Source organism: Clostridium formicaceticum (genome assembly GCF_001854185.1).
Lineage (GTDB): Bacteria > Bacillota > Clostridia > Peptostreptococcales > Natronincolaceae > Andreesenella > Andreesenella formicacetica.
Genome location: NZ_CP017603.1, coordinates 2,995,517 through 3,456,889 on the forward strand (window position 1 = coordinate 2,995,517; position 461,373 = coordinate 3,456,889).

The 461,373-nt window shown below is 34.7% G+C and carries 495 protein-coding genes, 1 tRNA gene, 1 other RNA gene, 7 pseudogenes, 2 riboswitches and 2 other annotated features (2 of these 508 only partly in view); of the genes and pseudogenes, 339 read left to right on the top strand and 165 right to left on the bottom strand.

The features are described from left to right. Positions 1 to 29, bottom strand: the 5' portion of a protein-coding gene (yunB, locus tag BJL90_RS13610; RefSeq protein WP_236904920.1) for a sporulation protein YunB. Its footprint begins 418 nt before the window's first position; only the first 29 of its 447 coding nucleotides appear in the window; the start codon lies at positions 27 to 29; its stop codon lies beyond the left edge, outside the window. 977 nt (positions 30 to 1,006) lie between these two features. Between yunB and BJL90_RS13615 the strand changes: the two genes are divergently transcribed. The 16 genes and pseudogenes from BJL90_RS13615 to BJL90_RS13690 all read left to right on the top strand — a co-directional run bounded on the left by BJL90_RS13615 (position 1,007) and on the right by BJL90_RS13690 (position 11,581). After that, positions 1,007 to 1,573: a hypothetical protein gene (locus BJL90_RS13615; protein ID WP_070969013.1), complete on the top strand. Its 567-nt coding sequence runs from the start codon at positions 1,007 to 1,009 to the stop codon at positions 1,571 to 1,573. Between the two features lie 289 nt (positions 1,574 to 1,862). Continuing rightward, on the top strand, positions 1,863 to 2,198 hold the full coding sequence (locus BJL90_RS13620) for a MerR family transcriptional regulator (protein WP_070969016.1): 336 nt from the start codon (positions 1,863 to 1,865) through the stop codon (positions 2,196 to 2,198). Between the two features lie 438 nt (positions 2,199 to 2,636). Beyond that, positions 2,637 to 2,930 (top strand): hypothetical protein, encoded by a 294-nt coding sequence (locus BJL90_RS13625; protein WP_070969019.1) that lies wholly within the window; start codon positions 2,637 to 2,639, stop codon positions 2,928 to 2,930. Between the two features lie 153 nt (positions 2,931 to 3,083). Next, positions 3,084 to 3,611: a hypothetical protein gene (locus BJL90_RS13630; protein WP_070969021.1), complete on the top strand. Its 528-nt coding sequence runs from the start codon at positions 3,084 to 3,086 to the stop codon at positions 3,609 to 3,611. A 372-nt stretch (positions 3,612 to 3,983) separates the two neighbouring features. Next, positions 3,984 to 4,175: a hypothetical protein gene (locus BJL90_RS13635; RefSeq protein WP_070969022.1), complete on the top strand. Its 192-nt coding sequence runs from the start codon at positions 3,984 to 3,986 to the stop codon at positions 4,173 to 4,175. Between the two features lie 98 nt (positions 4,176 to 4,273). Beyond that, positions 4,274 to 4,732 carry a hypothetical protein gene (locus BJL90_RS13640; protein ID WP_070969025.1) on the top strand — a complete coding sequence of 153 codons (459 nt, stop codon included), beginning with the start codon at positions 4,274 to 4,276 and terminating at the stop codon, positions 4,730 to 4,732. A 149-nt stretch (positions 4,733 to 4,881) separates the two neighbouring features. Continuing rightward, complete coding sequence (locus BJL90_RS13645) at positions 4,882 to 5,073, top strand: hypothetical protein (protein WP_070969029.1); 192 nt, start codon at positions 4,882 to 4,884, stop codon at positions 5,071 to 5,073. 456 nt (positions 5,074 to 5,529) lie between these two features. Then, positions 5,530 to 6,075 (top strand): hypothetical protein, encoded by a 546-nt coding sequence (locus BJL90_RS13655; RefSeq protein ID WP_070969035.1) that lies wholly within the window; start codon positions 5,530 to 5,532, stop codon positions 6,073 to 6,075. Between the two features lie 102 nt (positions 6,076 to 6,177). Beyond that, the gene (locus BJL90_RS13660) at positions 6,178 to 6,597 is read left to right on the top strand and encodes a hypothetical protein (RefSeq protein WP_070969038.1); all 420 of its coding nucleotides are present in this window, start codon (positions 6,178 to 6,180) and stop codon (positions 6,595 to 6,597) included. 198 nt (positions 6,598 to 6,795) lie between these two features. Next, positions 6,796 to 7,335 (top strand): hypothetical protein, encoded by a 540-nt coding sequence (locus BJL90_RS13665; RefSeq protein WP_070969041.1) that lies wholly within the window; start codon positions 6,796 to 6,798, stop codon positions 7,333 to 7,335. 82 nt (positions 7,336 to 7,417) lie between these two features. Then, a complete protein-coding gene (locus tag BJL90_RS13670; protein ID WP_070969044.1) occupies positions 7,418 to 7,879 on the top strand; it encodes a pyridoxamine 5'-phosphate oxidase family protein in 462 nt (153 codons plus the stop codon). Between the two features lie 436 nt (positions 7,880 to 8,315). Beyond that, positions 8,316 to 8,969, top strand: a complete 654-nt coding sequence (locus BJL90_RS13675) for a hypothetical protein (protein WP_156778810.1) — start codon at positions 8,316 to 8,318, stop codon at positions 8,967 to 8,969. 417 nt (positions 8,970 to 9,386) lie between these two features. Then, on the top strand, positions 9,387 to 9,626 hold the full coding sequence (locus BJL90_RS13680; RefSeq protein WP_070969047.1) for a hypothetical protein: 240 nt from the start codon (positions 9,387 to 9,389) through the stop codon (positions 9,624 to 9,626). 19 nt (positions 9,627 to 9,645) lie between these two features. After that, entirely contained in the window at positions 9,646 to 9,792 is a 147-nt protein-coding gene (locus BJL90_RS22070) for a hypothetical protein (protein WP_156778811.1), read from the top strand. Between the two features lie 24 nt (positions 9,793 to 9,816). After that, positions 9,817 to 10,344: pseudogene (locus tag BJL90_RS21550) on the top strand (IS607 family transposase); the annotation flags it as partial. A 37-nt stretch (positions 10,345 to 10,381) separates the two neighbouring features. Next, positions 10,382 to 11,581: an IS200/IS605 family accessory protein TnpB-related protein gene (locus BJL90_RS13690; protein WP_070969053.1), complete on the top strand. Its 1,200-nt coding sequence runs from the start codon at positions 10,382 to 10,384 to the stop codon at positions 11,579 to 11,581. 384 nt (positions 11,582 to 11,965) lie between these two features. Here BJL90_RS13690 and BJL90_RS13695 read toward each other — a convergent pair whose 3' ends face one another. Further along, positions 11,966 to 12,151: an alpha/beta-type small acid-soluble spore protein gene (locus BJL90_RS13695; RefSeq protein ID WP_070969056.1), complete on the bottom strand. Its 186-nt coding sequence runs from the start codon at positions 12,149 to 12,151 to the stop codon at positions 11,966 to 11,968. 239 nt (positions 12,152 to 12,390) lie between these two features. On the opposite strand from BJL90_RS13695, the gene BJL90_RS13700 reads away from it, so the two are divergent. Then, entirely contained in the window at positions 12,391 to 12,600 is a 210-nt protein-coding gene (locus BJL90_RS13700; RefSeq protein WP_070969060.1) for a small, acid-soluble spore protein, alpha/beta type, read from the top strand. Positions 12,601 to 12,646: 46 nt separating this feature from the next. Here BJL90_RS13700 and BJL90_RS13705 read toward each other — a convergent pair whose 3' ends face one another. Beyond that, positions 12,647 to 14,047 (bottom strand): MATE family efflux transporter, encoded by a 1,401-nt coding sequence (locus BJL90_RS13705; RefSeq protein ID WP_070969063.1) that lies wholly within the window; start codon positions 14,045 to 14,047, stop codon positions 12,647 to 12,649. Between the two features lie 235 nt (positions 14,048 to 14,282). Here BJL90_RS13705 and BJL90_RS13710 point away from each other — a divergent pair, with 235 nt between their 5' ends. The 5 genes from BJL90_RS13710 to BJL90_RS13730 all read left to right on the top strand — a co-directional run bounded on the left by BJL90_RS13710 (position 14,283) and on the right by BJL90_RS13730 (position 18,672). Next, complete coding sequence (locus BJL90_RS13710; protein WP_070969066.1) at positions 14,283 to 15,131, top strand: AraC family transcriptional regulator; 849 nt, start codon at positions 14,283 to 14,285, stop codon at positions 15,129 to 15,131. A gap of 307 nt (positions 15,132 to 15,438) precedes the next feature. Continuing rightward, entirely contained in the window at positions 15,439 to 16,737 is a 1,299-nt protein-coding gene (hflX, locus tag BJL90_RS13715) for a GTPase HflX (protein WP_070969069.1), read from the top strand. 220 nt (positions 16,738 to 16,957) lie between these two features. Next, positions 16,958 to 17,398: an NUDIX hydrolase gene (locus BJL90_RS13720; RefSeq protein ID WP_070969071.1), complete on the top strand. Its 441-nt coding sequence runs from the start codon at positions 16,958 to 16,960 to the stop codon at positions 17,396 to 17,398. A gap of 171 nt (positions 17,399 to 17,569) precedes the next feature. After that, positions 17,570 to 18,217 carry a YigZ family protein gene (locus BJL90_RS13725; RefSeq protein ID WP_070969074.1) on the top strand — a complete coding sequence of 216 codons (648 nt, stop codon included), beginning with the start codon at positions 17,570 to 17,572 and terminating at the stop codon, positions 18,215 to 18,217. A 59-nt stretch (positions 18,218 to 18,276) separates the two neighbouring features. After that, on the top strand, positions 18,277 to 18,672 hold the full coding sequence (locus BJL90_RS13730; RefSeq protein ID WP_070969076.1) for a CoA-binding protein: 396 nt from the start codon (positions 18,277 to 18,279) through the stop codon (positions 18,670 to 18,672). Positions 18,673 to 18,782: 110 nt separating this feature from the next. On the opposite strand, the gene BJL90_RS13735 is transcribed toward BJL90_RS13730, so the two are convergent. Further along, positions 18,783 to 19,148 (bottom strand): sulfite exporter TauE/SafE family protein, encoded by a 366-nt coding sequence (locus BJL90_RS13735; RefSeq protein ID WP_070969078.1) that lies wholly within the window; start codon positions 19,146 to 19,148, stop codon positions 18,783 to 18,785. Continuing rightward, the gene (locus BJL90_RS13740; RefSeq protein WP_070969081.1) at positions 19,148 to 19,507 is read right to left on the bottom strand and encodes a sulfite exporter TauE/SafE family protein; all 360 of its coding nucleotides are present in this window, start codon (positions 19,505 to 19,507) and stop codon (positions 19,148 to 19,150) included. The genes BJL90_RS13735 and BJL90_RS13740 overlap by 1 nt, the downstream gene beginning before the upstream one ends. Before the next feature lie 188 nt (positions 19,508 to 19,695). On the opposite strand from BJL90_RS13740, the gene cysK reads away from it, so the two are divergent. The 18 genes from cysK (at position 19,696) to BJL90_RS13830 (ending at position 40,643) form a co-directional block, all read left to right on the top strand. Further along, entirely contained in the window at positions 19,696 to 20,613 is a 918-nt protein-coding gene (gene cysK / locus BJL90_RS13745; protein ID WP_070969085.1) for a cysteine synthase A, read from the top strand. Positions 20,614 to 20,651: 38 nt separating this feature from the next. Further along, entirely contained in the window at positions 20,652 to 21,413 is a 762-nt protein-coding gene (nadE, locus tag BJL90_RS13750; RefSeq protein ID WP_205684242.1) for an NAD(+) synthase, read from the top strand. A gap of 83 nt (positions 21,414 to 21,496) precedes the next feature. Further along, positions 21,497 to 22,213 (top strand): YebC/PmpR family DNA-binding transcriptional regulator, encoded by a 717-nt coding sequence (locus BJL90_RS13755; protein ID WP_070969088.1) that lies wholly within the window; start codon positions 21,497 to 21,499, stop codon positions 22,211 to 22,213. 196 nt (positions 22,214 to 22,409) lie between these two features. Next, complete coding sequence (locus BJL90_RS13760; protein WP_236904921.1) at positions 22,410 to 22,934, top strand: YbaK/EbsC family protein; 525 nt, start codon at positions 22,410 to 22,412, stop codon at positions 22,932 to 22,934. 101 nt (positions 22,935 to 23,035) lie between these two features. Further along, positions 23,036 to 24,418, top strand: a complete 1,383-nt coding sequence (locus BJL90_RS13765; protein ID WP_070969090.1) for a glycosyl hydrolase family 18 protein — start codon at positions 23,036 to 23,038, stop codon at positions 24,416 to 24,418. A gap of 376 nt (positions 24,419 to 24,794) precedes the next feature. Continuing rightward, complete coding sequence (locus BJL90_RS13770) at positions 24,795 to 25,523, top strand: DUF1361 domain-containing protein (protein WP_070969093.1); 729 nt, start codon at positions 24,795 to 24,797, stop codon at positions 25,521 to 25,523. A 297-nt stretch (positions 25,524 to 25,820) separates the two neighbouring features. After that, positions 25,821 to 26,975 carry an iron-containing alcohol dehydrogenase gene (locus BJL90_RS13775; protein ID WP_070969096.1) on the top strand — a complete coding sequence of 385 codons (1,155 nt, stop codon included), beginning with the start codon at positions 25,821 to 25,823 and terminating at the stop codon, positions 26,973 to 26,975. Positions 26,976 to 27,066: 91 nt separating this feature from the next. Continuing rightward, on the top strand, positions 27,067 to 28,476 hold the full coding sequence (locus tag BJL90_RS13780; RefSeq protein WP_070969099.1) for an APC family permease: 1,410 nt from the start codon (positions 27,067 to 27,069) through the stop codon (positions 28,474 to 28,476). Positions 28,477 to 28,512: 36 nt separating this feature from the next. Next, positions 28,513 to 29,880, top strand: a complete 1,368-nt coding sequence (gabT, locus tag BJL90_RS13785; RefSeq protein ID WP_472234730.1) for a 4-aminobutyrate--2-oxoglutarate transaminase — start codon at positions 28,513 to 28,515, stop codon at positions 29,878 to 29,880. Positions 29,881 to 29,946: 66 nt separating this feature from the next. Beyond that, positions 29,947 to 31,179, top strand: coding sequence for a PucR family transcriptional regulator (locus BJL90_RS13790; RefSeq protein ID WP_081562005.1), 1,233 nt, complete (start codon positions 29,947 to 29,949; stop codon positions 31,177 to 31,179). Between the two features lie 171 nt (positions 31,180 to 31,350). Continuing rightward, positions 31,351 to 32,766, top strand: coding sequence for a polysaccharide deacetylase family protein (locus BJL90_RS13795; RefSeq protein WP_070969105.1), 1,416 nt, complete (start codon positions 31,351 to 31,353; stop codon positions 32,764 to 32,766). Positions 32,767 to 32,769: 3 nt separating this feature from the next. Beyond that, entirely contained in the window at positions 32,770 to 33,861 is a 1,092-nt protein-coding gene (locus BJL90_RS13800; RefSeq protein ID WP_070969108.1) for a beta propeller repeat protein, read from the top strand. A gap of 320 nt (positions 33,862 to 34,181) precedes the next feature. After that, positions 34,182 to 34,610, top strand: a complete 429-nt coding sequence (locus tag BJL90_RS13805) for an RrF2 family transcriptional regulator (RefSeq protein ID WP_070969111.1) — start codon at positions 34,182 to 34,184, stop codon at positions 34,608 to 34,610. Positions 34,611 to 34,785: 175 nt separating this feature from the next. Further along, a complete protein-coding gene (cooS, locus tag BJL90_RS13810) occupies positions 34,786 to 36,663 on the top strand; it encodes an anaerobic carbon-monoxide dehydrogenase catalytic subunit (RefSeq protein ID WP_070969114.1) in 1,878 nt (625 codons plus the stop codon). Between the two features lie 66 nt (positions 36,664 to 36,729). Next, positions 36,730 to 37,176, top strand: coding sequence for a 4Fe-4S dicluster domain-containing protein (locus BJL90_RS13815; RefSeq protein WP_070969117.1), 447 nt, complete (start codon positions 36,730 to 36,732; stop codon positions 37,174 to 37,176). A gap of 1 nt (position 37,177) precedes the next feature. Beyond that, positions 37,178 to 38,404, top strand: coding sequence for an NAD(P)/FAD-dependent oxidoreductase (locus tag BJL90_RS13820; RefSeq protein WP_070969120.1), 1,227 nt, complete (start codon positions 37,178 to 37,180; stop codon positions 38,402 to 38,404). Positions 38,405 to 38,822: 418 nt separating this feature from the next. After that, the gene (locus BJL90_RS13825) at positions 38,823 to 39,275 is read left to right on the top strand and encodes an S-ribosylhomocysteine lyase (RefSeq protein ID WP_335617794.1); all 453 of its coding nucleotides are present in this window, start codon (positions 38,823 to 38,825) and stop codon (positions 39,273 to 39,275) included. Between the two features lie 210 nt (positions 39,276 to 39,485). Beyond that, the gene (locus tag BJL90_RS13830) at positions 39,486 to 40,643 is read left to right on the top strand and encodes a C40 family peptidase (protein ID WP_081562007.1); all 1,158 of its coding nucleotides are present in this window, start codon (positions 39,486 to 39,488) and stop codon (positions 40,641 to 40,643) included. Between the two features lie 114 nt (positions 40,644 to 40,757). On the opposite strand, the gene BJL90_RS13835 is transcribed toward BJL90_RS13830, so the two are convergent. Continuing rightward, complete coding sequence (locus BJL90_RS13835) at positions 40,758 to 41,324, bottom strand: lytic transglycosylase domain-containing protein (protein WP_081562008.1); 567 nt, start codon at positions 41,322 to 41,324, stop codon at positions 40,758 to 40,760. Between the two features lie 137 nt (positions 41,325 to 41,461). Here BJL90_RS13835 and BJL90_RS13840 point away from each other — a divergent pair, with 137 nt between their 5' ends. From BJL90_RS13840 to sdaAA, 46 genes are all read left to right on the top strand, one after another. After that, positions 41,462 to 42,352, top strand: a complete 891-nt coding sequence (locus tag BJL90_RS13840; protein WP_070969127.1) for an SPOR domain-containing protein — start codon at positions 41,462 to 41,464, stop codon at positions 42,350 to 42,352. Between the two features lie 22 nt (positions 42,353 to 42,374). Then, on the top strand, positions 42,375 to 42,731 hold the full coding sequence (locus tag BJL90_RS13845; protein ID WP_070969130.1) for a DRTGG domain-containing protein: 357 nt from the start codon (positions 42,375 to 42,377) through the stop codon (positions 42,729 to 42,731). Positions 42,732 to 42,759: 28 nt separating this feature from the next. After that, positions 42,760 to 43,194, top strand: coding sequence for an ATP-binding protein (locus BJL90_RS13850; RefSeq protein ID WP_070969133.1), 435 nt, complete (start codon positions 42,760 to 42,762; stop codon positions 43,192 to 43,194). 17 nt (positions 43,195 to 43,211) lie between these two features. Then, positions 43,212 to 43,562 carry a DRTGG domain-containing protein gene (locus BJL90_RS13855; RefSeq protein WP_081562009.1) on the top strand — a complete coding sequence of 117 codons (351 nt, stop codon included), beginning with the start codon at positions 43,212 to 43,214 and terminating at the stop codon, positions 43,560 to 43,562. Next, positions 43,559 to 44,269: a PHP domain-containing protein gene (locus BJL90_RS13860; RefSeq protein WP_070969135.1), complete on the top strand. Its 711-nt coding sequence runs from the start codon at positions 43,559 to 43,561 to the stop codon at positions 44,267 to 44,269. The genes BJL90_RS13855 and BJL90_RS13860 overlap by 4 nt, the downstream gene beginning before the upstream one ends. Before the next feature lie 30 nt (positions 44,270 to 44,299). Beyond that, entirely contained in the window at positions 44,300 to 44,845 is a 546-nt protein-coding gene (locus tag BJL90_RS13865) for an ATP-binding protein (RefSeq protein ID WP_070969138.1), read from the top strand. Positions 44,846 to 45,215: 370 nt separating this feature from the next. Then, a complete protein-coding gene (rsxC, locus tag BJL90_RS13870; protein WP_070969142.1) occupies positions 45,216 to 46,550 on the top strand; it encodes an electron transport complex subunit RsxC in 1,335 nt (444 codons plus the stop codon). A gap of 29 nt (positions 46,551 to 46,579) precedes the next feature. Further along, positions 46,580 to 47,524: an RnfABCDGE type electron transport complex subunit D gene (locus BJL90_RS13875; protein ID WP_070969144.1), complete on the top strand. Its 945-nt coding sequence runs from the start codon at positions 46,580 to 46,582 to the stop codon at positions 47,522 to 47,524. Between the two features lie 3 nt (positions 47,525 to 47,527). After that, positions 47,528 to 48,097, top strand: coding sequence for an RnfABCDGE type electron transport complex subunit G (locus BJL90_RS13880; RefSeq protein WP_070969146.1), 570 nt, complete (start codon positions 47,528 to 47,530; stop codon positions 48,095 to 48,097). A gap of 19 nt (positions 48,098 to 48,116) precedes the next feature. Then, a complete protein-coding gene (gene rsxE / locus BJL90_RS13885) occupies positions 48,117 to 48,719 on the top strand; it encodes an electron transport complex subunit RsxE (protein ID WP_070969148.1) in 603 nt (200 codons plus the stop codon). A 19-nt stretch (positions 48,720 to 48,738) separates the two neighbouring features. Beyond that, on the top strand, positions 48,739 to 49,314 hold the full coding sequence (rsxA, locus tag BJL90_RS13890) for an electron transport complex subunit RsxA (protein ID WP_070973247.1): 576 nt from the start codon (positions 48,739 to 48,741) through the stop codon (positions 49,312 to 49,314). A 12-nt stretch (positions 49,315 to 49,326) separates the two neighbouring features. Continuing rightward, a complete protein-coding gene (locus BJL90_RS13895) occupies positions 49,327 to 50,313 on the top strand; it encodes an RnfABCDGE type electron transport complex subunit B (RefSeq protein WP_070969152.1) in 987 nt (328 codons plus the stop codon). Between the two features lie 148 nt (positions 50,314 to 50,461). Further along, positions 50,462 to 50,965, top strand: coding sequence for a Gx transporter family protein (locus tag BJL90_RS13900; RefSeq protein ID WP_070969155.1), 504 nt, complete (start codon positions 50,462 to 50,464; stop codon positions 50,963 to 50,965). A gap of 38 nt (positions 50,966 to 51,003) precedes the next feature. Beyond that, positions 51,004 to 51,252 (top strand): DUF4321 domain-containing protein, encoded by a 249-nt coding sequence (locus tag BJL90_RS13905; protein ID WP_070969159.1) that lies wholly within the window; start codon positions 51,004 to 51,006, stop codon positions 51,250 to 51,252. Positions 51,253 to 51,260: 8 nt separating this feature from the next. After that, positions 51,261 to 51,839: a nucleoside triphosphate pyrophosphatase gene (locus BJL90_RS13910; RefSeq protein ID WP_070969162.1), complete on the top strand. Its 579-nt coding sequence runs from the start codon at positions 51,261 to 51,263 to the stop codon at positions 51,837 to 51,839. Positions 51,840 to 51,939: 100 nt separating this feature from the next. Beyond that, a complete protein-coding gene (gene radC, locus BJL90_RS13915) occupies positions 51,940 to 52,629 on the top strand; it encodes a RadC family protein (RefSeq protein ID WP_070973249.1) in 690 nt (229 codons plus the stop codon). Between the two features lie 29 nt (positions 52,630 to 52,658). After that, positions 52,659 to 53,681 (top strand): rod shape-determining protein, encoded by a 1,023-nt coding sequence (locus BJL90_RS13920; RefSeq protein WP_070969165.1) that lies wholly within the window; start codon positions 52,659 to 52,661, stop codon positions 53,679 to 53,681. Positions 53,682 to 53,695: 14 nt separating this feature from the next. Beyond that, the gene (mreC, locus tag BJL90_RS13925) at positions 53,696 to 54,526 is read left to right on the top strand and encodes a rod shape-determining protein MreC (RefSeq protein WP_081562011.1); all 831 of its coding nucleotides are present in this window, start codon (positions 53,696 to 53,698) and stop codon (positions 54,524 to 54,526) included. A 23-nt stretch (positions 54,527 to 54,549) separates the two neighbouring features. Continuing rightward, the gene (gene mreD, locus BJL90_RS13930; RefSeq protein ID WP_070969173.1) at positions 54,550 to 55,038 is read left to right on the top strand and encodes a rod shape-determining protein MreD; all 489 of its coding nucleotides are present in this window, start codon (positions 54,550 to 54,552) and stop codon (positions 55,036 to 55,038) included. Between the two features lie 14 nt (positions 55,039 to 55,052). Further along, a complete protein-coding gene (locus BJL90_RS13935; protein WP_070969176.1) occupies positions 55,053 to 57,842 on the top strand; it encodes a penicillin-binding transpeptidase domain-containing protein in 2,790 nt (929 codons plus the stop codon). A 209-nt stretch (positions 57,843 to 58,051) separates the two neighbouring features. Continuing rightward, on the top strand, positions 58,052 to 58,681 hold the full coding sequence (minC, locus tag BJL90_RS13940) for a septum site-determining protein MinC (protein WP_070969178.1): 630 nt from the start codon (positions 58,052 to 58,054) through the stop codon (positions 58,679 to 58,681). 34 nt (positions 58,682 to 58,715) lie between these two features. After that, positions 58,716 to 59,513: a septum site-determining protein MinD gene (minD, locus tag BJL90_RS13945; protein ID WP_070973251.1), complete on the top strand. Its 798-nt coding sequence runs from the start codon at positions 58,716 to 58,718 to the stop codon at positions 59,511 to 59,513. A 21-nt stretch (positions 59,514 to 59,534) separates the two neighbouring features. Then, complete coding sequence (gene minE / locus BJL90_RS13950; protein WP_070969181.1) at positions 59,535 to 59,822, top strand: cell division topological specificity factor MinE; 288 nt, start codon at positions 59,535 to 59,537, stop codon at positions 59,820 to 59,822. A 33-nt stretch (positions 59,823 to 59,855) separates the two neighbouring features. Further along, a complete protein-coding gene (gene mgsA / locus BJL90_RS13955) occupies positions 59,856 to 60,257 on the top strand; it encodes a methylglyoxal synthase (protein ID WP_070969184.1) in 402 nt (133 codons plus the stop codon). A gap of 317 nt (positions 60,258 to 60,574) precedes the next feature. Continuing rightward, on the top strand, positions 60,575 to 61,282 hold the full coding sequence (locus tag BJL90_RS13960; RefSeq protein WP_070969187.1) for a murein hydrolase activator EnvC family protein: 708 nt from the start codon (positions 60,575 to 60,577) through the stop codon (positions 61,280 to 61,282). Between the two features lie 21 nt (positions 61,283 to 61,303). Continuing rightward, complete coding sequence (locus BJL90_RS13965) at positions 61,304 to 62,185, top strand: site-2 protease family protein (RefSeq protein WP_070969190.1); 882 nt, start codon at positions 61,304 to 61,306, stop codon at positions 62,183 to 62,185. 136 nt (positions 62,186 to 62,321) lie between these two features. Continuing rightward, positions 62,322 to 64,160 (top strand): TIGR03960 family B12-binding radical SAM protein, encoded by a 1,839-nt coding sequence (locus BJL90_RS13970; protein WP_070969193.1) that lies wholly within the window; start codon positions 62,322 to 62,324, stop codon positions 64,158 to 64,160. After that, the gene (locus BJL90_RS13975) at positions 64,160 to 64,897 is read left to right on the top strand and encodes a TIGR03936 family radical SAM-associated protein (RefSeq protein ID WP_070969196.1); all 738 of its coding nucleotides are present in this window, start codon (positions 64,160 to 64,162) and stop codon (positions 64,895 to 64,897) included. Before BJL90_RS13970 ends, BJL90_RS13975 begins: the two co-directional genes overlap by 1 nt. 99 nt (positions 64,898 to 64,996) lie before the next feature. Further along, positions 64,997 to 66,493 carry an Rne/Rng family ribonuclease gene (locus BJL90_RS13980; protein ID WP_070969198.1) on the top strand — a complete coding sequence of 499 codons (1,497 nt, stop codon included), beginning with the start codon at positions 64,997 to 64,999 and terminating at the stop codon, positions 66,491 to 66,493. 121 nt (positions 66,494 to 66,614) lie between these two features. After that, positions 66,615 to 66,926 (top strand): 50S ribosomal protein L21, encoded by a 312-nt coding sequence (rplU, locus tag BJL90_RS13985; RefSeq protein WP_070969201.1) that lies wholly within the window; start codon positions 66,615 to 66,617, stop codon positions 66,924 to 66,926. Between the two features lie 12 nt (positions 66,927 to 66,938). Continuing rightward, positions 66,939 to 67,271, top strand: a complete 333-nt coding sequence (locus tag BJL90_RS13990) for a ribosomal-processing cysteine protease Prp (RefSeq protein WP_070969204.1) — start codon at positions 66,939 to 66,941, stop codon at positions 67,269 to 67,271. A gap of 3 nt (positions 67,272 to 67,274) precedes the next feature. Then, positions 67,275 to 67,556: a 50S ribosomal protein L27 gene (rpmA, locus tag BJL90_RS13995; protein ID WP_070969206.1), complete on the top strand. Its 282-nt coding sequence runs from the start codon at positions 67,275 to 67,277 to the stop codon at positions 67,554 to 67,556. A 177-nt stretch (positions 67,557 to 67,733) separates the two neighbouring features. Next, positions 67,734 to 69,017, top strand: coding sequence for a GTPase ObgE (obgE, locus tag BJL90_RS14000; protein ID WP_070969209.1), 1,284 nt, complete (start codon positions 67,734 to 67,736; stop codon positions 69,015 to 69,017). Positions 69,018 to 69,040: 23 nt separating this feature from the next. Then, entirely contained in the window at positions 69,041 to 69,223 is a 183-nt protein-coding gene (locus BJL90_RS14005) for a hypothetical protein (RefSeq protein ID WP_070969211.1), read from the top strand. A gap of 17 nt (positions 69,224 to 69,240) precedes the next feature. After that, the gene (gene yhbY / locus BJL90_RS14010) at positions 69,241 to 69,537 is read left to right on the top strand and encodes a ribosome assembly RNA-binding protein YhbY (protein ID WP_070969214.1); all 297 of its coding nucleotides are present in this window, start codon (positions 69,241 to 69,243) and stop codon (positions 69,535 to 69,537) included. Positions 69,538 to 69,624: 87 nt separating this feature from the next. Continuing rightward, positions 69,625 to 70,701, top strand: coding sequence for an NAD(P)H-dependent flavin oxidoreductase (locus BJL90_RS14015; RefSeq protein ID WP_070969217.1), 1,077 nt, complete (start codon positions 69,625 to 69,627; stop codon positions 70,699 to 70,701). 254 nt (positions 70,702 to 70,955) lie between these two features. Next, positions 70,956 to 71,576, top strand: coding sequence for a nicotinate-nucleotide adenylyltransferase (nadD, locus tag BJL90_RS14020; RefSeq protein WP_070969220.1), 621 nt, complete (start codon positions 70,956 to 70,958; stop codon positions 71,574 to 71,576). 53 nt (positions 71,577 to 71,629) lie between these two features. After that, the gene (gene yqeK / locus BJL90_RS14025; protein WP_070969224.1) at positions 71,630 to 72,211 is read left to right on the top strand and encodes a bis(5'-nucleosyl)-tetraphosphatase (symmetrical) YqeK; all 582 of its coding nucleotides are present in this window, start codon (positions 71,630 to 71,632) and stop codon (positions 72,209 to 72,211) included. A gap of 36 nt (positions 72,212 to 72,247) precedes the next feature. After that, on the top strand, positions 72,248 to 73,387 hold the full coding sequence (locus BJL90_RS14030) for an LCP family protein (RefSeq protein ID WP_070969228.1): 1,140 nt from the start codon (positions 72,248 to 72,250) through the stop codon (positions 73,385 to 73,387). Positions 73,388 to 73,566: 179 nt separating this feature from the next. Beyond that, positions 73,567 to 74,568, top strand: coding sequence for a calcium/sodium antiporter (locus tag BJL90_RS14035; protein ID WP_070969231.1), 1,002 nt, complete (start codon positions 73,567 to 73,569; stop codon positions 74,566 to 74,568). A 16-nt stretch (positions 74,569 to 74,584) separates the two neighbouring features. Further along, the gene (gene rsfS, locus BJL90_RS14040) at positions 74,585 to 74,953 is read left to right on the top strand and encodes a ribosome silencing factor (RefSeq protein WP_070969233.1); all 369 of its coding nucleotides are present in this window, start codon (positions 74,585 to 74,587) and stop codon (positions 74,951 to 74,953) included. A gap of 56 nt (positions 74,954 to 75,009) precedes the next feature. Next, positions 75,010 to 75,199, top strand: a binding site (T-box leader). 64 nt (positions 75,200 to 75,263) lie between these two features. After that, a complete protein-coding gene (gene leuS / locus BJL90_RS14045) occupies positions 75,264 to 77,726 on the top strand; it encodes a leucine--tRNA ligase (RefSeq protein ID WP_070969236.1) in 2,463 nt (820 codons plus the stop codon). A 21-nt stretch (positions 77,727 to 77,747) separates the two neighbouring features. Beyond that, complete coding sequence (locus tag BJL90_RS14050) at positions 77,748 to 78,395, top strand: helix-turn-helix transcriptional regulator (protein WP_070969239.1); 648 nt, start codon at positions 77,748 to 77,750, stop codon at positions 78,393 to 78,395. Positions 78,396 to 78,435: 40 nt separating this feature from the next. Continuing rightward, entirely contained in the window at positions 78,436 to 78,816 is a 381-nt protein-coding gene (locus tag BJL90_RS14055) for a RidA family protein (protein WP_070969241.1), read from the top strand. 106 nt (positions 78,817 to 78,922) lie between these two features. Then, positions 78,923 to 79,591, top strand: a complete 669-nt coding sequence (gene sdaAB, locus BJL90_RS14060; protein WP_070969244.1) for an L-serine ammonia-lyase, iron-sulfur-dependent subunit beta — start codon at positions 78,923 to 78,925, stop codon at positions 79,589 to 79,591. 26 nt (positions 79,592 to 79,617) lie between these two features. Continuing rightward, positions 79,618 to 80,496, top strand: a complete 879-nt coding sequence (gene sdaAA / locus BJL90_RS14065) for an L-serine ammonia-lyase, iron-sulfur-dependent, subunit alpha (protein ID WP_070969247.1) — start codon at positions 79,618 to 79,620, stop codon at positions 80,494 to 80,496. Between the two features lie 22 nt (positions 80,497 to 80,518). On the opposite strand, the gene BJL90_RS14070 is transcribed toward sdaAA, so the two are convergent. Beyond that, positions 80,519 to 81,844, bottom strand: a complete 1,326-nt coding sequence (locus tag BJL90_RS14070) for a D-alanyl-D-alanine carboxypeptidase family protein (protein ID WP_070969249.1) — start codon at positions 81,842 to 81,844, stop codon at positions 80,519 to 80,521. Positions 81,845 to 82,056: 212 nt separating this feature from the next. On the opposite strand from BJL90_RS14070, the gene BJL90_RS14075 reads away from it, so the two are divergent. Next, entirely contained in the window at positions 82,057 to 82,692 is a 636-nt protein-coding gene (locus BJL90_RS14075; protein WP_070969252.1) for a helix-hairpin-helix domain-containing protein, read from the top strand. A gap of 58 nt (positions 82,693 to 82,750) precedes the next feature. After that, a complete protein-coding gene (selD, locus tag BJL90_RS14080) occupies positions 82,751 to 83,791 on the top strand; it encodes a selenide, water dikinase SelD (RefSeq protein ID WP_081562014.1) in 1,041 nt (346 codons plus the stop codon). A 251-nt stretch (positions 83,792 to 84,042) separates the two neighbouring features. On the opposite strand, the gene BJL90_RS14085 is transcribed toward selD, so the two are convergent. Further along, positions 84,043 to 85,407, bottom strand: coding sequence for an alanine/glycine:cation symporter family protein (locus BJL90_RS14085; protein ID WP_070969257.1), 1,365 nt, complete (start codon positions 85,405 to 85,407; stop codon positions 84,043 to 84,045). Positions 85,408 to 85,851: 444 nt separating this feature from the next. On the opposite strand from BJL90_RS14085, the gene selA reads away from it, so the two are divergent. From selA to BJL90_RS14125, 8 genes are all read left to right on the top strand, one after another. Beyond that, positions 85,852 to 87,252, top strand: a complete 1,401-nt coding sequence (selA, locus tag BJL90_RS14090) for an L-seryl-tRNA(Sec) selenium transferase (protein ID WP_070969260.1) — start codon at positions 85,852 to 85,854, stop codon at positions 87,250 to 87,252. Between the two features lie 15 nt (positions 87,253 to 87,267). Then, complete coding sequence (gene selB, locus BJL90_RS14095; protein WP_070969263.1) at positions 87,268 to 89,163, top strand: selenocysteine-specific translation elongation factor; 1,896 nt, start codon at positions 87,268 to 87,270, stop codon at positions 89,161 to 89,163. A gap of 536 nt (positions 89,164 to 89,699) precedes the next feature. Then, positions 89,700 to 89,796: transfer RNA gene (locus BJL90_RS14100), tRNA-Sec, on the top strand. Between the two features lie 134 nt (positions 89,797 to 89,930). Beyond that, entirely contained in the window at positions 89,931 to 90,929 is a 999-nt protein-coding gene (locus BJL90_RS14105; RefSeq protein WP_070969266.1) for a tyrosine-type recombinase/integrase, read from the top strand. Further along, positions 90,929 to 91,678, top strand: coding sequence for a helix-turn-helix domain-containing protein (locus tag BJL90_RS14110; protein WP_070969268.1), 750 nt, complete (start codon positions 90,929 to 90,931; stop codon positions 91,676 to 91,678). Before BJL90_RS14105 ends, BJL90_RS14110 begins: the two co-directional genes overlap by 1 nt. Positions 91,679 to 92,640: 962 nt before the next feature. Further along, positions 92,641 to 93,324, top strand: coding sequence for a hypothetical protein (locus BJL90_RS14115; RefSeq protein ID WP_070969271.1), 684 nt, complete (start codon positions 92,641 to 92,643; stop codon positions 93,322 to 93,324). A 68-nt stretch (positions 93,325 to 93,392) separates the two neighbouring features. Further along, entirely contained in the window at positions 93,393 to 93,605 is a 213-nt protein-coding gene (locus BJL90_RS14120) for a hypothetical protein (RefSeq protein ID WP_070969273.1), read from the top strand. Next, on the top strand, positions 93,592 to 93,909 hold the full coding sequence (locus BJL90_RS14125) for a hypothetical protein (RefSeq protein ID WP_070969276.1): 318 nt from the start codon (positions 93,592 to 93,594) through the stop codon (positions 93,907 to 93,909). The genes BJL90_RS14120 and BJL90_RS14125 overlap by 14 nt, the downstream gene beginning before the upstream one ends. A gap of 90 nt (positions 93,910 to 93,999) precedes the next feature. Here the strand turns inward: BJL90_RS14125 and BJL90_RS14130 are convergent, their stop codons facing one another. Next, positions 94,000 to 94,206 carry a hypothetical protein gene (locus BJL90_RS14130; RefSeq protein ID WP_070969280.1) on the bottom strand — a complete coding sequence of 69 codons (207 nt, stop codon included), beginning with the start codon at positions 94,204 to 94,206 and terminating at the stop codon, positions 94,000 to 94,002. A 151-nt stretch (positions 94,207 to 94,357) separates the two neighbouring features. On the opposite strand from BJL90_RS14130, the gene BJL90_RS14135 reads away from it, so the two are divergent. From BJL90_RS14135 to def, 42 genes are all read left to right on the top strand, one after another. Beyond that, positions 94,358 to 94,618 carry a hypothetical protein gene (locus BJL90_RS14135; RefSeq protein WP_070969282.1) on the top strand — a complete coding sequence of 87 codons (261 nt, stop codon included), beginning with the start codon at positions 94,358 to 94,360 and terminating at the stop codon, positions 94,616 to 94,618. A 19-nt stretch (positions 94,619 to 94,637) separates the two neighbouring features. After that, a complete protein-coding gene (locus BJL90_RS22420; protein WP_169824222.1) occupies positions 94,638 to 94,787 on the top strand; it encodes a hypothetical protein in 150 nt (49 codons plus the stop codon). 76 nt (positions 94,788 to 94,863) lie between these two features. Further along, complete coding sequence (locus tag BJL90_RS14140) at positions 94,864 to 95,100, top strand: hypothetical protein (RefSeq protein WP_070969286.1); 237 nt, start codon at positions 94,864 to 94,866, stop codon at positions 95,098 to 95,100. Next, entirely contained in the window at positions 95,081 to 95,353 is a 273-nt protein-coding gene (locus tag BJL90_RS14145) for a DUF3102 domain-containing protein (RefSeq protein WP_070969288.1), read from the top strand. Before BJL90_RS14140 ends, BJL90_RS14145 begins: the two co-directional genes overlap by 20 nt. 537 nt (positions 95,354 to 95,890) lie before the next feature. Further along, on the top strand, positions 95,891 to 96,778 hold the full coding sequence (locus BJL90_RS14150; RefSeq protein WP_070969291.1) for a hypothetical protein: 888 nt from the start codon (positions 95,891 to 95,893) through the stop codon (positions 96,776 to 96,778). 82 nt (positions 96,779 to 96,860) lie between these two features. Beyond that, the gene (locus BJL90_RS14155; RefSeq protein WP_070969294.1) at positions 96,861 to 97,046 is read left to right on the top strand and encodes a hypothetical protein; all 186 of its coding nucleotides are present in this window, start codon (positions 96,861 to 96,863) and stop codon (positions 97,044 to 97,046) included. 29 nt (positions 97,047 to 97,075) lie between these two features. Continuing rightward, a complete protein-coding gene (locus BJL90_RS14160; RefSeq protein ID WP_070969297.1) occupies positions 97,076 to 98,404 on the top strand; it encodes a hypothetical protein in 1,329 nt (442 codons plus the stop codon). A gap of 90 nt (positions 98,405 to 98,494) precedes the next feature. Continuing rightward, positions 98,495 to 100,078, top strand: coding sequence for an IS21 family transposase (istA, locus tag BJL90_RS14165; RefSeq protein ID WP_070963420.1), 1,584 nt, complete (start codon positions 98,495 to 98,497; stop codon positions 100,076 to 100,078). After that, positions 100,075 to 100,836 carry an IS21-like element helper ATPase IstB gene (gene istB / locus BJL90_RS14170; protein ID WP_070963417.1) on the top strand — a complete coding sequence of 254 codons (762 nt, stop codon included), beginning with the start codon at positions 100,075 to 100,077 and terminating at the stop codon, positions 100,834 to 100,836. The genes istA and istB overlap by 4 nt, the downstream gene beginning before the upstream one ends. Positions 100,837 to 100,908: 72 nt before the next feature. Beyond that, positions 100,909 to 101,379 carry a hypothetical protein gene (locus tag BJL90_RS14175; RefSeq protein WP_070969299.1) on the top strand — a complete coding sequence of 157 codons (471 nt, stop codon included), beginning with the start codon at positions 100,909 to 100,911 and terminating at the stop codon, positions 101,377 to 101,379. A 423-nt stretch (positions 101,380 to 101,802) separates the two neighbouring features. After that, positions 101,803 to 104,451 (top strand): hypothetical protein, encoded by a 2,649-nt coding sequence (locus BJL90_RS14180; RefSeq protein WP_070969302.1) that lies wholly within the window; start codon positions 101,803 to 101,805, stop codon positions 104,449 to 104,451. A gap of 391 nt (positions 104,452 to 104,842) precedes the next feature. Further along, a complete protein-coding gene (locus BJL90_RS14185; RefSeq protein WP_070969305.1) occupies positions 104,843 to 105,238 on the top strand; it encodes a hypothetical protein in 396 nt (131 codons plus the stop codon). After that, positions 105,219 to 105,428 (top strand): hypothetical protein, encoded by a 210-nt coding sequence (locus tag BJL90_RS14190; protein ID WP_070969307.1) that lies wholly within the window; start codon positions 105,219 to 105,221, stop codon positions 105,426 to 105,428. Before BJL90_RS14185 ends, BJL90_RS14190 begins: the two co-directional genes overlap by 20 nt. 155 nt (positions 105,429 to 105,583) lie before the next feature. Further along, the gene (locus BJL90_RS14195) at positions 105,584 to 106,171 is read left to right on the top strand and encodes a GIY-YIG nuclease family protein (RefSeq protein ID WP_070969310.1); all 588 of its coding nucleotides are present in this window, start codon (positions 105,584 to 105,586) and stop codon (positions 106,169 to 106,171) included. Then, positions 106,164 to 106,523 carry a hypothetical protein gene (locus BJL90_RS14200; RefSeq protein ID WP_070969313.1) on the top strand — a complete coding sequence of 120 codons (360 nt, stop codon included), beginning with the start codon at positions 106,164 to 106,166 and terminating at the stop codon, positions 106,521 to 106,523. Before BJL90_RS14195 ends, BJL90_RS14200 begins: the two co-directional genes overlap by 8 nt. A gap of 191 nt (positions 106,524 to 106,714) precedes the next feature. Next, a complete protein-coding gene (locus BJL90_RS14205; RefSeq protein WP_070969316.1) occupies positions 106,715 to 107,008 on the top strand; it encodes a hypothetical protein in 294 nt (97 codons plus the stop codon). 109 nt (positions 107,009 to 107,117) lie between these two features. Next, positions 107,118 to 107,492, top strand: a complete 375-nt coding sequence (locus BJL90_RS14210; protein ID WP_169824223.1) for an HNH endonuclease — start codon at positions 107,118 to 107,120, stop codon at positions 107,490 to 107,492. A gap of 57 nt (positions 107,493 to 107,549) precedes the next feature. Continuing rightward, positions 107,550 to 108,056: a hypothetical protein gene (locus tag BJL90_RS14215; protein ID WP_070969322.1), complete on the top strand. Its 507-nt coding sequence runs from the start codon at positions 107,550 to 107,552 to the stop codon at positions 108,054 to 108,056. A 176-nt stretch (positions 108,057 to 108,232) separates the two neighbouring features. Then, positions 108,233 to 108,694, top strand: coding sequence for a phage terminase small subunit P27 family (locus tag BJL90_RS14220; protein ID WP_070969325.1), 462 nt, complete (start codon positions 108,233 to 108,235; stop codon positions 108,692 to 108,694). Then, complete coding sequence (locus tag BJL90_RS14225; protein WP_070969327.1) at positions 108,691 to 110,406, top strand: terminase large subunit; 1,716 nt, start codon at positions 108,691 to 108,693, stop codon at positions 110,404 to 110,406. The genes BJL90_RS14220 and BJL90_RS14225 overlap by 4 nt, the downstream gene beginning before the upstream one ends. Positions 110,407 to 110,598: 192 nt before the next feature. Next, positions 110,599 to 111,855: a phage portal protein gene (locus tag BJL90_RS14235; RefSeq protein ID WP_070969334.1), complete on the top strand. Its 1,257-nt coding sequence runs from the start codon at positions 110,599 to 110,601 to the stop codon at positions 111,853 to 111,855. Next, entirely contained in the window at positions 111,848 to 112,438 is a 591-nt protein-coding gene (locus BJL90_RS14240) for an HK97 family phage prohead protease (RefSeq protein ID WP_070969337.1), read from the top strand. The genes BJL90_RS14235 and BJL90_RS14240 overlap by 8 nt, the downstream gene beginning before the upstream one ends. A gap of 56 nt (positions 112,439 to 112,494) precedes the next feature. After that, complete coding sequence (locus BJL90_RS14245; RefSeq protein WP_070969339.1) at positions 112,495 to 113,625, top strand: phage major capsid protein; 1,131 nt, start codon at positions 112,495 to 112,497, stop codon at positions 113,623 to 113,625. 53 nt (positions 113,626 to 113,678) lie between these two features. After that, a complete protein-coding gene (locus tag BJL90_RS14250) occupies positions 113,679 to 113,966 on the top strand; it encodes a head-tail connector protein (RefSeq protein WP_070969342.1) in 288 nt (95 codons plus the stop codon). Next, positions 113,966 to 114,301: a phage head closure protein gene (locus tag BJL90_RS14255; protein ID WP_070969344.1), complete on the top strand. Its 336-nt coding sequence runs from the start codon at positions 113,966 to 113,968 to the stop codon at positions 114,299 to 114,301. Before BJL90_RS14250 ends, BJL90_RS14255 begins: the two co-directional genes overlap by 1 nt. Before the next feature lies 1 nt (position 114,302). Then, positions 114,303 to 114,710, top strand: a complete 408-nt coding sequence (locus BJL90_RS14260) for an HK97-gp10 family putative phage morphogenesis protein (protein WP_070969347.1) — start codon at positions 114,303 to 114,305, stop codon at positions 114,708 to 114,710. After that, positions 114,697 to 115,086 carry a DUF3168 domain-containing protein gene (locus BJL90_RS14265; protein WP_070969350.1) on the top strand — a complete coding sequence of 130 codons (390 nt, stop codon included), beginning with the start codon at positions 114,697 to 114,699 and terminating at the stop codon, positions 115,084 to 115,086. The genes BJL90_RS14260 and BJL90_RS14265 overlap by 14 nt, the downstream gene beginning before the upstream one ends. Then, entirely contained in the window at positions 115,086 to 115,472 is a 387-nt protein-coding gene (locus tag BJL90_RS14270; RefSeq protein ID WP_070969353.1) for a phage tail tube protein, read from the top strand. The genes BJL90_RS14265 and BJL90_RS14270 overlap by 1 nt, the downstream gene beginning before the upstream one ends. Further along, positions 115,472 to 115,786 carry a hypothetical protein gene (locus BJL90_RS14275; protein WP_070969356.1) on the top strand — a complete coding sequence of 105 codons (315 nt, stop codon included), beginning with the start codon at positions 115,472 to 115,474 and terminating at the stop codon, positions 115,784 to 115,786. Before BJL90_RS14270 ends, BJL90_RS14275 begins: the two co-directional genes overlap by 1 nt. A gap of 92 nt (positions 115,787 to 115,878) precedes the next feature. Further along, complete coding sequence (locus BJL90_RS14280; RefSeq protein ID WP_070969357.1) at positions 115,879 to 116,070, top strand: hypothetical protein; 192 nt, start codon at positions 115,879 to 115,881, stop codon at positions 116,068 to 116,070. Between the two features lie 15 nt (positions 116,071 to 116,085). Then, the gene (locus BJL90_RS14285; RefSeq protein ID WP_070969360.1) at positions 116,086 to 118,128 is read left to right on the top strand and encodes a phage tail tape measure protein; all 2,043 of its coding nucleotides are present in this window, start codon (positions 116,086 to 116,088) and stop codon (positions 118,126 to 118,128) included. After that, the gene (locus BJL90_RS14290) at positions 118,128 to 118,856 is read left to right on the top strand and encodes a distal tail protein Dit (protein WP_070969363.1); all 729 of its coding nucleotides are present in this window, start codon (positions 118,128 to 118,130) and stop codon (positions 118,854 to 118,856) included. Before BJL90_RS14285 ends, BJL90_RS14290 begins: the two co-directional genes overlap by 1 nt. Positions 118,857 to 118,868: 12 nt before the next feature. Further along, positions 118,869 to 121,502: a BppU family phage baseplate upper protein gene (locus BJL90_RS14295; protein ID WP_070969366.1), complete on the top strand. Its 2,634-nt coding sequence runs from the start codon at positions 118,869 to 118,871 to the stop codon at positions 121,500 to 121,502. Between the two features lie 10 nt (positions 121,503 to 121,512). Further along, positions 121,513 to 121,701 (top strand): hypothetical protein, encoded by a 189-nt coding sequence (locus BJL90_RS14300; protein WP_070969370.1) that lies wholly within the window; start codon positions 121,513 to 121,515, stop codon positions 121,699 to 121,701. Positions 121,702 to 121,730: 29 nt separating this feature from the next. Then, entirely contained in the window at positions 121,731 to 123,446 is a 1,716-nt protein-coding gene (locus tag BJL90_RS14305) for a prophage endopeptidase tail family protein (RefSeq protein WP_070969373.1), read from the top strand. Positions 123,447 to 123,793: 347 nt separating this feature from the next. Next, positions 123,794 to 125,344 (top strand): fibronectin type III domain-containing protein, encoded by a 1,551-nt coding sequence (locus BJL90_RS14310; RefSeq protein ID WP_156778813.1) that lies wholly within the window; start codon positions 123,794 to 123,796, stop codon positions 125,342 to 125,344. A gap of 18 nt (positions 125,345 to 125,362) precedes the next feature. Further along, a complete protein-coding gene (locus BJL90_RS14315) occupies positions 125,363 to 125,626 on the top strand; it encodes a hypothetical protein (RefSeq protein WP_070969379.1) in 264 nt (87 codons plus the stop codon). A 67-nt stretch (positions 125,627 to 125,693) separates the two neighbouring features. Further along, positions 125,694 to 125,897: a BhlA/UviB family holin-like peptide gene (locus BJL90_RS14320; RefSeq protein WP_070969382.1), complete on the top strand. Its 204-nt coding sequence runs from the start codon at positions 125,694 to 125,696 to the stop codon at positions 125,895 to 125,897. Between the two features lie 11 nt (positions 125,898 to 125,908). Beyond that, a complete protein-coding gene (locus tag BJL90_RS14325) occupies positions 125,909 to 126,622 on the top strand; it encodes an N-acetylmuramoyl-L-alanine amidase (RefSeq protein WP_070969386.1) in 714 nt (237 codons plus the stop codon). Continuing rightward, positions 126,609 to 126,782, top strand: coding sequence for a hypothetical protein (locus tag BJL90_RS22075; RefSeq protein WP_156778814.1), 174 nt, complete (start codon positions 126,609 to 126,611; stop codon positions 126,780 to 126,782). The genes BJL90_RS14325 and BJL90_RS22075 overlap by 14 nt, the downstream gene beginning before the upstream one ends. A gap of 661 nt (positions 126,783 to 127,443) precedes the next feature. Further along, positions 127,444 to 127,680 (top strand): helix-turn-helix transcriptional regulator, encoded by a 237-nt coding sequence (locus BJL90_RS14330; RefSeq protein WP_070969388.1) that lies wholly within the window; start codon positions 127,444 to 127,446, stop codon positions 127,678 to 127,680. Beyond that, on the top strand, positions 127,681 to 128,133 hold the full coding sequence (gene def, locus BJL90_RS14335; protein ID WP_070969391.1) for a peptide deformylase: 453 nt from the start codon (positions 127,681 to 127,683) through the stop codon (positions 128,131 to 128,133). A gap of 191 nt (positions 128,134 to 128,324) precedes the next feature. Here the strand turns inward: def and BJL90_RS14340 are convergent, their stop codons facing one another. The 3 genes from BJL90_RS14340 to BJL90_RS14350 form a co-directional block, all read right to left on the bottom strand. Further along, positions 128,325 to 129,434 carry a Coenzyme F420 hydrogenase/dehydrogenase, beta subunit C-terminal domain gene (locus BJL90_RS14340; RefSeq protein ID WP_070969394.1) on the bottom strand — a complete coding sequence of 370 codons (1,110 nt, stop codon included), beginning with the start codon at positions 129,432 to 129,434 and terminating at the stop codon, positions 128,325 to 128,327. A 510-nt stretch (positions 129,435 to 129,944) separates the two neighbouring features. Then, the gene (locus BJL90_RS14345; protein ID WP_070973253.1) at positions 129,945 to 130,580 is read right to left on the bottom strand and encodes a nitroreductase family protein; all 636 of its coding nucleotides are present in this window, start codon (positions 130,578 to 130,580) and stop codon (positions 129,945 to 129,947) included. Between the two features lie 147 nt (positions 130,581 to 130,727). Then, on the bottom strand, positions 130,728 to 130,928 hold the full coding sequence (locus BJL90_RS14350) for a DUF378 domain-containing protein (protein WP_070969397.1): 201 nt from the start codon (positions 130,926 to 130,928) through the stop codon (positions 130,728 to 130,730). A gap of 165 nt (positions 130,929 to 131,093) precedes the next feature. Here BJL90_RS14350 and BJL90_RS14355 point away from each other — a divergent pair, with 165 nt between their 5' ends. From BJL90_RS14355 to BJL90_RS14485, 27 genes are all read left to right on the top strand, one after another. Further along, a complete protein-coding gene (locus BJL90_RS14355) occupies positions 131,094 to 131,735 on the top strand; it encodes a BofC C-terminal domain-containing protein (protein ID WP_070969400.1) in 642 nt (213 codons plus the stop codon). Between the two features lie 185 nt (positions 131,736 to 131,920). Beyond that, the gene (gene ruvC / locus BJL90_RS14360) at positions 131,921 to 132,415 is read left to right on the top strand and encodes a crossover junction endodeoxyribonuclease RuvC (RefSeq protein ID WP_070969403.1); all 495 of its coding nucleotides are present in this window, start codon (positions 131,921 to 131,923) and stop codon (positions 132,413 to 132,415) included. A gap of 18 nt (positions 132,416 to 132,433) precedes the next feature. Continuing rightward, positions 132,434 to 133,018, top strand: a complete 585-nt coding sequence (gene ruvA / locus BJL90_RS14365) for a Holliday junction branch migration protein RuvA (protein ID WP_236904922.1) — start codon at positions 132,434 to 132,436, stop codon at positions 133,016 to 133,018. Between the two features lie 16 nt (positions 133,019 to 133,034). Then, on the top strand, positions 133,035 to 134,048 hold the full coding sequence (ruvB, locus tag BJL90_RS14370) for a Holliday junction branch migration DNA helicase RuvB (RefSeq protein ID WP_070969409.1): 1,014 nt from the start codon (positions 133,035 to 133,037) through the stop codon (positions 134,046 to 134,048). A 7-nt stretch (positions 134,049 to 134,055) separates the two neighbouring features. Beyond that, a complete protein-coding gene (locus tag BJL90_RS14375) occupies positions 134,056 to 134,265 on the top strand; it encodes a DUF2905 domain-containing protein (protein WP_070969411.1) in 210 nt (69 codons plus the stop codon). 298 nt (positions 134,266 to 134,563) lie between these two features. Next, complete coding sequence (locus BJL90_RS14380; protein WP_070969414.1) at positions 134,564 to 136,246, top strand: SpoIID/LytB domain-containing protein; 1,683 nt, start codon at positions 134,564 to 134,566, stop codon at positions 136,244 to 136,246. Positions 136,247 to 136,252: 6 nt separating this feature from the next. After that, entirely contained in the window at positions 136,253 to 137,278 is a 1,026-nt protein-coding gene (gene queA, locus BJL90_RS14385) for a tRNA preQ1(34) S-adenosylmethionine ribosyltransferase-isomerase QueA (protein WP_070969417.1), read from the top strand. Between the two features lie 16 nt (positions 137,279 to 137,294). Next, positions 137,295 to 138,413: a tRNA guanosine(34) transglycosylase Tgt gene (tgt, locus tag BJL90_RS14390; protein ID WP_070969420.1), complete on the top strand. Its 1,119-nt coding sequence runs from the start codon at positions 137,295 to 137,297 to the stop codon at positions 138,411 to 138,413. Between the two features lie 137 nt (positions 138,414 to 138,550). Then, positions 138,551 to 138,826 (top strand): preprotein translocase subunit YajC, encoded by a 276-nt coding sequence (gene yajC / locus BJL90_RS14395; protein WP_070969423.1) that lies wholly within the window; start codon positions 138,551 to 138,553, stop codon positions 138,824 to 138,826. Positions 138,827 to 138,957: 131 nt separating this feature from the next. Further along, positions 138,958 to 139,341 carry a TIGR04086 family membrane protein gene (locus tag BJL90_RS14400; protein WP_070969425.1) on the top strand — a complete coding sequence of 128 codons (384 nt, stop codon included), beginning with the start codon at positions 138,958 to 138,960 and terminating at the stop codon, positions 139,339 to 139,341. Between the two features lie 66 nt (positions 139,342 to 139,407). Next, positions 139,408 to 139,551: a six-cysteine ranthipeptide SCIFF gene (gene scfA / locus BJL90_RS14405; RefSeq protein ID WP_472234731.1), complete on the top strand. Its 144-nt coding sequence runs from the start codon at positions 139,408 to 139,410 to the stop codon at positions 139,549 to 139,551. A 126-nt stretch (positions 139,552 to 139,677) separates the two neighbouring features. Further along, on the top strand, positions 139,678 to 141,033 hold the full coding sequence (gene scfB / locus BJL90_RS14410; RefSeq protein WP_156778815.1) for a thioether cross-link-forming SCIFF peptide maturase: 1,356 nt from the start codon (positions 139,678 to 139,680) through the stop codon (positions 141,031 to 141,033). 2 nt (positions 141,034 to 141,035) lie between these two features. Continuing rightward, entirely contained in the window at positions 141,036 to 141,539 is a 504-nt protein-coding gene (locus BJL90_RS14415) for a gamma carbonic anhydrase family protein (protein ID WP_070969435.1), read from the top strand. Positions 141,540 to 141,737: 198 nt separating this feature from the next. Then, positions 141,738 to 142,976 (top strand): protein translocase subunit SecD, encoded by a 1,239-nt coding sequence (gene secD, locus BJL90_RS14420; RefSeq protein WP_070969438.1) that lies wholly within the window; start codon positions 141,738 to 141,740, stop codon positions 142,974 to 142,976. Positions 142,977 to 142,989: 13 nt separating this feature from the next. Continuing rightward, a complete protein-coding gene (secF, locus tag BJL90_RS14425) occupies positions 142,990 to 143,877 on the top strand; it encodes a protein translocase subunit SecF (RefSeq protein WP_070969440.1) in 888 nt (295 codons plus the stop codon). 131 nt (positions 143,878 to 144,008) lie between these two features. Beyond that, complete coding sequence (locus tag BJL90_RS14430; protein ID WP_070969444.1) at positions 144,009 to 145,682, top strand: ABC1 kinase family protein; 1,674 nt, start codon at positions 144,009 to 144,011, stop codon at positions 145,680 to 145,682. A 73-nt stretch (positions 145,683 to 145,755) separates the two neighbouring features. Beyond that, the gene (gene recJ / locus BJL90_RS14435; protein ID WP_472234732.1) at positions 145,756 to 147,516 is read left to right on the top strand and encodes a single-stranded-DNA-specific exonuclease RecJ; all 1,761 of its coding nucleotides are present in this window, start codon (positions 145,756 to 145,758) and stop codon (positions 147,514 to 147,516) included. A 187-nt stretch (positions 147,517 to 147,703) separates the two neighbouring features. Further along, the gene (locus BJL90_RS14440) at positions 147,704 to 148,222 is read left to right on the top strand and encodes an adenine phosphoribosyltransferase (RefSeq protein WP_070969447.1); all 519 of its coding nucleotides are present in this window, start codon (positions 147,704 to 147,706) and stop codon (positions 148,220 to 148,222) included. A 56-nt stretch (positions 148,223 to 148,278) separates the two neighbouring features. Beyond that, positions 148,279 to 150,450, top strand: a complete 2,172-nt coding sequence (locus BJL90_RS14445) for a RelA/SpoT family protein (protein ID WP_070973257.1) — start codon at positions 148,279 to 148,281, stop codon at positions 150,448 to 150,450. Positions 150,451 to 150,465: 15 nt separating this feature from the next. Next, on the top strand, positions 150,466 to 150,915 hold the full coding sequence (gene dtd, locus BJL90_RS14450) for a D-aminoacyl-tRNA deacylase (protein ID WP_070969450.1): 450 nt from the start codon (positions 150,466 to 150,468) through the stop codon (positions 150,913 to 150,915). 17 nt (positions 150,916 to 150,932) lie between these two features. Then, positions 150,933 to 151,553 (top strand): MBL fold metallo-hydrolase, encoded by a 621-nt coding sequence (locus BJL90_RS14455; RefSeq protein WP_070969453.1) that lies wholly within the window; start codon positions 150,933 to 150,935, stop codon positions 151,551 to 151,553. A gap of 75 nt (positions 151,554 to 151,628) precedes the next feature. Then, the gene (hemZ, locus tag BJL90_RS14460) at positions 151,629 to 153,101 is read left to right on the top strand and encodes a coproporphyrinogen dehydrogenase HemZ (RefSeq protein ID WP_070969456.1); all 1,473 of its coding nucleotides are present in this window, start codon (positions 151,629 to 151,631) and stop codon (positions 153,099 to 153,101) included. 13 nt (positions 153,102 to 153,114) lie between these two features. Further along, positions 153,115 to 154,887, top strand: coding sequence for an aspartate--tRNA ligase (gene aspS / locus BJL90_RS14465; RefSeq protein ID WP_156778816.1), 1,773 nt, complete (start codon positions 153,115 to 153,117; stop codon positions 154,885 to 154,887). A gap of 347 nt (positions 154,888 to 155,234) precedes the next feature. Beyond that, positions 155,235 to 156,158, top strand: coding sequence for an S-layer homology domain-containing protein (locus BJL90_RS14470; RefSeq protein WP_070969458.1), 924 nt, complete (start codon positions 155,235 to 155,237; stop codon positions 156,156 to 156,158). Between the two features lie 209 nt (positions 156,159 to 156,367). Further along, positions 156,368 to 156,544: non-coding RNA, 6S RNA (gene ssrS, locus BJL90_RS14475), on the top strand. Positions 156,545 to 156,947: 403 nt separating this feature from the next. Continuing rightward, positions 156,948 to 157,712: a tRNA threonylcarbamoyladenosine dehydratase gene (locus tag BJL90_RS14480; protein ID WP_070969461.1), complete on the top strand. Its 765-nt coding sequence runs from the start codon at positions 156,948 to 156,950 to the stop codon at positions 157,710 to 157,712. A gap of 37 nt (positions 157,713 to 157,749) precedes the next feature. Continuing rightward, a complete protein-coding gene (locus tag BJL90_RS14485) occupies positions 157,750 to 158,193 on the top strand; it encodes a SoxR reducing system RseC family protein (RefSeq protein WP_070969464.1) in 444 nt (147 codons plus the stop codon). A 4-nt stretch (positions 158,194 to 158,197) separates the two neighbouring features. Here the strand turns inward: BJL90_RS14485 and BJL90_RS14490 are convergent, their stop codons facing one another. Then, positions 158,198 to 158,629 carry a threonine/serine exporter family protein gene (locus BJL90_RS14490; protein ID WP_070969467.1) on the bottom strand — a complete coding sequence of 144 codons (432 nt, stop codon included), beginning with the start codon at positions 158,627 to 158,629 and terminating at the stop codon, positions 158,198 to 158,200. Then, the gene (locus BJL90_RS14495) at positions 158,626 to 159,420 is read right to left on the bottom strand and encodes a threonine/serine exporter family protein (RefSeq protein WP_236904923.1); all 795 of its coding nucleotides are present in this window, start codon (positions 159,418 to 159,420) and stop codon (positions 158,626 to 158,628) included. Before BJL90_RS14495 ends, BJL90_RS14490 begins: the two co-directional genes overlap by 4 nt. A 161-nt stretch (positions 159,421 to 159,581) precedes the next feature. Here BJL90_RS14495 and BJL90_RS14500 point away from each other — a divergent pair, with 161 nt between their 5' ends. The 10 genes from BJL90_RS14500 to BJL90_RS14550 all read left to right on the top strand — a co-directional run bounded on the left by BJL90_RS14500 (position 159,582) and on the right by BJL90_RS14550 (position 171,691). Beyond that, positions 159,582 to 160,814, top strand: a complete 1,233-nt coding sequence (locus tag BJL90_RS14500) for a serine hydroxymethyltransferase (protein ID WP_070969470.1) — start codon at positions 159,582 to 159,584, stop codon at positions 160,812 to 160,814. 106 nt (positions 160,815 to 160,920) lie between these two features. Next, entirely contained in the window at positions 160,921 to 162,315 is a 1,395-nt protein-coding gene (locus BJL90_RS14505) for a sigma-54 interaction domain-containing protein (RefSeq protein WP_070969472.1), read from the top strand. A 390-nt stretch (positions 162,316 to 162,705) separates the two neighbouring features. Next, a complete protein-coding gene (gene ord / locus BJL90_RS14515) occupies positions 162,706 to 163,752 on the top strand; it encodes a 2,4-diaminopentanoate dehydrogenase (protein ID WP_070969481.1) in 1,047 nt (348 codons plus the stop codon). Positions 163,753 to 163,760: 8 nt separating this feature from the next. Then, on the top strand, positions 163,761 to 164,069 hold the full coding sequence (ortA, locus tag BJL90_RS14520) for a 2-amino-4-oxopentanoate thiolase subunit OrtA (protein ID WP_070969484.1): 309 nt from the start codon (positions 163,761 to 163,763) through the stop codon (positions 164,067 to 164,069). Beyond that, a complete protein-coding gene (ortB, locus tag BJL90_RS14525) occupies positions 164,062 to 165,483 on the top strand; it encodes a 2-amino-4-oxopentanoate thiolase subunit OrtB (protein WP_070969487.1) in 1,422 nt (473 codons plus the stop codon). The genes ortA and ortB overlap by 8 nt, the downstream gene beginning before the upstream one ends. Beyond that, positions 165,480 to 165,845 carry an ornithine aminomutase subunit alpha gene (locus BJL90_RS14530; RefSeq protein WP_070969491.1) on the top strand — a complete coding sequence of 122 codons (366 nt, stop codon included), beginning with the start codon at positions 165,480 to 165,482 and terminating at the stop codon, positions 165,843 to 165,845. Before ortB ends, BJL90_RS14530 begins: the two co-directional genes overlap by 4 nt. Beyond that, on the top strand, positions 165,845 to 168,055 hold the full coding sequence (gene oraE / locus BJL90_RS14535; protein WP_070969494.1) for a D-ornithine 4,5-aminomutase subunit OraE: 2,211 nt from the start codon (positions 165,845 to 165,847) through the stop codon (positions 168,053 to 168,055). Before BJL90_RS14530 ends, oraE begins: the two co-directional genes overlap by 1 nt. Beyond that, complete coding sequence (locus BJL90_RS14540) at positions 168,045 to 169,409, top strand: GlmL-related ornithine degradation protein (protein WP_070969497.1); 1,365 nt, start codon at positions 168,045 to 168,047, stop codon at positions 169,407 to 169,409. The genes oraE and BJL90_RS14540 overlap by 11 nt, the downstream gene beginning before the upstream one ends. 56 nt (positions 169,410 to 169,465) lie before the next feature. Next, positions 169,466 to 170,530 (top strand): ornithine racemase Orr, encoded by a 1,065-nt coding sequence (gene orr / locus BJL90_RS14545; protein WP_070969500.1) that lies wholly within the window; start codon positions 169,466 to 169,468, stop codon positions 170,528 to 170,530. 90 nt (positions 170,531 to 170,620) lie between these two features. Beyond that, complete coding sequence (locus tag BJL90_RS14550) at positions 170,621 to 171,691, top strand: hypothetical protein (protein WP_070969503.1); 1,071 nt, start codon at positions 170,621 to 170,623, stop codon at positions 171,689 to 171,691. Positions 171,692 to 171,729: 38 nt separating this feature from the next. Here the strand turns inward: BJL90_RS14550 and BJL90_RS14555 are convergent, their stop codons facing one another. Next, the gene (locus BJL90_RS14555) at positions 171,730 to 172,167 is read right to left on the bottom strand and encodes a hypothetical protein (protein WP_070969505.1); all 438 of its coding nucleotides are present in this window, start codon (positions 172,165 to 172,167) and stop codon (positions 171,730 to 171,732) included. Beyond that, on the bottom strand, positions 172,164 to 173,195 hold the full coding sequence (locus tag BJL90_RS14560; protein WP_070969508.1) for a hypothetical protein: 1,032 nt from the start codon (positions 173,193 to 173,195) through the stop codon (positions 172,164 to 172,166). Before BJL90_RS14560 ends, BJL90_RS14555 begins: the two co-directional genes overlap by 4 nt. 180 nt (positions 173,196 to 173,375) lie before the next feature. On the opposite strand from BJL90_RS14560, the gene BJL90_RS14565 reads away from it, so the two are divergent. Next, positions 173,376 to 174,302, top strand: a complete 927-nt coding sequence (locus BJL90_RS14565) for a hypothetical protein (protein WP_070969510.1) — start codon at positions 173,376 to 173,378, stop codon at positions 174,300 to 174,302. Between the two features lie 276 nt (positions 174,303 to 174,578). Beyond that, on the top strand, positions 174,579 to 175,406 hold the full coding sequence (locus BJL90_RS14570) for a CsxC family protein (protein ID WP_081562017.1): 828 nt from the start codon (positions 174,579 to 174,581) through the stop codon (positions 175,404 to 175,406). Positions 175,407 to 175,472: 66 nt separating this feature from the next. Here the strand turns inward: BJL90_RS14570 and BJL90_RS14575 are convergent, their stop codons facing one another. Then, on the bottom strand, positions 175,473 to 176,735 hold the full coding sequence (locus BJL90_RS14575; RefSeq protein WP_070969514.1) for a replication-associated recombination protein A: 1,263 nt from the start codon (positions 176,733 to 176,735) through the stop codon (positions 175,473 to 175,475). 294 nt (positions 176,736 to 177,029) lie between these two features. Between BJL90_RS14575 and BJL90_RS14580 the strand changes: the two genes are divergently transcribed. After that, a complete protein-coding gene (locus tag BJL90_RS14580; RefSeq protein ID WP_070969517.1) occupies positions 177,030 to 177,320 on the top strand; it encodes a putative Se/S carrier protein in 291 nt (96 codons plus the stop codon). On the opposite strand, the gene BJL90_RS14585 is transcribed toward BJL90_RS14580, so the two are convergent. Then, positions 177,313 to 178,953: a hypothetical protein gene (locus BJL90_RS14585; RefSeq protein WP_070969520.1), complete on the bottom strand. Its 1,641-nt coding sequence runs from the start codon at positions 178,951 to 178,953 to the stop codon at positions 177,313 to 177,315. The two genes, BJL90_RS14580 and BJL90_RS14585, sit on opposite strands and share 8 nt — an antisense overlap. A gap of 128 nt (positions 178,954 to 179,081) precedes the next feature. Between BJL90_RS14585 and BJL90_RS14590 the strand changes: the two genes are divergently transcribed. Further along, complete coding sequence (locus BJL90_RS14590) at positions 179,082 to 179,738, top strand: hypothetical protein (RefSeq protein WP_236904924.1); 657 nt, start codon at positions 179,082 to 179,084, stop codon at positions 179,736 to 179,738. Positions 179,739 to 180,101: 363 nt separating this feature from the next. Next, a complete protein-coding gene (locus tag BJL90_RS14595; protein WP_070969525.1) occupies positions 180,102 to 180,743 on the top strand; it encodes a hypothetical protein in 642 nt (213 codons plus the stop codon). A 48-nt stretch (positions 180,744 to 180,791) separates the two neighbouring features. On the opposite strand, the gene BJL90_RS14600 is transcribed toward BJL90_RS14595, so the two are convergent. After that, a complete protein-coding gene (locus BJL90_RS14600) occupies positions 180,792 to 181,553 on the bottom strand; it encodes a CAP domain-containing protein (RefSeq protein ID WP_070969527.1) in 762 nt (253 codons plus the stop codon). A gap of 140 nt (positions 181,554 to 181,693) precedes the next feature. On the opposite strand from BJL90_RS14600, the gene BJL90_RS14605 reads away from it, so the two are divergent. From BJL90_RS14605 to BJL90_RS14625, 5 genes are all read left to right on the top strand, one after another. Then, complete coding sequence (locus tag BJL90_RS14605) at positions 181,694 to 182,701, top strand: glycosyltransferase (protein ID WP_169824225.1); 1,008 nt, start codon at positions 181,694 to 181,696, stop codon at positions 182,699 to 182,701. Then, positions 182,698 to 183,702, top strand: a complete 1,005-nt coding sequence (locus BJL90_RS14610) for a glycosyltransferase (RefSeq protein WP_070969533.1) — start codon at positions 182,698 to 182,700, stop codon at positions 183,700 to 183,702. The genes BJL90_RS14605 and BJL90_RS14610 overlap by 4 nt, the downstream gene beginning before the upstream one ends. A gap of 195 nt (positions 183,703 to 183,897) precedes the next feature. Continuing rightward, entirely contained in the window at positions 183,898 to 184,716 is an 819-nt protein-coding gene (gene rfbD, locus BJL90_RS14615; protein WP_070969535.1) for a dTDP-4-dehydrorhamnose reductase, read from the top strand. A gap of 127 nt (positions 184,717 to 184,843) precedes the next feature. After that, positions 184,844 to 186,172 (top strand): nucleotide sugar dehydrogenase, encoded by a 1,329-nt coding sequence (locus tag BJL90_RS14620; protein WP_070969538.1) that lies wholly within the window; start codon positions 184,844 to 184,846, stop codon positions 186,170 to 186,172. Further along, positions 186,150 to 187,142 (top strand): glycosyltransferase family 2 protein, encoded by a 993-nt coding sequence (locus tag BJL90_RS14625; RefSeq protein WP_081562019.1) that lies wholly within the window; start codon positions 186,150 to 186,152, stop codon positions 187,140 to 187,142. Before BJL90_RS14620 ends, BJL90_RS14625 begins: the two co-directional genes overlap by 23 nt. A 133-nt stretch (positions 187,143 to 187,275) precedes the next feature. Here BJL90_RS14625 and BJL90_RS14630 read toward each other — a convergent pair whose 3' ends face one another. Continuing rightward, positions 187,276 to 187,971, bottom strand: coding sequence for a glycosyltransferase (locus BJL90_RS14630; protein ID WP_070969542.1), 696 nt, complete (start codon positions 187,969 to 187,971; stop codon positions 187,276 to 187,278). A gap of 42 nt (positions 187,972 to 188,013) precedes the next feature. After that, positions 188,014 to 188,724: a glycosyltransferase gene (locus tag BJL90_RS14635; RefSeq protein ID WP_070969545.1), complete on the bottom strand. Its 711-nt coding sequence runs from the start codon at positions 188,722 to 188,724 to the stop codon at positions 188,014 to 188,016. Between the two features lie 240 nt (positions 188,725 to 188,964). Here BJL90_RS14635 and BJL90_RS14640 point away from each other — a divergent pair, with 240 nt between their 5' ends. The 3 genes from BJL90_RS14640 to rfbC are packed head-to-tail and all read left to right on the top strand — an operon-like array spanning position 188,965 to position 191,361. Beyond that, positions 188,965 to 189,717 carry a sugar phosphate nucleotidyltransferase gene (locus tag BJL90_RS14640; protein WP_070969549.1) on the top strand — a complete coding sequence of 251 codons (753 nt, stop codon included), beginning with the start codon at positions 188,965 to 188,967 and terminating at the stop codon, positions 189,715 to 189,717. Between the two features lie 25 nt (positions 189,718 to 189,742). Continuing rightward, complete coding sequence (gene rfbB, locus BJL90_RS14645; protein WP_070969552.1) at positions 189,743 to 190,798, top strand: dTDP-glucose 4,6-dehydratase; 1,056 nt, start codon at positions 189,743 to 189,745, stop codon at positions 190,796 to 190,798. A gap of 11 nt (positions 190,799 to 190,809) precedes the next feature. Beyond that, the gene (gene rfbC / locus BJL90_RS14650; RefSeq protein WP_070969555.1) at positions 190,810 to 191,361 is read left to right on the top strand and encodes a dTDP-4-dehydrorhamnose 3,5-epimerase; all 552 of its coding nucleotides are present in this window, start codon (positions 190,810 to 190,812) and stop codon (positions 191,359 to 191,361) included. Between the two features lie 75 nt (positions 191,362 to 191,436). Here rfbC and BJL90_RS14655 read toward each other — a convergent pair whose 3' ends face one another. Next, positions 191,437 to 192,126, bottom strand: coding sequence for a class I SAM-dependent methyltransferase (locus BJL90_RS14655; protein ID WP_070969558.1), 690 nt, complete (start codon positions 192,124 to 192,126; stop codon positions 191,437 to 191,439). A gap of 220 nt (positions 192,127 to 192,346) precedes the next feature. On the opposite strand from BJL90_RS14655, the gene BJL90_RS14660 reads away from it, so the two are divergent. The 6 genes from BJL90_RS14660 to BJL90_RS14685 all read left to right on the top strand — a co-directional run bounded on the left by BJL90_RS14660 (position 192,347) and on the right by BJL90_RS14685 (position 197,538). Next, positions 192,347 to 193,201: a glycosyltransferase family 2 protein gene (locus BJL90_RS14660; RefSeq protein ID WP_169824226.1), complete on the top strand. Its 855-nt coding sequence runs from the start codon at positions 192,347 to 192,349 to the stop codon at positions 193,199 to 193,201. A 154-nt stretch (positions 193,202 to 193,355) separates the two neighbouring features. Next, positions 193,356 to 194,030, top strand: coding sequence for a glycosyltransferase domain-containing protein (locus BJL90_RS14665; RefSeq protein ID WP_070969564.1), 675 nt, complete (start codon positions 193,356 to 193,358; stop codon positions 194,028 to 194,030). Positions 194,031 to 194,134: 104 nt separating this feature from the next. Beyond that, positions 194,135 to 194,785 (top strand): hypothetical protein, encoded by a 651-nt coding sequence (locus BJL90_RS14670; RefSeq protein ID WP_070969566.1) that lies wholly within the window; start codon positions 194,135 to 194,137, stop codon positions 194,783 to 194,785. A gap of 190 nt (positions 194,786 to 194,975) precedes the next feature. Then, positions 194,976 to 195,794, top strand: coding sequence for a glycosyltransferase family protein (locus BJL90_RS14675; RefSeq protein ID WP_169824227.1), 819 nt, complete (start codon positions 194,976 to 194,978; stop codon positions 195,792 to 195,794). A 177-nt stretch (positions 195,795 to 195,971) separates the two neighbouring features. Next, positions 195,972 to 196,709: a protein kinase domain-containing protein gene (locus tag BJL90_RS14680; RefSeq protein ID WP_070969569.1), complete on the top strand. Its 738-nt coding sequence runs from the start codon at positions 195,972 to 195,974 to the stop codon at positions 196,707 to 196,709. 136 nt (positions 196,710 to 196,845) lie between these two features. Then, positions 196,846 to 197,538 (top strand): GT-D fold domain-containing protein, encoded by a 693-nt coding sequence (locus BJL90_RS14685; protein WP_070969572.1) that lies wholly within the window; start codon positions 196,846 to 196,848, stop codon positions 197,536 to 197,538. Positions 197,539 to 197,611: 73 nt separating this feature from the next. Here BJL90_RS14685 and BJL90_RS14690 read toward each other — a convergent pair whose 3' ends face one another. Beyond that, entirely contained in the window at positions 197,612 to 197,920 is a 309-nt protein-coding gene (locus BJL90_RS14690; RefSeq protein ID WP_070969575.1) for a phage holin, LLH family, read from the bottom strand. A gap of 221 nt (positions 197,921 to 198,141) precedes the next feature. On the opposite strand from BJL90_RS14690, the gene BJL90_RS14695 reads away from it, so the two are divergent. From BJL90_RS14695 to BJL90_RS14750, 13 genes are all read left to right on the top strand, one after another. Beyond that, positions 198,142 to 198,591 (top strand): RrF2 family transcriptional regulator, encoded by a 450-nt coding sequence (locus BJL90_RS14695; RefSeq protein WP_070969578.1) that lies wholly within the window; start codon positions 198,142 to 198,144, stop codon positions 198,589 to 198,591. A 53-nt stretch (positions 198,592 to 198,644) separates the two neighbouring features. After that, a complete protein-coding gene (gene nifS, locus BJL90_RS14700; protein WP_070969581.1) occupies positions 198,645 to 199,826 on the top strand; it encodes a cysteine desulfurase NifS in 1,182 nt (393 codons plus the stop codon). A 10-nt stretch (positions 199,827 to 199,836) separates the two neighbouring features. Continuing rightward, on the top strand, positions 199,837 to 200,271 hold the full coding sequence (gene nifU / locus BJL90_RS14705) for a Fe-S cluster assembly scaffold protein NifU (RefSeq protein ID WP_070973271.1): 435 nt from the start codon (positions 199,837 to 199,839) through the stop codon (positions 200,269 to 200,271). A gap of 62 nt (positions 200,272 to 200,333) precedes the next feature. Continuing rightward, positions 200,334 to 201,419 carry a tRNA 2-thiouridine(34) synthase MnmA gene (gene mnmA / locus BJL90_RS14710; protein WP_070969584.1) on the top strand — a complete coding sequence of 362 codons (1,086 nt, stop codon included), beginning with the start codon at positions 200,334 to 200,336 and terminating at the stop codon, positions 201,417 to 201,419. Positions 201,420 to 201,683: 264 nt separating this feature from the next. Next, positions 201,684 to 202,223 (top strand): PRC-barrel domain-containing protein, encoded by a 540-nt coding sequence (locus BJL90_RS14715; protein WP_070969587.1) that lies wholly within the window; start codon positions 201,684 to 201,686, stop codon positions 202,221 to 202,223. A gap of 69 nt (positions 202,224 to 202,292) precedes the next feature. After that, positions 202,293 to 202,463, top strand: coding sequence for a hypothetical protein (locus BJL90_RS22080; RefSeq protein ID WP_156778818.1), 171 nt, complete (start codon positions 202,293 to 202,295; stop codon positions 202,461 to 202,463). A 127-nt stretch (positions 202,464 to 202,590) separates the two neighbouring features. Beyond that, positions 202,591 to 203,823, top strand: a complete 1,233-nt coding sequence (locus tag BJL90_RS14720; RefSeq protein WP_070969590.1) for an AI-2E family transporter — start codon at positions 202,591 to 202,593, stop codon at positions 203,821 to 203,823. Positions 203,824 to 203,878: 55 nt separating this feature from the next. Next, positions 203,879 to 204,107, top strand: a binding site (T-box leader). A gap of 58 nt (positions 204,108 to 204,165) precedes the next feature. Beyond that, entirely contained in the window at positions 204,166 to 206,808 is a 2,643-nt protein-coding gene (alaS, locus tag BJL90_RS14725) for an alanine--tRNA ligase (protein ID WP_070969593.1), read from the top strand. A gap of 155 nt (positions 206,809 to 206,963) precedes the next feature. Beyond that, complete coding sequence (locus tag BJL90_RS14730; RefSeq protein ID WP_070969596.1) at positions 206,964 to 207,230, top strand: IreB family regulatory phosphoprotein; 267 nt, start codon at positions 206,964 to 206,966, stop codon at positions 207,228 to 207,230. 2 nt (positions 207,231 to 207,232) lie between these two features. Beyond that, the gene (locus BJL90_RS14735; RefSeq protein WP_070969600.1) at positions 207,233 to 209,413 is read left to right on the top strand and encodes an alkaline phosphatase family protein; all 2,181 of its coding nucleotides are present in this window, start codon (positions 207,233 to 207,235) and stop codon (positions 209,411 to 209,413) included. After that, positions 209,403 to 210,353, top strand: a complete 951-nt coding sequence (locus tag BJL90_RS14740; protein WP_070969603.1) for an aldo/keto reductase — start codon at positions 209,403 to 209,405, stop codon at positions 210,351 to 210,353. The genes BJL90_RS14735 and BJL90_RS14740 overlap by 11 nt, the downstream gene beginning before the upstream one ends. A 13-nt stretch (positions 210,354 to 210,366) precedes the next feature. Continuing rightward, a complete protein-coding gene (gene ruvX / locus BJL90_RS14745) occupies positions 210,367 to 210,783 on the top strand; it encodes a Holliday junction resolvase RuvX (RefSeq protein WP_070969606.1) in 417 nt (138 codons plus the stop codon). Between the two features lie 80 nt (positions 210,784 to 210,863). After that, complete coding sequence (locus tag BJL90_RS14750) at positions 210,864 to 211,130, top strand: DUF1292 domain-containing protein (RefSeq protein ID WP_070969609.1); 267 nt, start codon at positions 210,864 to 210,866, stop codon at positions 211,128 to 211,130. A 31-nt stretch (positions 211,131 to 211,161) separates the two neighbouring features. Here BJL90_RS14750 and BJL90_RS14755 read toward each other — a convergent pair whose 3' ends face one another. Further along, the gene (locus BJL90_RS14755) at positions 211,162 to 211,614 is read right to left on the bottom strand and encodes a hypothetical protein (protein WP_070969612.1); all 453 of its coding nucleotides are present in this window, start codon (positions 211,612 to 211,614) and stop codon (positions 211,162 to 211,164) included. Positions 211,615 to 211,699: 85 nt separating this feature from the next. Here BJL90_RS14755 and sfsA point away from each other — a divergent pair, with 85 nt between their 5' ends. The 9 genes from sfsA (at position 211,700) to BJL90_RS23290 (ending at position 218,523) form a co-directional block, all read left to right on the top strand. Further along, positions 211,700 to 212,401, top strand: coding sequence for a DNA/RNA nuclease SfsA (sfsA, locus tag BJL90_RS14760; RefSeq protein ID WP_070969614.1), 702 nt, complete (start codon positions 211,700 to 211,702; stop codon positions 212,399 to 212,401). Positions 212,402 to 212,499: 98 nt separating this feature from the next. Further along, a complete protein-coding gene (locus tag BJL90_RS14765) occupies positions 212,500 to 212,934 on the top strand; it encodes a Fur family transcriptional regulator (protein WP_070973273.1) in 435 nt (144 codons plus the stop codon). A 225-nt stretch (positions 212,935 to 213,159) separates the two neighbouring features. Further along, a complete protein-coding gene (locus tag BJL90_RS14770) occupies positions 213,160 to 214,827 on the top strand; it encodes a ribonuclease J (RefSeq protein WP_472234733.1) in 1,668 nt (555 codons plus the stop codon). Between the two features lie 116 nt (positions 214,828 to 214,943). Further along, entirely contained in the window at positions 214,944 to 215,243 is a 300-nt protein-coding gene (locus tag BJL90_RS14775; RefSeq protein WP_070969617.1) for a LysO family transporter, read from the top strand. Further along, complete coding sequence (locus BJL90_RS14780; RefSeq protein ID WP_070969620.1) at positions 215,233 to 215,832, top strand: LysO family transporter; 600 nt, start codon at positions 215,233 to 215,235, stop codon at positions 215,830 to 215,832. The genes BJL90_RS14775 and BJL90_RS14780 overlap by 11 nt, the downstream gene beginning before the upstream one ends. A 27-nt stretch (positions 215,833 to 215,859) precedes the next feature. Beyond that, positions 215,860 to 216,204, top strand: coding sequence for a YlbF/YmcA family competence regulator (locus BJL90_RS14785; protein WP_070969622.1), 345 nt, complete (start codon positions 215,860 to 215,862; stop codon positions 216,202 to 216,204). A gap of 5 nt (positions 216,205 to 216,209) precedes the next feature. Further along, positions 216,210 to 216,755, top strand: coding sequence for a MerR family transcriptional regulator (locus BJL90_RS14790; protein WP_070969625.1), 546 nt, complete (start codon positions 216,210 to 216,212; stop codon positions 216,753 to 216,755). 214 nt (positions 216,756 to 216,969) lie between these two features. After that, the gene (locus BJL90_RS14795) at positions 216,970 to 218,208 is read left to right on the top strand and encodes an MFS transporter (RefSeq protein ID WP_070969627.1); all 1,239 of its coding nucleotides are present in this window, start codon (positions 216,970 to 216,972) and stop codon (positions 218,206 to 218,208) included. A gap of 231 nt (positions 218,209 to 218,439) precedes the next feature. Then, complete coding sequence (locus BJL90_RS23290) at positions 218,440 to 218,523, top strand: putative holin-like toxin (protein ID WP_418219432.1); 84 nt, start codon at positions 218,440 to 218,442, stop codon at positions 218,521 to 218,523. A gap of 461 nt (positions 218,524 to 218,984) precedes the next feature. Here BJL90_RS23290 and BJL90_RS14800 read toward each other — a convergent pair whose 3' ends face one another. Further along, positions 218,985 to 219,512, bottom strand: coding sequence for a LysM peptidoglycan-binding domain-containing protein (locus BJL90_RS14800; protein WP_070969630.1), 528 nt, complete (start codon positions 219,510 to 219,512; stop codon positions 218,985 to 218,987). A 186-nt stretch (positions 219,513 to 219,698) separates the two neighbouring features. On the opposite strand from BJL90_RS14800, the gene BJL90_RS23085 reads away from it, so the two are divergent. The 10 genes and pseudogenes from BJL90_RS23085 (at position 219,699) to BJL90_RS14830 (ending at position 226,783) form a co-directional block, all read left to right on the top strand. Continuing rightward, positions 219,699 to 219,824 (top strand): hypothetical protein, encoded by a 126-nt coding sequence (locus tag BJL90_RS23085; protein ID WP_257786388.1) that lies wholly within the window; start codon positions 219,699 to 219,701, stop codon positions 219,822 to 219,824. Positions 219,825 to 219,860: 36 nt separating this feature from the next. After that, positions 219,861 to 220,334 carry an RtcB family protein gene (locus BJL90_RS14805; protein ID WP_081562022.1) on the top strand — a complete coding sequence of 158 codons (474 nt, stop codon included), beginning with the start codon at positions 219,861 to 219,863 and terminating at the stop codon, positions 220,332 to 220,334. Positions 220,335 to 220,893: 559 nt separating this feature from the next. Then, positions 220,894 to 222,705 carry a reverse transcriptase/maturase family protein gene (locus BJL90_RS14810; RefSeq protein ID WP_070969633.1) on the top strand — a complete coding sequence of 604 codons (1,812 nt, stop codon included), beginning with the start codon at positions 220,894 to 220,896 and terminating at the stop codon, positions 222,703 to 222,705. Between the two features lie 114 nt (positions 222,706 to 222,819). Further along, positions 222,820 to 223,560, top strand: coding sequence for an RtcB family protein (locus BJL90_RS14815; protein ID WP_070969636.1), 741 nt, complete (start codon positions 222,820 to 222,822; stop codon positions 223,558 to 223,560). Positions 223,561 to 223,881: 321 nt separating this feature from the next. Further along, positions 223,882 to 224,004, top strand: a pseudogene (locus BJL90_RS21555) (BlaI/MecI/CopY family transcriptional regulator); the annotation flags it as partial. Positions 224,005 to 224,016: 12 nt separating this feature from the next. After that, complete coding sequence (locus tag BJL90_RS22820; protein WP_070969639.1) at positions 224,017 to 224,250, top strand: M56 family metallopeptidase; 234 nt, start codon at positions 224,017 to 224,019, stop codon at positions 224,248 to 224,250. Then, a complete protein-coding gene (locus BJL90_RS22825; protein WP_236904926.1) occupies positions 224,243 to 224,449 on the top strand; it encodes a M56 family metallopeptidase in 207 nt (68 codons plus the stop codon). The genes BJL90_RS22820 and BJL90_RS22825 overlap by 8 nt, the downstream gene beginning before the upstream one ends. Before the next feature lie 138 nt (positions 224,450 to 224,587). Continuing rightward, entirely contained in the window at positions 224,588 to 225,250 is a 663-nt protein-coding gene (locus tag BJL90_RS14825) for a L,D-transpeptidase family protein (protein WP_070969642.1), read from the top strand. 110 nt (positions 225,251 to 225,360) lie between these two features. Next, positions 225,361 to 225,795: pseudogene (locus tag BJL90_RS21565) on the top strand (GyrI-like domain-containing protein); the annotation flags it as partial. 133 nt (positions 225,796 to 225,928) lie between these two features. After that, positions 225,929 to 226,783 (top strand): MerR family transcriptional regulator, encoded by an 855-nt coding sequence (locus tag BJL90_RS14830; protein ID WP_236904927.1) that lies wholly within the window; start codon positions 225,929 to 225,931, stop codon positions 226,781 to 226,783. A 132-nt stretch (positions 226,784 to 226,915) separates the two neighbouring features. Here BJL90_RS14830 and BJL90_RS14835 read toward each other — a convergent pair whose 3' ends face one another. Further along, positions 226,916 to 227,374, bottom strand: a complete 459-nt coding sequence (locus BJL90_RS14835) for a VOC family protein (RefSeq protein WP_236904928.1) — start codon at positions 227,372 to 227,374, stop codon at positions 226,916 to 226,918. Between the two features lie 269 nt (positions 227,375 to 227,643). Here BJL90_RS14835 and msrA (BJL90_RS14840) point away from each other — a divergent pair, with 269 nt between their 5' ends. Together msrA (BJL90_RS14840) and BJL90_RS14845 are read left to right on the top strand one after the other, a co-directional pair. Beyond that, positions 227,644 to 228,186 carry a peptide-methionine (S)-S-oxide reductase MsrA gene (gene msrA, locus BJL90_RS14840; protein WP_081562025.1) on the top strand — a complete coding sequence of 181 codons (543 nt, stop codon included), beginning with the start codon at positions 227,644 to 227,646 and terminating at the stop codon, positions 228,184 to 228,186. A 40-nt stretch (positions 228,187 to 228,226) separates the two neighbouring features. After that, a complete protein-coding gene (locus BJL90_RS14845; protein WP_070969645.1) occupies positions 228,227 to 229,039 on the top strand; it encodes a 2-oxo acid dehydrogenase subunit E2 in 813 nt (270 codons plus the stop codon). 430 nt (positions 229,040 to 229,469) lie between these two features. Here the strand turns inward: BJL90_RS14845 and BJL90_RS14850 are convergent, their stop codons facing one another. The 4 genes and pseudogenes from BJL90_RS14850 to BJL90_RS14860 form a co-directional block, all read right to left on the bottom strand. Further along, the gene (locus BJL90_RS14850) at positions 229,470 to 229,742 is read right to left on the bottom strand and encodes a transposase (RefSeq protein WP_070969648.1); all 273 of its coding nucleotides are present in this window, start codon (positions 229,740 to 229,742) and stop codon (positions 229,470 to 229,472) included. A gap of 164 nt (positions 229,743 to 229,906) precedes the next feature. Next, positions 229,907 to 230,065: pseudogene (locus BJL90_RS23295) on the bottom strand (IS3 family transposase); the annotation flags it as partial. A gap of 12 nt (positions 230,066 to 230,077) precedes the next feature. Beyond that, positions 230,078 to 230,836, bottom strand: coding sequence for an IS3 family transposase (locus tag BJL90_RS14855; protein WP_156778820.1), 759 nt, complete (start codon positions 230,834 to 230,836; stop codon positions 230,078 to 230,080). Beyond that, entirely contained in the window at positions 230,797 to 231,480 is a 684-nt protein-coding gene (locus tag BJL90_RS14860) for a helix-turn-helix domain-containing protein (protein WP_070969651.1), read from the bottom strand. Before BJL90_RS14860 ends, BJL90_RS14855 begins: the two co-directional genes overlap by 40 nt. Positions 231,481 to 232,020: 540 nt before the next feature. Between BJL90_RS14860 and BJL90_RS22575 the strand changes: the two genes are divergently transcribed. From BJL90_RS22575 to msrA (BJL90_RS14885), 4 genes are all read left to right on the top strand, one after another. Beyond that, positions 232,021 to 232,281, top strand: coding sequence for a hypothetical protein (locus tag BJL90_RS22575; protein WP_070969654.1), 261 nt, complete (start codon positions 232,021 to 232,023; stop codon positions 232,279 to 232,281). Positions 232,282 to 232,305: 24 nt separating this feature from the next. Then, positions 232,306 to 232,512, top strand: coding sequence for a hypothetical protein (locus tag BJL90_RS22580; RefSeq protein ID WP_070969658.1), 207 nt, complete (start codon positions 232,306 to 232,308; stop codon positions 232,510 to 232,512). Positions 232,513 to 232,841: 329 nt separating this feature from the next. Further along, the gene (locus tag BJL90_RS14875; protein ID WP_070969661.1) at positions 232,842 to 233,744 is read left to right on the top strand and encodes an AraC family transcriptional regulator; all 903 of its coding nucleotides are present in this window, start codon (positions 232,842 to 232,844) and stop codon (positions 233,742 to 233,744) included. Positions 233,745 to 234,240: 496 nt separating this feature from the next. Then, entirely contained in the window at positions 234,241 to 234,720 is a 480-nt protein-coding gene (gene msrA / locus BJL90_RS14885) for a peptide-methionine (S)-S-oxide reductase MsrA (protein WP_070973281.1), read from the top strand. A gap of 134 nt (positions 234,721 to 234,854) precedes the next feature. Here the strand turns inward: msrA (BJL90_RS14885) and BJL90_RS14890 are convergent, their stop codons facing one another. Continuing rightward, positions 234,855 to 236,756 (bottom strand): ATP-binding protein, encoded by a 1,902-nt coding sequence (locus BJL90_RS14890; RefSeq protein WP_070969667.1) that lies wholly within the window; start codon positions 236,754 to 236,756, stop codon positions 234,855 to 234,857. A 381-nt stretch (positions 236,757 to 237,137) separates the two neighbouring features. On the opposite strand from BJL90_RS14890, the gene BJL90_RS14895 reads away from it, so the two are divergent. The 65 genes and pseudogenes from BJL90_RS14895 (at position 237,138) to BJL90_RS15220 (ending at position 302,574) form a co-directional block, all read left to right on the top strand. Further along, positions 237,138 to 237,500, top strand: coding sequence for a BlaI/MecI/CopY family transcriptional regulator (locus BJL90_RS14895; RefSeq protein ID WP_070969670.1), 363 nt, complete (start codon positions 237,138 to 237,140; stop codon positions 237,498 to 237,500). A gap of 3 nt (positions 237,501 to 237,503) precedes the next feature. Beyond that, entirely contained in the window at positions 237,504 to 239,855 is a 2,352-nt protein-coding gene (locus tag BJL90_RS14900) for a M56 family metallopeptidase (protein ID WP_070969673.1), read from the top strand. A gap of 267 nt (positions 239,856 to 240,122) precedes the next feature. Next, on the top strand, positions 240,123 to 241,583 hold the full coding sequence (locus BJL90_RS14905; RefSeq protein WP_081562026.1) for an ATP-binding protein: 1,461 nt from the start codon (positions 240,123 to 240,125) through the stop codon (positions 241,581 to 241,583). Between the two features lie 5 nt (positions 241,584 to 241,588). Then, positions 241,589 to 242,761: a response regulator gene (locus BJL90_RS14910; protein WP_070969681.1), complete on the top strand. Its 1,173-nt coding sequence runs from the start codon at positions 241,589 to 241,591 to the stop codon at positions 242,759 to 242,761. Positions 242,762 to 242,843: 82 nt separating this feature from the next. Then, on the top strand, positions 242,844 to 243,911 hold the full coding sequence (locus tag BJL90_RS14915; RefSeq protein WP_070969683.1) for a response regulator: 1,068 nt from the start codon (positions 242,844 to 242,846) through the stop codon (positions 243,909 to 243,911). A gap of 34 nt (positions 243,912 to 243,945) precedes the next feature. Further along, positions 243,946 to 246,150, top strand: coding sequence for an ATP-binding protein (locus BJL90_RS21570; protein ID WP_081562027.1), 2,205 nt, complete (start codon positions 243,946 to 243,948; stop codon positions 246,148 to 246,150). A 656-nt stretch (positions 246,151 to 246,806) separates the two neighbouring features. After that, complete coding sequence (gene nikA, locus BJL90_RS14925) at positions 246,807 to 248,435, top strand: nickel ABC transporter substrate-binding protein (RefSeq protein WP_081562028.1); 1,629 nt, start codon at positions 246,807 to 246,809, stop codon at positions 248,433 to 248,435. Between the two features lie 81 nt (positions 248,436 to 248,516). Further along, entirely contained in the window at positions 248,517 to 249,452 is a 936-nt protein-coding gene (opp1B, locus tag BJL90_RS14930) for a nickel/cobalt ABC transporter permease (protein WP_070969685.1), read from the top strand. A 1-nt stretch (position 249,453) separates the two neighbouring features. Further along, entirely contained in the window at positions 249,454 to 250,272 is an 819-nt protein-coding gene (gene opp1C / locus BJL90_RS14935) for a nickel/cobalt ABC transporter permease (RefSeq protein WP_070969687.1), read from the top strand. A 1-nt stretch (position 250,273) separates the two neighbouring features. After that, on the top strand, positions 250,274 to 251,086 hold the full coding sequence (locus BJL90_RS14940; RefSeq protein ID WP_070969690.1) for an ABC transporter ATP-binding protein: 813 nt from the start codon (positions 250,274 to 250,276) through the stop codon (positions 251,084 to 251,086). 11 nt (positions 251,087 to 251,097) lie between these two features. Then, on the top strand, positions 251,098 to 251,901 hold the full coding sequence (locus BJL90_RS14945) for an ABC transporter ATP-binding protein (RefSeq protein WP_070969692.1): 804 nt from the start codon (positions 251,098 to 251,100) through the stop codon (positions 251,899 to 251,901). Between the two features lie 90 nt (positions 251,902 to 251,991). Further along, complete coding sequence (locus BJL90_RS14950; protein WP_070969694.1) at positions 251,992 to 253,617, top strand: sensor histidine kinase; 1,626 nt, start codon at positions 251,992 to 251,994, stop codon at positions 253,615 to 253,617. Further along, positions 253,592 to 254,341: a response regulator transcription factor gene (locus BJL90_RS14955; protein WP_070969696.1), complete on the top strand. Its 750-nt coding sequence runs from the start codon at positions 253,592 to 253,594 to the stop codon at positions 254,339 to 254,341. Before BJL90_RS14950 ends, BJL90_RS14955 begins: the two co-directional genes overlap by 26 nt. A 234-nt stretch (positions 254,342 to 254,575) precedes the next feature. Continuing rightward, entirely contained in the window at positions 254,576 to 255,235 is a 660-nt protein-coding gene (locus BJL90_RS14960; protein WP_070969698.1) for an O-methyltransferase, read from the top strand. Then, the gene (locus BJL90_RS14965; RefSeq protein ID WP_070969701.1) at positions 255,232 to 256,479 is read left to right on the top strand and encodes a peptidase U32 family protein; all 1,248 of its coding nucleotides are present in this window, start codon (positions 255,232 to 255,234) and stop codon (positions 256,477 to 256,479) included. Before BJL90_RS14960 ends, BJL90_RS14965 begins: the two co-directional genes overlap by 4 nt. Positions 256,480 to 256,548: 69 nt before the next feature. Beyond that, positions 256,549 to 258,234 (top strand): peptidoglycan D,D-transpeptidase FtsI family protein, encoded by a 1,686-nt coding sequence (locus tag BJL90_RS14970; protein ID WP_070969703.1) that lies wholly within the window; start codon positions 256,549 to 256,551, stop codon positions 258,232 to 258,234. Between the two features lie 117 nt (positions 258,235 to 258,351). Then, a complete protein-coding gene (sigK, locus tag BJL90_RS14975) occupies positions 258,352 to 259,056 on the top strand; it encodes an RNA polymerase sporulation sigma factor SigK (protein ID WP_070969705.1) in 705 nt (234 codons plus the stop codon). 293 nt (positions 259,057 to 259,349) lie between these two features. After that, positions 259,350 to 259,793, top strand: a complete 444-nt coding sequence (locus BJL90_RS14980; RefSeq protein WP_070969712.1) for a hypothetical protein — start codon at positions 259,350 to 259,352, stop codon at positions 259,791 to 259,793. 102 nt (positions 259,794 to 259,895) lie between these two features. Further along, entirely contained in the window at positions 259,896 to 260,399 is a 504-nt protein-coding gene (locus BJL90_RS14985) for a YqeG family HAD IIIA-type phosphatase (RefSeq protein WP_070969713.1), read from the top strand. A gap of 5 nt (positions 260,400 to 260,404) precedes the next feature. After that, on the top strand, positions 260,405 to 261,271 hold the full coding sequence (aroE, locus tag BJL90_RS14990; RefSeq protein ID WP_070969715.1) for a shikimate dehydrogenase: 867 nt from the start codon (positions 260,405 to 260,407) through the stop codon (positions 261,269 to 261,271). A 154-nt stretch (positions 261,272 to 261,425) separates the two neighbouring features. Further along, positions 261,426 to 261,508: riboswitch (cyclic di-GMP riboswitch) on the top strand. Positions 261,509 to 261,595: 87 nt separating this feature from the next. After that, the gene (locus BJL90_RS14995) at positions 261,596 to 263,281 is read left to right on the top strand and encodes a GspE/PulE family protein (RefSeq protein WP_070969718.1); all 1,686 of its coding nucleotides are present in this window, start codon (positions 261,596 to 261,598) and stop codon (positions 263,279 to 263,281) included. A gap of 17 nt (positions 263,282 to 263,298) precedes the next feature. Beyond that, positions 263,299 to 264,354 carry a type IV pilus twitching motility protein PilT gene (locus BJL90_RS15000; RefSeq protein WP_070969720.1) on the top strand — a complete coding sequence of 352 codons (1,056 nt, stop codon included), beginning with the start codon at positions 263,299 to 263,301 and terminating at the stop codon, positions 264,352 to 264,354. A 42-nt stretch (positions 264,355 to 264,396) separates the two neighbouring features. Then, positions 264,397 to 265,611 (top strand): type II secretion system F family protein, encoded by a 1,215-nt coding sequence (locus BJL90_RS15005; protein WP_070969723.1) that lies wholly within the window; start codon positions 264,397 to 264,399, stop codon positions 265,609 to 265,611. Positions 265,612 to 265,636: 25 nt separating this feature from the next. Further along, positions 265,637 to 266,035, top strand: coding sequence for a prepilin-type N-terminal cleavage/methylation domain-containing protein (locus BJL90_RS23155; RefSeq protein ID WP_070969724.1), 399 nt, complete (start codon positions 265,637 to 265,639; stop codon positions 266,033 to 266,035). 677 nt (positions 266,036 to 266,712) lie between these two features. Then, entirely contained in the window at positions 266,713 to 268,512 is a 1,800-nt protein-coding gene (locus BJL90_RS15015) for a type II secretion system protein (RefSeq protein WP_070969725.1), read from the top strand. Between the two features lie 84 nt (positions 268,513 to 268,596). Further along, entirely contained in the window at positions 268,597 to 269,268 is a 672-nt protein-coding gene (locus tag BJL90_RS15020; protein ID WP_070969727.1) for a PulJ/GspJ family protein, read from the top strand. A 38-nt stretch (positions 269,269 to 269,306) separates the two neighbouring features. After that, complete coding sequence (locus BJL90_RS15025; protein ID WP_070969730.1) at positions 269,307 to 270,935, top strand: hypothetical protein; 1,629 nt, start codon at positions 269,307 to 269,309, stop codon at positions 270,933 to 270,935. An 85-nt stretch (positions 270,936 to 271,020) separates the two neighbouring features. Further along, on the top strand, positions 271,021 to 271,758 hold the full coding sequence (locus BJL90_RS15030; protein ID WP_070973289.1) for a prepilin peptidase: 738 nt from the start codon (positions 271,021 to 271,023) through the stop codon (positions 271,756 to 271,758). A 62-nt stretch (positions 271,759 to 271,820) separates the two neighbouring features. Continuing rightward, positions 271,821 to 272,951: a type IV pilus assembly protein PilM gene (gene pilM, locus BJL90_RS15035; RefSeq protein WP_070969734.1), complete on the top strand. Its 1,131-nt coding sequence runs from the start codon at positions 271,821 to 271,823 to the stop codon at positions 272,949 to 272,951. Between the two features lie 19 nt (positions 272,952 to 272,970). After that, the gene (locus BJL90_RS15040; RefSeq protein ID WP_070969738.1) at positions 272,971 to 273,534 is read left to right on the top strand and encodes a PilN domain-containing protein; all 564 of its coding nucleotides are present in this window, start codon (positions 272,971 to 272,973) and stop codon (positions 273,532 to 273,534) included. Next, positions 273,521 to 274,789 (top strand): hypothetical protein, encoded by a 1,269-nt coding sequence (locus BJL90_RS15045; protein WP_070969740.1) that lies wholly within the window; start codon positions 273,521 to 273,523, stop codon positions 274,787 to 274,789. The genes BJL90_RS15040 and BJL90_RS15045 overlap by 14 nt, the downstream gene beginning before the upstream one ends. Positions 274,790 to 274,812: 23 nt before the next feature. Then, complete coding sequence (locus BJL90_RS15050) at positions 274,813 to 276,636, top strand: S-layer homology domain-containing protein (RefSeq protein ID WP_070969743.1); 1,824 nt, start codon at positions 274,813 to 274,815, stop codon at positions 276,634 to 276,636. A gap of 139 nt (positions 276,637 to 276,775) precedes the next feature. After that, positions 276,776 to 277,210, top strand: a complete 435-nt coding sequence (locus tag BJL90_RS15055) for a pilus assembly FimT family protein (RefSeq protein WP_070969746.1) — start codon at positions 276,776 to 276,778, stop codon at positions 277,208 to 277,210. A gap of 27 nt (positions 277,211 to 277,237) precedes the next feature. After that, positions 277,238 to 277,627 (top strand): annotated as a pseudogene (locus BJL90_RS15060) (PulJ/GspJ family protein); the annotation flags it as partial. Between the two features lie 18 nt (positions 277,628 to 277,645). Next, entirely contained in the window at positions 277,646 to 278,149 is a 504-nt protein-coding gene (locus BJL90_RS15065) for a PilW family protein (RefSeq protein ID WP_070969752.1), read from the top strand. Between the two features lie 12 nt (positions 278,150 to 278,161). After that, positions 278,162 to 278,767 carry a hypothetical protein gene (locus BJL90_RS15070; RefSeq protein ID WP_070969754.1) on the top strand — a complete coding sequence of 202 codons (606 nt, stop codon included), beginning with the start codon at positions 278,162 to 278,164 and terminating at the stop codon, positions 278,765 to 278,767. A gap of 154 nt (positions 278,768 to 278,921) precedes the next feature. Then, positions 278,922 to 279,185, top strand: coding sequence for a late competence development ComFB family protein (locus tag BJL90_RS15075; RefSeq protein WP_070969757.1), 264 nt, complete (start codon positions 278,922 to 278,924; stop codon positions 279,183 to 279,185). A 118-nt stretch (positions 279,186 to 279,303) separates the two neighbouring features. Next, on the top strand, positions 279,304 to 279,738 hold the full coding sequence (aroQ, locus tag BJL90_RS15080; RefSeq protein ID WP_070969759.1) for a type II 3-dehydroquinate dehydratase: 435 nt from the start codon (positions 279,304 to 279,306) through the stop codon (positions 279,736 to 279,738). A 24-nt stretch (positions 279,739 to 279,762) separates the two neighbouring features. Beyond that, the gene (locus BJL90_RS15085; RefSeq protein WP_070969762.1) at positions 279,763 to 280,830 is read left to right on the top strand and encodes a M24 family metallopeptidase; all 1,068 of its coding nucleotides are present in this window, start codon (positions 279,763 to 279,765) and stop codon (positions 280,828 to 280,830) included. A 27-nt stretch (positions 280,831 to 280,857) separates the two neighbouring features. Beyond that, positions 280,858 to 281,415 carry an elongation factor P gene (gene efp / locus BJL90_RS15090; RefSeq protein ID WP_070969765.1) on the top strand — a complete coding sequence of 186 codons (558 nt, stop codon included), beginning with the start codon at positions 280,858 to 280,860 and terminating at the stop codon, positions 281,413 to 281,415. A 68-nt stretch (positions 281,416 to 281,483) separates the two neighbouring features. Next, positions 281,484 to 281,906, top strand: a complete 423-nt coding sequence (locus tag BJL90_RS15095; protein ID WP_070969768.1) for a CD1247 N-terminal domain-containing protein — start codon at positions 281,484 to 281,486, stop codon at positions 281,904 to 281,906. A gap of 125 nt (positions 281,907 to 282,031) precedes the next feature. Next, on the top strand, positions 282,032 to 283,051 hold the full coding sequence (gene spoIIIAA, locus BJL90_RS15100; RefSeq protein ID WP_070973291.1) for a stage III sporulation protein AA: 1,020 nt from the start codon (positions 282,032 to 282,034) through the stop codon (positions 283,049 to 283,051). A gap of 1 nt (position 283,052) precedes the next feature. Next, positions 283,053 to 283,574 carry a stage III sporulation protein SpoIIIAB gene (gene spoIIIAB, locus BJL90_RS15105; protein WP_070969770.1) on the top strand — a complete coding sequence of 174 codons (522 nt, stop codon included), beginning with the start codon at positions 283,053 to 283,055 and terminating at the stop codon, positions 283,572 to 283,574. Positions 283,575 to 283,596: 22 nt separating this feature from the next. After that, a complete protein-coding gene (gene spoIIIAC, locus BJL90_RS15110; protein ID WP_472234734.1) occupies positions 283,597 to 283,800 on the top strand; it encodes a stage III sporulation protein AC in 204 nt (67 codons plus the stop codon). Between the two features lie 12 nt (positions 283,801 to 283,812). Next, the gene (spoIIIAD, locus tag BJL90_RS15115) at positions 283,813 to 284,199 is read left to right on the top strand and encodes a stage III sporulation protein AD (protein WP_070969773.1); all 387 of its coding nucleotides are present in this window, start codon (positions 283,813 to 283,815) and stop codon (positions 284,197 to 284,199) included. A 12-nt stretch (positions 284,200 to 284,211) separates the two neighbouring features. Further along, entirely contained in the window at positions 284,212 to 285,384 is a 1,173-nt protein-coding gene (gene spoIIIAE / locus BJL90_RS15120; protein WP_070969776.1) for a stage III sporulation protein AE, read from the top strand. Positions 285,385 to 285,398: 14 nt separating this feature from the next. After that, on the top strand, positions 285,399 to 286,025 hold the full coding sequence (gene spoIIIAF, locus BJL90_RS15125) for a stage III sporulation protein AF (protein ID WP_236905093.1): 627 nt from the start codon (positions 285,399 to 285,401) through the stop codon (positions 286,023 to 286,025). A 24-nt stretch (positions 286,026 to 286,049) separates the two neighbouring features. Beyond that, the gene (gene spoIIIAG, locus BJL90_RS15130; RefSeq protein ID WP_081562032.1) at positions 286,050 to 286,640 is read left to right on the top strand and encodes a stage III sporulation protein AG; all 591 of its coding nucleotides are present in this window, start codon (positions 286,050 to 286,052) and stop codon (positions 286,638 to 286,640) included. Positions 286,641 to 286,655: 15 nt separating this feature from the next. Next, on the top strand, positions 286,656 to 287,432 hold the full coding sequence (locus BJL90_RS15135; RefSeq protein ID WP_236904929.1) for a SpoIIIAH-like family protein: 777 nt from the start codon (positions 286,656 to 286,658) through the stop codon (positions 287,430 to 287,432). 127 nt (positions 287,433 to 287,559) lie between these two features. Next, positions 287,560 to 287,946, top strand: a complete 387-nt coding sequence (locus BJL90_RS15140) for an Asp23/Gls24 family envelope stress response protein (protein ID WP_070969783.1) — start codon at positions 287,560 to 287,562, stop codon at positions 287,944 to 287,946. Positions 287,947 to 288,108: 162 nt separating this feature from the next. Further along, positions 288,109 to 288,528 (top strand): transcription antitermination factor NusB, encoded by a 420-nt coding sequence (gene nusB / locus BJL90_RS15145; protein ID WP_070969786.1) that lies wholly within the window; start codon positions 288,109 to 288,111, stop codon positions 288,526 to 288,528. Continuing rightward, positions 288,521 to 289,498, top strand: a complete 978-nt coding sequence (locus BJL90_RS15150; protein WP_070969790.1) for a Kae1-like domain-containing protein — start codon at positions 288,521 to 288,523, stop codon at positions 289,496 to 289,498. The genes nusB and BJL90_RS15150 overlap by 8 nt, the downstream gene beginning before the upstream one ends. A gap of 4 nt (positions 289,499 to 289,502) precedes the next feature. Further along, positions 289,503 to 290,735 carry an exodeoxyribonuclease VII large subunit gene (gene xseA / locus BJL90_RS15155; RefSeq protein ID WP_070969792.1) on the top strand — a complete coding sequence of 411 codons (1,233 nt, stop codon included), beginning with the start codon at positions 289,503 to 289,505 and terminating at the stop codon, positions 290,733 to 290,735. Continuing rightward, positions 290,716 to 290,943: an exodeoxyribonuclease VII small subunit gene (locus BJL90_RS15160; RefSeq protein ID WP_070969795.1), complete on the top strand. Its 228-nt coding sequence runs from the start codon at positions 290,716 to 290,718 to the stop codon at positions 290,941 to 290,943. Before xseA ends, BJL90_RS15160 begins: the two co-directional genes overlap by 20 nt. Before the next feature lie 2 nt (positions 290,944 to 290,945). After that, entirely contained in the window at positions 290,946 to 291,833 is an 888-nt protein-coding gene (locus BJL90_RS15165) for a polyprenyl synthetase family protein (RefSeq protein ID WP_070969798.1), read from the top strand. A gap of 20 nt (positions 291,834 to 291,853) precedes the next feature. After that, positions 291,854 to 292,303 carry a divergent PAP2 family protein gene (locus BJL90_RS15170; RefSeq protein ID WP_070969800.1) on the top strand — a complete coding sequence of 150 codons (450 nt, stop codon included), beginning with the start codon at positions 291,854 to 291,856 and terminating at the stop codon, positions 292,301 to 292,303. Positions 292,304 to 292,995: 692 nt separating this feature from the next. Continuing rightward, positions 292,996 to 293,622: a hypothetical protein gene (locus BJL90_RS15180; RefSeq protein WP_236904930.1), complete on the top strand. Its 627-nt coding sequence runs from the start codon at positions 292,996 to 292,998 to the stop codon at positions 293,620 to 293,622. 5 nt (positions 293,623 to 293,627) lie between these two features. Next, positions 293,628 to 295,526 carry a 1-deoxy-D-xylulose-5-phosphate synthase gene (gene dxs / locus BJL90_RS15185; RefSeq protein ID WP_205684243.1) on the top strand — a complete coding sequence of 633 codons (1,899 nt, stop codon included), beginning with the start codon at positions 293,628 to 293,630 and terminating at the stop codon, positions 295,524 to 295,526. 17 nt (positions 295,527 to 295,543) lie between these two features. Continuing rightward, on the top strand, positions 295,544 to 296,359 hold the full coding sequence (locus BJL90_RS15190) for a TlyA family RNA methyltransferase (RefSeq protein WP_070969806.1): 816 nt from the start codon (positions 295,544 to 295,546) through the stop codon (positions 296,357 to 296,359). A gap of 153 nt (positions 296,360 to 296,512) precedes the next feature. Next, complete coding sequence (locus BJL90_RS15195; protein ID WP_070969809.1) at positions 296,513 to 296,962, top strand: arginine repressor; 450 nt, start codon at positions 296,513 to 296,515, stop codon at positions 296,960 to 296,962. Between the two features lie 14 nt (positions 296,963 to 296,976). Beyond that, positions 296,977 to 298,695 carry a DNA repair protein RecN gene (gene recN / locus BJL90_RS15200; RefSeq protein WP_070969812.1) on the top strand — a complete coding sequence of 573 codons (1,719 nt, stop codon included), beginning with the start codon at positions 296,977 to 296,979 and terminating at the stop codon, positions 298,693 to 298,695. A gap of 182 nt (positions 298,696 to 298,877) precedes the next feature. After that, entirely contained in the window at positions 298,878 to 300,197 is a 1,320-nt protein-coding gene (gene spoIVB / locus BJL90_RS15205; protein WP_236904931.1) for a SpoIVB peptidase, read from the top strand. Between the two features lie 144 nt (positions 300,198 to 300,341). Further along, positions 300,342 to 301,142 (top strand): sporulation transcription factor Spo0A, encoded by an 801-nt coding sequence (spo0A, locus tag BJL90_RS15210; RefSeq protein WP_081562257.1) that lies wholly within the window; start codon positions 300,342 to 300,344, stop codon positions 301,140 to 301,142. 236 nt (positions 301,143 to 301,378) lie between these two features. Further along, positions 301,379 to 301,594: a hypothetical protein gene (locus BJL90_RS15215; RefSeq protein ID WP_070969818.1), complete on the top strand. Its 216-nt coding sequence runs from the start codon at positions 301,379 to 301,381 to the stop codon at positions 301,592 to 301,594. A gap of 404 nt (positions 301,595 to 301,998) precedes the next feature. Continuing rightward, positions 301,999 to 302,574, top strand: coding sequence for a 3'-5' exonuclease (locus tag BJL90_RS15220; RefSeq protein WP_070969821.1), 576 nt, complete (start codon positions 301,999 to 302,001; stop codon positions 302,572 to 302,574). A 66-nt stretch (positions 302,575 to 302,640) separates the two neighbouring features. On the opposite strand, the gene BJL90_RS15225 is transcribed toward BJL90_RS15220, so the two are convergent. Continuing rightward, on the bottom strand, positions 302,641 to 303,312 hold the full coding sequence (locus BJL90_RS15225) for a RecX family transcriptional regulator (RefSeq protein ID WP_070969824.1): 672 nt from the start codon (positions 303,310 to 303,312) through the stop codon (positions 302,641 to 302,643). Positions 303,313 to 303,432: 120 nt separating this feature from the next. On the opposite strand from BJL90_RS15225, the gene steA reads away from it, so the two are divergent. The 17 genes from steA (at position 303,433) to scpB (ending at position 320,793) form a co-directional block, all read left to right on the top strand. Next, positions 303,433 to 304,554, top strand: coding sequence for a putative cytokinetic ring protein SteA (gene steA / locus BJL90_RS15230; protein WP_070973303.1), 1,122 nt, complete (start codon positions 303,433 to 303,435; stop codon positions 304,552 to 304,554). A 13-nt stretch (positions 304,555 to 304,567) separates the two neighbouring features. Then, positions 304,568 to 305,452 (top strand): copper transporter, encoded by an 885-nt coding sequence (locus tag BJL90_RS15235; protein ID WP_070969826.1) that lies wholly within the window; start codon positions 304,568 to 304,570, stop codon positions 305,450 to 305,452. A 15-nt stretch (positions 305,453 to 305,467) separates the two neighbouring features. Then, on the top strand, positions 305,468 to 306,145 hold the full coding sequence (locus BJL90_RS15240; RefSeq protein ID WP_070969829.1) for a glycosyltransferase family 2 protein: 678 nt from the start codon (positions 305,468 to 305,470) through the stop codon (positions 306,143 to 306,145). 23 nt (positions 306,146 to 306,168) lie between these two features. Next, positions 306,169 to 306,984: an MraY family glycosyltransferase gene (locus BJL90_RS15245; protein ID WP_070969832.1), complete on the top strand. Its 816-nt coding sequence runs from the start codon at positions 306,169 to 306,171 to the stop codon at positions 306,982 to 306,984. A gap of 28 nt (positions 306,985 to 307,012) precedes the next feature. Then, positions 307,013 to 308,104 carry a DUF3866 family protein gene (locus tag BJL90_RS15250; protein ID WP_070969835.1) on the top strand — a complete coding sequence of 364 codons (1,092 nt, stop codon included), beginning with the start codon at positions 307,013 to 307,015 and terminating at the stop codon, positions 308,102 to 308,104. A gap of 53 nt (positions 308,105 to 308,157) precedes the next feature. Then, entirely contained in the window at positions 308,158 to 308,697 is a 540-nt protein-coding gene (locus BJL90_RS15255; RefSeq protein WP_070969838.1) for an NUDIX hydrolase, read from the top strand. A 72-nt stretch (positions 308,698 to 308,769) separates the two neighbouring features. After that, positions 308,770 to 309,405, top strand: coding sequence for a stage II sporulation protein M (spoIIM, locus tag BJL90_RS15260; RefSeq protein ID WP_070969841.1), 636 nt, complete (start codon positions 308,770 to 308,772; stop codon positions 309,403 to 309,405). Between the two features lie 111 nt (positions 309,406 to 309,516). Then, positions 309,517 to 310,401, top strand: a complete 885-nt coding sequence (gene xerD, locus BJL90_RS15265) for a site-specific tyrosine recombinase XerD (RefSeq protein WP_070969844.1) — start codon at positions 309,517 to 309,519, stop codon at positions 310,399 to 310,401. 228 nt (positions 310,402 to 310,629) lie between these two features. Beyond that, on the top strand, positions 310,630 to 311,802 hold the full coding sequence (locus tag BJL90_RS15270) for a phosphopentomutase (RefSeq protein ID WP_070969847.1): 1,173 nt from the start codon (positions 310,630 to 310,632) through the stop codon (positions 311,800 to 311,802). 13 nt (positions 311,803 to 311,815) lie between these two features. Further along, on the top strand, positions 311,816 to 312,634 hold the full coding sequence (locus BJL90_RS15275; RefSeq protein ID WP_070969850.1) for a purine-nucleoside phosphorylase: 819 nt from the start codon (positions 311,816 to 311,818) through the stop codon (positions 312,632 to 312,634). A gap of 33 nt (positions 312,635 to 312,667) precedes the next feature. Continuing rightward, positions 312,668 to 313,498: a purine-nucleoside phosphorylase gene (locus BJL90_RS15280; RefSeq protein ID WP_070969853.1), complete on the top strand. Its 831-nt coding sequence runs from the start codon at positions 312,668 to 312,670 to the stop codon at positions 313,496 to 313,498. Then, positions 313,495 to 314,820 carry a pyrimidine-nucleoside phosphorylase gene (locus BJL90_RS15285; protein WP_070969856.1) on the top strand — a complete coding sequence of 442 codons (1,326 nt, stop codon included), beginning with the start codon at positions 313,495 to 313,497 and terminating at the stop codon, positions 314,818 to 314,820. Before BJL90_RS15280 ends, BJL90_RS15285 begins: the two co-directional genes overlap by 4 nt. A 110-nt stretch (positions 314,821 to 314,930) precedes the next feature. Then, complete coding sequence (locus tag BJL90_RS15290; RefSeq protein WP_070969858.1) at positions 314,931 to 316,097, top strand: D-alanyl-D-alanine carboxypeptidase family protein; 1,167 nt, start codon at positions 314,931 to 314,933, stop codon at positions 316,095 to 316,097. Between the two features lie 120 nt (positions 316,098 to 316,217). Next, positions 316,218 to 318,839, top strand: a complete 2,622-nt coding sequence (locus BJL90_RS15295; protein WP_070969861.1) for a CBS domain-containing protein — start codon at positions 316,218 to 316,220, stop codon at positions 318,837 to 318,839. Then, complete coding sequence (locus tag BJL90_RS15300; RefSeq protein WP_070969866.1) at positions 318,832 to 319,452, top strand: site-2 protease family protein; 621 nt, start codon at positions 318,832 to 318,834, stop codon at positions 319,450 to 319,452. The genes BJL90_RS15295 and BJL90_RS15300 overlap by 8 nt, the downstream gene beginning before the upstream one ends. Positions 319,453 to 319,463: 11 nt before the next feature. Next, entirely contained in the window at positions 319,464 to 320,207 is a 744-nt protein-coding gene (locus tag BJL90_RS15305; protein ID WP_070969869.1) for a segregation and condensation protein A, read from the top strand. 19 nt (positions 320,208 to 320,226) lie between these two features. Beyond that, entirely contained in the window at positions 320,227 to 320,793 is a 567-nt protein-coding gene (scpB, locus tag BJL90_RS15310; RefSeq protein ID WP_070973305.1) for an SMC-Scp complex subunit ScpB, read from the top strand. Positions 320,794 to 320,869: 76 nt separating this feature from the next. Here the strand turns inward: scpB and speD are convergent, their stop codons facing one another. Continuing rightward, complete coding sequence (speD, locus tag BJL90_RS15315; protein WP_070969872.1) at positions 320,870 to 321,283, bottom strand: adenosylmethionine decarboxylase; 414 nt, start codon at positions 321,281 to 321,283, stop codon at positions 320,870 to 320,872. 337 nt (positions 321,284 to 321,620) lie between these two features. Here speD and BJL90_RS15320 point away from each other — a divergent pair, with 337 nt between their 5' ends. From BJL90_RS15320 to BJL90_RS15345, 6 genes are all read left to right on the top strand, one after another. Then, the gene (locus BJL90_RS15320) at positions 321,621 to 322,226 is read left to right on the top strand and encodes a DUF2953 domain-containing protein (protein ID WP_070969876.1); all 606 of its coding nucleotides are present in this window, start codon (positions 321,621 to 321,623) and stop codon (positions 322,224 to 322,226) included. Next, positions 322,210 to 322,683 carry a GerW family sporulation protein gene (gene ytfJ / locus BJL90_RS15325; RefSeq protein WP_472234735.1) on the top strand — a complete coding sequence of 158 codons (474 nt, stop codon included), beginning with the start codon at positions 322,210 to 322,212 and terminating at the stop codon, positions 322,681 to 322,683. The genes BJL90_RS15320 and ytfJ overlap by 17 nt, the downstream gene beginning before the upstream one ends. Before the next feature lie 128 nt (positions 322,684 to 322,811). Beyond that, positions 322,812 to 323,234: a MazG nucleotide pyrophosphohydrolase domain-containing protein gene (locus BJL90_RS15330; protein WP_070969882.1), complete on the top strand. Its 423-nt coding sequence runs from the start codon at positions 322,812 to 322,814 to the stop codon at positions 323,232 to 323,234. 172 nt (positions 323,235 to 323,406) lie between these two features. Then, positions 323,407 to 324,519 carry a D-alanyl-D-alanine carboxypeptidase family protein gene (locus tag BJL90_RS15335; RefSeq protein ID WP_070969885.1) on the top strand — a complete coding sequence of 371 codons (1,113 nt, stop codon included), beginning with the start codon at positions 323,407 to 323,409 and terminating at the stop codon, positions 324,517 to 324,519. A gap of 252 nt (positions 324,520 to 324,771) precedes the next feature. After that, entirely contained in the window at positions 324,772 to 325,704 is a 933-nt protein-coding gene (locus BJL90_RS15340; RefSeq protein WP_070969888.1) for a sulfide/dihydroorotate dehydrogenase-like FAD/NAD-binding protein, read from the top strand. A 19-nt stretch (positions 325,705 to 325,723) separates the two neighbouring features. Continuing rightward, entirely contained in the window at positions 325,724 to 327,010 is a 1,287-nt protein-coding gene (locus BJL90_RS15345) for an FAD-dependent oxidoreductase (protein ID WP_070969891.1), read from the top strand. A gap of 90 nt (positions 327,011 to 327,100) precedes the next feature. On the opposite strand, the gene BJL90_RS15350 is transcribed toward BJL90_RS15345, so the two are convergent. Next, the gene (locus BJL90_RS15350) at positions 327,101 to 327,730 is read right to left on the bottom strand and encodes a TetR/AcrR family transcriptional regulator (RefSeq protein ID WP_070969894.1); all 630 of its coding nucleotides are present in this window, start codon (positions 327,728 to 327,730) and stop codon (positions 327,101 to 327,103) included. Between the two features lie 165 nt (positions 327,731 to 327,895). Between BJL90_RS15350 and BJL90_RS15355 the strand changes: the two genes are divergently transcribed. Further along, positions 327,896 to 329,059, top strand: a complete 1,164-nt coding sequence (locus tag BJL90_RS15355; protein ID WP_070969897.1) for an efflux RND transporter periplasmic adaptor subunit — start codon at positions 327,896 to 327,898, stop codon at positions 329,057 to 329,059. Further along, positions 329,056 to 332,145, top strand: a complete 3,090-nt coding sequence (locus tag BJL90_RS15360) for an efflux RND transporter permease subunit (RefSeq protein WP_070969900.1) — start codon at positions 329,056 to 329,058, stop codon at positions 332,143 to 332,145. Before BJL90_RS15355 ends, BJL90_RS15360 begins: the two co-directional genes overlap by 4 nt. 36 nt (positions 332,146 to 332,181) lie before the next feature. Here BJL90_RS15360 and uvsE read toward each other — a convergent pair whose 3' ends face one another. From uvsE to BJL90_RS15380, 4 genes and pseudogenes are all read right to left on the bottom strand, one after another. Continuing rightward, entirely contained in the window at positions 332,182 to 333,156 is a 975-nt protein-coding gene (gene uvsE, locus BJL90_RS15365) for a UV DNA damage repair endonuclease UvsE (protein WP_070969903.1), read from the bottom strand. Between the two features lie 1,004 nt (positions 333,157 to 334,160). Next, positions 334,161 to 336,311, bottom strand: coding sequence for a sensor histidine kinase (locus BJL90_RS15370; RefSeq protein ID WP_236904932.1), 2,151 nt, complete (start codon positions 336,309 to 336,311; stop codon positions 334,161 to 334,163). After that, the gene (locus BJL90_RS15375; protein WP_070969906.1) at positions 336,289 to 336,975 is read right to left on the bottom strand and encodes a response regulator transcription factor; all 687 of its coding nucleotides are present in this window, start codon (positions 336,973 to 336,975) and stop codon (positions 336,289 to 336,291) included. The genes BJL90_RS15370 and BJL90_RS15375 overlap by 23 nt, the downstream gene beginning before the upstream one ends. A gap of 194 nt (positions 336,976 to 337,169) precedes the next feature. Next, positions 337,170 to 337,301 (bottom strand): annotated as a pseudogene (locus BJL90_RS15380) (sigma 54-interacting transcriptional regulator); the annotation flags it as partial. A gap of 186 nt (positions 337,302 to 337,487) precedes the next feature. On the opposite strand from BJL90_RS15380, the gene BJL90_RS15385 reads away from it, so the two are divergent. Continuing rightward, complete coding sequence (locus tag BJL90_RS15385) at positions 337,488 to 337,988, top strand: hypothetical protein (RefSeq protein WP_070969912.1); 501 nt, start codon at positions 337,488 to 337,490, stop codon at positions 337,986 to 337,988. Positions 337,989 to 338,005: 17 nt separating this feature from the next. Here the strand turns inward: BJL90_RS15385 and BJL90_RS15390 are convergent, their stop codons facing one another. The 11 genes from BJL90_RS15390 to BJL90_RS15440 all read right to left on the bottom strand — a co-directional run bounded on the left by BJL90_RS15390 (position 338,006) and on the right by BJL90_RS15440 (position 352,584). Beyond that, entirely contained in the window at positions 338,006 to 339,460 is a 1,455-nt protein-coding gene (locus BJL90_RS15390) for an MATE family efflux transporter (protein ID WP_081562037.1), read from the bottom strand. A 222-nt stretch (positions 339,461 to 339,682) separates the two neighbouring features. Next, complete coding sequence (locus BJL90_RS15395) at positions 339,683 to 341,869, bottom strand: DNA gyrase/topoisomerase IV subunit A (RefSeq protein ID WP_070969915.1); 2,187 nt, start codon at positions 341,867 to 341,869, stop codon at positions 339,683 to 339,685. A 44-nt stretch (positions 341,870 to 341,913) separates the two neighbouring features. Further along, complete coding sequence (locus tag BJL90_RS15400) at positions 341,914 to 343,893, bottom strand: toprim domain-containing protein (protein WP_070969918.1); 1,980 nt, start codon at positions 343,891 to 343,893, stop codon at positions 341,914 to 341,916. Positions 343,894 to 344,152: 259 nt separating this feature from the next. Next, positions 344,153 to 345,100 carry a 2-keto-3-deoxygluconate permease gene (locus tag BJL90_RS15405; RefSeq protein WP_070969921.1) on the bottom strand — a complete coding sequence of 316 codons (948 nt, stop codon included), beginning with the start codon at positions 345,098 to 345,100 and terminating at the stop codon, positions 344,153 to 344,155. 109 nt (positions 345,101 to 345,209) lie between these two features. Beyond that, positions 345,210 to 346,367: a UxaA family hydrolase gene (locus BJL90_RS15410; RefSeq protein WP_070969925.1), complete on the bottom strand. Its 1,158-nt coding sequence runs from the start codon at positions 346,365 to 346,367 to the stop codon at positions 345,210 to 345,212. 23 nt (positions 346,368 to 346,390) lie between these two features. After that, positions 346,391 to 346,687, bottom strand: a complete 297-nt coding sequence (locus BJL90_RS15415) for a UxaA family hydrolase (RefSeq protein WP_070969928.1) — start codon at positions 346,685 to 346,687, stop codon at positions 346,391 to 346,393. A 177-nt stretch (positions 346,688 to 346,864) separates the two neighbouring features. After that, positions 346,865 to 348,769 (bottom strand): sigma 54-interacting transcriptional regulator, encoded by a 1,905-nt coding sequence (locus tag BJL90_RS15420; protein WP_070969931.1) that lies wholly within the window; start codon positions 348,767 to 348,769, stop codon positions 346,865 to 346,867. Positions 348,770 to 348,934: 165 nt separating this feature from the next. Further along, a complete protein-coding gene (locus BJL90_RS15425; RefSeq protein ID WP_070973309.1) occupies positions 348,935 to 349,897 on the bottom strand; it encodes a siderophore ABC transporter substrate-binding protein in 963 nt (320 codons plus the stop codon). Positions 349,898 to 349,937: 40 nt separating this feature from the next. Continuing rightward, a complete protein-coding gene (locus BJL90_RS15430) occupies positions 349,938 to 350,693 on the bottom strand; it encodes an iron ABC transporter ATP-binding protein (RefSeq protein WP_070969934.1) in 756 nt (251 codons plus the stop codon). Beyond that, entirely contained in the window at positions 350,690 to 351,640 is a 951-nt protein-coding gene (locus BJL90_RS15435; RefSeq protein WP_070969937.1) for an iron chelate uptake ABC transporter family permease subunit, read from the bottom strand. Before BJL90_RS15435 ends, BJL90_RS15430 begins: the two co-directional genes overlap by 4 nt. Further along, positions 351,637 to 352,584: an ABC transporter permease gene (locus BJL90_RS15440; protein WP_070969939.1), complete on the bottom strand. Its 948-nt coding sequence runs from the start codon at positions 352,582 to 352,584 to the stop codon at positions 351,637 to 351,639. The genes BJL90_RS15435 and BJL90_RS15440 overlap by 4 nt, the downstream gene beginning before the upstream one ends. A gap of 196 nt (positions 352,585 to 352,780) precedes the next feature. On the opposite strand from BJL90_RS15440, the gene BJL90_RS15445 reads away from it, so the two are divergent. From BJL90_RS15445 to BJL90_RS15455, 3 genes are all read left to right on the top strand, one after another. Then, a complete protein-coding gene (locus tag BJL90_RS15445; protein WP_070973311.1) occupies positions 352,781 to 353,572 on the top strand; it encodes a helix-turn-helix transcriptional regulator in 792 nt (263 codons plus the stop codon). A 133-nt stretch (positions 353,573 to 353,705) separates the two neighbouring features. Further along, positions 353,706 to 353,912 carry a DUF1657 domain-containing protein gene (locus tag BJL90_RS15450; protein ID WP_070969942.1) on the top strand — a complete coding sequence of 69 codons (207 nt, stop codon included), beginning with the start codon at positions 353,706 to 353,708 and terminating at the stop codon, positions 353,910 to 353,912. 38 nt (positions 353,913 to 353,950) lie between these two features. Further along, complete coding sequence (locus tag BJL90_RS15455) at positions 353,951 to 355,264, top strand: voltage-gated chloride channel family protein (RefSeq protein WP_070969945.1); 1,314 nt, start codon at positions 353,951 to 353,953, stop codon at positions 355,262 to 355,264. An 81-nt stretch (positions 355,265 to 355,345) separates the two neighbouring features. On the opposite strand, the gene BJL90_RS15460 is transcribed toward BJL90_RS15455, so the two are convergent. The 12 genes from BJL90_RS15460 to pduA all read right to left on the bottom strand — a co-directional run bounded on the left by BJL90_RS15460 (position 355,346) and on the right by pduA (position 365,795). Then, positions 355,346 to 356,056, bottom strand: a complete 711-nt coding sequence (locus BJL90_RS15460) for a DUF421 domain-containing protein (RefSeq protein ID WP_070969948.1) — start codon at positions 356,054 to 356,056, stop codon at positions 355,346 to 355,348. 177 nt (positions 356,057 to 356,233) lie between these two features. Beyond that, positions 356,234 to 357,379 (bottom strand): iron-containing alcohol dehydrogenase, encoded by a 1,146-nt coding sequence (locus tag BJL90_RS15465; RefSeq protein ID WP_070969950.1) that lies wholly within the window; start codon positions 357,377 to 357,379, stop codon positions 356,234 to 356,236. 338 nt (positions 357,380 to 357,717) lie between these two features. After that, positions 357,718 to 358,266: a BMC domain-containing protein gene (locus BJL90_RS15470; RefSeq protein ID WP_070973313.1), complete on the bottom strand. Its 549-nt coding sequence runs from the start codon at positions 358,264 to 358,266 to the stop codon at positions 357,718 to 357,720. 10 nt (positions 358,267 to 358,276) lie between these two features. After that, the gene (locus tag BJL90_RS15475; protein ID WP_070969953.1) at positions 358,277 to 359,605 is read right to left on the bottom strand and encodes a 4Fe-4S dicluster domain-containing protein; all 1,329 of its coding nucleotides are present in this window, start codon (positions 359,603 to 359,605) and stop codon (positions 358,277 to 358,279) included. Positions 359,606 to 359,686: 81 nt separating this feature from the next. Further along, positions 359,687 to 359,953, bottom strand: a complete 267-nt coding sequence (locus tag BJL90_RS15480) for a EutN/CcmL family microcompartment protein (protein ID WP_070969956.1) — start codon at positions 359,951 to 359,953, stop codon at positions 359,687 to 359,689. Positions 359,954 to 360,023: 70 nt separating this feature from the next. After that, complete coding sequence (locus tag BJL90_RS15485) at positions 360,024 to 361,484, bottom strand: acetaldehyde dehydrogenase (acetylating) (protein ID WP_070969959.1); 1,461 nt, start codon at positions 361,482 to 361,484, stop codon at positions 360,024 to 360,026. 71 nt (positions 361,485 to 361,555) lie between these two features. Continuing rightward, on the bottom strand, positions 361,556 to 362,305 hold the full coding sequence (locus tag BJL90_RS15490; protein WP_070969962.1) for a flavoprotein: 750 nt from the start codon (positions 362,303 to 362,305) through the stop codon (positions 361,556 to 361,558). A 14-nt stretch (positions 362,306 to 362,319) separates the two neighbouring features. After that, positions 362,320 to 363,147, bottom strand: a complete 828-nt coding sequence (gene eutJ, locus BJL90_RS15495) for an ethanolamine utilization protein EutJ (RefSeq protein ID WP_070969965.1) — start codon at positions 363,145 to 363,147, stop codon at positions 362,320 to 362,322. Between the two features lie 5 nt (positions 363,148 to 363,152). Then, positions 363,153 to 363,806 (bottom strand): phosphate propanoyltransferase, encoded by a 654-nt coding sequence (locus tag BJL90_RS15500; RefSeq protein WP_070969968.1) that lies wholly within the window; start codon positions 363,804 to 363,806, stop codon positions 363,153 to 363,155. Between the two features lie 195 nt (positions 363,807 to 364,001). Further along, positions 364,002 to 364,445: a BMC domain-containing protein gene (locus BJL90_RS23160; protein WP_070969972.1), complete on the bottom strand. Its 444-nt coding sequence runs from the start codon at positions 364,443 to 364,445 to the stop codon at positions 364,002 to 364,004. A 175-nt stretch (positions 364,446 to 364,620) separates the two neighbouring features. Continuing rightward, positions 364,621 to 365,493: a propanediol utilization microcompartment protein PduB gene (gene pduB, locus BJL90_RS15510; RefSeq protein WP_070969975.1), complete on the bottom strand. Its 873-nt coding sequence runs from the start codon at positions 365,491 to 365,493 to the stop codon at positions 364,621 to 364,623. A gap of 20 nt (positions 365,494 to 365,513) precedes the next feature. After that, on the bottom strand, positions 365,514 to 365,795 hold the full coding sequence (pduA, locus tag BJL90_RS15515) for a propanediol utilization microcompartment protein PduA (RefSeq protein WP_070969978.1): 282 nt from the start codon (positions 365,793 to 365,795) through the stop codon (positions 365,514 to 365,516). 217 nt (positions 365,796 to 366,012) lie between these two features. Between pduA and BJL90_RS15520 the strand changes: the two genes are divergently transcribed. Both BJL90_RS15520 and BJL90_RS15525 read left to right on the top strand, forming a co-directional pair. After that, complete coding sequence (locus BJL90_RS15520; protein ID WP_070969980.1) at positions 366,013 to 367,212, top strand: sensor histidine kinase; 1,200 nt, start codon at positions 366,013 to 366,015, stop codon at positions 367,210 to 367,212. Between the two features lie 92 nt (positions 367,213 to 367,304). Continuing rightward, complete coding sequence (locus tag BJL90_RS15525) at positions 367,305 to 368,042, top strand: response regulator transcription factor (protein WP_070969983.1); 738 nt, start codon at positions 367,305 to 367,307, stop codon at positions 368,040 to 368,042. 186 nt (positions 368,043 to 368,228) lie between these two features. On the opposite strand, the gene BJL90_RS15530 is transcribed toward BJL90_RS15525, so the two are convergent. Next, positions 368,229 to 369,161 (bottom strand): glycyl-radical enzyme activating protein, encoded by a 933-nt coding sequence (locus BJL90_RS15530; RefSeq protein WP_156778821.1) that lies wholly within the window; start codon positions 369,159 to 369,161, stop codon positions 368,229 to 368,231. Between the two features lie 75 nt (positions 369,162 to 369,236). Then, complete coding sequence (locus tag BJL90_RS15535) at positions 369,237 to 371,792, bottom strand: glycyl radical protein (RefSeq protein ID WP_070969986.1); 2,556 nt, start codon at positions 371,790 to 371,792, stop codon at positions 369,237 to 369,239. A 346-nt stretch (positions 371,793 to 372,138) separates the two neighbouring features. Here BJL90_RS15535 and BJL90_RS15540 point away from each other — a divergent pair, with 346 nt between their 5' ends. Next, entirely contained in the window at positions 372,139 to 373,032 is an 894-nt protein-coding gene (locus tag BJL90_RS15540) for an ABC transporter ATP-binding protein (RefSeq protein ID WP_070969988.1), read from the top strand. Continuing rightward, a complete protein-coding gene (locus BJL90_RS15545) occupies positions 373,032 to 374,636 on the top strand; it encodes an ABC transporter permease (RefSeq protein ID WP_070969991.1) in 1,605 nt (534 codons plus the stop codon). Before BJL90_RS15540 ends, BJL90_RS15545 begins: the two co-directional genes overlap by 1 nt. 11 nt (positions 374,637 to 374,647) lie before the next feature. Here the strand turns inward: BJL90_RS15545 and BJL90_RS15550 are convergent, their stop codons facing one another. From BJL90_RS15550 to BJL90_RS15610, 13 genes are all read right to left on the bottom strand, one after another. Further along, positions 374,648 to 376,120, bottom strand: coding sequence for a sensor histidine kinase (locus tag BJL90_RS15550; RefSeq protein WP_070969994.1), 1,473 nt, complete (start codon positions 376,118 to 376,120; stop codon positions 374,648 to 374,650). A gap of 1 nt (position 376,121) precedes the next feature. After that, a complete protein-coding gene (locus tag BJL90_RS15555; RefSeq protein ID WP_070969997.1) occupies positions 376,122 to 376,805 on the bottom strand; it encodes a response regulator transcription factor in 684 nt (227 codons plus the stop codon). A gap of 40 nt (positions 376,806 to 376,845) precedes the next feature. Further along, entirely contained in the window at positions 376,846 to 377,526 is a 681-nt protein-coding gene (locus BJL90_RS15560) for an ABC transporter ATP-binding protein (RefSeq protein ID WP_070970000.1), read from the bottom strand. A gap of 4 nt (positions 377,527 to 377,530) precedes the next feature. Then, on the bottom strand, positions 377,531 to 378,067 hold the full coding sequence (locus BJL90_RS15565) for a hypothetical protein (protein WP_070970003.1): 537 nt from the start codon (positions 378,065 to 378,067) through the stop codon (positions 377,531 to 377,533). A gap of 18 nt (positions 378,068 to 378,085) precedes the next feature. After that, a complete protein-coding gene (locus tag BJL90_RS15570) occupies positions 378,086 to 379,276 on the bottom strand; it encodes an ABC transporter permease (RefSeq protein ID WP_070970006.1) in 1,191 nt (396 codons plus the stop codon). A 30-nt stretch (positions 379,277 to 379,306) separates the two neighbouring features. After that, a complete protein-coding gene (locus tag BJL90_RS15575) occupies positions 379,307 to 380,542 on the bottom strand; it encodes an efflux RND transporter periplasmic adaptor subunit (RefSeq protein WP_070970009.1) in 1,236 nt (411 codons plus the stop codon). 232 nt (positions 380,543 to 380,774) lie between these two features. After that, positions 380,775 to 381,572 (bottom strand): ABC transporter permease, encoded by a 798-nt coding sequence (locus BJL90_RS15580; protein WP_070970012.1) that lies wholly within the window; start codon positions 381,570 to 381,572, stop codon positions 380,775 to 380,777. After that, a complete protein-coding gene (locus BJL90_RS15585) occupies positions 381,556 to 382,260 on the bottom strand; it encodes an ABC transporter ATP-binding protein (protein WP_070970015.1) in 705 nt (234 codons plus the stop codon). Before BJL90_RS15585 ends, BJL90_RS15580 begins: the two co-directional genes overlap by 17 nt. Beyond that, positions 382,247 to 382,636: a GntR family transcriptional regulator gene (locus BJL90_RS15590; RefSeq protein WP_070970018.1), complete on the bottom strand. Its 390-nt coding sequence runs from the start codon at positions 382,634 to 382,636 to the stop codon at positions 382,247 to 382,249. The genes BJL90_RS15585 and BJL90_RS15590 overlap by 14 nt, the downstream gene beginning before the upstream one ends. A gap of 201 nt (positions 382,637 to 382,837) precedes the next feature. Further along, positions 382,838 to 384,157, bottom strand: a complete 1,320-nt coding sequence (locus BJL90_RS15595) for a Na+/H+ antiporter NhaC family protein (protein ID WP_070970021.1) — start codon at positions 384,155 to 384,157, stop codon at positions 382,838 to 382,840. A 270-nt stretch (positions 384,158 to 384,427) separates the two neighbouring features. Continuing rightward, positions 384,428 to 385,036, bottom strand: a complete 609-nt coding sequence (locus BJL90_RS15600) for a tyrosine-type recombinase/integrase (protein WP_070970024.1) — start codon at positions 385,034 to 385,036, stop codon at positions 384,428 to 384,430. Between the two features lie 58 nt (positions 385,037 to 385,094). Further along, entirely contained in the window at positions 385,095 to 385,670 is a 576-nt protein-coding gene (locus BJL90_RS15605) for a Uma2 family endonuclease (protein WP_070970027.1), read from the bottom strand. 153 nt (positions 385,671 to 385,823) lie between these two features. Next, positions 385,824 to 386,036 carry a hypothetical protein gene (locus tag BJL90_RS15610; protein WP_070970030.1) on the bottom strand — a complete coding sequence of 71 codons (213 nt, stop codon included), beginning with the start codon at positions 386,034 to 386,036 and terminating at the stop codon, positions 385,824 to 385,826. Positions 386,037 to 386,160: 124 nt separating this feature from the next. On the opposite strand from BJL90_RS15610, the gene BJL90_RS22845 reads away from it, so the two are divergent. Together BJL90_RS22845 and BJL90_RS15615 are read left to right on the top strand one after the other, a co-directional pair. Continuing rightward, positions 386,161 to 386,373, top strand: a complete 213-nt coding sequence (locus tag BJL90_RS22845) for a hypothetical protein (protein WP_236904935.1) — start codon at positions 386,161 to 386,163, stop codon at positions 386,371 to 386,373. Further along, positions 386,348 to 387,007, top strand: a complete 660-nt coding sequence (locus BJL90_RS15615; protein ID WP_236904936.1) for a transposase — start codon at positions 386,348 to 386,350, stop codon at positions 387,005 to 387,007. Before BJL90_RS22845 ends, BJL90_RS15615 begins: the two co-directional genes overlap by 26 nt. 337 nt (positions 387,008 to 387,344) lie before the next feature. Here BJL90_RS15615 and BJL90_RS15620 read toward each other — a convergent pair whose 3' ends face one another. From BJL90_RS15620 to BJL90_RS21575, 7 genes are all read right to left on the bottom strand, one after another. Next, on the bottom strand, positions 387,345 to 388,202 hold the full coding sequence (locus BJL90_RS15620; RefSeq protein ID WP_070970033.1) for a DUF4158 domain-containing protein: 858 nt from the start codon (positions 388,200 to 388,202) through the stop codon (positions 387,345 to 387,347). Positions 388,203 to 388,217: 15 nt separating this feature from the next. After that, positions 388,218 to 389,063, bottom strand: a complete 846-nt coding sequence (locus BJL90_RS15625; protein ID WP_070970035.1) for a tyrosine-type recombinase/integrase — start codon at positions 389,061 to 389,063, stop codon at positions 388,218 to 388,220. 83 nt (positions 389,064 to 389,146) lie between these two features. Then, on the bottom strand, positions 389,147 to 389,422 hold the full coding sequence (locus tag BJL90_RS15630; RefSeq protein ID WP_070970038.1) for a hypothetical protein: 276 nt from the start codon (positions 389,420 to 389,422) through the stop codon (positions 389,147 to 389,149). 923 nt (positions 389,423 to 390,345) lie between these two features. Then, on the bottom strand, positions 390,346 to 390,744 hold the full coding sequence (locus BJL90_RS15640) for a hypothetical protein (protein ID WP_070970044.1): 399 nt from the start codon (positions 390,742 to 390,744) through the stop codon (positions 390,346 to 390,348). 14 nt (positions 390,745 to 390,758) lie between these two features. Continuing rightward, positions 390,759 to 391,367 carry a tyrosine-type recombinase/integrase gene (locus BJL90_RS15645; RefSeq protein ID WP_070970047.1) on the bottom strand — a complete coding sequence of 203 codons (609 nt, stop codon included), beginning with the start codon at positions 391,365 to 391,367 and terminating at the stop codon, positions 390,759 to 390,761. Between the two features lie 141 nt (positions 391,368 to 391,508). Beyond that, a complete protein-coding gene (locus BJL90_RS15650; protein ID WP_070970049.1) occupies positions 391,509 to 391,922 on the bottom strand; it encodes a hypothetical protein in 414 nt (137 codons plus the stop codon). 197 nt (positions 391,923 to 392,119) lie between these two features. Next, positions 392,120 to 392,419 carry a Uma2 family endonuclease gene (locus tag BJL90_RS21575; RefSeq protein ID WP_081562039.1) on the bottom strand — a complete coding sequence of 100 codons (300 nt, stop codon included), beginning with the start codon at positions 392,417 to 392,419 and terminating at the stop codon, positions 392,120 to 392,122. A gap of 145 nt (positions 392,420 to 392,564) precedes the next feature. On the opposite strand from BJL90_RS21575, the gene BJL90_RS15655 reads away from it, so the two are divergent. Continuing rightward, positions 392,565 to 392,864, top strand: coding sequence for a hypothetical protein (locus tag BJL90_RS15655; RefSeq protein ID WP_070970053.1), 300 nt, complete (start codon positions 392,565 to 392,567; stop codon positions 392,862 to 392,864). A gap of 64 nt (positions 392,865 to 392,928) precedes the next feature. Here the strand turns inward: BJL90_RS15655 and BJL90_RS15660 are convergent. The 7 genes and pseudogenes from BJL90_RS15660 to thiC all read right to left on the bottom strand — a co-directional run. Further along, positions 392,929 to 393,990: pseudogene (locus BJL90_RS15660) on the bottom strand (IS701 family transposase); the annotation flags it as partial. Between the two features lie 353 nt (positions 393,991 to 394,343). Continuing rightward, a complete protein-coding gene (locus tag BJL90_RS15665) occupies positions 394,344 to 395,846 on the bottom strand; it encodes a B12-binding domain-containing radical SAM protein (RefSeq protein ID WP_070970055.1) in 1,503 nt (500 codons plus the stop codon). A gap of 1 nt (position 395,847) precedes the next feature. Beyond that, complete coding sequence (bzaD, locus tag BJL90_RS15670; protein WP_070970058.1) at positions 395,848 to 397,170, bottom strand: B12 lower ligand biosynthesis radical SAM protein BzaD; 1,323 nt, start codon at positions 397,168 to 397,170, stop codon at positions 395,848 to 395,850. A 4-nt stretch (positions 397,171 to 397,174) separates the two neighbouring features. Beyond that, a complete protein-coding gene (locus tag BJL90_RS15675) occupies positions 397,175 to 398,701 on the bottom strand; it encodes a DUF2284 domain-containing protein (protein ID WP_070970061.1) in 1,527 nt (508 codons plus the stop codon). Further along, a complete protein-coding gene (cobT, locus tag BJL90_RS15680; RefSeq protein ID WP_070970064.1) occupies positions 398,694 to 399,764 on the bottom strand; it encodes a nicotinate-nucleotide--dimethylbenzimidazole phosphoribosyltransferase in 1,071 nt (356 codons plus the stop codon). The genes BJL90_RS15675 and cobT overlap by 8 nt, the downstream gene beginning before the upstream one ends. Positions 399,765 to 399,793: 29 nt before the next feature. Then, complete coding sequence (bzaB, locus tag BJL90_RS15685; RefSeq protein ID WP_070970067.1) at positions 399,794 to 401,080, bottom strand: B12 lower ligand biosynthesis ThiC-like protein BzaB; 1,287 nt, start codon at positions 401,078 to 401,080, stop codon at positions 399,794 to 399,796. A gap of 123 nt (positions 401,081 to 401,203) precedes the next feature. Continuing rightward, positions 401,204 to 402,502 (bottom strand): phosphomethylpyrimidine synthase ThiC, encoded by a 1,299-nt coding sequence (gene thiC, locus BJL90_RS15690; protein WP_070970070.1) that lies wholly within the window; start codon positions 402,500 to 402,502, stop codon positions 401,204 to 401,206. A gap of 79 nt (positions 402,503 to 402,581) precedes the next feature. Further along, positions 402,582 to 402,773, bottom strand: a riboswitch (cobalamin riboswitch). A gap of 153 nt (positions 402,774 to 402,926) precedes the next feature. On the opposite strand from thiC, the gene BJL90_RS15695 reads away from it, so the two are divergent. Further along, a complete protein-coding gene (locus BJL90_RS15695; protein ID WP_070970073.1) occupies positions 402,927 to 404,045 on the top strand; it encodes a tyrosine-type recombinase/integrase in 1,119 nt (372 codons plus the stop codon). An 86-nt stretch (positions 404,046 to 404,131) separates the two neighbouring features. Next, positions 404,132 to 404,758 (top strand): transcriptional repressor LexA, encoded by a 627-nt coding sequence (gene lexA / locus BJL90_RS15700; RefSeq protein WP_070970076.1) that lies wholly within the window; start codon positions 404,132 to 404,134, stop codon positions 404,756 to 404,758. Between the two features lie 207 nt (positions 404,759 to 404,965). Here the strand turns inward: lexA (BJL90_RS15700) and BJL90_RS15705 are convergent, their stop codons facing one another. The 75 genes from BJL90_RS15705 to BJL90_RS16055 form a co-directional block, all read right to left on the bottom strand. Continuing rightward, positions 404,966 to 406,264, bottom strand: coding sequence for a methionine gamma-lyase family protein (locus BJL90_RS15705; protein WP_070970078.1), 1,299 nt, complete (start codon positions 406,262 to 406,264; stop codon positions 404,966 to 404,968). Beyond that, positions 406,236 to 406,466, bottom strand: a complete 231-nt coding sequence (locus BJL90_RS15710; protein ID WP_070970083.1) for a hypothetical protein — start codon at positions 406,464 to 406,466, stop codon at positions 406,236 to 406,238. The genes BJL90_RS15705 and BJL90_RS15710 overlap by 29 nt, the downstream gene beginning before the upstream one ends. Positions 406,467 to 406,476: 10 nt before the next feature. Then, complete coding sequence (locus BJL90_RS15715) at positions 406,477 to 407,040, bottom strand: UbiA prenyltransferase family protein (protein ID WP_070970086.1); 564 nt, start codon at positions 407,038 to 407,040, stop codon at positions 406,477 to 406,479. Then, a complete protein-coding gene (locus BJL90_RS15720) occupies positions 407,021 to 407,626 on the bottom strand; it encodes a GTPase (protein WP_070970089.1) in 606 nt (201 codons plus the stop codon). Before BJL90_RS15720 ends, BJL90_RS15715 begins: the two co-directional genes overlap by 20 nt. Continuing rightward, entirely contained in the window at positions 407,623 to 408,576 is a 954-nt protein-coding gene (locus tag BJL90_RS15725; protein ID WP_169824229.1) for an AAA family ATPase, read from the bottom strand. The genes BJL90_RS15720 and BJL90_RS15725 overlap by 4 nt, the downstream gene beginning before the upstream one ends. Before the next feature lie 141 nt (positions 408,577 to 408,717). Then, the gene (hfq, locus tag BJL90_RS15730) at positions 408,718 to 408,951 is read right to left on the bottom strand and encodes an RNA chaperone Hfq (RefSeq protein ID WP_070970092.1); all 234 of its coding nucleotides are present in this window, start codon (positions 408,949 to 408,951) and stop codon (positions 408,718 to 408,720) included. Positions 408,952 to 409,039: 88 nt separating this feature from the next. Further along, positions 409,040 to 409,981 (bottom strand): tRNA (adenosine(37)-N6)-dimethylallyltransferase MiaA, encoded by a 942-nt coding sequence (gene miaA, locus BJL90_RS15735; protein ID WP_070970095.1) that lies wholly within the window; start codon positions 409,979 to 409,981, stop codon positions 409,040 to 409,042. An 11-nt stretch (positions 409,982 to 409,992) separates the two neighbouring features. Continuing rightward, complete coding sequence (gene mutL, locus BJL90_RS15740; RefSeq protein WP_070970099.1) at positions 409,993 to 411,840, bottom strand: DNA mismatch repair endonuclease MutL; 1,848 nt, start codon at positions 411,838 to 411,840, stop codon at positions 409,993 to 409,995. A gap of 11 nt (positions 411,841 to 411,851) precedes the next feature. Further along, entirely contained in the window at positions 411,852 to 414,473 is a 2,622-nt protein-coding gene (gene mutS / locus BJL90_RS15745; RefSeq protein WP_156778822.1) for a DNA mismatch repair protein MutS, read from the bottom strand. A gap of 203 nt (positions 414,474 to 414,676) precedes the next feature. Further along, positions 414,677 to 416,107: a tRNA (N6-isopentenyl adenosine(37)-C2)-methylthiotransferase MiaB gene (gene miaB, locus BJL90_RS15750; protein WP_070970102.1), complete on the bottom strand. Its 1,431-nt coding sequence runs from the start codon at positions 416,105 to 416,107 to the stop codon at positions 414,677 to 414,679. A gap of 77 nt (positions 416,108 to 416,184) precedes the next feature. Continuing rightward, the gene (locus BJL90_RS15755) at positions 416,185 to 416,502 is read right to left on the bottom strand and encodes a phage holin, LLH family (RefSeq protein WP_070970105.1); all 318 of its coding nucleotides are present in this window, start codon (positions 416,500 to 416,502) and stop codon (positions 416,185 to 416,187) included. Beyond that, positions 416,492 to 416,764 (bottom strand): hypothetical protein, encoded by a 273-nt coding sequence (locus BJL90_RS15760; protein WP_070970108.1) that lies wholly within the window; start codon positions 416,762 to 416,764, stop codon positions 416,492 to 416,494. Before BJL90_RS15760 ends, BJL90_RS15755 begins: the two co-directional genes overlap by 11 nt. Before the next feature lie 13 nt (positions 416,765 to 416,777). After that, positions 416,778 to 418,256, bottom strand: a complete 1,479-nt coding sequence (locus BJL90_RS22585) for an SPOR domain-containing protein (protein WP_081562042.1) — start codon at positions 418,254 to 418,256, stop codon at positions 416,778 to 416,780. 14 nt (positions 418,257 to 418,270) lie between these two features. Then, on the bottom strand, positions 418,271 to 418,516 hold the full coding sequence (locus tag BJL90_RS15770) for a hemolysin XhlA family protein (RefSeq protein ID WP_070970111.1): 246 nt from the start codon (positions 418,514 to 418,516) through the stop codon (positions 418,271 to 418,273). 65 nt (positions 418,517 to 418,581) lie between these two features. Further along, positions 418,582 to 419,667, bottom strand: a complete 1,086-nt coding sequence (locus BJL90_RS15775; protein ID WP_070970114.1) for a reverse transcriptase/maturase family protein — start codon at positions 419,665 to 419,667, stop codon at positions 418,582 to 418,584. A gap of 313 nt (positions 419,668 to 419,980) precedes the next feature. Further along, complete coding sequence (gene avd, locus BJL90_RS15780; RefSeq protein ID WP_070970117.1) at positions 419,981 to 420,322, bottom strand: diversity-generating retroelement protein Avd; 342 nt, start codon at positions 420,320 to 420,322, stop codon at positions 419,981 to 419,983. Positions 420,323 to 420,394: 72 nt separating this feature from the next. After that, the gene (locus BJL90_RS15785) at positions 420,395 to 421,423 is read right to left on the bottom strand and encodes an SUMF1/EgtB/PvdO family nonheme iron enzyme (protein ID WP_081562043.1); all 1,029 of its coding nucleotides are present in this window, start codon (positions 421,421 to 421,423) and stop codon (positions 420,395 to 420,397) included. Further along, positions 421,423 to 421,767 carry a hypothetical protein gene (locus BJL90_RS15790; protein ID WP_070970122.1) on the bottom strand — a complete coding sequence of 115 codons (345 nt, stop codon included), beginning with the start codon at positions 421,765 to 421,767 and terminating at the stop codon, positions 421,423 to 421,425. Before BJL90_RS15790 ends, BJL90_RS15785 begins: the two co-directional genes overlap by 1 nt. 3 nt (positions 421,768 to 421,770) lie before the next feature. Beyond that, on the bottom strand, positions 421,771 to 421,932 hold the full coding sequence (locus tag BJL90_RS22435) for a hypothetical protein (RefSeq protein ID WP_169824230.1): 162 nt from the start codon (positions 421,930 to 421,932) through the stop codon (positions 421,771 to 421,773). Next, a complete protein-coding gene (locus BJL90_RS15795) occupies positions 421,932 to 422,375 on the bottom strand; it encodes a hypothetical protein (RefSeq protein WP_070970130.1) in 444 nt (147 codons plus the stop codon). Before BJL90_RS15795 ends, BJL90_RS22435 begins: the two co-directional genes overlap by 1 nt. Position 422,376: 1 nt before the next feature. Then, the gene (locus BJL90_RS15800; RefSeq protein ID WP_070970133.1) at positions 422,377 to 422,676 is read right to left on the bottom strand and encodes a hypothetical protein; all 300 of its coding nucleotides are present in this window, start codon (positions 422,674 to 422,676) and stop codon (positions 422,377 to 422,379) included. Further along, positions 422,676 to 423,572 (bottom strand): YmfQ family protein, encoded by an 897-nt coding sequence (locus BJL90_RS15805; RefSeq protein ID WP_070970136.1) that lies wholly within the window; start codon positions 423,570 to 423,572, stop codon positions 422,676 to 422,678. Before BJL90_RS15805 ends, BJL90_RS15800 begins: the two co-directional genes overlap by 1 nt. Next, the gene (locus BJL90_RS15810) at positions 423,569 to 424,705 is read right to left on the bottom strand and encodes a baseplate J/gp47 family protein (protein ID WP_070970139.1); all 1,137 of its coding nucleotides are present in this window, start codon (positions 424,703 to 424,705) and stop codon (positions 423,569 to 423,571) included. Before BJL90_RS15810 ends, BJL90_RS15805 begins: the two co-directional genes overlap by 4 nt. A gap of 4 nt (positions 424,706 to 424,709) precedes the next feature. Then, the gene (locus tag BJL90_RS15815; protein WP_070970142.1) at positions 424,710 to 425,174 is read right to left on the bottom strand and encodes a DUF2634 domain-containing protein; all 465 of its coding nucleotides are present in this window, start codon (positions 425,172 to 425,174) and stop codon (positions 424,710 to 424,712) included. Further along, on the bottom strand, positions 425,174 to 425,584 hold the full coding sequence (locus BJL90_RS15820; protein WP_070970145.1) for a hypothetical protein: 411 nt from the start codon (positions 425,582 to 425,584) through the stop codon (positions 425,174 to 425,176). Before BJL90_RS15820 ends, BJL90_RS15815 begins: the two co-directional genes overlap by 1 nt. Then, complete coding sequence (locus tag BJL90_RS15825) at positions 425,571 to 426,524, bottom strand: XkdQ/YqbQ family protein (protein ID WP_070970148.1); 954 nt, start codon at positions 426,522 to 426,524, stop codon at positions 425,571 to 425,573. Before BJL90_RS15825 ends, BJL90_RS15820 begins: the two co-directional genes overlap by 14 nt. Before the next feature lie 5 nt (positions 426,525 to 426,529). Beyond that, positions 426,530 to 427,180: a LysM peptidoglycan-binding domain-containing protein gene (locus BJL90_RS15830; protein WP_070970151.1), complete on the bottom strand. Its 651-nt coding sequence runs from the start codon at positions 427,178 to 427,180 to the stop codon at positions 426,530 to 426,532. Between the two features lie 10 nt (positions 427,181 to 427,190). Then, positions 427,191 to 430,265, bottom strand: coding sequence for a phage tail tape measure protein (locus BJL90_RS15835; protein WP_070970154.1), 3,075 nt, complete (start codon positions 430,263 to 430,265; stop codon positions 427,191 to 427,193). A gap of 203 nt (positions 430,266 to 430,468) precedes the next feature. Beyond that, on the bottom strand, positions 430,469 to 430,921 hold the full coding sequence (locus tag BJL90_RS15840) for a phage tail assembly chaperone (RefSeq protein ID WP_081562044.1): 453 nt from the start codon (positions 430,919 to 430,921) through the stop codon (positions 430,469 to 430,471). A gap of 16 nt (positions 430,922 to 430,937) precedes the next feature. After that, positions 430,938 to 431,348 (bottom strand): phage tail tube protein, encoded by a 411-nt coding sequence (locus BJL90_RS15845; protein ID WP_070970157.1) that lies wholly within the window; start codon positions 431,346 to 431,348, stop codon positions 430,938 to 430,940. A gap of 16 nt (positions 431,349 to 431,364) precedes the next feature. Beyond that, positions 431,365 to 432,777: a phage tail sheath family protein gene (locus tag BJL90_RS15850; RefSeq protein ID WP_070970160.1), complete on the bottom strand. Its 1,413-nt coding sequence runs from the start codon at positions 432,775 to 432,777 to the stop codon at positions 431,365 to 431,367. A 2-nt stretch (positions 432,778 to 432,779) separates the two neighbouring features. Next, positions 432,780 to 433,010 carry a YqzN/YkzM domain-containing protein gene (locus tag BJL90_RS15855; RefSeq protein ID WP_070970164.1) on the bottom strand — a complete coding sequence of 77 codons (231 nt, stop codon included), beginning with the start codon at positions 433,008 to 433,010 and terminating at the stop codon, positions 432,780 to 432,782. 11 nt (positions 433,011 to 433,021) lie between these two features. Next, on the bottom strand, positions 433,022 to 433,840 hold the full coding sequence (locus BJL90_RS15860) for a phage tail terminator family protein (protein WP_070970168.1): 819 nt from the start codon (positions 433,838 to 433,840) through the stop codon (positions 433,022 to 433,024). A gap of 10 nt (positions 433,841 to 433,850) precedes the next feature. Then, positions 433,851 to 434,261 (bottom strand): hypothetical protein, encoded by a 411-nt coding sequence (locus tag BJL90_RS15865; protein WP_081562045.1) that lies wholly within the window; start codon positions 434,259 to 434,261, stop codon positions 433,851 to 433,853. Continuing rightward, a complete protein-coding gene (locus BJL90_RS15870) occupies positions 434,261 to 434,638 on the bottom strand; it encodes a hypothetical protein (protein WP_070970175.1) in 378 nt (125 codons plus the stop codon). Before BJL90_RS15870 ends, BJL90_RS15865 begins: the two co-directional genes overlap by 1 nt. Continuing rightward, positions 434,638 to 434,958 (bottom strand): hypothetical protein, encoded by a 321-nt coding sequence (locus tag BJL90_RS15875; protein ID WP_070970179.1) that lies wholly within the window; start codon positions 434,956 to 434,958, stop codon positions 434,638 to 434,640. Before BJL90_RS15875 ends, BJL90_RS15870 begins: the two co-directional genes overlap by 1 nt. Before the next feature lie 41 nt (positions 434,959 to 434,999). Then, on the bottom strand, positions 435,000 to 436,034 hold the full coding sequence (locus BJL90_RS15880; protein WP_070970184.1) for a phage major capsid protein: 1,035 nt from the start codon (positions 436,032 to 436,034) through the stop codon (positions 435,000 to 435,002). 11 nt (positions 436,035 to 436,045) lie between these two features. Continuing rightward, entirely contained in the window at positions 436,046 to 436,456 is a 411-nt protein-coding gene (locus BJL90_RS15885; RefSeq protein ID WP_070970187.1) for a DUF2190 family protein, read from the bottom strand. An 18-nt stretch (positions 436,457 to 436,474) separates the two neighbouring features. After that, a complete protein-coding gene (locus BJL90_RS15890; protein WP_070970190.1) occupies positions 436,475 to 437,851 on the bottom strand; it encodes a hypothetical protein in 1,377 nt (458 codons plus the stop codon). A gap of 17 nt (positions 437,852 to 437,868) precedes the next feature. Further along, positions 437,869 to 438,885, bottom strand: a complete 1,017-nt coding sequence (locus BJL90_RS15895; protein ID WP_070970193.1) for a hypothetical protein — start codon at positions 438,883 to 438,885, stop codon at positions 437,869 to 437,871. Further along, positions 438,878 to 440,374, bottom strand: a complete 1,497-nt coding sequence (locus BJL90_RS15900; protein ID WP_070970197.1) for a phage portal protein — start codon at positions 440,372 to 440,374, stop codon at positions 438,878 to 438,880. The genes BJL90_RS15895 and BJL90_RS15900 overlap by 8 nt, the downstream gene beginning before the upstream one ends. Continuing rightward, a complete protein-coding gene (locus BJL90_RS15905; protein ID WP_070970199.1) occupies positions 440,367 to 441,776 on the bottom strand; it encodes a DEAD/DEAH box helicase family protein in 1,410 nt (469 codons plus the stop codon). Before BJL90_RS15905 ends, BJL90_RS15900 begins: the two co-directional genes overlap by 8 nt. Next, the gene (gene terS / locus BJL90_RS15910) at positions 441,769 to 442,623 is read right to left on the bottom strand and encodes a phage terminase small subunit (protein ID WP_070970202.1); all 855 of its coding nucleotides are present in this window, start codon (positions 442,621 to 442,623) and stop codon (positions 441,769 to 441,771) included. The genes BJL90_RS15905 and terS overlap by 8 nt, the downstream gene beginning before the upstream one ends. A 40-nt stretch (positions 442,624 to 442,663) precedes the next feature. After that, entirely contained in the window at positions 442,664 to 442,858 is a 195-nt protein-coding gene (locus BJL90_RS15915) for a hypothetical protein (RefSeq protein ID WP_070970204.1), read from the bottom strand. 46 nt (positions 442,859 to 442,904) lie between these two features. Beyond that, positions 442,905 to 444,272 (bottom strand): site-specific DNA-methyltransferase, encoded by a 1,368-nt coding sequence (locus BJL90_RS15920; RefSeq protein WP_335617801.1) that lies wholly within the window; start codon positions 444,270 to 444,272, stop codon positions 442,905 to 442,907. Next, positions 444,254 to 444,436, bottom strand: a complete 183-nt coding sequence (locus BJL90_RS15925) for a hypothetical protein (protein WP_070970207.1) — start codon at positions 444,434 to 444,436, stop codon at positions 444,254 to 444,256. Before BJL90_RS15925 ends, BJL90_RS15920 begins: the two co-directional genes overlap by 19 nt. Before the next feature lie 135 nt (positions 444,437 to 444,571). Beyond that, positions 444,572 to 445,066 (bottom strand): hypothetical protein, encoded by a 495-nt coding sequence (locus BJL90_RS15930; RefSeq protein ID WP_070970210.1) that lies wholly within the window; start codon positions 445,064 to 445,066, stop codon positions 444,572 to 444,574. A gap of 10 nt (positions 445,067 to 445,076) precedes the next feature. Next, positions 445,077 to 445,838, bottom strand: coding sequence for a putative HNHc nuclease (locus BJL90_RS15935; RefSeq protein WP_081562046.1), 762 nt, complete (start codon positions 445,836 to 445,838; stop codon positions 445,077 to 445,079). After that, entirely contained in the window at positions 445,822 to 446,268 is a 447-nt protein-coding gene (locus BJL90_RS15940; protein ID WP_070970216.1) for a hypothetical protein, read from the bottom strand. The genes BJL90_RS15935 and BJL90_RS15940 overlap by 17 nt, the downstream gene beginning before the upstream one ends. Then, the gene (locus tag BJL90_RS15945) at positions 446,258 to 446,644 is read right to left on the bottom strand and encodes a hypothetical protein (RefSeq protein WP_070970219.1); all 387 of its coding nucleotides are present in this window, start codon (positions 446,642 to 446,644) and stop codon (positions 446,258 to 446,260) included. Before BJL90_RS15945 ends, BJL90_RS15940 begins: the two co-directional genes overlap by 11 nt. Beyond that, positions 446,644 to 447,204: a hypothetical protein gene (locus BJL90_RS15950; RefSeq protein WP_070970222.1), complete on the bottom strand. Its 561-nt coding sequence runs from the start codon at positions 447,202 to 447,204 to the stop codon at positions 446,644 to 446,646. Before BJL90_RS15950 ends, BJL90_RS15945 begins: the two co-directional genes overlap by 1 nt. Beyond that, positions 447,188 to 447,487 carry a hypothetical protein gene (locus tag BJL90_RS15955; protein WP_070970225.1) on the bottom strand — a complete coding sequence of 100 codons (300 nt, stop codon included), beginning with the start codon at positions 447,485 to 447,487 and terminating at the stop codon, positions 447,188 to 447,190. The genes BJL90_RS15950 and BJL90_RS15955 overlap by 17 nt, the downstream gene beginning before the upstream one ends. Positions 447,488 to 447,505: 18 nt before the next feature. After that, positions 447,506 to 447,715: a hypothetical protein gene (locus BJL90_RS15960; protein WP_070970228.1), complete on the bottom strand. Its 210-nt coding sequence runs from the start codon at positions 447,713 to 447,715 to the stop codon at positions 447,506 to 447,508. 30 nt (positions 447,716 to 447,745) lie between these two features. After that, positions 447,746 to 448,924, bottom strand: a complete 1,179-nt coding sequence (gene dcm / locus BJL90_RS15965; protein WP_070970231.1) for a DNA (cytosine-5-)-methyltransferase — start codon at positions 448,922 to 448,924, stop codon at positions 447,746 to 447,748. A 175-nt stretch (positions 448,925 to 449,099) separates the two neighbouring features. Beyond that, positions 449,100 to 449,318, bottom strand: a complete 219-nt coding sequence (locus BJL90_RS15970) for a hypothetical protein (protein ID WP_156778823.1) — start codon at positions 449,316 to 449,318, stop codon at positions 449,100 to 449,102. Positions 449,319 to 449,334: 16 nt separating this feature from the next. After that, on the bottom strand, positions 449,335 to 449,589 hold the full coding sequence (locus BJL90_RS15975) for a hypothetical protein (protein WP_070970237.1): 255 nt from the start codon (positions 449,587 to 449,589) through the stop codon (positions 449,335 to 449,337). 101 nt (positions 449,590 to 449,690) lie between these two features. Continuing rightward, entirely contained in the window at positions 449,691 to 449,831 is a 141-nt protein-coding gene (locus tag BJL90_RS22100) for a hypothetical protein (RefSeq protein ID WP_156778824.1), read from the bottom strand. Positions 449,832 to 449,848: 17 nt separating this feature from the next. Next, positions 449,849 to 450,298: a nucleoside triphosphate pyrophosphohydrolase family protein gene (locus BJL90_RS22590; RefSeq protein ID WP_205684245.1), complete on the bottom strand. Its 450-nt coding sequence runs from the start codon at positions 450,296 to 450,298 to the stop codon at positions 449,849 to 449,851. Continuing rightward, the gene (locus tag BJL90_RS15985; RefSeq protein WP_070970240.1) at positions 450,291 to 450,521 is read right to left on the bottom strand and encodes a hypothetical protein; all 231 of its coding nucleotides are present in this window, start codon (positions 450,519 to 450,521) and stop codon (positions 450,291 to 450,293) included. The genes BJL90_RS22590 and BJL90_RS15985 overlap by 8 nt, the downstream gene beginning before the upstream one ends. A gap of 10 nt (positions 450,522 to 450,531) precedes the next feature. After that, positions 450,532 to 450,750 carry a hypothetical protein gene (locus BJL90_RS15990; RefSeq protein ID WP_070970243.1) on the bottom strand — a complete coding sequence of 73 codons (219 nt, stop codon included), beginning with the start codon at positions 450,748 to 450,750 and terminating at the stop codon, positions 450,532 to 450,534. Between the two features lie 11 nt (positions 450,751 to 450,761). Continuing rightward, positions 450,762 to 451,376 carry an HNH endonuclease signature motif containing protein gene (locus BJL90_RS15995; protein ID WP_070970246.1) on the bottom strand — a complete coding sequence of 205 codons (615 nt, stop codon included), beginning with the start codon at positions 451,374 to 451,376 and terminating at the stop codon, positions 450,762 to 450,764. A gap of 11 nt (positions 451,377 to 451,387) precedes the next feature. Beyond that, on the bottom strand, positions 451,388 to 451,807 hold the full coding sequence (locus BJL90_RS16000; RefSeq protein WP_070970249.1) for a DUF1064 domain-containing protein: 420 nt from the start codon (positions 451,805 to 451,807) through the stop codon (positions 451,388 to 451,390). After that, the gene (locus BJL90_RS22440) at positions 451,722 to 451,904 is read right to left on the bottom strand and encodes a hypothetical protein (protein ID WP_169824231.1); all 183 of its coding nucleotides are present in this window, start codon (positions 451,902 to 451,904) and stop codon (positions 451,722 to 451,724) included. Before BJL90_RS22440 ends, BJL90_RS16000 begins: the two co-directional genes overlap by 86 nt. Positions 451,905 to 451,921: 17 nt before the next feature. Further along, the gene (locus BJL90_RS16005) at positions 451,922 to 452,896 is read right to left on the bottom strand and encodes an ATP-binding protein (protein WP_156894496.1); all 975 of its coding nucleotides are present in this window, start codon (positions 452,894 to 452,896) and stop codon (positions 451,922 to 451,924) included. Then, positions 452,793 to 453,563 carry a DnaD domain-containing protein gene (locus BJL90_RS16010; protein ID WP_169824232.1) on the bottom strand — a complete coding sequence of 257 codons (771 nt, stop codon included), beginning with the start codon at positions 453,561 to 453,563 and terminating at the stop codon, positions 452,793 to 452,795. Before BJL90_RS16010 ends, BJL90_RS16005 begins: the two co-directional genes overlap by 104 nt. A gap of 39 nt (positions 453,564 to 453,602) precedes the next feature. After that, on the bottom strand, positions 453,603 to 454,331 hold the full coding sequence (locus tag BJL90_RS16015; RefSeq protein WP_335617802.1) for an MBL fold metallo-hydrolase: 729 nt from the start codon (positions 454,329 to 454,331) through the stop codon (positions 453,603 to 453,605). A gap of 11 nt (positions 454,332 to 454,342) precedes the next feature. Next, on the bottom strand, positions 454,343 to 455,137 hold the full coding sequence (gene bet, locus BJL90_RS16020) for a phage recombination protein Bet (RefSeq protein WP_070970258.1): 795 nt from the start codon (positions 455,135 to 455,137) through the stop codon (positions 454,343 to 454,345). A 20-nt stretch (positions 455,138 to 455,157) separates the two neighbouring features. After that, positions 455,158 to 455,358, bottom strand: a complete 201-nt coding sequence (locus tag BJL90_RS16025; protein WP_070970262.1) for a hypothetical protein — start codon at positions 455,356 to 455,358, stop codon at positions 455,158 to 455,160. Between the two features lie 15 nt (positions 455,359 to 455,373). Further along, positions 455,374 to 457,326 carry an AAA family ATPase gene (locus tag BJL90_RS16030; protein ID WP_070970265.1) on the bottom strand — a complete coding sequence of 651 codons (1,953 nt, stop codon included), beginning with the start codon at positions 457,324 to 457,326 and terminating at the stop codon, positions 455,374 to 455,376. Continuing rightward, positions 457,323 to 457,649, bottom strand: coding sequence for a hypothetical protein (locus tag BJL90_RS16035; RefSeq protein WP_070970268.1), 327 nt, complete (start codon positions 457,647 to 457,649; stop codon positions 457,323 to 457,325). Before BJL90_RS16035 ends, BJL90_RS16030 begins: the two co-directional genes overlap by 4 nt. After that, positions 457,607 to 457,852, bottom strand: a complete 246-nt coding sequence (locus tag BJL90_RS16040) for a hypothetical protein (protein WP_070970271.1) — start codon at positions 457,850 to 457,852, stop codon at positions 457,607 to 457,609. The genes BJL90_RS16035 and BJL90_RS16040 overlap by 43 nt, the downstream gene beginning before the upstream one ends. Positions 457,853 to 457,867: 15 nt before the next feature. Next, on the bottom strand, positions 457,868 to 458,053 hold the full coding sequence (locus tag BJL90_RS16045) for a hypothetical protein (protein WP_070970274.1): 186 nt from the start codon (positions 458,051 to 458,053) through the stop codon (positions 457,868 to 457,870). A gap of 19 nt (positions 458,054 to 458,072) precedes the next feature. Further along, positions 458,073 to 458,279, bottom strand: a complete 207-nt coding sequence (locus tag BJL90_RS16050; RefSeq protein ID WP_070970278.1) for a hypothetical protein — start codon at positions 458,277 to 458,279, stop codon at positions 458,073 to 458,075. After that, the gene (locus BJL90_RS22105; protein WP_156778826.1) at positions 458,254 to 458,415 is read right to left on the bottom strand and encodes a hypothetical protein; all 162 of its coding nucleotides are present in this window, start codon (positions 458,413 to 458,415) and stop codon (positions 458,254 to 458,256) included. The genes BJL90_RS16050 and BJL90_RS22105 overlap by 26 nt, the downstream gene beginning before the upstream one ends. Before the next feature lie 27 nt (positions 458,416 to 458,442). Beyond that, entirely contained in the window at positions 458,443 to 458,700 is a 258-nt protein-coding gene (locus tag BJL90_RS16055; RefSeq protein ID WP_070970281.1) for a helix-turn-helix domain-containing protein, read from the bottom strand. Between the two features lie 167 nt (positions 458,701 to 458,867). Here BJL90_RS16055 and lexA (BJL90_RS16060) point away from each other — a divergent pair, with 167 nt between their 5' ends. The 4 genes from lexA (BJL90_RS16060) to BJL90_RS16075 form a co-directional block, all read left to right on the top strand. Beyond that, positions 458,868 to 459,506 (top strand): transcriptional repressor LexA, encoded by a 639-nt coding sequence (gene lexA, locus BJL90_RS16060; RefSeq protein WP_070970284.1) that lies wholly within the window; start codon positions 458,868 to 458,870, stop codon positions 459,504 to 459,506. A 13-nt stretch (positions 459,507 to 459,519) separates the two neighbouring features. Beyond that, a complete protein-coding gene (locus BJL90_RS16065; protein ID WP_070970287.1) occupies positions 459,520 to 459,870 on the top strand; it encodes a hypothetical protein in 351 nt (116 codons plus the stop codon). Positions 459,871 to 460,266: 396 nt separating this feature from the next. Further along, a complete protein-coding gene (locus BJL90_RS16070) occupies positions 460,267 to 461,145 on the top strand; it encodes a hypothetical protein (RefSeq protein WP_070970290.1) in 879 nt (292 codons plus the stop codon). A 7-nt stretch (positions 461,146 to 461,152) separates the two neighbouring features. After that, positions 461,153 to 461,373, top strand: the 5' portion of a protein-coding gene (locus tag BJL90_RS16075; RefSeq protein WP_236904938.1) for a recombinase family protein. It continues 1,489 nt past the right edge of the window; the window shows 221 of its 1,710 coding nt (coding positions 1–221); the start codon lies at positions 461,153 to 461,155; its stop codon lies beyond the right edge, outside the window.

Genomic DNA, 461,373 nt, shown 5'->3' on the forward strand with positions numbered 1-461,373 from the left:
ACAAAATTATATATTTCTTTAGGCTTCACCCGCTATCTTTTTTACGGTATAGTGCAGTCGACTAAGGTTTATTTATAATAACGATACATCAAATAATAAATATTTTACTTAATAGTATTTTTTATCAGACATAACAAGCATCAAGGTAGCAATAGGCCCCAAAATTAGAGATAGCAAAAACCAGTTTAGCCCCGATCTATTTTTTCCTTGTGCCAATCCAGCATTAATTAAAGCCAACGTTCCCCTTAGATATTGCATTCATTATAACGGGACTACTTATTGGATTAGATAGAATTGAAATGAATAACTTTTCAGCAACATTTGAATAACCTCAGTTATTTGGCATAAACATAATATGCTTAGGGGGAGGTTTATCATTGGGATTAAGTGATTCTAGTTCACTCAGATATGAAAAGAATGCTTGTTTTATACATTACTTCAGAACGTTTCAGCACATTTCGTCGAACACTTTTACAGTTTGTCTAATTTGGAAGCTGAGAGTTAAAAAAATACTGTAATTGAGATAGAGGGAAGATTCTACAAAACTATTTATTTAGGCTGCAAATATCGACATCGTAATATTCTATTTAATGTTATTATAGGGTTGTAATAGAAAATTACAATCTGTTGCAAGCGTTTGAGGTATGGTGTAGTAAATCATTACTTTACAATAACGATAATTTTGAGGAGGAAAAATAATAGAGGTATGTCATCATTAAAACCCATTAAGAGGAGTTTACTAAGAATATATTGTGGAAAGAAATATTATCCTTTAATGAGATGTTTTGATTGGTATTTAGGAAGGAAAAAATAAGCTACACAAAAAGAAAATTGTTTATTACCCTATGTGATTTTTCAACATAAGACTCCACTAATTCGAAAGCTTAAAGGAGTAGATATGTGGTTGCAACACAATAAAGTGAAAAATCTTGAAATTGCTTCCAATAAGTTAAATAGAGTCCTAATGTAACAAATATAATCTGATACTTCAGAAAGGGGAAATTAAATGTTTTTTATAGGAACTGCGACTTGGGGAGTTTTGATTATACTTTATGGACTTATTCTATTAACTAGAAAAAAATTCATGATAAGAAGAGAGTGTGATGGTATATTTATCTTCTTTTTTACTATGCTAAATCCTGCCATACAGATAATTGAAATGGGTTATGGAATCAAATATCTAATTATTCTTATTTTATCAGTATCTGCGTTGGTTATTTTTATAGCTAGAGGAAGATATACATTAACTAATGTTAATGCGGAAATGGTATTGTCAGCATTAACTGATATCTTAAATGAAAAAAATATATCTTATGGAGAAGAGAATAACACTGTGATTTTAAAAGACTACGATAGTAGACGAATAACCTATACGCAATCATTAAGTTCTGTAGAGGTTAGTCTAAAAAATATTAGAAACCTTTCTATTTATGAAGAAGTAAAAACAGAGTTAAAAAGCAGGATTAAACAAATTGACTTAACAGTATTTCCTTCTTCGGGACTATTTTATATAGTATTAGGAGCAATATTAATGGTTGGAATGCAATACTTTCAGAAAAAGTTATTGAATTAATCTTTAATCACGGTAGGCCATTTTTAAAATACGCAATCAAAATATGTAGAAAATTACCGCTTAACGATTAATTGTAGAGAATTTGAAGTGCAGAACAGGAGATAACAAAATGTTTGTACAAGAATGCTGGAAGCAAGTGTCAGGAGAAAAGTCAGTGCACCATATCTTTTCATGGGGAGAGAAACTCTAAAAAGAGATAGGATTAAGCAAGAGCGGTTTAATGTGGTTATAAATATTAAAGATGTGATTAGTGTGTTATGTGAAATAAAGTAAAGGAGAGGAAGATAAAATGCGGTTAGAAAAGTGGTTAGTTCCATCACTTATACTATTAAGTATATCAATTGCCTTTAGTGGCTTCTTTGTAGGAAAATCTATACTAGCACTTGGAAAAATCAGCCAACAAGTCGTGGTTGAGCAGAAAATTAACGAGGATATTTTGTCTTTTTCTGAGGCAGCTGTTTTTCTAAATATATCAGAAGAAAAATTAGCGTTTATAGTAGAAAATTCTAAGTTGAAGGATGGTAAAGGAATACCGTATTACAAGATAGACCGCAATATTTTGTTTAGTAGAGCAGCTTTGTCAAAATGGATTGTTTATATATCAGAAAATCAGTCTGATTATTAACAAGAGAATTGCTTATACATTTTAGTCAGCAATATTATTAAGGTTTAAGAGGACAAATGGATACTTAATTTTCCTTATCATTTTTAAACAAGAAAGACGTAATGAATAAAGGATATGCTACAAGATATGCTTCAGGTTAAGCATTTTGAAGAATTGAAAAAATGGTTGCACGACAATAATCAAGCAAAATGATTATTCTCTTAATTTATATTTAAAAGGAGGAAAAAATTGGAATAAATTTATTCATTGTTTAAATGGGCTTTAGGTTTGAATATTATCACTGTATTTCTGGTCATTTACAAATTAAGGAAAATGATAAAAAACTATATTAAATAGAAAAGGCATGGAGGAAAGAAGGTTGAGGCATTTCGCCATAAATCTGAAATGAAGATATTCACAGTGATATTATTTGTGTCAGGAACTATGTTCAATTATTGAGTGTCAAAGTGGGGAAATATTGGAAATGCAATTGTTTTTCAGTTGTATTTATTTATAATCGTCATTGAAGCATGGAGAAAAATTGTGGTTTATGAAAAAGGAATCTATCATATGGGGAGATTTGTTAGGTGGGGAGAAATGGAAGACATTAAAATTGATGAATCTTCTATACGGGTTGAAATCAAGGATAGCTTTCTAGGAATGCTAATGATGCGTAAGGTCAGCAGAACATGTGAATTGATACGACTGATTAAAGAAGGTAATTTTATTGGGATTCAAAATTGGAAAAAGTAGAATTACAATGAGTATATCAGCAATATAGGGTAATTACCAAATTTTAGATATCAGCTGCTGGTGTCTTATAAATAGTGGTAACAAATGTGAAACAAAGATAATTTGTATAATTGGAGACAGTGAATAATTGTATTTTACAAGGAGGAGTATAAGATGAAAAAAATTATAATACTTTTATTAGCAATGCTTGTAGCATTTGGGGCCTCTGCATGTAATAATGTAACTACACAAAAAGAAATTGATAATATAATAAATGATAATGAGATTTCCGTTGATATAGAAGAAACAACCGATGATATAAATTATGATAAAATAAGTGTATATATGGAAGAAGAATGTAAAAATGCTTTTACACCATACTATGAATTGTTAGATTTTGAAATATTAGATTATCAGGAAGAAGTTGTGAATGGAAATGTTGAAGCTATTTTTTTATATAAGCTGACACATAAAAATTATGATAAAGACCCAGATACAGTTGAGTACATTAAAGAAGCGAAAGAACGTGGCGGTAGAAACTATCAACAATTATACGATGAATACTTACAACCCAAAGAAATGAATTTCCAATTAAAAGCTATTATAGATAAAAATGATTTAATAACTCTATATTCTAATATTTCTCCCAAAGGAATCGAATGGAAGGAAGTAAAAATGAGTGATTTTATTATCAGGAAATAAAAGGATGATTTTAAGTATAGGCATACTAAATATGTATTATCGGAAACTAACCTTTCCATAAATATGAGAGAGCTTCTGTCAACTTTTCCACTGTGAGATGCATAGAAAAAATATTTAGCATTCTTATGGGGGTGTAAAGAAAAAAATGGTATAAAGACAATGCATCCAGACCATGAGATAATAAAAATACTTATACCATAAGTTAAAAAGGCAAGTGCCGAAATATTATTTATGAAGTAAAGGGTTATAGGCATCTAATTGGCTGATTCTGCCTGAAGGCAAAAGTATACAAGTTTAATAGTCATTATATGCGTTGAGCAATATATTATCTATTGAAAATGAAATGCATTAAACGAAAGGAGTGTACTTATTGTGAAACTCGGTATCATAGAATTTAGTTGGACTCTGCTTTTTCAGCTTTTTAATACTTTAGTATGGGTTGGAATTATTTATTTGATTTTTTATCTAGTCATTAAATTACCTAAACGCATTAAAAGGCATGAAGAAAAAATCAAAAGAATAGAGAGTATGTTGGAAGAAATAAATAAGAAGCTAGATAAATAATTGTCGCATCATCTTTTAAAGACCTACTAGATGAATAAGATGAAACAAAGATTATTTATATAATATAAAGAACAATAGAAGTGAATAGGAGAGATTAGATGAAAAAAGTCAGACATAATAGATTTTTATATTATCTTATTCCGATAACAGTATCGGTAATTATTACAACTATTGGGTATTTTTTTATGAATGGTATCCCTTTGTTTGGTGTTCCCAAAATAGAAGATGTTTCTTATGTTGAAATTTCTAATACTAGGTTAGATACTAATGCACGAAAGCTTACAGAAATCGAGGACATAAAGAAGGCAATAAATCTGACTAATTTTCTATCTTACAAGCTCGGAGCACCAGAAAAAAAAGAGGCATTAATTAAATTTGTATTTCATTTAAAAGATGGAAGTTCTTTTGTTATCAGTTCAAATGAAAAAACTGTATATAGCAATGGAAAAGCATATAGTCTCAAAGCTAATAAAGGAACAACTTTTATAAAGGTTACAGAAGGAATATTCTTCTTCGATGATTTGGTTGAAAAAGAGAAAGCTAAACAGGTATTTTAGTTTTAGGGAAGTTGAATCTAATAAAATGGGAAAGAACTAAGATCTTTGCAATAATTGTATTAGCGAATATAGCTTCATTTATTTTACCTTATATTATAAGAGCCCATACGCTAAGATCAATACCGGAGGTTGGATAAATACCTGGGAAGATGCCTTCACAAATAAATGAAGAGCATAAGGGGGCATTATCAATTCGTCTGAACTTAGATATGTATGAAGGAAAAATTGTTTTCGAGCTATCCTCTGATGAAATGTTAGAAGAAATAGTTGAGCCTATTAATATTACAACTGTCCATGAAACTACTCTATATGTGACAGAAATAAATGAAAGAGAGGATTGAATTAAAGAACGATAAAGAGGTTTTTCAACTAAGGGTGCCAAGTTTAAAATAGTTATGTTGTTATGTTTCATATTCTTTTTTCATGTGTACTTGATGAACTATACGAAGCAAATTTGCATTTATATAACTTAATATAGAATTAAATAATATAATTTTATTAGAGGAGGAAATAGTATTCTCTTAAAATATATTTTAAGCGAAAGGAGCAAAATTATGAATATGTTTTATTTTATGGAATCAGTTTTTCCTTTGTTTTTTATCATAATATGTGGTTTTATATTATTTACTATTTTTCAAGGAATTAAAGAATGGAGTAATAATAATAAACAGCCAAATTATCTTTTAAAAGTGCGGCAGATAGAAAATATGTACGAAATAGGAGTAGAAAAAAGAGAAACCTTTTTAATCAGATATCGTCTATATTCATATAAATTCATTTAGAAAGGAACTATTTATATGAGAAAAATAAAGATGATTGGATTAGTTCTAATAGCTATATTCGTTTTTATAGCCTGTTCTCAATATGAAATTACTCAAGAAGCACAAAGTGCAAACTATCATATTTTTACGACAGAGGATGAAAATTTTCTAATAAAAACATATATTAATAAGCTAGATTTTAAAGATAATGAAGAAATCAGTATGTACTCTACTATAGAATATATTGGAGCAGAAGATAGCATTATGATCTGGTCAGGAGAGCCATACTTTCACTATACAATTTATAACGGGCAAGAATATTTTAATGAAGGTTTAACCCTAGATATACTGAAGACGACGGTTTTAAAAAAAGGAGAAATATATACTATTCCATTTTTAAAAAGTAGTGGTTATTGTGAAAATGACCCTAATGCTAGTTTTTGGAAGAATTACTATGCAGAAAAAGAGCTGAAATTACCTAAGGGAAAATATTTTTTTACAGCATACACAGATTTCTCTTTAGATGAAGAACAAGTAGAAAAGGTAGTATTAAAAATAGAGTTTGAAGTTAAAGTAGATTAATGCTAAGAGAGGGCATAATTATTTTTGGTCTACTGCATCATATCTTTTTCCAAGGTCCTATAAAAAGAAAAGGACTAGTAATTTAGTGAGGTGACGTAAATAGTGAAACGAAAAATTAATAGAAAACTGTTGGGAGCTTATGATTTTATTTTAGGAGTAGGCGCTATTGCTATTGGTGCAATGATGGTAAACTCTAAAAAAGGAATTTTTGCAGAGTATCCAAAAGAATGGCTTTCAATAATACCATTTACAAGTTGGGTTATACCTGGAATAATTGTAATTGTTTTATTTGGTTTAGGAAATATTTATGTAGCAATATCCTTTTTTCGAAGTGAAAATAAAAATGCATGTTTTATGTCTACTTTAATGGGGTCGATATTGTTCGTTAGTATTGTAGCTCAAATAATAATACTGGGGGAGTGGTACTTGGCAACTGTAGAATTTATGATTTTAAGTATAATTCAGATATGTCTGAGTGCATATGCACTTTTATATTATAAAAGAGAATCCATAATGTGTTAAAAATAAAACTATTTTAGCCAAGATAGAAAAAACTGTTTTAGTAGCTATAAGTATCTGAAGCTTTGGTTCAGATCATTTATCTGAAGTATGGGTCAAGCATCATATAGCCATAAGTTCATGCAGGCGTTATACAACATCAGCATATTTATAAAGATACTACTTAACGAATACAGTTAGCTAAAGGGGTGACAAAAATAAATGAAATCAAAAAAGGAACTTAAATTGAAATATGTTTTTGCAACTAGTTTATTAGTGTTCATCATATCTCATAATAGTTTAGTCTATGCTAATTCATCTTGGCGCTGGTTAACATCAAGCCCCAAAGAATTATTACCACTTGCAATTATTTTTACTCTAGCTATTGAATATACAGGTATTTTAATTTTGGGTAAGCTGAACCTAATAAAATGGGAAAGAATTAAGATCCTTGCAATAATTGTATTAGCCAATATAGCTTCATTCATTTTCCCCTATATTGTAAGAGCCCATACGTTTAGGGCAATATCCGGAGGTTGGGTAAATGCATGGAAAGATGCCTTCACAAAAGGACCCTATTACATAGTTTTATTTGGTTACTTATTTATGACGCTTCTAGTAGAAGTGCCCATTGTTTATGGAATGTTGAAAAAATATACTTTATCTAAAAAAATTCTAATTAATTTGATAGTAATTCTAAATATTATTACAACTTGTATTGTAGCGGTCATAGAAAGAACCTTATATCATGGGCAATGGTGATAAAGAAATAATTAGATGGCTGCTGCTCTAAACTAGCTACTTAATTATGTTAATCAAATAAAAGGAAGAAAAGGAGAAAGCGATGAGAAGAAGTGAGAAAGAGGTAAGAGATATTGCTGAGATTGAAGAGATTTTGAAGAGGGCGGACATTTGTAGGTTAGGTTTATGTGTCGATAATATCCCATATGTGGTTCCTATGAGTTTTGGTTATAAAAATAATTGTTTGTATTTGCACTCTGCTAAAGAGGGCAAAAAGATTGATATTATGAAAGCTAATCCGAAAGTTTGCTTCGAACTGGAAGTTGATACGGAACTAGTAAAAAAAGATATAGCTTGTAATTGGGGAATGAAGTTCATTAGTATAATAGGTTTTGGAATCGTAAGATTTATTGAGGAGAAGCTAGACAAGAAAGAAGCATTGAATATAATAATGAGCCAGTATTCGAAAGATAAAACTTTTGAATACAGAGATGAGCAGATAGAGGCAGTCACTGTTATTGAGATAATGATAACAGAAATGAATTGTAAAAAATCAGGATATTAAACCGGCTATATTAGATAAGTGACGGAATTTACGGCTAGCTAATTAACCATCTAATTGCATCACTGTGTATAGCAATGGAAAAGCGTACAGTCTCAAGGGTGATAATGGAATAACTTTTATAAACATTACAGAAGGAATATTTTTCTTCGATGACTTGGTAAAAAAAGAGGAAGTTAAATAAATTCAAGGTTACTATATAGATAAAATGAACATTGTCTCTAACACACTAATTGTAAAATTAGAGTACATTCTTCCTAAATTACGAAACTACTAATTTCTGGATTAATTGGCGCCATCTTTTTAAGGTGTGCTAGATACAATCGTTTCATTCTACGAAGCAGTCAAATTGGTAATTAATTTACAGTTTTATTATAAATTATACCAGATAGATTTTGCTAGGGAAGAATAATTTCACAACAGGAAGGATTGAAGAGTAGTGGGTATATCTCCAAAACTATTAATAGATATTGAAGGACAAAATGGGGTAATGGGATATTTTATTGAATCGGAAATGGAAGTTGTTTTAGCAGGAAAAAATATTGTTCCCATTCCCCAAAATGAACGAAATCTAGATATTTATAAACTATTGGAAAAAAGTTGTGATGTGATTTTTTGCACCACACAAAAATTAGATGATTTCCAGTTCTATCCCGTTCCATGTTTTTGGATTTTTGCTGTTGATAATGAAGGAAATTGTTTTGGCACAATCGGTGGCATGGGAAATCTTGTAGATGATAATTATTCAGTTGGGTATGTAAATAAAGAGGGAATGTGTGGAAAAATATCAAATAATCTAAAAGAATTTTTGGAACTGATTATTTTTTATCCCTACTGGCGAGATATCATTAAGTATGAGAAAACGGGGGCATCCTACGATATAAACGTTATGGCAATGAAGAAAATAGAGAACAATTTACATTCCTCCGCAGATCAGCATGAGATTACAAAAACACTTAAACTCTCCAGGAATCCTAAATCTATGGAACTATTAATATCAAATATCAAAAGCAAATCAGAATTTATGGTGTATGGCTCAAAGAACGAGGCTCAAATGACAAATACATTTTGGGGTATGCATTTTCTAGATTGAATACAAAGATGATGAGTAGTACCTTTTGTTCATAAGCATAAAGGTTAATACATATTATCTTTTTTATATATGGCTGTTAATATTAATTAATTATTTTTTGCAAAGAATAGCAGAATTATGGGATATATTCAATTGGAGATAGTACTATTAGCGGTATTATTTATACATACAGTAATTATAGGTATTTGGATGAAGATTGCAACTAAGTATTTACTCGATGCTTTATTTCAAATATGAGAGATATAGCCGATGAAACATCCTCATAAATGGGGAATGAAGATAATTTTTGAATTAAAAGGTTTCTATGTAAGTTCTATAGAAATCTATAGAAAATAGTAATTTAGAAGAAGTGCTTGAAGTGTATAATTTTAGAAAAGTTTATAAATGATTTTGATACATAAAGGGAGATTGGAAGCAATGAAGAATGTAGTTTTTTTAGAAGTGACTATGTTAATCGTTTTAGGCGTTTTAATATATGTTTTTTTCAAACAATTAAATAGGAAGAGATATTTAGGGAAGCTTATTTATCAAGTACCTAGAGACTTTAATACTGAGACTTTTAAGAGGAAAATAACTAAATTGTGGAATATCCAAGAAAAGAGAAAAGAAAAAATTGATAGCATATTTAGCTACTACATCAATAAAAGTCGTGTTTAAAATATAAGGGGTTTTCAGCATGTTTTTTTTAGCCATTACAGATGAAATAGTATTTCCTGATATAAAAACAATGGCTGATGGAAGAACTATATCATATATTAATCTTTATCAAGAAGATGTCAAAAAGGAGTCCATTATAGCTCTTATTGAAGGTTTGGATAAATAATCAGACCTCTCATATGGCCATAGAAGAATAGAAGAGTCTGAGATTAACAGGCTTTTAAATAAAGAAAGTAAGCATAATGAAGCTAATCAAAATTCAAATAAAAATTTATATATATACTGTAGAGTTTCCACTAAAAAACAAGCAGAGAGTGGCAATCTAAGCAGACAAGAAGATAGGTTAATCCTTCATGCTTATAAAAATAATTACAACATAGTAAATGTATATAAAGAGATTGCTAGTGGAATAAACGAAAATCGTGCTCAGTTATTAAAAATGTTAGAGGGCATTAAAAACAAAGAAGCGCAATACGTTTTAGTGGAATATAAAGATAGATTGGCTAGATTTGGCTATACTTATCTTGAAAAATATATCAAAGACCATGGTGGAGAAATTATTATTCTAGACCAACAAGACGATAAGGATGAAAATCAAGAATTAGTAGAAGATTTAATTGCTATAACCACTTCTTTTTCTGCTAGAATTTATGGGAAGAGAGGTGGCAAAAAAGTAGCTAAAAGGGTTGAAAATATATTAAAAGAAGAAAAAGCCTAAAAAAACTGATTTAGAAACATGTTTAAAGGGTTTATCTATGCGTTTAGAAAAGCTACAAAAAAGAGAATTATACTTAAGGGAATGTCAAGAAAAAGGCATTATTCCAAAGGTTATATTTGGAGGTAGGAAAAACTTCTTTAAAAGAATGGAAGGCAAAATTTCTAATAAAGAGTGGAAAGAACTTCGCTCAAACCATGCATACTCTAGGGGAGATAAGGCTAAATCAGGTAATCTTAATATTAGGCTTGTTTATGAAAAAGATAAATTTTATATAGAAATAGCTGATACGCTTAAAACTAAAGATAAAAATAACCGTAGTCCTAGAATTAAAGCAGAGGTTAGCATTCCTGATAAATTCTTTAATAAAGTGATAGATACAATAATTCCAGATAAGGGCTATAATGTTAAGACTAAAAAACAAGTAGACATCTATAAGCCATATACAATACAAATAATAAGAAAAAAGAATGAATACTATGTTCACTTAACTATTGAAGAAGAGGTTTCAGGTAGAGAGCTTGGATTTAGTGAACTTCCTGTAGATGATAAGGTTGCGGGTATAGATATTAATATAGACAGGATCGCTTTAACTATCCTGTCTAAAGAGGGAAATTTCTTAAAAAGCAAAGTTTTTTATTATCATGAGATGGAATATGTAAAGTCAAACAGAAGAAGTAACTTAGCGGGTGAAACCGCTAAAGAGGTTATAGATGATTCACTTAGTGAAAATATTGGTGCTATCGTAATTGAAGATTTAAAGTTTAGCCAAGATCACGATACAAATAAAAAATTTAATAGACTAACTAGTAATTTTGCTAAGCAAAAGTTAGTGAATGCACTTACTCATAGAGCATTAAGACATGGCTTTTTAATTAAAAAAGTAAATCCCGCTTATACCTCTGTAATAGGTAAATACAAATATTCAAAAATTTATGGGTTATCGGTGCATGAGGCAGCTAGTTTTGTGATTGGCAGAAGAGGTCTAGGTTTTGTTGAAAAACTACCTAAAGAGTTAATTAAAATACTTAAAAATGAAGTAAAGCCACATATCATTAAAACATTGGGTTCAATGGAAGAAACCTATAAAAAAAGTGAAAGTGGCAAATCTCAAAGAAAATTTTTAGGTATGCTATTAAGAAATATTGATGATTTCAAGCAAAATCATGCATGGAAAACATGGAATGTTGTCCAAAAAGCATTAAAATATAAAGAGCATAAGTTAGTTTTAGCTCTGTAACACCGCTTGGCATGGGGTTACTTGTGGAAAGAATGCCTTATGTCAGCACAAAACCCTCCCTAACAGGGAACCACAGATTGTATCTTCTGCAATAGGCAGATGATAAGGCTTTGGCGTTTCTGATGGAATGGAGTGAGAATCTTCAGGGTAAAACAATGTTTTAGTATGCACAAATCTCATAGTTTAGTAAAAGTATATATTTGTGCAGATTTTTTAAACCAGGTATTTGGAAAAATTAAATGAAATTGTTCGATAAGTAATAATATTGGCGAGGCACTTAAAAGGTATTCTAAGAAACTGTAAATTTATAGAAAAATACCACTTTCTTAATCAATGAAAGTAGTATTTTTCTATAACAATGAAAGAAGTTTATACAGCTCTCTGCTAATTATTTTTATTATTATTTATTAGTTGCTTTTCCCCCATCTCAACTAATTTTCTTACAATATATCCAGTATGATTTGACGCCAAAGATCTCGGATCATTTACGCCAAATTCATGAGCAACTTCTGTTTTGAACTGTTCTAAAGCTTGACGAGCTTCGGGTATAACAAGTTTATTTTTAGCCAATCTTCTCGACTCCTTTTAACTTTGGTTTATACTAGCTTTGTATCTTATAGAATGTGTAAAAAATAAAGTAAATATGCTGAGCAAGGATGGTAATTCGATACAATTATAATAAGTTTCAGTTAAATCAAGCAACAATGATTACTTTTTATTTTTTGAAAATAACACCTTTAATTACCTAGTATTTAAATAGATATCGTACAAAAAATAGTATTAATTAAATCCAAAAGAGGTGACTTGCTTTGACTAGAAGAAAAATATTAGATCCTAATGCTGTAAAAGCTATGGAAGATTTTAAACAAGAAATGAGTGCTGAAATAGGGACACCAGAGGATGATTATTATATAGATGATGAATTTATGTATGTAGACTCTGGAGATCTTATACCTAAAGAAATAATTGAAGAGGCAGAAAGACAGATGGCTAACGAGAAGCAGGAAAAGCTGGATTAATTTCCAGCTTTTATTTTAGACAGAAATGCTTATTAAGAAAAGGACTTTATGAATCAGCAACAAGAATTAAATAATTTCCACCTTCCCTTTTCATTTTTTGAATGACAATGAAACATACGGCGATAGATGTAATGCCTACCAAACCATTACTAATCATCATAGCAATACCTACACTTTCACTACCTAAACTACTAAACCGTTGCAGTAGATACAAAGTTGGTATTCTAAATAAAAATAGACGAAGAAAATTGATGACTAATGTTAATTTCGTATACCCAAAACCATAAAGTAGACCCATAACAGCAGAGGTAATTGTCAATGTTGTTAAAGCGATAATTTCATATTTTAATATGTTTTTTATTTCCTGTGCAAACTGCAAATCACCTTTAGCAAAGATCCTGATGATAAGGTCTATGAAAATACCTGTCAACAGCATGCCTATTCCTCCGATAGCTAAACACACAATAAGTGTTTTCTTAAAAGCCTCTAATGCCCTATCAAAGTTTTTATTACCTAAATTTTGACTGATAATGGATGCTTCTCCATCTTGAAAACCATTGGCTACACTGGTTGCAATACCAGCAACATTATTGGAAATACCAAGAGCACCAACCACCATGCTCCCATAAAGCGTGCTCATGGAATTTACAATCACTTTACCAAAGCTAAAGGTAAACTTTTCAAAAAAGATCGGCAGAGCAAGATTTATGATGGGCCATAGAGTTTTTGGAGATAAATCTATGCTTTTGAGAGATAGTCTAAAGACATTATCAGCCCTCAACATATTGGAGATACCTATGATTGTTAATGACAAATGTGCTAATAAGGTAGCTATAGCCATCATGGTAATGCCAAAATTAAAAACATATACAAATAATGATGTAAGAATTAGCTTTATTCCAAGCACCATTAAATTTAGATGCAGAATGATTTTTGTATTACCTTTCGCCTTTTCTACAGCTATATATACACTATTGATAAAAATAGCAATAATCATAATGATTTCAACAGCAAAGTAATTACTACCAACATAGATAAGCTCCTCAGGGGTGTTAGCCATTCTAAGGATTGGTTTAATAAAGGGAAGCATAAAGGCTAGTAGTATAACACCAATACTTATTGCTAAAAATAGTAATGTATTTACATACTTTTTTGCATTTTTTATATCACCAGCACCATAGTATCTTGCAACAATAATCCCTCCTCCAACAGCTAAACCGGCGCCTATTGCTGCAATCATTGTTTTGATTTGAGAAAGATAAGCAATAGCAGAAACAACTTCTGATCCTATATGAGCTGCCATCATTGTATCTAAAAATCCAAATAAATGATTAAAGCCATTATAAACTGCTAGAGGAAGAGATAGAGATAAAACTACCTGCCACATATCTCCTTCTAATACAAACTTTCTCCTTTTACTGTCTTTTTTGTTTAAAACTTCACGCATATTTTGTCCATCCTCGCTTGTTTTTTGTATTCTCCAATAAATTTTCCATCTTCTATCTTAATCTCCTCGTCAGTGTTAAATATGAATAGAATATTTACTGGCGAATAAGTATATATAATTATACTTCAATAAGTTGTATAATTCTGCACAGATTTTGCTAAAATATTAATTTTATATGTTTATTTTGCTTTTTTGTTTTTCAAAGGAATGTTATAATACTTTATAGGTGATTATTATGAAAAAAACAGATATAGATTTTCATTATCCTGATGATTCATTTTATTTTTCCCAGCGTGAAGTGCTTGGGCACTTTAGTATGTTTTCTAATCACTTTCATAATCAATACGAACTTTACTATCTTTTATCAGGAGAAAGATATTACTTTATTAAAGATAGCATTTTCCATGTAAAACCTGGAAATATAGTATTAATTAATGAACATGATTTGCATAAAACAATAGATGCTGGTACACCAAACCATGTAAGAATTTTGATTAACTTTAGCAAAAATTATATTACGCCATCACCTTATATGGAGCAGCTTTTGTATCAACTTTTTTCGGGGAACAATCATGTGATTCCTTTTCTCCCAGGAGATCAACAATATGTAGAAGCTCTATTGGATAAAATTGCTCGGGAAATACAAAATAAAGTTATTGGCTTTGAGATTATTTTACAGTCGAGCCTGATGGAACTTTTAGTGTATATTAAAAGGTATATAGAAGAAAATCGACACAATATATTGGTACGTCCTAGTCCGATGCATGAAAAAATATCTGAAATTGTTCAGTATATTAATAATAATTACAGCGATGATCTATCTCTCCCATCTACTTCGAAAAAGTTTTTTATTAGTCAATATTATTTAAGCAGAGCCTTTAAGCAGGCAACGGGATTTACTTTTATTGAGTATATAAATAGCATACGGATTCGAGAAGCACAACGTTTATTAAGAGAAACAAATTATAAAGTGATTGATATTGCTGAAAAAGTTGGATTTAAAAATATTTCTCACTTTGGCAGAGTGTTTAAAGAGATCACAGGCTTTTCTCCATTAAACTATAGGAAATCAAATAAAGTGTAGAATAATCATTAAAAAATCCAAAATAATGCAGTTTTTAATATATCAAAACCTATAGTTATATGGCTGGTATAAGTGAAAAATTTGTAATAGTAAGAGTAATTATATCTTCCAGTTATAATACTAATGAAATAACCTTCTATGGCCAACAGCAGAAGATATATTCTTAAAAACATCTAAAAATGATGGATGCAATAAAAAATAAACTTCAAACTGTAATATGTAGTTCATTTATTCATATGCTTCCAATAAAAATTCTGCTATGATGATAATAGAAATAAAGCAAAAGTTAATAGGAGTGAAGAACATAATGGAAAGAGAAAATTTAGAAACTTTAAAGGAAATTCCTCAAATTAGAGGTTTGTTGGTAGGGCTAAGTGTTTCTAACAAAGTACAGGATGAATCTTTAGATGAATCTATGGAGGAGTTAGAGGAATTAGCAAAGGCTGCTGGGGTGGAGGTAGTTGCTGTGGTGGTGCAGAATAGACCTGCTGTTCATGTAGCCTACTATATAGGAAAGGGTAAAGTTCAAGAAATAAGTGAATTATGTAAGCATCATGAAATAGATCTAGTTATTTTCAATGATGAGCTATCCGGATCACAAATAAGGAATTTAGAAGAAGTTATTGGGGTAGACGTTATTGACAGAACTACTTTAATCCTAGATATATTTGCACAAAGGGCCCAGACAAAAGAAGGGAAGCTACAGGTGGAACTAGCTCAACTGAAATACCGCCTTCCAAGATTAACTGGTTTAGGAAAACAACTATCTAGGCAAGGGGGAGGTATAGGTACCAGAGGTCCTGGAGAAATGAAACTAGAAACCGATAGGAGACATATTTTAAGAAGGATTGATGATATAAGGGGACAGTTAAAAGACGTTAAAAAAGTTAGGGAAACCCAGAGAGCGCAACGATTAAAGTCAGATCTTCCTATTGTTGCATTAGTAGGATATACAAATGCAGGTAAATCTTCTTTAATGAATGCTTTTTTAAGGCAAAGTGAGGATTATGATGAAAAGCGAGAAGTATATGCAAAGAATCAGCTATTTGCTACTTTGGATACTTCTTTAAGAAAAATAATTTTGTCGAACAAATTTGAATTTCTTCTAACGGATACTGTTGGCTTTGTTAGCAAGCTGCCGCATGATTTAGTAGATGCTTTTAAGTCGACATTAGAAGAAGTAAAATATGCAGACCTATTAATCCATGTTATTGATGCATCCAATCAAAACTATGAACTGCAAAAACTAACAACTTTAAAAGTATTAAAGGAGTTAGGCGTGGATAACAAAAAAATTATTGACGTTTTCAATAAGTGTGATTTGCTGCAAGATCTATCAGAAGCGCCTAAAAGTGAAAACGCCATTTCTATTTCTGCAATCACCGGCAAGAATTTAGATCAATTAATACGTATGATAGATAATATGATTGGTAAAAAAATACTTGAAATAAGTTTGTTGATTCCCTACAATAAAGGAAATATTGTTTCCCAATTACACAAAGAAGCGGAAGTATTATCTACAGAGTATCAAGAATCTGGTATTGTCTTAAATGTTAATATAGAAGAAAACTACTATGAAAAATATAAAGAGTTTCATTTAGCATAAATATTCCCCCTCATGAGGGGAAATATTTATGCTAAATTTTTTTTGAATCATTTCAAAAAAATGGAATACACTATATAGTAAAGGAAATAAAAGTTACAAGAAAATTTGAGTAAATATTCTGAAAAAATATTGTAAATTTGTTTAAATTAGTGTATGATAGTAGATAATAACAATAATAGCAATTAAAAAACTAAAAATAATTCTTAAGGAGGTTTTAACCATGATTTTTAGAAATTGCGCAGGTGGGGTAGTCTTCTATGCAAATCAAGTGTTTCTCCTAAAAAATGAAAAAAGTGAATGGGTGTTACCAAAAGGTAAAATTCGTAATGATGATACTTCCATTGATGCGGCTTTGAGTCGTGTTAAGGTAGAAACAGGCATCGATGCCGAAATTCTATCAACAGCGGGAGATACATGTTACGAATTTTTTTCTATTTCAAGAAAACAGCCGGTATGCAACCAAATCACTTGGTATATAATGAAGGCAACAAATAAAGATTTTGAAATAAACAACAAACTAGGCTTTAAGGGAGGAGGATTTTATCCAATAGATGAAGCCTTAGATATAATTACTTATAGTCAAGATCAATCTCTTGTTAGTTTATCCTATAGAAAATATAAGGAAATTATGAAAGAAAAGAAAGAAAAACTAGCAGTATAACTTTTATAAACATAAAAAGAAGCAGCGAAGGCTGCTTCTTTTTGCGAGAAAATATGATATAATTATTAATTGATATTATATATAAATTAAGGCAAATTATATCCTTAAATAGATAAAAATTAGTTTGGGAGACAGTTTGTGGTCAATATATAGTAAAAGGAATGAAGTGTTATGTTGAAGGAATACAGAACCATTTATGAAGCAGGTGTTAAAGAAATTGTGATTGAGAAGTCTAGGTTCATAGGTTATGCAAAACCTATTATATCAGAGGAAGAAGCAGTTCAATTCATTGGAGAAATCAAAGCAAAACATAAAGATGCTACCCATAATGTGCCTGCTTATGTTGTCGGAGGAAATAATGAAATACAGAGATACAGCGATGATGGAGAGCCTTCTGGAACCGCAGGTATTCCAGTATTAGAAGTCATAAAAAAAGAAAATCTACGAAATGTAGCAGTGGTGGTAACCAGGTACTTTGGTGGTGTAAAGCTAGGCGCTGGAGGATTGGTAAGAGCCTACACAAAGGGAGCTAAAATAGCATTGGATGATGGAAAAATAGTTACCAAGCGGCTCTATAGAAGGATACATATAAAAATAGACTATACTTTGTTAGGGAAAGTTCAAAATGAAATCTTACAAAAGGGATACTTATTACAAAATACCGAATATGATGATGCAGTACATTTTTTTGTCTATATCCTTTTAGATGAGGTGGATTTATTTAAAAAACAAATGATAGAATGGACAAATGCTCGATGTGAAATCATAGAAAATGAAGAGAAATATCTTACTGAATTGGATAATCAAATTATCTTTTGATAAGAATAATATAGAATATCTAAGTGAAAAGAGCAAATTTAGATTTTAGGAGGAAAACTATGGATATTATTGAAAAAAATAAAAAAGAAATGCTAGAAAAGAAAGTTTGGGCTGTTGTTGGAGCTACTCCAGATACAAAAAAGTTCGGATACAAAATTTATAAAAAACTAAAAGAGCGTGGTTACACTGTTTATGGAATTAACCCTAACTGTCAGGAAATAGAGGGAAGTAAAATCTATTCTTCACTTAAGGATCTGCCTGAAAAACCAGAATGTGTTGATATGGTGGTTCGCCCCAATATCAGTAAGGTGGTGCTGGAGGAAATTAAAGACTTAGAAATACCCTATGTTTGGTTTCAACCGGGTACCTTTGATGAGGAGACTATTAACAAAGCAGAAGCGTATAATCTAAATATCGTTTATTATGATTGTGTTTTGGTGGCATTAGATCAGTAGGGTAAAGGTTTTTACCCTACACTGTTTTATCTAGAAAATCATGCTTTATAACTTTATGGGTGAAATAATGTGCAAAGGTACTTTTTTTAGATAAAAACAACCAAGCAAAGTTATTTCTCTCTTGGCACCTTATCTTTATACAAAATTTCATAAACCCCCATAATCAGAAGAAAAACACCAAACAATCGTCTTAAGCTAGAAGAAGGTAGTGTTAAAGCTAGTTTAGAACCTGCCCATGCTCCCAATAAACCAAAGAGTACAATAGGTAAGCTAAGTTTAAATAAAACATCTCTATTCTTCACATGAATAATCAATGCAACAATAGCAATGGGAATAAAAGAGATTAAATTAATGCTTTGAATTGTTTGCTGTTTAAAGTTCGTCAAAAAAATTAATCCAGGGATGAGTATCGTGCCCCCACCAATCCCCATGCCTCCAATAATCCCTGCAAATAACCCTAATATAAATATTGCCATTAAAACACCATCCTTAAGGCGGCTAAGATCATAAAAACGCCAAATATCTTTCTTAAGTAGCTATCAGAAAAGTGGGTTAGTGCTCTAGAACCGATATAGCTTCCTGCTATTCCCCCTAAAGCTACTTTCCAAGTCACATCTAATGCAGAAAAACCCTGGCTGTAATAAACAAAGCTGCTAACCAAAGCAAAGGGAAGAATAATGGATATAGCAGTAGCATGAGCCTTGTGTTGCGGAACGCTAAAAACAAAATTTAAAGCAGGGACAATAATTGTACCTCCTCCTGCTCCAAATAAACCATTAATCACACCAGCTATAAATCCTATGCCTATAATTTTAAGCCAATAAACACCCTTCATAACGATAACCACCCCAAGAGAAGATAATAACTAAAAAAACTTAGATGAAATTGCTTAGATTTCATATTCAGATAAAATTAATTTAACCATATAATATGAAACTATTCACCATAGTTTATTTACAGTGATGGATAATAAGCATATAATGTTTTTTAGAAGTCTAAATAGTAGAGAGGGGAAGATTCGTTATGAAAAAAGCCAATTATATCTACGAATTGATTGGTAATACACCAATGGTAAAGTTAAATCGAATTGTGGAGATGGGTATGGCAGATGTTTATCTAAAGCTAGAATTTTTTAATCCTGGGAGTAGCATAAAAGATAGAATTGCTTTAAGCATGATAGAAGCTGCAGAAAAAGAGGGAAAACTAAAGAAAGATTCTACTATTATAGAACCCACTAGTGGCAATACTGGGATAGGGTTAGCTATGATTGCTGCTGCTAAAGGCTATTCTATTATCCTAGTTATGCCTGAAACAATGAGCATAGAGAGAAGAAAATTATTGAAGGCTTATGGTGCTGAAATCCTACTTACACCTGGTGAAAAGGGAATGAAAGGAGCCATCGATAAAGCGCAAGAGCTTGTTGAACAAAATTCCAATTACTTTATGCCACAACAATTTGAAAATCCTGCAAACACTGAAGTTCATAGGAGATTCACTGCAAAAGAGATATGGGAACAGATGGAAGGGGAAATAGACGGGTTTGTAGCAGGGGTTGGTACAGGTGGCACATTGACGGGCGTAGGAGAGATACTAAAAGAAAAAAACAAAAACATTAAAATTATAGCTGTAGAGCCGTCAAAATCACCAGTTCTTTCAGGTGGGGAAGCTGGTCCTCATAAAATCCAAGGGATAGGTGCAGGGTTTACACCTGTTATTTTAAATGAAGCAATCATTGATGAAATTATCAAAGTAGAAGATGCAGTAGCCATGGAAGTAGCAAGAAAAATGGCAGCCATAGAGGGAATACTAGTAGGTATATCCTCTGGAGCTGCTATTCATGCAGCGCTACAAGTAGCAAAAAAATTAGGGGAAGGGAAAAAAGTAGTTGCAATAATCCCCTCTTGTGGTGAAAGGTATTTGAGTACAGAGTTATTTCAGTAGAAAAAGTATATAAATAAAGAATAGGAAGGGAGATTATCATGTCTAGCAGCAAAGAAATACAAGAAAAGATAAAAATTGTTGTAGATTGGCTTAGAGAACAAGTCAAGTCTTCTGGCACCAAGGGGCTAGTGGTAGGGATATCAGGGGGTATTGATTCTGCAGTAGTAGCGAATCTAATAAAAAAAGCCTTTCCCGATAACTCTATGGGAGTAATCTTGCCGATAAAAAGTACCTTAAAGGATGTAGAGGATGGAAGCTTAGTAGCGAATACTTGTGACATTTCTTATCTAACAATTGATTTGAGTCAGCAGCATGAAGATATTATGGGAAAAGTACTAGATGAATTAAAGAGAACAGGACAGTATAATGAAAATAATCTAAGAATGATGGATGCTAATCTAAGAGCAAGACTCAGAATGAGTACTCTTTATTCTATAGCGAATAATCTTCACTATTTGGTTGTTGGAACAGATAATGCTGCGGAAGTACATACTGGTTATTTTACGAAATATGGGGATGGCGGTGTAGACTTATTACCTATAGCTTCATTAAAAAAATGTGAAGTATATCAATGGGCTGAAGCTTTAGCTGTGCCTCAAGCAATTTTAGATAGAGCCCCTTCAGCTGGATTATGGGAAGGACAAACTGATGAAATAGAGATGGGGGTTACTTATAGGAGTATTGATCAATATCTAGATGGTAAATCTATTGATGAAAAAGATAAGGAGATTATTGATCGATTACATAAATCTTCTCAACACAAAAGACAGATGCCTCCTAGCCCAAAAATCAATATATAAATTGATTAGCAGCGATAGTTGTGATAAAATTTATTTGATAAAAATTCATAGAAGAAGTTCATATAGAGAAGGAGCGAATGAGAATGGGTCGAATTGGTAATATTAAAGATAGGAAGGCAAAGCAAGATTCCAAAAGAGCAAAGATCTACACAAAGCTTGCTAGATTGATAACTGTAGCAGCGCGAGAAGGGGGAACAGACCCTGAATATAATGCTAGCTTAAAAAGTGCCATAGACAAAGCTAAAGCAGGTAATATGCCAAATGATAACATAGATAGAGCTATAAAAAAAGCAGCGGGTGATGCTGGTGGAGACAAATATGAAAACATCATTTATGAAGGCTATGGACCAAGTGGTGTAGCTGTTGTTGTAGAAGCTTTAACAGACAATAGAAATAGAACTGCTGGAGAAGTAAGACATGCTTTTGACAAAAACGGGGGAAACCTAGGTACCACAGGTTGTGTTTCTTTCATGTTTGATAGAAAAGGACAAATTATTATAGAAAAAACTGATGCTATCGATGAAGAAACCTTGATGATGGCGGCATTAGATGCTGGTGCAGAGGACTTTATAGCAGAAGAGGAAGCCTATGAAGTAATTACATTACCAGAAGATTTTCCTGCTGTAAAGGATAAGTTATTAGAAGAAGGCTATAACTTTATTGAGGCTGACATTGTCTACATCCCTCAAACCCAAGCAGAACTTCAAGAAGCAGATGCGAAGAAAATGGAAAAATTAATCGATATGCTTGAAGATAATGATGATGTACAAGCGGTACATTATAATTGGAAGGAAGCTTAAAAGATATGAAAGTTCAATGTTTATAAAGGTTTTTGTGGATTGTTGAATAATGACATACATACAAATTTTTTATAAGCATTGACGTATGTTGAATTTTAATCCTCTGAGTTATGGATGTGCAAGTAGAACACCTTTTTATATGAATGTTTAATCAAAACGATTCATATAGGAGGGTGTTTTTCTGATATAATATATGATGATAAATTATGTAAATATAAGTAAATATAACAAAAAGGAGTTGAGTAAGCTGATGGAAGAAGTGTTACAAAGGGTGAAGGACTATATAGAAGCCTTACCGATAGAATTAAAAGTAATAGAATTTGAAGAAGGTAGTACTAAAACAGCACAAATGGCAGCAGACCAGCTGGGGGTAACAGTAGGAAAAATAGCAAAATCCATTTTATTTTTAGCTCAGGGGCAACCAACCTTGGTAGTTACCAGCGGAGATGTAAAGGTGCATACCAACGCTTTAAAAAAGATTTTAGGAGCTAAGCCTAAAATGGCAAAGGCGGAGGAATGTATTGAATTGACAGGATTTCCGCCAGGAGGTGTATGTCCTTTTGCTTTGAAAGCGCCTATAAAAATACTGATTGATAAAAGCATGGAGCGGTTTGATGTAGTTTATGCTGCTGCTGGAACTGCCAATACTGCTGTCCCCATCACAGTAGAAGAGCTTTTGATAATCACTCAGGGCGAACTGGTAGATATATGTGGAGAATAAAAGTCTTAATTTTATGGGAATATAAAGGCAGAATCAAGATTGAAAATCAAAGAAATTGATACATTAGTATTTTCTGATTTTATAAGGAGTGGTGAAGTGTTATGAACAAGATATTTAAAAGGATAATCATATTTGCCCTTATGTACACGCTTATCCTACCACTTTTTTCAAGCGGTAGCTACATATTTGCAGATGAATCTAAAGAGTTTAGAGTAGTTGGCTATTATTCAGAAATCTTTGATGATCCTGTAGATAACTTACAATTTGATAAACTTACTCATATTACATATGCTTTTTTGATTCCAGCGGTAGACGGTTCATTAATAGGAATTGAAAAACCTGAAAAATTGAAAGAATTAGTTAAAAAAAGTCATGAAAATGAAGTAGATGTTCTGATAGCCGTAGGTGGATGGTCCTATCAAAATCTTCCCCTTGATCCAACCTTTGAAATGATAGCAGCATCGGATGAAACAAGAGAGATCTTTATAGATAATATAATCTCCTTTGTTGATGAATATAATTTAGATGGTGTAGAGATAGATTGGGAGTATCCTGATCTAGGTCAATCTTCACAGAATTATGAAAAATTAGTGCTAGGACTAAGTAAGAAATTAAAAGAGAAGCAAAAATATTTGACTGCTGCATTAAATGGAGCATGGTCTGCAACTGAAGGACCTTCTGCATCACAGGCGGTTAGTGATAAATGTTTAGAAGAATTTGATTGGATTAATATAATGGCTTATGATATGAATAATGAACAACATAGCCCATATTGGTTTTCTAAAACCTCTATAGATTACTGGATTACTAGAGGATTAGAAAAGAAAAAAATAGTGCTAGGAGTTCCTTTCTATGCAAGACCGAGCTGGAAACAGTATAGACATTTAGTATTGGAAAATAAGGAAAACGCATATAGAGATTATGCAGAAGGGGAACCCTTAGATTCATACTATAATGGAATAAATACAATAAAAGAAAAAACCAGACTAGCCCTTAAAAATGCATCAGGCATAATGATTTTTGATATCAATGAAGACACTAATGATGAATTAAGTCTATTAAAGGCAATAAATGATACTATAACTGAAGTAACTTCCATGACTAGCGATGAACTTAATAAAAAAATATACTTTGTAGTAGATGATTCAGAATTAGTATTTAAAAGAGAAGATAATATGGGAATACCTTTTATTGATGAAAACAATAGAGTTCTAGTCCCTATCAGAAAGCCACTTGAAATGATAGGTGCAGGTGTTTCTTATGATGAGGAGACTAAAACAGTTGTAGCTAAAAAGGAAGATACAATATTAGAAGTCTCAATAGATATGAACTATGTAAAAGTAAATGATACAACAGTAGGTATGGATACGAAGGCAGTAATTAAAGATGGAAGGAGTTATGCTCCTTTTAGATACATATTTGAGGCATTTGAATATAAAGTGGAATGGCATGATGAGAGTAGAACAGCGATAGTAATCAAGTAAAATACATGATCGATAATATTTAACAAATAAAAAATATGAATTTGAGAGGTGTTATCATTAAGGGAATTATTAAATTCATTAGAGTTCTCTTAGTTGTTTTGTCATGTGTATTATTTGTTTTAGTATATTTGCGTGGATATCTGGATTAACCATAAAGAACTTAGCATGACTATCGATAGTGAATTGCTAAGGCGCCTACTTCTAGGTGAACAAACTAAGTGGGGGATCAAGCACTACATCCTGGAAGTAGATTCGTCTACAACTGGGGGGCGTAAAAACTTCCTCTGAATTAAGTTTCGTTTTATTATGGATGGAAATATGATATTTTAGATATAAGGAGTAATTTATAGAAAAATCCCCCCTAAGGAGTGAAAAAATGAATAGAAGAATCAGCAATGTAACAAAAATATTAGCTGGTCTTTCCATAGCATTGGTGGTTTGGATGATACTTGGAGGATCATTTAATACGTATTACTTAGTATGGAATTTAATATTGGCTTGGGCACCTATGATTTTTGCATTAATCTTCAGAAAAAATTTTAAAAAGCAATCCTATCGGAGTAAAAATATGATTATGTTATTTTCAAGCTTCTTATGGCTATTCTTTTTTCCTAATGCAGTATATTTAACAACGGACTACATTCATTTAAGTAATGATATGTTTTATTATCCAAATCCAAACTATAAACCTTATTCTGGCGAAACCAGGATGTTATACAATTTTGATCTTTTGCCTTGGAACAATTTTTTTTCAATCACTTTTGGCGTTTTACTGGGTTGTGCTTTAAGTGTCCTCTCGCTTTATATTTTTCATAAATATATCGAGAGTAAGAAGGGAAAAGGTGTAGGATGGATGTTTGTAATAGCTGTTCATTTCCTTAGTGGATATGCCATTTATCTGGGAAGATTTATTCGCTTTAATTCTTGGGATGTGATCTTTAGCCCTTTGACACTGATAAAATTTCTACTGTACAATATAGACAGCGTGGCTGTTCGTTTTACCTTGTATTTTTTTGTATTAAGCCTATTTGTTTATAGCATTTTTTACTTATTTATTTACCTGGCAGAAGCAGATGAAAAGGCCTCTGAAAATCAATCCTGCTGAAGGGATCCAATGTATATGGATTTCCCTAAGAGATACCCTTTGTAATGCTAGGATATATATTGTTTGGTTTTTTTACTGAATTTAGATATCTAGTGACAAAATGCACAAACACTTTTGGAAAAATGGTGCATAGACGTGAAAGTAGCATTATGGTATAGTTTAATAAATAATTCTAAAAAATGAAATGTTTTTACAATTATATTTCATCTAAAAATTTTATATTTTAGTGACAAGGACGTCGCTGACATGAAAATGTCTGCGGCGTTTTTGTGTTTAAAAAAGAAAGGGGAAGTTCTTATGTTAGAAAAAATTAATCAAGTTCCAATAAAATTTGTTTTTGGAAAAGGAAGTTTGAAAAATATTGGTGGATTGACGAAGGCTTACGGAAAACGTGCATTGATTGTTACAGGGCGCAGTAGTACGAAGAAGACAGGTGTATTAGATGCGGTGATTGGCTATCTGCAAGATGAGGAAATTGATGTTACTGTGTTCAACGAAGTAGAGTCCAATCCCCTCACTACCACAGTAAAAAGGGCAGTGGCTTTGCTAAAAGAACAGGAATGTGACATAGTGATTGGTTTAGGTGGAGGTAGTCCTATGGACGCCGCAAAATGCATTGCTTTTTCTGCCGTCAATGAGGGAGATATTTCTGATTATATTTTTGGTAAGGAAGGTAAGGGAGCACTTCCTATCATCGCTGTAACTACAACAGCTGGTACAGGAAGTGAAGGAGACAGTTTAGCTGTTTTGACAAATCCTGAGACCAAAGATAAAAAGTCCTTAAAAAGCCCATATATTTATCCAAAGGTATCTATTGTTGATCCAGCACTAATGATGACATTACCTGCTTCTATGATTGCAGCCACAGGATTTGATGCCTTATCCCATTCGGTTGAAGCATTTTTAGCAAACCATAGTAGGCCAGATATAGAAGAAATGGCTTTGGAGGCAATAGGACTGCTGTTTACGTTTTTACCAAAGGTTTATAAAAATCCAACAGATATCGAAAGTTGGGAAAAGGTGGCTTATGCTAATACTATAGGTGGGATTGCCATTGATCAGGCAGGTGTAGTGTTACCCCATGGGATGGAACACCCTGTTAGTGGCCTGTTAAATGTTACGCATGGGGAAGGATTGGCAGCGTTATTTACAGAAATATTAGAATTTTCTTATAAATATTGCCAAGAAAAATTCTTAAGGATGGCTAAAGTGATTGGTATTAAGGAAGATGGAATAACGAAGGATCAGGTAGCACGCCAATGTGTAAAAACTTTTGAAAAATTATTGAAGGCATTAGACTTGCAGGTAACATTAGGTCAATTGGGTGTAAAGGAAGATCATATAGATTGGTTGGTGGAAAATGCAATGAGAACAATGACTTATGCAATCTCCAATCATCCTGCTCCCTGTAAAGAAGAAGACCTACGAGCGCTATATACAGCATGCTTATAAATTTTCAACAAAGCTAAAGATTTTTAAAAACAAAGAATGATAGGATTGTTCATTACTACTTCAAAATATTATTACATAAGGGGGAAGTGTTATGAAAAAGCAGGCAGAGAATTTTAATAGAGTATTGTCGCAAAAAGATGTGATGGCTTTATCCTTTGGTGCTATGATTGGATGGGGTTGGGTTGTATTGGCAGGAGAGTGGATTCATAAGGCAGGAACCTTGGGCGCTATGATTGCATTTTTACTGGGTGGTGTGATGGTTTTATTTGTTGGTCTTACTTATGCAGAACTAACAGCTGCTATGCCAAAATGTGGAGGAGAACATGTTTTTAGCCAACGTGCATTAGGAAGAAATGCTTCCTTCTTCTGTACTTGGGCCATTATTTTAGGTTATGTTTCTGTAGTTGCATTTGAGGCAGTTGCTTTTCCTACTGTTGTAGAATATTTATTTCCTAACTATCTCCAAGTAAAAATGTATACAGTGGCGGGATATGATGTGTATTTAACCTGGGTATTGGTGGGGGTGATTAGCTCTGTTGCGATCACGATTTTGAACTATTATGGGGTAAAGCCAGTGGCAGTAATGCAAGGAGCAGTTACCGTCATGGTGGCGGTTGTAGGTTTGACCTTTTTCGGAGGATCTGTAGTGAATGGAAGTACTGAATATATTCAGCCTCTTTTTATTGACGGGATAAAGGGAATTTTAGCGGTTGCTATTATGACACCTTTTATGTTTGTAGGATTTGATGTGATTCCTCAAGCGGCAGAAGAAATTGATATGCCTTTTGAAAAAATCGGAAAAGTGCTGGTTTTATCGGTGGCGATGGCTATTGGGTGGTATGTGATGATTATTTTAGGAGTTTCATTGTCTTTATCAAAACAGGCATTAGAAGTTTCCAGCATACCTGCAGCTGATGGAATGCAAGCGGTTTTCTTTAATAGCTCTTTAGCATCAAAAGCAATGATTATTGCAGGTATTGGAGGCATAATCACCAGCTGGAATTCCTTCTTTGTAGGAGGAAGTAGAGCGATTTATGCATTGGCTCATTCCAAACAATTACCAGCTTTTCTGGGAGAATTGCACCCAAAATATAAGACACCTACCAATGCTATTTTATTAATTGGTATACTCTCTTCCTTCGCACCTTTACTGGGAAGACGCATGTTGGTTTGGTTGGTGGATGCTGGTGGCTTAACAATTGTGGTAGCTTACTTTATGGTGGCTTTATCCTTCTTAGTATTACGATATAAAGAACCTGATATGGCAAGACCCTACAAAGTGAAAAGAGGGAAGGCAGTAGGATTTATAGCGGTGTTATTAAGTTTTGGGATGATGGTCTTATATTTACCTGGAGCACCAGCAGCGTTAATTTGGCCATATGAATGGATGATTGTTCTTGGGTGGACCGTATTAGGTGGTGTTTTCTATCTTTGGGCGAAGCTATCCTATACAGAAAGTTATCTCAAGGAATCCTCAATAGAAGCAGAAGAAGGCATATAACAATTTACATCTATATAGGAAATGGAGGAAAATAAAATGAAGTGTATGACAGACAAAATAATCATAGGAGAAATTCCAGCTAGAAAAGTAATAACAAAGACGATTCCAGGAAATAAATCTTTAGAATGGATTCAAAAGCGACAACAATATGTGGCAAAAGGAGTTGGAAATATTACTCCCGTAGTAGCAAAAACAGCAAAAGGCGCTTTGATAGAGGATTTAGACGGCAATGTATTTCTTGACTTTGCTGCTGGTATTGGTATGCAGAATATAGGTCATGGGCATGGAGCAGTGATCGAAGCTATTCAAAACCAAGCAGAAAACTTACTACACCCCTGTTTTCATGTGACAATGTATGAAGGATATATAAAACTGGCGGAAAAACTGGCAAAAAAAGCGCCAGGAATAGGCAAAAGAAAAGCAATGTTAGCCAATAGCGGTGCTGAAGCTGTAGAAAATGCCATCAAAATAGCGAGAAAATATACCGGAAAAACAGGGGTGATCTCTCTAGAGTGTGCATTTCATGGTAGAACCTATATGGCTATGACCTTAACCAGCAAAGTAAATCCCTATAAAAATGGTTTTGGTCCCTATGTTCCAGAAACCTATAAAATTCCATCGGCCTATTGCTATCGATGTTCTTACGGAGGTAGAGAAAACTGTAAGATGGGTTGTTTAGAAAAAATTAAAAATCTATTAAAAGGAGAATTATCTCCCGATAATATTGCTGCTTTAATTGTTGAACCTATACAGGGGGAAGGTGGATTCATCTTGCAACCACCAGCATTTCTAAAAGGGCTAGAAAAGATTTGTAAAGAAAATAATATTGTTTTCATTGTAGATGAGATACAATCTGGATTTGCTAGAACTGGTACTTTGTTTGCCAGTGAAGGATGTGGTTTGGACCCTGATTTAATGACTTTGTCTAAAAGTCTTGGTGCAGGTATTCCTATTAGTGCTGTTGTGGGAAAAGCTGAAATTATGGATGCGCCAGGAGTTGGGGAAATAGGAGGAACCTATGGAGGCAGTCCTTTAGGTTGTGAAGCGGCATTAGAGGTTTTAAAGGTGATTGAAGCAGAAAATATGCTTGCAAAAGCACAAAGGATAGGAAAACAGCTAGAGAAAATGCTGCAAAGTATGAAGAAAGATTTTGAAGTTATTGGAGATGTTCGAGGTATTGGAGCTATGTATGCAATAGAGTTTGTGAAAAGCAGAGAAACCAAAGAGCCTTATCCAGAAATTATAAAGAAAATTACTGATTATGCATTGCAAAAAGGCGTGATCTTTATTAGTGCAGGGATTTACGGTAATGTTTTAAGATTTTTACCACCTTTGGTGATGACAGAAGAACAAGTAGAAGATGGCATGGATGTACTAAAAGAAGCTATTAAAAAAAGTTTATAAAAAACCTATAAAATCCCTTGCCTTATAAAGCAAGGGATTTTACAATAGAAAGAAAATATTTTCTTGATGGAAGAAGGGATAAAGATGTCAATTTGTTGCCAAGAGTTGTTTACGCTACCTTCTTTAAAATCTTTAAAGCTAATAGCAGGAAAAGAAGGATTACACAGAAATATTCGGTGGGTCTATGCAGCTGAAGTGATAGAAGATGTTACAGAACTTACACAATGGTTATATGGTGGAGAATTGGTGATTATCACAGGAATAGGGATTAGAAATGAAGAAACGATTTTTCTTGAATTAATAGAAAAGATTTATGAAAAAAACTTAGCAGGGCTCATTGTATTTATAGGACCCTATATTGGAGAAATACCTATTTCTGTAATAGAACGAGCGAATAAATTGAACATTCCTTTGTTTGCGTTGCCATGGGAAGTACCTTTAGTAGAAGTGACACAGGATATTTGTACGCACCTTGTTCATCGAGAAAAACAATATAATGATGTAGAGCAGTTTTTACAACAGATTCTTTTTTTTGAAAGGGAAGGTTCAAAGAGCCTGGAAGAACAAGCGGCACGCATTGGGTTTGATTTTGATCAAAGTCATAGAGTGGTGGTAATAAAACTAGATAATCTTTCCAGCTTTATTAGAGATAACCAAATAAAAGAAAGCACTATACTGCCTCTGAAAAAACAAATTCGTCAAATAATAGAAGAATATTCCATGGATACCTATAAAGGTTTTTCTCTTTTTCTTAACGATGCTATGTTTATGCTGGTGAATGGAGAGATTTTTAACAAACAAATGTTAAGAGAAACACTGTCTTTGCTACAAGAAAAAATTCAACAAAAAATTGGATTAACTACTAGTGTTGGTATAGGTACGAAGTATAGTCAACTTTCTCAATATAAGAAGAGTATGGAAGAAGCAAGGCAAGCACTAAAGATATCAAATCAAAAAAAATTGAAGAATCAAATTGTATTTTATGAAGAGATGGGGATTTTTTCTTTGTTATGGGAAGTAAAAAACTTAGATGTATTAAGAAAAATTCATAAAAATATGCTTTTTCCCCTATACGAATATGATAAAATCAACGAAACCCATTTAATTGATACGCTGGAAAAATTTTTAGATAATGGAAGAAGTATGCATACTACAGCCAAACAGCTTTTTATTCATAGGAACACACTAAAATATCGTTTAGAGAAAATAGAACAACTAACGGGATATAGCTTAAATAACCAGGAAGACTGCTTTCATTTTCAGTTGGCCTATTATATTCATGACTTTTTAAACAAATAAAAGAATAAATGCATAAAAGAAGCATTTGTTCTTTTGTTTTTTCGATACTCCTTCGTTGGCTTCCTATTAAATACCATTTTCATAGGAGTGAATCTAATGTAATATAGAGTATGTAGCCTTGCTATTTTAGATGAATTGATATTTACATACAAAGGGGGATATTGAATTACTGTGAAAAGATATACTTTTATTATCCTAGTCATGCTTAGTATTCTTTTGGGGATTGGAATGATAGAATTTAAAAGTACTTATTTTAGTGTAAATGACATAGTGGAAAATCTAAAAAACTTTAAGGATACAAAATTCTCAAAAACAACCCATACAAATTGGCATGAAATACAAAACCTAGCTTCAATTGAGGAAGCTAATGACTATGTAGAGAAACGATTAGAGAAACATTTTGATATTTACTTAAATAAGGTATTGGTGGATACCGGTTATGACTGGGATGGGAAATTATTTATCCCCATAAGAAGCATGGGCAAAAGTTTGAATTGGTCGGTGAATTGGATACCTGAAAAACAAATGATACAGCTTGTTAAAGAAAATGAAAAAGCATATGTAGATATTATAAACCTTTTTGGTAAAGCCTATATTGATATTGATACATTAGAGCGTATTCTCAATATAGATCAAGTGGTAATTAATGAAAATAGTATATATTTATGGAAAAATGATCCAAACATCTCTCAAGTTGATAGAAAGAAAACAAAATATTTCAATTTTTATATTGATAATATGAAAATGACTGATGCTGCAATAGAATATGAAAATCATTTATATGTTCCTACAAAAATCTTTGCGTTGTCCCTTGGGAGGACTTTTCACTACGATGCAGAAGAAGGTTACGTAACGATCGATGATGAAAAAGTAGACACCATATTTATAGAAGGAGTATCCTATGTTACGCTTAAAGATATTGGCAGTATAATAGATATCAGTAGCCACAGTTTTGAATTTGATGATTCAAATATACCTTTAAAAGAACCAAATATAATTTTTAAGGGCCATAGAAAAAAACAGATAGCACTGACCTTTGACGACTATATTGATAATGAAGTACTTCCTCTTTTGGATATTCTAGATGATTGTAATGTAAAAGCCAGCTTTTTTATAATAGGAAATACGATAGAAGCAAATAAAGATATTTTAAAGGAAATTCATAAAAGGGGACATTTGATTGCCAACCATACATGGGATCATTTGAATAACCATACAATAACAGACGATGAGTTTAGAGCACAGCTGATATCGACCCAGTTAGTTATACAGAAAAATATTGGCATAGTACCCCTATACTACAGACCTCCAGGGGGTTACTATAATGAGAGAATGGCGGATATTGCAAGAGACATAGGTTTGACGACAGCAATGTGGTCGTTGAACTCAAACGATGCCAATTTCGACAGTAAGCCAGCACATATAATAGATACCGTACTTAGCAATATTACTCCTGGTTCTATTATTGTAATGCACACGAAAAGACAATCCACGATAGAGGCTTTGCCAAGTATAATAAAAAGTGCAAAAGAACAAGGTTATGAATTCGTTAAGATCGATGCGTTTGATACTAAAGGAGGAATATGATTTATGAAATATAACAAGCTTTCTTTTCTTTTGGTTTTAATCGTTATTGCCGCGTTACTCTCAGCTTGTAGTCAGACAAAATCTACTAATGAAAATAAAAACAATTTAATTACATCTGACAATGAATCTGATACGGCGGTGGATAACACAGAAATCAGTCAGCCTAAAGGAATACTAGAAGATCTGTTAAAAGATACGCAGGGAACGGTTAATAAGATCGCTCTTAGTAATATGACGGTAGAAGAACTGGCGTTAACTTCACAAGGCACATTGTATGCGCTTGCTGAGGGTAATCTATATGAAATCAAAAGTATGGATCAAGTGAATCCTATAAACCTTAATAAGGTTTTCTCCACTTTTCATGTTGTGGAAAGTGATCAAGAAGTTATTATTATTGCGGGTGGTGTTAATGGTGAAATTTACACATACTCAACGCTGAATAGTAAATGGGAGGAAGTGGAGATTGATACGAAAGAGGCTCCCGTTAATATTATTCGTAGTAGCAAGGATGGAAAAATTTATGTGGGACAAAGTTCAAAATTTGGTGGAGGACTATGGAAAAGTGATGACAAAGGAAAGAGCTGGAATAAACTAAGTGACTTAACCGTTAGAGGAATAACGATACATCCGAAGGAACAAAATGTCCTATATATTGTTGATGAATTGGCTTATATTTCAACTGATGAGGGGAGCAGCTTTATAAAAATCAATACAAAAGCAAATTATGGTATATTGATTCATCCTCTTCAATCAAATGCCATCTATCATGCTTTTTCTATAGGGGTTGAAACTACTGATATTGAAGGAAATATATCCAGTTATTTGAGGTTTTATCTTGAAGGCAGCATGACAAAGCTAGCGTTAAATCCTATTGACGTAAATGAATGGCTTATGGGTTTTTGGAACTATCCTTTAGGAACAGGGGGACTATACTATAGCACAAATCACGGAGCCCTTTGGTCTGAAGTAGAGGGAGAATTAATAGATAAGCTTGTACTTGATATTGTTTTTAGCGGCGACGGTTCAATTGCCTTTGTTTCCACAAAGGACCATGGTATATGGACAATTAATCTCCCTATGATTAGAAGTAAGTAAGTTATTAAGCTACAGAGTATCAGATTCATTATATATAGCTTCTTAAGTGACACGAGAATATTATAAATGAATGCAAAACCATAGGAGAATAAATGCAGCATGCATTCATTCTCTTTTTTTATAAGCTATATTTACCTATACTTTCTTAAAAAAAGTATAGATTTTACCATGTGTAAATTACCACTAGCTATAGCAGAAACTTGTAAAAGATATACAAAAAATATCAAATTAGGTAAAAAAGGTATTGACAAATAAAAAACAATGTATTAAGATAAAAATATACTAAAAAGGTATAAATTCACAAACAACGGAGTGACAGTATGAAAATTACACAAGAGGCGGACTATGCTTTTAGAATGATATTATATCTTTCCAAAGTAGGAAGGGGTACAAGAGTAGATGCCCATAAGATATCAGAAAGTGAAAATATACCTACGAGATTTGCTCTTAAAATACTTAGAAAGCTGACGAAGGCAGGCTTGACAAAGTCTTTTAGAGGGATAAACGGTGGGTATACTTTAAACAGAGATCCTGAAAATATTACCTTCAAAGATGTAATTGAAGCGATTGATGGACCAATTTATATTAATAGATGTCTTTATGATGAGGATTATTGCAATCTGCATAGGACGAATACTTGTGATGTACATAGAGAATTAGCCAAAATACGAGATACCGTGATAGGTGTGTTAGAAAAGGTGAATTTTAAATCTATTATGGAAAAGAATGAGATAAACTATCATAAGTAGCAGTAAGGGACATATGATTTATTATTAGCAAGGTTATTCTTTGGTAAAAACTATACTAATTTTGTACACTTTTTTAAAAAATAAAGCAATATATTTTTATCATAAACTATACAAAAATTGTATAGTTTATAAAGTGATAAATAAAATATATATTTTATATAAGGGGGAATATACCATGAAAACATGTAAATCAGCAGACAACCGACTACAAAGTTTTATGCAAACAAAGGAAATTGAAACATCATTTAACAGAGTTGAGAATCAAAATATAAAGTGTGGTTTTGGCCAACAGGGAGTATGCTGTAGATTATGCTCAAACGGACCCTGTAGAATTACACCAAAATCACCTAGAGGTGTTTGCGGAGCTACAGCAGATACCATCGTGGCAAGAAATTTTTTAAGAGCAGTGGCATCTGGAGCAGCATGTTATTTGCATGTTGTGGAAACAACAGCAAGAAATTTAAAGGCTACTGCAGCGAAAAAAGGAAAAATTAAAGGTGTAAATACTTTAAACCAACTAGCTAAATGGTTTGAGATCGATTCAGAAGATTTAAATGATAAGGCTATAAAGATTGCAGATAAGGTTTTAGACGATTTATATAAAACGAGAGATGAAAAAATGGAACTAGTAGAAAAAATGGCCTATCAGCCTAGATTTAAAAAATGGAAGGAATTAGGGATGCTGCCTGGTGGTGCAAAATCAGAGGTCTTTGATGCCATTGTAAAATCTTCTACGAATTTAAACAGTGATCCGGTAGATATGTTGATGCACTGTTTAAACTTAGGAATATCTACAGGGCTTTATGGACTGACTTTAACCAATTTGTTAAATGATGTTATGCTAGGAGAGCCGGTGATTAGGAAAGCACCTGTAGGGTTTAAAGTTGTTGACGAAGATTATATCAACATTATGATAACTGGACACCAGCATTCTGTAATAGCGCATCTTCAGGAAATTTTAATAGATCCAATGGTGAAGGAATTTGCAGAAAGTGTAGGAGCAAAGGGCTTTAAGCTGGTGGGATGTACCTGTGTGGGGCAGGATTTACAATTAAGAGGCGAGCATTATCAAGAGGTATTTGCAGGGCATGCTGGAAATAACTTCACAAGCGAAGCCTTGATCACAACAGGGGCTATTGATTTAATTGTTTCAGAATTTAATTGCACGTTACCAGGCATTGAGCCTATTACTGACACTTTTATGGTGCCTATGATATGCCTTGATGATGTAGCCAAAAAAGCAAATGCTGAGCATAAACCATTTTCTAAGGTAGACGAAGAAAAAATATCTCAATATATTATCAACAAAGCCTTAGAAAGCTTTAAAAATAGAAGGCATAAAGTTACCATTGATATCCCAAAAGATCATGGTCACGATGACGTAATAACCGGTATAAGTGAAAAATCGCTTAAGTCTTTCCTAGGAAATACATGGAAGCCTCTGATCGACTTAATAGCTGAGGGTAAGATCAAAGGTGTAGCTGGTGTAGTAGGCTGTTCAAACTTGACAGCTATGGGGCACGATATATTTACCGTTGAGCTAACTAAGGAACTCATAAAAAGAGATATTATCGTTTTATCTGCTGGATGCTCAAGTGGAGGTCTAGAAAATGTTGGACTTATGTCACCAAAGGCAGCTGCTCTAGCTGGAGATCGTTTAAAAGAGGTTTGCATGTCTTTAGGCATACCACCAGTATTGAACTTTGGACCATGCCTTGCCATAGGAAGGCTTGAAATAGTGGCAACGGAGTTAGCTGAAGCATTAGGAATAGATATACCCCAACTTCCTCTTGTCTTGTCTGCTCCTCAATGGTTAGAAGAACAGGCTTTAGCAGATGGCGCCTTTGGTTTGGCTTTAGGCTTACCAGTACATTTAGCTATTCCTCCTTTTATGACGGGAGGTAAAGTGGTAACGGAAGTTCTTACGAATTCACTTGTAGCTATAACAGGGGGAAAAGTTATTGTTGAAGGTGACGTTATAAAGGCCGCAGATCAATTAGAAGAGATTATATTAAACAGAAGAAAAGGTTTGGGACTAGATGCTCAAAAATAGCTCTCTATATTTTATTGATTTTAGAATAAATATATTGTAGCTAAAAATAAAAAGGGGTGAGTATCTATGAAAAGGATTAAAATAGACAAAGAATTATGCATGAGTTGTTTAAATTGTGTGATTGGCTGTATGGCGGAACATAATAAAAAAGGTAAAAATATTTATGCCTTAGATTTAGAAGACTTGAGCAACGAAAGTAAAAATCATATTGCCCTAGACAAAAATAAATGTCCGGCACCCATCTTGTGTAGGCATTGTGAGAAGCCAGAGTGCGTGTATACTTGTATGAGTGGTGCAATGACGAAGGATAAACATACAGGATTTGTTGCCTACAATGAAGAGCAGTGTTCCTCCTGCTTTATGTGTATTATGGCATGTCCCTATGGGGTCTTAAAGGCAGACGAAGTAGAAAAAACAGTGATACAAAAATGTGATATGTGCGGAGACAGGGAAATACCAAGATGTGTGGCGGACTGTCCAACTGGATGTTTAAGTATGGAAGGAGGTCAGTAGCATGAAATATTTAATACTAGGGGCAAGTGCGGCGGGAGTGAATGCAGGGAAAACAATAAGGGAATTAGATCCTAGCGGAGAAATAACTATTGTATCGAAGGATGAACATATCTACTCTAGATGTATGCTACACCATATCATAGGAGAAAAAAGAAATATGCAAGGAATCAACTTTACAGAAAAAGAATTTTGGGAAAGTTATAATATCCTGTGGAAAAAAGGTCTTTCAGCTAAAAAGTTAAATGTTGAAGAAAAAGCAGTGTTATTAGATAATGGAGAATACTTATCTTATGATAAGCTGCTTATAGCAACAGGTGCTTCTTCCTTTATCCCACCGGTTAAGAATCTGAGGGAAGGGAAGCGTATTTACGGTTTAAGAAATATAGAAGATGCTTTGACGGTAAAAAAAGAAGCTAAAAATGTAAAAAATGTGCTTGTACTAGGGGGAGGTTTGGTAGGTATAGATGCAGTTGTTGGTTTGATGGAGCAGGATGTAAAGGTATCATTGCTTGAGATGGCTGATAAAATACTCCCTCTGCAACTGGATCAATACACTTCTTCAAAGTATGAGGAAGCTTTTAAGGCGAGAGGTATAGAAATCTATACTGGAAGAAGCCTAAAGGAAGTCCTGTTAGATGAAGAAGGCAAGGTGAAGGCGATTAAGTTGGATAATGAGACATTGGTTAAATGCGAAATGATAATTGTTGCAACCGGAGTAAGGGCAAATATGGATTTTATTGAGGAAAGTACTATTAAGGTAGATGGAGGAATTGTTGCCAATAATAGATGTGAAACGAATATAAAGGATATTTATGCTGCCGGTGATGTATGCGGCAAAAATCCTATATGGCCTTTGGCGGTAAAACAGGGAATTGTTGCGGCACATAATATGGTTGGAGAAATCGTAGAGATGGATGATTTCTTTGGCTTGAGAAACTCTATGAATTTTCTCGGTATTCCAACAGTTTCCCTAGGCATTGCGGATGCACCAGATGAAAGCTATAAAGTATTGATTGAAAAAGACAAAGAAAGTTATAAAAAAGTTATTTACAAGGATGGTATAATTTATGGAGCCATTCTCCAAGGGGATATAGGTTATGCTGGTGTATTAACCCATCTTATAAAAAATAAAATAGATTTATCTCAAATCAATAAAGATATATTTGAAATAAATTACGCAGACTTTTTTAGCTTAAAAGAAAATGGTGAGTACCAGTACGCAATATAAGACTATCTTGATTTTTAAACTTCCATGATGATATACTATACGTGAACTAAGTAAGGTTAAGTGTATAGATATACGTCTCAGAACTGTAATGATAGTAAGGATCACATTGCAATCCCTGAATATATCTTTTAACTAAGGGGAAAACATAAACTTAGTATAATAAAGCTCAAGTTTAAAAACGTATGTCTATAAAAAGAGACTTAATTCAGGGGGAGTTTTTACTCCCATTGAATTGTAGGCCAATTTATTTCGAGGATGTAGTGCTTGATCTCCCACTTCTTAAAGTGGATGTCTTAGCAATACACCGAAGGATAAAGAAGGGGATATGCTGATTTAAGAAGTTCTTTTATGCTTAGAAATGACATGAAATTCACAATTTTATGTCTAAAAAGTTCACTATGGAAATGGAGGTTATATTTTGAAAGTAATCGTTGAAAGCTTTACTATGGATCATACAAAAGTTAAGGCTCCCTTTGTTAGAAAATGCGGTAATATTACTACACCGAAGGGTGATACCATAACAAAATTTGATTTAAGGTTTACACAACCTAATGCTGAAGCCATGCCTACTGCTGCCATTCATGCTTTAGAACATCTTTTGGCAGGATATCTTCGGGAAGAATTATCAGATATTATAGATATTTCCCCTATGGGATGTCGAACTGGTTTTTATCTGATCAAGTTAGGAGAGAGCTCAGAGGAAGAAGTGGCTTTAGCACTTATAAGTGCTTTAACAAAAGTAATAAATGCTGATGAAATTCCTGCGGTAAACCCTATACAATGTGGTAATTATAGAGATATGTCTTTGTTTGGCGCTAAAGAATATGGGAAAGAAGTACTAACAAAATTAGAAAATAGGTATAAGAAGTAAGTATAAAAAATAAGACGAATAACAACAAACCATATGTTTTCAAAGAAAATGTATGGTTTGTTGTTGTTTGCACAAAGTAGAAATATAGTATAAGGAAAATCTTGTCAATTTATTTTATAAATTAGGACTTTTTTATGTTTTTTTGTAACCTAAAGAAAATTTTACAGAAAAAAAGAGGGATTTCTACAAAAAAATAGAATTAAATAACTTATGAGTTTAAATATCTATCAATTTAAGGTGGTGAATTATTTGAAAGTACCAAAGATAAGGGTCAAATTACTAGCCACATCTGTAGTGATGTTTATGATGTTATTGACCTCTTTTGCATCAGGGCAGGCCAATGAAGCTACTATCATTGCCAATCAAGGAATTTTAAGAAGGACGGCAAATTTTGAGGGTGATGTAGTAGAAACACTGGCACTAGGGACACAAGTACTCCTTCAAGAAAAGAGCGGTGATTGGTACCGTGTTCAACTAACAAATGGTATAACGGAAGGATGGATGTACAAAGACCTTATTGCAGTAAATGGTGAAAAGGGTAGTTCCTTAAAGAAGGGTATTACCACTGCCAGTACATTAAATGTAAGAGGAACGCCTTCTCTACAAGGAAGTGTTGTTACACAGCTGTCCAGTGGCTCTGAAGTAACAATTTTAAGTCAGGAAGAAGAATGGTATCAAGTACAGTTAAGTCAAGGGCCAAAAGGTTTTGTGCATAGTGACTTCATAGAAGTAGTGCCTAATTTCCCACAAGCGCAAGTATTAGAGAACAATAGCAAGGTAAGGACAACGGCGAATTTACAGGCAGAGACGATTGTAACTTTGAACAAAGCTGATATTATTTTTATAAAGGGCTATCAAGATGGATGGTATAATGTAGTGACTAAGGACTTTATTGAAGGTTGGATAAGCAATGAAGTAGTGGAACTGCAGGTGAATGTTGTAAGACCAGTGAATCGTTCTGGTACAAGATCTAATGGGTTGAGCAATATTAAAACCGTAGCAGAAAAGTACATAGGCACACCCTATAGATATGCTACTGCCGGACCGAATAGTTTTGATTGCTCAGGTTTTGTTTTTTACATATTAAATACTTACTATAAAGATTATTTAAATGAAAGAGGCATTGATCTACCTAGATCTTCAAGAGATCAAGCCAATGTAGGTGCATCAGTGAACAAAAGTCAATTGCAGACAGGAGACTTGGTGTTTTTCAATAATGGGACAACCAGTACCATTAACCATGTGGGGATTTATATTGGTAATAATCAATTTATCCATGCATCCTCCGGTAGAAGCATGGGCGTAATTATATCCTCTCTTGATGAAGCAAACTATAAAAGAAGATACGCAAAAGCAACTAGATTATAGACAAACAAATAGATGACCTAAATGATGATTTAGTGTCAGTTGGTTATATAAAGTACAATAAAAAATCAGGCTTAATTAAGCCTGATTTTTTATTTATGTAGATTTCTAAGAATTTTATACGTTGCTAGAGGATGAAGAATCATGGGTTTTAAGAGAGTTTAATATAGATTTCACATAATTTTGTGTTTCAGCAAAGGGTGGTATACCACCATAGCGATTGACATTGCCTGGACCTGCATTATAGGCAGCTAGAGATAGGGATAAATTCCCGTCATACTGATCTAAAAGCTGTCTTAAATACTTTGCCCCTCCTTCGATATTTTGTTGTGGATTCCACACATCAGTTACTTGAAGTTCTTTAGCAGTAGCGGGCATAAGCTGCATCAATCCTTGGGCACCAGCACGGGAAAGGGCTTTAGGGTTAAAGTTTGATTCAGCTTTAATAACAGATTTAATAAGGGCTGAAGAGAGGTTGTATTTTTCTGCTGCTGCATCAATATATTGATCAAAGTCCTTTGGAAGGTATTGCGTTTGCAAGTTAGCTACTTCATTGCGGAACATTTTACTAAAAGAGGTATTGGTAGTATTGGTGTTCATCGAAAAATTCAAATGAACAGGAATACGATTTTGGATTTCATGCATTTTTTGAGAAAAAATATCATTAACAAAATTTTTTATCATGGTATCAACTCCAATTATGGAATAATTTTATATAAGTTTATTATATATATAATAAGACAAGTATTCAATAAGTGTAAGAGCTATTTATGAAGATTATAAAAAATTTAATAAAATATGTAAGAAGAGGGGGTATTTTTATGAGAAAAAGACGATTGAAAATAAGACGAAATAAGAGAAGTTTTAATTACTTTTGGGTGATTACCTTTCTAATTATTATACCAGTAACAGCAGTGCTTATTGGATCTCGTATAACAGAACGAATCGTAGTGCCTGTTTTGTACTCAGATAGCCCATTGGAAGAGGGAATATTATCAGATATTATCAATAATAGTGATGATAATGATGAAACAGAGGTTGTAGATGAAGTAGAAACAAATGCAGAAACCATAACACCTTTGGAAGAAGTGGAAGATACGGAGCTTTTACCGCTATCCATTTATATGATTCAAATAGCCAGTGTATCGGATACAAGCAATATAGAAGAATTAGTAGAAGAACTAAATGAAAAGAAACTTTCTCATATAGTGTATAAGATAGACAATGCTTATAAAGTTTATACATTAGGGCTAACTGATAGGGGGTATGTTGAGGAACAATTACCTTCTATTAGAGCCTTCTATCCAGATGCCTATATAAGTGAATTGCATTTGCCGGCAAAGAAGATAACTTATTCTAAAGATGAAGAAGAAACAGGAAAAAATATTGTAAAAGATTTGAATAGTTTAATTGTAATCATAGATAAACAGGCCAAAGAATGGTATAATTTTATAAAAGGAGAAGGCGAATTAAACCAATATAGTAAATTATTAACAGAACACCAAGTATTAATGACACAACTATCAGAAAGACTTGATACAGATGTTTGGCCAGAAGGTTTGCCGGAAAAAAAAGCTATAGAAAAAATGGTACTTCACCAAGAAGGCAATATTAAAAAGACTACAGAGTTATTAGAAGATAAAGAAAACTTATATAGAGTACACAGTTTATTTCTAGATAGTTTATTTAGGACTTTAGAAACCATCAAATGATAAAATAACAGGAGGGGATGAAATGACGTTAAAGGAGGTCCAATTGCTGCTAGATGCTGAAATCTTGTGGGGAGAAAAATTTCTAAACAGAGAGATTAAAACTGCCTTTGCTTGTGATTTAATGAGTGATGTACTAGCTTTTGTAGATGATAAGACCTTGTTATTGACAGGTTTAGTAAATTCTCATACAATACGAACGGCAGAAATGATGGATATTGCAGCTATAGTTTTTGTTAGGGGCAAGAGCCCGGAAGAGGAAATTATTAAGCTGGCAGAAGAAAACGAAATCGTTATTATGTCAACAAAGTATATTATGTATGTTAGTTCGGGGATTTTATACTCTAAGGGTCTTAAAGGTGCTAACATTATACATAAATAGTTTATTGATTAAATTAAAATAGGAGGATGTGAGAACCATAAAATTATGTTATGCAGTAGAAAAAGATGATTTTACAAAAGCGGGACAGGCTTCTAGCAATATAAAGAAAGTATTAAGACAGTTGGGAATAGAGCCTAAAACCCTTAGAAGAATTGCTATAGCCACTTATGAAGCAGAAATGAACATCATTATTCATTCTGAGGGAGGCGTCATAGAAGTGGATATTTGCCCAGAAAAAGTTGAAATTATTGCAGAGGATAGAGGACCGGGAATTGAAAATATTGAATTAGCTATGAAGGCAGGATACTCTACAGCTTCCCACAGAGTTCGGGAATTAGGTTTTGGCGCGGGAATGGGCTTGCCAAATATTAAAAGATGTTCTGATGAATTTACAATTAAGTCTTCTTTAGGAGAATATACCAAACTGCAAATTGTCATCTATAACAGGCTTAAAAGTCATTAAAGTAGAGGGGGTAAAAAATGATTACAGTAGAAAAATTAATTGAAAAATTAGAACTAGAAGCGGTAGGGGGCCAAAAAGGAATAACCAAGGAAGTGAAAGGTGCATATATTGGAGATTTATTAAGCTGGGTGATGGCACACATTGGTTCTGGAGATGCCTGGATCACAATACAAACAAATATCAATGTTATTGCAGTAGCAGCATTAGGTGAGGCCTCTTGTATCATTGTAGCAGAAGATGCTGAGATAGAGGAGTCAACGAAAATTAAAGCAGACGAGGAAGGTATTCCCCTTTTGAGAAGTTCTCTAAGTGCCTATGAATTAGCAATACAAATCTATCAATGTTTAGAGGGTTTAGAAAAAAAATGATGGTAGCAGTAGATTTGCATATTCATAGTGGATTATCTCCTTGTGCAGATAATGATATGACCCCCAACAATATTATTCATATGGCACAGCTTAAAGAAATAGAAGCTATTGCTATTACAGATCATAATTCCACCAAAAACCTTGAGAGTTTTATGCAGGTGGGGGAAAAAAACAATATGATTTGTATCCCAGGTGTAGAAGTCACCACAAAAGAAGAAGTTCATTTAATTGCGCTCTTTGAAAGTCTTTCAGCAGCAAAAAAATTTCAGGACATATTGGATGATACGCTACCAAAGGTGCAAAATAATACAAGACTATTTGGCCATCAATACATTTATGATGAAGACGATAATATCTTAGAGGACTATAATACTTTATTAATAAATGCTCTTTCTTTACCCCTAAAAGAAACAATTACAGAGATAAGAAAATTAAAGGGCATACCTATACCTGCTCATATTGATCGAAATAGCTTTAGCATTCTTTCAAACCTAGGGTTTATTGCTCCAGAACTAGGTTTGAAAACAGTTGAAATAACAAAAAAATGTAGTTTTTCTGAACTAAAAAAGTTACATCCGTATCTAAGAGGCTATAAGAAAATTATTAGTTCAGATGCTCACTATTTAGGAGAAATGCTAGAGGGAGGCTTTTTGATAGAAGCGCAGAATAGAAATATACAATCTATTTTAATGACACTGCAAGGGTGATTTTAAAAAATAGTTTAGGGGGAGAAGAGCTTGAAGGAATTAGCTTTGCATATATTAGATATTGCAGAAAACGCTATTAAGGCAGAAGCCAATTTGATAGAAATAACGATTTGGGAGGATATTGCAAAGGATTTGCTTACAATAGAAATTAAAGATAATGGCATAGGCATGGATGAGGAAACCGTAAAAAAGGCAGAAAACCCCTTCTTTACTACAAGAACCACTAGAAAAGTAGGATTAGGTATTTCTTTATTTAAAGCTGCAGCACTGCAATGTGATGGTAGTTTTAAGATATATTCAATAAAGGGGAAAGGTACAACCGTAACTACTGTTTTTAAACATAGTCATATTGATCGAGCACCTCTAGGTCGCATAGAAGATACATTGATCACTTTACTGATGAGAGAAAAAGAGATTGACTACATTTATACACATTACTATAATCTAGAAAAATTTTATATAGATACAAGGGAGGTAAAGGACCTCCTCAAAGAAGTGCCAATTACTAACTTACAAGTGGTGGAATGGTTAAGACAATATATAAAAGAAGGACTAGCAAACTTTGTTAAATCATAAACTTTCCCAATTTAATGGTAATCGCAAAAAACTTATTGTATATTAAATGGTGTTGTACTATAATAAATATAATAATTCCTTAACAATTTTATACAGCAATTTTATACAATATTTTACAAAATGTCGAATTTACTAGAAAATTGTATAACTTATGAGGTATAATAAATTTAAAATTATTAATTGTTAAGAGTAATATTTAACTATCTTAATGTATACAGTATATACAAGAAAATATAATGATATTTTAAAATAGTCAAAAAAATTTTGTGCTGTTTTAATTATACTGTATACAAGAATTATTAACAAGGAATCATTATTTTTATTATTTCATTTGGCTATTCTTTAAATTTAAATAAGGGGTGAAAATCAAATGAAGGCTTTAACTTTTAGAGGAGGTATTCATCCACCAGAAGGTAAGGAATCAACTGAGCATTTAAAGATTGAAAAAGCAGTTGATCCTCAAACGGTGGTAATACCTATGCAGCAACACATTGGTGCACCGTGTGAACCCATTGTAAAAGTGGGAGACACAGTTAAGGTTGGACAAAAAATTGGTGAAGCACAAGGTTTTGTTTCATCACCTGTTCATGCTAGCGTGTCTGGGACTGTAAAGGCGATCATGGATATGCCAATAGTAACAGGTAACGAAGCATTAGCAGTGATCATTGAATCAGATGGGAAAAATGAAATTGACCCTTCTGTAGCATCAAAAGGTGATATCGAAGCGTTACAACCTAAGGAAATCATTGATATCATTAAAGAAGCTGGTATAGTAGGTATGGGTGGCGCTACTTTTCCAACCCATGTAAAGCTATCCCCACCACCTGACAAAAAGGTGGACACCATTATATTAAATGGTGCTGAATGTGAACCTTATCTAACAGCAGACCATCGTCTTATGTTAGAGATGCCTGAAGATGTAGTTTATGGCTTAAAGGCTATGATGAAGGCAGTAGGTGTAAAAAAGGGATATATAGGTATTGAAAACAATAAGCCAGATGCTATTGACGTAATGCTAAAGGCCATAAAGAATGAGTCTGACATAAAAGTAGTAGCATTACAGACAAAGTATCCACAAGGTGGAGAAAAACAGCTTATTTATGCTGTAACCAACAAAGAAGTTCCTTCCGGCGGATTGCCAATGGATGTTGGGGTTATTGTAAGCAATGTGGGAACTGCAGCTCAAATAGCAAAGACTATTAAAACTGGTATGCCATTGATAGAAAGGGTTACCACTGTAACAGGAAAGGCAATAAAAAAACCTAGAAACTTAATGGTGAAAATAGGTACACCTATTAAAGAATTGATAGAACAATGTGGAGGCTATGCAGTAACACCAGGAAAGCTTATTCTTGGTGGGCCTATGATGGGTATTGCTCAACACACAGATGAAGTATCTGCTGTGAAGGGAACTTCAGGTGTACTGGTTTTTGATAAGGAAGGGGCAGATTTGCCAAATCCTATAAACTGTATACGCTGTGGTAGATGTGTTGAGATATGTCCAGCAAATCTTCAGCCAGTATATATTAGTGAAAATTCATTAAGTAACAGAATGGAACAGGCTGAAAAGTATAGAGCACTAGATTGTATAGAGTGTGGTTCTTGTTCATATGTGTGTCCATCAAGAAGACCTTTACTACCATCCATAAGGGTAGCAAAAAACCAAATCATTGCTAAGAAAAGAGAGCAAAAGAAAAGTAATTAGAGTAAGGCAAGTAAAAGGGAGGGAAATTCATGGATGAAAAGTTAATTGTATCTTCTTCTCCACATATATTGGATGATGATACAGCACAAAGAATTATGTTAGATGTAGTTATTGCTTTATTACCAGCTACGATTGCGGCCATTTATTACTTTAGAGCAAATGCTGCCATTCTGGTATTATTGTCGGTATTAACAGCTGTTGTTACTGAAGCTGGTGTTCAAAAATGGTTGGGACGACCTGTGACAATAAATGATTTTAGTGCAGTTGTGACGGGCTTATTATTAGCATTAAATATTCCTGCGTCAGCACCATGGTGGATGCCGGTAGTTGGCTCCTTCTTTGCAATCGCCATTGTAAAACAAGTATTTGGCGGCGTAGGTCATAACTTTATGAACCCTGCATTAGCTGGAAGAATATTTTTGACTTTATCTTGGACAGATCGTATGACAGCTTGGATTACACCAGGTGTAGATGCGGTATCTACCGCAACACCACTGGCAATTATTAAAGAAGCCGGCGGTACACTACCAAATAACTTACCATCGCTATTTAATACAATTATAGGTAACACTGGTGGAAGTATGGGGGAAACATCTGCTTTACTACTGTTGTTAGGTGGAGTTTATTTAATTTATAAAGGTGTTATTTCTTGGAAAATACCAGGAATTTATATAGGAACTGTAGGGGTACTGACTTTAGTATTTGGAGGATTTGATGCTACTTATATGTTATATCATGTGTTTTCAGGCGGTTTGATGTTAGGAGCTATCTATATGGCAACTGATTATGCTTCTTCTCCTGTAACGCCAAGAGGTAGAATCATTTTTGCTTTTGGATGTGGGCTATTAACTTCATTAATAAGACTATATGGAGCATATCCAGAAGGTGTGGCTTTTTCAATACTATTAATGAATGTGGCATCACCGTTAATAGATCGATATACAAGCCCGAGAGTATTTGGGGAGGTGAAATAGTCAATGCGTGAAATAGTTAAATTAGGTATTATATTACTGGTTATTACTGCTGTAGCAGGTTTGATTTTGGGCTTCACCAATGACGTAACACAGGGAATTATTCAACAGAGAGCTATGGAAGAGACGATAGAAGCAATGAGGGCGTTACTACCTGAAGCCGACGACTTCCAGGGGATTGAGGATGAAAACGTTTTAAATAGAGATCTTATTGTAGAAGCGTATGAGGGTACGAAGGAAGGCAATGTTGTAGGATATGCTGTAAAAGTAGCGCCTCAAGGCTATGGTGGAACAGTAGAATTATTAGTAGGCATATCTAGCGAAGGTAGAATTACTGGAGTAAAAGTAGGAGATCATAGTGAGACACCAGGATTAGGTTCTAAGATTGCTGATGCTGCCTTCATTGACCAGTTTATTGATAAAGGAACAGAGGATGAATTTATCGTTACAAAGGGTGGAGAAGCTGGAGATGAATACATCCAAGCTGTCTCAGGTGCTACTGTTTCTTCAAGAGCCGCTGTTTCAGGTGTAAACAGTGCCCGTAGCTTATTTGAAGAAGTATTAAAAAATCGTTAATTATCGGAGGTGAATTGCTGTGAAACTAAATAGAATATTAATAAAGGGATTAATTTATGACAACCCAACCTTTGTTCAAATGTTAGGTATGTGCCCCACTTTGGCGGTAACAAATTCAGCATTCAATGCTTTGGGGATGGGTTTAGCCACTACTGCGGTATTGATTGGCTCAAATGTAGTTATTTCCATGTTAAGAAATTTTATTCCTAGCAAGATTAGAATTCCAGCCTTTGTTGTGGTTATTGCTACTTTCGTAACCATGGTAGGTATGATGATGAGGGCATACTTGCCAGCGTTAAATGCAGCTTTAGGTTTATTTATTCCTTTAATTGTTGTAAACTGTTTGATTTTAGCTAGAGCGGAGTCCTTTGCATCTAAGAGCTCTATGGTAGGCTCAGCAGTAGATGGTGTAGGAATGGGTCTAGGCTTTACAGGTGCGTTAGTTATTCTTGGAATCGTGAGAGAGTTAACAGGTGCTGGTACAATCTTTGGCAGAGCTATTATGGGTAGCAGCTTTGAACCAGCAAGATTTATGACAATGCCGCCAGGGGCGTTTTTAGCACTGGGTTTACTATTAGCACTAATTAATAAGATTGGTTCAAAAGATTTAAATGAATTATAGGGGGGTGTAGGATTTGTCAATTTCATCATTGTTTATTATTCTTGTAAGTTCAATTCTAGTAAACAACTTTGTATTATCTAGATTTTTAGGGATATGTCCATTTTTAGGGGTTTCCAAACAAGTGGAAACAGCTATGGGTATGGGGGCTGCCGTTACATTTGTTATGGCTTTAGCTTCTTTAATTACCTATTTAGTAGAAAGATTGATTTTGGTGCCTTTAGGTATACAATATATGCAAACAATAGCTTTTATCTTAGTTATTGCATCTTTGGTGCAACTAGTTGAAATGATTATTCAAAAGAGTAGTCCTACACTGTATCAATCATTAGGGGTGTTTCTTCCACTGATCACTACCAACTGTGCGGTGTTAGGGGTTGCTATTTTAAATATTCAACTTCAGTACAATTTATTTGAAACAGTTTTACATGGTGTAGGAGCAGCGATAGGTTTCTCTTTAGCGATTGTCCTGTTTGCTGCGATTCGCGAAAGATTAGAGTTGGCTCATGTTCCTAAGGCTTTTAAAGGATTTCCGGTTGCACTTATTACTGCGAGTCTGATGTCGTTAGCCTTCATGGGATTTGCTGGACTTGTGTAAAGGAGGGGTCATATGAATTTTCAAAGCATTATTTATCCTATTGTCAGTCTAGGTGGCTTAGGCCTAGTATTTGGTGCAGGACTAGCTTATGCTTCGCAAAAATTTGCTGTTCCTGTAGATGAAAGAGCAGTTGCGATTCGAGATATTTTGCCTGGTGCCAACTGTGGAGGTTGTGGTGTGCCAGGATGCGATAGTTTTGCAAAGGCAGTGGCAGAAGGAACCAAACCTGTAGATGGATGTCCTGTAGGGGGCCCTGATTGTGCAAAGGCAATAGCGGAAATTATGGGCGTAGAAGTAAGTACATCTGCTAGAAAAGTGGCAAAAGTCATCTGTAATGGAAATAGTGAAAAATGTAAAGACAAGTTTGATTATCATGGTATCAACGACTGTATCGCTGCATCTATGGTGGGCGGTGGCGGAGACAAGTCCTGTAATTATTCTTGTTTAGGATTTGGAACCTGTGTAAAGGCTTGCCAGTTTGATGCGATAGAAATTGTTGACGGAAGAATTGCTAAGATTATTCCAGAAAAATGTACTGCATGCGGTAAATGTGTAGAAGTATGTCCAAAGGATGTAATCGACATGGTTCCTTATGATCAAAGCGTTGTGATTACATGTAATAATAAGGAATCCGGTAAAGTAGTAAGAAAAAAATGTGAAGTTGCATGTATTGCTTGTCAATTGTGCGTAAAATCATGTCCATTTGATGCTATTGAGTTTAAAAACAACTTAGCTTTCATTAATTATGATAAGTGTACCCAATGCTTTGTATGTGTGGAGAAATGTCCAACAAAGGCAATTGAAGGAGATCTTGAAAAAAGAAAGAAAGCTATAATAAATGATGAAACTTGTATAGGGTGCACTATTTGTAAAAAGCACTGTCCTGTTGAAGCAATTGAAGGAGAACTTAAAGGCAAACATAAGATATTAGCTGATAAATGTATAGGCTGTGGTGTTTGTGAGGCAAAGTGTCCTAAAAAATCGATTACAATGAGTTAACTTTTAACCCTCTAGTATATCATGCTAGAGGGTTTATTTTTTATGAAATATCATTTTTTTCTACTTGTAACTTCAAGTCTTTAGTGATAAACTTTTAGTGGGCTAATTTAACGATTTTTTCACGAATTTATAGAAAGTGTGGTTACAGATGAATACAAAAAAGTTAGTACACTTATCAATTTTAGTTTCATTAGGATTAGCTCTTCACATCATGGAAGGTTTTATTCCTAATCCATTTATAGTAATTGCTCCAGGGGCGAAGCTAGGTTTGGCCAATATTATAGGACTTATTACATTGGTGATTTATGGTATAAAATATGCCCTTACCGTTAATTTGTTAAGGGCGTTTATTGCAGGAATGGCATCTGGTGCTGTTACTTCCATGATCTATAGCATAGCAGGTGCTGTTGTTAGTACTTTAATGATGTGGATGGTATATAAATTATTTAAAAAGTATTTTAGTTTAATTGGTGTTAGTGTTTTTGGAGCAGTAGGACATAACATCGCCCAACTAACAGTTGCAGCTATCATTATCAATAATATAAGAATCTATATTTATCTACCTATTATGATGCTTGCCAGCATTTTTACAGGTATTTTTATAGGGCTTACAGCAAATTTTACATTAAAGAAAATAAAAGTTCATTTTTAAGAAAAGATGATTTCGCTTAAGGGAAAAGGAGGAAAAATATGAGTAAATATCGGAATCCTTTAACATTGATGTTGCTGATTATTACTGGCGTTGTATTAGGTAGCTTAATTGGCACTTCATTTGGGAATACTTTACCTATACTGTCCTATGGTCCGCAACCTTTAGGCTTAAATGATCTTGAACTGGATTTGGGGGTTGTCTATATTAGGCTTACACTGTTAATGCATATAAACTTTGCAAGTTTATTAGGACTATTATTAGCAGTATTGATATTTAATAAATTGTAGGTGATAATATGTATAGAGTGATATTAGCTTCAAATTCTCCTAGACGCAAAGACATTTTAGAAAATTTAGGAATAAAGTTTAGCGTTGTTACAAGTGAGGTGGAAGAAAAAATAGACTGTAGCGTAGATCCTTATAATCTAACTTGTGATTTAGCTTATGCCAAGGCTAAAAATGTTTCAGAAAGAATAGAAGGCAAGGCAATTATTATAGGAGCAGATACAGTTGTTCTCCATCAAAAAATACTTGGAAAGCCGCGAAATCATCAGGAAGCTTATGAAATATTAAAAAGCTTATCAGGAAAGGCGCATGAGGTGGTTACTGGGATTGCTGTAATAGACAATGATAGAAAGAAACAAGTCACTGAATACGAAGTGACAAAGGTGTATTTTAGAGAAATTAGTGATGAGGAAATATTAAAATATATACAAACTGGGGAGCCTATGGATAAGGCAGGCGCCTATGGCATACAAGGAAAGGCATCTTTATTTGTTAAGAAAATAGAAGGAGATTATTATAACGTTGTAGGCTTACCTATATTTAGGTTAGGGAAGATAATGCACCGTTATTTTAATATGAATTTCTTATAGACAATGGCATAATCAACCTTTAAATCTTCTTAGGATAGACTATGTAATGAAAGTGATGCCCTGGGTAATCTATGGCATAAGAAGTGTTGGGGTGAATAAAATGAATGCTTATACTACTATTAAAGAGATGCCAGTATATGAAAGACCAAGAGAAAAACTTGTAACTTATGGTGTCAATACTTTGTCAAATGCAGAACTTTTAGCTATTTTGCTTTCAACCGGATCAAAGGAAATGTCAGCCATTGATTTAGCAAATTGCATATTATCTTCAACAAAGGAAGGACTGCGTTTTTTTACAGATTGTGCGATAGAAGAATTAATACAAATAAAGGGTGTGGGCTTAGCGAAGGCGACGCAAATAATTGCTGCGGTAGAACTTGGAAAGCGTATAGCTTTGACTACAAAAGCAAATAATTATAAAATAAAGGGTCCGGATGATGTGACTCATTTGCTCATGGAAGAAATGCGGTATTTAAAAAAAGAGTTCTTTAATATCATGCTTTTAAATACAAAAAATGAGTTGATTGCTGTAGAAAACATTTCTATTGGAAGTCTAAATGCCTCTATTGTGCATCCAAGGGAAGTATTTGTCAGAGCGATAAAACGAAGTAGTGCTTCTCTTATTTTAGTGCATAATCATCCCAGCGGCGATCCACAGCCAAGTAAAGAAGACATAAATATTACAAACCGATTGGTAGAGGCTGGAAAACTTATAGGAATTGAAATTTTGGATCATATCATTATAGGTGACAATGCTTACGTAAGTTTGAAAGAAAAGAATATGATATAAATGGATATTTAAAGGAAGGAGCAGTATTGATGGGAATTTTTAAAGTGTTTTCTAGAGATATGGGTATAGATTTAGGAACTGCCAATACATTAGTGTACGTAAAAGGAAAAGGAATTGTTTTAAGAGAACCCTCGGTTGTGGCTATTCAAAGTGATACAAAAACCGTTTTAGCGGTGGGGGAAGAAGCTAAAAGAATGATAGGGAGGACGCCTGGAAATATTATAGCAATACGACCTATGAAGGATGGTGTAATTGCTGATTTCGATATTACGCAAAATATGTTAAAATATTTTATAAGAAAAGTTTATTCTAGAAAAACATTGATTTCTCCTAGAGTAGTGGTTTGTGTACCATCTGGTGTAACGGAGGTAGAAAAAAGGGCTGTAGAAGAAGCTGCTCTTCAAGCTGGAGCTAGAGAGGCCTATCTCATAGAAGAACCAATGGCAGCAGCTTTTGGTGCTGGTCTTCCTGTGGAGGAACCGACCGGTAGTATGGTAGTAGACATAGGAGGTGGCACTACGGAAGTAGCGATTATCTCTTTAGGAGGAATTGTTACAGCCAAATCCATCAGGGTTGGTGGAGATGAACTTGATGAGGCGATTGTACAATACATCAAACGTCAATATAATTTGATGATTGGTGAAAGAACTGCTGAAGAAGTAAAAATAACTATTGGTTCTGCTTATCCAAGAGAAATAGAAGAAAAAATGTTAATTCGTGGTAGAGACTTAGTTTCTGGTCTCCCTAAAACACTAGAAATCTCCTCTAAGGAAATATTAGAAGCATTAAAGGAGCCTGTTAGTCAAGTGGTTGATGCTATTAAATATACACTAGAAAAAACACCGCCAGAGTTAGCTGCGGATATTATGGAAATGGGTATCATGCTGACAGGCGGGGGAGCTTTATTGGCAGGATTAGATGAATTGGTTAGAAAAGAGACTGGCATGCCTGTACAAATTGCTGAAGAACCATTAGACTGTGTAGCTTTAGGGACTGGGAGAATGATTGAAGAAATTGATAGTTATAGAGTTGCAAAAAGAAAATTGAGATAAAGATGGTGAGGAATATGGTGAAAAGAACCATTAAAGATAAGCCTATAATGATAGTGACAATTGTCGCTATCATTCTCATTATCATTATAGGGGTAACTTCTAAACAAAGAGAAAACATAACGATTGTGGAGTCATGGATTGGAAATATATTAAGTCCTATTCAAAGGGTGGCCTATACTGGAACATCTACTATCGGGGATGGTATTGCATCAATTTTTCAGTTTAGAAAAACCGAAAGAGAAAATCAAGAACTCAAGGCAGAAATAGCAGATTTGCAGGAGCAACTTATTGAAACAAGGTTGACCCGGGATGAGTTAGAGGAGCTAAGAGGACTGAAGTATGCCCTTAATTATATAGAAGAGGATATACAGCTTCAGCCAATTGCTGCAAATGTGATAGGAAAGTCTCCTAGCAACTGGTTTGAAGTATTTACGATAGATGTGGGAAATAATCGAAGTATTTCAAAAGATAGCATTGTTTTAGCTTCTAACGGATTGGTGGGGAGAGTATATGAAGTAGGAGGAAATTGGGCGAAGGTTATTTCAATTGTTGACAATAATAGCTCAGTAAGTTTTCAGATTTTAAGAGATAGAAACTATCAGGGAATTATATCCGGCAGTATAACAAATGAACTAACGGGATATTTATTTGATCCAATGGCAGAAGTTGTTATAGGAGACAAGCTGGTGACCTCTGGATTAGGTATATATCCTAACGGAATTCTTATAGGGGAAGTTATAGAAGTATCAAAATCTAGTGACCAATTGCTAAAGACGATTACTGTAGAGCCTGCCGTAAACTTTAGGAAAATGAATAAGGTATTGGTTATGACGCCAAATATATAGAGGGAAAAAGGGGCTTAACAAAATTGAAAACACTTCTTATTTGTTTTATAATAATTATAAATATTATTTTGCAGCCAGTATTGCATTATATAGGTATCTATAATGTCATGCCAAATACTAGCCTTATATTAGTTGTATGTTTTGCAATTAATAGCAAGAAAAATCATGGTGCTTTATTAGGATGTATTATTGGGATATTGCAAGATATTATTTTTGGAAAAATAATAGGCATAAATGCTCTGATATATATGGTTATAGGTTATATTATTAACGCTATAAATAGAAATATATTTAAAGAAAACTTAGCTATTCCTTTTATATTTACATCCTTAGCTACTGTACTTTATTATTGTATAGGATTATTTTTTGTTTATTTTCTAGGTTATAACTTACAATTCTTGAGCATTTTTAGAAATATGCTTGTTGTGGAAGTGTTATACAATTCTATTTTTTCTCTTTTAGTATATATTTATGTATCAAAAATTTTCAAAACAAAAAGAAGTAGATATTAGAATGGTGATGAGAGATGATGCTTAATAAACTTGAAAATAGATACAATGTAACGATACTGATATTTTCCTTGATTTTTGTTATTATTTTATTTAGACTTGCAACAATTATGATTGTGCAGGGAGAACACTATCGAGAGCAGGCAGAAAACAGAATTTTTAAAACAATACCTTTGCCTGGAGCTAGAGGAGAAATCCGAGATAGGTATGGGAGGCTACTGGCTGGGAATCGTCCAAGCTTTACTGTTCAAATGATGAAGAATGAAGTCGTGGATGAAAAAATCAATGAAGTAGCACTAAATGTAATTAATATTTTAGAAAAAAACGAAGATCAATATAATGATGAATTTCCTATTATTTTTACAGAAGAAGGGGAATATATATTTACCTATGATTTAGAAGTTCAAACATGGAAAGAAAGAAACGATCTTGTTGAAGTGGAAGATGCTAGAGAGGCTTTTGAAATTTTGAGAAGACGTTACAATATAGCAGAAACAGATCCAGTAGAGGCGCAGCAAGAATTTATAAAAATTCCAAATTTAAGCGTCCCAATCTCTATCAGAACTTGGAAATTTACAGAGGAAATGAGAAAAGGACAATGGCTAGAAAGCTACAATATAAGAGATATAGAAACATCAGCTGAGGAAGCTTTTCAATTGTTAAGAACTAAAACCTATAAAATACCAGAAAGTTATTCTGATATAGAAGCTAGAAAAATCATGGTTGTAAGAGAACAGCTAAGAAAGCAGGGGTATTTACAGTACCAGCCTGTTAGAATAGCACAGGATATCTCAGACGCATCTGTAACAGAGATCGAAGAAAATATCATCAATCTTCCTGGAGTAAATATAGCGGTAGAGCCTATAAGATATTATCCAGAAGGACAGCTTGCTGCCCACATATTAGGGTATCTAGGCAAAATATCTCAACAGCAAGAAATCGATAGATATGTAAAAGAACTAGGTTATTTGCCTACAGATATCATTGGAAAATCAGGCATAGAGCATAAATTTGAGGAAACTTTAAAAGGGAAAGACGGGTCCCGACGAGTGATTGTTGACTCTGTAGGAAGGTTGATTGAGGAACTGAAAAGAGAGGAATCTATACCTGGAGACAGTGTACATTTAACCATAGATGCTAATCTACAGCGTGTGGCAGATGAAACTTTGGAGCAGGTATTAAAAACCATTCAAGCAGGGGGCACCTATACAACCCAGTGGGGAAGCGATCGTTTAGTCGGTAGAAGTGGTGTAATGAAAAATGCTACATCAGGTTCTGTTGTAGTAACAGATATAAAAAACGGAGAAGTGCTGGCAATGTCTAACTATCCTTCCTATGATCCAAATTTATTTGCAACGGGAATTAGCTCTGCCGATTGGCAAAGTCTTATGCCGGAAAATGAAAGAGACCCTCTAGCGCCAAGACCTTTACAAAATATTGCAACAAGTACAGCGATACAGCCAGGGTCTACATTTAAAATGATTGTGGGTTTAGCTGCTATAGAACAAGGCTTAAGTCCTGAATATAAAATACTGGATAGAGGATTTATTCAGGTGGGAGGACATAGCTTTGGTAACTGGCTATGGAATCAGAGTAGATCTACGATGGGATATCAAAATCTACATCAAGCTATCGCTGATTCTAATAACTATTATTTTTATTCCGTAGCCAATGGCTATGATTATGGTATCGGGAGATCCCTACCTATACAGATGAATATGGACATCTTAACAGACTATACAAAAAGGTTTGGATTAAATGACAGAACTGGTATAGAAATGGATGTGCCTAGAGAGAGGTCTGGTGGTGTCCCGAGTGTAGAAAATAAAACTAGAACTGTAAAAGCTATGTTAAGGAATCATTTAAGAAGGCAAATGAAATTAGAGGATTTAGATGAAACAAAGGTAAATCCAACATCGGAGTTATTGACAGAGATGATAGAAGAAATTGTAGGCTGGGCTGAAGAAAACCCATCAAGATCCATGATATACAATAGAATGATAGACCTAGGTATCAGAGAAGATAAAGCTGGAATATATACAGATATTGCAAAATATAGTTACTTTAACCAAGCAAGATGGAGTGTAGCTGATACCATGAACTTTTCTATAGGACAGGGTGAGCATTCCTATACACCTTTACAGATGGCAAACTATATGGCGATACTGGCTAACGGTGGTTATAGATACAATCTGAGTTTAATAAGAAAAACCCAAAGTTATGAGGGAAGTAATACAATAGAATATCCACCAGAATTAGTGGAGCGTATAGAACTAAATGATTATAGTAATTTAGATGAGATAAATTACGGGATGTATCTAGTAACAGAGACAGGTACAGCAAGAAATTACTTTAGAAACTTTCCTATTAAAGTGGCTGCAAAAACAGGAACTGCTCAAAGAGAAGGAAAAATTCCACCAATAGATGAGGTAGAATATTTAAAACGACATTTAAGAGCCTTTGGTGTAACTGAAGCTGCTGTGGAGCATAAAACCTTGCAACTAATGGAGGAGAATAAGGATAATCCCAGATATCAAGATGAAGGCTATGCTATGAGGGAAGCCATCAGAAGTTTAAATCCCCGAGCAAATTTAGATCACTTTAAAGATGATTATGATAACTATTCATGGTTTACGGGTTTTGCGCCTTATGAAGATCCTCAGATAGCAATATCTGTGTTGATTTTTCAAGGGGGATCGGGAGGTTATGGTGCTCCTATATTTAGAGAAATTGTTGCTGAATATATGGGCTTAAATACAGTGACAGAAAACGAGGGAAGTATTATTGAAAACAGGTTAACGAGATAAAGTTAACCTGTTTTTAAATACATAAAATAAAGATTTACATAGATTATTGTAGCAAATCATGTTTTTTGTCGCTTTTAGTACTATTGTCATTGTTTTTTTTATCAATATTAAGAAGGATTTATCTTATATTTGGAGAATCATATAATAATGATACAATATACAAATTAAAGGATATAGATTATTTAATTCACTAGTGGAGGTAGTGTTCCATGCCTGAAAAAAACGCTATCCAGTTTAAAGGAACAAAGGAAGGCCTTTTTATTCATATTAAACCTAATTATGATTTTGAAACGATAAGGAAGCATTTAATCGATAAATTAGAAAAAACACAGTTTTTTTTTAAGGGTGCAAATATTTTTGAGATTAAATGTGATATACTTACAAATGAGGAAAAAGAAGAATTAGAAGATATCATGATAACTAGATATAAATTAAATATTGTGAAAAATTCAGATATATCTAGGACTTCTGAAGTGAAAGAAGAAGTATTTCAAGGAATTACAGAGGGAAAAACCAAATTTATTCAAGGTACAGTAAGGTCAGGGCAGATTGTTGATTATGACGGCAATGTAGTTGTAATAGGAGATGTAAATCCTGGTGGACAGGTTATTGCTAGGGGAAACATTGTTGTAATGGGAAACTTAAGGGGTATAGCACATGCAGGATCGAATGGCAATATGGAGGCTTGTGTAGCAGCCCTTTACTTAGACCCTGCACAATTAAGGATTGCCAATGTAATTGCGAGAGCACCTGATGGGAAATACGAAAAACCTAAAAATCCAGAACTTGCACGGATAAAACAAAATATGGTGTATATTGAACCTTACTTAAATAAATAGTGAAATAATTTTAATGCACAGGAGGGAATAAATGATGGGGGAAGTAATTGTTATTACATCAGGTAAAGGTGGTGTTGGAAAAACAACAACTACAGCTAACCTTGGAACAGGTTTATCGCAGTTAGGTTATAAAGTTGCGGTTATAGATGCTGATATAGGTTTAAGAAACTTAGATGTAGTCATGGGACTGGAAAATCGAATTGTATATGATCTTGTGGATGTAGTGGAGGGAGTATGCAGACTCAAGCAAGCACTGATTAAAGACAAAAGGTATGAAGGTTTATATTTGTTGCCAGCTGCTCAAACGAAAGATAAAAATGCTGTTACACCAGAGCAAATGCATAAGCTAACCAGTGACTTGAAAGATATGATGGATTATGTTTTGGTAGACTGTCCAGCAGGAATTGAACAGGGATTTAAAAATGCTATTGCTGGAGCTGATAAGGCTATTGTAGTTACAACACCAGAAATATCAGCTGTTAGAGACGCTGATAGAATTATAGGGTTACTAGAAGCATCCGAGTTAAGGGACCCTCTTTTAATTATAAACCGTATAAGAATCGACATGGTGAAAAAAGGAGATATGATGAATATTGAAGATATGATAGATATTCTAGCCATTGATCTCTTGGGTGTAGTACCAGATGATGAGGCTATTGTTATATCTACGAATAAAGGAGAACCAGCTGTAACGGATAAAAATTCGCTAGCTGGAGAGGCATATAGGAATATTGCTAAACGTATTACTGGAGAAGAAGTACCTTTTATAAACATGGAAACAAGTGAAGGCTTTATGAGAAAGATAAAAAAAATTTTTGGTTTGGCTAAGTAGTTGTAGGGAAGGAGGAAAACAATGGATTTTTTAAAGTTTTTTGGTAAAGACAGTGGAACAAGTAAAAATGTAGCAAAGGAACGATTGAGACTGGTGTTGGTACATGATAGAACAAATTGCTCTCCTCACTTTCTTGATATGGTGAAAGGAGATATTATTAAGATCATATCAGACTATGTTGAAATCGATGAAAGTGGTCTAGATGTTAAACTAACAAAAACAAAAAGAGACATAGATGATATGTTGGTACCAGCACTGGTAGCAAATATCCCTATAAAAAAAATGAAGGATAAAAGTCGTACAGAATAGCAGATAATAACTACAGGAGGCGAAGGACTGTTTATGAATATTGCCCTTATTGCACATGACAACAAAAAGGATATGATGGTCAACTTTGTAACTGCTTATGAAAATATACTTAAGAAGCATAATTTATCCGCAACAGGTACTACTGGAAAAAAAATTATGGAGGCTACTTCCTTAAAAGTCAAGAGATTTCAATCTGGACCGCTTGGAGGAGATCAACAAATAGGTGCGGAAATAGCAACAAATTCAATGGATATTGTTATTTTTTTAAGAGACCCTTTGACAGCACAGCCACATGAACCTGATATTCAAGCACTGATAAGGTTGTGTGATGTCAACATGATTCCTGTAGCTACGAATATTGCTACTGCAGAAATTTTAATAAGAGCTTTAGAACGTGGTGATCTAGCATGGAGAAAATATGTTAATAAAAAATAGAGATAAAAAAGCCATTTATTTGATAGATAGAATAAATGGCTTTTTTATCTCTAAAAGAAATGGGAGATCAAGCACTACATCCTCCAAGTAAATTCGGCTATAATTTAGGGGAAATAAAAATTCCCCCTGAATTAAATTTCATTTTATTGTAATTGCTATAGCAGTCTGTAATAAATAAAGGTTTTTAACAATATATTTATACTAAATCTATAGATATGGGCCTTTATACTTAAGCTTTATTATGTTAGCTCTTGGTCTTACCCTTAGTATACTAAAATTCATAGGTGCATATCCATATACAAAGGAGGGGGATATAAATGAATCTAAGAAAAAGCAATAAGCCGATACAATCTATAGGCATCTTTCAAAATAATATGAATAAAAATAATGAAGCTTTTGATAGTATAGACTATAGATTATGGCTTTATCAAACGCTTATTAGATTAAGTATAAGTCTTATCATCTTATGTACTATCATTATGATAAAAAATATCAATACAAGACCGACAAATTACATCATGAATAAACTAGAATATAACCTTAATAAAGAGTTCAAAATTACTGAAAACTACCATCAAATAAAGAACGGTATAGTAAGTTTAACAAAAAAAGGAGAAGAAGCACTAGCGGTTGTGAACTTCAGTGGATTTTCAAGAATTCAATTTACTAGACCTATGGAAGGCAGGGTGATTACATTCTTTCAAGATAGAGAGGAAGTAGGTAAGATTTCTAGAGGGATTGTTATAGAAGGAAAAGCCGGAGAAAATGTATTGGCAACGCAGGAAGGTGTTGTTATGGAAATCGGCTACAATCAGTCTAGTGGCAATTATATTATTATCAAGCATAAGGGAGAACTACTATCTGTTTATAAAAATTTAGAAAAATATATCGTAGATAAAAACCAAAAAGTTGTTATGGGGGAAGTGATTGGTACAAGTTCAGGGAAATTGCAGTTTGAAGTATGGCGTAATAGACAGCCTATAGATCCTTTTGAATTTATTGATTTTCATACAGAAAGTATGTAGACTTTAAGGTAGGCATTGATAATGAAGCTATTTAAATTATTTGGCATTTATATAAAAATAAATTATATGTTGTTACCTATTTTTATCTTCAGTATTTATTATAAATACTTTTTTCAATTAATCGTGATGACTTTTATTATTATTGTTCATGAGCTAGCTCATGCCCTAACTTCTATATATTATGGCATTATGGTAGAAGAAATAGAACTTTTTCCCTTTGGTGGTGTAGCAAAGGTAGATAATTATTTCGAAATAGATCCATTTAAAGAAATGATTATTGCTATTGTAGGACCTACCTCTAACTTTATCATGTTGCTCGTCGCGCTTATACTACAGTCCTATATAGCATTACAGATAGACTTAGTATACTTTTTTATATTTGCGAATCTTACTATTGGGTTATTTAATATGCTCCCTATTTTGCCACTGGATGGTGGGCGAATTCTAAGAGCTTATATAAGCAGCAAAATTGGGTTTAAGAAGGCAACGAAAATAGCTATAAGATGTAGTAAAATATTAGCTATCCTCTTATTTCTAGCAGGCTTTCATTTTGGTTTAAAAGCGCAAGAAAATTTATTTTTATGTGGTATAGCTTTTTTCTTATATATACAAACCAATAAAGAAAAAGAGATGATGGGATATACTTCAGTTTATCAAATTGTAACAAAAAAGAAACAATTATTGGAGAAAGGAATTATGGATGTAAAGTATTTAACTGCTTTAGAATCGATTGATCTTAGAAAGGCAGCACAAGAATTTTCCACATGGAAGTATCATTTTGTGACGGTTATTAATACTAAGGGTAAAGTGTTGGGAAATCTATCAGAAAGTGAGATATTAGATGCTATGATAAAATATAACTATAGGATGACATTAGGGGATCTTATAGAGATGAAAAAATAATATTCTTATTAAATAACATATTTTCAAATTATATATGTTATCATATACTTATAGGCATACGCCTATGAACTTTGATATACTAAGGGCTGCATTTGTGGTTCTGACTACTAAAGAAAAACTGACTGGAGGAACAGTAATGAACAAAGTTGAAATTCATGACTTGCTATATAGGGTTGAAAAGCCTGCTAGGTATTTGGGCAATGAATTAAATAGCATACATAAAACAATTACAGAAAAAACCATACGTTATGCTTTTTGTTTTCCTGATATTTATGAAGTAGGTATGAGTCACTTGGGTATGCAGATTTTATATCACTTAATCAATACGGTAGAGGATGTTTACTGCGAGAGAGTCTTTGCTCCAGCATTAGATATGGAGGTAGAAATGAGCAATAATAATATTCCTCTATTTGCTTTAGAAAGCCGACAGCCTATAAAGCATTTCGATTTTATTGGTTTTACTTTGCAATATGAACTAAGCTATAGTAATATTTTAAATATGCTTCATTTGGCAGGGGTACCAATATATAGTAAAGAAAGAAAAGAAGAGGATCCTATTATTTTATTGGGAGGGCCCTGCGCTTATAATCCTGAGCCTCTTGCTGATTTTGCTGATATTATTATTTTAGGAGAGGCAGAAGAAGTACAATTAGAATTATTAGAACTATATAAAAGTTTTAAAATGGGTAAGTATATTAAAGAAGGATTTCTAAAGGAAGCTGCTAAAATATCAGGTGTCTATGTTCCTGGTTTATATGAAGTAAGCTATCATGAAGATGGAAAAATTCAGTCCTTTTTGCCCAAAGCAGAAGACGCGCCTTCTAAAATTAAGAAAAGAATTATAAAAAATTTAGACGAAGTGTTTTATCCAGAAAAAATCATCGTTCCTTATCTTAACGTAGTGCATGATCGTGTTGCTTTAGAGATTTTTAGAGGTTGTACAAGAGGTTGCAGGTTTTGCCAGGCAGGGATGATTTATAGACCTGTTCGAGAAAAATCTGTGGAGAGATTATCTACTTTGGCTGAGAACCTATTGACATCTACGGGATATGAGGAAATATCTTTGGCATCTTTAAGCACCAGTGATTATTCAAGTCTTAATGACTTCGTGACATATCTTATTGATAAATACAGTAAAGATAAAATAGGTATATCTCTACCATCTTTAAGATTAGATAATTTTTCTCTGGAGCTGGTGAAGGAAATACAAAAAGTAAGAAAAACAGGGCTAACTTTTGCTCCAGAAGCCGGCAGTCAAAGATTGAGAGATGTTATCAATAAAGGATTAACCGAAGAGGATTTAATCAATGCAGCCCAAAAAGCTTTTGAATCAGGGTGGAGTAGCGTAAAGCTTTATTTTATGTTGGGACTACCCACAGAAACCTTGGAGGATTTAGCTGGTATTAAAGAGCTTGCTTTTAAGGTAATCGATTTGTATTATAGCATCCCCAAAGAACAAAGGGCAAAAGGATTAAATATTACTATTAGTACCTCTACCTTTGTTCCAAAACCTTTTACCCCTTTTCAGTGGGAACCTCAAATTACGCTGGAAGAAATAGACGAAAGACAACAATTTTTAAGACAGCAATTAAATAGGAAAAGTATTACCTATAATTATCATGATGCAAAAACAAGTTTTTTAGAAGCGGTGTTTGCTAGAGGGGATCGAAGATTATCTAAGGTTTTAGCACAAGCTGTGGCAGAAGGCTGCAAGTTTGATGGTTGGATGGAGCATTTTGACTTTGATAAGTGGATGGAAGTTTTTGAAAAAGTAGGAATAGATCCGAACTTCTATGTCAATAGAAAAAGAGAATACGAAGAAATATTACCTTGGGATCATATTGATGTTGGGGTGAGTAAAGAATTTCTTATAAGAGAAAATGAAAGGGCTATAAAAGGAGAATTGACCCAGGATTGTAGGACAAACTGTTCTGGCTGTGGTGTGAATCAAGGATTTATAGGAGGAATATGTTAATGTACAGAATAAGATCAAGGTTTCATAAAAAAGGGGACATGATTTTCATTTCCCATTTAGACTTAGTACGTCTTTTTGAAAGAGCCTTTAGAAGAGGAAATATTCCTATCTCTTATACACAGGGTTATAATCCCCATCCAATTATGGCTTTTGCCACTGCATTAGGTGTTGGTGTATCCAGTGAAGGGGAATATATTGATATAGAGATAGAAGAAAAACTAGATCTAAAGGATTTTATGGAGAGGCTAAACCATGTTTTACCTGAGGGGCTATGCATAACAAAAAGTAAATATATCTCCCAAAAGGAAGATTCCTTGATGTCTGTCATTCAATATTCCAGTTACATTGTAAAGGTTGTTTTTGAGAAGGAAGTTCCTGAGGAAATACTGCAAGAAAAATTAGAAGAGTTCCTAAGCTTAGAAGAGATAATAGAAGTAAAAGAAAAAAAGAAAAAGAATTACCATAAAAGGTCTAATAAAAAACAAGTACAACAAGTCAATATACGACCTTATATTTTATCGATAAAAGTATTTAAAATAGTAGAAAAAGAAGTGCTCTTGAAAATGACCCTGGCTACTGGTAGTAGTGGAAATTTAAAACCTGAAGTAGTGGTGAAAAAATTTGGGGAAGTTGCTGAATTACAAGTAAATCTTGAAAAAACAAGGGTACATAGATTAGAATTATTGACGCAAATAAAACCTCATGATTTGACACCTTTAGATACAATAGAATCTTAACAACGTTCCCCTAAATCAAATCTTCCTTTAAACGTAAAGGGGTTAAAAGGCTGATTTTAAATAAAAATATTTTTAGTTATATAATTGGGAGTTGGTGGCATGAATCAAATTATTGTAGATACTACTATGAACGAAACGCGACTGGCATTAATAGAAAACAATGAACTAGTTGAACTGTATATCGAAAGAAAAAATAATAAAAGAATCGTGGGAAATATCTATAAAGGCAGAGTGACAAATGTATTACCAGGTATGCAGGCGGCTTTCGTTGATATTGGTTTAGAAAAAAATAGTTTTCTCTATGTAAAGGATGCTGTACCACAAGAATATCAGTATGAAGAAAATGAGACTTTTCAAGATATAGCTATAAAAGATCTTATAAAGCCAGGTCAAGAAATTATTGTTCAAGTTACCAAAGAGCCTATTGGTACGAAAGGAGCTAGAGTGACTACCCATATTACTTTACCAGGAAGATATCTAGTATTGATGCCCTATACTGATTATCTAGGGGTTTCAAGAAGGATTACAAGTGAAGAGGAAAGAATTAGGTTGAAAAAGGCTGTTGAAGAAGTAAAACCTCAAAATATGGGTGTGATCGTTAGAACCGTTGCAGAAGGTAAAAACAAAGAGGCTTTTAATGATGATATTAAGTTTTTATTGAAGCTTTGGCAAAAAATTGAAAAAGAAAAAAAGTTAGGTTTTGCTCCAAGAATGATTTATAAAGATTTTGACTTGGTAGATAGAACAATTCGTGATATATTTAGTATAAACATTGATAAGTTTGTTATGAATAACACAGAGGATTATAAAGGTGCATTAGAACTGGTGGATTTAATTTCTCCAGCATTAAAAAGTAGAATAGAACTTTATGATGAAGAACTGGAAATTTTTCAATACTATAATATAGAAACACAATTTAAAAATAGTATTTTAAGGAAAATATGGTTAAAAAGTGGAGGCTATATTGTTATTGATTCTACAGAAGCTTTGACGGTTATTGACGTGAATACAGGAAAATATGTGGGAAGCATAGACCTAGAGGATACTGTTTTTAAGACGAATCTTGAAGCCGCCCAAGAAATAGCCAAACAGTTGAGACTAAGAGATATAGGGGGTATTATCATTGTAGACTTTATTGATATGACCAATGAAGACTATGTTGAGCGGGTCCTGCAGGCTTTGGAGCAATCATTAAATAAAGATCGGACGAAGACAAAAATACTTGGCATGACTTCTCTTGGTTTGGTGGAGATTACGAGAAAAAAGGTTAGACAGCGATTAGAATCTTTATTGCTAAAGCAATGCCCCTGTTGCGAAGGTACTGGTAAAGTATTAAATGAAGAAGTCTTATTATTTAGAATAGAAAAAGAAGTGAAGAGAACAAAAATTCATACCAATGCTGAAGCCATTGTTTTTGAAGTAAATCCAGATGTATATGATGGCATTTTTAAAGATAAATCCGTCATAAAAGAATTAGAAGAAGAGTATGGTATAAAAATATGGGTATTACCAAAAAAAGATGCTCACTTTAATGATTTGCATATTAAAGCTCGAGGAAAAATAGAAACAATGGAAAAATTAGTAAAAGAAATCTAGGTAAGACGCTTGACATTGATAAATCGCTATGATATCATATATATCTGTAGGTAGCCGCACGGATCGGGTTTAAAACGATGTTACCTAGTATTCGGCGAGACTGGGTTGAGGAGGTGTAAAGATGTACGCAATTATTGAGACAGGTGGAAAACAATACAGAGTACAAGAAGGCGATACATTGTTTGTTGAGAAGTTAGATGCAACTGAAGGCGATGTAGTAACCATCGAAAATGTATTAGCTGTATCAAAAGAAGGTAACTTAACTGTTGGTAATCCAGTGGTTAATGGCGCTAAGGTTGAAGCTAAGGTTGTTGAGCAAGGTAAAGGTAAAAAAATCATTATCTTCAAATACAAGCCTAAGAAAGACTTTAGAAAGAAACAAGGTCATAGACAACCTTATACAAAGTTAATGATTGAGAAAATTAATGCGTAGGCTGTGTAATATATGATTACAATAGACATTCAGCGCAATGAAAACAATGAAATTATTAGTTTTACTACTTCAGGACATGCATATGCAGATGAGCCTGGAAGAGATATTGTTTGTGCTGCTGTTTCTACATTAACGCAAACAATGTTATTAGGCGTATATGAGGTATTAAAGGTGAAATTGCCTTATAAAATGAAGCATGGTTACTTAACCTGTAACATACCTGAAGATATTTCAGTAGAAAAAAGACAGCAGATAAACATATTATTTGAAACCATGGTGGTAGGACTAAAAAATATTCAAGAAAACTATTGTCAATATATAGATCTTCATGACAAGGAGGTGTAAGTCATGTTTAGAATTGATCTTCAATTATTTGCTAGTAAAAAAGGAGTAGGTAGCTCCAAAAACGGTAGAGATAGTATCGCTAAAAGACTAGGAGTAAAAAGAGCTGATGGACAGTTTGTAACTGCTGGAAATATCTTAGTAAGACAAAGAGGCACAAAAATTCATCCAGGTACAAATGTAGGTAGAGGTTCAGATGATACACTTTTTGCTTTAATAGATGGTGTTGTAAAGTTTGAAAGAAAAGGAAAAAACAAAAAACAAGTTAGCATTCATGCTGCAAACTAGTTGATTAAACCGCCGACAAACGGCGGTTTTTGTTTAATTTCCTTATTTTATTGGAATACTATATAAGAAGTAATAGAAGTTTTTGTTGTTATAATAAAATCATTGAATTTACATAAAAATATAGAAAACAGTAAAATAAAATATTATAATTTTAATATAATAAGGGTGAAAATAAATATGTTTATAGATAAAGCAAAGATTCATTTAAAAGCAGGTAAAGGTGGCGACGGCGCTGTTGCCTTTAGACGTGAGATTTATGTTCCTGCTGGAGGACCCTCAGGTGGCGATGGTGGTAAAGGTGGCGACATTGTATTTGAAGTAGATGAAGGTATGCGTACTTTGATGGATTTTAGGTATAAAAAACACTATGTAGCTCAAAATGGAGAAGACGGTAAAAACAAGAACATGTACGGAAAAGATGCAGAAGACTTAATATTGAAAGTTCCTCCTGGAACCATTATTAAAGATGAAAAAACAGGAGCTATTATTGCTGACCTAATAGAGGGTGGAGAGAAAAAAGTTATTGCACGAGGTGGCAAAGGCGGAAAAGGAAACATTCATTTTAAGACGGCAACGAGACAAGCGCCTAGATTTGCTATTGCGGGAGAGCATGGTGATGAACTAACGGTTATTTTGGAATTGAAAATGATTGCTGATGTTGGATTAATAGGGTTTCCTAATGTAGGAAAGTCTACGATACTTTCGGTGGTTACTAGTGCAAGTCCGAAGGTGGCAGATTATCATTTTACTACCTTAACACCTAACTTAGGGGTGGTAAAGACGAAGTATGGGGATAGTTTTGTTTTGGCAGATATACCAGGACTGATTGAAGGAGCCCATGAAGGGGTTGGATTGGGTCATGAATTTCTTCGTCATGTAGAGCGAACAAAACTTCTCATTCATATTATAGATATTGCTGCTGTAGAAGGTAGAGATCCTTTAGAAGATTTTGATAAAATCAATGAAGAGCTAAAGCTATATAGTGGGAAACTAGCAGATAAGCCGCAAATTGTAGCTGCTAATAAAATAGATATTCCTGAAGCTGAAGAAAATCTTCAAAAGTTAAAAGAAAAATTAGAGCCTATGGAAATAGAAGTTTTTCCAGTGTCTGCTGCTACAAACAAGGGGCTAGAGGAATTATTTATCCATGTATCTAAGAAGCTTAAAGAAGTAGAGGAAAGCTATATAGAAGATGTAGTGGTAGAAGACGAAAAAGTGTATCAATATCAAAAAGAAGATAAATACCAATTTACAGTTAGCAAAGAAGATGATATCTTTATTATTGAAGGGAAATTTGTAGAGCGATTAGTGAACTCTACGAATTTTGATAGCATGGATTCATTAAGCTACTTTCATAAAGTTCTAAGAAAGCGGGGAATTATTGATGAATTAAAAACAATGGGCATTCAGAATGGAGATACTGTAAAAATTGAAGACATTGAATTTGAGTATTATGATTAAGAGATGGGGGTTTACAGGTAAAAATGAATTGCATACATTGTGAAAATTGCAAATTAAGTACAAAAACCTATTATTGTTTTGCTAAAAACGATTTTGTTATTCCTACAGAGTCTACTACAATAGAAAAAGTAAGAACTGGATGGAAAAAAGGTGAAAAAGAATATGAGACCCACAGAAGAAAAACCAGAAAAGAAGTAGAAATATAGTAAAAAGGAGTAGATCAATGTTAACAGGTAAGCAGAGAACATATCTTAAAGGAATAGCACATGGTATAAAGCCTATAACCCAAATTGGTAAATATGGTGTCAGCGATAGTTTTTTGACACAGCTAGATGACGCTTTAGAAAGCAGAGAAATTGTTAAAGTGAATATTTTAGAAAGCAGTCTATTAGATACAAAGGAAACAGCTAATGAGGTAGCAAAAACTCTAGAGGCTGAGTTTGTTCAGGCAATTGGGAACAAATTCACGATCTATAGACCTTCAAAAAATAATCCTAAAATACAACTACCTAAAAGCTAATGCTTAAGCATTAGCTTTTATAACATCACTATCAATCGTTAGTTTAACGGTAAAATAGATGCAAAAAATTTAAAAGGAGTCGATGATATGCAATTACCATTTTTAAAAATAGGCGATTTGGTGGCAAATGTGCCTATTATTCAGGGAGGTATGGGAATCGGTGTTTCTTTATCAAGATTAGCTTCAGCAGTAGCTAACGAAGGGGGGGTTGGAACAATATCTGGCGTACAAATAGGATTTAGAGAGCCAGATTTTGAAACCAATACCAATGCCGCAAATATAAGAGGATTGAAAAAAGAAATTAAAAAGGCAAGGGAACTAAGTCCAAGTGGTATTTTAGGTGTCAATATCATGGTGGCTATCAATAACTATAAAGATATGGTTACAGCTGCAGTAGAAGAAAAAGTTAATCTTATTGTTTCAGGAGCGGGGCTGCCTACAGATTTGCCAGGTATGATTAAGGAATCTAAAACCAAAATTGCACCTATTGTATCTTCTGGAAAAGCAGCAGCTATTATTTCAAAGTTATGGGATCGTAAATATGATTATGCTCCGGATATGATGATTGTAGAGGGACCTGAGGCTGGAGGACACCTAGGTTTCTCGTTGGAACAGTTGACACAAGAAACAAAACCTAAGCTTGTGGATCTTGTAAAGGATGTTATCCAGGCGATAAAGCCCTTTGAAGATAAATACAATAAAACCATTCCTGTTATTGCTGCTGGTGGTATCTACAATGGAAGTGATATCGCGGAATGCTTAAAAGCAGGAGCAGCAGGCGTGCAAATGGCAACAAGGTTTGTAGCGACAGAGGAATGTGATGCGGATATAAAATATAAAGAAGCGTATATTCATGCAAAAGAACAAAATATTCAGCTAGTAAAAAGTCCTGCTGGTTTACCCGGAAGGGCAATTGGCAATGTTTTTGTGAAGAAGACAGAAATAGGGAATGTTCCAGTGCAAAAATGTTATCATTGCTTAAGAACTTGTGAACCAGCCACTACGCCTTATTGTATATCAAAAGCACTCATTGAAGCAGTGAAGGGAAATGTGGAAAATGGACTAATCTTTGTAGGCAGTAGCGCTCATAAAATAGAGAAATTGACAACAGTAAAGGAACTGATACAGGAACTAATACATGAAACAAAATTGGCTTTAGAGTAATTCGTAAGAAATTTATCTTTTCATTGTAACCAATATTTGATAAACTTAAATTGCATTTATCCAAATATCACATTTCCTTTTTTTCTGTCGATTCATAAGGATATTTGGTATGAAGGATAGATGCATTAAATTTTTTAGCCAATACCAAAGATAAAATGAGACTTAATTCAGGGAGAGTTTTTACTTCCGCTGAATTGTAGCCGAATTTACTTCCAGGATGTATTGGAAGGATAAAAACTGAGGAGGGTGCATTGATGCACAAGGCAAATAAGAGGTATGGCATCATGGGGGGAACCTTTGATCCTATTCACTTAGGACATTTATTTATTGCTGAAACAGCTTTAGATGAACTGAATTTAGATAAAGTTGTCTTTATCCCTACAGGCCATCCCCCCCATAAAGACCATGAAAATATCACTGACGCACATCATAGGCTACAGATGACGTCGATTGCTATTCATAGTAATAAGACTTTTAAGCTATCTGCGATTGAGGTGAATAGAAAAGGACCTTCCTATACAATAGATACAGTGCGACGTCTGTTGGAGCATGATGGAGGAGACGTTGAATTGTATTTTATTACTGGTACAGATGCATTTATGGAGGTAGAAACTTGGAAACGCTATAAAGATGTATTACAGATGATTAAAATTGTTGTAGCAACTAGATTGGGGTATAGTGATGTGCACTTTAATGAAAAAGTAGATTTATTTACTAAAAAATATAAGGCTAGAATCATAAAAGTTGCAGTGCCTATTTTGGAAATTTCATCAAGTGATATTAGAAATCGTATAAAAGAAGGTAAAACCATTAAATATCTAGTTCCTGAAGGTGTAGAGGAATATATAAGAAAAAATCAATTATATCAATATTAGAAAATATACTTTAAGCATAGAAAGTAAAAAAATAAAGTATAGGAGCGTAATATATGAAGGAGCAACTGATAGAAGAAATTAAGAAGGCATTAAAAGACACGATTAATCATAGGCGTTACATACATACCATGGGGGTTGTGAAGGCTTCTATAGATTTAGCAGAAAAGTATGGTGAAGATTCATTGCATGCTACTATAGCAGCTTTACTCCATGATTATGCAAAAGATTATACACGAGATCAATTGTTAGACTATGTTGCAAAACATCACTTAACAATTGATCCTATTATGTTTGAAGCCCATGAACTTCTGCATGGGAAGGTTGCAGCCTCTATTGCGCAGAACAAATTTCATATAGACCATCAGAACATTTTAAAGGCGATAGAAAATCATACAACTGGCGGAGAAAATATGAGCAAATTGGAAAAAATCATCTATTTAGCAGATTTTATTGAAGAGGGTAGAAATTATCCTGGTGTAGATCAACTAAGAAAGACTGCTAAAGAGGATTTAGATAAAGCAGTGCTTCAAGCATTAAACAATACGATTATTTATGTTTTGAGCATTGAAAAACTGTTGCATCCTAATACGCTTTTTGCTCGCAATGAGATGTTAAAAAAACTAAAAAAATATTAAGAAAAGATGCTAAGTATTTTATTAAAGAGGTGAAATATGGGAAAACGGGCAAAACGAAGAAAAAGACCGATGGGCTTTATCTTAGTGATTGTCATTGCTTTAGCAGTGGGGGCTTTTTTTATAAATAGTAGTAGGTCTAGCCATCGAACAAACATCCTAGTTTTTGGGGTAGATGCCTTAGAATCACAAAAAAGCCAAGCTACTAGAGCAGACACTATTATGCTTTTCAGTACAGATGGGAAAAATCCAGTATTGATTTCTATACCAAGGGATACCAGAGTGAACATTTCAGGTAGAAGATCTCCTGAAAAAATTAATCATGCCCATGCCTATGGAGGCGCAGAACTGCTAGTTAACACAGTTGAGGAGTTTTTGGACATCCCTATCCACTATTATGCTAGAATAAACTATAAAGCTGTTGAGGAACTGGTAGAAGCATTGGGTGGGATAACAGTTGATGTGCCTATAGATATGAAGTATTCTGACCCTTATGATGATCCACCTCTTTACATTGATATTAAGAAGGGGCCACAGACTTTAAAGGGAAAAGATGCCCTTCATTTTTTGCGTTTCAGGAGTGGTTATGCCAATCAGGATTTAGGAAGAATTGAAGCACAGCAAAGATTTGTACATGCTTTGATGGACAAAGTGATGTCACCAATGATTATCTTTAAAGTTCCTACACTAACAAAAACTTTTTATAATAATGTCGACACCGATATACCAAAAGCTAAAATATTTTCTTTGGGTGTACAGAGTTTAAGAGCAAAGATTGACGAGATTACTAAGTTAACATTACCAGGAACCCCTGCAATGGTAAACGGTACTTCTTATTACATTGTAAAGGAACAAGATATCCTTACTATAAAAGAAAATTATTTAACAACACAGTCAAAGCTAGATAGTGTAATTGAAGTATTAAATGGATGTGGTGTAAGTGGTGTAGCAGCAACTTTTGCTAAAAAGTTGGAAGATGAAAAAATTTCAGTGGCTTCCATAGGAAATTATGATGCTAATGATGTCGTTGAATCTTTTATAATCTACCGTATTGGGCATAAAAAAGAGGCAAAAAAACTTAGTAAAACGCTAGGAATAAAAAAACTTATAGAAGCAGAAAAGGAGATAGAGACAGTAGATATCCGCATTATTATAGGAAAAGATTTAACTACAAATTAGCTCTTCAAAAGTCTCCCCTAAAAGAATTTTGTTTTAGAGAAATTGACATATATTTAAGGAATTTAAATATATTATAACTGTACACATTTATTGAAGACAATGGCAAATTTCTTTGAAACAAAAGACATTTTTATCTAGCAAGGAGATTACTTATGCAAGTGAGTAATAGGGGGGACAATATGGGAAACTTAGGGGTTTTTTTGCTGTTTACTTTAGGTGTAGTCATCATTATTAAAGGTGGTGACTGGTTTGTAGAATCTGCTGTTTGGGTGGCCAAAGTAACGGGAGTACCTAATGTATTGATTGGTGCCACAATTGTAAGTATAGCAACAACACTACCTGAGCTGTTGGTTTCTTCTATTGCAACCTATCAACATTACTATGATGTTGCGATAGGTAATGTGGTGGGTTCCATGGTTTGTAATATTGGCCTTATATTAGGATTAACTGCTTTACTGTCACCTATAAAAATTCAGCCTAGTAAATTTGCTGTTAAAGGTTTTTTTATGCTAATCAGCGGCATCGTATTGCTATTTTTAGCGAAAGATACGATTATTACACCTCAAGAAGGAAATCTATTTATTTTGTTATTTTTTATATATATTGTGATGAATATACTAGAGTTTAGAGGGAATGGAAAGAATAATAGGGAATACCACGCTACTGCAAATTTAGATAAAAGTAATACAAAAATAAATATAGGAAAATTTATCATAGGTGCTTTATTTATCACTGTGGGAGCAAGGTTATTGGTGAATAATGGAATTATTATTGCGGAGTTGGTAGGCGTACCGCAGCAGGTAATAAGTTTAACACTGATTGCTTTAGGTACTTCTCTTCCTGAACTAACTACAGCTATAGGCTCTGTGATAAAAGGTCATGGAGAAATATCTGTAGGAAATATTTTAGGCGCAAATATCCTTGACATGGTCATGGTATTAGGGGTATGCTCAAAATTGGGGGAAAAAGGAATTGTTATCAACTATGAAAACATCATGTTGGGAGCAACGATTCATAATGTGCCTCAATCCTTATACTTGGATATTCCAGTAGCTTTGCTAATGATGGTAATTTTGGTTTTAGGAGGCTTTTTAAAAGGAGCAATTAATCGCACGATGGGTTTTAGTATGTTGTTTATTTATATCATGTACTTAGGTGTATTGGCTAAGTTATTTATATAATATGAGGAGGAGTTAAATGAAAAACGAAACCTTTGGCCTAGTAACAAAAATAGTGAAACATATTGATGATAAACTAGGACAGAATATAACTGTATTAGATTTGAACGGTATATCTACCTTATGTGACTACTTTGTCATCACCAGTACCCCTTCTATTCGGCAAGTAAAGGCAATTACAGATGAAATTCAGGATCGATTAGAGGAAGAGGGAGTGTATGTTTTACATAAAGAAGGTTATACTTCTGGAAGATGGGTTCTATTGGATTATGGGGATATTGTTATCCATATACTTTATAAAGAAGATCGGGAGTTTTATAATATAGAAGGAATTTGGAAGGATGCAGCGATTATAAATATTGACAAAATAATTGAAAATAATATATAATAAAATACAATATATAATAAACAAGTATGTATTACTAAAAAATATTAATGAAGTAAAATAGTACAAGGAGTAGTAAACAGAAGATACTTTTGTAGAGAGTTGATGGATGGTGAAAATCAATAAAGTGTGCTGTTGAACTTGCCTGGTTTTGTTTATGCTATTTAGGATGGAATCCTTTATCAACCGAAGAAGTGGACTTTCTGTCAATTAGGGTGGTACCGCGGACTATTGTGTTCCGTCCCTAAATAGACATGAAAGTTTTTGTTTTATTTAGAAAAAATTTAATACTAGAAGGAGGAAGATTAAGTAGATGGCTACTTATGATTTTAAAAAAATTGAAGCAACATGGCAACAACGATGGGAGACTGAAAAATTATTTTCTACCTATAACGAGGAGCAACCTAAGTACTATGTATTAGAGATGTTCCCTTACCCCTCTGGTAAAATTCACATGGGACATGTTAGAAACTATTCCATAGGAGATGTTATTGCCAGATATAAAAAGATGAAGGGTTTTAATGTTTTACATCCAATGGGATGGGATGCTTTTGGATTGCCGGCAGAAAATGCTGCTATCAAAAATGGTATTCATCCGGGTATTTGGACAAAACAAAATATAAATGATATGAAGGAACAGTTAAGCACGCTAGGATTAAGTTATGACTGGGATCGCGAAATAGCCACCTGTAATCAAGATTATTATAAGTGGACCCAATGGTTATTTTTACAATTTTACCATCATGGTTTAGCTTATAAGAAGGAATCAAGAGTGAACTGGTGTCCATCCTGCGAGACAGTTTTGGCAAATGAACAGGTTGTTAATGGGAAATGTGAAAGATGCGATAGTTCTGTTGGAAAAAAGATGCTAAATCAATGGTATTTTAAAATTACAGAATATGCAGATAAATTATTAGAAGATATAGAATTACTAGAAGGTTGGCCCCATAAAGTAAAAATCATGCAAGAAAACTGGATAGGAAAAAGTACTGGTGCAGAAATTGAATTTAAGATTGAAGGCTATCAAGAAAGTTTAAAGGTATTTACTACAAGGCCAGATACAATCTTTGGAGCAACTTATATGGTTTTAGCACCAGAACATCCTTACGTTGGGGAATTAGTAAAAGGCACTGAGTTTGAAGAGGCTGTTAACGCTTTTGTCACAAAGCTTCAACATATGTCTGACATTGAAAGAACATCAACAGAGGCAGAAAAGGAAGGTCTTTTTATAGGCCGCTATTGTATCAATCCTCTATCAGGTGAAAAAGTACCGATTTATATTGCAAACTATGTATTGGTAGATTATGGTACAGGTGCTATTATGGCAGTGCCAGCCCACGATCAAAGAGACTTAGATTTTGCAAAAAAATATGATATTGCTATAGTACCTGTTATTCAATCAGAAGAAAAAGAATGCTCAGCAGATGATGAGGCCTATGCCGGTAATGGTATCATGATTAACTCAGGAGAATTTAACGGCTTAAAGAACCAAGAAGCCTTCGATAAAATTTGTGACCTTCTAGAAGAAAAAAATATTGGTGGAAGAAAGGTGAGTTATCGATTAAGGGATTGGCTCTTATCTAGACAAAGATATTGGGGAACACCAATACCTATTGTTTATTGTGATACCTGCGGTATTGTACCTATTAAAGAAGAAAATTTACCGGTGGAACTTCCTCTAGATGTTAAATTTACAGGAGAAGGTTTATCACCGCTTACCACAAGTGAAACCTTTATTCATACTTCTTGTCCTAAGTGTGGCAAAACCGCTAAAAGGGAAACAGATACCATGGATACTTTTGTTGATTCTTCTTGGTACTTCTTAAGATATGCTGATCCTAAAAATGAAAATTTGCCTTTTGATAAGACCCTTACGAATCATTGGATGCCGGTGGACCAATACATTGGAGGGGTAGAGCATGCGATTTTACACCTTTTATATTCAAGATTTTTCACAAAGGTAATCAAGGATTTAAATCTGTTAGACATAGAGGAACCTTTTAAAAACCTATTGACCCAAGGCATGGTTTTAAAGGATGGAGCAAAGATGTCTAAGTCCAAAGGAAATACCGTAAGCCCTGAAGAAATTATTGAAAAATATGGTGCAGATACTGCTAGATTGTTTGTACTGTTTGCAGCACCACCTGAAAGGGACTTAGAATGGAGTGATCAAGGGGTAGAGGGTTGTTCAAGATTTTTAAACCGTGTATGGCGTCTTGTGGAGGAAGCATTAGAAAATGATTTATTAAACAATACAACTGAGGAAATGACAAAACAAGATAAAGAATTTCAATATATGATTCACAAGACAATTAAAAGAGTCACAGAAGACATAGAAGGAAGATTTAATTTTAATACTGCTGTCAGTGGTATTATGGAGCTGGTGAATGATTTATATAAATATAAAGAAATTGACAAAACCAACATCAATGGCACCTTGTTTAGAGAAGGTATTGAGACCGTTATTTTGCTGTTAGCTCCTTTTGCTCCTCATATTACAGAAGAACTTTGGCAAAAAATAGGTAAAAATACTAGAATTTATTTAACACAGTGGCCTACCTATGATCCGAAAGCCATTGTTAAAGAGGAAGTAGAGATTGTTGTACAGGTCAATGGAAAGCTTAGGGAAAAGATGATGCTTCCAGCAAATATTACAAAAGAGGATATGGAAAAACTGGCAGTAGAAAATGAAAAGATCCAACAATTTATTCAAGGAAAAGAGGTAAAAAAGGTGATTGCAGTACCTAAAAAGTTAGTAAACATTGTAATCAAGTAGGGGAAAAAAGGAGGGGAGATTATGGATAGAAATTTGCATCCTATTTTAAAAAGTTTTATTCCAGTAGTAGAAGGCATTGCCAAGACCCTAGGAAAAAATTGTGAAGTTGTACTGCATGAACTTAAAAATTCTAAAAAAACGATCGTAGAGATTTATAATGGTGAAGTAACTGGGAGATCCATAGGAAGTCCGATGTTGGATGTAGGTATTCAAGCGATTAGAAAAGGAAATGAAGCAGACAATATACTAAACTATAGAAATAAAACTTCTGATGGTAGGGTGTTAAAGTCATCAACTATGTTTATTAGGGATGAAAATGGTGAGATCATAGGTTGTTTATGTATCAACATTGATATTTCTGAATTTATCGTAGCTCAAAAAGCCTTTGAAGAAATTGTAAAAACAGATATAAAGGGCGAGGTAAATTTAGGCGATTTTCCACATAATAATGTCAACGATGTGCTAATCAATATTGTAGCAGATACCTTAGAGAGATATGGAAAACCTGTCTCCTATATGAATAAAGAAGAAAAAGTCAATATCGTTAAGAGATTAGATGAACAAGGAGCTTTTTTAATTAAGGGAGCCATTGATTACGTTGCTAAAATTCTTTGCGTTTCTCGTTACACGATCTATAATTATTTAGATGAAATAAGGGTAAATGGTTAAAAATATATAGTGATCTCACTAAGTAAAGGAGTTGGTAGATGTGAAACAAGAAATCAATACCAAAAAAGCCCCGGCAGCCATTGGACCTTATTCACAGGCCATAAAGACAAATGATTTATTATTTGTCTCTGGACAAGTACCTATGAATCCAAACACCATGGAAATTGTTGAAGGAGATATCCAGGCTCAAACAAAGCAAGTCTTAGAAAATCTTAAAGCTATTTTAGAAGAAGCGGGATTAACTTTAAATGATGTTGTGAAAACCACTGTATTTATCAAGGATATGGAGGATTTTTCTAAAATTAATGAAGTGTATGCTGACTATTTCAAAGAAACTAAGCCAGCTAGAGCTTGTGTAGAAGTGGCAAGATTACCTAAAGATGTTGGTGTTGAGATTGAAGCAATTGCTGTAGTAAAGTAAGAAAGTATATTAAAGTAGTGGTCGGTGATCACTACTTTAGTTTTTGATTATTAAAAAAGCCTGAATCGTGTATACTAATACTATCCAAAGGTAGGAGGAAAAAAGAATGAAGGATTATAGCATTTTCGATATCGTAGGGCCGAATATGATTGGTCCCTCTAGTTCTCATACAGCAGGTGCATGTAGATTAGGAAAGGTAGCGCATAAAATTGCCGGTGGAAGTATAAAAGAAGTTACTTTTTTGTTACATGGTTCCTTTGCAAAAACCTATAGAGGGCATGGTACAGATAAAGCATTGGTAGGAGGGATACTAGGGTTTGATCCTGATGATGAACGACTAAGACGTTCCTTTGATATAGCTACAGAAGAAGGAATTATCTTTCATTTTGTAGAGGAGGATTTAGGAGAAGTACATCCTAACACAGCAAAGATTGTGATGAAAAAGGAAAATAATACGATGGTCGAAATATTAGGTTCATCTATAGGAGGAGGCAATATCGTAGTAAAAGAAATAAATGGTCTAGAACTAGAGTTTACTGGAGAATATACCACCATCATTATTTCCCACATAGATAAGCCTGGTGTGATAGCGAAAGTATCAGCCATTTTGGCTGAGTATAGGATTAACATTGCTTTTATGAGGGTATACAGACATGATAAAGGACAAAAAGCCTTTATGATTATAGAAACAGATGATGCAATTGCTGAAGAAGTTATAGAAGATATAAAGCATATTGATGATGTTGCAAATGGATATTTGGTAAGCATAAAGTAAGATAAAAAAGAAGAGAGGTGAAGGCTATGAATTTTTCAAGTGGAAGGGAGTTATTGGATTTATGTAATAATTCCAACAAAAAAATATCTGAAATCATGATGGAAAAAGAAAAAAAAACCTCTGAATTAACAGAAAAAGAAATTATTGATAAAGTTGCCATAAGCTTAGACATTATGAAGGAGGCTACCAATAAGGGTTTAACAGAGGATATCAAATCTGTCAGTGGACTGATTGGTGGCGATGCAAAAAAAGTGAAAGAACGCAGCGAGAGGCATCAGCCTGTATGCGGAATGATGATGAGTAAAGCGATAAGTCGTTCTATGGCAGTATTGGAAGTAAACGCTGCCATGGGGAAAATTGTAGCAGCCCCTACAGCAGGCTCCAGTGGCATATTACCAGCAACATTGCTTACAATAGGTGAAGAATTTCATCTTTCAGACGAGCGGTTAATAGAAGGTTTAATGACGGCAAGTGCTATAGGGATGATTATTTCAAGAAATGCTACGGTTGCTGGAGCCGAAGGTGGCTGTCAGGCTGAAACTGGTTCTGCTGCTGCGATGGCTGCTGCGGCTGTGGTAGAGCTTATGGGGGGCTCACCTGAAGCGAGTTTTCATGCTGCTGCAATTTGTATCAAGAATATTTTAGGCTTAGTTTGTGATCCTATAGCAGGCTTAGTAGAGTCTCCCTGCGAAGCAAGAAACGCTATAGGAGCAGCAAATGCCCTTATTTCTGCTGAAATGGCTTTAGCAGGGGTAAAGAGTCTTATTCCCTTTGACGAAGTTGTAGACGCTATGTACAGAGTAGGAAGATGTTTACCTATGGAGCTTAGAGAAACTGCTTTAGGAGGATTGGCAGCAACGCCTACAGGGAAAAAACTACATGAACAGGTTTTTGGAATGAAATAAGCGAAAATAGGGGACATTTCTCCTATTTTCGCTTATTTAATAAACTTCTACTAAACTTATAAGAAGAAGCATGTTTTCCTGAATAAAATCCTCTTTTTCCTCTTCTACGTTTTAATCTTATGGTGATAACAATAAGCTGCCATAAAAGAAATAACACCACAAGAGCAATAATAAGGTTTGAAGGTATCGTTATTCTTCTTAATAGAGGTTTTACTTCTACATCATCTTCAACGATTAAGTCTACTTCTCCTAACACTTCATCTTCAATAGAATAGACGACTCTTCCTAAAATATCACCAGCTGCAATCGGAGCTGCTATATCTTCATTTACTATGATTTCTTCATGAACAAAAGAAAGATCTAACGCTTTAGGAACCACAGCATATAGTGTTTCTTCTGTATAAAGAGGGATGGTATCCTGTGTACCATTTTCAATAGGAGATTCAATTTTTAACTGATTTTTTTCAACTAGCTGTACCAATTGAAAGTGGTCGTAACCATAGTCCACCAAACTTCTTGAATCAGAATAAATATTTACTCCTTGCGCTCCCAATACAACAGCAATAAAACGATGATCATTCTTAATAGAAGAGGTGATCAAACACTGTTGCGCTGCTCGGGTATATCCAGTCTTAATACCATCAATAAGGTCATATTGAATATTAGTATATGCTCCATTATACAGCATTCTGTTGGCACCGCCAGTACCCCATAAAAAACGATTGGTATTACGGTAATGTCTGGCTTCTGGTGTAAATTCCGTAGCCTCTAAACTAAAATTGACTGTAGAGACAATCTCTCTAAAAATGTCAAAAGACATAGCATGCTTTCCGATTACCGCTAAGTCATAGGCAGTTGTTACGTGGTTTTCGTCTGGAAGTCCGTGGGGATTTGTAAAGTGCGTGTTTAAGGCACCTAACTCCTTTGCTCTTTCATTCATTAATTGGGCAAATGCTTCTATAGAACCAGAAACATGATATGCCAGTACTTCTGCAACGTCATTAGCAGAGCGAATCAATAGGGTTTTTAATAGTTCTTCAACAGTAAAAGATTCACCTTTAAGAAGATATGCACTAGCACCATCTACATAGGTATCTTCCTGAATTGTTATAACATCATTTAGGTTAGTATTTTCTAAAACTAAGATCGCTGTCATTACTTTAGTAGTACTGGCGGGGTAAGCTACCTCATGTGCGTTATGATCAAATAAAACTTTTCCGGTAGTATAATCTATTAATACTGCATTTGGAGCTGTTATATTTAAATCTGCATAAGCGGCAGATGTAATAGCAGTAGAAAAGATAAGTATAAGTAGCATAAGAAAAAGAATATTTAGTTTTTTTGACATTTTTTTCACCAACCTTGTATAGAGTACAGTATTCACTTTATAGAGTATAAAAGCATTCACTTATATAGTATAGCAGATATGAATAAATTTTTTAAGGAAAACTTTGCAGAATATAGAGGAAAAATAAATATACCTATAGAAATTCTTTTAATAAACTTGAGATTTTTATTGAATATAAGGATCTCCTATGATATAAAAGGAGTGGAGTAATCATGGTAATGAAGTTAAATCATAGACAAAAACTTATTATGATTATTTTTATAGTTATAGTATTTGCTTTTATCTTCTATACAAATCAATTAAAGAGGAAAAAAGAAATATATATTTTAAGTGAATCACAACAAGAGACTGTGATAGAATATCAAGAGAGTCAAAACGAAACAAAGACAAGGAAGCCTACTATTATTGTACATGTAGAAGGAGAGGTAATACAACCAGGCGTGTATGAATTGCCAGAAGAATCTAGGGTTTTTCATGCCATTGAAGCTGCTGGTGGCCTAAAAAGCACTGCCGATAGAAAGCAAGTAAATTTGGCTAAAAAAATCCTGGATGAAGAAAAAATTTATATCCCTACAGAAGAAGAAAATCTTCCAAATTCTTCTTTGGATCAAGTAGTAAGCCAAGCAACTATAGTGACAACCTCTGTAGGCAGCAATGGACTGGATATTAATAAGGCTTCCAAAGAAGAGTTAGAGTCACTTCCGGGCATTGGAAATACTTTAGCCCAAAGAATCATAGACTATAGAAGTGAGAAAGGAGGTTTTCAGAGGATCGAAGAACTTCAAAATGTCAGTGGCATTGGAGAGAAAAAATTTAGTGAAATTAAAGATAAAATTACGGTAAAATAAGAGGGTATAAATACTTTTTATAGAGAGTAGTAAGATAAGATGAAGGGAGGAAAAAACATTGGCACTTGATAAAAGACTAACACAACTAACCAAAAGTGCTGGATGAGCGGCAAAAATAGGACCTGATGTCCTGGCACAGGTACTGTGCCACTTACCTAGAATAAATACAGATAAACTGCTTGTTAGTTTAGATACCTCAGATGATGCTGCTGTATATCAGTTAAATGAAGAAACAGCTTTGATACAAACTTTAGATTTTTTTACACCAGTAGTAGATGATCCTTATCTCTATGGACAGATAGCAGCAGCTAATTCATTAAGTGATGTTTATGCCATGGGAGGCCAGCCGCTTACAGCGATGAACATCGTCTGTTTTCCCACTTGTTTAACGACAGATATATTAAAGGAAATATTAAGGGGAGGAGCAGATAAGGTATTGGAAGCAAATGCTTTGCTGGTAGGAGGACATACTGTTGAAGATGATGAACCTAAGTATGGATTGTCTGTTACTGGAATTGCTCATCCGAAAAAGATTTTAGCCAATAGCCAAGCCAAGGAAGGAGACTATTTAATATTGACCAAACCTTTGGGTACGGGTATATTAAACACTGCCATTAAAGCTGATCTATGTACTCCAAGTCAGTATGAAGCAGCAGTAAAAACAATGCGTACATTAAATAAGTATGCGTTGGAAGCATTAGAAAATCTAAGACTTTCAGCATGTACAGATATAACAGGTTTTGGCTTTCTCGGACATGCTTATGAGATGGCAAAGGGAAGTGATGTATCTTTAGAAATATTTAGTGAAAGAATCCCACTGGTGGAGGGGGCTTTAGAATACGCAGAGATGGGGATCCTGCCAGCAGGAATGTATGCCAATAAAAGACATATTGAAAAAGAAGTACAGGTAGCAATTTCTGTTAAAGAAGCTGTTCAAGATATACTATATGATCCTCAAACCTCTGGAGGTTTGTTATTTTCCTTACACGAAGAAGATGTAGAGAAGGCTTTAGAAAACTTAAAAGCTATAAATAAAAATGATTTTGCAGTCGTAGGAAGGGTGACTTCAAAGCAAGATTATAGGATCTATATAAAATGAGACTTAATTCAAGGGAAGTTTTTACTTCTCTTGAATTATAGCGGAACTTACTTCCAGGATATGGGACTTGATCTCCCACTTGCATAAGTAGATAATCCAAATCTTTGATTTGGTGTTAGTCACTTAGTTTGTTTACCTAGAAGTGAGGGTTTTAGCAATATACCTAAGGATAAAATAATGCTAAAAAAATTACTATAGAACAGATAAAAGACAGGAAACCTAATATCTCCTGTCTTTTATCATAATGATAATTACTTATTTATTTTCTCTGTAAAAAACTCTTTTGTAAGCTTAATAACAATGCCGCTTAGCCCTAATAAACCAACTAAGTTTGGTATAGCCATTAAACCATTTAATGTGTCGGCAATATCCCAAATAAGGTCTAGACTGCCGATAGCGCCTACAAAGATTAGTGGTAACCAGATAACTCTATAAATTTTATTAATACCTGAACCAAATAAATGCTCAGCACATTTTTCACCATAATAAGCCCAACTTAAAATAGTAGAGAAGGCAAAGAATAAAATGCCGATAGCAACGATAATACCACCAGGGCCAGGTAAACCATCATTAAAGGCTGCAGTAGTTAGTTCTGCTCCTGTTAAACCACTATTCCAAACACCAGTGGCAAGGATGGTTAAAGCTGTTAAAGTACAGATAACAATTGTATCAGCAAATACTTCAAAGATTCCCCAAAGTCCTTGACGAACTGGATGATCTGTTCTTGCAGCAGCATGGGCAATAGGTGCACTACCTAAACCAGCTTCATTAGAGAATACACCACGGGCTACCCCTCTACGCATAGCCTCCATCACAACCGCACCAGCAAATCCACCTACAGCAGAAGCAGGAGTAAAGGCATGTTTAAAGATTAAACCAAAGGCAGCAGGAATTTCAGAAATATGCATAATCAAAATAATCAAAGCACCGATAATATAAAATACAGCCATAAATGGTACAATTCTTTCAGTAACAGAGGCAATTCTCTTTAATCCTCCTAATATAACTAAAGCAGCGGCTACCGCCAAAACAGCGCCTGTCACTGCTGGAGGTATATTAAATGTAGTCATAGCAGCAGCAACAGAGTTAGACTGTACCATATTTCCTATACCAAAGGCTGCTAACGCACCAAAAATAGAAAAAACAATAGCTAACCACTTCAGACCAAGACCTTTTTCTATATAGTACATAGGCCCACCAACCCAGTTACCTTCTTCATTTTTCTCGCGGTATTGAATGGCTAACACAACTTCTGCAAACTTTGTCATCATACCAAAGAAGGCAGAAACCCACATCCAAAAGATTGCTCCAGGCCCACCGAGGGCTATAGCAGTAGCAACCCCTGCGATGTTACCAGTACCAATGGTTGCCGCCAATGCTGTGGCAAGCGCTTGAAAGGGTGTAATATCTCCTTCAGTAATATCTGTATCAGGTTTTTCAAAAATTTTCATTAAAGTTTCTTTCATGGTGAAACTAAATTCTTTCACTTGAAGAAAATTTGTTTTAAAAGTAAAATAAATTCCAGTACCTACAAGAAGAACTAACATATAAGGACCCCATACAAGACCGTTAAGCGTACTATTAATACTTTCAATGGTATTTACAAAAGCAAACATAAAAAACCTCCTCCTCTTATTAAATTATAATAAATTCCAACGATACTTTTCACTTCTACCCATTAATCACCTCCATATTGTTTTAAATATAAATAAACTAGCAGCAAAAGAATTAAGATAATTATGTAAAAATCCTGTAAAAGAAGCTACTATGTTATTATTGGCTATATTATAAAAAAAATAACATAACTACTATAAATTAATAAAATAGCAGAAATTAGTATAAAAAAAATAGTATAATTATTATAAAAAAGTAACAGAAGATTAGCACAAAACCACTATTAATATATCAATTTTAACATACATTTTAAAAAAATCAAATAAGTTTTTAGATTATTTATAATTTTGCGCAAAATACAACGATGTTGGAGTTTTTTTTGAGAGTATATTATAATAAAAAATATGTTATACTTTAAAAATATTAGCATGAAGGAGCGAGAACAAATGAATAAAAAATCTATATTAAGCAAATTACCTTCAGTAGATGAACTTTTAAACTGCGATGAAGTGATTCATTTAATAGATCAGATCCCCAGAAAGGTTGTAGTGAATAGCATAAGAAAATGCCTTCAGAATTATAGAAACAAAATATTAGCAATGAAGGAAAGTGAACTAGCGAATCTTCAGGTAAATATGAGTGAATTGATTGAAAACGTTATTTATCAAAGTGAGAAGTTTATGGCGATGAATCTGAGGAAAGTGATTAATGCAACAGGCGTTGTTTTGCATACAAATTTAGGAAGAGCTCTTTTAAGTGACGAAATAAAAGAAGAAGTATGGTCGGTTGCGGCAGGATACTCAAACCTAGAACTAAATGTAGATACAGGTAAAAGAGGTAGCCGTTATAGTCATGTTGTAGAATTGATAAAGTATTTAACCGGTGCGGATGACGCACTTGTTGTGAATAATAATGCTGCGGCAGTGATGCTGGTGTTAAGTACAATGGCGAAGGAGAAAGAAGTCATTGTTTCTAGGGGAGAGTTGGTGGAAATAGGTGGTTCCTTTAGAGTTCCGGATGTTATGGAACAAAGTGGTGCTAAATTAGTAGATATAGGGACTACAAATAAAACCCATCTATGGGACTATGAAAAAGCTCTAGGAGAAAATACAGCAGCATTGTTAAAGGTACATACCAGTAATTATAAAATTCTGGGTTTTACAGAAGAAGTGGCGCTAAAAGAACTGGTTGCTCTAGGCAGAAAAAATAATGTTCCTGTTATTGAGGATTTAGGGAGTGGTGTTTTAGTAGATTTACAAAAATATGGATTAACCTATGAACCTACAGTGCAGGAAAGTGTAGCTTTAGGAGTAGATGTGGTGACATTTAGTGGAGATAAGCTTCTAGGAGGCCCTCAAGCAGGCATTATTGTAGGTAACAAACACTGGATAGATCAAATGAAAAAGAATCCTCTAACCAGAGCCTTTAGAATAGATAAGTTGACAATGGCAGCTTTAGAAGCTACATTAAAATTATATCTGGATGAGGAGGAAATGATTAAAAAAATTCCTACATTGAAGATGTTAACAGAATCAGTAGCATCCTTACAAAAAAGGGCGCAGCAGTTATATGATATCTTGGCTAATTTAGATCTGCCGATGGAAATCAAAGAGGACTTTTCTCAAGTGGGGGGAGGCTCTTTACCCTTAGAAAAATTGCCTACAAAAGTTATAGCCATAAAGCCAATGCATTTGTCTGTATCAAAGTTAGAAGAAAAACTAAGAAGTCATACGATTCCTATTATTACTAGGATTCAAGAAGAACAGTTAATCATAGATGTAAGGACAATTAAGGAAGAGGACTATGATATTATTAAGAAAGCACTAAAGGATACTATGAAGATATAAAGGGGCGTATAAAAGTTGAAAAATATTATTATAGGGACAGCAGGACATATTGACCACGGTAAAACAACCTTAATAAAGGCCTTAACCAACAGAGAGACAGATAGATTAAAAGAAGAAAAGAAAAGAGGTATATCTATTGAACTAGGGTTTACCTATTTTGACTTACCTAGTGGGAGAAGAGCAGGAATTATAGATGTGCCGGGGCACGAAAAATTTGTTCGACATATGTTGGCAGGAGCCGGTGGCATGGATATCGTTATGCTGGTGATTGCTGCTGATGAAGGCGTAATGCCTCAAACAAAGGAACATTTAGATATTTTATCGGTGTTAAACATAAAAAAAGGAATCATTGTTATTACAAAAGCCAGTTTGGTGGAGGAAGAGTGGCTGCAATTAATTCAAGAGGATATAAGGGAAAAGGTAAAACACACTTTTTTAAAGGATGCAAAAATGTTGGTGGTGGATTCTGTCAGCAAAAAAGGAATTAAGGAATTGATTGATACCATAGACCAGTTAACTGATGAAACAGAAAGTAGAGATATTGAGGCACCTACTAGAATGCCTATAGATAGAGTTTTTAGCATTACAGGATTTGGAACAGTTGTTACAGGCACTTTATTAGAGGGAAAAATCTCCTTAGAGGATACATTAGAAATATTACCAGATAACGTGAAGGTGCGTATAAGAAATATACAGGTACATGGAGAGCCTGTAGAAGCTGCTTATGCAGGACAGCGGGTTGCAATTAATTTAGCCAATGTGAAAAAGGAAGAGATAGAAAGAGGATATGTTTTAGCGCAAGCCGATGCTATGGAGACCACAATGATGATTGATGCAAGAATCAATGTATTGAGGGATGGTAGTAGGAAGCTTCAAAATAGAGATAGAGTAAGATTATATCATGGTTCAACAGAAATTTTTGCAAGAGTGGTGTTGCTGGAAAAAGAGGAAATGCAGCCAGGAGACAGTGGCCTGGTACAATTTCGATTAGAGGAGTCCATTGCAGTAAAAAAAGGAGATCGCATTGTTGTCAGGTTTTATTCACCGCTGACAACTGTTGGAGGTGCAGTTGTAGTAGATAGTAATCCCAAAAAACATAAAAGATTCGATGAAAAGATCATTCAAGAACTACTGATAAAAGAAAAAGGAACACCGGAAGATGTTTTAGAAAAGCACATTGAAAGATACAGTAACCAGTTTCCTGATGTTGGTTTTTTAGCAAAATTAACTGCTCAGCAGGTAGAAGAGGTGCAAAAACTTGTTATAGGGTTGAAGGAGAAGGGGAGGGTATTGCTGCTAAATAATACCATCATTCTTCATAAAAAACACTATGAAGAAATAAAGGAAAAAACGCTTCTATTGCTAAGTAAGTATCATCAGCAAAATCCTTTAAGATTGGGTATGATAAAGGAAGAATTTAAAAACAAGATTGTTCCTAAAAACGCAGGAAAGTCGGGGGATGCATTGCTAGAATTACTACAGAGAGATAAACTTGTAAAGGTGTTTGAAAAGTATATTGCAGCATATGATTTTGAAATTTCCTTTAATCCTACACAGTTAGAGATTAAATCAAAGATAGAAGCTGCTTATTTAAAAGAGCCTTATGCAACACCTAAGATAGAAGATGTGATAAAAAGTATTTCCTATAAGAGGCAAGAAATCGATCAAGTTTTAGAAACTATGTTAGGAAGAGAGCTAATAAAAATTAATTCAGAAATTATTTTGCATGAAAAAGCATACTTAAAGGCCAAGGCTATGTTGATAGAACATATCAATAAAAAAGACAGTATATCCTTGGCAGAGTTTAGAGATCTACTGAATAGCAGTAGAAAATATGCTGTTGCACTGTTGGAATACTTTGATAATATTAGGCTTACCAAACGGCTGGAGGATAAGAGGGTTTTACATTAAGTAAAAAATAGTTAAAAAATAAAATAGGTTTACAAAATTCCTTGCCATTTACAGAGATATTTTTCAGAAATAACAATAAATTTGCTGCTTTAGCGTGGATTTTACATATTTTAATGGATATTCCCAGTCATGCTAGAGATTATTTTCCTACGCCTTTTCTATATCCCTTAAGCAGTTTTACTGTAGACGGCATACGATCTCCTTACTTATGGGGAATCAATTGGTTTTTGTTGTTGTCTTTTTATCTATATCGTTACCTGAAAAAATGTAATAATAAGCATAGCACAAACCAGTGAATTAGAAGCGGGTTTGTGCTTTTTGTATCAAGAAAATCTTTTGTTGTAAAGTAAAGGTGTCTCTGCCTTTAAAGGTTTCTCAATGAAGAAACTTAGAAAGCAAAACAAGAATTTAGGGATTTTCCTAAATTTTTGTTTAAATTACAGGAATTAAGTAGGCTAAAGAAAAAATAAAAAAACAGGTTGTATATAATAAACATGTATGCTATAATACATAAGTGGCAACAATAAATAACATATGGGGGTAGATGGGTGCTGGTGTGCCCTCTGGTCTTCAAAACCAGCGCGAGGGGTTAGTAGCCTCTTGGGTGGGTTCGATTCCCACGTACTCCCGCCATATATTGAATTTTCAAGTAAAATCAATGATTATAATGTTTTATGTTATAGTCATTTTTTATTTTTTGAAAATGATTATAACCAATATGTCCAGTTATGGTTTTTCCTTAAATAAAACCATGGAGGTATTGGAAAATGGCTATTTCTATGAAAGGTAGAAAGAAGATTGAAACCAGTATAAAAAATGAACATACTTCAAAGAAGGAAATAACTATCAGAAGATTTATTGAATTGCATACTGAATTTGTTAGAGATAAAATGTTGGAAAATCTATCTGAGAGAACAATTAAAGACCATAAATATATATTCTCTTTTTTTACACGTTGGCTTGAACAATCTGAATGGTCTGATGTTGACCAGTATGTACAAAAGACATTATTTATAGATTATAAAGAGTACATGATATATGAGAAAAAATATGCTCCATGTACTGTAAATGTAAGGCTTAGACCAATAAAAGTATATATAAATTGGCTATTAAAAAATGAATACATTAAAAATAATTATAACAATAATTTAAAGCTTGTGAAAGTACCAGAGGATAGAGTTAAGCCACTAAATAAAATCGAAGTTAAAAAATTAGTTAGTGCTATTGGCAATTATACTTATGCAAGATTTAGAGATTTAACACTTACATTAACTATTTTAGATTGTGGAATAAGAATTGGTGAACTTCTTCAAGCCACTATCTATGATGTTAATTTCACAGATGGTTATATTATTGTTAGAGCAAAGGTTAGTAAGACTAGAACAGAGCGAATACTACCCTTATCAAGAAAAACTTTAGATTATCTACAAGAATTAAAAGATATAGCGATAGAACAAGGACAAACATATCTGTTTTTATCTACAACAGGCGAAAAGGTTATTAAAGAATCTGATGTTTTTACTAACTTTAGAAAATATAAAGAAGAAGCTAAAATTGATAATAAATGTACACCATACATATTACGTCATACATTTGCAACTGAAATGGTAAAGAAGAATGTTGACGTTTTTACCCTCCAAAAAATGATGGGACATGTTAATATTACTACAACTCGTCAATATATTTTCTTAAATAACGATGATGTAATTAAAAAGCATAGAGAAGTAGGTATTTTAGACCATTTCCTTAGTGGAGGTGGTAGATAATGAAATTGACTAAGCAAAACTACCATCTTTACTTTAATTTGAATTTGACCCCAACACAAAAATTAATCATCGATACACTTTTGTCCCATTGTCACAATGGCAAAGACCATAGTTTTCCCAATCAACAAAAAATTGCTTCTGAAATCAACGTTTGTAGACATACTGTTTTTAGAAATTTAGCTAAAATTCAAAAAATAAAAATCGGTGAATTACCATTTATGATCGTAAAATCAAGACGTTCTGAAGGTGGGACTTGGGATCATAACTGCTACATATTCCCCTGGCTTAATAATAAATATAAAAAAGCATATATTCATGAAAATAATAAATATATGATTAATAAGTTGATAGAGCATTATGAACAATTAGCATTGCAGGAGATGTTAGAGGAAGAAGAAAAAGAAAAAGAAGATGATGATGACAATGATAACCATGGAACAGGAAATTCCTCTAAAAAAGATAGACAGAAATTTTTACCTTATTTATCTAGTAAAATTCAAAAGTTATCCACAATTACTAGAATAAAGGCTAACGATCTGTTGAAAATGTTTATTCGCATAGGTGAAACGATGAACAATAGTAATATTATTTTTTGCATGGACAAGTATCTACAAACGTGTTTAGGCAATCTATCGTATGAAGTCAAAGCCACTGAAAAAATAAAAGAAATCTATAATATCCTAATTGGCAATGAAGACCTATATACTATTAATTTGGACAAGTATGTAGGCGATGTATTAGCAGTATAAAGCCCACAATGCCCCATATAAGCGTTTTTTTAAACCTATAGACTAATAGGTCTATTAAGTGTGTTTAAAGGTGAGTTGGATAATACAACCGACCTAAGATGGACAAAAGTGTCTATGTTGGTATAAACCCTCAAAATGTCTAGTTATGGACAATTGTCCTAAACTAGAAACTATTAATCAAACTTGGTGCAAAATTTTGCACAATGTTTAAAAAATGAAACTTGGTGGTTACCCTAGGGAAAATTTTCCACAGGGTGATAAGGAGTAGCAGGTGCAAACAATTTAAGTTTTGCTTCTGGAAAATTTTCCATAAGCGAAAAATCCGTTGGTTATCGTTATCACTGAAAATGATAGCAAGGTTCAAATCGACCCTAACAAATAACACTACAAATCCTGTGTTTATCAATTTTCAAAAAATTGGTAGGTAGAGGATTATTAGTGTTGTTTATTTATAGGGTTGGAAGATTTCGGCAAACCCTATCCTAAAAATAACAAAGAACAGTTGTTGCCGAAATCGTCCACAACAGTTGAAAATTAGAGGATTATTAGTGATGATTTTATCGGTGTGGAAGATTTCTGCAACTCCGATTATTAGTGGCGTAAAAATTCTACCTCGGATTTCTCCGATAAACAGATAGACGAAATTTAGTCCTCCTGATTTTAGCATGTGCGATAATCGCATACCCTTCTCAACATACAATACATAATAATCTATCTACACCAGAAAGGTACAATTTTTAAATTTTGCAGCGTTGCAAAATTCGGCATTGATAAACTAATCCAACTTGCAAAGAAAAAAGCCCATTAAGGGCTTAATGACTTACGTTTTATATTATATTTAATATTTTAAAACCATTGCTATAACTAAATTGTAGCATAATATATTTAAAATTTAAAGAGTTATATAATATAAAAATATATTATATAATAGCAATCAAATAGAAGAAGTAGGAGAGGATAAAATGGAGTTAATATTAAATGACACTAACATTTTTGATGAAGACATAGATATTAAATTAAGAGAATTATTAGATCAAAACAAAGATAAAATTGACACATCCAAATTTTTTGAAGTAAATATAATTTTCAATAAGAATGCGGTTGATTTTGCAAAACTTGTTGAAGAAGGGATTCTCAATAAAAGAGAAAGATCTAAAAATATTCAAGAAAACTATAGTAAAAAGTTAAGGATACAATTAGAAGAGATAGAAAAAGTATTGGAGTCAGTTAAGATAGTTATAAATAAATTACATTTAACAGGCGACGATTTTTCAACAAACGAACGAATAATAAAGGTTAAATTAGAAGAAAAATCAAAAAAACAAGAGATGAGAGTAACTGTTGTTACACCAGATTTACAATATATATTAAACGTTCTGGGTGATTATGCTTCAAAAGAACTTAGTGAAATATTTTGTAAACTTTATTATGATATCTTACATGAGAATATGGATTTGTTGATAGAAATAGTTGGATGTGAACCGACAAAAAATTTAAAAGAAATTTTCCATAGTTTTGCAATGCAGTATAAAAAATTTATTTTTAATAAGGCATATATAATTGAAGATTTGCAAAAGAGAGCCATACCTGTTTTTGAAAGGTATGAAAGTGCTTTTAATAAAGATACAAAATCAGAAAAGTCGTAGTCTATTATTAAAATGCTTAAAATAAATTATTTTGGAAGAGAAATCTAAAGAAAAAGGGGGAATAGGTTATGCACTATGAACAAGCATTATTAAAGTCATTATTAAATAGAGGATATATAGATCGAGATTGGTACATGAGAGCATTTGAATATATAGAGAAACATTATGCTAAAAAGGAGAGAAAAAAGGTGAGGGAGTCAAAAAAAGATGACAGCGGGAGAGAAAATATCATGAAACCAATTGAAGGTTATATGGGGGAGAATTCAAATGAAAGAAAATGATAATACTGTAGATTTTGACCCAATTGCCTTAGAACGATTTAAAAATTCTATCAATAATAGATATAGAAAAATATTTGGTTGCCTAGAAGATGACTATGAAACTATCGCAGAAATACTAGGGGTTCCCTTATCTAAAAATAAGAAGAAGTTAAAAGAAGATATAGTAAATAAATTTATGGAAAAATTTGTTTGGGATATGGCTTTTTCTACTAGAAAAGAGAAAGAAAAAATTACAAATGAAATCACTAATAATATCCATAGAATTATAAATAGACTAGAAAAGGAACTAGAGAATAGTAAGTAACTAATATTTATAACACAAAGATATAATATTGCATCACACCATCTAAGGGCATTGACAGAGTAGCATAGGGGATAATCAAAGAGGACTGTTCTAGTCCTCTTTTTTCTTTTGAATAACTAATTCATAACCGATTGCATCTAATATTCTCTCTACATCCATTAATCTAATTGTTTCTCTATTAATTTTACCTATAACATTTTGTTGGCTTTCCCCTAATTTTTCTGCAATTTCCTTAGTTCCTGTTTCCTCATCAATCATTATTTTTTTAATAGTTTTAGAAAAATTTTCATATAACATTTCAATCATCATCCTTTCTGTAATTTCCTTCAATTAGTATAACAATTAATTTATAAATAATCAATAGATTTAAAATTAACCATTGACTTTATTAACTAATTAGTTTATAATTAATTATATAGTAAATAATAAATTTGTAGGAGGTAAGCAAATGAAAAAAATCTTTATTAAATCAAGCATCGACAGCGAAAGATTTAGACAAGATGAATTCACAACAGGAGATACACCAAAACAAGGCTTTAAATTAGCCAGTATAGATGATCTAATCAATGATCTGTGTCTAGGCGGTGAACCAATACTAGGATTAATAGAAGTCAAAGAAGGGGTATATACATGGGATGCTATAGAGATACCAGAGGACAGTAAATTGGGCTTAGATGTAGAGATAGAGTATAGTTACATACCGTTGTAATTAAAAGGGGGGAATCTAATTGAATAAAGGCGGTTTTTCATGGAAAAGGTTTCTAGGAATTACTAAGTATAAGCGTAAAATATCTAAGGCGACAGGGGTTCCACTAACGAAATCTGGGAGAGAACAGAAGTTAGGAAGAATTATTATTAACCTTTTGAAGGGGAAATAAAAAAGGGCTGCCTTAATAGGTAGTCTTTAACTTTCTAAAACAAGTAGATAGAAAAGATTTTAGTTTTAGTGAAAAAATGGAATGGGCAGAAAAATTAAAGGAAGAGTATAGTAAGATTGCTAAAGAGAATTCATTATCTAATCTCAACAATCAAAAATCCGATGTACAAGATTTTGTACCTCGAGGGAAAACAGATGATGCAGTTGCTAATGAAGTGGGTTTTGGAAACAGAGAGACGTATCGTCAAGCCAAATTTATAGCTGAAAACGCAGATGAAGAAATGATTAAGCAACTTGAGGGAAATTGTAGGTAGAGCATATACTGATTTAGGCAGGGAGTTAAAGGAAGCACAGGATAAGTTGGCACAACATGGATATGGGTGTTTTGGAGAGTGGTTGGAATCAATTGGATTTAAACAAAGAAATGCCTATAGGTTAATTGAGAGATATGAAAAATTGATCTTGCCAAATTGGCACAATCGAGAATTGCTAGAAGACCTCCCAGTATCACTCACATACGAAATATCTAAACCCTCCGCAGATCAAGAATTAAAGCAAAAGGTGTAGATATTAGGTAACTCATATCTACACCAAATTCGACTTAAATGCCATTCTAAGCCATTTTATATTTACACTAGACCTAGTATACCTCCACATTCAACACAGGGCAAATATGAGCATCATTTTAGACGATAATTTTAAGAAATGGCTATTTTTCAACGTTTATAGGGATTTACAGAATGTAGTGTTTGCAAGGTGTGTAGGGTTTGGGGTTTTGTGTGTGGTGAAACAGAGAAAAGATTATCAGAGTTATCATAATGATAAGACTGCATTATCACAAGAAGATATAGCAAAGCAATCAGTGCAAGATCGTACCACAATAAAAAAATAGAAATAGAGTTGACAAAAAAAGCCAAACATGTTATATTAAAAGCAGTAGCTTTTTACTAATTTTGATTACACGAAGCTAGACCTCTGAAATAAGAGGTTAAAAAAATTATACTATAGATAATGTTCATTGTCAATATGAAAAATGAAATTATTTAAAAATATTTTTTAGAGAGAGCGGGAGAGAGAAAATAAAAACAATTTAGGAGGAGAAAAATGAAAAGACAAGAGTTGTTAGAAAAATTGCTAAAGAAGGAATTAGAAGGATTGAGAAAGGTTTGTTTTAAATATCAGCGAAGACCTTTTCTGAGAAATAAAGTTATGATAGTTGAGGGTGATCTAAGAGATTTAAATGCACATGGTTTGTATGAGCAAGTTGATGTTAAAGATAAAATTCGTTACACTCACAAAATTACTATAGATTCAAGGGTTATAGATGAATTGGTCAATTATAAATACAATAAGTGGGATGCCTACGCAGGTATCAACAAGAGTTACTATAAACAAAAACTAAGACAAGTAATCCGTCATGAATTGACGCATGGCATGGTCGCAGAATACTACCAAACTTTTTCAGACATATTAGGTACGAATTGCGATGCAAGTCCAATATTTTTGAGTATGTTACATTTCTGCAAAGGTATAAGTCATCATCAATGCACTAGATCATTTAGAAAAAGTAAAATATTTGAAGATATAAAAGACATAAAGGAATTTTCTAAGCTAGATAGGTACTTAACCGAATTGATATTTAAATATCAGGACATCGCTGAAGATTTAAAGATGATTAAATTAAACGATAAAGATATTGTAAACAATACTTTTGCTTTTAGTCCTCGAAATGCAGGTTTAGAAGCTGCTCACGCATGGACGGATAATATTGTTGCAAATGTAGAAGGAAGAGTTAAAGAACTTGTTAATCAATCTAGTTGTTTCTATATCGGTTGCAATATTACACCAGATATGATTAAAAATTTAATCGATAGAAAAGTAAGATATGGACAATTTGAAGAACAGAAGCAAGGTTATTATCTTGTTGCAGAAGGCAAGGCTGTAGAAGTTGATCGGATAGAGTATTACAAGTTTAAGAGTAAGATTGCTTAGAGAGTTTAACTCTCTAAGCTTATTAGTTTAACTCGGAGGTGAAGCTCCCTTGAGATTTTTTAAAAGATAGGAGGTTGGTTCGATGAAACATTATGGAAAAGGATATGTGTTTATATATAATCCTCAACAAAAAGATTTTTATATATCAGAAGGATGTAAATTGATTGATTCTGACATCCATAGAACTACAAAAAAACAATTTTGGGTATTTGAATTTGATGATACAGAGAAAGCATATTCAAAGTGGTGTACGAGAAAAGTCAGCTAAAATTATAGGATGAAGGAAGAGGGAATAGGATGAAGATTATCGATGAAAAGGTTAGAGAGATACAAACTCAACACATTAAAGATGTGATTACTAAAAAAGAATATTGGAAAGCAGATAAATTTCGTGTTCTTAACAATGAAGCGGGATTCGGGAAAAGTTATATAAGCTATGAAGCTATCGCAGATATAGCATTAGAAGGTTATAGAGTAGTGTATGTTCAAAAATTTGCTAATGAGAATACAGAGGAGCAGGACGCAAAAAAGCTAAAGAAAACCGTAAAAGCAATTGAAGGTTGGGCTTGGGGCAATGAAATAGTAAACTATTTAGCTTCAGACAATAAAAAAGACCATAATAAAATAATTAAAGAACATTCAGTAATCTGCATCACTCATAAAAAATACATGGAGAGTTGTAAAGAAAAGAGTAACTTTATTACGGATGCAGATATATTAATTTGTGATGAGTTTATTGATTTATGTAAGGAATTGGAAATTAGTGATAAAGAATTGAAGATACTATCTTCGGCTACAAGTGTATTTAAGGACTACAGAAAAGAAATACTGCAATTTCATGACTACATCAAAAAAGAAATTGAAGAAAAATATAACACCTATGGCACTACTGAAATGAGTTTTGTTAATTTGAAACCAAGCAAGAAAATGATGAACATACTTAGTAATTTAGAAACAATGGTTGATAAAAAACATGATCTTGAGGATATTAAAGAAGTACTGTTCACATGTAGACAAATATTAACTAGATCATGCTTATATAGTACTAACAATGCATTTATTACCTATGATAATAGATATAATTATTTATTGGCGAAGCAATCAAATATAATGCTTGACGCTAATGCAGGTTTTGATGGAAGGTATAGTTTGAATCCAATATTTGAGTTAGACCCTCAATCCAAGGTATTTGACTATACCAGCAGTAGTATTACGCTATATCAAATAGCTACTACAAAGAATGCTTTAACTAGAACAAAAAATATAGTTAATGATGCTAGAAACTATTTATTAGAAAAGCAAAAGGTAGGGTTTAATAAAAAACCAAATTCGTTGATAGTATCTTCTAAAAAAGTAAGAGAAAATTTAAGTTTTACAGACCTTCAACTTGAACAAGATAAGTTGGTGGAAGGTATTAATTATACGCACTTTGGCTTTATTATAGGAAAAAATGATTGGAAAAATTGTGATGATGTATGGATATTATTTACACCTTATTTTCAGTGGCACACTTATTTAATTGAATATATGTATTATTCGCCTACGGAAAAATTTAGTGGAAGTGAGAGTTGTAAAATAGAGAGTATTCAAAGGAATGATGGATATGAAAAGAAATATTGTTTATGATAATCTAAAAATACCCTAATAGAATAGTTGAAAATTCCCCTAGAGGAAATATAAAATAACCCTATGATACTTCATAGGGGGGCTAAGGGGATGATCAGTTTAGTGGAAAAACAAGAAATAATTCTATCACATTTCAGGGAGGGAAAGTCCCAGTGGGAGATTCATAGGAGAACTGGAATTGATAGAAAAACCATAAGAAAATATATTAGGGAGTATGAAAAGAAAAAAAGAGATTTACTCAACTCTCAGGAGGAAGATAAGGAACTAATAACAGATATTATCTCAGCACCAAAGTATGATAGCAGCAATAGGATTAGAAGAAAGCTAACAGATGAGATAATAGAGAGGATTCACTTTTTCCTCAAGGAAAATGAGATAAAGAAAGCTACAGGAAGGAGTAAACAACAGAAGAAAAAGATTGATATTTATGAAGCTCTAATTGAAGAAGGTTATGATATAAGCTATCCAACAGTATGTACCTACATCAGGGAGAATTGTAAGCAAACCAAAGAAGCCTACATAAGACAAGAGTATCATCTAGGGGAAATATGTGAATTTGATTGGGGTTATGTGAATCTTATCATAGATGGCAAGCCTAAGACTCTGCAAATGGCAGCCTTCACCAGTGCTAAAGGCAACTATCGTTATGCTAGGTTGTATCATAACCAAAGGATGGAGCACTTTCTAGATGTCCATGTGAAGTTTTTTAACCAAATTGAAGGGGTTTATCAAACAGTAGTTTATGACAATATGAAGGTAGCTGTAAAAAGGTTTGTCAGTAAAACAGAAAAGGAACCTACAGAAGATCTTTTGAAGTTATCCTTGTATTACGGGTTTAGATATAGATTTTGCAATACCTGTAGCGGCAATGAAAAAGGTCATGTGGAAAGAAGTATCGAGTACATAAGGAGAAAGGTTTTTGGCAAAAGAGATACCTTTAAAAACCTTGATGAAGCCAATGAATATCTTCAAGAAGTATTAGTTAAACTGAATAACCGCATAACAGAGTACAACGATGGTAAAAGTCCTAGAGATGTCCTTGAGGAAGAGAAACCATATCTTCTTGAATTAATGCCTAGTTATGATACCGCTAGAACGGCAGAGCTTAGAGTCAATAAATATTCTGTCATAAGCATTGATGAAAACAAATACTCTGTTCCCGATGATCTAGTAGGTAAGTTCGTCTTTGTAAAAATATATCCAGAAACAATCTTTGTCTACCATCAAAATAAGCTCATAGCTCAGCATAACAGAAACTATGGTGTTCACACTTGGAATATTAAGATAGAGCATTACATAAAAACCATAAAAAAGAAGCCTGGGTCACTTCATTCCAGCACAGCCATGCGACAAATGAACCCCACGCTTCAAACCATATACAATAAATATTATACCGAAAATCCTAAGGATTTCATAGACCTTCTTGAATTAATTGGTCAAAAAGGATTAGAAAAAGTTGAGAATATCATTAAAGATTTGGAAAAGCTCAGTCCCATAGGAGTTAATACAGAGAAGATAAAAATGCTTTGTAACAGAAATGAAGACGAAGGAAAAGTCATTAATCGCGAAAGGACTACTCAAATAGAAGAACAATCTAAATTAATATTAAGCCATTATGGTAATCTTCTTAAAGGTTCCTGTGTAGCCTTTAAGAAGGAGGCGAAAATCATATGAACCATAAAGACATCTATGAAAAAATAGCATTGTTTTCTAAAGAACTTAAGCTGCCATATATTCTAAGGCATTTTAAAGAAGAACTTACCGAAGCCAATAAAGACTCTAAAACCTATGACACTTTCCTTTACGATCTTTTAGAAAAAGAATATGACCTTAGAAAAGACAATGGGAGGAAGAGCAGGATTAGAAGTGCAAGATTTCCATATAAAAAATACCTTGAAGATTTAATCATAGAAGATTTGCCAGAAGATGCAAGAAATAAAGTGAAGGTGTTTTCAACCCTTGAATTTATTGAAACGGGTCAAAATATTATCCTTGCAGGTAACCCAGGCACGGGGAAGACCCATATGGCTATTGGTTTGGGCATAAAAGCCTGTAATGTAGGCTATAAAGTCCTATTCACTACCATTCCCCTATTGGTGAATGAATTAAAGGAAAGTAGGTCAGAAAAAAACCTTCGTGCCTTTGAAAAAAGGTTTGAAAAGTATGATTTAATCATAGCCGATGAATTAGGATATATCTCCTTTGATAAGGAGGCTTCCGAGCTACTTTTCACATACTTATCTTTGAGAGCGGGTAGAAAATCAACCATTATCACAACCAATCTTTCCTTTGAAAGGTGGGATGAAATATTTAAAGATCCAGTTATGACAGCAGCTATGATAGATAGATTAACCCATAAATCTTATATAGTAAATATGAATGGTAATTCTTACAGATTAAAAGAAACCAAACGATGGCTTGAGGAACAATAATTTTTTTACTCCCCTAGGGGAAATTTCAATTAGTATATAGAGGAATTTTGGATTGACAAATACAAATATTCTGTGTTTAGAAATAAGAAGTTTGATCGATTAAAAAATTCTATTGTAGCAGGGGAAATATATCAGGCACTAAAGAGAATTGCAAGAACAGAAGATATTGATAAATGTACTATGCATGTAGCAATAGATAATGTTAGTATCTTTAAATTAGTTTCTAAGCAATTCAAAAATGTAAATATCATAGAAAAAAATAGTTTACCTTTTGAAGTTACACTCAAAGAAGACAAACGTAAGAACAATGGCAAAAAAGCAACAAAGGGTAAACAGAGAGAAGAATCTGCAAAGGAATATCTTGAGCAAAATGTAGAAAAAGGTATAACTAAAATACCTAAAGAAGGTTTATGTAATGTATCCGGTATAGAACAAAGCAATCTATCAAGAGAAATAAAAAAATGGGAATGGTTTAAGGATAAATTTTATACAAGTAATAAAGCTACAGACAAGTCATTTATCTTTTTAAAGTTGTCGTCATAATCATACTATTGACAGTCCAAGTTTGACGCTATCGCTTACAAACTTTTACACAGTTACAATTGACATTGTAAGATGAATTAAACTATATAATAAATTCAAAGTGAAAAGGTTATAAATGGTGTTCTCGTCATTTTTATCCTTTATAATATAGAATCAATGACGAGGACTCTTTAAATATTGAAATTTACACATTTTAGTCAAAAAGCAGTTTTAAAAAATAGCATTATTTAAGCTGAAAAATGGTTATAAACGTTGGAAATTACACAATTGATAGTTTGAAAAAATATAATCAATATAAAAATGGTAGTCATACCATTCTTTTTTTAAACGTTTTGCGATAGCATAAACGTGCAAAGTCAATAGTAGGATTATGAAGTGGTAATAGGAACGGGTAAAGGTTAAATTAAAGGGAGGAGATTTTGGATGAAGAATGTAAGAATAAATAATATAAATACATTAGCATTTTTAACGGATGAGGAAAGAGTTTTATATAATAGTTTGTGTGAGAAATATAATGAATTGGGAAATATAAAAAGGTATTGTTATCAAGTAGTTTTTAGAGATACTACACTATCTTACAAAGAACATTCAAAGAAGTTAGAAGAGAATCAATACTATAAAAAGGATTGTACTGATCTTACTAAGAAAAAACTAAATAAAGAACAAAAAGATCAATACAATAAGTTAAAAGAAGAATATGGATTTAAGGCTATTTTATCTGAATCAGACAAAATTAAAAAAGAATTGAATAAATTAATAAAGAGTAGAAAAATGAAAGATAAATGTAAATTGTCGGTAGAATTAAATGATTATAGAAAAGTATATGTTTCTAGTAGTGTGCTTACAAAAAGTGTAGATGCTGAAGATATTTTTATAGTAAGTCTTCACAATAAACATGTGAAAACTACCAGGATTTGGGAACAAATAGTTAAAAATGGGTTTACATACACTGATACTGATGGAATAGAAAAGAAGGCAATATTCTACACAGCAAGTACAGGACAGATAAGAAAGAAGAAAGGTTTTTTTGTTGTAGAAGATAGTTTAAATACTGTAATAAATAAGTTAAATTCTGGTCTAACATTGGAAAAAATTAATGAGTTAGGTGGATGTAATGTAAATAAATATTTAGCTTATGCAGCACTTAATACAAGTAGTACAGAAGCGTGGGATAGATTTGATATAGATAAAGCAATTGTAGTAGATGATTTTGAAACAGAAATTGAAATTGAAGTAGATTATATAGATAATAAAACATTTAAAATTACTAGAAGGAAAATGTTTGTTCCTATTTCACATACAGATGGATGTGGTTTAATGTTACCTTCTGTATCTAGAAAAAATATGATGATAAGGCTCCCTTGGATCAAAGGCTTACTTACTGTTGCGAACTTCAAAAAATTTAATGAAAAATATGGAAATGATACGAAAATAAAAGACATTTATGGGAAATGGCATGATATTAAAGATATTGAAGTGATTTTTTCTAAATCACAATTCAAGATGTACAAGTATTACCCTAATGAAGTCGATGGAAATGGTAATGTAATTAAATATGGTTGGGATAAATACAAGGAATTATTTAAACTACATGGTTGCACAGCTAATACTACAAATGTAGAACCCAACAAAGCTGATTTCAAAGAAGCTACACTTAACTATCAGATGATGCAGACTCTTACAGATGTAGAAGACAAAGAAATTAGGGATTTATTGAAGAAGGATTTGGATTATATTAATGACTTGTATATAGATAGTAATTTACAATTCAAAGAGTTAACAAAAAGAAAAGATGCTACAGCAGAAATATTAAAAAAATACCCTAACTTCATTCACGATGAGCATGTACAAAACGAGTTAAGTAGTAGAATTACAAGTAAGCGTAAAGAGTTAAAACGAGCAGAGTTTCATGTTAATAGTGCTAAATATACTTTTATTATTCCTGATATAATTGCGTGGATGCAATTTCTATTTTGTAGCGGTGTAAATCCACAAGGGGTTTTAAAAAAAGGTGAAGTACATTGTAGTATGTTTAAATATAATGAAGATGTAGATGTATTAAGATCACCTCATCTGTGGAAGGAACATTGCATAAGAACAAATGTAGAAATCGAAGAAGAATACAGAGAATATTTCAAAATCGGCAATAGTAGACAATTAGGTGTTTATACAAGTGTTAAAGATGATATAAGCAAAAGGCTAATGTTCGATGTAGACGGAGATTCTGCACTTGTTGTACAAGATAAATTATATAATAAAATTGTGAAAAGAAATATGAAAGATGTAGTTCCCTTGTATTATGAAATGGGTAAAGCGGAACCTGAAAAATTAAGTAATGTGGCATTTTATAAGGGAATAAAAAGTGCCTTTAAATATAATCAAGTTGGTAGATATAGTAATTATATGACAGCGGAGTGGAACACTACGCAGGATATTGATACATTAAGAGTGTTATGCAGTCTAAACAATTATAGTATCGATGCTAGTAAGACTCTATATATGTGTTACCCAGAAAGGGATAGTGACATATATAACAAGATAGAAGAAGCAAAAAATAAAGACATGCCTTATTTCTTTCAATATATTAAAGATGGTTATAGTAACAAAGAGTTAACAACTGAACAGTCAACGATGAATAAGTTGGTGTGGTACTTAGAGGAAGAGTTTAAAAATGCAAATGGAAAAAGGTATGTAGAGAACACTATTGAAAAATTCAATCATAAAGAGTTTTTGAATAATAAAAGTATTTTAGGCAAAAAGAATTTAACTGCTTTAAAGGAAATAAATTATGAATTGGCATATCAGCATTACAAAGAAATAGGCAAGATGATTGAAGAATCTATATACACTGTTAAAGATGAAGATGACAAATCTCTTGTAAGAAGTGTATATACTGATTACAAAGAAAAAATTAAAGAATATGCAAAAGAAATTAATATCCAGTGGACGGAGCATGTTGATGCTATAATTGCATTAAGCTACAAAAAGAATAAAGACAGTAAAAACAAAACAATATTGCTAGAATTATTCAAAGAAGAAATATTATTAAATTTAGAGAAAAATTTAAAGTAAAAAGTTAAAAAAACCCTAGTTTTTCCTAGGGTTTTTGTCTATATTAATAATTTTTTAAAACCATAAAATGCTTTATGTATTAGTGTTTTCAATATATGTGTAGATTTTATGAGTTCCTACAATATGAATAAGAATATAATAAGAGGTGGAACATTGTAGTGTTATAAGTATTATATTCTTATTCAAAACAGGGGAAGAACCTCTTTCCCCTTTTATTATTTTTTTAATAGGAAAACATTACTTTTGTAAGTAAATTATATCATATCAAAAACATAAATGCAATAGTTATTTTTAAAAAAGTTTATAGTATCTCAGTTTTAGTATTGATAGATTTTCAATACTTTATTCATTAAAATAAAATAATTTTAAAAAAATTATAGGAGGAGATTGGATGATCAAATTTGATGAAAAAGAAATTAATTGGGCGGTTAGAAAATTTGAGAGAATTGTAAGGGATATTGACAACATTGATTCGATAGAAGATGAAGATTATAAAGATTATTTAGATGGTATTGATACTGAGACTTATGATAATATGCTGAAAGTGATTGAGAGTGACTTTGACAAAATAAATAGCAATGAAGATATAAATGAAGCGTTTATTGAAGGACTCATCTGGGGTGTTGGTGGTATGTGGGTATGGTTAGATAATAGAGATAGCGTAGAGTTTGTAAGAGAACTATTAGGTAATGTTGTAGATGAAGAATATTTTACCCTATATGAAAAAATATTAAATAAGTTTGAATTTGAGAGCGAGGATGGAGAAGATGGAGAAGAAGATGTATAGCACCAATAAAGCAGCTTATGTTGCGTTATTTACAGATGCAGAAATTAAAAAAGATGAAGAAGGTAAAACATACTATGTTTTCGATTGTGATGTACATAAGTACATAGAAGAATACAAGCAAAATGAGTTGTTGCAACGGTTTGTTAGAAAGTTTGAAGAATTAAAGAAGAAAGCTAGAGAATTGAAATAAGGCTATTTGACCAAGTGTGTTAGGTGGTCTTTTTTATTTATTTTTTTTACTTAAAAATGAAAATAATTTATTAATCTTATTATAACATTATTAAAAGTAAATAGTCAACAAGAAATTTTGAAAAATATTTTAAAAAACATAGGAGGAGATTTAAGATGGAAAAACAAAAATTAATAGGGGTAAGCGGTGTATATGCAATTGTAGTAAAGGAAAATGGTGAGAAAGTTGTTAGATATGTTGGTTCTGGTAGTAACTTAGAAAGTAGAAAGAGCAATCACTGGAGCAGGTTGAGAAAAGGGACTCATATCAAACAACTACAAGAATTATATGATAAATTAGGAGAAGATAAATTTGATTTATTTATCTTAGATACTTGTAATAAGAGTAGCCTACTAGAATTAGAGAGATTGCACAAAAAAATACATGAAGATACGATCTGGAATATAAACGAAATCAGAGATACAAAGAAGAAGGTTAGGCGAGGGTTAGAAGCAGTAAAGCATAGAGAGATGTGCAGAGAATTATTCTCTGGAAGTAAGAATCCTAATGCCAATATAGATGAAACTATGGCAGGAGAAATCCTTTGGTATAAGCAAAATACTGATATGAAACATAGAGAAATTGCTGAATTGTATGAGGGTGTTAGTGTGAATATAGTTAGTAGAATTGGAAGAGACCGATGGTTACATGTTACACCTATTAAACCTATGGAAGCAACGAAAGGAGTAGAGGCAAATGAATAAAGAAATTATATTTAATTTAATAATTTTTTCTTTGTGTTTAATTTTAGTTTTTAGATTATTTAGATCGTTTAGAGAGTCTGCTAGAGAATACAAAAGAGTTTATAGTAAATTAGTAGAAGTTAAAGAAAGGTTAGAAAACAAGAGTAAATTGAGAGAATCTATTGACGAACTAAACATAGATATTGAAAAATACCGATGGGATGAAAGAAATAGGGAAATTAAAGAAGGGTTAAAGGTGTTAAAAAATAATGATGATGTGCTAGAAGAACATATTAAAGAGTTACAAGCTAGTATGAAGCGGATAGAAGTAATACAGGATAGGTTAGATAGAAATATGAGAAATATAGATTAGGGCGGGATAATTTACACAATTGTCCTGCTTTAGTTTTGTGTAATAGTATAGATATGATCTAGACATAAATCGGTATTATTGTTATCGAGTCGAGTTTTGGCGAATGATTTTTAGGAATTATTATATATTATTGAAGGAATATGGGAATTTATAGAGAAGTAGGTAGGAAAATATGAGAGGAGTAGATAGGTGTGATAGAAAAAATATCGGATATTCGTAAAGATACTGTCAAAGGTGAACATGAATGTTTTGTATGTAAAAATAAATATTCTTGGATTGCAATTGTAAGAGGTAATCATAAAGAAGATATAGTAAAGAGAAGTTTTGGTATAGAGGTTGTTGGTAAAGCTATTGCGTATAAGCGTGGTGTTTGGAATGATGGAAAAGCATCTGGGGCAGAACTTGAAATACTTGTAAATTGTCCTGAGTGTAATACAACAAATAAAACTAATTCTTATATTGTAACTTGGAAAACCGATATATAAACATGTGTTCAAACTATTTAGAGTAGGTATAATATCTTACTCTTTTATTTTTTTACTTATATCATATCTACTATTATCATAAATGATGATAGTTTGGGAGGAAATAAATGTGTCATTAAAAAAGGTTTGTAGTAAATGTAATAAAAATTTGATTAAAATAGATGAAAAGTATTGTGGTGATTGTGCTGAGAACGTTGAGAGAGAAAAAAAACAACAATGGCAATACTACGATAAGGTTAAGAGAAATCAAGAGTCTAAAGTAATCTATCAATCAAAAGAATGGAAAAAAGCAAGAACAATGACATTGATTAGAGATAATTATTTATGTCAAGATTGTTTAGATAGTAGGATTACATATGCAACTATGGTACATCATATTACGCCTATTGTAGAAGGTGGAGAACCATATGATGTTAATAATTTAGTTAGTCTATGTGATAGTTGCCACGGTGATAGACATAGTGAGATTGATAAGAAGATGTAGTAATTTTTGGTTAAATATGACATAATAATATGTAAATACTTTTGAAAGGGTGTTTATATGAAGAAGAAAATTAAAATCGCTATTATTATCTTTCTTGTTTTGGCTGGTATAGGTGGCATAATGGAGATGGTAGGATCAGATAATGCTACAACACAAGAAAATCTAGTTGAAGAAATGGAAGAAGAATCAGTACTAGAGCAAAGAGAAGACGCAATAGGACAGAGCAATAAGGATTTTCTTGAATTAACCAAGACAAAACCAAGCAGTGTAAGAGAAGATAATACAGGTAATTGGAGAAAGGTTGCTATAGCAGATTCCGTAGATATAGTAGAGTATGTAGCGTCTTATAATGAGTTGTATATGGAACAAGGTCAGGTTCATGCAATAGTTAACTTTAATTATAACACTACAACAATGATTAATGACTTAGGCGGTATGATTAGTGTAAGAATACATGAGTATGTAGATAAAGAAGAGCATGATGCTAACAAGTTAGGTAGCGGAATGCTGCTTAAAGAGTATCAGGTCTATAAAGATAATAGAGATATAATAGAAGTTCAGTAGGCACTCAGTCGAGTGTCTTTTTTATTGTAATGATTTAATATTAGGGTAAGGGGTATGGAATAAATTTACAACACGTTATTACGTAACCGCATGTCCCCCTTCAGTCGCATAAAATTCCCTAAATGAGAGTCCTTCCAATAGAAATTAATTATCAATTAGAAAGGTAGGTGGTAAAAATGGCACGACCAGCAAAGAGTGTTGATACAATGTCAAAAAATCTCACTAAAGAAGAATATGAAGCTAGAAAACAAATGGAAGAAAAATTAAAGGGTGGTACTGATAAAATAAAACCACCTACTTATCTAAATAAAGAAGCGAAAAAAATTTTCAAGTATATTGTAAGTGAGCTAGAAGTCAGCGGAATCTTAACAAATTTAGATACATATGTTTTAGCAAGTTGTTCTGTTGCAATAGATAGAATACAAGAATCAGAAAAAATATTAAATGATGATTTATTCAATAAGGATGCCTTAAGGGTAAAGGAAAGTTATATGAAAGAATTTTTCAGATTGTGTAATGAATTAAGTTTAAGTCCTCAAAGTAGAGCAAAACTTGCAAATATTAATATTCAGAAACAAGATGAAAAAGAAGATAAATTATTACAAGTGCTTAACGGTAGTGGTGGTGGTAATAATTGATACTTCAAGATTTAAAAGGTTACAAATGGGCAAAAGATGTAGTTGAAGGTAGGTTTATTGCTAATAAATGGGTTAAACTTGAATGTAAAAGATATATAGATAGGTTAGAAACATTACAAAATAAAGATAATTTTCCATGCTATTTTGATTTTCAAGAAGCTGAAACAATATATAAATTACTAGGATTAATAAATTATGCAACAGGATTTTATGCTAATAAACCTATATTAGATCATGCAGCAGGATTTCAAATGATGACATGGGAGAATATTTTTTGTTGGTTCTATAAAGAACTAGATGAAAATGGCATAAGAAAAAATATGATAGAAGAAATTTACCTCGAAATCGGAAGAAAAGCAGGTAAATCTTTTTTATGTGCAGTTACAGAACTATTAATAATGCTTAGAAGTCCAAAATTTGCTCAACATGCGACAGCAGGAAAAACAAGAGATATATCTGCATTAGTTAGAAATGCAATTGTCGAAATCATAAAAGCTAGTCCTTTGATTAGTAAACATTTTAAAATAACAAGAGATAAAATTGAATGTAAATTAAATGAATGTACTACAAAACATTTGAGCGGTGAAGCTAATAATATTAATGGTCTATTGCTTAGTAGTTTTATAGTTGATGAAGTTGCTAATCAAGAAGACGGAAGTATTATAGGTGCTTTAAAGCTATCTCAAATGAGTACAAAGCACAGATTAAGTATTTATATATCTACTCAATATGATATAGAACATAATGCTTTTAATGAGCTATTAGATTACCATAAAGCAATTTTACAGGGTGTTGATAATGAAACTATTAATACTTTTGGATTATTGTTTGAACTTGATGAAGGTGATGATTTCAATGATGAAAATAATTGGGTTAAGTCAAATCCTTTACAGATGGCTTTTGAAGATGGTAGAAACTTTTTAAGACAAGAATATAAAAAGGGTTTAACTATACCTTCAGCAATGAAAGAGTTTAGAATTAAGATATTGAATGAAAGACTTAGTGGTTATAGTGGGGAAACCTACATTGATTTTGAAACATGGAAGAAGTGTCAAGTTGATAGGATTGATTTAGAGGGTGCAGAGGTTGTAGTTGAAGTGGATGCAAGTTTAACGACTGACTTGTCAGCCATTAATATCATGTACAAAGAAAATAACATGTATTATTTAATTAGTCATGCTTTTCTGCCTGAAAACACGTTGCCTAGTAGAAGAGAAAAAATTGACTATAGGCAAATGGAGAGACAAGGGTATTGTACTATTACAAAAGGTAGCATAGTTGATTATAATGTGCTTGAAGAATATATAAGAAATATTGAAATAAAGCATAAATGCAAAATAAGATACATTGCTACAGACCCTTTCAATATCGTTGCTACTATGCAAAAGTTAAGCGAAGATTATGATGTAATACTATTAAAGCAAAGTTATAGTGTCTTAAGTCCACCAATCAAACAATTTAGAGATGATGTTTACAAGGGACTTATAAGCTATCAAAAGAATACTTTGCTAGATTGGAATATGAGCAATACAACAACTGTCATTGGAAGATCGAGTGGAGATATTCTATTAAATAAAGTTAATAAAAATAAAAGTAGAATTGACTTAGTAGTAGCTAGTATATTTGCTTACAGTCAATTGTATTTAGAAGAAAATTTAGTGGACTTAAACAAAGTAATAACAGACGAATATTTGTCGAGTTTGGGGTGGTAAATTGAAAAAATTAAAACAAATTCTTCTAAGTCACTTGGAAGACATTTTTATTTTTTGTGGACTTTTCTTAATTGTGGTCACAACCTTTATTGTTAATGTAATTGTTGCTTTATACACTTTAGGAGGAGTTCTTTTAATTTTGGGAATTTTTCTATCAAAATACCCACTAAAGAAAGTGAGGTGAAAAACTAATTGGGATTCTTTAGAAGAGCAATAGAAAAGAGAAGTAATGAAGTAGTAGATATAAATAGTCAAGAGTTCTTAAAGATATTAGGGATAGATGCTAATAGTATAAGTGATGATAAGCTGAAAGAATCAACTTATTTCACTTGTATGAGAATCATGACGGATAGTATAAGTAAGCTACCTTTAAAACTCTACAGAGAAACTGACAACGGTACTGAAAAGGCTTCGAGTCATGCTTTATATAAATTATTAAAGTTAAGACCGAATCAATATATGTCTAGTAGCGATTTCTGGAAGATGGTAGAATTTCAAAGGTTACATAATGGTCATTCCGTGGTGTATATCGACTATGTTACTAGAGGTAGAAATGCAGGTAAAATCAAAGGGTTATATCCTTTGAATATGGATAATGTAAGAATCTGGATTGATGACGCTGGAATTATAGGTAAAGATAATGCTATTTATTATGTCTATAAAGATAAAAAAGGTAATGAATACAAACTAAAACATTCTGAAGTATTACATTTTAAAGGGTTAACGTCTGACGGTATTACAGGAATGAGTGTTAGGGAATATTTAGTTACTACTATTGAAAATGCTCAAGCTGGTCAAAAGTATGTAAATAATTACTTTAAGGGTGGTTTATTTGCAAAAGGGTTACTTCAATACACTGGAGATATTAGTCCTGAGAATATGAAGAAAATGCAGGGTCGCTTTGAAAGTATGGCAAATGGAATTAAAAATGCAGGTAAAATACTTCCAGTGCCTTTGGGGTTTAGTTTTAATAGCATTTCTAATAGCATGGCAGATAGTCAATTCTTAGAATTAAATCAATTCTCGATACAAAATATTACGTCGGCATTTGGTGTTAAAATGCACCAAGTAAATATGCTTGAAAGAGCTACACATAATAATATTGAACATCAAATGAAAGAATTTTATATTGATACTTTGCAGTCTATATTGACGATGTATGAACAAGAACTTAATTATAAACTACTTCTATCAAAAGAATTAGAAAATGGTTATTTCTTCAGGTTTAATGTTGACTCTATACTTAGAAGTGACATCAAAACAAGATATGAAGCTTATAGAATTGGTATACAAAGCGGATTTTTATCCATCAATGAATCAAGAAATTTAGAAAATCTACCTTCCGTTGATGAGGGTGACACGTTGATTTGTAATGGTAATATGATACCTGTTAAAATGGCAGGAAATCAGTACAATAACGCATCGGAGGGAGGTGGAACAGATGACTAGAGAAAAAGAGATTAGACAGTTATTTTCTAGTTTTGAAGTAAGGACAAATGAAGAAACTAATGAGGAATTGCTAGAAGGTTATGCTTTAAAATTTGAATCTTGGTCTGAGAATTTTGGTGATTGGAGAGAAATTATATCTAGTACAGCACTAGAAAAAACTAATTTGTCTGATGTTAGAGCATTAATAAATCATGATTCTAATTATATACTTGCAAGAAATACGGCAGGCAATTTATCTTTAGAAGTTGATAGTATTGGTTTAAGATTTAAAATGAAACCTGCAAAAACTACTTATTATAGAGATTTATTAGAAAATATTAAAGCAGGTAATATAAATCAATGTAGCTTTGGATTTTGGTTGAGATGGGATAATTCTAACTGTGAAGAATGGTCTTATAATGAGGATTTGAAGTTATATGAAAGGCGAATAAACGATATAGAAACAATTACAGAAATATCCATATTAAGCACTCCTGCATATAAATCTACCGAGGTAGTGATGGCAAGAGGATTAAATGAGTATAAGAGTGAGTTACAAAGGCAATTAAATAAACGTAAATTAGCGATTGAACTAGAGTTGTAAACTAGTTCTTTTTAATGCAAAAAATTAATTTTATATATTGAAAGGATGATAAAACGATGACTAAAGAAATGAGAGAAATGTTGGAACAGTTAAATACAATGAAGGCTGAAGTTAGAACAATGCTAAACGACAACAAGGTTGAAGATGCGGAAGCAAAAATGGTTGAAGTTAGAACTTTAGAAAAGAAAATTGAATTACAAAAACAATTAGATGAACAAGAAGAAAGAGATGCAGAAGAAAAAATCGAGAAAAGAGAGGAAGAAAAAAATATGGAAACTAGAACAAATCAGGGTGAGATCGAAGTAAGAGCATTTATTAAAGCATTAGCAGGTAAGACATTAACAGAAGAAGAAAGAGCACTGGTTTCTAGCAACACAACTGATGGTGGTGGATTGTTAGTACCTAAAGATATTCAAACTAAAATTAACGAACTGAAAAGACAATATAAGTCTGCAAAGGATTTAGTGGGTTTCTACCCTACTAGTACAAATAGTGGTTCTGTGGTGTACGAAGACTTATCTTCTTTAACTGATTTAGCTGACATGACAGAAATGGAAGACTTAGATGATACAGATAAACCAAAATTCAAAAGTGCTCCATATGCGGTAAAAGATTATGGTGCAATTTTACCAGTATCCAATACATTGCTTCAAGATGAAAAAGCTGACTTGATGGGTTATATCGGAAAATGGTTTGGAAAGAAAGCTGTTAGAACCGAGAATAAGAAAATATTTGCAAAATTAAAAGAAGGTAAGACTGCAAAAGTTGTAACAGATTGGAAGGTATTAAAGAAATTAATTAACAAAGATATTGATCCAATAATTGCTGAATCCGCGATTATTATTACAAATCAAGACGGTTTTGATATGCTTGATTCAGCGCTAGACACTACAGGAAGACCTGTACTACAACCAGACCCAACAAATCCTACAGTAAAAAGATTTATGGGTAAGGTTGTACATGTATTTAGTAATGCTGAATTACCAACGGTTACAACTAAGGCTCCAATTTTTGTTGGTGCAATGGAAGAGGCTGTTAAGTTTGTAGATAGAGAAGTATATGAAATTAAAGCATCCTCTGAAGCAATGTTTACAAAGAATGCGACTGCTGTTCGTTGTATTGAAAGATTTGATGTATTAAAAACTGATGCAGATGCTTATTTCTATGGTGAAATTACAGTAGCTTAATATTAATTGAGGGGTAAAATCCCCTCTTTTTCCTATTGAGGGGGTTGATATATTTGATTTTAACATTAGAAGAAGTGAAGCAATTTTTAAAGCTTGATGATTTTGATGATGAAGACGCTTTTATATACACATTGATAAGTGTTGCTGAACAATACTTAAAAAATGCAACAGGTAAAGATTTTGACAAAAAAAACGAAATGGCAAAGTTATTTTGCAAAGTCTTAATATCTGATTGGTATGAAAATAGAACGTATATACACGAAGGTAAAATAACTGAAAGAGTAAGGTTTACGGTTCAAACTATACTAACACAGTTGCAGTATTGTGAAGGTGATGAGTGATGAATGTAGGCAAATTAAACAAACGTATTAAGTTTTTGAAGTTTGAGAAGGTACAAGATGGTGCTGGAGGTTTCTTGGATAATTGGGAAACGGAAGAGGGCTGGAAAGAGATTGCTAGTGTGTGGGCTAATATAAGACCACTAAAGGGAAGAGAATTTGAACAAGCACAACAAGGACAAGCAGAAGTTACACACAAAGTAATTATAAGGTATAGAAAAGATATAGATAAATCCATGATTATAAAATTAAATAATCGTAGATTTGACATATCTTACATTATGAATATCGATGAGGAAAACAAGTATTTAGAATTGCAATGTTTGGAGTCGATATAAAATGACTGAAATACAAGTTGAAGGCATTGAAAAAACAATAAAAGAAATGTCTAGGTATAGCATTGAAAAAGAAAAAGAATTTGATGCAATTGTTAAAAAGTATGCTAAAGAGACAACACAAAAGGCAAAGTCTAATATTGCACCACAAAGTAAAACAGGAAACTTAAAAAGCTCAATTAAAGCAAAGTCTTTTAAAAAACTGGGTCCGAGTGCCACGGTATTTCCAAGGGGTAAGAAGGGCGCACATAGACATCTAATTGAATATGGTACTAAAAATAGATCACATAAAAGTGGTAAAAGCGTAGGTAATGTAACAGCTAGACCGTTTATGAAACCAGCTCAAGAATCAGTGGAAAATAATTATTATACAGAGATAAAGAGAGTGGTGGAAAAAGTTGATACTATCTAATTTTCAAAGAGGTATGTATGAGTTATTAATTGCAAATAAAGAAATTGATTGTGGGGTATATGACTTTATCGCTGAAGATGAGGATATGCCCTTTATTGTTATTGGCGAAGATCGAGCAATTGATTGGAATACTAAAACTTGGGATGGTAAAGAAATAACAACTACTATACACATATGGGCAGAAAAAAGAAGTATTTCACATACTAAAAAATTGCTCGATTTGATTGAATCTACACTTAAAACAGATTTTGAAAAAGATGAATATAAGTATGAATATCATTCAACTGGAACTATTGAAGTGACAAGGGAGACTGTTGAATTGGTACATGGAATAATCGAGTTAACTTATAGAATAAAGAAAGAGGTGTTGAAATAATGGCAAAGATAGATTTTGTTGTAAAAATTAATGACAAAATAATTGGTGGACAAAGAGGTGCAACTCTTAACAGAGGTGCAGAAACAATAGACACAACAACAAAGGACTCACAGGGTTGGCAAGAAAATGAAATAAGCTTCAAAAATTGGAGTATTGATGCGGATGGATTATTAATTGAAGATGATGTAGCTTATGGCGACTTAGAAGAAGCATTTATGAGTGATGAGAAGGTACAAGTAGAATTTGTTTCTGGTACTGGAAATAAATATGGCGGCAGAGCAATTATTACTGATTTTCCGATTGAATCCCCATACGATGATAATGCTACTTACAGTGTAACATTTTTGGGCGATGGATCTTTAAGTAAAGTAGGTGCTAGTGAATAATGAAAAAATCTATAGCAATTGAATTAGACAAGATTAGAAATCTTAGAATTGGCATTAATGCAATATGTCAAATCGAAGATTTTATAGGGAAATCTATATCTTCTCTGCAAGATGGTGCAGGTGTTAAAGAGTTGAGATTAATGTTGTTTTGCGGATTGAATTGGGAAGATAAAGAATTGACTCTTGAAAGAACAGGTGAATTAATGGATGAAGCAATAGAGAACAATGGAATTGAATACATAAGCGAGAAACTAGGGGAAGCAATTAAATTAGCTTTACCTGATAAAAAAAAACAGATGACACTGAAGAAGTAACAGATTATGAAGATATGTTCAAAATGGCTGTGTCCTTATTGAACATATCTTTTTTTGATTACTACGAAATGACTCCACGGGAGTTGAGTTTGATGTTACAAGGTTATGTAGAAAAGTACAAAAATGACTTCGAAATACAAGCTATTGTAACAAGAATAGCTATTATAAATGCAATGGGAAAGAAAAATTACAAAGTGTTCCCAGAAGTAAAAAAGGAAATGACACAAGTTGATAAAGAGAGTAAAGAACAAACTTTACAGGATTTAAAATATATATTCTCCTAGATTGGAGGTGAATGAATGGGTTTATTAGTAAAAATTGGTGCTGATCTCTCAGATTTTGAAAGGAAAATAAATAAAGCAACAAAAGAGATAAGTTATATCGGAAAGAAACTAGGGGATGTAGGCAGGGACTTAACTAAATATGTTACTTTACCGCTAGTTGGTATTGGTACTGCTGCTGTAGCCATAGGTGCTGATTTTGAAGCGGGAATGAGTAAAGTTTCAGCTATCACTGGTGCAACAGGACAAGATTTTGAAAGATTGAAAGATACAGCGAAAGAACTAGGTTCTAGCACAATGTTTAGTGCAAAGCAAAGTAGTGAAGCGATGACATACCTTGGAATGGCAGGTTATGACACAAATCAAATTATATCGGCTATGCCAGGACTATTAGATTTGGCAGCTGCTAGTGGAACAGACCTCGCAACTACAGCAGACATTGTAAGTGATGCCATGACAGGTTTTGGCATGAGTGCTGAAGAGACAGGAAGGTTTGCAGATTTATTAGCAAGTGCTTCTAGTAGTGCAAATACAAATGTTGAAATGTTAGGTGAGTCTTTTAAATATGTGGCTCCCGTAGCTGGAAGTTTAGGTTATTCTGTAGAGGATACTACGAAAGCTTTATCTTTAATGGCTAATGCAGGTATAAAAGGAAGTCAAGCAGGTACAACACTTAGAGGTGCATTAACTAGAATGATAAAACCCACAACCGAAGCAAGTAAATTAATAAATGAACTGGGTTTAGAAATGACGGATGCACAAGGGAATATGTTACCACTTGATAATGTTATGAATCAATTACGAAATACTTTTGGTAACTTAACGGAAGAACAACAAGCTCAATATGCTTCAACTATATTTGGAAAAGAAGCTATGTCGGGTATGTTAGCAATCATTAACGCTAGTGAAGAAGATTATAATAAACTAACCGAGGCTACTACTAACTATACAGGAACAGCTAAGGAAATGGCTGATATTATGCAAGATAACCTTCAGGGTCAGTTAATTAAGCTAAAATCAGCAATTGAAGGTGTAGCTATACAAATATCAGAAATATTGATCCCTATTGTTTCTAAAGTAGTTGACAAGATTGCTGTATGGGTAGATTGGTTTGCTAATCTAGATCAAGGAACTCAGGAAATGATTGTTAAATTAGCTTTATTAGTAGCTGCAATTGGTCCGATACTAATTGTTGTGGCAAAGACCATTACTTTATTCGGAAAATTAAAAGCAGGCATATTAATTTTAAAGGGTGGTTTGGCTGCATTAGGTACAACCTTTACAGCCACAGTATTGCCAGTGATGGCAGTAATTGCGGTAGTTGCTTTATTAGTAGCTGGTTTAGTGCATTTATATAAAACGAATGAAACTGCAAGGGAAGTTATGGATAAGGCATGGCAACATATTAAATCTGCTATAGAAGGTGCAATAAATATTATAAAAGGTATTATAAATGTATTTATTGGATTGTTTACTGGTGATTGGACTAGAATGTGTGAGGGTGTAAAACAAATATGGAGTGGTATGTGGCAAGTTTTACAAGGTGTTGTTGCAGGAGCATGGACATTGCTTAGTGGTGCATTTAAAGGATTATATAGTTCTATTACTGGATGGTTTACTGGACTTGGGCGTGATGCCTACAGCTGGGGTAAAAATATGATAAGCGGATTTGTTGATGGTATAAAGTCTATGGCAAGTTCTGTTACAAATGCGGTTAAAGGTGTAACAAGTAACGTAAAAGGATATTTAGGTTTTAATTCTCCAGCGAAGAAAGGCGAAGGTAGATTTATAACCAATTGGGGTGAAAATATGATTGATGGTTTTCTAGATGGTGTAAGAAATGCAATACCACAGGTATTAATGACTATGAATGATGTAATACCTAAACTTATACCAAACAGTACACCAAATACAATAGCAAGTAATGCTTCAGGTTTTAATATAGAAAATCACATACATATAGAAAATATGTCAACAAGAGATGATTCCGATATAAATAGAATAGCAGAAAAACTTCATGATTTACAAGTTAACAGTTTAAGAGGAAGGGGGGCGTGGTAATGTTTCAATTTAAGAATAGGCATTTGAAAGAGTTTACAGCAAAAGCTAAAATAGACAACCGTCCCTTAAAAGCTGCTAAAAGAATTGCAGAAGAAACAATAAACAATAGGCATAGTTCGATTAAATTTGATGATGCTTACAACGATATTATAATACCTGTAACTATATTTTTAATAGAAAAAGATATAACTTTAAGAAGACAGATACTAAGAGAAATGGCTTATTGGCTTGATGGCGAAGGAAAATTAATCTTTGATGATGAGCAAGACAAATATTATACAGCTAGAGTTGATAGTGGAATTGTGACAAGTAATGACTTGCATTTTGATAGTTTTACGGTTGAATTTATTTGTGAACCATTTGCTTACACAAATCCTATTTTAGTAGAAAGTAAAAGTATTACAAGTGAAACAAAATTATTGGTAACTAACAATGGAACTTATGAAACAAAACCTGTTTTTGAAATTAATGGTAATGCAACATCTTTAACAATAATGACACCTACAGAGAGTATAACTTTATTGAATATCAACCAAAAGACCATTATAGATACGGAAAAAATGCTTTGCTATACCTTTAGTAGTTTTGGAAATAAAGTCAATAAATTAATGGATTTACAAGGGGCTATAGATAGACTTAAGCTTCCAGTAGGTACTACAGAATTGACATTAACAGGCAATAACATGAATGTTAATGTAATAGTAAAATTACAAGAAAAATACTTATAGAGAGGTGATTAAATGATAACAAAGGATTTTAATATTAATGTAGATTTTGAAAGAGCTACATTTGTTAATAGAATCACCTTTGTACGGGGTGATACAAAAGCAAATAAGATTAAATTCAAATTAACTAAAAATAATTTACCCATCGACTTAAATCAAGTAACGGTGGGTATTACTTTTTTAAGAAGTGATAATGTAAAGATTATTGCTGAAGCAGAAAAAATAGGAAACAATGAAGCCGAATATCTAATAGCAAGTAATATCCTTGATGTGCCGGGACAAGTCTTAGTATCGGTAGCTTTGTTCGGCGGTGATGGTGAAAGATTAACGGTACCTGTCCAGTTTCCCTTTACGGTTGTAGCAGATTTGGGCTTTGACGCTGATGAGATAGCTGAAGATGATAGATACCCTATTTTGACACAGCTTATTAATGATGTACAGGGGTTTATTAATGACGTAAATACAACTATGGATAATTACCAACAAAGTATTAATAATGATGTAGATCAGTTTAAGGGAGAAATAGAAGGGTTTAAGAATAATATTCAACAATCAGAAAATACAAGAGTAGTTAATGAAAACAATAGAGTAACAGCGGAATATACTAGGGTAAACAATGAGGATACAAGGCAACAACAGGAGACAAGTAGACAAGCTAAAATATTAGATATTGAAAACAGATGGGATACGTTACAAACTAGTCAACAACAAGATGCAGAGATTATAAATGCTAGAACTAGCACAGTAAAATCAAAAACATTTCCTGCATTAACCAATCGAATTGAAGAAATAGAACAAGACATAGTTAAACCCATATATAGCACACCAGTAATGACTTATGATACAGCAATTTATTTAGGAATGGAGGTGAGTAATACTAATGCCCAAATTAGCGTACAAATTTTTGGCAGGTCGCTAAGACAGGAATTAAATTATAATAGGAGTACGTGGGTGGAGTGGACGTTAGAAGATTCATCAATAGTAGAAAACGGAAGGTTGAAACTAATTAGGACAACTTTAGGTCGTCAAGCGTTTTTAAATACTAACGTTAAATCATCTACGAAATATGGTATCTTGTTATACGTTTATGAAAATACAGGCAATCTAACCACGCAGGGAAATAATACACCTTTTGGAGACTCATCAGTTTTAATAAGTGGAGTTGGTAACAAAAAGGCTATATTGACAACTCAATCTTCTTTTACTGTTAATTCTTTAGCGTTAAAAATGAGTGGTAATAGCACGAGTGTTACAATTCAAGACATTAGATTATTTGAACTTCCATCAGGTTCAGAAATTGAATCCGACTTCACCAACCTAACAGCTGACCAACTAGCAGTTAAATACCCGTACATTAAAGGGGATGGCACGAAGTCTACACTTTGTGGCGGTCAGAGGATGAGAAGTATAGGACTCAACCATTTTAATCCTAATAAAGCAAATATAACGGTAGGTAAATACTTAGAATCAACAGGTGGTGAAATTGGGAACCCTAGTACATCATACACTAAAGGAGTTTTCAAAGTAAAACCTTCAACTCCATACGTTAGAAGTATATCTAACAGATGGTACTTCTTTGATAGGAATAAGAACTTTATTTCAAGGTCAGACAATGTAACTGCAATTATAACTCCTGATAATTGTCATTATGTTGGTTTGCAAGGATTAGATACCACAAATTGGAATATAGAATATATTTATGAAGGAACTACGTCGGGAGAATATAAACCTTATATCGAATCAACACGCTACTACCCCATCACAGACGCTCAAGGAAATATTATCTATCTACGTTCCCTTCCTAATGGCACTAAAGATGAAATTAGTGACGATGGCAAGCTGACTAAGAGGGTTAGTGATGATTTCAAGTTACAGTCGGGACATATTACAAGTGTGAACACAACTCCTGCTAATGTTGACATAGTTCAGTTAGAGAATTTTTATAATAATATTTTGCCTAATGCAGTACAACAAACAAATGCAATAAATAGCACTACATCAATAACAGGTTGGACAGAAAGAGCACCAGCAACAAACGCGGATGAGTATACAATAGCAGATGTTGGTAAATTTTATACTTTGTCTAATCAGGGGCTAAGATTAATAGTTGCTAAAAACACTTATACAAACATAGAAGCTGCAAGAAATGCTTTAACAGGAATGACGGTAAATTATCAGTTAATGCAAAGCTCTGTTACACAATTACCACCACAAGAAAAGTTAATAGCGTATCCAGGAGGACATCTATTCATTGAACCATTTACTAAACTTACAAAACCATATGGTGAAGGAATAACTCTACCTATTGCGGTAAAAGGTGGGATAAAAGACAATATCGAATCTATCATCAGATTAGATGGTACAACTAGAACAAATATAGATAAAGCAAATGTAACATTGACAGGCAATGTAGTAACTATTTCAGGTGCAACAGCAAATCAAATATATGAGGTAGTTTGGGAATATCCTAGTGAATTGAGTGCTACACCACAAATATCTTGGAGTGTACCAATTAATATTGCAGCATCAATTGAAAGTGCTAATAAGACAGCAGTAGAAACAAATAAAGAGTTAAATAACTACAGGGCGTTTAATAATGCAATGCTATTTAACCATGAAATTAGGCTTGTCATGTTGGAATCTAAATAGGAGGGATCACATGAATTACGAATATTTTAAAAGACTTATTACGGACATGAAAGCGGAAAATAACCCTTACGTGTCCTTTACTTTTGTAGAAATGCAGATAAATATGTTGTGGATGATGGGGCAATTAACATTAAATCAGAAAGAAGAATTGCTAGCAATCATCCATCCACCAGTAGAAATAGTAGAGGAAGGTGAATAACCTTCCTTTTCCTTTAGGGAGGTGATAATTTGATAAGAATAGTAGATGGGAATAACAAGCAATTAGCTATATTAGACAAACTGATTAATCCTATCATCAAGGAACAGATTAACGGAGAATATATTTTCACATTTACAACCGTCATTGAAGAATTAAAATCAGAATACATCCATCATGACAACTATATCGAAACAGACGACAATCTCTTCCAAATAGCCAAATACACAAAAGAACGAACTCAAGACAACAAGGTATTAATCCATGTACTAGCAGAGCAAATGTCCTACAAATTAATAGACATTTCTATTAACAGTTTTCTAAAAGTAGAAAAAACAGCACTTGAAATGCTAACAGACTTATTGGTAGATACTGGTTTTACTGTAGGGACAGTAAGCGTATCAGGTAAAACAACAGTGCTAATAAATGAGACCGCAAACAAAAGAGAAGTTCTAAAAGCTATACAAGAAGCTTTTGGTGGGGAACTGCAATTTAATAGATACTCGATTAGTTTACTACATCATAGAGGACAAAATAACGGAGTAGAGTTTAGAGTCGGAAAGAACGTCAAGGGCATAAAAAAGATAGTTGATAATACGAAAAAAGATGAATATGGTAACCCTTCCGTATCTTATGAAGTTAACATTATAGAATTAAATGAACATGAGGATTTTAAGGGATTGGAAGGTTTTGAAATAGGCGACACAATAAATAAGATTATTGATACAGAACTTGGTATTAGCATTTCGGCTAGGATTGTCGAGATAGAAAAAGATCCAACAAAGCACGAAAAAAGCACTAAAGTAGTTTTGGGTAATATTATTGAAGATATAACAACCTTCAATCTAAAGACAATGGAAAGACTTAGGAAGGTATCAAACAGAGTTACAGATGTAGAATTTAAGATTACAGATGATGCTATTATCTCTACTGTAACTGCCAGTGAACCTTTTCGAGAAATGGGTACGCAAATCACTCAAACTGCTGAAGCTATTACTTTAACTGCTGAAAATGTTGATTTATTAGAAAATAGAGTAGCTGAAGCAGAGTTTAAAATTGAACCAAACCAAATAATTTCTACTGTTGCAAATAGTGCAAAATATCAAGAAGATTTTTCTTCAATTACCCAAAGGGCAGACAGTATAGAATTAAGTGTAACGAGTTTGAATGATACTGTTTCTACTCAAGGAAACAACATAACGAATCAAGCTTCTTTGATTTCGCAAAATGCTAGTGCTATAGCACTACAAGCTGCTTCGGTTACGAGCTTAGGGGAAAATTTAGCGTCTTTAGAGGTTAAGGCAAATAGCATAGAAACTAATGTGAGTTCTTTGCAAAACACAGTAAGTGGTCATGTTACTACACTTTCTACTCATACTTCGCAGATCAGTCAAAACGCTACTGCTATTACTCAAAAAGTGTCTACAACAGACTACAATGGTAATACGATAGCATCGAAAATTAACCAAACAGCTACTAACATCAAGTTATCAGCTAATAAAATCGATCTAGATGGTATTACTGCTGTATCAAATTTCTTAACACTAGGGGCGTTGACAAATAGCGGGTCGATAATCTTCAACGATACTAGTAGTATTTCAGGAGATCGCAGTATAGGAGATTTAAAACTTGATGCAATGAACACTATTAGGTTCATATCTGGCTCTAGTATTAGTTTTAACACGCCCGCTATTAATTTTGGTAACGCAGCAGTCAGTGGTTTAGACTTAACAGCTAGGTTTGGATAGGTAGGTGAGATAATATGAGCGTTCAAATAGGAAAAGGGTTTGTATGGGCAGATAGTTCAATCTTACAGGTATGGGGTTATCCTCTACCAAATACGATAGGTCAAGAATTACAGGCAGGGGCATTCCCTGCAACAATATGGCAACCCACTACTACATTCGATCTATCAACCCTCCCTATAAACCATGAAGCAGTTGCGGTACTCTTTAAAAATCCCGTCAACTTGATCTCTGATACGACAATGTGGGTTGAGTTACATAGAGATAGAGACAACACGCATTTATATAGCGATGGTTGGCATACGTGGATTGTGCCATCAGGTCAAGTTATTCCCGCAGGGAATGCTGAAATGCGATCCGTTATCGGTTATTGCACGCAAAATTCACCGATCCCAACAGGTGTATTCGATGAAATAACTGAGAATGGATCATATAGATTGTTGTTAAGAGCTACGGGTGGAGCAAATTATACTCAAACTGCTCAATTTAATGTAGTGGGTGTCCCTGTTCAAACAAACATCTTATTTCCAAGGAATAATTATATAGGGGATACTTTAGAAATAGAAGTAGAAGCTTTTGGAGGGGACGGTATTAGTTATGTGAATTTCTATAATTCCCAACTAGGTACTAAAGTAGCATATCCTCCATCTAGTAAGTTATCAGTGCCTTATCGTGTTACTTTTGACACATCTTCATTGTCTTATGGAATACATGAATTCCTAATAAGAGCTTACGATATTAACGGAAACCGTTCTGAATTAAAAACATTTACTGCTATAAAGCATAATTTCAATCTTAATTTTTATGCTACAGGTACAAATACCGCCTATGGGTATTGGACAGGTACTCCAAACACTACTTCTTATCAAATAGAACTTACACCAACGACAGGAGGAACACCACTAACTTATAGTACTGTCAATACTTCTATTACTACGTTAGGATTATCCGCAGGAACAACCTATAGAGCAAGAGTTCGTGCTTTTACCACTGGTGGATATACAGGATGGTCAAGCATAGTTGAATTTACAACAAACTACATTACACCTACAGTTCCAACAGGTTTAACCTTTAACCTTACAGGACAAACAACTGCCACAGCGAGTTGGAATAGTGTCCTAGGAGCTTCTATTTATAGAGTGCAGTTTATCAGTCCATACGATGTTAAGAATTATACAACTTCTTCTACTTCGTATAATTTTAGCAACTTAGAACTAGGAGAGTATCATTACGTCAGAGTGAGTGCAGAAAACGCCAATGGTGATTTTTCTGGATGGACTGATTGGGTAGACGTTTTAACAGTACCACCAACTTTAACAGGTTTGCGGCTAACGAATATTGATGCAAATAGTATCTCTATAGCATGGGATGAGTCTAAAAGTACAGTGTGGTATGATATTTATGTCAACAATGTTCTCAATGGAAGTGTTCAAGGACTTCTTAATTACACTGTGAATTTGTTGCAACCAAATACATCTTACACTATAAGGGTTATACCCAGAAACGACAGTGGCAGTGGAGGATATCAGCAGATAGTAGTCACAACAACAACAGGTAGACCACAAAATTGGACTTGGTTCAATATAGAGATGATGTATTTTACTAATGGTTATCCTACAACAAATATTTTGCACACCAGATGGAATGAACTTGTTGATAGAATTAATCAATTTGCCCTCTATAGAACCAACATGGGTTATCCTACAACACAGTTATCCGATTCAAACAAAATGACTATTAATGATAAAAAAGTATACGCATATAAATTTAGGAATATCGCAAATAAATTACATGAAATGAGCAATGCAGTAAGTGATGAAGTAAGAAATGTGCAATTTAATGATAAAGTGCTTGGGTGGTATTTTATGCATTTGGCTCAAGCATTTCCGTATATACCATAACGAAAGGAGAAATTAAAAATGAATGTAAAAATTTTAGATCAACAGGTAAGAAAAAGTGTAGGTGCAGCAGTGGTAGTGACTAGAACAACCGAGGAAATTTTAACAAAAGAGCAGATTCGAAACGAGATAGACAACTATAAAAGACAGCAACAACAACTAATACAACAGTCCCAAAATATTAAAGCCCAGTATGACCTTATCGATGCGAAAATAGGGGAGTTAGAAGAGTTTATGGCGATTATTCCGCAAGAAGAGGAAGAAGGAAAGTTAGAAGTATTGTAGGCACCTGAATAGGGTGTTATTTTTATGAGTTTTTTAGTTCATATCTTTAGAAAAAGTAGGTGGTCATATGGAAAATGAAATAATGAGGTATATGATAGGGCAGGGAGCATTTGCAGCATTATTTGTATATCTTCTTTTTTATGTATTAAGAGAAAATAGCAAAAGAGAAGGTAAATATCAAGAGATTATACAAGAGTTAACGAGTAAATTTAACATAATTGAAGATGTGAAAAGTGATGTGAAAGAGATAAAGAATAAGATTTTTAAATAGGTGGTGATGTGATGATTAAGATATTACTATCAGCAGGACATGGGGCAGGCAACATACATAATAGAGGTGGTTTGTATTTTAATGAGGGCGACAACAATTATTATTATAGTTTAATTTTAAAAACAGAATTAGAAAAGTATAATAATGTAGTTGTTAATCTAGTTAGAAAAAATATAAACGATAATCCTCAAATAAATGACAGATCAAAAATGGGTGAAGGATATGATCTGTATTTCTCCATACATTCTAACGCAGCAGGAAGCACTGTAAGAGGGACAGAAGTATGGGATAGTGTAGAAACACCTAATAAAACACTTGCACAAGCTATATGTGATGCTACAGCAGACTTATTTAATCATAATAATAGAGGCGTAAAACATAGAGAAGGGCAGCCGGGATTTAATTATTATGGTGAATTGAGATTTAATAAAGCTAAATCAGCAATGATTGTTGAAAATGGGTTTCATACAAATCATGACGATTGTTTGTTTTTTAAAAATAATCATGAATTAATTGCTAAGGCACAAGCTGAAGTAATTGCAAAACATTATAAATTAGACAAAAGAAAAATAGAGGATGAAATATCAAGCTGGGCTAAGGATGCACAGCAATGGGTAATAGAGAATAGGGTAAGTGATGGAACGAATCCAAAATCTAATGTAACTAGGGAACAGCTTTGGCAAATGCTTTATAATTACCATAGGAGGGTAAATGGCAATGGTTGATAATAAAATAAAAGTAATATCAGCAGTATTATTTCAGTTTGCAATTGTGGGGATATTAACTTATTGTTTAGTTGCTGGAGTTGGAGATACACAAACAATTATAGGTGCGTTAATAGGTTTGGCTGTAGGAGTTGGAGTAAATAGTATAACGGATATATAGAACGTCAGCAAACTCAATAATGTTATTGAGATAGTAGGTAAGGGTAAGGTTACCCACCCCTATGTCAAAGGGGTGTCTAATTTGGCACTCCATTGCTTTTTCATTTTTGAAACTGGTACAAAATTTTGTAGTAGTTGAAGCAAGTCATATTTGACGGGAAGGTGTCCAAAATTTTGAACTACCTTCCTACGAGGTACAAAATCTTGTACATCGGATTTTTGGATTTTCCCCCTACAATAATAATGATAATAAGGGTGGACAATATATTAAATGAATACATGGTTTGTTTTTATTGACATATCCATTTTTTTACTTTAATATTATGGTTAAGGACAAACCATTCTGCAAATTGGACATGAAACCTTATAATAATTGGAATTACTAGAATATAATATATTAGCTGGAAATGGGGTCTTCAAAACCAGCGCGAGGGGTTAGTAGCCTCTTGGGTGGGTTCGATTCCCACGTACTCCCGCCATATATTGAATTTTCAAGTAAAATCAATGATTATAATGTTTTATGTTATAGTCATTTTTTATTTTTTGAAAATGATGCTTCATAAATGATGCTCCCTGCACTATAAATGTAAGGTTAACTTGACGTGAAAACAAAAAGATGCTACATTGATGATATAAGGTTAACATTACAGGAGTGATTATTAATGAAAAATAAATTAAAGCAATTCCGTGAATCTTTGGGACTAACCCAAGAACAATTAGGGGAACTTGTAGGTGTATCAAGACAAGCAATAAACGCTATTGAAACAGAGAAGTTTGAACCATCTATATGGTTGGCTTACGATATTGCTAAAGTATTCGATAGTACAATAGAAGATGTTTTTCTTTTTGAAGAAAGCCAGAGAAAATCAAGAGCAGAGCAAAGTAGAGGTGTAGTTTAAATGGCGTTAAGACAAATCAGATTATTGGATGATGAAATATTGAGGAAAAAGAGCAAGCCTGTTGAAGTTGTAGATGATAGAATAAGACAAGTATTAAATGATATGGCAGATACTATGTATAATACAGAAAACGGAGGAGGATTAGCGGGCCCACAAATAGGTATATTAAAACGATTAGTTGTAATAGATATGGGACAAGGACTTATAAAGCTGGTGAATCCAAAGATAATTAATCAAGAAGGAACTCAAGAAGTTATAGAAGGATGTTTGAGTATCCCAAATAAATGGGGAAAGGTAATAAGACCTGCAAAAGTTACAGTACAAGCATTGGATGAAAATGGAGAAGAAATTATACTAACAGGCACAGGAGATTTAGCAAAATGTTTTTGCCATGAAATAGATCATTTAGAAGGGATACTTTTTATTGATTTAGTTACCGAATATATAAAATAGTATTACATGGAATTTAGTGAACAATTTTCTTATTCCTTAATTTTTTACAAGATACCAACATTTATTTTCAATTAAACCTTATGGTAATAAGAAACTTTTAAATCAGGTGGAGTAGACTCTCCACCTGATTTAAAAGTTTTCAACGTTCTTGGATGCCTGAGTGAATTTACAAAACCTAGAAGTGCTGCTAGTTAATCCTTCAATCCTTCTATGATATGCGCAAAGCCATATTTTCTATAATCCTCCCAGAATTTCTTACGACTTTCTGGAAACTTTACAGGTTCACTTAAACGTTGTTGTTCTGCAAGAGATTCTTCTTTTGGACGTTTTTCGTATTTCAACTCATCACTACATTTCTCAAGAAGATATACACCTTTCTTATTGTTAATTAAAATTACAGAAACCCCTTTTTTATCCATCCATTCAGGAGCGTACTTTTCAATTCCCCAGTAATCTGCAATTGTGATATCTGATGCACGATATATATCTGTAAATCGACATTTTTCGCAAGAGGGACGCATGATCGTCTTTTCTCCAAAGAAAAGTTGATAGAATCTTTTATCGTTATGGAGCTCTTGGCTATGGGAAGTGGTAAATAGAAATGTTTTGTTGCTGTTTTCCCGGCTCCAATCAATGAATTTAGAGCGAAATTGAATACTGGTTAGCTTTCCTCCATATTCTTTTTCCAATAGTCTTTTATAATCCTCCCAAATCAAAGGGCTGGGAATGCTGTGACAAATCAAATCACATAGGTATAGATTCTCAATCAATGGCGAATCACCCATATATCCCCTCAGTCCTGCGCTTTGGCATGGCGTTCCAGTAAAGAGTACCTTTCTTTTATTGTATAAGTCCTTTTTTATTTGCTGAAAAATATCCTCTAGGTTGCTTTGTACATACTTAGATATCCTCATTCGATTTCGTTGCTGGTAATTTTCTGCTCTCTTATGTAATACACGGAATTCATCGTCGTAGTCAGCACCATAAACTACGCCATCTTCCCGAAGTATTGCATCGGAAATTGCTGTGAAGACTCCTCCAGATGTGGAATTCATTAAAACTTCTTCTGATTTATGTTTAGCTACAAAAAATTCCGGTATAGTCTTTTCTTTATAACCTCCATCACAAATTAGAGGACAAACATTTACGCAGCTATGACAATCCACGCATAATGTTTGATCTATAATGGGGTATAAAAACCCCTCTTCGTCTGGTTGCATATAAATTGCCTGTGTAGGACAAATGTTATAACATGCACTACAACTGCAACAATTCTCTTTTTTAAAATAAACTCTCTCCATGATAATGCTCCCTCTTATTTTGAAAAAATATAAATTGGTTTCTAAAAATGCTTGCCAGTGAATAACCATAGTTTTATATTAATATAAATTGTTATATCAGACAAATGAATTATTTTTATTAATAGCATCAGACATACCGATAGCTGTATCAGGAATACTATTATAGGGGTAGGGGGTGTTCTAGAAACAAAACTAAGGAGAACTTGAAAACTGTAGAAATTAGGAATTATCATATTGAATGTTATCATAAATGATAAAATGATTATTTAAAATCCTTTTAAATACTAATATGCAGAAACTACATTTATAGTTTTAAATCAGCGTTTTCATTCAAAAGCAAAATTAAAAAGGCGTTGGTAAAGATATATCAGCTATAGCTAAAGAGAAATCATTAAAGCCTGCAAAATAGTTTTCCTATCTTACCCAAAACCAACAAAAAAATAAAGAATAACATTCATATCGAATAGAATAAGAAATCGTAGGGAAGAGCCAAGACTTCCCTACGATTTCTTATTCTATTATTGTAATTACTTCCTGTAAGTCTTTTCGAGGAGGGCTGTTAAGCTCCTCTTTTTCTGGGAGACCTAAGGGCGTCATGGCGGCTAAGTAATAGCCTTCTTTTTCAAAGCCTAATGCGGTTTCAATCTCCCTAGCAGCATAATTAGGTCCGGTCATCCAACAGGTACCATAGCCTTTGGCGGCGGCAGCTAGTAATAAGTTCTCCATTGCAGCACCAATGTTTTGAATGCCTGGAGCAGACTTTAAAATCTCCTTGGCTTCTTCTATTTTACCGACTTGTTTTAAAAGATCATAAGAGCCAATAGAATAAGGGCCAGCAAAGACTAAAATAAGAACAGGGGCATCCTTAAAAAAGGTATGATAATGAAGGAACTTTAAAACCCCTTTTTTAAGCTTATCATCTTCAGTATAGTTGGCAATTTCATGGGTTTTATCTTCAATAATTTTTGCTAGTTCTTGGATTTTTTTCTTGTTTTTTAATACAACAAAATGCCAATTCTGCGTGTTTTTACCTGAGGGTGCGTAGGTGGCTGCTTTAAGAATTTCTAGGATATCCTCATGAGGCACATCTTGATTCTTAAATTGTCGGACGCTATGTCTTTTATAGATAAATGCTAAGTTATCCATATACATACAACACCTCCTTGTCTTTAATATTAACAAAAAATTCCTTAACCTTCAATCTTTGTCTGTAATTTAAAGAAGAGATAATATCTCTTAGCAAATAATATTATCTCTTTTCTTAAGTTCTTTTAGGGATATTTGAAATTTTTGTTACTCTCTCGTAGTAGTTCTTTCTCTAAACAGTAAACTAATACAGTAGGCACCAGCGATTCCTACTAAGGTATATACAGCTCTACTCAATAAAGTAGCTTGACCACCAAACAAAGATGCTACTAAGTCAAACTGAAACAGCCCTATCAGTCCCCAATTTAATGCGCCTATAATTACCAAAATAAGAGCTAATCTATCCATATTAAACAACTCCTTATTAAACAAATTAACTTCAATATTTAGTATGGATTTTTTTAAAAGAATCATGCACTTTATTTAAAACGATAAAAGATGTTAAATGAAACAAAGTATAGTTTTCTAAAATTTGGATAAAATAACCTTCTAGATAGATAAGGAGGTTATTTTATGTTTAGAAAAAAGAGAAGATTCCCTTCAAAAGTAATTTTTTTCATTATAGCTTGTAGTTTTATTATAGTAGGGTTTTTTGCGGGATACTATAAATTCACACCTCCACAGGATGAAAAAATACCCTTTGCAGAAGAGAATAATATACAACGAAACGAGCGTATTGATAATGTTCAACAGCTAGAGGAAAGTGATGATGCGCCAGTAAACTATCATGAGGATAGCATTGAAGCAGAAACGCAAATAGTATATAAGACTTTTTATACTATCTGTGAAAACACCATGGAAGAAGTGATGACGCCGGTAAGTGCCATGGTGGGATTAAATGAAACAGGATTTCAGGAATATGTACAAAATCATTATCCTTTGTTCGAAATTGAAAAGTTTTCATCAGAGGAAGTAGTTTTATTCCAAAGAAAAGAAGCTGTATGTCCGAATCATTATAATCATTACCTAATCACAGTTAATGAAGGCTATATTACAATTTATCAAATTAATGAAAATGGAGAAAAAATACTCGTGGAGAAAACTGCTGTATCCGCTGCCATGTTACCACATGTGGATCAGGAAAAATTAAAAAGTGGCATACTAAGAAAGACTAAGGAAGAGGTCTACCAACTGCTAGAAGACTATAGCAGCTAATAAGAAAGCGATATGATTGATCACAAAAAAATCATATCGCTTTCTTATACTTAGAAAACATGTCCTGCATTTTTTTCTATTCATTTTTATTGAGGGTTTGTATTGGGGCAAATATCGCTTTTTATGATAGAATATGTTACACTATGAAATAGCATAAACCTACTCAATATAATGGAGGAAGCAAAATGATCATATTAGGAATTGACCCAGGTATCGCTATTATGGGTTATGGTGTTATTAACTATACAGGTAACAGATTTCAGGTAATGGATTATGGTGCCATCACCACCTCTAGCAAAATCTCTACTGCGGAGCGTTTAAAAAAAATATACGAAGAATTAAACATTATCATAATAAAGTATCATCCAGAAGCGGTGGTTATAGAAGAACTTTTTTTTAATACAAATGCTAAAACAGTGTTATTAGTAGGTCAAGCCAGAGGTGTAGCAGTATTAGCTGCTGCTAATAATAATAAGCCGGTTTATGAATATACCCCTTTACAGGTAAAGCAGGGGGTAGTAGGCTATGGAAGAGCAGAAAAACATCAAGTTCAGCAGATGATTAAGACCATATTAAATCTTGAGAAGGTTCCAAAACCAGATGATGTTGCAGATGCCTTAGCTGTGGCGGTTTGTCATGCTCACTCGGGAAATTTTAAAGATTTATTTAAGTTAAAATAATTAAGATTGTATGGAGGGATGGATTTGTTTGAGTACATAAGAGGAAAGGTAAGTGATGTGATCTTAGATAAAATTGTTGTTGAAGTGGGTGGCATAGGCTATCGTATCCATAGCAGTATCCATAGTGCTACTATGGCGAAACCAGGAGAAACCATTACAATATTTACGCATTTTATCGTGAGAGAGGATGAAATGAGTTTGTACGGGTTTACTACCAAGGAAGAGTTAAGCATGTTTCAAAAGCTTATTTCTGTTTCAAAGGTAGGTCCTAAAGTAGGGGCTGCTGTATTGTCCACCTATACCTCAGCAAAACTAGCAAACTTTATCATAAATAATGATATACAAAGTATTTCAAAAGTGCCAGGGGTGGGGAAAAAGACCGCTGAAAGAATTATTTTAGAACTAAAGGATAAAGTAACTCACTATGCTATAGAAGAAGACGACATTGCCATCGAAACTCCATCTAGTTATGAAGTTGTAGAGGCATTGATGTCTTTGGGATACAATAGACAGGAAGCTCAAAAAGCTTTTGATAGGATTAAAGAGGAGAAATTATCTGTAGAAGAAATGATTAAAAAGGCATTGAGCTTATTAATAAAATAAGTAGGGAGGTGGGAAGATGTTGATGGAAGATGACGAAAGAATTATAACCAGTCATATAAGGGATGAAGATAAGCAGATAGAAAATGGTTTGCGCCCTAAGTATTTAGAAAGTTATATAGGACAAGATAAGGTAAAAGAAAAACTAAAAATCTTTATTGAAGCAGCAACTGTTAGAGGGGAAGCTTTGGATCATGTACTTTTATACGGTCCTCCAGGTTTAGGCAAAACAACCCTTTCTAATATTATTGCAAATGAGATGAATGTCAATATCCGAATAACTTCAGGACCTGCTATTGAGCGGCCAGGAGACTTGGCAGCTATTTTGACCAATCTTTCAGAAAATGATGTGTTGTTTATAGATGAAATACATAGATTAAATAGAAGTGTTGAAGAAATATTGTATCCTGCTATGGAGGACTTTGCTCTGGATATTATTATAGGAAAGGGACCAAGTGCTAGGTCTATTCGACTGGATCTATGTAAATTTACACTAATAGGTGCCACCACAAGAGCAGGATTACTGACCTCTCCATTAAGGGACAGATTCGGTGTAATTTGCAAACTGGATCTATACAATACGCAACAATTAACAGATATTGTGAAGCGTTCAGGCAATATTTTAGGGGTGGAGATTGTAGAGGAAGCTGCTGTAGAAATAGCCTCTCGATCTAGAGGGACACCTCGTATTGCAAATCGTCTTCTAAAAAGAATAAGAGATTATGCACAGGTGAGAGCAGATGGAAAAATAACGAAAACAGTAGCAAAAGAGGCCCTAATCCTTTTAGAAATTGATGAATTAGGCTTAGATGCAGTGGATAAAAAAATCATACAGACGATGATTGATAATTTCCGTGGAGGACCTGTAGGAGTAGATACATTGGCGGCCTCTACAGCGGAAGAAAAAAACACCATTGAAGATGTGTATGAGCCTTATCTTTTACAAATTGGCTTTATTAACAGAACCCCTAGAGGCAGAATCGTATCAGAAAAAGCATATAAACATTTTAATATTCCATATAAGAAGGAGTAGTGAAAAAATGGAAGGCTTAGGTAGAACTTTGATCCTTTTAGGTATAGTGATCTTCTTAGCAGGAGGTTTGTTAACAATCGGGGGAAGGCTTGGATTAGGTAGATTGCCAGGAGATATCTTCTTTCAAAAAGGAAACTTCTCCTTCTATTTTCCATTAGTAACAAGCATTATTTTAAGTGTTTTTTTAACGCTGATTCTTAATCTTTTTAGAAGATAGTAAGATGCTCCGTAAGAAAAATTAAAGAGAGAATAATTATTTCAGCGATAGAATTTATTTTACAAATAAATTTTTTGAAGGAATACACTAGGAACTTGTCGAAAAAGATATACTTATGGACATAAATATATGAATTTTAATGTATCAGGGACAAAGTCTTATGCTAAGGATACTAAGATGCAAGTCTAAAAACCTATATCTATAGAAGAATACTGTATAGATAACGAACCACAAGCTGTATTTTGCTAAGACTTAAGATTAGTTATTTATATTGAATCAGAGGGGGATAAATTCTATCATGAAAAAAACTGGCTTTATCACGATGCTATTTTTAATCATAATAATGATAATGCATAGTGGACAGACAGCCTTTGCTTTTGATAAGGCACAAATTCCTATGTATATAGAAATCGGGCTTTTTTTCGAGAATTCTGCTAAGTCTACGGTGAACTTAAAGGCTAATGATGGATTTGAGATAGGAAAATTTCAGCAAAATAATTTTGTAAGATTATTAGATTTTTTGGATAAAAAAGAAGTGATTTTAAGAAAAGATACTCATTATATCGGTGCTGGAGGAAGTTATGTTGAGTATACAGGAGCGATTAATACTTCGATGAATACCTCTAATCTTCAAGGCCCTTATCATGTACAGGTTGCTGATACTTTTAGTAGCAGTAATGAAGCTTTAAGTTTTATGCAATCTTTAAGTACAGGTATGGATCAACCTTACTTGGTATATGAAAATGGCTGGAAGGTATTTGTTGGGCTGTATGTGCATCAGGAAGAAGCTCAGTTAAAAGGAGAAGAAATAAGCAATGTAAACAGCTATCAGACGAAGGTAATCCCTCCATCCGCGACAAGGGTGCAGGTTTTAGATTTAGCGGGAAGACCACTGTTTATGTTTGATAGTAGGGAAAATATTTATTTTCGAGGTTTTGAAGATAAAGGAAATGTTTCTTTAATAAGCGTAGAGGGAAAAAACTATAGAGGAGCTATTGGGGCGAAAAGACTAAGTGCTAGTGATATGTCTATTGTCAATAAACTATTGTTAGAAGAATATTTATATGGGGTAGTGCCAAGAGAAATGCCAGCACTGTGGTCGCTAGAAGCCTTAAAGGCACAGGCGGTGGTGACTAGGGGTTATGCTGTATCTAATATCGGCAGATTTACAAACTTAGGCTTTGATCTGTGCAATACCACCAGATCACAGGTATATGGCGGCTATGACGCTGAGCATGCCAACAGTAATCGTGCTGTCAATGAAACAAGTTCTAAGGTAATTACCTACAATGGAAATGTCATCAGCGCCTTTTATCACTCCAACAGTGGTGGGCGTACAGAAAACAGCGAAAATGTTTGGTCTAATCCCCTCCCTTATATCAAAGGTGTAAAGGATGATTTTTCATTAGATGCTCCTAATTCTACTTGGAAAGAAGTGTTTACTAAAGGCCAGATAAAAAGTCTATTAGAGAAAAACAATATTTTTGTAGGAGATGTTACAGATATTCAAGCTACCTCTGTTTCAGAAAACGGCAGAATTTTAGAACTAACGATTTATGGTACAAATGGAAAAGAGGTGTTGGTAAAAGAAAGGAGCAGAAACTTATTCGGCTTGAAAAGCACATGGTTTACAGTGAATCCTATAGGCAATACTATAGGTAACACTACAAGCAACAGCAATGTTACAATACAAGGAGACCCTGAAATCCTTCATGCTACAGAGCTACAAAATCAATCTATCCTTTCAGCCAACGGTGTAACGAAAATTACCAATCCTTCTAATATAAAAATCTTTGATGGTAAAAACTATAGAGAGATAGCGTTCTCTTCTGCTGTAACAGCCGAGTCCTTTGAATTTGTTGGTAAAGGATTTGGACATGGCTTAGGTATGAGTCAATATGGAGCGAAAAAAATGGCAGAAGAAGGTTACAATTATATGCAAATACTAGCCCATTACTATACAGGCATAAAGGTGGAATAAATAAGAATGAAGACAAAAGATTTTTACTTTGATTTACCTGAAGAACTTATTGCACAAAAACCATTAGAAAAGAGAGACCAATCTCGATTGCTGGTTTTAGATAAAAAAACTGGAGAGATGGAACATACTTATTTTTATAATATCTTAAACTATTTAAAGGCGGGAGACTGCTTGGTAGTAAATGATACAAGAGTACTGCCTGCCAGATTGATTGGAGAAAAGGAAGGTACTGGAGGAAAAGTAGAATTTCTACTATTAAAAAGAAAAGAACTGGATACATGGGAGACATTAGTTAAGCCTGGTAAGAAAGCTAAGCTAGGTAGCCGGTTTGTTTTTGGTGATGGTTTATTGCAAGCAGAGGTGATAGATATCGTTGAAGAAGGAAATCGCGTGATTAAATTTCACTACACCGGAGTTTTTGAAGAAATCTTGGATCAATTAGGCAAAATGCCTTTACCTCCTTATATCACAGAAACGCTAGAGGATAATGAACGATATCAGACAGTATATTCCAAAAATCAGGGTTCGGCAGCAGCGCCAACCGCTGGCCTTCATTTTACAGAAGAATTATTAGAGAAAATCAAGGAAAAAGGTGTAAAAATAGTATATATTACACTGCACGTAGGACTAGGGACCTTCAGACCTGTAAAGGTAGAGGACATAGAAAGCCACAAGATGCATTCAGAGTATTATACCATCAGCAAAGAGGCAGCAGATAGCATCAATGCAACGAAGGCGCAAGGAGGGCAAGTAATAGCAGTAGGTACTACTAGCTGTAGAACGCTGGAATCTGCTGCAATAGAGGCCTCAAAAATAAAAGAAGGTAGTGGATGGACAGATATTTTTATTTATCCAGGATATGAATTTAAAATTGTAGATCATTTGATTACAAATTTTCATTTACCCGAATCCACATTAATTATGTTGGTTAGTGCTTTATCACAAAAAGATATCATTATGAAGGCATATGAAACAGCTGTCAAAGAAAGATATCGTTTTTTTAGCTTTGGAGACGCAATGTTTATTAAGTAGAAAGGTAGGTAAGTAAATGGCTTTAACATATGAACTTATTAAAGAATGCAAACAAAGTGGTGCGAGGTTAGGGAAAATACATACTAAAAGAGGAACCATTGAGACACCTATTTTTATGCCTGTAGGCACTCAAGCTACTGTAAAAACCATGGCTCCAGAAGAATTAAAGGAGATAAAATCCCAAATTATTTTAAGTAACACCTACCACTTATACCTGAGACCTGGACATGAACTTGTAAAAAAAGCTGGAGGGCTGCATAAGTTTATGAACTGGGATAAGCCGATCTTGACAGATAGTGGTGGGTTTCAAGTGTTTAGTTTAGGGGATCTTAGAAAAATATCAGAGGAAGGCGTGGAATTTCGATCCCATTTGGATGGTTCAAAGCATTTTATTAGTCCAGAAAAGGCGGTGGAGATTCAAAATGCTCTAGGCTCTGATATTATGATGGTGTTTGACGAGTGTGCGCCTTATCCTGCTGATAGAGATTATGTAAAAAAATCTCTAGAACGTACAACAAGGTGGGCAAAAAGGTGTAAAGAGGCGCATAAAAACATTGAGGATCAAAACCTTTTTGGCATTATCCAAGGGGGCATGTATGCTGATCTAAGAAAACAAAGTGCTCAGGAGCTATTGGAACTTGATTTCCCAGGTTATGCAGTAGGTGGTTTAAGTGTTGGAGAGCCGAAACCATTAATGTATGAAGTGCTGGAACATACTACACCCCTTATGCCAAAAAACAAACCTAGATACTTAATGGGGGTGGGAAGTCCTGATTGTTTAATAGAAGGGGCAATTCGAGGTATTGATATGTTTGACTGTGTACTGCCCACTAGAATTGCTAGGAATGGTACAGCTATGACCAGTCGCGGTAAAGTAGTTATAAAAAATGCTAAATATACCGAAGACTTTGAAGGGTTAGATCCAGAATGTAGCTGTTATACCTGTAGAAATTATTCAAAAGCATACTTAAGACATTTGTTTAAAGCGAATGAAGTGCTAGGGCTCCGATTATTAAGTTATCATAACTTGTATTTTTTACTTAAATTAATGGAAGAGATACGGGAAGCTATTAAAGAAGACCGACTGCTAGATTATAGAAAAAGCTTTTTTCAAAAATATGGTTATGAGGTATAATTATAAGAAAATAGGAAAAATTAGATGCTATAAGTATATTGATTTTATTTATTTCTTAAATAAATTGAGTAAAAAAAAAGGAAATTCAATATAGATGTGGAATAAATTATCTTATGTAGAAAGAGAGGGGGAAATGTATGCAAAATTTAGGTGGTTTAATTATACCTTTAGGATTCCTAGCTATTTTTTACTTTTTGGTAATTCGACCTCAACAAAAGAGGGAGTCGAAAACCAGAGAAATGAGAAATAATCTTAAAGTAGGGGATGAGATTGTAACCATCGGTGGAATATATGGTACAATTTTAAAGATTAAAGATGATACCCTTACCATTGAAATAGGCGCTGACAAAACAAAGCTTACTATTGCAAGGTGGGCTATTGGTAGTGTTACCAATGAAATTAAATCTAAGTAGTTGATTCTTTTTTAAAATAAAGTAGTGGATTTTCCACTACTTTATTTATTTTTATGGGATTTGCTATTCTAAGGGAATATTTACTCCATAGATGCATATTTATTTATAAAAACCACTATGGAGGTGTTAGAATGAAAAGCGGTATCACGGGAGGCTTTAATATATGGATCTATGGGAAAGGACTAGTGAGAGGATATATTATATCGCTGGCACTGTTTTTATTAGGTGCTATATTGATTACATATACAGGATTAGGTGAAAACATTATTCCCGTATTAACATCTGTGATTATGATTGTAAGTATAGCCTATGCTGCTATTTATGTAGCAATACACATTAAGCAAAAAGGTTGGCTGCATGGTGGACTAATCGGTATTTTATATATTTTTATACTTATTCTGCTAAGCAAAGCTTTTGTTACAGGTTATATTGTGGATCGTATTGCTTATTTTAGAATATTTATTAGTATGGTGGCTGGTGTGATTGGTGGGATGATAGGAATTAATATGAAATAAATTTCTTTTTTTTCTCTATGCATTGTGATATAATTTTATGGGACATTATATTGGAAAGGAGTCTTAATGATGAAGCATATTAAAACATTAACTGGAGCCAATTTATCTAAAAGTGCTGTAAAAGGTGGTTGTGGCGAATGCCAAACATCTTGTCAATCAGCCTGCAAAACTTCTTGTACAGTTGCGAATCAACAGTGCGAAAATCAATAAAAGCATAATACAATACATAAAACAAGGCAGCAGTATATATTCACTGCTGTTTTTTCTTGAATATTATTAAATAATTATATAAAATAGATATGGATAGCTGAATTAAGAAAGGGGCACTTTATTGTAATGATTCATAAATTTTCTCAAGGAAATGTAAATATCGTGTTAGATGTAAATAGTGGTGCTGTTCACGTGGTAGATCAATTGGTTTATGATGTGTTAGATTATTATCCTGAAAATACAAAGGAAAAAATAATGCCTCTGTTGAAGGACAAGTATAGTGATGAAAAAATTTCAGAGGCGGTTGACGAGATAGATAGTTTAATCAGCAATGGTTTATTGTTTTCCAAAGAAAATTATCTACAACATGAAGCTTTTCAAAGCAGAGAAACTGTTGTAAAGGCTTTGTGCTTGCATATAGCACATGATTGTAATATTCGTTGCAAGTATTGTTTTGCATCACAAGGAGATTTTAAAGGAGAAAGGAGCTTGATGACGCCAGAAGTAGGTAAAAAAGCTCTTGACTTTTTATTAGAGAACTCCGGTAGACGAAGAAACTTAGAGGTGGACTTTTTTGGTGGAGAGCCTTTAATGAACTTTGAGGTGATCAAAGAGATTGTTGATTATGGTAGACAGCAAGAAAAAAAATACGAAAAAAATATAAGATTTACAATCACCACCAATGGGGTTTTATTGAATAAGGACACCATGGATTATATTAACAAAAACATGCATAATGTTGTCTTAAGTATAGATGGCAGAAAAGAAATTAATGACTACATGAGATATACAATAAATGGAGGCGGAACTTATGATATTATTATTCCTAAACTCCTAGAAATGGCAGCACTACGGAATCATGAAAATTATTATGTCAGAGGAACCTTTACCAGCCATAATCTAGATTTTGCAGCGGATGTGTTGCACTTAGCTGATTTAGGCTTTAAACATATTTCAGTAGAGCCAGTGGTGGCAACAGAGGAAAATGACTATGCTATAAACGAAGAAGATTTACCACAGGTTCTTAAAGAATATGAATACTTAGCAGAGGAATGTATAAAAAGAAATAAGGCAGGGAAAGGCTTTAATTTTTTCCACTTTATGATTGATTTAAATCAAGGTCCCTGTGTTATAAAAAGGCTGTTGGGCTGTGGCGCAGGAGCAGAGTATTTGGCGGTTACCCCTGAAGGAGAATTATATCCTTGCCATCAGTTTGTTGGAGATGAAAACTTTAAATTAGGTGATGTCAACGACAACAGCTTAGATATGTCTATGTATAAAGAATTTTCAAATGCCCATGTTTATCATAAAGAAGCATGTCAACAGTGTTGGGCAAAGTTTTATTGTAGCGGAGGCTGCCATGCTAATGCTTATAACTTTAATAAAAGTATCTATACGCCTTATAAAGTTGGATGCGAAATGGAGAAAAAACGTATTGAATGTGCATTAATGATTCAGGCAAGGTTGATGGAGGAGGTATAGTGGTGATCAAAGATTTAAAAAATAAAAAAGTAAAAGTCCATGAAAGTTGTTTTATCGCGGAAACCGCAGATATTATAGGAGATGTAACAATTGGTGAGGATTCAAGTATCTGGTACAAAACTGTACTTAGAGGAGATGACAATTATATCAAGGTTGGAAAAAGTACCAATATTCAAGATAATTCAGTGGTACATATAAGTCATCTTTATCCTACGGTTATAGGCAATTATGTGACAATAGGGCATAACGCCATTATCCATGCCTGCACCATAGGAGACTGCACATTGATCGGTATGGGAGCCATTGTGTTGGATGGAGCAGAAGTAGGAAGTGAGACGATTATCGGTGCTGGTAGTCTAGTAGCTCCTGGGAAAAAAATTCCCTCAGGGGTATTAGCGATAGGTTCTCCGGCAAAGGTGGTGCGGGAACTGACGGAAGAAGAGAAAAAGGGCTTGCGGGACTCAGCTGAAGGCTATGTAAAATATGCCAATGAACACAAGATCTAGCGAAACATCTTTTATAAGCTAGAAGCGTCCGACTAGGTAATCTCTTACAGGAGGAGCGCTTATGTCTAAAAGAAAACTATGATAAAACAAAATAAAATTAAGAATCAGTTTGTTGACGGACAAGTCCCAACCGTATATAATTATAGTTATTGTATAATGCTCTAATTAAGATTAAGTTCATGTTAGGAGGAATAGTCAGTGAAGTTAAAGAATGCAATAGTATTTATTCTAATTATTGCAGTTGTTGGTATGGCAGGATTTACTGCATTAAATGGTTTACAGATAGGTGAAATGACAATAAAGCCAATGCAGGAAGCCATTAATCAAGGACTAGATTTAAAGGGCGGCGTTTATGTAGTTTATGAAGCAGAAACAGATGAAACTGGAAGAGAATTAGACCAAATTATTAATCAAACGATAGAAGTATTTCGACGCAGAGTAGATGCTATGGGTCTTACTGAGCCCTCCATTGTAAGAGAGGGAGATTATAGAATTCGTGTTGAGTTACCAGGCGTAGAAAATGCTCAAGAAGCTTTGGATATGATTGGTAAAACTGCACAACTACAATTTATCACCCAAGATGGGGAGACTGTTGTAACAGGAACCAATGTAAGAAAAGCAGAAGCAACCTTTGTTGATGGACAAGGTAGTCCTGTTGTTAGTTTAGAATTTGATGGTGAGGGTACCAAAAACTTCGCAGATGCTACAGCGGCGCATATAGGTGAACCGATTTTCATTGTTTTAGATGATGAAATTATCTCTGCTCCAGTAGTAGAAAATGCTATTCCTAATGGTAATGCTTTTATAAGCGGGAATTTTACAGTAGAATCAGCTTCGCAATTAGCAGCTTTAATCCGCGGGGGAGCATTGCCTGTTAATCTTAAAGAAGTGCAAACCTCAACAATCACGGCAACATTAGGGGTAAATGCACTTGAAAGAAGTATCACTGCAGCTACCATTGGCTTTGTATTAGTGCTATTATTTATGTTATTTTTCTATAGAGTTCCTGGTTTCGTAGCAAATATTGCACTAGCTATTTATGTTCTTTTAGTACTAGGAATTTTTGTTGCTTTAAATGCTACACTGACTCTGCCGGGTATTGCAGCTTTAATTTTATCAGTAGGTATGGCGGTGGATGCCAATGTGATTATTTTTGAAAGAATTAAAGAAGAATTAAGAGCTGGAAAAACAATTCGTTCAGCGATAGATGCTGGCTTTAAAAGAGCTACAAGAGCGATTTTAGACTCTAATATCACTACCCTTATTGCAGGCGTTGTATTATATCAATTTGGTACAGGACCTATCAGAGGTTTTGCATTAACTCTCATTATAGGAATTGTAGTAAGTATGTTTACAGCCATTATTATTACAAAGTTCTTGCTAAAACTAGTTGTAGGAATGGACTTAACTAAAAACAGCAAGTTGTTTGGTGCATAAGGGGGGAAAGAAAATGAAAATTATTGAAAACAGGAAAATATGGTTTTCTATATCAAGTATAATCATTATTATAGGGCTTGTGATGGGTCTTGCAAGAGGATTGAATTTAGGGATTGACTTTACCGGCGGAACTTTAATGGAAATAGAGTTGCATCAGCAGGTAGAAGTATCAGAAATAAGGCAAATTACTAATGAATACGATAGGAATGCCAGCATTAATCTGTTGGGACCAGATAGAACAATTATTCAAATGAGAAGTATAGAGGATTTCGACAGTCATACAAGGGCAGAAATTTTTAATGCCTTTAAAGAGAAATATGATTTAGAAGAAAATCAACCATTAAGAGCAGAACAGTTTGGACCTGCTATTGGAAAGGAAATTCAAAATAGAGCTTTTCTTTCTGTAATTATTTCCGCTATTGGTATGTTAATTTATATTACCTTTAGATTTGAGCTCAAGTTTGGTCTAGCAGCTATTGTAGCTTTGCTTCATGATATATTAATCGTTTTAGCGGTGTATTCCATCTTTAGAGTACCTGTAAACAGTCCTTTTGTAGCGGCTATGCTTACGATTTTAGGGTATTCTATCAATGATACCATTGTGGTATTTGATAGAATTAGAGAAAATTTAAGATTTATAAAGAAATCTAATTTTGCCGAAGTGGCGAATAATAGTATTGCTCAAACAATTAGTCGTTCTATTAATACTTCTGTGACAACATTGATTACGATTGTTTGTTTGTATATATTTGGCGTAGAACAAATCAAAGTATTTGCCCTACCATTAATTGCGGGGGTGCTAAGTGGTACCTATTCTTCCATTTTTATAGCATCTCCAGTTTGGGTTATGCTTAAGGAACGCAAGAATAAAAGAGTATCTTATAAGCCAAGTCATGAATAAAAAACAATAGTTTGGTGATTGCAAAGATAGATAGATTAAAAAAATGTGGTAATAATACAAAGATAAGTATTATTACCCTTTTTTTACCAAAAGGCAGGTAAAAGATAAGAGGAATCTTTGGAGTTGGTGATATGGTGGGAATTGGAACAAGATATAAAAACTTGAGGCGGTATAAGAAAATTGGTGAAGTGCTTGTGAAGTATGGTTTTACCTTTGCAGCAGAAAAGCTAAGTGAAAAAGGCTATATACCAAAATTTATATTAAATATAAAACAATATGAGAAGCAATTAACCGATGGAGAGAAACTAAGGCTAGCCTGTGAAGAACTAGGACCCACATTTATTAAATTAGGCCAAATTATGAGTACCAGAAGAGATATCTTTCCTGAAGAAGTGGTGAGTCAGTTAGCAAAGCTACAGGATGATGTGAACCCCTTTCCCTTTGAAATAGCAAAAAATCTATTTGAAAAGGAAATGAAACTTCCCATAGAAGCTTGTTTTAAAGAGTTTGATTCAACTCCTATCGCATCTGCATCGATAGGACAAGTGTATAAAGCAACTTTAAAAACAGGGGAGAAGGTAGTTGTTAAAATTCAAAGGCCCTCTATTCATGAAATCATTGTAAGGGACTTAGATATATTATTTAATTTAGCGCGCTTATTGGATGAGCATATGGACAAAGAAAAGCCCTATAATCTTCTTGAAATTGTAGATGAGTTTAGTCATGTTATTACAAAAGAATTGGATTATTCCCTAGAGGGAAGAAATGCTGAGAAGTTTTATTCTCAATTTAAAAGTGATGATAAAATTTACATACCTAAAGTTTACTGGGACTTTACTTCAAAGAAAGTATTAACACTGCAGAGAGTTTATGGTATAAAAATTATGGATAGTGAGGGCTTAAAGGCAAAAGGCTGGAATTTAGAAAAACTTGCTACAATTACTGCCAACTGTTTTATGAAGCAGGTGTTTGTTCATGGGTTTTTTCATGGAGATCCCCATCCAGGAAATATCTTTGCTGTAGGGTCTTCTAAAATATCTTTCATAGACTTTGGTGTTGTAGGTTATTTAGATAAAGGCACAATGGGTTTTATTTCTAATTTGTTTACAGCAGCCACTAGAAGAGATGTGGAAAAAATCGTGAATATTTTAATGGAAATTGATGCACTAGCTCCTGATACTAATATAAGAAGATTAAAAGAGGATATCTCTTTTTTAATTAATTTATATTACAATATGCCCCTAAGTAAACTAAATTTAGGGGAAGCCTTAAAAAAGGTAATGGAGATAGCCTATACAAATAAAATTAAACTACCTTCACAATTTACGGTGTTATTGAAGGCAATTATTACTTTGGAAGGCAGTGTAAAATTCTTAAATCCTGAATTTAGCTTATCACAAATTTCTAAAAATGTTGTAAAAGAAATTTACTTAGATAGATTTCATCCTAAAAATTTAATAGGGGAAATGAAGGATTATTCAGAAGAAATATTATATGGTATTAAATATTTGCCCAAGCAAATAAGAAATTTAATCAAAAAGATAGAAAGCAATCAAATTAAATTTCAATTGGAACAGATAGGTTTTGAAAAATTGCAGGATGAATTAACGAGGATGACCAACAAGCTGTCTTTAAGCTTGATTAGTTCAGCACTTATTGTAGGCTCTTCTTTAATTATTCAAAGTGCTAGCGGGCCTATGTTATGGGGAGTTTCCTTGTTTGGCATTATAGGTTATCTTTTAGCAAGTATTTTAGGACTGGGAATTATTCTTTCTATATTATTAAGCAGCCTGCGAAAAAAGTGAGTTAATACTGTAACTGAAGGTGAAATTGTAGACTGTCTATATTTATAGATAATAAGGAAAGGTAGGGGGATCATTGGAAAAATGGATGTTGAAGAATACAAAAGCAGATTTTAAAAAAATGTCTAAAGACTTAGGGGTAAGCCAGGTTTTATGTAAGTTACTGGTTAATAGAGGAATTGAAAACTATGAAGATATGAAACGATTTCTTGATCCCGGTATAGAGGTGCTTTATGACCCTAAGGACATGAAGGATTTAGAAAAAGCTGTACAAATTGTAACCAATAAAATATTGCATAATAAAAAAATACAAATTGTAGGAGATTATGATGTAGATGGTATTATTAGCACCTATATCCTCTATACATCATTACTAAAATGTGGGGCAGATGTTATCTATGAGATACCAGATAGAATCAACGATGGTTATGGTATCAATAAAAAAATCATTGAAAATGCTAAAAATAATGGTGTGGATACCATCATCACTTGTGATAATGGCATTTCTGCCTTAGAACAAATAAAGTATGCAAAGGACTTAGGTTTAACCGTGATTGTAACAGATCATCATGATGTGCCATTTGAATCTGATGATAAAGGCAATAGAAAATTTTTAACTTCAGAGGCGGATGCCATTATTAATCCTAAACAAATAGAATGCAACTATGCTTTTAAAAATTTATGTGGTGCAGGAGTGGCATTTAAATTTATTGAAGTTTTATTTGCTATGATGGGGATGGCGAAGCAGGAGAGCTATAGGCTGATGGAATTTGTAGCCATTGCTACTGTTTGTGATGTGGTTGATTTAGTGGACGAAAATAGAGTATTTGTAAAAAATGGCCTTGAAATGTTACAGGATTCACAAAATATTGGTTTACGGGCCTTGATCAGCAAAACTGGCTTAGAAAAGAAGAAACTTACTGTTTATGCATTGGGCTTTGTGATGGGTCCTTGTCTAAATGCTTCTGGTAGATTAGATACTGCTAAAAAAGGTTTAGAATTATTACTTGCTGGTAATAAAGAAGAAGCACAGGGACTTGCTGAAGAATTGTACCAACTTAATGAAGAAAGAAAGCTCATGACCTTAAATGGTGTGGAAAGTACTATAGAAACTATAGAAAACGAGGGTCATAAAAAGGATAAAGTATTTGTACTTTATCAACCTGAAATTCATGAAAGTATTGCTGGCATCATAGCAGGGAGAATAAAGGATAAATACAATATACCCACCATACTTTTAACCAATGCTGAAGAGGGTGTGAAGGGCTCCGGAAGATCTATAGATAAGTATAATATGTTTGAAGAACTGTTGCAATGTAAAGACTTACTTACTAAGTTTGGGGGGCATCCAATGGCGGCTGGTTTGTCTTTAGAGGGCTCTAATATTAAGGCTTTAAGAGAGAGATTAAATAGGCAAACTGTTTTGACAGAAGAAGACTTGATTCCAAAAATTTATATTGATATGCCCTTGCCCTTAGAATATGTTTCTTTTGACTTAATAGAAGAACTACAACGTTTAGAGCCTTTTGGTAAAGGAAATAGCAAACCTTTATTTGGAGAGAAAAATATAGGTGTCAAAAAAGCTATAATTTTAGGCGCTAAGAATCATGTCTTAAAACTTACAATAGATAAAAATGGCAAAACACTAGAAGGTATATACTTTGGGGATATAGAAGAATTTAAAACTACTATCATTACTAAATTTGGGGAGGCTGCATTAGAAAAACTTCTTAAGGGAGCAGCCAACGAGATAACGTTGGATATTCTATATACACCTACGATTAATGAATATATGGGCAGAAAATCTCTGCAGTTACAGATTCAAAATTATCGTTAATATGTTTTTATGCTGATACCTTTTTTTAGATAGGTAACATTTTAGGATGAGATACATATTGTTATAAATACAAATATTGATAAAATTCGATATAAAATATATAATAGTATTATTGCATAAAATATATTTTTGAAAAAAGAACCATTTAAATACAATCATAAGTTTCACATTCAAGGAGGTAGAAGAAATGGATTTGTCTAAAAAAATAAGAGAAGTGCAAGACTTTCCGAAAGAGGGCATTAATTTTAAAGATATTACAACACTACTGCAAGATAAAGATGCATTTCAATATATGGTAAATAAATTAGCACAAGAATTGGAAGATTTAGAGATAGATATTGTTGTAGGTCCAGAATCTAGAGGATTTTTAGTAGGGGCTCCTGTTGCCTACAAAATAGGCGCAGGATTTGTTCCAGTTAGAAAGCCTGGAAAGCTGCCTCATGAAACCATGCGTTATGAATATCAGCTGGAGTACGGTTCTGATGTGTTAGAAATTCATAAGGATGCCATTCAGCCAGGACAAAAGGTAGCTATTCTAGATGACTTGTTGGCAACTGGCGGGACTGTGCTAGCCACTGCAAAGTTAATTGAGGCTTTAGGAGGAGAAGTGGTGTCTATCAACTTTTTGATAGAACTAGCCTTTTTAAAGGGAAGAGATGTGTTAAAATCCTATCATGTCAAAACATTAGTAAGCTATGACGCTTAAGTAAAAGTCTTTATAAGACTTATTCAATAATGCTACTGAAGAGGGTGATATAAATGATGTTGGAAAATTTAATAACAATGATTGAAGAATATAACCCTCAATGTGATGTGGAGCTTATTATAAAAGCCTATAATTTTGCGGAAAGTTCACATGCAGGGCAATTTAGAAGATCAGGGGAAAGATATTTCATTCATCCTGTTGAAGTAGCTAAGATATTAGTTGAATTACAAATGGACAGTACAACTATTGCGGCTGGTTTACTTCATGATGTTATTGAAGATACGAGCTATGGCTATGAAAAAATAAAAGATGAATTTGGTGAAGAGATAGCTGAATTGGTGGACGGGGTTACTAAATTGACCCGTCTCTCCTTTGAATCAAAGGAGGAAAGGCAAGCAGAAAACTTAAGAAAAATGTTTATAGCCATGGCAAAGGATATTCGGGTTATTCTCATTAAATTGGCAGACAGATTGCATAATATGAGGACACTTAAGTATCAGACGGATGAAAAGAAAAAAGAAAAAGCCCTTGAAACTTTAGAAATTTTCGCTCCTATTGCACATCGGTTGGGGATTTCAAGGATCAAATGGGAATTAGAGGATTTATGTTTAAGGTATATTGATCCAGAGGGATATTATGATTTAGTTGAAAGGGTAGCAAAGAAGAGAAAAGATCGTGAAGATTTTATTAATCATGTGATAAAAGAACTGAAAACCAAGCTAAGAGAATTTGATATTGAAAATGAAATTTCCGGTAGACCAAAACACTTCTATAGCATTTATCGAAAAATGACCTATCAGGGTAAATCCTTTGATGAAATATTTGATTTTTTAGCAGTGAGAATTTTAGTAGATAATGTAAAGGATTGCTACGGGGTTTTAGGTGTTGTACATACCATGTGGAAGCCTATACCTGGCAGATTTAAGGATTATATTGCTATGCCTAAACCCAATATGTATCAATCCCTGCATACCACTGTCATTGGTCCTAAAGGGGAACCCTTTGAGATACAGATTAGAACCTGGGAAATGCATCAAATTGCCGAATATGGTATTGCTGCCCATTGGAAGTATAAGGAGAACAAGATTACAGATAAACAGGCAGATATAGATGATAAATTGGTTTGGCTAAGACAGATGTTAGAATGGGAAAAGGAAACAAAGGATCCGAAGGAATTTATGGAATCTTTAAAAATTGACCTTTTTACCAATGAGGTTTTTGTTTTTACGCCAAAGGGTAAGGTCATCAATTTACCAAACGGTTCAACGCCTATTGATTTTGCATATAAAATTCACTCTGATATAGGGAATAAATGTGTTGGTGCCAAAGTAGATGGAAGAATGGTACCTATTGACTATAAGTTGAAAAATGGAAATATCGTTGAAGTAGTAACATCCGGGCATAGTAATGGCCCTAGTAGAGATTGGTTAAAAATTGTAAAGAGTTCGCAAGCTAAGACAAAGATTAAACAGTGGTTTAAAAAAGAACGCAGAGAAGAAAATGTAAGCAGAGGAAAGGAAATCCTTGAAAAAGAAGTAAGACGTCAGGGACTAAATACTACAGAAGCTTTACAGGTAAAATTACTAAATAACATTGCTAAAAAATTAAGCCTAAGTAATGAAGAGGATCTATATGCCGCTATTGGTTATGGTGGTATCACTCTTACACAGGTTATACCTAAAATAAAAGATAACATAAAAAAAGAAAGTCCTTCTCCCCAAGAAGCACAAGAGATACCCACAAATCCTAGAAATGTGGATAATAAGAATAAGTCTAAACGAAGTCAAGGGGTAAAGGTTAAAGGCATAGATAATATTATGGTGCGTTTTTCCCGTTGTTGTAATCCAGTTCCTGGTGACGAGATTGTAGGTTATATTACTAGGGGAAGAGGAGTTTCTATTCATAGAAAAGATTGCCCTAATTTACTGGGAAATGACGAAATAACAGAACGCTTTATAGATGTGGAGTGGGATGTAGGTAAGCCTATTTCCTTCCAAGTAGAAATTCAAATTAAAGCAACAGATCGTAAAGGATTGCTTTCAGAACTTACTCATGTTTTATCAGAGGGTAAGGTAACGGTAAATGCTTTAAACGCCAGAACAAACAAAGAGAGGGTGGCAGTGCTTAATCTTGTGTTAGAAGTCACCAGCATTGAGGATCTAAATAAATTGATGGAAAAGTTGAAACGGGTTAAAGGGGTTTTAGATGTATTTAGAGTAATTACCTAAGAGAAGGAGGACATTATGCGTGCAGTTATACAAAGAATTTCTGAAGGTAAAGTAACAGTAGGAGGTCAGATAACCGGTGAAATTCAAAAAGGATTGTTAGTATATCTAGGGGTAGGTCACGAAGACACGATAGATGATATAAAGTATATGGTAGAAAAAATAACCAATTTAAGAATTTTTGAAGATGAAAATGACAAAATGAATTTATCTCTAATAGATGTTGGAGGAAAGTTATTAGTGGTTTCTCAGTTTACGCTTATGGGGGATTGCAGAAAAGGTAGAAGGCCTAGCTTTATTGAAGCAGGAAGACCAGAAGAAGCTGAAAAATTATATGAAATGTTTGTAGACTATTGCAGAAATCAGGGAATAGAAGTAGCTACAGGCGTGTTCCAAACCCATATGATGGTTCATGCTATCAATGATGGGCCTGTTACCATGTTAATAGATAGCAAAAAAACTTTTTAAAGAAAGGGAGATTAACGATGATTTTAGAAAGACTATCCGTTGGTGTTTATGGAGCAAACTGTTATATTATAGGAGATGAAAAAACCGATGAGGCAGCAGTCGTTGATCCAGGCGGAGATGCTGACAAAATCCTCAAGGTGTTAGAAGATAAAGGGTTACATTTAAAATATATCCTACTAACCCATGGTCATGGGGATCATATCGGTGGATTGAAAGAACTCAAGGAAAAAACGAATGCGCCTATTTACCTCCATGAAGAAGATCATGCTATGCTACAGAACAGTAACAAAAACTTTTCCTCTAGAATGGGGGGACCAGTGATAGAAATGACAGCAGATCATTTTCTTGAAGAAGGAGACAGCCTAAAAGTAGGAGAATTGACATTAAACATTATTCATACCCCAGGACATACGCAAGGGTGTGTTTGTATACATATAGAAGATATCATTCTTACAGGAGACACATTGTTTGCAAATTCTATAGGTAGAACAGACCTGGATGGAGGAAATCATCAACAAATTATTAAGTCAATTAAAGATAAATTAATGACTTTAGATGAAAATACAACTGTTTTCCCAGGACATGGTCCTGCTACACAAATAGGCGTAGAAAAAACAACAAACCCTTATATCAAATAGTGGACAAAGTATACTCCTAGAAACGAAAGGTTATACTAGCTTTAAAAAAGAAATTTTTAACAGGAGTTCATTGCAATGGTGAAAGTCATATTAATAGGTCATAGCTATGACTATGAAGTTAAGGAACTATTAAAGTTGTTTTATGATGCAGAAGATATTGCTATTTTCCATAGTGAAGATACTTTTGACATTACAGCAGAAAAAGATTGCATAGTAAGCAAGATAATGGTGCAAGGTGATTTGCTTACAGCACATACTATGATAAATATAAACAATCATATTACTTCCTTTGAAAAAGCTATCTCACTAGAGAAAAGGGATGATATGAAAAAAATTGCAAAACAGCTGATAAAAGTCTCTGTTTTTCAGCTTCTGCAGAAAGAAAAGAAAAAAAACCTCCCATGGGGGTTTTTAACAGGAATACGCCCTACAAAAATTGTTCATGAGTTTATGGAAAAGGGCATGAAAGATCAAGAAATCATTGATAAACTTATGAAAGACTACTTTATAGTGAAGGAAAAAGCATTACTACTACTAGAGGTTGCCAAGATAGAACATGCATACATTTATCCAATTAATGAAAATAAAATAAGTGTTTATGTCAGCATTCCCTTTTGTCCTACAAGGTGTATATACTGTTCTTTTCCTTCTAACCCCTTGGAACAATTTAGTAAATACGTGGATGACTATGTGGAGGCTTTATGTCAGGAAATCAAAGGCACTGCTGAAATATTAAATAAAAAGGGAAAAGAAGTTGAGACAATTTATATTGGTGGGGGTACGCCTACAACATTAAGCATAAAACAGTTTTCTAAGCTGTTTGATGAAATTGCCGCATCTTTTAATCTATCTAGCTTAAAGGAATTTACTGTGGAGGCAGGACGACCGGATACGATTGACAAGGAAAAGTTATTGTTTTTCAAAAAAAGTGGCGTGACGCGTATTAGTATCAATCCACAAACCATGAATGATTGTACATTAAAGGAAATTGGTAGAAGTCATTCTGTAAAAGAAACCATAGAGGCATATAGATTAGCTCAAGAAGTAGGTTTTTATCATATAAATATGGATATGATTATTGGCTTACCTGGAGAAAATCTTCAAATGATCCAAAATACTTTGGAAGAAATTACAAAGCTTTCTCCTAGTAATCTAACAGTACATACACTAGCAATAAAAAATGCTTCTAAGTTAAAAGAACAGCAGTATCATCAAGAACAAAAAAATCCTGAGATAATAGAAATGTTAGAGATGACGGAAAGGTATGCTAGACAAATGGGATTACGCCCCTATTATATGTATAGACAAAAACATATGGTAGGGAACTTAGAAAATATAGGTTATGGGAAAGCGGGATTTGAATGTATTTACAATATTCAAATCATGGAGGAAAAACAGACGATTATAGCTATGGGGGCAGGCGCTGTGTCTAAAATTGTATTTCCTAAAGAAAACCGCTTAGAAAGAGTACCGAATATTAAAAACCTAGAACAGTATATAGAGCGTGTAGAAGAGATGGTACAAAGAAAGAAAAAACAGTTGATTTAGAGGAGATGGGAAAATGATTTCAAAGATGCTGAAGAGAACCCATATGTGTGGTGCCTTGACAGGAGAAAATATAGAAGAAAATGTGATTTTAAGTGGATGGGTACAAAAAAGAAGGGACTTAGGAGGTCTTATCTTTGTTGATTTAAGAGATCGATCTGGCTTAGTACAAATTGTTTTTGATAAGGACATTTCACAGGAAGCTTTTACTAAAGCTGAAACATTAGGATCTGAATATGTTATCAATGTGCAAGGTAAGGTTTATAAGAGACAATCTATCAATCCTAACCTGCCCACTGGAGAGATTGAAATATTTGCAGAAGAGCTGCAGGTATTAAGTACTGCTGAAACACCACCTATTTACATTAAAGATGATGATGATGTTTCAGAAAGCTTAAGGTTAAAATATAGATATTTGGACTTAAGAAAATCCTCCATGCAAAAGAATTTAATTTTTAGATCAAAAGTAGCGAATGTTGTGAGAAACTTCTTAGCTGAGGAGGGTTTTATAGAAATAGAAACCCCTATGTTGACAAAGCCCACGCCAGAAGGTGCTAGAGATTACCTGGTGCCCAGTAGAGTGAATCCTGGAAAGTTTTTTGCACTACCACAATCTCCACAATTATTTAAACAATTGTTAATGGTATCTGGTATGGAGAAGTATTTTCAAATTGTAAAATGTTTTAGAGATGAAGATTTAAGGGCAGATCGTCAGCCGGAGTTTACACAAATCGACTGTGAAATGTCATTTGTAGATACAGAAGATATCATAGAGGTGAATGAACGGCTGTTAAAAAAGATTTTTAAAGAGGCTATGGATATTACCATAGAACTACCCATTCAAAGGATAAGCTATCAAGAAGCTATGGAAAGATATGGATCTGACAAACCAGATGTACGATTTGGCTTTGAACTGGTGGATGTTTCTGAGGTAGTAAAAAATTGTGGTTTTAAAGTGTTTTCTGCCGCTATTGAAAATGGAGGCTCAGTAAGAGCAATTAATATTGACGGTCATGGAGAAAAGTTTAGCAGAAAAGACATTACTGCTTTGGAAGATATAGCAAAAACCTATGGTGCTAAAGGACTTGCATGGATTAAAATTACAGAGGAAGGCATCACATCTCCTATAGGAAAGTTTTTTACAGAAGAAGAAATGACGGAAATTCTCAATAAAACCAATGGCAAAGTTGGTGATTTATTACTATTTGTAGCAGATAAACATGAGATTGTTTATGATGCATTAGGACATTTACGGCTTGAAGTTGCAAAACGATTAAACTTATTAAATAATGATGAATATAAACTTTTATGGGTAACGGAATTCCCGCTGCTAGAGTATGATGCAGAAGAAAATCGTTATGTAGCAAAACATCATCCTTTTACATCTCCAATGGAGGAGGACCTTGAATTATTAGATACAGCACCAGAAAAAGTAAGGGCAAAGGCCTATGATATCGTGTTAAATGGTCATGAAATTGGCGGAGGAAGTATTCGGATTTATTCCACTGAGTTACAACAGAAAATGTTTAAGGTTTTAGGATTTAGCCAAGAAGAGGCTTGGGAAAAATTTGGGTTTTTATTAGAAGCCTTCAAATATGGTACGCCACCCCATGGTGGTATTGCCTATGGACTAGATCGATTGGTAATGATTTTAGCAAAAGAAGAAAATATTCGCCAAGTCATTGCTTTCCCAAAGACCCAAAATGCTACTTGTACCCTTACAAATGCTCCTTCCTATGCGGATGGAAAACAGTTAAAGGAATTAAGCATAGAGGTTCAAACAAAGTAAGATATATAGATATATGTCTTAAAACTTGAACTTTAATAGCCAGGATATAGGATTTGATTCTTGGTTAGAAAAACGTAGCCCTTAATATATTAAAATTCTTAGATAGATTTTTATAAAAGGAAAGGTCTCAGATCTTTCCTTTTGTGTTTTTTAATGCACCGTTTCCCACTATTTTCATTGGTAGTGATTCCCGATAAACGTTGCAATTTCAAAGAATTTTCTGTAGAATATTTTTGATGGACTTTTATTCGCTATAGCCCATAGATCTGCATATTCATTGGAGATATCAAAGGGTAGGAGTCTGTGGACATAAAAACTAAGCGTATATACGCAACGGAGGGATTTTGATGAAAAGAAATATCGCAGCAAAGAAGCTTACAAGTTTCCTAGTGGTGGCAGTAATGATCCTTACATCAGTAGGAATGGCATTTGCTAATGAGGGCATCAACTTCAATGATATTCAAGGGCATTGGGCAGAAGAAAGAATTATTGAGTGGGCTGAGATGGATATTGTTAGAGGGTATGGGGATACCTTTAAGCCTGATAATAATATCACTAGAGCGGAATTTATGTCTTTAATGAATAAAACCTTCTATGAAGACATAACAGGTGAAGAAGTAGCAGAGGCAGACGTTTACTTAGCTGATGTAGATGCTGATAAATGGTATGCACCTATCGTGAAAAAAGCAGTGGCGGCGGGATATATTTCTGGGTATGGTGAGGGGATGATGAAGCCAGAAAACTTCATTACCCGTGAAGAAGTAGCTACTATTCTTAGCAAAATCTTTGAATTAGAACAAAATCCTGAAGCTGTTGAAGTTTTTACAGATATTCATACTGTTTCTGATTGGGCTAAGGGGCATGTAGGAGCAATCGTGGAAGCCCGTTTTATGACGGGATATAAAGAAGGCGAAGAGAGAGCCTTCAAGGGTAACAACAACATCACAAGGGCAGAGGCTGTAGTTACATTAGATAATGTGTTTACAAGAATTTTTGAGGATATCTTTGAAGGAATTTCTGAAGAAGATTTTGAGAATATCTTTGATGGAATTTTCGATGGGGATTTTGAAAACACTTTAAAAGAAATTTTTGGTGATGATGCTGAAGATATCTTAAATAGTATTCTTAATGGAGAATTTGATGAAATTTTAAATAAAATTTTTGATGGGAACTTTGAAGAAATTTTAAACGAAATTTCTCTAGAGGATTTTGAAGAAATCCTAGCAACAGTAGAGGAAATGCTTCCAGAAACAGATGTAAGTCTGGAATAAAGTCGAAAAGACTAGGATGAAGATATTGCTTCAAAAAGCAAAATATCCCTGTTATATTTTAAATGATTAAAGAACATAATAAAATCAGTGGAGGATTGCAACCAAAGCTGAAGATTGGGGAATCTAGTGAGACGCTATTTCAGCAAATTCAAAGTCCACAAAAACAATGATTCATTGAATTATCTTTTAAAATATGCTATGATATTACTAGACACCTGCTATGTGCGTGAATTCGACCATGTTTTGAGCCAACATATTTACATTGGGATTTCGAGTTTATTTATGGAATAAATGCCTTTTTATGAGGACTTAAGAAGTAAGTAACAGAAGGCCCACCTGCTAGCGCAGGTTTCAAAACACTCGAATCACGGCATGGTGGGTAAAATTACTGATAGACCAATAAAAAATTCCTATTCATAGGAATTTTTTTTATAGTACAGGGAAAGGTTGACAGAAAAATATTATTTATATATCATAGACATTAGCTTATAGTACGATAGATGCGCGCCTCTAAAGTTAAATTTTAATATACACGGTCTGCGGTTTCGCCCAAAAACCGTGGGCTGCAAATGTAGCCTTTAGTATATTAAAATTTAAGGGCGCACAGCTATAAGTTTTTGAGCTGTGCAGTTATTTGATGTAGTGGTAAAAATCAAGTATGTACCAACATTTGAGTTACGAATTTTTTTGCTTTCTTTTGAAGCGGCTATAAAATTGCGCAAGTTGAGTAAATATATAAGTTAAAGTAAATAAACTATTTTTAAGCAAGGACTAGGAGGAAAAATAGAAATGGCGTTACATCCTTTTTCAAGATCAGAACTTTTAATTGGTACAGAGGGGTTAGAGAAACTAAAACAAAGTAATATTGCAGTTTTTGGCATTGGAGGTGTAGGGACTTTCGCAGTGGAAGCGCTGGCTAGAACTGGGGTTGGAAAATTTGTTTTAGTAGATGATGACGATATATGTTTAACGAATATTAATCGACAGCTCCATGCAACACGTTCAACTGTTGGTAAGTCTAAAGTAGGGATGATGAAGGAACGAATTCTTGATATTAATCCCAAGGCAGAAGTAACTGTTTTTAAAGAATTGTATAATAGTGAAAGTGCAGAAAGATTGTTATCTCAGCAGTATGATTATGCCATTGATGCTATTGATATGGTTACGGCAAAATTAGATCTAATTGTACGGTGTAAAGAAAAAGATATACCTATTATTAGTAGTATGGGAGCAGGTAATAAGCTGGATCCAACAAAGTTTGTCGTAGATGATATCTATAATACCTCTATCTGTCCTTTGGCAAAGGCGGTTCGTAAAGAACTGAGAAAAAGAGGTGTAGAAAGTTTAAAAGTAGTATATTCTCAAGAAAAGCCTATGGAGCCTCAGCAAATTGACAGCGACTGTAAAACTGATTGTATATGTCCTAATAAAGACAGAACCTGTACTGTCAGACATCAAATCCCAGGGAGTGTGGCCTTTGTACCTTCGGTAGTAGGATTAATTATTGCATCTGTAGTTGTTAGAGATTTAATAAATTGGGAATATAATCAGTAAAAGGTAATATGCGAGTACATTTAAAGGGGGTTATAGTATGAAACAATGTGGTGTAGTTACGGAAGTATTAGATACAACCGCTAAAGTATTAATGCAAAGACACTCAAGTTGTGGCAGCTGTAATGCATGTAAGATGGGTCAAGAAGATATGAAAATGGAAATAGAAGCAATTAATCAAGTCAAAGCTCAAGTCGGACAGCGGGTAGAGGTGGATATGGAGGGGCAAAATGTATTAGCTGCTGCCTTCATCGTATATATTATTCCGTTATTCACTTTACTGCTGGGTATTGCAATAAGCAGCAGCTTATTGCCTATGATTGGGGTTAAGAAATATACAGAAATATTTACTGCCTTCATTGGATTCACATTTATGGCAGCTGCTTTTATTGGCATTAAAAGAAAAGAAAAAGATCTAAAAACCAAAAGAAAGTATGTACCTATCATTACAGAAATTGTTCTTAACGAAGAAAAGAAGATCTAAGTTTTTAGATCTTCTTTCTTTTTCTAAAGGAATTTAATGACAGTACGATGGTCAGAGAACCGGCAATCGCCATGGCAATTAGCAAAGATTCACTTCCATAGCTTATAGCTAACTCATAATCTTCTTCTAAAATAGAAAGCATTGTGTAATATAGGCCAAATCCTGGAACGAGAGGAACAATGCCTGGTATAATATATACAGTGATAGGTTGCTTTCCTATGATAGCAAAGAATTCACCAATCAAAGCAATGATAAAAGAAGCAATAAAGGTAGATACTACTACAGAGTTAAAAGTATTATTAATAAGGATAAAAATAATCCAACCAAAAGCACCAGCAAATCCAGATTTAGTCAAAGAAGATTTTGGTACATTAAAAAGAATAGCAAAACCTATTGTACAAATATAAGCAAATACAAAATTCTTGAGATACATCATAGTAAAGTACCTCCTGTGATAAAAGTCCAGAGTTTTAAAATAAATCCTATACCGAAAGCGATAGAAGTGGCAATAATTAGGGCTTCGGTAGCTCTTGCCAATCCAGATACTAAATCTCCCGCAATAGAATCCCTAACAGCATTTGTGATAGCGACTCCAGGTACCATTACCATAATAGCTCCAATGATTACCTTATCAGTAGCGATCAAAGGATGCAGTGATGAAAGTAGAATAGCCATAGTAGCTGCTACCACTCCTCCAGAAATATGGGTAAGAAAAGGAGAAAATTCAATACTAGTCAATACCTTTAATGTATAAGTGACTAAAATACTTGTAAAAAAAGCACTAAAAAACTCTAGCAGGTTTGCTCCAAACAAAAGACCAAAGAAGGCACTGGCCAGTCCTCCAAATAGAGCATGAACATAATGAGGATACGGCAGTAAATCATGGATTTCTTTTAAAATCTTCATTCCTTCCTCTACAGACATATTGCTTTCAACAAATTTTCTTGAGAAATCATTTACCTGAGCTACTTTATTTAAATTAATGCCCCTTGATTTAATTCTTTTTGTATAGGACAAAATTCCATTTTGTTCTTCTCCCTTAGTGTCTACGGAAACAAAAAATCCTGTAGGCGTAACATAGACTTCTACATAAGAGAAACCTCTAGATTTACATAATCTTATTATAGTATCCTCTACCCGATAAGTTTCTGCTCCATTCATCAACATAATTTCTCCTGCATAGAGGGCCAATACTAAAACTTTTTTCCTGTTAATTTGCAACAGCACATCACCTCCAAAATACTATTATTATATCAAATATATACCAGTAAGTAACGAAGTTTTTCTTAAAAATATGTTAAAAATCTCTTTATTAGGATATGATAATCTTAATCGTCTTATTTTATAAAATGGTTTTTGGAAAATATATATTGAAGGGAGAATACTTGATGGATTTTCAGCATCTTAAAGCACAAGATACGGATATTTATGAAATCATACAAAAAGAAAAAGACAGACAAAGCAAAAACATTGAATTAATAGCTTCTGAAAATTTTACTTCTATGGCTGTTATGGAGACCATGGGAAGTTACCTAACAAATAAGTATGCAGAGGGCTACCCAGGTAAAAGGTATTACGGAGGCTGTGAAGTGGTAGATATAGCTGAGGATTTGGCTAGGGAGCGTCTAAAGGAACTATTTCAAGCAGAACACGCTAATGTACAACCCCACTCTGGTTCAAATGCTAACCTAGGGGTTTATTTTGCTATCCTGCAACCAGGGGATAAAGTTTTAGGCATGAACTTGTCTCATGGAGGACATCTAACCCACGGAAGTCCCGTGAATATTTCAGGCGTATATTATAACTTTATCGACTACGGTGTGGATCGGCAGACACAAATGATTGATTATGAAGAGGTTAGAAGAATTGCCCATGAGGAAAAACCAAAGTTAATTGTTGCAGGAGCCAGTGCTTATCCAAGAAAAATTGATTTTAAAAGGTTTAAAGAAATTGCTGATGAAGTAGGAGCCTACTTCATGGTAGATATGGCCCATATTGCTGGCTTAATTGCCACTGGGTTTCATGAAAATCCTTGCCAATATGCGGACTTTGTGACTACCACCACCCACAAGACCCTTAGAGGACCTAGAGGAGGCGCTATCCTTTGCAAAGAAAAATATGCGAAGATGGTAGATAAAGCTATCTTTCCTGGAATACAGGGAGGCCCTTTAATGCATGTTATCGCAGCTAAAGCGGTTGCCTTTAAGGAAGCTTTGAGCCCCGAATTCAAAGTGTATCAAGAACAAGTTCTTAAAAATGCAAAAAAACTAGGTGAAGCGTTGAAACAGGGGGGATTTGATTTAGTTTCTGGAGGTACGGACAACCATTTGCTGCTTATTGACCTTAGAAATAAAAAGATCTCTGGGAAGGATGCGGAGAAGCTATTAGGAAAAGTGGGAATAACAGTGAACAAAAACACAATTCCCTTTGACCCAGAAAGTCCTTTTATAACCAGTGGAATAAGAATAGGTACGCCAGCTGTAACCACAAGGGGCATGAAGGAAAAAGACATGGAAAAAATTGCTGAAATTATGTATACAATCATAAGCAGTCTTGAGAAGGAGAAGGAAGCCTCCCAAATGGTTCATGAGCTTTGCAGCCAGTTTGCATTATATAAATAATACAAAAATACAAAAAACCTATAAAGATGCCTTGTGTTTTTATAGGTTTTTGTTATGCTATAGATATACTTGAATTAAATATCTGCAACATAGGGGAGAAGAGAAAATGATAACAAAGCGAACGTTAATGGTTATACTGCAAAAAATTTTGCACTCCATTGATGAAGGTATACATGTCATTAATAATGAAGGTATCACCATTTTGTACAATGAGGCTATGGCAGAACTAGAGGGGATGAAGACAGAGGAGGTTATGGGAAAAAGTTTGTTGGATGTATTTCCAAGCCTAAATCATGAAACTAGCACCCTATTGCAGGTGTTAAAAACAGAAGAACCTATTTATAACCAAGGGCAGATCTATTTAAATAATCAAAAAAAGCAAATTAGTACCATTAACACCACCATACCTTTATATTATGAAAATCAGAAGATCGGTACATTAGAGATTGCTAAAAACATTACAAAGATTAAAGGGCTATCTGATGAAATCATGAGGTTACAAGCAAAACTAATAAAACCTTCTGAGAATAGGGGCAAGATAAAAAAATATACCTTTGATGATTTAATCGGTCAAAATATAAATTTTAAAAGGGCAATACAGCTGGCAAGACGGGCAGCTTTTTCTGCCTCTAGTGTTTTGATCTATGGGGAAACCGGCACAGGTAAAGAGCTATTTGCTCAAAGTATCCATTACCATAGCAACAGATGTGAAAAACCCTTTATTGCTCAAAATTGTGCTGCCTTACCAGAGAGCTTATTAGAAGGCATCCTATTTGGAACAATGAAGGGTGCCTTCACCGGTGCCATTGATCGGCCGGGAATTTTTGAACAAGCCTCAGGAGGAACAATTTTATTGGATGAAATCAATGCAATGGGTTTGCAATTGCAAGCGAAGCTATTAAGGGTTTTGCAGGAGGGATATATAAGAAGAATAGGAGGCTTAAAAGATATCCCTATAGATGTTAGGATTATTGCCACTACAAATGAAAACCCCTCTGCACTAGTTGAGGAGGGGATACTGCGCAAAGATTTATACTATAGACTGAAGGTAATTAGTATCAATATTCCTAGCCTTCGAGAACGAAGAGAAGATATCCTTCTTTTAGCCGACTATTTTATCCATCAGTATAACCATCAACTTCAAAAACAAGTGAGAGAACTTTCTGAGGAAGTAAAAAAGGATTTTTTACACTATACATGGCCGGGCAATATTAGAGAGTTACAAAATCTTATAGAGGGGGCAATGAATCTTATCCAAGATGAGCATATACTTGAAAAAGAATTTTTTTCAGAATATATTGTTTCTGAGAATCTACTTCCTTCACTAGAGGAGGATATGCCTTTGCCACAAAGAATGAATTTTATTGAGGAACAATATATTCGTAAAACAATAGCCAATTGCAACGGAAATATTACAAGAACAGCAGATAAACTAGGAATTAAGAGACAAACTCTACAGCATAAGTTAAAGAAATTGAATATCTCTTATATAGAAAATTAAATTCATAGTGAACTCATTCCAGCAAGCTGAAACATCTCACCTACCCTAACGCTTAGGGGTGGGGTCTTTACTCTAAAAATAAAATCAAGATAAATAGAATAAACCGCAAAAACATTTGCATACAGCTGCAAATGTTTTTGCGGTTTATTCTGCTCATCATTTATATCAAAAACTTTATATGACAAAAATGTATATATATGAAAAGCTAACAAAATTCTCGCTTAAATGAAACCATAAAATCCCTAGTTATAGCAGAGGTATTAAAGGTATAAAAAGTAAGGGTTTGCATGAATATAAAAGTAACAAGCTATGGCTTTAGAAAGAACTTTGGCAAACTATTTGCAATAGTATAAAAAGGTGAAGGAATATTTACTAGACGGAGGGATTCTAATGAAAAATATAAAAGTGATTTTATGGGGATTTGGTGCTATGGGAAGTGGTATGGCACAAATGCTGTTGAAGAAGAAGGGGGTTGAAATCGTAGGCGTATGTGATAGAAATCCTGACAGAAAAGGAAAGGACATTTTTGAACTGCTAAAAATAGATAGGGGAGATCATCCATCTGTGGTGGTTACAGATACAATTGAAGAAATTGCTAAGCAAGGGGCTGCGGATATTGCATTAATAGCAACTGATTCCTTTACAAAAGGAACCTTCGAAAAAATCAAGCTAATGGTAGAAAATAAAATCAATGTTATTTCAACGGCTGAAGAAATGGCTTATCCACAAGCACAAGAACCAGAATTAGCTAAAGAGATGGATCGTCTTGCAAAGGAAAATGGGGTGAGCATTTTAGGCACGGGAATTAATCCTGGTTTTGTCCTTGACTTATTAATCTTAGCCCTTACAGGGACATGTGAAAGTGTGGAACATATTAAAGCAGCAAGAATTAATGATTTATCTCCCTTTGGAAGAGCCGTCATGGAGGAACAAGGGGTTGGTTTAACGGTGGATGCCTTCGAAGAAGGTGTAAAAAATGGTAAGGTTGCTGGTCATGTAGGTTTTCCTGAATCCATTCATATGGTGGCGGACGGAATTGGATGGAAGGTAGGAAAGATAGATCAAACACGAGAGCCAATTGTAACCAATGTGTATAGAGAAACAAAATACACAAAGGTTGAGGCAGGCAATGTTGCTGGTTGCCGGCAATGTGGCTATGGCTATGTAGATGGAGAACTAAAAATTGAAATGGAGCATCCTCAACAGATTCTCCCTGAAAAAGAAGGTATAGACACCGGAGATTATATATGGATTAAAGGAACACCTGATATCAGTCTTCAAATCAAACCAGAAATTCCAGGAGGGATTGGTACGATAGCAATGTGTGTGAATATGATTCCTCATGTAATCAATGCATTACCTGGTTTAAAAACGATGCTGGATTTACCAGTTCCGAGGGCTATTATGGGAGACATGAGGGATTTTATACAAAGGTAGGGGATAACATGAAAATAGAAAAAGGCTCATGGGTCAGGATACATGATATTGTCTTAGAACCCGACGAGAGAACAGGGCAATTACCAGAAGATACAAAGAAAGTACCTTTAGAGATGTGGACCAAGGGTTTCTTGCTACAGGAGGCTATGGTCGGAGATCAAGTGGAAATTCGTACGATAACCGGTAGAAGGGCTGAAGGAACTTTAGTAGAAGCTAATCCTTATTATGAGCACGATTTTGGAAGGTTTGTTCCTGAAATTCTTCAAATAGGAATACAGTTGAAAGAAATGCTGTGGGGAGGTGAAGAGGATGCGTAAAGATTACAGCTATGAAGCCGTTATGGCAAGACGTAGTGAAATCATGAAAAAAGCTGTAGGAATCGATTATTCTGTTTTTGAATCTGGCAGCATTGCCTTTGATTATGAAAGAATGATGCGAGAAACTGGGTATACCCTTCAGGAAATGCAGCAAATACAAGGAGAAACTGGTGTAGGAAATACGCCCCTTTTAGCGCTTAAGAACATCACAGCTTTAGCCAGAAAACTGGCGCCAGAGGGTAAGGGGGCAAGAATTTTTATTAAAGATGAGGCTGCTAACCCTTCTGGAAGCTTTAAAGCTAGAAGAGCTGCTAATGCAGTTTACCATGCAAAAAACTTAGGCTACAAAGGAGTAATTGCTGCCACTAGTGGTAATTATGGGGCAGCAGTAGCTAGCCAGGCGGCTATGCGGGGATTAAAATGTATCATCATTCAAGAATGTTACGATAGTAAAGGAAAAGGACAGCCAGAGATCATTGAAAAGGCTAGAAAGTGTGAAGCCTTTGGAGCGGAGGTAATACAGCTTACAGTAGGGCCTGAGTTGTTTTATACTTTTTTAAAATTATTAGAGGAAACAGGCTATTTTAATGCATCCTTGTATACTCCCTTTGGTATTGCTGGGGTGGAGACTTTAGGCTATGAGCTGTCTATGCAGTTTAGAGAAAAAGAAGGTAAGGACCCAGATATAGTAGTATGTACAAACGCTGGAGGTGGAAATTTAACTGGAACTGCACGGGGATTGAAAAAAGCAGGAGCAAACCATGTGAAAATTGTAGGCGCCAGTGTAAATTTAAAGGGCCTACATATGGCAAGTGATGTACACTTCAATAAAAAATCTTTTACCACAGGACATACAGGTTTTGGCGTTCCTTTTACCACATGGCCAGACCGCTCTGATGTACCAAGATCTGCAGCAAGGCCCCTAAGATACATGGATCGCTATGTTCTTGTAAATCAAGGAGAAGTTTTCTATATGACAGAGGCACTAGCACAGTTAGAAGGACTAGAAAGAGGACCAGCCGGGAATACCTCTTTGGCAGCCGCCTTTGTTTTAGCTCAAGAAATGAAGGAAGATGAAATCATTGTTGTGCAGGAAACAGAATATACAGGTGCTGGAAAGCACATTCAGCCACAACTGACCTTCGCTAGAGAAAACGGCATCAAGATTTTCTTCGGGAACCCTGAAGAAGAAATACAGGGGGAAAATATTGTTTTACCTTCCCACCCATCTCTCATGAAGGTAAGAGATATGAATATGCAGAAACTCAGAGCTTCCTATATTAAAAACGTCATAGAAAATAGCAAAACACCTCAATTAACAGAGGAAGATATAGATTTTTTAGCAGTGGATTGTAAGGCAAGTATAGGCTTTGTTAAAGATATGATTCGTGAAATAGGAGGTGCAGGACAGTGAAAAGGGCAGATGACTTTCAACAAAGAAGGCAGCATTTAAAGGATTTGAGTGATGAGGCACTAGAAAAAAGATTTTGGGAATTAGCAGAGAAAATTGTAGATCCAATGATAGCGTTAGCGAGAAAGCATACTACTCCTTCCATAGAAAGATCTGTTTTGCTACGTATGGGCTTTTCTAGTATAGAAGCAAAAGCTATCGTGGAAGCAGTGATGGATCGAGGGTTGATGGGAAAAGGTGCTGGGCATGTGGTGTATAGATTGGCAAAGGAGAAGGACTTGAGCATAAGAGAAGCCGGCCTTCAGCTCATGGAGAGAAAACTATGGGATGAGGTTGTAGGGATGTTTAAAGGGGGTGCAGAATAATGGATCTAAAGCCAAATGAGAAATTAGATATTAAAACCTTATTAAAGGATCTAGATAAATATACGCCAAAACGCAGAGGCTGGACATGGAGGCAAAAACAAGAGAACCTACAAATGGGACCCTTTGTTTATAAAGATGCCTCTATGCCACTGGAACAAAGCACGCCACTGCCTTCAGCAAAGTATTTTGGTGATATCGACCCCCAGCCAGATTCGGTGATAACAACAGAAATTGCTTCTGGGAGGTTCGAAGATGATATTCGGCGTATGAGGATGGCAGCATGGCACGGAGCAGATCATATCATGGTGATTCGGACAGCCGGTCAAAGCCACTTTGATGGCTTAATCGAAGGAACGCCTCAAGGGATTGGTGGTATTCCCATAACTAGAAAACAAGTAAGAGCACAAAGAAAAGCTTTAGATTTTATTGAAGAAGAAGTAGGCAGACCCATCAACTACCATTCTTACATTAGTGGGGTTGCCGGGCCGGAGATCGCAGTGATGTTTGCGGAAGAAGGGGTAAATGGTGCCCATCAAGATCCCCAGTACAACATTTTATATAGAAATATTAATATGATTCGTTCCTTTGTGGATGCTGCTGAAGCAAAACAATCAATGGTCTGGGCAGATATTGCACAGATTGATGGAGCACACAATGCCAATGCTACTGCTAGAGAAGCCTGGAAGGTAATGCCAGAACTGATGGTGCAACACGCAATAAATTCTATTTATTCGGTAAAAGTAGGAATGAAGAAGGAAAATATATGCTTATCCACTGTGCCTCCTACAGCACCACCAGCACCTTGTATGACTTTAGATTTGCCTTATGCTGTAGCACTAAGGGAATTGTTTAAAGAATATAAAATGAGGGCACAAATGAATACAAAGTATATGGAATCTTCTACCAGGGAGGCCACTGTAACCCATGTACTGAATTTATTAATTTCCAGACTAACAAGGGCAGATATTCAATCTACAATTACACCAGATGAAGGAAGAAATGTGCCGTGGCATATTTATAATATAGAGGCATGTGATACTGCAAAGCAAGCGCTAGTAGGCATGGATGGATTAATGGAGATGATCCAGCTGAAAGATACAGGCATGTTGAGGGATAAAGCTAGAGAACTGAAGGAAAGAGCCGTATTATTCATGGAGGAGGTACTAGAAACAGGAGGATACTTTAATGCCGTTGAAGCAGGTTTTTTTGTAGATTCTGGCTATTACCCTGAGAGAAATGGGGACGGTATTACTAGAAAGATAGATTCAGGTATAGGTGTAGGGACGGTCTATGAAAGAGATGAGGACTATTTAGCTCCAGTAACCGCACATTTCGGCTATAACAATGTAGCACAATATGATCCTTCAGCAGTAGAGGAACCATCAAAGCTTATTGATGGATGCACCTTTGAAAAACCAGAAAAAATTATCTTTATCGATGAGTTGGATGAAACGGATAATGTCAATGTGCGATTAGAAGAAACCAAGGAATTAAGGGAGAGCACAAGCATTAAGCCGGAGGTAGAATGGATGGGAGATGGCTATGTCATGTTAAATCTTTTTCTACCGCTGCCAAAGCGAGCTGCCCAATTTGCAGCGATTGAGATAGGAAAAAAGATGGGCCTAGAAGATGTAGAGGTGATTCATAAGGAAGAGATGCACCCTTCTGAAGGTACAAGAATAGAGCTTAAGGGAAGAGTTGGTTTTACCATTGATGTTAAGGACTTGGTGATTCCACCAGAGCCTACAATCATGTCTGAGGACGAAATAAGAGAGGCAATTGAAAAGCAGCCTATGAAAATTGTCGCAGGCACAGTAGGAGAAGATGAGCACTCTGTAGGGCTCAGGGAAATCATAGATATTAAACATGGGGGCATCGAAAAGTATGGCATTGAATGTCACTATTTAGGTACTTCTGTGGCGATAGAAAAGTTAGTAGACGCCGCCATAGAATTAAATGCTGATGCTATATTAGCCTCTACCATCATTAGTCATGATGATATTCACTATAAAAGCATGAAGAAGATTCACGAACTTTGTATAGAAAAAGGAATTCGCAATGATATTATGATTCTTTGCGGAGGGACTCAGGTGACACCTGAATTAGCTGTAAAACAAGGGGTAGATGCTGGTTTTACCAGGGGAACAAAGGGTGTACATGTGGCTACCTTCCTGGTTGAAAAGAGAAGGGAAATGCAAAATGAGGATTAGTGTTCTTGTAGCTGAAATTGGCAGTACGACCACTGTTGTAAATGCTTTCCAAGACATTCATACTCCCTGTCCAAAATTTATTGGACAGGGGCAATTTCCAACAACTGTCTTAGAAGGGGATGTAAATATAGGCCTACAGGGGGCCATAGAGGATTTGAAAAAAAATCTTAAAATTGATAAAATTGAATACGATGAAATGTTTGCCACCAGCAGTGCAGCTGGGGGGTTAAAGATGACGGTGCATGGTCTGGTGTATGATATGACGGTTCGAGCAGCTAAAGAAGCGGCTCTAGGAGCAGGCGCTATTATTCACAAAGTAACAGCTGGCAAACTTAAAAGAACAGATATTAAAAAAATAATAGATCTTTGCCCCAATATTATTTTGCTGGCCGGCGGTGTAGACTATGGAGAAAGGGACACTGTCCTCTATAACGCTGAAAAAATAGCAGAACTAGGTTTAAAGACCCCTATTATCTATGCTGGTAATATAGAAAATCAAGAAGAAATGAAAGAAATATTTAGAGAAGCAGGAAACAAACTATATCCCGTTGAAAACGTCTATCCTAAAATAGATCAACTCAATATAGAACCTACAAGAAAAGTAATCCAAGATGCCTTTGAAGAGCACATTACACATGCACCAGGTATGAAGAGGATAAAAGAAATGGTAAAGGGATCTATTATCCCCACTCCAGGAGCCGTGATGGAAGCATCCAAGCTATTGAAGGCAGCATTAGGTGATTTAATTACCTTTGATGTAGGGGGAGCTACAACAGACCTGCATTCTGTTACAGAAGGCAGTGAAGAGATCAACCGTATTTTAATGAGTCCGGAGCCCTTGGCAAAAAGAACTGTTGAAGGAGATTTAGGGGTATATGTAAACATGCTGAATTTAGTAGAGCGTATTGGCAAAGAAAAACTTCAACAAGAATTTAATTTTGATATACAGAAAATAATCACAGCATATCAGCCTATTCCTAAGACATCAGAAGAAATAAAATTTGTTGAAAGGTTAACCTTAGAGGCGGTAGTGACAGCTTTGGAACGACATGTAGGTAAGCTAAGGTATTTATATGGTGCTGCAGGAAAAACAACAGTTGCAGAAGGAAAAGACCTTTCCAATGTAAAATATATAATAGGTACTGGAGGCGCTTTAACAAGACTTCCCAATAAGATAAATATTTTGAAAGCCGCGCTGAAGAAAAGGAATCAAAATATGCTATTGCCAACAGAAGAAGCGAAGATACTCATTGATCATCATTACATTATGGCGTCTGCAGGGGTGTTGGCAAAGCGGTACCCGGAAGTAGCTCTTAATTTGATGAAGCAAAGTTTGCGTTGTGCAGTTATTTAATGTAGCAGTGAAAATGAACCGAGTAAAATATCAGATAAACTAAAGAGGGTAATAAAATGAATCCAAGGATAGATATTGATTACAATAAACTAAAGCACAATGCTGCTACAATCGTGGGCCAATGTAGGAAACAGGGTATCCATATTGTAGCAGTTACTAAAGGATTTTGTGCTATCCCCCAAATAGCCCAGGCAATTTTCGAAGGCGGTGTAAAGTATTTTGGGGATTCTAGATTAGAAAATCTAATAAAGCTTAAAGACTTTCCCATAGAAAAAATATTGTTAAGGCTTCCCATGATTAGTCAAGCAGAGGCAGTAGTAAAACATGCAGACATTAGTCTAAATTCTGAGATAGAAACAATCAAGGTTCTCAACCAGTACGCCAAAAAATCTAATAAGCTTCATAAAATTGTACTCATGATAGACCTTGGGGATTTGAGAGAGGGAATCTTTGATGAAGAAGAAATTGACGCTGTTTGTGATTTGTTGAAAGAACTGACCAATATCAAAGTAGTAGGAATAGGAACAAATCTAACGTGCTTTGGCGGCGTAATTCCAGAGGAAAAAAATTTAACCCGCTTAGTAGATTTAGGAAGACACATTGAAGAAGCTTTAGATATTCAATTAGAGATGATTAGCGGCGGCAACTCCAGTAGTTTTTATTTGCTGGAGAAGGGAGGGCTGGTGAAGGAAATTAATCAACTGCGTTTGGGAGAGGCAATTCTATTAGGGACAGAAAGTGCCTATGGCGAAAACATTCAAGGGGTACATCAGGATGTATTTACACTAGTAGCTGAGATTATAGAAATAAAAGAAAAACCTTCTATGCCTATTGGTAAAATTGGAAGAGATGCCTTTGGAAATGTGCCTGTTTTTGTAGATCAAGGCATAAGAAAAAGAGCGATACTGGCCATAGGGAAGCAGGATTTAGCAACCCACAAAATATATCCAACAGATTCCTCCATTAAAATTATAGGTAGCAGCAGCGATCATTTGATTGTTGATATTACTGATGTTTCTAAAGCACTAAAAATAGGAGATGAATTAAGATTTCATGTAGGTTATGGAGCAATGTTGGCTTTGATGACCAGCGAATATGTGTATAAAAAGGTTATAAGATAAACAAAAAAGATTGTACCTATTGGTTACAATCTTTTTTCTGTACTAAATAAAACAGAGAGGAAATATGTTAATAATAAAGGAGGGGAGGTAATGGAGAAAAAGGTAGAAATAAAATTACCTCAGGCATTGTATAAAAGGTTAGAGGAGCAGTCTAAAAGTAAGAACTTAGCTTTGGAAAATTACATCGTCTATTTACTTCAGGAAGGGGAATATAGTAAAGATCAAGTTCAACACTTTAAAAAAATAGTAATAAGTGATATGCAAAATATGATTTATAAAGTGCAAAAATTTAATCTAAATCCTTCAAATAAGTTTACAAACAAAGAGATAAGTTGCATTCCTCTAGAAATTTTTAAACATCCGTTATCAGAAGACCTAAGTAAAAAAATAGATTTCCTTAAGAAGCAAAAATTTTTTAAGGAGAACTACTTTTACTTATTAATAAACAATGAGGAAGTTGTAGGTTATACTGGGTTAGATTTTTTTGAGGAACCAATGCCTTATGGACAATACGGATTTATTTACTGTCTTCATGTAGAAAAAAGCTATCAAACCTATAAAAATCTCAAAAATATTTTTAGTTTTTTGCAATCTATTATAAAGGATGAAAAATTTTATAATATGGATCTTTCCACTAGCAACTGTAATATTGCTGGTGAGGCACTTGTAAAGTTAGGATTCAAAGAGTTTTGCCATGTCAAGCAAGTATATGGAAGCGTGAAGACTCAGATGGAATATGATACTATTTTACAGTATAGAGAAACAGAAATTGACCTAAATAAATGGCAAATACAGAATTTGTTGCCCGTAAATAGAATATCGCCTATTGCCTATTTACAAGAGCATTGGAAGGAAAATAGAGAGGCCATTAGAGTGAAAAGTATCCAGTATAATCAAAAAGTGGAGGCTTTTATTCTACAAGAGAGCAAAACAATTCAAGGGAAAAAATATTTATACTATTCAATATTTCTAAATCCTTTGGATGTATATGATAGAGATGTTCTTAAGGAAATATATCATATATTTATTAAGGATATAAGTATAAAAGCTTTATCCGACGCTATTATTATGGATATTCCTATCGAAATAGAGGGTATGATAACACAATATATAGATGCTTATAAAGAAAAATCCATATACTGGTACCGAAAGATGTTGTAAACAAAACCCCTCAAAATTGAGGGGTTATATGCTATAAATTATAACACCGCTAAAACTAAAAGCATAAGGTATAGCATTTGAACATGCTGTTTATAGGATTCTACCTCCTCTTTTAAAGCAGTATTTTCTTGACTAAGTGTATTTACTTTTTCATTTAGTGTACTTGTTTCTGCTTTAAATGCATTCACTTTATCAAGGTCAGTTTTTAAATCTTTAAACTCTTCGATATTGGCTTCTAAAGATGTAAGCTTACCTTCAACCGTTTCTACTTCTTTTTCTTTATTTAACAGCTCGTATTGTAATGCTTCCAATTTTTCCTCATACGTTGCTATTGTGGAACGAAGTTTATTATTTTCTTCCTGCAAAGCTTGATTTTCTTCTAATAATGTTTGTTGTTCCAGTGAAATTGCAGATTCTATTCCTTGTTTTGATTCCTTAGGGATAAAATTATAATTAACATTTTCATACCTCATCATATTATCTCACCTCCAAAACCTATAAACTGAATTTTTGGATATAGGGTACCATATAAAAAATCACATAGTATGCCTTGTTGTTCATCTTGACCACTAGAAATATATCGATAACGTTTATAATGAATCCCTTGACTTTCTTTGCTTAAAAGAGGAAGAGACCAGCTTTTTCCACGGTCTTTAGAATAACAGCTATATAGTTTATTCATCTGTGTCCAAGTGCACCAGAGAATATTCTTGTAGAAAAGTAATAGGGGAAATGAAGCATTGGACTTTTCTGATAGAGATAAAATTAGAGTATCTTCTTTATTTCTATTAAAGTTATAACTTGTGTATTGAACGGCTAATCCCTTTTCATCATAGTCACTCCATGCAATATGTAGGGTATTTCTTTCATCTATTATGCCGGATAAGTACACTTTATCGATGGTAGACTCAGTTATTTTTAAGGGATGATTCCATTGACCTAAAGAAGTATCATAAGAAGTCAAATAAATTTGAGTGCATTTACCGTCTAGTGATCCAAATAAAATATGCATTTTCTTATCATGGAGCATAAGATGAAAAGGATTAATAATTTCACGAAAAGTTATATCTATTAAACTTTTTTTGCTCCACCCCTCCTCAGTTTTAACAAGATGTATCAAACTACATATATTAGCATGTTTTTTATAGTGAAAATAATAGAAAATATGTACTTTATTGTGCAATATTTTAATAGAAGGATAATAGATTTCCGAAGAGTATTTTGAGCAGTCGGCTAGTTCCTGGTGAATCCATTGGTTACTCTTAAAGGAGTGATAGCGTAAAACCCCCTTTGTAGAAAGGCTAATTATATGTATTTGGTTAAACTTATCAATATCTACTGAAAAACTATAAATAGCTTCATGGAATATCGTATGTTTTTTCTCCCATTGGTTCATTGTGTTGGCGACAATGTATTCAATCTGTTTATTTTCATTTAAATAAATATTATAGATCTCACCCTTACTATTTTTTACAATAAATTCATAGTCCATCAACAGGCCCATTTAACCACATCCTAACAAATAAAAAAATTTTCTCTAATCAATTCTATTAAAATATATGCAAATATAAAATAAAAATTACATATTAATAGCACCTTAAATCGGGTATTGTCATATTTTACAGTAAGAGGGAATATAAAAAGACTATTTTATTAAATCAATAATAAAAAGGAGTTGAAGTAAATGGAAAAAGATCAACAATTAAGTGTAGAAGCGATGCAAATAGATGAACCCTGCTGTATAGCAAATACGGGTTGTGAGTTCAGAGGCCCAAAAGATCTTCACAAAGTAGTCGGTGAATGTATCTTTGTGGATAAGGTTTATGATTCTGTAACCTTTAATCTTCAAGGGATTCAACCAGTATCTAAAGCACCATTAGGAGCATTACCAATAAAAAAATGTGGACCTAAAACTAGAATTACAAGAGTTTTAGATATCCGTGTTAGAAGATCTTTTAACCCCTGCAATATTAATGACCCCAAAAATCTAACGATAACACCTAAAACAACATTATCAGGGGCACAGTTTGTACTAGACGAAAGAGGAAAACCCGTAGTTGTACCGGGTCCTGCTGGATTACTACAATTCTTAATTTTCACAGATACTACAGATTGTGATGAAGTAGGAAAGGGTACCCCTATTTTTGGTTCTCAAGAAATTCAAGTAACAGGAACCGTATTGATAGAAATAGATATAGAATTCATTGACGTTTTAGGTGTCCCACAAACAGTAACATTAAGGGGTAGAGCACCAGTGAATCAGACACTGACAAATTTCTTTGAATTATGTATGCCATCAGTATTTGAATCTGCATTTTTACCACAGTTTACAGAGTTTTGCAATATTTCCTTTATAGGGAGATTGGCTACACAAAGTATTGCAAGAGATATTATTTTTGATCCAGCAACGGGAGACGTATTTGTAAACTTAATTCTAGCCCTATGTATTACATGTGAAAAGAAAATCAAAGTTCCTGTTCAATTATGTGTACTAAGTACAGGTTTCTGTGAACAAGAAGCGAGAGTAAGACCAATTTGTGGAGACCAGTTCCCACCATTGTTCCCACCACAAGTAAATGAACCTTTTATTACTGCTGATGATGACTGTTAATAAAAGCTCCTTTTGATGAAGGTTTTATTTAAGTTAAATATGGATATAATTTAATATAACATGTAAAATCTGATGTCTACGGACATCAGATTTTTTGTAATGTGCTGGTTCAGCATGATTGAAAAAAATTTTTAAAAATATGTGAGATTTTTTTAATCTAAGACTTTTAATAAATTGTAACCAATTTGTCTCAAGGGAATATTATTAGATTAGGAAAAGGGAAGCAAACCCTGATTCCTGATAATATTATTATGAATCTAAAGGGAGAGTGGAATTATGTTGTACAAACAAAGTATTAAAAAACAGCCAAATGTAGTAGTAGCTAAATATCCTAAAAAAGAGGTTTGTCCGCCGAAGAAAAGTGATTGTGTAAAGGTTAGCAATGGAAGTATTAGCACCTGTGAAAACACACCAACACCTATAACTGCCGTGACTTCCGGTGCAGTAGTTAAAGTACCTGTTGTGTTAGCTGAATTAACAGTCCAAATTGATGTTAGTTCAATTATTGATCTTCCTGAAAAAGCATTAGAAATCAAGGACATTAAGAAACGCTTAAAGATCACTCAATGCTTATTGCTTCAAAACACCAATAAACTTTTCATCAAAGGATTTGTCCGTAAAAACATTGAATATGCAACATGTGATTGTGCAAATGATCAAGGTTTCTGTGGAAATATCCGCCACTGTACAGTGGATGTTCCTTTTGAATGTACAACACCAGTTACTTTCAACGGGGCTAATCCATTGCCGGTAATCGGAACAACTAGAGAAGAATTTGAGTACTTTAGAAGAGAAGATTTAAAACAACCTAAATTTGCTGATAAAGATGAACTGCTTTCAGGCGACTTTTCTGAGTTTAACCAAATCAGCACAGAATTTTTTAATGAGCTTCCATTCTGTGAACTAATCAGCAGCAGAATTGTAGAATTTGATGAGTTTCTCAACAGAAAACGTCCAGAAAAGAGTAAACTTCCTTTCGAAGAAAAATACTTTGATAAAATAGAAGAAAAAATGGTTATCTTTGTAACTTTAAAAGTGTTGCAAAACCAACAAGTAGCTGTTCCTGCTGTAGATATGGTCGAAGATGCAGATTGTGGTTGCTAGACAAAGAATTTAATAAAAAATATACCTTAACAGTTTAACTGTTAAGGTATATTTTTTATTTGTGTATTATTTCTGAGTTTTGATCTTTTTCCAGTGGTCTTTAATGGATTGCTCAAATTTATTTTTTCCATATTCATAGTAGGTTTTATCTTTTAAATTATCAGGCATATATTGCTGTTTAACATAATGATTAGGGTAATCATGGGGATAGAGATACTTGGTTTTGTTATGAACAGCTATATTGGCGTGGGTATCACATAAATGAGGGGGAATTGTCCCTACATCTAATCTGTGTAAATCATCTAATGCAGCATTGATGGCTGTATAGGCTGTATTGGATTTGGGCAATATGGACAATAACACAGTAGCTTGGGCTAAAGGGATTCTTGCCTCTGGGAAGCCAAGCTGGAGAGCAGCATCTACGCAGGCTTTGACGATTACTATTGCTTGAGGATAGGCTAAGCCGATATCCTCCGATGCTATAACCAGCAATCTTCTACAAATTGCGTTTAAGTCTCCACTTTCTACTAGACGTGCAAGAGCATGGGTACTTGCATCTGGATCAGACCCCCGAATGCTTTTTTGAAAATAACTTAGCAAGTTATAATGACCATCTCCATTTCTATCATAATTTATAATTTTACTCTGTGAACATTCTTTAGCTTTTTCCATATCAATAAAAATTTCTTGCGAATTATGCAATGCATAGGTATTAATGACGAGTTCCAAAGTATTGAGGGCTCTCCTCAAATCACCGCTAGACACTTCAGAAATATATTTTAGTGCAGTTATATCATAATTTATTTGTATGGATTTTTCTTCCTTTACTAAAGATATAGCTCTTTTCAAACTTTCGATGATATGATCAACGGTTAATTCTTTAAATTCAATCGTAATACATCTGCTAAGTATTGCTTTAAAAATTGAAAAATTTATGTTCTCCGTTGTACTGCCTATAAGTGTTATATCACCATTTTCTATAAATTCAAGAATAGACTGCTGTTGACGTTTATTTAGATAATGAATCTCATCTATGTAAAGTAATATACCATTCAAAGAATCTATTGTACCGATTTGTGCAATGATGTGTTTAATATCATCCGTATTCGCTTGTGTACCGTTAAGCTTAAAAAACTTTTTGTGAGAATTTTTCGCTAAAATATTTGCTAAAGTTGTCTTGCCTGTTCCTGAAGGACCATAAAAGATCATATTAGGAATTATTTTAGAGGCTAGAATTCTGTTTATTAGTTTTTTTTCGCCAATAATATGCTCTTGACCAACTAGATCTTCTAATCGAGACGGTCTAATTTTATCAGCTAATGGTTTCATGAAACGATTCGCTCCTTAGAATTTATATTTTATTTATGAACACTTACTATTATAGCAGAAGAATACAGCGTAGGATAAGTGAAATTACAAAAAGTCCTCTTCAAAGTTGCACAGAGGACTTTATAAATTGTAACGGGTTATTATAGTACGTGATTAAGAATTTTAATATGCTAGGGGCTACATTTGCAGACCTTTGATATTAAAATTCAATTATAGAATCACATATCTATGCTGATAACATATATTAGAAGTAAATATCAAATGATCTATATCAACTTGGGAGGAATGGTTACTATGCAACAAAAAAGTATAATAGATAAGTATTATATTGCTGTATTTGATTCTAGAAACCATGCTATGCAGCTACACCAACATTTGAAAAAAATGAATCTTAATCAATTTCAATTAATTTCTACCCCATGTAAAATTAAAGCAGGTTGTAGCTATTCAATAAAATTTTTAAACTTAGAAGACGCAAAGGTATTAATGGAAGAAGCAGATAAAATGAAAAAGAAAATTTCAAGTATTTATAGTGCTGAAAGAATTAACAAAGCTAGAGTATTAAAAAAATTAAAATCTATTTAAAAAGATTTTTAATACGGCTTATGAAACTAAAGTTTTCCTCCATATATTGCATTGCTTCATTCTGTAAAATTAAATATTCATCCTTATATTCATTAAGCTTATCTTCCATTGTACTAAATTTTTCTTGTAAATGAATTAGTTCTTCTTGGATACCAGCTTTTTCTTCATTTAATAGCGAGATGTGTTGATCCATTTGTTGAAGTTTATTGCACAGCAATTCTTTTGAAGACAGGTAACTGGTGAAAGAAGGTGTATTGCTAGATTGGGTATTTTTTTCATCTAGGACCATTCTAACTTCCTCCAATTTTTCCAGCTCTTTTACCAATCTAGTAATATGAATTTCAATATGTTCTAGAAGTACTTTAAAATCAACAATTTCGGCTTTGGTTATTCCGTGGTCATATAAATTTTCATCCTCTTCATTCTTACTAGGGTCAGGCGTATTTAAAGGTTCCTGCGGGATCTCTGAAGGATTTTTTTCTTCAATTTCATTTTGTTCTATTGGAGAAGAGGTATTCTCTGAGGTATTCTCTATAGTTGTTGGACTAGATATATGTGTTTTAATGTTAATATTGGTAGCAGATTTTGTAGGCATAAGTTTTGTTCCAAATATTGTTATCGTATCGTTTAAAATTTCTCCATAAACATAGTGAATTTTATAATGATGTTTTTCACTTTCATGGTTACTAGAATATCTAATCAGCGAGGGATTGTTAGTTTTATAAGCTTTGGTTCTGCTAATAGATGTCCAGTTGATACCATAATCTTCTGAAATGATCTCGTTGATGATATTTCCTTGTTTGCTAAAAACCTTTAGAAAGCCTCCTTCTTGCAGAAGAATAGGGGATAGATTGTTGGCATTCTTACTAGATAAAGTCTTAGGGTTGGACCATCGAGACTTATGATGAATGATATTTGCCTTGTTTTTATATTTCAGCGTGAAATTGTTTTTTTCAATAACACACCAGATTAAGTGAAGATTATCTTTTTTATCTATTAGCATATAGGAGTGGGAATGATCTTCTTGTAAATTACTAATTAACTCAGCATTACTCCATTTTTTATTAAAAGCGCTAAACTTGCTATAATACAACTGATGGTTATTCCTGTAGAAGACCTTATATAGGATATGGAGGTTATTCATGCTATCGACATCCACTTTGTAAGGACTTGGATATTTACCGGTAAGATAAGTGGTAATCGTTGATTTATTTATATCCTTTTCGTTCCAATATAGATGTTCAATAGAAGAGACCATCGGATTTAGCAAGTTGGTTTTCATACAAAAAATATGGGTATAGTCATTGCGTATTAATAGAAATAAGTATCTGTAGATATTAGATTTGACATCAAGTTTGGTAATAGACTTATGATTCCAATAGCTATCTGAACCCATATAATAAAGCATATTGCCTTGTTTGGTTATGCAAATTAAATGAAGCTGATTTTTTGAATCAATGGTTGCTGAAAAATCTATGATGATTTCAGTAACTAAACTTTCTGTTTTTATTAAAGTACCAAGATCGTTATAAAGGTGATACTGGATTTCTTTATTTTCATTTAGGTAAAAGTAATAAGAAAAATTTTCTTGTGTTTTTACAAGACAGTGTTGCGTTTGGTAAGATAGATGCATATATTTCACATCCTTTTTTTATTCTATATATCACAAATATTTATTTATTCCATACTATGATAGTAAAAGTTAATTTATTATTAATTTATAAGTTATTTATAATTAAAATCAAGTAAGGGGGAATAAAAGTGAGTGAAATAATCAACCCAGATATTAGCCTACAGCAAGACCCATATTTTCCAGACTTTCAGCCAGTGTGTATTATAGCTGACAAGGTTTATGCACATTGCCAACAAAGAGAATGTTTTGAAGAAATTGCTGTACAGCTTCCAGAAGGGGGACCTTTTGAGTTTGTAAACATTACCTTCAATGCAGGAGAAATTATCGATGGGACACTTATGATAACGCCAATAAAAAATCGACCAAACTTTAGTAGAGTACGTTTTAGAGTGAGAATTACTTTTGTATTACAGGTGAGAAACACAATGACAGGTGTTGTCATAAGTATTCCTGGAGAATTACCAAAGATTCAAAAAGACATTGTATTATTTATGCCAGAAGCAAGAGATGAATTTGAGTTCCAAATTGTGATAGAGACAGCATCACAACTTTTAACAGAGCCGATGCAAGAAAAAGAATGTTTGGTATTTGCAGTAGGCGTATTTATTATAATAAAAGTAGTAGGTAAAGTGCAACTACTTATACCAGAATTCGGATTCTGCCCCGAGCCACCAGAATGTGAAGATTTTAATGGGGAATTGGTTTGTATTGAATTCGAAACAGTACCATTTCCAGATTTTTTCCCTAGACAATTAGAAAATATTCCTACGGATGAGTTGTCTTAGAAAATGATTGATCCTTCGGTGTATTGTTAAGACGTCCACTTCTAAGTGAGCAAACGAAGTGACTAACACCAAATCAAAGGTTTGGGTTATCTACTTTATGTAAGTGGGGAGATCAAGCACTACATCCTTGAAGTAAATTCGGCTGCAATTTAGGGGAGTAAAAGCTCCCCCCTGAATTAAATTTCATTTTATATAAACTTTTCAGTTAAGCAATAAGACAGCATAAAATAATTTCGGAGAATTCTTTAAACAAAAAGAATTCTCTTTTTATGATGATTTCTTTTGTTTAAACTGTAACACAAAGTTAATGACCACATATAATAATATTGTATAGGAAATTAGCATGAGTAAGGAGGGTATAAAATGGACTCATTAAATCTGCAGCAAGATCCATATTTTCCAGATTTTCAGCCGGTGTGTATTATAGCAGATAAAGTTTATGCACACTGCCAGCAAAGAGAATGTTTTGAAAAAGTTGGTGTGCCACTTCCAGATGGAGAACCTTTTGAATTTGTAGACATCACTTTCAATGCAGGAGAAATTATTGAAGGAACACTTATGGTAACACCAATAAAAAATCGCCCAAACTTTAGTAGAGTACGTTTTAAAGTAGGTATTACTTTTACATTAAGAGTGAAAAGTACTGAGACGGGTATGGTTGTGTGTATACCTGGAGCACTACCTCCAATACAAAAGGATATTGTGTTATTTATACCAGAAGCAAGAGATGAGTTTGTATTCAAAATTGTGATCGAAACAGCGTCACATCTTTTAACAGAACCAATGCAAGAAAATCAGAACTTTGTGTTTGCGGTAGGGATATTTATTATAATAAAAGTAGTAGGAAAAGTACAACTACTTATACCAGAATTTGGATTCTGTCCTGAACCACCAGAATGTGAAGAATTTGCCCCCGATGACATATGTGAAGTATTTGAAATGGAACCATTCCCTCCATTCTTCCCGAAACAGCTTGAAGATATGAATGAGGAAGAATTCTTTTAAAATAAAAAACTGCCTAAGGCAGTTTTTTATTCTATATAGAAAACAGAATTATTTTTGAATAAACATTTGCGTATAATGTCTATTTTGAATACCTATTCCAATATGTGTAAAGTTTGGATTAAGAATATTCTTTCTGTGTCCCTCTGAATTCATAAAAGCATTATGAGCACCACTTACACTAGAATTAATAGCAATGTTTTCAGCAGCAGATCTATATTGAATACCAAAATTTTTCATCATATCAAAAGGTGATCCATAGGTTGGTGAAGTATGAGAAAAATAATTGTTATCCTGCATGTCTTTAGATTTTACTCTTGCTACATAAGATAAATCTACATCAATCGCTAAGGGTTTTAGCCCAGCTTGTTTTCTAGCTTGGTTTACATATTCAACCATTTCAATTTCAGCAGCTGTTAAGGCATGTCTAGCATTTGATGTGTTTTGCGCAGGGGTAGATGGATTTGCAGGCTGAGTTTCTGCTGGTGTTGGTTGCTGTTGTGGTGCAGCTGGAGGAGGTGTTGTTTGATTTGCAGCTGGTGTTTCTGCTACTTGAGGTTGTTCTACAGAATTATTTTCAGGTGCACTAGCTTCTGGTGTCGCAGGTGCGCTATTTCGAACAAATCTTACAGCATTAAATCTATATTTATTATTAAAGCTGGTATTTGTTCTTACTGTATAATTGGTTGTAACTCTTGCGTTAGTAATCGTATACTTTGCAGTACTCGCATTAGCTGTAACAACTGTTGAAAATAACAAAGCAGTTGTAAGTACAGGAACTACTAACTTTTTCACTAATTTTGGCTTATCCATACAAAAATCACTCCTTTAAAATATTATGTTAACCTTACTAACTATCATACAAAATTTATGTCAATATTTCAATAGTATCCCCTAAATAATGGAAGATGTAATATATGGAAGATAGCGAAGAAAGAATGGGAGGTGTAGAAATGCCAACGGTAGTATGTGTTTCCTCAGTAAACTATGAATGGATGTATCAAAGACCGCAACAGCTGATGAGGGGATTGAGTGAGAGGGGGTGGAGGGTGATTTATTGTAACAAAACCCAAAGAAAAGACAAATATTTAGAGGCGTTATCAGAGAACCTTACTATTTGTCATGATATGAAGAGATTAATAGAAAGTGCTGAAAAGGCAGATGTTGTTTGGGTGATAGATCCAAGACAGAGGGATTTAAAGGGACTTTTTAAAGAAAAGTTATTTCTTTATGATTGTGTAGATGATTTTCCTTTTCTTCAGAATGATCATTATAAGATGTTAAAAATTGCAGATATTGTGCTGGCTACGTCTAACCCTTTATATCATGCCATAGCTAAATATAGAAAAGACCTATATTTAGTACCAAATGGCTGTGACTATAAACACTTTAGCGAAAGAAATAAACTTTCAATCGATTGTCAGATAAAAAACGCTTTGGGGATCATTGGTTATATAGGAGCATTAGCCCCATGGGTTGATTATAAATTGTTAGAATTGATAGCTGCTGAAAAACCAAAACATACTTTGCTATTAGTAGGAGCATCCTTAGGAAATATTGCAATGCCTAAAAAAAATAATATCGTATATGTAGGGCATCAAAGCTATGATAAAGTTCCTTCATTTTTAAGTATGATGGATGTTACGCTGATTCCTTTTAGGAAAAATAAAATAACTTATGCTACGAACCCAATAAAAATGTATGAATATTTATCTCAAGGAAAACCCATTGTAAGTGCTGCTTTACCAGAGGTTATGCCCTTTGCTAGATACTTATATGTTGCTAAAAACCATAAAGATTTTATAGATCATATCGATAAAGCCCTAGTAGAAAACGATTCAGAAATTCTAGCGCAAAGAAAGGAAATAGCAAGACGAAATGCTTGGGAAAAAAGAATAGATAACATTGAAGAGATTATTTCTTCTTACTTAAGGAAGTTACCCAGGAAGGTGAGTAGATGAAAATTTTGATGTATATTCGTCATGATTATCAAGAAAATATTGCAGGTGATAGTATCCTGGTAATAAAAACAAAAGAGTATCTCATACAAGCTGGAATGAAGGTAGCGGTTTCTAGTAATCCAAATGAGGATTTAAAAAAATATGATCTGGTGCATCTATTCAATACAATTAATGTACTAGACACTTACAAATTTTTTATAAATGCCATGAAATATAAGAAAAAAGTAGTATTAACACCTATCTATTGGAACTATGTTAAGTATCTACCGAATACTTTTACAAACGCTTTAAAAGCAAGCTACTGGCAAAAATATGATCCATTAAGGAAAGAAGTTTTTAAAGGTGTTGATTTGCTTTTGCCTAGTTCAGAAAGTGAAATGAGAGAAATAGAAAAAAATTTTAATATAAACTTACCTTACAAGGTGGTTTTTAATGGCGTAGATAAAACTTTTGCTGAAGGGAATGCCAATGATTTCTTAAAACAGCTTCAGATAGAAAACTTTGTACTATCGGTAGGCAGAATTTCTCCTCACAAAAACCAATTAACTTTAGCGAAAGTTACAAAAAAGTTAGGCGTTCCTCTTGTATTGGTGGGTCCAATCAATGATTTAAATTATTATCATCAATGTATGAAGATCAATAAAGACATTTTATACATTCCTAAAATAAATCATTCCAGCTTAAAGGCTATCTATGCTGCTGCCAAAGTACATGCTTTGATTAGTTGGTATGAAATTCCTGGACTGGTAAGCTTAGAAGCAGCGTTAGGAAAGTGCAATATAGTCACTACGAAGGAGGGTAGTACAAAAGAATATTTTAAAGATTTCGCTGTCTATGTTGATCCCTATGATTTGGAAGAGATAGAAAATAAAGTTTTAGAATCATTAAAAAAATCCTTTAATACTGACTTTAAGAAATATATCTTAGAAAAGTTTTTATGGGAAAAAGTTGTTGAAAAACTTATAAGCTGTTATACCTATGTAACTAAAGTCAATGGATAAGAATATAATTTAATTAAAACAGTTTTAAAAGATAATGGGAACGCATATTTTTATTAGGGGTTGAAATTGATTATCTATAGACTTCAAAGTGATAAAAAGAAGGTGTTTCTAATAGGATAGAATAGGTACCCTTGAAGGCGTAGGGGAAAGTAGTTAGTCGATCAATAATAAAGTAAGGAATTGTGGGGTGAAAAGATGACAATATGTATACTAGGAGGTACTGGACAGCTAGGACACGAGTTAATCAAGGTAATGAAGGATAAAAAGGTTGCTAGTTTAGGTAGAAAAAACATAGATATTACCAAGTTGGATGAAGTGTATAAAACCCTAAAAACAATAAAACCAGATGTAATTATCCATGCAGCAGCTTTTACAGATGTAGACCAGTGCGAAAATAAGCCGGAGTTGGCTTTTAAAGTAAATACACAAGGAACAAAAAATGTTTCTATTGTGGCGGGAAATTTAGGTAGCAAGTTGATCTATATAAGCACCGATTATGTTTTTGACGGGAATAAGGGAAGTCCTTACAATGAAAGCGATTTGCCAAACCCCATCAATATATACGGTATGTCTAAATATGAGGGTGAAATTGAAGTACAAAAAAATCTTGAGAAATACTTTATTGTAAGAACTGCTTGGCTATATGGCAATAAAGGCAAAAACTTTGTTAAGACAATACTAAGTCTAACTTCTAATAATACGCTTTTAAAGGTAGTAGATGACCAAATAGGTTCTCCCACCTATGCCGTGGATTTAGCTCAAGCATTAAAAAAATTACTAGTGATGGAAGACTATGGTGTGTATCATTTCATTAATGCAGGTAATAGTACATGGTATGACTTTGCTAAGGAAATTATTAAGATTAAAAATATTGCAGCAAAGCTTAGTCCTATTACTTCTACTGAAATACAAAGAAAAGCTCAAAGACCTGCAAACTCAACTTTGAACAACAATTCATCCATCAAGTTGAGGCCCTGGCAAGAGGCATTAAAAGAATATCTATTGGATAAATAAGGAGATTTTTATCTCCTTTTTTGTTATGAAGATATATTTAATCCATCTTCCGTAACCACCTACATTACTTTGTCATACAATAAAATTAAAGAGTTCACTATAGATATTGATAGAAGGAGATAGAAGTATGAGCCTTAAAGACAAAATCATAAATAAAGAAGCTGTTATTAGTATTGTAGGTTTAGGTTATGTGGGTTTACCTTTAGCAGTATCAATTGCATTGTCAGGGTATAAGGTAATTGGTATTGAAGCTGATAGAACAAAAATTACTAAGTTGTTAATGGGAACCTCTTATATTAAAGATGTTTCAGATGAAAGTGTAGCCAAAGAAATAAAAAAAGGAAACTTGTCTATTACTAGCGATTATAAAAAGATGGAACAAACAGATGTCATTATTATTTGTGTTCCTACACCATTAAAAGATAATATTCCAGATGTTAGCTATATTTATCAAGTAGTAAAAAATATTAAGCGATACGCAAAAAAACCAAGCTTAATTATTCTAGAGAGTACTAGTTATCCTGGTACAACAGAAGAAATAATTATGAAGGAGTTAGAAGGAGAGGGATGGGTGCTAGGCAAAGATTTTAACCTATGTTTTTCTCCTGAACGGGTTGATCCAGGAAATGAATTTTTTAATTTAAAAAACACCCCTAAAATAATAGGGGGAATAAGCCAGAAGTGTAGTGAATTAGCAGGTTTACTCTATAAGGAAATCGCTAATGAGGTTTGTTTTGTTTCTTCAGCAAGGACGGCTGAGATGGTAAAACTTTTGGAAAATACCTTTAGAAGTGTTAATATAGCTTTTATTAATGAAATGGCTTTGATGTGCGAAAAAATGGGGTTAAATATTTGGGAAGTTTTAGAAGCTGCTTCCACAAAACCTTTTGGATTTATGCCTTTTTATCCAGGACCAGGCATCGGAGGGCATTGCATTCCAATTGATCCAAATTATTTAGATTGGAAGGCACAAGCCTTTAATTTTTCCAGCAAATTTATTAAGTTGGCAACTGAAATCAATGAAAGTATGCCAGAACATATTGTATATACCATTGGAGAGATTCTAAGTACCCAGGGTAAAAATTTAGAAGGTTCAAAAATTTTGATGATAGGTGTTGCTTATAAAAAAGATATTGATGATATAAGAGAATCCCCTGCCTTTAAAATACGAAGTATACTGATTGACAATAAAGCTATCGTTGATTATTATGATCCCTACGTAAAAGAGATAACGGTGGAAGATAAAAGAATTTATGCCATTCCTTTTACCAGAGAAAACCTAAAAAAATATGATTGTACAGTAATTATTACAAATCATAGTGGAATAGACTATCAACTACTCATAGAAAGTTCAAAAATTATTTACGATACTAGAAATGCTATTAGAGAAAAAAGTGAAAAAATATTTTCTCTTGGAGGGGTGAAGCATGTAGATGAAAATAAAAATAAATGGTAATTTCTACGAAATTAAAGCAATTGATAAGAAAGGAAAGAAGGAATTTATTTATACAGAAAAAATGGAAAAAATCAACACAATCAAGTATCCTATAAATAAAAATCAAAATAAAGCTTCTATAGATGCTACCTACAAAAACAAGTATATTAAAGTAAAAACGAAAAAAGTTCCTCAAGGTAAGGAGCTTCAGGATAGAATTTCCTTGTTGAATAAGAGAAAAAGATTAAGAAGTAGTGTTTACAAATATAAACCTGAAAAAAAGTATAGGAAGTTAGAAAAACCTGGAGTATCTATAATAACCTGTACAAACCGTCATCAGTTTAAAGAAAATATTTTCAAAAACTTTGAAAATCAAAACTACCATGCAAAAGAACTAATTATTGTATTGAATAAAAATGATATCGATATAAAAGAATGGAAGAAAAAGGCTGGTGAATATAACAATGTTAAAATTCTTAGGCTAGATGAAAGTCAGCCATTAGGAGCATGTCTGAACCTTGCTATAGCAGAAGCAAAATACGATTATATTTCCAAGTTTGATGATGACGATTACTATGCTCCAGAATTTTTAGGTGACATTATGGATTGCTTTAGATGTACAGACGCAGATATCGTAGGAAAGCGAAATTTTTATATTTATTTTGAAGGAAGTAAGACTTTGGCAGTAAACGCTTTAGGTCAAGAGCACTGCTATACAAATTTTATAGCAGGCTCTACTATAACTGCAAAGAAAGAAATTTTTAAAAAAGTAAAGTTTGCAACAGACAGAGTAGGAGGTTCAGATACACAGTTTAGAAAGGATTGTATTGCAAACAACTTTAAAATTTATGCGGCAGACCGATTTAATTATGTTGCACATAGACGTTCAAGTCCACAGGATCATACTTGGAAAATTACTGACAAAGAGTGGTTAAAAAGCTGCAAAATTGTTGGGAAAATTGCTAATTATAAAGACTATGTAACGGTATAGTCTTTAGATATATATTCACCCTATAACAAAAATCAGATATCTATCCTGCACTGTCACTATGTTAAATTAGACAAAATGGTTCTTGTAGGCTCTAGATATCTGATTTTGTTAATAATAATTTTAAAATCTTATTTTAGATAAAATTTTTAAGGATATTTTGTATTTCTTTTTTATCTGTTATTACTTTTCCAATTCTATGATTATTAAAGGCGTTTAAAGTGTTTTTTCCATGAACAATCACAGCATAGTTCGTTTTATGAATAACTTCGTGAGGATTCTTTATCACTGTACAATGGCCCCTGGGGATAGGTATCCTTTCTCCAGCTAAATAATCTTTAGTTTTATAGATTAAAGTATAAAAGGGCGGTGAAACATAATACCAATTTCCTAAACGATGATTCACAGCATCATATACATATCCCTTTTGATTAATTAATGCTCGGGTGCTTTTCCTAGGTTTATATTCATGCAGTTGGTTGATGAAGGTTTTGTGGTAAACGTCATCACAGTCTAAGCGTACTAAATATAAATATTCATAGCCTTTAATGCTTTTTTCAATAATACTTTCATACTTCTTATTTTCAATAAATTTAATATTATTTGGTAGAGGGTTATAGTGGGATAAAGCATCTTTAATCAGATCTGTGGTTTTCTCAGCATATCTAACTAAAACTAAGAAATCTTGGTTTGTTTGTTTTTTTAGGCTTTGTAAAGTGAACTTATTAAAAATCTCCATTCTATAATCAATCCAATCTTTTGTACGACTAATACCGTTTGCTCTAGAGTTAAACTCAATTCCAACAATTATTTTCACTTTTTTACCTGACATCTTAGCAACTCCTTATATGACTTTTCAAAAAAATGTAGTTTATCACATAAAATCTTTAAGAATATTTCTTATCTCATCTTTATTGTTAATAATACTTCCCACTCTGTGACTGTCAAATTTGTTCATGGTATTTTTATCATGAATTAAGACAATATAATTGGTTTTTGGGATAATTTCATGTGGATACTTTATTGCTATAGCATGGTGACTACCGATACGAATTCTTTTGCCTTCTAAATAATCCTTTACTTTATTCACTGTGACATAAAAGGGCGGAGATAGATAATACCAATGACCTAAGCGATGGTTGATGGAGTCATATACATATCCTTTTTGGTTGATTAATACCTGCGTACCTTCTTTAGGTCGATATGCATGTAGTTGATCTATGAAGGTTTTATGATACATGTCGTCACAGTCTAATTGAACCAAATACAGTTTATCGTAACCAATAATATTTTTTTTAATTATATTTTCATAAGCATCACTAGCAATAAACTTAATATTTGTCGGCAGTGGAGCGTAGTTAGATAAGGCAGCCTTAATTAAGTTTTTTGTGTTTTTATCATACCTAACCAAAGTTAAAAATTCTTGATTCATTTGTTTTTTCAAACTCTGCAATGTAAATTTATTAAAGATTGACATCCTATAATCGATCCATGCCTTGGTACGACTAAGTTTAGTAGCTCTACATTTAGTGGCTCTAGAGTTAAATTCAATATCTACAATGATTTTTGTTTTGCTTTCTGACATTTTAGCACCCCTTTCAATATCTCTGATTAACTCTATACACTATAATTTATGCGATTATCAAGATTTGTGACTATAGCTATATATCTTTTCCTTAAGTTGCAAGTAACCAAATTCTTCAAGGATTAATATAATACAATATAATGAGAGTTAAGTCCTGCTATTTGCCCTTAGCTTTTTTGATAGCGAATATTTTAAAGGAACAAGGATAGCTGGTTAGTAAATTCTAGGAGGTAGGATATTTTGAAAGGTATTATTTTAGCAGGAGGAACAGGTTCTAGACTTTTTCCACTGACAAAGGTTATAAATAAACATCTTTTGCCGATAGGAAAATACCCAATGATCTACTATTTGATCGCTAAAATGAAAGAGGCGGAGATCAAGGATATTATGATTATATCTGGAAAAGAACATATGGGATCAATAGTAAATTTACTTGGCAGCGGTTATGAATATGGGGTTAAATTTACATTTAAAACCCAAGATCAAGCAGGAGGCATAGCTGAAGCACTAGGGCTATGTGAAGGATTTGTAGGAAAGGATAACTGTACCGTTATATTAGGTGATAATATTTTTCAAGATAGTATTTATGATAGTGTGAAGAAATTTCATCAGCAGAAAAGTGGTGCTAAGGTATTCTTAAAGGAAGTTAAGGACCCAGAAAGATATGGCATTGCTGAAATAAAAGGAAATAAAATAGTGGGAATAGAGGAAAAACCGCAAAAACCAAAGAGTAAATATTGTGTTACAGGAATCTACATGTATGATCATAGGGTATTTGAAGCAATCAAAACTTTAAAACCCTCCAGTAGAGGAGAACTTGAGATTACAGACGTGAATAACTGGTATGTGAAGGAAGGTTCCTTAACCTACGACATTTTAAAGGGTTGGTGGACAGATGCAGGAACCTTTGATTCTCTTTTAAACGCTAGCATCTTAGCCAGTGAAATGGATCTAGATTACTTGTTAAGCAGGGAGGATAAAAAAGGAAAGTAATACTAAATGATTTGGAGGTTAAACTGTGAAAACCTATTTAGTTACTGGAGGAGCAGGTTTTATTGGTTCAAATTTTATTATATATATACTAAAAACATATGGTGATATTCAAATAATCAATGCAGATATGTTAACTTATGCTGGAAATCTTGAAAACTTAAAAGAAGTAGAAAACAATCCAAAACACATATTTGCGAAGGTAGATATTTGTGATAAAGAAGCGATAGGAAAAATATTTGAAAAATATGCGATTGATTGTGTTGTAAACTTTGCTGCAGAGAGTCATGTGGATAGAAGTATTTATGACCCGGAGGTATTTGTAAGAACTAATGTTTTAGGAACACAAAATTTACTCAATGTAGCTAAAAAAGCTTGGGAAAAAAAGAATGGTTTTGATAGGGAAAAGAAATTTATACAAATCTCTACAGATGAAGTATATGGTTCCTTGGGAGATGTAGGCTATTTTACAGAAAATACTGCCTTAGATCCCCATAGCCCATACGCAGCAAGTAAAGCGGCAGCAGATTTAATCGTTAAGGCATACTATGACACTTATAAAATGCCTGTAAATATTACTAGATGTTCAAATAACTACGGATCTTACCAATTTCCAGAAAAGTTGATACCACTTATTATAAATAATTGTCTTAATAAAAAAGCGTTACCTGTCTATGGAGATGGACTTAATGTTAGGGACTGGCTTTATGTTGAAGACCACTGTAGGGCAATAGATAGGGTAATAAGAAAAGGGTCCATAGGAGAAGTGTATAACATAGGAGGTCACAATGAGAGAACAAATATCTATATTGTAAAAACTGTTATAAAATATATCTCTGAAAACCTTGATAATACTATAAATGAAGATTTGATAAAGTATGTGGAAGATAGAAAAGGGCACGATAGAAGATATGGTATTGACCCCAGCAAAATAAAAGAAGAATTAGGCTGGAAACCTACAACTTCATTTGAAGAAGGAATTAAAAAAACAATTCATTGGTATATAAAAAACAAAGCATGGCTTGACGGTATAGCTTCTGGAGAGTATACGAATTATTTTGAAAAGATGTATGGAAATCTTTAGGGAGGGACAGTATGGGGAATTTTACGTTTATTGAAACACCTATTGAAGGGCTATACATTATAGAACAAAGATTGTTCCAAGATAGCAGAGGCTATTTTATGGAGACCTATAATCATAAAGAGTTCAAAGAAGCTGGATTAGATAGGATATTTGTACAGGATAACCAATCAAAATCTCAAAAAGGTGTTCTTAGAGGACTTCATTTTCAAAAAAAATATCCTCAGGGTAAGTTAGTCAGGGTGATAAAGGGTGAGGTTTTCGATGTTGCGGTGGATTTAAGAAAAACTTCAAAAACCCTTGGTCAGTGGTATGGATGTATATTAAATCAAGAAAATAAAAGACAATTTTATATACCAGAAGGCTTTGCTCATGGCTTTTTAGTACTTTCAGAGACGGCAGAATTTGCCTATAAATGTACGGAGTTTTATCATCCTGAAGATGAAGGGGGGATTATCTGGAATGATGCAGATATAAAGATTGAATGGCCTTTAGATAAAGTTCATGAGATAATACAATCTGATAAGGATAAGAACTGGAGAACATTTCGGAATTATTTAAGATAATAATAAGCAGCAGGCAATAAAATGTACTAAGCTATACAAGAACATTTTAAACAGGTAGCTTAGTACATTAATTTTTTAAAAACTTGACAGTAAATTTTTGATTGATACATCTAAATCTTTACTTTTAGGATAGATGATACCTAGGCCGCGGCACTTTTTTGTCATTTGAAAAGAAAGATCATATTTCGTTTCCTTTAAAAAGTCTTCAACAGCAGTTAAGACCCCATTCCGTTGATTCCCTTCATAAATTGCATTGTTGAGCTTTGCATTCAGCCCTCCTTTTTTTAATAAATCACTGTGACCTTCTTTCATGCCTGCCTTTTTGTAGGGGTGACGGAATTTTTTTGGAATGTTTTCTGGATTATAATATAAATCTCTTCTAGCATAGGGCCAAGCTACATCATGCAAAAAAACAATTGGAAAAGTTTTATTTACACTAGATTTTTCTATGAGCTTAAGCTCATTATAAACTGTGTACCAATTATGATCCCCATCAATAAGAACGATATCGTAATCTTTAAGGAGGGGCAAAGCATTTAAGCTTATATCTTTGTAAAAGTCAAAACGATCCTTATAATGTACCTTGAGATCATTCGTATTAAACAAAGGTTTGGGATCTATTGCCGAAAGTTTTATATATTTTTTTTCCCCAAACCTTAAAATTTTTTTTGTATTTACACCACTAGCGCATCCTATTTCTACAATATGCTTAGCACTATTTTTTTCAACAATTGGTTGGATAATTTTATCCCAAAACCTATTCAAAATAATCACTCTCCTAAAAAGACTTTGTTTGTGGTTTTACTGATTTAACTTTATTGCTAATACAAAGTATGTCAGAAGGTTATTAATGTTACTCTTTAAAATACAAACTTATTAGGGGCGAGCAAGCCAAAGGAACATCTTATAGACTCAAACATATATTGTAGTAAAAAATGCGGGGCGCGGGGAGATGATATTTCAAAGGAAGGGAGGCGAAATAGTTTTGAATAATAAGGTAAAATATCCTCAAATAAGTATAATTATTTGTATTCATAATGCTTTAGAGGATGTTAAAGAATGTTTAAGGTCACTCTATGCCAAGAAAACAATTGATTTTGATTTAGTTATAGTAGATGATGGGAGTAATAAAGAGACGAAGAAGTTTTTATCTGAATTTATTAAAAATAAGCCGGTGAGACTGATTACCCACAAAGAAAGTAAAGGATATACTGTATCTGCAAACGAAGGGTTAAAGGCTGCTGGAGGGGAGTTCTTACTGTTATTAAATAGTGATACTATTGTAACAAAGGGATGGTTAGAAAAGTTAATAGAATGTATCACAACAACACCAAAAACAGGAATTGTTGGTCCCTTATCAAATTCAGCCGGTTGGCAGACGGTTCCTGATATGAAAAACTGGTTGACAAATAAGCTGCCTAAAGGAATTGATTTAGAGACTATGAGTTCAATTGTCCAATCGGTATCTCTTAAAAAATTTCCGAAAGTTCCCCTTGTCAACGGATTCTGCTTTATGATTAAACGAGAAGTCATTCATAAAATAGGATATCTAGATGAAGCTAGGTTTCCTATAGGGTATGGTGAAGAAGATGATTATTGTATTAGGGCAGTGAAGGCTGGATATGTACTGAGAATTGCAGATCATTGTTATATTTACCACAAAAAATCAAAAAGCTTTACGCTAGAAAGACGAAAACAAATTAGTAGAAGGGCTGGACATATACTGAAACAGAAACATGGAGCTAGTGTTGTAGCAGAGTATGTAAAAAAAACCAGGAATAATAAAGATATTTCAATGATGCGTCAAAGGATAAAATCAAAATTAGATAAATACAAATAAATATAGACATACGCTTTTAAAGATAAATTTTAATATATACGGTCTACGGTTTCGCCCAAAACCATGGGCTGCAAATGCAGCCTTTAGTATATTAAAATTTAGGAGCGTATGCCTTATAGAAGCTATAAAATGATTTTTAGGAGTGATCATAAATATGGCTAAGAATAAAATTGCAATTTATACGGCTATTACTGGAAAATATGAAAAATTGAAAGAACCAAGATTTGTGTCAAAAGAATGTGATTATATTTGTTTTACTGACGATAAGAATATGAAATCAAACATATGGGAAATACGGAAAATAAATGATCCTTCTAATCATCTAATTAAAACAGCAAGAAGATACAAAATATTGCCGCATGTATATCTACCAGACTATGAATATAGTATTTGGGTTGATGGAAGTATGCTGATCATAGGAGACCTTAGAAAATTGCTTAAAAAAGAATTAGGTAATGCAAACATGGCTTTTTTCAAACATCCAACAAGAAACTGTCTCTATGATGAAGCAAGGGTATGCTCTAAAAAAAAAGATAATCCAAAAATAATTTCAAAACAAATAGAAAGATATAAATTGGATGGCTATAAAAAGAAACAGGGTTTAATTGCAAGTGGGGTAATGATTAGAAAACATAATGAGGCCGAAGTAAAAAAATTAATGGAGGCTTGGTGGGATGAAGTAGCTTCCTTCAGCATAAGAGATCAAATAAGTTTTAATTATGTCGCATGGAAGAATAAAGCGAATTATAAAGCTATTCAAAAAAACATTTTTCATAATGAATATTTTACGCGGACACTTACAGGGAGAAAAAGAAAAAAAACCAAGTAAGTTAGTAACATATTTTTATGTTCTGAATAGATTATAGTGAAAAGAGGGAAGGACAATAGTCTCTTTTCAAATCAAAAAAATAAATTTAAAAGGAGGAAAATAAAATGGCAATTTATAGGTTTATAAGTGATAGTGCAACCACCTTTTTCAAAGATCCAGCAGATCCAGCGTTTTCTCCAGGGGATACGGCGGTAGAGGTAACAAATCCTTTTACCTTCTGGCCCCAAATCACAAATCCAGCCCTCACAGATCAACCTGAATATGTTTGGTCAGAGGATCCAGTAAGTCTTTCAAGCGCTGAAAATGGTGAAATAGTAGACTTTGGTTCAGCTGCGGAATCAGATGGATTAGCCGTAGGCATAGATCTAGATTTTACTATACCAGTCCATTTAACTGTTTTTGCTGACAATGCTTTTCAAGGAACATTGAGAATTCAAGGGCTAGATCTGCTAGGTATCGTACTTTTTGAAGATGAAATTCCTATTAGCGGTGGTGTTTTTGATCTAAATACAGGATTGTCGCCAACGGATGACTGGAAAATCGTTTACCAGTTTTCTGACGAGGTAGTTGTTCCTGTAGTACTTCCCATTGGTACTACGATAAGATTTGATCTAAATATTTCAGCAATGAACTATGCACAAACTGATGGTACTCCTGAAACCAACCCAGCTGCTATTCAATTTTTGTTAGAGTTATCAGACTTACCAGCTGGACTCACATTTACCCCTGATGTACCAGAAGTAATAGGCGTTTAGTTTATGAAACTATAAAACCTCACCTTTATGTGAGGGATTTTTTTTATCTAATAAAAACTTCAGTTGAGTTAATACGTTGTAATTCAGTGTTTCAAAGGTATTCAGTTAACATTATATTTTAAGCTGAATATAATAAATTAGAACAATAGTCAATGATAAATACAGCAATTAAAAGGGGAGAAATATGAGGATGAAAATAAAGATTAATGGTGGTTTACATGAAATAGAAAAAGTTCGAGAAAAAGGAAATAAAAAATTTGTTTATGCCAATAAAGAAAATAAAAAAACTGTTTATACCCATACAAATACTAATGCAAAAAAACATATTAAATATAGAGAAAAAATATGTTTTATAATATGTGTTAACAATAAAAGGAAGAGTGAAAAGGCTTTAAGTCACATAAATTCATTAAAAATTCCTGATGGATGTAAAGTAGAGAAGATTATTATAAATGATGCTAAATATCTTACTGAAGCATATAACAGAGCTATGCGCAGCACCAATGCAAAATATAAAGTTTATATGCATCAAGATGTATACATCACTAATCAAAATTTTATTGCGGATATTATCAATGTTTTTCAAAGAGATAAGGCAATTGGAATGATTGGCGTTGCGGGAGCTAAAATACTTCCCCAAAATGGGTTATTACATCAATCAAACCATAAGTATGGAAATCTTATCCATATTCCACATCTTGATGGAAAGCAGTTGCCTTGGAGATTTGGAAACTTTAGGAATGCTTATGAAACTGTAAAAGGAATAGATGGATTGATAATGATTACTCAATACGATGTGCCTTGGAGGGAAGATCTTTTTACCGGATGGCATTTTTATGACGTTTCACAGAGTTTAGAGTTTATCAAAGCCGGTTATAAGGTAGTCGTCCCTAAAATGGAAAAAGTATGGTGTATACATGATTGTCCTAAAAGCGAAAAAGAAAGATACAAAAGCTATGATAAGTATAGAGAAATTTTTGTCAATGTGTATAAAAAATATTTAGGCTAAACTTCTTAAGTAATGAAGCCTATTTATTTTATATGAGACATTGTAAAAACAACTTTACTCTTCCTATAAATAAGTAGTGATACACAATTTTATCGTGCTTTCATACAGATAAAGTATAAGTATTTTGATGGAGATTGATTCAATGCAGTAAGACTTATGTAGAGGAGGAGATTTAAAGTGGAGACGAGAGATAAAAAGAAATTTCTACAGCATTTGCAGAAAGAATATAAGATTTATAATGTAAAGGAGGTATATCCATTAACTGTAGGTAAATCAAATATTTTTTTTGAGGGAAGCCATTTATCAACAAATAAAAGAGTTTTTATAAAATATGATAGATATTTCTGTGGTTCTATAACTCGGGAAGCACAGATACTTCAATTGCCAAGACTGAAGAAGTCACCCTATTTCCCTAATGTGATTACCTACGAAGATGATGTATTTCCTTTTGTTGTTTTTGAGTTCATTGAAGGAATGATGCTAAGTAAGATGCTTAGTAACGCAAAACTAAGAGATAGGTTACTATCAAAAAATGAACAAAAAGAGAAATTTTTGTTACAACTGCTAAGTATATTAAAAACTCTTCACAAAGAAAATATTATTCACCGTGACATCCATCCCAAAAATATTATGGTAGCTCAAAATCAAGATAAAAATTTAGATAGATTAATTTTGATTGATTTTTCATTTGCAGTTGGCATCAATAGATTTCCAGAACTTCCCTATTTAATCCATAGCAAACGATTGAAACTTTTAGGTATAGCAGACTATAGGCCTCAAATATATAAGTGGGATAATCAGTATTCGATTGCTAAAATAGCAAAACAAATAGATAAAAACTGCGATAAGAAGTTTCCATATATTTGGCATGAGATGGATTCCTATAAAGAAAAATTAGTGTATATTTATAAATAATAATAGTCATAAAACGCCTTTGTTTGCATAGTTACAGAGGATTAAGAAAAGTTCATAGATAGCATAATCAGCAGCATAAAATAGTACTAGATTGGATTCTTTAGCTTAAAAAGTCATAATCGGGATGTGATAAAGAATGATCAAGGAGGAAAGTTTATTATCGGCAGATGAAGTCATTGAAAAAATGTATACGGCTTATAGAAATAAGCAGGGATTGTCCATTGTAAGATTAGGCGATGGGGAAGCCTTAGCCTTAGCTCAGGAAGTTGTATTGCGTTGTGATGAAATAAAAAAGAGGAAATGGTTACCTTATGCTGGATTAACTGTACCGGATTTAAAGGCTAGAGATGAACTTGTTGCTTCAGTGAAAAAAGCAGATATTGTTGGAGTAGCAATGAATGAATTACCGGACTTTACTCCTTTGCTGATAAAAGTTTTTGAGGCCCACCAGATAAACACAAACCAAAAGGTACTGACAAATGCATGTATTAATTATTTTCTAATGGAGAAGCAAAGGTTAAAAAAATTTTTATTACAATCTCCTAAGCCAAGGGTTTTTCTTATAGGCAATAAGGTAGACAGACTAGTGCCTTATTTAACGAGGGAAGGTATAAGAGTAGTAGGATTACTTAGAGCCGTAAGAGGATTAAAGGATTGTTCTAAGATCGTAAAGCTCACTTCTCTATATCGAAATCGCTTTGACATCGTATTGGTTTCAGCTGGAATTCCTGCTGTGATTATCAGTGAAAGAATTGCAAAAGAGTATAGTACGATTACATTAGATTTTGGTCATGCAGCAGACTTGATTATAAAAAGAAAATATTTTTAAGAGATAAAAGATAAAGCATAAAAAATGAACCTCTGAGAGAGGTTTTTTTATTTTTATCAAGGAAAGATTTAAATTAATTATTTGTACTTTTATTTTTCAGTAAATAAACCTGCGCTTCTATTAGAATTTCTAGCAATAAGACATTGAATTCTATGTCCAAATACTCTAAAATAGTTTTTGTATAGCTTATGGCTAAATGCTTTTTTTCTTCGTTTGAGATATCTTTTTCTGTTTGTTCTATAAATAGAACAACTCTATTGATAAGGGTTTCAACTTTTTCCATGTCTTTATTATTAATGGTTTTACTAAGAACGGGAGCTACAACAAAAATAAAGATGACTGTAAGAAAAGTAATCATCACAAAAAGTATTAAATCAATCATTCATTAGACACCTCCTTATATCCATATTGTATTTTAGAAGAATATAAAAGGTGCAGAAATATAAAATATTATTGGATAAAAAGAAGAAATAAGAGATAAGATTGTATTTTTTTTCATAATTTTGGCGATTTTATTTTTGGAATCTTGACAAAAATACTAGGAGATACTATAATTAAATTAAACTCCAATCATTTTACTTGGAATTCGGGGAGGTAGGTAGTTTGAAGCTTTCAACTAAAGGAAGGTATGGATTAAAGGCAATGTTTGACTTAGCTCTTCATTATGGCGATGGTCCCATTGCTTTAAAGCATATTGCAGAGAGGCAGGAAATATCTGATCACTACTTGGAGCAGCTGGTAGCTATCTTAAGAAAAGCTGGTCTAGTGAAAAGTGTAAGAGGCGCACAGGGAGGATATATGTTAGCCAGTGAGCCTAGAAACATCACAGTAGGAGATATTATCAGAACACTGGAGGGTCCTTTAGCGCCTTCTGATTGTGTGATGGAGGAGGAACCTAAAAATTGTGAAAAAGCCAACTATTGTGCTACAAAGATGGTATGGGAAAAAATTCGAGATAGTGTAAACGAAGTCATAGATTCTATTTCACTAGAAGATATGCTGGAGGACCATAATAAAATTAAAAATAAAGACAATTATATGTTTTATATATAAAAAATTAAGTTTATAAAATAAGTAAATCATTATATGTTTAAGGAGAGGATCACATGAAGGTGTACTTAGATTACGCTGCTACAACACCAGTAAAAAAAGAAGTTTTAGAAGAAATGTTGCCTTATTTTCATCAACATTTTGGCAATCCATCAAGTATCCATTCGTTTGGTAGAGAGAGCAAAAAAGCTATAGATTCAGCGAGAGATAAGGTTGCTAAATCCCTAGGTGCAAAATCTGAAGAAATATATTTTACAGGTAGTGGATCTGAAGCAGATAACTGGGCGATTAAAGGTGTGGCTTATGCTTTAAAGGCCAAAGGGAACCATATTATAACTTCTAAAATTGAACATCATGCAGTGTTACATACCTGCCAATATTTAGAAAAAGAAGGATTTGAAGTTACGTATTTGGATGTAGATCAATATGGTCTTATTGATTTAGAAGACTTGAAAAATGCTATTAAAGATAATACAATACTTATAACGATTATGTATGCTAATAATGAAATTGGAACGATACAACCTATCAAAGAAATAGCAAGCATAGCAAAAGAAAAATCAATCATTTTTCATACAGACGCAGTACAAGCTTATGGTAATATTGAAATCGATGTACAAGAGTTAGGTGCTGATTTAATATCTATTTCTGCTCATAAAATTTATGGCCCTAAGGGAATTGGTGCTTTATATATTAGAAAAGGTGCAAAACTCAATCAGTTAATACATGGAGGGGGACAAGAAAAGAAAAGAAGAGCTGGTACTGAAAACTTGCCAGGAATCGTTGGATTTGGTAAAGCCGCAGAAATAGCTCATGAAAACATAAAAGAACATAATCAACGGCTGATGCAGTTAAGGGATCAATTAATTCATAAATTAACCGGTAAAATACCTTATACGCGGTTGAATGGACATCCGAAAAAAAGACTTCCTGGTAATGTAAACCTATCCTTCGAATTTATTGAGGGAGAAGCATTATTACTAAGTCTTGATATGCTTGGAATTGCTGGTTCTAGTGGTTCTGCCTGTACATCAGGTTCTTTAGATCCTTCTCATGTCTTAATGGCTATAGGACTTTCTCATGAGATTGCTCATGGCTCCCTTAGACTATCATTAGGAGATATTACCACGCAAGAAGAGATTGATTATGTTGTTGAAAAATTACCACCAGTTGTAGCAAGACTAAGAGAAATGTCACCGTTGTATGAAAAAGTAAAGGGGGAAGCAAAAAGTGTATAGTGATAAAGTAATGGAACATTTTATGAATCCTAGAAATGTAGGGGAAATAGAAAATGCAGATGCAGTAGGTCAGGTGGGTAACCCTAAATGTGGAGATATTATGAAAATGTATTTAAAAATAGAAGAAGGTGTTATTGTAGATGTAAAGTTTAAAACCTTTGGCTGTGGTTCTGCAATAGCAACTTCCAGCATGGCTACAGAAATGATAAAAGGAAAAACGATTGAAGAAGCGCTTCACTTAACAAATAATGCTGTAGCAGAGGCACTGGATGGATTACCACCTGTAAAAATGCATTGTTCTGTTTTAGCAGAACAGGCAGTAAAATCTGCAATTTATGATTATGCCAACAAGCATGATTTATATTTTAAAGAATTAGAAGGTTTTGACCCTAATGAAGAGCATGATCATCATCATGATGAGGATGAAGAAGGAGAACATTGCTAAAATAAAAAACCCGAGAAAATTCTCGGGTTTATTCTTGTCAAAATGTAGGTGAGGTGAGAAGATTGAAAAAAAATAATCGCGTCTTGTTAGGAATGAGTGGTGGCGTGGATAGTTCGGTAGCTGCCTATCTATTAAAAAAACAGGGCTATGAAGTAATAGGTGTTACAATGCAGATATGGCAGGATGATGAAGAAGTCAATAAATCAGATGTTGGCTGCTGTTCTTTGTCAGCGGTAGAGGATGCTAGGCGAGTGGCTACTAAACTAAGCATACCTTTCTATGTAATGAATTTTAAAGAGGTTTTTAAAGAAAAAGTTATTGACTATTTTATAGACGAGTATACAAAGGGAAGAACACCAAACCCTTGTATTGCCTGCAATAAACATATTAAGTTTGAAGAATTTTTAAGAAGAGCACTTCAATTAGATTGTTACTATGTAGCTACTGGCCACTATGCTAAGATAGAATACGATGAAAGTATAGACAGATATCTGCTTAAAGAATCTATTACCGATGAAAAAGATCAAACCTATGCATTATATAATATGACGCAGCATCAATTAAAACATACATTAATGCCATTGGGTTACTATAATAAAGATGAAATAAGAAAAATAGCAGAAGAACTAGATTTACCGGTGGCGACAAAACCAGATAGTCAAGAGATATGCTTTGTGCCAGATAATGACTATGGTAATTTTGTAGAGGAAAATAGTTCTAAGAAAATTCTTGCAGGAGATTTTGTAGACCAACGAGGAAATGTTTTAGGTAAGCATAAAGGGATCATCTACTATACAATAGGTCAAAGGAAAGGTTTAGGAATTGCATTAGGAAAGCCTGCTTATGTTACTGAAATCATACCAGAGACAAACCAAGTTGTACTAGGGGATCAGGAAGCTGTTTTTGGTAAAGAACTTATTGCGAATGAAGTGAACTTTATTCCTTTTGACAACTTAGATACTCCTCGGAGAGTAAAAGCAAAGGTTCGGTATAATAGTAAGGCAGCCTTTGCTACGCTATATCCTTATGGAGAAGAGATGCGATTGGTTTTTGATGAGCCACAAAGAGCGATTACTCCTGGCCAAGCGGTTGTACTTTATGACGAGGATATTGTTGTAGGTGGGGGCACGATTATAAAAAAACTATAGCTATACGTGTATGATCTTTAATACACTAAGGGCGCAATCGTAGACTCCGGTTATTTAAATTTAAAGACATACATTCATATGAAGATAATATAAGGCAAAAAAGCATAAAATCTTATAGGACTGTGAAAGAAGCCTATAGGATTTTATGTTTTTTTTGTTTGAAAACTATGACTGAGTATACAAGTATTGGGCGAATTTTTTAAAACAATTAAAGTAAAAATAATAAAAAAACTATAATAACCTTTGTGAAAATGAGGGATTATCATGATTAAAGGAAGTGAATTTATTGGATTACCTATAAAGAGAGAAAATGAAAAGATGATGGATTATAGGGTGAAGGATTTAATTTATACAAATAATGGGTCAACGTTACTGGCTTTTATCATAAAATCCCCCAAAATCTCTAATAGGAGTACAAAAGTTGTGCCTTTTAAGAAAATTAAAGAGATCCAGAGAGAAGGTCTTGTGATTTCTTCAGAAAATGATATTATGTTTTCCCATCAGGTACCAGAAATACAGGAAGCTTTGATAAACCCTATAAAAGTAATAGGATTTCACATTTATAATTACCATGGAGAGTTATTTGGGATTATAAAAGATACTATTATAGAGAAAAAAAGGGGAAATGTAATTGCTTTGGTGATTAGTAAAGGTATAATTGATGACTTTGTAGAGGGATACTCAATACTGCCACTAGTTTCATATATTGAGTTTCAACAGGATCGTATATTTCTTGGGGATCATGAACTAAATACCCTCTTTCTGGAAGGTGGAGGATTGAAAAAATTGCTTGGTATAGAATAATAATAATGACAAAAAATAATAAAGCAATATTAGTGGGAAACCTCTTCCTAAATAAAAAGGAGGGATTGTATGAGAAGAGATACAATGATTAGCTTAGTAACTGGAGGAATTATAGGAGCGACAGTGGGTATGTATGCCATATCTCATATGAGTCCAAGGGAGCAAAAACGAATGATGAAACGTAGTAAGAAAATGATTAGCACAGCGGCTCACATGATGAGTGCAATGAATATGTTTTAATGTAAAAGCAGCTATTTAGCTGCTTTTATCATACAGTTTATCTTAAAAGATTGAAAATGGTGTTTTAAGAGGCAAGAAAGTGCGAATATAATATAAATACATATAAGAAAGCTATGGGGGATTTCATATGGAAAATAGTGCGATTGAGATTATTTCTAGAAATGTTAAGATGATGACAGAAGGGGCTGGTTTCACTGACTTTTTTCTGTTTCTGACACAGTTAACAATTTTAATCTTATTAGGCTTTATTACTTACTATCTTATTCATATTGGGAATCAACATGTGGCAGCAAAAAATAAGGTAAATGTAGGAAAAAAGCAGATTTATCAATTTGTATTGGTCTTCATTGTTTTATTAGTAGTAATTTTTATGTTTAGAATAAGAGGATTACTGTTTGAAATTCTTGCTCCTTTCATTTTTGCCCTTGTATTTGCTTATATATTAAATCCCATAGTACATTATCTACAGACAAAAGGAATAGAACGACTTTGGGGTGTTCTATTGGTGTATTTAACAATCTTTTTCGCTTTGTTTTTACTTTCTGTCACGCTAATACCAAGAATTTCAGAAGAAGTAAGAAGTTTTATAGAATTTATGCCAAAGTATAGTAATAACACTTATGATTATTTATACGAATTATATGTAAAATATAATCGTAATGTAGAAAGTTTGCCAGAGGAACTAGAAGGTGTAAAAAATTTATTAAGGCTGAATATTGATAGAATTCAGGGCCTTGTATTCGATATATTTACTTCTGTTACCAACACACTGCTAAATATGTTTTCTAAAGTGATTGGTTTAGTTTTAATACCAATTTTAACTTTCTACTTTTTAAAAGATGCTGATGGCTTTAAAAAAAGTATTGTTTTATTTATTCCTAAGTGTTGCAGGCATGAAGTTCTCAATATAGCTAGGGATATTGATGAGGTTCTGGGAGGTTTTATAAGAGGACAGCTGACGGTAGCTGCTTTTGTTGGTATATTAACGACAGTTGCTTTATTAATTCTAAGAGTAGAGTTTGCAGTATTAGTAGGATTGATAGCAGGAACAGCCAATGTCATTCCTTATTTTGGGCCTGTTATAGGGATTGTGCCGGGGGTTCTTTTTGCTTTAATGGATGGACCGGTAAAAGCGCTTTGGGTAATTGTTACTTTTACTATCATCCAACAAATTGAAAGTGCTATCATTGCTCCTAAAATTGTAGGAAAAAGTGTAGGAATTCATCCTATTTTTGTAATTTTAGCACTCATTGTGGGAGGGAGATTTTTAGGCATATTAGGATTATTAATCGCTGTTCCCACTGCAGCCATTATGAAGGTTTTGGGGAGACATTTAATGAATTATATTGTTAAATTTTAGGGATATATTGACAAAAAACGGGTTATTCTATATAATGCAAGTAAATTAAAAATTATCAACTGCAATGATGAGAAGGAGTAACAATACTTGATGCTTATAGAGAGGAGGTTCTTGGCTGGAAAACCTCTAGATACAGTATGTGAAGCAGTCTCGGAGCAATAATCTTGAAATAACTACGGTTAAATTAGAGATTATCGGTAAATCCGTTATCTTAAGGCTTTTCCTATGAGTGACCGTTTATACGGTAATTAGGGTGGTACCGCGAGAATACTCTCGTCCCTACTATGATATCAAAAGTAAGGATGGGGGTTTTTTATTGTACAGATTTAAGGAGGAATTTATGTGGAAAAAAAGGGTTTAAACGAAATTAGACAGTTGTTTTTAGACTTTTTTAAATCAAAGGATCATTTAGTAAGACCTAGTTATCCATTAGTACCCCAAAATGATAAAAGTTTATTATTGATTAATGCAGGGATGGCACCTTTAAAACCATATTTTGCGGGAACAGAAGTGCCTCCTAACAAAAGAATGGCAACCTGCCAAAAATGTATTCGCACAGGAGATATAGAAAATGTAGGTTATACAGCAAGGCATGCTACATTTTTTGAAATGCTAGGAAACTTTTCTTTTGGGGATTATTTTAAAGAGGAGTCTATTTTATGGGGATGGGAATTTGTTACTGAGTATCTAAAAATGCCAGTAGATAAACTGTGGGCTTCTATCTACTTGGATGACGAGGAAGCTTATAAGATATGGCATAAAAAAGTAGGAATTTCAGAAGATAAAATTGTTAGACTAGGAAAAGAAGATAATTTTTGGGAGATCGGCGTAGGCCCCTGTGGTCCATGCTCAGAAATCTATTTTGATCGTGGAGAAAAATATGGTTGTGGTAAGGCAGACTGCAAACCAGGTTGTGATTGCGATCGCTATGTTGAGTTTTGGAACCATGTATTTACGCAGTTTGATAGGGATGAAGCAGGTAACTATAATCTCTTACCTAATCCTAATATTGATACAGGCATGGGCTTAGAGAGAGTAGCTTGTATTATGCAGAATGTGGATTCTATTTTTGAAGTAGATACCATGAAATATATACTAGACCAAGTTTGTCAGATCACAGCATCAAAGTACAATGAAGATGAAAGAACAAACATATCCATTCGTATTATTACAGACCATATCCGCTCGGTTACCTTCATGGTTAGTGATGGTATTTTGCCAAGCAATGAAGGGAGAGGTTATGTATTAAGAAGATTATTAAGAAGAGCAGCTCGTCATGGAAAAATATTAGGTGTAGAAAAAAGTTTCTTGTATCAATTGGTGGATGCTGTAATAAAAATGTATGGTGAAATGTATACAGAGCTTCGAGAAAAAGAAGATTATATTAAAAGAGTGATTCAAGTAGAGGAAGAACGTTTTCAGGAAACAATTCATCAAGGATTAGATATTTTAAATCAATACATCAAAGAACTGCAAACAGCAAAAGAAAGTATATTAACAGGAGAGTTAGCCTTTAAGCTTTATGATACCTATGGATTTCCACTAGACTTAACCAAAGAAATCTTAGAAGAAAAAGGGTTAGGGGTAGATATTCAAGGTTTTGAAGAAGAGATGACAAAGCAGAGAGAAAGAGCTAGACAAGCTAGAGGTGCTGGAGACACAGAAGGTTGGAAGGAAGATGCATTTTCTAGTCTTAATATGGAGATCACCACAAACTTTAAAGGCTACGAAGAAATGAAAAACAAAGGAAAAGTGCTGGCCATCGTCAAAGAAAATACTGTTGTAGAGAAGGCTGAAAAGGGAGAAGAAGTCATTGTTATCCTAGATGAAACTACTTTTTATGGTGAAGGTGGAGGACAAGTAGGTGATGTAGGTTCTATTTACAATGAGGTGTTTCAAGGAACTGTCACTGATACAAAAAAAGGAATTAATCAAAGAATTCATCAGGTTGTCATCGTAAAGGAAGGTACGCTGAGGGTAGGTGATACTGTTGTTACAGAAGTAGAGGAAAAAACACGAAAAAACACTGCTAGAAATCATACTGCAACCCACTTATTACATAAGGCATTAAAGGAAGTGGTGGGGGAGCATGTTCAGCAGGCGGGTTCTCTTGTAACACCGGAAAGATTGAGATTCGACTTTACGCATTTTGAAGGATTAACCACGGAGGAAATAAAATCTATAGAAGAAAAAATCAATCAGCAGATTATGGTTGGACTAGAGGTAGGGGTTTTAGAAACTACACCTAATGAAGCAAAAAAAATGGGTGCAGAGGCTTTGTTTGGAGAAAAGTATGGTGAAATTGTAAGAGTTGTAAAAGTAGGGGACTATAGTATTGAATTATGTGGAGGTACCCACATCAAAAATAGTAGTGAAATCGGTATGTTTTTAATTCTCAGTGAAGGTGGAATTGCCTCCGGTGTAAGAAGGATAGAAGCAGTTACTGGTAGAGAGGCCTATACATTTGTAAAAAGTCAGCAAAACACCTTACAGAAATCTGCAGAGTTGCTAAAAACCTCACCAAATAATGTAGCTAGTCGTCTAGAGGGTTTGGTTGCAGAAGTGAAAGAAAAAGATCGTGAAATCAGCAGACTAAAGGCGCAGTTAGCTATGGGAGCTGTAGATGAGTTGTTGGAAAAGATACAAATAATCCAAGATATAAAAGTGATTATTACTAAAGTAGATGTAGAAGGTGTAGAAGATTTAAGAAAGCTGGGGGATACATTAAAGGAAAAAATGCAATCAGGGGTTGTTTTACTAGCTTCTGAAACGGAAGACAAAGTAATCTTTATAGCTACTGCCACAAAGGACCTTTTAGGGAAAGGCGTGCATGCAGGAAACCTTGTGAAGGAAGCGGCAAAAGTCACCGGTGGTGGCGGTGGTGGAAGACCTGACATGGCTCAAGCAGGTGGCAAAAACCCAGAAAAAATAAAAGAGGCATTAGAAGCAGCGGAAGAACTATTAAAAAAACAATTAAATGGATAAAATATATAGAGCATGGAAAACCATGCTCTATATATTTAGCATAAATCATTAGTATAGAATATAATGATCTTTTTGTAACATTTTCTAAATCTCATTGGAGGACAGGGTAGAGTATGATAAAATAGAATTAAATTAAGAAAGAGAGGGGAATATAAATGGGAGAAAAGTTAAATTTAACAATGAAGTTTAATTTAGATAAAGAGAAGGAAAAGCAAGTACAGAACATCATTATAGAAGTGTATGAAGCTTTAGAAGAAAAAGGGTATAACCCTATTAACCAATTTATAGGTTATATTTTATCAGGAGATCCAACATATATTACTAATCATAGCAATGCTCGTAGCATTATTAGAAAAATTGAACGAGATGAACTGCTAGAGGAACTGCTGAAAACATACTTAGAAAAAAATAGGAGCGAATAAGGTTGAAAATCAATAAAATGCAGGTTTTTATGTTATTGATACCACTTATAACGGTACATATCTATTACGCTACAGTTTATGGACTAAATGCTGAGGAAACACCAAAAGTAGTTGCGCTTATCCTAAATCGTGTGGATTTTCAAGATTTGTACAGCATGCCTCAGATGAGAAAATTGATCCAGGAAGGAAGCATAGGATTGATGAATACAAGGGCTTCTGGTAGTCAAAATGAATTTAAATCTTATGCAACCCTGGGCTGGGGAACGAGAGCAGAAGCTGGTGAAAACACCTCAACATTTTATTCTCTGGGGGATGAAAATACTGCTGTATATGAGAGAAGAATAGGGAAGATTGCCAAAGATGAGGGGATTATCAACACAAATATCAATGTATTGATACAGCAGAATATAAGGGGAGAGTATGGCGCTGTTCCTGGTATTTTAGGTGATTTGTTAAGACAGCATGGCTATAAAACGGCATTGTTAGGTAATAGTGATGTAGAAAATAATGTATCTAGGCCGGCGGGTTTTATTCCTATGGACAGTAACGGTTATATTGATTATGGAAATGTTGATGGGTCTATGGTGGAGGAGGACATGCATCGTCCCTTTGGCATGAAGACCAATTATGATCAGCTATTAGAAGATTTTAAGGAACTATATGCTAAAGGAGATTTTATTGTTATAGAAACCGGAGATATCAATAGATTAGAACGGTATAAAAATTATTTAAATGCCATCATGTATCAAGAACATAAAAAAAATATTTTAGCGGAGATAGACGCTTTTATTGAGAAAATTTTAATTCATGCAGATGGAAATCCTACTGTATTTATGCTGGTAACGCCTTTTCCATCTGATGCTGCGATACAGCGTGGTGAAAGACTAACACCAATTATTATCCATGATGGCATAAATAAAGGACTTCTATGGTCTGGAACCACCCGTCGGGAAGGTATTGTTGGGAATGTAGATTTTGCTCCTACGGTTTTGTCTTATTTCCATATCTCATCTTCTAATATGGTAGGCAGAGAAATGTCAACCGTAAAAGCTACAGATACGATAAATTATATTTTGAAGCTAAATAGTAGGGTAGTGAATACTTCTCAACAAAGATATAGAATTCTCTATAGCTTTGCTATTTATGAAATTATCGCTTCTGCTATTGCATTACTGGCGATTATTTTTAGAAAAAAAATATCTTACAAATGGCATCTCCCTATAGCTCTAGGGCTCTTAAGTAATATTATAGCACCTTTTACCCTGCTGGTTCTGCCACTATTTGGTGTATTAAGTATTGTTAGTAATTATTTTTTGTTTGTTGTAAGCACCATCTTTTTTGTTTGTATAGTGTATCTTTTAGGAAAAAAGCAACCTTTAGATATTATCCTTTGTGCTTCCTCACTGATAGTTGCAGGATTGATGATAGATATCATCACAGGACAAAGTTTAATTAAAAACTCTGTCTTAGGCTATGATCCTATTATTGGAGCACGATATTATGGAGTTGGAAATGAATACATGGGCATATTTATTGGTGCTATTTTAATTTTCACGACTACTTTGATAGAAAGATATTCTATCAACAAATATTTTATTTTGCTGTTTTATTTAATAACAACGATGATTATAGCATTTCCAACATTTGGAGCTAACGTCGGTGGGACAATCACTGCTGTTTTTGCCTTTTTATTCACTTCTGTTAGGCTATTAAATAAAAAAATAAGTTTTAAAAAGTTGCTTTATATCTTGGTTGCTGTTATTATAGTAGTTGCTGCTATGGCAATGGTTGATTTGTTCTTTATTGAAAATCAAAGTCATCTAGCTTCAGCGGTCGAACAAATTTTTTCTAGCGGACCAGTTGTAATTTATCAAATTGTTGTTAGAAAAATTTCTATGAATATAAGGGTCATGGGGGTAACTGTGTGGAGTAAAGTTTTATTAAGCGCTATCGTGATTTTAGGTATATTGTTTTACAGGCCTGTGGGTATCATCAAAAAAATTACTATTACTTATTCTTATATGGCTATTGGATGGAGTGGTATCATCGTTGCAGGTATAATAGCTTTTGCTGTAAACGACTCTGGTGTAGTTTCAGCAGCTACTGCTATTATATTTTTAACTACTACGATGTTATATTCGGCGATGGATTTGTTGAAACAGGAGGAAAAAATTGGAAAATAACTTACTTGGAAATACTTCTTTATTGGTATCAAAGCTTTGCTTTGGTAGTTTAACCATGGGCCCTTTGCAAGCCAATAAATCTCCCGAAGAAGGAGGAAGGCTGCTTTTGCATGGATTTGAAAAAGGGATTAATTTTATTGATACGGCAGAACTCTATGAAACCTATCCCCATATTCAAAATGCATTAAACCAATGGGATCGAGAAAAAATCATTATTGCAACAAAATCCTATGCATATTCTAGAGAAACAGCTGAAGCAAGTCTACATAAAGCCTTAAAAGAAATGAATATAGATTATATTGACATATTTTTACTACACGAACAAGAAAGTCAATACACCCTCAAAGGTCACTGGGAGGCATTTACCTACTTTATGAAAATGAAGGAAAAAGGATATATCAAGGCGCTTGGTATTTCAACCCATACGATTGCGGCTGTTGCAGCTTCTTTGGAGATCAAAGAAATAGAAGTGCTTCATCCCATTGTGAATATGGCTGGGCTAGGCATTCAAGATGGCAGCATAGAAGAAATGGTACATCTCCTAGAAAAGGCTAAGAAAATGGGGAAAGGGATCTACGGCATGAAACCATTAGGTGGAGGAAATCTTTTGAAAAACTATAAAGACTGCCTTGATTTTGTATTGGACTTATCCTGTTTAGACGCTATTGCAGTGGGGATGCAGACAATAGAAGAAATTGATGACAATGTGGCAGTTTTTGAAGGCAAGGACATTGATGAAGCATTGCTCACCAAGATAAAAAATAAAAAAAGAAGATTAATGATAGATTTTTGGTGCGAAGCATGTGGAAAGTGTGCTGAAACCTGCAGTCATCGTGCTTTAATGATGACAGATGAAGGATTAGTTGTAGATCATGAAAAATGTGTTTTGTGTGGATATTGTTCAAAAAGCTGTCCTCATTTTTGTATAAAAGTAATCTAGGAGGAGTTTATATATGGTTAGAATTATGGCATTAGATGTAGGCGATAAAAGAATAGGTGTAGCACTAAGTGATCTCATGGGGTGGACAGCTCAGGGCTTAGAAACCATTGAACGAACCAATATCAAGAAAGACTTGCAGAGAATTGAAGAAATCATTAGTCAACATCAGGTAAAGAAGGTTGTCATAGGTCTGCCTAAAAACATGAATGGTACATTAGGACCCCAGAGTGAAAAAGTTATAGACTTTACAGAACGGTTGAAAAAGCGGATTCATATAGAATGTGTTTTTTGGGATGAAAGGCTTACAACGGTGGCTGCTGAAAGATCCTTGATTCAAGCAGACATGAGTAGGAAGAAGAGAAAAACAGTGATCGATAAGGTGGCGGCTACATATATTTTGCAAAGCTATCTTGATAGTATAAGCAAGTAATGAAAAAAAGATGTTTTTTTTTCCAAGGTTTAGTATATAATACATTTATGTGCTATTAATAATAAAGGAGGTTTTTTAAAATGTCAGAAAATGAAAATATTGTAACATTAGTAGATGAAGAGGGACAAGAACAGGATTTTGAAATTATTATGACACTTGATGTAGAAGGAAAGGAATATGCAATTCTACTGCCTATTGATGCTGGTGAAGAAGAAGATGCATATATCTTTAAAATAATTCATGAAGCTGATGATGAGTATACTTTAGTAGCCATCGAGGATGATGAAGAATATGAAAATGTTGTTGCAGCTTATGAAGCAATTTTAGATGAAGAAGGCATTGAGTAAAAATAGAAAAAAGAAAGAATAGATGGACTCTTCAAAAGCTCCATCTATTCTTTTTATTAATAGAAAAGCTAGAGATAACTGCACCAATAAAGCCTGAGGTAGCTAAAAAGGTGAAAATATAACTACTTAATACAGGGTCCATCCCCCTCAATCCTATGCCAGATTTAAAAACAATTGGGGGCAAAGCTAGCAAACGATCGAATCCTAATAAAAAGTATATTAAGACAATAGCTATAATAGGTGTTAATACAGTTCCTGTAGTGGAAAATAAAGGGTACAATAATCTACTATAATTGTTTAATCCTTTAACATATCCGATGATGGCACCTAATACTGACAAGATTGGATATATGTAAGCTGGATGAATAAACTCCCTAATTTCTGGTGAAAATTCAAGGGTTAAAATAGATATTGTTATACCAAAAACAAAACCCAAAAACATGCCGTGGACTAAGTTTAAGAAAAGATTATAATTTGATCTCAAAGATAACTACCCCCTAAAATATGAATATTTGTAAAACTACTAACAGTACTACATAGCTTTAGTATAACTAAAGAAGGTGAAAATTATGAAAATAAATATTGAGGGAAATAAAATAGAAGGTATATTTCATAAACGTAGAAATCGATTTATTGCAGAGGTTTTTATTGACGATAAGTTAGAAATTGCGCATGTAGCTAATACTGGTAGGATGAAGGAGCTGCTTACTTCAGGAGCCAAAGTAATATTGAGGAAAGTAAACGAAGCCCACAGGAAAACTCAGTATGATTTGCTTATGGTGCATAAAGATGCTACATTGATTTCTATTGATTCACGGCTTCCAAATCAGTTACTCCAACAAGCTTTTATGCATAAATCTATACCCTATTTCAAACAATATAGTGATATAAGAAGGGAAGTCAATTTCGGCAAGAGTAAGCTTGACTTTTATATTTCAGATCAAAAAGAATCTGTATTAGTTGAAGCCAAGTGTGTGACCTTAGTGAAGGAAAACAAGTTAGCCTCTTTTCCTGACGCCCCTACTGATCGAGGTCGAAAACATATTTTAGAGCTAATAGAAGGAAAAAAACAGGGATTTCGATCAGCAGTTTTTTTCATTGTTCAACGGGATGATGCGGATAAGTTTACGCCAAATAAAGAAATGGATGAAGCCTTTTATGAGGCGGCTTTATTGGGCAAAAAAGCTGGGGTAGAATTTTATGCATATAATTGTAATGTGACGACACATTCCATAGCCTTAAAGGAGGAAATAGAAGTTTTTTTTAATTGATAAAAATAGAAATTCACTTAGAAATCGTTGACAAAAGGAGAATTATATACTATACTATTCTTGATAAATGTTATTATTTGAGAAATGAAGGTGGCATAATGGAAAACCTAATAGATATGTTAAAAGACAGACTAAAGGAAAAAGGACATAAGTTGACGCCTCAGAGGAGAGCTACACTAGACGTTATTCTAGACAATCAAGGTAAACATCTGAATACTGAAGAAATTTATGGGCTAGTGAAAGAGAAATGTCCCGAAATTGGTTTAGCTACTGTCTATAGAACATTGCAACTATTAGATGAAATGCAGATCATATCTAAAATTAATTTAGATGATGGGTGTAGCAGATACGAATTTAACACTCATGAGGATGATCATCAGCATCATCACCTTATCTGTCAAAACTGCGGTGGCGTGACAGAAGTAGAAATTGATCTATTGGAGCAATTAGAAGAAGAGATAGAAAAAAATCATGATTTTCATATCACGGATCATAAGGTTAAATTTTTCGGCATTTGTTCTAAGTGTAGGTAGTCTTGCATATTCTGCAAGACTTTATCTATGTGTAATATTTTACATATAACAAACTTTTAAAAGTTTAACTTTTAGGTTAAAATACATATATCTATTATTAATCAGGATCAAAATACATTAAGGTATTTTTGCATAGATCACCATTATGTTACAGGATATAGGTACGGGTAAAGCTCAATAATAAAAAAATAGTGAATATACAAAGAGATAACAAAGGAGTGATGAATGTTGGGAAGAAAACCTACAAAGATTAGAATAATTCCTTTAGGCGGTTTAAAGGAAATTGGCAAAAATATGACAGTAATCGAATATAAGGATGAAATGATTATTGTGGATTGCGGCTTAAGTTTTCCTGAAGATGAAATGTTGGGAATAGATATTGTAATTCCTGATATAACATATATCATGAAAAACAAAGACAAAGTGAAGGGAATATTTTTAACCCATGGTCATGAAGATCATATTGGAGCATTACCTTATGTATTAAAGAGGATCAATGTACCTGTATACGGAACACAACTAACTTTGGGTTTAGTAGAAACAAAGTTAAAGGAACATAAAATAACAGATGTACACCTACAAAGGGTAGAGGCTGGTTCGACTACGCAGCTTGGAAATTTTGAAGTGGAATTTATCCGTAGCAGCCATAGTATACCTGACGCCTGTGCATTAGCAATTCATACTTCTTTAGGGGTGATCCTACACACTGGAGACTTTAAAATTGATTATACGCCTATTGATGGACAAATGATAGATCTTCAAAGAATTGCTGAACTAGGGAAAAAAGGTATTTTGCTAATGATGGCAGACAGTACAAATGTAGAACGGCCAGGAACTACCATGTCAGAAAAAAATGTAGGTGTTACCTTTGAGAATATTTTTGGTAGTACAAAAAATAGAATTATTGTAGCTACCTTTGCTTCCAATGTTCATAGGGTACAGCAAATTGTAAATGCTGCTTATAAATATAATAGAAAAATTGTTATATCTGGTAGAAGTATGGTAAACGTTGTTTCTGTAGCTCAAGAATTAGGCACTTTGATGATTCCTGAAGGTTTAATTATTGATGTGAATCATATAGACCAGTATGATGATCATGAAATTGTTATTATTACCACTGGAAGTCAAGGAGAGACAATGGCAGGATTGTCAAGAATGGCAACCTCTGAGCATAGAAAGCTAGATATTCGAGCAGGAGATACAGTGATTATCTCTGCTACCCCTATACCGGGAAATGAAAAATTAGTGAGCAGAGTGATTAATCAGCTATTTGAAAAGGGTGCAGATGTTATTTATGAAAGCCTAGCAGATGTTCACGTTTCGGGGCATGCTTGTCAAGAAGAATTGAAGTTAATGCATCGACTTGCTAATCCAAAATATTTTATACCTGTGCACGGAGAATTTAGACATCTGAAACAACATGCTAAACTGGCAGCAAATTTAGGTATGGATAGAGAGAATATATTTACTTTACAAAATGGTAATATTGTTGAGATCACAAAGGATTATGCTAAACTAGCTGGAAACGTACCGGCAGGACCAGTGCTAGTAGATGGTTTAGGGGTTGGTGATGTAGGAAATATCGTTTTAAGGGATCGTAAACATCTTGCTGAAGATGGATTAATGGTGGTAGTAGTTACAATTTCTAAGGAAAACGGAAAAATTGTTGCAGGTCCTGATATTATATCAAGAGGGTTTGTCTATGTAAGAGAATCAGAAGTTCTAATGGATGAAGCGAGACAAATTGTGAAGGCTGCTTTAGAGCAATGTGAACAACAAAATGTAAAAGAATGGGCAGTTCTTAAAAGCTCTATAAGGGATGCATTGAAGGATTTCTTATATGAGAAAACAAAGCGCAGACCAATGATTTTACCAGTGATTATGGAAGTATAAATAAAAATCCGTCATCTTATGAAGAGATGGCGGATTTTTATTTTGGTATCTATTTGTTTAAAAAATGAAGGAAAATCTGTGAAGATGTAGTATATCATTATAGAGGGGGATGGGAGATGAATATTTTACTTTATTTAGCAATATTAATATTAGGGGCAGTGATTGGCTATAAAAATGTCTTTGGTAGTTTTCTGTCCGAAAAAATAGGCGTCATTCAAAACTGTGCTTTGCTTTTTTTATTATTGATTATGGGGATCAGCATAGGAATTGATGAAAATGTCATACAGTACTTTGGAGTGATCGGATATCAATCTATGATTTTGGCAATTTTCTCCATAGTAGGGAGTATCTTAGCAGTAAAAATCATAGCAAAAAAAGTATTAGGACAGGAAGAAGGTATAGAAGATGACATTTAAAATCATGCTATCTGTTGTACTAGGAATTTTATTGGGAATCTGGATTTTTCCTCAAGGTATAGAAGTCTATATGGGGACAATGATTGATATAGGTCTATGTTTATTACTTTTTTTCGTAGGTATGGATATCGGTAAACAAGGAGATCTTTTTAACAAAATCAAAAAAATAGGCTTTAAGGTGTTATGGGTGCCCTTTATGATCGCTGTTGGTAGTATCACTGGTACTATCTTAGGTGGTATTCTCTTAAGAATACCTATGAATGAAGCTGCAGCAATCGGTGCAGGTTTTGGATGGTACTCTCTATCTGCTATAGAATTATCGAAACATAGTGCTGAACTAGGCGCATTAGCCTTTATTACAAATGTTTCTAGAGAAGTTATTGCCATTATCAGCATACCTTTTATTGCAAGGTATATTGGTAAACTTGAAGCTATTGCGCCAGCAGGAGCTACAGCGATGGACACAACATTACCTATTATAGCAAAATCTACTGATGGTAATACTGCTATGATCTCTTTTTTAACCGGAGTTGTATTATCTTCATTGGTGCCCATTCTCGTACCTGCCCTTATGATAGTGTTAAAATAATAAAGAAATTAGAGGAGGACTAAAACTATGAATGTTTATGATTATGCTCACCAATTGGCGAGGGGATTAAAGGAAAGTCGGGAGTATCAAGCATATAAAGATTTAGAGAAAAAGGTGAAGACAAATCCTCAATGTAAGACAATGGTAGATGATTTTAGAAAGCGCCAGTTACAGGTTCAAGGACAGCAAATGATGAATCAACAGGTGGATGAAAATACCCTAAAGGAATTACAAAACCTTCATAGCGTTTTAATGCAAAATCCACTTATTGCAGAATTTATGCATGCGGAATATAAGCTATCTCAAATGATGTCAGATATCTATAAAATATTAGGCGAGGCACTGGATTTGGATATTAGTGGTTTGGAGTAATGACAATGTATACCGTTGGACAAGTTTGTAAAAAATTTGGGATTTCAAGAAGTGCACTTTTATATTATGAATCGATTGGACTAGTAAAGTCCGGTAAGCGAACAGAGGGAAATTATCGACTGTATTCGAAAGAGGACATAACAAGGTTAGAGCAAATTTTTCTTTATCGTGAAACAGGGATACCCTTAGTAGATATTAAAACGCTTCTAGATTCACCTAAAAATAATGCATCTGACATTTTAGAAAAACGTTTGAAAAGTTTGAATAATGAAATAAATAAGTTGAAGTTTCAACAACATTTTATTATAAAGATGTTAAAAAACAACGATGTACCTTTAGAAGCAGCGGTTATTTCTAAAGATAGCTTTGTTGATATTCTAAAAATCATTGGCCTTAAGGAGGAAGAAATGGATAAGCTGCACAGGGAATTTGAAAGACTTTATCCAGAAGAACACCAGACATTTTTAGAATTCCTTGGTATTCCTCTTGATGAAATTCAACTTATACGAGAACATTCTAAAAAAGTGTTTCAGCAACAAAATAATCGTTAAAAATGAACATCCTATAAAATGTATAATATTATACATTTTATAGGACGCTTAAATTCCTCTATAAAAAACTTTGCACTTTTTATCCTTCGGTGTATTACTAAGAGCTCCCTCCCCTGAATTGTAGCCCAATTTTATTATGAATCTTCTTGACCTGACTATAGCTTTATAGTTTATGCTAGCAATATACTTAAAAAATAGGAGGGGTGAAAATAAAATGCTTCATAAACTATTCTTAAATAAAAATTTCTTTTTACTGTGGACAGGACAGATGGTATCTCAAATCGGAGATAAATTCTATGGAATTGCTCTTGCATGGTGGATTTTACAGCAAACGAATTCTCCCGTAATTATGGGTCTCTTTATGGCTGTATCTGTATTACCAGGATTGGCTTTTGGTGTTTTTGCGGGAGTATTTATAGATAGATGGAATCGTAAAATCCTTATCATTGCCAGTGACATGCTTAGAGGAATTTGTGTGATTGTGATTGCTTTTCTTTCAGTCATTGATATTCTAGAACTATGGCATATTTTTGCCGCAGCTATCCTTATATCTCTAGCCTCTGCTTTTTTTGATCCTACTGTCAAGGCAGTAATTCCTCAGATTGTTGAGCAAGAACAATTACCTCGAGCCAATGCTCTGAGTGAAATAATAGATGCCTCCAGTATGATTATCGGCCCTGTACTTGGAGCTGCCTTTGTAAGCTTCTTTGGTTTTACCTTAGTATTTCTTATTAATGGGCTTTCCTATCTTATATCAGCTTTTTTTGAAGGCTTTATAACTATTCCTCCACAGGTTGATTCACCTTCTGCCGACTATACCCTACGACATGAGATAGAAACGGGAATTAGGTATTTACTAAGTAGGAGGAAGCTTGTAGTTACTATAGGAGTCATAGGAATAGCTCATATTTTTGTAGGAGCTCTTATCGTATCTTTGCCCTTTTTGGCAAAGGCGTTGTCAGGAGATAGTATCCAAACTTTAGGTAATTTGGAAATGATGATAGGATTTGGGATGCTGTTGGGTGCTCTTTCTATTCAATTACGTGGCAAAAGCCACTTCAAGGACAAAAATTTGTTTGTTTTTATTGCTGCTATGGGTATTTTTTATTTAGCTATTGCAATAACCAAGTCTATAACAAGTACCTTTGTTCTGCCTTATATGCTCTTATTACTTCTCATTGGTGCAGCTATTGCAAATGCTTCTGTGTATTGGCAGTCAATTCTTCAATTAAATACTTCCAGTGATATGGCTGGGCGTGTTTTTAGTATATCCTCGGTGGTTGGCAATATATCTCTGCCTATATCCTATGGATTATTTGGGATACTTCTTAAATACACATCAATTTTAAGATTAATGCTTTTTTCTGGATCGGCTTTACTTTTCATAAGCATTGTACTTATGTATTTTTATCATTATGGAGATAAGGAAAGTCAAGATAATTCCCTTATCTAAAACAGTTCAAGTGTGATACTGGTGCAATTCACCCTAAAAAAAGCATATCCAATCAATTAGCATCATCCTAAAGCTGAGATACAAAACCCTAATGAATTCCAATAAGTGTGGAGGTATGCTGACGTTTTGTATTGTAGATTTATTTATTTATATGGTATTATATGGATAAGGTAATCGGATAAAAGCAGGTGTGGTTGCTGCCTCTATTTCCAAATGGAAGGGGGTGGTGCTATGACTACATATGAAGCATTATCTTTAATGATCTTGTTTTCTATGTTAGTACTAGCAGTTCTGAATTTCAGGACAAAAAAATAATCACCCTGCTACCCACAGTGTGATTATTATAATGCAAATCGCAATATGGCAATCGCACCATGCGGTACCGATTACCTTTTTATATATTATACCACAAAATTCAAAAATAAAAACAAATTTTCACTCTTTTTGCTTATGCGTCAGTAGCAATAATCCAAAATTTTTAACTGTTCTTGCAAAATAGATTTCTAGGGATTTTAGAAATTCCTTGTTTTAAAAAATACAATAAAAAATATAATTTTAGGAGAAAAATATTCAGCAAAGGATAACAGTGTAGAGCGGGATGATAAAGTGTCTTTATATGTGCTGCTTAGATTGCTACTTGAATATAAACTTAAGGAGCATTGGTTACGGGAAGCAATGGCTGAAGCTTTAAAGATGTTTTTTGTAAAATAAGATTAAGAAAGTTGTAACAATTATTCTGAGCTGATTTTTAGGTTTAATCTGACTTAATACTGTTTTTATCTTAGTGGTACGTTGATTATTTGACCGACGAAGATAATGTTCGGATCAACAATCTGAGGGTTAGCAGCGATGATAGCTTGCAGGGTAACACCGGTACGTCTAGCGATACTGATCAGGGTTTCTGCTAACGAAACATAGATTTGAATCGTGTTTAGTGGTGGCGGTGGCGGCAAGGGTGGCGTTACCACTAGATTGATAACCTGGTTGACAAAGATAAGAAAGGGATCAAAAATTTGGAGATTTTGTGCCCATAACAATTCTACCGTCAGACCAAAGCGCTGGGCAATAGAAAAGAGGGTATCTCCCAACCTTACAAGGTATTGTGCCCGGGCAAAACCAGGATTTGGTGGTACCGGTGCTGCCGAGGGGATAGTGACAATTTGACCGGGAAAAAGGACATTAGGATTGATGATTCCGGGATTAGCTATCAGAATTTGCTCGATGGATACATTGAAGATTCCTGCAAGAAAAAAAAGGGTATCTCCCGGTATGACAACGATGTTAACCTGAGGTCTCTGATTCATTATTTTTCACTCCTCTGCTTGTTACAGTTATTCTTAATAAATAGTATTCATGGCAAAAAAAAGTGTGTCAATTTGCTATATCACTTTACTGAGAATGAAGTTCCGCTAGGGGGAGGGTAGTTCGGCTCCGATTTAGGGACGTTGCAAACATGAAGGATTTTGTGCAGCAAGGGGGAGATATAGGGGGTGGCAGAAATAGACCTACCGAGTGAAACAGGGATGTATACTTATAATATGCTCGTATACTGGTTTGGTGAGAAAGCAACTACTCAAGGGTTAGCTAATTATAGATTTAGTATTATGGTTGAATAATAGTATTTTATAAATACGTTGAAAAGTGGTGAATGAATGATAGAAATTAAAGGTAAATATAACACAGCGAAAATATTTATTGATAAGGTTGAGGAAAAAGCAGCAGAGCAAATATTGGAGTTGTGTAATCAGGAGTTTGTAAAAGGAAGTATGATTAGAATCATGCCAGATACGCATGCGGGTGCAGGATGTACTATTGGCACAACTATGACAATAAAGGACAAAATAGTTCCTAATCTAGTTGGTGTGGACATCGGCTGTGGAATGTTTGTCAGCAGGTTAAAAGAAACAAAGGTTGATTTTGCTAAACTTGATAAGGTTATTCGGGCCTTTGTTCCAAGTGGATTTAATGTACGAAAGACGCCTCATGAATATAATGCTCATATAGAGCTTAATAATTTAAAATGCAAGGAGCATATTGATTTAAACAGAGCACGTCTCAGCATTGGAACACTTGGAGGCGGAAACCATTTTATTTTGCGTCCAAGATGGGCGGTAGGTATTGCGTAATTGGGTAAACGACATTCCAAGAAAGCTGGAATGATGTCACCAACCTTATCCGAGACCGAAAGGAAACGGGGAGTGTAGCATGGTTGGAAAGGTATAAGTCAGTTAGATGGAAAACTGCGACTGAGTATCGAGACATAAAGGTTTGTATAAGGATAAAAACTGTCCTGTTTAAAGAATGAGTGTGAGCAGTGCCATGGTTCACTACTGGGAAACCATCTGAAACCCAGTATCATCCTTGACCTATAAATATCGATGAAGTTTATAGGGGTGTTATTTTAGTATCAATAAAGCTAAAATAATGGCTTTCAATTAGAGGGGTGAAGCACTTATAGATATAAGTAAAACACTAAAATTCTATCCGACAACAAACTACCCATATCTACCGTACTAACTGGAGATTACCTAAACAGGAACGCCAGAAATGGCTATGAGATTAGTCTCTGAATATCCTGCATGGTAACGGAGCAATCGTAGTAGTCGGAGATAGGGAAAGCCTATTACATGGCGAAGGGTTGCAGTTTATTTTGATTAAACTAGGAAGAAAGGAGCGAAATGCTCTATGCAAAATTCAGAAATAGTTTTAATCAACCTATCGAAGCAGGCATTAAAACCAAAATTTAAGTTCGACAGGCTGTATCGCATACTCTACAACGAAAGCATCTACAGAAAAGCGTACAGCAATATCTACAGCAATGACGGGAGTGCAACTCATGGAGTTGACAAAGAAACAGCAGACGGATTCAGTATAGATAAAATCAATAAGATAATCGAATTACTGAAAAATGAAAGCTACCAACCAAAACCTGCAAGAAGAACTTATATTCCAAAGAAGAATGGTAAGAAAAGACCTCTGGGAATACCAAGCTTTGGGGACAGATTAGTACAAGAAGCGTGTAGGATGATTCTGGAAAGCATTTATGAGCCAAAATTCCTTGATTGTTCACATGGATTTAGACCACAAAAGAGCTGTCATACAGCTCTCATGGATATATCCAAGACATTCACTGGAGTAAACTGGTTTATAGAAGGAGACATAAAAGGCTTCTTCGATAATATAAATCATCATACATTAATTGGAATACTTAGAAAGCGGATTGAGGACGAAAAGTTCATCAGATTGATGTGGAAATTCTTAAAAGCAGGATATGTTGAGGAATTTAGATTCAACAATACTTACAGCGGAACTCCACAAGGTGGCATAATTAGTCCAATATTAGCTAATATTTACCTCAATAGCTTAGACTGGTTTGTTACTAAAAAACTCAAAGAAGAATTTGATAGTGGAAAACCAAAGGCTCAACAGAGAAATCCTAAATATAGAAATTTGGAATATCAGCTTGGAAAAGTCAAAAAGCAAATCGAAAATATGGAAGAAAATAGTACACAAAAGGAAGAACTTATAGCTAAGTATAAGGAAATTAAAAAGGAAATGCTATCAATTCCTTATATAGTAAATCCCAATGGGTATAAAAGTCTTAAATATTTGAGATATGCCGATGACTTCCTTATCGGGGTTAATGGAAGCAAAGAGGATTGTAAGACTATCAAGGAATCCATCAAATGCTTCTTGAAAAATGAACTAAACCTTGAACTTTCAGATGAAAAGACTCTGATAACTAACAGCAGTGATATGGCGAAATTCTTGGGATACAACATAACCATAGGAAACAATGAGAACGTCTACAAGAATAAAAAGGGTATTGAAATTCGAAGCGCTCGAAGAAACGTCAGATTAATGATGCCCAAGGAAGTAATAACCAAGGCAATAGTAGACAGGAATATGGTTAGAGATATTAATGCACTAAAATGGAAAATTGACTGTAGACCTATGCTCATTAATTTGAGTGATTTAGAGATTGTGACTATCTACAATGCTGAAATTAGGGGCCTGTATAATTACTATCGCTTAGCTGAGAATGTCACCCATAAAATGTGGCAATTCAGATATGTGATGGAGTACAGTTGTTTGAAGACGCTGGCTGGAAAACATAAAAGCAGTGTCCATAAAATGATTGAAAAATATAGGATAGATAAAAACTGGGGCATCAAGTATGAAACCAAAAAAGGACAGAAAATTTGTTATTTCTATAAAGATGGTTTCAAAAGGGATAAATCAGTAAAACAATTTAACCCAGACCCAATAGCGAATGTTAGAAAGTATATGGGAACAACCGAACTTGAAAGAAGAATGAATGCCAGTATGTGTGAATGGTGTGGAAAGGAAAATGTTCCTTTCGAGGTGCATCATGTTAACAGACTGAAAAACCTTAAAGGTAAAGAAGTTTGGGAAAAATTGATGATTAGCAGACAACGCAAGACATTAATACTTTGTGAGGAATGTCATAATAAAATCGCACACCCACATGGATAGGTAGAAAATAAATGGAGAGCCGTATACATGGAGACATGTAAGTACGGTTCGGGAGGGGGGTATCGGGAACCTGTTGGAGTAATCCAATAAGGCACTGATAGCCTACCTCACGAAATGAATAAAGATGAAGACAAAAATATATACCTGGTTGTACATTCGGGAAGCAGGTATTTGGGAAAACAAATCGCTGAGTACTATCAGGAGAGAGCAATAAAGGAAATTGTAAGAAAGAGTAATGATATGATTATTGCAGAATTAAAATCGAAAGGTAGAGCTAAAGAAATACAAGGAGAAATTGAAAAGAAAAAAGTCAAAATAAACAGAGCATTATCTTATGTTGAAGGCAAAAGCTTTAATGAGTATATCCATGATATGGGTATTGCTCAAAAATATGCTAAGTATAACAGAAAGGCAATAGCAGAGGTGATTATACGAAAAATGGGATTTAATGTTGCCGAAAGCTTTACTACAATACACAATTATATTGATCTTCAGGAAATGGTACTGCGAAAAGGAGCTATATCTGCAAAAAATGGAGAAAAGGTTATTATTCCTATTAATATGCGGGACGGAAGCATAATTGCCACAGGAAAAGGTAACGCAGAGTGGAACCAGTCAGCACCTCATGGAGCTGGAAGATTAATGAGCAGAAAGCAGGCAAGACGAATGCTGTCACTAGAAGAATTTAAAAATTCAATGCATGGTATATATACGACTTCCCTTTCCATGGAAACTTTAGATGAGGCGCCATTTGCCTATAAACCTATGGAGGAGATTATTGCTAATGTTCAGGATACGATTAAAATCAACAACATCATTAAGCCCATCTATAATTATAAGGCATCGGATGATTAGATTAACCTGATAAATTCATTAATTCGTTTCGCTCTGCACAATATCTACTGTTTGGTTTTGTATTTAATATTCTATACAGTGGGTATGATTTTGAAAAGAGTATTTTATCAGGTTAAACGAATCACAGGATAAGTCTTTTATGGTGTGTTCAGTATGAGGGATGTCATGTATCCATTATCCTAGAGCCTAAATAGTCCAGCCATTAAGTTATACATTGGCAAGACAGGTCTACAATGATAGACTGAAAATATTAGGTCTATATCAATAAACTAAAGGAGGTACACTATGGATAAATTTAATCTTTGAGAAAGTGAATATCGTTTTGCAAGTATTGTTTGGGAAAATGAGCCAGTTGGCTCTGGAGAACTTGTCAAGCTTTGTAATGAGGAGCTTGGGTGGAAAAAATCTACAACTTATACTGCCTTAAAAAAGTTGTGTGATTGAGAAATATTTAAAATGGAATATATCCCTTTCGATATCGGTATGATGGTAGAGCCACAAATAGATACTGGGATAAGTGGAGTAAATTCTATTATCAATAATTTTTTACCTGCTGCAAGGCCATATGCTAGTATAAACCCTATGCAGATGATCGTATTTATTCTTTCTGTTATATGGATATTTGGTGTGTTGCTACTAATGATCTACAGTCTTACATCCTATTTAATGTTAAAACATATATTTGATTAAACTTTTTGCATTTTTAGCACTTTGTGTTCACTGGTTTAATCCTTTTGTATGGTTTAGCTTTGTGCTTATGAGCCATGATATGGAAATGTCTTGTGATGAACAGGTCATTAAGGAACTTGGTACAGACATTAAAAAGGATTATAGCACCTCCATATTATCTTTGGCAGTAAACAGAAATTTGATATTTCAAATGATTTGAAAATAAACATTTTTTAAATTGCATCAAACAAACGGTTGTGGGAAGTATGTGCCTTTAGAATTTTTGAACCAGTAAAGGGCGGGAGGATATAACAATTATAAAGCCGCATTAAAAAAATATTTAAGGAGAAGATTTACTATGAAAAATTTAATTTATTTCCTTGTTATAGCTGGGACAATAGTGGTTATCTTATCTGGAAATATTATTTTAGAATATTTAAATAGTACACCTCCTATTGTTATGGATAATTCCACACAGTTCCAGGAGGTAGGTGAAGCTAATACTTTTCAAACTACAGAAAATCTAAAACTTTTTCTTGAGAAACCACAGATAGAGCCCTCATCTGCATCAATAAAGATATATAAGGAACTAAGAGTATTAGAGCTTTATGGTGACGAGATATTGATAGGACGTTTTAAAATTGCCTTAGGCGGCAATCCCATAGGAGATAAAAATCAAGAGGGTGATTCAAAAACTCCAGAAGGACAGTATTATATTTGCACCAGAAATGATCGCAGTAAATATACTTTGTTTTTAGGCCTAAGCTATCCCAATATTGAAGATGCTCAAAGAGGATTGAAAAATGAATTAATTGATGAAGAAATATTTAATATAGTTAAGTATGCTAACGAACATAAGCAACGTCCTCCTTGGGATACCCCATTGGGAGGAGCGGTTGGTATTCATGGAAAAGGTAACGCTTATGATTGGACTTTAGGCTGTATTGCATTGTCAGATGAGGATATAAAGGTTCTTTGGGACTATACATCATTAAAAACCCCTGTAGAAATATTTAAATAATTGTTTGAATGAATAAAGACAACCTTATAGATGAAAATGTACCACTTGTGGCAAATGAAATTATTTTATAAGTAAGTCGGTGGAATTTACCGTTTTCTCGTCATTTTGCTGGATTATCTATTGAAACTAAATTTTCTGATAATCCAAGCATAGACTTTTTAGCGGAGCTATGGCATAATTTTCACAATAAAAAAAGCGACATTGATCATTTAAAACAAGATGGAAATGAAATAGGTGTCGGCAGCCCAAGTGAAAAAGAAGGTTATCTTCGGTATTTTGCAGGTGCAGAGGTAGATAACCTTAATACTCAAAATGAATTTATCCATTTTGAAATGTCTGCCGGAAAGTATGTAGTTTGTAGGTTTGAAGCAGAAAACTTTCATCTTCTGACAACTGATGTACTGGATAAAGCGGTTAAGTATATGTATGAAACTTGGCTCTTAAAAAATGAAATAAAAACAGAACTTTTAATGTTAGAATTGTACTTGGATACTCCACCAGAAGGTACTGCTATGGAAATCTGGTTTAAAATAGTAGATGGTTAGAATCTTTCAAATCAACAAGATTATTAAGATTACTTTCAACTTTAAGGCATCAAATGATTCATTGTGTTATCTAAAAAACTGTAGAAAATTTTTCAAGATTTTTCTTGACTCTCCTGTTAGGGGAGAATTTATATTGAAATTATCACAAGAAATATGTATAGGAGTGAAGATTGTGTACCGGATAGGATTGTTTTCAAAAATAAACAAGGTAACCATTAAAACGCTAAGATATTATGATGAAATAGGGTTGCTGAAACCTGCCTTTGTAGATGAAGAAAACGGCTATCGTTATTACACTTCAGAGCAATTGCCGACACTGCACAAAATCATTGCTTTACGACAGATAGGTTTTTCAATCGATGAAATAATGGCAATATTAAAGGGTGGCAATATTTCTATTATTTTTGAAGAGAGAAAGCAAGAGATTGAAACATCAATTGAAGAAAAGCGGCAGCAGCTATTTCAAATTACATATTATCTTGAAAAAATGAAGGAGGATTTCAATATGAATTATGAGATTGTATTAAAAGAACTACCAGAAGTTATCGTTTACTCTAAACGTATGGTGATACCAAATTATGATTATTATTTTGAGGCTATTCCCCAAATCGGAAAAGAAGTTACTAAAGCTAACCCTGAACTACAGTGTACTGTACCAGAATACTGTTTTATTATCTATCATGATGGTGAGTACAAAGACCAGAATATTGATGTTGAGTTTTGTGAGTCGGTGACTGCCTTTGGTACTGATACTGAAACAATTAAGTTCAAGAAGATTGAAAAAGTACCGACTGCCGCCTGTGTTTATCACAAAGGACCTTATAGTACCATTGGAAAGGCCTACGCCCATCTTTTCAAATGGATTGCTGATAATGGATATACCCCCAGTGACAATCCAAGAGAATCATACATTGATGGCATTTGGAATAAAGAAAACGAGAATGACTGGCTAACGGAATTGCAAGTGCCTGTAATGAAAAATAAATAGTTAAGGTGATAGAAAGAACACTTCTAACTCAGGGTAGGTAGATATGTTTTCTATTCATATAACAATCCCGCAAAGAATTGTGGGATTGTTTATGTAAATATCACAAATTTTTATCTGCAACTCAGTTGCCTTTTACTTCTGCCAGTTTTGGATTTCTACCAAATTTCCCTCTGGGTCCTTTGCATAAACAGCTGTTAAAACTCCAATTTCGCCGAAATCCTTTATTACAACTTCTCCAAGCTGTTGTCCTCCATGTTGTAGTAGTTTCTTTAAGACATCCTCAACAGAATCTGCATGAAAAGCAATGTGACCAAAGCCATGTCTATTTATTTCAGGTGTAATACCACTAAAATTAGTTGAGGTGTATTCAAAGATTTCTAAAGTAGGTCCATTTTCATATCCGGGCAATCTAAGATGAATTCCTTTTATTTCAGCATTTTTCAAATTAGTTAATCTATCCAACCATTTTCCAGAAAGATCTCTTTCGGGATATACTGGTTCACATTTGAAAACATTTATGTAAAATTGAGCTAGCTCTTTCCAATTTTTTGAAACGATATTTGTGTGTACATAAGTAATTTTATTATTCAATTGATTTCCTCCTTATTTTATGTAATTCTTAAGCTGACAATGGTACTGCTGAAAATGGGGATGCTGTGGTTTGCATCTTTGTTTTACATCTAAGTTTAATTATATGTTGTGGAAATAATGGAATCAAGTGGGAAAATTGGTCGGCAATAAATTCGAATAAATCAACCTGCATTTCATCTATTTCTTCCTTAATAAATGATAAAAAAGTGGGTAATTATATAAAATAAGTACAATTAAGTACAATGTAGAAGAGTAGAAAGGAGATTCCAATGAAAGAAATAGTATTAGCAGGAGGTTGCTTTTGGGGAATAGAAGCATATCTTTCCCGGATACCAGGGGTGAAAGAAACAAAGGTAGGCTATGCCAACGGTCATACAGAAAATCCAACCTATGAAGAAGTATGCACATCAGAGATAGGACACACAGAAGCTTGCTATGTTAAATTTGATGAAAAAATCATTGATATGGAGAATTTGTTGAATCAATTTTGGAAGATAATCGACCCTACCACATCCAATCGACAAGGCCCGGACATCGGCAGTCAGTATCGGACAGGGATCTATTATAAAGACGAGGAAGATTTGGAAGTTATTTTAAAAACCAAAAATCAGCAGCAGAAAATATACGACAGGCCTATTGTAACAGAGATAGAACCTTTAAAGTGCTTTTATCCTGCTGAAAACTATCACCAAAAATATTTGGAAAAGAATCCGGGTGGGTACTGTCATATTGATTTAAACAGTTTACCTATTCCTATAACGTTAGCTGAAATCGAACTTAAGAGACGTCTGTCATACACAGAATTAAATTAGTTAAGCTTTGTAGTCTTATTAAAAAAGTGGGGAGAAGGAGATGTACAAAAAAAATATCGGTGAATATAGAATAGAAGAATTTCCAATTAGTAGAACAGCTACTATAGATATTGGTGTAGCTGGTCTTAAGAAGCATCATATTAAAGCATTAATCGAATTAGATGTAACTGAAGCTCGAAAAGTAATACGTGAAAAAAAGAAACTATCAGAAAAGATTTCTTTTAACTCATGGTTAATCAAATGTATAAGTCATGCAGTAGAAGAATTCAAACCAATTCATGGAATAAGAAAAGGCAAGAGAAAAGTAGTTATCTTTGATGATATTGACATATCAATAGCCATAGAAAGAGAAGTTGACGGAAAGAAAGTACCGTTACCTTATGTTATTCGAAAAACAAATGAAAAAAGTATTTCTGATATCAACCAAGAAATAAAAAGTGGACAAAAACAGTCGATTCAAGGTGAAGATGATTATATTTTAGGTCAAGAAAAGAAGAATAAGTTTGTGATGAAAATATATTACTGTTTACCAGGTTTTGTAAGAAGATTGATATGGAAATGTATTATGAAAAGCCCTTCATTAACAAAACAAAATATGGGAACTGTAATGATAACCTCTGTAGGCATGATAGGCAAGATTAATGGATGGGTTATACCAGTAAGTATTCATCCGTTATGTTTTGCAATAGGGTCTATAGTTAAGAAACCAGGTATTGTAAAAGATAATATAGAAATAAGAGAGTATCTTTATATGACAGTTTTAGTTGATCACGATATCATTGACGGTGCTCCAGCAGCTAGAGCACTCTCTAAACTCACTAAACTTATTGAAGGTGGATATGGATTAACCTGAGTTTAGTTTTTATTATACATCTGAGGACAGCCATCCAAGACTGACTTTGAAACTCAGCGATTTCGACATCAGCTAACAATATGTTTCTACAAGGGTGCTAGATGCACGTTTTATGGGAAAGACTAGTACACCACATCCTTCATCGGGAGAGACACTCTGCAGAGAGGTAGGGTTAGGTGAGGCCATTTCAAGGACGTCGTAAATATTAAAGACGTGATTGATTTATTATGTGCAACAATGTTGTGATTATACAGGGGTAGGTCAAAATTTATTGTGGGACGTAGGGGCGACCTGTGGTCGCCTGTTTATGACTTGGGTGGAACTTCTCTTCAAACTAACAGGAATAGATCATACAATATGCCCCTGCTGCAGCAAAGGAAAAATGATAAGAAAGATCAAACTAGAACCTCGATGCTATTCATCACCACAGCTAAAAATACGAATAGCATAGATAAAAAGTAGTTAAAGCCACCAAGGGATCTGAAATTTCGTTCATGTTCTTAAGCATGAGATACTTGAACAGCTGAACGGGATCTTCTGCACTTCGTCCCATCGAATCACTATAGTTTTTTTCAACTTCTTCTATGACGAAAGAAAAATCCATTAAATGATTGATTTGCCTTAAAATATGATTTTCTGATATCAAAATGTAATATAATTCCAGATGATTGCTAAGCATCATTTCATGCTGAAAATTTATCATGATAGCCCCCAGTTTTTTAATCTTTACTCATAGTATTCGACATCTTGGGACTATTTCCTTTTTGCATAAAAGAAAAACCTTACCATTTTTGAACTGCCCCCTGTCAAGTAGACAGTGGAAATAATTAAAAGATGTAGCGTCAATCTCGTTGATTGGCGCTATGTTTATGCGATTGATCTTGACAGATAACTACGATATTCTAGTGGCGTCATGCAGTCCAGACGTTTCTGATAACGGCTTTTATTGTAGTAGTCGATATACTCTTCGATGGCGCATTTGATGCTTTCATAATCAGCGAACTTTTTAAGATGATACATTTCGGATTTTAAAGTTCCCTAAAACCCTTCCATAGGTCCATTATCAATACAACGTCCAACGCGGGACATACTTTGAACCATTCCAGCTTGATCAAGTTTCTTCTTAAACACCTTGCTGGTATACTGAAAACCACGATCACTATGGAAGATAGGTTTTGCATTAGGATAATTTTCAATAGCTTTATTAAAGGTTTCAAACACAAGTATATTGTTATTTGATTTGCCAATGACATAAGAAACAATGCTCTTGTCTCCAAGATCTAAAATAGCACTCAGGTATGCTTTCTTTCCATCGCCATATTTGAATTCTGTAACATCGGTAAGCCATTTTTGATGGATATTACTTGCATTAAAATCTCTGTTTAATATATTTTCTGCTGTAATCTCAGGGGTAGATTTTATATAGTTTTTTCTTTTTCTACGACATACAGACTTTAATCCCACACTACGCATAATGCGATATATTCTTTTATGATTGACCATTATGCTGTGTTCACGACGGATTTTAATCGTCATCTGGCGGTAGCCAAGAATGCCACTTCTTTCTTCATATGACTCTATTACAAGTTTTAAGAGATATTCATTTTCCAGTTCTCTTTGACTTTTCTCTCGGCGAAGCCATTTATGATATGCTGAACGACTGATTTCTAAGATTTCACAAAGAATTGATGTTGTATAGCCTTTTTCTGAAGATAGCGCCTGAATAGCAAGGTATTTATGCTCATGTTTGATAAGATTTAACCTCGCCCCCTTTCGATTTCTTCCAACTTTTTTAATAGAGCATTTTCCATTTCTAAACGTTTATTTTTGGCTTCTAGTAGCTGCATTTGTGCTTTAAGTTTCTCAACTTCCGTCAGTTGATCTTCTGGCTTACATTTCCCTCTTCGATCTAAAAGTCCATCAATTCCTGATTCTTCGAATTTTATCACCCAGCTACGCACTTGCTGGTATGAAACCTGATATTTTCTAGAAGTTCCATTATAGTCCGTTCCATTTTCTATGCAATATCCAACAATAGCAATTCGTTCTTCTAAGGTTGTTCTTCTTCCTTTAGTCATGATTCGATTCTCCCCTGCTTCTGATGATTTAATCTCTTCATGACTATTATACTTCATAATCCAGTTTTGAAGTTGTTTCTTTGAACGCAATCCATATTTCATGCTAATATCCAAAGCGGAACCATTTCCTGCTAAATATTCTTCTACAGCTTTAATTTTTAGTTCCTTAGAATAGCCGATATTTCTTGTCATAGGCAATAATCCCAATTCTCCCTTTGACTCATAAATCTTAATCCATTCTCTTACCGTAGTATTGCCAACTGATAGTTCTTCACATATTTGTGCAACGCTCTTTTTAGATTTTAAATAGTCTTCTACTGCTGCTATTTTTATTTCGGATGGTACATTAGATTTTCTCCCCATAATAAAACTCCCCTCATAATAAACAGTTATATTATTTTAACTGTCTACTACAAGGGGAGCATATCAAAAGTAATACGGTTTTTATCATTTAATTTTTTAAGCAAAGATTCCATTTTTTATAGATGAGATTATATGTTACATGAAAATAAATGTTGACAGAATTTCCATATAATGATATCGCAGATAACGATATTCATTATCATTGAATTAATGTCTATATCGTGTAATATATTAACTAATACATAAGAAAGTGTGGAGAGGAAAGTTTAGTATAATGCTTATAGAGAAATCCATGTAGGCTTTGGATTATTAGTACTATAATAATTATTATTATTTCATATAATGGTTATCTTGCTACTAGTAACCAAAAACAGACTTACACCATAGACAAAATGATTCACCAGTTAATTAAAGCTTGTTTGCGTTACAAATATTACCAATAGGAGGTAAGGTAATAGTTTGGTGAGTTAATTTGTGATAATGTTTAATAGTTTTTATACTTAATATGACTAAAAAAACAAAAACAGAAAGGAGAAAGTCATGAAAAAGTTTTTACTAATGGGGTTAATAATAATTCTAGGAAGTTCATTGGTTTTAGGAGGATGCACAACTACTGAAGAATCTGAAGAAGTAAGCGTAGACAAAGATGAACTAGTTGTCTCTAGTAATGATAATATTGTAGTAACCTATGATAATGGAAGATACAGAGGTACATATGGAGATAGAGGAGACCAACAAATAAGCATCGAGTTTCATTTAGAAGACAATATTATTAAAGACTTAAGCTATAGACATTTATAACATTCAGGCAAAGACTATCGTCAAATGGAAGAAGGGGATGAATTTTATCCTATTGTAATACAACACCAACAAGTCTTAGAGTACTTAGAAGGTAAACCACTTGAAGTTATTTATGACCTCCATAATACAGGTGATTTTGTGGAAGATATTGATACATTTACCGGAGCTACAATTAGGGGTAACAAAATATTTTCTGCAATTAAAGATGGTTTAAATAGAGGGCTTTATTAGTTCAGAACAGCATCTAACAGTGCTAGGAACTTAAAGTTATTAAGTTGTTTTAATATAGATATCCAATTACAAAGAAATGACAGATCCCAGCTAACAAAGAGGAAATTCTAAATGCAGGGATCTTTTTTTGGAATATTACATCCTAATGCCCCATGATTTTTTCTTCCCTTTGGGGAAAAGCTCAATAAAGATAATCGTTGAGTTAAGCTCGCTGAAATAATATTCTGGTGGGAAATTGAAGACGCTACGCTAAACTAAAAAATTGAGCAGTGTGAGTCAAGAAAGTTTTTAGGTATCTTGCTATGATAGATGTAGGAGGTGTATGTACTATGGAATCATGGCAAGCGGTACAGCAAACTTTAGATTTTATTGAAAACAACTTATCAGAGAAAATCGGAATTGAACAGTTATCACAGATGGCATGTTTATCACCCTTTTATTATCAGAGATTGTTCCGGCGTTTAGTGAGTAAGCCTGTAATGGAATATGTGAAATTACGACGATTGGCAAATGCATCGGAAGCTTTAACTAGTGGGAACCACCGCATTATTGATGTGGGGCTGGCATTAGGATTTGAACATCATGAAACCTTTACACGCTCTTTTAAGGATGCATATGGTTTAACCCCTGATGCTTACCGCAAACAACCAAGGCCCTTATCCCATTTCATCAAACCAGACTTATCTATGAAGTATCACTTAATAGATGAAAATGTACCACTTGTGGCAAATGGAATTATTTTAGAAGTAAGTCGGCGAAATTTTCGGCGAAATTTACCGTTTTCTCGTCATTTTACTGGATTATCTATTGAAACTAAATTTTCTGATAACCCAAGCATAGACTTCTTAGCGGAGCTATGGCATAATTTTCACAATAAAAAAAGTGTTATTGATAACTTAAAACAAGATGGAAATGAAATAGGTGTCGGCAGCCCAAGTGAAAAAGAAGGTTATCTTCGGTATTTTGCAGGTGCAGAGGTAGATAGCTCTAATACTCAAAATGAATTTACTCATTTTGAAATGTCTGCTGGGAAGTATGTAGTTTGTAGGTTTGAAGCAGAAAACTTTCATCTTCTGACAACCGATGCACTGGATAAAGCGGTTAAATATATGTATGGAACTTGGCTCTTAAAAAATGAAATAAAAACAGAACTTTTAATGTTAGAATTGTACTTGGATATTTCACCAGAAGGTACTGCTATGGAAATCTGGTTTAAAATAATAGATGATTAGAATCTTTCAAATCAACAAGATTATTAAGCTTACTTTCAGCTTTAAGGCATCGGATGGTTCATTGTGTTATCTAAAAAACTGTAGAAAATTTTTCAAGATTTTTCTTGACTCTCCTGTTAGGGGAGAATATATATTGAAATTATTACATGGATTGCTGATAATGGATATACTCACAGTGACAATCCAAGAGAATCATATATTGATGGCATTTGGAATAAGGAAAATGAAAATGACTGGCTGACGGAATTGCAAGTGCCTGTAATGAAAAATAAATAGTTAAAGTGGTAGAAAGAACACTTCACTCAGGGTAGGCAGATATGTTTTCTATTCATATAAAAATCCCGCGAAGAATTGCGGGACTTTTTATATGAATATCATGTTTCCATAAGCAAATGAAGAAAAGAGTAAACATCACAAATTTTTATCTAAGTTTAGCTATATATTGTGGAAATAATGGAACCAAGTGGGAAAATTGGCCGACAATAAATTCCATCAAATGAAAGAAATAGTATTGGCAGGAGGTTGTTTTTGGGGAATAGAAGCATATCTTTCCCGGATACCAGGGGCGAAAGAAACAAAGGTGGGCTATGCAAATGGACATGCAGAAAACCCAACCTATGAAGAAGTATGCACATCTGAAACAGGACACACAGAAGCTTGCTATGTTGCATTTGATGAAAAAATTATTGATCTGGAAAGCTTGCTGAATGACTTTTGGAAAGTAATTGATCCCACCACACGAAATCGACAAGGACCAGATATAGGCAGCCAATACAGGACAGGCATCTACTATATAAAAGAAGCAGATTTGGAAGTCATTCTAAAAACCAAAGAACAGCAGCAGAAACGATATGCCAGACCTATTGTAACGGAAATTGAACCTTTAACATGCTTTTATCCTGCTGAAGAATATCATCAAAAATATCTGGAAAAGAATCCGAGGGGATATTGTCATATTGATTTAAATAGTTTGTAAATATGGTTATCATTGAAATAGATAGCGTTGACAAAATCATGTTGAAAAAAGAACCCTATCTATGGCATTTTGTCTCTTAAAGAGTTGGGAATAAGCCGCTTATTATTGAGAAGGAAACGATTAAATTATTTCATTTAGAAATAGATATCTGAAAACTCAATATGTATTCTTTCTACATTTGTTTCACCAATCGTTTTAGCCTCTTGCAAGGAGCGTTGTTGACTAACTAACCGTATTGGAAGTGAGATGGTGAACTGGCTTCCATTATTCAATTGACTTTTTGCAGAAATCCTACCTCCATGCATTTCAACCAGAGATTTTACTAAAGCCAAGCCTATGCCACTGCCTTCATGATTCCTGGATAAAGACTTATCTACTTGTGAAAATCTATTAAATATATCATCTAATTTTTCCTGAGGTATGCCTATCCCAGAATCCTTTATGGCGATGATTACTTCATTATTATCTACGCTTATTTTGACATTTATTTTTCCTCCTGATTCCGTAAATTTAACGGCATTCGAAAGAAGGTTAAGTATGATTCTTTCAATTTTTTCAGGATCACAGGCTATAATGAGGCGATTTATGTTAGTATGAAATTTTATGCTTAAGCCTGTGTTTTTTATATAATCCTCGACTGACAGTACAATATCTTTTATAAGTTTTACTATATCAAAGTTTTTAAAGTTAGGGGTGTAAAATCCAGCGTCAATCCTAGTTATATCAATCAAGTTATTGACAATTCTTAAAAGTCTGTAACAATTTTGCTTCATCCTTTTTTGCGTTTTCTTGTATTTGTCTATGCATTCACTGTATTTATCTGCATTTATATGCAACTCTTGTAATTGTAGGCTACCTAGGATGATATTAATAGGGGTTCTAAGCTCATGGGAAAGATTCGCAAAAAAATCTGTTCTTAACTTTTCCAAATAGATTTTTTCATCTAACTCTCTTTTTATTTTCTTTTTTTCAGTAACATCGTTAATTACACCTACCATACTAAGAAGTTTGCCGCTACCTATATCTTTCTGGATAGATACACCTTTTACACGTAACCATGCGTACTCTCCTATTTTTTTCTTAAATCTTACTTCATGACTAAAACGATGAACTTCATTTCTGCAACATTTATATATGATGCCTATAAATTCGCTAACATCTTTGGGATGTATTAGTTTTACTAGTTCACTACAATCTTTTATAGTTTCATCTTCTCCATAACCTAATATATTAAAAAAAGCTTTGCTAAAATAAACTTCGTTTGTTTCAATATTCCATTCCCAAATGCCATCTCCTGTAGCGCTAAGAACATATCGCAAGATTTCCATATCTTTGTTTTTCTTAAATGGTTTAGCATCTGTAGACTCATGATCAGTTCCTGTCTCTAAGGTAAAATGTTTTCTAAGGGATATTCTTTCAGCGTGCTCTCTTAGCTGTTCTTTAATATTCACATAATATGGATTCGGTTTAATTAATTCTATGCCATTGATTATGGCTGTGTGTTTTTTTATCATATCTTCTAAAATAAAAATAGGGAACTTTCTTTTATCAAAGACACATAAATATAGATGATTATCATAAAAATGCATCGAATGGGTATTTGATAGCATTTCATATTCCATGAGGGCATGAAGAGTTTTTTCTGTACCATCAGCTGCAAAAATCATTTCAGCTAATACCCTAAAACCATGAAATTTTTCTCTTTTTATCATTTGCAACTGTTCATTCCAATATTCTAATGTTTTATAAGGATTAAAGCCAGCTGGGTTCTGATAAACGTTTTTGACATTATTAATAATCAACTGCCCTGAAGCCAGAGATTTATGTGTATCTATATTTTTCTTTTCAAGATCTTCAAGTAATAGAGCTTTAGGATACTCATCAATTATACATAGTACTTTTTCATCATGAATTAGTCCTTCTATGATATAATGAACAGCAATATGCCTGTAGTCATCCATATTGCTATACAATAAACAAGCATGGTCACCGAAAGTTAGTTGTTGTGACTTATCAGTGTTTTTCAACATTGTCATTATGTATCCCCCTTGTGCTAAAAATCTACATAATTTTATAGAGTACTGCAGATAGAGAAATATTAATATCAAGCATTTTCTAACACCATTTATCGGTGTAATTTTTAGGTTGTTATGTTGGCAAAGCTATAATGTCTTATCAATACATATAGCTGTATAAATAAAAATTGACGTATATTTTCTACATTTATTTTTTACATTCTTGTATTTTCTACATTTTTCAATAAAAACCTGCTTTTTTAAAAAATTTAATTGAGAATTAAAATGAAATAGTGTTCAAATTTGAAAGTACAGTCATTAAACTATAGATTGACAAAATGGGTCTACGATGGTAGACTATAAAATATTAGGTCTATATATATAGACTAAAGGAGGTATATTATGGATAAATTTAATCTTTGCGAAAGTGAATATCGTTTTGCAAGCATTGTTTGGGAAAATGAGCCAGTTGGTTCTGGAGAACTTGTGAAGCTTTGTAATGATAAGCTTGGGTGGAAAAAATCTACAACCTATACTGTTTTGAAAAAACTGTGTGATCGAGAAATATTAAAAAATGAAAACGCCACTGTCCGCGCTATTATAAAACAAGAGCAGGTACAGAAATTTGAAAGCCAGAAGTTTTTAGACAAAACCTTTAATGGTTCATTACCTCGATTTATCGCCAGCTTTATGAGTGATAAAAAGCTATCAAAAGCTGAGGCAGATGCACTTAAAAAGCTGATAGACAGCTATAAGGAGGAATAAACTATGGCCTTCTTCTTGCAAGAACTATTTTTAAGCGTAATGAATATGAGTATTACCGCCAGCTATGTTATTTTATTTGTTATGGTTGGAAGGCTGTTTCTTAAAAAGACGCCAAAGATTTTTTCTTATACTTTATGGGCAGTTGTGCTGTTCCGGCTGGTATCTCCCTTTTCTTTTTCCTCTGCCTTTAGCTTTTTAAAAGCAGGTACCTTAAGCTCTGGTAAAATGGAATATATTCCTTTTGATATTGGCATGATGGGACAGCCCCAAATAGATACTGGGATAAGTGGAGCAAATGCTGTTATCAATCATTCTTTACCTGCTGCAACCCCATATGCCAGTACAAATCCTATGCAGATGATTCTATTTATTCTTTCTATTATATGGATACTTGGTGTGTTGATACTAATGACCTATAGTTTTATATCCTATTTAATGTTAAAACGTAAAGTCTGTATGGCGGTGCTCCTGCAGGACAATATTTTTGAGTGTGAAAGTATTTCTACGCCTTTTGTACTTGGAATTGTAAACCCTAAAATTTATTTACCAAAGGGACTTTCAGAAATAGAAAAAAGTTATATTTTAAAACATGAGCAAATCCATATCAGGCGATTTGATTATTTGATAAAGCCTTGTGCATTTTTAGCACTTTGTGTTCACTGGTTTAATCCTTTTGTATGGCTTAGTTTTGTGCTTATGAGTCACGATATGGAAATGTCCTGTGATGAACGGGTCATCAAGGAACTTGGTACAGACATCAAAAAGGATTATAGTACCTCCATATTATCTTTGGCAGTAAACAGAAAAATGGTAAATGGAAGCCCTCTTGCTTTTGGAGAAACAGGAGCAAAGGGGCGTATCAAAAACGTGCTAAACTATAAACGTCCTGCTTTTTGGGTAAGTATTGTGACAGTCATTGCAGTAGCAGCTATCGGTATCGGACTTGTTTCAAACCCCAATGCTTCTATTCATTATAAAAAAGAAAAAATTCATATGGCCGAAATTTGGGCAGAGGGGTTAAAAACACGAGATGGTAAATTGCGTTATGAAATCATGTCTGAGGACATGAAAGAAAAGTTTATTGTTGAGCAAAAAGCCGGTAGTGAAGAATGGTATTATAATATTGGCTATTCCAGTCCATGGGTTGTCAATTATGAGATTGAGGTAGAAGGGGATACTGCAAACATCATCTATTATATGACTGATAGTGACGGAGAAATATATGAAAAAACTGAGATAATTACTTTTGGAAAAGAAAATAATCAGTTTGTAATAATTAACGCAAGGGAAAAATTTGCCCATTATGAAGTAGTGCGCTACTTTGCAGCAACAGCGAGGGGGGCTATGGAGACTTATACAGAGGCGCTTCTTGAAAGCGATTACCCTGTACTTCTTTCACTTGTTCATACAGAGAATTTTGACCCTATAGGGCAGGACATTTGGGATACGGTTAAAATCGACAGTGTAAAAGTTATTAACGAGGATGTGCGTGAAAATAAGGCTTGCTATGGGTTAGAACTAGATATTAAGGATGGAGGAAGTTCTGCTTTTGAGGCAGGTGTTTTTCCCCGTTGGCTATGGCTTGTAAAAGGTGAAGGTGAGTCAGGTTGGTATGTAGAAGGCCTTATGACAAGTGGAGAACCAGATGCCAGTTGGTGGGGCTTTCAAAGTGAACAAATAGATGAAATAGATATGAAAGATTTAACAGAAAAATTAATCATAACAAGTGATCGTTATAACAATACAAAATATCCACTGATAGCGGAGCTTTCTCAAGAAGGTATTTATTTATATGGGATAAATTCTACTGGAAGTGGTGTTGTACTTAAATATGGAGAGAATATTCAGGTTTTCGATTGGATATATACAACCACTAGGTTTATTTTACCTGTTTTAGAAAAATATGATGTAGATGATGATGGAAAAGATGAAATCATGTGTGTACTTAATGTGGGTTCCGGTACAGGATTGTCAGTTTATGAGTTGCATATTTTAAAGTTTGATAAAACAGCCGGCTATATAGATTATGCCTTTAGTGATTATATAGAGCAAATTAAAACAATGTTTTCTTTTACATATAATGAAAACGAAAACAGTATCTTATTAAAGACAAAAAATGATAGCTACACCTATGTTCTTCCAAAGGAATATCAAGAACTTACTTTTAAAGATATAACTTATGGAGATATTGTCTACTTTTATATTTCAGATGGTTTGGAAATAAACATTTTACCAGCTATGGTTGCTGAGGAAGTTGCAAGCCCGTTGTTTTTAGAAGATATTATATTAAAAGGAGATATTCGATTTAAAGATGGGGAATTTCAAATTACTAGTTTACAAATAGTAGCAAATTGATACTTAAGAAGCGGAAATAATTCAATTGGATATTTAGGGATTAAAGAGCAGATAACGAAATACTGCTCTTTTTCTATGGCATTGAGATGAAGTTATATATGAATTCTTAGACTTTTTTCAGGATAACAAGCTGTAAATTAAGAGAATGTTAGTGATAATAAAAAATATACCAACAAAAATGATACAAGCTATAAAATATGGGTATTATTATAAAAATTTAGGAACTCTATCTTCTTGTAGATATTTACATTGTAAAGGAGAACATATATGAAAGAGGAAAAAGTTAGCAAAAAAGAGTTAGATGAAATAATAAGACAAGATCTAAATAACTTTTTTGACTTTGAAGATATCAATGAAGTAATCAATTTTTTTCTTGAAAACATTGGAAAGCTTACGGGAGCCAGTCGAGTTCATGTATTTTTATTAAGAGAAAATACAAATATTATGGATAATACCCACGAATGGTGTGGACCAGAGGTGCAACCGCAAAAAGAAAAATTACAGAATATTCCAACTACTTCTCTTGCTTGGTGGGGAGAGAAAATGCAAAAAGAGAGGTATATACAGATAGAGGATGTAACAAAGCTTCCTGAAGAAGTCATTAAAGAAATAAAAAATCTAAATTTACCACAGGATAAATCTATTTTAATATTTCCTATTTATATTGGAACAGAAATGGTAGGTTCCATTGGTACTAATAATGCAAGGGAAATTACAAAATGGCGCAAAGAAGATATTATGTTGTTGGATCTTGTTTCAAAAATTTTTGGCAATGTTATTAAGAGGAAGCGCGTGGAAGAGGCTTTGAGGACAAGTGAAGAAGCACTAAAAAACAAAAACAACGAATTAACCGCAGCCTTTAGTTTGTTGAAGCAGACACAAGCACAACTGATTCATAATGAGAAGTTAGCTGGCATAGGTCAGTTGGCGGCAGGAGTAGCCCATGAAATTAACAACCCTTTAGGATTTGTTTTAAGCAACTTCGATATGTTGAAAAAATATGTGCAGCAATTATCTAGAGTGGTTGAGGGGTATATGCGATTTAAGGAAGTGGTCATACAAAAAAATATTACTGACTTAAAGGAAGAACTTCATGAGATTGATCAGCTAGAGAAAAAAAATCATTTAAATTTCATACTAGGGGACTTTGAAGATTTAATTAAAGAATCAAGAGAAGGCTTGAAACGGGTAGAGGAAATTGTAAAGGGATTAAGAATGTTTTCGCGGGTGGATCAAATTAATGAACTTGAAGAATATGATCTTAATTTAGGCATAAGAACTACTCTTTTAGTAGCTAGAAATGAAATAAAATATCATGCAATTGTAGAAGAAATACTGGAGGATATCCCCATTATTTTTGCAAATGGAGGGAAAGTCAATCAAGTGCTGTTAAATATCCTAGTTAATGCAGCACAGGCTATAAAAGCCAAATCAATGGAGGAACCTGGTGTTATTAAGATAAGAACCTATGAAGAAGGTATGAATGTAGTTTGTGAAATAGAAGATGACGGTATTGGCATAGAAAAGGAAAATCTTCATAAAATTTTTGATCCGTTTTTTACAACAAAACAATTAGGAGAAGGTACTGGTCTGGGCTTAAGCATAGCTTACGAGATCATTACTGCCCATCATAATGGAGAGATATTAGTAGATAGTGAGGCTGGTGTTGGTGCTAAATTTACCATAAAAATTCCTAAGAACTACAAATATATGGCGCAAGGAGATTGATATTTATGAGCAAAAAAATTTTATTTGTAGACGACGAAACGGCAATTTTAAAATCCCTAAAGCGTTTGTTTATGGATGCTGATTATGAGATTTTTTTAGCTGAAGGTGGAGAAGAAGCATTGCAGTTTTTATCAGCGGAAAATATAGATTTGCTATTTACAGATGTAAAAATGCCAGGAATGGATGGGTATAAGCTTTTGGAAAAGGTGAAAAAGAAATATCCTTTAATTATAAGGGTAATATTAAGTGGTTATACAGAAGGAAAAGAAATCGTAGAGGCTATACAAAAAAACCTAGCCAGAACTTATATTTTAAAACCCTGGAATAACGAAGAACTATTAAAATTCATAGAAGATACGTTTGAGATTCAGAAATTATTAAAGAACAAAAATAACATGAACAAGTTTAATAATATCCCAACATTAATAGGTTCCTATAATCGCATTAAAACGCTGATCGAGGAAAAAAGTGATATGGAAGAAATAGCAAAAACCATCGAAGAAGACCAAGCAATAGCAGCAAAAGTATTACATATTGCAAACTCTGCTTTTTATGGTGTGAAAACTGCATCTATTAAGCAGGCAATTACTTATTTAGGATCAGATAATGTAGAGAAAATCGTGTTATCCACAAGCATATTTAATCAACTAAAAGATAATGACAAAATTACTAGCGTAAAGAAACCTTTATGGAATCATGCAAGTTTAACGAATAAAGTATTGACTTTTTTCTATGAAAACCTTTTGAACCAAAAAATACCAAAATGGTGTGAAACAGCAGGTTTATTACATGATATAGGAAAGGTAATCATACTTACTCAGTTTCCCAAGGAATACGAAACAATGTTGAATAACGTGAATTATCATGGAAACGGTAAAGAAGATTTAGAAGTAGAAAAAAGCATAATAGGGAATTCTCATGAGGAGATTGGCGGTTATGCTTTATATTGGTGGGGATTACCTTACGCTATGGTGGAGGCAGCATTATTTCATCATCATCCATTAGACGAAAAAGTGTTAAATAAAAATCTAGTATCTATGGTACACCTTGCAAACTACTATGCTTGGACGATGGTAGATGGTGTAGCAACTTGTCACTTGGACATGGAGATTTTTGACTTTTTGGGCATAACAAAGACTCAGTGTGATGGACTCATAAAGAAACTGAAGATAAAATGAGACTTAATTCAGCGGAAGTCTTAGCAATATACCGAAGGATAAATATTAAGAAGGAGGAATAGCTGCATAAGGATTTGTAGCTATGGAGGATATGGATAATAAAAACACTGTTTTATTTGTAGATGATGAAATAGGAGTATTAAATGCTTTAGAAAGGGCTTTGTTTGGAGAAGCTTATCGATGTGTTTTTGCTTCTAGTGGTATGGAGGCACTAAAAATTATGGAGGAAGAAGCGATAAGTGTCATTGTAACAGATATGAGAATGCCAGGAATGGATGGTCTAAAACTATTAAGAGCTGTTAAGGAAAAATATCCTGACGTAGTGAAAATCGTGCTTTCAGGTTATGCACAGATATCTCAAGTGTTATCTACCATAAATCAAATAGATATATTTAAATTTATCTTAAAACCATGGGACACAGAGGCAGAGTTACAGCCTATTCTCCAAAAAGCTGTAGAATATTATAACCTACAGCAAGAGAGTAAAAAGGCAAAAGATACCCTAGAAAAGAGAAATGCCCTGTATCAAGGAAGTTTAAAAAAAGTTGAAGAGAGATTAAAGCAGCATAAAGTGGATTTTAATAACAGCAGGAGATTATGTAATGTTGTTATGAAGGACATCAAAGAAATAATCAAAGAGCATGGAGCTGAAGAAGATGGGGCACTGGAAGAAATAATAAAAAAAATAGATGAGATGCAAACTTTATACGATAGTTATTTAGAAGCATTGCCTTTAGAATATGATGTATTTCCTGTGAAAAGATTGATAGAGGGTTTGACCAGTCAAATGCAAGAGAATGACTTAGCGTATATGGCTGATATAAAGGAAGATAGGGATAAATTTCATAATGTAAAATGTTACGGAAATTTTAAGCTAGTACACAGGATAATAAGTTATGTTATTAGTTATACAAAAAAACCACAATTCATTAAAAAACCTAAAATCCTCACGACTATTCAGGATGGCCATTTGTGTTTTGTAATTTCTATAGCTTTAATAGAGGGGGAGGATACTGCATATAAAAAGCATGGATTTTATAGGGATATGAATATGTTACAGGAGGTATGTAAAGCAACCAATCTGGTGATGTGTATCGCTGAAGAACAGCAACAGATTGTTGTGAAAATACAAATACCCATACAATCTTAATGATGATGATCTTAACAGAGGGGGAACTGCATAGATGAACAGCCAGGGGAATGCTAAGGAAGTGTGTAAGCTATATAAATTAAATGAAAATAACAAATTATACTCTGTACTTCAAAATATGCCGACACCTGTTATATTATTGAATGATAATTTTGCAATACAGCTTATTAATGAGGCTGCACGGGGGCTTTTAGGTGGAAACTACATCTGCGGCCCAAGTTGTGGAGCGAATGCCTGCAGAGATGAAATAATCACATGGGTAAAGGAGGAAATTGGGCTTCTACATGAAAATTACAAGGAACATGAATTTAAAAAAACTATAAATACACCTAAAGGAAGAAGAAATTTACAGTTTAATATTAGGGAGATTGCAGAAAAAAGTAATGGCAAGAAGGAATATATCATCACCATGAATGATCATACAGATAAGGATATTGCAGAGATTCTTATCAATCGTAGTTATAGTATTACCAAAACAATCTCACAAATATCTGCGCGGTTTGTAGGGATTTTTGATTTGGATGAGGAAATCAGTCATTCATTAAAAGATATAGGGGAAACTACAGGAGCTAGCCGAGTACATATGTTTATGTTTTCTGATGACTTTAAAATCATAGATAATACCCATGAATGGTGTGATCAGGATGTTGGACCCCAAATAAATCGCTTGAAAAATATACCTACTTCTATGTTACCTTGGTGGACTAGGAAAATAAGAAAAGGACAATTAATTTTTGCAAAAGATCTTAAAGACCTACCTGCAGAGGCACAGGCTGAAAAAGATATCTTAGAAAGTCAACAGGTAAAGTCTTTTGTGTTTATACCTTTTAAAATTGATAGTAACATCGTTGGGTTTTTAGGAATTGTTTATATAAATGATAAAAAAGTATGGAATAATTATGATGTAGTATTATTAAAACTCATAACAGAAATATTCAGTAAAGTCTTTGAGCGACAAGAAATAGAAAATAAATTTAAAAGAAGCGAAGAAAAGTACAGAAAGTTGGTAGAATCTTCTCCTGATGCAATTGTCATTCATGAAAATGGAATAATAACCTATGCAAATAAGCAGACGGCAGAACTATTTGCGGCAGATAGCGTGGATGCGTTAGTAGGAAGAGAAATAATGACTTTAGTTGCTCCTGATTATAGAAAAGTTGTTACGAAACGAATTGAAGAAAGAAAGGAAGGCAGTGAAATTCAAGGATTAATAGAAGAACAAGCTGTTACGTTGGACGGAAGGATTATAGATATTGAGGTAAAGGAAACCCTCATAAAAAGTCAATCAACGTTAGCGCATCAAACCGTTATACGGGATATAACTGAAAGAAAAAGAATAGAAGAAGAGCTAAAAATAAAAAATAAAGAACTGAAAGATACGATTAAAAAATTAGAAAAAACACAGTTGCAATTGATACAACGGGAAAAAATAGCAGCAATTGGCCAGCTTGCAGCAGGTGTTGCTCATGAGATTAATAATCCATTAGGGTTTGTCATGAGCAACTTTGAAACCCTTAAAAAATATAGATTAAAATTGCAAGAAATCATGATGGCATATAGAGATCTTAAGAAGATTTGTACAGAGAAAAGGAGAGAATGTATAGAGGGTCAAATAGAATCCGTAAATATTTTGGAGAAAAAGTATAAGGTAGCCTTTATGGATGAAGATATGGAGGAACTGCTAAAGGAATCTACTGATGGGCTAGACCGAATTAGTAGAATTGTTAAAGGATTAAGGATATTTTCCAGAGTAGATGCCTGTGATGAATTTGAGGAATATGATCTTAATAGGGCCATAGAGAATACATTATTGATTGTAGCAAATGAAATCAAATACAATGCAAATATCGAGACTTATCTAGGAGACATTCCCAGTCTTTATGGGATTGCAGGACAAATAAACCAAGTATTACTAAATCTTATTGTCAATGCAAGTCAGGCAATAAAAGCTAAAAACAGAGAGGAGTTAGGTCTTATTACAATTAAGACCTATCAAGAAAATGACTATGTGTGTTGTGAAATAGCTGATACAGGTGAAGGTATTCCTAAAGAAAACTTAGATAAAATCTTTAATCCATTTTTTACAACGAAGCCTGCGGGAGAAGGAACAGGCCTAGGGCTTAGTATATCCTATGATATTATTAAGAATAAGCATCATGGTGATTTAGAGGCTGAAAGTAAAGTGGGGGTGGGAACAAAATTTGTTTTGAGACTCCCAATTTTTAGAAAAAATTCATGATTTTTAACACAAATTGTCAAGAAGTCTCACCATTTATAGGCGTGGGAGACTCCTTGGTAATTTTGATATTAAATGGATTATAAGTAAAAAAAGGAAGAAAAGCATTTAAGGATAAAAGAGTAGATCAAAATACTGCTCTTTTTTTATTGCTACTATATACATTTTGAATACATTTTGATATCGTTAAAGTAACTATAAAAATATTATGTAAATATAAAGAGGAAAGAGAGGAAAAACGAAAATCGAAGGATGCTTTTGTTGTTATAAAAAAAGAATAGAAAATAAAGCGTGAACAACAAGAAAAGGCAGTGAAACAAGAATATACATGCCAAACAAAACGTCCCCTTGGCTCTAGGCTCTTTGGCTCTAAAATACACCTAAAAGTACAAAAAATGTCTCGATTGTGCATGGACAATGCAAAGAGTTTTATATATAATGAATATGATTATTGTTATCATTTAGAATTTAACCTATTAGACTAGTATAATAGGTTAAGTAAATTATCCATGAAGAAACTGGTTCAGTTAAAGCTGGACATCGGGGAATCAGGTGGAGAGTCTACTCCATCTGATTGAAAATCCCACCTACGCTAATGCTTAGAGGTGGGGGTTTTATACCTTAAAAGCAAAATTATGATAAAAGGAGTGTTTTGTGGAATGTTGAAAAAAAAATTTACGAAGTCATTAATTGCAGGCATATTACTTCTAACAATGGGTCTGCTTGCTGCATGCTCTTCAGGGGGTAAAGTGGAAAATGCATCTAACAGATCGAATGGAGATAATGGAGTGGTTAACACAGATGAATTAATCTATGTTAATTTTAGAGATATAAGGGATTTAAACCCTCATATTTACAGCGGAGAGCTTTTTGCACAAAATCTGTTGTTCGAAGGTCTTGTTATGATTACGGATGAAGGTATTCAGCCTTGGCTTGCTAAAGATTGGGATATTTCTGATGATGGACGCACCTATACCTTTCATATAAGACAGGGAGTAACTTTTTCAGACGGCTATAAATTTGATGCCTATGCAGTAGAAGCGAATATTCAAGCTGTTTATGACAACTACGATAGACATGGATGGCTTGAAAGTGTTAGATTATTGGATAGCTTTGGTGCTGTTGATGATTATACCTTTGAAATGAAGCTAAAAGAACCTTACTACCCTCTTCTTACAGAACTGGCAGTAACGAGACCCTTTAGATTCCTATCTCCTAATTGTTTTATTGACGGAACTACGAAGGATGGCGTAGATGGGCTTATAGGGACAGGAAAATATGTACTTACAGAAAACCATATTGATCAATATGCAGTGTTTGATATCAACGAAACCTACTGGGGCGAAAAGCCAGAAATCAGCAGGATCATTGCTAAGGTGATTCCAGATAATCAAATAAGAACACTTGCTTTAGAAAAAGGTGAAATTGATATTATCTTTGGTATTGGTATGATTGATGCAGAAACTTATCTTAAGTTTTCAGAAATGGAAGGCTTTGGCGCAAGTCTATCAGACCCTGTAGCTACAAGAATGTTGATTATGAATTCGACAGATAAAATTCTATCAGATGTTAATGTAAGACAGGCCATCAATGCAGCAGTCAATAGAGAAGAAATATCAGAAGGAATTTTTTATGGACTGGAAGCTCCTGCAAGTAGAATGTTAGCAAGAACGGTTCCTTACTGCGATGTAGATTTCGAAGATTATGTCTATTCCTTAGATAAGGCGAAGAACCTTCTTGAGAAAGCAGGTTGGGCTATGAATGAGGCCACAAACATACGTGAAAAAGACGGTATGCCTTTACAAATTGAAATGCACTATAATGCAGATAATGTAACAGAAAGAACCATTGCTGAATATCTACAGGATGAAATGAGAAAAGTCGGCATCAGCCTCAGTATTATTGGAGAAGAGGAGCAGGCTTATAGAGATAGGATGAAAAATGGAGGTTTTAGTATTACCTTTAATATGCCATGGGGAACACCTTATGATCCACATTCCTTTCTTGGTGCTATGAGAATGCCTGCTGTTTATGGAGATTATGCAGCGCAACAAGGACTTAAGGAGGTTGAAAAACTTCACGATACAATTTTAAAGGCATTTACTGCTACAGATGAAATGCAAAGACAGGAATATTACGATTATATTCTTACATATCTACATGATGAAGCTATCTATGTTCCATTGGTTTTTGAAAGAAATAGGGCAGTATACAATGAAAAAGTGAAGAATGTTACCTTTAATCCTTCACAATATGAAGTGCCCCTTGACAGAATGTATATTAAATAAAAATGATGCCTGCAGAACTGGTCATAGAGCAAATAATCTATGACCAGTTTCCACGCTTTAAAATCTATAAGGAGGTAACTCATGGGAAAATACATTATAAAAAGAATGCTAGCGGCTTTACCTATGATGTTGGCGGTATCCTTTATTGCCTTTGTTCTTATTAATCTTATTCCAGCAGATCCTGCTGAGGTAGTATTGAGGGTTAATGAGATTATTCCTACAGAAGAAGCAATAGCGGGGATGAGGGAAGAGCTGGGATTGGATAAACCTTATTTGCAGAGATATTTTGATTGGCTACAGGATGTTTCACGTCTGAATTTTGGCAACTCTTATGTAAATAAAAATAGAACTGTCATCGGTGAAATCACAAGAAGTTTGCCTGCTACCTTAGAGCTCGCAGCGGCTTCTTTGTTGATTGTAATCTTTGTTAGTATTCCTGTTGGTGTGTTATGTGCCGTATGGAAGGACAGTATTTTTGATCGTGTGGTTAGGTTTTTTATATTTATAGGGACTGCCATGCCTAATTATTGGATAGGCATCCTATTGATATGGTTGTTTGCTGTAAGGCTAGGGGTTTTACCAACAGGAGGAAACAAAGAGGAAGGAGCCATTATTTTGCCGGCTATCACCTTAAGCCTTACCTATATTTCCACTTATGTCAGACTCATTAGAAATAGCATGCTGGAGAACATGACAGAGAATTATGTTTTTTATGCAAAGGTTAGGGGCATAAAGGATAGAAATATTATTTTAAAGCATGTTTTCAAAAACTCCCTTCAATCTTCTATTACTGCTTTAGGGATGAGTGTGGTTCAACTTCTTGCTGGAACAGTTGTGGTAGAAAATATTTTTTCTTGGCCGGGGATTGGGAGATTGTGTATCACTTCTATTTTTAACAGGGATTACCCCATCATTCAGGCCTATATTCTTATGATGGGAATGCTGTTTGTTTTCTGTAATCTTATTGTAGATATTGTGCATCATAAATTAGATCCAAGGTTGAATAGGGTGATGTAATATGATAAAAAGACTAATGAAAGATAAGATCGCAATGATAAGCTTATTGATTATATTGTTTACTATGGTTTTAGGAATTTTTGCTGATGTGATAGCACCAAATGATCCAATTAATACCAGTATTATAAATAAATTTGCCCAGAGAAGTCAGAAATTTCCTTTAGGAACTGACCATCTTGGACGTTGTATATTATCAAGATTGATCTATGGTATAAGGCCTACTTTGTTTTTATCCATGTTTACCATGGTATGTACCATTCTTCTTGGTACCATTATAGGTGCTATAGCAGGCTATGCTAAGGGCATCGTTGATGAAGCGATAATGAGATTTGTGGATATTATGTTATCTTTTCCAAGTCAAGTGATGATTCTTGCAGTGGTGGGTATGATGGGGGTAGGGATACGGAATGTCGTTATAGCCAGTATTGCTATTAAATGGGCCTGGTATGCTAGAATGATCAGGTCTAGTGTAATCCAATATAGTAGTAAAAACTACATTCTTTATTCTAAAACCATAGGCACAAGTAAGCGTTTTATTATCATCCGACACATGCTTTTAAATGTTTTGTCAGAGGTCATTGTCTTAGCTACCTTAGATATGGGATGGGTTATTTTAAGTATTTCTACTCTTTCTTTTCTGGGATTAGGCATCCAAGCGCCGACAGCAGAGTGGGGAGGCATGCTGAGTGAAGCAAAAAATGTTATCACTGCACACCCAACCCAAATGCTAGCCCCTGGCTTTGCTATCTTAGTGATTGTAGCTTCATTTAATATGCTAGGGGATAGTTTAAGAGATATACTAGATACTAAGGAGGGATAAGATGAAAAGCGAAATATTAGAGGTCAAGCATTTAACGGTAGACTGTGGGAATCATAAGATGCTTAAAAATATCATTTCGGATATTTCTTTTCACTTAAAAAGAAATCATTGCTTTGGTATCGTTGGAGAAAGTGGCAGTGGTAAAAGCATCACCTGTAAGGCGATATTGGGACTTTTGGATAAGTCCTTTGATGTAAAAGGAGATGTGATTTTCAATGATATACACCTCTTGAAGGAGGACAAAAGGAAGATCAGACATATAAGAGGTAAAGAAATTTCCATGATATTACAAAACCCCATGACTTCTTTTGACCCTCTTTTTCCTGTACAGGAGCAAATGGTGGAAACCTTTATTGAAAATCTCAATATAAGTAAAAAAGAAGCTTTAGAACTTTCATTAAAAGGACTGGAGGATATGCATATCCTCCACCCTAAAGATGTGCTAAAAAAATATCCACATCAACTGAGTGGTGGTATGCTGCAAAGGGTAATGATAGGGATTGCCCTTGCCTTAAAACCAAGTATCATTATTGCAGATGAGCCAACCACTGCAGTGGATGCCATCAATGTAGTGAAGGTAATGGAACAATTCATAAGAATTAAAGAAAATCACCATGTATCGATGATTTTTATTTCTCATGACTTAGGTGCAGTATCAAAAATAGCTGATGACCTTCTCGTGATGAAGGATGGAAAAATTGTAGAGGCAGGGGAAACACAGCAGGTGTTAAATCGACCCCAAAGTGAATATACCCAATATTTAATCAACATAAGAAATGCATTGGTGGATAGATTTTACCATGTGATAGGATAGGGGGAAGGTTCGTGTTATTAGAAGTAAAAAACATTTATAAAACCTATAAAAGACCTTTTGGTATGCTAAAAAAAGAAAGGTTTGAAGTGCTAAAGGATGTGTCCTTGTTTCTTTATGAGGGAGAATGTCTTGGGATTATTGGGGAAAGCGGCAGTGGAAAAAGCACATTAGGTCGGTTGATGATTGGCGTTGAGAAGGCAGATGGTGGCAGCATACGAATAGATGGTAAAGAGATCAGTAAAAAAGCAGATAAATCTATAAAGGAAAAGGTAAGTGTCGTTTTTCAAGATTACAGTTCTTCTGTGAATCCTAGGCTGAAAATTATAGATATTCTTTGGGAACCAATAAAAGTCTTTGAGGGGTTAAGCCAAAAAGAAAGCCTGCACAAAATCATCACGTTATTAGAAAAAGTAGGTTTATCAAAGGAATATTTATACCGTTATCCCCATCAACTAAGTGGAGGACAGTTACAAAGAGTATGTATTGCCAGAGCCATTGCCACCAGTCCGAAGTTCATTCTTCTTGATGAGGCCATAAGTTCTTTGGATGTATCTATTCAGGTTCAGATTCTAGATTTATTGATTCAATTAAAAGAAGAAATGAGAATCTCCTATATCTTTATTACCCACGACTTAACAGCAGTTACTTATATATGTGATCGGGTTGTATTTTTAAAAGAAGGTAGAATTATTGAAGAAGTAGATGATATGAAGCAATTAAAGAATGTAAAGGAGCCCTATTCAAAAGCACTTTTGTATGCAGCTAGAGCAATGAATGCTAGGGAGGAAAGCTATGAGATACAAAGAATATCTTAAAATTGCTATACTTTTTACAATTTCAACTATTATCCAACTTTAAGCAGGGAAAAAAGACTTGTAGAATTCTTATCTAAAGTAGGCGATATCATGAGAGGATCTATCAAAACAAAAATTATTATAGCGATAATCATCACTTTTTCTATACTATTTTCTATACATCTCTATATTATAGACACTAAGATAAAGGATAGTGTCTCTGTGCTTAATAGAAATCTTACAAAGCAAGTCATTGATGCTAGGGCGCATCAAATAGCCTATTGGCTTCAGCAGAGAAAAATAGAGTTAGAGATGATGTCTGACTGCATCATAAGTTTTAACATGGAGGAGATAGAGGCTAGGGATTATGTTCAATCGGTATATGAGAAAAAAAGCAACATTTACCTTGATATGGGGATTATAAAATTTGGTGGCTATAGAATAAGCAGTGATGGTATTAGAGAATGTATTCGTCAGGAAAAGTATTATAAAAATGCACTGAAGGAAACTGCTTGCTTTAAAGTGAGTCATCCAATAGAAAAAAACGGCAGAAATATTGCTGTGATGCTGTATAAAGTAGGAGGCGTCAATAGAGAGATTGAATTTATTTATGCAGAGGTTTCTTTAGAAGATTTAATGAGGATAGCTGCTAAAATCAATGTGTATGAGGGTGTTGGAGAAATTTTGATCAGCAACAACAGTATCCATACCAATGAAAAAATTTTTTATCAGGATTTTATGAGGGAAAACCCTATTATTTTTGAGACGGATATAGAACCAGCTAGAGGTTGGTCTCTTAATTATTATATTCCCGAAAAGAATATAAACAAAATTAACCAGCATATCCGAAAATCTATACTGGTTTTTGCAATCATCCTATTAATGACGGTAATAGTGCTATTAGCTGGCAGTTACACCTCTATTGTTAAGCCGATTGACCAGTTGAGGAAATTGATGAAAAAGGTGGAGGATGGAGATTTCTCTGTAAGATTAAAAAGCAATAGGCAGGATGAAATTGGTCATCTTATTACTAGTTTTAACAAGATGACGGAAAAACTTGAAAAGCTCAGTTATCAGGAGAAAGAAATGAGAATGAGAATCATGCAAGAACAGATTAAACCACACTTTCTTTATAACACCCTTGATACCATTAAGTGGGTTGCCATGGAGGATAATACTGAGGAAGTCTTGAGCCTGATAGATGCTTTAAGCACTTACTTTAGAATTGGTCTTAGTAATGGAAAAAATTTTATTGCTTTAGATGAAGAGTTAGAACATATTGATAGCTATCTTAGCATCCAAAAGGCCAGGTATGAGGAACGGTTGACATATAGTATTCATTATGATGATTCTCTGGCGGATTGTAGTGTGATGCGGGTTCTTTTACAACCTATTGTAGAAAATGCTGTGATACATGGGGTAAATAAAAGAGAAAATGGAGGAAGAATTTCTATTTCTATTATCCATGATAAGGAGACGATCATCATAAAAATCATGAATAACGCAGAGATGTCCTTGGATATCTTGAAGGAAATAAATCATGCTTTAAAATTAGATAAACAAATCGAAGCCTTTAAGGGATACGGTCTTTATAGTGTAAATCATAGAATAAAACTAGAGCATGGAGAGAAATATGGGTTAGAACTTCAATCTCAAAAGGGATGGACCACTGCTGCCATTAGAATACCCAAAATAAGAGGGGGAAATGAAAATGTTGAAAGTTCTCATTGCAGATGATGAACCCAAAATTAGAAAAGGGATTAAACTATGGATCGGTGAAAATACTTATCCCTTTGAAGTAGTTGGAGAAGCAAAAAATGGTAGAGAAGCTTTAGAATTCACCACAAAAACTTCTCCAGAATTGTTTCTAGTAGATATCAATATGCCTATGGTGAATGGACTTGATTTTATCAGTCAGTTAAAAAAACTTTGTCCCAACAGCATCGTGGTGATTATTACTGGCTATGATCATTTTGAATATGCCCATAGAGCTATAAAGCTTCAGGTGTTTGATTATTTGTTAAAACCTGTTTCCAAAAGTGATTTTAACCATCTTTTAAAAAGAATTACAGAAGAATTTCAACCCAACGAAAAAGAGCATATTGAAGATAAAAATATTCAGTATTCCTGTATTGTTAGATGCGTGAAGGGACATATAGATCACCACTATGCAGAAAGTCAATTGGACTTGTCCTATATAGCAAAGTTATTCAATGTAAATAAATCTTATATCAGCAAAAGGATGAAGCAAGAGCTTGGAAGATCTTTTGTAGAGTATCTAACGGAGGTAAGGCTAGAGAAGGCAAAAGAAATTCTGGAGAGTGCTGATCCTAGAGTGACAATGTATCATGTTGCCACGAAGGTAGGCTATACATCACAGCATTATTTTAGCAGAGTTTTTAAGAAGGCCTATGGCATAGCGCCTTTAGAGTATAGAAATAGTTTTCATTCTTTTCAGTAAATAACAGGGTGCTTTTGGAGCTACCTTGTATTTTTTTTCCCTTCGTAATATAATAAAAATTAAACTCTGATAAAATCAACCAATTTTAGCATATACAAACATATAAAGATTATAAAAAGATTAAAATAATAGAAAAAATTCTATCTATGTTATTGCTTAGAGCTGAGGGTTTTACACGCTAAAAGTAAAATTAGGATAAAATAAATTCTTCACTAGAATAGGAGTTGTGGTACATTGAGTAATATTACAGAAGAATATGTAGAAGAATATATAAGAGAACTACTGCCAGACCATCAAGGTCAACTAAAGGTGATTGAAGAAAATGCTTTAGAAAATCAGGTGCCTATTGTACATAAAGAGGTAGCAGCTTTACTAAAGGTAATAACAAAGGCATCTAAGAGTAAAAGGATTTTAGAAGTTGGTGCAGCTGTGGGGTATTCTAGTATTTTGCTCTGTCAAGCGGCAGGAGATGGGGCAAAGGTGACTACCATAGAGAGAAATGAAAAAAGAGCAGAAGAGGCAAGAGTAAATATTGAGAAACTAGGGCTTAGCAACAACATTCAAGTCATTGAAGGGGATGCGCAAGAAGTTTTAAACTTTTTGCAAGGGACTTATGATTTAGTTTTTTTAGATGGAGCAAAGGGACATTATAAAGAAATGCTAGAGCAATGTATTAACCTGCTTAAGGTTGGAGGTATACTCATATCAGATAACATCCTATTTAAAGGGATGGTGGCCAATGATGACTTAGTAGTAAGGCGCAAAAGAACCATAGTAAATCGTATGAGGGAATATTTGCAATACATCTGTAATCATCCCCAATTAGATACATCTATTATTCCAATAGGAGATGGTGTAGCCATAAGTTATAAGAAGTTGGAGGAATCAAAATGAAAAAAGTTGAACTATTAGCACCAGCAGGGGACTTAGAAAGATTAAAGATAGCCGTTATCTATGGTGCTGATGCCGTCTATCTAGGGGGAGAAATTTTTGGATTAAGGGCAGCAGCTAAAAACTTTAACTTAGAGGATCTGGAGGAAGGCGTAAAATTTGCCCATCAAAGAGGAGTAAAGGTTTTTGTTACCACGAATATTATCCCCCACAATGAAGACCTAGAGGCTTTGCCTCAGTATTTAAGGGAAATAGAAAAAGTAGGGGTAGACGGGGTAATTGTATCAGACCCTGGAACCTTTGCTATTATCAGAGAAACCGTCCCGAATGTGGAGGTGCATATAAGCACGCAGGCAAATAACACAAATCATAGCACAGTAACCTTTTGGCATAAGTTGGGAGCTAAGCGGGTTGTATTAGCTAGGGAGCTGTCCTTTGATGAAATCAAGGAAATTAGAAAACATATTTCTAATGAAATTGAATTAGAGGCATTTGTTCATGGGGCCATGTGTATTTCCTATTCTGGCAGATGTCTTCTCAGCAATTACATGGCTGGAAGGGACGCAAATCGTGGGGAATGTGCCCATCCATGCCGTTGGAATTATTATCTAGTAGAAGAAAAAAGACCTGGAGAATACATGCCCATCATAGAAGACGAAAAGGGTAGCTATATTATGAATTCTAAAGATCTTTGCATGATTGAATATATTCCAGAGTTGATAGAATCTGGTATAAATAGCTTGAAGATTGAAGGCAGAATGAAGACAACCTACTACGTGGCTACCATTATTAGGGCTTATCGTATGGCTATTGATGCTTATTATGATAATCCGAAAGAATGGAAGTGCTTACCAGAATGGTTGCGGGAAATTAAAAAAGCAAGTCACAGAGATTTTACCACTGGGTTTTATTTAGATAAGCCTGATCATAAAGAGCATATCTATGGAGATAAATCCTATATAAGAGGTTATAGCTTTATTGGTATGATAAAAGCATATGATGAAACAACACAAATTGCTACTGTGCAGCAAAGAAATCGCTTCTTTTCAGGAGATGATATAGAGATCATAGGACCAAGTAAAGAAGTGATAAAGATGAAGATTGAGAAAATGTGGAATGAAGAAGGAGAGGAAATAGAAGTGGCACCTCATCCTAAGCAAATTGTAAAATTTAAAGTAAAACATAAAGTAGAACCCTACTACATTCTTAGAAGGGAAAGAGCAGAAGAAGAAAATGAAGAGAGGTAGTACAAAAGCGTAAATGGTTTAATCCCCTGTAGATTTGGTGATAATAAAAAAAAATACAGGGGGTTTTTTATGAGGAGAGCACAAAAAAAAGAAAAGAAAAAAGAATTGGTTTACATAAAAAGATTATGGTTTATAGGAATTGTAAGTACCATGATGATTTTACTATTAATGATGCGGCTCTTTTATATACAAGTGATGCAGTATGATTTTTATCTAAAGGAAGTGAATAAACAAAGGCAAATCAACATTCCTATCAATAGTGGAAGAGGCATGATTTTTGATCGTAATCTTATCCCCTTGACAGAGCGTGAAGAAGAAAAGGTTGTTGTGATTTTTCCTCAACTATTTATCCCTAATGAAGAAAATTTAGGGTTTTTAAGTGAAATTACTGGGGAAGCAAAAGATGAATTAAGCAATAGAATAAATCAGGCCAGTTATCCCATCGAAATTTCTATTGCTAAGGAAATTGATTGGGGAGATAGAAGAGTACTTGGCACAAGAGGGTTGTTTGTTATTGGCAAGAGACAAAGATATGAAAACTTTCCACTTCTAACCCATGTAATCGGCTATATCAATCAAGTAGATAAAAAGGGTATGGCAGGCATTGAAAAGGCTTTAGATCCAATTTTGATGGGAAGTTTAGGGGATAGCTTAGTTGCAACATTGGATGGAAGGAAACGGTTTTTACCGGGAGAAGGATTTTCAGTTGCTAGCAACACAATGAAGCAAAATGACATTCGTCTCACCATTGATTATCACCTTCAAAAAGTGGTGGAAGAGGTGATAGATCAGCATAAAAAAAATGGTGCTATTATTCTTTCAGACATAGAAACTGGGGAAATATTAGCCCTTGTCAGTAGACCTAATTATAATCCTAATACAATATTAAAGCATATCAACAGCAGCGGAGATGAACTTTATAACAAAGCCATACAAATGACCTTTCCACCAGGCTCTGTATTTAAAATTGTCGTGGCAGCGGAAGCTATAGAAAAGGGTGCGGTTGCTTTGGATGACGTATTCTATTGCAGTGGCTCGGAGGAAATTGGCAGCATTGAGATAAAGTGCAATGCTCATGACAAGGGAGGGAACGAAGAAATCACCTTTGAAAGGGCCTTTGCAGAATCCTGTAACTCCACTTTTATTCAGCTAGGACAGAGGCTAGGGGCAGAAAACCTTATGGAAATGGCAAAGAATTTGGGCTTAGGTGAGGTGGTTGGTATAGGATTACTGGAGGAGGAAAAGGGAAGTTTACCTGCTGAAGATCACTTGTTGGGACCCGCTATAGGAAATATATCTATTGGGCAAGGGGATATTGAAGTTACTCCCCTGCAAATTAATCAATTGACGCAAATTATTGCTAACAATGGGATAAAACAACCTTTGGTTTTGTTGAGGGATATTTTAGATAATTATACTACTGTGCAGAGCTTTGAAACTAAGGAGAATAAAAGAGTGTTATCGGAAAAGACCGCCAAGACCCTCCAGCAGATGATGCATTCGGTTATGACGGTAGGAACAGGAAGAAACATAGGAGAACTTGCCAGTATCACTGCTGGAAAAACCGGCACAGCTCAATCTTCACAAAAAGGAAAAAGTGTTTTACATGCTTGGTTTACAGGATATTATCCAGTAAATCATCCTAAGTATGCCATTACTGTATTAATACAAGAAGGAGGATCGGGAGGAAGGGTAGCAGTTCCTATATTCAAGGAAATACTAGAAAAAATGATATATCTGGGTTATTATAAGTAGTGTAAAAAAAGGATCAAGACTGACAATCTCAATTAAAAAAGTACGTGCACATATAGATCTTCCCCAACATATTATTTAGAGGGACCTATTTTACGGGTTTTAAGGGGGATGATAGATATGTTATGTATTTTAACAGAATTATTCATGACAATGGTAAAACCATTTTTATTTAGTCTATCCTATATATCCAGTAACATTTCTTTTCCACAACCACTTACACCAGAAGAAGAGGAGATGTATCTAGAACGCTATGAACAAGGTGATGAGGAAGCTAGAAATGTATTAGTAGAAAGAAATCTCCGATTGGTAGCACATATCGTTAAAAAGTATGGGAATATAGGCTGCGATGTGGATGATTTAATTTCTATTGGAACCATTGGATTAATTAAAGGGATTACTACCTTCGATAGAAACAAAGGCACGAGATTAGCTACATATGCGGCTCGATGCATAGAAAATGAGATTCTCATGACGATCCGTGCTAGCAAGAAAATAAAAACAGAAGTATCTTTACAGGACCCTATTGGTGTGGACAGGGAGGGAAATGAAATCTCCCTAATAGATATTTTGGGAACAGAACCAGATGAAGTATTAAATGAAGTAGAATTAAAAATGCAAGTGAAGAAACTGTATAAAAAAATGGCTAGTGTATTGAAAAAAAGAGAGTTGATGGTGTTGGAGTTAAGATATGGTATATCTAATGGTGGTAGGAAAACCCAAAGAGAAATAGCAAAACTTTTAGGTATTTCTAGATCTTATGTTTCGAGAATAGAGAAAAGAGCTATTAAAAAATTATATAAATCCTTTGATATGAAGGAGTAAAATTATAGAATAAATATCTAGATCGTTTTCTATCTAGATATTTATTCTTATTTGTGTCGAATCATAGAAATTCATTTAGAAAAAATAAGGAAAATGTTGAAATTTACTTATTTCCAAGGAAATAAGAGCAACCAAAGAACCATTCCTTAAGGGCAAATATAATGAAGATTTCCTACAATATTTACCACTTAGTTTGTGGTATAATGATATTAATTACTTAAGTATGCAGGGTAAATGATCTGTCTAAAAAGTAGTTGTTTAACCAAATCTATTATAGTAAGGTAGGGAATGCTATGGATAAACATAAAGGCTATTTAGGAGGAAGGACCTGTAGAAGGTGTAAAAAAATTATAAACGAAAAATCTTTATATGACTATTGCGCTGAATGCTACAAAAAAGTTGAAGATGTTTTCAATAGCATTAGAGAATATTTAAGGGAATATCCTGGGGCAACCGCTTTTGAGATGGAGCAAAGACTAGGAATTCCTATACATGTAATTAACAACTTTGTTAGAGATGGCAGATTGATAGAAATACCTAATGCCTATCTAAATATGGAATGTCTTCGATGTGGCTGTCTTTTGATTTCTGCCCATCATAAATATTGCCCTGTTTGTGAAATCGCTATAAAAAAGGAATTAGAAAAAGCGAAGGAGTCTTTGACTATAAGTATGGAAAAAAGTGAAAATGAAGGTGCTAAAATGCATTACAAAGCTCATACAAGAAAGAGTGACTAGAAAAACTTTTGTAGCAGCAGTTTAAATTTTATTATTTTCTCTAATAATAAGAGGGATAGATGGAGAAAAAATAAGCTATAGAGGATATGATGAGGTGAAGAAATGAAACTTTTAACGCCAGACTTATATGTAGAATCTATACTGCATTTAGATTTGGAAAAACTAAAAACACGAAATATAAAGGGTTTGATCATTGATATTGATAATACATTGGTGGCATGGGATATTAAATACGCAAGTGAAGAAGCCAAGGAATGGCTGCTTAACCTAAAAAAAGAAGGTTTTGAGGTATGTCTTGTGTCCAATAACACAGAGGATAGGGTGGTTACTTTTAATGAAGCATTGCAGTTGCCAGCTATTCATCGTGCCACGAAACCTAGGCGAGGCGCTTTTAGAAAGGCTATGAGAAAGATGGGAACAGATGTACATAATACAGCAGTAATAGGAGATCAAATATTTACTGATGTTCTAGGCGGCAATAGAATGGGCCTGTTTACAGTTTTAGTGGTGCCAATAGAAAGTAAAGAATTTTGGTGGACAACTCTGGTAAGAAAGGTTGAAAGACATGTTTTAAGGGTGGTATTAAAGGAGCATAGGGGGGACTAAGTAAGATGAAAGGGAGTATTAATGGAAAGACGAAAACGATATGTTTACTGGGAAATCCGGTGGAACACAGTTTTTCTCCTGTTATACATAACTATGGATTTGATCAACAAGGTATAAATTGTGTTTATGTAAATCATAAGGTAGAGGATGAAGATTTAAAGGCAGCAGTTGAAGGGATGAAGGCGCTGGGCTATTTGGGCTGTAATGTAACCTACCCACATAAAATAAACATTATGAACTACTTAGATGAACTGACGGAAGAAGCTAGGCTTATTGGTGCTGTCAATACTGTAAAAAACCAAAATGGAAGGTTCGTTGGATATAATACTGATGGTATGGGATTTGTAAAGGGATTATTGAGGAAGGGCATAGATCTAAATGGAAAAAAAATATGTATGTTAGGGGCTGGAGGTGCTGCTAAAAGTATAGCAGTAGCTCTAGCCATTCATTTTGATTGCAGCATAGCTATTTGTAATAGGCGTTTTGAAAGTGCTATAAAGATTCTTAATGTTATCAATAATATTAAAGAAGCACGCGAAGAAAAACATAAATATGTGGCACCTGAGGATTTGGACACCACGAAAATAGATATCCTCATTAACTGCACCCCGGTAGGTATGGTACCTAATGAGGATGTGGTACCCTTTGAAGATAGGATAGAATTTCATGAAAACTTAATTGTAAGTGATTTGATCTATCATCCATTTGAAACAGCGCTGCTAAAAAAAGCAAAAAAACATGGTTGTAAAATTCATCATGGGCTTGATATGCTGATTGATCAAGGAATTTTAGCTTTTGAAATTTGGACAGGAGAGAAACTTGAGTTTGAAAGTCTTAAGCAGCTATTATGGGAAATTATCTACAAGCAATAAAAAATTGCCTCTAAATGAAGGGGCAATTTTTTATATATTAAATAAAACTCTAAAAGATGTTAAGAAAAATGGAAAATCAGGAGGAATTTACAATTATTTATAGAATATATATTTCATAAGTGGTAAAGTTTAACATAATTGTATATTCAGTCAATAAAAGGATAGAACAGAAGAACTACAGCTATATTTGGACGCTTAAGCTGTAGGGATGTAGTGGCGTAACCGGCTAACAATGATATAGATTGTTAGCCTTTGCTTTTTTGCAGGAAAAGTTTTGAAGTTTTTATCTGTTTGAAGCTATTGAATGATAAAGGGGCTGACATCATGATTACTAAAAACATGCGATTGGGTGATATCCTTCTTCGTTCTGGATTAATTACCGAAGAAGAATTGAAAACTGCTCTTGACCTTCAAAAGAAAAGAGGCAAAAAATTAGGAGAACTATTGATTGAAGAGGGCTTTGTGACGGAAAATCAGATCATTGAAGTCCTTGAATTTCAGCTAGGTGTACCTCATATGAATTTAAATAAATATTATATTAATCCACAGGCACCTAAAAAAATCAGTGAAAATTTAGCACGTAAACACTTGCTGATTCCTATAAATATCATCGGTGAAAAACTGATTGTTGCTATGGCAGATCCACTAAACATATTGGCGGTAGATGATGTAAAGCTGACAACTGGGTTAGATGTAGATGTTGTCATTGCCACCACCAATGATATATTAAACGCCATCAACAAATATTTTGACAACAGAGAAGTAGCAGAGCAAGCTATAGAGGAATTTACTACACAGCAAAGACCGCAAGAAACAGATGAAAAGGATAGTCAGCTTCAAGCTGATATCAACAATGCGCCTGTTGTAAAGCTAGTCAATACCATCATTACCCAGGCTGTAAAATCTAAGGCCAGTGACATCCATATTGAGCCCTTTGAAAAAAATGTCCGTATTCGCTATCGGATTGATGGGGATTTAAAAGAAATTATGACACCGGCGAAGGCAACCCATTCAGCTATTGTTACACGAATAAAAATCATCAGCAAACTAGATATCTCTGAAAAAAGGGTACCTCAGGATGGAAGAGTTGAAATTATGATAGAAAATCGCCCCATTGATATGCGGGTCTCTGTGCTGCCCACCGTCTATGGAGAAAAAGTTGTTATACGTTTATTAGATAGGAGCAGCATTGTTATAAAAAAAGAGCAACTTGGATTTACACAACAAAACTTAAAGCTTTTTAATAGCATTATAAAAAGTCCCGAAGGAATTATTTTGCTCACTGGACCAACAGGCAGCGGTAAAACCACCACATTGTACACCATGCTACAGGAACTTAATGAAGTTAATAAAAATATCATTACGGTAGAGGACCCTGTAGAATACAGACTGGATGGTATTAATCAAGTGCAGGTGAACATCAAGGCAGGCATGACCTTTGCAGCGGGGCTAAGATCGATACTTCGTCAAGACCCTGACATTATTATGGTAGGGGAAATCAGAGATGTAGAAACCGCACAAATAGCAGTAAGAGCAGCTATAACGGGGCATTTGGTTTTAAGTACCCTTCATACCAATGATACCGCCAGCTCTATTGCAAGACTGATGGATATGGGCATCGATACTTATCTAGTGGCTTCTTCTGTGGTGGGAATTATTGCCCAAAGGCTTGTAAAAAAAGTCTGTGTACATTGTAAAATCACTTATCAGCCTACAGAAGAAGAAAAGCTCATTCTGCAGGAACAAGGGGAATTCCTATTGCATAAGGGAAAGGGATGTAATGCCTGCAACAATACCGGTTATTTAGGAAGAACCGCTATTCATGAAATTATGCCAATAAATAGGGAAATAAGGATGTTGATTAATAGACATGCTGAAAGTGATTTGATCAAAGACAAAGCCCTTGAAGCTGGGATGTTAACCCTTTTTGAATCCTGTAGATTGCTGGTACTAAAGGGGGTTACTACTGTAGATGAGCTACTAAGAGTAACCTATAGCGTAGACATTTAGTGGGGAGGTGAGAAAATTTGAATATTATTGAATTATTAACAAAAGCAGTGGAGGCAAAGGCGTCGGATATACATATCACAGTGGCTTCTCCCCCTATGATCAGAGTAAATGGCAAGCTAATGAAGATCGGAGAAACAAGGCTTTCTCCTGAGGATACAAAAAACATTGTTCAACAAATGATGACTCCTGATCAAATGCTATTGTTTAAAGAAAAGGGAGAACTAGATTTTTCTTACTCTAATGCCGGCTTAGGTAGATTTAGGGTAAATGCCTATAAGCAAAGAGGAAGCTATAGCATGGCCATTAGAATTGTAACCTTTAAAGTCCCAACGATTGAAGAATTAAAGCTGCCTCCGATAATTACCGAACTATCTAAAAAACAAAGGGGATTAATTTTGGTGACAGGCCCCACCGGTAGTGGAAAATCCACTACATTGGCGGCGATGATCAACTATATGAATGAAAATAGAAATGATCATATCTTAACCCTTGAAGATCCCATTGAGTATTTACACAAGCATAACAAAAGTGTTGTTAACCAAAGAGAAATAGGTAATGACTCCTATAGTTTTGCCAATGCCCTGCGGTCTGCCTTGAGACAAGATCCTGATGTCATCCTTGTGGGGGAGATGCGGGACTTAGAAACAATCAGTACTGCCATTACAGCTGCTGAAACCGGGCATCTTGTATTATCTACTTTACATACAATCGGTGCTGCTAAAACCATAGACAGGATTATTGATGTATTTCCACCCCATCAGCAGCAACAGATAAAAGTACAGCTTTCTTCTGTACTAGAGGGAGTGATTTCTCAGCAGCTTTTACCCAAAGCTGATGAATCCGGCAGGGTTGCTGCCTTCGAAGTGATGGTTACCAATCCAGCCATAAGGAACCTTATCCGAGAAGGAAAAACCCATCAAATGCAAACAGTGATTCAGACGGGGGCAAAGCTGGGGATGAAGACAATGGATGCTTCACTAATGGATTTATACCGTAACGGCATAATTAACAAAACAGCCCTACAAAAATATGCAGTAGATATAGATATGATTAGCCGTCAAGTGGGTATGTAAAAGAAAAGAATTTCTATTGGAGGGCAGAAGGGTGGTGGTTCATTGGCAAGTACTTTTAAGTATAAAGCTGTTACCAGTAAGGGAGAAGCTATAGAAGGAAGCTTAACTGCTGAGTCTAAGGATGAAGTTATTCGGATGATTCGGCAAAATCAACAAATTCCTGTAAAAATAGAGGAAAGCAAGGGGAAATCAAAGGAAGTAAAAGAACTTACACTTTTCAAACCAAAGGTAAAGGTAAAAGACCTTACGGTATTTTGCAAGCAGTTTTATACCATGTTGAATGCAGGGATGTCCTTAACCAACTGCTTAGAGGTTTTGATAGATCAAACAGAAAACAAAACATTGAAGGTTGTTATTGGAGACCTTTTTACCCAAGTGCAAAAAGGAGCTGTATTATCAGAGGCCATGAAAAAACATAAAAAAATATTTCCCACCATACTGATTAGCATGGTGGAGGCGGGAGAACTTACAGGTACCCTTGATGAGATTTTAGGCAGGATGTCAGAGCATTTTGAAAAGGAAGGCAAAATAAACGCTAAAATCAAGGGGGCTATGATGTATCCTCTGATTTTAAGTATTGTAGCTATTGGTGTTGTGATTTTTCTTTTGGTAGTTATTATGCCAACCTTTATCGGTATGTTTACCTCTTCTGGTGTAGCACTACCTTTACCTACAAGGATGCTATTGGCCTTTAGCAATGCTTTAACTCAATTTTGGTATGTATTTATGTTTGCGATTGTCGGTACAATGTTTCTTCTTCATAGAATCCTCAGTACCGATAATGGAAAAAGAGCCTATGACAAATTGAAGTTTAAAATTCCAATCATAAAAGGCTCTATAACAAAAATTATTACTTCAAGATTTACCAGAACATTATCATCTCTACTGTCCAGTGGTATACCTATCATTTCAGCCTTAGAGGCCTCTGCCAATGTAACCAACAACAAAGTGGTGATAGAGGGTATCGAGATGGTGGTAGAGGACATAAGAAAGGGGGTTAGTTTAGCGGTACTACTAAAGAAAATCAACATTTTTCCACCCATGATGATCTCTATGGTCAGCATTGGTGAAGAATCCGGTTCCTTAGATACCATGCTTTCAAAAACAGCAGATTTTTACGATCAAGAACTGGAGGCCGCCATACAGCAGATGGTTTCCCTGCTGGAGCCAATCATGATTGTGGTGATGGCGGTAATTATTGGCTTTATTGTCATTGCGATGATGCTGCCTATGTTTGATATGATGCAGACGATTTAAAAAAAGAAATAAAGGAGGAGAAGAAATGATTCAATACTTATGTACGAAAGTGAGAAATAAAAAGGGTTTTACTTTGATAGAATTAATTGTTGTTATTGCTATATTAGGGATTTTGGCAGGGATTGCTGTGCCGAGGTTTACGAATGTTGGAGATAGTGCAAAAATATCTGCTGATGAAGCAACGGCTAGAACGATAGTGGGGGCAGTTAATTTAGCTATAGCTGCTGGAGATTTAGTAATACATGATGGTGATTTTGTAGATACAACTGATGACTCAAAGATTAGTGAAATTTTAGATTTTCTATCACCAAAATACTTAGAACCTGGTTTGAAATCTCAATCAGGAACGTTCAATATAACTGTTGACGCAAATGGAGCTATAACAATTACTAATGGCTCTGTAACTCTTTATCCTAAGAATTAAGGGTAGTTAAGAACAGCACAAGAACACATAGGGACAGTTCTCTTGTGTTCATGCATGTTCAAGTACAGTTCTATTGTGTTGCTTTTAAAATAATTAGTACGCTATAGTGCTAGATACTTTGTTTATTAATTTATTTTATGAATTAACAAAATTCAGATCTTATGAATCACAAATAAAATATGGAGGAAAATATTTTCCTCCATATTTTAAAAATCAAACTGAATAAAACATGTTGAGATGATTCTCTTGTGTTTAGTGTGGTAAGGATGAAGTTGTTGAAGGTGGTGGAAATAGCTTATTAGATGTAATTCTTGTCATTAGTTGTATTTTCTTAAGAGAAAACTATAGATATTGAAGCTATAAGATTTGTGTAGGATGTCCATGGTAGAATTGCTAACAGGTATTATTTTTTAAAAATAATTATGTAACTATTTTTTGCATTTTAAATAATTTTAGCGACTATTTCGATTATTATTTTTACTGACTACGATCATAAAATTATACCCAACGAGTTTCTTTATAGTTAGATTTTGGGTAGGATTATTATATAAACTAAAATACAGACAACAATGTGTTATGGATTAACACGTTGGAGTAGTTCTCTTGTATTATTAGAACTGATATAAGAAAGTTGGCTGCTTTTTGAGTTGAAGTGATCAGACGAGGAGATATCAATTATGGGTAAAAAAGAATTTTTTTATAATAAAAAAGGCTTTACACTGGTTGAAATAATCGTCTCTTTAGCATTATTAGGAATGATTGCGATTATGATTTTGCCAATCTTTGTTTTTGGAATAAAAAGCAGTACTTTTCATCGCACTACCATGTCCGCGGCCCAAATTGCCAGTAATCAGCTAGAGTGGTTAAGAACGTTGGATTACGATGATGAGCTTGGATTGGTGGGAGGCTATACTCCTAGCGGAATCGTTAATGAAAATTTGTTTCAAAATAAGTTAAATACAGACCCATATATAATAGATGGAGTTGAATATCGAGTTAGAACCAGGATATCTTGGGAAGATGATGTTAGTGTAACAGGGCGTCAGGTGGATGATGCACGAAAAAAAGTTGATGTTATTGTATATGCCTACAATCCCTTCACAAAAGCAGAGGGGGAGTATTCGCTTCTAGGAACGATGTTTACCTTTGAGGGGCAGGAAAATCCGACTACCCCAGGAATCAGAGTGTATGTATCTTTAGGAGACGCTCCAGGAGCTGGGGTACATCGAGTTCTTATTGAGATGACAGGTGATGCAGCTAATTTGACATTTACTGATGTTAATGGTAGGGCTGTGTTTCCTAATTTACCTCAGGGTGTTGGCAACTATTTTATCAGACCACTATCTTGGGATCATCCTAGAAAGATGATGGTGAGACCGCATAATGTAGAAGATGTATCTAATTATAATGACCAACGGTGGGTTTATAGCCGTAAAGCAGTAGGTGTTCCAAGTGATGTTTCCTTTTGCGTAGATTTTCCTGGATACCTTCAATTTTTTAACAATACAATACCAAACTTCCTGATTTGGCTGAAGCCTTATGGTACCGAGGCTGATGGTATACGTGAACCAAACCCAGCTCCAACGCCACCAAGAAGGTCAGGATTGACAACTTCTTTAGAGAAATTGAAGGAAAAACACTTAGAATTATGGCCTCATTGGCAGTATGAATATCAACTCATTAGTTCTGCTGGCAGTCCACTTAATAGTTATTATCTAGCAACAAAAGAAGATGGTTTTTGGCAGGAATTGCAGCAAAAATTTTCTTTTAATACACCTACAAATAATGAAGTAACAAAGGATGTACTTCTGCATATGGGCTTTAAGCATGTAGATAAAAATATAAGCAGTTTGATAGAGTCTGAAAAAGTAAAGCATGGTGACATAGTAATTATTGAAGAAGATGATGCTGGTAATGAAATAGAAACACATGAATTACCATACATTAGGATGGAGTTATCTTTTACTGATGCGTTAGATATCACTGACTCAATTCAACTCCAATTCAGCGATGAAGAGGTTTTTCAAGGAAATGTTTGGGAGTACAATCTCGAAGATGATCGAGTAACTATATTTAAAAACGACAGTTTAATGGATCTAGAAAACTGGAACGACTTAGATTATATAAGGAAACATTACATTAACAGGCAGGAATCAGATCCTAGAAGAGTGGATTATTCTATAGAACGTAATCATAACAAACTGATTATTACTATTTTAGACACTGATTTTGATAATAGTGCTTCTGCTGATTTTTATTCTTTCGTCAATGAGACTTCATCGGATCAGTTATATATTAACATACCAAATCCTGAAGACAATGACTTTAATAAAGCTATAAAATCTGTGGATGGAATACCTCTGTGGGGTTATACACTGAGTGATGGGGCAATAGATATCTCCAACAGTAAGTCTTATGGTTTTTTAATGATTAAAGAAAGCAAAGAAACAGATATAGTGAAAAGATATCGACCATAGCTTGATTTCAACTGAGACTTTACGCTTTTTGGTATTAATAGGAGCAATTGTTAACAATAATCAGGAATTTTATGAGGTGATAGGATGCTTCTAAACTACAAGAAACCAATATTAAAAAAATCTCAAACCGTATCAGGGTTTACTTTGGTTGAAGTGATATTGGCATCAGCTCTTACTGTGATAGTCTTAACAGTTGTCTACAATATGTTGTTTTTTGGTATGTTCACCTATGAAGGTGTAAGAGAAAGCAGTCTCGTATCTATAGAAATACAGCCAGTCATTGCTCAGGTTGAAAGAGACGTTAGACAGGCAAGAAAGCCTAATGATACACAAAACTCAGTTGTACGTATTAATGGACATGAATTAATTGTACACACAGATATCACTGGGGATGGAAAACCTGAACAGATTCGATATAAGATAGAATCAGGTGAATTAAAAAGAAGCTATCGTATTCCACAAGGAAGTCAATATCCCTATACTTATTCAGGTAATTATAATAATGAAAAGGTATTGATAAGGAACATTATCAATAGCGATGTTTTTCCTATGCCTTATGATCCCGATCCTTTTAACCCAGCTATTCATGATAAAGAGCGTAAAGAAAAAGTTACTGAACCTGAACATGAATATAGCCCTCCCGACCATAGAAGAAAGCTGAACATAAGGCTTGTTATTGATGATCCAACAGTGCGTGGTGGGAATATTGAAATCCATAAATTTTTAATGTCAAGAAGTCGTGTAGAAGCTGACTGATAGATTGAAGGATTCTTTTGGAAGGGAGAAAATTTGTTATGAAAGTACTAAGAAGTAATAAAGGATTCATTTTACCTTTAACTATGATTATTTTTCTTGTTTTGGTTATTTTTTCCTTATCAATTCTAACGTTGTCAAACAATCAAGGTGTTCTAACTGGATCATTGGTTAACACACAAACTAGTACTAAAGGAGGTCTTATTGGTCAGGAGAAGGCTCTTCAATATGCAGAAGCAGGATATAGTGCATATTTGTGGAAATTGAATGATCATGTAAATTTTTATTTAACACAAGAAAGTCAAGATATGTTAAGGGTTCCAATAGCCTATGAAAATGGCTATTATCAGCTTGATGTTACTTGGCCTTCCGATGAAGATCGTTATGTAACTATTACTTCAACAGGCTGGTCAAAGGATTCACCTGAGATAAAACGTACTATACAAGTACAAATGCAAAAAAAACAGTTTGTTCATCAGGTATATGTTAGTCAAGAGGAGGGAAACAATATTTATTTTGGTGGGTCAGATAAGTTGTATGGACCTGTTCACACAAATGGTATTTTAAAAACGATGGATAACCCAGGACCAGAATTTTTTAATACTGTAACATATACCATTGGCTACCAACAACAAAGTGGTGCTAGACCAACATTCCATAGAGGAGTACCTCAACAAGTTGATGAGTTGGTGATGCAAAAGGCCAACACTGAATTAAAAGCGTGGGCTGAATTAGATGATACCGTGTTTATAGGAAGGACTTGTATTCATTTAGAAGGTGATAAAATCCGAGTCAAGTACCCCAATCCAGATGACTATCAACCAGCAAGTTATCCTAATAATAACACTGGATATATTGAGAAGGTGATCGATATCCCTCCAAATGGCGTGATTTATATTGATGGTGCGGAAGATAGTCAAGGGCGGCCCATAGGAAACAAATGGGAACCTCGTACGGGAAATTTATTTATTGCAGGTACTTTATCTGGAGAGCTAACGATTGCTGCTAAAAATAATATTTATATCACGCATAGTGATCCCACTGAATGGTATGATGATCATCCTTACATAACTACCAATTATATTAACACTCAAAATCCTAATCCTAACATTCCCATGACAATCGACCATCATAATGCAGGGATACATTACCAAAATACGACATTCAACTTAAATAAGACAACAGGTGAAGTAACTATATTAGGAGAAGGAAAAGACATGTTGGGGCTGGTGGCAAACAATTATGTGTATATTTTGCACTATGGCTGGCCTAGAGATGGATCAAGCGATGGAAATCATTCGTGGAATTATAGTTGGGGGTGGGAAAGATATTGGACTTTATTTGTCGGTTATCGGTGGAGGTGGGAGAGAGGATCATTAGATGTGGCACCAAATAATATGAATATTCACGCAACACTGTTTGCCTTAAATCAAGGTTTTGGATTTGAAGAATATACTGAAACACCAGGAAAAAACATGATTTATTTATGGGGAAACATAACACAATATGAGCGTTACGCAGTAAGACGGGGTTCTAGTGGCTATGGAAAACAATATGTTCATGATCCACGTATGTTTTACCATTATCCGCCCCATATTTTGGAACCAATTAACTCTGGTTGGGAAGTAAGAGACTGGAAAGAGCTTAATTCACATCTAACAGATAAATAGTACTAATTTTATTGGTTATTTTCAAAATAAATATTCTAGTTGAAAGGTTTGATTTGTTTTGCACATATATAGCATTGTTTTTCTCATGGGCATAATCATTGGTTCTTTTTTAAATGTATGTATTTATAGAATACCTAAAAATCAATCCATTGTTTACCCTTCATCTCACTGCTCAAGTTGTAATAGATCATTGCAGGTCATGGATTTAATTCCAATCTTCAGTTATTTTATACTGAAGGGGAAATGTAGGTATTGCAGACATAAGATTTCTCTGCGATATCCTATGGTAGAATTATTAACAGGTATTGTTTTTGTTTTGTTACTTTATAAATATGATTTTAGTATTGATTTGCTTTTTTATCTCATATTAGTCAGTACTTTAATTTGTATTTCTTTTATTGACTACGATCATCAAATCATACCTGATGGACTTGTTCTATTAGGTTTTGCAGCAGGATTGATATATAAATTAGTTTTATATTATTTTATAAATGTGCCTATAGAATTCCTAAACAGTATACTAGGTTTTTTAGTAGGAGGAGGGTTCTTTTTATTGATTGCTGTTGTTTCAAAAGGTGGTATGGGTGGCGGTGATATTAAGTTAATAGCTATGTTAGGATTTTGGATTGGCTGGCAGGACGTTATCCTTATCTCTTTTCTAGCCTTTATTATAGGTAGTATTGTTTCTATAATATTGCTAATTACCAAAATAAAATCCCGAAAAGATGCTATACCTTTTGGCCCCTTCATTGCAATATCTAGTTTAATTGTTATCCTTTATAAAAATTATCTTTTAGTACATTATATGAACTTGGTCATGTGACTATTTTGTTGAATAGCGTAACTGAAGACAACTATTAATCATTTTCAAAGGGGTGAGGGTCATTGAAAAGTTTTAAATTGAAAAGCTTTAAATCATTTAGCAAAAACAAAGATGTGCTAGTATTGGATCTAGGAAGTCACAGTGTAAAAGTTATCATAGGAAAATATGAAAAAAGTAAAGTCATTGTTTCTAATGCTTTTACTGTTCCTATTCCACTGGATTGTTATAGAGATGGTAAAATTGTAAACATGCTGGAGGTAAAGGAAGTTTTAAAAAAGGCATTAGAGGAAAACCATGTAAAAACAAAAGCAACAATTTGCACCATAGAAAGTAGTTTCGTTATTACAAGAGAAATCCTGCTGCCAGTGGTGCAGGAGGAAGAATTAAAGGAGATGATCCAATATGAAGTGGGGCAATATTTGCCTATCGAATTAGATAAATATGTAATACAGCATAAGATGATGGAAGAAGTTACAGAAGAAAATATAAGTAAGTATAGAATACTGGTGGTGGCTTTGCCTGTAGAAATTGCATGGAGTCATTTTGAATTGCTTGAGTTTTTGGATTTATCTCCTGTGGCACTAGATCTTCATGCTAATGCAATTTGTAAGATTTTTAATGCTGATGCAGCTATAAATGACACTGAAACCATCGAAAGTAAAACCATTGCGGTAATTGATTTAGGCTATAGTCACATCAATGTAATTATTATCGAAAATGGTATTTATAAATTCAATAGAATGATTGACTTAGGTGCAGGGGATATGGATACAGTGATTGCAAATTATTTAAATCTTGATTTGAAAGAAGTTGAAGAACAAAAGCTGGCGCTTAAAAGTGTGTTTGCTGGTATGGAAGAGGCTGCTGTTTCAAATGAACCAATATCTTTAGAAAAATCCTCTGCTTTAGAAATGACGCTTGATGTAATTAAATCTACTTTAGACAATTGGATTGACGAAATCAATCGCGTGTTTAAATATTATACCAGTAGAAGTGCGGGAAATAGAATTGATGGAATTTTTATTTATGGGGGCAATACTGGTTTTAAGGGGTTAGATCAATATATGACACATACCTTTGGCATTCCTACTGCTAAAGTCAATGGTATCAAGAATGTGGAGATGCTTCATCAGCCAACAGTAGATGACCTGCCAATATATCTTAATGCCATTGCTGCATTAATCAGAAAGTAAAGAGGGGTGAACTTGGGAAATGAGGGACTTTAACTTTTTTGAACCCTACATAAAGGAGCCAGAAAAAACAAATAGTAAGCGTTTGGTTACTTTGAGTGTGCTGACGATTGTAGGTTTTATGATGATATTTTATCCTGTAAAGAACTTTTATGAAGTAAAAACCCTGCAGAAGGAGATTGCTGCTTTAAATGAAGTATTAGAAGCACCTGAGAATATTCATAAGCTACAGCATATAGAAGTTTTGGGTATTGAACTAGCGGAACTAAAGGAAAAGCAACAGCTTTTTAATGATTTACAAACCAGTATGGAGGAACAGGAAATTATTAGTGATTTATTAATTCAATGGATTTTACAGGAGATTCCTCATGACATCTATTTTGATTCGATAAATGTCACCGAGGATGAAATCCAAATACAGAGTAAAGCCCCTCATAAATTTGTCATTGCTCAGATGGAACACAATTTGCGGCACTCCATTCATTTTGATGAGGTGTTTATTCCCTCCATCACAGAAAATAATGGATACTATAGTTTTTCCATTACATTCAAAGCAAAGGATGTGACTGCTGATGGTGTTGAATAGACGAGAAAAAATTTTGATAGGACTATTGGCGGGAATGGTCCTATTGGGTGTTTATTATAAATTCCTATTGGTCCCTCTTGGAGAGGATTTGAGTCAACTGAGATTGGACAAGCAGGAAAAAGAATTTGAATATCTACAGGCAAAGCAGAAACTTGCATCGGAAGTACAGCTAAAGGATGATACTAGCAACTTACATAACGAAATCTTTGATTTCGCAGGTGTCTTTTTTGGAAGTATGCAGCAGGAGGATGTAATTTTACTCTTAAATGATTTTATCCTAGAAAACACCTTGAGAATTTCTTCCCTAAGTTTCCTTGAAGCTAGAACAGAGACTTTTTATAGTGGGGAAGAAGATCAAGAAGCATCTGATGAGAATCAATTAACTGTGGAGGTATTCTCAGCACAGATTAATTTTGAGAGTGATTATGAGGGATTGATGGATTTTTTGCAAAGGATAAGAGAATATGATAAAAAAATCTTAGCAAAGAACCTAAGAATTAATAATAATTCAGGAGGACAGTTATCGGGGAATCTTCTACTAGACTTTTATAGTGTGCCCGAGGTAGATAAATATCTTCCTCAGGAAAATAGTATTTTACATTTTGCCACCTCTGGAGAAGATGAGGAAAAGGTGCCTTGGAATCCATTTACAGCTGTAAATTTCTTTGATGAGGCGGAGGAAGGATCGTCGCTGATAGAAAGCGGTGGATCTATGGAGGTAGCTACCCAAGAAAATCTTACAAGAAAGACGTTGCTTTATGGCTTTGAAAGTGAAAATATTTTTTTTTTAGGGGAACCACGAGATATCTTTGGTATGATATCTTTGGATACAAATTCTATAGAGGGCAGATATGCCGCTAAGGTACAATATGACTTCATCAGAGGTAGAGAATATAATGCTGCCAATCTGGTTTTTGAAGGAGACCCTATTACCATAATAAGACAGCCAGAGATATTAGCTTTGTCTATTTATGCTTATGAAAACAACAACCATAGGATAGGCGTTGTGCTGATTGATTCAAAGGGTCGTGAATTTAAGGTACCTTTAGTGCAGGGGGTAGATTGGTTCGGGTGGCGTAGTGTAGAAACTACCTTGCCTGTGGAAGTTACTTACCCAGCAGTTCTTCAAAGGATTTATATGGAGAGTGAGGATTTCGCGGATAAATTAAAGGGACATTTTTTATTTGATAAACTAGAAGTTGCATATCCTGAGGTTTCGTCTTTTTCTAATGATATTTTAGGAAGAGACGAATAGATTACTGAAAAGAGGTGGCTAATTTGAAAAAAAAGAAAGGGATCATTTTTTTGGTTTCATGTATTATCATCAGTCTCCTTCTAAATAGTGCTTTTGTTTTTGGCGATAAAAAGCAGGAGGAAAAGGATCGTGAAAGTGGTTATGAGGATGGATTACGATGGGGAGAAACCGCTGGAGCCATTCAAGGTTATAGAGATAGAATGAACAGCCAGAGGAACAACTGGGAGCGGGCTTATAAGGATATAAGATCAAAGGTAGTAGCTGATTATAATTTAAAGAGTCAGTCTTATGCTTATAGCAGCAGCTTCGAAGAGGGCTTTAAAGAGGGCTTTGAAATTGGCTATGAAAGAGGCTTTAAAGATATTGCCTATGATAGTAAAATGAGTGCGACGGAAATTGGGGAACTCCACGGTGTTTTTTTTGGCAGGATGTTGGGAGAAAAATATGGACGGCAGGATTATCATCAAAACCTAGAAAGCAATTGGCAGAGGCATCTGCCTACTGAAAGTTCCCTTATTGCAGAATACAATTTAAGAAACGATGCAAAGGAGTATTCTGATGGTTTTTTAGAGGCTTATAAAGAAGGGTTTGAAGAAGCATACCTTTATGCTTACCGTATTTCCAACTATGATGTTCAAAGGGTTACTAAGGAATATGGCATAAGTGATGGCATCGAAGCAGGACAGCAGGCAGGAGCAGCCCTTGGTGTTACTTATTATATTGAAGGAAAAGGAAACAGCTGGCAGAATGCTTATAATTTCTATGAAGCCCAGCAACCCCTACTGACGAGGTTTTTACTACTAAGAGAGGCGCCTCAGTACCGTCTTGGTTTTGTAGAAGGGTTTAAGGAGGGCTTTAGAGCTAGCTTTGTCGAGGCCTATCAATCTCTAAATATGCAGGTAGCTACGGAAAACATCAATTTGAAAAAAATCAGTATGTTTGAAGAAGTAATCGAATACATAGAAAAGACCTTTAATTATGTAAATGGTGAGGAGGAAGAAAATGAAGTAAAGTTAGCAGAGTTAGCGATTGAAGCCGGCACGATTTATAGGGAAACCTATATGGGCCTTATAAAGGAAGAAGGCTCCTTCAATGGATATTATAATAAATATGAACCAGCTACGAAGGTTTTTGAGGTGAAAATACTGAATGATTTAAATCAAATACAATTAAGGAAGCCCATGAAGTTGAGTTTTGAATATTTTGGTACGGATCGAGCAGGGGTTTATCAACAGATTAACAACCAGTGGATGTATCAATATAGTCAACTAGAGAATGGTAAAATCACTACAGAAATACCAGCCTCCCTCTATCGAGGCGGGAAATATGTGGTATTAATTGATGATCATTACCAGGAATTAATAGATATTCAAACCCATTGGGCTAGAAAAGAACTATATACCTTTTTAAGAAGAGGATATATTCAGGGAAATCAAGAGAGAAGGTATGCCCCCGACAATCCTATGACAAGAGGAGAGTTTCTTATACTTCTATCTAAGATTCAAAATTGGAATAAGTCGGATGATATGAAAAATGCAGCTGTATTTAAAGATTTTGATAGTTTTGGGGGCTACAGCCAAGTGATTGATTATGCAGTAGGCAGGGGTTATATAAGGGGTTACAGCGATAATACTTTTCAGCCTAATCATCCTATAAGTTATGTGGAAATAGAAGAGAGTATGAAAAAAGTCCTTAGCGACAGTGACTTTAACTGGAATGATTTCGCAGAAAAAATGATGTACGAAAAATACACCCGCTCAAAAAGTCGTATGGATAAAAACCAACCGATGTCTAAGGCAGAGGTGGTTTATATGCTCCATGAACTACAAAGCTATCGAAGACTGTAAAATGGGACTGGGGGATTCCCCAAGTCCTGTTTTTATACAAAATTTGCCATATTTAGCAGGAAAACCAAAAAATGTAGCGAATATTTAAACGATATGAGAAGATAAGCAATGTGCTAATATGGGTAGGTGAAGAAAAGTGATGAAGGATCGAAGAGGATTTACCTTTATTGAGTTAATAGTAACTGTAGCCGTTTTAGCTATCCTTCTTTTGGTGGCTTTGCCTGGTTGTAATGGTTTATATCACAGGTTTCTTTTGAAAACCACTGCTGATGAAATGAAAAGCGCTCTCTACTTAGCACAGCAGTATAGTATAGACGAGTCAAGGGATTATTGTTTTGAATTGTTTGATGATATCTTTAGAATAAGGGAACCAAAAATCGGGGGGGAGATAGCTTATAGGCAAAAAATAGATGAGAAAATTAAAGTATTACCTGGATACAGCTCAGACGTCACTTACAATTGTCATGGCATTACACCCTATAGCAAGTTTGTACTAGCCAACAGAAGGGGAGAACGAGTTCAAGTCGAAGTGATGCTGGGGACTGGCAGGGTGAGAGTGTCTGATATTTATTGAGGTGGGTAAGATGGGGTAAAGAATAGGAAGGGATTTACCTTGATAGAAGTGTTGATAGCTATTATACTATCAGCAGTTATGGTGGTGAGTACTGCTTCTATCCTTGGGGCAATCAATAGAATTTATAAAAGAAGTGTACTTCATTATGAAATCAGTAAAATAGCCCAGGCGGTCATGGAGGAATTGTATTTTACTGATGCTTTAAGAGAGGAAGGATTCGATACAGCAGAATATACTCTAGAAATAACCAAAGAAAAAATACAAGAAGAAAAAGAAGGTTATCGTGTCAGGGTAAAACTACGGCATAGATCAAAAACCATTGATTATATACTTTATAGTTATACAAGGGACCAGGTTTTTATACCACAAGAAGCTTATCGTGAGATGCCGATAGAACCGTGGGAGTTATTGGATTGAAAAGCGGAGGATTTTACGTTGAAAATATTTCATAGTAATCGAGGAATTACTTTAGTAGAGGTTTTGTTGGCGATGACTTTATTTGCTATCATTCTGATGAGCTTAATAACTATCTTAACACAATATATTAGCTACTATAGAGATTATCATGAAAGATTAGCTATAAAACAAAGTACACGATTGGCTTTAAATTATATTGAAAAACGTATCAGAGAATGTAACCACCAACAAATGATTTATCATGCAGAAAGTCAAACCATAGAAGGACAAAATAGTATGCAGGAGAGGGTTTGGGTTGACTTAAGCGGACAAATAAGGTATGAAGAAAATACGTTGTTATACTTTAATAGAACCACAGGAGAACTAAGAGTCAATAAAAACAAAGAACACAATGTTTTGGTCAGGAATATTAAGGAGATTATCATCAGGGAGATTATAGAAGGAAGACTGATAGAAATAGAAGTCATTGCCGCTGGATTAGACTATTCAGTGAAAACAAGCATAAGACTATGCTATTGGTAGAGGATGAGCCTTATGAAAAGCTATTTGGAAAATGAGGCAGGGTCTATTGCTGCAATCTGTTTTATGTTGGGTGTTACAGTATTGATGTTGGCACTATCGACACTAACTGTCTATGTCAATGATTATGCTGCTGTTGTGTCTAATAGTGATGCTATAAAGGCATACTATTTAGCAGAAATGGCGGCGCAAGAAACCTTGTGGGAGCTCATGGAAACGACGGAAGCACTAGTTCTTGTATATTTTTCTCATCTAAAGCAACATAAAATAAATTATATGAGGAATGTGGAAAAAGAAATTTATGAGGCATATCATCCACCAGTTTTTAATAACTATTTAGAAAGCTATCTTATTAGCCATTTGTCAAACTTTAAGAAAGAAGCAAAGAATCCTTTCTTAGATTATAGTCACCCTCATAGGTATGAAAGCAAGTTAAATTATAATGCTGCAGAAAGTACAATTGTAATAGAAGGGACAGGGGTTTATAACAATGCTAGAAGGAGGGTGAAAATGGAGGTAAAGGTTCCCTATCAAGTGCAGGAGGGAATAGATACCTACCATCTCCCTAGTACAGTAATCTATCCACCAAGGATCAGTGGATACTATCAAATTGTTCTGTAGGGCATGAAGACAGAACTCTAGTTTCCATGAAAGCAAACGTTTTTTCATAGGTATATTTGACGTTATTTTGTGCATAGGAGAGATTCCACAAGCATCTATAAATAATGATGAAAAATATAGTGGATGTAGGAAAAAATTATAAGGGGGGAGATTTATGGAGGTTAGAAATTATATGGAGGTTGTCGTACAGCATTTGTTACCAGGGATTTTAAAACGTAATCCAGAGGTATGTAGTTGTGAGAGATGTATAGCAGATATAAAAGCTATAGCACTAAATTCCCTGCCACCTAAATATATAGCCTCTGAATCAGGGGAAGTTTATTCGAAAATTCATGCTTTGTCGCTTCAATTTGAGGTGGATGTTACTAATGCGATTCTTCATGCTATGAACAAAGTAAAGAACAAGCCTCAACATTAATCGGTTACATATTCATAGAAAATGATGAGATGGTTAAAATAAATCAAATAACTATTCAAATATTAAAAAATGTGGTATGATAGTATAGAATTTTACATAAAGGAAGTGTTTAGGAACTTTGGAAAAATATTTAGTAATTCACGGACCGAATTTAAATCTTCTCGGAACACGAGAGCCAGAGGTTTATGGCACAATGACATTAAACCAGGTAAATGAAAAATTACTAGAGGAAGCTGAAAAAAACAGTGTAGAATTGGACATAATTCAAAGTAATGATGAGGGTGAGATTATTCATTTACTGCATAAGCACGGAGACCTACAAGGAGTTATTATTAACCCAGCAGCCTATAGTCATTATAGTGTGGCCATCCATGATGCTATAAAGTCCATCAGTATTCCTGTTGTAGAAGTACATTTAAGTAATATTCATAGTAGAGAGGAATTTAGAAGAAAGTCGGTTACGGCGGCAGCTTGTATTGGTCAAATTAGTGGTTTTGGCTACCATAGTTACCTATTAGGACTCTATGCACTTATTCATCATAACCAATCATAGCTTTGTGTAGGAGGCTTTATCTTAATGAATAGAAGAATCAGCAAGCTAAGGGAACTATTAGATGAAAAACAAATAGAGGCTGTACTTATTTTTAAGCCAGAAAACAGAAGATATTTTTCAAATTTCACTGGTACTACAGGTTTTGTGCTTGTTACGAAGTCAGAGGCAAAACTTATTACAGATTTTAGATATATTGAGCAAGCAAAAAGCCAATGTATGGGCTATGAAATTGTAGAAATCAGCAGATTTGAACCTCTAACCACCATTATTGAAAAAATGAATCTTAAGAGCCTAGGGATCGAGGAGGAGTTTTTTACTTACGGACATGCTATAGATTTTTTATCAAAGTTAAGAGGCATGAAACTAGAGGCACTAGAGGGGGCTTTAACCAAAATTAGAGCTGTTAAGTCTCAAGAAGAAATAACCTGTATTGCCACAGCTGCTGTTTTGGCTGACAAAGCTTTTCTTCATGTTTTACCCTATATAAAGCCAGGGGTACTGGAGAGGGAAATAGCATTGGAGCTAGAATTTTTTATGCGAAAAAATGGTGCTTCTGGTGCTAGCTTTGAATTTATTGTGGCTTCAGGGGTAAGATCATCCCTACCCCATGGTGTTGCATCAAAAAAAGCTATTGAAGCAGGAGACTTTGTTACACTAGATTATGGTTGTATCTACGAAGGTTATTGTTCAGATATGACTAGAACTGTTGTTGTTGGAAAAGCTAATGATAAGCAAAAAGAAATCTATTCTACTGTGCTTCAAGCGCAAGAAACCGCCCTACAGGCAGTAAAACCAGGTGTTACAGGGAGACAACTTGATAAAATTGCTAGACAAATCATTGAAGACCAAGGCTATGGCGAATACTTTGGGCATGGATTAGGCCACGGTGTAGGTTTAGAAATTCATGAATTGCCCCATGTCAATATGATAGGGAATATTTCAATGGAGCCCGGTATGGTGATTACAATAGAACCTGGTATTTATATACCTGATTTTGGTGGGGTTAGAATAGAGGACTTGGTCATTGTGGAGGATCACGGGTATCAAGTTTTATCAAAAACTCCAAAAGAGTTGATTGAAATTCAAATATAAATATTTAAATGTCAATGGAGGGATTTTATGATTTCAGCAGGAGATTTTAGAAAGGGCGTTACTTTTGAAATGAATGGAGAACCATTTGTTGTACTAGATTTTCAACATGTTAAACCTGGAAAAGGAGCAGCTTTTGTTCGAACAAAGTATAAAAACTTAAAAACAGGAGCCACAAGAGAAGAAGCTTTTAACCCTTCTGATAAATTTCCACGTGCCCATATTGAAACAAAAGAAATGCAATATCTTTACAATGATGGAGAGTTGTATTATTTTATGGACAATGAGACCTTTGAGCAAACACCACTAACATTAGACGAGGTGGAGGATGCTATTAAGTTTTTAAAGGAAAATGAAAATGCAACCATTAAGTTTTATCAAGGAAAAGCCTTTCAGGTGGATCCACCAAACTTTGTCGAATTAGAAGTAACAGCTGCAGACCCTGGTGTAAAGGGCGACACTGCTTCTAATGTCACAAAATCTGCTACTTTAGAAACTGGAGCAGTGATTCAAGTTCCTTTATTTGTTAATGAAGGGGACAAGGTTCGCGTAGATACGAGAACAGGGGATTATATGTCTAGAGTATAAACACACATTTTTTGGTAAATACTATACCGTAACTGTATTTATACTATTTAATCAAAGGAGGAAGTGCTGTGAATCACTTATTTGAAAAGGTTGCTTATTTAAAAGGCTTAGCAGAAGGATTGAATATTGAAGAGAATTCTAAAGATGGTAAAATCATATTAGGTATTATAGATGCTTTAGATGATTTTGCTGAAGCGATTGTTATGATGAATGAAGACCAAGAGGATTTAACTGAATATGTTGAAGCTTTAGATGAGGATTTAGCAGAAGTAGAAGAGGAATTGTTTGATGAAGAAGATGACGATGAAGACGAAGATATAGACTTCATGGAAATTGAATGTCCAAACTGTGATGAAGAAATTTATGTGGATGAAGACGTATTCTATGATGACGAGCCAGAGGTAGTATGTCCTCGTTGTAGCGAAGTCATAAAGATTGATGTAGAGAACACATGTGATCATGAAGGCTGTCATCATCATCACGAAGATTAATTAAAAATAAAAAAACCTTGAAAAACCAACAACAAGTTTGTTGGTTTTTCTTTTTTTTTTGAATTAAGAATAATTTGGTTACAACGGAAATATCTATTATATATAAGGAGGGACATGTTGTGATAATGAATATTCAAAATGCCCATTTTATTGAAAAAAACACCATGATTGATTTAGAAGAATTTCTATGTCCTGAGGTTAGGGAAAAAATAGTAAAACTTCCAAAGGACATAAAGAATGTGATGGAGGAAATAAGACTAAGAATAAATCAACCCCTAATGATTTATGCCAATGATCAGGACTATTTTATAAGTAAAAATGGTGAATTGTTGTCAGAAGAAAAAGGTAGCTATAGAATCTCTAAAAAAAATATTGAAAACACTTTACAGTTTATTACCAATTATTCTATTTATTCAGTGGAGGAAGAAATAAAAAGAGGTTATATCACTGTACAGGGAGGTCATAGGGTTGGTATTGTAGGAAAGGTTTTGTATGATGGTAGCGGCGTAAAAACCATCAAAGAATTTACAGGATTAAATTTAAGGATTTCTAGGGAGAAGATAGGGATTTCTTCTAGTATCTTAAGCTATCTTATAAATCATAAGAAAGAATTCATGAATACTTTGATTATTTCTCCTCCCCAGTGTGGAAAAACCACTTTATTAAGGGATATTATTAAAAATTTAAGCGATGGTATACCTAGCCTAGGATTAAAGGGTTTAAAGGTAGGAGTGGTGGATGAACGTTCAGAAATCGGAGCTTGCTTTCAAGGGATACCGCAAAATAATTTAGGAATAAGAACAGATGTATTAGATGCCTGTCCAAAAGCCCAGGGAATGATGATGCTGATTCGAGCAATGTCTCCACAAGTGATAGCAACCGATGAGATTGGAAGAGAAGAGGATAGTATAGCAATACAGGAGGCGCTGCTAGCTGGAATAAAACTGATCACTACAGTTCATGGAAAATCTTTAGAGGACGTGCTGTGTAAGAAGGTGATAGGAGAATTGGTAAAGGAAGGGATATTTGAAAGGATCATAGTTTTATCCAATAGTCAAGGCGTTGGTACTATAGAAAAAATTATGGATGGATATACCTTTAAAGATTTACTAAAATCTCCTATGAAAAATAAGGTGGCGAATTAATATGTTGGTAAAACTAATGATTTCTTTGGTGATTATAGGGTGCAGCTCTTTAATAGGCATCATTTATGCCAATACCTTTATAGAAAGAACGAAACTTTTAGCCAATGTTTTATCTACTTTACAAATGCTAGAAACAGAAATCGTTTTTAGCGCCACACCTTTACCGGAGCTTCTAAGTAAAGTAGGTAAAAAAAGCAGAGCTGAGATAGGGTGTATCTTAGAAGCGACTGCGGAAATTTTAGGAAAAAAAGAAGGAGATTTGTTTTCTGAAGCATGGCGGAAAGCAGTGGAAAGAGAAAGTGTTTCAACGGTTTTTACAAAGGAGGACATTCAAATATTACTGGCTTTAGGAAATACATTAGGAATCTCTGATACCCATGATCAAGTAAAGCATATACGCTTGGCGATGGAGGAGATAAAAAGAAATTACGAACTGTCTATTATAGTCCAAAATAAAAGTGTTAGGCTATATAGAAACCTAGGGTTTTTAGTAGGAATCACGATAGTAATTGTTTTTTTCTAATTATTTAAAGGGGGAGAGATGAATGATCATGAATGTGGATTTGATTTTTAAGATTGCAGCCATTGGTATCTTAGTTTCTGTATTGAATCAGGTATTGATAAGAGCAGGACGGGAAGAACAGGCCATGATGACAACTTTAGTAGGAATCGTGGTAGTATTGATGATGGTCATTAACTTAGTAAGTAATTTATTTGACACAGTGAAAACAATGTTTCAATTGTACTAAGGGTGTGATAAAATGGAAATTTTTCAAATAGTAGCAATAGGAATGGTTGCGGCTGTTCTATCCGTGCTTATAAAGAATCAAAAACCAGAAATAGGCATCTATATTAGCTTAGCGACAGGGATTATCATATTTATCTTTATTGTAGCAAAATTACAATCTGTCATTGAAATTCTTAATCAATTAGCTAATAAAATAAACATCGATGATATCTATTTATCTACGATCTTAAAAATTGTTGGGATTGCCTACATAGCAGAGTTTGGAGCACAAGTTTGTAAGGATGCAGGCGAAGGGGTAATCGCTTCTAAAATAGAATTTGCTGGAAAAATACTCATTATGGTGATGTCAGTACCTATTTTAGTGTCGTTAATGGATTTGATTATCAACATAGTACCTTAGGATGTGATATCTATGAAAAAAACTGTGATTGTAACGATGATGATGTGCTTTTTGCTGACTTCTATGGTTTGGGGAGAACAGCAGGATTTAACACCAGAGGGAATCATACAAAATCAGATAGAAAAATTAGAGATAAAAGAGTTACAGGAAATCATGGATGTAATGAATAGAGATTTGGAAGAGTATATGCCTAGAGTAGATATCAAACAGTTTATTATGAACCTTATACGGGGGGAGGCTACCTTATCTTTTAGTGACATTATTAAGGGTAGTACAAGATTTTTATTCAAAGAAGTGGTGGCTAACTGGACGTTATTAGCACAAATTATTGTACTAGCCTCTATATGTGCAGTTTTAAAGAACTTGCAGAGCGCTTTTGAAAATGAAGTAGTAGGAAAATTGGCTTATAACGTATGTTATTTGGTGATCATCAGTATTACCATTAAAAGTTTTATGATCGCTATTGGCATTGGGAGAGAAACTATTGATGTTATGGTGAGCTTTATGCAGGTTTTGATGCCGGTACTTCTAGCTATGTTGATGGCGATAGGGGGCATAACAACCTCAGCGATTTTACATCCTATTTTACTAGGCGCCATTGGATTTGTTGGAACCATCATTAAGGTTACCATCCTACCGTTGATTTTATTCTCGGCGGTCTTAACGATTGTTAATCATCTATCCTCTAAAATTCAAGTAACAAAACTAGCAGGACTATTGAAACAAGCAGCTGTAGTAACCTTGGGTTTTATACTAACCGCCTTTATAGGGATCATTTCCATTCAAGGAATTACTGCTTCTACCGTAGATGGTGTGACAATAAGAACAGCTAAATTTGCAGTAGACAAGTTTATCCCAATCGTAGGAGGTTTTTTATCAGAAGCGATGGATACGGTGATTGGATGTTCCTTAGTACTTAAAAATGCTATTGGCGCCATTGGACTAATCTCTATTTTTCTTTTATGCTTGATGCCTATGATAAAGATATTGGCTTTGGTGATTGTTTATAAGCTATGTGCAGCAGTGATTGAACCAATCTCAGAAAATGGACTGGTAGACTGTTTAAATAGCATGAGTAACTCACTGATTCTTTTATTTGCAACCGTCAGTTCGGTAGCAATAATGTTTTTTCTCACTATAACGATTATCGTAAGTACCGGTAACATTACTGTAATGATGAGGTAGGTGATAGGGTGGAGATGATTAGGGAGTGGATTATTACCATTGTGTCGGTGATTATTTTTGTAACCTTTGTAGAGATTCTTATACCCAATTCTAATAATAAAAGATTTATTAATGTAGTTGTTGGCCTACTGATTATGATGGTTATTTTAAATCCCCTTATGGGATTCCTTCAAGGGGAGGTGGATTTAGGTGAAAAAATTCTACAAACTTCAAATCATTTGGATTACAAAACAGCGCAAAACAGAATAGCGCAAACTGATTATATGCAGGAGGAGGCAGTTGTCGCACTGTATAAAGGACAACTAGCGCAGCAAATGAAAAATCGAATAGAGAATAATTTCTATTATACTGTTGAGGATATCCATTTAGAGATAGAAGAAAAACAAACCAGCGAATTTGGTATGATTCATGGGGTAGAAATCATCCTTAGAGAAGGGATAGAGGATACCAATAGGAGAAACGAAAAAAAGGAAATAGTCCCTATAAAAATTGATGTGGCGCTTAATAAAAGTAATAATACTGTAGAAGCTCAGAGCATATGGATAAATAATGAAGAAGAAAGTATGATAAAAAATGATTTTAGTGTGTATTATAACTTACCAAAGGACAACATAAACATTTATATACGCAAAGATAAGTGATAAGTAAAATAAAGGAGGATGAAAATGGATAATGACAAACTTAAAAGCATGCTAAAGAACTTATTATCAAAAAAGTATATTGCTAATCTTCTTGTTCTGATGGCCATAGGGGTAATGGCACTTATTGTATCCAGCAACTTTTTTATGAAGGATTCTAGGACAAAAAATATTTATAGTGACCCGACGGAGGATGTGCTGGTGCAACAAAGCAGCCAACCAATGATGGAGGAGGAAGTGGTAGAGCATAGGTTAAAGGAGATTTTGCAAAGTATTAGAGGGGTTGGAGAAGTTGAAGTGATGGTTACCTTTGAGATGGGGACAGAAATTATACCAGCTTCTAATACGACAAAGTCTACAGATACAACAGAAGAAAAAGATTCAGGAGGCGGAACAAGGGTTGTGGCTTCAGAAAACATCACAGAAACGGTGGTTGTCGCGAATGAAGCGAATGGACATAAACCATTGGTATTAAAAGAAATAAAGCCACAGGTAAACGGTGTAATTGTGGTTGCTGAAGGAGCAGACAGTGTGGAGGTAAAGGCAAAGCTATATGAAGCGGTTAAAACCGTGCTTCAAGTGCCTGGACATAAGGTGGAAGTGTATTCAAAAAAATAGTAGGGGGGAATAAAAATGAAACTGAAACTTTCAAATGTAGGAAGAAAAAATCTTGTTATCTTTTCTCTAGTAATTATGTTAGGACTTATAGGATATATCAATTATAGTCTGAATAGACAATCTCTATTGCAGACCTCTAGTGAATTAGAACAGTATAGGATGACAATGTTGGAAGAAAGTGGTGTGATGCTAGACTTATTAGAGGAAGATGCCTTGATAGAGGAAATGGAGGATCAGGATGCAAAAGATCAAGATACAGAGAAGCAAGAAGAGGCATTAGAGGAAGGAGAAAAGCAAGAGGAGAAGCAAGAAACAGAGGATGTGTTGGCAGAAGAGGAAGCACAGATCGTTGACAGCAGATCCTATAATGAGGTAGTGGGTTTAGTAAATGAGACAAGTGCAGAAATAGCAGAAAACATAACAAATAGAGAAACGATGAAAAGTAGTACATACTTTATAGAGAGTAGATTAGAAAGAGATAAAAAGCGCAGTGAAATGATTAGCTATTTGAATGATATTATTAACAATCAATTAACCAGCGAGGAAATTAGGGGAGAGGCACAAACCGTAAAATTGGATATGATTACTAGTACTGAAAAAGAAGTTTTAATAGAGAATATGATTGTAGGCAAAGGTTTTAACGATGCCATCGTCTATCTAACAGATAAATCAGTCAATGTTGTAGTAAGTGCTGATGCCTTAACAGAAACAGATGTAGCAAAGATTGTTGACATCATAAGAAGAGAAACAAACATAGGTATGGAGGGTATAACGATTATGAATAAAAAATAGAAGTGTTTGTCATTAAAGCGCGAATTTGGTATAATAGGATGTGTATTGGTTTCAGTGAACTGAAACATCGAGGAAACAAATAACAAAAGAGAGAAATAAATGATGCTTCTAGGTAGGGGGTATACGGATGGATGCAATTGAAAAGTTAGAATATGGGGAAGTGAAGGTAGCGGATGAGGTGCTTGCTACTATAGCTGGAATTGCTGCAACAGAGGTAATCGGTGTATGTGGAATGAGTGGAGGATTAGCAGATGGTATCGCTGAAATTTTAGGTAAAAAAAATTTATCCAAAGGTGTCAGGATAGATGTAACAGAGGAAGGTGTAGCCATAGATTTGTACCTTATTGTGGATTATGGTGTGAAGATTCCAGAGCTAGCTTGGAAAATACAAGATAGTGTGAAAACCACCATTGAAAGCATGATAGGTACAAAGGTTATTGACGTAAATATTCATATACAAGGCGTTAATTTCCCTAAAGAAACAATTGAAGAAGCTCCAGTCCCCAAAGGTTAAAAAATGAATGTTTTTTTCTAAACTAACCCTCTGACTTCAGAGGGTTAGTTTGAATTTCACTTTGTAATAAAAACATCTGCTTTTGGGTACTATCATTAATATATGGCATAAAACGAAACTTCTATGAGAAGTATGAATAACTACAGGAGGCTAAAGATACCTATGAATAGAAAACTAGCTAGAGAATTATGTATGAAAGTCATCTTTGAAATGCTGATGAATAAGACTTATGACAAAAAGTTATTAAAAAACTATTTATCAGAAGAGGATGAAATAGAAGAGATACAAGCAACCTACATACAGACAGTGATAACATCCACCATTGAGCATTTAGAAGAAATCAATCGCGTGATAGAAAAATATGCCATTGGTTGGACATTGGACCGTATTGCGAAGGTAGATTTAGCAATTTTACAATTGGCATTAGCAGAGATCCTATATATTGAAGATATACCCTATAATGTATCTATCAATGAGGCAGTGGAATTGGCTAAGAAATATAGTAGCAATGAGTCAACTTCATTCATCAATGGTATTTTAGGAAAGTTTATAGAAAAAGAAGGTATCAAAAAAAATGATTAAGGAAGCTGTTGTATTAGGCCTGGATACTAGCAATTACACAACCTCTTTAGCCTTAATAAATCTCAAGGGAGAACTCCTTAAGGAAGAAAGACAGTTGTTGCCGGTAAAAAAAGGAAATCTAGGATTAAGGCAATCTGAGGCATTATTTCAACACATAAAGAATATGCCTCTTTTAGTGGAGGCTATTAGTGAAAATATTTCTTATAAGGTTGTTGCAATTGCCGGAGCTATAAAGCCAAGGCCCGTAGAGGAATCTTATATGCCGGTGTTTTTAGCAGCAGCGTCCTTTGGTAAAACGATGGGCAGCTTATGGAAGGTGCCTTTTTATGGCTTTAGCCATCAGGAAGGACATATTGAAGCAGGACTGTGGTCCTTGGGCCTAAAGTTTGAGAAGCCTTTTTTAGCCCTGCATCTATCTGGAGGAACAACTGAGCTCTTAAAGATCATACCCCAAAAGGTAGGGTATGAGATAGAACTTCTTGGGGGTACCAGTGATATTAGCGCAGGACAATTTATTGATCGCATCGGTGTAAAACTAAACCTTCCCTTTCCATCTGGAGCTCATTTAGAAGCATTGTTATCTGAAGGAGAAAAAATAGATATGAATATTCCTATAGCTGTAAAAGGTACTACCCTTAGTTTTTCAGGTCCCGAAACCTTCCTTCAAAGAAGGTTAGATGAAAATTTTTCTTCTTCACAAATCGCCTTCTCTATTTTTCAGTGTATAGCAAAATCATTATTAAAGCTAATAAAAAATGCGTTTAAAAAATATCCTTATCAACAATTACTAATTGTGGGGGGGGTGGCCTCTAATCAAGTGATAAAAAACTTTTTAGAGGATCAATTGCAAAAGGAGAAGGTAGCGGTATATTTTGGTAGACCCAAATACTGCTCAGATAATGCTGTAGGGATAGGGGCTTTAGGCTTAGAAAGCTATTTAAAGAAAGATGAATTCGCTTTAAGGGGATAAAAAAATGGAAGTAAAGACCTTAACAGTTTCAGAAATAAGTCATTATATTAAAAGATTATTAACCAGTGATCCCATTCTATGTAATATTCATGTAGAAGGGGAATTATCCAATTTTAAATTACATAGCAGCGGACATTTGTATTTTACCTTGAAGGATGCTTATAGTAAAATTACTTGTATTATGTTTAAATCAAATACCAGTCAGTTAACGATAACCCCTAAAGATGGCATGAAGGTTGTGATTAAGGGGTACATATCTTTGTATGAAAGAGATGGACAATATCAACTATATGTCCAGGAAATGAAATCTGCTGGTCTAGGAAACCTGCATATCGCCTTCCAACAATTGAAGGATTCCCTTCAAAAAGAAGGTATTTTCGATGCTAAACATAAAAAACCCATCCCATTTATTCCCCAAAAAATAGGCATTATTACTTCTCCCACCGGTGCCGCCATAAGAGATATCCTATCTGTTATCAAAAGACGATTTCCAAAAGTGGAATTATGTATTTTTCCTGTATTGGTGCAGGGAGAACAAGCGGCGGCTTCTATTGTAAAGGCAATAGAACTTTGTAATACTTATGAAGATATCGAGGTAATCATTTTAGGAAGGGGTGGAGGATCTATTGAGGAATTATGGGCCTTTAACGAAGAAGTGGTGGCTAGAGGAATTTTTCATAGCAAAATTCCCATTGTATCAGCGGTTGGCCATGAAACAGATTTTACTATAGCCGATTTTGTAGCAGATGTAAGGGCTCAAACACCTTCGGCGGCGGCAGAGTTGGTGGTGCCTAGACTGAAGGATATAGAAGAAACATTGAATACTTTTCAAAAAAGACTATCATTTTTAATGAATACAAAACTAATACAGGAAAAACAAAGGCTAGATGCTATGAAAAACAGTTATTCTTTTAAATATCCCTTGAATCCTGTCTATGATCAAAAACAATATATAGATCAACTCTATAAAAATCTCAGCAAGGTGATGCATCAAAAAATATTCTTATATAAAGAAAATTTAAGAAATACAGTAGAACGATTAAATAGTTTAAATCCACTTTCAGTATTTTCAAGGGGGTATGCTGTAGTCACTGACCCCCATGGGAAAATCATTAAAAGTGTTGCAGAAGTAAAGGAAGATTATCTTATGAAAATTCGTTTATTAGATGGAAGTATCACCACCAAGGTAATAGAGGTAGAAAAGGAGGACAAACCCCTTGAGAAAACTAAGCTATGAAAAAGCACTAAAGCGATTAGAAGAAGTGATTCAACAGTTAGAAAGTAAAGAATTATCTCTAGAAGATTCCTTAAAATTATTTCAAGAGGGAATCGATTTATATAGAATTTGTAACACAAAACTAAATGAAGTAGAAGAAAAAATTATGATAATTATTGAAGAAAACGGAGAAATTAAAAATATTCCATTTACAGATATGGAGGTCTAACCATGGATTGGAGAAATCAGCTAAATGTTTATATAGATAGTATTAATGTGGCGCTAGGGAGGTACATACAAGTAAGAGATACTAAAAATAAAACCTTAGTTGAAGCAATGAATTATAGTTTAATGGCAGGAGGAAAACGGTTAAGGCCTGTATTAGCATTGGCTTCCTATGAGATTTTTAATGATGTGCTAGAAGAAATCTTGCCTTATGCCTGTGGTATAGAGATGATTCATACTTATTCTTTGGTTCATGATGATTTACCAGCAATGGATAATGATGACTATCGTAGAGGCAAGTTAACGAATCATAAGGTTTTTGGAGAAGGAATAGCTATTTTAGCGGGGGATGGATTGTTAAATTATGCTTTTGAAATCATGTTGCAGGATGCAGTAAAAAGAGATCCCATAAAGCCTTATGTTGAAAGTATAAAGGTAATTGCCCAAGCAGCAGGTATCAATGGCATGATAGGTGGACAAGTAGTGGACCTTGAAAGTGAGAATCAAAAAATTGATGCTAAAACCTTGGATTATATACACTTAAACAAAACGGCAGCTTTGATAGCAGCACCTCTAAAAGTAGGAGCAATCATTGGGAAGGCTAAGGAAGAAGATATAAAAAACATGGAGGAGATAGGAAATATTTTGGGACTAGCTTTCCAGATAAGGGATGATATTTTGGATATTGAAGGGGAACAGGAAAAACTAGGAAAAAATATAGGTAGTGATGAAAGCAAAAATAAATCTACTTATCCTGCAATCTATGGCTTGGAATATTCTAAAAAAAAGGTAAGGGAATTAACCTCTGAGGCAAATCGGAAAATAAGCCAATACGCCGATAAATCCAAATTTTTATTTGAGTTAAGTAATTACTTAGTGCATAGGGAGTCTTAATAATATAAGGAGGTAAATCAGTGGATTTTTTAGATGCTATTTTTAACAACAGAATATTATGGACCTCTATTTTGGCATGGTTTATAGCACAGTCTTTAAAGGTAATACATACATTTATTGTAGATAAGCGATTTAATGCTTCAAGGTTTGTGGGTTCTGGGGGAATGCCTAGCTCTCACTCAGCCTTTGTTATGGGACTAACTACTGCAACAGGAAAAACCCATGGATGGGATTCAACAATATTTGCCATTTGCCTTGGCTTTTCTTTAATTGTTATGTATGATGCAGCTGGCGTTAGAAACGCTGTAGGAAAACAGGCCATTATCCTTAATAAGGTAATAGAAGGTATTCATCATAAAACAGAAAAAAAGGTTACAGAACAAAGATTAAAGGAGCTAATAGGGCATACACCCATTGAGGTAATGGCAGGCGCTATTTTAGGCATCCTAATAGGAAATTTCATGGTTTGATAAATATGTTAGCATATGCTATAATGTTTGCTATATTATCGTTAGTGGTACAGTATTCTAGTCAGTTGAATTAACTTGGAAGACGGGCCTAAAAATCCGTTGAAGGGCACATCGATGAAGTTCTTGGTTTCGGCTTCTGACGCCCAGTCGGGGGTTGTTTCTGAGAGTAAGGAGATGGGGGCGATCCGCAAAGGCATGCGGGCGATGACCCTTGCTCCGTGGAGGCCACTTGAAGTTTTCATGACTTCAATGGTAGAAACCTATCAATTTGTGCGGAGAGTGCGAAGGATAGCGTAGCCTGCCTTGCGTGGGATAGGGAGATGAGTAGATCAGGTTTTTGATATCAGGGCCCGATGGAGAAAATCATTGCTACTTGAAATCTATTCTGCAAAAGAGGCTAAGAGTTGATGAAAACTGTTGAGGAAAACTCCTAGACTGTTCTGTTTAGAAGCATAATAAGGATTACAGTGCGGACTAAGTGGTACTCCAGTCCTGTCTATGGTGACAAGACAGAGATTGATTTAAAGGGAAACCGCTGCTATGGCGACAGGCAGTATTGATCTGGGAAATCCTACTGGACCTAAGCCGTAAAATTTACTTATTATGCTACCACTACGACTTAAAGCTGATAGCGAGCGTGCTATCAGCTTTAAGTTTATTTAACTATTGTGCCACTAGGTGGAGGGATACTGTTGTCTAAAAATAACGAAAATGGGAAAAAAGCAAATTATGATATCAGTGATATTTGGCAAAAATATAATTTAAAGTGGGTTATTCTTGTTTCCATTTGGACCTTTATATTAACGATTATTATTACTATTATAGCAGAGATGCTTTTTATTAATACAAGGGTTATATTTGCTTTTATGATTCTTATTGTGATTATATTCACTGGGGTTATGAGTGATATGGTGGGAATTGCGGTTACTGTAGCTTCGGAAAGACCCTTTCATGCTATGGCAGCAGATCGGGTTAAGGGAGCAAAATATGCCATCAGGCTATTAAAAAATGCTGGACCAGTATCTAATTTCTGCAATGATGTTATAGGAGATATTTGCGGCATTGTTAGTGGCGTTGCGGGGATCAATATTATATTACAGCTTCAGAGTGACGTTATAAATCGTAGCCTTTTAACTATCATCATGAGTGGTTTTATCGCATCCTTAACTGTGGGGGGAAAGGCCATTGGTAAGGGAATTGCCATTCTACAATCCCATACAATTGTTTTTAATACAGCCAAGGTTTTAGATTTTTTAGATGAGAAACTAAGTCTTAAATTATTCTCTAAACCAAATAAAAAAAATAGGAAAGAGAGATGATCCGCATGTATAAAATTTTAGAACAAATCAACTCTCCTGATGATTTAAAAAAGTTGAAAAATAACGAAATAAAGATTTTAGCAGAAGATATTAGGAGATTTTTGGTTGATTCTGTTTCTAAAACAGGAGGGCACTTAGCTTCCAACCTTGGGGTTGTAGAACTGACTTTAGCTTTACATACAGTTTTTAATACCCTAGAAGATAAAATTGTTTGGGACGTAGGACATCAAAGCTATGTGCATAAGATATTAACTGATAGGAAACCTCAATTTCATACCATCAGACAATATAAAGGTATTAGTGGATTTCCTAAGAGATATGAAAGTCCTCATGATCACTTTGATACCGGCCACAGTAGCACTTCCATCTCGGCTGCGCTGGGTTTAGCCAGTGCTAGGGATTTAAATAAAGATAAGTATGCTGTTGTTGCTGTAATTGGCGATGGAGCCTTAACAGGAGGCATGGCCTTTGAAGCCTTAAACCATGCTGGACAAAGCAAAAAAAATCTCATTGTTATTTTAAACGATAACGAAATGTCCATATCTGAAAATGTTGGAGGGCTATCAAATTACTTAAACAAAATCAGGACAAATACAGTTTATTCTAAGGTAAAGGGGGATGTGGAAAATTTAATTACCAGCATACCTGCTATTGGAAAGACGGTTATAAAAACTGCAGGAAAAGCAAAAGACTGTATTAAATATCTTTTTGTTCCAGGCGCTTTGTTTGAAGAACTAGGTTTCAAGTATATTGGACCAATAGATGGTCACAATTATAGTGAAATTTGCAAGGTTTTAAAGAGCTGCAAAAACATACCTGGACCCATATTATTGCATGTGATGACACAAAAAGGAAAAGGATATGCTTTAGCTGAAAAATTTCCTGATAAGTTTCATGGTGTAAATCCATTTAAGATAGAGACGGGGAAACCTATTTCTTCTAACAAAAATATTACTTATTCAGAGGTTGCAGGCAATACTTTAGTAGCTTGTGCTGAAAAGGACAAAAGAGTCGTAGCTATTACTGCCGCTATGCCGGGCGGGACAGGATTATCACCCTTTGCAAAACGTTTTCCAGAAAGATTTTTTGATGTAGGTATTGCAGAGCAACATGCGGTTACATTTGCTGCTGGTATGGCGGTTTCAGGCTATAAGCCGTGTTTTGCTGTATATTCTACTTTTTTACAAAGGGCCTATGATCAAGTGGTTCATGATGTGTGTTTACAAAACTTACCGGTGATTTTTTTAATAGATAGAGCAGGTTTAGTAGGAAATGATGGTGAAACCCATCACGGAAGCTTTGACATTTCCTTTTTGTCTCCTGTTCCTAATCTAACCATCATGTCTCCTAAAAACGGATGGGAGCTAGAGAAAATGATAGAATTTGCTATGCAGCATCACGGTCCTGTAGCCATAAGATATCCTCGGGGATCTGCTATAACGATGGAGAATTCTATAAAAAATCCTATTGCTTTGGGAAAAAGTGAAATTTTATATGAAGGTGGTAATGATGCCTTCATTATAGCAGTAGGCCATATGAATGCTTATGCATTAAAAATCTGTGAGGAATTAAAAGAAAAAAGTATTGGAAGCACCTTATGTAACTTTAGATTTATAAAGCCAATGGATGAAACGATGCTGATAAAACAGGTGAAAAATCATAAAAAAGTCTATGTCATAGAGGATAATGCAAAAATAGGTGGGGTGGGAAGCCAAATACAGGCACTTCTCAATAATTATAGGATACTTAAAGAAGTAAATACTATAGGATTGCCGGATGCCTTTATTGAACATGGGGATGTTAATACCTTATATCAGCTTTATGGCTTAAGTATAGAAGAGATCGTCAATAGAATAACAGAAGATTTTGCATCAAAAAACTTTAAAAATATAAGAATACGTTAAATAGGAGTAATGTGTTGATGGATAAATTAAGATTAGATACGCTTTTGGTGGAAAAAGGATATTTTGATAGCAGAGAAAAAGCTCGGCGTACGATTATGGCGGGCTTAGTTTTTATAGATCAACAAAAGACTGATAAGCCTGGAACAAAGGTAAGCAGCGATTGTAACATTTTAGTAAAAGGCAATGCTATTCCCTACGTTAGTAGAGGGGGACTAAAGCTTGAAAAGGCTATGAAGGAATTTCATATTGATTTAAGGGATAAGGTTTGTTTAGATATTGGCGCTTCAACCGGCGGGTTTACAGATTGTATGCTTCAAAATGCTGCTGCGAAGGTTTATGCTATTGATGTAGGTTATGGCCAGTTAGATTGGAAACTACGGCAAGATCCAAGGGTGGTTGTAATGGAACGAAGAAATATTCGTTATGTAGAGCCCCAGGAACTGGAGGAATTAGGGGATTTTGCCTCTATTGATGTATCCTTTATCTCTCTGAAGCTAGTGCTTCCGGTGGTGAAAACCCTACTAAAGGCATCTTTATCAGAAATTGTTGCTCTAGTAAAGCCTCAATTTGAAGCCGGTAAGGAAAAGGTAGGAAAAAAAGGTGTGGTGAAAGATATAAATGTTCATAGGGAAGTAGTTGAGGGTATAATAAATTATGCAAGGTCTTTAGGATTTCACATACGAGATTTTTCTTATTCTCCTATTAAGGGGCCAGAGGGAAATATTGAATATTTATTACATATGCAAATAAATCCCTCGTCAGATCAAGGTGTTACCCAGGAAGAAATAGATAGAATAATTTCTGAGTCTCATGAATCTTTAGAGGGTATATAAGATTTCTTTTAAAATAAGAAGAATTTATTTTCTTTGAAGGAAAAAGTTTTTTTTTGAAGAATAAAGTATATATAATGTTTTTTGTAAATAAATATACATGTTTTCATTGATAGACCGATGGAGACTTTTTAACATTTGATAAGGAGGATGTCTATGAAATATACTAGGCATGCAAAAATTTTAGAGATCATAGATAACAAAGAGATCGAAACCCAAGAAGAACTGTCGGAGGAATTGAAAAAAATTGGCTTAAATGTTACGCAAGCCACTGTTTCAAGAGACATTAAAGAATTGAGACTGATTAAAGTAATGTCTAAAAGCGGAAAATATAAATATGCTACGCTAAACAGCCAGGAAAATATTTTATCTGACAGGTTAGTGAGGTTATTTAAAGATGCCATACTATCCTATGACCATGCCGGTAATATTTTAGTTTTAAGAACCATACCAGCAGCAGCGCAGGCAGCTGCATCCGCTATAGATGCAGCAAATATGGAGGATATTGTCGGTACAGTTGCAGGTGATGATACGATTTTTGTTGTCATAAGAGATGCGACAAAAATGGAGGAAATGATTGAAAAGTTTAGAAAACTAATGCGATAGAATGGGGGGCCTTTATGCTTTTGGAGCTGGAGGTAAAAGACTTTGCTTTAATTGATAAGTTAAACCTACATTTTGATAGTGGTTTAAATATACTGACGGGAGAAACAGGGGCAGGAAAATCGATTATTATAGATGCAGTAAATATGGCTATCGGTGAGCGGGCAGATCGAGATTTTGTAAGATCTGGTAGCAAAAAATCAATGATACAAGCTGTTTTTTCTACAAAGGATGTAACGGGCTTAAACAGTATTTTAGAAGAATACGGTATAGATTGGGAGGAAGAACAAACCCTCATCGTTACCAGGGAGATCCATGTAAATGGGAGAAGCGTCAGCAGAGTGAATGGTATCATTGTGAATCAAGGGGTGTTAAAACGCATTACTGAAAAGTTAATCGATATACACGGTCAGCATCAGCATCAGTCTTTATTAAATTCTGATTTTCATATAGATGTATTAGATGCTTATGGAGGAAAAAAAATTCAAGACTTGTTGAAACTTTTAGCAGAAAAGTATAAAAAATATGCATCTTTACAAAAAAAACTCAATTCTTTTTGTTACGACGAGATGGAGAGAGAGAGAAAAATCGATTTACTGAAGTTCCAAATTGAGGAAATCGATGGTGCTAAGCTGAAGATAGGAGAAGAGGAAGTGTTGCTTCAGCAAAAAAATCTTTTAAGTAATAGCGAAAAAATATATACAACGCTAGCCACCATCTATGAAGATTTCTACGATAGTACAATGCAGCCTTCTGTACTGGATCATATTTCAAGAAGTGTGAAATCTCTACAAAATCTTTCGTTGTTGGATGATGATCTAAACCATTATTATACCACCTTGGAGGATATCCAGTATAGGCTTCAAGACATGGTAATGGAGGTGCGAAACTATAAGGACGGCATTGATTTTCATCCAGAAACACTGCAGGAAATCGAAAAAAGATTAGATATTCTTAATAATCTTAAAAGAAAATATGGCGCTTCTATTGAGGAAATTCTAGACTATAAAGAAAAGATTCAACAAGAATTAGATGATTATACCTATAGTGAGGAAAAAATAGAAGAAATAAAAAAAGAAATACAGAAAGAACAAAAAGAATTACAAGATTTATCTCTGGAGATTAGCAGCTTGAGAAATAAAGCCGCTAAGTCCTTCGAAGATGAACTCATAGATATTTTACAAAGTTTAAATATGAAAAAAGTATCTTTTTCTATTAAAATTACGCAGCCTACAGATCCTGATGGCGAATATAGGATTACTGCTAAAGGCTTGGATAAAGTGGAGTTCATGTTATCTAGTAATGCAGGCGAACCGTTAAAGCCTCTTTCCAAAGTAGCCTCTGGGGGCGAAATGTCCAGGGTAATGCTGGCATTAAAAACAATACTAGCCCATGTAGATGGCATACCAACGTTAATATTTGATGAAATTGATTCAGGTATTAGTGGCCTAACTGCTCAGACAGTCGGTGAAAAGCTTTACCATATTTCAAAAAATCGTCAGGTCATATGCATTACGCATTTGCCTCAAATAGCTGCTATGGCAGATACACATTTTTTAATTGAAAAGGAAACAGAAGACAATACAACAAAAACCCATATCAATAAATTAGATCAAAAAACAAGGTTATACGAATTGGGAAGATTGTTGGGTGGAGAAATAACGGAAATTACTTTAAAGCATGCGGAAGAAATGATTGGTCATGCCGATAAAAAAATAAAAGCCGAAAAACCTTAAATAGCCTGGAAATAGGCTTTTATTTTTTGAAAAAACCAAAAAAGGATGATCATGACATCTTTATTATATTTTATATATTATAATCACTCTACGAAAAGGCCAAATTAATCATAGTAACTTCAATATGAGGATGAGCAAATTTATGAAGGGCTAGATTATGCTGGATTAGGAGAGTGATTTTTTTGATTGATAAGTTTAAATATAGAAAAAGTTTTATAGTAGTAACTGGTATATTACTGGTTTTTAGCTTATATGCTTTTTTTATACAAATCACTGGCGGTTTCGATAAAGAATATAACATATCTATTGGTGATGACTATACATTAAGTCACAGATTTCCAATATTACTTTCTGGTTTAGATGTTGATAAGGATTCAATTATACAAATTACACAGCTAAAGGACTCTAAATTCAATCTTCGAAGAAGTTTTCAAGTAAAAACGATTGAAAAAGGGACGGCTAGTTTACACTTAAAGATGTTTGGTGTGGTGCCCTATAAAAATATTAAAGTCAATGTAGTGCCTCAACTACAGGTGGTCCCAGGAGGACATTCTATTGGGGTAAAGTTAAACACGGATGGGGTTTTGGTGGTGGGTCTTGCCCAGATAACAGATGCAGCTGGAAAGAGTCATAACTTAGGAGAAGCTAGTGGCATAAGAATAGGCGATACTTTAATAGCAATAAATAATATAAAGGTAGATAATGCGGTTCATGTAGGGGAACTAATAAAAGAAAGTAACGGGAAAGAGTTAAAATTAACCCTTAAAAGGGATATAAAGGAATATACAACAACCCTTATCCCAATAAAATCTGCAGAAGACCAGCAGTATAGGTTAGGATTATGGGTGAGAGATAAAACTGCCGGCGTAGGAACCATGACTTTTTATCATCCTGAGACGCAAAAATTTGGTGCATTAGGTCATGCGATTACGGATATTGATACGGGAAAAATTTTATCGATTAAAGATGGAGAAATTATCAAATCAAGGGTGGTTTCTATAGAGCCAGGAAAAAGAGGGAAACCAGGAGAAATAAGAGGTGTTTTTTATGATGTAAATGAACCTATTGGTAAGTTAGAGAAAAATACTGAATACGGTGTATATGGCGAAATGTTGGAAAATATAGGTAATGACTACTACAAAAGGTCGCTTCCTATCGGTTACCAACATGAAATTACAGAAGGACCTGCTTATATCTTAACCACAACCGACGCTAATAAGATCGAAAAATATGCTATCGAAATATTGAAGATCAATCATCAAACAAAAGTAGATGGCAAAAGCATGATTATTAAAGTTACAGATAAAGCTTTATTAGAGAAAACAGGCGGCATTATTCAAGGTATGAGCGGTAGTCCAATCATTCAGAATGATAAAATTATAGGTGCAGTTACCCATGTGCTTATTAACGATCCTACAAAAGGTTACGGTATTTTTATCGAATGGATGATAGAAGAGTCGGGAATATTTGATAAAAATCTCAAAAATGTTGTAGAAAATTAGGAAAAATAAGAGAACGAAATATTGGAAAAATTTGAAGTTTTTTTCAATGTGGGGAGGAATAAAAATTCACTTGTCGAATAGTTAAATTATACTAATAATAAATATACTATAAAATTAAAATAGTTTCAGGGGGGTTTATAAGTGATAAAAGAAAAAATTAGTGTTTTAGTGGTAGATGACAATGAGGATTTTTGTGATATCTTAAGTGAATATCTAGAAAGGCAAGAGGATATTGAAGTAGTAGGTGTGGCACAAGATGGATTAAAAGCTATTGAACAGATTGGTGAGAAGGTGCCAGATGTGGTGGTATTAGATATTATTATGCCTCATTTAGATGGTTTAGGCGTGCTAGAAAAATTAAACAGCATGAATCTGCCAACGTTTCCTAAGGTAATTATCTTATCAGCAGTTGGACAAGACAAAATAACACAAAGAGCAATTAGTCTTGGTGCTGATTATTATGTGATTAAACCTTTTGACTTTGAGGTTTTTATTGATAGAATCAGACAAATGGCGGGTGCTTCTTCTTCTAACATGCATAATAAAAAAAGAACAGTTCCTGTAGTGTCAACAGGCCTTATCACAAATAACAATAGTTTAGAAGCAGAGATTACAAATATTATTCATGAAATAGGTGTACCTGCTCATATAAAAGGCTATTTATATCTAAGAGAAGCCATTACGATGGTAATAGGAAACATAGAGTTACTAAGTGCGGTTACTAAGGAGTTATATCCATCTATTGCAAAACGATTCAATACAACACCTAGTAGAGTAGAAAGAGCTATACGTCACGCTATAGAGGTAGCTTGGAGCAGAGGCAAAATAGACACGATTAATAATCTATTTGGTTATACTGTCCATAACGATAAAGGCAAGCCAACAAACTCTGAATTTATAGCGATGGTGGCGGATAAGCTGAGACTTGAAAAAAGAGCTGGGTAAAGATTATAGATCAATCAGCAAACACCTCCATAAGTATTGAGCTATAGATCCAGTACTTATGGAGGTGTTTGCCTTACAAGAATTTTTATAAAAAAAATATAAAAGTTTTTCCCATCGGCAAATTTCGACAAAATTCTACAAAGAAGAGGCGTATAATTAAAAAGGGGAAGTATAATGTATACAAAGTCAGTTCGTGAAAGACAACTTATAAAAAATTTCTAAGGGGGAAATTGAAGATGAAAAATTTACCATGGGAGTATCTAAATTTTTATATGATCGCAGGGGGATTTGGTAGGAATCCAATTATGCGAGAGTGCTTAGCAAATAGATGGTTAAGAAGGTTTCAAGAGGAATGCACAACAGAAAACTTAAAAATGCAGTTTTGGCTCTTAGTGGATACTTATAAAGATATTTTTGTTGCATTTAATCACCTGCAAAAAATGGGGTTCTAACTAGATAAAATAGGGACTGGCCAAACAATCCCTATTTTATTATTTTAAAGCGCTTATAGCAATTCATTTCATCTATTATAAATCTCGCCAGCTTATCATGATGTAAATTCCCGTGAAAATAAAGTTAAAAAGAAGTTATTTGGGGAAAGCTTATAACGATATATCATAAAAAATCTTATCATAAATGATAATGTTTTTTATAGTAAAAAATGCTAAAATGTGTTAAACTAATATACATCCTTTGGCTTATAACTATACTATAGGTAACCAACTACAGAGCTTAGTACAATGCAGGCTGTATACTTTTGCAAGAAATGACTACAATGTTCAATGCATGTAAGAGAAAAATCTATGAAGAAACTTGTAGATACTATATAAAAAAATAGAATAGGGGAATATTATATATGAAATATATCGTATTTGACTTTGAATTTAATTCTTCCTTTAAGATCGATAGAAAGACAAAAAAACTCATAAGAGGTAATGCCAATCCATTATGCCCTCAAGAAATTATTGAGATAGGGGCGGTGAAAACAAATGCTAAAATTGAGATAGAAGATACCTTTCAAATCTTTGTTAAGCCTCAATTATACACAAAGCTTCATCCAAAAGTAAAGAAGAAGACCAAAATTACCAAGGAGGATTTATTAAAAGGTATCCCTTTTCAAGATGCAATAAAACGATTTACTCAGTGGATTGATACAGATCATTTTATGATGTGTTCTTGGGGACAGGATGATATCAATGAGCTAAAAAGAAACTGCGGCTTTTTTCATATAAAGACCCATTGGATTGATAAGTATTGTGATATACAAAAAATGTGTATGGGTCATTTAAATCTCCCTAAAGGGGAGCAGGTGGGCTTAAAAAAGGCATTAGAGATTTTACATATAGAGATAGACAAAGACTTCCATAAGGCCCTCAATGACGCTGTATATACTGCTAAAATATTAAGCGTATTAAAAAATCAAAGAAAATAAAAAAATGATAAAAAATAATATAGAAGAATTATCATATTTAATTTTATCATAAATGATAATGTTATATCATAATAATTCTTCTATCACTGATTGAATTAAATCAAAAGAATAGCCCCTTCGCAATAACTGACCATATATTTTTTGTTTTAGCTTAAAGGGATTGGATTCTTTTTTTGTATACTTTTCATAGAATTTTTTAGCCAAATCCATAGCCTCAGCGCAATAAGTGTCTTGTTGTTCCATCATAATGCGTTGAAACTTTTCATCCTCTTCTAAATAAACCAAACTCTTGTTGAGAGCTTCTTTGGTGAATCCTTTTTGTAATAAATAGTGATATACTTTTATTTTTAGTTGATTTAGAGGCAGACTCTTTTTTTGAAAAAAGAATTTTTCCGTCATCTCTTTTGCTATTTTGATTTCTTTCTCCAAGGGATATAAAGATAAAGCATCTACAATCACCTCATCGGATATTCCTTTTTCTGTAAGGACTTTTTTGACAAGATTTCTTCCCTTTCGCTGATTTTCCATCATACTTCTTACAAAGACTTCTGCAAACTTTTTATCGTCTAAGTAATGAAGGCTTTTAAGTTTCTTAATAACTGCATCAATACAGGTAGAAGGATGACCTTTATTAGACAAATGGATAAATAATTCATGCTCACTTCTTATCTTATAGGACAAATATCTTAATGCTAATTGAAAGGCTTGCTTATATGAAGGATCGTTGGCGTTACACATTTTATTCATCCCTTTCTAGTTATTTATTAAAATCTTTACTTTAAATGGCAAAGAATATCATAACATTTTTCTACTATTTATACAAATACTATAATAAAGAGCTCATGGAGGATGAAGATGATGGATATTCGCGCACCAGTAAAATTAGACAAAAAAACAAAAAGTTTGGTCAGTAGAATCGAAGAAGGGGATATTGCTATTATTCATCATAGGGATATTGATGAGGTAGCTGCAAACTCTCTCATTAATAGAAAGGTCTCAGCAGTGATTAACTGTGAAATGTCTATTAGTGGCAGATATCCAAACCTTGGACCAAGTCTATTGGAAAAAGCGAAAATAAATATCTATGATGTCATCAAAGGAGATTTGTTTCATGTATTAAAGGATGGAGATCACATCATAATTAAAGAAGAAAAGGTGTTTTTTGAAGACAAGGAAATTGCTACTTTGTTGGAGCTGACTTCCACTAAAATTCAACAATTGTTAACAGCAGCAGAAACAAACTTGGAAGTTGAACTTGAAAAATTTATTGATAACACTTTGACCTATGCTCACAAAGAAAAGGATTTTATTTTAGGGAAATTAGTTATCCCCTCAATTAAAACAAACCTGCAAGACAAACAGGTCTTAGTGGTCGTAAGAGGTCAAGATTATCGTAGGGATTTAAGTGCAATCCTTCCCTATATCAGAGAAATAAAGCCCATTCTTATAGGTGTGGATGGGGGAGGCGATGCTTTGCTTGAATTTGGATTTACCCCTGATATTATTATTGGAGATATGGACAGCGTTACAGATGAATGTTTGAAGGCATGCAAGGAAATTATTGTACATGCCTATCCCAACGGAAAAGCTCCTGGGATGGAACGGGTAAAACAGTTGAATCTTAAAGCTACGCTTTTCCCTGCCCCCGGTACCAGTGAGGATATTGCCATGTTATTAGCTTACGACAAAGGTGCAGATCTCATTGTAGCGGTGGGTACCCATTCAAATATGATCGACTTTTTAGAAAAAGGTAGAAAAGGAATGGCAAGTACATTTTTGGTTAGATTAAAAGTGGGCTCAAAGCTTGTAGATGCTAGGGGGGTAAGTAAACTATATCACAGTAGTATTAAAGCAAAACATATAGTGTGGCTTATTTTTGCAGCCCTCACCCCAATTGTTATTACACTATCTATTTCTCAACCGGTAAGAAACTTGGTAAAACTTCTGATGATTAGATTTAGAATACTCTTAGGTGTATAGGGAGGGTAATAAAGTGGTATTTGATATGAAATATTATGTGGTTACAATCGCTGCTATATTTATTTCTCTAGGTATTGGTATTTTTATTGGATTTAATATGAATGGTGGAGAGATATATTTAGAGCATCAGCAACAACTAATAGATAGTCTTGAAAATAGCTTTGGGGAATTTAGACTAGAGAAGGAAGATTTGCAAAATACCATTGAAGAATTAGAATTAGAAAAAGAAAAACAGGAAGATTTTATTCAAAAAGCTTACTATGAAATTATTGATGATAAATTATTTAATCTTAATATAGCTGTGATACAAACTTCAGAGGACTATTATTATGATGATATAAAAATTGCGTTACAGGAAGCGGGAGGTAATGTTCCAGCACAACTGGTATATACGAATAAAATCCTTTATTTAACAGAGGAAGAATTAGATCATATTAACTATTCTTTCGGCGTGACCTTAACAAAGGAGGCGGTGTTAGGTCAAACAAACAATGATATTTTAACATTGTTAAGGGATGGCAAAGTATCTAATTTATTAAATTATCTCATTACAAACGACTTTATACGATTTTCTGAATATGAAGCATTTGATTATACAGTGGATCAAATTATTCTTGCTGGAGGAAGCCAAAAAGAGAATGATGAAGTGTTAAAGGCGGTTGACTTGGATTTAATTCAGAAAATACAAAATCAAAATATGAAGGTAGTAGGGGTAGAAAGACTAGATACAGCTTATTCTTATATACCCTCTTATAAAAATAGTGGAATTTCTACAATAGATAATGTGGATACTTTTTTCGGAAGGATGGCTTTAATTCTGACAGCAGCCGGAAGAGAAGGGTCTTTTGGAGAAAAGGAATACTCGGATCAGCTGGTACCTTTAGGAGGATATCAATAAAGGGAGGGGAATGGATTGAAGTCGACGATCGCTATTATTATACCTGCTTTTAATGAAGAAAATAGGATCATAACAACATTAACAGCTATAAAAGAAGCAAGTCCTTTGTATAGAATTTATGTTGTAGATGATGGTTCTACTGATGCTACAGCCCAAAAGGTTGCAAAACTTGAGGATATATGTTTAATAAAATCCATAAAAAATAAGGGCAAGGGAGAAGCGTTAAAGATAGGTATTGAAACAGCTATTGCTACCTCGGATATCTTAGTTTTTTTGGATGCTGATCTTCAGGAAAGTGCTAAAGAAGTGAAAAAATTGATAGGACCCATATTAAACAATGAAGCTGATGTAACCGTTGCAAAGTTTCCGCCGGCTAAGAAAAAAGGAGGTTTTGGACTGGTAAAAAAACTTGCCCAATACGGTGTATATATCAATACAGGAAAAAGATTAACCACTGTGCTTTCGGGGCAGAGGGCTTTTAAGAAAGAGGTTCTGCAGGACTTACAATTTAATTATAGTGGGTATGGGGTTGAGTTGGGAATGACCATTGATATCTTAAATAAGGGTTATCTTATAAAGGAAGTGGCAGTAAATATGTTTCATAACGAAACCGGCAGAGATTTACAGGGTTTCTATCATAGAGGAAAGCAATTTTTTCAGATATTAAAAGTATTTATGAAAAAGACAAAATAGTTTTAGTCTCGGAGGAGAATAAGATGATTGTATCAATAATAGTCATGATCGTTAGTATTTTTGTTACTAGAATCACTATGCCTTATATGATGCGTATGTTGATGAAAGCAAATGTAGTGGGGAAAAATTATAAGGGAGACACCATACCTATTGGTATGGGAATAACTTTTATTCCGGTAATGTTATGCAACTTTTTTCTGATGATTTTATTGCTAAAAGATTTACAGGAGGTAATATTTATTTTTTTAACAGGGATAACTACTATGGGTTTTGCTGGAATTATAGATGATTTAATAGGTAATAAAAGCGCCTCTGGCTTTAAGGGACACTTTTCTCGCTTTTTTAAAGGAGAATTAACTACAGGGATGTTGAAGGCTGGTGTAGGTGGAGTGATTGCCTTTATGATTAGCTGGATATATTCAGTAGGTATCATAGAATTTTTTATTAATGCTTTTGTTATAGCTTTATTTACGAATCTTTTAAATCTATTAGATTTAAGACCTGGAAGAGCTTTAAAGACTTATTTATTCATAGCTGTGATTTTTCTCGTGATAGGCATAGCAGGCATAACAAAGATGATCCTTTTTAGTATTATTGGCTATTGTATAGGTTATTTGCCTCAGGACTTAAAGGCAAGAAGTATGATGGGGGATGTAGGTTCCAACACACTGGGAATCACTTTGGGTATTATCACGATAATAAGTTTCTCAATAAAAGTTAAAGTTGTATTATTGATCCTCTTATTATTGGTTCACACGATATCAGAAAAGTATTCTTTATCCAAGGTGATTAAAAGCAATTATATATTAAATTATTTAGACGAACTTGGTCGTAGCTAGTAAAGAATTGATGAGGTGATAAAAGTTGATGTTACATATAAAACGTGGTAAAGTGATAGAAATACTAAGTAGGTCAAAAGAGAAAACAAAAATTTTGGTAGCAGTAGATGAAAAAGAAGAGAGAGCATTGAATTATAACTTAATAACCGGAGAAGTTGCTGTAGATGATGAAGTCTTATTAAACACCACAGCAGTTGAATTAAAGCTAGGCACTGGAGGTTACCATTTTGTATTATATAATCTTCATAGTATGTCTCCATCACTAGAGGAAGATCAGGGGCACATTATGAAACTGCGTTATACACCTCTTCAATTAAAGGTATTTGCTACGGAGGAACAAAATCATCCTAATCATCATAAGTTTTTGGAATTCCAGTCTTTAAAGGAGTTACCTGTTATTGTAGGTAGCCTTCATAGTATGTTAACACCCATTGCAGCCACTTTGAAGTATATGAATCCTAATATAAAAATTACCTATATTATGACGGATGCAGCTGCACTACCGATATATTTTAGTGATACAGTTTATCAGCTAAAAGAAAAGAGCATTGTTGATAGTACGATTACAGTGGGGCATGCATTTGGCGGAGATTTGGAAGCAGTGAACATTTATAATGGTTTGATTGCAGCAAAAGAAATTACTGCCTGTGATATTGCTATTGTAACAATGGGGCCTGGTATTGTAGGCACTGGCACCCCCTACGGATTTACTGGCATTGAACAGGGACAAATACTGGATGCAGTAAAGGATTTAGGAGGAATTCCTATAGGTGTACCTCGAATCAGTTTTAGTGATCCTAGGGAACGGCATTATGGTATAAGTCATCATAGTTTAACGGTTTTTAGTAAAATTGCGAAAACAAAGGTTAGAATGATCCTTCCTATTCTGCCAGATAAAGAGAAAAAATTTTTATATGAACAATTAGAGTACTTGAATATTCATAGAAAACATACTATTATTGAAGAAGATGGTAGCATACTTTCTGAGGCATTAAATCAATTTAATTTATCTGTCAAAACAATGGGACGTAGTTTAAAGGATGACACTGTTTTCTTTCTAGCCTGTAGTGCTGCTGCTGTGTATGGTTGTGGTCTTCTGAAAAATTATTATAGAAAATGAATTCCTATGCTATGACTGTACCAAATAATTATATAGGGAGGGTTTAAATACTTATGTCATTTGAAGAAAAAACGTTAAAGTCCGAGCGAATATATGAAGGAAAAATTGTTAATTTAAGAGTAGATACAGTAGAACTACCACAAAAAAAATATTCTAAGAGAGAAATTATAGAACACGCGGGAGCTGTGGGAATCCTAGCAGTTACAAAGGATCAAAAAATTGTTCTTGTAAAGCAGTTTAGAAAACCTGTTGAAGAAACAATATTAGAAATTCCTGCTGGCAAGCTGGAGGCAAAGGAAAATCCTGCGGACTGTGCTTTAAGAGAATTAGGCGAGGAAACTGGATATAAAACTTCAAAAGTGAAAAAGTTATTAGAGTTCTACTCTAGCCCTGGGTTTACGAATGAAGTGCTTCATATTTATTTAGCAGAGGATTTAGAAGAAGGAATAGCACATCCTGATGAAGGTGAATTTGTTGAACCAGTACATATAGGTATAGAAGAGGCCCTTGAAAAAATTACAAAAGGTGAAATAAAAGATGCTAAAACAATTATTGCTATCTTAGCTTATAAAAATATATTAAATATGCTTTAAGGACATGTCATAAAACCTCCATGACTGGCATAATGATTTTAATATCATTATTAACTGAATGGAGGTTATTTTGTGTTCAATAAGGTGATGAATTATTTAAAAAAGCACATAAGGGAAAACCTATTGATTTATTCTATGGTGATTCTATGCTTTTTAATTGGCGTATCTGTAGGTGCCTTTACTGTAAAAATAGTAGACAAACATCAGAAAGAAGAGCTGTTTTACTATTTAAGAGACTTTTTTCAATTATTTTATACCAATGAGCTAAGCGGGGTTAGTATTTTTAGACAATCCTTTGTGAATAACTTCCAGTTGCTTATTTTAAGTTGGATTTTAGGTTTAGTGGTTTTGTTAGCACCACTTGTTTTGTTGATTGTATCCTTTAAAGGATTTGTTATTGGATTTACAGTTGCACTACTGATTGAAGAATTTAAACTTTGGGGGATTCTAGTATTTTTACTTGGGGTTTTTCCTCAAAATTTTATTATCATACCAAGTTTTATTTTTGCTGCTGTTTTTTCTCTATGCTTCTCCTCCTCTTTTATAAAGATAAAAATAAAGAAAATAAAAAACATAGGATTTTTAAAGCAAATGTTACCCTATAGCAGCTTATATGGCATTTTAGTGATGATTATTGTGGTTGCATCCTTCATAGAAGCCTATATTGCCCCTTTGTTTATAAGACTTATTGCCAGTAATCTTCTTTAATTGATGAAAAGATATAAAAGATTTTACTGCAAATTTTATTTTTTGGCAGGAATTATGAATCATTTGTGGAATAATTTCTATAGCAAGCAAGAGTAAAGGGAGAATTTCACTATGAATCAATTCATTTCGAACTATGTAGAATATTTAGCCAATGAGAAACAACTATCCAATAACACTTTAGAGTCTTATGTGCGGGATGTAAAACAATATCTAACTTATTTAAGTGAAAATGAAGTTGAAGATATTGCGTATACCAGCAAAACTACGATTATTACTTACTTAGTTTACTTACAAAACAAAGGAAAAGCAGTTTCTACCATATCTAGGAGTATTGCTTCTATCCGATGTTTTTATCAATACCTACTACAAAATAAAATTGTTTTAAAGGATCCTACTTTAAATTTAGAGTCTCCAAAAACAAAAAAGAAGTTACCTAGTATACTAACTTTAAATGAAGTAGATGCGTTATTGAATCAGCCTGAAGAAAGTACTCACAAAGGAAAAAGAGATAAGGCGATGTTAGAACTTTTATATGCTACTGGTATTCGGGTTTCGGAACTGATTTCTTTGAGCATGGACGACATTAATATAGACTTAGGTTTTGTAAAATGCACTACGGGAAGTCGAGAGAGAGTTATTCCCATAGGCTCTGTAGCTTTAGATGCCCTGAATAATTACTTAGAAAATGCTAGAAACCTTTTTATTAAAAATGAAAAGGAAAATCTTTTATTTTTGAACATGCAAGGAGGACAATTAACTCGTCAAGGTTTTTGGAAAATTATTAAGGCCTATACAAAACAATTAAGTATTGCAAAGCCCATCACCCCCCATACGTTGAGACATTCCTTTGCAACCCACCTTGTGCAAAATGGTGCAGACTTAAAGTCTGTACAGGAGATGCTGGGACATTCTGACATATCCACCACGCAGGTTTATGCAAATTTAACAAAAAATAAGATTAAAGATGTATACAACAAGACACACCCTAGGGCCTAAAGCAGGTCCTTTTTTATATCACTGGGATTCGCTTAAGTTAGCGTTCACGCTGCGCCATGTGTGCCATCGCCATGGAGACGCTTCGGAAGCCCTCGAACCGTCCCCATGACTCCGCTATTTTGTGTCTGACTGTAATATATTTAGTGTTACTTATCTAGATTTATTTTCAATTTTATTTTTGGGAAAAGGGGTATAATAGTAATAAAATTTATTATGAGGAGGAATTTTATGGTGAATAGAGTGGTGTTATTTGTTATAGATAGTGTAGGCATTGGTGCTTTGCCTGATGCAGAAAAATTTGGAGATGTAGGAGCAAATACGCTGGGGAATATAGCCAAAGCTGAAGGAGGTCTTCATTTACCTAACCTAATCAGTCTAGGATTAGGAAATATTGATGGTATCGTAGGGATCGATCCAATAGAAGCACCTCTTGGAACTTATGGTAGATCAGAGGAGGTATCACAAGGAAAAGATACCACCACGGGTCATTGGGAAATAGCAGGACTCCACCTAACAAAGCCTTTTAAGACCTATCCTGACGGTTTTCCTGATGCTGTTATAAAGGCCTTTGAAGAAAAAATCGAAAAAAAAACGCTGGGGAATAAAGCCGCTTCAGGAACAGCTATTATTGAGGAACTGGGAGAAGAGCATCTTCAAACCGGTTATCCTATTGTTTACACTTCTGCAGATAGTGTATTTCAGATAGCAGCCCATGAGGAAGTGATCCCTATAGAAGAACTATATCAAATCTGTAAAATTGCTCGGGAGATTATGATGGGGGATCATGCGGTTGCCCGTATTATCGCAAGACCTTTTGTAGGAAGCCTAGGAAGCTTCACACGAACTTCGAATAGAAGAGATTTCTCCCTTAACCCTCCCGAGGAAACTGTCTTAGAAATTGCCAAGAAAGAAGGTTTAGATGTTATTGCTGTTGGTAAAATTGAAGATATTTTTAATGGCCAAGGCATTACTGAAGCTGTACATACCGAAGATAATATGGATGGCATTGATCAAACCATTCATTATTTAAAGAAAGAAAATAAGGGGATTATCTTTACAAACCTAGTGGACTTTGATTCAAAATATGGACATCGAAGAGATCCTAAGGGTTATAAACAGGCTTTGGAGGAGATGGATAAGAGAATACCAGAAATATTAAAGAGCTTAAAAAAAGAAGATATGATTATGATTGTAGCAGATCATGGGAATGATCCCACCTTTAAGGGTACAGATCATACAAGAGAATACATTCCTATCTTAATTTATGGTGAAGGTATCCAAGCCAATGTAAATATAGGAACAAGAAAAAGCTTTGCAGACATTGCAGCAACCATTTCAGATATTTTAAATATACCTACTACTGGTAAAGGAGAAAGCTTCAAAAATTTAATGATTAAGTAAAGGAGTTGTTATAATGAGGGCTATAGAAAGAATTTCAGAAGCTGTAAATTATATTTCTTCTAGGATAAAAAACCCTCCTAAAATAGGACTTATTCTAGGATCTGGATTAGGCGTTTTAGGGGATGAGATTCAGGGTGCTGAAATAATACCCTATGAAAAAATACCTCATTTTCCTAAATCCACTGTAGAAGGTCATGCAGGAGAGTTAGTCATAGGAGAACTGGCGGGTAAAGCTGTGGTGGCGATGAAGGGAAGATTTCACTATTATGAAGGATATTCCATGGAGATGGTGACCTTCCCTGTAAGGGTGATGATGGCATTAGGAGCAGAAATCATCATTGTGACCAATGCTGCAGGAGGGGCTAATAAAAGTTTTTCTCCTGGAGATTTAATGCTCATTGAAGATCATATTAACTTTGCCTTTAATAATCCACTAATAGGGCCAAATGATCCAGAGCTAGGTGTAAGATTCCCGGATATGTCCAATGCCTATGATAAAGCGTTAATCAGCATAGCAAAATCCGTTGCCAAAGGTATGTATTTAGATGTGAAGCAGGGGGTATACGCTTATTTCACGGGGCCTACCTATGAAACCCCTGCGGAAATTAGAATGATTCGTACTTTAGGGGCAGATGCAGTGGGGATGTCGACTGTTCCAGAGGTGATTGTAGCAAGACATGGTGGGGCAAAGGTATTAGGGATTTCCTGCATAACCAATATGGCGGCAGGGATCTTAGATCAACCATTGAATCATGAAGAGGTGATAGAAACAGCACAAAAGGTAAAACAACAATTTGTCAGTTATGTGAAGGAAATCATAAAAAGCATTTAAATAAAGAATATAAAAAAAGGAGTTGAGGGAGAAGTGGAGGGTTTACTACAAAAAGTACAACAAGCCAAGGATTATATTTTAGGTAAAATAAACACTATGCCTCAAATAGGGTTAATTTTAGGATCAGGTTTAGGAAGCTTAGCAGATGAAGTAGAGGATGCTGTAGTGATTGATTATAAAGATATACCTAATTTCCCGGTTTCAACAGTAGAGGGTCATGCAGGAGAACTAGTGATAGGACAGCTACAGGGAAAATCGGTTGTGGTCATGAAGGGGAGATTTCATTACTATGAGGGTTATAGTATGCAACAAGTGACCTTCCCAGTAAGAGTGATGAAGGCTATTGGTATTGAACTACTATTTGTAACAAATGCTTGTGGTGGCTTGAATCCCCAATTATATCCGGGAGCCTTGATGATGATTCAAGACCATATTAACTTTATCGGTGCGAATCCTCTTATTGGTCCCAATTATCATGAACTAGGTCCAAGGTTTCCAGACATGTCCTCTGCCTATGATAAGGATTTGATACAGTTAGCCCATAGGGTAGGAAAAGACTTGTCTATAGAAACCCATGAAGGTGTATATATAGCCATCAGTGGCCCTAATTATTTGACAAAGGCAGAGTTAAAAATGATCATAGCTGTGGGAGCGGATACCGTGGGAATGTCGACGGTGCCTGAGGTGATTGTGGCGAGACATAGTGGATTAAGGGTTTTAGGTATATCCTGTGTGACAGATATGGCGATACCGGATCAGTTGGAATCTATCAGTCATGAAGAAGTAATGGAGGTAGCAAATAAAACAAAGCCTAAATTTATTTCCCTAGTGAAAGAAATTCTGAAGGAGGTGACGCTTTCATGAGAATGTACGATTTAATACTCAAGAAAAGAAAAGGAGAAGCACTTACCAAGGAGGAAATCTACTTCTTTATTGAAGGTTACACCAAGGGTAGTATTCCGGATTATCAAGTTTCAGCACTTTTAATGGCGGTGTACTTTCAAAAAATGAATAAAGAGGAGACTGTGTATCTGACAGAAGCGATGATGCATTCTGGTGAAGTGATTGATTTATCAAGTATAGAGGGTATTAAGGTTGACAAGCACAGCACAGGGGGGGTAGGGGATAAAACCACCATAGCCTTAGCCCCTATTGCGGCGGCCTGTGGCATTCCTGTAGCAAAAATGTCAGGCAGGGGATTAGGGCATACAGGAGGAACCATAGATAAATTAGAGTCTATTCCAGGATTTTGTGTAGAGATGACGAAAGAAACCTTTATCCAGAATGTAAATGTCATGAAACTGGCAATAGCAGGACAGACGGCTAATTTAACACCTGCAGATAAAAAACTCTACGCCCTTAGGGATGTTACTGCTACAGTAGATAATATTTCTTTGATTGCCAGTAGTATTATGTCTAAAAAATTAGCCTCTGGTGCCGATGCGATTGTTTTAGATGTTAAGACCGGTAGTGGGGCTTTTATGCAGGATATTGATGAAGCATTTCTATTAGCAAAGGAAATGGTGGATATTGGTAATCGTGTAGGCAGGGAGACGGTAGCCATTGTCACGGATATGAACCAGCCTTTAGGCTATGCCATAGGCAATAGTTTAGAAGTAAAAGAAGCAGTTCAACTGCTGAAGGGAGAAGGACCAAAAGATTTAGAAAAATTGTGTATTACGCTAGGTGCCCATATGTTGCTGTTGGGTAAAAAAGTTGGTACAGAATATGAGGGAAAAAGAATGGCCAAAGCAGCAATCGATTCCGGTGAAGCCCTCAACGTATTAAAAAACTTTGTTAAACAGCAAAATGGACAGATTGATTGTATAGAGAATCTTGATTTATTGCCAAAGACTAAGGAAGTCTATTCCTTGAAGGCAGATAAGAGGGGTTACATACATAAGATTCAAGGAGACATTGTTGGGGCAAGTGCTCTGACTTTAGGGGCTGGCAGAGATACAAAGGATAGCAAAATTGACTTATCTGTAGGGATTCTTCTCAATAAAAAGATGGGAGATTATGTGGAAACTGGGGAGGTACTGGCTTATATTCATTATAACGATGAAAATAGGAGAGATCTTGCTATAGAGCAATTGCTAAAGGCCTATGAAATAGAAGATGAAGCACCAGAGCATAGACCTTTGATCTTTGGCGTTGTAACAAAAAATGGCATTCAGAGGATATAGTTCATAGACTGTTTAAAAATTTTTAGTCTGTTTTTGGCAAAGGCCTTCTTGTATAAGGAATCATATAGATGGAAAACCTAAGATTAAAAACCTATACAAGGAGGAGAATTATGAAAAGAATTTTTGTGAAAACGATCTTTGTTTTATTCGTCATTACTATGATTTTTAGCAGCTATATCACTGTAGCTGCAGAAACACAACCATTTGATATAAATGCTAAAGCAGCTATATTAATGGATGCATCAACTGGTACAATACTGTATGAGAAAAATATACATGAGGCACTACCTCCTGCCAGTGTAACAAAGATTATGACAATGTTATTAACAATGGAGGCGATAGAAGCCAATAAAATTACCTTAGCAGATAAGGTTGTTGTTAGCGAAAGAGCCTCTTCTATGGGTGGAACACAGCTTTATTTAGAACCAGGGGAAGTAAAAACAGTGGAGGATTTAATCAAGGGCATGGCTATAAGATCTGCCAATGATGCCTGTGTAGCCATTGGCGAACATCTTGCTGGAAGCGAAGAAGGTTTTGTTGAACAGATGAATGCAAGAGCCAAAGAATTAGGCATGAAGAATACACACTTTGTGAATACCAATGGTTTACCAGCAGAAGGACATGTTACCTCTGCCTATGATATCGCTTTAATGTCAAGAGAGCTTTTAAAACATAAAGAGATACATAAGTGGTTAACTACTTGGATGGATACTGTTGATGTAGGAATAAAAAATGTCTCCACACAAGAACTAGTCAATACCAATAAACTCATAAGAACTTATAAGGGGGCCAATGGGATAAAAACAGGTTCTACTTCAGAAGCTAAGTATTGTCTTTCTGCCTCTGCAACAAGAGGAAATACTACTTATATAGCAGTAATTTTAACGGCGCCTACTTCTCCAATTCGTTTTAGCGAAGCAGCTAAGTTGCTGGATTATGGTTTTGCAAATTATAATACTGTAAAGGTAGTTGAAAAAGGTGGTGCTTTAGGTACTGTAGCGGTAGAAAAAGGAAAAAATACTCAAGCCAATCTGGTAGCTAAGGATGATCTAAGTATTTTGGTGAAAAAGGGAGAAGAATCCAAGGTGAAAAAGGAAATGATTATTCCCCAATCAGTAAAGGCACCTATTATGCAAGGAGAAAAAATCGGCGAGGTTATCGTTACTTTAGAAGGAAAAGAAGTTGGAAAAGTGGATATCATAGGTGAAGAAACCATAGAATCTGCTTCCATTATCGATATATTAACGAGAATGTTTCAAAGAATGGTGGGTCACTAAGAGGAAAGGAACCTATAAAAAGATTACCTGGCAAAGTAGTACAGCAATGTACTGCTTTGCTTTTTAATAGGATATATGTGTGTTATAATAAGTGAGTAAATTTTGTGAAGGGGAGATGTTATGAAGGTAATCGTTAGTCATGAAAACTTAGATTTTGATGGAATTGCCAGCATGATAGCATGTTCCAAACTACATCCTGAAGCTATTGTGGTCTTTAGTGGACGCGTGAATAATGATGTTAAAAAGTTCTATAGTTTATATAAAAATATTTTAGCTATAAAGTCTGCCAATGAAATTGATCTTAAAGCAATTAAAGAACTAATGATTGTAGATGTAAATAGCTTTAAGAGGGTAGGAAAATTTAAAGAATTAGCCAATCATAGTATTCCTATCACCATTTATGACCATCATCAAGAGACAGAAGATACCATTGTCAAAGCCCGTAAAATTATGAAGCCCTATGGCTCTTGCACAGCTATTTTGGTGGAGTTAATTAAGGAAAAAGAGGTAACTATTACCTCCTTTGAGGCCACCTTGTTTCTTATGGGCATCTATACCGATACTAACTGTCTAACCTTCTCCAGTACAAAACCACAGGATGCAGCCGCCGCAGCTTATCTATTAGAAAAAGGAGCAGATCTAGAAATTGTTAATACTTTTATTCAAACATCCTTTGGTAATGAGCATGACCAGTTATTTTTAGATCTTTTGTTAAATATGGAGACTATGGAGGTAAATAATTATAGGATTATACTTTCTCTTTATGAAAATGATCGTTTTATTGGAGAACTAGGACATATCGCCAGTAAAATGTTAGAAATCAAAAACTGTGATGCTGTGTTTTTGATTGCAAAAATGGAAAACCGTTGTTATTTGGTGGGTAGGAGTTTAAAGGAGGATATCAATGTTCCTTTTATTTTAAAAGAATTTAATGGGGCAGGACATGATAAAGCTGCATCGGCTGTAGTGAAAAATGGTGAACCACAGGTTTTAAGAGAAGCATTGCTAGAGGCATTACATACAAAGATAAAACCACAAATAACAGCAAGAGATATTATGAATTATCCTGTAAAAATCGTATTTGAGGATATGAACATTGAAGAAGTAAGCAAAATCATGCTCAGATATGGTCATACAGGTATGCCGGTGATTAAAGATAACTACATTATTGGTATTATTTCTAGAACGGATGTTGATAAAGCGATGCAGCATGGGTTAGGACATGCCCCCGTGAAGGGATTTATGACAAGAGAAGTAAAAACCATTAGTCCTACAACCTCTCTTAGTGAGATCAATGATCTGCTTGTTAAAAATAATATTGGTCGATTGCCTGTAGTAGAGGAGGATAAGATCATTGGCATTGTAACAAGAACAGATTTATTGAGAATGTTACATGGTAATAATCATCCTTATTGGTATAAAAAGACCTTTACAGAGAATGAAAAAGCAATAAACTGTTTAAATAAAATAAAACAACTTCCAGAAGAAACCTATAATCTTTTAAAGCTTGTGGGAAAAGTAGGAGATTCATTAGATAAAAAAGTTTATGTGGTAGGGGGATTTGTTAGGGATTTATTATTAAAAAGAGAAAACTATGATGTCGATATCGTTGTAGAGGGGGATGGGGTCTTATTTGCTGAAGAACTCAATCAAAAACTACAGGGGAAACTTTTGGTTCATGAAGCTTTTGGCACTGCATCCATTAGGTTGGAGAAAAACAATGTCATTGATATTGTTTCTGCCCGCAGAGAATATTATGAGTATCCAGCTGCTCTACCAAAGGTGGAAAAGAGTTCAATATGGAATGATCTTTTTAGAAGAGATTTCACAATAAATTGTATGGCGATACAATTGAATACAGAAAGTTTCGGTAAATTAATTGATTATTTTGATGGGTTGCAGGATATGAAGCATCGTAGAATAAGAGTTTTATATAATTTAAGTTTTATTGAAGATCCAACGAGAATTTTCAGGGCCATTAGATTTGCAGCCAGGATGGATTTTACCATTGAAAATGAAACCAAAAATTTTATGATGGAAGCTATTAGAGATCACATGATAGAAAAGGTCAGTGATGATAGGATTCGTGAAGAAATCAGTCCCATGCTAGAGGATGAAAACTTCATAAAATATATTTTATCTATGCAAGCATTTAACTTGTTTGAGGCCATAGACCCTGACTTAGTTCTTACAAAGGAAAGCATTAAAAAGCTTAGCAGTATCCAAAGCGCTATTGATGCGTTTCGTGAATTTTTTTCTATCATACCCAGTGTACGAAGGATCATTATTACAGGAATTTTTCGGGATTTTCCCATGGATAGACTCCATGATGTTTTAACGAAATTTGTTGCTAATAAGCAATTGGCAACAAATATATATCATACCTTAGAAAACAAAGAAAACATTTACCAGCTATTGACGAAGGAGGATGTAGATAGATTCACTTTATATCGTGTCTTGAATCAACATGATTTAGAGGATCTTATCTTTTACTACAATGATTGCGAAGATGGCTACATAAAACATTATATTATGTACTATATGCTGCATCTAAAAAATATCAAACTGAGTATGTCTGGGGAGGATTTAATTAATTTAAATATTAAGCCTGGGCCTATCTATAAAAAAGTTTTAGAGAGTGTTTTGAAGGCCAAGGTATCTGGAGAAATTTATAATAAAGATGACGAGATCAACTATGCATATGATTTATATCAAGAACTGAAGGGAGAGGAAAATGTTTAGTTTAGATATTGTTACAATTCTTTTAACATTACCGGGGATTTTATTGGCATTAACGATTCACGAATTTTCTCATGCTTATAGTGCCTACTTATTAGGGGACGATACAGCCAAGTATTATGGAAGACTGACATTAAATCCATTAGCCCATATTGATCTTGTAGGCTTCCTCATGCTGATTTTTTTTCGGTTTGGATGGGCAAAACCAGTTCCTATTAATCCTAAAAATTTCTCCGATAGGAGAAAGGGTTATTTCTTGGTATCTATAGCCGGGCCCCTGTCAAATATTGTATTAGCGATTTTATCTACTTTCTTTTTCGCCTTGGCTATAAGGCTAGCATTAAGTGAGTTTATTCATACAATGCTGTATTTTTCTATCTTTATTAATTTAGTTTTAGCGGTGTTTAATTTATTTCCTATTCCTCCTCTAGATGGGTCAAAAATTTTACTGAGTATATTACCTAGTAGTTTTGAAGAAACCTACTATAGGCTGCAGAAATATACTTATATTCTCTTGTTTTTGTTAGTCTACTTTAGGGTAATCAATAGAGTATTATTTCCCATCGTACAATATCTATTAAATTTATTGCTGGGCTTTGTTATGTATCTTGTTTAGGGGGGAATAGCATGAGTTGCAGGATTAAAATTCAAGCTTTTGAAGGAGCATTTGATTTATTATTTCATCTTATTGAAAAAAATGAGATAGATATTTATGATATTCCCATCAATGAAATAACAGAGCAATATCTTCACTACCTTTATCAAATGGAAAAATTAGATTTAGAGGTTGCCAGCGAATTTTTAGTCATGGCTGCTACTTTAATTGAAATTAAGTCTAAAATGTTGTTGCCAAAAGAAGTTGTAAAAGAGGATAAGGTAGAGGCTGAAACGGTTGACCCAAGGAGTGAACTAGTAGAAAGGCTGTTGGAGTATAAAAGATATAAATGCATGGCAGAAGAGTTGAAACAAAGAGAGGATCATTATAATAAGTTGTATTTTAAACAAAAAGAAGAAATTATCATGGAGACTTCAGAAGCTGATGTCGCTTTAGAGAACCTTAAGCTGGATGATTTGGTAAAGGTTTTTGAAAAGCTTCTGTTAAATTACGAAAAACATAAAAATGATCGTCCTTATAATGTAAGACATATCTCTAGAGACACCTATACCATTGAAGATAAAATTACTAGTATTTTAACGATGCTACAGCATCATAAAAAAATAACCTTTGACAGTATTTTTATATTGGCAAAGGAAAAGTTAGAGGTGGTTGTAACTTTTTTAGCTTTGCTAGAATTAATAAAAGGAAAAAAAATAAAGGTGATGCAGGAAAAGAGTTTCGAAGGTATTGTGATAGAAGGAATAAGTAATTGAGGTGCTAAGAATGGATGAAATAAACAGGGAAGAAATAAAGTGTATTATAGAAGCAGTGCTTTTTGCCTGGTCTGAACCTATATCTATCAAAGAACTCAGTAGAGTCCTGTCTATAGAAGGCAAGGAAATTAAAAAAATTTTAGAGGAAATGATAGATGCCTTTAATTTTCACAAGAGAGGGATACAGATTATAAAGATGAACGATTATTATCAGTTGGCTACAAGACAGGAATACTATCCCTATATAAGAAAGCTATTGGAGCCCAAGGAAAATAAAGGTTTAACCCAAGCAGCTTTAGAGACTTTAGCCATTATTGCTTATAAGCAACCAATCACGAAAGCAGAAATTGAAGGCATTCGAGGCGTAAAATGTGATAAGGCTTTAAGTACGCTGCAGGAAAAAAGTCTAATAGAGGAACAGGGAAGGCTTGAAAAAATCGGTAGGCCCATTGTTTATGGTACCACGATGCAATTTTTAAAGACCTTTGGCCTAAAGGCTATCGATGATTTACCAGATATTAGTGGGTTTAAACTCTTGGCTGAAAATAGTGAGATGGGTGGAGAAAAGGATATCTTTAGTAAGTAATAAGCAAACAAGATAGAAATATAGAAAAGCCACTTTTTTAATAGTTTTATTAAAAAGCAGTGGCTTTTTACATCTCCTAAACAGAAATTTTGTATTTGATGTCTGTATATTTATTTTTTGAGTGTTTTCTTATTCTAGAAACAATACCTCTAGGTAGTTCTTCTGTATCCGTCACTTCTGCTTTTAATTTTTCTTTTAAATATTCAAATGAAGCCCAAGGATTTACTTCACCACCACAGGTAAATACATCAATAGAAGCGTAACCATATTCTGGCCATGTGTGGATGGTTAAATGAGATTCTTGAATAACAACGACGCCACTTACTCCCCAAGGATTAAACATATGAAAATTGCTGGTTACTACCGTAGCATTAGCGGCTTCAGCAGCCTCCACCATATATTTTTCAATTAACTTATGATCATTTAAAATATCTGAATCACAGTTATAAAACTCCGCTAAAATATGTCTACCTAATTGTTCCATTTTCATTCTAATCAATCTCCCTTCTTATTTTGCAAGTTAAGTGATAGTAAGTTAGCTATCTAAATAATAGATATGCACATAGTGCATATCTATTATTTATATTTTCAACTATATTAAATATATAGATTTTTGAGAAAAAGTCAATAGTTTTCATGGGTTTTCCTAAAAAATATTCTAAAGCTTATTGTTTAGTTCTTCAAAAAGAGAATTTGTTTTATGGATTACCAGAAATAAGTCTATTATCGTTAAAAATGGAAAAAATAGTAATACTATAACTTAGAGGTGATTACGCTTGCTGATTTACTATTTTTTTGTTTTTTTAATAATTTTTTTAGGATGCGTTATGTTACTATTGTTTTTAAACTTAAGAATAGAAATACATTTTATAAGGGAGGGAGAAAATGACGAAATAAATATTACTGTTTCTACTTTAAAGAATTTGTTAAAATATAGAACAACTATTCCTTTTGTGGATTTTCTAAATAATGGTAGAAATATATTAACAACAAATGTTTATAAAAAGGCTGAAGTATCAAACACTGAAGCTTTAGAGGATGAAAAACAAGAAAAAGAGCTAAACTATAATGAAATAAAAATTATTGTTAAAAGAGGTCATTATTATTACAAAAAGTATTGGCAGGTACTTCAGTATATAAAAAAAAGAATAATCATTCACAAGGTATTATGGAAAACACAAGTAGGCTTAGAGGATGCCGCAGATACAGCTATCATTAGCGGTCTGCTTTGGGGAGTAAAGGCAAATCTTATGACACTGCTAAAAAGCAAAGTAAGACCACAAGCTATTCACATAGATGTTGCTCCTTATTACGTTTGTAAAAGATTTGGCATGATTTTTGATTGTATAGTGACTTTAAAAATAGGATATATTATAATTGCGGGCATAAAATTGCTTTCAACAAAAATTAAGGGTGGTGAAGACATTGAATGAACATCCAATAGAAGCTTTGATGAAGACTACTATGGAAAGTATTAAAGAAATGGTAGATGTAAATACCATTGTAGGAGATGCTGTTGAAACCCCAGATGGAACAGTAATTATACCTATCTCTAAAGTATCCTTTGGCTTTGCCTCTGGTGGGGGAGATTATATAAATGAAAAACCCTCTGAAGAGGAAGGTAAAGACGAACAAGAAAAAAATAGTGGAAGTAACGGGAGTAAGGAAAAGTTCCCCTTTGCTGGTGGAGCAGGCGCAGGGGTTTCTGTACAGCCTGTAGCCTTTATGGTTGTAGGCAATGGACAAATAAAATTAATGCCTGTTGATCAGAGGGCAAACATGATAGATAATTTAATTAACACTACACCCAAAGTCATCCATAGCATTCAAAGTATGTTTAATAAAAAACAAGGATCAAATGATTCAGACAATATAATTACTTATGAATAGGGGATATGCTTTATATCCTCTATTCATTTTTTGTACAATATTTAATGCGTCTAATATAAAATTTGAAACTTTTGGATGGTAAGGTTATAATTAGATTAAGTACGAATCAATAGAAAAGGGGGCAGCATATGGATATTAGAGAAGCTATAGAAATGATATGGAATAACAGAAAGTATAGTACCAATGACCCTAAAACTGCTATAAGTCATTTAAATGAAGAAGTTGCAGAGTCCTTAAAGGCTTTAATGAAGGGGGACTTAGATAAAGCGAAGCGAGAGTTGCAGGATGCAATGTCCTGTTTATTTATAGCCATGAAGGTACTAGAAGTGGATGCTGTAGAAGCCGTCAATAAGCAAGTAACACAAATGAAAAAAAGAAATAATAAAATTATGATCTTTAAAAAAGACAAAGTAGAAATTTATGTAGATGGTTTATTAAGAGGTGGATGGTCTATTTGGGGACCAGAAGATATTAAAGAGGCAGAAAATTTAGCAAAAGAATTTGGCTGTGATATCGAGCATGCGTTTGATGAAATAAAAAATGATAAGTAAAAGCACTTTTACTTATCATTTTTTATTTCATTTTTTATAGAATGATTCTTTGTTATTTTGCTTATAATAATTTACGAATCATCTATTTGTCAATTTGCAGCTGTAGAAAACATGGTTTTTATTGCATTTTAAAAGTATAAACCTATATTAAACAAGAAATGAGGTTGAATATATGTTGAAAAGAGCAGGTATATTTCTACTCATTCTCACAACGATACTATCGGTAAACTTCTACAGATTTGCAGAAGAAGTACATGCTAATGGAAGAGCTAGTATCGTTATGGATGTAGAAACCGGCAGAATACTCTACGAAAATAATATCTATGAACAATTACCAATGGCCAGTACAACCAAAATTATGACAGCGTTGTTGGCAATTGAAAATATCCCTGAAGATAAAATGGTTAAAATTCATCCAAAAGCTCAAGGGGTGGAAGGTTCTTCTATTTATCTAGAAGCAAATGAAAAAGTAAGAATGATAGACCTATTATATGGATTAATGTTAAGGTCTGGGAATGATGCTGCTACAGCGATAGCCTATGAGGTAAGTGGGTCTATAGAAGAATTTGCACAACTGATGAATCTCCGTGCTAAGGAAATCGGAGCCAAGAACACAAATTTTGTTAACCCCCATGGATTGCATGATGAAAATCACTATACTACTGCCTATGATTTGGCACTGATTACTAGAGAAGCTTTAAAAAATCCTATTTTTAAAGAAGTAGTAAAAACAAAGTTTTGGACAGCTGAAAGGGATGGCTATAAACATTTTGCAAATAAAAATAAAACATTGAGTATTTGTGAAGGTGGGGATGGTGTCAAAACAGGTTTTACCAAAAAATCAGGTAGATGTTTGGTTGCCTCTGCTACCAGAAATAATATGCAGTTTGTAGCTGTAACATTAAATGATGGGGATTGGTTTAATACAACCAATGAACTGCTAAATCGTTGTTTTGAGGACTATGTACCCTATACTGTTTTTGAAGAAGGTGATTTGACTAAAAAGGTTTTGGTGGAAGATGGAAAAAAAGATGCCCTCTATATCCATATACCGACAACTTTGATTATACCCATCAAGCAGGAGGAAAGTGGGAAAGTATTATCTGTTATTAAGACACCGGAAGTTTTACAAGCCCCTGTAATTAAAGGGCAAAAAATTGGACAAATAGTAACTTATCTTGATGGTAAACTAGTGAACACTACAGATTTATTTACCAATGAACATATCGATGAATTAACTACAAAAGAAAAAATCCTGAAAAAATTTTTTGGAATAAGTAAGTGATTGGATGCTCTCTATAGAAAAGTGGCAATGTGCTGATTGTCACTTTTTTCTGTTTTTCTTATAAACTTTGTAACAATATTCGGTTAAAAAAATATTCTAGTATTATAGCATATTTTACGCTTAAAAATTTAAGTTTATAGTCAGATAGCAAATAGATATTTACCGCCCAAGACGACAAACATAGCTTTTAGCATACCGAAATTCTTACATGAAGAATCTGTAAAGATTTTGACTAAATAAAGGAGGGAAAGCATGAATAATCACCGCTGGCAGTGTATTGATGCTGGAAGTGATTATTGTCCATGTTATTTAGCAGAAACAATGGACTGTATCACTTGTTCGCACCTAAAAGGAAAGGAATTCTGCGACTGCGATTGGCGAGGCGTATGTATATATCAAGCTTTTATATTTGAGGGAAATAGAAAAAAAGACCCTAGAGTAGATTTTGACGCCGAGATTGTAGAACGGAAAAAACTTAGTGATAAAATAATTATTTTTACATTGAAAGTACCTCATTCATTTGCTAGACAGGTAAACCAACCTGGTTCCTATATTTTTATAAGAAATAAAGATTTTGGCCAATACTTCGATATTCCTATTTCAGTGATGCATGCTGATTGTCAAAAAGATCTTATCCAAATAGCTGTGGAGATTCATGGGGTGAAGACTAAAACGATTAGAAGTGTAGAAAAAACCATGAGTATTAGAGGACCTTACTGGAATGGTGTGTTGGGGTTGGCGTATCTAAAACAAACACAAAATGCTAAGTGTCTGGTGATTACAAGAGGAATTGCTCAAGCTCCAGCAGTCTTAGTGATCAATTATCTTTTAAGAAATAATAATGCTATTGATGTTTTGCTAGACCAAGGTTCTGCTGATTATGATTTTATAGAGGAATTTTGCAAAGTGAAAAATATAGAAAAGTGTAATCTATATGAAGCTCAGGGAATAGAGCTTCTTCAGAAAAAAATAGACACACAAGATTATGATCTCCTTTTCTTAGGGACTTCTGATTACTTACAGAAAAAATTGTATGATTCTATTGAAAAGTTAAAAGACAAAAAGGTTGTAATGACAAACAACAATGAAATATGTTGTGGAGAAGGAATTTGTGGTTCCTGTACTATTCATGATATCAATGGTGTTCCTATTCGTACTTGTAAAACACAGTTCATAAAAGGGTAAAGACAGGGGGGGATTTCTTATGACAAAACCTAAGGTAATTATTATCGGTGGCGGTTGGGCAGGCTGTGCAGCAGCTATTAGCGCTAAAAAAGCGGGAGCTGATGTAGTGATCTATGAACGGACAGATATGCTATTAGGCCTAGGTAACGTTGGCGGTATTATGAGAAACAATGGTAGGTATACTGCTGCTGAAGAAAATATCTTATTAGGGGGCAGCGAATTGTTTGCCTTATGTGATGAATGTTCAAGGCATAAGAACATTAATTTTCCTGGACATCAGCACGCAAACCTATATGATGTAACCATCATTGAACCCAAGGTAAGACGGTTATTACAGGCGAAGGGTATTGAGTTATATTTTCAGCATAGGGCAGTGGATGTTATAAAAGAAGGGAATACAATTAAAGGGATTCAACTACAGGACCAGCATGTTGTTTATGGGGATGTGTTTATTGAAACGACAGGTTCAACAGGACCTATGGGAAACTGTCTAAAGTACGGTAATGGATGTGCCATGTGTATATTAAGATGCCCTTCTTTTGGGCCAAGAGTTAGCTTGAGTCATAAGGCGGGGGTAGAGGATATATTAGGACAGAGGGCAAATGGTTCTTTTGGTGCCTTTAGCGGTTCTTGTAAACTCAATAAGGACTCTTTATCTAAGGAAATTGTAGATGAATTAAACAACAAAGGCGTTTTTATTCTTGCAGTGCCTAAAGAAGATATCAATATGGATAAGCTAAATATGAAGGTATGTCAACAATATGCATTAAAAGAATATGCTGAAAATTTAATACTACTAGACACAGGTCACGCAAAACTCATGGCACCATTCTATCCTTTAGAAAAATTGCGGAAATTGAAGGGTTTTGAAAACGCTAGATTTGAAGATCCTTATGCTGGCGGTATCGGTAACTCCATTAGATATTTATCGATAGCTCCTCGAAACAATGGTATGAAGGTAAAGGGGATAGAAAACTTGTTGTGTGCAGGGGAGAAGGGGGGACTCTTTGTAGGGCATACAGAAGCCATTGTAACAGGTAGTTTAGCGGGACATAATAGCATTAGAGTTTTATTGGGGATGCCGCTGTTGGAGTTACCTAGAAATTTAGCTTGTGGAGATTTGATTGCTTATGCCAACGAAGAAATTTTAAAAGAAGAAGGGTTGAAGAGAAGATATACTTTTGCAGGAGCAGATTATTTTAAACGAATGAAAGAATTAGACTTATATACGATAGATAAAGTCTCTTTAGAGAATAAAATAGAGAGAATGAATTTATTAAATATTTATAATGAAAAATTAGTATAAGTTTAGAGAGATATTTTTGAGTTGAAAGAATAATTTTCAACAAGGTGATTCTTGAGAGACTTCTTTCAACTCATTTTTACTTATAACAGGTTAAGTTTTAGGGATCTTTAAGGAATCTGGAGTAAATACATAGTTATTTCCATTAATCATTAAGTCTACATATTTAATCATTTCTTCCTCTGGAACAGACATCTTGTTTTCAAGCCACCATTTTGCTAAAGAAAGCAATGCACCAGCGTGAAACTCTGCAATGATGCGTATAGGAACATAATAAACAACGCCTTTTTTTTCATTTTCTTCTAGCTTTCGTTTTATTTCTTCAGCAAGTAATTTGTGGAGGGTTGTCATAAGAGAGCCACTCCCACCTGTAACTAAAACCAGTAAAGATCGTTTTTTATTAGCTGCAAGATACTCCAAAGCATGTTTGATTACAGACATATAGTATTGTTTAGGATACTCAAAATTTCCACCCATGAGGCTGGCTTGATCAAAGTTTTTAATAAGGGTTGCTATGCCTACTTCTAACAAATGATATTTATCGTTAAAATGTTTATAGAAGGTGGTACGGTGTACCATGGCTTTAGCACAAATATCTGTGACATTGATTTCTTCAAAAGATTTTTCTTCAAGCAAGCTAGTAAGTGCATTTAATAATAGTTTATAAGTTCTTCGTACTCTTAAATCCTCTTTTTTTCCTTTTTCTAGTGGTTTTTCAAACATAAACTTTCTCCTTTTAAAAATAGTATATAATTTTGTAAATATGTAGAATAAATGTACATATTTAGAATTTTGTTTCTTGATAATCATCTCCTTTAAGTATAAATTATTAATAAACACATGTAAAGTTAATCTACATGTGTTGAATATTAAAGGGGAGGTATAGATGTGAAGAAAGTGACATCAATTTTACTCATTTGCTTTCTATTACTAATAGGTTGTACTAGTAAGCAAGAAGAAGTGGTAGAAAGGGAAGGGGTTAAACAGGTTTACACAAAAACCATAAGCGGTTCAGGGTATACCAACAAATTAACTTTAAGCGGCAACATTGTTCCAACAGAAGTCGTTAAACCATCATTTAAGATTCCTGGCGTAGTTTCTAATATTCTAGTAAACGAGGGGGATGTTGTAAGAAAAGGACAGGTTATTGCCCAAATGGATCAAAGTGATTATGCTATCAAGGTTAGAGCAGCACAAGCAGAATTAGAGGCAGCTAGATTACAGATTGAAACGGAAATTCCAACAAAAATAAATCAAACGAAGGCACAATATGAACTTACAAGGCTTACTTATGATAGAGTGAAGGCCTTGCATGAAGAAGGAGCAGCTCCCCAATCTCAACTGGATGAAATTTCTGCTAAGTTGATACTAGATGAAAATACATATAACCAGGCGATGGATGCAAAGGTCATTGCGGAAACAAAACTTCAAATGGCAGAGGCAGCACTTGATTTAGCGAATGCTAATATAAGTGATACTACGATCTACAGCCCTATAGATGGTGTAATTTTAAACAAAATCATGGCATCTGGCGAAACAACAAGTGCTGGATATCCTGTTGTAGTCATTGGCCAGATCAATAAGGTTTGGGCTGAAATTGGTGTACCTGATGAATATATCAATACCTTAAAGGTTGGTCAAAAAGCAAGCGTGTACATTTATGGTATCGATCAATCTGTAGAGGGAAGAATTGATGAAATTACTTTTTTAGCAGACGCGAAAACAAGGACATTTCCTGTAAAAATTCTAATGAATAATCCTGACAGAATCCTAAAGCCAGGAATGATTACGAAGGTAGACATTCAGTTAAGTAATGGAGAAAAAACACTTATTCCTTTATCCAGTGTTATGCATTTATCTGCTGGTTCAGCAGTTTATGTTTATTCAGATGAGACCCAAACAGTTAGCTTAAGAATGATTGAAACTGGCGAAATTATAAAAGATAAAATTGAAGTTCTTGAAGGATTAACATCTGATGAAAAAATTGTTATTGAAGGGCAATTTCTTCTTCGTGATGGCGAGCAGGTTATGGCAGAGGAGATGGTAGAATGATAAAGTGGAGTGTAGAACATAAAAGCATTATCCTGCTATTTGTAATCCTAATACTAGTAACTGGCGGATTTTTATATGGTGTTATGGAGAGACAAGAAAATCCTACGGTTGCAGGTCCGGTAGGTGTAATCAAGACCATCTATCCAGGTGCTACTCCTGAAGATATAGAAAAGCTTATTGTGAAACCAATTGAGGATGAAATCAGTAAAATCTCTGATATAAAAACAATAGAAAGCTTTGCTATGGATAGTATCGGTATTGTTAAAGTGACCTTGAAGGATCTAAGTGATGAAAAGATTGATAAAGCTTGGGATGAGGTAAAGGAAGGGCTAGATACAGTAAAATCATCTTTGCCATCAAATGCCTATGAGCCAACGATAGAAACTGATCTTGCAAGTTCCTATGGTATCATTTTAGGTCTTACTTCTCAAGATTATACCTATCAAGATTTAAGCAATGTTGCGAATAAACTGAAAGAGGAATTGAGCAAAGATTCTGGTGTAAAGGCTGTTGATATTGATGGTGAGATTGATGATGAAGTACATATTTATCTTGATATGGTGAAGTTAGAACAATATGGGGTTTCTCCAACAGAGATTGCTACTGTCATAAAGGCTAGAAACATCAATATTCCTGGTGGAAATCTTGTGATTAATCAGGTAAAGGTACCGGTTCAGGTATCAGGGGAATATAAAGATATTGAAGAAATCAAAGATACCATTATAGCCGTTTCAACAGAAACAGGTACACCAATTTACCTAAAAAATGTTGCGGATGTAGTGATAATACAAGAAAAAAAAGAAGTGTTTGCTTCTGTCAATAATGAAAAGGCCTTGTTGATAGGTATCAAATACATGGAGGAAGAGAATATCGTTGCTATAGGAGAGCGGTTAGATACGATTATTAACGAGTTTAGAAAAAAGCAGCTTTATGAAAACATGGAGCTTATTAGACTAACAGATCAGGCAGCGTTTACAAAGGATGCAATAAATCTATTTGAATATAATCTTATTGCCGCTATTTTGTTGGTAGTAATTGTAGTATTGATAACAATGGGAGTTAGAAGTGCGATTGTGGTATCTTTGCCTATACCAGTTGTAATTGTAATGGTATTTATCTTTATGTATTTATCGCATACCCCATTGCACCAGGTTTCAATCGCCTCCCTCATTATATCCCTTAGTTTATTAGTAGCCAATGGCATTGTTGCTAATGATAACATCAATGTTTATCTAGAGAGAGGATATGATAGGGTGACTGCTTGTACTAAGGGTGTTGAAGAGGTGAAAATCCCCATATTAACCTCTACGCTTACGACGGTAGCTTCCTTTCTGCCTTTGGCTATGATGCAGGGTGTGGCTGGAAAATTTGTAAAAAGCTTACCTATTTTGGTTTCTATTGCTTTGATGGGTTCTTATATAACCGCATTAACGGTTATTCCGGCAACGGGGTACAAATTTTTAAAAGTAAAAGAAAAAGATGCTGAAGAAAAGAAAATAAAAACAAAAATAAGAAAAGTCTTGAAAGTCGATGGCATGTCAAGAGGTATCGTTAACTTTTATGGGAAGCTTCTCAAGGCAGCATTAAACATACCATTGATTGTTATATTGATTTTTATTGGGATTTTTATTGTTAGTTTATTCATTGTACCATCTCTAGGTGTTCAGTTATTTCCACCTGTAGAAAGAGATCAATATGTTATTGATGTAGCAGTACAAGACGGCAGTGATGCAGAAAAAACTGAAAAAGTAGCTACTATGATAGGAGAATTGCTGCAACAGGAAGCATCTATTAGAAACTTCACTTACAAAGTAGGTGACGGTATGCTGAAATACTATATCACATTTACCCCGAATGATCGTGCCTCTAACAAAGCACAATTCCTTGTAAATGGGGACCGCAGCGAGGCTGGAAGAATCGAAAAAGAATTAGGTGCGAAAATTCCAGGGGTTTCGATCAATATAAGGGAGCTGGAAACAGCGGTACCTGTAGCCTATCCAGTTCAGGTACGGGTATCGGGCCCTGAGATAGCAGAACTTAGAAGGATAGCAGAGGAAATAAAAGAAATCATCTATGATGTACCCGGTGTAAAAAACTTGGAAAACAACTATGGTTATGATTCCTATAAGCTTAATATAAAGGTAAATGAAGAAAAGGCAAATTTAGTAGGTATTACAAATTATGATATTGCCAGTACTGTAAGGATGGCTGTAAACGGACTGGAGGTTTCAGAGCTTAAAGAAGAGGATATAGAAAAGGATGCCCTTCCTATTATTCTTAAGATTCCTGATGAAAAGAAAAGGGATAGAGATATTTTAGATGATATCTTTGTTACTTCTCAAATTACAGGCAAGAATGTTCCTATTCATCAAATTGCTGAGATAGAGACAAATTCTTCCTTAAATAAAATTGTAAGAAGAAATACAACAAGAACCATTACTATAGGTATGTTTGTGGAAAAAGGCTACAATTCCAATGAAATTTTATCATCCTTCCAGGTGCTTTTGGAGGATTATGTATTGCCAGATGGGTATACCATGGCATTTGGTGGAGAAAGTGAAGAGCGTAATGATGCTTTTGACTCTATGAAGATTCCTAGTGTTCTTGCCGTTGCAATTATTTATCTTATTTTGGTGATACAATTTGGTAGTTTAAGAATGCCTTTAATTATTATGGGAACTATACCTTTATCCTTTATAGGCATTATATGGGGTTTGAAGTGGATGAACTATCCTATAGGCTTTATGGCTCTTTTGGGGGCAGTAAGCTTAATGGGGGTTGTTGTTAATAATGGGATTGTGCTACTAGATTATATTAGAATTTTGGTAAAAGAAAAGGATGATATAAAAGAAGCGATTGTTGAAGCATGTAAAACTAGATTACGTCCTATCATGATAGGAATGATTACTACGGTCATTTCGCTGATTCCTTTAGCAAAATCTGGTGGAGCATTATGGGCACCTATGGCCACGTCAATTATTTTTGGTATGCTGATTTCTTCTATCTTAACATTGTTTATTATCCCTTGTGCCTACTTCGTTATTAGGGGGAAGCATGTTTGGATTCCTAAACCGATAAAAGGGTAGGGGAGAGAAAAGATTAACAGGGTAGGGGAGACCCTGTTAATCTACTTCTATAGCTGCTTCATCTAAAACTTTTATATTGCTTAGGGCATCATGTTCTCTAAGTTCTTTCACTAATTTTAAAAGGGCGAGGTCCTTTTTTTTGGCTTCAATCATGATATCAAAGTCTTGACCATGTTGTTTAGCATTATGAATAAAGTCCATTAAAAAGGGGAGGTCTAAATAATCTGCATGGGCCCTAATGTTCTTTTCATTTTTGGGGCTGGAGGCATGAATTTTAGGAGGAACAATTTCGTTTTTCCAGGTATCGAATATAGAAGGAAGTAATTCTGCAATATTTTCGCCACCATGATTACACCAGTGATGATGGATATCCAGCACCATAGGGATGGATAACTGCTGGCATATTTTTAAAACTTCTTTAGCCGTAAAGGATTTATCATCATTTTCTAAGATAATACGGTCTCTATATCTCCTATCAATATGATTGAAGTTATTTATGAATCTTTCCATAGATTCTTTTTTATTGCCATAAGTACCACCAACATGAAGCACTAACTTTGCGTGCTTTTCTGTTAGACCCATAACTTCAAATATTTTTGTATGATATTCTAAGTCCTCTAAAGAGGCAGATAATACCTTTTCATTAGGTGTATTGATTAATGTAAAGTGATCGGGATGTGCACTTACGCGTAAATTATTCTTTAATACAAATTCACCTATACTTTTATAAAGGTCTTTAAACGCAGAGATATAATCCCACTTCAATACATCGGGATGGGTAACGAGAGGCACAAGTTTAGAAGTAAATCGATAAAGCATAATATTGTGGGCTTTATTATAAATTAAAATTCTTTTTGTCGTTTCTAAGTTCTGTTTTGTAAGAGATTTAAGCTTATATAATTTTGTTTCATCATCAGGTAATTGAGAGAAGCTTTTGTAGGTTATGGTTTTATTTGGAGACCCTTCATGTATATTTAAAGCTATGGCAACATAGCCAAATCTAATTTTCAAATTATATCACCTCAAATTATAATATACCCAAATCTTTGAAAAAACTGTAATATAAAATAATTTTAAATGAGAATACATCAAAGTATTGAAAACACAAACATATCACATGACAATAATTATCAACAAATAAAATTCTAAATATTCACCCTATTGAGAGTTGCGACAAAAAGAAAGTGTGAATAAATATACATTAACATTCGTTGTATTATTATACATTTTCCAAAGTCGAATACTGTAACAACCAGAGGAAATGCACTTAAAAATACTGTCGAATATAGTAAAAAGTAATTCATCAGATTTTGACAAGTTCCAATAAAATGTTGTCGAAAATAAAGTGGAAAATGAGTAAAGTAATTGTCGAAGGATTGAAGGATTATAGAAAGAACTTTTTATAGTTCAGAGGAATTTTAAACCTTAATCAGAATAATGAATTGAAGCGGCTTAATTAATTAAATGAGTGGTTAAAGTATGATAGCTAAAAAGAAACAATTTAAAAGATCATTTGATTAGTTGGTTACTATAATAAGTTTTACAGAGTTTGTTATATAATAAAAAATAATTTTAAATTTGTTTTATAAAGCAAAATAGAATTTTAAGAAATACCGATAAAAACACCAGGATAAGACTCTATAGGAAGAGCTATCCAATTATTCTTTAAATGTATATTTAGGGAATAGTTGGATAGAATTTAAATTTATTGCGCTAATACAGCTATTATCTGTTAACTATTCTTATTGCAAACCGAGTAAGTTTTTTGAAATTTCGTGACACAAAATTTATTGCATTGCATCTTAAACTTAAATATTCGATAGTAATTTATAATACCGCGGCATCTCCAACCATACTTTTTTTACCCATTTCACCTTCACAAGTATTTAAATTACCGTCCTGCTATTAGCTTCAAAAGCTATAAAAAGCATCAATACATTACAACATTACACATGTGCAATATATTGATGCTTTCTTTTATTTATTAAATCAACCTTTATAAAGTTCCTTATTTATCATTTATCTAAAATTTCGAGTAGTTCTGCCTTAGGAAATGTAACTGTTAGCTTAAATAAATCTCCGTCTATATTGATGCTCAAATCTCCTTTTTGAATTTCTACAAAACTTTTAGCTATAGAAAGTCCTAATCCTGAACCTTCAGTACTCCGAGATGCATCTCCCCTTACAAATCTCTCTGTAATTTCTTTAGCATCAAAATTCATTTCATAGGCAGAAATATTTTTAAATATGAAACTTACTTCCGCTTGATTTTCTATAACATCTACATATACTCTTGAATTTTCCATTGCGTATTTGAAAATATTGCTCATAACATTTTCAAATACTCTATAGGTTCTTTTGCCATCCAATTCACAAATCACTTTATGCTCTGGAAGGTTTGTTTTGATTTGTAGGGAACTATTTTTTATTTTTTCCTCCAGTTCTCCTAGTGTTTGCCTAAAAAGTGCGATTATATCTATTTTTTCAAAATGAAGTTCGATATTACCACTGGTTGCCTTGCTGGCTTCAAATAAATCTTCTATTAATACTTTTAACCTTTTAGATTTTTTATCTAATATACCTATATACTCATCGCGGGTCTCTATATTAAGATCCTTCTTCTTTAGTAAATCAATATAGGTAATAATGGATGTAAGAGGGGTTTTAAGATCATGGGATACATTTGAAATAAGTTCTGCCTTCATTCTCTGGCTTTTTATTTCTTTATCTACAGCTAATTGAAATCCTTGTTTAATATTATTTAAGTTCTTAGCTATAGGGCTTAGCATGCCTATATCTTCCTCAAGACTGATATCAAACCCCCCTTCAGCTAACTGACTACTGGCGGCATGTATATCCTTCATAGTATCCATAAGGCCCAAGAAGTATTTAAATAAGAAAATACTATAGGCTATAGCCAATATAAATGCAAAACCTCCACCTAAAGCAATCAACCATAAAATAAATAGATTGGTAACCAGGATAATAAAAATCTTTTTATGAGGATCCTTTGTTATATCTATCGTCATCACTTTCTTAAAGGTTTTTTTCAGATTTTTCATCATGTGAAAGCTTAGTTTTCCTATAATGCTATTTTTAATGAAACCCTCTTTGAACCCTGTATAATAGACATATTTTATATAAACAATCGTTAAATAAATAAACAGATACAAGATGAAGGTTACGGGAATGCCGATGAGATAAAAATATCCGTTTGCATCATAGATTGCCTCCACTATATTAAATCCTTGAGGATTATAGATAGTACTATACCTGCCGGTGACGCCAATACCTACGACACTAGGCAAGGCAAATGCTAGCCATAAGGCCATCTTGAATTCTAAAAATAAGCTATTAAAAACGCTGCAGATGACTGTTTGTTTTTGAATAGCATAGGGAATACTAAAGGTCAGAATAACTAAAAGAAGTATACTTGCTGCTCCTATTGCCAAAATCAATAAGATATGGTTAGGATGAAGAGTAAATTCCTTCATGCTATAAGTGAATAAATCATGATATGTTACGAAATCTTTTGGAATAATATAGGCAGCTTCTAAATTAGCATAGGTTATTCTATCTTCATCAGTAAAAATAAATCCGTTTATAAAAGCATCTTTATCAAATCTTTCTCCCAAAGAGCTTTCTATTTCTTCTAGGTGACCATTTTCGTCAAATTTGACCTGCAGATAGAATAGACTATCCTTTATCTCTTGCTGTAATGCATTATACTCAGCATCCGACGTATTACTTATGTTGATACTGTTATTATCATTCGTCATAGAATATCTAACACTTTCAACATTCTCGTATCGAGGATCATGCCAAGTAGTATTTTCAACCTTTGGTTGATATAGATACCTTGTTAACCTACCTAAGGTATATGCAAAATTATTACTTTCAATATAGGCTTTGGCATCATTTTCTGAGGGGATAAAATTAGCTTTCATTGGTGCATAACTGCCTACTGAAATAGCTGTAAAGATAAATAGGAATAATATGGTTAAGAGTGTATAAGGAATAAATTTATTTTTTTGTCTATGTTTTTTCATAGCATTGCTATCGCTATCTGCATCTTGCCTTTGCTCCTCTGGGTTTTCGTCACTATGGTTTTGTAGTACTTCTTTTTCTTTTTGGTCATCTGTATTATTGTTCAAATTTATATCCAATGCCCCACACCACCTTTAAATATTTTGGTTCCTTTGGATTGATCTCAATTTTTTCGCGGATTCTTCTTATATGAACCGTCACTGTATCTGGATTATATGCCGGCTCTTTCCATACTTTTTCATAGATTTCCTCTATAGAAAACACTTTATTAGGATGGCTCATCAGCAGGTGAAGAATCTTGTACTCTAAGGGTGTAATTTTTACTACTTCTCCATCCACCAGTACTTCTTTACTGTCATCCCTTAGCTCAACGCCACCTATTTTTATGGTGTTTTCTCTTGTATCTTTATTATTGGAATAGCTGGTATACCTTCTAAGATTAGAGTTTACCCTTGCCAATAGTTCCATAGGATTAAAGGGCTTGGTGACATAGTCGTCTGCTCCTACATTAAGCCCCCATATTTTATCTACATCCTCTGATTTTGCAGAAAGTATAATGATAGGAACTGTGCTTTTTTCCCTTATTTTAATGGTAGCGCTTGTACCATCTAGTTTAGGCATCATAATATCGATTAATACTAAATGGATCTCTTCCCTTCCGAAGATTGCTAGGGCTTCTTCACCATCATAAGCCTTAAAAACACGGTAGTTTTGATTTTTTAAATAAATTTCTATAGCATCTGTTATTTCTTTTTCATCGTCGACGACAAGTATATTATGCATAAACCCTACTCCTCCTTGCTTCCTTCGAGATATCTCTTATACCTATAATAGCATATACTTTTTAAGATTCTACTATCATAATTCTTACGAATTTCTTAAGAAAAATAAAAAAACTTCATACACATCAAACCACATCAAACAAAAGCCATTCTAGATTTCTTAGAATGGCTTAGTATATTTTGTTTAAGCTAAGGAATTACGTTAATTCTATAGAAAAGATCCTGACGAAATTCTCCCTCTAGAACCTTTCTTTCTAAATCTTGGTTGGTAGCTGCAATCACTCTTACATCGATAGGAATCAGTTCTTTTGCTCCTATCTTTTCTATCATTTGTAAATGTTTTGAATATTGGAAGCAATCCTCATTAATCCCATAAGCAACCATCCTCTAAATTTTATAAATTATTTTTCTTTACGCTTATTGTAGCAAAAAAACAAATTTTTTGCTAAATCTCTTATGAAACGACTAAATTCATGCCATAATACATTGTAAATATATTTTGGAGTGATAGTATTGAATATAGAAACCTTCATAAAACTTTTAGATACTTACAATTTACCTTGGTTAATCTTAGCCATCATAACTTGGCTGACAATTTACTTTTCTTGCTCGTTGCAGCAGTTCTTCCATGCACTACCTGTTGGCTTTTGGACGATGGTGATCGGTGGTATGTTAGAAAGTTTTTTCATTGAGCATAAATTTTGGGTTGACCGTTTTATTATGATTCATATTGGTGAATTGGACTTATTTGTATTAATCGGTCCTTTTTTTGCTGTAGGATTAGTATTAATAAGGTTTTTACCTAAAGGACGTTGGAAAAAACACCTTATAGTTTTAACATTTGCAGCATTATCCACAGCAATAGAACTAATTGCAATAAAGTTAAAGTTTTTAGAATACCATCCTGAAAAATGGGGCGTACTGTATTCTTTCGTGGCTTATTCTTTAGCCTTAATGAGTGCTTTGGGTTTTTATTATGTTTACTATAGCAAAGACACTTACAAATATCCTTAAGACTTTGAAAAACTGTTTTAGTTGCTGCTCTTTAAGTGTTCACTTCTCATCCATTGGTAGATTAAAAAAGTTGTTACCAGTGCTGTTGCAGCTTCAGAAAATACAGGGGTAATCCATATTCCCGCTGTCCCCCATAGTAAAGGAAAAACTGCTAAACCTATTAAGATAAATACAAGACCTCGTAAAATTGCTATCACCAAAGAATGAATAGCTTTTTCCATGGCAGTAAAAAAGACAGATCCTACTATCCCTACAGGCATAAAGAGCATAGACCAGCTGATGGTATCTGCTACGCTAACAGTCAGGTCTAATGCATCAGGATGTTCAGGAATAAAAAGAGTTACCAATGTTTGTGTTTGCCACTGAAGAAGAATAAAAAAGATAATACCGATGATAAAAGAAGAAGCTAATAATCGGCTCAGGGTACCTTGAACGCGGTAAAAAAGACCTGCCCCATGGTTGTAGCTTAAAATTGGTTGGGTGCCATTACTCATTCCTATCAAAATCATCATCCCAAACATAAGTAGATATTGGACTAGAGCAAAAGCCGCTACCCCTAAAGCCCCTAAATGACTGAGTATGATTCGATTAAATAAAAAGGTTGTTAATCCTGCGGCAATATTATTAAATAGTTCTGAGGAACCATTGGTTACAATCGTACCTATAGCTGAAAATCCTCCTCCAGGAGCCCCCAAGCTTAAACCAGTATGGCCACCAAAAGTTTTAAAAAGAAAATATATCAAAAAGACCGTTGCACCAATGCTTTGAGAAAGCCCTGTTGCTAAAGCTGCACCCCTAATACCTAAGTCAAGGGGGAAAAGAAAAATATAATCCAATACAATATTTAGTATTGCCATAGCTGCCATAACCATGGTAGCCATATTAGGCCGACCATCATTTCGTACAGATTGTTCAAGGATAAATAGCAGTATCATGGGTGTAAAAAAAGGATATAAAGCCTTTAAATACTGTCCTGCATAATTTCCTAGTTCTCCAGAAGTTCCTATGAAGTATAGTATTTTGGGAAAAGCCAAAACAACCACAGCACTTCCACAAACCCCTAGTATCGTACCAAGAGTGACAATCAGGCCTAAAATACGTCGCGCCTTATCTGTTTTTCCTGCCCCTAAGAGAACAGCAATTCGAGCATTTCCACCTATTCCTATCATAACAGCTAGACCAATAAATACGGCTAGAATAGGGAAAAGTACATTGATAGATGCCAGTGCTTCAGGTCCTAAACGTCTGCCTACTAAAATTCCGTCTACTACTTGATAAAGTGCCATGAATAACATAGAGGCTACAGCAGGAAGAGCATTTTTCGTGATAAGACTGCCTAATGGATGTGTAAGAAAAGCTTCTCTGGTGGAATTGGTATTGGAAGTTTTCTCATTTTCCTTTTCTAGATTTGTAGTTTTTTCAACTACTTGTTTTTTCTTATTGTTATTTTTAGTGTTCAATCTTTTTTTCATGTTTTATGTACTCCGCTTGAATATTTAAGTAAATTTCTATTTATTTAAAACTTTCTTCTAATTGGAATAGATTCCTTCTTTGTTCACTATAATTTGCTGAATGATACCATAGTATTCAGTTCTTTCCCACCAAAATTTGCAGCCCACGGTTTTGGGGCGAAACCGTAGACCGTGTATATTAAAATTTAACTTTAGAAGCGCGAATCTATAAGTGAAATGAAACTATATAAAACTTAAGTTTTTTTCTTCTTTCTCTAAATGATCTTCTTTTCTGAGAAAGGTACCGATGGCAGGTATATTGCCGCGATAATAGTCGATATCTTCAAAGGCAGTATTTTCTAAGGCCTTAACTTTTGATAAGGTACTGCTATTTTTAGACTTTAGTACTTGAACCCCAACGGAGTTTCTGGTGGTTTTTACACTGATTTGATTGGTATGAAAAACCAAAACTTTCTTGATACTGCTTACGGCGACTAACTCTTTATCTTCTTTAATATATTCAATATGTACCAACTCAGCTTCATTAGCGTAAGCATTTGCCAATTGTTTTCTATTGGTTTTGGTTTGATAGCTTTCCAGCGAAATTTTAGCTGCCTTGCCATTTTTATAAAAAAACAGCATATGTCCTTTGTAGTCTTCGGTGGCTGTCATATAGATGATTTTTTCATCATCAGCTAAACTCAGTAGATTTTTTAAATAATCACCTAGGCTGCTGGTCTTTTTATCCTCTAGTTCATAGCATCTTATTTTATAAACTACGTGTTTGTTGGAGAACATTAGTAGATCTGATTTATTGCTGCCATCAATTTCTTGAATAATAAAATCATCATCTTTTAATTTATGGCCATTACTACTGCTTCTTAAGGAGGCTAAAGATATCTTTTTAAGATAGTTTTCACTGGTTAAAAACAACTTTATATTATAGTCCTCAATTAAAAGCTCCTCTTTAACTACTTCTATATACTTTTCTTCAATGATTTCTGTTTTTCTAGGTTTTCCATATTTTTTTGCTATCTCTTCTAGTTCTTTGATAATGACTTTGTTGATTTTGCCTTCATTTTTTAAGGTGATATCAAGACTTTTAATTTCCTTTTCTAAGTTTTTAATATCTTTGGTTTTATTTAGAATGTACTCTTGGTTGAAGTTTCTTAACTTGATATCTGCAATAAATTCAGCTTGGATCTTGTCTACTTCAAAGCCCTTCATTAAATTTGGTATAACTTCCTTATCTTTTTTTGTGTCCTTAACGATTTTTACTGCCCGATCTATATCTAAGAGAATTTTCTCCAGGCCATTTAGCAGATGTAGCCTTTGTTGCTTTTGATGAATATCAAAGGTTAGTTGTCTTTTTATACAATCCACTCTAAAGATTGTCCATTCCTTCAGGATTTGTTTTACGCCTAAAAGCATAGGATTACCATGAATCAAGATATTAAAGTTACAGCTAAATGTATCTTGTAATGTTGTCATTTTGTACAATCGGTTCATCAAATGATCGGCATCGGTATTTCTTTTTAGGTCTAGGGTGATTTTTAAACCTTCTTTATCAGTTTCATCTCTTATATCATTGATTTCTTTAATTCTTCCTGATTTAACCAGCTCAATAATTTTTTCTATAATCGCCTCTATGGTGGTGGTGTAAGGGATTTCGTAGATTTCTATACAGTTATTTTGCTTATCATACCGATATCTTCCCCTCAAATGAAAACTACCCTTGCCGGTATCATAGATGGCCTTAAGCTCTGATTCGTTAAAGATAAACTGTCCTCCTGATGAGAAATCAGGGGCTTTTAAATATTGGGTAATATCTACTTCTTCATTCTTTAGGAATGCAATCGTTGCTTCACATACTTCTTGCAAATTAAAACTGCATATGGCACTTGCCATACCTACAGCAATTCCTAAGTTAGGATTTACAAGAATATTTGGAAAGGTAGTAGGTAGTAACTTAGGTTCTTCTATTGTATTGTCATAGTTGGGTACAAAGTCTACCGTATCCTTATGAATATCCTTAAAAAATTCTTCACAAACTTCTTCTAGTTTAGCTTCGGTATATCGTGGTGCTGCATACGCCATTTCTCTAGAATAGTTTTTCCCAAAGTTACCTTTGCTATCAATAAGAGGATGTAATAGCGCTTCGTTTCCTCTCGTTAGACGTACCATGGTTTCGTAGATGGCGCCATCTCCATGGGGATTGAGCTTCATGGTTTGTCCAACGATGTTTGCTGATTTTGTTTTAGATCCCTTGAGCAGCCCCATTTTAAACATGGTGTAGAGCAGTTTGCGATGAGATGGTTTTAATCCATCAATTTCAGGCAATGCTCTTGAGACAATAACACTCATGGAATAAGGCATATAGTTTTTCTCTAAGGTTTCTATTACATTTAAGTGGCTTAATTTAGACTGCATGCATCTTCTCTCCTACATTTATATTCTTTACTGATTAACTTTTTTTAAATTACATCACATTGATCAATATACTTAGAACCATATTTTGAAATAAACTCTTTTCTTCCCAGCAGATTATCTCCCAGGAACAATTCGAAGGCTTCTTTGGTGGCCTGTGCTTCTGTCGGGGTAACCTGAATCAATCTTCTTGTTTCCGGATTCATGGTAGTTTGCCACATCATCTCAGGTTCATTTTCTCCTAACCCCTTTGATCTTTGAATTTTATAATTACTTTTTAGCTTTTTTAAGAGGGTATTTTTTTCTCCCTCTGAATAGACAAAAAATGGATTTCCTTTGCTATCGGTAATTTCATACAAGGGTGATTCTGCTATATAGACATAACCCTTTTCGATCAAGGTAGGGGTAAGAACATATAGCATGGTGAGAATTAAAGTCCTAATTTGAAACCCGTCTACATCGGCATCTGTACAAATGATAACTTTACTCCAATTGAGTTTTTCAATATCAAAAAAGCTCAAGTCACTGTGTTTGTTTTTAATCTCCACACCGCAGCCTAATACCTTGAGGAGGTCAACGATAATGTCATTTTTAAATATCTTGTCATAATCGGATTTTAAGCAGTTTAAGATTTTCCCTCGCACAGGAATAATCGCTTGAAATTCTGCGTCTCTACCCATTTTTGTTGAACCTAATGCAGAATCTCCTTCTACGATAAACAATTCTCTTTTAGCGATATCTTTGCTTCTGCAATCCACAAACTTTTTAACTTTATTAGAGAAATTATCCACACCTTTACTTAATTTTTTTCTAACATCTATCCTGGTCAGCTCTGCCTTTTCTCTACTTCGTTTATTAATTAATATCTGATCAATGATTTTCTCTAAATCCATTTGATTTTCTATAAAATAAATTTCTAGTTTTTCCTTTAAAAAAGTCGTTATAGCTTCTTGAATAAATTTATTGGTGATGGCCTTTTTTGTCTGATTTTCATAACTTGTGATCGTGGAATATGTATTGGTAACTAAGATTAAACTATCTTTAATATCCGTAAAGGTGACTCTTTTTTCATTCTTAGTGTACTTATTCTTATCTTTTATAAAGCTATGGATTTGAGAAGAAAATCCACTGTCTACAGCCTTATCTGGCGCTCCACCATACTCTAAAAAGGAAGAATTATGATAATATTCAAGCATGGTACGCTCATTATTAAAGACAAAGGCTACTTCGATTTTAAGTTTATATTCTTCTTTATCTTCCCTATCTCTTCCTTTTGTTTCAAATTCAAAATATTGAGGTTCAGTAAACCCCTTTTCTTCATTAACCTCTTTTACATAATCGATAATGCCATTTTCATAGTAATAAACAAAAGTTTCCTCTGTTGCTTCATCATAGAGTTTAAACGTAATTCCTTTGTTTACGATAGCCTGTCTTTTAAGAACTTCTTGAAAAAATTTTAGAGGGATGTCGATATCATTAAATACCTCTAGGTCAGGCTTCCATTTGATGGTTGTGCCTGTGTGTTGATAATTATACTTTTCCTTTATTAACGCACCAACAACCTCTCCCTTTTCAAAATGCAGCTGGTATCTATGGCCATCTCGATAGACTTCTACATCCATGTATTCAGAGGCAAACTGGGTGGCTGCAGTACCAAGGCCATTTAGCCCAATACTATATTGGTAGTTGCTTCCAGTGTTATTATTATATTTTCCACCGCCATAAAGGATGGTAAATACAATCTCCCAGTTATACTTTTCCTCTTTCGTATTATACTCTAAAGGGATTCCTCTTCCCTGATCCCTTACCTCTATAGATTTATCCTTATAGCGGAATACTTCTATCAGATCCCCAAAACCTTCTTGGGCTTCATCCCTGGCATTTGCTACAATTTCTACAAGGGTATGGCAGCATCCTTCTATACCATCACTACCAAAGATTACCCCTGGCCTAAGTCGAACCTTATCTTTTTCCTGTAAGGTTGAAAGACTATCATTATCATAATTATGTTGTTTTTTTGTAGTCATCTTACACCCTCTTTTCTTTTGTAAATACCATCTATCATCATACCATAAATCTCAGTAATTTATCGAATGATCTTATATAAAAAACAGTATATCAAAATCAATTTAATCGAACAAGTGTTTCGGAGGTATTCTAGGAATTTCTCTAAGGGTTTCTCTAAGCTTATCAAGTAAGCAAAAAACAACCATCTTATATTATAACGATAAGATGGTTGTATCTTTAATTAAATATTAATAATCCTTAACATAGAAAGTTACTTTGTTATACTACCTTGCAGTCACTTTGATTTTTCATTCTTCTTACTACAAAAGTGGTTAAAACAGGAACAAGTAAAGCGGTAATAATAGTGGAGGCTGCAACTTGAGCAGTGGCAATTTCAGCAACTGCTTGCAAATTGGGATCTGCCAATGCTACCGCCAAAGGTGTTGCTACAGCATTACCAGCAGTACTAGCTGCTGCTGCTCCAGCAACACCAGAACCGCCGGCAAGTCTATCGGATAAGATGCATGCAATCCCAGTAATTCCGACAGTCATTAGACCTAAAATAACACCAGGAATACCAGCCTCAATCAACATACTAAAGTTGATTCCAGTACCCAATCCAAAGGCGAAAAATGGAATCAACATGTTTCCGCCAGCGCCTAAAAACTCTCTCATTTCTTCATCTAAATTACCTACAATCATACCGATAACAATTGGAAGCACAACTGCTACCAATGTCATAAATGGAATTTGGGCTACGCCAGCAGCTCCTAAAGCTACTAAAGTGAAGAAAGGACCATCATTGATAGAGATAATAGAAATAGCTCCTACATCTGTTTCGTCTCCAAATTCACCGGTTAAAGCTGCATAAAGGCCACCATTGGTATTTGTCATTGCAGATATAATTGCTAATGGAGCAAGACCTAGAAATCCTCTTTCTCCAAAAATAAACTGAACTGCAAGACCAACGATGACTCCGGCAAGGAATTTGCCTAAAGTAATACTAAAACCTTTCTTTAAAGCCTTGGGTGCAGCTTTAAACGTCATTTGTGAACCCATAACAAACAAGAAAACACCAAGAATAGGCATAGCTCCTTTAGAGATAGCAGTTGTGAACCCCCCAATTTCAAGAAGTTCAGGCCAAAGCGTATTGATGATTGCCCCCAGAAGAAGTGGTAATACCATTAAACCTCCTGGAACTTTTTCTATAAACCTCTTTATTTTCATTGGTTAACCCCCTTTAGAATATAATCTGATGATTAAGCATTCGTTTTCACAAGTATGGAATGATTAGGGCTCAAGTATTTGAGCCCTAATACCTAATAAGAAAATCTTATTAGAATGTTGGTGCACTTTTGTAAATAGAAAACTCTTTATGGCCAAGCTGTTCTGCCTTGGTATTTTTACCATTTGCAACTTTAATAATTTCATCAAAAATTTCTTGACCAACCTCACTAATAGTCTTAGTACCTAATATGATTTCACCAGCATTAATATCAATATTTGCTTTCATTTTTTCAAAAGTATTGCTGTTTCCAGTGATTTTAATTACCGGTGCCAAAGGATTTCCGGTTGGTGTGCCTCTTCCAGTAGTAAAAATGATGATTTGTGAACCACCTGCCACCATTCCTGAGATAGATTCAATATCTTGTCCAGGCGTATCCATTACATGTAAACCTTTTTTTACAGGAATATCTGCATAGGCTAGAACATCTTGTACAGGGGCAGAGCCAGCTTTATGCATACAGCCTAAAGACTTTTCTTCAATAGAGGTTAATCCCCCTGCAATATTACCTGGTGTAGGCTGTCCACCACGTATGTCTTCGCCTAGAGCTTTAGCTCGCTCTTCACAATCTTTCACAAGTTTTAATAATTTGTTTGCAACTTCTTCATTTACAGCACGACGAGCTAAAACATGCTCTGCACCAATTAGTTCAGTGGTTTCAGAGAGCATGGAAGTACCGCCATTTTCTATAAGAATATCAGAAGCCACTCCACAGGCTGGATTAGAAGCCAATCCGGAAGTTGTATCAGAACCACCACATTCAATACCCAAAATCAGTTGGCTGACATCGAATTCTTCTTTCATTTGTTGGGAGAGAAGTTGGCCATATTCGCGGGCGATTTCACAGCCTTTAGCAAATGCACCTAAAGTGCCGCCTTCCTCTTGAATAACAACTGTAGAAATAGGTTTACCAGTATCTTTCAGATCTTCTGCTACCTTATGGGGCTCAACACCTTCACATCCTAAACCAACAACGATAACTGCACCAGCATTAGGGTGTTTACCCACATTAACAATCGTCTTATAGGTTAGTTTTGCATCACCAGCAACTTGACAGCAACCAAATTGATTATTCACCACTGTACAGCCTTCTACTTTATTAGCAATCTCTGTTGCTACTTGCGTTGCACAAACACTGGTGGGTAATAACAATACATAATTACGAATACCAACTTTACCATCTGCACGTTTATAACCATAAAATTTCATCATCGACACCTCCTAAAAAATTATTATTCACTAGCTAAGTCGCCACGACCACGGGCACTTTCGACATTGTGAATATGCACATGATCACCAATCTTAATATCTTTTGTAGCTTTACCTATTGACTCGCTATACTTAAAAACATGTTCGCCTATTGCGACCTCCTTGATAGCTAGTTTGTGACCAAAAGGAATATCATCATTAATGATAATATCGAGCTCCTTTTCTCCAATATACATACTTACCTTAGTGCCTTTCTTTAAGTCGACGGTAGCCGTAGCTACACTGTCATTTTCTTTAATGACAACAGCCTGTTTTACCATATTGCAGCATCCTCCTTAAAATATATTAATTAATTATCACAAAAACTTATATTGCAAAACTCATGCCAACTAAAAGAAATCTTTTTATTATTAAATTTACAAAGCCTTCTAGAATATTCAAAAAAAAGAAACCACATAGAAATGTGGTTTTTTTCAACAATATTGCGGCAAAATACATCAACTTAGATATTTTTCAACGGTAGAACGGTCAATTCCCAGACGTCTAGCGGTACGGCTTTTGTTGTAATTTTCTTGCTCTAATACTTTTAAAATAACGCTTCTTTTTATCTCCTGCAGTGTGCCTTCTAACAGATTAATATGATCTTTTGTAGCTTTCTCTGTAAAGTCTTCTTTTAGTTCTTCAATTAAGAACTCAGCGTCATCTAATGTAACATAATCTTTTGTAGAGGATAGAATTAATCTTTCAACGATATTTTTTAATTCTCGTATATTACCTGGCCAATGGTAGTTTGCCAAGAAGCACATAACCTCTAGAGCAAATCTTTCTACTTGACGCCCATAATTCTTATTTATGGTGCGCACAAAATAATTAGCTAGATATTCAACATCTTCCTTTCTTTCTCTCAAGGGGATGGTTTGTAATTTCAAAACATTAAGCCGATAATATAAATCCATACGAAATGCATCCTGTTTGATTTGATCTTTGAGGTCAGCATTAGTAGCGGCTATGATTCTAATATCTACTGGGATCACTTTATCGGAACCTAATCGCATTACCTGCTTTTCTTCAAGCACTCTTAACAATCTTGCCTGAAGACTTTTATCCATTTCGCCTATTTCATCAAGGAAAATCGTCCCATTATGCGCTAATTCAAAAAGTCCAATTTTTCCACCTTTTTTAGCACCAGTAAAAGCCCCCTCTACATAGCCAAATAATTCACTTTCCAATAGTTGAGAAGGCAGAGCAGCGCAATTGACTGCTACAAAAGGACCTTCTTTGCGGGGGCTTAAAGCATGAATACTTTGGGCAAACATTTCTTTTCCTGTACCACTTTCTCCTTCAATAAGTACGGTGGCATGAGTTTTAGCAAAACCCTTAGCAATGTCTATCAATCTCTTCATCTTTTGATTTTTGGTTAAAAAGTCTTGAAAGCTATACCTGGTTATAAGGCCTTTTGTATATAGATTTTGACGGATTTTTTGTTCTGCACCCTGTATAGTAGAAACATCTTGAAAGGTGGCAACAACTCCTTTAATTAAGCTATCGACAACAATGGGTATACGGTTGGTCATAATATAATCATCAGATACTTTTTGTAGTTTTTGAATATCAGCGCTTTTACTCTCCAGTACCTTCATGATTTCAGTATTTGGGATAATTTCTTTTACTGGACAGCCAACAACTTCTTCTCTTTTAACATTAAATATGTCTTCTGCAGCAGGGTTGATAACTGTAATAATACCATTTTCATCGGTAGCCACTACACCATCGTTAACGAAATCTAATACTGCTTTAAATCTTTTTCCCTTTTCTTTTTCCACTTCTCTTACCTGAAGAATATGCAAGGCTTCCTCAATAGCTTGTGTTACTGCTTCTTTCCCGGAGGTAATTAAGTTTACATCGATTTCTAATGATGGCAGCTTGCTTATTACAGTAGTGTCTCCAACAATCACATGAATGTCATACTTTCTAATTAATTCAGCTACCTCCTGTTGAACCAAGGTCCAATCTATTCCTTCTTCGTCATTGGGGATAATCACTTCTTTAATAGGTATATTTAAAATTTCACTTATTGTAAGACAGCCATTTACCACATTTCGGTAACCAACAATTCCGATGGCAGAATGAGTATTTCTATAGGGATACAGGCTTTTTAATATATCATAACCAGTTACTTTGATTTCTACCACTGGTATATGAACATTTTGCTTTATAAATGAGGCAGTGCCGCCTCGACTAATAATAACTTGAGCACCTTGTTTTTCTGCCTCTATTGCAGGCTGAATACCTTCTTCTAAATTACCTTTTTTAAGCATAAAGTTAAATGCTGATTCTTCTTTGACTTGTTGTGCTAATTGAAAAATTTCTTCGTATGGAGCAATAAAACAAATTCGTCCCATGCTAGTTACCTCCTCTCAACAAGTTGACAAACGTATAATATTTTAATATATCATATAAAGTCTTATATTTCTAGATTATTTAAAGGTATGAAAAAGGAGCAAACCCATAGGAAATTCCTATAAAGTTTACTCCTTTTTAACCAAGACAGGGTTGTTTAAGTTTTTTTACTGAATAGCCGCCTGAGCTTCTTCTATCATAATATTTGTTCCCTCAAGCCCACCGGATGCTACATACCAAATATGGGAACTTAAGTAATGAATGGCATCATTTTTATAGGCATCTGTCATTTTCACTAAATCATTGTCTAACACTTGTTCTGCCCCTGTGGTTCCCCCTGTAACTGCTGCTCTGTCAATCACGAAGATAATTTCAGGATTTTTTTCCACGATATACTCAAAGGAAATACTTTGACCATGATTAGCTACTTCGATATTTTCATCTGCTGCAGCAAAGCCAAACTCATTGTGTATGATATTGAATCTTGAACCTTTTCCATAAGCGTTTAGGGCACCATCATTTGCCATGATCACTAATGCTTTCTTTTCAGATGCGATTACTTCTTGATTTAATTTAGTAATTTTCTCTTGAATCTTCTGCGATTGATTCTGTACAAAGTCTTCTTTTTCAAAAATTTCTCCTAATGTTGTTAGGTTTTTACCAAAAGACCCAATATAATCCTGGGTGTCTATAGTAAGATATACAGTTGGAGCGATTTTTTCAAATTCTTCATATAAGTCTGCTTGTCTACCAGAGATGAATATTAAATCTGGTTGAAGTTCATAAATTTTTTCATAGTTTGGTTCAAACAAGGTTCCTACATCAGCGTATTGAGAATCATTGTATTTTTCTAGGTATTGGGGAATATTAGATTTAGGTAATCCCATTACTTCTACCCCCATTTGATTTAAAGTATCTAATGTTGCATAGTCAAAGACAATTACTTTTTGAGGGTTTTTTTCTAAAGTAGTCTCACCTAATTCATGAGTAATCGTAAGCACCTCTGCTTCAACAGTTTCTTTACTAGATTCTTGAGATCCTGTATTTCCCGCAGAACTGCAAGCAGTGAGTCCCACAACAGAAATCATAAATAGTAATACCGATAAAACAAACCCTTTCTTTTTGAACATTTTAAACATTTACTTCACCTTCCTGTTTTTAAATTTTTTATTAGAAATAGACGCAGATCTTTTGATTATTAATATTTTCTATTTTAAAATCCATATCATATATTCCTCCAAGAATTTCTTCATCAATAATACGTTCTGTGCTACCTTCGCTAACTACCTTACCATTACTCAAGGCGACAATATGGTCAGAGTAGCAGGAGGCAAAATTGATATCATGGATCACTAAAACAATGGTTTTACCCAAGGTTTTCACCAGCCATTTTAAAATCTTCATAATTTCTACAGCATGTTTCATATCTAAATTGTTCAATGGTTCATCCAAAAGAATGTACTCTGTATTTTGAGCAATCACCATTGCGATGTAAGCCCTTTGTCTTTGACCTCCACTCAACTGATCTAGATGTTTATCTTGTATGTCCTCCAGCTTCATATAGGCTATGGCCCTATCAATATGTTCCCAATCCTCCTGCGTCAAATTTCCTTGAGAATAGGGAAAGCGCCCAAAACTCACCAGTTCTTTTATGGTTAGGCGTATGTTGATGTGGTTTGATTGCTTTAATATAGATATCTTTTTAGAAAGTGCATTATTTTCCCATGTCTCTATCTCTTTACCTTCGATCAAGACTTTCCCAGCATCTTTCTTGTTCAAACGGCTCATGATAGACAACAAGGTGCTTTTTCCAGCGCCATTAGGACCAATAAAAGAGGTGATTTTTTTACTGGGTATCTTGAGCGATACATTATCTACTACTGTTTTGTCACCATATTTTTTTACGATATTCTTTATCTCTATCATGCTTTATTCTCCTTTAACAACAGGTATATAAAATATAATCCTCCCACAAGGTTAATGATAACACTTAAGGGTGTTTTGAAATTTAAAACCCTCTCAATAACCAGCTGCCCTCCAACTAAGGCAATGCTACTCATTAAGATGGAGGTAATAATCAAATATTTATGCTGGTAAGTATTCAACAGCTCTCTAGCAAGATTTACTACCAATAGGCCTAAGAAGGTAATCGGTCCAACTAAGGCGGTTGCTACAGATACCATAATAATAACCACGATTAAGATTCTCTTAACAGATTTATCATAGTCTACCCCTAGATTGATAGCTTCTTCTCGACCCAAAGATAAAACGTCTAGTATCTTCCTATGGGGATAGATGTAAATCCCTATAGATAAAACCATGATTACAGCTATAAGTAGTAAATCTGTATTTACATTATTGAAGCTAGCAAACATTCTACTTTGGACAACGCCAAATTCATTGGGGTCGATTAACATCTGCATGAAAGAAGATAAACTTTGAAACAATGTGCTAAAGATTAATCCTACCAACAATAGAAAGTAAATGTTCTGCTGTTCCTTTTTAAATATAAACTTATAAAGAATGCTTGAAAAAGCAATCATTAATGCAACAGATAATAAAAAGTTTGTATGTCTGCTTACCACGGTTAAGCTGCTACCTGCAAATATGAAAACAACTAAGGTTTGTATGAACATATACAGGGCATCTAATCCTAAAACACTAGGGGTCAATATACGGTTATTGGTAATAGTTTGAAAAACCATAGAGGAAAAAGCAATGATTGACCCTGTCAATACAATGGCTATGATTTTTGGTATTCGCCTAGAGAGCGCATAATTCCAGTTGTTTGCATTGAGACCGATTGATAGAAAGAGTACAATCAGCACAACCGATAAAAGCGTTAGTAAACCTATCTTTTTTTTATAACTCATCCTTTACTCCCCCTTATCAGTAGATAGAGAAATATTAGACTTCCTAATATACCTACTGTAAGTCCGATAGAAACCTCGTAGGGATAAATAATGATACGTCCAAGAATATCACAGAAAAGTAGAAATACTGCACCAAGCAAAGCAGTAGGAACAAGATTCTTTTTTAAATGATCTCCTTGATAGATTGTTACGATGTTTGGAATGATCAACCCTAAAAAGGGGATTCGTCCAACAGTAATTACCACAAGGGAAGTTGATAAGGCTACAATCATCAAACCTAAGTTCACAACCTTGTTGTAGTTTAACCCTAAATTTGCAGAAAACGCCTCTCCCATCCCCGCTACTGTAAATTGATTCGCATATAAATAAGCAAGAATGGTAAGGGGGATACTGAAATATAAAAGTTCATACCTTCCTTTGATTACCATAGAAAAATCTCCCTGCAACCAAGAGGAAATATTTTGCACAAGATCGTACCTATAAGCAAAAAAAGTGGTAATGGCATCTATAATATTACCTAACATAATACCAATAAGCGGTATAAAAATCTCATTTTTAAACCTTACTTTTTTTAGGATTTTCACAAACAGAAAGGTTCCCGCCAAGGCAAATCCAAAGGAAATTAGCATTTTTTGAAAGCTGCTGGCAGAGGAATAGAGTAAAAGAGAAACCAAAATTCCTAACCTAGCACTATCCACTGTTGCAGCAGTTGTTGGAGATACAAATTTATTTCGGGTAATTTGTTGCATAATCAAACCACTTATACCCATGCTCATCCCAGCTACGATAATACTAATAAGCCGAGGAAATCGACTCAGTACTAATATTTGGATTTTTTCTTCATTAAAATATAGGATATCTAAGAAATGAATATTTTTTACCCCTATAAAAATAGAAGAAATAGATAATATGATCAACACAGAAACTAAATATCTTTTTTTCATGTCGCCTCCTTACTAGAATAATGAAGTATTCTATTTGACACCCCCTTGACTCCATTGTTATAATAAATCATATCATTTGAACTTGATTTTCTTTCTCATTAATAATACCAATTAAAAGAGAATTGTTCTTAAGTATATTTCTATTTTTATAACTATATTTCTGTATTTTTAAAAAGGAGTTGAAATATTATTGGAGATGGTTTATAGTGCTTCAGGCAAGAGACATATTTTTGATACTATGAAGAAATTTTTTTTATGTACCCATATACCAATGAAAGCCCTTACCTATGAGGGAGAGTTGTTACATACTGTAGGATATAATAAAAGACTAGAGGATATTTACGGGTACCAAAATATTTTTGAAAAAATCGAAGAAGAACTATGTACAAAAGACAGTACTGCCACCCTAACCCTTTCTTTTGAGGCTATAAATTTTACGGTTTTTTATATTTGCCCTAAGAATATTCATAGGGGCGTCTATATTATTGGACCCTATAGCATTTATCCTGGACAGAATAAAGAAATTGTATATAAACCGGAGGGCTGTATTCCCCATCTCATTTCTTTATTACGGAATATTGCAGGGGACAGTGATTTTATCAGACAAAAAAAGTTAAATACCTATAGCTTGTATGTAAAAAAAGCCCTGGATTATATGGATGCTAAATATAATGCTCCTTTAAATGTAAGTTGTGTGGCAGAATATCTTGGCATTAGCAAGTGTTATTTTTGTTCTATTTTAAAAAAAGAGACCAACAAAACCTTTACGCAGGTATTAAATGAAATTCGAATTGAGAAAAGCAAAATTCTGCTATTGAAGGGAGATCAATCTATCTTGGATGTTGCTATTTCCGTAGGCTACAATAATCAAAATTATTATAATATGACTTTTAAAAAACTTACGAAAATGACCCCCCTTCAATTTAAAAATCATAGGAATACAAGTAAAGATGATGCTTCTTTTAATTCTTTTAAAATGATCCTATAATATCCTATAATTGGGTTAAAATATCTTTTCCAGTTATTTCCCTTTCTCCTAATTCTTTATCACATAGACGCCCATTGGAATTTTAAAATATAACTTTGGTTAAACTAACTTTGGTGAAAGAGAGGTGACTGGCATGACGGTTCAAAGTGACTTAGAAAAAGCTATGGCATATTGTGAAGCTATAAAAGGAAGTTATGCTATGATGGCGCATTCCACCGAAGACCAGCAGGCAAAGCAGATGTTTAACAGTATGAAGGCTGACCTCGAAAAACATATGGAGTTTCTCAGTGGAAGATTGGAATATCTAAGCCAAAATAATGAATTAAATAAGAAAAATTAATTTTCAAGCTTATTTTCTAACAAAGGAGAACTATCACTATGAGAACCTTAAGGAATAAATTTTTTAATCCTACTGTAAAGCATAGGCATATGACATTTGTTGCGACGCTTACCAAATGGGTGCTTTGGGGAAGTATCGTTGGTGCCATTGTGGGTTCCACATCGGCTTTGCTAATCAATTTTAATGATTTTCTTACAGAGTCGCGGGAAGCTAATCCAATTTTGTTATTTTTCCTCCCTATAGGTGGTATTGTGATAGGTTATATTTATATGTATTATGGTAAAGGTTCTCGTAAAGGAAACGACTTAGTTTTAGAACATATTCATCACGGGCAGGGAGAGATTCTTCTAAGGATGGGACCTATTGTTTTCTTATGTACCTTTATCACCCATCTATTTGGCGGGTCAACAGGCAGAGAAGGTGCAGCTATACAGATGGGTGCAAGCATATCTGAAGCAGTAAATCGTCTATTTAAGATCGATAAAATAGATCGTAGAATTCTCATTATTAGTGGAGTAAGCGGTGGTTTTGGCTCTGCTTTTGGAACACCTATAGCAGGAACAATTTTTGGCATGGAGGCTATCGTCATAGGCAAAACCAAGTATGAAGCTCTGATTCCTTGCTTTGTTGCTAGCTTTATGGGCCATTATGCAGCAACTGCATGGGGAATTCATCACGATCATTTTATTATAAAAACTGTCCCCGATATTAATACAATGAACCTTATAAAAATTATGGGTTTATCAATTGTTTTCAGCTTTATTAGTGTTTTATATAGTCAGTTAAGACATGAGATAAAAACTATTTCTGATACATACTTAAAAAATCTTATGACTAGAGCCTTTGTTGGAGGGGTTGTTATTATAGCCTTAACCTATTTAATAGGCTCTAGAGATTATCTTGGTCGTGGCTTGCCAATGGTTAAAAGAGCCTTTGAGGGACAAGTTCCCACCTTTGCATTCTTAGCCAAAATCATATTTACTGCCATTACAATGGGAACTGGTTTTCGTGGTGGAGAAGTTATTCCTCTTTTTTTTATGGGAGCAACACTAGGAAATACTTTAGCTCCTGTAGTGGGCTTTCCGCCCTCTTTTCTTGCTGCTATAGGCATGGTTGCTGTGTTTTGTGGAGCAGCCAATACACCGATTTCTGCTTTTCTTCTGAGCATGGAAATGTTTGAAGGAAAAGGGATCACCTATTTCTTTATGGCTTGTTTAATCAGTTTCATATTTTCAGGGCATCACGGTATCTATGCTGCCCAAAAAATATATGAACCTAAAAGCAGAATGCTAAATCTCCCTGCAGGAAAAACAATTACTTCTATTGAAGAAAATAAAAAAGTTCAGGAATAAAGCTGAACTTTTTTAAGTAGTTTGGACTGTGGTGCAATTTAATATAGCGGTGAAAATTCAATAGATGCTTTAAGTTTTTTACTAAATAATAAAATTCTTTCTGAAAATGCTAGTTTCAGCCATTTTAGATATGCATAGCCTCCCTTCTGTATTAATATCTACATAAAAGGCCTCATCAAAACCGTTTATACCATTTCTTTTTAATTCTTCTAGTAACCATATTTTATTTAAGCCAAGTTTTTGTAAGTTTTCTTCATAAACCCTCCCATCTATGATAAGTGGAATCGTCAGACCTTTATATTTTGTAGTAATTTTCATATCATTGGGTGTTAGTGGTTGAAATTCTGATTTTTTCATTACACTGATATTTCCACTATCCTCTACAATAGCAAATTCAACCTCATTAATATCAAAAATCCCTTTTTCTCTTAAGAACATTAAGACATTTTCAATAGAATACCTTACTTTCTTCATATTTGATTTAATAAATTTTCCATTCTGCAAAATTACAATTGGTTCAAAAGTAACCTTGCCGCCAAATTTTCGGTTTTTCACCGTAAAATGACTTATAAAATATTGGATGCTAATCAACAATACTATAGCATAGGCTGTTGGTAAATGGGGGATCTTAGGATCAGCAATATCTGCGCCCACCACATTACCTAATATAATAATGGTTAAAAAGTCAAATACCGGAAGCTCACCGATTTTTCTCCTGCCGGTCATTAGTATAAGGATTAATAACAAACCCATTATAAAAATAATTCTAAAAGTTAGCTTCAAATATTCCATAAAATCCAGAGCCTCCCATAAGTTATATTAAATGATAACTTTATTGTTCCAAAGTAATAATTTAAAATACAATGAAGATTTATAGACCCTTAATTTAATATAGATAGATAGCAACAGCAAAAAACCCCTCAGGGAGGGGTTTTTTCATTTAAAAAAACTTAAACTAGATTATAAAAATTAAGCAATTTTCTTAAATAATTCTATTAATTTTTCTTTGTCAAAGTATACTGGATTTGCACCTGCGCACGCATCATTCATAGCATTTTCAGCAAGTTTCTCAAAATCAGGATTATCAACGCCAACTTCTTTTAAAGATTTTGGTATACCCACTTCTTCTGCAAGAGCTTTCATTTTGCTTATTACAAAATCAACACATTCTTGATCAGTTTTGTCGGCAACATTCATACCAATTACTTCAGCAATGGCACGGAATTTTTCAGGAGCCCCTTTTGCATTTTCTTCTTGAACAATAGGAAGAAGCATAGCATTACATACACCGTGAGGTAGATCATATAACCCACCTAATTGGTGTGCCATAGCGTGCACATTACCTAATCCTGCATTACTGAAGGCAATACCATTTAGGAAACAAGCATAACCCATCTGCTCTCTTGCTTCAGCATCATTACCATCCTTCACTGCTCTTGGAAGGAATTCAAAAACCTGTTTAATGGCATATAAGGCTGTTGAATCTGTCACATCATATGCACCCTTAGCCACTACTGCTTCAACAGCATGTGTTAAAGCATCCATACCTGTTGCAGCAGTTAATGCTGCTGGTTTACCTAACATAAGCTCTGGATCATTTACTGTAATTGAAGCAAGTGAGTTTGTGTCTACCATAATCATTTTTACATAACGTTCTTCATCTGTGATAACGTAGTTGATGGTAACTTCTGCTGAAGTACCTGCAGTTGTTGTAATAGCGACGATTGGAAGACATTTTTCTGTAGTTTTATTTACACCTTCATAGTCTCTTGTATCGCCACCATTTGTAGCAAGAATTGAAATTGCTTTTCCACAATCCTGTGGTGAGCCTCCACCAACAGTAATAACAAAATCACAATTTTCTTTTTTAAGTACAGCTAAACCATCATTAACATTAGTAACTGTAGGATTCGGTTTAACATCATCATAGATAACATAAGGTAGATTGATTTCATCTAGTAAATCCGTTACCTTCTTAACAGTTCCATTAGAAACTAGAAATTTATCACTCACAATAAATGCCTTTTTTGTACCTAAAGCTTTAACAGGCTCCTTCAATTCTGCAAGACAACCTCTTCCAATTAAGTTAACTGGTGGAACATAATAAATACTCATCAATATTTCCCCTTTCCATGTTGTAATTATTGGTTGTTATGAAAATATAAAATATAAATTATAGTATATGATTACTATAAAACCTATAACAATTTTTGAAACGACATAACATAATGCAATTTTCTAAGTAAGTTTATATTGTACTTATTTAAGAACGAAGTTCGTTATTTGGTTCACGTTCTAAATTTAACATAGTTATGTCTCATTGTCAAGTAAGTTAGAAATTGTAGTTCAATTTACTTCGAGGATGTCGTGCTTGATCCCCCCTTTACAGAAGTGAGAATTTTAGCACTACACCAAAGGATAAATTTAAATAAAATAAAGGCTATTATTTGTGTTTATAGCAATATTTTTTTTAGATCTGTATGAGGAGAAGCAATCACAATATGATTCACTATATTTCCACTTTCTTTTATCACATGGATGCCTGCTTCAATGGATGCTTCCACCTCTGCAATATCTCCCGTCATGATTACATAGGATTTTCCCCCAATGCCTGAACCTAGTCGTATCTCTAAAAGGGAAACCCCTGATGCCTTTACACAAGCATCTGCTGCAAGAATCAATGAAGCTATAGCAAAACTTTCTATAACGCCAATAGCCTTAATCGTATCTATATTTGTACTCCCTGTAATCGCGGGAAAAATTTGCTCATCTACATTGGGAATAATGAGATCGTCTACAAGAAATTCGCCACCTAAATCTTTAGCACTTCTAATTGAATTTTCTACATCTGTTACATTCCCATGGATAAGGGTTATATATTTTCCAGGGCAGGTTGGTGTAGAAATTGTTACTTCAACATTGGCTGCCTTCAGCATATGATCTGCTACTTCTATTCCCTTTGCAATACTATTAAATTCAACCATTCCTATTGCTCTTATCATATCATCCCCCCTATTCTTCAACTTCAATGGTGATTGCATCAGAAGCCACCTGCGTAATGATACCTGAAATACTGGCATGAATATTTGCCCCTAGCTTATCCTCAGCAATTTTAGCGATTAAATCTCCTGCTTTTACGCTGCTACCTTCCTCAACAATAGCTGTAGCTGGTGCGCCTACATGCTGCTTCAAGGGTAGGACTACTTTTTTGGGTGCATACTGATTTTCTATGAGGGGTGAAGCAAGATCATATTGCTTGATGCCAAGCCTTTGAACCAGTCTTTTCACAGGAATACTTCTATATTCTCTATAGGGTGATGCCTCATAGATTTTGCCTTTATGATCTACTTTTATGCCTGCCTTCATAAATTCCTGTTTTATCATGCCATTTACTTTTCTTGGAGATAGCCCATTTGGGCATGCATATAGTTCACAAGCCCCACACTCTGAACAGCCTACAGCTGTTTTAAATCCCTCCATATTTGAAAGTCCATAATTAATGGTTCTCATAATGATATGAGGCTTCACATCATGTCCTAATAAACTTCGAGGGCATAGGGCTGTACATCTAGTACATTGTATACAAGCAATTTTTGACTGTTTGACTGTTTGTTTGATAGTCATACTTTTTTTCTTAATCAATGTATGATCTTTATCTAGAAGAATAATGGCCTTTGTTGTTTTGGTAATAGGCTTATCAAAATCAGCAACAATGTTCCCCATCATAGGGCCACCATCAATAGCCACCTTTCCTTCAAGGTTTTCAACGCCACATATTTTTAATACTTCTCTATAGCTGATTCCTATAGGGAGCTTATAGGTAAAGGGATTTGGCACCTCTCCAGTTACGGTTACATACTTATAAATCACAGGATATCCCTTCATTGCATGAAACACATTGAGGACGGTTTCAACGTTGCATACAATACAACCAACGTTGAAAGGGATGCCTCCCTGCGGCACGACTTTCTTTAATACTTCATATACAGTTACCTGTTCATCTCCTGCAGGATAAATATCATCTAGTTCAAAAACTTCAATCTTGTCATATTTAGATAAGACTTGATTGATTTTCTTTATTACCTCCATATGCTTCCTTTTAATAGCGATAAATGCCTTCTTTGCTTCTGTCTTTTGCAGGACAATATTTAGTGCCTCAGCAATTTCCTCAGTATAGTGTTCAAGTAATTGCTGGTCCACTTTTATAAGTGGTTCACACTCAGCTGCATTTACAATGATATATTCAGCAGTGGCAGATAACTTTATATGTGTTGGAAAACCAGCTCCACCGGCACCAACAATACCACTTTCTTTAATCTTGTCTATCCATCTATCCGTCATTTCTATCCCCCTACAAGAAATATTCTCATCAATAATTTATACAATGATAAAATCAATGGGAGCATTGGTTTATTTAAAGTACTATTCAATATCTATCTCAACCGAATCTATAATACCAACGATAGCCATATCAGAAGAAATTCTTATATCTTCATAGGCTGAGCTTCCCCAGTCTATTAAAACAATTTCCCCAGAACCAGCTCCTACTGTATCCACTGCAACAAAAACATTATCCTTTATGCTGTTTCCCTTCTCATCTATAGATCTAACCAGTAAAAGTTTAGCTCCAACCAGATTTTGATTTTTTTGTGTCGATACAACTCTGCCAATTACTTTTGCTAGAAACATAGGTTAAGCCCCTTTTTACAAATATTTTTTAAGATCAAAGTTCTAGCAAGGGCTGTATTTGTAATCCTTGCTAGATATTCATTTTTTCCATAATGCTCTTGATAAGGCTTTCAACATACTCTTCTGATAGGTCTATCCCTTCACTTGTAGTAGGTTGTGCTCCTTTTAAATCTTCCAGTTCTCTGGTACCATAAGCTAATTTTCTTATATTCAATAGGTTCATAGGTCCAACGTTGTCTGAAGTTGCACTACCCCCTACAGCGCCGCAACCTAGGGTCAATGCCGGTACAATATTGGTTGTTCCTCCTATACCTCCAAGAGCCCCTGGTGTGTTTATCAATATTCTTGATACTGGTTTTTTAAGGGCAAATTCTTGAATTAGCGCTTCATTATTTGAGTGGAGGATAAGGGTATGGCCTTTTCCTTCATTCATTAGTAGTTCTATGCATCGGTCACATGCCTTTTCCCAATTTTCCTCGCTATAGAATGCAAGAATAGGTGCAAGCTTTTCTCTTGAATAAGGATTGTTTTTTCCAACGGTTGTTTGTTCTGATATTAATAATTTTGTTCCTGATGGAATACTTAATCCTGCAAGTTCAGCTAGTACCTCTACAGATTTACCTACGATTTGAGGATTCATGGTGCCGTTTTCTCGTAAGATATATTTCCCTAATTTTAGGGATTCTTCTTCATTCAGGAAATAAGCCTTCTGTCTCTTTAGTTCTGCAACTACCTGCTCCTTCATACAGGATTCAACGACAATAGATTGCTCAGAAGCACAGATTACCCCATGATCAAAGGTTTTACTATCTATAATTCGCTTGACTGCTAGTGCAATATCCGCTGATTTTTCTATAAATGCTGGGCCGTTTCCTGGTCCTACTCCTATGGCTGGTGTTCCTGAGCTATAGGCAGCTTTCACCATAGCTTCTCCACCAGTTGCTAGGATTAAAGCAGTATCCTTATGCTTCATGAGTTCATTGGTGCCTTCTACTGAAGGAAAGGGCAGACATCCTATGCTATCTTCAGGCGCCCCAGCTTCTATAGCAGCGTCCTTTAATATCTTTACTGTTTCTAGAATACAGTTTTTAGCACTTGGATGGGGTGAAAATACAATAGCATTTCCTGCCTTTAATGCAATGATTGCTTTATATATGGTTGTTGATGTGGGGTTTGTTGAAGGAATAAGTGCTGCTATAACACCTACAGGTACCGCTATATCTACTACTTTGTTTTTTTCATCTCTATTGATGATGCCAACGGTTTTTATATCTTTAATATAGTTGTAGAGGGTTCTGCTGGCAAAGGTATTTTTCAGTACCTTATCTTCCCAATTACCAAAACCCGTCTCTTCATTTGCTAATTTAGCTAATTTTACAGCTTCTCTTTCTGCTGCCTCCACCATGTTTTTTACAATAGCATCTATTTTTTCTTGAGAAAACGCTTGTATTTTTTCTTGAGCTTTTTTTGCCTTTGTTATGATGTCTCTGGTTACTTGTATTGCCAGCAAATCTTTATCTAATTTTTCCATTTAATCAATCTCCCGTCCGTTAAGATTTGAAATCAATAGTTATGTTTCCTTTTACAATGATCAACATAGAACTACTCGCCATATGTAACATTGATTTTATTACTATAAATATAATCTCTAGCTAAAGGTGTAATGATTGTTCCTTTTTGAATCACAATTCCACAATCATTTTCAATTCCTTTAAGATCTGTTAGTGTGACAATAGAAGATTCAAAGAAGTGCTTGTTTTTAACAGTTGCTTTTTCTTTTTCCAATGGTTGAGGTAGTGATTTATTAAACTGATTTTGAATAGTGCCTTTAAATTCTTTTGCGTCAATGATTTTTACACCAAAGCTGCTTAAAGTTTCTTCATATTTTAAAAACATTGCATTGTAGAGGGAATTTTTTGAAAGTCCATTGGAAATATTTATAGGATTCTCAGGAGCATAACTATCTCTTACAGCAATGATTTCTTTATTCATCATCAGAGCCCTTGCTATACCAGTGGTTACCAAATTATCTGCAATACCAAGAGCAGCTTTCGATAAGGTATTTTTTGTCATTATAGGAATAAGAATAAAACTAGCATGATTTATTGCGCTATCCAACTTATCTATCCTATCTATGATATTGCCCTTTAGCTTTTTGATGGATGTCTCATCTAACAGTTTTTTTGCTGCATCCGTCATAACAATGTCATAGCTTATTAACTCAGAGTCTGATAGTGTATCTAATAAGATTTCTACATTTACGGTGCCGCCACTAATAAATAACAGCAGGCGTTTATTGATGAGGGGGAGTATTTCTGCAACAATACTCTTGATTATTTTTTCTATATTCACAAATTCACCTCGTTTTAGCTAACAGACATGGAAATACCAATAGGGGTTACAAGCAATGGATTATAGGGTTTTATGGTCTCTATGCCTATATATTTTTCGAAGACCTTTTCAATACCATCAAGACAGCAGGTTCCTCCTACTAGGTAAATCCGTTCTATGTCAAATCCAGTAATACTTTTTAAAACGATATCGGCCATTTTTTCAACGACTGGTCTTACAACAGGAAAAACCTTATGATAATTTTTAGGATCTAGTTTGAATTTCTCTGCTTCCTCAAAGGATATGCCATAGTTTCCTGCTACAACCAAGGTAAGATGTGTTCCTCCAGTTGGTTCATCCACCGATAAAGTAACCTGCCCCTTTTCTATGATAGAGATCCCTGTTGTTCCACCACCAACATCAACAACTGCACCGTTATCTATATTTAGTACTCTGGCTGCTGCTTCAGGCTCGTCGACGACATTTATCACCTCAAAGCCACAGCTTTCAACTACATTTGTGATCACTTTAATATTTCCTGTGCTTATTCCTGGCGGTATAGCTGTTGCTGCATAACAAAGCTGTTTATTGATTCTTTTTTCGACTTTTTCCTTAAGGCCATGAACAATGTCAACTGCTTTTATATAATCTACCACGATGCCATCTTTAACCACGTTGGCAGACTGCATTGCTCCTATAATAGGACGATTCTTTTTATCTAAAACAGTAAGAACGATATTGGAGGTTCCTAAATCTACCCCCACCTTGATATCATCACAAATTTCTATTGGGAGATGTTCAGTATCACCTTTAATCATCTTTTCTTCTGTTGCTTTTACGATAGCATTGGCTTTTTCCAACATCACGATCACCTAGTTTTTCCAATGATTCTCACTAAATCATTATTTTTAACTTCAGCTGCATTGGCCTCATCTGTATCTAGATGTAATTCTAATGCCGAATTTTCAGTAGCTCTTACCAATACGTTGCTGAATACAACTTTTTTCTCCCCTACAGTTTCTACATCTACGAAGGCGCCATCTTCTATGCCAAACCTTTCAATATCTTCAAGCGGCATATGGATATGTCGTTGTGCACATATTACTTTTTCTTTTAAAACCGTCATGCCCTTCGGCCCAATGACACAAAGACTGGCGGAAGCTTCTAAATCACCAGAACTTCTTACCGGAGGCTTTATACCTAAGCTATAGGCATCTGTTCTGGATAACTCAATCTGACTACTTTTTCTTATGGGACCGAGAATTCTAACTTTCGTAAAACATCCTTTAGGACCAGCAATACACACGGTTTCCTCCGCTGCAAATTGACCTGGCTGTTTTAATTTATTTTTAACTGTAAGTTCATATCCTTTGCCAAATAAAATTTCTAAATCTTCCTGGCTAATATGCATATGTCTATTAGATATACCTATTTCTATACATAAGCTTCTATCTTTAATTTCTGATTTTTTAAGGATTTCGGCTACAATATCTCCAATAAGTGTATTATCCTGTTTCATCATTTATATCACCCTCAGTTTTTCTCTTTGTAATTTATACACCAACTTCGAGGCTGTCCTTTTTTTCTAGAACACAGTGGATCACTGCATAAATTGCACAGACTATTTTTGTTTTTTTCTCTACTTTTGTATCATCTGTTTTTTCATTTTTATTTTGAAATTTTTCTTTGTTATTTAAGATGATTTTCTTTTCTATCTCTATCTTTTTTTTTCACCATCATCGTCATTAGTAGCATCATCAGTTTTTAAAAAAGTTTTTTCAACTATATCACTAGCTGCTATCATTTCTTTTGCATCGGATATATTGATATATTGTTTTTCATCTATTTCACAAAAGTCTTTGCTGTCTTCGTTTTCAGGGATGCTTGTCTTCGTTTTTATCATACTTTCTATTCCTTCTGCAGGTCTTGGAATAATCAGTGTGGCTAGTACTTGACTTATTTTTGAAGCACTTATCTTTGCCGCATCAATTGCTGATTTAACTGCTCCTATATTGCCTTGAACCTTCACAGTTACTAAACCACCTGTGGATAGTTCATATCCTATCAATTGAACATTGGCTGATTTTACACATACATCTGCAGCTTCTATTGCTCCAGTCATCCCTATTACTTCAATAAGACCAAGGGCTTGGTTATCCATCATAAACCCTCCCTTTTTAAGTTTAAGTTTTAAAATTTCTTTTGTTTTTTAGAACACCCTCATAAACATACGCCTATGAAGTTTAATATACGAAAGGTGAAATTCTTTAGGCACAGTATATTAAACTTCAAGGCGAAAAATATAGCTTTATCTTAAGGCATGTACTGAAATCATCTTAAATATATGGCTGTGTAGTAGAAGTAGGATTTTGCCCCATAGACCTTAGTATACTCATCCCCACTTCTCGTGCTGCAATAATGGATTGTCTAACAGCTCCAGAATCTCCAGAGATCACGATAATAAATTCATTTGAATGAGCTGTACCAACACTCGGACTTGAATAGGATAAAAGGTCTACGTTGGCAGTTTTGAGGGCAGTGTCTGACATCACTAAACCCACTGCAGCTGGTGCCCCAACAATTAATCCAAAAGCTTTTCCTATAGGGGCATTAAAAGCTTTTTCTAAAGCTAAGCTGGCTCTAGCACTATATTGAAATTCAAGATGTCCTGCATCACAGCCATAAACATCACCAAAGGTTCTATCTAATTCCTTTAAAGCAACTTCAACAGCTCTTCTTGCATCTGATACATCTTCAGCTGCAAGTACGATAAGACAACCATGGCCGGCACCACCTTTTGTATCTCTTGCAAGTTCTACAGAGACAATCTCTGTATTTGTAGCTTTTACGGCTTCGTCTGCTGCCATAATTTGTGGTCCTGCACCTGTTCTTCCGCTAATAATGCCAATGGATCTATATTTGGGATCCATTCCCATTTTTTCATGAAGATGTCTATCTAAATTGGCGATAACCAAACCAACAGTATCTCCAATTGCACATCCTACATATTCAGTAATAGCAGGGGAATCATTTACCACATTCATGCTCCTTTCTTGCTGTATAGCGTCACTTTTCTTTTCTTCTTTTACTTCTGCTTTAGGCTCTAGAACCTCAGATTCAGGGCTGTTTTGTAAATTTGCATCTGGATTTTGACCATTTATACTTTTTTTTATTTCCTCCAGAACCCTATCAATGATATATTGATCCATGATTTCACCTCAATTTTAAACTATTTAGATAATTGTGGTAGTATTTTTTCAACATCTGTATGTGGTCTTGGAATCACATGTACTGAAATAACCTCTCCGACTCTTTTGGCAGATGCAACACCAGCATCTGTTGCTGCTTTCACAGCACCTACGTCTCCTCTTACCATAACAGCTACTAATCCTGAACCAACTTTTTCATAACCGATTAATGCTACGTTTGCAGCCTTAACCATTGAATCCGCAGCTTCTATTGCGCCTACTAAACCTTTTGTCTCTATCATACCTAATGCTTCTTGTCCCATAACGGCACCTCCATAAATTTTGTATTATTTTCTTTTGTAATTATGCTTTATTATAAATAAATTCTATTATTAAACAGGGCATCTTTTCTTGACTATATTGACTGGATATTGTACTATATAGACTAAATATTATTGTATTATTTTGATTTTATTGCAATTTATCAAAAAATTCCTTAAAAAAATTCTATCGTTTGTAACTACAAAGGGAGACTTCATCATGCATTTATTAGATAATTTTAAAGTAGATATAAAAACCCTGACGGATATTCAAAGCAGATTAGCAAAATTAGTGGATGTCCCTACCATTATCGTAGATCCCAAAGGCAATCCTGTTAGTGAAATAAGTAATTTTACCCCCTTCTGCAAGCTCATTCGTTCTTCTCCAAAAGGTTCTAAAAAATGTATAGCTTGTGATGCTGAGGCCGGTCTTATCGCTGTAGAAAAGAAAACCCCCAGGACCTATACTTGTCATGCTGGACTGATAGATTGTGTTTCGCCGATTATTGTGAATGGTCATTTTTTAGGCTCTGTATTGGGAGGACAAGTTTTAATTGATGGGGAACAAACAAGAGATGCTATTGATATCAAAGGAATTTCTAAGAAATTTGAAATACCTATAGATCTGCTAGAAAAATCCCTTGAATTTATTCCAGTGGTTTCTCGCGAATACTTACAAAATTATGTAGACTTTTATAACTTTCTTGCCAATCAGATAGCACAAATGGGCATTCATAGATTGACGCAAGAAAAACTGTTAAAAGAAAGCAGGGAAAAGCTTCAATTGGAACAACAAGCTAAAAAAATGGAATTAAAAACAATTCGTGCTCAAATCCATCCTCATTTTCTCTTCAACACTTTAAATACAATTGCTAGAATGGCGTTAATTGAGGATGCACCAAAAACTGAAGAGCTAATTTATCAGCTTTCGAATTTATTAAGGTATAACTTAAAAAATGTAGAGGATTTACCTCGAATAAGGGACGAGATTACGAATATTAAAAGATATCTTTCTATTCAAACCTTCAGATACAGCGATCGAATAAGTTATGAAATAGATATAGATGAATCCATAATGGAATATAGAATTCCTTCCATGATCTTACAGCCCATCGTAGAAAACTCTATGATTCATGGACTTGAACCTAAAAAAGAAGGGGGAAAAATAACCATTACAGGAAAGTTTCTATCCGATAAAGACTTATTAATTAAGGTAAGTGATGATGGAAGAGGTATTGGCCCTAAGTTGCTTCATACACTAAACAGTTTAAGTGATATGCCTAATGACCATGCAGGTATTGGTATTAAAAATACCAGTGATAGAATTCGGCATCATTTTGGTAAATCCTATAGTATAAAAATAGAAAGTGAATTAGATAGCTTCACCACAGTATACATCCATATTCCACGCATTAGATAGTTTGACTAAATTTTTAGTAGGCTTTATCCTTTAAGTCTCATTTTATAAAACTTTTGGAAAGTAGTAAGCACCTGTTTTAGGAGGTTATTCAAGTGTACAAACTTATGATTGTTGAAGATGAACCTATTGAAAGAAAAGCATTAAGAATGATACTAAGTAGACATTTTTTCAATTTGGATATTGTAGAAGATGCAAAAAATGGGATAGAAGCGGTAGATTTGGCTAAAATCTATAAGCCAGATATTATACTTATGGATATTAAGATGCCTGAAAATACTGGACTTGAAGCTCAAAAAAGAATTATTAAATTTTTACCAGAGGTAAAAACCATCGTATTGACAGCCTATAGTGATTTTAACTATGCCCAGGAAGCGATTAAAAGCGGTGCAGTAGATTATCTGCTAAAGCCAGCTAATGCAGGTGATATAAAGACTGCTGTAGAAAAAGCGATTGCTTCTATACAAAATAAAGAATCATTAAAAACAAATCACCCCCAGCCCATAGATGTTTCAGAAAATGTTTTGGAGGCTGCAATGTCTTATATAGAAAAGAACTTTACTGAAAAAATAACCCTTGATACAGTAGCCAATTTCGTACATTTACACCCTCAATATTTTAGTAAATATTTTAAAAAAAATTTAGGCATCACCTTTACAGATTATATTGCAAAATTAAGAATTGAAAAAGCTAAAAATCTTATGATTCATCCAGAAAAAACCATCGCGCAAGTAGCTTTAGAGGTTGGCTACACTGACCCTGCATATTTTAGCAAGGTTTTTCTAAAATATGAACAACAATCTCCCTATAAATATAAAAGGAACAACATCTAAAATGCAGATATTCAAGTTAGAATCTTGAATTATACCTATAAAATTTTACAGGGTTATTGGTTGAAATTACCATAAATAAAAAAATGTATAGTTTAAACCGATTAGGTTAGCTATCTATAAAAAAAAAGATAATCTTAAAAATAAAAATATAAGTTTTTTAAGATTATCTTTTTATTTTGCTACTCACTAACTGATGCCACCAATTTTACATGACAGACCGCAGACTTCTATAGCCTTTTTTAAAGACATCATATGATCCTTCTTAGGGCTTTCGACTCCCTTCATCTGATATTCATGGCCTAAATATTCGTATTTGCTTTGCCCCAAACGATGATAAGGAAGAATATGTATTTCCTCAACCACCCCAAGACTACGGGCAAAGGCAGCAATCGCTTCAACATCCCCAATGCTGTCGTTAAAGTTTGGAATAATGGGAATTCGTACAATTACTTGAAGACCAGCTGCTGCAATTGTTTTACAATTCTTTAATATGATTTCGTTTGTTTGGCCGATATAGGCTTGATGTTTATGGGAATCCATATGTTTAATATCTAGTAATACTAAATCTACCCAAGGCAATACGCTTTTTAAGGCATCTTCACTTGCATAGGCTGTAGTCTCTATAGCTGTGTGCCAACCCTTTACTTTGCAAGCTTTTAATAATTCTTCTGTGAATTCAGGCTGTGCTAGTGGTTCTCCTCCTGAAAGGGTAATTCCTCCGCCGGAGCGTCTATAATGGATGGTATCCTTTTCTAGTTCAGCTACCACCTCTTCTACTGTTTGAATGGCGCCTGCCATATTTAATGCATTGCAATAGCAAACTTCAACACACTTTCCGCATTGATTGCATTTACTGTGGTTAATTCTGCTGGAAAGATGAAAATCAATGGCTCCAGTAGGACAAACCTTCAAACATTGCTTACAGTCCATACAGTTTTTTGACATATACATTAACTGTAGATTTTTTGGTTGTGACTCTGGATTGCTGCACCATCTACAGGATAATGGACAGCCTTTTAGAAATACAATGGTACGAATTCCTGGCCCATCATGTAAAGAAAATCGCTGAAGATCGAAAACCGTTCCCTTTACTTTTAGTTTTAATTGATTGATTGTCACTTGTTTTCCCCCCTTCTATCATTTTGTTTTAAAAATAAAGAAAGAGTAGGATACTCTTTCTTTATTTTTAAACTATTAGAAACTGTGTTCTGTTCTTTCAATAATATCATCTTGAATTGACTTATCTAAAGCTGTAAAGTGAGCACTATAACCAGCTACACGAACTACCAAGTTCTTATACTTGTCAGGATTTGCCTGGGCGTCTATAAGCATTTCGCGACTCACAACATTAAACTGAGCATGTAAACCTTTTTGATCAAAGAAACTACGGACTACAGCGGATAGGTTTTCTAATCCTGTTTGCCCTTCTAAAGCAGAAGGATGAAATTTTTGATTAAACAATGTACCATTGGAGGCAATATGATGATCTAATTTTGCCACTGAGTTCACTGCAGCTGTTGGCCCTGTTTGATCCCTTCCAGAAACAGGTGATACACCATCTGCCAATGGGGTGCCAGCTTTTCTTCCGTCAGGTGTTGCTCCAGTAGCGGCGCCCATAGGTACATTTGCAGAAACAGGATAAAGCCCTGGTTGAAATTGTCCTCCACGTGGATTTTTATACTTTTCAACCTCACGACAGTAAATCAAAGCCCCTTCACGTGCTAAGTCATCTACTTCATCGATATCATTACCAAACTTTGGTGCTCCATTCATCAGCATTTGGCGTATATATTCTTTATCTTTTTTTGTACCTAGGTCAATGTTAATATTGCTATTAACATTTTTTAGATCATCTAAGGAAATTTTCTTTTCTTCCAGTAATATTTTTTTCAGAACCTCCATAACCGCCTGCCTAGTTATTTCATCTATATTACTTAACTTCTTTTCAATTACACGTTGTCCTTGATCTCCAAAATTTGTATCAAGAGCATCCTTTAATTCCTCTAGTGTAATTTTCTTTTCATCAAATACCAGCTTCTTAATGGCTGCTAAAGAATCTCCCACATTTGCGACACCTACACCTTGAGGTCCTGTGAAGTTATAGTAAGCACCGCCCTCTTGTAGTGATTTGCCTTTACCAATACAGTCCTCCACCATAGAAGATAAAAATGGAAGTGGTGCTCGTTCTCCATGGGCTAAATCCACACTATTATTTGCATTGACTAAAAGCTTTACAAAATATTCCATTTGATTTTTGAAGGCATCCATGAATGTATCAAAGGATGTGAAGGAAGTAAATTCACCGGTCTTAGGTCCTATTTGCTTCCCCTCAGCCACACCGTTGTTGATGGTTAATTCTAATACTTTTGCCATATTAAAGAAAGCAGCATCATGCCAACCCTCTGTTTTTCCACCTTTTTGTGGTTCAACACAGCCAATAATACCATAATCTCTAGCATCACTTAATGAAACCCCTCGAGCTACTAAAGAAGGTATAATCACCTCATCATTATAGTAAGCTGGCATACCTAAACCCAATCGGCTGATTTCAGCAGCTTTTAAAAGTAGTTGGTCAGGCGCTTTATTCCATACCCTTATAGATATGGAGGGCTGAGGTAGCTTCGTATGGGCAGTAGCTTCAAGACACATAAAAGTTAATTCATTGGTAGCATCTTTTCCTGTTGTATCTTGTCCGCCAACAATTAAATTTTGAAACATTGGGTAACCGCCGAAGGCCTTCGTAGATCCTTCATCACGGACTTTATTAACATCGTTAAACTTAACCCATAGGCAGTCAAGAAGTTCTTGCGCTTCTTCTTTTGTAATTTTATTACTAGCAATGTCTTTCTCATAATAAGGATACATATATTGATCAAAACGCATCGGTGAGATGGAGTGTCCATTAGACTCAATTTGAATAACAGCCTGTACAAACCAAAAGGATTGTATTGCTTCATAAAATGTTCTTGCCGGATTTGCTGGTACCCATTCGCAGTTCTCTGCAATTTGTAATAGCTCTTCTCGTCTTTGTGGATTCAAGGATTGGTTGGCTAATACTCTGGCCTCTTCTGCAAAACGCTTAGCAAAATCTATCACTGCTTTAGCTGTAATGGTTACTGCTGTTAAGAAGTGATTCTTCTTTATAAAATCAGGATCTGCTTGGTCCGCCTTTGCTTTAGCCTCTTCTACTTCAGCAAGAATGCCATTGAACCCTTTCTTTAGCACCTTGTCGTAATCTACAGAAATATGTCCCACACCATTGAAATAATAATTCCCTACTGTAAAAACTCCTGCATTCATGGCTTCCTTGGTTTTATCAAACATATAGGATGTTGCCAGTTCATTTACTGTTTTTCCATCCCAGTATTTAAAAGTTTCACGAAGGTTTTTCTTTACCTCTTCTGAAATAAGAAAGACATCACCTTTTCTTTTAGCTAAAGTTTCAAATTCCTCTAGCAGCCATTTGTTTGAAAACTCAGGGAAAATTTGAGTAGCTCTGGGCTTGGTTGTCAAATTTCCTACAATAAGTTCTTCATCACGAATAACAACATTCATTTTGCTGAGTATTTTTTCTAAAGCCTTCGCCCTACGGATGTTTATTGGAGCTGCTTCTGTTTCTTTATAGGATTCAGTGATCAGCATGGCTCTTTCATCTTCAATTTCAGGCGTTACTGATAATAATCCATTAATTAGTCTTTCAATACGTGAACTTGGTACTGAACTACTAAACTGTTTCCATGTTTCACCCATAAAAAAGTCTCCCCTCACGATAAAATGTTTTTTAGTCGATTTCATTTATGAGTAAATTTTATTATCAAACATACTTTGTTTTTTTTACTATATTGACTATTTCTTGTACTTTGTAGATGAAAACATATTGTATTATTTTGATTTACTGATAAATCCTTATATTTTTTGTCTAAATATGCTTGAAAAAAGTCGCATCCCTAACTGATATTTCGCTTTTTTATATACTTCTTTTATAAATGGTGTTTTTCTATGGTTTCTGCCTTTTTCTCATAATACGCTATTCCCTACTAAAGTGAATAGATTTTTGATGTTAAAAAATACTATATACATAAAGGAGGTTCTTAAGATGATCATTTTAGAAACCAGCAATTTAACAAAAAGATTTGGTAAGTTTACTGCTTTAGACGGGGTTGATATAAAGGTGAAAAAAGGAGAGGTTTATGGCTTTATAGGACCAAATGGTGCCGGAAAATCCACTACAATCCGTATATTACTGGGTATTTTGAAAGCAAGTGCAGGTGAAGCCAAGATTTTTGGCAAAGATGTTTGGAAGGATTCTGTTGACGTTCACAAGCGAATTGCCTATGTACCTGGTGATGTGAATTTGTGGCCCAATCTTACTGGGGGTGAAGTGATCGATTTATTTGTAAAGCTACGGGGTGCTAATGATAAAAATCGTCGGGATGCGTTGATTGAAAAATTTGATTTGGATCCGTCAAAAAAATGCAGAACCTATTCAAAGGGTAATCGACAAAAAGTTGCATTGGTTGCTGCCTTTTCGTCAGATGCAGATTTTTATATTTTAGACGAACCCACGTCAGGACTTGATCCATTGATGGAAAAAATCTTTCAAGAATGCGTGATGAAGGTGAAGTTAGAAGGGAAAAGTGTCCTGCTTTCCAGTCATATTTTATCTGAAGTAGAACGATTATGTGATAAGATTGGCATCATTCGCCAAGGCAAAATGATTGAAACCGGCACTTTAAGTGAATTACGTCATTTAACAAGAATAAGTCTACTTGTTGAAACAAAGCAAGCAATGCCATCTTTAAGTGAGTTAAAAGGTGTTCATGCTATGGAAAAAAAAGATCAAGCTCTTTCCTTCCAGGTAGATACTGAAGAATTAGGTAATGTTATTAAGTATATAGGTGAATTTGGGGTTGTGAAGTTAGAAAGTGCACCACCTACGTTGGAAGATTTGTTTATGCGCCACTATAATGCAGAAGGAGATGGATTGTAATGTCAAAACAATTCTATTATCATACTGGAAAACTTGTCGCCTTAATCCTGCGTCGTGATCGTATTCGTATTCCTATATGGTTCATCGCTCTATCGCTTTTTACCATTGCTCTTGCCTCCTCCTTTCCAGGCCTATACCCGACGGTGCAGGAAAGACAAGCTATTGCTGCAACAATGTTAAACCCTGCCATGATTGCAATGTTAGGTCCTGGATTCGGATTGGAGGATTACACCTTTGGGGCAATGATGGCACATCAAATGTTGCTTTTTACGGCTATAGCTGTGGCCATTATGAGCATTTTGCTTGTCACCCGGCACACTCGGGCAGATGAAGAGGGAGGACATATTGAAATGATTCGTTCCCTCCCTGTTGGACGCTTATCTAATTTAAGTGCCACCATCTATGTTTTATTTGGAACAAATGTGCTTTTAGCTTTGGTAATAGGTTTTGGATTATATGGGCTAGGGATTGAAGGTATGGATTTAGAAGGTTCTCTATTATATGGCGCTGCACTAGGTGCAACAGGCATTTTTTTTACAGCCATTACAGCATTATTTGCGCAGCTTGCAGAAAATTCTAGAGGTACCATTGGATTTTCCTTTGGGATATTGGGTGTGACTTATCTTATTCGCGCAATCGGCGATGTTAGCAATGAAACCCTTTCTTGGTTTTCGCCCCTTGGCTGGATTTTACGGGCTGAGGCGTATGTAAATAATTACTGGTGGCCTGTTTTACTGACAGTAGCTGTGGGACTGGTAATCTTGATACTTGCCTTTTATTTAAATGCCGTCAGGGATTTAGGGGCAGGCCTTATACCAGCAAAGCCAGGCAGAAGAAATGCTTCAGTATTTTTACAAAGTCCCCTTGGCCTTGCACTGAGGCTTCAACGTACAGCAATGATTGCTTGGGGGATTGGCCTATTTATTTTAGGCATTTCTTACGGATCTGTACTAGGTGATTTAGAAGCCTTTTTTGCAGGCAATGAAATGATGAGGGAGCTATTAACCCCCATGGAGGGCTTTTCCTTAACAGAACAATATTTAACGATGCTTATGACCGTTATTTCTATGATGTGTACGATTCCGGCACTTATAATGATTTTGAAGCTAAAAGGAGAGGAGATAAAGCATCGTACGGAATATTTGCTGGCAGCGCCGATATCCCGCAGGCGTCTTATGAGAAGCTATTTACTCATCTCTATTATTTTTGGTTTTTTTGTTTTGCTGTTTGCTGTAATAGGCCTATGGTCTGCTGGAACAGCAGTAATGGATGAACCTATTTCTTTTGATAGGATGTTTACTGCTGCAATGGTTTATTTACCAGCAATGTGGGTCATGATTGGCGTTGTAGTATTTTTTATTGGCTTGTTACCACAAGTAACCAGCTTGGTTTGGTTCTATTTAGGTTATTCATTTTTTGTTGTGTATTTAGGAGGATTGCTTCAATTTTCCGATTTACTGACGAAACTATCACCCTTCGGTCATGTTCCCAAAGTACCCATTGAAGATATAAATTTCACCCCGATTTTCATCATGACTGCTATAGCAGTCATGTTAACGATGATTGGTTTTATAGGATATAAGCACCGGGATATAGAAGGATAAGCATGATAAACCTATAAAACCGAATCCGCTGTTTCCTTCAAGTCTATTTGTACCCAAACTTTTGTTCCTTTATTTGGTTGGCTTTCTATGCCGTAGTCAAAAGCATGAGTTTCCAAAATGTTTTTGACTATGGACATACCAAGTCCCGTACCACTGTTACTATCTCTTTTTCTTGATTTTTCCGCCTTATAAAACCTGTCCCATATATAGGGCAAATCCTTTTTTAAGATTCCTTTACCATGATCAATTACTTCTATCCTCACGTCATGATCTGCATTCAGTAGTCTAATTTGTATTTCACCATTTTCGTAGGAGTGGTTGATTGCATTGTTAATAATATTGTAAAAGACTTGATACATTTTGTCTTTGTCTGCACAAATCATCTTTTTTTTATCTTCAGCTTCCAAGGTAATCTTAACATGTTTATTCTCTGCAAAAAAACTTAGGTTATCAATGATACAATCCAAAAGTTCGTTTAAAGAAAATTTTTCCCATACCAATGTCATATGTCCTGATTCCATCTTAGATAAATAAAGGATATCCTCAATCATACCATTTAATCGATCGGACTCATCAATAATCACTTGAAGGTATTGTTCCCTGTCTTTTGCAGAAAAATTTTCCATATCCTTTACTAATTCAGCATAGGCCTTAATCAAACTAAGGGGGGTTTTTAGTTCATGGGATATATTTGCAATAAACTCTTTTCTAAGGGCATCTATTTTACTAAGCTGTGTTGCCATGTCGTTAATGGTTTCTCCTAAAGTTCCTATTTCATCATTGGACTGATGGTTTACCTTAACAGAAAAGTTTCCTTTTGCTATCTGTTTAGAGGCATCAATAATCTTCATAATGGGTTTTGTAAAAAACTTAGCAAAGGAGAAGGCTAATATTGTTCCTATTGCTAAGGAAAGAATAGAAATAACAGATAGTTGCTTTTTTAAAATAGTTATAGTCTCTTCTATTGGGTATAAAGGTGAAGAGATAATAATATTTCCTAATATTTCTTCTTTATTAAAGATAGGCATCCCCACTATAATAGATGCTTCAGGCCCCCTTGGACGCTTTTTATGGATAATAAAGGGACGACCCTCGTAAACATGTGACATAATAGTCTCATCTGCTAAAACTCCTGTAGAAAATCTTCTTTCATCTTTATTTGTTTCATGGTGATTTATCAGATATTTATCGGTATCAGGCACATCTAACAATACATTGCCTTCTTTATCGAGAATCAGCAGGAAGGCATGCATAGAAGCACTAAATTTTTGAATTTCTTCTATGACTTTATTAGGTATCGTATCAGAATCCTTCGTCTCTATCATCATAGCGCCTAGCTTTTTTGCTTCATTCGTTAGTATATATTCTCTTTCACGAATATAAAATTGATTTAATAATCCTACTTGAAATAACCAAATAATTAATAAAATAATGAGCACCAAAACAGTGAAACAAAGCCACAGCTTGCCGAGTATAGTTTTCATTTTAATCCCCTATCTTTAACTTATAGCCTGTACCCCAAACCGTCTGTATATATTTCTTATAATCACCCATTTTTTCTCTAAGCTGTTTAATATGGGTATCTACGGTTCTAATATCTCCTGTAAAATCATAGCCCCATACTTGATTAAGAAGTTGTTCTCTAGAATAAACAATTTGAGGGTTCTTTGCAAAAAAGTATAAAAGTTCATACTCTTTTGGTGTCAGGGAAAGCTCTTGATTCTCCAGTAGCACCTGTTTGTACATGCCTTGAATCTCTAAGGCCCCAAGGCTTATATTTTTTTTCAGTACTTTATTAAAATTTTGGTTTCTTCTTAGAACTGCTCTAATTCTTACCGCCATTTCCTTTAAGCTAAAGGGTTTTGTTAAATAATCATCTGCCCCTAGATCAAAACCAAAAATTTTATCATATTCTTCTCCCCTTGCTGTTAGCAGGATAACAGGTATCAAAGATTCTTCTCGTATTTTTCTACATACCGTCCAGCCATCAATTTCAGGCATCATAACGTCTAACAAGATTAAGTCAAATTGATCATTATTTATTTTATCCAAGGCTTCTTTTCCATTGCTAGCCTCTTCTATGCGATAGCCTTCATTTGTTAAGTAAATTTTTATTACATTCCGCATTTTCTCTTCATCATCAACAACAAGAATCCTCCCTGTATGCATACTATTACTCTCCTTAGAATAGATTATTTATTTAAATATATCATAAAAAATTATGAATTTTACCATCTTTTACATGAATAATTCTATGGGCTTTTTTAGCAATTTCTAAATCGTGGGTGATCAATACAATCGTATTGCCATCTTTGTTTAATTCCAAAAACAATTCCATGATTTCTCCACCGGATTTAGAGTCAAGGGCTCCGGTAGGCTCATCTGCTAAAAGTATTTTAGGTTTTCCTACCAAAGCTCTTGCTATAGATACCCTCTGCTGTTGTCCCCCTGATAATTCCATTGGTTTATGATTCACTCTATCTCCTAATCCTACCTTTTTCAAGAGTTCACTTGCCTCTCTATAAGCATCTTTTTTATTCAAACCCCTTAAAAATAGTGGAAAAGCTACATTATGAATCGCTGTATACTTAGGCAAAAGATTAAATCTTTGAAAGATAAAACCTACCACCTTGTTTCTAACATGCGCAAGCTCATCTTCACTTTTTTTCATAATATTCTCTCCAGCTAAGGTAAATTCACCAGAACTGGCAATATCAATACAGCCAATAATATTCATCAAGGTTGATTTGCCAGATCCAGAGGGTCCCAGCACTGCTACAAACTCTCCTTCTTCTACCTCTAAGGACACTTGGTTCAGCACAGTTAATTTGTTTTTCCCCATTTTATAGAATTTTACAATATCCTTCATATCAATTAGTTTTTGCTTCATGGTTCTACCTTCCTTGTATTATTCTAACTTGAATGATTCTTTCTTCATCATCTTTATCAAACCAAATCTGTAGCAGGGTACCTTCGTAGATATCACCGATATCCAGCTGTTTAGAAGTATTTTGACCAAAGCTAGTGATAGGTACCCCTACTGGAATCAGCAAGGTTGTTGTTTCACCAGTATATTTGATTTCTCTATTACCGCCAGGTCTCTGACCCCCTGGCATGGGTCCCATTCCTCCCCCAACAGCTACTTCATTAATGGGTCTTTGGTCTCCATTGTTTTGTTGTTCAGTCCTGATTTCAGGAATTTCTGCAAGTTCTAATAAAACTTCATTGCCAACAATGCTTTTTACTTTTCCATACAAATCAGGAGGGTTTTGTTCAGCATTAGGACTCCGCCCTTGGCTGTTTAGGTCTTCACTACGCTGTACTTGATCTGTTGTTTGTATAGCATTTGTTATTTCTTCATTTTTTTGACATCCTGCAAATAATAAAGAAAGTACTACAATACCTATTACAATTTTAAATGTTTTTTTCATTTTATTTAGCAACTCCTTTTACTCATAATTTAAGGCATCAATAGGGTTCAATGAAGCCGCTTTTGAAGCAGGATAGTATCCAAAAAAGGTTCCTATGACTACAGAAAATGTAAAAGCTAGGAAATATCCAAAAGAGGAAGGGATCACCCTTATTTGAAAATGGTTCATGATGGGCATAATAAGGGTACTGCTAAGAATCCCTAGAAAACCTCCAGCACCGCTGATAATAATCGCTTCAAACAAAAACATTAACAAAATATCTTTTTTTCGTGCCCCTATAGCCTTCATAATACCTATTTCTTTTGTTCTTTCTTTTACAGAGACAAATAGCACATTCATAATGCCTATGCCCCCTACCACTAATACTACTGTAGCAACTGAAAAAAGCATCAGGGTCATTGCTCTTGCTGAAGCTTTTGCAGATTCTAATCTGCTGCCGGCATCAATAATCATAAACTGCTCACTTTTGTCTCTGTAGAGGGTATATAAAATACTCTGAATTTCTTCTATACCGGAGGAGACATAGTGAATATCCTTTGCCAATGCAATGATATTGGGATTGGCATTTCTTCCTACTACATATCTTTCCGCTACATCATAAGGAAGAAAAACCCCTTCATCAGGACTTAAACCTCTGATTTGAGAATCTCCTAATCGTTTTAAAACACCGATAATTTCATACCTTCTTCCTTCTATGGTAATCCTTGATCCAATGGCTTCTGAAACATCTTCCTCAAAAAATAATTCTGCGATATCCATACCAATCACTGCTACTCTATCATTAAATGCACTATTTTCGTCGGTAATAAATTCTCCATAGGCCAGGTCAAGATTGTTAATTTCTTTTAAGTCCTCTGTTACACCTGCAATAGAGGCTTGGGATGAAGTATTATAGAAGTTGACATTTCCTCTACTGGTAATCATGATTGCAACCTTTGCAATGGATGGAGCATCCACTTTTATAGCTTCTACCACCTCCATGTTCAGTCTTTCTACCCCCTGCCTTCCAAAGCCTGATCCAATTTGAATGGTTCCTACACTTAAGCTGGCAAATTGCTCTTCAACACTGGCTTGACTGCCATTTCCTATGGCAAGCACCAATACAATCGTCAGGGATCCAACAATAACACCTAATGTAGTAAGAAAAACTTTTGATTTGTTTCCTTTAATATTTATAACAATAGATCTTAAAATCTCAATCAGATTCATGTTATCACACCTACTCATTTTATGTATTCTTTATTGCTCAATTAACACAATTTCTCCAGCATTTAATCCTTCTACAACTGCCACTTGTCTTCCATCTGTTAAACCAGTCTTAATATTTCTAAGGACTACCTCTCCTAGGTCATTTTTTACTTTTACCACCTGTATTCCTTCCTGCATTTTCACTGCCCTATTGGGAATAATTAAAACATTTTTTTCTTGACGGAGTATGAAGGCCACAGAACAAGTCATGCCGGACTTTATTCTATCGATCCCTTCTCCAAGTTCAATTCTAACATCATAAGTCACTAGACCACTTTGGTCTATTCTAGGTAAAGATGCTACTGAAGTTACATCACCAGTGAAGGTTTCCCCTTCATAAGCTTCAAACTTTACTTCTACTGTTTGACCTAGGGTGACATTGGCTAAATCAATTTCAGAAACTGGAACAACCACTTCAACTTTATCAGAATCCGTTACTACCATAAAGTGAGATGTATCTGCTGTAACCTGCCCCGTCTCCCTTACACTAGAAACTGTTTCACCCAATTTGTAGCTTATATTTAAGACAGTGGCGTCTATAGGTGATTGTAGCGTGGTTTTCCTTAAATCCTCTTGAGTCATCTCTAAATTAATTTTTGCATTTTCTACATTGAGCTTTTCTAATTCAATGTCTGTGTTGTTGTTGAACAGGGCGTTGTATTGTTCTACCTGTATTTCATAGGCAGATAGAGCGGTTTCTACTGCTAATCGCTTTATTTCTATGTCTTGTTTAGGATAATACTCCTCTAAACTGAGCATCGTATTATATTCCATTTCTGACTGTTCTAGTTTAAGTGCTAGGTCATCTACTTTTTGTTTTTCTGATGCTAGGTTTAATGCAAGATTTTCTTCTTTTTGCTGTAAAGTTAATAGGGCTTTATGGTAATTACTTTCAGCAATCTTTACTTGCTTTTTATGGTCTGTATCATCCAGCATCGCTAAAGTCTGCCCCGCCTTTATTTCCTCGCCAACTTTGACATATAAATTTTTTAATTTACCGCTTATGTCAAAGTCTAAGTTAACCACCGGTACTTCGGCTTGACCATCACCAGAGAACCCTATGGTTATATCACCTATTCTTACGGTTTCTTCTCTTGGCGCTACGGCTTCAGCAGTGGATTCTGTTGTTTTATTAAACATTCTGAAGCCTGTCAAACCTAACCCTACAATGACTGTAAGTATAATCGCTAACTTGAAAAATTTTTTTACATTGAACTTACCTACCAAGTACTTCTACCTCCTCTTTTTATTTAATTTTTCATAGTTGTATTATATTACCAATTTGTGATGAAATTGTGATATAAGTAAAATGAATCTATGAATTTTAAAAGGACATAGAAAATGACCCATAACAATATCGTTATGGGTCATTGATTTTAGACATCTTTGTCAGTTATATTCAAAATCATTATTTAAATTTAAAGCACCTATATTTCAAATTAAGATCTTTTAAAAAAATCTATAACTCTACCTTTTTATCATAAAGTGCAGCAGCAAAGAAAAAGAACACTGCAGAAATCAGGAAAATTGCTACTACCTGCATTACGAAGAACTCACTAGACAGAATACCACTAGCCATTATTTGACTACCAGGTGAAGGATTCATAAGGATATGGTCAAATTGGTTTTCTATGGGTGTAATAGCATTGTTCACTAGAGCCATGATTTTCCCTGCAAGTATATTTGTCATGATAAAGGTGACAAAGGTAATGACACCAGAAAACTTTTTAAATAAATAACCAATCATGGTGCTGAAAAAAGCAAATATAATCATTTGTATTACGGTAAGAAAGGAAAGTGTAATCACTTTTAATAGCACTTCAAATAGCTGGTAGTTGGATAAAAAACCAAATGCCTCTAATATAAATTCACTGCCTAGAAAATATAAAGAAAACAGTATTCCCATCAAAGCACTGGTACCACCTAAAACAATTAATTGCGTCATAACAGTTAAAAGTTTTGAAAAAAAGATACGCTTACCATCGACAGGCAAAGACATGATTAAATAAATGGTATTGTTATTCCATTCTCTTCTGACTGATGAAAAAGTACCTAATAAGATGATAAATATAGCTAAGAAGAAAAGCATCGTACTGGTACCTAGTATCGTAAAAGGCTGCCAACCGGTGGTAATTTTATAGGCAAAGTACAAATGACCTAAAAAGATGGCAGCGAATATCATCAAACTCTCGAACTTTACAGACATAAGGTCTTTTTTATATAAAGATAAAAGGGTACTATTACTTGATGTTTTCATACCAATATACCTCCTTCATGATTTCTATCAAGGACGCTTGATGTTCTTCTCTAAGTTCCTCTACATTCCCTTGAAGGGCAACCTTTCCTTGACGGATAAAGATTACTTCATCTAATATACCTTCTATTTCTTGAATTTCATGGGTTGTGATAAGGATACTTTGATCTCCCGCTCGATAATCCTTAATAATCGTTTCAATAATTTTATCTCTTGTTAAGATATCAATACCAGAAAGGGGTTCATCCAATAAAATTAACTTAGCATTTCTTGAAAAGGACAAGAGAAGTTTAGCTTTTGCCCGCATTCCTTTGGATAATTTTTTAATCACCATAGAAGGTTGTAATTCCAAAAACTTCATTAAATCTCTATATTTATCCTCTTGCCAATCAGTATAAAACGCTTTTATAAAGTCCGCCGCCTGTTGTATTGTCATCCAACCGTATAAGTAGTCAATTTCCGCTAAATAGGAGATATGACTTTTCGTTTCAGTATTTGGTTTTTGTTGATGAATCAACACCTCACCACCATTGGGTTTGTTTAATCCTACAATCATTTTTAGTAGCGTAGATTTTCCTGAGCCATTGGGCCCTAAAACACCAACGATTTTTCCTTCAGGAATCACCAAAGATAGATCATCCAGTGCTGTCGTCTTCCCAAATGTTTTTGTTACACCTTTAAACTCTATCATGATACGATACTCCCTCCTCTAAATTTTTTTGATATTTTTCTACCAGTGCTACCACTTCTTTATTCTCATAGCCTAAAGATTTCATCTCTATAATAAAATTCTTAAGTAAAGTCTCTGCCATTTCAGTTTTTAACGCCTCCAGCAGTTCTTTTTTTTCAAGAATAAAGGTTCCTTGACCTCGAATAGTTTCTGTCAAATGCATGTTTTCCATTTCACGATAAGCCCTTTGTACAGTATTGGGATTCACCTTTAAGGTCTGTGCTAACTCTCTCTGAGATGGAATTTTGTCTCCTATCTTTAAGTCACCCCTTATAATTTGCTTTTTAATATAGTCAATAATTTGTAAATAAATAGGTTTAGCATGATCAAAATCCAAAGCCTTCACCTCCTAAGTAATACTATTATAGTGCACTAGTTAAATGGTACACTATAATAGTATTACTTATATTCAAAGATGTCAAGGAATTTTTAAAAACGGTGAATGATTTGAATGAGTAGTTCAAAAAGAAATTCTACAGCGCCAAGTCCACTCTATTTTTAGTCGTGTCGGGGGAAGATAGTCCCAAATACTTTTTAATCATTCTGATTGTCTAGCAGCTCTACAAGGAGATACTTGCTTTTTTGCTCGTAGTAAATTCACAATTGGAAGTAAGTACAAATAACAAGCAGCGAGTATGCAGCTTACGGGTGCAGATACAGCGGCAATTGGTACTGCGGCTGCAATCGACCAGGGTATAAGCGGGGCCACCACTACCGCTGTATCCTCCAAAGTAATAGCAAGCTCATTTTGATCCTTGATTATTTCTTTGCACAGTTGATGGGTCAACATAATAGTCAGGGTCTGATTACAGGCAATCATACTGGCAAGTATGGATGTCGCAAGCGTACTGCCAAAGGGTGTAAATCGGCACGCTAACAAAGCAATATGTTTTTTAAATTTCTCTAGTAGTCTGGTTCCATCAAATATTCCAGAGTAGGAGGAGGAAATACAGACAATGGCAGAAACTTTTAGCATAGATAGAATGCCACCTCCATCTATCATCGCCGCCAGTTGAGGGTCTTTTGCCCGGTATCCTGTAACCATTATCTGTAGAAGCTCTAATACATCCATCTGCTGGATAACAACACAAATGATGCTTGCTGCCAAAATACTGATAATCATGGTATATTTTACGTTTATATTGAAGAGAGATAAAAGAAGGACTAACGCAGCAGGTAAAACAGTAATCCAATTCAGGACGAAATTCTCAGCAAACAATTGTAGTATATCTAAGGATGGAAATTCACCTTGCCCAGCTATTCCAATTAGCAGATAAGCTACACAGGTCACAGTAAAAGGAATGGCAGAGGTATGTATCATCTGCTTAATGTTTTGAAAAATATCAGTTTTTGTTAGTGTACTAACTAGAAATGCGCTGGTAGACATGGGTGAGCATCTATCGCCAAAATAAATTCCAGACAGAATTGCTCCCCCAACATAAAGGGGATTTTCACCCATAATATTTCCTATCATCATGCAAATCACACCAATCGTTGCAGCTGTTCCAAATGCTGTACCTATCAGTACAGATACTAGACAATTAAGCAAGAATACTATCAAGATAAAGGCTGAAGGAACAATTAATTTTGAAGAACTATAGATAATCATCGGGATCGTCCCCGCACCGCGCCATACAGCAGTAATGATTCCGATTAGCAAAAACACCAGCAAAATATTTTTTACCGTCCGAACTCCTTCCAGAGACATCTGGATCATCTGATAAATGCTATGTTTTTTCAGCAGTCCGTAAATAAAAAAGATAATGTATCCTAAAAACAAGGCATACAGAATCGACCTTTCCAGCAAAATTGACAAAAGTAGTCCTGTTGCAAAAATTCCAAATGTTATTGTTTCCATCTTGTCATCCCCCCTCTTATTATATTCTATACGAGAAGAATAACAGTTGTCTAACTGATATTTTTGATATACAATACAGTATTAATACTGTATTGTATATGGGGATAAAGCAGAAGAAATTACTCATACTGTACAAACGACCCACAACATTTCTGTTCTTTCACGCTGTTCGCCCTTCCATAATAATGTCATTAATAATAAATCCCCTAGAATCCTTTGTAAAGATTCCAGGGGATTTATTACATTTGCTTTGCTACATCAATATCCTAACTACCCTAAATTAGACTGCAGGTAAACATCTTTTTTCTGATCTTCTGTTATCCCAATGTATCTCAATGTTTGAGATTTAGAAGAATGATTAAAAATATCCATTAATAATTCTAGATCTGTTCCATTTTTAAATGCATGATAACCAAAAGTTTTCCTAAGCGTATGGGTACCAATTTCTCCAGATACTATTACACCTTTATCATTTCTTTCTATTAGTCCTATTGATTCAGCTGCTCCATTAAGAATTCGATACGCTTGTTGTCTAGTGATAGGACTATTCTTTCCTTTACGGCTTTTAAAAATATAACTATCCATATCCATTACTGGTAGTTCTTTTAAATAATTTTCTATTACCTTCTGTACAATATCTCCAAGATAAAACTTTTTGGTTTTGCCGGTCTTTTTCTCTGTAATAATGACGCAATCTTTAACACTTTTCCCACTAGGTTTAATTAAATCAGATATTTTTAATCTAAGAATATCGCTAATCCTTAAACCCACATTGATACCTAAAATAAAAAGAAGTTCATTACGTATAGATTGTCCTTTTAAAATAGCTCTCATGTTCTTAATTACTTTGTTATCTCTAATGGGTTCTACTGCCTTCATTTTATCAATCTCCCTGTGAAGTAATTAAGGCACCAGTGTATCCTGATGCCTTTTTAAGTTAAATAGAAGCAAATACTTGCGATAAATCAATTAAAAGATCAGGAAAAACAGAGATTTTTACTTTATTTTCTTCAGTGTAGGATTCTGGTCTACCATATCGTTTATCTTCCTGTAGAGTAAATATGTTAACATATTTACCGTCTGGATCAACGATCCAATATTCTTCTACTCCAGCTTTTTCATATTTGTTAAACTTTAGAACTCTATCTGTTCTCGAAGTAGAAGGAGAAGAAATTTCAATAATAAGCGTAGGAGTTCCGAAGTAACCTGTCCCTTTTAATCTGTTTTTATCACAAATAACTACTATATCGGGCTGAAATACATTGGTTATTTCTTCATCTTTTTCTTCTCCATCAGGTAATCGTAAATCAAAAGGGGAAGCAAACGCCTGACATTCTTTCCCTTGTAGATAATTTGCAAGCTGTCTATATAACTCACCAGAAATTGCTTGATGCTGCCAGGATGGAGCAGCTTGCATATACGGTACACCATCAAAAAGCTCCCATTGTTCATTTTCGGGCCAAGTTAAGTAATCTACATAAGTATATTTTTTATTTTCTTTTGGCAATGGCATAAAGATATCTCCTTTCATTTTGTTTCTTTTTTATCAATACCAATAAAGATTCCTTTTTCTTCTTGTTTTTTCATTTTTTATTAAACCCCCTTCTATCTTGTCCATGCTACTCCTATTTTTAAATATGATATAATTTCTTCCATATTTCTACATTCATTCAATTTTGTTTATCTTTTGACCTTTTTCAACTAGATATTCAATACAGCAGCCAATCAAAAAGGACTGGTTTTTAAAGCACAGTTCTTTTTCAACTAGATATTCAATACAGCAGCCAATCAAAAAGGACTGGTTTTTAAAGCACAGTTCTTTTTCAAGAATTTCATTATAACCTTTATCAATGTACCAATTCCAAAAATAATCCGGCATATAAATAGCTCCTCCCTCATAACCATATTATGTTACTAATTATAATTTATCATACCATTATGTAACATTCAATAAGATGTTTTTTAAAAATTAACTTTAAATCGTTGCTATAACAAGAAAGTGAATGTTACAAAAATTAGTTATCAATTTTAAGTCAAGTGAAAAAAACCGTATTCAAAATTCTCTTACTGTTTCAAATATTATGATTTCAAGTGTTGTTTCTGATACTTTTGGTGTAAGTTCTATGAAAATTATTAATCATTTACTTGAAAACCCTGATAATATTGATTTTGATGTGTCAATGATGTTACATGCAAGCATGCAGCATAAAGCATAAAGCACAGATAATCTCTAAGTCCATTAATGGTAACTTAACCAAGCCCCAGGCAGATAAAATGCGCGTTTGTCTTGACCACTTTGATAACATTGAAAGGCATATAAAAGATATTGAAACTGTTGTTTTAGGCTTAGTCCAACCCTATCTTCCTCAAATAGAGATAATTTTATCCTTACCTAGCATCAAAGATATTTTTACTGCTATTGCTATTATTGGAGAGATAGGTGTTGATATGTCAGTTTTTCACTCATCTAAACATCTTTGTTCATGGGCTGGCCTTACTCCTCAAAACAACGAAAGTGCTGGAAAGAAAAAGTCTGTTCGTGTATCTAGGGCTGGTGTATATATCAAACCTTTATTGGTTCAATGTGCAAATGCTGCAATTAAAAGCAAGAAATGTACATACTTCAAAGTACGCTATGACCAAATTAAGAGCTGCCATTTCATAATAGTGTCTATCAATAGAACCATCCTGCTGAAATACACAACGATTCCAACGATTAGATATAAATTCGATGGGTGCATCTTCTGGAACTTTTCTTTTTCCTGTTTCATTCATTTTATTAAGTATATCCAAAGCATCTACCAAGGGCTGATTAGCTTAATTAGTAGATTTAAATACCAGATGTTTTAAAAGCATAGGAGTATATTTCCTAAGCTGAGAGTATCTGTCATCTAATAAATCAATATAGTCATAGTTTACCGGTCGAGCTAATTGTTTTGCTTCTTCAATAGATATTACAATTTTATCCCATCCCATGACAGATTCTAAAATTTCAAAGGGATCTAAGCCTTCATCTTTAGCTTTTATAAGTGCAGCTCCAATATCAATATAATATATCAGCTTTTCGTTTAATGATTTTCCATTTTCTTTTTGAATTTTTTCATGCTTTTTACGACCTTTAGATAGTAATATATTAATTTAATTTGTTTATCATGAATATCAATAGCTTTATCAATTAAAGTTTGACTCAGTTCATATAGATAGCTAATATTGCATATCTCTTATTTTCATCAAAACGCCTAAATGAATGGGGTTCGTACTTTTTTCCAAGTCTAGATAATTGTCTTATTCTGTTGGGGTGAAGTTTATCAATATTTAAATTTAAGTTTAATTTTCTGATTTCCTCCAGGCGTTCAATAACCTCCAAGAATGCTTTTGGGGAAGGATACCCAAAATCTCCACGGAGCCAGGCGAGTTTTGTAATAGTTTCTTCGGATTCTGCATTAATAAGTCTATTCATAAGAGATTTTTGGTAATCTGTAATCGTAGAATTAATCATTTCAATAATAGTATCTTCAGCTTTGATTCTAGCATCATGAACAAACTTTTCTATAGTAGTAATACCAGGAAGTATGATCTTTTGTTTTCTTAGTGTCTCTATAGCAGTTTTCATTAGATTAATTATATTATCATTTTCTATGGCTGCCGATAGCAGAATGCTAAAAAGCGATTCCTCATCTTGTTCTATAAAATTCCTATATCCATATTCTTCACGGATTTCCTGTAAATGCTCTAGTCTTGTATTTTCTCTTTGTGCATATTGAGTCATTTCCTTTGGATCGATGTTAAGTTGTTCTGCTATATATTCTAAAACTAGATCAGGAATATGACTGACATTATTTAAAGCCCAACCAGGATTACGAAGTAACCCTAATTGGACTGCAAAACCTAGTCGGTTATAATCCCTTCTGTGGCGGTTAATAATTTCTTTATCTTGCTCAGAAAATGTATAGTATTTAGCAATCTCCCATTCGTTAATGTTGGGAGATATTTGCGTAAATTCCAAACGCTGCTCTTCGGTCAATAAAATTTCAGGGGTGGCCATCAAAAATCACAACCTTTACAATAGATTCGCCTTTCGTTTTATTTCACTCCTAGATGGATGAGTGTACAGCATAGTGGTATGAATATTTGAATGTCCAACTTGTGCAGCTACTTCATGAGTAGACCATCCATTTTCCAGAGCATAGGAGCAGAAAAAATGTCTTAAGGTATGGGGGGTAATTTTATCACTGTATTCATTAAAAACACGATTAATTACAGACCGATCTACTTTATTGGATTCTCGGCTAATAAATAGATAGGCACTATCTTTATTTTTTTGTTGCTCTCGCTCCTTTAAGTATTCTTTAATAGCATTAGATATCTTATCATTGATAATTACTAATCTTTGCTTTTTACCTTTTCCATACCTCACTAGTATTTCTCTTGCAGTTAAGTTCACATCATCTACTTTGATATTTAAAGCTTCAGATATACGCATACCTGAGTACGCTAGTAGAGTAACTATGGCATAATCTCGCTTATCTTTATTTTGCAATATTTTTTGACGAAAGACTTCTACATCAATTTTTGTAATAATAGCAGGGCTAACATATTCCTTTTGAATCTTAATGTAATCTTTTTTAGAGATAACTAGATCTGTTTGAACTTTTTGCTCTACAAGGAATTCATTGTATTTACTCAGAGCTGCTAACTTCGCATTAATAGATTCTGCTTTTAAGTTTTTTATATTTGACATATAGCTCATATAATCTAAAACATTCTCACGGTATAACTTAGTAAAAGGCGTATCAAAGCTTTCGCAGAACCATTTTAAATAGTTCTGTACATGTCTGGTATAGTTCTTTATAGTATTTATACTTTTAGCTTCTTTCTCTAACCAGTTTTTAAATATTTCAATCATAATATTACCCCTAATTATTCATATTAAATTCCTATATCTAGAAAAGGTAGTGTATTTCCACTACCTTTAAAATAATTTTTTTATTATTTTGTTTTTATTTGCTTGAGTGCAAAAATTTCTTTTTCTGTTTCAATTTCTTTATGTAATAGAAATTTTAACGTATCTTTGATATCAGAAATATTTTGAAATGTTTCTGTTTTAAATTCTGTCAAAATAGCAGTTTGCTCTTTTGTAATTTTTCCGTCCATTTTTATTTGCTCAATATCTTCTTTCATGGCATTGATATCTACCTGTATCTTAACTTGACCTTCTTTAATTTCTTTTAGTTCCATTAATACTTGCTCTAAAATTTTTTCCATCCTTATCCCTCCATCAAATTATTGTATTTTGTAAGTTTAAACCTAATGTTTCAAATACTTTGTTTTTAAATTTTCCATTTTGTATTTCATCATAAAAAATATATATAAACTTATATCCCTTTTTTTCAGCAAATCTTTTTTTAAAATCGTCTTTTCTTCGTTGATAATGAAAATTTTCTAAGGTTCCATGGAAATACTCTATAAATTCTAAATGCTGTTGCCCTTGAATTTCTATAAGGATATTTTTACCAAGTATTTCTATATCATAAGGTAATTGCCTATTAGTTATGGGATTTATACATTATAATACTCTTTCAAATAAACTAATTTCCTTATGCTAACTTCAACTTCTTTCTTTTTTTCATTGCAACTAGAACACAGTTGACTTCTTACTCGATGAGGTTTCTCACATAAAGTACAAATTCTACTAATCTTATTGTTAGTATCTGGTTCACAAGTACATACATATTTTAAGAAATCTTTAATTTTCAAAGTATTAAGCTTGCCACATGTATGTTTTATCCTGATCCTATCCTTGGGATGGAAAAAGTTTTTGTAATGTATATTGCTTAATATTTCTAATTCTTTTCTCTTCGCTATGCTGACTAGGTTATTTATATGGATATGTTTCTTATCCATAATTTTCCTTTCTCTTAAAGACAACATAATTCATGCATAAATTATGTTGCATTAAAAGTATTCAAAAATTTAATAAATTATGTTTCGCTCATTACGATAATTTTATCATTTCGCATGATTAAGTACAACATAATTTATGTTATATTGTACTCAAATGGCTTAAAGTGAGTTTTGTCGGTTTTGCTGGCGAGACCCCTATTTTGGGGTAGTGGGAGCATCCCTGTCACCAAGTGCAAAGTAAATGGTAATTATAACCATCTGCTTTGCACTTTTTTCTAATCACTTCACTCTATTATGATATTAGAAGTAGGTTGATATTCCTCAATATATTTAAAGTAAAAAGTATTATCTTCACTGTCATAGCCACAGTATACAAGTGGTAATATTTCTATAAGCTTCTTCCTTTTATCTATATTTATGACGCTTGGTATATGCGATACATACTCAATGTCGCCACTTTTGAAAATATTAACCCATAAGTAAGCATGGTCAACATTCCTACCTAGCAGAGTAAACATCTCACACTCTTTTCCATCTCGCATACCGGTCCGAAACACTCCTGAAAATTCTTCGAAGTCACCTATTTGTCCAAAATACTGCTCTTCCTGGTATTTATCAAAACGTCTGTCCCTTACTATGATAGTCCATTCAGTAAACTCAGGTCTCTTGAATATATAATCCATTCAATAATCTCCTTTCATCCTAAGTTTGATTGCAAATAAACATCTTTTTTCTGATCCTCTGTTATCCCGATGTATCTCAATGTTTGAGATTTAGAAGAATGATTAAAAATATCCATTAATAATTCTAGATCTGTTCCATTCTTAAATGCATGATAACCAAAAGTCTTCCTAAGCGTATGCGTACCAATTTCTCCGGATACTATCACACTCTTATCATTTCTTTCTATTAGTCCTATTGATTCAGCTGCTCCATTAAGAATTCGATATGCTTGTTGTCTAGTGATAGGACTATTCTCTCCTTTACGACTCTTAAAAATATAACTATTCATATCAAGAACTGGAAATTCTTTTAGATAATTCTCGATTACCTTCTTTACAATATCTCCAAGATAAAACTTTTTGGTTTTGCCAGTCTTTTTCTCTGTAATAGTGACGTAATCTTTAACACTTTTTCCACTAGGTTTAATTAAATCAGAAACTGTTAATCCAAGAGTATCACTAATCCTTAAACCCACATTGATGCCCAAAATAAAAAGAAGCTCATTACGTGTAGACTGTCCTTTTAAAATAGCTCTCATATTTTTAATCACTTTGTTATCTCTAATGGGTTCTACTACCTTCATTTTATCAATCTCCCTGTAGAATAATTAAGGCATCAGTACCTCCTGATGCCCTTTTTATTTAAATAGGGTATTCGGATTTGAGTATTGAATACCCCGATTTTCATATTTTTTCATTTACTGCTAAGAAGGTTGATGTCCATCTTACGCTACCTTTATAACCTTTTTTTCAATAAGTTGTTCAGCTATTTCTTTAACTTCATTTTCATTCTCGCTCAATAATACTTCAACTTCTTTTCCCCATAACTTAGATAATTCTATACATTTATTTTTAATATACTCATCTTCATATCCAGTGAATGAAATAGAATCATCAGTCAAAATAACGTATTTTCTCAACAAAATATTAGCACTATCCATATCAGATGTAGCATATCCCATACATCCATCTGAAGCTTCACCGTTTAAAATTCTTTCTGTTATAAATCCCGCATATTTAACCATGACCATGTTCTTTATTTGGCTTGCTTTAAGGATATTTGGCATATCTAAGAGAACTTGACCGCCAGTATTGCCGTTATCAATAATATTAACTTCTTTTATTGGTAATTCTAACATTCTAGCGATAAAAAAGTGACCTGCTTTTATTCGATAACTCTTCTTTTATTTTCAATCGCATAAATTCCACCTTTTCAATTGATTCTATAGCACCGCTATATCCTAATCGAATATCAGATTCAATATTGTAATTCGATTTAATAATTAAACGTTATATCAACTCTATTCTTGATTTCAATACTCAAATCCGAATACCCTTAAATAGAGGCAAAAACTTGTGATAAGTCAATCATGAGGTCAAGAAAAACAGAAACCTGTACTTTATTTATGTCAGTGTAGGCCTCTGGTCTTCCATATCGGCCATCTTCCTGCAGGGTAAATATGTTCACGTATTTACCCTCCGGATCAACGATCCAATATTCTTTCACGCCAGCTTTTTCATATTTATTAAATTTTATAACCCGATCTACCCTTGATGTAGAAGGAGAAGAAATTTCAATAATAGGGGTAATTAGAACATAGCTGCAATAGCCCGCAATGTAAAATAGTCCTTCAATTGGGACTTTTTACATTGCTAGTCATGATTTTTATGCTATAATTGCTTAAAGCTTTCATTAGGATGGTATAGATGAAAAAAATTATCTAAAACAGGCTTTAAGGAAGCATTATCTGATGCTTGCTTTAATTTAAGGGAGTGATTTAATGCAGAAATATTGGGGTTTTATTGTTGAAATAATACTAGGATTTATAGGAGGGATAATCAATTTTCATTTATTTTTTATTTTTACAAATAATAATCAGGATTTTATGATTAGAATTTTTGGTAGAAAATATTTGGAATTTTGGAACTACACGGTTTGCATTTTAATATATATAGTGGTTTTTGCTATATTATTATTTATAACGAGGCGTAAATTATTTTCAGTTACTTATCTAATATCTGCAATTTTAGCTTTAATAATTGCGCACATCATTATTTCAACAATTGGACCAGGATTTTAATGTTATTACTATAATAGTGCATTTTTGCTTCAAAAATTTTACAGTTAAATAAGCAAATAAATTCCTAGGCTATTTTTAGCTCCTCAAAAATTTTTTCAATAGGTTTACCTTGGGTTGCAGCAGAGTAAATCCAAATAACCTGAGATTTTTTCAAATCCTTTTGAGCTAGCTTTAGACCAGTATTAAAGTGAAAGATTTCTTTAGAGTAAAGTTTACAGTAAGTATACGCTAAGAGCATTACTACAAGATACCTATTAATACTTCTTTGGCTTCTAACTTGATAGCTATCTAGTCCTAAGTAATTTTTACAGTCTCTAAAAAACGGCTCAATGACCCATCTATCCGTATATTGAGTTAAAATATCCAAAGGCTTTAAAGATATGTCTAGGGATATAAATGCTTTCAAAGCACCTTCTTTATGAAGGGACTTTTCTGGATAACTTAATGTTATGGACACCTTTTTCATATCATTTAAGTTGCCAATATAGTTGTAAATATAGTTGTAAATATAGTATTTTTCACCTTTAACTGTGACGAGGTCAAAGGAATCTTTATCTAAGCCAGCAGCAAACTTATGTAGTTTAGCCCCTAATCTCTCATGACCTTTTGGGTAGATGACTCTGTTGGTTTTAAGTGCTCCAATGTAACTATATCCGACTTTAAGGGATGCTGTAAAAATAGCTTTACAGCTATACCAGCTATCACATAGCACATAGCCTTTGTTAATGGGTTTTGGTAAAGAGGAAATGAAGTCTATAGCAATATCTATTTTGCTCATTTTCTCCTTATCGTAAATTTTTATAGCATAGGGTAAGACTAAACCATCACAGGAAAGCAAAGCTACCACTAATTGATGTCCATATACAGTTTTTCTTTTTAAATGAGAATTATGAAAAGAGCATTTTTCAATAATATTTTTAGCCTTTGACGAGGGCTTAGTTTTTTCAGAAACTGTATCATCAATAATCATGTATACGGGTTTATTTGTTTCCTTTGACTTGCTCCAAATAAGCTCTATAACTGCCAATTTTAAAGAGTTCATTAATAGTTCCTCTTTCCATTTACTCTGAGAAAAAAACCTTGAAATACTAGTTCTATGCTTTGGAGAAGTAAGCATAGCTATATCCGTTGTATCCTTTTAAAACCATAGCATTCATGGTGTTTTCTAGGTGTTTGAGTTGAAGCTTAGTCAGGTATAAATCAAATTTTAATTTTTTAAAAAAATTGTATATGGATAGCTCATTTGATATAATTGAGTTCTGAAACATTTATGCATATCTCCTTGTTATGTTTTGTGTGAGAACTTAATTATAACAGGATTTTGCATAAATGTTTTTTCATTTTATTCAACTGTAAAATTTTTGAAGCTTTTTTGCACTATCATAGATAAATAATGAAATGTTTTATAATTAATTATCTTTCGGCACAAACAAAAGAAGCTCTCTTTAAGAAAGCTTCTTGATTTATAATAGGAGAAAGTTAACTTAGTTTACTGTAAATGTATTCTTTAGAAGCTTGGATAGTGTTTAATTTATAGCTCTCGTCAATGACACTTCCCTTTTCTAATAGGGCTAATGTTTCTTCAAAGACGTTAATCAACATGCGATTGACTTGGTCATACTTTTCCTTCATCCCTGCTGCGCTGTAGATATCATTGCACCATAGGGTCTTATAGCAGCCAAAAATACAATTTGTAATTTCCCTCATAATGACAGCAAATCGTGCTACTTGAGGATTTTTGTAATCCGCACTTCCCTCATAGGTGGACAAAGAAGAGAGCTTTAGTCTCCCCTGCTGTTTTAACTCTTTGTAGGATTTTGTTCCCTGAAGAATAATTTGGTGATGATAAAGAACATTCACGGTAATATCAAGACTGTTGAGAATTTCATTTCTTTTTAAAAAATCATAATTAATTCTTAAATCCTCTATTGTAGAATCTGGTTCAAACATGATGAAGCCCACATTAGGTTTTATGCCGTTGTTTCTTAGGATTTTTAAAGCTTTTTCGTTTTCTTCTACAGTGGTCATTTTATTTAATCTTTTCAAACTTTCTTCTTTACCACTTTCAAGTCCAATAAGAATATGTTTTAACCCTGCCTCTACCAAAGCTTTGATAGTGGTATCATGAATATCATTTACTCTTGCTTCTATACCAAATTGTATATTTCTAGGTTTTAATAAAGAAGCTAATTTTAAGGCCCTTTCTTGTCCCTGTTTTCCTGGACCAAAAAAATTAGGGTCTGTGAAATAAAAGGATCGCATACCGGTTTTGGCGATAACTTCATCTATTTCCGCCACAATGTTTTCAGGACTTCTTCCCCGCCACTTAGAACAACCACTGCCAACAAAAGCATTAATATAACAAAAAGTACAGTTGCCATAGCAACCTCTGCTACCCATAATATTTACTTCACCTATAGACAAGGAGGCAGCGGTTCTTTCAGGAAAGGGGATGCTGTCTAAGTCTTCAAAGGCTTCAGTGTGCTGGATATGTAGTTTGTTTGTCGCTTCCCTATAGGCGATGCCCTTTAATTGATGATGTGTATTGTGTTTTTCTAACTTTTCAACAAGTCGCAAAAAAGTCATCTCTGGTTCCCCAAGAATAATGGTGTCTAAGATGCTACACTCTCTAAAAATCTCTTCATAAGCAAAAGTAGGGTAATAACCATAGGCTGTAATATAGGATACCAAGCCCTCTTCTTTCACTTGAGTTAACAACTGGTAAAGTTCTACATCCGCCTTCCATTGATATACCATATGTATTCCTAATACCTTTGGTTTGAATTCTTTTATCATCTGATAGATTTCTTCATAGGAGCGTCTCTCTAGATAACCTTCAATGATATCCACATGATGATTTTGTTCTTTTAAGACTCCTGCGATGTATCCTGTAAATAAGCAGGAGGAAAGAGGTGCATTGGCGATATCATTGATATTCTCCTCTCCAATGTTTCTAGGATGTTCTAATAATAGGACTCTCATTCTATTTCAACTCCTGCCACATAAAAATATTTTTACACAGGTGAAAGGTTTCTAGTTGATGTCGAATACTACTAAAAGGTTCAGGATTGTAATAAACGGGGTATAGCAAGTCTGTTGAAGGAGAAAGAATGCCTTGATTTTTAGCTATTTCATAAATAGGGGTATCGGGATAAAGCCTGACATTATTTAAAACAATCGTACCTAAGCTTTTTGTTTTATCATGAATAGCATAGATTTCATCAATGAGGTCCATCCCCTTTTTTATGGTGGTTTCATTCTCTCCTGGGACGTTCACCATAAAATGATATACGCTGAGAACCCCAGTGTTAGCAGAAAGTTTTGCCGCCCTTATAATATCCTCTATCTTTAAACCCTTCCCTAAAACATCTAAGGCTTCTTGAGAAAGACCATCGGGAGAAAAGGAGAAACATTCACATCCAGAATCTCTAAAAAGTGTCATATTCTTTTCATCTAAATAATCTTCTCGAAAAAATCCACTCCATTTCACTTGCACATTTCGTTCTATTAGTAGTTCACAGATACTTTCCATATGACCCTTGGGTATATTTACCACTGGATCTGTAAAATGTATTCTTTCAATACCAAATTCTTTATTTAATAATTCGATTTCATCTACTACCTTTTTAGGGCTTCTGCAACGAAGTTTTCGTCCCTGTAGATTGGGATACACGCAATAGCTACAATGAAAGGGACATCCTCTTTTTGTTTCTACCCCCATAGCCTGCACATAACTGTTTCTATGGCGATAAAGGTCAGGACTGAGCAAATTTCTATCTGGCTGAATATAATCACAATCCATATCCAACTCCCTAGAGGGATCTAATACCACGACATTGTCTGCTTCCCTGAAGCATAATCCTTTAAGGTGAGAAGGATTTTCTAAGTTTGCCAATAGTTTAGGTAAAGTGTTTTCTCCTTCACCAATGATACCGTAGTGGATCTCTGGTAATTCCTCCATAATTCTTTTAGGAAAAAGAGAAAATCCAGTCCCTCCTGCAATGATTTTTCCTTCAGGTACAAGAGCAGCGATCATTTTTATGGTGGCTACAAAGGGAGGAATGAGGGAGCTCATCTTATTTCCCAGCGGATCGATATTCCTTAGGGAAACACAAACTACTTCTGGTTGATAACTTTGTAGCTTTTGTTTTAACTGGCTGAAGGGATCTTCTTGAATATTCATATCAAAAATATCAATTGTATACGCATTTTTAAGCAAGGTAGCTAAAGTGACAATACCTATAGGATAGACCATTTCTGAGGTGCTGGTTTCTGTAGACATCGCTTGTATAAATAATACTTTCATGTAATCACTCCAATAATAATAAACCAAAGTATTTGACATAGTCATTTTTGTTTTTTACTGTCTCAAGATTTCCTGTTAAGTTTTTCACTGTTTGAAAAACATCTATACCACAACCCTCCATGGAAGGCCTTGCCTGTGGACAAGAACTTTTAGGCTCACACTGGCTGCATAAAGAACAAGGTCCTGCCCAAAGGCTAAAGGCTTTATAAAAACCCTGCTGATAGGCTTCTTTTTCAGCTTTTAGTATTTTTTTTTGGAAACCTTTGGTAGGGGGTTCTCCCTCCAGCAGCAGAGCATATTTAAATTCTTTTAAAAGTTTTTTTGTTTTTTCTATAGGAAGGCTGTTGGGAGGACACTTTCCTAACCCATAGTGTTGACAACCAAATTGACATTTTACCGCTGCTACCTCAGTAAAAGCTACATCCTCCGTAGAGAGAAGCTGTAGGTTTCTAAAACCAAGTTTTTTTAGTTTTAGCATCAGATATTGTTTCTGATCTCTATGAACTTTCTTTAAAAGCTCCTGACTCTTTGAAGCAATGATAAGGGCTGTATCGCTCTCCAGGGGAAGGAGCCCTTCATCATAAAACCCGAGTTTTTTTAATAGTTTGCATACCCAATCCCCTTCAAATACCTTACCGTTGTAGGTATTGACCATCATATTTAAGTCAGATAATCGGGCCTTTAGGGAATAATGCTCCAAAAAAAAGTCATGTATGATAATGAAACCTTTTGGATCAATCCATTTTGCCGCTTGGTTTAAAATATGCTCTACTTCCTTCTCGGAGTAGGCATGAAGAATATTAGACAACAGGATAATATGAAATTTTTCTGTTTGTAATTGCCAATCCTCTAGTATGTTTCCTTGATGATAGGAGATATTAGGCTGGGTATCTGCTAAATTTTCTTTGGTTATAGCAATGACAGAACTTAAATCAAAAAGAGTTGCCTTTAAGGTGCTAAAATCCTCTAGAAAGGCTAAAGAGAAGGCACCAGATCCGGCGCCTACATCTAAGAGCGTACCTCCCAAATGAACACCTTCAAAGAATTTAGTAATTTCCTTCGCTTTAGACTTTGCGATACAATCCATTGCTTTGATATATTTCTTTGTCCTCTGCTTGAGGATCTCTTCATCCTCATTAGGGATATAGTGCAGGCGTTTTCCGCAGATTAAAGTTTCCTTCAAGTCCTGCCAGTTAGCATATAAGGCTTTTCTCCATAAGATTGAATCCCCCTGATACAATGCCTTATCCTTTATTAAATAGGCTGAAGCTAACTGGCTGTTATAATAATATGCTTCATATCTTACCAGCAATCCTAATACTACTAAGGTATCGAGAAATCGTTCCATGGCATTTTCATTGCTGGTATAATGCTGACTGATCTCTGTTAAAGTTTTTTGTTCTGTTCCTATGTAGTTAAATAGTTCTAATTCTATAGCAGTAAAAATCACTTGGGAGTGCCAGTAGCCACAGGCCAAATCCTCTAAATACTGGACACCAGATTTCTGAGGATCATAGAAGGAATTAAGCATCTTTACTAACTCCCGCATCTTCAAAGGTAAGTACCTTATTGATTACTTGGGCTGCAGCTTCAACAACATTCATCGCCATGGCGGCCCCAGTACCCTCCCCTAATCGGAATTTTAGGTCCAATATAGGATTTAAGCCTAGTTCCTGCCACATATGTTGATGACCTACTTCTACAGATTTATGAGAAGCGATCATGTAATCCACCACATTTGGATTTAAGCCTTTTGCAATTAAGGCTCCTGCAGTAGAGATAAAACCGTCAACAACTACGGGCACCTTATGATAAGCTGCTCCTAAAATCACTCCAGCAATTCCTGCTATTTCATAGCCTCCTACCTTGGATAAGACGTCTAAAGCATCTTTAGGATCGGGTTTGTTGATTTTTACTGCTTTTTCTATGGCACGAATCTTATTTTCTAAACCCTTATCGTCTACACCGGTGCCCCTACCGGTAACTTCAGCAACTGTTTTTCCTGTCATTACCGATACAATGGCACTGCTGGGAGTGGTATTGCCTATACCCATGTCTCCAGTGGCAATTAGTTCTGCTCCCTTTTCTTGAATCATCTTGCTAACCACTTCAATACCTGCTAAAAGTGCTTTTTCAGCTTGTTCTCTTGTCATTGCCGGTTCTTGTGTCATATTTTTTGTTCCGTAATCTATTTTATAGGGCAATACGCTTCCTTTTTCAATAAAGTCGGTTAAATCCACGGCTACCCCCATATCCACAACAACAACCTTTGCTCCCACCACTTCTGATAGGACATTGATGCTAGCACCACCCTTGACAAAGTTTGCCACCATCTGAGGGGTAACCTCCTGAGGAAAAGCACTGACACCTTCTTCTACAACCCCATGATCCCCTGCCATCACGATAACCATTTTATTTTTTACGGAAGGCTTTAAGGTTTCCTTAATTGCTGCCAGTTGTTCTGCCAATGCAAGTAATTCTCCTAAACTTCCTGGAGGGGTTGCTAGATTATTTAAGTATTCCTTCGCTTTTTGTCCCCATTCTTTATTGCTTGGTTGAATTCCTTGAAGAATTTCAGCTAACTTAGCACACATAATGATCATCCTTTCTTGATTCTTACTATTTATGCAATGCCAAAGTATTTTGCTGCCACCTGCATAGCACAATCATCATCGCCACAAGCACTACAGTGCTGGTCCTCATTTTTTTGACCCTTCATCGCTTGTTTTAATATTTCTGGATGAATGGCGGTTTGAAGCTGTTTTTCTAAGTTCATTTCTACTCTAGCCTTCGCCATTTGTAGCTCGTTGTTGATAACATGACCACGTTTTCTAGCAATATTTGCAGCCTGTGCTGCGATTCTTGTAGAGATAACCCCTGTTCTTACATCATCTTCATTAGGTAAACCTAAGTGTTCTGCAGGTGTTAAATAGCAAAGGAAGTCAGCACCGTGCATTCCTGCAAAGGCACCTCCAATAGCACCAGTGATATTATCATAGCCTGGGGCTATATCTGTTGCCAGGAAGCCTAATATGTAATAAGGAACGTTGTGACATAATCTTTTTTGTAATTGCATGGTGGTCTTTACATGGTTTAGAGGAACATGCCCTGGACCTTCAATCATTACTTGAACTCCTGCTGCAAGGGCTCTTTTAACTAAATCGCCTGCAACCATTAAGCCTTTAATTTGAGATTGGTCTAATGAATCTGCTGTAGATCCTGGTCTTATGGCATCCCCTATACTTAGAACCACATCATATGCCTTCATAATCTTCAGCAATCTATCAAATTCTTCATATAAAGGATTCTCCTTTTGATTTTGCAGCATCCAGCCTGTAAGGAAGGAACCTCCTCTACTTACTACATCAGTTACCCTACCTGTCTTTTGAAGCGTATTGATAATATCGAAGTTTAATGCACAGTGAACCGCCATAAAGTCCATGCCATCAGCTGCTTGTTTTTCAATGGTTTCAAAGAGATCATCAGAAGTCATGCCTACAATACTGCCCTTTTTATCTATTGCTTCTACCCCTGCTTGATATACTGGTACACTTCCTACAGCTACGTTGGCTAAGGATAAGGTTTGCTTTCTCATACCGTCGATATCTCCCCCAGTACTTAAATCCATAAAGGAGTGACAGCCTGCTTCCTCGGCAATTCTTAATTTCTTCATCTCCATATCCATTTGATCTCGATCACTGGAGGTACCGATGAGAGCGTTTACTTTAATATCTAAGCCTGCACCAATTCCACATAACTTAGAACGGTTTCTTACTCTATTTTTAGGGATAACGATTCTTCCTTCTGCCACACCTTTTCTGATAAACTCGACCTCTACCTGCTCTTGTAATGCAACGATTTCCATTTCTTCTGTAACTTTACCTGCTCTTGCCGCCTCTATTTGATTCATGTTTTTCCCTCCTAGATTTACTTGCTTTTTTAAAAATATTCAAGTCGTTATCTTTCTAATATCCTATAATACCATTATGCTAATCTATAGATACTTTTACATAAACTCTTATTCCTATCTTTTCTAAGCGGTAGCCTTTTCTTTATTTAAAAATTGTGAAACAATCTTCATTGCACAATATTTTCCACACATAGTGCACTCTGAGGAGAAATCATCACTTCTTTCCTTCCACATTCTTCTTGCGGTCTCAGGATCGATGGATAATTCCATTTGTTTTTCCCAATCTAAGTTTCTTCTAGCTTGTGACATTTCTAAGTCCCATTGAATAGCTTTTTCTATGCCCTTAGCGACATCTGCAGCATGGGCAGCAATCCTAGAAGCAATTACTCCATCGTAAACCTGTTTTTTATTAGGTAAGCCTACATGTTCTGCTGGGGTAACGTAGCATAAAAATTCTGCACCAGCAAAGGCACTAATGGCACCACCTATAGCTGCACTGATATGGTCAAAGCCTACTGCACTATCCGTTACTAATGGTCCAAAGACAAAATAAGGGGCACCTTTACATAAACTCTTTTGTAACTTTACTGTTGTTTCTATTTCATCGATAGGAACATGTCCTGGTCCCTTTACCATTACTTGTACGCCTGCATTCCTTGCCCTTGTTACTAACTCTCCTAGGATGACAAGCTCATGAACCTGTGCACCGTCTAAGGAATCTGCAAGACATCCAGGTCGCATGCCATCAGCAAAGCTTAAAACCACGTCATATTTTCTTGCTATTTCTAAAAGTCTATCAAAGTTTTCATATAAAGGATTTTCTGCTTCATTGTGAATCATCCATCCAATAAGATGAGCACCTCCAAAGCTTACTAAAGGATCAATTCTTCCTTCACGCTTTGCTCTTGCAACAATATCCATGGTGGTGCCACAGTGTAGCGCTAAAAAGTCTATTCCTTCAGCAGCATGTTTTTCAATTACTTCAAATAAATCATCTACTGTCATTTTTAGTGAAGAGCCTCTTTTTTGCTTAGCATCGGCTAAAGCTTGATATAAAGGTAAAGTACCAATAGGTTTTGTTGTAGCCGCTAAAGCTTCTTTTCTCATACCATCTATATCGCCACTTACACTTAAATCCATAAGGGCATCGGTACCTGCTTCAATTGCAGCCATGATTTTATCTATTTCTCCAGCGATACTATCATCTTTATCATGTATTCCTACGCTGGCACTGACTTTAGTAGATAAGCCAGTTCCTACTGCAACGGGTCTTACATCCTTGTGGTGCTTGCTTCCTAGTAATACGATTTCTCCCTTGGCAATTCCTTGGCGGATAAATTCCTCTGTAACGCCTTCTGCTATAGCCACCTGCTTCATTTCATCAGTGATGATACCGTTTCTTGCATTTTCTAATAAAGTCATATTATCTTCCTCCTTTATAAAATTGAAAACAAAAAAAGTCCACAGTCATATGACCGCGAACTTTACCATGATTCACATATAATACATTCCTTACCAGGCAGGTCTCCTGACTTCCGGATCATAGCCCTACTTGCGCCTTCCCATTTATTTATACATAAACAGTGACATATTGCAAGAGACTCCTCGGTTACAGTGGCGGGACCGTTCGGGAATTTAACCCGATTTCCTATTCTCCTCTTCATAAAGAGGCACCTGATAACTGATATTTTTTATTCGATTATGAAAATTATTATAAATCAGTTTTTTGAAATTGTCAATATATAGGTGATAAAAATTTTTTTATATTAAAATTTAAGATTTTTAATATTACTTGTCTTTATCCTCTTATCACTTTAAAATAGATATTAGCAAGGGGTGATTTACAGTGAAGAGCAAACTATCAATACATAATAAATCTGATAAACCAGATAATATTGTATTAAAAGAAAATCAAATAATAGAAAGATGTTTGGAAATTGAGGGACAATTACCTGATTTTATGAGAGATTTTTTCCTCTATTTAAAAAATGGCGTAGCTTTGTCTACCCGCCTAGCGTATTTAGAAGATATTTTATTCTTTTGCAAATACTTAGTAAAAGAATCTTCTCTATCGCAAGCGGATACTATTAAGACCATTTCAATAGAGGAATTTAATAAAATCAATGCGAAAGATATCAATCGATTTTTAGGAGATTATTGTTCACGATACACGATGGAAAATAGTGAGTATATCAAAGTTATGGAAAACCACAATAGAGCCTTAGCAAGAAAGAAATCTTCCTTATCTGTATTATTTAAGTTTTTATTTAGAGATGAAATTATTGAAAAAAATATTACCGATGGCTTTAACCCTATTCGCCTTCCTAAGCCTCAACCAGATGCAATTAAACGTCTTGAAATTGACGAAGTAGCAAAAATGCTGGAAATTGTAGAAACAGGAGAAGCTTTTACTGATAAGGAAAAGGTTTATTGGGAAAAAACGAAGTTAAGGGATAAAGCTATTATCGTTCTTTTTGTTACCTATGGATTACGGGTAAGCGAATTACAGCAGCTGAATATTTCCTCTTTCAATTTTAATAGAGGAGATTTTAAAATCTATAGAAAACGTGGTAAAGAAGTGCTGATGCCCCTAAACAAAACCTGTGAAAAGGTCATCAAGGAATATATTATTAAGGAACGTCCTACTGAAGCTGCTTTAGATGAAATCAATAAAGATGCTTTGTTTTTATCCTTGCAGAATAAAAGAATGACCATTAGGGCGATACGAAATTTAGTGAAAAAATATACTGCAATGGCTTTGGGCACAAGCCGTGATTATGGCTATAGCCCTCATAAATTGAGGGCAACTGCTGCTACTTCTTTGATTCAGCAGGGATTTTCCATCTATGATGTGCAAAACCTTTTAGATCATGATAATGTTACAACAACTCAGTTGTATGCTGCACATAAGAAGGATGTAAAACGAGAAATTGTAAAGAATTTTGAATGGATAGAAGAAGAATAGAAAATTCCGAACAAATGTTTTGTAATATTGTGATTATGTGCTATAATAAAAGGTAACTAGAGATGTAGAAAGGAGCCTTTGCTTGTATGTATGAAGACTTGAGTAGTAAACAATTAGAAATTTTAAAATACATGAAACAAGAAATAAGTTCTAAAGGTTATCCACCTTCTGTAAGAGAAATGTGTCAAGCTGTTGGTCTAAGATCTACTTCAACAGTGCATGGTCATTTAAACAAATTAGAAGAAAAAGGATATATCCGAAGAGATCCTACCAAACCTAGAGCGATAGAAATTTTAAGCGGTGACGATCATTATGATGTAAAGCTACATAAGGAAATTATTCATGTGCCTATTCTTGGTAAAGTTACAGCTGGGGAGCCTATTTTAGCGGTAGAAAATATAGAGGAAACTTTTCCTTTACCTATAGATTTTCTAAGCAATAGTAACGAAGATGTCTTTATTCTGTCGATTAAGGGTGAAAGTATGATTGAAACTGGGATATTAGATGGAGACTATGTGATTGTTCGCAAACAATCCCACGCTGCTAATGGGGATATTGTGGTGGCATTATTAGAGAATGAAGCTACCGTAAAAAGATTTTATCACGAGGGAGATCACGTAAGATTACAGCCGGAAAACAAGTATATGGAGCCTATTATTGTGAAGGATGTTGCTATTTTAGGGAAGGTTATAGGTGTTTTCCGAAAAATGTAAATGTATTATATTTTACAACTGGAAACCTTGTTTGATTTTCTAAATGTATGTTATACTGTAGATAAAGGTAATCGGATTCGCAAAATGCGATTACCACTATGATGATTTAAATGTTATTAATCACTCTGCATGGCGGTGCAGAGTGATTTTTTTTTTGAAAGTAATGTAGCCCTTAGTATATTAAAATTCAAGTATAGTGTCTCGTACCTACACTATACTATCATGTGCATGTGATAAATTTTTTATATTTTGAAGGGCCTTTAGTACCCCCAGTTTACTATGTTCGTAAGTCAGGCCTCCTTGGAAATAGACAATATAAGGAGGTCTTATGGGGGCATCGGCGCTGAGTTCAATAGAGGAGCCCTGCACAAAAGCACCAGCCGCCATAATAACAGGATGATCATACCCCGGCATATCCCAAGGAACTGGTGTTACAAAGGCATCCACAGGGGCTGCTTCCTGAATCCCTCTACAAAAAGCCAGAACTTTTTCCTTATCCTCTAGCTTTACTGCTTGTATAATATCACTTCTTTGATCCTTGTGCTTAGGCTGCACCTCATAACCTTCTTCTTCAAATAGTTTCGAGCAAAAAATAGCGCCTTTTATTGCGCCGCTTACAGTATGAGGCGCTAAAAAAAGTCCTTGAAACATAGTTCTAGACATGCCAAAGGTGAGGCCACATTCCTTACCTATACCTGGAGAAGTCAACTTATAAGAAATTAACTCTATAAGTGCTTTTTTTCCTACAATATAGCCTCCAGATAAAGCTAGTCCCCCACCAGGATTTTTAATCAGAGAACCTGCTAAAATATCTGCCCCTACTTCTGTTGGTTCTTTGGTTTCAAGAAATTCTCCATAGCAGTTATCTACCATACATAGGATATGCGGATACTTGCTTTTTACCAAGCGAATAATTTTTTCTATGGTTTCAATATTTAAAGCTTTTCTAAAGCCGTAGCCTGTAGATCTTTGAATATATACTAACCTTGTCTTTTCGGTAACTTCTTTTTCAATAGATGCAAAGTCTACTTCTCCATTTTCCAAAAAATCTATTTGTTTATAGTTGATATTGGTATTTTTAAAGCTCCCCCTATAATCACCGCTAATACCAATTAATTTATCTAAGGTATCATAAGGTTTACCAGTAACGGCAACCATTTCATCTCCAGATTGAAGTAAACCAGTTAAACATAGGGTTAAAGCGTGGGTGCCATTAGCAATGGTTGGCCTGACGATGGCATCTTCTGTTTTAAAAACCTTCGCATATACCTCTTCTAATTTATCTCGTCCTAAATCATTGTAGCCATAACCTGTTGTCCAGTTAAAATGCTGGTCACTTAACTTACACTCCTGCATTGCAGACAGTATCTTATATTGGTTAAAGCTCTTGCTAGTATCTACCTGTTTAAAAATTAAATCCAAGTCCTTTTCTATCTCTTCCATTTTATTAAGAAGATTTTTCTCAATACCAAAAAGATTATGTAATATTTCTTTGTCGTGGTACATCTATCTTTTCCTCCTCTTCCGTAGGAGCCCTATTATTAGCGCAAATAGGACACTTTTTATGATGATAGTAATCTAGTTTTAATTCAATCACTGCGTGACTGCGTGCTTTTTTGCTTCCTTCCTTTATGCCTATCCTTCTTCCGATACTATAGCCAAGCAATAACAAGACTAAACAAGAAATCAGTATATAGCCATACAACATTATACACCTCCTATATTTTAGAATACAAGTAGTTTATAAAAAAACTAGAGGATAATACTATCATCGTGTTTGTCCAAGATAACATTAAACACAAAATCAGTAGAATACTACTTACAAGAATTATTTCTCCTTTTCCAAACTTATTTACAAAATTTTTATAACCATATTTAAAATCATAGGCCTTATCCATTAAATCATCTATAAGTTGGATGAGAAGAATGGATGTGAAGGCAAAGAAAAAAATTTCTAAAGGTATAAAAAAAATATTGATGATGGCAAGTAAGGCCATTTCTTGATAAGCTTTTAAATGTAAAGGTAATTTTTGACCAGGAAAGTGAAACATACCAATCATATAGGCACAGGTAAATAAAGAAAAAACAAGATAAGTTTCTAAAAGCATGGATAAAGATAGAAATAAAAGGCAGTAAGGTAGTTTATAAGCAGTAAGATCACGATAAATTTTGCTGTGAAAGCTTTTATTTCTTTTATCTTCATCTACATCATCATCTAATAGCTTGATAACAATACCTATTAGTAGTATGCCTATGTATTTTCTAAATATTTCTAGCAACAAATTGCTTCACCTCCCCAAACCCCATCCCCTTTAAAGCAGATATAGGAAGAATGTAAGTATTTCTAAATTTATTCTTAAGAAACGCAAGCCCCTTTTCTCCTTCACTTAAATCCATCTTGTTCGCTAAAATACAGTAGCAACCCTTGCTGTTACCATACTTGTTAATTTGATAGTCAATTTCACTCATGGTGCTTATTTGATTTGTAAAAATTGTAGAGGTGTCTATCATATGTAAAACGATATTAGATAAATATAAATATTTAAGGGTCTCTGCCATAGATTTTCTGACATTCTCATCTTTATGAATGCCATCCATTAATCCGCCTGTATCATGTAATAGAAAATCTGATCTACCTTTGTAGACTGGAATAGACAGTTTTATTTTGCAGACATCCTTTGTTTTAAAGGGAGAGGCACTTATTAAATAGTTTTTTGCTACATTTACTGAATAATGTTTTGCCACAGCATTTCCCTCAAAATCCATAAATTCTAAGGTGCATCTGTTTATACCTAAAAACTCAGCAAAATTTAAAAAGAAAGATGTTTTTCCAACATTAGGTTTACCTAGTAATATACAATTGCTCATATATTCTCACCATCCATAAAATCCTCTTTTTTTAAAATCATTAAATCCTCTCTAGTACAGAAAGATTGTTTTTTCAATCTCACTGCATGTCTTCGAATAGATTTTTCAATTAAGTTTCTTACAAGGCGTGCATTTCCAGCATAGCGTTCATCGCTTCTTCGTTTAGAGGCTAAGATATTATAAAGCTTTGCTTTGGCTGGCCTAGAGATAGTGTACTGTCTTTCATCCACCATGGACTCTGCGATTTCCACCAATTCTTCAATAGAATAATCCTTAAAGTCAATATGTATAGGAAACCTTGACTTAAGGCCAGGATTGATATTTAAAAAACCTTCCATCTCCTCTTGATACCCCGCTAAAATCAGTATAAATTCATCCTTATGATCTTCCATCGCTTTTACTAAAGCATCAATGGCTTCTTTGCCAAAATCCTTTTCTCCTCCCCTTGCTAAAGAATATGCTTCGTCTATAAAAAGAATACCTCCTAACCCTTGTTTTACTTGTTCTCTTACTTTTAAAGCGGTATGTCCAATATACTCTCCAACCAAATCAGCTCTTTCAATCTCAATCATATGTCCTTTTTCTAATAAACCCATTGCTTTAAATATTCTTCCAAGTATTCTGGCTACAGTGGTTTTTCCTGTCCCAGGATTTCCTTTAAAAACCATATGTAGTACAAGCGGAGAAGCGTTTAATCCCTGCAACCTTCTTTTTTGTTGTATTTCAACATAAGCTACAATTTCATTTACCATATTTTTAACATCATCTAAACCTATTAGCTGCTGTAATTCCTTCATAACCTCATCTAATGATTCTGTATTGCTGGTTTCAGCATTTTTAGATAATTCTTTGTGATTTTTTGTATCATTTATCAAATGATTTAAAAAATCATTGCTTCCCATATCGCCCTTTCTTACCAACTGATATAAATAATCCATTTCTTTTTTCATTTTATTTGTCATCCTATCACCTCAAAATAGATACTATATTATCATATTCTTAGGAAAGAAAAAATGTGACAAAAAAACTTCTCAAGGGATATCCCTTGAGAAGTTTAAAAGATTTATTCACTTTGCTTGGTTTTTCCAATGTTATTGCTTAGTATTTTGCATAAAGTTGATGTTGCTGCTGGGAGCAATTGTTGAAATAGCATGTTTGTAAATCAATTGCTGTTTACCATCAGTATCTAAGACAATCGTATAGTTATCAAAGCCCTTTACCAAACCTTTTAGTTGAAATCCATTCACTAAATATATAGTTATTGGAAGACTTTCTTTTCTTACTTGATTCAAAAAGATATCTTGTAAGTTAATATTATTTTTCATTTTTTACCCTCCTTCAATTATCCTAAAGTTTGCTTCATGTAAGACTTTTTGTATTGCTCATCAGAACCTCTATATTAGTATTAATATTCTATAACACATTAAAATGTCCTTCTATATATTCTTGAATATTGTTAATTAATTTTTCTTTTGAAGGATATTCCGATAAATTATACCACTGAATATTTTCAAAACGTCTAAACCAGGTTAATTGTCTCTTAGCGTATCTTCTGGTATCTCTTTTGATAATATCAACGGTTTCCTGTAAACTTGCATTTCCTTTTAAATAATGAATCACTTCTTTATAACCTAGGCCCTTAAAGGCCACCAAGTCTTCTGGATAACCCATTTCTAGTAAATTTCTTACTTCTTGCACCAAACCTTCCTTCATCATGATATCGACACGGTGGTTAATCCTAGTATATAACTCTTCTCTGTCCCGAGTGAGGCCTATTAAAATAAAGTTATATGCATCATTGAACTGAACATCTTCCCGAAAATTTCCTATCTTTTCTCCACTTTCATGAAATACTTCTATCGCTCGAATAACTCTCTTTACATTGTTTTTATGTATTCTTTCTGCTGCTTCAGGATCTATTTCCCTCAGCTTATTATGAAGGTATTCATTTCCGTATTTAAGCGCTTCTTCTTGTAATTGATTTCTCAACTGCCAATTAGAAACTGTAGAGGTAAAGTCCATATTATAAATAATAGCATTCACATATAAACCCGTACCACCTACGATAATGGGAAGTTTCTTTTTATTGGTTATTTCTTCTATAGCTGCTTTTGCCTTCTGCTGAAATGCCGCTACTGAAAAATCTTCGTTTGGCATTATAATATCCATCAAATAATGAGGAATTCCTTGCATTTCTTCTACAGAAGGTTTTGCAGTTCCGATGTTCATAAGTTTATAAATTTGCATAGAGTCAGCTGATATGATTTCCCCCTCTAATCTCATAGCTAGCTCTATAGAGGTATCCGTTTTGCCGACTGCAGTAGGGCCCACAAGGATTAACAGCTTTTTCTTCAAGGCATCTCCTCCTATTGAATTCTTTTAAAATGTTTTTCTATCTCATACTTTGTTAAAGATAACAAAATTGGTCTCCCATGTGGACAAGTTAAGGGAGGTTGTATTGTACTTAGATCCTTTATCAACCCATGAATTTCAGAAATATGAAGTTTATCCATTGCTTTAATGGCTTCTCTACAGGATTTTCTAATAATCGTTTCATTGAAATATGTATCACTCGTAGGGTCATTTTTTAGCTCATCAATGATTTTTAACATAAAATCAAAATCTCTAGGCACTCCCATAATTAAGGGAACTTCTCTAATCAAAATCGTATTATTGCCAAAGATTTCGATATTGAAACCAAGTTTTTTAAATTTGTCTATATATTGCGTCATGAACAGAAAATCTTCATGGGATAAATCTAAAAGTTTTGGTGCTAATAGACTTTGCGTAGTAACACGATCATTTATAAATTCTTGTAACATTTTATTGTAAACCAATCTTTCATGAGCAGCATGTTGATCAATAAGATACATGCAAAGATCCTTTTCTATAATAACATAAGTATCAAATAATTGTCCTATAACTTTATAATTATTTAGCAAAGTACTAAGAAAATTTTCCTGTGTCGTTTCTAATTGAGGATTCTCCTCCTGCAACCGCATGGGCTTTTTGGGAAAACTAGTAATCGTATTTTCAGTCACTGGTGTTTTAGTAGTTACATCGTAATCCTTCTTCTCTTCGAAGGACATTTGTAAACTATTGGATTTATTGTTATTATGTGTACTATAGATGCTTTTATTCTCCCTATAAACAGGATTCGTAAAAGTTGCTCCTATAGATGAATTGCTTTGTTTACTATGCAACGAAAGTTTAGGCACCAAAGTGTTTTTTGATAGAGCAGAAGTAATACTATCATAGATCACTTCATAAAGGATCTCTTCATCATGAAATTTTATTTCTGTTTTTGTTGGATGGACATTAATATCTACTAAACTAGGATCAATCTTTAAGTTTAAAATACATACAGGAAATTTATTAATAGGTAGTTTTTCTCTATAGGCCTCTTCAATTGATCGATAAAGAAACTTGCTTTTAACATATCGCCCATTAACAAAAACAATCTCATAGTTTCTATTGCCTCTAACATAGCTAGGCTGACTTATATAACCATCCAATTCAATACCCTTCTTTGCAGCACGCATAGCTATAAGACTCTTAAATAATGCTTTATCTAATATAGATAAGATGGTTTGGTCTAAGCGATTAGTACCAGAAGTAGTAAACATAACATTATTATTGTTAATATATTTGAAAGCGATATGAGGCTGACTTAAGGCAAGTCTTGACATGATTTCTCCTATTTTTGTTGTATCGCTTTGAGGGGTTTTCATAAACTTTAGTCTAGCTGGTGTGTTGAAAAACAAGTTTTTTACAATGATGGTAGTACCATCGGGAGCACCAACTTGTTTTTTATTTGTTACATTCCCTGCAACTATATCCAAAGAAATACCATGTAATTGTTCCTTGGGTTTTGTAACCATCTGAATTTGTGATACAGCAGCAATACTTGCTAAAGCCTCTCCTCTAAAGCCTAGCGTCAAGGTGACGTTTAAATCTTCTAAATATTGTATTTTAGAAGTAGCATGACGCATAAAAGCTGTTTCAACGTCTTCTTCATGGATACCCCCTCCATTATCAGTGACTCTAATAAACTTTTGACCACCTTCCTTTATTTCTACAATAATACTTGTGGCACCAGCGTCAATAGCATTTTCAATTAATTCTTTTACAACAGATTGGGGTCCCTCCACTACTTCTCCTGCAGCTATTTTATTAATCGTTAAGTTATCTAAAAGTTTTATTGCTTTTTGCATCTCCTGCCTCCCTATAAATTAATGACCTTTTTATGCAACTGATAAAGTATATTCAATGCCTCCATGGGTGTTGTTTCCATAAGATTTAGTCCTTTAAGTTCTCTGATTACCTCCTCATTATTGAAGGCTGTAAAGTTCAATTGTTCACTTGTTTCGCTTATGGTATCTTTAACAACTTTATGATCTTGACTATATTGTACTGTATTCTTTTCTTCCTCTAGCCCTATGAGGATTTCTTGTGCTCTTTTAATAACATGATTAGGAAGTCCAGCCAATTTTGCAACTTGGATGCCATAACTTTTATCAGCACTTCCTTCGATGACCTTTCTTAAAAAGACAATATCTTCCCCCTCTTCTTCAACAGCAATACGGTAATTCTTAACAGTTTTCATCTTTCCTTCTATTTCCGTCAACTCATGGTAGTGGGTGGAGAATAAGGTTTTACATTTTAAAACATCACTAATGTATTCAACCACAGACCAAGCTATACTTAATCCATCAAAAGTACTGGTGCCTCTTCCAATTTCATCTAATATTAATAAACTTTTAGAAGAAGCATTGTTTAAAATATTTGCCATTTCACTCATTTCTACCATAAAGGTGCTTTGGCCTTGTCCCAAATCATCACTGGCGCCTACTCTAGTAAAAATCCTATCAACGATACCGATGGCAGCTGCTTTAGCTGGTACAAAAGATCCAATCTGTGCCATAAGAACAATCAAAGCAACTTGTCTCATATAGGTTGATTTTCCTGCCATGTTAGGACCAGTTATAATGGATATCCCGTTTTCCTTCTGATCTAGGTAGGTGTCATTTGCTATAAACATATTGTTATTTAACATCTTTTCTACTACAGGATGTCTTCCCTCAAGAATGTGAATTGCTTCTCCATCATTCATTGATGGTTTTATGTAGCCATTTTCATAAGCAACCTCTGCCAAAGAGTAGAGGGCATCTAGCTGCGCAATGGCATGGGCTGTTGCTTGAATTTTAGGAACTTCTTTTTCTATGATTTCCCGTATCTCAAGAAAAAGCTGATACTCCAATAAAATTATTTTTTCTTCGGCACCTAGAACTTTTAGTTCTATTTCCTTTAGTTGTGGCGTAATATATCTTTCACAATTTGCAAGGGTTTGTTTTCGGATATATTCTTTGGGGACAATGTGAAGATTAGATTTTGTCACTTCAATGAAATAGCCAAAAACCTTATTATACCCTATTTTCAATGACTTGATACCTGTTTTGTCTCGTTCTTTTGCTTCTAAACTACTAATCCATAGTTTACCTTCCTTGGAAGCCCTTCTCAATTCATCAAGATCTCGATGAAATCCATCTTTTATCATATTTCCTTCTTTGATATTAGGGGAAGGTTCGTCTAAGATGGCTTTTTCAATTAAGGTTGTAATCTCTCGGTGCTCATTGATCTGGGATTGCAAGTTTTGTAGCAGGCAAGATTCTTGGCTGCATAAAATTTCTTTTATTTTAGGAATGCTCATTAAGGAATTTTTTAAAGCAATTAAATCCCTAGCATTCACACTACCATAAGATATTTTTCCAGAGAGTCTTTCTAAGTCATAGATATTTTTAAATGCTTCTTTTAATTCTTTTCTCAATAGGATATCTTCTTTAATCACTTCAACTGCATTTAATCGATCATGAATTTTCTTTACATCTAGCAGGGGCTCTTCCAGCCATTTGCGAAGCATTCTCCCCCCCATAGAAGTCATGGTTTTGTCCAGTACCCATAATAAGGAACCTTTTTTCTTTTTATCCCTGATGGTTTCCACTAATTCAAGATTTCTTCTAGTGGTGAAGTCTAAAATCATCGTAGTGTTTAAAGTATATATCTGAACTTTATTAAGATGATTTAAGGTGCGTTTTTGCGTGTTTTTTAAATAATCAATTAGAGCACCTGTAGAAAAAACCCCTAAGTGATTTCCATGAAAACCCAATCCATCTACTGAAAGAATTTTGAAGTGCTCCTGTAGTTCTTTGCATGCATGCTGATATTCAAAACGCCAATCTTCATATTCATTCATATAAAAGTCAAGTTTTTTCTGATATGCATAAAGAACTTCATAAACGTGTTTATTTTCTGAAGAATAGATAATTTCTTTCGGCTGTACTTTTGAAATTTCATCCTGTAGAGATTGCTGGAAATTTCCTTCTGTAATCTCGGTAGAAAATAATTCTCCCGTAGAAATATCAACATAGCTTATTCCCACGCCTGTACTTCCTTCATAAAGGCACATTAAATAATTATTTTTCTTTTCTTCTAATAAATCTGCATCTATCACTGTTCCAGGCGTAATTATTCTTACAACATCTCGCTTTACAATCCCCTTTGCCTCCGAAGGGTCTTCTACCTGATCGCAGATGGCTACTTTGTAGCCCTTTGCGATCAAACGATTAATATAGTTATTTACCGAATGATGAGGCACACCACACATAGGTGCCCTTTCATCTAAGCCACAATCCCTTCCCGTGAGGGCTATCTCCAGCTCTCTCGAGGCTGTAATGGCATCATCAAAAAATAGTTCATAAAAATCTCCTAATCTAAAAAATAGTAATGCATCTTTATATAGGTTTTTGATATCTGTGTATTGTTGCATCATGGGCGTTAGTTTACTCAATAATATACCTCCTAAACATAATAAAGCTATAGCTTCATTATAACAAATATGGCTTTATTTGAAACAAGGAATTTTAATAAGTTATAAATAACTTATCATTTATGATAACATCTATTATGATTGTTAATGTCAAACTGTTTCTATAAGAAAAACCCAGTCTCCCTACGTGTCTATCTTACGTAAGTTTGCTGGGTTTTTTTATCTTAGCTGACGATTTCTCCATTAAGAGAGAAGGTTTTTGGCTCTGTAACTTTCACCCTTACCAGCTTACCTATAAGCTCTTCTCCCCCTGAGAAATTAACTAATTTGTTTTGTCTTGTTCTTCCCATCAATTTTGACGGATCTGTTTTACTAACACCTTCAACTAAAACTTCTACTTCTTTGTTTAAGTAGCAGCTATTGATCTCAGCGCTGATTTGGTTCACTGTCTCCACCAATTGGTTAAATCTTTTATGCTTTATCTCATCATCTACCTGTGTCTCCATTTTTGCAGCAGGTGTACCTTCCCTGACGGAGTATAAGAAGGTAAAGGCGGAATCAAATCTAACCGCTTCCACGACTTTTAAGGTATCCATAAAGTCTTCCTCTGTTTCTCCTGGAAAACCAACAATGATATCTGTTGTCATCGCAATATCTGGCACAGCTTTTTTAAGCTTTTCTACTAATCCTAAGTAGCTTTCTTGCGTATAGTTTCTGTTCATTGCTTTTAATATAGCATTACTTCCTGCTTGAAAAGGCAAATGAATATGTTCACAAACCTTATCATAATGGGCAATTGCTTCTATTAAGCTCTCGGATAAATCCTTTGGATGCGACGTCATAAATCGAATTCTTTCTATACCATCAATCTTATTTAATTCTTTAAGCAAATCTGCAAATTCAGTTTTATTTTCTAAAGTTTTTCCATAGGAGTTTACATTTTGCCCCAATAAAGTGATCTCTTTCGTACCATTCTTAGCTAAATCAACAACTTCATTCACAATTTCCTTTATTTCTCTGCTACGCTCGCGGCCTCTTGTATAGGGAACAATACAATAGGTGCAAAAATTATTGCATCCAAACATGATATTTACAAAGGCCTTTACACCATATTTTCTCATGGAAGGAATACCCTCTATGATTTCTCCTTCCTCCTCCCAAACCTCTACCAGCATGTTGTCTGCTTGTTTACAGTTTGCTAAGAGTTCAGGAAACTTATGTAAGTTATGGGTACCAAAAACTAAGTCAACATGCTTATATTTTTTTTTGATTGCTTCTACTACCTTTGGCTGTTGCATCATACACCCACACACAGCAATCATTAAGTCACTATTTTTCTTTTTTAAGGGCTTTAAAGCTCCTAAGTTTCCATAAACCTTTAACTCTGCATTTTCCCTTACACAACAAGTATTATAAATAATTAGATCTGCTTTTTCTTTTTCAGAAGTTTCAACATAACCCATATCCTTAAGCATACCTAATAATTTTTCTGAATCATGCTCATTCATTTGACAACCGTAGGTTACAGTGAGATGTTTCTTTCTCTTGCCAGTCCTCTCGTACTCTGCATCGTTTATTTTTCTTAATTTATTTATGATTTCACGTTGTCTATTTAGCTCTTCTTGTGAAACCTTAACTTCTTCTCGTTTGCTCATAGCAATTCCTCCTCTTAAATATTCTTATATATTATAACAGAATTATTCAGTCTTGTTAAATAAAAAAGACCAGGATATTAATCCTGGTCAAATAGCTCTTTGGGTTTATTTATAACCTCTTCAACTACAGCATCAATTAGTATGCTTAACTGATCCTCTGGAATATTAAACCCTTGATTCATAATGAAATCAATTACATATTCTTTTTTCAATTCGCCTTTTTGGGACTGCCCTTTGTAGTATTTCTCTACAGCTAAAACAGCCACTTCAATCCAGAAGGTTAAGTTATCTCTTTGTTCTTTAGTGGTCTTTTCTTTTATCCATGGCACCAGGATATATGTTACCACTGCTCCAATAATGGGGATTATAATTTTAATAGCTATATCAATATTCATCTTGATCATCTTCCTTTCTCACTTTAGATTTTTTAATGCTGGAAAGCATCCAGAGCTCTCCTGTTGTAAAAGCAAACCATGCAGCAATTAGAGTTGTTGGTTCATGGCCAACATTCTTGAATGTGTACAGTACCGCTACCGTAAAGGCTGTGTTCAGCAATATAACCAGGGTTACCATGAACTTAGAGAACCGGTTTTTCTTTTTCTGTTTACGTCTTTGTTTTATCAATTTCTCAAGCTCTTTGTCTGTTATATGGTCCAAAATTTCCACCTCCTTACTGTAGTATTAAATCATTCTTTTTCATTGCTGCAGTTACTTGGCCATTAGAACCTATAACCACCCTGTCTCCGCTTATCTGCTGCACATCATAAACTCTGGCATATACAAAACTGGCAAGGTTGCCTCCGGTGTAAGTTTTAGCACCATTTTTTGCTTTAACTTTGCTGCCTACTTTCATTTCTTTGGCAGGCTGTCCTGGAGCTGTAGTCACTACAGATCCACCTGCAGTAGTGATATAGGTATCAAAGCCTTTGGATTTTAATTGTTTTTCAAGGTTCTCTGCATTTGATTTTACTGAAAAAGCACCGGTTTGAACTTTAAATAATCCGTTTGATTGCTTTAGAATAGCATCGAAACCTGCATTTTTAACACGATTCATTTGTGACTCTGCATTGGTTTTGTTTGAATAAGCTCCTGTCTGAACATAATACGTCGCCCTGGTTGTGACAGCCTTTGTAGATTTTAATTCTTTAACCATATTTGCGATGTCCATTCCGTAACTTGGACTCGGTGCCCATTTTCCTCCCAGTTCTTCAACTGTCTGTGCAGTACCTTTTAAGTGAGGAAAATGCCTAGGATCTGGTGTGCCCGGCTTAGGATATCCTGGAGCTCCAGCATACAATGCTAGATGATCCACCTGTGCCTGGATCCCCTCTTCCCATGTATTAAATCTTTGGTGTGCATTTGGATTTGTGTCGGATCCCCCTGTATTAGTTTTAAGTCCACAAGGATTTTTAAAGCTCGCATTGAGAACTCCACCAAATCTCATATAGCCTGTTTCCTTAGCACTTTGGCAATAGGTCACAATTGGATTAACCCCTGCCTTTACTGATTCTTCATAGAAAATAGGAGCAAGATCTATAAATAGTTGGTTTGCATTTTTACTTTTTGCCCAGGCCTCCATTTGTTCCACAGTTGCTGTAGGTTTCCCTAGTATGCTTATGGCACTAGAAGGTGAGGAGTTGGGTGGATTCAATCTCTTGTTTACCTCATCTGCAATATAGGGGAACTTGCTTTCTAGGTATGGTCCAGGACAATTGGTTGCTGCAAACCATTTGTGCATGGTTAGGTTGCCTTTTTCGTCTCCTGTAAAGTTCAACTTTTCTATACCGTTACGTTTACAGATATCTACACATAACTCTATTGTTTTTTCTAGAGCTACATCAGATACAGGCCAATTAGGGGCTCCTCCGTTGTTTGACACTTCTATAGTAACCGCTTGATTGTCATTTGCAGCACTCGAGCTTGTCCAGGCACGATTTTTTTCTTCAACATACATCCCTACTCTTCCCTTGTTGTCGACACCGTAATTGGAGCTAGCCCTTCTGCTTGATGGCTTAAATATTTCGCCAACTCGCTCGACTGATAAATTACCAGCCACATGATGAATGGTGATTTTTCTTATTTTGTCTCGTCTTGGATTTGTGCTGTTGGGTGAAATATTGGTGTGATTTACTAGCGGACTGTTACTCATTATCAATTCCTCCTTTATAGATTTTGGATATACCAAATAAAAAAGCCTAACAACGTGGTAATCGTTAGACCCATGGCCCACTTTATTGTGGTTACCAATGACTTTATTTGCTCGCACAGATTCTCTATTTTTGTTTCTGTACGAGACTGATGTTGTTCGAGCTTGTCAATTCGCTCCGAATGATTATTAAGTCTCCTGTCTTGAGTATTGAGTCTTTGCTCTATACTCCTGTGTTTTTCGATGCACACCCTATCCTCCATGGCCTAGCTCCTTTCGCAATTTATAGTAATAGGTTAAATACATTCTTGGTCTCTGCCTCCCTTCTTCATGATGAGTTTCTGATAAGGACAAAGCTTTTTAATATAGAACACTTTAAGTAGTAGCTGTCGCAATGCTGCAGTATGCCCAAGTAACTCTGCACACAGGTGTTTACATCTTCAAACGTTACCTCGCCTCTGGCATAGGCTTTCTGTAAATATTTTAGCCTTCTCTTCATTTTTTTGGCTGTTTTCTTTTTAAGTTTCATATGTGTTGGCCATACTCTAAATCCAACAAACTCAATGCCTACAGATATAGGCCTTATACAAGTTTTTCTATTTAAGTGGAGCTCTAGTTGACTATTTAGGAAGTTCTCTATTTCCACTTTTAACCTGTGTAAATGTTTCTTGTCATGATGTAAAATAATAAAGTCATCCATATACCTTATGAAATACTTTATTTGCAGCTTGTGTTTACAGAATTGATCTAATTCGTTGAGGTATATGTTTGCTAGGAGCTGGCTTGTAAGATTGCCTATAGGCATTCCTTTGTCATGGAGTCTCATATGCTTAGGGCAATCTCCTGGCTCCATACCTAGCGGTAAACCAAAGGCCATATCCTCACTTTGAATTATCTCTCTCATCAACCAAAACACATCTTTGTCCTTTATTTTTTTACTTAAAATTTTCAAGGCTATAGAATGGTCCACCCTATAAAAATATTTAGATATATCCATTTTTAAGTAGTAATATTTTTGTGGCTTTCTGTCTATTTGCCTCAACCAATACTGCAGCTTTTTAGCTGCTTGATGTGTACCTCTGCCTATTCTGCAAGCATAACTGTGTTCTATATAGGTTTTTTCAAACAAAGGATTTAATATCCTGTAAACAGCCCATTGTACAACCCTGTCTTTAAATGGCAGGGCCATAATTAGTCTTTTCTTTGGTTCGTAAACATAAAATTCTCTATAATTGCCTACCTTGTACATCTTCCAGATGAGCTCGTTTTGTATCTGGATTAGATTTTCTTCAAGGTTTGCACTGAATTCCAATACCTCGTCTCTAAATCGTTTATCTTTTCTGGCCTCTAAATAAGCGAGGTATAAATTTTCAAAATCGTATATCTGCTCATACAAGTAGCCATATCTTTTCATGTCTTGTCCTTTCCATGTTGTGAATTTATGCTATGTGTAACACCCTTCGAGAATAAACCTGCTAGCTATTTCCATAGCAATATATTTTTTTGCCTTTTGGGCAGGGAAATGGACCCCTTATTTTCCATGCACTGTGCAAGCACCCTTGGGTATTTTGCCTTCTGGCGATGAAAATGAGCGGAGCGGAACCCGATGTTCGTGTTCGAGTTCGAGCGAGTGTTGTTCAAGTTCACAGCGAACACCCCAGCATTGGACGTGTTCGTCCAGTTGCCACCAAGCCTCGGCAACCATGATCCACTCCCCGTATTTATATTTACTTGACTGACTTCATCCAGCCCCCAAGCATTCTTCCTATTTCATTTAACATTTTAGACCAGTTCTCATACTTTCTTAAAGTCAGATACCTTACCTTTGGATCCGTAGAAAACCTTATATACGTCCTCAATAATTCTAATTCAATATCGATATCCTGTAATGTTGTTTTCTTGTGATATTTTTTATTAGCCCTAACAATAAGCTCGAGAAGTCTATACATCGAACTCCTTATATTAGCTGCCATGACGTGTTTTTCGTGTTTAGGGAACTCTTTCAAGCATATGTTTCCATACACAATCATGTCATAAGTTTTTTGTAGTATTTTTAGATCTTTATTCATATCAACGTCAATCTCCTTGAAGTAAAATAAAGGCCCGCTATCGCAGGCCTTTCAGATTGTCAGCTCCACAGATTACAGATCAACATAAGCGGAGCGGAACCCGAGGCCCGCGGCCGAGCTCGAGCGAGTGCCGCCCAAGCTCACAGCGAACACCCCAGCAGTGGACGTGTGCGCCCAGCTGCCACCAAGCCTCGGCAACCTTTCTCCATCGTTGTTCAAATAAAATCTATCACCATCCATGTTGTTATCGTCTGGATAAAGTGCCAAGGCTTTCACTATCTCCGGAACTTCCAGGCCGGATTCTAAAGCTAGATCCTTAAATGCAGTGCTCGGGGTACCTGTTGTTGTGATTGAAGTAGCGAGTCTAATTGTGCTGGTACCGTCATATTTAAGTGTTCCTGGTGTTCCTGGGTCTACTAATGAACCATCTGGCATGATAGCTTTCCAAAGTGTACTATCAACACCTTGGTTTACATGCATTGCAGCATTGTTGTAAGGAATTATTTGGATTTCTCCGTCAACTAGCCTGTATCCGCCAAACCATTCCCAAACATTTCCGTTAAGATCGTAAATTCCATCTGTGGTTCCATCGTGTGCCCAGCTTGCCGGTCCAGATCCAGTGGCCACTCTTCCTATCCTAGTTGCATCTGCCATATGTGTTTTTATTCCTCTTTCATGAGCTGCAGAGTGATCACTTCCATAATTATTATTACCCCTTGGCATTGTTCCGTTTTTCTTGCACCACAAAGCTAGTGCAGCTCTTTCTGCATTAGTTAATAAGTGCCATCCCATTCCTTTGTTTTCGCTAAAAGTTCTAGCTTGGTCATAAGTTAGAGATACCCTTGGATCCATCAACGGGAGGCTATATGCTCTGTCGTCTTTAACAATGTTTTGGTATTTTGAAATATGCAAAAGGTCTTTTTCCACACCATCAACAATGAATGCTGGATGAGTGTTTTGAGTAGCTCCTGCAACAATATCCGAATTTCTTAACTTAGGGACTCTTACCATGAAACTTGGCATTCCTCTATCGTCCAGGATAATGGTGTTTTTACCACCACTCAAGCCTTCTACAGCTAATTTCAACATATCGTAGTTCATTATCTAAGCCCTCCTTCTTTTAATGCCCATAGTGTCAAAGTTACATTTTCCATAGAAAAAGGAACCGGTTCGAGTGTAGTTGATTCTCCCTCGCCTTCAGTTCCTTCGTCGTTTTCCACTTCTATTTCATTGTATTTTCTTGCTGGCATGTCAATTTGTGCTACATATCGATCACCTAACCCCATCACCAACATTCCTGCCCAATCCTCCGATATATCGATATGAACATCAAAATCCCTTTCATATCTTGATAAATCTAATATCAGTTCATCATTTATATTGAGTCTGGTACCTTCAACAGAATAAGGTGTTTTTTCGCCTTGGTTTTTTTCAACGATATTCATTGTTTAAACCCTCCAATTCCTTTTTATTTCCATTGTCTTTTCTGCTATATATTCAGCCTTTTCTTTAGCCTCTTTACTGGCAGTCTTAGAGTTTTGGCCAAAGTCTTTAAGGATTCGCTCTTGCCTCTGTTTCCTATCATCATTTTTAACTATAAAATTAGCCATTATTGATACATGCCTCCTTGAATATAATATTTAATTGTTACGTTAGTAGCACTGCCGGTAAATGCAATCTTAAATCCATTTAACTGCTTGTCTGTGATTAAAATATCGCCTACATTTCCATCTGCAGACACTACCTCGGTATGGATTCTATAATCTGTTGTGTCTCTAGGTTTATCCATAGCTACAGTTTTTATGGAGTTGTTAAAAGGGAATGCATCTGTGTTCAAAAGGGAAACTTCACCTATCTCTCCCTCGAGCTCTGCTAGTACCCTTTTTTGTTGGAGATCTCTTTGAACTAGCATAGATGCCATTAAGTTAGATTCGTATATTCCTTCTTCCATACGATTCATATTGACTTCATCATGCAAGGTACCTTCCTGGAGTATGTTGTCATTCTGATCCTTTACTTCATCTTGCCACTTTATGATGTTATATGGGTTCACTCTATATCACCTCGCTATAAGTGTATTCAAAGCCAGTCATAAAACCTTGCCTTCTGGCTTTTTCAATTACATCTGTCTGTTCATCAATTACGGACCCTCTATTGTCTATTAACTCTACCCTAGTTATCGTTTGAGACACTTGAGCTGCAGGAATGTAAAACAATATCCTAATGGTCATTCCTTGCCTTTCTACTTTCCTAATAGGAATTGTCTCTTTGGTACCGTTGGAAAAGGTTACTCTTGCCTCTTTAGTCATGATTTCTATACTGTCTAAAAGTCTTTGTATTCCATAATTATTCATTACACCACCTCTATTCTTGTGTATTTGAGGTCCTTACTGCACACTAACGGACTTGACATACCTTTAGTAGCATTGCCCTGTTGGTCTAGTCCACTTCCATCTAAAAACCCTTGTGTTTCATAAACTAAATCTTTGCTACAGATCAAAGGATCCGAAGTTCCGCTGATAGGTTTTATTGAGTTTTCGATTTCCCTTTCACTTAAAAATCCTTCGGTTGTATAGATTAACTCTTTACTACATACCAAAGGATCCGATGTGCCACGTATTGTATTTTTCTCATATTTAATATCATCGGAAGTTCTGTATCCTTTAGTTGCAATAAACTCAACATCTTCTTTACTGCAAACAAAGGTACCTATAGCATGTATTGTTTTAGAAAAACCATATATATCTCTTCTTTTTAGACTAAACCCCCTAGAGTACCGATTGCCTAAATAAAAGCTTTCGTGTGAAGGTTTAATTCTTCTGATTTCCCTATATATACTAAGGTAATTTATACCACTTTTGCCTGTCCCTACCGTAACCATAAATACGTGGGGTTCAACATTTTCCAAAACTTCAACGTAGTCCGCTAAGTCTCCTGCCAGAGATTTGGTGACATTCGCTATCCTTGATGGTGTCATTGGTGCTCTTAATTTAATCCTGTATAGAACCAATGCTCTTCTTCTGTCAATTGGTATCGAATTATTCACCGGTATTTTGAGTAGCTCTTCCCAGTATCTTAATCCCCATGTAGCTGTTTGAGGGAATAACTGCAGCAGTATCTCGTCTGTTATTTCATCTATCATATCCCACTCAATGCCAATGGATTGGAATATTGCTTTCATGACCTTTGATTGGTAGTAGATAGGCGACACAGTTCCAAACATTTGTTTTGCTCTAGGAGAAGTTATCATAGGATGTTCACCTCTCCCAATGCTGGAACCTCACCTATAGGAATTAATATCGGATCCGTTCCACAGTTAATAGTCAAGCTTTGCTCACTGTAAATTTTAATACCGGGTGTGCTTAGTATGACGTGTCCAACAGTTTCTCTGTAAACATATTCCGTTCTTTCTTCATCTGTTGTTATTTTTATGCTACCAAGGTATTCTCTTAAATTTGATTTTAATTCCTCTATCACCGTAGAAACCTCATAGTCGTCTTTGAAGGTTAAGCTAACAGATATATCTATAGCTATTATTTCTGGTGCTGCCACTACTGCATTGGCATTAACAGGAGCTAGTCCCCCTCTGTTCTTTTCTACTAATGGAGCAATATATTTCTGCACCTGTGATATCAATGTTTCATTTGCCGGTTGGCCATTGGAATCCATAATTAAAATTTTTGTAGATCCTGTTCCAAAACCTTCCCACTCGGGTATCACGTAAACTTGCCCCACCCCTGGAACTTGCTTGGCCCACCTAATATAATCTCCATCTGAACCACTTAAAGTTTCCTCATACCCAGCCAAAACTCTTTCTCTGTATGCATCGTCACTTTCTTTCTCGGTGCCTCCTGTGAGAGGTTCTGGGTTCGTTATTGAGGTTATTCCTGGGATTGGCCTTTCTGGCAATGTTATTGTGTTGGCTGCTACATTTCCTGTGGTACCAGATTCTAGGCATTCTATAGGAACCATCGCCTCTCCCGATTCATTTACATCTGTGGACTCCAAAACTTTAAAGCCTATGGATGGGGTATCGGTAGATTCGGTATATATGACCCTATCTTTCGGAACATACGATGCAGGGCTACCAGTTACTTTTAGATATCCACTGGATTTCGTTGGAGGATTTCTGGTTTCGTCCTTTATTTCTCCATGGAAGTCCAGGTATATACCATAGCTGGTTTGAGGAAAAGCAACTCTAAGCACATTCTGTAATTTTAGCTGCAGCAACTCTGCTTTTTCATCTGCGGTAGGCCTTGTGGTATCCCAGAACATGTCCCCCTCCGCTAAATTGATATCTGGAGGAGCATTTTCTAGCATCCTGGCATGTATTGTATCAGCATCTTCTTTTAAAAAATCTGGCATTTCTAAATCTCTAGGCATTTTATCACCTCATTTCTTCCGAATGTTCAAGGGTGAATAGCTCATCTAATACCGTGATAACATCAAAGGAAAAATAAAGATGTTCCTTGTTTTTGTCCCATTCAAAAGAAAAATTTTCTACCCTTCTTGTATATGGATGGACCATTAATGCCTCTCTAGTCATTCTCTCTACCTCTAGTTCTATGGCCTCTTTATTTATGTCCTGGCCAATCAAAGTATAGTATTCTTGGCCATACATATTAGAATAAGATAGGTGCTTATTTCTCTTGGTGCATAAAGCTTTTTGGCACCATTGTTTGTATGCCTCTAGCCTATTTACCAAAAGTATTTTGCCATCTGGCCCTCTTATAAACTCACCTTTTTCGAAATCAAAAGCATAAGACTTTTTAAAGTTTCCTACACTCTCGCTTTCACTCTCAATCATTTCTGTAATTTCAAAATCCATGTTTTCTGGAAATAAATCCGGCATTATACAACCCTCCCCACTATAACGTGATCAGAGCCTTTGTTGACTATTGCAACCAGGACCCTGTCTCCTACTTTTAATGGTTTGAGTGGTTCTGGTGTTACCAGGTCGTGGATATGTTCTCCCTCTGATTGCGGGTGAGAATGTTGGCCGCTACCTTGGTATTGACTATGCTCTCCGCTTGGACCATGAGGGTGATTTCCTTGACCTTGAGCTGTTTTCTGCATATATGGCTCATTGACCGTTAGATAATGGAGCAGAAGGCAAGGAACTTCATATTTAAAGTTGTCTAATTTTACTTTCTTAGCCCCTGTCATTGTTCCTAAGACGAGGCCAGTATTAAATAAAGCAGCTCCAAGAGTATCATTTTGTTTTTTCTGTAGCTCTCTGGCTATCTCATCAAGAACTTGCATAATACTTCCTCCTTATCTGGTCCAATGATTCCAGGACTAACTCCATGGATCCTGGTTCACCTAAGTTGTGAGTTACACTGCTTGCATAAACATAAAAACCTCTAAGTTTAACTTTATCTCCAGCTCTTATCCCTGGAATATCAATTCCATTTGTGACAATCTGCCCTTCTCCTTTGGAGAACAAAGCATTCGCTTTCTGATTTGCAGTGCCCACATCTTGGATTTTTTCATCTTGAATAACTTTCTGCAGAGTACCTACTTGAGAAACGTCTTTTTCGAATGTTCCTATAACTGGAGATTTTTTATCATCTTCTCGCTTTCCAAGGACTTTTACCTTTGACACAGCTCCTTCTAGGGTTCCTGTTTGGCCAATGTTATCTAAGGTATTGCTTATGTCATATACTTCCTGGTTGCTGCCTAGTCGAATTAGATCAAGCTTGTTTTGCATTCGATATTTAAAAAGACCGCCTCCTTTTTCAGCGGTCTCCTTAAGATCATCGAGCATCATTCCGTAAATAGTTTTAATTTTAGGAGGAGCTTTAGAAAGTGGTATCTCTGTGTCTGCAAAATTCCCTATAGGGATTCCCCAGTCTCCACACATCTGTCTGGCTCTTTGTGTTGCTGTGGTACCAGCCTTAAACAAATACTCATCCTCGCTCTTCTCAATGTAAATCGTCCTTTCCTTGCAAGTTATGCTACCTACTTTTGAGTGCTGTGCAGTTGTATTTTTAGTCCAAACTACACCTTTGAATACTGTTCCTTTTCCAGGGTTATTGTTTTTTATAATCTCTATAGAGTCTCCCTGCATTAATGAAAGCTCCTTAGGGATTACAAGCCTTATATCTGCAGTGTATGCTATTGAGTCAATAGATTCACTTAGGGATATCTGTAGTTTAAGATTGTCTAATCTTATATTGCCTTTTAAAATAACCGTATACATTTACATCACCCTGGTATAATAAATTTTTGGCCGGGGTAAATCAAATTAGGATTATTTCCTATTACCCCTTTATTGGCATTATATATTTCCTGGTACCTAGATCCATTGCCAAGCACTTTTTTTGCTATCTTAAACAAACTGTCACCGCTTTTAACTACGTATAGTTTTTCTTGCTTTGGTTGAGTCCTATTTTCCTTTAGTTGCGGAGCTGGGGAAGGGGATGCACTTCTTTCTATTTTGATTAATTCTGTAGCATCTTCTCTTGCCACTCTAATGTTTAGAGTGATGTATTTATCCCCTTGGTTTTCCCCAGTCTCGTTAACTTGATAATCCGCAATATTAACCATCTCATTAAAACTAAACTCCGTGATGATCAGTCGGACCATGGTGGAGGATTCAGACCACCCAATGATTTTCTTTAATGCCTGTTCCGGAGTCGGTATATTTCTATACCTGCAGTAAGGTTCATATTCAGAGGGGAACATAGTGTCTAATGTCATGGTTCTAATCCTCTTGGCTTTCTCTGCAGGGAAATCTCTATCTCCTTGATACAGGATGTCAAAGGTATCATATTTTTTCCCACCATTGATCGATACCGAGAATGGATTTACTGGAAAATGAAAAGTTTCTTCCTCTGTCTTAATATATACGTCCATGTTCCACCTCCTACTTTTTGTCCTTTAATGCTTCGAGTAGTTTTCTTCCGAACTCCTCTTGAGCTGCTTGAACTACTTCGTTTATATCTTCACCGTCTCCATCTTCACCAGAGCTGGATACATCTACATCCACATTATCAATATTGATGTAGTAAGTTACACCGCCCCCGCCAGCAACAGCTACCGGTTGAGCTTTTTTGGGTTTTTCTTCTCCAGTGACCTTTGAAATAGTAGATCTTATCTCTTTTGTCTTTTCTATTACCTTCTGGAACATCGGTATTTCTTTTAGCTTTTCCGACTTTGGCAAGCTCATTTCTATAAAACTTTTTAGAAGAGGCTCTTTAGTTGCCATCTCATCATCGGTAACAACCTTGTGTACGTTATTAATTGCAGTCTGTAGTTGAGGTATTTTGTCTTTGATACCTACTGCAAGACCTTCGGTCGTAAACTCTCCATATTCCATAGTAAGTTTAGAAGGCGAGTTAATTTTTAGTCTATCTCTTATTCCGCTAGCCACACTTGATGCTGCATCTTTAGCTGCTTTAAAAGGAGCTGTTACTGCAGATTTGATACCATTAGCAAGACCTTGCATGATGTTTTTACCTATCTCAAGCATTTCACCCGGCAACCCTTTTACTGTGTCTACTATTCCAGTTCCAACTTCTTTCGCTCCCGATACTACAGTATCTTTAATGCTAATCAAACCATCTTTTAGAGATGTAAACATTTCTACACCCTTCTCAAATAGCCTGCTCGGTAAGGTCGAGAACCACTCTACAGTGTCCGTCCAGGTGTTTTTAATCCATTCCACAGAGCTTGTTATTACATTGGACACTCCCTCTTTAAAGGAATTCCAACCTTCCACAGCTCCTGTTTTAATTTTCTCCCAGGTGCTCGATAGGAAGTTGGTGATTGTGGTCCACACTATTTGGATTCCGTTCTTTAGACTTTCCCACAATAAAGTGAGATAGCCTCTAATAAATTCCCCTGCTCCAGAGAATACTTGCTTAATTCCTTCCCATATTTGTGCAAAACCCGCTTTAATATTTTCCCATATAGCTGCAATATCAGTTTTGAGGTTTTCAAAATCTAGTGTAACTAGGTTTATTATTACAAGCAAGGCTCCCATAAAGATGTTTCTTATGATCTTCCAATATCCACTAAAGATATTCTTAATTCCTTCGAATACATTGAGTATTCCGTCTTTCATTTTGGTGAAGGATTCTATTGTGTGGCTTGGAAGGTTCGCTATTACACTTGATACTATTTCCTTGGTTTTATTAATTCCATCGGATACAGTGGATTTTATGTTTTCCCATCGGTTAGCTGTTCCTGTTTTTATGTTGTCCCAGGTGTTGACTACTCCGTTTCTTATCCCTTCACCAACATTCGATACTGTATCTTTTAGACTGTTCCATTTGTCGGATACAGTGGATCTGACGTTTTCCCATGCATTCGAGGTCCAATCCTTGATGCTATTCCATTTGTCCCCGATCCACCCTGCAAGCTCTGCAGCTTTTTCTTTGATTTTGTCCCAATTCTTCCAGAGGAGAACACCAATGGTGACCAGAGCACCTATAGCTAATGCTACCCATCCTACCGGACCCATTAAAGCTATTAGACCTTTTCCGAGTCCTCCGGATGCCAGAGCCATTCCTTTTGCAGCCAACGATAGTGCTTTAATAGCTGCTATTGTGCTAGTAACAAAAGTACCTATCTTGAAGGCCGCAAAACCTGCAGCAATACCTGCTAGCACAGGTGCCATTTGTTTTAATAAGTCGATAAACTTCAAGACGTAAGGATATGCCTTTGTCCCAAATTCAATGGTTCGGTCTACTAACTCAACAATTTTTTCCGTGATGTCCGGTACCTTGGCAGTAAACCAGGTTACAAAATCTTTGGCATAAGGAGCTAGTCTTTCTCCAAGCTCGATTTTCATTCCTTCTACAGCTGATTTCAAAATAGTAAACTGGCCACTTAAGGAGTCAAGTTTCATATCGGCCATTTCTTTGGCTGCACCGTCAGCATCTTTTAAACTTTGGGTATATGCCTCAAAATCCTCTGTACTGGTGTTTAATATCGCAAGCATACCAGACATTGCCTCTTGTCCAAATATACTTGCTATAGCTTGCTGTCGTTGTTCCTGGGTAAGATTTGACATGGAGCCTCTCATGTCGCCCATTATGTCGTTAAATGGTCGTATGTTTCCCTCTGCATCTGCTATAGATACACCTAATCTATCCAGCCATTTTTGTGACTCTGCTGTTGGTTTGGATAGCCTGGTTAAAGCACCTCTTAAAGCTGTACCAGATTGAGAGCCTTTTATACCGGCATCGGCCATTTTTGCAAGTGCTGCTGTTGTTTCCTCGGCTGTCATACCAAAAGCTGTAGCTGGAGCTGCGGCATATTTGAAAGATTCGCCCAAGAGCTCTACATTAGTGTTAGCAGTGGAGCTGGCTTTAGCCATTACATCTGCTAAATGGGTAGTCTCCTGGGCTGACATGCCGAAGGCAGTTAATGCATCCGAGACAATGTCAGCGGTCCTTCCTAAATCAGTGCCACTTGCAGCTGCCAGGTCCAATAGCCCTGGCATAGCCTCTACAATTTCATTTGTTTTAAATCCTGCCATGGCGAGGTAGTTCATTCCCTCGCTGGCCTCTCTTGCACTAAAGGCTGTAGTTCTGCCTAACTCTTTGGCGGTGTCTGTAAGGACCACCATTTCTTCTTCCGTGGCCATTGTCGTAGCCTGGACATTCTTCATTCCTTGCTCGAAATCCGCAAAGGTTTGAATGGTGTTGCTCAACCCAAAGCCACCGACTAAAAGAGCTCCGGCTGTTGCTACTGCAGCAAATCTTTTTACCGCTTTTTTGGCAAATGATCCTATCCTGCCTTCAACTTTTTTTAGAGGGGAGGATAATCTGTCGTCGAGCCTTACTGCTGGATTAGCATCCATTCTGTCTAGTTGTCGCATTCTGTTTTCGGATCTTTGAGTATATCTGTCCATTGCAGACAGCCTATTCGTGGTTTCTCTGTCTCCAGATATGCCCACGTTGACTTCCAAGCGATAAACTTCTCTTTCTGCCAATTACCTCCCCCCTTTGCCTTTAAGTTTGTTTTTACTGTTCTTATTGCCACCGTTAGGGGGGTTCTTTGCCTCCGTCTCCACTTCATGGTCGATGAAGGCAAAGAGAAGTTTTCTCCCCATATCGGTTTTTGACATAACAAAGTCGGGATCCATATTGTGTTTTACGAATAAATTATAAAGCTTTGTTATTGTTGGAGCCCGACCTATGAGTTTTTTATTTCTTCTAACTCATTGTCAAAGCCAGATAGCTCCATCACCTTATCTCCAAGAGCGACCATTTCCCCTGCTAGTAATCTCCTCTTGATAACTTCTCGGCCAGAAGATAGATTCAAGCTTGAAAGAAGTCTTTTATCGCTCCAATTTGGCTTGATTGTGGCTGACTCAATAAGTGCTGCATTGAACTCTTCTTCATTTAATTCCTTGGTTCTGTTGCCACGGTGCTTTCTTTCTACAGTGCACTCTTTTCTGATTCGCTGGATTTCTCTTTCGCTCAAACCTTTTAGAGTTACCTGGATCCCCAATCTCTCTATTGCATAGGTTCTCTCTGGAGCATCTGTAGGTTCCAGGAGCTTGTTTATGATGTCATCTTCTGACATCTCAATCATTTCTTCTTCTGTTAACTCTTCTTCCATGATTACTTTCTTTTCATCTAACATATTTCATTCTCCTCTCTTATTGTGCAGTAACTGCATCTAACAATTCAAAACCTTCGAATGTGAATGGTGTTTCCTCTTCAATTATTTCTCCACTGGTTACATTGGCCAGCTGGATACTGTCGGCCATACAGTTTTTAAGTCTTACTCGCTCATGTCCCCAAGCCTCTGGATCTTCCAGGGATATAATGAGTTCAAATCTTTCAAATCCCTGTTCAATCATCTTTGATGTAACTTTGTAGCCGGAGAAAGTACCAGATCCACTCTTTTGTCCTTTCTTGTATCTGGTCCAATCATCGCCCATTACATTGAGTTCTCCCTTGGACATCTCTACTGTAGCCTCTACAGAGTTGGCATTGGTTTGCCACTCACCATCTAATAATAATTTAGAAAAAGAGCCATAAAAGGCTCTATCTGGATTAAATGACATTGTCTATTCCTCCTTTTTATCGAATATAGCCTGTGCCCATAATCTTCTTCATTACGTTAATGTATTTAGCATCCCATCTCCAGAAGAATTCATCATTAGCAGCAGTTCCTTGGAGCTCATCATCTACTTCCACTGTGAAGTTTTCGATAAGCTGTCCAATTTGAAGTGTTTCAAAATAAAGCTTTAGGGCTGTCAATATAGCAATTTGTCCTGTGTCTCCATTTAGGACTTTACCAACATACTGTCTGTTTCCTGTAAAGGATGTGTCCTCGTCAACCATATCCATAAATTTGATAGCTCTTAGATACCCCCAGGTTTCATTTTGATCCTCTCCATATCTCTTTAGGGTGTTGACATCGTCCTCAATGACAACAGAGCCATCGTCGTATCTCAAGATCATAGTCCCAGCTAGGATAGAGCTTTCAATCTCTTCGTTACTAAGATGTGTTGTTACATCGCTGAATATGGTGACTTGGTTGCAAAGTGATGCTCTCATATCTTGACTTTCTCCAAGTGCACAGATATATACAGCAACCTCTGCTGGAGTATAAGTTATTCCGTCAAGAACTCCTCCTGTAGAACCTACATTGTGAAAACCTTCATAATTATGAGCTTTGGATCTGTTATTAGCATCATTGATGCTTTCATCCAGTTCCCCTCCTACATAGGCTCTTATCTTCTTGCCATTCTTTCTGTTTCTGTCTACCCAGGACTTAACACTTGTGTGTAGAGCTGGATCTGTCACTCCGTCGAGGGTAAATCCATTAAACTTGTATCCTTCAAATTTGTCCATTGCATTGATGTAGTCCTCGTTTGTTACTCCTGCAGCACCGTCATTTCCTCCTGTTAGTGCTTGTGTTACCACATCTGCAAGGGGTCCATTTGCTACCTTAGTAGCTTTTAGCCATTTGTTGTCATCATTTTCATTAATGGCCTCTATAATTTCATCCATCGTCCCTGTTAAACCAGTGAATGTATATAAAAGCCTAGTCCCTTCGTGTAATACAATGTCTTTCGCCTCTTCATTCACAATGCTTGGTCTAACTGTGACTTTGAACTCTCTGGTGCTTGGATATTTTGTCTCAATCTTTAGTGCATCGGCATCGGATGTATTTTTCAATGTCACCTCTGCCACCTTTTCACTTCCATCGGTTAACCTGTATAGCAATAACTGTCTTGGTCCACCCAATAAAGCAAGTCTACCAAGTTTATAGGCTGTGTAATTGCTATCCGAACCGAAGTTGTCCATTAATGCTCTTTCTGATGTTATAGACACAACCTCTTTAGCTGGTCCCCAGTTTGCTTTTACAGGCATTGCCACAATACCTCGCTGGCCCATCTGGATCCTCGCCAGTGCTGCAGCTTTAAATCTGTTATAAAACCCAGGTCTAATAGGTCTATCCGTTTCCGACCATGTTCCGCTCGCCATGATTACTTAACCTCCTTTTTAGGTTGATTCACTTTCTTTTTTAAGAATTGATTCACCTTAGTATTAAAATCTTCTTTGGACATTTCTTTTTCCTTGCAATTAAATAGAGCACCCGCAGCAATTTCGGTTCTGTATCCTGTAATAGCTTTGCTATTCAATAACAGTTCCTCGACCGGGTACTTGTGCTCTGTAGGTTTTGGAGCTGATTTTGTTGTTTTCTTGGTATCGCTCATCTTATACCTCCTCAATTAACTTGGCCCCTGCTATAGATACGTTCTATAAAGGTGCCTCCTCTTTCTATGCTATTTATCCTAGTCATTGTGACCGTAATTTGACCGATGCCCAGCATGTCACTATCTCTGTTTTCTCTAATAGACTTTATTGTTAGGTATCTCCTGTCCTCTATGTCTAAAGGGATTTTAATAGCCCTCATTAGAGATTGCTCTATAGTGTCTATGATCTGATTCCTTTCGTCTTTTTTGTCGCTTACAACATGGATCCTAATCTCTCTATTTTCCCTGTAGGATGAATGGTTTATTTCTTCGGTTGTCTTGCTTATTGTTCGACATAAAACAGAAGGAACTTGGAAATCTTCTCTCCAAGCTCCCTTATATGATTTAGCTCCGGTCACTTCCTCGGTAAATTCTGCAGTAGCCTTTTCCCAGGTGTCGGTTGAGCTATCTGTTTCATGTAAGGCTATGACTGAAAAATTCAAACCTCTTACAATAGCTTTCCACTCTTCGTCCACCATATCTTGCCCTATGGTTCCGTTAAAAGTGGCGGTGTATGATAGGCCTGTGTTTGGATCGGTAAATGTTTTTAGATCCAGAGCCTCTATAGTTTCGAGCATAAGATTGTCCAATGTCTGAAAAGAGCCTAAATCAGCATATATCCAAACCTCTAGAGCTCTCTGGAAACTTGTAGGATCCTGTCTCGATGAGTCTGTTCCTTGCACCACCACTCCATAAGGCTTAGGAGTATTATGTTTAGGGACGTTAGGTTCATAGCAATCCTTTAGAGTTGCAACATTGTCTAATATCTGTTTTCTCACTCCTGCCCTCATCTAATCACTCCTATTCACTGGCCCACCAATCTGATACATTCTCCATAAGCCTATTCTTGTTGTTTTTCAAGGTGTTTTCAAGCACTGGATGAGCTCTTGTACCTGGGTGATTGACCATTTTTACCGGGTGAGCTGCTCCACTCCAATACAATGCCTTTTTATTCTTAGGCCTTATAATGTGAGGCGGACTTCCTTCTTCCAGGACAGCTCCGTATTTAACTCCATGAGCAAGATATATAGTTAAATCTCTTCCTCTGCCATCAACACCAGAATGTATAGACTGTCTTGCATGACTGGTCCTATCTCTCCATGTAGCACCTCTTTTAGCCTCTGATGATAATATTCCAGCGAAATTTAGGAGAATCATATGGGTTCCTGCTAGCTTTCTATTGATGTATTCCGTTGATCTAGATGATATCATTAGCTCACCCTCTTTAATTCGCATTGGTACCCACACACTTCACCTTTTACAACCTGTGGGTATATTGCCAGAACCTCCATTTTCCCATAAGGAGATCCAAATTCTATTCTCTCTTCGGATAGATCCGTAAGGTCTGCAGTATGATCTGCCAGCATTCCATATTTTTTACTGGTATCTGCAGTTCCTTTCGTATCACTTATCACTGAAACTTCCGGGTTTTTCTGTTGGAATATCCTCACCGTTAACGTCCTGCTGGAATCGTCAATCGACCAGGCACCATCGACTATCTTTCTGGTAGATACACCTATTGTTATCTCCGTTGGATTTTCTTCAATGGTATTTATGATATCCTGTTTTCTTTCGTCTGCAGTTACCATTAGGTCCTCACCTCTGCATTCGTCCTCAAAATAAAGCTACCTGCATTGGTTCTACAAGTGCACTTAGCCTTGAAGTATTCTGCATTGCTTAAGGCTGCCTTTATTTGGTCGTTTATTCCGGCTTTCTCGTAGGATTCTATTCCAACTGTGTACTTTTTGGTATCAGTTAGGTTTAATCTAGTAGCAATTAAGCTCCAGCCTTCCGATACAGCACAATATAGGCACCCTGCCTCATCGAGTAGCATTTGCAGTTCCTCTGGAGAGAATATTTTCCCCTCTTTATCGTTTAAATAAAGTTGGAGTTTAGTTATATCATCCATACAATCCCTCCTAAAACAAAAGGATAATGCTTTTTAAGGCATTACCCTAATGTGATTTCTTGAACATTCTCATCGATTGCTGCAAATACACCTCTATAGCAATATGCAACGATTTGCTCTTCTACTAATCTTGAAACGTCTTTGTTTCCAGATTCCACAGTGTAGTCTCTCTTAACCAATTCTTTAAATCCTCTCTTCGGTCTGACCAAATATGCTTTTCCTTGATCTACACCTTTGTACTCATGATGTTTCTTGCCTACTGTAACTTCCCATCCGTCGTAGTAGACTACAGAGTTAATTCCAGAGATAGCTGGATATACGGTACCGTTGATTTGGTGGCCACCTTTAAGGGCCATTTCAATGTCCATGGCATCTGCTGAATTAGCAAGTAAAACAGTTCCTGGTCTCTTTGCTGTTCTAGAAGTTTTGACAGCCTCCGCTATCGTTTTGTACATTCCTAACCATACTGGATCCCCTTCTTCTCCTTTGAAGGCTGTTTTGTTTGCGGCCTTGTAATTGTAATTAATGATAGGGAACAGGTGTAAATGGTTCAATAATGCATTGTATGCCTCGCCCATCGACTTATTCAATAACTCAACGTTGAACGTCTCGTTAAAATCGATCATTTTCTTTGTGTACTCAAACCCAGTAGTATAGGTTTTAATTCTTGCTGTAGGTCCATGTTCTGCAGCAATGCTACCGAATTTAACTTCGTCGCCTTCCATATGCTCTAAGAATACACAGTTTCCGTGCATTGCCCATTTTGCATCTAATACTTCTGGAAAGTTAGGATCTGTTATATTGTCATAGATTGGCTGGTAAAGCAATTGAACCTGCTCTTTTCCAAGCTCCACATCCAGAACCACTTTCCTAAGTAGGTCTTTCAGCTCCGAAACAGACCCGAAGTTGATCATCTCTCCCAGTGGTTTACCGAAGTCTAAAAGATCCATTTCTCCGTTTACGATTTTCTTTATTGCATAGTCAATCTCTCCAGCGACTACAAAAGGAACCTTCTGCTCAATGCTTTGTTTTCTACGTTGTTCCAACAGTGTATCTTGACTAAATACCTTAATCATCTATATCCCTCCTATACTTGTTGTGGTAGCAAAATAAAGTGGATTACATTGCTAGCATCTTTTTTATTGGTTACTTTGCCTACTAATCTGTTTGGTGTTTCTGTTGTTCCTGGATTAGTTGTAAGTTTTTTAGTTGAGGCCTTGTAATAAACTAGGTCTCCTTTGTTGAATGCATCTGCAGCAGTAATTTGATCTGTTTCATATTCTGCCTGCTCAATATTCAAACCAATAGCAGCAGTTTCACCTGCCTCCGTTTTTGCACTTTCCATTGCCACTCCAAAGAACCCATCTAATAATACAAAAGTTTGAGCTACTACGGTGGTGTTTTCTGGTACAGTTACCTGCAAGCCTTTTCCGTCACTTATTTTAGCTCTGTTGATTGGTGTAATGGTACTAGGTGTTGGTTGCCCTTTAAATGCCATCGTTTATTCCTCCTCTAATTAAATTTGTGCCCTTTTAGATCTTAATCCACTTGTTGTAGATGTAGCAGATCCGATTCCAGGGCCTTGGTCAATGTGTTTATCTGACAATACTTTTTTCATTAAGTCGTCTGCAAGAATCTTGTCGATTTCCCCTGCAATTATTTCCTCTGTAGCTCCATCTTCTACTTTAAGCATTTTCTTAACCAGGCCTTGAGCCATCTCGCCAGTTACTTTTTCCTCTACAACCTTATCGATTGTTTTAGTGAAGTCTTTCTGACTCGATTCTTCCAGTGCCTTCTTGCTATTCTTAGCCACTTCGATTACATCCATTTCCCCTGTTACTCCAAGGGCTTCTTTTACCTTGCCAAGGATTTTCTTAGCCTCTACCGCCTCCTTGATTTCTTCCATCTCCCCAGCTAGTTTATCCGGTGTGATGGCCATTTCTCCAAACACTTGGTTATATGTTACTTTGCCAGTTTGGAGTAAACCGTTTAGGTTGCTAATTAACTCTTTGAAATCCATCTTTTTTCCTCCTTTATTCATTTCGCCTGCAGGTGTTGCAGGTTCATATATTTTTTTCTCAACTACCTCTGTCTTTTCCCCTAGTTTAACCTCTTGGTTGTCTATGATGAACGGAATGCTATACAGCTTGGCGGGTTGGTTTTGTTGCTCATATTCCATAATTGCAGTATTGTTGTCATACCTAATACTCCTCACCCAAACATAATCATGGTCACCGATTGAGAAGTAATCTTTAGCTGCAGCTCTTAGATCCTCTCTAAGCTTTTCAAAGGTACCATCAAGCTGTTCTCCTGTTATGTCGTTCATTTCCATGCCAACAATCTTTGTGGGCATTCCTGGGCGATGTAATGGAGTCCAATCTATAGATAATGGTTCATATCCCACTACCTCCATTTCTCCGGTTGTTTGATTTTTTCTTAAATCCGGAAAACCAAATATGCTCACTTCTTGGATTCTTTTGGTCCTTATCCACCTTTTGAGGCTTTTTGCATCCGCATCTACCAAGCCTCTAAAATAAGCTTTATCGCCTCTCATTTCTGCCCCTATCCAGTGTGTTGCTGGTGGAACGAACTCTGTCGATACATCCTCTGGCCTTTGATGCCCCAAAAACCCATTTAACGTGTATTGCTTTGTATATTCCACAATGTCCTGCAAGCTTTTAGGAGTATAATTCCACCCTCTCTTGCTCTTGCCTGCTGGAATTTCTACAACAACCTCTAGGGGATCCTCGTCCATTTGTTTCATTTGCTCGACATCTACATTCTGTGCTAATGGTATATCTCCTGGAGAAATACTCGTTGCCAACATTGCACTGATATTGTCTATCTCTCCGTGTATGGCTTTTTGTTCTCCTGCTAATATCCTAGCTTTCATATTCTTGTTTCACCTCCTTATGCTGCATAGTAATCTTGGTACCATCGCTCTAGATCTGGTTGCGATGTTGGATTTTGTTCCCAAGCTCTTAACCTCGCTACTAATTCCTCTGGCTCCTCATTAATAGTAGTCATAATGCATAGACAGTTTGGGTGAAAAGGATAGAGCGGAGCTTTGTCTAGGGGATATCCCCCTGGTCCTAATCCGTAATCATCTGCCATGGTTATTGGATCACAGATGTCATACTTTGGGTGACTTGCAGATAATATATATTTAATCCCTTTAGTAGCTGGGTTGAGATGGGCTGCTTTTGTAGTTCCCATGCCATAAGCTGATGTCATTTCAGTTCTAGCCAATCTTAAAGCCTCATAGCTAATATCCTCCGGTATTCTGCCTGGCATTCTGGCCATCATATTAGGGTAACCTTTAGCAAATGATTTCTTGCCCTTTTTAACATAGTTCTCTATGCCTCTGGCCACAGTCAAGCAATCTTCTCCACTGGCCACACCGGATGTTAAGATATTATTAATGCTCTTTCGGTAGTTTTGGTTCTTATTCCATATCTGTTCGCTAAGCTTAAGACCGTATCTACTCCTAGACCACATGGCCTCTGCAGCATCGATATTCATTCTGTAAAAAGTGTCCTTGACCATGCTTTTGGATACTCTTATTATGCCAGATCTATCAACGAGGTCTAGTGTTATTCTTTTGGAGTATCCAGAGCCTGTCTCGAGATTTCTTTTGATATAATTATCAAAATTAATTGTAAGTTGCCCATTTAACTCGTCCATTCTGGATTTAATCTCTTGCTGGATCCGTCTTAGCCTAGCCTGGTCAAAAGTATTAAGGTTTCCCTCTGCTACTTGTAAGGAGATTCTCCTGGACATATTTTCATAGATTTCTCTTATCTCCTGCTCCTGGTCTAGTCTTAGCTCCATAAATTCTTTTCTCTGTTGCAATGCCCAGGAAACATATGAGCCACTTTCTTCTATTAGCTTATCCACTCCTATGTTGGTGCCTATTTTCTTACTCATCCTCATCACCTAGCAATGCCTCGTCTATTTTAGCAACCTCATCTACCCAGCCTTCATGGTCACGGAACCTATTCCTCATTCTCCTGGTTCTCATGATCTTTTCTCTTTCTCCTGGAACCTCCGGATCGGTAGAGAGGTATTCTCCCATGGTGTCTACGTATTCTGATAAAAAGTTTACTGCAGCCTCTTCTGATATGATGTTGGCATTTAAGGCCTCGTTTAATGCCGATGTAATATGCTTTAACGTCTCGGCCATGGCTTTATCGTCTCTTGGATCCACTTCATCCCAACCTAGGGACACAGTGTAATCTGAAAACTTGTAACCTCTTACTTGGCTTGACATTGCCAATACCATTCTGGCTAACAGTTGCCATTGCTCTGCGAATTGTTCTCTTTTTCTCTTGATTTTATTTACCATGATAGGCATTTGCTCTTTGACACTAGCCAGTGCACTTGGGGTATGAACTCCGAATATGAATTCTGGTGTCTCTGAAATATCTACGATGCAATAAAAAATCATTTTTAGCAATTCCTTTGCATCTCCGGTGGCACTTTTTACCTCGATGAACTGTGCATCCTCGTCCTGGGTAAAGAATAGAATTTCATGGCCATCTAGATTGATGGTCCCTCCTTCTTTAGCAAACTTCACTGGATCCTCTATGCCGAAGTTATTGGCTAAGAAACCAGCCACATCCTTTAGTTTTAATTTTAACTTTGGTGTACTGTGCATCTTAGACCCTTTTAGAGCATGGATCATTACATCGTGGTATGCTTTTATATAGGGTTCTATAGGTTCGATATCACTCTGACCAAACTTCATAGTTTCGTCTGGTTCGTTTTTAAAGTGGATGATAGGTATAAAACCCCAAGTGTTTGAAAAAGTCCCCGATTCAATGCCCTCTGGCTTGTCACCTGTGATTTCTATCGTCCTCTCCTCGGCTGTAATAGTCTGTTTTATTGTCGCAGTCTTTTTAACATCACTTAAGCTAGTCCATTCTTGCTTGCTTTCCAATATATAAGCTATGGGTTCCCTGGTAATTGGATCTAATATGATGTCCTTTACTTCCTCCGGAGGGATGATGTTGTAAATAAGCCTCTCTTTTTTCTCTGGGTATAAAGGATTGTTTCTCTTTTCTCTAGTGATCCACACATAACAATCCCCTAACTTCAAGGCATTGCTGTGAGTCCTTATCATTTTGGAGGTGTTCTCGAGGGAGAAGTCGTTTAATAGCTCCTGTGCATCCTCGTCCTCTATGGTGTAGTGAGGTACCCCCATAAATCCAACGGTTGAATTAATAACCGGTTTTATAAATGCAGAACCAAGTTCATACTTCTTGTTTTTGTTCTGATATAATTCTCTGGCCAATTGATAATCTACTTTGGAACTATCAAGGGTATAGGTGGTAAAAGATGTACCTCTAATCCTCATCATTTCGCCAGATATTTTATTCCTTAACCAGTGATAAGGATTAAAAAAGTTCTTACCCATATATCTTCCCTCCTTTCAACATGGACAAGTCTGTATATCCATCGCTAGCAAATGAATATATAACTGCATCTGCTCGGTCTGGAGACTCTCCAATTCGTCTTTTCATTTCATCTTTACTCTCTAGCTCAATCCTGCCCTTGCTATCCACTTTGTATTTCCTGTTTGATAGCTGCTTAATTAAAATATCATCCTTAGGCAATTGAATAACTCCTTGCTCTCCTTGGAGGAACTTGGACAGGTTCTCGTCCAAGAGCTCCCGGATGTTGTCCCACATCTCTGCTGCTTTATTGTAATAATGTTCTGGATCATCGGCTTTAGATCCATTCTTTATGGGTACTATGATGTATCCTAGACTTTGCTGCCTATTGATTTCTCTTAGCCTGTCGGTTACCCCTCCGCCCAGTCCATCGTCGTCTATTTTTATGACTATCTTGTTTATCTGCAGGTGCTGTGTCTTTAATCTGTCAACAGTTCTCAATATGTTCCCAGCTGTCTCCATGGTATCTTTCTTAGAATACTGCTGCAGGTCTAGCACTCTATTTCCTATTCTCGGAGCAACGATAGTCTTATCGTCACCAAATCTAGCAATATCAGCTCCTATATTTAATGTATAGGCCTTAGATATATCTACCACAGTTTCCGCTGCCTGCTCCACTACCTCTAATGAGATTAAGCTGTCTGCCTCTCCTTTTGGGAAGTCTCCCAAGACCCTCACTCGAAATACATCGCTATCTGCCCCATACTTCTTCTTTAGCATTTCGATATTTTCTTTAGAGGTTCGTGGACTATCCATCGATGATACTTTGTGGGATTTGTAGGTATCTCTGTCTCTGTTGTGACTATCATAAAAGGTCCCGCTTGTTTTGGTAGGGTTACCGCATAGCAAGAGCTTGTTTTCATATCCTGTCAAGGTTCCTAGTATTGCCTCCATGATTGGATCTGCAACCCCAGAGGCCTCATCTACCACGAATAACATATAGTCCTCATGGAACCCTTGCATGTTCTCCGGCCTTACTGCAGTTCTAGCTGTGGCCCACCATCTTTCCTCAAATCCATTCATATAGATTTTGGTCTTGGTCCATCTAAGCAGCTTATCTACCTTTGACTTCGAGAGCCATTTGGATATCTCTGCCCATAGTACGTCATAGAGCTGTTGTCTTGTGGGTGCTGTGGCGATTACCTTAGGAAATGGCCTTGTGCATAGGTACCAGGTTATCGCAATGCTTTCTAGTCCTGTTTTTCCTACTCCCTGGCCAGACCTAACAGATACTTTCGGGTGTTGTGCTAGGTCCATTAATACTTTAGCTTGCCATGGATCCGGATAAAACCCCAGCATATCCTCTGCAAACCAAACTGGATTATCCCAGTAATTGTCTAGTAATGTTATTAGTGCTTTATCCATCCTTACCACGTCTCTTTGCTGCTATTTGCTCTATTGCCTTCACCCAATCCTCGGTTTCTTTGCCGACTTCTTCACCCTTCATATTATCGATTTCAACCTGGAGCTTTTGTATTCTTAGCTCCTGCTCTTTTGTGGCCATTCCTCTATCTACAAGCTCGTTATAGGATTTGATTAAACTCCTTAACTCTCCCATTGCCCTAGATTGTGCCTGGAGGAATGTTGCATATTTATCCCAGGCGAATTGGAACTCCCATTCCTTTTCCTCTGTAAAACTCATCCCTTTTATAACCTTGTGTTTCTTTAGGTACTCCGTTATATCGTCCCTATCTTTTACAAACATAATCTTTTGAGCTCGTACTATTGCAGCATACTTTAATCTGATGCTATCCCATAGTAGATCTAATTGGTTTATCTCTTCCAGCTCGTCAAATAGTTCCATTGTTTCATCCGGGAGGTGCTTTGAGTAGAAACCGTGTTTTTCGGCTCTCTTGTTGCCCTTTGGCGGCCTATTACAGTTCCCTACTGCATTCTTATTTCCAAGTTGTCCTATTCTCCTCTTGATGGAATTCGTCTTGTTTTGGGACTTCTTATCCTTCTTTTTTGGGCCATCTTTATCGGTGTTGCTTTTTTCTTGGCCATACGTTGCAACGTCGTTGCCTGTTTCGTCAAAATGTGTTGCAACGTTCTCTAGGAAGTCGTCCCACTTTTCTCGGCTCTTCCTGGATCTAAGAGTTGTTGTTTTAACCCCATATTTCTCGGCCAGTTCACTAAGTACAACCTTCTCTCCATCAACAGTTCTCCTAAGATACTCTTTCTTTATCTCTAGCCATTTCGTATCATTGCTCATACCCCTCCCTCCAAATCGTTTGAGTTCTGCCAGTATATCATCACTCGCTACAAAAAATATTTAAATAAGCTATTGCTGCCTTAACATCTGGTTGTTTGTATTTCTTAACCTTTTTAATTTCAGTGGTATTGCCTCTCTTGTTGGCTTTTATCTCACTTTCTTCGTATTCGTAACCCGTGGCAGCTCTAAATATGGATTTTTCAATTTGATTAATGTTCTTAGCTCTATCTTCCATATCCTCACCCCTCATCCAGAGCATTAAAAAAGAACCTCTCTGGGTTCTATGCTATCTCTTCATAAGGTATCGCCTGGCCTTTTCTTATAACCTGTACTCTGTCGTCCCCTGTTGCCTGGATATATCTTTTTACTATGGCATCGCAATACCTCGGATCCATGTCCATGGTATAACAGATTCTATTCATTTGCTCGCTTGCAATTAAAGTGCTGCCACTTCCTCCGAATAAATCCACAACCAAGTTTCCTTCAACACTAGAATTTTTTAAAAGGTATCCTATTAACCCTATGGGTTTCATCGTAGGATGCAAATCATTTTTTGTCGGTCTGTCAAATCTTATAGTTGTCTCCGGTGTCTCATCTAACAATCTCTCTAGTAGTTCTATTAATTCTGTCTTATTTAGACTCTCTAGATCGATGTCGCTCTCCAGGACTGTATTTTTATCCCTCTTTCCATACCATTTATGGCCAGCCCCTTCTTTCCAGCCATATAGAATAGACTCGTGCCTCCATTGGTAATCTTGCCTCCCTATAGTAAGAGAGTGTTTTACCCATATCAACCCCTGGGATAATTTAAAACCTGCACCGGTAAATGCTTTTCTGAAATTATATCCTTCTGTATCTGCATGGAATACATAGATAGGAGCTCCTTCTTTTGCAATGCTGTGCATATTGGTGAAGGATCCTAAGAGTAAGTTATAAAAATCATCATTACCTAGGTTATCATTCTCTATCTTCATTCCACTATCGCTTTCATAGTTCACATTATACGGTGGATCGGTTAGCAGTAAGTCTGCCTGTTTCTCATCCATGAGTTTGACTACATTCTCTTTCTTTGTGCTATCTCCACACAACAGTCTGTGCCTGCCCAGAACCCACAGGTCCCCCGGCTGGGTAATCGATACCTCTTCCTTTTCAAGTTCCTCCTCCAGCTCAAAATCATCTTCTTGGGTTTCTGTTGTATCAAAGTTTGCCACTATATCATTTATCTCCTCTATTTCGAAACCTGTCAGCTCCACATCGATGTTTATATCCTCTTGTAGGTTTTTGAATATCTGGCTTAACTTTTCCTCATTCCAGTCCCCACTTATTTTATTAAGTGCAATATTTAATGCTTTCTCCTTGCTATCCGATAAGTCAACCACACTCACATTGACCTTCTTGTATCCTTCCTCCTGGAGAATCTTTAATCTCTGATGTCCTCCTACAACATTTCCTGTCCTGGAGTTCCAAACTATAGGTTCTACATAACCAAACTCTTTTATGGACCTCTTAAGTTTTTCATATTCCGGATCTCCTGGCTTAAGGTCTACTCTAGGATTATATTTTGCTGGATTTAATTTCTCTATATCAATTTGTTGCATATTGATATCCATCTTATAATCACCGCCTATCTTTAATGGCCATCTCCCCATTTAACTTGCCTCATTCTCCTGCCAACTCTTTTGTGACTATCATGTTTCATTAAGTTCTCCGGCCTGTCTCCTAATTGTATTTTCTCCTTACTTTTACAGAGCTGCTTGAGCTCGTTGTATGTTTTTCTATCCTTATACTTTAACTGTTCTCCTATCTTGGCCATTCTGCCCACCCCTCTTGTTTTATTGTAATAAAAAAGATGTGCCTATCGACACACCTATCCCCGTTTTAAGTTCATATTATTCTGATACTACCATATTAACACTTTTAAACGGACCGTTGGTAATCATTTCCTAGGTTAATCGTCATGTTTTTGTCTAGTAACTGACTTATCCTGTTGTTTTCCATTGATTGTAAATAGTATTCTATTGATACTTTCCTTTCTTTTCTCTTTACACCATCCCTCCGAATAACATACTTTACCGGCCACCTTATACCATTCTAGGTTTTCTATGTAGAACATATTTATTATGGTTCTCTCAACATCGGATAGTGCATCCAGGGCATTGTCTATCATCTTTATTTTATTAGTCTCAAGAGAAATCTTTCTTTCCAAGTCTCTCTTGATCCTTTCTTTTCTCTCCATATTTTTTAAAGCATTATTCTCTGTGGTCCTATTTATTTTATTGGTTTTGGATGTTGGTTCTCCATAGGATATTCCATTCATTCCATCGTCTATGTCAAACTCTAGCTCTAGGTTTTCAAGCTTTAGTTTATAATTCTCAATAGAGGCTTTGATGATCTTGTAGTTGTAAAGTATTCCTTCGACTTGTCTATAGTTCATTTCTTCCATATGACCCCTCCTAAGTTATATCTTTATGTGTCAATCCCAAATCCACCAGAGTTTCATTATCTATGACAATTCCATATATCTTGTATAAATTAAAAATCTTCTCTTCCCCTTCCTGGTGTACTTTGGTGTGCAAATCCCTCGAAAGGGCCATAAGCTCCAGCCCCTCATGGCTTATTTTCTTTCGGTTTCTACCCATTCCTACTCTGCTGCCTTCGCAATGGTGTATATCTGCATTTGGCTTTCCTGTTATGCAGCACTTTCTATATTTAATGCATCCATAAAGGTACCTATCGATATCATCTGTTCTATTTAAAGCTTTATCTGTCAATGGTATGTCCCATTTTAGAATAAAATCTATTATATGACTTATAAAATTTCTTGCAGTGGTTACACTACAATTGGAGAGGGAAAAATGCTCCTCTCCAGTCGTTGCACAGTAATCGTATTTTAAGTATTCTTTTAGATACTCTGGATCATCTCCAATGAAAACTGATATATCTCTAACTGTGGCATATATCTTTTTTCTCTGATCCACTGTTATGGTTCTGCCATCGTTTATCCTTATTTCAGCATCGATACCGTCTTGGCCATCTATTTTGTATTTATATATCTGTCGTCCTAGTTTTTCACCTGGAATGGTTACTATAAGGTCTGTGCCTTTTTCTGTCTCTCTTAATTTTGTGATCCTGGAGAAGTATTGCACTTTGCCCCACCCCCTTTTTAACAGTTGTTCTCTAGGTGTAAAGTCTATCTTGCTATATTTTTTCTTCAACTCTCACTGTAATTTCATTCACAAATGAATTAAATTGACTGCATAGCTGCGATATCTTGTATAGTCTGTGCTCATCTCCACCTTGAGGAAAATCTAATATGCAAAGCACTTCTGGATAAACAAATGTTTCTTTATTTACTTGCCAATATCTTTCTAATTGTGTAAACCAATATTCATATACTTTTACAAACAAATCTAAATCCTCTTCGTTCTTGATTAAGAAAAGCTTATATTCATGATTGTGTCTAAGATTAAGCATTGCAGGAAAATCTGCATGTGTTTTAATCCCTAGTTTTTCATCAACTTCTTTTTCAAGATTTTCTTGCTTTTTTTCTTCTTCGTAATAAAGACAATCCTCTTCACTGTTGAACTCTGAACCATCATTAGCTATATAAATTGTTTTTATGATTGTTTTTGTTTTAGTTTTCATCCATATGTTCCTCACTTTCTTGATCTTTTTTTAGATCCTTTAACACTCTCTCCCTAAACTCTTCAGATGTTTCCCCATGATGCCTATTCTGATATATTTGTTCGGCCAACAAGTCTAAATGTTTTCCTTGTGCCAATTCTAAACTTTCTACGACTGCCTTATCTCTTCTATCTCGGCCACACATAGGACAGTATAGATATTTCTTTCTAGGGCTTGCTGGAGTTGCTTTTTCTATGCTATCGCAATAGCTGCAGTTTTTATTCTCATACAATCCATTAACTTCTCTTGCCATTAGCTCTAGTAATTGGCCATATTCTAACAAAGTTAATATATTCTTTAATTTTTCATGCAATTCTTCTGTATTTAACACATTCATCAGTTAGCCTCGCTTTCATTTAACTGTTTTAGTGCTTTTATATACCAAACATTGTCAATATCATTATCTGTAATCTCTTTTAAGTCATTTTCGTTATTTATAATCCCCCACCAACTTTCCATACCGTAAACTATCTTGTTTAGGTCGAACACGAATATAGCAGGATTGGTGTTGAAGGACACGTTTAATTCTTTTGTTTCTGGGTTATGAGAAATACTATGTCCTATTGGTAGATCTCCAAGATATAAGCCTAGATATGTTTTGTTTTGATATTCCTTTCCGCATGGTCTTATTTTTACAAACTCGCCTATTCTGTTATCCCTAAGTCCGATTTTATCTGCATTGGCATTTATCTTTGATACCTCAATGGGATACTCGATATATATACTTTTGTAATTGTCACAAATGAAATTACTTTTAACTTTGTGTTCTATGTCCCATTTCTTCATATAGTCATGCGAGTTTATGCCTTGTTTTTGTAGCTCATCTTTCAATGTCTCGCATCTATTTAACCAGCTCATTTTGCAGCTACTGCAATTTCTTTTAATCTCTTCGCTCATATTTTTCCTCCTTGATTCCAATAAATTCTTTCCATACACCTTCTGCCTCTCTACCACAATCTATCTTTAATCCTTCATTACATTTTTCTGTGCTTGTTTTGCAAATACATTCAGAACTATAATTTTTAAAAGGACAGATATCTTCATTTTTTTCTATAAGAGCGTGTACTATATATTCAACAAAGGTTTCTTCGTAGGTTTCGCAATCTACTTCTGGACAATCATATTGGTCATATAAGAGTACTGCTAATGCCTTATTCAAATTAGAAATTTTATTTTTCAACTTACTCTCCCTCCATTTCTAGTGCCCGTGTTTATCTCTACATTTTTTGCTATCACACAATGGTGCTCCACAGCTTAAGCTGGATGCCCAAGTACAACTATGAGTAGCCTGTTTTCCACATATGCAGCATTTTAATTTTGAGTGTTCCTTGCAATAATCAGAGCCATTTACTGCTTCCTTATTGCATTTTCCTACCCATGCCATGTCAAATTTGCAACCTTTATTCATTATTCTCCTCCTCATTTCTCCTATCATGTATTAGGCAGTTTCTGCTTTGTTGACTTCCTGGTTATTCTTTAAAATATGAGATATAACATCTACAGTCCAACCGTTGCCAAGCATTTTGTATCTTTGGGTATCACTAATCCCTCGGGTATAGTTATCTGGTAGGGTTTGAAGTCTTTCGCATTCTACAGGTGTCAATTTTCTTATATAACCCTCTATTAAAATACCGTGCTTATCTTGTGCTGTTAATGTATAGAACTTCCTTCCATCGTTGAACCTTTGTCCATTTTGTCTTTTATTGATTCTGTCTGGAGTAATACAGCCAAATAAGTACTGTCCCATTTTAGCAGCTCCACCACCTGCCTCTCCACATAGAGTTACTGCTTTATTGTGTATATAGTAAACTCTATTTGCTTGACTATCCTTTCTGAAATAACCAACCTTTCCTTTCTGTACCTCTTTATCTAATATCTGCAGAGTCTTATCAAACGGAACCATATATTTTTCTAACCTTTGATAAAAACAGTTATAAGGTACTCCTTTATGCATATTGGCTGTTAATGTAAATGATTTTTTATCTTCATATTGCAAATAATTTTCTAATCTACAATCACCGGCTTGACCCCATTTTCCATTACCTTTAAGCATGTAGTCTGTAGCTTTATCAGATAGAGCATATTTACACTCAATGCATTCATTTTCTAAAATTATATCTCTTAGCAATATCCCTTTATCTTCTGGTTGCTCTATGCCTGGTATATTAGTCCAATAAAGTCTTTTTCTGTTCTGTGCAGATACTAACGCAGAGTTTATTTCTATCGGTTTAACTCCTAGGTATTTGCTGATAATATCTTGATACTCTTTTTTCATTCTGACATTTTCTAGTAAAAAATATTTTGGTTTAACCTCATCCAACAATCTCACAAATTCAAAGAACAATCTACTTCTTGGGTCTATGAAGTTCAACTGTTTTCCTGCAAAACTGAACCCTTGGCATGGACTTCCACCAATCAATATATCTATCTTAGGAAGGTTCCCCCCCCTCACATTAACTACATCACCTAATTGCATAGTGTCTGGATAATTCTTTTGTGCTATCTTAATTGCATTTTTATCTATTTCACTAGCGTAGTAATTATCTATTTTAATTCCTGCTCTTTCTAATGCCACTCTTCCACAACTTATTCCATCGAACAAACTTAGTATATTCATAATTATTAACCCTCGCTTTTTGTGATTTCTTTTCCTCCTACTATTACCATGCACCAGCCATATCTTGTATTAACTAATTCATAAACTTGGCCACATTCACATTTATAAAACTCTCTTTTCTTGGGTGTATACAGTTTTTCTCTTCCACAGATTTTGCATATGAAGTGAGTTGGTATCATAACTTTTCTACATCCTCTGGAGTAAGTCCAAGTCCTTCATATAAACCTTTTGCCACTCTTCCCATTCTTTTATCTCCAAACCCGAAATCCCTTCTCATTACCTTTTCAAATTCATCTACTGTAAATTTTATAGCGTCTAGTGCTGCTTTCTTTTTGATTTCCTCTATCTCTTCAACGGTTAGTTTATGGACCCTTCTTCTCTGTTGCCTATTCAACATCACCATCTCCCATTTAAAGTAGTTTATATCTTAATATCCTGTAGAAATAATAAAGCATTCTAGGTCTAAATATATATTCATACTTCATGTATACTATTTGACTGTTCCTTACCATCTTTATTTCTGATGGTTTCTTTCTTCCAAATAAATAAATTACTATCTTCCCATAGTCGTCACAGTATGGAATTCCTATTATATCTACTAGCACTTTATAACCTCTTGATTTCCAATATGTCCTTATCTCTTTGACTGTTAAATATCTCTCCATAACTTATCTCCCACCGTACTTATCCATCATATAATTTAGTATAAAAGCCATACTAACCCAACTTAGAACTGCTCCTATGAATAATCCTGCAACAAACTTAGTCATTTTTTTACTCCTCCTATATATTCTACTGAATATATGTACTTGTCCCATACCTCTACATATCTGTTTTTCTTTAGTTCCTCCGAGACTATTTTTATCTTTTCTTTAAAGGTTTTATAAGGTATTAGTTCAATTACCACTTGAGGCTCACCCTCCTTTAATCCTCCAATCTTTCATCCAGCCTCTCTAGCTTATATATCTTATTAGCTCTTACTAGGCTTTCTATTCCGAATAGAAGTTTCATCTGCTCCAACATTATCTCTACATCAGCTATCTCTTCTGCTATGTTTCCAGTGACTTTATTTCCTCTAAGTGCCTTGCATAATTCTTTCTGCAGTTCTGACATTTCTTCGAATACCATTGTTATTTGTGCCTCTTGGCCCCAGGTCTCCAGGGCCTTTTTATAAACTTCTTTTTTATTTATCAGCCTCTCTTGTTTTAACCAGGCTATGCACTCTTCTTTAGTGTTGAACTCTTCTACCCAGACATCTCCTGTCGAGTTATCTATTCCTACATGGTAATCTCTATCTATTTCATAAAATAGACCTATAGGCAATCCTGTCTCAATAATTTCACTAGCCTCTTCCCTAGTTATTTGCTTAATCATTCTGATTGCCTCCCTTGTCCATATGAGACATTCTTCCGACATCTACTCCGTGATATGATAGCAGGTCCATCGCCTGTTCATTTGTAAACCCTGCTTGTCTTAATGAGTCATAGTACATTTTCATTTGTGTAGCTGTTACCTGGCATAACTGTAGGAACTCTGGCAATATACTCCTTTGCTCTTTTATGGCCATTTCTAATTGAAGTTTCTTAAATAAATCCATTGTAATCCTCCTATTTATATTTTTTATTGGTCCTTATGTCTTTTAGCTCTATCCGTCCTATAAGTTCTAAGTCTCTGTCTTTTAGAATGTTTTTTATCTCCTGGATTGTGTCGTGGACCTGTTTTTTTCTAGCTTTTTTATCAGCCTTTTCAATAGAGTTTTCTTTTTCTATTACCTTGGCCAGCGTCGGATCATAACAACCCGATGCATTCTTCCAGTATCTGTCCACCTTGTCCCCTCCTATTTAAACAACTGTTTTCCCTCTGACAGTTCCTTTTTTCTGTGGAGTCTTGAGTGTTCTCCTCTTTTCATTAGTCTTAAATTTTCAATTCTGTTATCTAGCTTGTTTCCGTTTATGTGATGAACAACCTCATCCTTGTTTAACTCTCTTCCGATATGATCTTGCATGACTTTTATGTGTTCTTTTATGGACTTATTTCCATCTAGATATATGACTTTATAACCATTCTCTAGCCAGTAACCATCTCTTTTCATCATTCCAGATGTTTTTCTAAATTCATTAACACACTCAACACTGCAAAATTCATTTCTAGTTGTTTCAAATTCTTCGCCACAATTTTTACACTTTACTTTTTCTCTGTCCCTCTTGTCTAGACCCATACATTTTTGAGAGCAGTATTTGATTGGTCCTGCTTGTTTTTCCCTGCTTTTTATAACACTCTCTAGTAGATAGAATTCTTTATTGCAATATTTGCATGCTAGTTTTACTCTGTCTTTTTTTCTGATATCCTTACTGGCATTGTTTGCACATTTATGGCTGCAGTATTTTTTGACCCAACTCTTATACTTATATTCTTTTTCTTTGCCACAGTGCTGACATATTCCAATGTGCATATTTTCACCCCTTAATAAATTTCTTTTATCGTTAAATCTGGGTAGTTGTACTCAAACATTTTCTTTTTAATCCTATAGACTTGAGTCTTGAAATATTTAGATGACTTAATGTCTATCACTTCTGTGGTTCCGTCTAAATGATCTACAACGAAGTCTGCATAGTATGTAATAGGTCTATACTTTTGGTTGTTTTTTTCGAAACCTTCTTGCAATTCAAATTTTTGTTGTAGGCCAAAGTCCTTTATCTCTCCAGCTTGCTTTAGTAGCTTAAGTTGGCAATAATATTCTACCTCTTTTTTACTGTCAAATTTGATACCGTCTACTACTGTCTTCTGGTTATTGTACTTACTTTTTCTTTGACTTTGTGGCTCTACTGGTAGTCCCTTTTTCTTTCCTATGAACTCCTGGTACTGCTCTTCCGTCCACCTCATTGAATTCCTCCTTAGCTTGTTTCATCGCTTCGTAATATTTCAATCCTGGATTAGTTCTAAGTAGTTCGGCAGCTCTATCGATAACATTATTACTCATATAATTTCGCCTCCAGATTATATTCTTTTTCTTCTGTCTTCTCCGTTCATGGTTATTCCCATGGTCATTTCGTGTAATCTGCTTACTATAGCTCCTGCAGTTTCATAGTTGCTTTTCCTGGCCAACCTGTCCACTAGGTTTTCATCATCATAGTTTGTGGTTACTATGGTCGGTAGACAGCTTTCATACCTGTCATTTATGATGTCGTATAGCATCGTAGCTGCCCAATCGCTACAGTATTCTTTCCCTAGATCATCTATTACCAAGAGATCTACTTCCTTATAAACCTGCAGTATTTGATATTCGCTGACGTTCCTATCCTTGTCGTACGTTTTTCTTATTTGTGCCAGCAAGTCTATTGCTGTCATGCATATTACTGGAGTTCCTTTATTTATTAGGTCCAGTGCTATCGATACTGCAAGGTGGGTTTTCCCTGTTCCAAATCCTCCAGAGAAATATATTCCTTCGCCTGTTTCTTTAAATCTCTGGAAGTTTTCTGCATAAAGTTTTGAGTTTTTATATGCATCTTTATTACCTTGATCTATCTCAAAATTTTCAAATGTTCTGTTTTTAAATCTCTTCTTGATTCCGCTGTTTCCTAGTAATTTTTCTATTCTTTCTCTCTTTTTTCTACTTTCTTCTTCTAGTCGTTCTCTTTCGGCTATTTCCTGTTGTTTATTGTCGTACCTTTCCCAGTAGTCCGTGGCTTTCTTGCATGTGCACCTCTCATGACTTATCCAAGCTACCACCCTGTCCATCATCGGCATTACTACACCTTTCTGATATAGGTCTTTTCCGCAATATTTACATCGCTTTGGTGGTTCTGGATCCTTTGAATATTTGTAGCCTCTTTCCTGGATTTCTTTTGATGTAAATATAGTGTCCTGGTTACTCTGTTTCTCCTGGGATTCTGAATCCTCGCATTCCACTTGATTTATTTTGTGGTGTTGGTTCTGGTTGTACAGGCCTATTATGTTGCTTATCGCCTCCACTCTTCATCATCTCCTCTCGCCTTTTTTCGTTTTCTTGGTATTGTGTTAATGTTTTTATTCCATCGTTGAACCAGTTCCGCATGATTCCTTTCGCATATCTCCATTTATCAGATGGTTTTTTGTTCTGCAGCTCCTTTTCAGATATGTCTATAGCCTCCATAAGTAGTTGATCTTCCATTCCGTCATCAAGGTAAGTTTTTATACTTTCTATGTCCATTGGGCTTGGCATCGGGATTAAGGTTTGTATCTTTCTGTATATGTTCATCTTAGGCAATTCTTCTTTTCGGGGTTTTGCATGGGGGTTTTTTGGGGGTTGTTCATTTGAATTTTCTATATCGATATCCGGATCATCATCTATTAGGTGCTCTTCTACTTCCTCTGGGTAATAGCCCTCTACGAAAGGTATTATCCTGTATTGTGCTGCTTTACTGCCTTTTCCAGGGACCACCTCTATTCTTCCTAGTTTTTCAAGGTTGTCTCTCGCAGCATATATTGCATCTCTTTTAAGTCCTGTTTTCGATTCCAGTGTTGAGATTGGTGTTGATATCCACTTTACCCACCCAGCTGTGCATGCTAGATGCATCAGTGTGTGCCACAACAATATCTCTTTTGCCTTAAGATGATTAGTCTCCTTCCAGATATAAAATTGTCCTATTTCGATCTCCATATTTAGTTTCTGCCTCTCTTGCATGCCCTCAACCCCCTATTAGAACACTTTCTTGCTGATGTCTATTTCTAGTCCTTTTCTGCCTATACACACCGGCCTCCCTGTAGATCTCTCTATTTCTTCTCTGAATAAATTCTCGTCGCTGTTTTGGCTGCTTAGGTGTATAATTACAATGTTTTTGGTGTTGCTCAAGTCGCTGCTTTTTAAAAATTCTTTTACGTTCTCTAGCTCGAAGTGAGATTTTGTTATTCTGTTTTTGAGACATTCCGGAACCAGGCCTTTTTCAATGTTTTCTTGCAGAATTTCTTTTTTATAATTGCATTCGGCCATAATGTGGTCTAGTCCCTTGAATTTGTATTTACAGTAATATGAGTCTGTTATGAATAATAACTTTCCCATGTCTTGGTGCTGGATCAAGAACCCTAGTGGCTCCTCTGCATCGTGCTGTGTATCGAACGGAAGGATCGTAAACCCTCCGATTTTTATTTTTTCATGTGCTTTTATTGCTTTTAACCTGTAATTTTCATTTAATCCTAGTGCTCGCATTGTCCCTTTGCTGGTGTATACATCTATCCCATTTTTGTTCAGTTGTTCTATGCTTTTGCTATGATCCTTATGTTCGTGAGTTACTAGGCAGCCCACGACTTTTCTGGTGTCATAACCAAGGCCCTCCTGGATTTTCTTGAATGTCAATCCACACTCCAAGATTAATGTCTCCTCTTTATTTTCAAGCAAGTAGCAGTTTCCAGAGCTGCTACTTGCTATCACCTTGAGTCTCATTAAAATCCTGGATCCTCGTATAAGTCTTTTACACTTTGCTGTTTTCCGGCATTGTGTTGTCCTTGGTTTCTATTTTGGGATCCAGCTGCTGTTCTTTGGCTTTCATCTTTTCTAGGTTGTTTTTGGTTGTTTTCTTCTGTTATCTCATCTTCCTCTATGTCGATTACCTGGCTATTGGCATTTTGTTGTATCTCTTCGGCCACTTCTACCTCTACAGAGTTGGTCTCCTTTACGATTCCTTGCTCATCGTCAGTGTACATAGCTCCTAGGTTATCTGGGAATGCCTCCCTTAGTGCTTGCACCAGTGCTGTTTTTCTTATCATGGTCTTAGGCATGGCCTTCCAAGTTGCTTGCCCTTTATTGAATTCATCTATGTTTATCTTCGTGATGTATGGGTATTTTTTATCCTTCACATATACCTCTGCCCACCCTCCTAGGAGTTGGTCTCCTGGTAGGCTAAAACTCCCCTCTAGTTCTAGCGTTTCTTCTCCTCTTTGGACTATGATTCCGGCTCTTATTCCATCAAATTTTGGGTGATCGAATGCCCTCTTCATGTATGCCTCTTTACTCGTGATTAGCTGTGCTGGTGCTCCCTTAAACTTTACTAGGTATGCCTCGTTTAGGAAGGGGTTTAGTTTTTGATACTTGCACAGGTTGATGAACATTACTATTTCCTGCTCCGATACCGTGTCGTTACCTCTGGTGAGATAATTTTTCACCATCCCACCTGTCAACTTTACCTCTTGACCATTAACCTCGTAAACTACCGGTTTGTTTAAAATCTCGCTTGACATATACATTCTCCTTTTCTATTTTATTGAGCTTTTCCTAAACTCTCCTTGGCCATCTTAAATAGCATGTCTATCTTTTTTTCTGCTGCAATCATCGAGTATATAGCTATGTCAATTTCCATTTCAGTTGCAGCATGGTCCAGTCGGTTCTTGGCCAGCTCCATCTCTGACTTTGCCTCTTCTATGCTGTCGGCTATATCTTTTCTGATAATACTGACTATCACTTTTTAGCCTCCTTCTTAACTTTCGGCCTCTATCCTTAGGCTCTTGTGCTTGGTTACTTTGAGGTTTATTAGCTGTGAGTCGGTATCTATTAGGTCGTTGACACTTTCTCGATTATCTATGAATATCGGTGTGTAGGTGTCGTAGTGTCTGCACAGGCTGTTGATTACATCCAGTCCTGCATTGACCTGTCCTGCTGTGTTGGCATTGTCGAATGGCACTCCGTCTACCAGCACATCGCACGTTTCATCTAGTGCTCCGTTTATCTGCTTTTTGAAGAGTCGGAAGGATACCTTTTCAAATTTCTCGTTGATGCTTTGCTCTATGATCTCTGCTTTGGTGTTGATGAATTGGTCCGCTATGTTCTCCTTCTGTTCGATTTCATTTATCTGTTGTGATAGCTCCTTTTCCTCTTCCATTAAGGCTTTTATTTTTTCCTTGGTTTCCTGGTTAATCTCTTCCTGGTGTAGTTCTCTTTCTTTTCCCTTGAGTTCTGACTCCATCTCTTCTTTCTTTCTCTTGAGATCTTTTAGTGTAGCATCATGGTCTCTGTTCTTGATTTCGTTTTCAAGCTTGTTTATTTTCTCGGTTAGCTTCTGGTACTCTTGGTTTCCTGCTAGCAGACTGTTGATGTCGGTTTTTTCTTTGGTGCCTAGCATGCTTTCTCTTTCTCTTATAGTGGTATTTACTGTTTCTGCTTGTCCTTGAAGTTTATCCAGCCTGCTTTTGGCCTGTTCCAATTCTTTTTGGTATTCCTCTACTTCCTTGGATATGGACTGTCCTTCCTCTCTTAATTTCTTGAGTCTATCTACCTGGTGAGCTTTGAAGTTTTCTTCCATTTCAGCTATCTTGCTTTCAACTTCTTCCTCTGGGAATGATCTTTTGCAAGTCGGGCAGGCTTTTATTCTATCGTCTATGTTTAACTCTCTAGCCGCCTCTTCCTTGTAGTCGTTCCTTAGCTTTTCTAGAGTTTTTCTGTATTTATCAATGTTCTTTTCAAGGGACTCTATGGTTCTGATCTCGCTCTTAATTTCCGGCTGCAGTTCTCTTAGTTTTATCTGCAGTTCTCTTATTTCGCTCTTGGTTTCTTGGTCTGGGTCCTTCATCCCACTCTGCAGTTCATGCTCTATTTCTTTTCTCCTAGTTTTCATTTTGAAGAGCTCGTCCTGCTTTTTTAGTTGCTCTTCCCCCAGTTTAGTTGCATCTAGCATTTGTTCTTCTGTAGCCTTGATTCCACTTCTGATAAAGTTGCATCTAAATTCTATGGCAGTTTTATCTATTTCTTTGATGGTTCCGTTCAGTGTTTCTATTTTTACAGGTATATTTTCTCGTTGCTTGTTGAGTTCTCTCCTCTGGTAGCTTAGAGATTTTTTTAGCTCCTCTATTGTTTTATCTTCTAGGTCCTCTTCTATCGCCCTTAGGCTTGGGTTTGCTAAGAATACATTCTCGTTGGTTATGTCTCCTCCTGTTAGAGAAAATAGTGTACCTCTTCGCTCTTTCCAGCTTAGTTGCTGTGAAAAATAGTGCGGGTCTGTTAGTAGTTGGAATATTTTCTCGTCCACCAGCTGTCCGATTTTCTTCTCGTACTCCGATTTCTTGACCGGTATGTCGTTAATTACTCTTTCTATTTCATGTCCGGTGAATGTTGTTTGATCCTCTCCTCTTTTCTTGGTCCATACTTCCTTGTAGGTCTTTTTGAGCTTTAGTGGCCTTCCGTCTATTTTGAAGTGACCTTCTACAGTGTGATCCAGTCCGTGGATCTGTTCACCATCTTCTAGGGTTTTTATTTCAAATTGTGCCCTGCCCTTGCTGTCCTTTTCTAATAGTAGCCAGGTGAATGCATCTACCACCGTTGTTTTACCGGTTCCATTTTCACCACATATGGTGGTTGCTATCGGATGGAAGTCGATGTCCTGCTCTCTGATCCCCTTAAAATTCCTAATTTTCAATTTTTCTAAGATAAATTTCATGCTCTTAGCCTCCTCATTGATATTGAATTAATATATTCTCTGAATGTGTTCTGCTCGTAAATTTCAGCTGTAACTATCGCTAGGTATCTTTTGTCGTAGGTCGTGTTGTACAATTTACTCTGCCATGCCAGTTTATGCTTTGCATAATCGCATGCCTCTTTGTACTCCTCTGGAACCACTTTGTATCCTAATATCGCCTCTACTTCTTTGGTTAAGCTATCCTTTTCATTTTCAGCCACCTGTGATATAATGGCTGTATCAATAATTTTGTTTGTGGCCTTTAGCACCTTGTTGTGCTGGAGGCCCTTTCTTTTTTCTCCCATTCTTCATCCCCCTTGAATACGTCTTTTATCTCCACCAGCATGTCCTTGGTTTCATCAAATACCATTACTATGATTATCATTAGCGGTATGATCAAGATCTCTCCACCGTATGCTTTGTATCCTCTTTCTATCGTCGCTGCTTTATGAGCTATAGGTGTTAATATCGCACCCAATATTGCAGCTGCTATATAAAGTTTTTTCATGAGCCTCTTTCCTTTCTAAGCCTCTTTGGATTCTTCTATAAAATCCATAGCCTCTTGTTTTGTGTCGAATTCATCGATGTAAAGATCGTATTTTTCATACTCTCCAGCTTTATCATCTGGCTTAGCCTCTCTAGCCTCTACAGCTCCACTGTCATAAAATATGGTTGTTACCGCATATTTCCCATTGGCATTCTTCTTCACTTTAATCTCCTCCTATTATTTAGTACCAGTTTCCATCTGGTGTGTAGTGCAGCCATTCTCCATTCTTGAATACTACCTTTAGATTTCTTCCCATTGACTTTACACTCACAGGTGTCCAGCCTTCCTTGTATTCGTTCCCCACTCCACCTAGGTGTCTTTTATGTGTATTGAGGAACGATTCTTTCTGCTCTGGTGAAAGTTTATTGAACCCTTTCACACCTTTCATCCTTGATCACCCCCTTTTCATAAAATTTGTTTTTTAGTTCATTGAGTTTTTCATCTATGTTATGTGGTGTAATACCGAATTCTTTTTCCATATATTCCACAAGGTCTGTAGCCTGGCTTTTTGTAGCTGCACTCATATGCATGTCCCCCTTTTAGGTAGCTATTTATTTGTTGTGGATAGAATTGTTGATTCTGTTAATAACCTCATCCGTTAGTTCGCTTTTAAAAAAAATCTTTACATCTTCTCCCAGTGCATCAGCAATAATTTTAAGTCTTTCCACATCTAGCGATACCGCACCGTTGCCTATATGCCTGTACCCTTGAAGGGACAAACCAAGCTTATCGGCTATATACTTTTTTGTCACTCCTTTAGCGACTCTAATGAGCTCTACATTTTCGTGTACCTTTCTCTCTTGTATCATAGTTTTCACTCCTCTCTGCTAACGAATTTGGTTATTTGATTATCTTCATTATACTAACCATAACCGTTAGTGTCAACAGTTTTTTTATAATTTATTCTCAAATTCCGTTATTTTAGTTACTTATTCCGTTATTCTTGATATAATTATTAAAAAGGAGGTGTGCTCAAATGAAGGATAAGAAGGAGTTTGGTCAGAGACTAAAGGATTGTAGAAAAAATGTAAATCTTACTCAAAAAGAATTAGCTGCAACAATAGGTGTATCAGCTCAAGTTATTTCAAATTGGGAACGTGGTTATACCACTGGGGTTGATACAGATGTTTTGTTCAGCCTTTCAGAGACACTAAATTGTAGTGTCGATTACTTACTGGGGAAAAATCAAATATCCAATGCATTAAACTCACCAAAGCAAACTATAGCAATCCCTATCCTCGGTGTCATAAAAGCCGGAGAACCAATAATCGCTATAGAAAACGTAGAAGGCTACGAATATGTCGATGCCAATGAAACTAAAGGCGGTGAGTTTTTTTATTTACGTGTTAATGGAGACAGCATGATCAATGCAAGGATATTTGATGGAGATCTGGTTTATGTGAGAAAACAATCAGATGTGGATAGTGGGGATGTTGCTGTTGTTCTTGTAAATGGCTATGAGGCTACCCTTAAGAGAGTTCTCAAAACCGATGACTCTATAATACTCCAGCCAGAAAACCCCAAGTACAAACCAATGGTTTTTGGTAGAAAGGAGATTGAGTCTGGTTACATAGAGATTGTTGGTAAGGTTATTCATGTAAAATTTAAAATTTAGGGAGGTTTTAAAAATGGGTGCAAAAAATAAAGTTATCGCAGGTGAGTATAAAGGAAAATCATTAGCTGCTGCTCTGGGGACTGTTATAATATCTACCACTTTCACTAAGTCATTGGTGTTAGACAATACTACCGTCGATGCAGTCGAAGTCGTTACTGACGAACACAGAAAGAGTGCTGCAAGTGGTGTTGCTCGTGGATTAGTAGGAGGAGCACTCTTGGGTCCAGTAGGAATGTTGGCTGGAGGTTTATCTGCTAAAAGCAAAGGCATTTATACTCTAGCTATTCGTTTCAAAGATGGAAAAGAAAGTTTAGTCGAAGTCGATGATAAGATCTATAAAGCTCTTCTCCAAAAGTGTTTTTAGTCCAATTATATCTATCTTATCTATCTATTAGTATATATATTAGATTAATAGATTAGATAGATATATAAGTTCGGAGTTTGTGTGGGATTTGTGTCGGTGTGAACGATACTAATTTTGTTAATGCACCAACCAAAATTTGATTAAGTCATTGAAAATACTGGTTTTGTTAGAGTCGAAAATCTAATAAATTAGCTTTATTTTTGTGTGGGATTTGTGTGGTAGTTTGTGTGGGGCTGTTTTACTTAGTGTCGGAGTTAGTGTCGGTGTGAACGATACTAACTATTTATATCGTGGTTTGTGTCGGTATAAACGACACAAATATTATTATATTTTTATTTTGTATAGGGATTTGTGTCGGTGTGAACGATACTAATTTTGTTAAGAAAGGGTGATCGTATGCTTGGTAAATTTAAAGATATTTTCAGTTCCAAAGAAAACATAGAGATTAGACCAGTACTTGCTGGCGACACTATCCGCATTGCTTTTTTTATCAACGGACAGGAGTTGCTTTGGGATAATCTTTCCGATAAAGAACAGAAAAGGTATTCCAGATTGATCGATAAGAAATACGGTAGAGATCCAGTCCCATTAGAAAAGTTTTCGCCTAGAGTTGGGGCCAAAGCAACTCATGAAGAATACCATGGTGAAGGTATTGACTTTTTAATAGATGCTTTGAAAGATTGGGAAGAATGTCCAGAATCTCATCCTGCTCTTGAAGAATGGTTCCAGGATGGCTGTCCAGAAATTGCTAAAAAGAAATCCAAGGAAAAACTGGATTTCGATGTTTATTATCCAATATTTGAAGAGGCTAGAGAATTAAAAAGTAGCGATATTGTTGCTGCGGTAGAAAAGTATGTTTTTATTTTAAATAACTATAAGCCTATTGGATCTCTTTATTATACAGAACCTGCAGAGTTATTCTGTAGACTTTGTCGTTATGATGAGGCTGTGTTTTGCATAGGTTTGGCCAGAGAAAATATAAGGTCAATCCATGAGAATGAACAAAGTCTTGTTCTTTATGATCTTCCTAAAATTATCGAGGACATCGAGCTCCAGAGAAAGATATTTATCGAAGTTCAGCCTCTGGTTAAAAATGATCCTGGTATTGTTCAAACTGAAATATATAAAAACATAGATTTTAATCCAGATAAAATAAGAATGGTTATTTATAACATGGCCAATTCTGGTTTTTTAAAAAGAGAAAAGCATAAGACGAGCTATAAATTATATCCAACAAGCAAAGAAACTGCAAAAGATTTTGTAATCGGTTTTTAGACGAGAGGTGATTTTTTTGGAAAAAGCTGCTTTATACATAAGGGTAAGTACCCATCATCAAATTGATAAAGACTCCCTGCCCTTTCAAAAAAAGGAGCTTATCAATTATTCGAAATATGTGCTAGGTATAGATGAATACGAAATATTTGAGGATGCTGGTTATTCTGGTAAGAATACAGATCGTCCAAAGTTCCAGGAGATGATGAGTAGGATCCGTGCCGGGGAATT

What these genes read in the sequence shown, in the direction of transcription:
- BJL90_RS13615 (WP_070969013.1), top strand. Translation starts at nt 1,007, where the DNA reads ATGTTTTTTATAGGAACTGCGACTTGGGGAGTTTTGATTATACTTTAT.
- BJL90_RS13620 (WP_070969016.1), top strand. Translation starts at nt 1,863, where the DNA reads ATGCGGTTAGAAAAGTGGTTAGTTCCATCACTTATACTATTAAGTATA.
- BJL90_RS13630 (WP_070969021.1), top strand. Translation starts at nt 3,084, where the DNA reads ATGAAAAAAATTATAATACTTTTATTAGCAATGCTTGTAGCATTTGGG.
- BJL90_RS13640 (WP_070969025.1), top strand. Translation starts at nt 4,274, where the DNA reads ATGAAAAAAGTCAGACATAATAGATTTTTATATTATCTTATTCCGATA.
- BJL90_RS13645 (WP_070969029.1), top strand. Translation starts at nt 4,882, where the DNA reads ATGCCTTCACAAATAAATGAAGAGCATAAGGGGGCATTATCAATTCGT.
- BJL90_RS13655 (WP_070969035.1), top strand. Translation starts at nt 5,530, where the DNA reads ATGAGAAAAATAAAGATGATTGGATTAGTTCTAATAGCTATATTCGTT.
- BJL90_RS13665 (WP_070969041.1), top strand. Translation starts at nt 6,796, where the DNA reads ATGAAATCAAAAAAGGAACTTAAATTGAAATATGTTTTTGCAACTAGT.
- BJL90_RS13670 (WP_070969044.1), top strand. Translation starts at nt 7,418, where the DNA reads ATGAGAAGAAGTGAGAAAGAGGTAAGAGATATTGCTGAGATTGAAGAG.
- BJL90_RS13680 (WP_070969047.1), top strand. Translation starts at nt 9,387, where the DNA reads ATGAAGAATGTAGTTTTTTTAGAAGTGACTATGTTAATCGTTTTAGGC.
- BJL90_RS22070 (WP_156778811.1), top strand. Translation starts at nt 9,646, where the DNA reads ATGTTTTTTTTAGCCATTACAGATGAAATAGTATTTCCTGATATAAAA.
- BJL90_RS13690 (WP_070969053.1), top strand. Translation starts at nt 10,382, where the DNA reads ATGCGTTTAGAAAAGCTACAAAAAAGAGAATTATACTTAAGGGAATGT.
- BJL90_RS13705 (WP_070969063.1), bottom strand. Translation starts at nt 14,047, where the DNA reads ATGCGTGAAGTTTTAAACAAAAAAGACAGTAAAAGGAGAAAGTTTGTA.
- BJL90_RS13710 (WP_070969066.1), top strand. Translation starts at nt 14,283, where the DNA reads ATGAAAAAAACAGATATAGATTTTCATTATCCTGATGATTCATTTTAT.
- hflX (WP_070969069.1), top strand. Translation starts at nt 15,439, where the DNA reads ATGGAAAGAGAAAATTTAGAAACTTTAAAGGAAATTCCTCAAATTAGA.
- BJL90_RS13720 (WP_070969071.1), top strand. Translation starts at nt 16,958, where the DNA reads ATGATTTTTAGAAATTGCGCAGGTGGGGTAGTCTTCTATGCAAATCAA.
- BJL90_RS13725 (WP_070969074.1), top strand. Translation starts at nt 17,570, where the DNA reads ATGTTGAAGGAATACAGAACCATTTATGAAGCAGGTGTTAAAGAAATT.
- BJL90_RS13730 (WP_070969076.1), top strand. Translation starts at nt 18,277, where the DNA reads ATGGATATTATTGAAAAAAATAAAAAAGAAATGCTAGAAAAGAAAGTT.
- BJL90_RS13735 (WP_070969078.1), bottom strand. Translation starts at nt 19,148, where the DNA reads ATGGCAATATTTATATTAGGGTTATTTGCAGGGATTATTGGAGGCATG.
- BJL90_RS13740 (WP_070969081.1), bottom strand. Translation starts at nt 19,507, where the DNA reads ATGAAGGGTGTTTATTGGCTTAAAATTATAGGCATAGGATTTATAGCT.
- cysK (WP_070969085.1), top strand. Translation starts at nt 19,696, where the DNA reads ATGAAAAAAGCCAATTATATCTACGAATTGATTGGTAATACACCAATG.
- nadE (WP_205684242.1), top strand. Translation starts at nt 20,652, where the DNA reads ATGTCTAGCAGCAAAGAAATACAAGAAAAGATAAAAATTGTTGTAGAT.
- BJL90_RS13755 (WP_070969088.1), top strand. Translation starts at nt 21,497, where the DNA reads ATGGGTCGAATTGGTAATATTAAAGATAGGAAGGCAAAGCAAGATTCC.
- BJL90_RS13760 (WP_236904921.1), top strand. Translation starts at nt 22,410, where the DNA reads ATGATAAATTATGTAAATATAAGTAAATATAACAAAAAGGAGTTGAGT.
- BJL90_RS13765 (WP_070969090.1), top strand. Translation starts at nt 23,036, where the DNA reads ATGAACAAGATATTTAAAAGGATAATCATATTTGCCCTTATGTACACG.
- BJL90_RS13770 (WP_070969093.1), top strand. Translation starts at nt 24,795, where the DNA reads ATGAATAGAAGAATCAGCAATGTAACAAAAATATTAGCTGGTCTTTCC.
- BJL90_RS13775 (WP_070969096.1), top strand. Translation starts at nt 25,821, where the DNA reads ATGTTAGAAAAAATTAATCAAGTTCCAATAAAATTTGTTTTTGGAAAA.
- BJL90_RS13780 (WP_070969099.1), top strand. Translation starts at nt 27,067, where the DNA reads ATGAAAAAGCAGGCAGAGAATTTTAATAGAGTATTGTCGCAAAAAGAT.
- gabT (WP_472234730.1), top strand. Translation starts at nt 28,513, where the DNA reads ATGAAGTGTATGACAGACAAAATAATCATAGGAGAAATTCCAGCTAGA.
- BJL90_RS13790 (WP_081562005.1), top strand. Translation starts at nt 29,947, where the DNA reads ATGGAAGAAGGGATAAAGATGTCAATTTGTTGCCAAGAGTTGTTTACG.
- BJL90_RS13800 (WP_070969108.1), top strand. Translation starts at nt 32,770, where the DNA reads ATGAAATATAACAAGCTTTCTTTTCTTTTGGTTTTAATCGTTATTGCC.
- BJL90_RS13805 (WP_070969111.1), top strand. Translation starts at nt 34,182, where the DNA reads ATGAAAATTACACAAGAGGCGGACTATGCTTTTAGAATGATATTATAT.
- cooS (WP_070969114.1), top strand. Translation starts at nt 34,786, where the DNA reads ATGAAAACATGTAAATCAGCAGACAACCGACTACAAAGTTTTATGCAA.
- BJL90_RS13815 (WP_070969117.1), top strand. Translation starts at nt 36,730, where the DNA reads ATGAAAAGGATTAAAATAGACAAAGAATTATGCATGAGTTGTTTAAAT.
- BJL90_RS13820 (WP_070969120.1), top strand. Translation starts at nt 37,178, where the DNA reads ATGAAATATTTAATACTAGGGGCAAGTGCGGCGGGAGTGAATGCAGGG.
- BJL90_RS13830 (WP_081562007.1), top strand. Translation starts at nt 39,486, where the DNA reads ATGAGTTTAAATATCTATCAATTTAAGGTGGTGAATTATTTGAAAGTA.
- BJL90_RS13835 (WP_081562008.1), bottom strand. Translation starts at nt 41,324, where the DNA reads ATGATAAAAAATTTTGTTAATGATATTTTTTCTCAAAAAATGCATGAA.
- BJL90_RS13840 (WP_070969127.1), top strand. Translation starts at nt 41,462, where the DNA reads ATGAGAAAAAGACGATTGAAAATAAGACGAAATAAGAGAAGTTTTAAT.
- BJL90_RS13845 (WP_070969130.1), top strand. Translation starts at nt 42,375, where the DNA reads ATGACGTTAAAGGAGGTCCAATTGCTGCTAGATGCTGAAATCTTGTGG.
- BJL90_RS13855 (WP_081562009.1), top strand. Translation starts at nt 43,212, where the DNA reads ATGATTACAGTAGAAAAATTAATTGAAAAATTAGAACTAGAAGCGGTA.
- BJL90_RS13860 (WP_070969135.1), top strand. Translation starts at nt 43,559, where the DNA reads ATGATGGTAGCAGTAGATTTGCATATTCATAGTGGATTATCTCCTTGT.
- rsxC (WP_070969142.1), top strand. Translation starts at nt 45,216, where the DNA reads ATGAAGGCTTTAACTTTTAGAGGAGGTATTCATCCACCAGAAGGTAAG.
- BJL90_RS13875 (WP_070969144.1), top strand. Translation starts at nt 46,580, where the DNA reads ATGGATGAAAAGTTAATTGTATCTTCTTCTCCACATATATTGGATGAT.
- BJL90_RS13880 (WP_070969146.1), top strand. Translation starts at nt 47,528, where the DNA reads ATGCGTGAAATAGTTAAATTAGGTATTATATTACTGGTTATTACTGCT.
- BJL90_RS13895 (WP_070969152.1), top strand. Translation starts at nt 49,327, where the DNA reads ATGAATTTTCAAAGCATTATTTATCCTATTGTCAGTCTAGGTGGCTTA.
- BJL90_RS13900 (WP_070969155.1), top strand. Translation starts at nt 50,462, where the DNA reads ATGAATACAAAAAAGTTAGTACACTTATCAATTTTAGTTTCATTAGGA.
- BJL90_RS13905 (WP_070969159.1), top strand. Translation starts at nt 51,004, where the DNA reads ATGAGTAAATATCGGAATCCTTTAACATTGATGTTGCTGATTATTACT.
- BJL90_RS13910 (WP_070969162.1), top strand. Translation starts at nt 51,261, where the DNA reads ATGTATAGAGTGATATTAGCTTCAAATTCTCCTAGACGCAAAGACATT.
- radC (WP_070973249.1), top strand. Translation starts at nt 51,940, where the DNA reads ATGAATGCTTATACTACTATTAAAGAGATGCCAGTATATGAAAGACCA.
- BJL90_RS13920 (WP_070969165.1), top strand. Translation starts at nt 52,659, where the DNA reads ATGGGAATTTTTAAAGTGTTTTCTAGAGATATGGGTATAGATTTAGGA.
- mreC (WP_081562011.1), top strand. Translation starts at nt 53,696, where the DNA reads ATGGTGAAAAGAACCATTAAAGATAAGCCTATAATGATAGTGACAATT.
- BJL90_RS13935 (WP_070969176.1), top strand. Translation starts at nt 55,053, where the DNA reads ATGATGCTTAATAAACTTGAAAATAGATACAATGTAACGATACTGATA.
- minC (WP_070969178.1), top strand. Translation starts at nt 58,052, where the DNA reads ATGCCTGAAAAAAACGCTATCCAGTTTAAAGGAACAAAGGAAGGCCTT.
- minD (WP_070973251.1), top strand. Translation starts at nt 58,716, where the DNA reads ATGGGGGAAGTAATTGTTATTACATCAGGTAAAGGTGGTGTTGGAAAA.
- minE (WP_070969181.1), top strand. Translation starts at nt 59,535, where the DNA reads ATGGATTTTTTAAAGTTTTTTGGTAAAGACAGTGGAACAAGTAAAAAT.
- mgsA (WP_070969184.1), top strand. Translation starts at nt 59,856, where the DNA reads ATGAATATTGCCCTTATTGCACATGACAACAAAAAGGATATGATGGTC.
- BJL90_RS13960 (WP_070969187.1), top strand. Translation starts at nt 60,575, where the DNA reads ATGAATCTAAGAAAAAGCAATAAGCCGATACAATCTATAGGCATCTTT.
- BJL90_RS13965 (WP_070969190.1), top strand. Translation starts at nt 61,304, where the DNA reads ATGAAGCTATTTAAATTATTTGGCATTTATATAAAAATAAATTATATG.
- BJL90_RS13970 (WP_070969193.1), top strand. Translation starts at nt 62,322, where the DNA reads ATGAACAAAGTTGAAATTCATGACTTGCTATATAGGGTTGAAAAGCCT.
- BJL90_RS13975 (WP_070969196.1), top strand. Translation starts at nt 64,160, where the DNA reads ATGTACAGAATAAGATCAAGGTTTCATAAAAAAGGGGACATGATTTTC.
- BJL90_RS13980 (WP_070969198.1), top strand. Translation starts at nt 64,997, where the DNA reads ATGAATCAAATTATTGTAGATACTACTATGAACGAAACGCGACTGGCA.
- rplU (WP_070969201.1), top strand. Translation starts at nt 66,615, where the DNA reads ATGTACGCAATTATTGAGACAGGTGGAAAACAATACAGAGTACAAGAA.
- BJL90_RS13990 (WP_070969204.1), top strand. Translation starts at nt 66,939, where the DNA reads ATGATTACAATAGACATTCAGCGCAATGAAAACAATGAAATTATTAGT.
- rpmA (WP_070969206.1), top strand. Translation starts at nt 67,275, where the DNA reads ATGTTTAGAATTGATCTTCAATTATTTGCTAGTAAAAAAGGAGTAGGT.
- obgE (WP_070969209.1), top strand. Translation starts at nt 67,734, where the DNA reads ATGTTTATAGATAAAGCAAAGATTCATTTAAAAGCAGGTAAAGGTGGC.
- BJL90_RS14005 (WP_070969211.1), top strand. Translation starts at nt 69,041, where the DNA reads ATGAATTGCATACATTGTGAAAATTGCAAATTAAGTACAAAAACCTAT.
- yhbY (WP_070969214.1), top strand. Translation starts at nt 69,241, where the DNA reads ATGTTAACAGGTAAGCAGAGAACATATCTTAAAGGAATAGCACATGGT.
- BJL90_RS14015 (WP_070969217.1), top strand. Translation starts at nt 69,625, where the DNA reads ATGCAATTACCATTTTTAAAAATAGGCGATTTGGTGGCAAATGTGCCT.
- nadD (WP_070969220.1), top strand. Translation starts at nt 70,956, where the DNA reads ATGCACAAGGCAAATAAGAGGTATGGCATCATGGGGGGAACCTTTGAT.
- yqeK (WP_070969224.1), top strand. Translation starts at nt 71,630, where the DNA reads ATGAAGGAGCAACTGATAGAAGAAATTAAGAAGGCATTAAAAGACACG.
- BJL90_RS14030 (WP_070969228.1), top strand. Translation starts at nt 72,248, where the DNA reads ATGGGAAAACGGGCAAAACGAAGAAAAAGACCGATGGGCTTTATCTTA.
- BJL90_RS14035 (WP_070969231.1), top strand. Translation starts at nt 73,567, where the DNA reads ATGGGAAACTTAGGGGTTTTTTTGCTGTTTACTTTAGGTGTAGTCATC.
- rsfS (WP_070969233.1), top strand. Translation starts at nt 74,585, where the DNA reads ATGAAAAACGAAACCTTTGGCCTAGTAACAAAAATAGTGAAACATATT.
- leuS (WP_070969236.1), top strand. Translation starts at nt 75,264, where the DNA reads ATGGCTACTTATGATTTTAAAAAAATTGAAGCAACATGGCAACAACGA.
- BJL90_RS14050 (WP_070969239.1), top strand. Translation starts at nt 77,748, where the DNA reads ATGGATAGAAATTTGCATCCTATTTTAAAAAGTTTTATTCCAGTAGTA.
- sdaAB (WP_070969244.1), top strand. Translation starts at nt 78,923, where the DNA reads ATGAAGGATTATAGCATTTTCGATATCGTAGGGCCGAATATGATTGGT.
- sdaAA (WP_070969247.1), top strand. Translation starts at nt 79,618, where the DNA reads ATGAATTTTTCAAGTGGAAGGGAGTTATTGGATTTATGTAATAATTCC.
- BJL90_RS14070 (WP_070969249.1), bottom strand. Translation starts at nt 81,844, where the DNA reads ATGTCAAAAAAACTAAATATTCTTTTTCTTATGCTACTTATACTTATC.
- BJL90_RS14075 (WP_070969252.1), top strand. Translation starts at nt 82,057, where the DNA reads ATGGTAATGAAGTTAAATCATAGACAAAAACTTATTATGATTATTTTT.
- BJL90_RS14085 (WP_070969257.1), bottom strand. Translation starts at nt 85,407, where the DNA reads ATGTTTGCTTTTGTAAATACCATTGAAAGTATTAATAGTACGCTTAAC.
- selA (WP_070969260.1), top strand. Translation starts at nt 85,852, where the DNA reads ATGAATAAAAAATCTATATTAAGCAAATTACCTTCAGTAGATGAACTT.
- BJL90_RS14105 (WP_070969266.1), top strand. Translation starts at nt 89,931, where the DNA reads ATGGCTATTTCTATGAAAGGTAGAAAGAAGATTGAAACCAGTATAAAA.
- BJL90_RS14110 (WP_070969268.1), top strand. Translation starts at nt 90,929, where the DNA reads ATGAAATTGACTAAGCAAAACTACCATCTTTACTTTAATTTGAATTTG.
- BJL90_RS14115 (WP_070969271.1), top strand. Translation starts at nt 92,641, where the DNA reads ATGGAGTTAATATTAAATGACACTAACATTTTTGATGAAGACATAGAT.
- BJL90_RS14120 (WP_070969273.1), top strand. Translation starts at nt 93,393, where the DNA reads ATGCACTATGAACAAGCATTATTAAAGTCATTATTAAATAGAGGATAT.
- BJL90_RS14125 (WP_070969276.1), top strand. Translation starts at nt 93,592, where the DNA reads ATGAAAGAAAATGATAATACTGTAGATTTTGACCCAATTGCCTTAGAA.
- BJL90_RS14130 (WP_070969280.1), bottom strand. Translation starts at nt 94,206, where the DNA reads ATGTTATATGAAAATTTTTCTAAAACTATTAAAAAAATAATGATTGAT.
- BJL90_RS14135 (WP_070969282.1), top strand. Translation starts at nt 94,358, where the DNA reads ATGAAAAAAATCTTTATTAAATCAAGCATCGACAGCGAAAGATTTAGA.
- BJL90_RS14140 (WP_070969286.1), top strand. Translation starts at nt 94,864, where the DNA reads ATGGAATGGGCAGAAAAATTAAAGGAAGAGTATAGTAAGATTGCTAAA.
- BJL90_RS14150 (WP_070969291.1), top strand. Translation starts at nt 95,891, where the DNA reads ATGAAAAGACAAGAGTTGTTAGAAAAATTGCTAAAGAAGGAATTAGAA.
- BJL90_RS14155 (WP_070969294.1), top strand. Translation starts at nt 96,861, where the DNA reads ATGAAACATTATGGAAAAGGATATGTGTTTATATATAATCCTCAACAA.
- BJL90_RS14160 (WP_070969297.1), top strand. Translation starts at nt 97,076, where the DNA reads ATGAAGATTATCGATGAAAAGGTTAGAGAGATACAAACTCAACACATT.
- istA (WP_070963420.1), top strand. Translation starts at nt 98,495, where the DNA reads ATGATCAGTTTAGTGGAAAAACAAGAAATAATTCTATCACATTTCAGG.
- istB (WP_070963417.1), top strand. Translation starts at nt 100,075, where the DNA reads ATGAACCATAAAGACATCTATGAAAAAATAGCATTGTTTTCTAAAGAA.
- BJL90_RS14180 (WP_070969302.1), top strand. Translation starts at nt 101,803, where the DNA reads ATGAAGAATGTAAGAATAAATAATATAAATACATTAGCATTTTTAACG.
- BJL90_RS14185 (WP_070969305.1), top strand. Translation starts at nt 104,843, where the DNA reads ATGATCAAATTTGATGAAAAAGAAATTAATTGGGCGGTTAGAAAATTT.
- BJL90_RS14190 (WP_070969307.1), top strand. Translation starts at nt 105,219, where the DNA reads ATGGAGAAGAAGATGTATAGCACCAATAAAGCAGCTTATGTTGCGTTA.
- BJL90_RS14195 (WP_070969310.1), top strand. Translation starts at nt 105,584, where the DNA reads ATGGAAAAACAAAAATTAATAGGGGTAAGCGGTGTATATGCAATTGTA.
- BJL90_RS14200 (WP_070969313.1), top strand. Translation starts at nt 106,164, where the DNA reads ATGAATAAAGAAATTATATTTAATTTAATAATTTTTTCTTTGTGTTTA.
- BJL90_RS14215 (WP_070969322.1), top strand. Translation starts at nt 107,550, where the DNA reads ATGAAGAAGAAAATTAAAATCGCTATTATTATCTTTCTTGTTTTGGCT.
- BJL90_RS14220 (WP_070969325.1), top strand. Translation starts at nt 108,233, where the DNA reads ATGGCACGACCAGCAAAGAGTGTTGATACAATGTCAAAAAATCTCACT.
- BJL90_RS14240 (WP_070969337.1), top strand. Translation starts at nt 111,848, where the DNA reads ATGACTAGAGAAAAAGAGATTAGACAGTTATTTTCTAGTTTTGAAGTA.
- BJL90_RS14245 (WP_070969339.1), top strand. Translation starts at nt 112,495, where the DNA reads ATGACTAAAGAAATGAGAGAAATGTTGGAACAGTTAAATACAATGAAG.
- BJL90_RS14255 (WP_070969344.1), top strand. Translation starts at nt 113,966, where the DNA reads ATGAATGTAGGCAAATTAAACAAACGTATTAAGTTTTTGAAGTTTGAG.
- BJL90_RS14260 (WP_070969347.1), top strand. Translation starts at nt 114,303, where the DNA reads ATGACTGAAATACAAGTTGAAGGCATTGAAAAAACAATAAAAGAAATG.
- BJL90_RS14270 (WP_070969353.1), top strand. Translation starts at nt 115,086, where the DNA reads ATGGCAAAGATAGATTTTGTTGTAAAAATTAATGACAAAATAATTGGT.
- BJL90_RS14275 (WP_070969356.1), top strand. Translation starts at nt 115,472, where the DNA reads ATGAAAAAATCTATAGCAATTGAATTAGACAAGATTAGAAATCTTAGA.
- BJL90_RS14280 (WP_070969357.1), top strand. Translation starts at nt 115,879, where the DNA reads ATGTTACAAGGTTATGTAGAAAAGTACAAAAATGACTTCGAAATACAA.
- BJL90_RS14285 (WP_070969360.1), top strand. Translation starts at nt 116,086, where the DNA reads ATGGGTTTATTAGTAAAAATTGGTGCTGATCTCTCAGATTTTGAAAGG.
- BJL90_RS14290 (WP_070969363.1), top strand. Translation starts at nt 118,128, where the DNA reads ATGTTTCAATTTAAGAATAGGCATTTGAAAGAGTTTACAGCAAAAGCT.
- BJL90_RS14295 (WP_070969366.1), top strand. Translation starts at nt 118,869, where the DNA reads ATGATAACAAAGGATTTTAATATTAATGTAGATTTTGAAAGAGCTACA.
- BJL90_RS14300 (WP_070969370.1), top strand. Translation starts at nt 121,513, where the DNA reads ATGAATTACGAATATTTTAAAAGACTTATTACGGACATGAAAGCGGAA.
- BJL90_RS14310 (WP_156778813.1), top strand. Translation starts at nt 123,794, where the DNA reads ATGCGATCCGTTATCGGTTATTGCACGCAAAATTCACCGATCCCAACA.
- BJL90_RS14315 (WP_070969379.1), top strand. Translation starts at nt 125,363, where the DNA reads ATGAATGTAAAAATTTTAGATCAACAGGTAAGAAAAAGTGTAGGTGCA.
- BJL90_RS14320 (WP_070969382.1), top strand. Translation starts at nt 125,694, where the DNA reads ATGGAAAATGAAATAATGAGGTATATGATAGGGCAGGGAGCATTTGCA.
- BJL90_RS14325 (WP_070969386.1), top strand. Translation starts at nt 125,909, where the DNA reads ATGATTAAGATATTACTATCAGCAGGACATGGGGCAGGCAACATACAT.
- BJL90_RS22075 (WP_156778814.1), top strand. Translation starts at nt 126,609, where the DNA reads ATGGCAATGGTTGATAATAAAATAAAAGTAATATCAGCAGTATTATTT.
- BJL90_RS14330 (WP_070969388.1), top strand. Translation starts at nt 127,444, where the DNA reads ATGAAAAATAAATTAAAGCAATTCCGTGAATCTTTGGGACTAACCCAA.
- def (WP_070969391.1), top strand. Translation starts at nt 127,681, where the DNA reads ATGGCGTTAAGACAAATCAGATTATTGGATGATGAAATATTGAGGAAA.
- BJL90_RS14340 (WP_070969394.1), bottom strand. Translation starts at nt 129,434, where the DNA reads ATGGAGAGAGTTTATTTTAAAAAAGAGAATTGTTGCAGTTGTAGTGCA.
- BJL90_RS14345 (WP_070973253.1), bottom strand. Translation starts at nt 130,580, where the DNA reads ATGGATAACTTAGCATTTATCTATAAAAGACATAGCGTCCGACAATTT.
- BJL90_RS14350 (WP_070969397.1), bottom strand. Translation starts at nt 130,928, where the DNA reads ATGGATAGATTAGCTCTTATTTTGGTAATTATAGGCGCATTAAATTGG.
- BJL90_RS14355 (WP_070969400.1), top strand. Translation starts at nt 131,094, where the DNA reads ATGTTTAGAAAAAAGAGAAGATTCCCTTCAAAAGTAATTTTTTTCATT.
- ruvC (WP_070969403.1), top strand. Translation starts at nt 131,921, where the DNA reads ATGATCATATTAGGAATTGACCCAGGTATCGCTATTATGGGTTATGGT.
- ruvA (WP_236904922.1), top strand. Translation starts at nt 132,434, where the DNA reads ATGGATTTGTTTGAGTACATAAGAGGAAAGGTAAGTGATGTGATCTTA.
- ruvB (WP_070969409.1), top strand. Translation starts at nt 133,035, where the DNA reads ATGTTGATGGAAGATGACGAAAGAATTATAACCAGTCATATAAGGGAT.
- BJL90_RS14375 (WP_070969411.1), top strand. Translation starts at nt 134,056, where the DNA reads ATGGAAGGCTTAGGTAGAACTTTGATCCTTTTAGGTATAGTGATCTTC.
- BJL90_RS14380 (WP_070969414.1), top strand. Translation starts at nt 134,564, where the DNA reads ATGAAAAAAACTGGCTTTATCACGATGCTATTTTTAATCATAATAATG.
- queA (WP_070969417.1), top strand. Translation starts at nt 136,253, where the DNA reads ATGAAGACAAAAGATTTTTACTTTGATTTACCTGAAGAACTTATTGCA.
- tgt (WP_070969420.1), top strand. Translation starts at nt 137,295, where the DNA reads ATGGCTTTAACATATGAACTTATTAAAGAATGCAAACAAAGTGGTGCG.
- yajC (WP_070969423.1), top strand. Translation starts at nt 138,551, where the DNA reads ATGCAAAATTTAGGTGGTTTAATTATACCTTTAGGATTCCTAGCTATT.
- BJL90_RS14400 (WP_070969425.1), top strand. Translation starts at nt 138,958, where the DNA reads ATGAAAAGCGGTATCACGGGAGGCTTTAATATATGGATCTATGGGAAA.
- scfA (WP_472234731.1), top strand. Translation starts at nt 139,408, where the DNA reads ATGATGAAGCATATTAAAACATTAACTGGAGCCAATTTATCTAAAAGT.
- scfB (WP_156778815.1), top strand. Translation starts at nt 139,678, where the DNA reads ATGATTCATAAATTTTCTCAAGGAAATGTAAATATCGTGTTAGATGTA.
- secF (WP_070969440.1), top strand. Translation starts at nt 142,990, where the DNA reads ATGAAAATTATTGAAAACAGGAAAATATGGTTTTCTATATCAAGTATA.
- BJL90_RS14430 (WP_070969444.1), top strand. Translation starts at nt 144,009, where the DNA reads ATGGTGGGAATTGGAACAAGATATAAAAACTTGAGGCGGTATAAGAAA.
- BJL90_RS14440 (WP_070969447.1), top strand. Translation starts at nt 147,704, where the DNA reads ATGGATTTGTCTAAAAAAATAAGAGAAGTGCAAGACTTTCCGAAAGAG.
- BJL90_RS14445 (WP_070973257.1), top strand. Translation starts at nt 148,279, where the DNA reads ATGTTGGAAAATTTAATAACAATGATTGAAGAATATAACCCTCAATGT.
- dtd (WP_070969450.1), top strand. Translation starts at nt 150,466, where the DNA reads ATGCGTGCAGTTATACAAAGAATTTCTGAAGGTAAAGTAACAGTAGGA.
- BJL90_RS14455 (WP_070969453.1), top strand. Translation starts at nt 150,933, where the DNA reads ATGATTTTAGAAAGACTATCCGTTGGTGTTTATGGAGCAAACTGTTAT.
- hemZ (WP_070969456.1), top strand. Translation starts at nt 151,629, where the DNA reads ATGGTGAAAGTCATATTAATAGGTCATAGCTATGACTATGAAGTTAAG.
- aspS (WP_156778816.1), top strand. Translation starts at nt 153,115, where the DNA reads ATGATTTCAAAGATGCTGAAGAGAACCCATATGTGTGGTGCCTTGACA.
- BJL90_RS14470 (WP_070969458.1), top strand. Translation starts at nt 155,235, where the DNA reads ATGAAAAGAAATATCGCAGCAAAGAAGCTTACAAGTTTCCTAGTGGTG.
- BJL90_RS14480 (WP_070969461.1), top strand. Translation starts at nt 156,948, where the DNA reads ATGGCGTTACATCCTTTTTCAAGATCAGAACTTTTAATTGGTACAGAG.
- BJL90_RS14485 (WP_070969464.1), top strand. Translation starts at nt 157,750, where the DNA reads ATGAAACAATGTGGTGTAGTTACGGAAGTATTAGATACAACCGCTAAA.
- BJL90_RS14490 (WP_070969467.1), bottom strand. Translation starts at nt 158,629, where the DNA reads ATGATGTATCTCAAGAATTTTGTATTTGCTTATATTTGTACAATAGGT.
- BJL90_RS14500 (WP_070969470.1), top strand. Translation starts at nt 159,582, where the DNA reads ATGGATTTTCAGCATCTTAAAGCACAAGATACGGATATTTATGAAATC.
- BJL90_RS14505 (WP_070969472.1), top strand. Translation starts at nt 160,921, where the DNA reads ATGATAACAAAGCGAACGTTAATGGTTATACTGCAAAAAATTTTGCAC.
- ord (WP_070969481.1), top strand. Translation starts at nt 162,706, where the DNA reads ATGAAAAATATAAAAGTGATTTTATGGGGATTTGGTGCTATGGGAAGT.
- ortA (WP_070969484.1), top strand. Translation starts at nt 163,761, where the DNA reads ATGAAAATAGAAAAAGGCTCATGGGTCAGGATACATGATATTGTCTTA.
- ortB (WP_070969487.1), top strand. Translation starts at nt 164,062, where the DNA reads ATGCGTAAAGATTACAGCTATGAAGCCGTTATGGCAAGACGTAGTGAA.
- oraE (WP_070969494.1), top strand. Translation starts at nt 165,845, where the DNA reads ATGGATCTAAAGCCAAATGAGAAATTAGATATTAAAACCTTATTAAAG.
- BJL90_RS14540 (WP_070969497.1), top strand. Translation starts at nt 168,045, where the DNA reads ATGAGGATTAGTGTTCTTGTAGCTGAAATTGGCAGTACGACCACTGTT.
- orr (WP_070969500.1), top strand. Translation starts at nt 169,466, where the DNA reads ATGAATCCAAGGATAGATATTGATTACAATAAACTAAAGCACAATGCT.
- BJL90_RS14550 (WP_070969503.1), top strand. Translation starts at nt 170,621, where the DNA reads ATGGAGAAAAAGGTAGAAATAAAATTACCTCAGGCATTGTATAAAAGG.
- BJL90_RS14555 (WP_070969505.1), bottom strand. Translation starts at nt 172,167, where the DNA reads ATGATGAGGTATGAAAATGTTAATTATAATTTTATCCCTAAGGAATCA.
- BJL90_RS14560 (WP_070969508.1), bottom strand. Translation starts at nt 173,195, where the DNA reads ATGGGCCTGTTGATGGACTATGAATTTATTGTAAAAAATAGTAAGGGT.
- BJL90_RS14565 (WP_070969510.1), top strand. Translation starts at nt 173,376, where the DNA reads ATGGAAAAAGATCAACAATTAAGTGTAGAAGCGATGCAAATAGATGAA.
- BJL90_RS14570 (WP_081562017.1), top strand. Translation starts at nt 174,579, where the DNA reads ATGTTGTACAAACAAAGTATTAAAAAACAGCCAAATGTAGTAGTAGCT.
- BJL90_RS14575 (WP_070969514.1), bottom strand. Translation starts at nt 176,735, where the DNA reads ATGAAACCATTAGCTGATAAAATTAGACCGTCTCGATTAGAAGATCTA.
- BJL90_RS14580 (WP_070969517.1), top strand. Translation starts at nt 177,030, where the DNA reads ATGCAACAAAAAAGTATAATAGATAAGTATTATATTGCTGTATTTGAT.
- BJL90_RS14585 (WP_070969520.1), bottom strand. Translation starts at nt 178,953, where the DNA reads ATGCATCTATCTTACCAAACGCAACACTGTCTTGTAAAAACACAAGAA.
- BJL90_RS14595 (WP_070969525.1), top strand. Translation starts at nt 180,102, where the DNA reads ATGGACTCATTAAATCTGCAGCAAGATCCATATTTTCCAGATTTTCAG.
- BJL90_RS14600 (WP_070969527.1), bottom strand. Translation starts at nt 181,553, where the DNA reads ATGGATAAGCCAAAATTAGTGAAAAAGTTAGTAGTTCCTGTACTTACA.
- BJL90_RS14605 (WP_169824225.1), top strand. Translation starts at nt 181,694, where the DNA reads ATGCCAACGGTAGTATGTGTTTCCTCAGTAAACTATGAATGGATGTAT.
- BJL90_RS14610 (WP_070969533.1), top strand. Translation starts at nt 182,698, where the DNA reads ATGAAAATTTTGATGTATATTCGTCATGATTATCAAGAAAATATTGCA.
- rfbD (WP_070969535.1), top strand. Translation starts at nt 183,898, where the DNA reads ATGACAATATGTATACTAGGAGGTACTGGACAGCTAGGACACGAGTTA.
- BJL90_RS14620 (WP_070969538.1), top strand. Translation starts at nt 184,844, where the DNA reads ATGAGCCTTAAAGACAAAATCATAAATAAAGAAGCTGTTATTAGTATT.
- BJL90_RS14625 (WP_081562019.1), top strand. Translation starts at nt 186,150, where the DNA reads ATGAAAATAAAAATAAATGGTAATTTCTACGAAATTAAAGCAATTGAT.
- BJL90_RS14630 (WP_070969542.1), bottom strand. Translation starts at nt 187,971, where the DNA reads ATGTCAGGTAAAAAAGTGAAAATAATTGTTGGAATTGAGTTTAACTCT.
- BJL90_RS14635 (WP_070969545.1), bottom strand. Translation starts at nt 188,724, where the DNA reads ATGTCAGAAAGCAAAACAAAAATCATTGTAGATATTGAATTTAACTCT.
- rfbC (WP_070969555.1), top strand. Translation starts at nt 190,810, where the DNA reads ATGGGGAATTTTACGTTTATTGAAACACCTATTGAAGGGCTATACATT.
- BJL90_RS14665 (WP_070969564.1), top strand. Translation starts at nt 193,356, where the DNA reads ATGGCTAAGAATAAAATTGCAATTTATACGGCTATTACTGGAAAATAT.
- BJL90_RS14670 (WP_070969566.1), top strand. Translation starts at nt 194,135, where the DNA reads ATGGCAATTTATAGGTTTATAAGTGATAGTGCAACCACCTTTTTCAAA.
- BJL90_RS14675 (WP_169824227.1), top strand. Translation starts at nt 194,976, where the DNA reads ATGAAAATAAAGATTAATGGTGGTTTACATGAAATAGAAAAAGTTCGA.
- BJL90_RS14685 (WP_070969572.1), top strand. Translation starts at nt 196,846, where the DNA reads ATGATCAAGGAGGAAAGTTTATTATCGGCAGATGAAGTCATTGAAAAA.
- BJL90_RS14690 (WP_070969575.1), bottom strand. Translation starts at nt 197,920, where the DNA reads ATGATTGATTTAATACTTTTTGTGATGATTACTTTTCTTACAGTCATC.
- nifS (WP_070969581.1), top strand. Translation starts at nt 198,645, where the DNA reads ATGAAGGTGTACTTAGATTACGCTGCTACAACACCAGTAAAAAAAGAA.
- nifU (WP_070973271.1), top strand. Translation starts at nt 199,837, where the DNA reads ATGGAACATTTTATGAATCCTAGAAATGTAGGGGAAATAGAAAATGCA.
- BJL90_RS14715 (WP_070969587.1), top strand. Translation starts at nt 201,684, where the DNA reads ATGATTAAAGGAAGTGAATTTATTGGATTACCTATAAAGAGAGAAAAT.
- BJL90_RS22080 (WP_156778818.1), top strand. Translation starts at nt 202,293, where the DNA reads ATGAGAAGAGATACAATGATTAGCTTAGTAACTGGAGGAATTATAGGA.
- BJL90_RS14720 (WP_070969590.1), top strand. Translation starts at nt 202,591, where the DNA reads ATGGAAAATAGTGCGATTGAGATTATTTCTAGAAATGTTAAGATGATG.
- BJL90_RS14730 (WP_070969596.1), top strand. Translation starts at nt 206,964, where the DNA reads ATGGGAGAAAAGTTAAATTTAACAATGAAGTTTAATTTAGATAAAGAG.
- ruvX (WP_070969606.1), top strand. Translation starts at nt 210,367, where the DNA reads ATGGTTAGAATTATGGCATTAGATGTAGGCGATAAAAGAATAGGTGTA.
- BJL90_RS14750 (WP_070969609.1), top strand. Translation starts at nt 210,864, where the DNA reads ATGTCAGAAAATGAAAATATTGTAACATTAGTAGATGAAGAGGGACAA.
- sfsA (WP_070969614.1), top strand. Translation starts at nt 211,700, where the DNA reads ATGAAAATAAATATTGAGGGAAATAAAATAGAAGGTATATTTCATAAA.
- BJL90_RS14765 (WP_070973273.1), top strand. Translation starts at nt 212,500, where the DNA reads ATGGAAAACCTAATAGATATGTTAAAAGACAGACTAAAGGAAAAAGGA.
- BJL90_RS14770 (WP_472234733.1), top strand. Translation starts at nt 213,160, where the DNA reads ATGTTGGGAAGAAAACCTACAAAGATTAGAATAATTCCTTTAGGCGGT.
- BJL90_RS14775 (WP_070969617.1), top strand. Translation starts at nt 214,944, where the DNA reads ATGAATATTTTACTTTATTTAGCAATATTAATATTAGGGGCAGTGATT.
- BJL90_RS14780 (WP_070969620.1), top strand. Translation starts at nt 215,233, where the DNA reads ATGACATTTAAAATCATGCTATCTGTTGTACTAGGAATTTTATTGGGA.
- BJL90_RS14785 (WP_070969622.1), top strand. Translation starts at nt 215,860, where the DNA reads ATGAATGTTTATGATTATGCTCACCAATTGGCGAGGGGATTAAAGGAA.
- BJL90_RS14790 (WP_070969625.1), top strand. Translation starts at nt 216,210, where the DNA reads ATGTATACCGTTGGACAAGTTTGTAAAAAATTTGGGATTTCAAGAAGT.
- BJL90_RS14795 (WP_070969627.1), top strand. Translation starts at nt 216,970, where the DNA reads ATGCTTCATAAACTATTCTTAAATAAAAATTTCTTTTTACTGTGGACA.
- BJL90_RS23290 (WP_418219432.1), top strand. Translation starts at nt 218,440, where the DNA reads ATGACTACATATGAAGCATTATCTTTAATGATCTTGTTTTCTATGTTA.
- BJL90_RS14800 (WP_070969630.1), bottom strand. Translation starts at nt 219,512, where the DNA reads ATGAATCAGAGACCTCAGGTTAACATCGTTGTCATACCGGGAGATACC.
- BJL90_RS14805 (WP_081562022.1), top strand. Translation starts at nt 219,861, where the DNA reads ATGATAGAAATTAAAGGTAAATATAACACAGCGAAAATATTTATTGAT.
- BJL90_RS14810 (WP_070969633.1), top strand. Translation starts at nt 220,894, where the DNA reads ATGCAAAATTCAGAAATAGTTTTAATCAACCTATCGAAGCAGGCATTA.
- BJL90_RS14815 (WP_070969636.1), top strand. Translation starts at nt 222,820, where the DNA reads ATGAATAAAGATGAAGACAAAAATATATACCTGGTTGTACATTCGGGA.
- BJL90_RS22820 (WP_070969639.1), top strand. Translation starts at nt 224,017, where the DNA reads ATGGAATATATCCCTTTCGATATCGGTATGATGGTAGAGCCACAAATA.
- BJL90_RS14825 (WP_070969642.1), top strand. Translation starts at nt 224,588, where the DNA reads ATGAAAAATTTAATTTATTTCCTTGTTATAGCTGGGACAATAGTGGTT.
- msrA (WP_081562025.1), top strand. Translation starts at nt 227,644, where the DNA reads ATGAAAGAAATAGTATTAGCAGGAGGTTGCTTTTGGGGAATAGAAGCA.
- BJL90_RS14845 (WP_070969645.1), top strand. Translation starts at nt 228,227, where the DNA reads ATGTACAAAAAAAATATCGGTGAATATAGAATAGAAGAATTTCCAATT.
- BJL90_RS14850 (WP_070969648.1), bottom strand. Translation starts at nt 229,742, where the DNA reads ATGATAAATTTTCAGCATGAAATGATGCTTAGCAATCATCTGGAATTA.
- BJL90_RS14860 (WP_070969651.1), bottom strand. Translation starts at nt 231,480, where the DNA reads ATGGGGAGAAAATCTAATGTACCATCCGAAATAAAAATAGCAGCAGTA.
- BJL90_RS22575 (WP_070969654.1), top strand. Translation starts at nt 232,021, where the DNA reads ATGAAAAAGTTTTTACTAATGGGGTTAATAATAATTCTAGGAAGTTCA.
- BJL90_RS22580 (WP_070969658.1), top strand. Translation starts at nt 232,306, where the DNA reads ATGGAAGAAGGGGATGAATTTTATCCTATTGTAATACAACACCAACAA.
- BJL90_RS14875 (WP_070969661.1), top strand. Translation starts at nt 232,842, where the DNA reads ATGGAATCATGGCAAGCGGTACAGCAAACTTTAGATTTTATTGAAAAC.
- msrA (WP_070973281.1), top strand. Translation starts at nt 234,241, where the DNA reads ATGAAAGAAATAGTATTGGCAGGAGGTTGTTTTTGGGGAATAGAAGCA.
- BJL90_RS14890 (WP_070969667.1), bottom strand. Translation starts at nt 236,756, where the DNA reads ATGACAATGTTGAAAAACACTGATAAGTCACAACAACTAACTTTCGGT.
- BJL90_RS14895 (WP_070969670.1), top strand. Translation starts at nt 237,138, where the DNA reads ATGGATAAATTTAATCTTTGCGAAAGTGAATATCGTTTTGCAAGCATT.
- BJL90_RS14900 (WP_070969673.1), top strand. Translation starts at nt 237,504, where the DNA reads ATGGCCTTCTTCTTGCAAGAACTATTTTTAAGCGTAATGAATATGAGT.
- BJL90_RS14905 (WP_081562026.1), top strand. Translation starts at nt 240,123, where the DNA reads ATGAAAGAGGAAAAAGTTAGCAAAAAAGAGTTAGATGAAATAATAAGA.
- BJL90_RS14910 (WP_070969681.1), top strand. Translation starts at nt 241,589, where the DNA reads ATGAGCAAAAAAATTTTATTTGTAGACGACGAAACGGCAATTTTAAAA.
- BJL90_RS14915 (WP_070969683.1), top strand. Translation starts at nt 242,844, where the DNA reads ATGGAGGATATGGATAATAAAAACACTGTTTTATTTGTAGATGATGAA.
- BJL90_RS21570 (WP_081562027.1), top strand. Translation starts at nt 243,946, where the DNA reads ATGAACAGCCAGGGGAATGCTAAGGAAGTGTGTAAGCTATATAAATTA.
- nikA (WP_081562028.1), top strand. Translation starts at nt 246,807, where the DNA reads ATGTTGAAAAAAAAATTTACGAAGTCATTAATTGCAGGCATATTACTT.
- opp1B (WP_070969685.1), top strand. Translation starts at nt 248,517, where the DNA reads ATGGGAAAATACATTATAAAAAGAATGCTAGCGGCTTTACCTATGATG.
- opp1C (WP_070969687.1), top strand. Translation starts at nt 249,454, where the DNA reads ATGATAAAAAGACTAATGAAAGATAAGATCGCAATGATAAGCTTATTG.
- BJL90_RS14940 (WP_070969690.1), top strand. Translation starts at nt 250,274, where the DNA reads ATGAAAAGCGAAATATTAGAGGTCAAGCATTTAACGGTAGACTGTGGG.
- BJL90_RS14950 (WP_070969694.1), top strand. Translation starts at nt 251,992, where the DNA reads ATGAGAGGATCTATCAAAACAAAAATTATTATAGCGATAATCATCACT.
- BJL90_RS14955 (WP_070969696.1), top strand. Translation starts at nt 253,592, where the DNA reads ATGTTGAAAGTTCTCATTGCAGATGATGAACCCAAAATTAGAAAAGGG.
- BJL90_RS14965 (WP_070969701.1), top strand. Translation starts at nt 255,232, where the DNA reads ATGAAAAAAGTTGAACTATTAGCACCAGCAGGGGACTTAGAAAGATTA.
- BJL90_RS14970 (WP_070969703.1), top strand. Translation starts at nt 256,549, where the DNA reads ATGAGGAGAGCACAAAAAAAAGAAAAGAAAAAAGAATTGGTTTACATA.
- sigK (WP_070969705.1), top strand. Translation starts at nt 258,352, where the DNA reads ATGTTATGTATTTTAACAGAATTATTCATGACAATGGTAAAACCATTT.
- BJL90_RS14980 (WP_070969712.1), top strand. Translation starts at nt 259,350, where the DNA reads ATGGATAAACATAAAGGCTATTTAGGAGGAAGGACCTGTAGAAGGTGT.
- BJL90_RS14985 (WP_070969713.1), top strand. Translation starts at nt 259,896, where the DNA reads ATGAAACTTTTAACGCCAGACTTATATGTAGAATCTATACTGCATTTA.
- aroE (WP_070969715.1), top strand. Translation starts at nt 260,405, where the DNA reads ATGAAAGGGAGTATTAATGGAAAGACGAAAACGATATGTTTACTGGGA.
- BJL90_RS14995 (WP_070969718.1), top strand. Translation starts at nt 261,596, where the DNA reads ATGATTACTAAAAACATGCGATTGGGTGATATCCTTCTTCGTTCTGGA.
- BJL90_RS23155 (WP_070969724.1), top strand. Translation starts at nt 265,637, where the DNA reads ATGATTCAATACTTATGTACGAAAGTGAGAAATAAAAAGGGTTTTACT.
- BJL90_RS15015 (WP_070969725.1), top strand. Translation starts at nt 266,713, where the DNA reads ATGGGTAAAAAAGAATTTTTTTATAATAAAAAAGGCTTTACACTGGTT.
- BJL90_RS15020 (WP_070969727.1), top strand. Translation starts at nt 268,597, where the DNA reads ATGCTTCTAAACTACAAGAAACCAATATTAAAAAAATCTCAAACCGTA.
- BJL90_RS15025 (WP_070969730.1), top strand. Translation starts at nt 269,307, where the DNA reads ATGAAAGTACTAAGAAGTAATAAAGGATTCATTTTACCTTTAACTATG.
- BJL90_RS15030 (WP_070973289.1), top strand. Translation starts at nt 271,021, where the DNA reads ATGGGCATAATCATTGGTTCTTTTTTAAATGTATGTATTTATAGAATA.
- BJL90_RS15040 (WP_070969738.1), top strand. Translation starts at nt 272,971, where the DNA reads ATGAGGGACTTTAACTTTTTTGAACCCTACATAAAGGAGCCAGAAAAA.
- BJL90_RS15045 (WP_070969740.1), top strand. Translation starts at nt 273,521, where the DNA reads ATGGTGTTGAATAGACGAGAAAAAATTTTGATAGGACTATTGGCGGGA.
- BJL90_RS15055 (WP_070969746.1), top strand. Translation starts at nt 276,776, where the DNA reads ATGAAGGATCGAAGAGGATTTACCTTTATTGAGTTAATAGTAACTGTA.
- BJL90_RS15070 (WP_070969754.1), top strand. Translation starts at nt 278,162, where the DNA reads ATGAAAAGCTATTTGGAAAATGAGGCAGGGTCTATTGCTGCAATCTGT.
- BJL90_RS15075 (WP_070969757.1), top strand. Translation starts at nt 278,922, where the DNA reads ATGGAGGTTAGAAATTATATGGAGGTTGTCGTACAGCATTTGTTACCA.
- BJL90_RS15085 (WP_070969762.1), top strand. Translation starts at nt 279,763, where the DNA reads ATGAATAGAAGAATCAGCAAGCTAAGGGAACTATTAGATGAAAAACAA.
- efp (WP_070969765.1), top strand. Translation starts at nt 280,858, where the DNA reads ATGATTTCAGCAGGAGATTTTAGAAAGGGCGTTACTTTTGAAATGAAT.
- spoIIIAA (WP_070973291.1), top strand. Translation starts at nt 282,032, where the DNA reads ATGAATATTCAAAATGCCCATTTTATTGAAAAAAACACCATGATTGAT.
- spoIIIAB (WP_070969770.1), top strand. Translation starts at nt 283,053, where the DNA reads ATGTTGGTAAAACTAATGATTTCTTTGGTGATTATAGGGTGCAGCTCT.
- spoIIIAC (WP_472234734.1), top strand. Translation starts at nt 283,597, where the DNA reads ATGATCATGAATGTGGATTTGATTTTTAAGATTGCAGCCATTGGTATC.
- spoIIIAD (WP_070969773.1), top strand. Translation starts at nt 283,813, where the DNA reads ATGGAAATTTTTCAAATAGTAGCAATAGGAATGGTTGCGGCTGTTCTA.
- spoIIIAE (WP_070969776.1), top strand. Translation starts at nt 284,212, where the DNA reads ATGAAAAAAACTGTGATTGTAACGATGATGATGTGCTTTTTGCTGACT.
- spoIIIAF (WP_236905093.1), top strand. Translation starts at nt 285,399, where the DNA reads ATGATTAGGGAGTGGATTATTACCATTGTGTCGGTGATTATTTTTGTA.
- spoIIIAG (WP_081562032.1), top strand. Translation starts at nt 286,050, where the DNA reads ATGGATAATGACAAACTTAAAAGCATGCTAAAGAACTTATTATCAAAA.
- BJL90_RS15135 (WP_236904929.1), top strand. Translation starts at nt 286,656, where the DNA reads ATGAAACTGAAACTTTCAAATGTAGGAAGAAAAAATCTTGTTATCTTT.
- BJL90_RS15140 (WP_070969783.1), top strand. Translation starts at nt 287,560, where the DNA reads ATGGATGCAATTGAAAAGTTAGAATATGGGGAAGTGAAGGTAGCGGAT.
- nusB (WP_070969786.1), top strand. Translation starts at nt 288,109, where the DNA reads ATGAATAGAAAACTAGCTAGAGAATTATGTATGAAAGTCATCTTTGAA.
- BJL90_RS15150 (WP_070969790.1), top strand. Translation starts at nt 288,521, where the DNA reads ATGATTAAGGAAGCTGTTGTATTAGGCCTGGATACTAGCAATTACACA.
- xseA (WP_070969792.1), top strand. Translation starts at nt 289,503, where the DNA reads ATGGAAGTAAAGACCTTAACAGTTTCAGAAATAAGTCATTATATTAAA.
- BJL90_RS15165 (WP_070969798.1), top strand. Translation starts at nt 290,946, where the DNA reads ATGGATTGGAGAAATCAGCTAAATGTTTATATAGATAGTATTAATGTG.
- dxs (WP_205684243.1), top strand. Translation starts at nt 293,628, where the DNA reads ATGTATAAAATTTTAGAACAAATCAACTCTCCTGATGATTTAAAAAAG.
- BJL90_RS15190 (WP_070969806.1), top strand. Translation starts at nt 295,544, where the DNA reads ATGGATAAATTAAGATTAGATACGCTTTTGGTGGAAAAAGGATATTTT.
- BJL90_RS15195 (WP_070969809.1), top strand. Translation starts at nt 296,513, where the DNA reads ATGAAATATACTAGGCATGCAAAAATTTTAGAGATCATAGATAACAAA.
- recN (WP_070969812.1), top strand. Translation starts at nt 296,977, where the DNA reads ATGCTTTTGGAGCTGGAGGTAAAAGACTTTGCTTTAATTGATAAGTTA.
- BJL90_RS15215 (WP_070969818.1), top strand. Translation starts at nt 301,379, where the DNA reads ATGAAAAATTTACCATGGGAGTATCTAAATTTTTATATGATCGCAGGG.
- BJL90_RS15220 (WP_070969821.1), top strand. Translation starts at nt 301,999, where the DNA reads ATGAAATATATCGTATTTGACTTTGAATTTAATTCTTCCTTTAAGATC.
- BJL90_RS15225 (WP_070969824.1), bottom strand. Translation starts at nt 303,312, where the DNA reads ATGTGTAACGCCAACGATCCTTCATATAAGCAAGCCTTTCAATTAGCA.
- steA (WP_070973303.1), top strand. Translation starts at nt 303,433, where the DNA reads ATGGATATTCGCGCACCAGTAAAATTAGACAAAAAAACAAAAAGTTTG.
- BJL90_RS15245 (WP_070969832.1), top strand. Translation starts at nt 306,169, where the DNA reads ATGATTGTATCAATAATAGTCATGATCGTTAGTATTTTTGTTACTAGA.
- BJL90_RS15250 (WP_070969835.1), top strand. Translation starts at nt 307,013, where the DNA reads ATGTTACATATAAAACGTGGTAAAGTGATAGAAATACTAAGTAGGTCA.
- BJL90_RS15255 (WP_070969838.1), top strand. Translation starts at nt 308,158, where the DNA reads ATGTCATTTGAAGAAAAAACGTTAAAGTCCGAGCGAATATATGAAGGA.
- xerD (WP_070969844.1), top strand. Translation starts at nt 309,517, where the DNA reads ATGAATCAATTCATTTCGAACTATGTAGAATATTTAGCCAATGAGAAA.
- BJL90_RS15270 (WP_070969847.1), top strand. Translation starts at nt 310,630, where the DNA reads ATGGTGAATAGAGTGGTGTTATTTGTTATAGATAGTGTAGGCATTGGT.
- BJL90_RS15275 (WP_070969850.1), top strand. Translation starts at nt 311,816, where the DNA reads ATGAGGGCTATAGAAAGAATTTCAGAAGCTGTAAATTATATTTCTTCT.
- BJL90_RS15285 (WP_070969856.1), top strand. Translation starts at nt 313,495, where the DNA reads ATGAGAATGTACGATTTAATACTCAAGAAAAGAAAAGGAGAAGCACTT.
- BJL90_RS15290 (WP_070969858.1), top strand. Translation starts at nt 314,931, where the DNA reads ATGAAAAGAATTTTTGTGAAAACGATCTTTGTTTTATTCGTCATTACT.
- BJL90_RS15295 (WP_070969861.1), top strand. Translation starts at nt 316,218, where the DNA reads ATGAAGGTAATCGTTAGTCATGAAAACTTAGATTTTGATGGAATTGCC.
- BJL90_RS15300 (WP_070969866.1), top strand. Translation starts at nt 318,832, where the DNA reads ATGTTTAGTTTAGATATTGTTACAATTCTTTTAACATTACCGGGGATT.
- BJL90_RS15305 (WP_070969869.1), top strand. Translation starts at nt 319,464, where the DNA reads ATGAGTTGCAGGATTAAAATTCAAGCTTTTGAAGGAGCATTTGATTTA.
- speD (WP_070969872.1), bottom strand. Translation starts at nt 321,283, where the DNA reads ATGAAAATGGAACAATTAGGTAGACATATTTTAGCGGAGTTTTATAAC.
- BJL90_RS15320 (WP_070969876.1), top strand. Translation starts at nt 321,621, where the DNA reads ATGTTACTATTGTTTTTAAACTTAAGAATAGAAATACATTTTATAAGG.
- BJL90_RS15330 (WP_070969882.1), top strand. Translation starts at nt 322,812, where the DNA reads ATGGATATTAGAGAAGCTATAGAAATGATATGGAATAACAGAAAGTAT.
- BJL90_RS15335 (WP_070969885.1), top strand. Translation starts at nt 323,407, where the DNA reads ATGTTGAAAAGAGCAGGTATATTTCTACTCATTCTCACAACGATACTA.
- BJL90_RS15340 (WP_070969888.1), top strand. Translation starts at nt 324,772, where the DNA reads ATGAATAATCACCGCTGGCAGTGTATTGATGCTGGAAGTGATTATTGT.
- BJL90_RS15345 (WP_070969891.1), top strand. Translation starts at nt 325,724, where the DNA reads ATGACAAAACCTAAGGTAATTATTATCGGTGGCGGTTGGGCAGGCTGT.
- BJL90_RS15350 (WP_070969894.1), bottom strand. Translation starts at nt 327,730, where the DNA reads ATGTTTGAAAAACCACTAGAAAAAGGAAAAAAAGAGGATTTAAGAGTA.
- BJL90_RS15360 (WP_070969900.1), top strand. Translation starts at nt 329,056, where the DNA reads ATGATAAAGTGGAGTGTAGAACATAAAAGCATTATCCTGCTATTTGTA.
- BJL90_RS15375 (WP_070969906.1), bottom strand. Translation starts at nt 336,975, where the DNA reads ATGCATAATATACTTGTCGTCGACGATGAAAAAGAAATAACAGATGCT.
- BJL90_RS15390 (WP_081562037.1), bottom strand. Translation starts at nt 339,460, where the DNA reads ATGAAAAAAAGATTGAACACTAAAAATAACAATAAGAAAAAACAAGTA.
- BJL90_RS15395 (WP_070969915.1), bottom strand. Translation starts at nt 341,869, where the DNA reads ATGCAGTCTAAATTAAGCCACTTAAATGTAATAGAAACCTTAGAGAAA.
- BJL90_RS15400 (WP_070969918.1), bottom strand. Translation starts at nt 343,893, where the DNA reads ATGACTACAAAAAAACAACATAATTATGATAATGATAGTCTTTCAACC.
- BJL90_RS15405 (WP_070969921.1), bottom strand. Translation starts at nt 345,100, where the DNA reads ATGAAAATAAAGAGGTTTATAGAAAAAGTTCCAGGAGGTTTAATGGTA.
- BJL90_RS15410 (WP_070969925.1), bottom strand. Translation starts at nt 346,367, where the DNA reads ATGAAATTTTATGGTTATAAACGTGCAGATGGTAAAGTTGGTATTCGT.
- BJL90_RS15415 (WP_070969928.1), bottom strand. Translation starts at nt 346,687, where the DNA reads ATGGTAAAACAGGCTGTTGTCATTAAAGAAAATGACAGTGTAGCTACG.
- BJL90_RS15420 (WP_070969931.1), bottom strand. Translation starts at nt 348,769, where the DNA reads ATGGGACGAATTTGTTTTATTGCTCCATACGAAGAAATTTTTCAATTA.
- BJL90_RS15425 (WP_070973309.1), bottom strand. Translation starts at nt 349,897, where the DNA reads ATGTTCAAAAAGAAAGGGTTTGTTTTATCGGTATTACTATTTATGATT.
- BJL90_RS15430 (WP_070969934.1), bottom strand. Translation starts at nt 350,693, where the DNA reads ATGATAGAGATAAAGAATATCGTAAAAAAATATGGTGACAAAACAGTA.
- BJL90_RS15435 (WP_070969937.1), bottom strand. Translation starts at nt 351,640, where the DNA reads ATGAGTTATAAAAAAAAGATAGGTTTACTAACGCTTTTATCGGTTGTG.
- BJL90_RS15440 (WP_070969939.1), bottom strand. Translation starts at nt 352,584, where the DNA reads ATGAAAAAAAGATATTTAGTTTCTGTGTTGATCATATTATCTATTTCT.
- BJL90_RS15445 (WP_070973311.1), top strand. Translation starts at nt 352,781, where the DNA reads ATGGTTTATAGTGCTTCAGGCAAGAGACATATTTTTGATACTATGAAG.
- BJL90_RS15450 (WP_070969942.1), top strand. Translation starts at nt 353,706, where the DNA reads ATGACGGTTCAAAGTGACTTAGAAAAAGCTATGGCATATTGTGAAGCT.
- BJL90_RS15455 (WP_070969945.1), top strand. Translation starts at nt 353,951, where the DNA reads ATGAGAACCTTAAGGAATAAATTTTTTAATCCTACTGTAAAGCATAGG.
- BJL90_RS15460 (WP_070969948.1), bottom strand. Translation starts at nt 356,056, where the DNA reads ATGGAATATTTGAAGCTAACTTTTAGAATTATTTTTATAATGGGTTTG.
- BJL90_RS15465 (WP_070969950.1), bottom strand. Translation starts at nt 357,379, where the DNA reads ATGAGTATTTATTATGTTCCACCAGTTAACTTAATTGGAAGAGGTTGT.
- BJL90_RS15470 (WP_070973313.1), bottom strand. Translation starts at nt 358,266, where the DNA reads ATGATAAGAGCAATAGGAATGGTTGAATTTAATAGTATTGCAAAGGGA.
- BJL90_RS15475 (WP_070969953.1), bottom strand. Translation starts at nt 359,605, where the DNA reads ATGACGGATAGATGGATAGACAAGATTAAAGAAAGTGGTATTGTTGGT.
- BJL90_RS15480 (WP_070969956.1), bottom strand. Translation starts at nt 359,953, where the DNA reads ATGTTTCTAGCAAAAGTAATTGGCAGAGTTGTATCGACACAAAAAAAT.
- BJL90_RS15485 (WP_070969959.1), bottom strand. Translation starts at nt 361,484, where the DNA reads ATGGAAAAATTAGATAAAGATTTGCTGGCAATACAAGTAACCAGAGAC.
- eutJ (WP_070969965.1), bottom strand. Translation starts at nt 363,147, where the DNA reads ATGTTGGAAAAAGCCAATGCTATCGTAAAAGCAACAGAAGAAAAGATG.
- BJL90_RS15500 (WP_070969968.1), bottom strand. Translation starts at nt 363,806, where the DNA reads ATGATGAAACAGGATAATACACTTATTGGAGATATTGTAGCCGAAATC.
- BJL90_RS23160 (WP_070969972.1), bottom strand. Translation starts at nt 364,445, where the DNA reads ATGGATAACCAAGCCCTTGGTCTTATTGAAGTAATAGGGATGACTGGA.
- pduB (WP_070969975.1), bottom strand. Translation starts at nt 365,493, where the DNA reads ATGGATCAATATATCATTGATAGGGTTCTGGAGGAAATAAAAAAAAGT.
- pduA (WP_070969978.1), bottom strand. Translation starts at nt 365,795, where the DNA reads ATGGGACAAGAAGCATTAGGTATGATAGAGACAAAAGGTTTAGTAGGC.
- BJL90_RS15520 (WP_070969980.1), top strand. Translation starts at nt 366,013, where the DNA reads ATGCATTTATTAGATAATTTTAAAGTAGATATAAAAACCCTGACGGAT.
- BJL90_RS15535 (WP_070969986.1), bottom strand. Translation starts at nt 371,792, where the DNA reads ATGGGTGAAACATGGAAACAGTTTAGTAGTTCAGTACCAAGTTCACGT.
- BJL90_RS15540 (WP_070969988.1), top strand. Translation starts at nt 372,139, where the DNA reads ATGATCATTTTAGAAACCAGCAATTTAACAAAAAGATTTGGTAAGTTT.
- BJL90_RS15545 (WP_070969991.1), top strand. Translation starts at nt 373,032, where the DNA reads ATGTCAAAACAATTCTATTATCATACTGGAAAACTTGTCGCCTTAATC.
- BJL90_RS15550 (WP_070969994.1), bottom strand. Translation starts at nt 376,120, where the DNA reads ATGAAAACTATACTCGGCAAGCTGTGGCTTTGTTTCACTGTTTTGGTG.
- BJL90_RS15555 (WP_070969997.1), bottom strand. Translation starts at nt 376,805, where the DNA reads ATGCATACAGGGAGGATTCTTGTTGTTGATGATGAAGAGAAAATGCGG.
- BJL90_RS15560 (WP_070970000.1), bottom strand. Translation starts at nt 377,526, where the DNA reads ATGAAGCAAAAACTAATTGATATGAAGGATATTGTAAAATTCTATAAA.
- BJL90_RS15565 (WP_070970003.1), bottom strand. Translation starts at nt 378,067, where the DNA reads ATGAAAAAAACATTTAAAATTGTAATAGGTATTGTAGTACTTTCTTTA.
- BJL90_RS15570 (WP_070970006.1), bottom strand. Translation starts at nt 379,276, where the DNA reads ATGAATCTGATTGAGATTTTAAGATCTATTGTTATAAATATTAAAGGA.
- BJL90_RS15580 (WP_070970012.1), bottom strand. Translation starts at nt 381,572, where the DNA reads ATGAAAACATCAAGTAATAGTACCCTTTTATCTTTATATAAAAAAGAC.
- BJL90_RS15585 (WP_070970015.1), bottom strand. Translation starts at nt 382,260, where the DNA reads ATGATAGAGTTTAAAGGTGTAACAAAAACATTTGGGAAGACGACAGCA.
- BJL90_RS15595 (WP_070970021.1), bottom strand. Translation starts at nt 384,157, where the DNA reads ATGGAAACAATAACATTTGGAATTTTTGCAACAGGACTACTTTTGTCA.
- BJL90_RS15600 (WP_070970024.1), bottom strand. Translation starts at nt 385,036, where the DNA reads ATGAAGGCAGTAGAACCCATTAGAGATAACAAAGTAATTAAGAACATG.
- BJL90_RS15605 (WP_070970027.1), bottom strand. Translation starts at nt 385,670, where the DNA reads ATGCCATTGCCAAAAGAAAATAAAAAATATACTTATGTAGATTACTTA.
- BJL90_RS15610 (WP_070970030.1), bottom strand. Translation starts at nt 386,036, where the DNA reads ATGCCGGATTATTTTTGGAATTGGTACATTGATAAAGGTTATAATGAA.
- BJL90_RS22845 (WP_236904935.1), top strand. Translation starts at nt 386,161, where the DNA reads ATGTTACAAAAATTAGTTATCAATTTTAAGTCAAGTGAAAAAAACCGT.
- BJL90_RS15615 (WP_236904936.1), top strand. Translation starts at nt 386,348, where the DNA reads ATGCAAGCATGCAGCATAAAGCATAAAGCACAGATAATCTCTAAGTCC.
- BJL90_RS15620 (WP_070970033.1), bottom strand. Translation starts at nt 388,202, where the DNA reads ATGGCCACCCCTGAAATTTTATTGACCGAAGAGCAGCGTTTGGAATTT.
- BJL90_RS15625 (WP_070970035.1), bottom strand. Translation starts at nt 389,063, where the DNA reads ATGATTGAAATATTTAAAAACTGGTTAGAGAAAGAAGCTAAAAGTATA.
- BJL90_RS15630 (WP_070970038.1), bottom strand. Translation starts at nt 389,422, where the DNA reads ATGGAAAAAATTTTAGAGCAAGTATTAATGGAACTAAAAGAAATTAAA.
- BJL90_RS15640 (WP_070970044.1), bottom strand. Translation starts at nt 390,744, where the DNA reads ATGGATTATATATTCAAGAGACCTGAGTTTACTGAATGGACTATCATA.
- BJL90_RS15645 (WP_070970047.1), bottom strand. Translation starts at nt 391,367, where the DNA reads ATGAAGGTAGTAGAACCCATTAGAGATAACAAAGTGATTAAAAATATG.
- BJL90_RS15650 (WP_070970049.1), bottom strand. Translation starts at nt 391,922, where the DNA reads ATGTTAGAATTACCAATAAAAGAAGTTAATATTATTGATAACGGCAAT.
- BJL90_RS15655 (WP_070970053.1), top strand. Translation starts at nt 392,565, where the DNA reads ATGCAGAAATATTGGGGTTTTATTGTTGAAATAATACTAGGATTTATA.
- BJL90_RS15665 (WP_070970055.1), bottom strand. Translation starts at nt 395,846, where the DNA reads ATGAGAGTCCTATTATTAGAACATCCTAGAAACATTGGAGAGGAGAAT.
- bzaD (WP_070970058.1), bottom strand. Translation starts at nt 397,170, where the DNA reads ATGAAAGTATTATTTATACAAGCGATGTCTACAGAAACCAGCACCTCA.
- BJL90_RS15675 (WP_070970061.1), bottom strand. Translation starts at nt 398,701, where the DNA reads ATGCTTAATTCCTTCTATGATCCTCAGAAATCTGGTGTCCAGTATTTA.
- cobT (WP_070970064.1), bottom strand. Translation starts at nt 399,764, where the DNA reads ATGTGTGCTAAGTTAGCTGAAATTCTTCAAGGAATTCAACCAAGCAAT.
- bzaB (WP_070970067.1), bottom strand. Translation starts at nt 401,080, where the DNA reads ATGAATCAAATAGAGGCGGCAAGAGCAGGTAAAGTTACAGAAGAAATG.
- thiC (WP_070970070.1), bottom strand. Translation starts at nt 402,502, where the DNA reads ATGACTTTATTAGAAAATGCAAGAAACGGTATCATCACTGATGAAATG.
- lexA (WP_070970076.1), top strand. Translation starts at nt 404,132, where the DNA reads ATGTATGAAGACTTGAGTAGTAAACAATTAGAAATTTTAAAATACATG.
- BJL90_RS15705 (WP_070970078.1), bottom strand. Translation starts at nt 406,264, where the DNA reads ATGTACCACGACAAAGAAATATTACATAATCTTTTTGGTATTGAGAAA.
- BJL90_RS15710 (WP_070970083.1), bottom strand. Translation starts at nt 406,466, where the DNA reads ATGTTGTATGGCTATATACTGATTTCTTGTTTAGTCTTGTTATTGCTT.
- BJL90_RS15720 (WP_070970089.1), bottom strand. Translation starts at nt 407,626, where the DNA reads ATGAGCAATTGTATATTACTAGGTAAACCTAATGTTGGAAAAACATCT.
- BJL90_RS15725 (WP_169824229.1), bottom strand. Translation starts at nt 408,576, where the DNA reads ATGAAAAAAGAAATGGATTATTTATATCAGTTGGTAAGAAAGGGCGAT.
- hfq (WP_070970092.1), bottom strand. Translation starts at nt 408,951, where the DNA reads ATGAAAAATAATATTAACTTACAAGATATCTTTTTGAATCAAGTAAGA.
- mutL (WP_070970099.1), bottom strand. Translation starts at nt 411,840, where the DNA reads ATGCAAAAAGCAATAAAACTTTTAGATAACTTAACGATTAATAAAATA.
- miaB (WP_070970102.1), bottom strand. Translation starts at nt 416,107, where the DNA reads ATGAGCAAACGAGAAGAAGTTAAGGTTTCACAAGAAGAGCTAAATAGA.
- BJL90_RS15755 (WP_070970105.1), bottom strand. Translation starts at nt 416,502, where the DNA reads ATGAATATTGATATAGCTATTAAAATTATAATCCCCATTATTGGAGCA.
- BJL90_RS22585 (WP_081562042.1), bottom strand. Translation starts at nt 418,256, where the DNA reads ATGAGTAACAGTCCGCTAGTAAATCACACCAATATTTCACCCAACAGC.
- BJL90_RS15770 (WP_070970111.1), bottom strand. Translation starts at nt 418,516, where the DNA reads ATGGAGGATAGGGTGTGCATCGAAAAACACAGGAGTATAGAGCAAAGA.
- BJL90_RS15775 (WP_070970114.1), bottom strand. Translation starts at nt 419,667, where the DNA reads ATGAAAAGATATGGCTACTTGTATGAGCAGATATACGATTTTGAAAAT.
- avd (WP_070970117.1), bottom strand. Translation starts at nt 420,322, where the DNA reads ATGAATAAAGATCTAAAAATACTACAAAAAACTTATGACATGATTGTG.
- BJL90_RS15785 (WP_081562043.1), bottom strand. Translation starts at nt 421,423, where the DNA reads ATGAACTACGATATGTTGAAATTAGCTGTAGAAGGCTTGAGTGGTGGT.
- BJL90_RS15790 (WP_070970122.1), bottom strand. Translation starts at nt 421,767, where the DNA reads ATGAATATCGTTGAAAAAAACCAAGGCGAAAAAACACCTTATTCTGTT.
- BJL90_RS22435 (WP_169824230.1), bottom strand. Translation starts at nt 421,932, where the DNA reads ATGGCTAATTTTATAGTTAAAAATGATGATAGGAAACAGAGGCAAGAG.
- BJL90_RS15800 (WP_070970133.1), bottom strand. Translation starts at nt 422,676, where the DNA reads ATGAATAATTATGGAATACAAAGACTTTTAGACAGTATAGAAATCATG.
- BJL90_RS15805 (WP_070970136.1), bottom strand. Translation starts at nt 423,572, where the DNA reads ATGATAACTTCTCCTAGAGCAAAACAAATGTTTGGAACTGTGTCGCCT.
- BJL90_RS15810 (WP_070970139.1), bottom strand. Translation starts at nt 424,705, where the DNA reads ATGCCTAGAGATTTAGAAATGCCAGATTTTTTAAAAGAAGATGCTGAT.
- BJL90_RS15815 (WP_070970142.1), bottom strand. Translation starts at nt 425,174, where the DNA reads ATGCCGGATTTATTTCCAGAAAACATGGATTTTGAAATTACAGAAATG.
- BJL90_RS15820 (WP_070970145.1), bottom strand. Translation starts at nt 425,584, where the DNA reads ATGCAAGTTCTTGATGAGATAGCCAGAGAGCTACAGAAAAAACAAAAT.
- BJL90_RS15825 (WP_070970148.1), bottom strand. Translation starts at nt 426,524, where the DNA reads ATGTATACGGTTATTTTAAAAGGCAATATAAGATTAGACAATCTTAAA.
- BJL90_RS15830 (WP_070970151.1), bottom strand. Translation starts at nt 427,180, where the DNA reads ATGGACGTATATATTAAGACAGAGGAAGAAACTTTTCATTTTCCAGTA.
- BJL90_RS15840 (WP_081562044.1), bottom strand. Translation starts at nt 430,921, where the DNA reads ATGTTAGATGAAAAGAAAGTAATCATGGAAGAAGAGTTAACAGAAGAA.
- BJL90_RS15845 (WP_070970157.1), bottom strand. Translation starts at nt 431,348, where the DNA reads ATGTCATTTAATCCAGATAGAGCCTTTTATGGCTCTTTTTCTAAATTA.
- BJL90_RS15850 (WP_070970160.1), bottom strand. Translation starts at nt 432,777, where the DNA reads ATGGCGAGCGGAACATGGTCGGAAACGGATAGACCTATTAGACCTGGG.
- BJL90_RS15855 (WP_070970164.1), bottom strand. Translation starts at nt 433,010, where the DNA reads ATGAGCGATACCAAGAAAACAACAAAATCAGCTCCAAAACCTACAGAG.
- BJL90_RS15860 (WP_070970168.1), bottom strand. Translation starts at nt 433,840, where the DNA reads ATGAGGGCAGGAGTGAGAAAACAGATATTAGACAATGTTGCAACTCTA.
- BJL90_RS15865 (WP_081562045.1), bottom strand. Translation starts at nt 434,261, where the DNA reads ATGATATCATCTAGATCAACGGAATACATCAATAGAAAGCTAGCAGGA.
- BJL90_RS15870 (WP_070970175.1), bottom strand. Translation starts at nt 434,638, where the DNA reads ATGGTAACTGCAGACGAAAGAAAACAGGATATCATAAATACCATTGAA.
- BJL90_RS15875 (WP_070970179.1), bottom strand. Translation starts at nt 434,958, where the DNA reads ATGGATGATATAACTAAACTCCAACTTTATTTAAACGATAAAGAGGGG.
- BJL90_RS15880 (WP_070970184.1), bottom strand. Translation starts at nt 436,034, where the DNA reads ATGATTAAGGTATTTAGTCAAGATACACTGTTGGAACAACGTAGAAAA.
- BJL90_RS15885 (WP_070970187.1), bottom strand. Translation starts at nt 436,456, where the DNA reads ATGGCATTTAAAGGGCAACCAACACCTAGTACCATTACACCAATCAAC.
- BJL90_RS15890 (WP_070970190.1), bottom strand. Translation starts at nt 437,851, where the DNA reads ATGAAAGCTAGGATATTAGCAGGAGAACAAAAAGCCATACACGGAGAG.
- BJL90_RS15895 (WP_070970193.1), bottom strand. Translation starts at nt 438,885, where the DNA reads ATGAGTAAGAAAATAGGCACCAACATAGGAGTGGATAAGCTAATAGAA.
- BJL90_RS15900 (WP_070970197.1), bottom strand. Translation starts at nt 440,374, where the DNA reads ATGGGTAAGAACTTTTTTAATCCTTATCACTGGTTAAGGAATAAAATA.
- BJL90_RS15905 (WP_070970199.1), bottom strand. Translation starts at nt 441,776, where the DNA reads ATGGATAAAGCACTAATAACATTACTAGACAATTACTGGGATAATCCA.
- terS (WP_070970202.1), bottom strand. Translation starts at nt 442,623, where the DNA reads ATGAGCAATGATACGAAATGGCTAGAGATAAAGAAAGAGTATCTTAGG.
- BJL90_RS15915 (WP_070970204.1), bottom strand. Translation starts at nt 442,858, where the DNA reads ATGGAAGATAGAGCTAAGAACATTAATCAAATTGAAAAATCCATATTT.
- BJL90_RS15920 (WP_335617801.1), bottom strand. Translation starts at nt 444,272, where the DNA reads ATGGGGAGATGGCCATTAAAGATAGGCGGTGATTATAAGATGGATATC.
- BJL90_RS15925 (WP_070970207.1), bottom strand. Translation starts at nt 444,436, where the DNA reads ATGGCCAAGATAGGAGAACAGTTAAAGTATAAGGATAGAAAAACATAC.
- BJL90_RS15930 (WP_070970210.1), bottom strand. Translation starts at nt 445,066, where the DNA reads ATGGAAGAAATGAACTATAGACAAGTCGAAGGAATACTTTACAACTAC.
- BJL90_RS15940 (WP_070970216.1), bottom strand. Translation starts at nt 446,268, where the DNA reads ATGAAAACTAAAACAAAAACAATCATAAAAACAATTTATATAGCTAAT.
- BJL90_RS15945 (WP_070970219.1), bottom strand. Translation starts at nt 446,644, where the DNA reads ATGAATGTGTTAAATACAGAAGAATTGCATGAAAAATTAAAGAATATA.
- BJL90_RS15950 (WP_070970222.1), bottom strand. Translation starts at nt 447,204, where the DNA reads ATGAGCGAAGAGATTAAAAGAAATTGCAGTAGCTGCAAAATGAGCTGG.
- BJL90_RS15960 (WP_070970228.1), bottom strand. Translation starts at nt 447,715, where the DNA reads ATGAATAAAGGTTGCAAATTTGACATGGCATGGGTAGGAAAATGCAAT.
- dcm (WP_070970231.1), bottom strand. Translation starts at nt 448,924, where the DNA reads ATGAATATACTAAGTTTGTTCGATGGAATAAGTTGTGGAAGAGTGGCA.
- BJL90_RS15975 (WP_070970237.1), bottom strand. Translation starts at nt 449,589, where the DNA reads ATGGAGAGATATTTAACAGTCAAAGAGATAAGGACATATTGGAAATCA.
- BJL90_RS22590 (WP_205684245.1), bottom strand. Translation starts at nt 450,298, where the DNA reads ATGATTAAGCAAATAACTAGGGAAGAGGCTAGTGAAATTATTGAGACA.
- BJL90_RS15985 (WP_070970240.1), bottom strand. Translation starts at nt 450,521, where the DNA reads ATGGATTTATTTAAGAAACTTCAATTAGAAATGGCCATAAAAGAGCAA.
- BJL90_RS15995 (WP_070970246.1), bottom strand. Translation starts at nt 451,376, where the DNA reads ATGCACATTGGAATATGTCAGCACTGTGGCAAAGAAAAAGAATATAAG.
- BJL90_RS16000 (WP_070970249.1), bottom strand. Translation starts at nt 451,807, where the DNA reads ATGAGGTGGACGGAAGAGCAGTACCAGGAGTTCATAGGAAAGAAAAAG.
- BJL90_RS22440 (WP_169824231.1), bottom strand. Translation starts at nt 451,904, where the DNA reads ATGAGTAATAATGTTATCGATAGAGCTGCCGAACTACTTAGAACTAAT.
- BJL90_RS16010 (WP_169824232.1), bottom strand. Translation starts at nt 453,563, where the DNA reads ATGGAGATCGAAATAGGACAATTTTATATCTGGAAGGAGACTAATCAT.
- bet (WP_070970258.1), bottom strand. Translation starts at nt 455,137, where the DNA reads ATGTCAAGCGAGATTTTAAACAAACCGGTAGTTTACGAGGTTAATGGT.
- BJL90_RS16030 (WP_070970265.1), bottom strand. Translation starts at nt 457,326, where the DNA reads ATGAAATTTATCTTAGAAAAATTGAAAATTAGGAATTTTAAGGGGATC.
- BJL90_RS16035 (WP_070970268.1), bottom strand. Translation starts at nt 457,649, where the DNA reads ATGGGAGAAAAAAGAAAGGGCCTCCAGCACAACAAGGTGCTAAAGGCC.
- BJL90_RS16040 (WP_070970271.1), bottom strand. Translation starts at nt 457,852, where the DNA reads ATGAAAAAACTTTATATAGCAGCTGCAATATTGGGTGCGATATTAACA.
- BJL90_RS16050 (WP_070970278.1), bottom strand. Translation starts at nt 458,279, where the DNA reads ATGAAAGGTGTGAAAGGGTTCAATAAACTTTCACCAGAGCAGAAAGAA.
- BJL90_RS22105 (WP_156778826.1), bottom strand. Translation starts at nt 458,415, where the DNA reads ATGAGTGCAGCTACAAAAAGCCAGGCTACAGACCTTGTGGAATATATG.
- BJL90_RS16055 (WP_070970281.1), bottom strand. Translation starts at nt 458,700, where the DNA reads ATGATACAAGAGAGAAAGGTACACGAAAATGTAGAGCTCATTAGAGTC.
- lexA (WP_070970284.1), top strand. Translation starts at nt 458,868, where the DNA reads ATGAAGGATAAGAAGGAGTTTGGTCAGAGACTAAAGGATTGTAGAAAA.
- BJL90_RS16065 (WP_070970287.1), top strand. Translation starts at nt 459,520, where the DNA reads ATGGGTGCAAAAAATAAAGTTATCGCAGGTGAGTATAAAGGAAAATCA.
- BJL90_RS16070 (WP_070970290.1), top strand. Translation starts at nt 460,267, where the DNA reads ATGCTTGGTAAATTTAAAGATATTTTCAGTTCCAAAGAAAACATAGAG.